This window comes from Streptomyces sp. SCA2-17 (assembly GCF_044336695.1).
This window is the reverse complement of sequence record NZ_CP117521.1, coordinates 3,138,063-3,590,589: the sequence shown is the minus strand read 5'-3', so window position 1 is coordinate 3,590,589 and position 452,527 is coordinate 3,138,063. Positions and strand designations below refer to the sequence as shown.

General features: G+C 72.0%; 418 protein-coding genes, 8 tRNA genes, 3 rRNA genes, 1 other RNA gene and 4 pseudogenes (2 of these 434 only partly in view). 198 read left to right on the top strand and 236 right to left on the bottom strand.

The features are described from left to right. The 6 genes from PS271_RS16220 to PS271_RS16195 all read right to left on the bottom strand — a co-directional run. Window positions 1-820, bottom strand: the 5' portion of a protein-coding gene (locus PS271_RS16220) for a S1C family serine protease (RefSeq protein WP_398382558.1). The gene continues 320 nt to the left of window position 1, outside the view; only the first 820 of its 1,140 coding nucleotides appear in the window; the start codon lies at window positions 818-820; its stop codon lies off the left edge, out of view. Window positions 821-889: 69 nt separating this feature from the next. After that, window positions 890-1,822, bottom strand: coding sequence for a JmjC domain-containing protein (locus PS271_RS16215; protein ID WP_398382557.1), 933 nt, complete (start codon window positions 1,820-1,822; stop codon window positions 890-892). A gap of 35 nt (window positions 1,823-1,857) precedes the next feature. Then, window positions 1,858-2,727 (bottom strand): JmjC domain-containing protein, encoded by an 870-nt coding sequence (locus PS271_RS16210; protein ID WP_398382556.1) that lies wholly within the window; start codon window positions 2,725-2,727, stop codon window positions 1,858-1,860. A 52-nt stretch (window positions 2,728-2,779) separates the two neighbouring features. Continuing rightward, window positions 2,780-2,974, bottom strand: a complete 195-nt coding sequence (locus tag PS271_RS16205; protein WP_398382555.1) for a hypothetical protein — start codon at window positions 2,972-2,974, stop codon at window positions 2,780-2,782. A 205-nt stretch (window positions 2,975-3,179) separates the two neighbouring features. After that, window positions 3,180-3,647 carry a hypothetical protein gene (locus PS271_RS16200; RefSeq protein WP_398382554.1) on the bottom strand — a complete coding sequence of 156 codons (468 nt, stop codon included), beginning with the start codon at window positions 3,645-3,647 and terminating at the stop codon, window positions 3,180-3,182. Between the two features lie 134 nt (window positions 3,648-3,781). Then, window positions 3,782-4,762: a helix-turn-helix transcriptional regulator gene (locus PS271_RS16195; RefSeq protein WP_398382553.1), complete on the bottom strand. Its 981-nt coding sequence runs from the start codon at window positions 4,760-4,762 to the stop codon at window positions 3,782-3,784. A 165-nt stretch (window positions 4,763-4,927) separates the two neighbouring features. Here PS271_RS16195 and PS271_RS16190 point away from each other — a divergent pair, with 165 nt between their 5' ends. Then, window positions 4,928-5,185 carry a hypothetical protein gene (locus PS271_RS16190; protein ID WP_398382552.1) on the top strand — a complete coding sequence of 86 codons (258 nt, stop codon included), beginning with the start codon at window positions 4,928-4,930 and terminating at the stop codon, window positions 5,183-5,185. An 86-nt stretch (window positions 5,186-5,271) separates the two neighbouring features. Beyond that, window positions 5,272-5,499, top strand: a complete 228-nt coding sequence (locus tag PS271_RS16185) for a response regulator transcription factor (RefSeq protein ID WP_398382551.1) — start codon at window positions 5,272-5,274, stop codon at window positions 5,497-5,499. Window positions 5,500-5,503: 4 nt separating this feature from the next. On the opposite strand, the gene PS271_RS16180 is transcribed toward PS271_RS16185, so the two are convergent. Beyond that, the gene (locus tag PS271_RS16180; RefSeq protein ID WP_398382550.1) at window positions 5,504-6,529 is read right to left on the bottom strand and encodes a LacI family DNA-binding transcriptional regulator; all 1,026 of its coding nucleotides are present in this window, start codon (window positions 6,527-6,529) and stop codon (window positions 5,504-5,506) included. 24 nt (window positions 6,530-6,553) lie between these two features. Next, window positions 6,554-7,330, bottom strand: coding sequence for a response regulator transcription factor (locus PS271_RS16175; RefSeq protein ID WP_398382549.1), 777 nt, complete (start codon window positions 7,328-7,330; stop codon window positions 6,554-6,556). 264 nt (window positions 7,331-7,594) lie between these two features. Here PS271_RS16175 and PS271_RS16170 point away from each other — a divergent pair, with 264 nt between their 5' ends. Beyond that, the gene (locus PS271_RS16170; RefSeq protein WP_398382548.1) at window positions 7,595-8,458 is read left to right on the top strand and encodes an alpha/beta fold hydrolase; all 864 of its coding nucleotides are present in this window, start codon (window positions 7,595-7,597) and stop codon (window positions 8,456-8,458) included. Window positions 8,459-8,689: 231 nt separating this feature from the next. Here PS271_RS16170 and PS271_RS16165 read toward each other — a convergent pair whose 3' ends face one another. Both PS271_RS16165 and PS271_RS16160 read right to left on the bottom strand, forming a co-directional pair. Continuing rightward, window positions 8,690-10,588 carry an ABC transporter ATP-binding protein gene (locus PS271_RS16165; RefSeq protein ID WP_398386882.1) on the bottom strand — a complete coding sequence of 633 codons (1,899 nt, stop codon included), beginning with the start codon at window positions 10,586-10,588 and terminating at the stop codon, window positions 8,690-8,692. A gap of 110 nt (window positions 10,589-10,698) precedes the next feature. Next, a complete protein-coding gene (locus PS271_RS16160) occupies window positions 10,699-12,432 on the bottom strand; it encodes an ABC transporter ATP-binding protein (protein ID WP_398382547.1) in 1,734 nt (577 codons plus the stop codon). Window positions 12,433-12,547: 115 nt separating this feature from the next. Here PS271_RS16160 and PS271_RS16155 point away from each other — a divergent pair, with 115 nt between their 5' ends. The 6 genes from PS271_RS16155 to PS271_RS16130 all read left to right on the top strand — a co-directional run bounded on the left by PS271_RS16155 (window position 12,548) and on the right by PS271_RS16130 (window position 17,078). Next, window positions 12,548-12,862, top strand: a complete 315-nt coding sequence (locus tag PS271_RS16155; RefSeq protein ID WP_356284443.1) for a MoaD/ThiS family protein — start codon at window positions 12,548-12,550, stop codon at window positions 12,860-12,862. Window positions 12,863-12,872: 10 nt separating this feature from the next. Continuing rightward, window positions 12,873-14,240: a hypothetical protein gene (locus PS271_RS16150; RefSeq protein ID WP_398382546.1), complete on the top strand. Its 1,368-nt coding sequence runs from the start codon at window positions 12,873-12,875 to the stop codon at window positions 14,238-14,240. 110 nt (window positions 14,241-14,350) lie between these two features. Further along, window positions 14,351-15,064 (top strand): LmeA family phospholipid-binding protein, encoded by a 714-nt coding sequence (locus tag PS271_RS16145; protein ID WP_398382545.1) that lies wholly within the window; start codon window positions 14,351-14,353, stop codon window positions 15,062-15,064. Window positions 15,065-15,505: 441 nt separating this feature from the next. Beyond that, window positions 15,506-16,348: a sulfurtransferase gene (locus PS271_RS16140; RefSeq protein WP_398382544.1), complete on the top strand. Its 843-nt coding sequence runs from the start codon at window positions 15,506-15,508 to the stop codon at window positions 16,346-16,348. Window positions 16,349-16,379: 31 nt separating this feature from the next. Further along, window positions 16,380-16,667 carry a DUF1416 domain-containing protein gene (locus tag PS271_RS16135; RefSeq protein WP_398382543.1) on the top strand — a complete coding sequence of 96 codons (288 nt, stop codon included), beginning with the start codon at window positions 16,380-16,382 and terminating at the stop codon, window positions 16,665-16,667. Between the two features lie 123 nt (window positions 16,668-16,790). Then, window positions 16,791-17,078, top strand: coding sequence for a DUF3099 domain-containing protein (locus PS271_RS16130; RefSeq protein WP_398382542.1), 288 nt, complete (start codon window positions 16,791-16,793; stop codon window positions 17,076-17,078). Window positions 17,079-17,102: 24 nt separating this feature from the next. Here PS271_RS16130 and PS271_RS16125 read toward each other — a convergent pair whose 3' ends face one another. Next, entirely contained in the window at window positions 17,103-17,468 is a 366-nt protein-coding gene (locus PS271_RS16125; RefSeq protein ID WP_398382541.1) for a DsrE family protein, read from the bottom strand. A 289-nt stretch (window positions 17,469-17,757) separates the two neighbouring features. Here PS271_RS16125 and PS271_RS16120 point away from each other — a divergent pair, with 289 nt between their 5' ends. From PS271_RS16120 to ygfZ, 6 genes are all read left to right on the top strand, one after another. Continuing rightward, the gene (locus tag PS271_RS16120) at window positions 17,758-18,354 is read left to right on the top strand and encodes a heme-binding beta-barrel domain-containing protein (RefSeq protein ID WP_120757111.1); all 597 of its coding nucleotides are present in this window, start codon (window positions 17,758-17,760) and stop codon (window positions 18,352-18,354) included. 326 nt (window positions 18,355-18,680) lie between these two features. Next, window positions 18,681-19,709 (top strand): FecCD family ABC transporter permease, encoded by a 1,029-nt coding sequence (locus PS271_RS16115; protein ID WP_398386880.1) that lies wholly within the window; start codon window positions 18,681-18,683, stop codon window positions 19,707-19,709. Continuing rightward, window positions 19,709-20,482: an ABC transporter ATP-binding protein gene (locus PS271_RS16110; RefSeq protein WP_398382540.1), complete on the top strand. Its 774-nt coding sequence runs from the start codon at window positions 19,709-19,711 to the stop codon at window positions 20,480-20,482. The genes PS271_RS16115 and PS271_RS16110 overlap by 1 nt, the downstream gene beginning before the upstream one ends. 10 nt (window positions 20,483-20,492) lie before the next feature. Then, window positions 20,493-21,533, top strand: a complete 1,041-nt coding sequence (locus tag PS271_RS16105) for an ABC transporter substrate-binding protein (protein ID WP_398382539.1) — start codon at window positions 20,493-20,495, stop codon at window positions 21,531-21,533. A gap of 19 nt (window positions 21,534-21,552) precedes the next feature. Then, entirely contained in the window at window positions 21,553-22,002 is a 450-nt protein-coding gene (locus PS271_RS16100) for a Fur family transcriptional regulator (RefSeq protein ID WP_356284473.1), read from the top strand. 10 nt (window positions 22,003-22,012) lie between these two features. Beyond that, on the top strand, window positions 22,013-22,996 hold the full coding sequence (ygfZ, locus tag PS271_RS16095; RefSeq protein WP_398382538.1) for a CAF17-like 4Fe-4S cluster assembly/insertion protein YgfZ: 984 nt from the start codon (window positions 22,013-22,015) through the stop codon (window positions 22,994-22,996). A gap of 34 nt (window positions 22,997-23,030) precedes the next feature. On the opposite strand, the gene dtd is transcribed toward ygfZ, so the two are convergent. Next, window positions 23,031-23,456, bottom strand: coding sequence for a D-aminoacyl-tRNA deacylase (gene dtd / locus PS271_RS16090; protein ID WP_398382537.1), 426 nt, complete (start codon window positions 23,454-23,456; stop codon window positions 23,031-23,033). A gap of 153 nt (window positions 23,457-23,609) precedes the next feature. Here dtd and PS271_RS16085 point away from each other — a divergent pair, with 153 nt between their 5' ends. The 9 genes from PS271_RS16085 (at window position 23,610) to PS271_RS16045 (ending at window position 31,071) form a co-directional block, all read left to right on the top strand. After that, window positions 23,610-24,200 carry an RsiG family protein gene (locus PS271_RS16085; protein WP_398382536.1) on the top strand — a complete coding sequence of 197 codons (591 nt, stop codon included), beginning with the start codon at window positions 23,610-23,612 and terminating at the stop codon, window positions 24,198-24,200. A gap of 81 nt (window positions 24,201-24,281) precedes the next feature. Continuing rightward, complete coding sequence (locus tag PS271_RS16080; protein WP_398382535.1) at window positions 24,282-25,565, top strand: GNAT family N-acetyltransferase; 1,284 nt, start codon at window positions 24,282-24,284, stop codon at window positions 25,563-25,565. A 242-nt stretch (window positions 25,566-25,807) separates the two neighbouring features. Continuing rightward, window positions 25,808-26,401: an NADPH-dependent FMN reductase gene (locus PS271_RS16075; protein ID WP_398382534.1), complete on the top strand. Its 594-nt coding sequence runs from the start codon at window positions 25,808-25,810 to the stop codon at window positions 26,399-26,401. A 227-nt stretch (window positions 26,402-26,628) separates the two neighbouring features. Continuing rightward, a complete protein-coding gene (locus PS271_RS16070; protein WP_398382533.1) occupies window positions 26,629-26,958 on the top strand; it encodes a winged helix-turn-helix transcriptional regulator in 330 nt (109 codons plus the stop codon). 148 nt (window positions 26,959-27,106) lie between these two features. Beyond that, a complete protein-coding gene (locus PS271_RS16065; protein WP_398382532.1) occupies window positions 27,107-28,240 on the top strand; it encodes an FAD-dependent monooxygenase in 1,134 nt (377 codons plus the stop codon). A gap of 114 nt (window positions 28,241-28,354) precedes the next feature. Continuing rightward, entirely contained in the window at window positions 28,355-29,476 is a 1,122-nt protein-coding gene (locus PS271_RS16060) for an FAD-dependent oxidoreductase (protein ID WP_398382531.1), read from the top strand. 97 nt (window positions 29,477-29,573) lie between these two features. Continuing rightward, complete coding sequence (locus PS271_RS16055; RefSeq protein WP_120757122.1) at window positions 29,574-29,951, top strand: helix-turn-helix domain-containing protein; 378 nt, start codon at window positions 29,574-29,576, stop codon at window positions 29,949-29,951. Between the two features lie 18 nt (window positions 29,952-29,969). After that, on the top strand, window positions 29,970-30,602 hold the full coding sequence (locus tag PS271_RS16050; protein WP_398382530.1) for a hypothetical protein: 633 nt from the start codon (window positions 29,970-29,972) through the stop codon (window positions 30,600-30,602). A gap of 121 nt (window positions 30,603-30,723) precedes the next feature. Continuing rightward, complete coding sequence (locus PS271_RS16045) at window positions 30,724-31,071, top strand: DUF2516 family protein (protein ID WP_398382529.1); 348 nt, start codon at window positions 30,724-30,726, stop codon at window positions 31,069-31,071. A 108-nt stretch (window positions 31,072-31,179) separates the two neighbouring features. On the opposite strand, the gene PS271_RS16040 is transcribed toward PS271_RS16045, so the two are convergent. Further along, window positions 31,180-32,490: a PP2C family protein-serine/threonine phosphatase gene (locus PS271_RS16040; protein WP_398382528.1), complete on the bottom strand. Its 1,311-nt coding sequence runs from the start codon at window positions 32,488-32,490 to the stop codon at window positions 31,180-31,182. A gap of 292 nt (window positions 32,491-32,782) precedes the next feature. After that, complete coding sequence (locus PS271_RS16035; protein ID WP_495656774.1) at window positions 32,783-33,808, bottom strand: C40 family peptidase; 1,026 nt, start codon at window positions 33,806-33,808, stop codon at window positions 32,783-32,785. Between the two features lie 458 nt (window positions 33,809-34,266). Between PS271_RS16035 and pstS the strand changes: the two genes are divergently transcribed. From pstS to pstB, 4 genes are all read left to right on the top strand, one after another. After that, the gene (gene pstS, locus PS271_RS16030) at window positions 34,267-35,397 is read left to right on the top strand and encodes a phosphate ABC transporter substrate-binding protein PstS (RefSeq protein ID WP_398382526.1); all 1,131 of its coding nucleotides are present in this window, start codon (window positions 34,267-34,269) and stop codon (window positions 35,395-35,397) included. A 113-nt stretch (window positions 35,398-35,510) separates the two neighbouring features. Next, window positions 35,511-36,497 carry a phosphate ABC transporter permease subunit PstC gene (gene pstC, locus PS271_RS16025; protein WP_398382525.1) on the top strand — a complete coding sequence of 329 codons (987 nt, stop codon included), beginning with the start codon at window positions 35,511-35,513 and terminating at the stop codon, window positions 36,495-36,497. Continuing rightward, complete coding sequence (gene pstA, locus PS271_RS16020) at window positions 36,494-37,579, top strand: phosphate ABC transporter permease PstA (RefSeq protein ID WP_398382524.1); 1,086 nt, start codon at window positions 36,494-36,496, stop codon at window positions 37,577-37,579. Before pstC ends, pstA begins: the two co-directional genes overlap by 4 nt. A 30-nt stretch (window positions 37,580-37,609) precedes the next feature. Further along, window positions 37,610-38,389 carry a phosphate ABC transporter ATP-binding protein PstB gene (gene pstB, locus PS271_RS16015; RefSeq protein WP_398382523.1) on the top strand — a complete coding sequence of 260 codons (780 nt, stop codon included), beginning with the start codon at window positions 37,610-37,612 and terminating at the stop codon, window positions 38,387-38,389. Between the two features lie 235 nt (window positions 38,390-38,624). Here pstB and PS271_RS16010 read toward each other — a convergent pair whose 3' ends face one another. Continuing rightward, window positions 38,625-39,623, bottom strand: coding sequence for an inorganic phosphate transporter (locus PS271_RS16010; RefSeq protein ID WP_030367110.1), 999 nt, complete (start codon window positions 39,621-39,623; stop codon window positions 38,625-38,627). A 6-nt stretch (window positions 39,624-39,629) separates the two neighbouring features. After that, window positions 39,630-40,250 carry a DUF47 domain-containing protein gene (locus PS271_RS16005; RefSeq protein WP_120757131.1) on the bottom strand — a complete coding sequence of 207 codons (621 nt, stop codon included), beginning with the start codon at window positions 40,248-40,250 and terminating at the stop codon, window positions 39,630-39,632. A 241-nt stretch (window positions 40,251-40,491) separates the two neighbouring features. Between PS271_RS16005 and PS271_RS16000 the strand changes: the two genes are divergently transcribed. Then, window positions 40,492-40,875: a metal-sensitive transcriptional regulator gene (locus tag PS271_RS16000; RefSeq protein ID WP_398382522.1), complete on the top strand. Its 384-nt coding sequence runs from the start codon at window positions 40,492-40,494 to the stop codon at window positions 40,873-40,875. 66 nt (window positions 40,876-40,941) lie between these two features. On the opposite strand, the gene PS271_RS15995 is transcribed toward PS271_RS16000, so the two are convergent. Then, the gene (locus PS271_RS15995; protein ID WP_168092826.1) at window positions 40,942-41,115 is read right to left on the bottom strand and encodes a hypothetical protein; all 174 of its coding nucleotides are present in this window, start codon (window positions 41,113-41,115) and stop codon (window positions 40,942-40,944) included. A gap of 216 nt (window positions 41,116-41,331) precedes the next feature. Next, entirely contained in the window at window positions 41,332-42,291 is a 960-nt protein-coding gene (locus PS271_RS15990; protein ID WP_495656754.1) for an SCO4651 family lipoprotein, read from the bottom strand. Window positions 42,292-42,384: 93 nt separating this feature from the next. On the opposite strand from PS271_RS15990, the gene PS271_RS15985 reads away from it, so the two are divergent. Both PS271_RS15985 and PS271_RS15980 read left to right on the top strand, forming a co-directional pair. Further along, window positions 42,385-42,561 carry a hypothetical protein gene (locus PS271_RS15985; protein WP_398382520.1) on the top strand — a complete coding sequence of 59 codons (177 nt, stop codon included), beginning with the start codon at window positions 42,385-42,387 and terminating at the stop codon, window positions 42,559-42,561. Between the two features lie 108 nt (window positions 42,562-42,669). Beyond that, window positions 42,670-44,334: an FAD-binding oxidoreductase gene (locus tag PS271_RS15980; RefSeq protein WP_398382519.1), complete on the top strand. Its 1,665-nt coding sequence runs from the start codon at window positions 42,670-42,672 to the stop codon at window positions 44,332-44,334. Window positions 44,335-44,575: 241 nt separating this feature from the next. Here PS271_RS15980 and PS271_RS15975 read toward each other — a convergent pair whose 3' ends face one another. Together PS271_RS15975 and PS271_RS15970 are read right to left on the bottom strand one after the other, a co-directional pair. Continuing rightward, entirely contained in the window at window positions 44,576-45,322 is a 747-nt protein-coding gene (locus PS271_RS15975; RefSeq protein ID WP_398382518.1) for a phosphatase PAP2 family protein, read from the bottom strand. A gap of 205 nt (window positions 45,323-45,527) precedes the next feature. After that, window positions 45,528-46,514 (bottom strand): C40 family peptidase, encoded by a 987-nt coding sequence (locus tag PS271_RS15970; RefSeq protein ID WP_398386879.1) that lies wholly within the window; start codon window positions 46,512-46,514, stop codon window positions 45,528-45,530. A 176-nt stretch (window positions 46,515-46,690) separates the two neighbouring features. Between PS271_RS15970 and PS271_RS15965 the strand changes: the two genes are divergently transcribed. Continuing rightward, entirely contained in the window at window positions 46,691-46,900 is a 210-nt protein-coding gene (locus tag PS271_RS15965) for a DUF397 domain-containing protein (RefSeq protein WP_398382517.1), read from the top strand. Between the two features lie 46 nt (window positions 46,901-46,946). On the opposite strand, the gene PS271_RS15960 is transcribed toward PS271_RS15965, so the two are convergent. Next, window positions 46,947-48,335 carry a protein kinase domain-containing protein gene (locus PS271_RS15960; RefSeq protein ID WP_398382516.1) on the bottom strand — a complete coding sequence of 463 codons (1,389 nt, stop codon included), beginning with the start codon at window positions 48,333-48,335 and terminating at the stop codon, window positions 46,947-46,949. Window positions 48,336-48,710: 375 nt separating this feature from the next. On the opposite strand from PS271_RS15960, the gene PS271_RS15955 reads away from it, so the two are divergent. The 7 genes from PS271_RS15955 (at window position 48,711) to PS271_RS15925 (ending at window position 57,503) form a co-directional block, all read left to right on the top strand. Beyond that, window positions 48,711-49,019 carry a DUF8827 family protein gene (locus PS271_RS15955; protein WP_030367101.1) on the top strand — a complete coding sequence of 103 codons (309 nt, stop codon included), beginning with the start codon at window positions 48,711-48,713 and terminating at the stop codon, window positions 49,017-49,019. Window positions 49,020-49,155: 136 nt separating this feature from the next. Then, window positions 49,156-49,992: a DUF8175 domain-containg protein gene (locus PS271_RS15950; protein WP_398386878.1), complete on the top strand. Its 837-nt coding sequence runs from the start codon at window positions 49,156-49,158 to the stop codon at window positions 49,990-49,992. Then, a complete protein-coding gene (locus tag PS271_RS15945; protein WP_398382515.1) occupies window positions 49,982-51,313 on the top strand; it encodes a hypothetical protein in 1,332 nt (443 codons plus the stop codon). Before PS271_RS15950 ends, PS271_RS15945 begins: the two co-directional genes overlap by 11 nt. A gap of 2 nt (window positions 51,314-51,315) precedes the next feature. Next, the gene (locus PS271_RS15940) at window positions 51,316-52,869 is read left to right on the top strand and encodes an SCO6880 family protein (RefSeq protein ID WP_398386877.1); all 1,554 of its coding nucleotides are present in this window, start codon (window positions 51,316-51,318) and stop codon (window positions 52,867-52,869) included. Between the two features lie 9 nt (window positions 52,870-52,878). Continuing rightward, a complete protein-coding gene (locus tag PS271_RS15935) occupies window positions 52,879-54,288 on the top strand; it encodes an ATP-binding protein (RefSeq protein WP_398382514.1) in 1,410 nt (469 codons plus the stop codon). 28 nt (window positions 54,289-54,316) lie between these two features. After that, window positions 54,317-56,014 carry a type IV secretory system conjugative DNA transfer family protein gene (locus PS271_RS15930; RefSeq protein ID WP_398382513.1) on the top strand — a complete coding sequence of 566 codons (1,698 nt, stop codon included), beginning with the start codon at window positions 54,317-54,319 and terminating at the stop codon, window positions 56,012-56,014. A 151-nt stretch (window positions 56,015-56,165) separates the two neighbouring features. After that, complete coding sequence (locus PS271_RS15925) at window positions 56,166-57,503, top strand: amidohydrolase family protein (protein ID WP_398382512.1); 1,338 nt, start codon at window positions 56,166-56,168, stop codon at window positions 57,501-57,503. On the opposite strand, the gene PS271_RS15920 is transcribed toward PS271_RS15925, so the two are convergent. The 4 genes from PS271_RS15920 to PS271_RS15905 all read right to left on the bottom strand — a co-directional run bounded on the left by PS271_RS15920 (window position 57,404) and on the right by PS271_RS15905 (window position 61,292). Further along, window positions 57,404-58,600 carry a serine hydrolase domain-containing protein gene (locus tag PS271_RS15920; protein ID WP_398382511.1) on the bottom strand — a complete coding sequence of 399 codons (1,197 nt, stop codon included), beginning with the start codon at window positions 58,598-58,600 and terminating at the stop codon, window positions 57,404-57,406. The genes PS271_RS15925 and PS271_RS15920 overlap by 100 nt on opposite strands. Before the next feature lie 146 nt (window positions 58,601-58,746). Further along, the gene (locus PS271_RS15915) at window positions 58,747-59,403 is read right to left on the bottom strand and encodes a response regulator (protein WP_398382510.1); all 657 of its coding nucleotides are present in this window, start codon (window positions 59,401-59,403) and stop codon (window positions 58,747-58,749) included. Then, window positions 59,400-60,656 (bottom strand): sensor histidine kinase, encoded by a 1,257-nt coding sequence (locus tag PS271_RS15910; protein ID WP_398382509.1) that lies wholly within the window; start codon window positions 60,654-60,656, stop codon window positions 59,400-59,402. Before PS271_RS15910 ends, PS271_RS15915 begins: the two co-directional genes overlap by 4 nt. A gap of 72 nt (window positions 60,657-60,728) precedes the next feature. Further along, window positions 60,729-61,292: a GNAT family N-acetyltransferase gene (locus PS271_RS15905; RefSeq protein WP_398382508.1), complete on the bottom strand. Its 564-nt coding sequence runs from the start codon at window positions 61,290-61,292 to the stop codon at window positions 60,729-60,731. 75 nt (window positions 61,293-61,367) lie between these two features. Here PS271_RS15905 and PS271_RS15900 point away from each other — a divergent pair, with 75 nt between their 5' ends. Continuing rightward, window positions 61,368-62,393 (top strand): hydroxyacid dehydrogenase, encoded by a 1,026-nt coding sequence (locus PS271_RS15900; RefSeq protein ID WP_398382507.1) that lies wholly within the window; start codon window positions 61,368-61,370, stop codon window positions 62,391-62,393. Between the two features lie 88 nt (window positions 62,394-62,481). Here the strand turns inward: PS271_RS15900 and rrf are convergent. The 5 genes from rrf to PS271_RS15875 form a co-directional block, all read right to left on the bottom strand. Beyond that, window positions 62,482-62,598 (bottom strand): 5S ribosomal RNA (rrf, locus tag PS271_RS15895). 76 nt (window positions 62,599-62,674) lie between these two features. Beyond that, window positions 62,675-65,795: ribosomal RNA gene (locus PS271_RS15890) — 23S ribosomal RNA — on the bottom strand. A 277-nt stretch (window positions 65,796-66,072) separates the two neighbouring features. Continuing rightward, window positions 66,073-67,596 (bottom strand): 16S ribosomal RNA (locus PS271_RS15885). The 16S, 23S and 5S rRNA genes sit together here, the layout of an rRNA operon. Before the next feature lie 600 nt (window positions 67,597-68,196). After that, window positions 68,197-68,670, bottom strand: a complete 474-nt coding sequence (locus PS271_RS15880) for a hypothetical protein (RefSeq protein WP_398382506.1) — start codon at window positions 68,668-68,670, stop codon at window positions 68,197-68,199. Between the two features lie 37 nt (window positions 68,671-68,707). Beyond that, on the bottom strand, window positions 68,708-69,061 hold the full coding sequence (locus PS271_RS15875; RefSeq protein WP_398382505.1) for an SH3 domain-containing protein: 354 nt from the start codon (window positions 69,059-69,061) through the stop codon (window positions 68,708-68,710). 189 nt (window positions 69,062-69,250) lie between these two features. Here PS271_RS15875 and PS271_RS15870 point away from each other — a divergent pair, with 189 nt between their 5' ends. After that, on the top strand, window positions 69,251-71,437 hold the full coding sequence (locus tag PS271_RS15870; protein ID WP_398382504.1) for a serine/threonine-protein kinase: 2,187 nt from the start codon (window positions 69,251-69,253) through the stop codon (window positions 71,435-71,437). Between the two features lie 98 nt (window positions 71,438-71,535). Here the strand turns inward: PS271_RS15870 and ilvD are convergent, their stop codons facing one another. From ilvD to PS271_RS15850, 4 genes are all read right to left on the bottom strand, one after another. Further along, window positions 71,536-73,389 carry a dihydroxy-acid dehydratase gene (gene ilvD, locus PS271_RS15865; RefSeq protein WP_398382503.1) on the bottom strand — a complete coding sequence of 618 codons (1,854 nt, stop codon included), beginning with the start codon at window positions 73,387-73,389 and terminating at the stop codon, window positions 71,536-71,538. A gap of 163 nt (window positions 73,390-73,552) precedes the next feature. Further along, window positions 73,553-74,191 carry a TetR/AcrR family transcriptional regulator gene (locus PS271_RS15860; protein ID WP_398382502.1) on the bottom strand — a complete coding sequence of 213 codons (639 nt, stop codon included), beginning with the start codon at window positions 74,189-74,191 and terminating at the stop codon, window positions 73,553-73,555. Then, window positions 74,188-75,012 (bottom strand): sugar phosphate isomerase/epimerase family protein, encoded by an 825-nt coding sequence (locus PS271_RS15855; RefSeq protein ID WP_398382501.1) that lies wholly within the window; start codon window positions 75,010-75,012, stop codon window positions 74,188-74,190. Before PS271_RS15855 ends, PS271_RS15860 begins: the two co-directional genes overlap by 4 nt. Before the next feature lie 97 nt (window positions 75,013-75,109). Next, a complete protein-coding gene (locus PS271_RS15850; RefSeq protein WP_398382500.1) occupies window positions 75,110-76,051 on the bottom strand; it encodes a Ppx/GppA family phosphatase in 942 nt (313 codons plus the stop codon). 45 nt (window positions 76,052-76,096) lie between these two features. On the opposite strand from PS271_RS15850, the gene PS271_RS15845 reads away from it, so the two are divergent. Next, window positions 76,097-76,906: a DUF3109 family protein gene (locus PS271_RS15845; RefSeq protein WP_398382499.1), complete on the top strand. Its 810-nt coding sequence runs from the start codon at window positions 76,097-76,099 to the stop codon at window positions 76,904-76,906. A 294-nt stretch (window positions 76,907-77,200) separates the two neighbouring features. On the opposite strand, the gene PS271_RS15840 is transcribed toward PS271_RS15845, so the two are convergent. After that, complete coding sequence (locus PS271_RS15840; protein WP_398382498.1) at window positions 77,201-78,817, bottom strand: BACON domain-containing protein; 1,617 nt, start codon at window positions 78,815-78,817, stop codon at window positions 77,201-77,203. Window positions 78,818-79,171: 354 nt separating this feature from the next. On the opposite strand from PS271_RS15840, the gene radA reads away from it, so the two are divergent. Beyond that, the gene (gene radA, locus PS271_RS15835) at window positions 79,172-80,623 is read left to right on the top strand and encodes a DNA repair protein RadA (RefSeq protein ID WP_398382497.1); all 1,452 of its coding nucleotides are present in this window, start codon (window positions 79,172-79,174) and stop codon (window positions 80,621-80,623) included. 122 nt (window positions 80,624-80,745) lie between these two features. Further along, complete coding sequence (gene disA, locus PS271_RS15830; protein ID WP_356289684.1) at window positions 80,746-81,870, top strand: DNA integrity scanning diadenylate cyclase DisA; 1,125 nt, start codon at window positions 80,746-80,748, stop codon at window positions 81,868-81,870. A 176-nt stretch (window positions 81,871-82,046) separates the two neighbouring features. On the opposite strand, the gene PS271_RS15825 is transcribed toward disA, so the two are convergent. Continuing rightward, window positions 82,047-82,868 carry a hypothetical protein gene (locus tag PS271_RS15825; RefSeq protein ID WP_398382496.1) on the bottom strand — a complete coding sequence of 274 codons (822 nt, stop codon included), beginning with the start codon at window positions 82,866-82,868 and terminating at the stop codon, window positions 82,047-82,049. A gap of 184 nt (window positions 82,869-83,052) precedes the next feature. On the opposite strand from PS271_RS15825, the gene PS271_RS15820 reads away from it, so the two are divergent. After that, window positions 83,053-83,643 (top strand): phosphatase PAP2 family protein, encoded by a 591-nt coding sequence (locus PS271_RS15820; protein WP_398382495.1) that lies wholly within the window; start codon window positions 83,053-83,055, stop codon window positions 83,641-83,643. Between the two features lie 31 nt (window positions 83,644-83,674). Here PS271_RS15820 and PS271_RS15815 read toward each other — a convergent pair whose 3' ends face one another. The 3 genes from PS271_RS15815 to PS271_RS15805 all read right to left on the bottom strand — a co-directional run bounded on the left by PS271_RS15815 (window position 83,675) and on the right by PS271_RS15805 (window position 86,923). Beyond that, a complete protein-coding gene (locus PS271_RS15815; protein WP_398382494.1) occupies window positions 83,675-84,163 on the bottom strand; it encodes a pyridoxamine 5'-phosphate oxidase in 489 nt (162 codons plus the stop codon). 340 nt (window positions 84,164-84,503) lie between these two features. Further along, window positions 84,504-85,187, bottom strand: a complete 684-nt coding sequence (locus tag PS271_RS15810; protein ID WP_398382493.1) for a response regulator — start codon at window positions 85,185-85,187, stop codon at window positions 84,504-84,506. Next, entirely contained in the window at window positions 85,175-86,923 is a 1,749-nt protein-coding gene (locus tag PS271_RS15805) for a sensor histidine kinase (RefSeq protein WP_398382492.1), read from the bottom strand. Before PS271_RS15805 ends, PS271_RS15810 begins: the two co-directional genes overlap by 13 nt. Window positions 86,924-87,044: 121 nt before the next feature. Here PS271_RS15805 and PS271_RS15800 point away from each other — a divergent pair, with 121 nt between their 5' ends. The 5 genes from PS271_RS15800 to cseC all read left to right on the top strand — a co-directional run bounded on the left by PS271_RS15800 (window position 87,045) and on the right by cseC (window position 91,461). Next, window positions 87,045-87,998, top strand: coding sequence for an HhH-GPD family protein (locus tag PS271_RS15800; protein ID WP_398382491.1), 954 nt, complete (start codon window positions 87,045-87,047; stop codon window positions 87,996-87,998). Window positions 87,999-88,194: 196 nt separating this feature from the next. Beyond that, window positions 88,195-88,743 (top strand): SigE family RNA polymerase sigma factor, encoded by a 549-nt coding sequence (locus PS271_RS15795; protein ID WP_120755533.1) that lies wholly within the window; start codon window positions 88,195-88,197, stop codon window positions 88,741-88,743. Beyond that, on the top strand, window positions 88,731-89,399 hold the full coding sequence (locus tag PS271_RS15790) for a hypothetical protein (protein ID WP_398382490.1): 669 nt from the start codon (window positions 88,731-88,733) through the stop codon (window positions 89,397-89,399). Before PS271_RS15795 ends, PS271_RS15790 begins: the two co-directional genes overlap by 13 nt. Window positions 89,400-89,406: 7 nt before the next feature. Further along, entirely contained in the window at window positions 89,407-90,114 is a 708-nt protein-coding gene (gene cseB / locus PS271_RS15785; RefSeq protein ID WP_398382489.1) for a two-component system response regulator CseB, read from the top strand. Between the two features lie 45 nt (window positions 90,115-90,159). Further along, entirely contained in the window at window positions 90,160-91,461 is a 1,302-nt protein-coding gene (gene cseC / locus PS271_RS15780; RefSeq protein ID WP_398382488.1) for a two-component system sensor histidine kinase CseC, read from the top strand. A gap of 71 nt (window positions 91,462-91,532) precedes the next feature. On the opposite strand, the gene PS271_RS15775 is transcribed toward cseC, so the two are convergent. Further along, window positions 91,533-92,021 carry a VOC family protein gene (locus PS271_RS15775; protein ID WP_398382487.1) on the bottom strand — a complete coding sequence of 163 codons (489 nt, stop codon included), beginning with the start codon at window positions 92,019-92,021 and terminating at the stop codon, window positions 91,533-91,535. 114 nt (window positions 92,022-92,135) lie between these two features. Beyond that, complete coding sequence (locus PS271_RS15770) at window positions 92,136-92,870, bottom strand: M23 family metallopeptidase (RefSeq protein ID WP_398382486.1); 735 nt, start codon at window positions 92,868-92,870, stop codon at window positions 92,136-92,138. Between the two features lie 350 nt (window positions 92,871-93,220). Here PS271_RS15770 and PS271_RS15765 point away from each other — a divergent pair, with 350 nt between their 5' ends. Both PS271_RS15765 and PS271_RS15760 read left to right on the top strand, forming a co-directional pair. Next, entirely contained in the window at window positions 93,221-93,559 is a 339-nt protein-coding gene (locus PS271_RS15765; RefSeq protein WP_356289707.1) for a trypco2 family protein, read from the top strand. 2 nt (window positions 93,560-93,561) lie between these two features. Then, window positions 93,562-95,784 (top strand): NACHT domain-containing protein, encoded by a 2,223-nt coding sequence (locus tag PS271_RS15760; RefSeq protein ID WP_398382485.1) that lies wholly within the window; start codon window positions 93,562-93,564, stop codon window positions 95,782-95,784. Between the two features lie 78 nt (window positions 95,785-95,862). Here PS271_RS15760 and PS271_RS15755 read toward each other — a convergent pair whose 3' ends face one another. Continuing rightward, window positions 95,863-98,388, bottom strand: coding sequence for an ATP-dependent Clp protease ATP-binding subunit (locus tag PS271_RS15755; protein ID WP_235481647.1), 2,526 nt, complete (start codon window positions 98,386-98,388; stop codon window positions 95,863-95,865). 499 nt (window positions 98,389-98,887) lie between these two features. Here PS271_RS15755 and PS271_RS15750 point away from each other — a divergent pair, with 499 nt between their 5' ends. Continuing rightward, window positions 98,888-99,517, top strand: a complete 630-nt coding sequence (locus PS271_RS15750; RefSeq protein ID WP_398382484.1) for an SCO3374 family protein — start codon at window positions 98,888-98,890, stop codon at window positions 99,515-99,517. Here the strand turns inward: PS271_RS15750 and PS271_RS15745 are convergent. From PS271_RS15745 to PS271_RS15690, 12 genes are all read right to left on the bottom strand, one after another. Beyond that, a complete protein-coding gene (locus PS271_RS15745; RefSeq protein ID WP_120755524.1) occupies window positions 99,448-99,789 on the bottom strand; it encodes a histone-like nucleoid-structuring protein Lsr2 in 342 nt (113 codons plus the stop codon). The two genes, PS271_RS15750 and PS271_RS15745, sit on opposite strands and share 70 nt — an antisense overlap. Before the next feature lie 160 nt (window positions 99,790-99,949). Next, window positions 99,950-100,468 carry an amino-acid N-acetyltransferase gene (locus PS271_RS15740; RefSeq protein ID WP_120755523.1) on the bottom strand — a complete coding sequence of 173 codons (519 nt, stop codon included), beginning with the start codon at window positions 100,466-100,468 and terminating at the stop codon, window positions 99,950-99,952. A 9-nt stretch (window positions 100,469-100,477) separates the two neighbouring features. After that, window positions 100,478-100,873 carry a BlaI/MecI/CopY family transcriptional regulator gene (locus tag PS271_RS15735; RefSeq protein WP_398382483.1) on the bottom strand — a complete coding sequence of 132 codons (396 nt, stop codon included), beginning with the start codon at window positions 100,871-100,873 and terminating at the stop codon, window positions 100,478-100,480. A 139-nt stretch (window positions 100,874-101,012) separates the two neighbouring features. Then, a complete protein-coding gene (locus tag PS271_RS15730) occupies window positions 101,013-101,192 on the bottom strand; it encodes a hypothetical protein (protein ID WP_398382482.1) in 180 nt (59 codons plus the stop codon). 78 nt (window positions 101,193-101,270) lie between these two features. Continuing rightward, window positions 101,271-101,999, bottom strand: a complete 729-nt coding sequence (locus PS271_RS15725) for a hypothetical protein (RefSeq protein ID WP_398382481.1) — start codon at window positions 101,997-101,999, stop codon at window positions 101,271-101,273. Between the two features lie 154 nt (window positions 102,000-102,153). Beyond that, a complete protein-coding gene (locus PS271_RS15720) occupies window positions 102,154-102,804 on the bottom strand; it encodes a hypothetical protein (RefSeq protein ID WP_398382480.1) in 651 nt (216 codons plus the stop codon). Between the two features lie 109 nt (window positions 102,805-102,913). Further along, on the bottom strand, window positions 102,914-103,711 hold the full coding sequence (locus PS271_RS15715; RefSeq protein ID WP_356287499.1) for a type III pantothenate kinase: 798 nt from the start codon (window positions 103,709-103,711) through the stop codon (window positions 102,914-102,916). Further along, window positions 103,711-104,754, bottom strand: coding sequence for a carboxylating nicotinate-nucleotide diphosphorylase (nadC, locus tag PS271_RS15710; protein WP_398382479.1), 1,044 nt, complete (start codon window positions 104,752-104,754; stop codon window positions 103,711-103,713). Before nadC ends, PS271_RS15715 begins: the two co-directional genes overlap by 1 nt. Then, entirely contained in the window at window positions 104,751-106,472 is a 1,722-nt protein-coding gene (locus PS271_RS15705) for an L-aspartate oxidase (protein WP_398382478.1), read from the bottom strand. Before PS271_RS15705 ends, nadC begins: the two co-directional genes overlap by 4 nt. Beyond that, a complete protein-coding gene (panC, locus tag PS271_RS15700) occupies window positions 106,469-107,347 on the bottom strand; it encodes a pantoate--beta-alanine ligase (protein WP_398382477.1) in 879 nt (292 codons plus the stop codon). Before panC ends, PS271_RS15705 begins: the two co-directional genes overlap by 4 nt. Continuing rightward, window positions 107,344-108,264: a Rossmann-like and DUF2520 domain-containing protein gene (locus PS271_RS15695; protein ID WP_398382476.1), complete on the bottom strand. Its 921-nt coding sequence runs from the start codon at window positions 108,262-108,264 to the stop codon at window positions 107,344-107,346. The genes panC and PS271_RS15695 overlap by 4 nt, the downstream gene beginning before the upstream one ends. A gap of 230 nt (window positions 108,265-108,494) precedes the next feature. Continuing rightward, on the bottom strand, window positions 108,495-108,794 hold the full coding sequence (locus tag PS271_RS15690; protein WP_398382475.1) for a hypothetical protein: 300 nt from the start codon (window positions 108,792-108,794) through the stop codon (window positions 108,495-108,497). A 99-nt stretch (window positions 108,795-108,893) separates the two neighbouring features. On the opposite strand from PS271_RS15690, the gene PS271_RS15685 reads away from it, so the two are divergent. Then, a complete protein-coding gene (locus PS271_RS15685) occupies window positions 108,894-109,967 on the top strand; it encodes a DUF5937 family protein (RefSeq protein ID WP_398382474.1) in 1,074 nt (357 codons plus the stop codon). 268 nt (window positions 109,968-110,235) lie between these two features. Here the strand turns inward: PS271_RS15685 and PS271_RS15680 are convergent, their stop codons facing one another. Further along, window positions 110,236-110,844: a short chain dehydrogenase gene (locus PS271_RS15680; protein WP_398382473.1), complete on the bottom strand. Its 609-nt coding sequence runs from the start codon at window positions 110,842-110,844 to the stop codon at window positions 110,236-110,238. A gap of 115 nt (window positions 110,845-110,959) precedes the next feature. Here PS271_RS15680 and PS271_RS15675 point away from each other — a divergent pair, with 115 nt between their 5' ends. Further along, window positions 110,960-111,823 (top strand): LysR family transcriptional regulator, encoded by an 864-nt coding sequence (locus PS271_RS15675; protein WP_398382472.1) that lies wholly within the window; start codon window positions 110,960-110,962, stop codon window positions 111,821-111,823. Window positions 111,824-111,838: 15 nt separating this feature from the next. Here the strand turns inward: PS271_RS15675 and PS271_RS15670 are convergent, their stop codons facing one another. Both PS271_RS15670 and PS271_RS15665 read right to left on the bottom strand, forming a co-directional pair. After that, a complete protein-coding gene (locus PS271_RS15670) occupies window positions 111,839-112,519 on the bottom strand; it encodes a response regulator transcription factor (protein ID WP_398382471.1) in 681 nt (226 codons plus the stop codon). Between the two features lie 55 nt (window positions 112,520-112,574). Next, window positions 112,575-113,780 (bottom strand): sensor histidine kinase, encoded by a 1,206-nt coding sequence (locus PS271_RS15665; RefSeq protein ID WP_398386875.1) that lies wholly within the window; start codon window positions 113,778-113,780, stop codon window positions 112,575-112,577. Window positions 113,781-113,901: 121 nt separating this feature from the next. On the opposite strand from PS271_RS15665, the gene PS271_RS15660 reads away from it, so the two are divergent. After that, complete coding sequence (locus PS271_RS15660; RefSeq protein WP_398382470.1) at window positions 113,902-114,906, top strand: SAM-dependent methyltransferase; 1,005 nt, start codon at window positions 113,902-113,904, stop codon at window positions 114,904-114,906. Window positions 114,907-115,010: 104 nt separating this feature from the next. Then, window positions 115,011-116,153, top strand: a complete 1,143-nt coding sequence (locus tag PS271_RS15655) for an NADH-quinone oxidoreductase subunit D (protein ID WP_398386873.1) — start codon at window positions 115,011-115,013, stop codon at window positions 116,151-116,153. Between the two features lie 82 nt (window positions 116,154-116,235). On the opposite strand, the gene PS271_RS15650 is transcribed toward PS271_RS15655, so the two are convergent. The 4 genes from PS271_RS15650 to PS271_RS15635 form a co-directional block, all read right to left on the bottom strand. After that, the gene (locus PS271_RS15650) at window positions 116,236-117,168 is read right to left on the bottom strand and encodes a hypothetical protein (protein WP_398382469.1); all 933 of its coding nucleotides are present in this window, start codon (window positions 117,166-117,168) and stop codon (window positions 116,236-116,238) included. 183 nt (window positions 117,169-117,351) lie between these two features. Continuing rightward, window positions 117,352-118,338 (bottom strand): ABC transporter substrate-binding protein, encoded by a 987-nt coding sequence (locus tag PS271_RS15645; RefSeq protein ID WP_398382468.1) that lies wholly within the window; start codon window positions 118,336-118,338, stop codon window positions 117,352-117,354. 79 nt (window positions 118,339-118,417) lie between these two features. Next, the gene (locus PS271_RS15640) at window positions 118,418-119,101 is read right to left on the bottom strand and encodes an ABC transporter permease (RefSeq protein ID WP_398382467.1); all 684 of its coding nucleotides are present in this window, start codon (window positions 119,099-119,101) and stop codon (window positions 118,418-118,420) included. Next, entirely contained in the window at window positions 119,101-119,781 is a 681-nt protein-coding gene (locus PS271_RS15635) for an ABC transporter permease (RefSeq protein ID WP_356287540.1), read from the bottom strand. The genes PS271_RS15640 and PS271_RS15635 overlap by 1 nt, the downstream gene beginning before the upstream one ends. Window positions 119,782-119,917: 136 nt before the next feature. Here PS271_RS15635 and PS271_RS15630 point away from each other — a divergent pair, with 136 nt between their 5' ends. Next, window positions 119,918-121,081, top strand: coding sequence for an ABC transporter ATP-binding protein (locus PS271_RS15630; RefSeq protein ID WP_398382466.1), 1,164 nt, complete (start codon window positions 119,918-119,920; stop codon window positions 121,079-121,081). 357 nt (window positions 121,082-121,438) lie between these two features. Here PS271_RS15630 and PS271_RS15625 read toward each other — a convergent pair whose 3' ends face one another. The 6 genes from PS271_RS15625 to PS271_RS15600 all read right to left on the bottom strand — a co-directional run bounded on the left by PS271_RS15625 (window position 121,439) and on the right by PS271_RS15600 (window position 126,665). Then, window positions 121,439-121,933 (bottom strand): DUF3180 domain-containing protein, encoded by a 495-nt coding sequence (locus tag PS271_RS15625; protein ID WP_398386872.1) that lies wholly within the window; start codon window positions 121,931-121,933, stop codon window positions 121,439-121,441. Between the two features lie 65 nt (window positions 121,934-121,998). After that, entirely contained in the window at window positions 121,999-122,592 is a 594-nt protein-coding gene (gene folK / locus PS271_RS15620) for a 2-amino-4-hydroxy-6-hydroxymethyldihydropteridine diphosphokinase (RefSeq protein WP_106681264.1), read from the bottom strand. Beyond that, window positions 122,589-122,948, bottom strand: a complete 360-nt coding sequence (gene folB / locus PS271_RS15615; RefSeq protein WP_359595213.1) for a dihydroneopterin aldolase — start codon at window positions 122,946-122,948, stop codon at window positions 122,589-122,591. Before folB ends, folK begins: the two co-directional genes overlap by 4 nt. A gap of 311 nt (window positions 122,949-123,259) precedes the next feature. After that, window positions 123,260-123,760 (bottom strand): nuclear transport factor 2 family protein, encoded by a 501-nt coding sequence (locus PS271_RS15610; RefSeq protein ID WP_398382465.1) that lies wholly within the window; start codon window positions 123,758-123,760, stop codon window positions 123,260-123,262. Next, on the bottom strand, window positions 123,757-124,701 hold the full coding sequence (folP, locus tag PS271_RS15605) for a dihydropteroate synthase (protein ID WP_398382464.1): 945 nt from the start codon (window positions 124,699-124,701) through the stop codon (window positions 123,757-123,759). Before folP ends, PS271_RS15610 begins: the two co-directional genes overlap by 4 nt. Window positions 124,702-124,811: 110 nt before the next feature. After that, on the bottom strand, window positions 124,812-126,665 hold the full coding sequence (locus tag PS271_RS15600; protein ID WP_398382463.1) for a phosphatidylglycerol lysyltransferase domain-containing protein: 1,854 nt from the start codon (window positions 126,663-126,665) through the stop codon (window positions 124,812-124,814). Window positions 126,666-126,835: 170 nt separating this feature from the next. On the opposite strand from PS271_RS15600, the gene PS271_RS15595 reads away from it, so the two are divergent. Next, window positions 126,836-127,945, top strand: coding sequence for an alpha/beta hydrolase (locus PS271_RS15595; protein ID WP_398382462.1), 1,110 nt, complete (start codon window positions 126,836-126,838; stop codon window positions 127,943-127,945). A 61-nt stretch (window positions 127,946-128,006) separates the two neighbouring features. Here the strand turns inward: PS271_RS15595 and folE are convergent, their stop codons facing one another. The 6 genes from folE to dacB all read right to left on the bottom strand — a co-directional run bounded on the left by folE (window position 128,007) and on the right by dacB (window position 135,786). Continuing rightward, window positions 128,007-128,612, bottom strand: coding sequence for a GTP cyclohydrolase I FolE (gene folE / locus PS271_RS15590; RefSeq protein ID WP_364966520.1), 606 nt, complete (start codon window positions 128,610-128,612; stop codon window positions 128,007-128,009). Window positions 128,613-128,773: 161 nt separating this feature from the next. Further along, window positions 128,774-130,768 (bottom strand): ATP-dependent zinc metalloprotease FtsH, encoded by a 1,995-nt coding sequence (gene ftsH, locus PS271_RS15585; protein ID WP_398386870.1) that lies wholly within the window; start codon window positions 130,766-130,768, stop codon window positions 128,774-128,776. Between the two features lie 269 nt (window positions 130,769-131,037). Continuing rightward, a complete protein-coding gene (gene hpt, locus PS271_RS15580; protein WP_058047052.1) occupies window positions 131,038-131,577 on the bottom strand; it encodes a hypoxanthine phosphoribosyltransferase in 540 nt (179 codons plus the stop codon). Between the two features lie 99 nt (window positions 131,578-131,676). Continuing rightward, the gene (tilS, locus tag PS271_RS15575) at window positions 131,677-132,699 is read right to left on the bottom strand and encodes a tRNA lysidine(34) synthetase TilS (protein ID WP_398382461.1); all 1,023 of its coding nucleotides are present in this window, start codon (window positions 132,697-132,699) and stop codon (window positions 131,677-131,679) included. Window positions 132,700-132,888: 189 nt separating this feature from the next. Further along, window positions 132,889-134,040, bottom strand: a complete 1,152-nt coding sequence (locus tag PS271_RS15570) for a zinc-dependent metalloprotease (RefSeq protein WP_398382460.1) — start codon at window positions 134,038-134,040, stop codon at window positions 132,889-132,891. 297 nt (window positions 134,041-134,337) lie between these two features. Continuing rightward, window positions 134,338-135,786, bottom strand: coding sequence for a D-alanyl-D-alanine carboxypeptidase/D-alanyl-D-alanine endopeptidase (gene dacB, locus PS271_RS15565; RefSeq protein WP_398386867.1), 1,449 nt, complete (start codon window positions 135,784-135,786; stop codon window positions 134,338-134,340). 133 nt (window positions 135,787-135,919) lie between these two features. Here dacB and PS271_RS15560 point away from each other — a divergent pair, with 133 nt between their 5' ends. Beyond that, window positions 135,920-136,417 carry an inorganic diphosphatase gene (locus PS271_RS15560; RefSeq protein WP_030367366.1) on the top strand — a complete coding sequence of 166 codons (498 nt, stop codon included), beginning with the start codon at window positions 135,920-135,922 and terminating at the stop codon, window positions 136,415-136,417. Between the two features lie 523 nt (window positions 136,418-136,940). On the opposite strand, the gene PS271_RS15555 is transcribed toward PS271_RS15560, so the two are convergent. Continuing rightward, the gene (locus PS271_RS15555) at window positions 136,941-138,635 is read right to left on the bottom strand and encodes a threonine/serine exporter family protein (protein ID WP_398382459.1); all 1,695 of its coding nucleotides are present in this window, start codon (window positions 138,633-138,635) and stop codon (window positions 136,941-136,943) included. Window positions 138,636-138,842: 207 nt separating this feature from the next. After that, window positions 138,843-139,826 carry a DedA family protein gene (locus PS271_RS15550; RefSeq protein ID WP_398386865.1) on the bottom strand — a complete coding sequence of 328 codons (984 nt, stop codon included), beginning with the start codon at window positions 139,824-139,826 and terminating at the stop codon, window positions 138,843-138,845. A gap of 254 nt (window positions 139,827-140,080) precedes the next feature. Between PS271_RS15550 and PS271_RS15545 the strand changes: the two genes are divergently transcribed. Next, a complete protein-coding gene (locus PS271_RS15545) occupies window positions 140,081-140,446 on the top strand; it encodes a YbjQ family protein (protein ID WP_106674457.1) in 366 nt (121 codons plus the stop codon). A gap of 137 nt (window positions 140,447-140,583) precedes the next feature. Here PS271_RS15545 and PS271_RS15540 read toward each other — a convergent pair whose 3' ends face one another. Continuing rightward, window positions 140,584-141,342: a MerR family transcriptional regulator gene (locus PS271_RS15540; protein ID WP_398382458.1), complete on the bottom strand. Its 759-nt coding sequence runs from the start codon at window positions 141,340-141,342 to the stop codon at window positions 140,584-140,586. A gap of 79 nt (window positions 141,343-141,421) precedes the next feature. Here PS271_RS15540 and gad point away from each other — a divergent pair, with 79 nt between their 5' ends. Then, window positions 141,422-142,852, top strand: coding sequence for a glutamate decarboxylase (gad, locus tag PS271_RS15535; protein WP_398382457.1), 1,431 nt, complete (start codon window positions 141,422-141,424; stop codon window positions 142,850-142,852). A 91-nt stretch (window positions 142,853-142,943) separates the two neighbouring features. After that, window positions 142,944-143,276 (top strand): hypothetical protein, encoded by a 333-nt coding sequence (locus PS271_RS15530; RefSeq protein WP_398382456.1) that lies wholly within the window; start codon window positions 142,944-142,946, stop codon window positions 143,274-143,276. A gap of 90 nt (window positions 143,277-143,366) precedes the next feature. Here the strand turns inward: PS271_RS15530 and PS271_RS15525 are convergent, their stop codons facing one another. Next, entirely contained in the window at window positions 143,367-143,669 is a 303-nt protein-coding gene (locus PS271_RS15525; protein ID WP_398382455.1) for a hypothetical protein, read from the bottom strand. A gap of 169 nt (window positions 143,670-143,838) precedes the next feature. Between PS271_RS15525 and PS271_RS15520 the strand changes: the two genes are divergently transcribed. From PS271_RS15520 to PS271_RS15510, 3 genes are all read left to right on the top strand, one after another. Then, window positions 143,839-144,075, top strand: coding sequence for a GntR family transcriptional regulator (locus PS271_RS15520; protein WP_398386863.1), 237 nt, complete (start codon window positions 143,839-143,841; stop codon window positions 144,073-144,075). Window positions 144,076-144,144: 69 nt separating this feature from the next. Then, window positions 144,145-144,432 carry a winged helix-turn-helix domain-containing protein gene (locus tag PS271_RS15515; RefSeq protein ID WP_398382454.1) on the top strand — a complete coding sequence of 96 codons (288 nt, stop codon included), beginning with the start codon at window positions 144,145-144,147 and terminating at the stop codon, window positions 144,430-144,432. Window positions 144,433-144,575: 143 nt separating this feature from the next. Continuing rightward, window positions 144,576-144,701 (top strand): SapB/AmfS family lanthipeptide, encoded by a 126-nt coding sequence (locus tag PS271_RS15510; protein ID WP_398382453.1) that lies wholly within the window; start codon window positions 144,576-144,578, stop codon window positions 144,699-144,701. Window positions 144,702-144,750: 49 nt separating this feature from the next. Here PS271_RS15510 and PS271_RS15505 read toward each other — a convergent pair whose 3' ends face one another. The 5 genes from PS271_RS15505 to PS271_RS15485 form a co-directional block, all read right to left on the bottom strand. After that, window positions 144,751-145,410 (bottom strand): TetR/AcrR family transcriptional regulator, encoded by a 660-nt coding sequence (locus PS271_RS15505; RefSeq protein WP_398386862.1) that lies wholly within the window; start codon window positions 145,408-145,410, stop codon window positions 144,751-144,753. Between the two features lie 118 nt (window positions 145,411-145,528). After that, window positions 145,529-145,945, bottom strand: a complete 417-nt coding sequence (locus tag PS271_RS15500; protein WP_398382452.1) for a hypothetical protein — start codon at window positions 145,943-145,945, stop codon at window positions 145,529-145,531. Beyond that, window positions 145,929-146,441, bottom strand: coding sequence for a thiol-disulfide oxidoreductase DCC family protein (locus PS271_RS15495; protein WP_398382451.1), 513 nt, complete (start codon window positions 146,439-146,441; stop codon window positions 145,929-145,931). The genes PS271_RS15500 and PS271_RS15495 overlap by 17 nt, the downstream gene beginning before the upstream one ends. A 5-nt stretch (window positions 146,442-146,446) precedes the next feature. Beyond that, on the bottom strand, window positions 146,447-146,893 hold the full coding sequence (locus tag PS271_RS15490; protein ID WP_398382450.1) for a hypothetical protein: 447 nt from the start codon (window positions 146,891-146,893) through the stop codon (window positions 146,447-146,449). Between the two features lie 104 nt (window positions 146,894-146,997). Continuing rightward, a complete protein-coding gene (locus PS271_RS15485; protein WP_398382449.1) occupies window positions 146,998-147,879 on the bottom strand; it encodes a universal stress protein in 882 nt (293 codons plus the stop codon). Between the two features lie 99 nt (window positions 147,880-147,978). Here PS271_RS15485 and PS271_RS15480 point away from each other — a divergent pair, with 99 nt between their 5' ends. Continuing rightward, window positions 147,979-148,476, top strand: coding sequence for a peptidylprolyl isomerase (locus PS271_RS15480; RefSeq protein WP_398382448.1), 498 nt, complete (start codon window positions 147,979-147,981; stop codon window positions 148,474-148,476). A gap of 217 nt (window positions 148,477-148,693) precedes the next feature. Beyond that, a complete protein-coding gene (locus tag PS271_RS15475; protein WP_398382447.1) occupies window positions 148,694-149,224 on the top strand; it encodes an RICIN domain-containing protein in 531 nt (176 codons plus the stop codon). Window positions 149,225-149,378: 154 nt separating this feature from the next. Here PS271_RS15475 and rpsN read toward each other — a convergent pair whose 3' ends face one another. Continuing rightward, window positions 149,379-149,684, bottom strand: a complete 306-nt coding sequence (gene rpsN / locus PS271_RS15470) for a 30S ribosomal protein S14 (protein ID WP_398382446.1) — start codon at window positions 149,682-149,684, stop codon at window positions 149,379-149,381. 16 nt (window positions 149,685-149,700) lie between these two features. Next, a complete protein-coding gene (gene rpmB, locus PS271_RS15465) occupies window positions 149,701-149,937 on the bottom strand; it encodes a 50S ribosomal protein L28 (RefSeq protein WP_356281015.1) in 237 nt (78 codons plus the stop codon). 50 nt (window positions 149,938-149,987) lie between these two features. Between rpmB and rpmG the strand changes: the two genes are divergently transcribed. The 5 genes from rpmG (at window position 149,988) to PS271_RS15440 (ending at window position 152,415) form a co-directional block, all read left to right on the top strand. Beyond that, a complete protein-coding gene (gene rpmG / locus PS271_RS15460) occupies window positions 149,988-150,152 on the top strand; it encodes a 50S ribosomal protein L33 (RefSeq protein WP_120755455.1) in 165 nt (54 codons plus the stop codon). A gap of 6 nt (window positions 150,153-150,158) precedes the next feature. Beyond that, window positions 150,159-150,437, top strand: a complete 279-nt coding sequence (locus PS271_RS15455) for a type B 50S ribosomal protein L31 (RefSeq protein ID WP_398382445.1) — start codon at window positions 150,159-150,161, stop codon at window positions 150,435-150,437. Continuing rightward, a complete protein-coding gene (locus PS271_RS15450) occupies window positions 150,434-151,651 on the top strand; it encodes a CobW family GTP-binding protein (RefSeq protein WP_398382444.1) in 1,218 nt (405 codons plus the stop codon). The genes PS271_RS15455 and PS271_RS15450 overlap by 4 nt, the downstream gene beginning before the upstream one ends. A 76-nt stretch (window positions 151,652-151,727) precedes the next feature. After that, a complete protein-coding gene (gene rpsR / locus PS271_RS15445) occupies window positions 151,728-151,970 on the top strand; it encodes a 30S ribosomal protein S18 (RefSeq protein WP_398382443.1) in 243 nt (80 codons plus the stop codon). Window positions 151,971-152,196: 226 nt separating this feature from the next. Next, window positions 152,197-152,415, top strand: coding sequence for a DUF397 domain-containing protein (locus PS271_RS15440; RefSeq protein ID WP_364966602.1), 219 nt, complete (start codon window positions 152,197-152,199; stop codon window positions 152,413-152,415). Between the two features lie 58 nt (window positions 152,416-152,473). On the opposite strand, the gene PS271_RS15435 is transcribed toward PS271_RS15440, so the two are convergent. Next, on the bottom strand, window positions 152,474-152,977 hold the full coding sequence (locus PS271_RS15435; protein ID WP_398382442.1) for an ATP-binding protein: 504 nt from the start codon (window positions 152,975-152,977) through the stop codon (window positions 152,474-152,476). 332 nt (window positions 152,978-153,309) lie between these two features. Between PS271_RS15435 and PS271_RS15430 the strand changes: the two genes are divergently transcribed. From PS271_RS15430 to PS271_RS15405, 6 genes are all read left to right on the top strand, one after another. After that, complete coding sequence (locus PS271_RS15430) at window positions 153,310-154,173, top strand: Sco1979 family transcriptional regulator (RefSeq protein WP_106674434.1); 864 nt, start codon at window positions 153,310-153,312, stop codon at window positions 154,171-154,173. A gap of 86 nt (window positions 154,174-154,259) precedes the next feature. Next, a complete protein-coding gene (locus PS271_RS15425) occupies window positions 154,260-155,717 on the top strand; it encodes an aldehyde dehydrogenase family protein (RefSeq protein ID WP_398382441.1) in 1,458 nt (485 codons plus the stop codon). Between the two features lie 103 nt (window positions 155,718-155,820). Then, a complete protein-coding gene (locus tag PS271_RS15420; protein ID WP_356280995.1) occupies window positions 155,821-156,369 on the top strand; it encodes a DinB family protein in 549 nt (182 codons plus the stop codon). A gap of 110 nt (window positions 156,370-156,479) precedes the next feature. Next, window positions 156,480-157,088: a PadR family transcriptional regulator gene (locus tag PS271_RS15415; protein WP_398382440.1), complete on the top strand. Its 609-nt coding sequence runs from the start codon at window positions 156,480-156,482 to the stop codon at window positions 157,086-157,088. 50 nt (window positions 157,089-157,138) lie between these two features. Next, window positions 157,139-157,735, top strand: a complete 597-nt coding sequence (locus tag PS271_RS15410) for a TetR-like C-terminal domain-containing protein (RefSeq protein WP_398382439.1) — start codon at window positions 157,139-157,141, stop codon at window positions 157,733-157,735. Continuing rightward, complete coding sequence (locus tag PS271_RS15405; protein ID WP_398382438.1) at window positions 157,735-158,640, top strand: alpha/beta fold hydrolase; 906 nt, start codon at window positions 157,735-157,737, stop codon at window positions 158,638-158,640. The genes PS271_RS15410 and PS271_RS15405 overlap by 1 nt, the downstream gene beginning before the upstream one ends. Here PS271_RS15405 and PS271_RS15400 read toward each other — a convergent pair. Beyond that, the gene (locus PS271_RS15400; protein WP_398382437.1) at window positions 158,604-158,933 is read right to left on the bottom strand and encodes a UBP-type zinc finger domain-containing protein; all 330 of its coding nucleotides are present in this window, start codon (window positions 158,931-158,933) and stop codon (window positions 158,604-158,606) included. The two genes, PS271_RS15405 and PS271_RS15400, sit on opposite strands and share 37 nt — an antisense overlap. A gap of 75 nt (window positions 158,934-159,008) precedes the next feature. On the opposite strand from PS271_RS15400, the gene PS271_RS15395 reads away from it, so the two are divergent. The 3 genes from PS271_RS15395 to PS271_RS15385 all read left to right on the top strand — a co-directional run bounded on the left by PS271_RS15395 (window position 159,009) and on the right by PS271_RS15385 (window position 162,463). Then, window positions 159,009-160,697 carry a bifunctional 3'-5' exonuclease/DNA polymerase gene (locus tag PS271_RS15395; RefSeq protein WP_398382436.1) on the top strand — a complete coding sequence of 563 codons (1,689 nt, stop codon included), beginning with the start codon at window positions 159,009-159,011 and terminating at the stop codon, window positions 160,695-160,697. Between the two features lie 144 nt (window positions 160,698-160,841). Next, on the top strand, window positions 160,842-161,870 hold the full coding sequence (locus PS271_RS15390) for a rod shape-determining protein (protein ID WP_398382435.1): 1,029 nt from the start codon (window positions 160,842-160,844) through the stop codon (window positions 161,868-161,870). Window positions 161,871-162,007: 137 nt separating this feature from the next. Continuing rightward, on the top strand, window positions 162,008-162,463 hold the full coding sequence (locus PS271_RS15385) for a tellurite resistance TerB family protein (RefSeq protein WP_398382434.1): 456 nt from the start codon (window positions 162,008-162,010) through the stop codon (window positions 162,461-162,463). A 33-nt stretch (window positions 162,464-162,496) separates the two neighbouring features. Here PS271_RS15385 and PS271_RS15380 read toward each other — a convergent pair whose 3' ends face one another. After that, window positions 162,497-163,606 carry a type III polyketide synthase gene (locus tag PS271_RS15380; RefSeq protein ID WP_398382433.1) on the bottom strand — a complete coding sequence of 370 codons (1,110 nt, stop codon included), beginning with the start codon at window positions 163,604-163,606 and terminating at the stop codon, window positions 162,497-162,499. Between the two features lie 128 nt (window positions 163,607-163,734). Next, a complete protein-coding gene (locus PS271_RS15375; protein WP_398382432.1) occupies window positions 163,735-165,060 on the bottom strand; it encodes a cytochrome P450 in 1,326 nt (441 codons plus the stop codon). 329 nt (window positions 165,061-165,389) lie between these two features. On the opposite strand from PS271_RS15375, the gene PS271_RS15370 reads away from it, so the two are divergent. Genes PS271_RS15370 through PS271_RS15355 form a run of 4 tightly spaced genes read left to right on the top strand, consistent with a single transcriptional unit; the run spans window position 165,390 to window position 168,464 of the window. Beyond that, entirely contained in the window at window positions 165,390-165,575 is a 186-nt protein-coding gene (locus PS271_RS15370) for a hypothetical protein (protein ID WP_398382431.1), read from the top strand. After that, window positions 165,572-166,378: a hypothetical protein gene (locus PS271_RS15365; RefSeq protein ID WP_398382430.1), complete on the top strand. Its 807-nt coding sequence runs from the start codon at window positions 165,572-165,574 to the stop codon at window positions 166,376-166,378. The genes PS271_RS15370 and PS271_RS15365 overlap by 4 nt, the downstream gene beginning before the upstream one ends. Further along, the gene (locus PS271_RS15360; protein ID WP_398382429.1) at window positions 166,375-167,322 is read left to right on the top strand and encodes a DUF6895 family protein; all 948 of its coding nucleotides are present in this window, start codon (window positions 166,375-166,377) and stop codon (window positions 167,320-167,322) included. Before PS271_RS15365 ends, PS271_RS15360 begins: the two co-directional genes overlap by 4 nt. Further along, window positions 167,319-168,464: a serine hydrolase domain-containing protein gene (locus PS271_RS15355; RefSeq protein ID WP_398382428.1), complete on the top strand. Its 1,146-nt coding sequence runs from the start codon at window positions 167,319-167,321 to the stop codon at window positions 168,462-168,464. Before PS271_RS15360 ends, PS271_RS15355 begins: the two co-directional genes overlap by 4 nt. 14 nt (window positions 168,465-168,478) lie before the next feature. On the opposite strand, the gene PS271_RS15350 is transcribed toward PS271_RS15355, so the two are convergent. From PS271_RS15350 to PS271_RS15330, 5 genes are all read right to left on the bottom strand, one after another. Further along, entirely contained in the window at window positions 168,479-169,366 is an 888-nt protein-coding gene (locus PS271_RS15350) for a LysR family transcriptional regulator (RefSeq protein WP_398382427.1), read from the bottom strand. Window positions 169,367-169,645: 279 nt separating this feature from the next. Then, entirely contained in the window at window positions 169,646-171,301 is a 1,656-nt protein-coding gene (locus tag PS271_RS15345) for a dipeptide ABC transporter ATP-binding protein (RefSeq protein ID WP_398382426.1), read from the bottom strand. Beyond that, window positions 171,298-172,140 (bottom strand): ABC transporter permease, encoded by an 843-nt coding sequence (locus PS271_RS15340; RefSeq protein ID WP_398382425.1) that lies wholly within the window; start codon window positions 172,138-172,140, stop codon window positions 171,298-171,300. The genes PS271_RS15345 and PS271_RS15340 overlap by 4 nt, the downstream gene beginning before the upstream one ends. After that, the gene (locus tag PS271_RS15335) at window positions 172,140-173,081 is read right to left on the bottom strand and encodes an ABC transporter permease (protein ID WP_398382424.1); all 942 of its coding nucleotides are present in this window, start codon (window positions 173,079-173,081) and stop codon (window positions 172,140-172,142) included. The genes PS271_RS15340 and PS271_RS15335 overlap by 1 nt, the downstream gene beginning before the upstream one ends. A gap of 12 nt (window positions 173,082-173,093) precedes the next feature. Then, complete coding sequence (locus PS271_RS15330; protein ID WP_398382423.1) at window positions 173,094-174,635, bottom strand: ABC transporter substrate-binding protein; 1,542 nt, start codon at window positions 174,633-174,635, stop codon at window positions 173,094-173,096. Window positions 174,636-174,969: 334 nt separating this feature from the next. Here PS271_RS15330 and PS271_RS15325 point away from each other — a divergent pair, with 334 nt between their 5' ends. Continuing rightward, window positions 174,970-175,980, top strand: a complete 1,011-nt coding sequence (locus PS271_RS15325) for a TauD/TfdA family dioxygenase (RefSeq protein ID WP_398382422.1) — start codon at window positions 174,970-174,972, stop codon at window positions 175,978-175,980. On the opposite strand, the gene PS271_RS15320 is transcribed toward PS271_RS15325, so the two are convergent. Together PS271_RS15320 and PS271_RS15315 are read right to left on the bottom strand one after the other, a co-directional pair. Continuing rightward, window positions 175,952-176,725 (bottom strand): 4'-phosphopantetheinyl transferase superfamily protein, encoded by a 774-nt coding sequence (locus PS271_RS15320; protein WP_398382421.1) that lies wholly within the window; start codon window positions 176,723-176,725, stop codon window positions 175,952-175,954. The two genes, PS271_RS15325 and PS271_RS15320, sit on opposite strands and share 29 nt — an antisense overlap. After that, entirely contained in the window at window positions 176,722-177,606 is an 885-nt protein-coding gene (locus PS271_RS15315) for a metallophosphoesterase family protein (protein WP_398382420.1), read from the bottom strand. Before PS271_RS15315 ends, PS271_RS15320 begins: the two co-directional genes overlap by 4 nt. Before the next feature lie 226 nt (window positions 177,607-177,832). On the opposite strand from PS271_RS15315, the gene PS271_RS15310 reads away from it, so the two are divergent. Together PS271_RS15310 and PS271_RS15305 are read left to right on the top strand one after the other, a co-directional pair. After that, complete coding sequence (locus tag PS271_RS15310) at window positions 177,833-178,594, top strand: thioesterase II family protein (protein ID WP_398382419.1); 762 nt, start codon at window positions 177,833-177,835, stop codon at window positions 178,592-178,594. 43 nt (window positions 178,595-178,637) lie between these two features. Continuing rightward, a tRNA-Thr gene (locus PS271_RS15305) sits at window positions 178,638-178,711 on the top strand. Between the two features lie 62 nt (window positions 178,712-178,773). On the opposite strand, the gene PS271_RS15300 is transcribed toward PS271_RS15305, so the two are convergent. From PS271_RS15300 to topA, 4 genes are all read right to left on the bottom strand, one after another. Continuing rightward, window positions 178,774-180,507, bottom strand: coding sequence for an alpha/beta fold hydrolase (locus PS271_RS15300; RefSeq protein WP_398382418.1), 1,734 nt, complete (start codon window positions 180,505-180,507; stop codon window positions 178,774-178,776). A 250-nt stretch (window positions 180,508-180,757) separates the two neighbouring features. Further along, entirely contained in the window at window positions 180,758-181,972 is a 1,215-nt protein-coding gene (locus PS271_RS15295) for a DNA polymerase III subunit delta' (protein WP_398382417.1), read from the bottom strand. Between the two features lie 469 nt (window positions 181,973-182,441). Beyond that, window positions 182,442-185,804, bottom strand: a complete 3,363-nt coding sequence (gene tmk, locus PS271_RS15290; protein WP_398382416.1) for a dTMP kinase — start codon at window positions 185,802-185,804, stop codon at window positions 182,442-182,444. A gap of 170 nt (window positions 185,805-185,974) precedes the next feature. Further along, on the bottom strand, window positions 185,975-188,857 hold the full coding sequence (gene topA / locus PS271_RS15285; protein WP_398382415.1) for a type I DNA topoisomerase: 2,883 nt from the start codon (window positions 188,855-188,857) through the stop codon (window positions 185,975-185,977). 526 nt (window positions 188,858-189,383) lie between these two features. Between topA and PS271_RS15280 the strand changes: the two genes are divergently transcribed. Continuing rightward, a complete protein-coding gene (locus PS271_RS15280; RefSeq protein ID WP_398382414.1) occupies window positions 189,384-190,097 on the top strand; it encodes a hypothetical protein in 714 nt (237 codons plus the stop codon). Between the two features lie 53 nt (window positions 190,098-190,150). Here the strand turns inward: PS271_RS15280 and PS271_RS15275 are convergent, their stop codons facing one another. The 5 genes from PS271_RS15275 to bldG form a co-directional block, all read right to left on the bottom strand. Beyond that, window positions 190,151-191,677: a DUF7059 domain-containing protein gene (locus PS271_RS15275; RefSeq protein WP_398382413.1), complete on the bottom strand. Its 1,527-nt coding sequence runs from the start codon at window positions 191,675-191,677 to the stop codon at window positions 190,151-190,153. A gap of 172 nt (window positions 191,678-191,849) precedes the next feature. Next, window positions 191,850-192,422 (bottom strand): small secreted protein, encoded by a 573-nt coding sequence (locus PS271_RS15270; protein ID WP_398382412.1) that lies wholly within the window; start codon window positions 192,420-192,422, stop codon window positions 191,850-191,852. Between the two features lie 236 nt (window positions 192,423-192,658). Continuing rightward, complete coding sequence (locus PS271_RS15265; RefSeq protein ID WP_398382411.1) at window positions 192,659-195,049, bottom strand: sodium-translocating pyrophosphatase; 2,391 nt, start codon at window positions 195,047-195,049, stop codon at window positions 192,659-192,661. Window positions 195,050-195,548: 499 nt separating this feature from the next. After that, window positions 195,549-196,001, bottom strand: coding sequence for an ATP-binding protein (locus PS271_RS15260; RefSeq protein ID WP_398382410.1), 453 nt, complete (start codon window positions 195,999-196,001; stop codon window positions 195,549-195,551). Between the two features lie 116 nt (window positions 196,002-196,117). Further along, complete coding sequence (gene bldG, locus PS271_RS15255; RefSeq protein WP_030367299.1) at window positions 196,118-196,459, bottom strand: anti-sigma factor antagonist BldG; 342 nt, start codon at window positions 196,457-196,459, stop codon at window positions 196,118-196,120. Window positions 196,460-196,513: 54 nt separating this feature from the next. On the opposite strand from bldG, the gene PS271_RS15250 reads away from it, so the two are divergent. Then, entirely contained in the window at window positions 196,514-199,006 is a 2,493-nt protein-coding gene (locus PS271_RS15250; RefSeq protein ID WP_398382409.1) for a DEAD/DEAH box helicase, read from the top strand. Here the strand turns inward: PS271_RS15250 and PS271_RS15245 are convergent. From PS271_RS15245 to ssd, 7 genes are all read right to left on the bottom strand, one after another. Beyond that, window positions 198,921-199,457, bottom strand: a complete 537-nt coding sequence (locus tag PS271_RS15245; RefSeq protein WP_398382408.1) for an Rv3654c family TadE-like protein — start codon at window positions 199,455-199,457, stop codon at window positions 198,921-198,923. The genes PS271_RS15250 and PS271_RS15245 overlap by 86 nt on opposite strands. A gap of 7 nt (window positions 199,458-199,464) precedes the next feature. Next, on the bottom strand, window positions 199,465-199,761 hold the full coding sequence (locus PS271_RS15240) for a TadE family type IV pilus minor pilin (RefSeq protein WP_398386860.1): 297 nt from the start codon (window positions 199,759-199,761) through the stop codon (window positions 199,465-199,467). A gap of 226 nt (window positions 199,762-199,987) precedes the next feature. Then, window positions 199,988-200,179, bottom strand: coding sequence for a DUF4244 domain-containing protein (locus PS271_RS15235; RefSeq protein WP_398386858.1), 192 nt, complete (start codon window positions 200,177-200,179; stop codon window positions 199,988-199,990). A 206-nt stretch (window positions 200,180-200,385) separates the two neighbouring features. Continuing rightward, window positions 200,386-201,195: a type II secretion system F family protein gene (locus PS271_RS15230; RefSeq protein ID WP_398382407.1), complete on the bottom strand. Its 810-nt coding sequence runs from the start codon at window positions 201,193-201,195 to the stop codon at window positions 200,386-200,388. Further along, window positions 201,192-202,136 (bottom strand): type II secretion system F family protein, encoded by a 945-nt coding sequence (locus PS271_RS15225; RefSeq protein ID WP_398382406.1) that lies wholly within the window; start codon window positions 202,134-202,136, stop codon window positions 201,192-201,194. Before PS271_RS15225 ends, PS271_RS15230 begins: the two co-directional genes overlap by 4 nt. After that, the gene (locus tag PS271_RS15220) at window positions 202,133-203,290 is read right to left on the bottom strand and encodes a TadA family conjugal transfer-associated ATPase (protein ID WP_398382405.1); all 1,158 of its coding nucleotides are present in this window, start codon (window positions 203,288-203,290) and stop codon (window positions 202,133-202,135) included. The genes PS271_RS15225 and PS271_RS15220 overlap by 4 nt, the downstream gene beginning before the upstream one ends. After that, a complete protein-coding gene (gene ssd / locus PS271_RS15215; protein WP_398382404.1) occupies window positions 203,287-204,399 on the bottom strand; it encodes a septum site-determining protein Ssd in 1,113 nt (370 codons plus the stop codon). The genes PS271_RS15220 and ssd overlap by 4 nt, the downstream gene beginning before the upstream one ends. A gap of 456 nt (window positions 204,400-204,855) precedes the next feature. On the opposite strand from ssd, the gene PS271_RS15210 reads away from it, so the two are divergent. After that, window positions 204,856-205,701 carry an HAD family hydrolase gene (locus tag PS271_RS15210; RefSeq protein ID WP_398382403.1) on the top strand — a complete coding sequence of 282 codons (846 nt, stop codon included), beginning with the start codon at window positions 204,856-204,858 and terminating at the stop codon, window positions 205,699-205,701. 371 nt (window positions 205,702-206,072) lie between these two features. On the opposite strand, the gene PS271_RS15205 is transcribed toward PS271_RS15210, so the two are convergent. After that, complete coding sequence (locus tag PS271_RS15205) at window positions 206,073-206,894, bottom strand: Fic family protein (protein ID WP_356280901.1); 822 nt, start codon at window positions 206,892-206,894, stop codon at window positions 206,073-206,075. Between the two features lie 101 nt (window positions 206,895-206,995). Between PS271_RS15205 and PS271_RS15200 the strand changes: the two genes are divergently transcribed. Beyond that, complete coding sequence (locus tag PS271_RS15200; protein WP_398382402.1) at window positions 206,996-207,985, top strand: ATP-binding protein; 990 nt, start codon at window positions 206,996-206,998, stop codon at window positions 207,983-207,985. Here the strand turns inward: PS271_RS15200 and PS271_RS15195 are convergent. Then, window positions 207,966-209,195, bottom strand: a complete 1,230-nt coding sequence (locus PS271_RS15195; protein WP_398382401.1) for a polysaccharide deacetylase family protein — start codon at window positions 209,193-209,195, stop codon at window positions 207,966-207,968. The two genes, PS271_RS15200 and PS271_RS15195, sit on opposite strands and share 20 nt — an antisense overlap. A gap of 289 nt (window positions 209,196-209,484) precedes the next feature. Between PS271_RS15195 and PS271_RS15190 the strand changes: the two genes are divergently transcribed. The 6 genes from PS271_RS15190 to PS271_RS15165 all read left to right on the top strand — a co-directional run bounded on the left by PS271_RS15190 (window position 209,485) and on the right by PS271_RS15165 (window position 217,408). Beyond that, the gene (locus PS271_RS15190) at window positions 209,485-211,773 is read left to right on the top strand and encodes a SulP family inorganic anion transporter (RefSeq protein WP_398382400.1); all 2,289 of its coding nucleotides are present in this window, start codon (window positions 209,485-209,487) and stop codon (window positions 211,771-211,773) included. A gap of 144 nt (window positions 211,774-211,917) precedes the next feature. Then, window positions 211,918-213,885: an acetate--CoA ligase gene (gene acs / locus PS271_RS15185; RefSeq protein WP_398382399.1), complete on the top strand. Its 1,968-nt coding sequence runs from the start codon at window positions 211,918-211,920 to the stop codon at window positions 213,883-213,885. Window positions 213,886-214,077: 192 nt separating this feature from the next. Further along, complete coding sequence (gene nhaA / locus PS271_RS15180; RefSeq protein ID WP_398382398.1) at window positions 214,078-215,475, top strand: Na+/H+ antiporter NhaA; 1,398 nt, start codon at window positions 214,078-214,080, stop codon at window positions 215,473-215,475. A gap of 66 nt (window positions 215,476-215,541) precedes the next feature. Beyond that, the gene (locus PS271_RS15175; protein WP_398382397.1) at window positions 215,542-216,009 is read left to right on the top strand and encodes a phage holin family protein; all 468 of its coding nucleotides are present in this window, start codon (window positions 215,542-215,544) and stop codon (window positions 216,007-216,009) included. Further along, window positions 216,006-217,013, top strand: a complete 1,008-nt coding sequence (locus PS271_RS15170; protein ID WP_398382396.1) for an alpha/beta fold hydrolase — start codon at window positions 216,006-216,008, stop codon at window positions 217,011-217,013. Before PS271_RS15175 ends, PS271_RS15170 begins: the two co-directional genes overlap by 4 nt. Window positions 217,014-217,195: 182 nt before the next feature. Further along, a complete protein-coding gene (locus tag PS271_RS15165; protein WP_120755370.1) occupies window positions 217,196-217,408 on the top strand; it encodes a hypothetical protein in 213 nt (70 codons plus the stop codon). 49 nt (window positions 217,409-217,457) lie between these two features. Here PS271_RS15165 and PS271_RS15160 read toward each other — a convergent pair whose 3' ends face one another. From PS271_RS15160 to nth, 3 genes are all read right to left on the bottom strand, one after another. Continuing rightward, window positions 217,458-218,657 carry a MarP family serine protease gene (locus PS271_RS15160; RefSeq protein ID WP_398382395.1) on the bottom strand — a complete coding sequence of 400 codons (1,200 nt, stop codon included), beginning with the start codon at window positions 218,655-218,657 and terminating at the stop codon, window positions 217,458-217,460. 81 nt (window positions 218,658-218,738) lie between these two features. Further along, entirely contained in the window at window positions 218,739-219,425 is a 687-nt protein-coding gene (locus PS271_RS15155; protein ID WP_398382394.1) for an NUDIX hydrolase, read from the bottom strand. Continuing rightward, window positions 219,422-220,267, bottom strand: coding sequence for an endonuclease III (gene nth / locus PS271_RS15150; protein ID WP_398386856.1), 846 nt, complete (start codon window positions 220,265-220,267; stop codon window positions 219,422-219,424). The genes PS271_RS15155 and nth overlap by 4 nt, the downstream gene beginning before the upstream one ends. Window positions 220,268-220,529: 262 nt before the next feature. Here nth and PS271_RS15145 point away from each other — a divergent pair, with 262 nt between their 5' ends. Next, a complete protein-coding gene (locus PS271_RS15145) occupies window positions 220,530-221,204 on the top strand; it encodes a Crp/Fnr family transcriptional regulator (RefSeq protein WP_030367278.1) in 675 nt (224 codons plus the stop codon). 179 nt (window positions 221,205-221,383) lie between these two features. Here PS271_RS15145 and PS271_RS15140 read toward each other — a convergent pair whose 3' ends face one another. The 4 genes from PS271_RS15140 to sp36 all read right to left on the bottom strand — a co-directional run bounded on the left by PS271_RS15140 (window position 221,384) and on the right by sp36 (window position 223,935). Next, the gene (locus PS271_RS15140; protein WP_398382393.1) at window positions 221,384-222,217 is read right to left on the bottom strand and encodes an MBL fold metallo-hydrolase; all 834 of its coding nucleotides are present in this window, start codon (window positions 222,215-222,217) and stop codon (window positions 221,384-221,386) included. Beyond that, window positions 222,214-223,101 carry an NUDIX hydrolase gene (locus PS271_RS15135; protein ID WP_398382392.1) on the bottom strand — a complete coding sequence of 296 codons (888 nt, stop codon included), beginning with the start codon at window positions 223,099-223,101 and terminating at the stop codon, window positions 222,214-222,216. The genes PS271_RS15140 and PS271_RS15135 overlap by 4 nt, the downstream gene beginning before the upstream one ends. A 214-nt stretch (window positions 223,102-223,315) precedes the next feature. Then, window positions 223,316-223,780: a RidA family protein gene (locus tag PS271_RS15130; protein WP_356280862.1), complete on the bottom strand. Its 465-nt coding sequence runs from the start codon at window positions 223,778-223,780 to the stop codon at window positions 223,316-223,318. Next, the gene (gene sp36, locus PS271_RS15125; protein ID WP_086785308.1) at window positions 223,777-223,935 is read right to left on the bottom strand and encodes a Sp36 family protein; all 159 of its coding nucleotides are present in this window, start codon (window positions 223,933-223,935) and stop codon (window positions 223,777-223,779) included. The genes PS271_RS15130 and sp36 overlap by 4 nt, the downstream gene beginning before the upstream one ends. Window positions 223,936-224,028: 93 nt before the next feature. Between sp36 and bagA the strand changes: the two genes are divergently transcribed. Further along, window positions 224,029-225,021 (top strand): ATPase BagA, encoded by a 993-nt coding sequence (bagA, locus tag PS271_RS15120; RefSeq protein WP_398382391.1) that lies wholly within the window; start codon window positions 224,029-224,031, stop codon window positions 225,019-225,021. Continuing rightward, window positions 225,018-226,595, top strand: a complete 1,578-nt coding sequence (gene bagB, locus PS271_RS15115) for an ATPase BagB (protein WP_398382390.1) — start codon at window positions 225,018-225,020, stop codon at window positions 226,593-226,595. The genes bagA and bagB overlap by 4 nt, the downstream gene beginning before the upstream one ends. Before the next feature lie 97 nt (window positions 226,596-226,692). Here bagB and PS271_RS15110 read toward each other — a convergent pair whose 3' ends face one another. After that, entirely contained in the window at window positions 226,693-227,028 is a 336-nt protein-coding gene (locus PS271_RS15110) for a WhiB family transcriptional regulator (RefSeq protein WP_189382430.1), read from the bottom strand. A gap of 395 nt (window positions 227,029-227,423) precedes the next feature. Here PS271_RS15110 and PS271_RS15105 point away from each other — a divergent pair, with 395 nt between their 5' ends. After that, window positions 227,424-229,661: a transglycosylase domain-containing protein gene (locus PS271_RS15105; protein ID WP_398382389.1), complete on the top strand. Its 2,238-nt coding sequence runs from the start codon at window positions 227,424-227,426 to the stop codon at window positions 229,659-229,661. A gap of 70 nt (window positions 229,662-229,731) precedes the next feature. On the opposite strand, the gene PS271_RS15100 is transcribed toward PS271_RS15105, so the two are convergent. Then, window positions 229,732-230,196 carry a GatB/YqeY domain-containing protein gene (locus tag PS271_RS15100; protein WP_356290473.1) on the bottom strand — a complete coding sequence of 155 codons (465 nt, stop codon included), beginning with the start codon at window positions 230,194-230,196 and terminating at the stop codon, window positions 229,732-229,734. A gap of 118 nt (window positions 230,197-230,314) precedes the next feature. Here PS271_RS15100 and PS271_RS15095 point away from each other — a divergent pair, with 118 nt between their 5' ends. From PS271_RS15095 to PS271_RS15080, 4 genes are all read left to right on the top strand, one after another. After that, a complete protein-coding gene (locus PS271_RS15095) occupies window positions 230,315-231,241 on the top strand; it encodes a metallophosphoesterase (RefSeq protein WP_120755348.1) in 927 nt (308 codons plus the stop codon). Between the two features lie 49 nt (window positions 231,242-231,290). After that, entirely contained in the window at window positions 231,291-232,052 is a 762-nt protein-coding gene (locus PS271_RS15090; RefSeq protein WP_398382388.1) for a Pr6Pr family membrane protein, read from the top strand. Window positions 232,053-232,098: 46 nt separating this feature from the next. Then, window positions 232,099-232,172: transfer RNA gene (locus tag PS271_RS15085), tRNA-Pro, on the top strand. A gap of 152 nt (window positions 232,173-232,324) precedes the next feature. Beyond that, window positions 232,325-233,107, top strand: coding sequence for a GntR family transcriptional regulator (locus PS271_RS15080; protein ID WP_398382387.1), 783 nt, complete (start codon window positions 232,325-232,327; stop codon window positions 233,105-233,107). A 171-nt stretch (window positions 233,108-233,278) separates the two neighbouring features. Here the strand turns inward: PS271_RS15080 and PS271_RS15075 are convergent. From PS271_RS15075 to PS271_RS15045, 7 genes and pseudogenes are all read right to left on the bottom strand, one after another. Further along, window positions 233,279-234,217: pseudogene (locus tag PS271_RS15075) on the bottom strand (hydroxyacid dehydrogenase); the annotation flags it as partial. A gap of 35 nt (window positions 234,218-234,252) precedes the next feature. Then, the gene (locus PS271_RS15070) at window positions 234,253-235,842 is read right to left on the bottom strand and encodes an L-lactate permease (protein WP_398382386.1); all 1,590 of its coding nucleotides are present in this window, start codon (window positions 235,840-235,842) and stop codon (window positions 234,253-234,255) included. Beyond that, complete coding sequence (locus tag PS271_RS15065) at window positions 235,839-237,848, bottom strand: FAD/NAD(P)-binding protein (RefSeq protein WP_398382385.1); 2,010 nt, start codon at window positions 237,846-237,848, stop codon at window positions 235,839-235,841. Before PS271_RS15065 ends, PS271_RS15070 begins: the two co-directional genes overlap by 4 nt. A 53-nt stretch (window positions 237,849-237,901) precedes the next feature. Next, entirely contained in the window at window positions 237,902-238,909 is a 1,008-nt protein-coding gene (gene sbnB, locus PS271_RS15060) for a 2,3-diaminopropionate biosynthesis protein SbnB (protein ID WP_398382384.1), read from the bottom strand. A 188-nt stretch (window positions 238,910-239,097) separates the two neighbouring features. Then, window positions 239,098-240,114 carry a 2,3-diaminopropionate biosynthesis protein SbnA gene (gene sbnA, locus PS271_RS15055; protein WP_398382383.1) on the bottom strand — a complete coding sequence of 339 codons (1,017 nt, stop codon included), beginning with the start codon at window positions 240,112-240,114 and terminating at the stop codon, window positions 239,098-239,100. A gap of 314 nt (window positions 240,115-240,428) precedes the next feature. Next, entirely contained in the window at window positions 240,429-241,853 is a 1,425-nt protein-coding gene (locus tag PS271_RS15050; protein WP_398382382.1) for a beta-propeller fold lactonase family protein, read from the bottom strand. 96 nt (window positions 241,854-241,949) lie between these two features. After that, window positions 241,950-242,228 (bottom strand): dsRBD fold-containing protein, encoded by a 279-nt coding sequence (locus PS271_RS15045; RefSeq protein WP_398382381.1) that lies wholly within the window; start codon window positions 242,226-242,228, stop codon window positions 241,950-241,952. Window positions 242,229-242,438: 210 nt separating this feature from the next. On the opposite strand from PS271_RS15045, the gene PS271_RS15040 reads away from it, so the two are divergent. Next, entirely contained in the window at window positions 242,439-243,362 is a 924-nt protein-coding gene (locus tag PS271_RS15040) for a phenylalanine 4-monooxygenase (protein ID WP_398382380.1), read from the top strand. 112 nt (window positions 243,363-243,474) lie between these two features. Beyond that, window positions 243,475-245,340 carry a S9 family peptidase gene (locus PS271_RS15035; protein ID WP_398382379.1) on the top strand — a complete coding sequence of 622 codons (1,866 nt, stop codon included), beginning with the start codon at window positions 243,475-243,477 and terminating at the stop codon, window positions 245,338-245,340. Here the strand turns inward: PS271_RS15035 and PS271_RS15030 are convergent. From PS271_RS15030 to ffs, 11 genes are all read right to left on the bottom strand, one after another. Continuing rightward, on the bottom strand, window positions 245,255-246,106 hold the full coding sequence (locus PS271_RS15030) for an SURF1 family protein (protein ID WP_398382378.1): 852 nt from the start codon (window positions 246,104-246,106) through the stop codon (window positions 245,255-245,257). The two genes, PS271_RS15035 and PS271_RS15030, sit on opposite strands and share 86 nt — an antisense overlap. 67 nt (window positions 246,107-246,173) lie before the next feature. Then, the gene (locus PS271_RS15025; RefSeq protein WP_398382377.1) at window positions 246,174-247,358 is read right to left on the bottom strand and encodes an anti-sigma factor; all 1,185 of its coding nucleotides are present in this window, start codon (window positions 247,356-247,358) and stop codon (window positions 246,174-246,176) included. Beyond that, window positions 247,355-247,933, bottom strand: a complete 579-nt coding sequence (locus tag PS271_RS15020; protein ID WP_194960694.1) for a SigE family RNA polymerase sigma factor — start codon at window positions 247,931-247,933, stop codon at window positions 247,355-247,357. Before PS271_RS15020 ends, PS271_RS15025 begins: the two co-directional genes overlap by 4 nt. A gap of 362 nt (window positions 247,934-248,295) precedes the next feature. Beyond that, window positions 248,296-249,402 carry an aspartate-semialdehyde dehydrogenase gene (locus PS271_RS15015; RefSeq protein WP_398382376.1) on the bottom strand — a complete coding sequence of 369 codons (1,107 nt, stop codon included), beginning with the start codon at window positions 249,400-249,402 and terminating at the stop codon, window positions 248,296-248,298. Continuing rightward, window positions 249,399-250,670, bottom strand: coding sequence for an aspartate kinase (locus PS271_RS15010; protein WP_356289233.1), 1,272 nt, complete (start codon window positions 250,668-250,670; stop codon window positions 249,399-249,401). The genes PS271_RS15015 and PS271_RS15010 overlap by 4 nt, the downstream gene beginning before the upstream one ends. A 253-nt stretch (window positions 250,671-250,923) precedes the next feature. Then, window positions 250,924-251,967: a methyltransferase gene (locus PS271_RS15005; RefSeq protein WP_398382375.1), complete on the bottom strand. Its 1,044-nt coding sequence runs from the start codon at window positions 251,965-251,967 to the stop codon at window positions 250,924-250,926. Window positions 251,968-252,233: 266 nt separating this feature from the next. Further along, complete coding sequence (locus tag PS271_RS15000) at window positions 252,234-252,890, bottom strand: DUF5063 domain-containing protein (protein WP_359107874.1); 657 nt, start codon at window positions 252,888-252,890, stop codon at window positions 252,234-252,236. Beyond that, a complete protein-coding gene (recR, locus tag PS271_RS14995; RefSeq protein WP_030367243.1) occupies window positions 252,883-253,482 on the bottom strand; it encodes a recombination mediator RecR in 600 nt (199 codons plus the stop codon). Before recR ends, PS271_RS15000 begins: the two co-directional genes overlap by 8 nt. A 100-nt stretch (window positions 253,483-253,582) precedes the next feature. Beyond that, window positions 253,583-253,927 (bottom strand): YbaB/EbfC family nucleoid-associated protein, encoded by a 345-nt coding sequence (locus PS271_RS14990; protein WP_120755273.1) that lies wholly within the window; start codon window positions 253,925-253,927, stop codon window positions 253,583-253,585. A 202-nt stretch (window positions 253,928-254,129) separates the two neighbouring features. After that, window positions 254,130-256,445 carry a DNA polymerase III subunit gamma and tau gene (locus tag PS271_RS14985; protein ID WP_398382374.1) on the bottom strand — a complete coding sequence of 772 codons (2,316 nt, stop codon included), beginning with the start codon at window positions 256,443-256,445 and terminating at the stop codon, window positions 254,130-254,132. Window positions 256,446-256,531: 86 nt separating this feature from the next. Then, window positions 256,532-256,626, bottom strand: an RNA gene (ffs, locus tag PS271_RS14980) — signal recognition particle sRNA small type. 111 nt (window positions 256,627-256,737) lie between these two features. On the opposite strand from ffs, the gene PS271_RS14975 reads away from it, so the two are divergent. Beyond that, window positions 256,738-256,822 (top strand) — tRNA-Ser (locus PS271_RS14975). Between the two features lie 104 nt (window positions 256,823-256,926). On the opposite strand, the gene PS271_RS14970 is transcribed toward PS271_RS14975, so the two are convergent. Then, window positions 256,927-257,463: a MarR family winged helix-turn-helix transcriptional regulator gene (locus PS271_RS14970; RefSeq protein ID WP_398382373.1), complete on the bottom strand. Its 537-nt coding sequence runs from the start codon at window positions 257,461-257,463 to the stop codon at window positions 256,927-256,929. Between the two features lie 113 nt (window positions 257,464-257,576). Here PS271_RS14970 and PS271_RS14965 point away from each other — a divergent pair, with 113 nt between their 5' ends. Beyond that, window positions 257,577-258,419 (top strand): NAD(P)H-binding protein, encoded by an 843-nt coding sequence (locus PS271_RS14965; RefSeq protein ID WP_398382372.1) that lies wholly within the window; start codon window positions 257,577-257,579, stop codon window positions 258,417-258,419. A gap of 41 nt (window positions 258,420-258,460) precedes the next feature. After that, on the top strand, window positions 258,461-258,943 hold the full coding sequence (locus PS271_RS14960; protein ID WP_398382371.1) for a winged helix DNA-binding protein: 483 nt from the start codon (window positions 258,461-258,463) through the stop codon (window positions 258,941-258,943). Between the two features lie 60 nt (window positions 258,944-259,003). On the opposite strand, the gene PS271_RS14955 is transcribed toward PS271_RS14960, so the two are convergent. Beyond that, window positions 259,004-260,254: an FAD-dependent oxidoreductase gene (locus PS271_RS14955; RefSeq protein ID WP_398382370.1), complete on the bottom strand. Its 1,251-nt coding sequence runs from the start codon at window positions 260,252-260,254 to the stop codon at window positions 259,004-259,006. Window positions 260,255-260,300: 46 nt separating this feature from the next. Further along, window positions 260,301-261,176 (bottom strand): MmyB family transcriptional regulator, encoded by an 876-nt coding sequence (locus PS271_RS14950; protein ID WP_398382369.1) that lies wholly within the window; start codon window positions 261,174-261,176, stop codon window positions 260,301-260,303. 133 nt (window positions 261,177-261,309) lie between these two features. Here PS271_RS14950 and PS271_RS14945 point away from each other — a divergent pair, with 133 nt between their 5' ends. Together PS271_RS14945 and PS271_RS14940 are read left to right on the top strand one after the other, a co-directional pair. After that, on the top strand, window positions 261,310-262,188 hold the full coding sequence (locus tag PS271_RS14945; RefSeq protein ID WP_398382368.1) for an alpha/beta fold hydrolase: 879 nt from the start codon (window positions 261,310-261,312) through the stop codon (window positions 262,186-262,188). Between the two features lie 204 nt (window positions 262,189-262,392). Further along, window positions 262,393-263,847 carry a sensor histidine kinase gene (locus tag PS271_RS14940; RefSeq protein WP_398382367.1) on the top strand — a complete coding sequence of 485 codons (1,455 nt, stop codon included), beginning with the start codon at window positions 262,393-262,395 and terminating at the stop codon, window positions 263,845-263,847. A gap of 65 nt (window positions 263,848-263,912) precedes the next feature. Here PS271_RS14940 and PS271_RS14935 read toward each other — a convergent pair whose 3' ends face one another. Continuing rightward, window positions 263,913-264,635 (bottom strand): response regulator, encoded by a 723-nt coding sequence (locus tag PS271_RS14935; RefSeq protein WP_398382366.1) that lies wholly within the window; start codon window positions 264,633-264,635, stop codon window positions 263,913-263,915. 225 nt (window positions 264,636-264,860) lie between these two features. Between PS271_RS14935 and PS271_RS14930 the strand changes: the two genes are divergently transcribed. The 3 genes from PS271_RS14930 (at window position 264,861) to PS271_RS14920 (ending at window position 267,460) form a co-directional block, all read left to right on the top strand. Further along, a complete protein-coding gene (locus tag PS271_RS14930; RefSeq protein ID WP_398382365.1) occupies window positions 264,861-266,144 on the top strand; it encodes a globin domain-containing protein in 1,284 nt (427 codons plus the stop codon). 147 nt (window positions 266,145-266,291) lie between these two features. Continuing rightward, entirely contained in the window at window positions 266,292-266,918 is a 627-nt protein-coding gene (locus PS271_RS14925) for a GNAT family N-acetyltransferase (RefSeq protein WP_398382364.1), read from the top strand. 59 nt (window positions 266,919-266,977) lie between these two features. After that, the gene (locus PS271_RS14920; protein WP_398382363.1) at window positions 266,978-267,460 is read left to right on the top strand and encodes a pyridoxamine 5'-phosphate oxidase family protein; all 483 of its coding nucleotides are present in this window, start codon (window positions 266,978-266,980) and stop codon (window positions 267,458-267,460) included. Here PS271_RS14920 and PS271_RS14915 read toward each other — a convergent pair. From PS271_RS14915 to PS271_RS14890, 6 genes and pseudogenes are all read right to left on the bottom strand, one after another. Further along, a complete protein-coding gene (locus tag PS271_RS14915; RefSeq protein WP_398382362.1) occupies window positions 267,376-268,128 on the bottom strand; it encodes a sirohydrochlorin chelatase in 753 nt (250 codons plus the stop codon). The two genes, PS271_RS14920 and PS271_RS14915, sit on opposite strands and share 85 nt — an antisense overlap. A 3-nt stretch (window positions 268,129-268,131) precedes the next feature. Continuing rightward, window positions 268,132-269,508 (bottom strand): MFS transporter, encoded by a 1,377-nt coding sequence (locus tag PS271_RS14910; RefSeq protein WP_398386854.1) that lies wholly within the window; start codon window positions 269,506-269,508, stop codon window positions 268,132-268,134. Between the two features lie 120 nt (window positions 269,509-269,628). Then, window positions 269,629-270,048: pseudogene (gene nirD / locus PS271_RS14905) on the bottom strand (nitrite reductase small subunit NirD); the annotation flags it as partial. Further along, window positions 270,045-272,708, bottom strand: coding sequence for a nitrite reductase large subunit NirB (gene nirB / locus PS271_RS14900; protein WP_398382361.1), 2,664 nt, complete (start codon window positions 272,706-272,708; stop codon window positions 270,045-270,047). The gene nirB and the pseudogene nirD, both read right to left, overlap by 4 nt. Beyond that, window positions 272,708-273,880, bottom strand: a complete 1,173-nt coding sequence (locus tag PS271_RS14895; protein ID WP_398382360.1) for an NAD(P)/FAD-dependent oxidoreductase — start codon at window positions 273,878-273,880, stop codon at window positions 272,708-272,710. The genes nirB and PS271_RS14895 overlap by 1 nt, the downstream gene beginning before the upstream one ends. Then, the gene (locus PS271_RS14890) at window positions 273,877-276,120 is read right to left on the bottom strand and encodes a molybdopterin oxidoreductase family protein (RefSeq protein WP_398382359.1); all 2,244 of its coding nucleotides are present in this window, start codon (window positions 276,118-276,120) and stop codon (window positions 273,877-273,879) included. Before PS271_RS14890 ends, PS271_RS14895 begins: the two co-directional genes overlap by 4 nt. Window positions 276,121-276,311: 191 nt before the next feature. Here PS271_RS14890 and PS271_RS14885 point away from each other — a divergent pair, with 191 nt between their 5' ends. Beyond that, a complete protein-coding gene (locus tag PS271_RS14885) occupies window positions 276,312-277,511 on the top strand; it encodes a uroporphyrinogen-III synthase (protein WP_398382358.1) in 1,200 nt (399 codons plus the stop codon). A 97-nt stretch (window positions 277,512-277,608) separates the two neighbouring features. Here the strand turns inward: PS271_RS14885 and PS271_RS14880 are convergent, their stop codons facing one another. After that, complete coding sequence (locus PS271_RS14880) at window positions 277,609-277,962, bottom strand: ArsR/SmtB family transcription factor (RefSeq protein ID WP_398382357.1); 354 nt, start codon at window positions 277,960-277,962, stop codon at window positions 277,609-277,611. Window positions 277,963-278,078: 116 nt separating this feature from the next. Here PS271_RS14880 and PS271_RS14875 point away from each other — a divergent pair, with 116 nt between their 5' ends. Further along, window positions 278,079-279,539 carry an MFS transporter gene (locus PS271_RS14875; RefSeq protein ID WP_398382356.1) on the top strand — a complete coding sequence of 487 codons (1,461 nt, stop codon included), beginning with the start codon at window positions 278,079-278,081 and terminating at the stop codon, window positions 279,537-279,539. Window positions 279,540-279,736: 197 nt separating this feature from the next. On the opposite strand, the gene PS271_RS14870 is transcribed toward PS271_RS14875, so the two are convergent. The 8 genes from PS271_RS14870 to PS271_RS14835 form a co-directional block, all read right to left on the bottom strand. After that, the gene (locus PS271_RS14870) at window positions 279,737-280,552 is read right to left on the bottom strand and encodes a VOC family protein (RefSeq protein WP_398382355.1); all 816 of its coding nucleotides are present in this window, start codon (window positions 280,550-280,552) and stop codon (window positions 279,737-279,739) included. A gap of 50 nt (window positions 280,553-280,602) precedes the next feature. Further along, a complete protein-coding gene (locus tag PS271_RS14865) occupies window positions 280,603-281,892 on the bottom strand; it encodes an MFS transporter (protein WP_398382354.1) in 1,290 nt (429 codons plus the stop codon). 98 nt (window positions 281,893-281,990) lie between these two features. After that, window positions 281,991-282,665: a class I SAM-dependent methyltransferase gene (locus PS271_RS14860; protein ID WP_398382353.1), complete on the bottom strand. Its 675-nt coding sequence runs from the start codon at window positions 282,663-282,665 to the stop codon at window positions 281,991-281,993. Beyond that, complete coding sequence (gene epsC, locus PS271_RS14855) at window positions 282,662-283,288, bottom strand: serine O-acetyltransferase EpsC (RefSeq protein WP_398382352.1); 627 nt, start codon at window positions 283,286-283,288, stop codon at window positions 282,662-282,664. Before epsC ends, PS271_RS14860 begins: the two co-directional genes overlap by 4 nt. Continuing rightward, window positions 283,285-283,932, bottom strand: a complete 648-nt coding sequence (locus tag PS271_RS14850) for an NADPH-dependent FMN reductase (protein ID WP_398382351.1) — start codon at window positions 283,930-283,932, stop codon at window positions 283,285-283,287. The genes epsC and PS271_RS14850 overlap by 4 nt, the downstream gene beginning before the upstream one ends. Further along, window positions 283,929-285,206 carry an ATP-grasp domain-containing protein gene (locus tag PS271_RS14845; protein WP_398382350.1) on the bottom strand — a complete coding sequence of 426 codons (1,278 nt, stop codon included), beginning with the start codon at window positions 285,204-285,206 and terminating at the stop codon, window positions 283,929-283,931. The genes PS271_RS14850 and PS271_RS14845 overlap by 4 nt, the downstream gene beginning before the upstream one ends. After that, window positions 285,203-286,150, bottom strand: coding sequence for a PLP-dependent cysteine synthase family protein (locus PS271_RS14840; RefSeq protein WP_398382349.1), 948 nt, complete (start codon window positions 286,148-286,150; stop codon window positions 285,203-285,205). Before PS271_RS14840 ends, PS271_RS14845 begins: the two co-directional genes overlap by 4 nt. A gap of 452 nt (window positions 286,151-286,602) precedes the next feature. Next, a complete protein-coding gene (locus PS271_RS14835) occupies window positions 286,603-287,526 on the bottom strand; it encodes an AraC family transcriptional regulator (RefSeq protein ID WP_398382348.1) in 924 nt (307 codons plus the stop codon). 102 nt (window positions 287,527-287,628) lie between these two features. Between PS271_RS14835 and PS271_RS14830 the strand changes: the two genes are divergently transcribed. Further along, window positions 287,629-288,504: an SDR family oxidoreductase gene (locus tag PS271_RS14830; RefSeq protein WP_398382347.1), complete on the top strand. Its 876-nt coding sequence runs from the start codon at window positions 287,629-287,631 to the stop codon at window positions 288,502-288,504. A 280-nt stretch (window positions 288,505-288,784) separates the two neighbouring features. On the opposite strand, the gene PS271_RS14825 is transcribed toward PS271_RS14830, so the two are convergent. The 5 genes from PS271_RS14825 to PS271_RS14805 all read right to left on the bottom strand — a co-directional run bounded on the left by PS271_RS14825 (window position 288,785) and on the right by PS271_RS14805 (window position 291,879). After that, window positions 288,785-289,951 carry a transaldolase family protein gene (locus PS271_RS14825; RefSeq protein WP_398382346.1) on the bottom strand — a complete coding sequence of 389 codons (1,167 nt, stop codon included), beginning with the start codon at window positions 289,949-289,951 and terminating at the stop codon, window positions 288,785-288,787. 168 nt (window positions 289,952-290,119) lie between these two features. Further along, a tRNA-Ser gene (locus tag PS271_RS14820) sits at window positions 290,120-290,209 on the bottom strand. A gap of 190 nt (window positions 290,210-290,399) precedes the next feature. Then, complete coding sequence (tadA, locus tag PS271_RS14815) at window positions 290,400-290,891, bottom strand: tRNA adenosine(34) deaminase TadA (protein WP_398382345.1); 492 nt, start codon at window positions 290,889-290,891, stop codon at window positions 290,400-290,402. Between the two features lie 34 nt (window positions 290,892-290,925). Further along, entirely contained in the window at window positions 290,926-291,456 is a 531-nt protein-coding gene (locus PS271_RS14810; RefSeq protein ID WP_398382344.1) for a tRNA adenosine deaminase-associated protein, read from the bottom strand. 165 nt (window positions 291,457-291,621) lie between these two features. Beyond that, entirely contained in the window at window positions 291,622-291,879 is a 258-nt protein-coding gene (locus PS271_RS14805) for a hypothetical protein (protein ID WP_398382343.1), read from the bottom strand. 189 nt (window positions 291,880-292,068) lie between these two features. On the opposite strand from PS271_RS14805, the gene upp reads away from it, so the two are divergent. Beyond that, window positions 292,069-292,704 (top strand): uracil phosphoribosyltransferase, encoded by a 636-nt coding sequence (gene upp, locus PS271_RS14800; protein ID WP_356280242.1) that lies wholly within the window; start codon window positions 292,069-292,071, stop codon window positions 292,702-292,704. Window positions 292,705-292,882: 178 nt separating this feature from the next. Here the strand turns inward: upp and PS271_RS14795 are convergent, their stop codons facing one another. From PS271_RS14795 to PS271_RS14785, 3 genes are all read right to left on the bottom strand, one after another. Then, window positions 292,883-293,596, bottom strand: a complete 714-nt coding sequence (locus PS271_RS14795) for a LytR C-terminal domain-containing protein (RefSeq protein WP_398382342.1) — start codon at window positions 293,594-293,596, stop codon at window positions 292,883-292,885. Between the two features lie 128 nt (window positions 293,597-293,724). Next, complete coding sequence (locus tag PS271_RS14790) at window positions 293,725-294,021, bottom strand: type II toxin-antitoxin system VapB family antitoxin (protein ID WP_030368795.1); 297 nt, start codon at window positions 294,019-294,021, stop codon at window positions 293,725-293,727. A 190-nt stretch (window positions 294,022-294,211) separates the two neighbouring features. Then, window positions 294,212-294,850, bottom strand: coding sequence for an HhH-GPD-type base excision DNA repair protein (locus tag PS271_RS14785; RefSeq protein ID WP_398382341.1), 639 nt, complete (start codon window positions 294,848-294,850; stop codon window positions 294,212-294,214). Between the two features lie 169 nt (window positions 294,851-295,019). On the opposite strand from PS271_RS14785, the gene PS271_RS14780 reads away from it, so the two are divergent. From PS271_RS14780 to PS271_RS14750, 7 genes are all read left to right on the top strand, one after another. Beyond that, on the top strand, window positions 295,020-295,832 hold the full coding sequence (locus tag PS271_RS14780) for an alpha/beta fold hydrolase (protein ID WP_398382340.1): 813 nt from the start codon (window positions 295,020-295,022) through the stop codon (window positions 295,830-295,832). 217 nt (window positions 295,833-296,049) lie between these two features. Further along, window positions 296,050-296,250, top strand: coding sequence for a hypothetical protein (locus PS271_RS14775; RefSeq protein ID WP_398382339.1), 201 nt, complete (start codon window positions 296,050-296,052; stop codon window positions 296,248-296,250). Between the two features lie 91 nt (window positions 296,251-296,341). Then, window positions 296,342-298,099 carry an asparagine synthase-related protein gene (locus PS271_RS14770; RefSeq protein ID WP_398382338.1) on the top strand — a complete coding sequence of 586 codons (1,758 nt, stop codon included), beginning with the start codon at window positions 296,342-296,344 and terminating at the stop codon, window positions 298,097-298,099. Further along, entirely contained in the window at window positions 298,090-298,404 is a 315-nt protein-coding gene (locus tag PS271_RS14765) for a PqqD family protein (protein WP_398382337.1), read from the top strand. Before PS271_RS14770 ends, PS271_RS14765 begins: the two co-directional genes overlap by 10 nt. Beyond that, window positions 298,401-298,886: a lasso peptide biosynthesis protein gene (locus PS271_RS14760; protein WP_398382336.1), complete on the top strand. Its 486-nt coding sequence runs from the start codon at window positions 298,401-298,403 to the stop codon at window positions 298,884-298,886. Before PS271_RS14765 ends, PS271_RS14760 begins: the two co-directional genes overlap by 4 nt. A gap of 73 nt (window positions 298,887-298,959) precedes the next feature. Beyond that, window positions 298,960-299,415 carry a PH domain-containing protein gene (locus PS271_RS14755; protein ID WP_398382335.1) on the top strand — a complete coding sequence of 152 codons (456 nt, stop codon included), beginning with the start codon at window positions 298,960-298,962 and terminating at the stop codon, window positions 299,413-299,415. Beyond that, window positions 299,412-300,125, top strand: coding sequence for a prolyl oligopeptidase family serine peptidase (locus PS271_RS14750; protein ID WP_398382334.1), 714 nt, complete (start codon window positions 299,412-299,414; stop codon window positions 300,123-300,125). The genes PS271_RS14755 and PS271_RS14750 overlap by 4 nt, the downstream gene beginning before the upstream one ends. A 63-nt stretch (window positions 300,126-300,188) precedes the next feature. Here PS271_RS14750 and PS271_RS14745 read toward each other — a convergent pair whose 3' ends face one another. Further along, a complete protein-coding gene (locus PS271_RS14745; RefSeq protein ID WP_398382333.1) occupies window positions 300,189-300,611 on the bottom strand; it encodes an STAS domain-containing protein in 423 nt (140 codons plus the stop codon). 540 nt (window positions 300,612-301,151) lie between these two features. On the opposite strand from PS271_RS14745, the gene PS271_RS14740 reads away from it, so the two are divergent. The 5 genes from PS271_RS14740 (at window position 301,152) to PS271_RS14720 (ending at window position 304,761) form a co-directional block, all read left to right on the top strand. Then, complete coding sequence (locus PS271_RS14740) at window positions 301,152-301,316, top strand: hypothetical protein (RefSeq protein WP_194960660.1); 165 nt, start codon at window positions 301,152-301,154, stop codon at window positions 301,314-301,316. A 22-nt stretch (window positions 301,317-301,338) separates the two neighbouring features. Then, window positions 301,339-301,632: a Dabb family protein gene (locus tag PS271_RS14735; RefSeq protein ID WP_398382332.1), complete on the top strand. Its 294-nt coding sequence runs from the start codon at window positions 301,339-301,341 to the stop codon at window positions 301,630-301,632. A 150-nt stretch (window positions 301,633-301,782) separates the two neighbouring features. Continuing rightward, window positions 301,783-302,730: an RNA polymerase sigma factor SigF gene (locus PS271_RS14730; RefSeq protein ID WP_398382331.1), complete on the top strand. Its 948-nt coding sequence runs from the start codon at window positions 301,783-301,785 to the stop codon at window positions 302,728-302,730. Window positions 302,731-302,917: 187 nt separating this feature from the next. Further along, entirely contained in the window at window positions 302,918-303,751 is an 834-nt protein-coding gene (locus PS271_RS14725) for an RNA polymerase sigma factor SigF (protein ID WP_120755190.1), read from the top strand. 773 nt (window positions 303,752-304,524) lie between these two features. Beyond that, window positions 304,525-304,761: a hypothetical protein gene (locus tag PS271_RS14720; RefSeq protein WP_398382330.1), complete on the top strand. Its 237-nt coding sequence runs from the start codon at window positions 304,525-304,527 to the stop codon at window positions 304,759-304,761. Window positions 304,762-304,773: 12 nt separating this feature from the next. Here the strand turns inward: PS271_RS14720 and PS271_RS14715 are convergent, their stop codons facing one another. Further along, a complete protein-coding gene (locus tag PS271_RS14715) occupies window positions 304,774-305,001 on the bottom strand; it encodes a hypothetical protein (RefSeq protein WP_398382329.1) in 228 nt (75 codons plus the stop codon). A 221-nt stretch (window positions 305,002-305,222) separates the two neighbouring features. Between PS271_RS14715 and PS271_RS14710 the strand changes: the two genes are divergently transcribed. Both PS271_RS14710 and PS271_RS14705 read left to right on the top strand, forming a co-directional pair. Continuing rightward, a complete protein-coding gene (locus PS271_RS14710) occupies window positions 305,223-305,663 on the top strand; it encodes a MarR family winged helix-turn-helix transcriptional regulator (RefSeq protein ID WP_398382328.1) in 441 nt (146 codons plus the stop codon). 180 nt (window positions 305,664-305,843) lie between these two features. Then, window positions 305,844-307,391: pseudogene (locus PS271_RS14705) on the top strand (MDR family MFS transporter); the annotation flags it as partial. A gap of 195 nt (window positions 307,392-307,586) precedes the next feature. Here PS271_RS14705 and PS271_RS14700 read toward each other — a convergent pair. The 9 genes from PS271_RS14700 to PS271_RS14660 all read right to left on the bottom strand — a co-directional run bounded on the left by PS271_RS14700 (window position 307,587) and on the right by PS271_RS14660 (window position 316,858). Then, complete coding sequence (locus tag PS271_RS14700; protein ID WP_398382327.1) at window positions 307,587-308,360, bottom strand: TetR/AcrR family transcriptional regulator; 774 nt, start codon at window positions 308,358-308,360, stop codon at window positions 307,587-307,589. Window positions 308,361-308,864: 504 nt separating this feature from the next. Then, window positions 308,865-310,367: an MFS transporter gene (locus tag PS271_RS14695; RefSeq protein ID WP_398382326.1), complete on the bottom strand. Its 1,503-nt coding sequence runs from the start codon at window positions 310,365-310,367 to the stop codon at window positions 308,865-308,867. Between the two features lie 83 nt (window positions 310,368-310,450). Beyond that, window positions 310,451-312,475 (bottom strand): ArnT family glycosyltransferase, encoded by a 2,025-nt coding sequence (locus PS271_RS14690; protein ID WP_398382325.1) that lies wholly within the window; start codon window positions 312,473-312,475, stop codon window positions 310,451-310,453. Continuing rightward, the gene (locus PS271_RS14685; protein ID WP_398382324.1) at window positions 312,472-313,734 is read right to left on the bottom strand and encodes a bifunctional glycosyltransferase family 2/GtrA family protein; all 1,263 of its coding nucleotides are present in this window, start codon (window positions 313,732-313,734) and stop codon (window positions 312,472-312,474) included. Before PS271_RS14685 ends, PS271_RS14690 begins: the two co-directional genes overlap by 4 nt. Window positions 313,735-313,842: 108 nt before the next feature. Continuing rightward, entirely contained in the window at window positions 313,843-315,336 is a 1,494-nt protein-coding gene (locus tag PS271_RS14680) for a sensor histidine kinase (RefSeq protein WP_398382323.1), read from the bottom strand. Between the two features lie 71 nt (window positions 315,337-315,407). Then, on the bottom strand, window positions 315,408-316,172 hold the full coding sequence (locus PS271_RS14675; RefSeq protein ID WP_398382322.1) for a response regulator transcription factor: 765 nt from the start codon (window positions 316,170-316,172) through the stop codon (window positions 315,408-315,410). Window positions 316,173-316,352: 180 nt separating this feature from the next. Beyond that, window positions 316,353-316,426 (bottom strand) — tRNA-Met (locus PS271_RS14670). 29 nt (window positions 316,427-316,455) lie between these two features. After that, window positions 316,456-316,528: transfer RNA gene (locus tag PS271_RS14665), tRNA-Arg, on the bottom strand. Between the two features lie 239 nt (window positions 316,529-316,767). Further along, window positions 316,768-316,858: transfer RNA gene (locus tag PS271_RS14660), tRNA-Ser, on the bottom strand. 216 nt (window positions 316,859-317,074) lie between these two features. Here PS271_RS14660 and PS271_RS14655 point away from each other — a divergent pair. Both PS271_RS14655 and PS271_RS14650 read left to right on the top strand, forming a co-directional pair. After that, window positions 317,075-317,548: an SSI family serine proteinase inhibitor gene (locus tag PS271_RS14655; RefSeq protein WP_398382321.1), complete on the top strand. Its 474-nt coding sequence runs from the start codon at window positions 317,075-317,077 to the stop codon at window positions 317,546-317,548. 254 nt (window positions 317,549-317,802) lie between these two features. Beyond that, window positions 317,803-322,122, top strand: a complete 4,320-nt coding sequence (locus tag PS271_RS14650) for a response regulator (protein ID WP_398382320.1) — start codon at window positions 317,803-317,805, stop codon at window positions 322,120-322,122. A gap of 51 nt (window positions 322,123-322,173) precedes the next feature. Here PS271_RS14650 and PS271_RS14645 read toward each other — a convergent pair whose 3' ends face one another. Next, window positions 322,174-322,791, bottom strand: coding sequence for a TetR/AcrR family transcriptional regulator (locus PS271_RS14645; RefSeq protein ID WP_398382319.1), 618 nt, complete (start codon window positions 322,789-322,791; stop codon window positions 322,174-322,176). A gap of 158 nt (window positions 322,792-322,949) precedes the next feature. Here PS271_RS14645 and PS271_RS14640 point away from each other — a divergent pair, with 158 nt between their 5' ends. After that, window positions 322,950-324,206 (top strand): MFS transporter, encoded by a 1,257-nt coding sequence (locus PS271_RS14640; protein WP_398382318.1) that lies wholly within the window; start codon window positions 322,950-322,952, stop codon window positions 324,204-324,206. A 60-nt stretch (window positions 324,207-324,266) separates the two neighbouring features. Here the strand turns inward: PS271_RS14640 and PS271_RS14635 are convergent, their stop codons facing one another. Beyond that, on the bottom strand, window positions 324,267-325,922 hold the full coding sequence (locus PS271_RS14635; protein ID WP_398382317.1) for a long-chain fatty acid--CoA ligase: 1,656 nt from the start codon (window positions 325,920-325,922) through the stop codon (window positions 324,267-324,269). 437 nt (window positions 325,923-326,359) lie between these two features. Here PS271_RS14635 and PS271_RS14630 point away from each other — a divergent pair, with 437 nt between their 5' ends. Then, window positions 326,360-326,650, top strand: coding sequence for a hypothetical protein (locus PS271_RS14630; RefSeq protein ID WP_398382316.1), 291 nt, complete (start codon window positions 326,360-326,362; stop codon window positions 326,648-326,650). Between the two features lie 279 nt (window positions 326,651-326,929). Here PS271_RS14630 and PS271_RS14625 read toward each other — a convergent pair whose 3' ends face one another. The 7 genes from PS271_RS14625 to PS271_RS14595 all read right to left on the bottom strand — a co-directional run bounded on the left by PS271_RS14625 (window position 326,930) and on the right by PS271_RS14595 (window position 332,785). Further along, entirely contained in the window at window positions 326,930-327,469 is a 540-nt protein-coding gene (locus PS271_RS14625; protein ID WP_120755156.1) for a SigE family RNA polymerase sigma factor, read from the bottom strand. Between the two features lie 160 nt (window positions 327,470-327,629). Next, a complete protein-coding gene (locus tag PS271_RS14620; protein WP_398382315.1) occupies window positions 327,630-328,463 on the bottom strand; it encodes a DUF1906 domain-containing protein in 834 nt (277 codons plus the stop codon). Window positions 328,464-328,516: 53 nt separating this feature from the next. Beyond that, window positions 328,517-329,662: a lipid-transfer protein gene (locus PS271_RS14615; RefSeq protein ID WP_398382314.1), complete on the bottom strand. Its 1,146-nt coding sequence runs from the start codon at window positions 329,660-329,662 to the stop codon at window positions 328,517-328,519. Continuing rightward, window positions 329,659-330,090: a hotdog family protein gene (locus PS271_RS14610; protein ID WP_398382313.1), complete on the bottom strand. Its 432-nt coding sequence runs from the start codon at window positions 330,088-330,090 to the stop codon at window positions 329,659-329,661. Before PS271_RS14610 ends, PS271_RS14615 begins: the two co-directional genes overlap by 4 nt. Further along, window positions 330,087-331,037, bottom strand: coding sequence for a bifunctional MaoC family dehydratase N-terminal/OB-fold nucleic acid binding domain-containing protein (locus PS271_RS14605; protein WP_398382312.1), 951 nt, complete (start codon window positions 331,035-331,037; stop codon window positions 330,087-330,089). The genes PS271_RS14610 and PS271_RS14605 overlap by 4 nt, the downstream gene beginning before the upstream one ends. Before the next feature lie 234 nt (window positions 331,038-331,271). Further along, complete coding sequence (locus PS271_RS14600) at window positions 331,272-331,592, bottom strand: hypothetical protein (protein WP_398382311.1); 321 nt, start codon at window positions 331,590-331,592, stop codon at window positions 331,272-331,274. Window positions 331,593-331,921: 329 nt separating this feature from the next. Next, window positions 331,922-332,785: a putative protein N(5)-glutamine methyltransferase gene (locus tag PS271_RS14595; RefSeq protein WP_398382310.1), complete on the bottom strand. Its 864-nt coding sequence runs from the start codon at window positions 332,783-332,785 to the stop codon at window positions 331,922-331,924. A 281-nt stretch (window positions 332,786-333,066) separates the two neighbouring features. Between PS271_RS14595 and PS271_RS14590 the strand changes: the two genes are divergently transcribed. After that, complete coding sequence (locus PS271_RS14590) at window positions 333,067-334,299, top strand: LmeA family phospholipid-binding protein (RefSeq protein WP_398382309.1); 1,233 nt, start codon at window positions 333,067-333,069, stop codon at window positions 334,297-334,299. Window positions 334,300-334,383: 84 nt separating this feature from the next. Here the strand turns inward: PS271_RS14590 and PS271_RS14585 are convergent. From PS271_RS14585 to PS271_RS14560, 6 genes are all read right to left on the bottom strand, one after another. After that, a tRNA-Ser gene (locus tag PS271_RS14585) sits at window positions 334,384-334,470 on the bottom strand. A gap of 98 nt (window positions 334,471-334,568) precedes the next feature. Next, complete coding sequence (hemC, locus tag PS271_RS14580) at window positions 334,569-335,537, bottom strand: hydroxymethylbilane synthase (protein ID WP_398382308.1); 969 nt, start codon at window positions 335,535-335,537, stop codon at window positions 334,569-334,571. Continuing rightward, window positions 335,534-336,283 carry an NUDIX domain-containing protein gene (locus PS271_RS14575; RefSeq protein ID WP_398382307.1) on the bottom strand — a complete coding sequence of 250 codons (750 nt, stop codon included), beginning with the start codon at window positions 336,281-336,283 and terminating at the stop codon, window positions 335,534-335,536. Before PS271_RS14575 ends, hemC begins: the two co-directional genes overlap by 4 nt. Window positions 336,284-336,567: 284 nt before the next feature. Next, a complete protein-coding gene (locus tag PS271_RS14570) occupies window positions 336,568-337,419 on the bottom strand; it encodes a helix-turn-helix domain-containing protein (RefSeq protein WP_398382306.1) in 852 nt (283 codons plus the stop codon). Between the two features lie 24 nt (window positions 337,420-337,443). Further along, window positions 337,444-337,968 carry a DUF6879 family protein gene (locus PS271_RS14565; RefSeq protein WP_398382305.1) on the bottom strand — a complete coding sequence of 175 codons (525 nt, stop codon included), beginning with the start codon at window positions 337,966-337,968 and terminating at the stop codon, window positions 337,444-337,446. Then, window positions 337,937-338,182 (bottom strand): hypothetical protein, encoded by a 246-nt coding sequence (locus PS271_RS14560; protein ID WP_398382304.1) that lies wholly within the window; start codon window positions 338,180-338,182, stop codon window positions 337,937-337,939. Before PS271_RS14560 ends, PS271_RS14565 begins: the two co-directional genes overlap by 32 nt. Window positions 338,183-339,035: 853 nt before the next feature. Here PS271_RS14560 and PS271_RS14555 point away from each other — a divergent pair. From PS271_RS14555 to PS271_RS14540, 4 genes are all read left to right on the top strand, one after another. Further along, a complete protein-coding gene (locus tag PS271_RS14555; protein ID WP_398382303.1) occupies window positions 339,036-339,257 on the top strand; it encodes a hypothetical protein in 222 nt (73 codons plus the stop codon). Window positions 339,258-339,535: 278 nt separating this feature from the next. Next, a complete protein-coding gene (locus PS271_RS14550) occupies window positions 339,536-339,724 on the top strand; it encodes a hypothetical protein (protein WP_398382302.1) in 189 nt (62 codons plus the stop codon). 167 nt (window positions 339,725-339,891) lie between these two features. Beyond that, entirely contained in the window at window positions 339,892-340,467 is a 576-nt protein-coding gene (locus PS271_RS14545; RefSeq protein ID WP_398382301.1) for a hypothetical protein, read from the top strand. A 418-nt stretch (window positions 340,468-340,885) separates the two neighbouring features. Then, window positions 340,886-341,332: a hypothetical protein gene (locus PS271_RS14540; protein WP_398382300.1), complete on the top strand. Its 447-nt coding sequence runs from the start codon at window positions 340,886-340,888 to the stop codon at window positions 341,330-341,332. Window positions 341,333-341,417: 85 nt separating this feature from the next. Here the strand turns inward: PS271_RS14540 and PS271_RS14535 are convergent, their stop codons facing one another. After that, window positions 341,418-342,176 (bottom strand): TetR/AcrR family transcriptional regulator C-terminal domain-containing protein, encoded by a 759-nt coding sequence (locus PS271_RS14535; protein WP_398382299.1) that lies wholly within the window; start codon window positions 342,174-342,176, stop codon window positions 341,418-341,420. Between the two features lie 151 nt (window positions 342,177-342,327). On the opposite strand from PS271_RS14535, the gene PS271_RS14530 reads away from it, so the two are divergent. Further along, the gene (locus tag PS271_RS14530; RefSeq protein WP_398382298.1) at window positions 342,328-343,875 is read left to right on the top strand and encodes an MFS transporter; all 1,548 of its coding nucleotides are present in this window, start codon (window positions 342,328-342,330) and stop codon (window positions 343,873-343,875) included. Window positions 343,876-344,031: 156 nt separating this feature from the next. On the opposite strand, the gene PS271_RS14525 is transcribed toward PS271_RS14530, so the two are convergent. Next, the gene (locus PS271_RS14525; RefSeq protein WP_398382297.1) at window positions 344,032-345,756 is read right to left on the bottom strand and encodes a S1C family serine protease; all 1,725 of its coding nucleotides are present in this window, start codon (window positions 345,754-345,756) and stop codon (window positions 344,032-344,034) included. Between the two features lie 193 nt (window positions 345,757-345,949). Here PS271_RS14525 and PS271_RS14520 point away from each other — a divergent pair, with 193 nt between their 5' ends. From PS271_RS14520 to PS271_RS14510, 3 genes and pseudogenes are all read left to right on the top strand, one after another. Further along, a complete protein-coding gene (locus tag PS271_RS14520) occupies window positions 345,950-346,774 on the top strand; it encodes a glycerophosphodiester phosphodiesterase (protein WP_398382296.1) in 825 nt (274 codons plus the stop codon). 80 nt (window positions 346,775-346,854) lie between these two features. Beyond that, a pseudogene (locus tag PS271_RS14515) lies at window positions 346,855-347,506 on the top strand (ATP-binding protein). Window positions 347,507-347,825: 319 nt separating this feature from the next. Then, window positions 347,826-348,794, top strand: coding sequence for a DUF5926 family protein (locus PS271_RS14510; protein ID WP_398386852.1), 969 nt, complete (start codon window positions 347,826-347,828; stop codon window positions 348,792-348,794). 320 nt (window positions 348,795-349,114) lie between these two features. On the opposite strand, the gene PS271_RS14505 is transcribed toward PS271_RS14510, so the two are convergent. Both PS271_RS14505 and PS271_RS14500 read right to left on the bottom strand, forming a co-directional pair. Next, window positions 349,115-349,960: a hypothetical protein gene (locus PS271_RS14505; protein ID WP_398382295.1), complete on the bottom strand. Its 846-nt coding sequence runs from the start codon at window positions 349,958-349,960 to the stop codon at window positions 349,115-349,117. A 402-nt stretch (window positions 349,961-350,362) separates the two neighbouring features. Further along, window positions 350,363-351,163 (bottom strand): bifunctional DNA primase/polymerase, encoded by an 801-nt coding sequence (locus PS271_RS14500; RefSeq protein WP_398382294.1) that lies wholly within the window; start codon window positions 351,161-351,163, stop codon window positions 350,363-350,365. A gap of 887 nt (window positions 351,164-352,050) precedes the next feature. On the opposite strand from PS271_RS14500, the gene PS271_RS14495 reads away from it, so the two are divergent. The 3 genes from PS271_RS14495 (at window position 352,051) to PS271_RS14485 (ending at window position 355,745) form a co-directional block, all read left to right on the top strand. Further along, window positions 352,051-353,742, top strand: a complete 1,692-nt coding sequence (locus PS271_RS14495; RefSeq protein WP_398382293.1) for a PP2C family protein-serine/threonine phosphatase — start codon at window positions 352,051-352,053, stop codon at window positions 353,740-353,742. Window positions 353,743-353,857: 115 nt separating this feature from the next. After that, window positions 353,858-355,318, top strand: a complete 1,461-nt coding sequence (locus PS271_RS14490) for an aminopeptidase P family protein (protein WP_398382292.1) — start codon at window positions 353,858-353,860, stop codon at window positions 355,316-355,318. Window positions 355,319-355,493: 175 nt separating this feature from the next. Beyond that, a complete protein-coding gene (locus PS271_RS14485; RefSeq protein WP_398382291.1) occupies window positions 355,494-355,745 on the top strand; it encodes an SCO4226 family nickel-binding protein in 252 nt (83 codons plus the stop codon). Window positions 355,746-355,757: 12 nt separating this feature from the next. On the opposite strand, the gene PS271_RS14480 is transcribed toward PS271_RS14485, so the two are convergent. Next, window positions 355,758-356,228: an ATP-binding protein gene (locus tag PS271_RS14480; RefSeq protein WP_398382290.1), complete on the bottom strand. Its 471-nt coding sequence runs from the start codon at window positions 356,226-356,228 to the stop codon at window positions 355,758-355,760. A 222-nt stretch (window positions 356,229-356,450) separates the two neighbouring features. Here PS271_RS14480 and PS271_RS14475 point away from each other — a divergent pair, with 222 nt between their 5' ends. From PS271_RS14475 to PS271_RS14435, 9 genes are all read left to right on the top strand, one after another. Next, the gene (locus PS271_RS14475) at window positions 356,451-357,272 is read left to right on the top strand and encodes a hypothetical protein (RefSeq protein WP_398382289.1); all 822 of its coding nucleotides are present in this window, start codon (window positions 356,451-356,453) and stop codon (window positions 357,270-357,272) included. A gap of 226 nt (window positions 357,273-357,498) precedes the next feature. Beyond that, a complete protein-coding gene (locus tag PS271_RS14470; protein WP_398382288.1) occupies window positions 357,499-358,248 on the top strand; it encodes a YcnI family copper-binding membrane protein in 750 nt (249 codons plus the stop codon). A gap of 104 nt (window positions 358,249-358,352) precedes the next feature. Next, window positions 358,353-359,006: an SCO family protein gene (locus tag PS271_RS14465; protein ID WP_398382287.1), complete on the top strand. Its 654-nt coding sequence runs from the start codon at window positions 358,353-358,355 to the stop codon at window positions 359,004-359,006. Then, window positions 359,006-359,482: a copper chaperone PCu(A)C gene (locus tag PS271_RS14460; RefSeq protein ID WP_398382286.1), complete on the top strand. Its 477-nt coding sequence runs from the start codon at window positions 359,006-359,008 to the stop codon at window positions 359,480-359,482. Before PS271_RS14465 ends, PS271_RS14460 begins: the two co-directional genes overlap by 1 nt. 17 nt (window positions 359,483-359,499) lie before the next feature. Continuing rightward, on the top strand, window positions 359,500-361,416 hold the full coding sequence (locus PS271_RS14455; RefSeq protein WP_398382285.1) for a copper resistance protein CopC: 1,917 nt from the start codon (window positions 359,500-359,502) through the stop codon (window positions 361,414-361,416). Then, a complete protein-coding gene (gene efeB, locus PS271_RS14450; RefSeq protein ID WP_398382284.1) occupies window positions 361,416-362,705 on the top strand; it encodes an iron uptake transporter deferrochelatase/peroxidase subunit in 1,290 nt (429 codons plus the stop codon). Before PS271_RS14455 ends, efeB begins: the two co-directional genes overlap by 1 nt. Before the next feature lie 61 nt (window positions 362,706-362,766). Next, window positions 362,767-363,702 (top strand): prephenate dehydratase, encoded by a 936-nt coding sequence (pheA, locus tag PS271_RS14445; protein WP_398382283.1) that lies wholly within the window; start codon window positions 362,767-362,769, stop codon window positions 363,700-363,702. Window positions 363,703-364,344: 642 nt separating this feature from the next. Further along, window positions 364,345-365,622: a serine--tRNA ligase gene (gene serS / locus PS271_RS14440; protein ID WP_398382282.1), complete on the top strand. Its 1,278-nt coding sequence runs from the start codon at window positions 364,345-364,347 to the stop codon at window positions 365,620-365,622. After that, window positions 365,619-366,434 carry an HAD family hydrolase gene (locus tag PS271_RS14435; RefSeq protein WP_398382281.1) on the top strand — a complete coding sequence of 272 codons (816 nt, stop codon included), beginning with the start codon at window positions 365,619-365,621 and terminating at the stop codon, window positions 366,432-366,434. Before serS ends, PS271_RS14435 begins: the two co-directional genes overlap by 4 nt. Here the strand turns inward: PS271_RS14435 and PS271_RS14430 are convergent. Next, window positions 366,406-367,125: a rhomboid-like protein gene (locus PS271_RS14430; protein WP_398386850.1), complete on the bottom strand. Its 720-nt coding sequence runs from the start codon at window positions 367,123-367,125 to the stop codon at window positions 366,406-366,408. The genes PS271_RS14435 and PS271_RS14430 overlap by 29 nt on opposite strands. 202 nt (window positions 367,126-367,327) lie before the next feature. Between PS271_RS14430 and PS271_RS14425 the strand changes: the two genes are divergently transcribed. The 3 genes from PS271_RS14425 to PS271_RS14415 all read left to right on the top strand — a co-directional run bounded on the left by PS271_RS14425 (window position 367,328) and on the right by PS271_RS14415 (window position 370,391). Next, the gene (locus PS271_RS14425) at window positions 367,328-368,038 is read left to right on the top strand and encodes a FadR/GntR family transcriptional regulator (protein WP_398382280.1); all 711 of its coding nucleotides are present in this window, start codon (window positions 367,328-367,330) and stop codon (window positions 368,036-368,038) included. Between the two features lie 68 nt (window positions 368,039-368,106). Beyond that, the gene (locus PS271_RS14420; protein ID WP_398382279.1) at window positions 368,107-369,381 is read left to right on the top strand and encodes a CynX/NimT family MFS transporter; all 1,275 of its coding nucleotides are present in this window, start codon (window positions 368,107-368,109) and stop codon (window positions 369,379-369,381) included. Between the two features lie 62 nt (window positions 369,382-369,443). Beyond that, window positions 369,444-370,391, top strand: coding sequence for an aminoglycoside phosphotransferase family protein (locus tag PS271_RS14415; protein WP_398382278.1), 948 nt, complete (start codon window positions 369,444-369,446; stop codon window positions 370,389-370,391). Between the two features lie 44 nt (window positions 370,392-370,435). On the opposite strand, the gene PS271_RS14410 is transcribed toward PS271_RS14415, so the two are convergent. The 4 genes from PS271_RS14410 to PS271_RS14395 are packed head-to-tail and all read right to left on the bottom strand — an operon-like array spanning window position 370,436 to window position 373,969. Continuing rightward, the gene (locus PS271_RS14410; protein WP_398382277.1) at window positions 370,436-371,155 is read right to left on the bottom strand and encodes an ABC transporter permease subunit; all 720 of its coding nucleotides are present in this window, start codon (window positions 371,153-371,155) and stop codon (window positions 370,436-370,438) included. Window positions 371,156-371,170: 15 nt separating this feature from the next. Next, window positions 371,171-372,082, bottom strand: a complete 912-nt coding sequence (locus tag PS271_RS14405) for an ABC transporter ATP-binding protein (RefSeq protein WP_398382276.1) — start codon at window positions 372,080-372,082, stop codon at window positions 371,171-371,173. After that, window positions 372,079-372,978: an ABC transporter permease subunit gene (locus tag PS271_RS14400; RefSeq protein ID WP_398382275.1), complete on the bottom strand. Its 900-nt coding sequence runs from the start codon at window positions 372,976-372,978 to the stop codon at window positions 372,079-372,081. Before PS271_RS14400 ends, PS271_RS14405 begins: the two co-directional genes overlap by 4 nt. Beyond that, a complete protein-coding gene (locus PS271_RS14395; RefSeq protein ID WP_398382274.1) occupies window positions 372,968-373,969 on the bottom strand; it encodes an ABC transporter ATP-binding protein in 1,002 nt (333 codons plus the stop codon). The genes PS271_RS14400 and PS271_RS14395 overlap by 11 nt, the downstream gene beginning before the upstream one ends. 234 nt (window positions 373,970-374,203) lie before the next feature. On the opposite strand from PS271_RS14395, the gene PS271_RS14390 reads away from it, so the two are divergent. The 4 genes from PS271_RS14390 (at window position 374,204) to PS271_RS14375 (ending at window position 378,836) form a co-directional block, all read left to right on the top strand. Continuing rightward, window positions 374,204-375,067 carry a M24 family metallopeptidase gene (locus PS271_RS14390; protein ID WP_398382273.1) on the top strand — a complete coding sequence of 288 codons (864 nt, stop codon included), beginning with the start codon at window positions 374,204-374,206 and terminating at the stop codon, window positions 375,065-375,067. Further along, window positions 375,064-376,848 carry an SDR family oxidoreductase gene (locus tag PS271_RS14385; RefSeq protein ID WP_398382272.1) on the top strand — a complete coding sequence of 595 codons (1,785 nt, stop codon included), beginning with the start codon at window positions 375,064-375,066 and terminating at the stop codon, window positions 376,846-376,848. The genes PS271_RS14390 and PS271_RS14385 overlap by 4 nt, the downstream gene beginning before the upstream one ends. A gap of 23 nt (window positions 376,849-376,871) precedes the next feature. After that, a complete protein-coding gene (locus PS271_RS14380; protein WP_398382271.1) occupies window positions 376,872-377,786 on the top strand; it encodes a metal-dependent hydrolase in 915 nt (304 codons plus the stop codon). 93 nt (window positions 377,787-377,879) lie between these two features. After that, window positions 377,880-378,836, top strand: a complete 957-nt coding sequence (locus PS271_RS14375) for a MerR family transcriptional regulator (RefSeq protein WP_398386849.1) — start codon at window positions 377,880-377,882, stop codon at window positions 378,834-378,836. 26 nt (window positions 378,837-378,862) lie between these two features. Here the strand turns inward: PS271_RS14375 and PS271_RS14370 are convergent, their stop codons facing one another. Continuing rightward, window positions 378,863-380,215, bottom strand: a complete 1,353-nt coding sequence (locus tag PS271_RS14370) for a carotenoid oxygenase family protein (protein ID WP_398382270.1) — start codon at window positions 380,213-380,215, stop codon at window positions 378,863-378,865. A 105-nt stretch (window positions 380,216-380,320) separates the two neighbouring features. Next, a complete protein-coding gene (locus PS271_RS14365) occupies window positions 380,321-380,878 on the bottom strand; it encodes a hypothetical protein (protein WP_398382269.1) in 558 nt (185 codons plus the stop codon). A gap of 113 nt (window positions 380,879-380,991) precedes the next feature. On the opposite strand from PS271_RS14365, the gene PS271_RS14360 reads away from it, so the two are divergent. Continuing rightward, window positions 380,992-381,516, top strand: a complete 525-nt coding sequence (locus PS271_RS14360) for a PadR family transcriptional regulator (protein ID WP_398382268.1) — start codon at window positions 380,992-380,994, stop codon at window positions 381,514-381,516. After that, on the top strand, window positions 381,516-382,058 hold the full coding sequence (locus PS271_RS14355; protein ID WP_398382267.1) for an RNA 2'-phosphotransferase: 543 nt from the start codon (window positions 381,516-381,518) through the stop codon (window positions 382,056-382,058). Before PS271_RS14360 ends, PS271_RS14355 begins: the two co-directional genes overlap by 1 nt. A gap of 74 nt (window positions 382,059-382,132) precedes the next feature. On the opposite strand, the gene pspAB is transcribed toward PS271_RS14355, so the two are convergent. From pspAB to PS271_RS14340, 3 genes are all read right to left on the bottom strand, one after another. Then, on the bottom strand, window positions 382,133-382,717 hold the full coding sequence (pspAB, locus tag PS271_RS14350) for a PspA-associated protein PspAB (protein ID WP_398382266.1): 585 nt from the start codon (window positions 382,715-382,717) through the stop codon (window positions 382,133-382,135). Between the two features lie 54 nt (window positions 382,718-382,771). Then, entirely contained in the window at window positions 382,772-383,683 is a 912-nt protein-coding gene (gene htpX / locus PS271_RS14345) for a zinc metalloprotease HtpX (protein ID WP_398382265.1), read from the bottom strand. A gap of 146 nt (window positions 383,684-383,829) precedes the next feature. Further along, entirely contained in the window at window positions 383,830-384,732 is a 903-nt protein-coding gene (locus tag PS271_RS14340) for an LLM class flavin-dependent oxidoreductase (protein ID WP_398382264.1), read from the bottom strand. Window positions 384,733-384,849: 117 nt separating this feature from the next. On the opposite strand from PS271_RS14340, the gene PS271_RS14335 reads away from it, so the two are divergent. Further along, window positions 384,850-385,740 (top strand): Cof-type HAD-IIB family hydrolase, encoded by an 891-nt coding sequence (locus PS271_RS14335; RefSeq protein WP_398382263.1) that lies wholly within the window; start codon window positions 384,850-384,852, stop codon window positions 385,738-385,740. A gap of 33 nt (window positions 385,741-385,773) precedes the next feature. Here PS271_RS14335 and PS271_RS14330 read toward each other — a convergent pair whose 3' ends face one another. The 6 genes from PS271_RS14330 to hisC all read right to left on the bottom strand — a co-directional run bounded on the left by PS271_RS14330 (window position 385,774) and on the right by hisC (window position 396,560). Beyond that, window positions 385,774-386,904 (bottom strand): M23 family metallopeptidase, encoded by a 1,131-nt coding sequence (locus PS271_RS14330; protein WP_398382262.1) that lies wholly within the window; start codon window positions 386,902-386,904, stop codon window positions 385,774-385,776. A 124-nt stretch (window positions 386,905-387,028) separates the two neighbouring features. Continuing rightward, complete coding sequence (locus PS271_RS14325) at window positions 387,029-388,717, bottom strand: sensor histidine kinase (protein ID WP_398386847.1); 1,689 nt, start codon at window positions 388,715-388,717, stop codon at window positions 387,029-387,031. Between the two features lie 94 nt (window positions 388,718-388,811). Then, complete coding sequence (cydD, locus tag PS271_RS14320) at window positions 388,812-392,441, bottom strand: thiol reductant ABC exporter subunit CydD (RefSeq protein WP_398382261.1); 3,630 nt, start codon at window positions 392,439-392,441, stop codon at window positions 388,812-388,814. Window positions 392,442-392,484: 43 nt separating this feature from the next. Further along, window positions 392,485-393,492 (bottom strand): cytochrome d ubiquinol oxidase subunit II, encoded by a 1,008-nt coding sequence (cydB, locus tag PS271_RS14315; RefSeq protein ID WP_398382260.1) that lies wholly within the window; start codon window positions 393,490-393,492, stop codon window positions 392,485-392,487. 110 nt (window positions 393,493-393,602) lie between these two features. Beyond that, complete coding sequence (locus PS271_RS14310; protein WP_398382259.1) at window positions 393,603-395,180, bottom strand: cytochrome ubiquinol oxidase subunit I; 1,578 nt, start codon at window positions 395,178-395,180, stop codon at window positions 393,603-393,605. 300 nt (window positions 395,181-395,480) lie between these two features. Next, the gene (hisC, locus tag PS271_RS14305) at window positions 395,481-396,560 is read right to left on the bottom strand and encodes a histidinol-phosphate transaminase (protein ID WP_398382258.1); all 1,080 of its coding nucleotides are present in this window, start codon (window positions 396,558-396,560) and stop codon (window positions 395,481-395,483) included. Between the two features lie 357 nt (window positions 396,561-396,917). Here hisC and PS271_RS14300 point away from each other — a divergent pair, with 357 nt between their 5' ends. From PS271_RS14300 to PS271_RS14290, 3 genes are all read left to right on the top strand, one after another. Then, window positions 396,918-398,027, top strand: a complete 1,110-nt coding sequence (locus PS271_RS14300; RefSeq protein WP_120755061.1) for a LacI family DNA-binding transcriptional regulator — start codon at window positions 396,918-396,920, stop codon at window positions 398,025-398,027. Window positions 398,028-398,457: 430 nt separating this feature from the next. Next, on the top strand, window positions 398,458-399,570 hold the full coding sequence (locus tag PS271_RS14295; RefSeq protein WP_398382257.1) for a metallophosphoesterase: 1,113 nt from the start codon (window positions 398,458-398,460) through the stop codon (window positions 399,568-399,570). Window positions 399,571-399,752: 182 nt separating this feature from the next. Beyond that, window positions 399,753-400,688, top strand: a complete 936-nt coding sequence (locus tag PS271_RS14290) for a hypothetical protein (protein ID WP_398382256.1) — start codon at window positions 399,753-399,755, stop codon at window positions 400,686-400,688. 57 nt (window positions 400,689-400,745) lie between these two features. Here PS271_RS14290 and thiC read toward each other — a convergent pair whose 3' ends face one another. Beyond that, entirely contained in the window at window positions 400,746-402,506 is a 1,761-nt protein-coding gene (gene thiC, locus PS271_RS14285) for a phosphomethylpyrimidine synthase ThiC (protein WP_120755055.1), read from the bottom strand. A gap of 194 nt (window positions 402,507-402,700) precedes the next feature. Here thiC and PS271_RS14280 point away from each other — a divergent pair, with 194 nt between their 5' ends. From PS271_RS14280 to PS271_RS14270, 3 genes are all read left to right on the top strand, one after another. Further along, on the top strand, window positions 402,701-404,146 hold the full coding sequence (locus tag PS271_RS14280; protein ID WP_398382255.1) for a YibE/F family protein: 1,446 nt from the start codon (window positions 402,701-402,703) through the stop codon (window positions 404,144-404,146). Between the two features lie 44 nt (window positions 404,147-404,190). Next, a complete protein-coding gene (locus tag PS271_RS14275; RefSeq protein WP_120755051.1) occupies window positions 404,191-404,391 on the top strand; it encodes an NfeD C-terminal domain-containing protein in 201 nt (66 codons plus the stop codon). Between the two features lie 253 nt (window positions 404,392-404,644). Continuing rightward, window positions 404,645-406,255: an SPFH domain-containing protein gene (locus PS271_RS14270; RefSeq protein ID WP_398382254.1), complete on the top strand. Its 1,611-nt coding sequence runs from the start codon at window positions 404,645-404,647 to the stop codon at window positions 406,253-406,255. On the opposite strand, the gene PS271_RS14265 is transcribed toward PS271_RS14270, so the two are convergent. The 3 genes from PS271_RS14265 to PS271_RS14255 all read right to left on the bottom strand — a co-directional run bounded on the left by PS271_RS14265 (window position 406,252) and on the right by PS271_RS14255 (window position 407,660). Next, on the bottom strand, window positions 406,252-406,698 hold the full coding sequence (locus PS271_RS14265) for an SsgA family sporulation/cell division regulator (RefSeq protein WP_030366799.1): 447 nt from the start codon (window positions 406,696-406,698) through the stop codon (window positions 406,252-406,254). The two genes, PS271_RS14270 and PS271_RS14265, sit on opposite strands and share 4 nt — an antisense overlap. A 277-nt stretch (window positions 406,699-406,975) precedes the next feature. Then, window positions 406,976-407,194, bottom strand: a complete 219-nt coding sequence (locus PS271_RS14260; RefSeq protein WP_398382253.1) for a DUF5326 family protein — start codon at window positions 407,192-407,194, stop codon at window positions 406,976-406,978. 148 nt (window positions 407,195-407,342) lie between these two features. Next, window positions 407,343-407,660: a cupin domain-containing protein gene (locus PS271_RS14255; RefSeq protein WP_398382252.1), complete on the bottom strand. Its 318-nt coding sequence runs from the start codon at window positions 407,658-407,660 to the stop codon at window positions 407,343-407,345. A gap of 102 nt (window positions 407,661-407,762) precedes the next feature. On the opposite strand from PS271_RS14255, the gene PS271_RS14250 reads away from it, so the two are divergent. From PS271_RS14250 to PS271_RS14235, 4 genes are all read left to right on the top strand, one after another. Continuing rightward, on the top strand, window positions 407,763-408,143 hold the full coding sequence (locus PS271_RS14250; RefSeq protein WP_120755044.1) for a phage holin family protein: 381 nt from the start codon (window positions 407,763-407,765) through the stop codon (window positions 408,141-408,143). Window positions 408,144-408,235: 92 nt separating this feature from the next. Continuing rightward, window positions 408,236-409,372 carry a cystathionine gamma-lyase gene (locus PS271_RS14245; protein WP_398382251.1) on the top strand — a complete coding sequence of 379 codons (1,137 nt, stop codon included), beginning with the start codon at window positions 408,236-408,238 and terminating at the stop codon, window positions 409,370-409,372. A gap of 187 nt (window positions 409,373-409,559) precedes the next feature. Continuing rightward, a complete protein-coding gene (locus PS271_RS14240) occupies window positions 409,560-410,462 on the top strand; it encodes a LysR family transcriptional regulator (protein WP_398382250.1) in 903 nt (300 codons plus the stop codon). Between the two features lie 54 nt (window positions 410,463-410,516). Then, window positions 410,517-411,023, top strand: coding sequence for an NUDIX hydrolase (locus PS271_RS14235; protein ID WP_106674897.1), 507 nt, complete (start codon window positions 410,517-410,519; stop codon window positions 411,021-411,023). A gap of 87 nt (window positions 411,024-411,110) precedes the next feature. On the opposite strand, the gene PS271_RS14230 is transcribed toward PS271_RS14235, so the two are convergent. The 4 genes from PS271_RS14230 to PS271_RS14215 all read right to left on the bottom strand — a co-directional run bounded on the left by PS271_RS14230 (window position 411,111) and on the right by PS271_RS14215 (window position 415,260). Continuing rightward, window positions 411,111-412,490: a globin domain-containing protein gene (locus tag PS271_RS14230; protein ID WP_398386845.1), complete on the bottom strand. Its 1,380-nt coding sequence runs from the start codon at window positions 412,488-412,490 to the stop codon at window positions 411,111-411,113. 239 nt (window positions 412,491-412,729) lie between these two features. After that, window positions 412,730-413,362: an HAD family hydrolase gene (locus PS271_RS14225; protein WP_398382249.1), complete on the bottom strand. Its 633-nt coding sequence runs from the start codon at window positions 413,360-413,362 to the stop codon at window positions 412,730-412,732. Window positions 413,363-413,507: 145 nt separating this feature from the next. Beyond that, a complete protein-coding gene (locus PS271_RS14220; RefSeq protein ID WP_398382248.1) occupies window positions 413,508-413,945 on the bottom strand; it encodes a GlcG/HbpS family heme-binding protein in 438 nt (145 codons plus the stop codon). A 94-nt stretch (window positions 413,946-414,039) separates the two neighbouring features. After that, window positions 414,040-415,260 carry an MFS transporter gene (locus PS271_RS14215; protein WP_398382247.1) on the bottom strand — a complete coding sequence of 407 codons (1,221 nt, stop codon included), beginning with the start codon at window positions 415,258-415,260 and terminating at the stop codon, window positions 414,040-414,042. Between the two features lie 207 nt (window positions 415,261-415,467). Between PS271_RS14215 and PS271_RS14210 the strand changes: the two genes are divergently transcribed. After that, window positions 415,468-415,929, top strand: coding sequence for a MarR family winged helix-turn-helix transcriptional regulator (locus PS271_RS14210; RefSeq protein WP_359104348.1), 462 nt, complete (start codon window positions 415,468-415,470; stop codon window positions 415,927-415,929). Between the two features lie 106 nt (window positions 415,930-416,035). On the opposite strand, the gene PS271_RS14205 is transcribed toward PS271_RS14210, so the two are convergent. The 3 genes from PS271_RS14205 to PS271_RS14195 form a co-directional block, all read right to left on the bottom strand. Beyond that, window positions 416,036-416,782, bottom strand: a complete 747-nt coding sequence (locus PS271_RS14205) for a TetR/AcrR family transcriptional regulator (protein ID WP_398382246.1) — start codon at window positions 416,780-416,782, stop codon at window positions 416,036-416,038. Window positions 416,783-417,022: 240 nt separating this feature from the next. Beyond that, entirely contained in the window at window positions 417,023-418,159 is a 1,137-nt protein-coding gene (locus tag PS271_RS14200; RefSeq protein WP_398382245.1) for a pyridoxal-phosphate-dependent aminotransferase family protein, read from the bottom strand. Between the two features lie 191 nt (window positions 418,160-418,350). After that, on the bottom strand, window positions 418,351-419,796 hold the full coding sequence (locus PS271_RS14195; protein ID WP_398382244.1) for a serine hydrolase domain-containing protein: 1,446 nt from the start codon (window positions 419,794-419,796) through the stop codon (window positions 418,351-418,353). Between the two features lie 87 nt (window positions 419,797-419,883). On the opposite strand from PS271_RS14195, the gene PS271_RS14190 reads away from it, so the two are divergent. From PS271_RS14190 to PS271_RS14180, 3 genes are all read left to right on the top strand, one after another. Next, complete coding sequence (locus tag PS271_RS14190) at window positions 419,884-420,321, top strand: MerR family transcriptional regulator (RefSeq protein ID WP_398382243.1); 438 nt, start codon at window positions 419,884-419,886, stop codon at window positions 420,319-420,321. Continuing rightward, window positions 420,318-420,668: a thioredoxin gene (gene trxA / locus PS271_RS14185; protein ID WP_398382242.1), complete on the top strand. Its 351-nt coding sequence runs from the start codon at window positions 420,318-420,320 to the stop codon at window positions 420,666-420,668. Before PS271_RS14190 ends, trxA (PS271_RS14185) begins: the two co-directional genes overlap by 4 nt. 221 nt (window positions 420,669-420,889) lie before the next feature. Then, entirely contained in the window at window positions 420,890-422,194 is a 1,305-nt protein-coding gene (locus PS271_RS14180; RefSeq protein WP_398386844.1) for a DUF5933 domain-containing protein, read from the top strand. 64 nt (window positions 422,195-422,258) lie between these two features. On the opposite strand, the gene dnaB is transcribed toward PS271_RS14180, so the two are convergent. Continuing rightward, window positions 422,259-423,761: a replicative DNA helicase gene (gene dnaB, locus PS271_RS14175; protein ID WP_398382241.1), complete on the bottom strand. Its 1,503-nt coding sequence runs from the start codon at window positions 423,759-423,761 to the stop codon at window positions 422,259-422,261. Window positions 423,762-424,242: 481 nt separating this feature from the next. On the opposite strand from dnaB, the gene PS271_RS14170 reads away from it, so the two are divergent. After that, window positions 424,243-425,580, top strand: coding sequence for an MATE family efflux transporter (locus PS271_RS14170; RefSeq protein WP_398382240.1), 1,338 nt, complete (start codon window positions 424,243-424,245; stop codon window positions 425,578-425,580). A gap of 133 nt (window positions 425,581-425,713) precedes the next feature. On the opposite strand, the gene rplI is transcribed toward PS271_RS14170, so the two are convergent. The 4 genes from rplI to rpsF all read right to left on the bottom strand — a co-directional run bounded on the left by rplI (window position 425,714) and on the right by rpsF (window position 427,407). Continuing rightward, window positions 425,714-426,160, bottom strand: a complete 447-nt coding sequence (rplI, locus tag PS271_RS14165) for a 50S ribosomal protein L9 (protein ID WP_366086656.1) — start codon at window positions 426,158-426,160, stop codon at window positions 425,714-425,716. Between the two features lie 18 nt (window positions 426,161-426,178). Then, the gene (gene rpsR, locus PS271_RS14160; RefSeq protein ID WP_004950692.1) at window positions 426,179-426,415 is read right to left on the bottom strand and encodes a 30S ribosomal protein S18; all 237 of its coding nucleotides are present in this window, start codon (window positions 426,413-426,415) and stop codon (window positions 426,179-426,181) included. 44 nt (window positions 426,416-426,459) lie between these two features. Further along, window positions 426,460-427,035, bottom strand: a complete 576-nt coding sequence (locus PS271_RS14155; RefSeq protein WP_356278297.1) for a single-stranded DNA-binding protein — start codon at window positions 427,033-427,035, stop codon at window positions 426,460-426,462. Between the two features lie 81 nt (window positions 427,036-427,116). Further along, window positions 427,117-427,407 carry a 30S ribosomal protein S6 gene (rpsF, locus tag PS271_RS14150; protein WP_030366820.1) on the bottom strand — a complete coding sequence of 97 codons (291 nt, stop codon included), beginning with the start codon at window positions 427,405-427,407 and terminating at the stop codon, window positions 427,117-427,119. Window positions 427,408-427,687: 280 nt separating this feature from the next. Between rpsF and PS271_RS14145 the strand changes: the two genes are divergently transcribed. From PS271_RS14145 to PS271_RS14135, 3 genes are all read left to right on the top strand, one after another. After that, window positions 427,688-428,008, top strand: coding sequence for a hypothetical protein (locus tag PS271_RS14145; protein ID WP_398382239.1), 321 nt, complete (start codon window positions 427,688-427,690; stop codon window positions 428,006-428,008). Window positions 428,009-428,133: 125 nt separating this feature from the next. After that, the gene (locus PS271_RS14140) at window positions 428,134-429,252 is read left to right on the top strand and encodes a lipid II:glycine glycyltransferase FemX (RefSeq protein WP_120755012.1); all 1,119 of its coding nucleotides are present in this window, start codon (window positions 428,134-428,136) and stop codon (window positions 429,250-429,252) included. A gap of 81 nt (window positions 429,253-429,333) precedes the next feature. Further along, window positions 429,334-430,365: an alanine racemase gene (locus PS271_RS14135; RefSeq protein WP_398382238.1), complete on the top strand. Its 1,032-nt coding sequence runs from the start codon at window positions 429,334-429,336 to the stop codon at window positions 430,363-430,365. Window positions 430,366-430,415: 50 nt separating this feature from the next. Here PS271_RS14135 and PS271_RS14130 read toward each other — a convergent pair whose 3' ends face one another. Both PS271_RS14130 and PS271_RS14125 read right to left on the bottom strand, forming a co-directional pair. After that, on the bottom strand, window positions 430,416-431,909 hold the full coding sequence (locus tag PS271_RS14130) for a glycosyltransferase family 87 protein (RefSeq protein WP_398382237.1): 1,494 nt from the start codon (window positions 431,907-431,909) through the stop codon (window positions 430,416-430,418). A 132-nt stretch (window positions 431,910-432,041) separates the two neighbouring features. Then, window positions 432,042-434,657, bottom strand: a complete 2,616-nt coding sequence (locus PS271_RS14125; protein WP_398382236.1) for a transglycosylase domain-containing protein — start codon at window positions 434,655-434,657, stop codon at window positions 432,042-432,044. A gap of 411 nt (window positions 434,658-435,068) precedes the next feature. Here PS271_RS14125 and PS271_RS14120 point away from each other — a divergent pair, with 411 nt between their 5' ends. From PS271_RS14120 to PS271_RS14110, 3 genes are all read left to right on the top strand, one after another. Next, entirely contained in the window at window positions 435,069-435,656 is a 588-nt protein-coding gene (locus tag PS271_RS14120) for a PadR family transcriptional regulator (RefSeq protein WP_120755004.1), read from the top strand. A gap of 49 nt (window positions 435,657-435,705) precedes the next feature. Further along, on the top strand, window positions 435,706-436,788 hold the full coding sequence (locus PS271_RS14115; protein ID WP_356278317.1) for an inositol-3-phosphate synthase: 1,083 nt from the start codon (window positions 435,706-435,708) through the stop codon (window positions 436,786-436,788). Window positions 436,789-436,869: 81 nt separating this feature from the next. Beyond that, window positions 436,870-438,144, top strand: coding sequence for an MFS transporter (locus tag PS271_RS14110; protein WP_398382235.1), 1,275 nt, complete (start codon window positions 436,870-436,872; stop codon window positions 438,142-438,144). Window positions 438,145-438,216: 72 nt separating this feature from the next. Here the strand turns inward: PS271_RS14110 and PS271_RS14105 are convergent, their stop codons facing one another. Continuing rightward, complete coding sequence (locus tag PS271_RS14105) at window positions 438,217-439,692, bottom strand: CCA tRNA nucleotidyltransferase (protein ID WP_398382234.1); 1,476 nt, start codon at window positions 439,690-439,692, stop codon at window positions 438,217-438,219. A gap of 207 nt (window positions 439,693-439,899) precedes the next feature. Here PS271_RS14105 and PS271_RS14100 point away from each other — a divergent pair, with 207 nt between their 5' ends. From PS271_RS14100 to trxA (PS271_RS14070), 7 genes are all read left to right on the top strand, one after another. After that, complete coding sequence (locus tag PS271_RS14100; RefSeq protein ID WP_398382233.1) at window positions 439,900-442,209, top strand: DUF6049 family protein; 2,310 nt, start codon at window positions 439,900-439,902, stop codon at window positions 442,207-442,209. A 45-nt stretch (window positions 442,210-442,254) separates the two neighbouring features. Next, complete coding sequence (gene murJ / locus PS271_RS14095) at window positions 442,255-444,486, top strand: murein biosynthesis integral membrane protein MurJ (protein ID WP_398382232.1); 2,232 nt, start codon at window positions 442,255-442,257, stop codon at window positions 444,484-444,486. A 109-nt stretch (window positions 444,487-444,595) separates the two neighbouring features. Further along, entirely contained in the window at window positions 444,596-446,320 is a 1,725-nt protein-coding gene (locus PS271_RS14090) for a protein kinase family protein (protein ID WP_398382231.1), read from the top strand. Between the two features lie 46 nt (window positions 446,321-446,366). Continuing rightward, window positions 446,367-447,044 (top strand): RNA polymerase sigma factor SigM, encoded by a 678-nt coding sequence (gene sigM, locus PS271_RS14085; RefSeq protein WP_398386843.1) that lies wholly within the window; start codon window positions 446,367-446,369, stop codon window positions 447,042-447,044. Next, the gene (locus tag PS271_RS14080) at window positions 447,041-448,075 is read left to right on the top strand and encodes a zf-HC2 domain-containing protein (protein ID WP_495656753.1); all 1,035 of its coding nucleotides are present in this window, start codon (window positions 447,041-447,043) and stop codon (window positions 448,073-448,075) included. Before sigM ends, PS271_RS14080 begins: the two co-directional genes overlap by 4 nt. Window positions 448,076-448,188: 113 nt before the next feature. Continuing rightward, entirely contained in the window at window positions 448,189-449,157 is a 969-nt protein-coding gene (trxB, locus tag PS271_RS14075) for a thioredoxin-disulfide reductase (RefSeq protein ID WP_398382230.1), read from the top strand. Window positions 449,158-449,203: 46 nt separating this feature from the next. Beyond that, window positions 449,204-449,530: a thioredoxin gene (gene trxA / locus PS271_RS14070; protein ID WP_120754986.1), complete on the top strand. Its 327-nt coding sequence runs from the start codon at window positions 449,204-449,206 to the stop codon at window positions 449,528-449,530. 97 nt (window positions 449,531-449,627) lie between these two features. Here trxA (PS271_RS14070) and PS271_RS14065 read toward each other — a convergent pair whose 3' ends face one another. From PS271_RS14065 to PS271_RS14055, 3 genes are all read right to left on the bottom strand, one after another. Then, window positions 449,628-450,245 (bottom strand): GNAT family N-acetyltransferase, encoded by a 618-nt coding sequence (locus PS271_RS14065; RefSeq protein ID WP_398382229.1) that lies wholly within the window; start codon window positions 450,243-450,245, stop codon window positions 449,628-449,630. Window positions 450,246-450,549: 304 nt separating this feature from the next. After that, on the bottom strand, window positions 450,550-451,623 hold the full coding sequence (locus PS271_RS14060) for a ParB/RepB/Spo0J family partition protein (RefSeq protein ID WP_398382228.1): 1,074 nt from the start codon (window positions 451,621-451,623) through the stop codon (window positions 450,550-450,552). After that, a protein-coding gene (locus PS271_RS14055; protein WP_398382227.1) for a ParA family protein crosses the window boundary here: on the bottom strand, window positions 451,620-452,527 show its 3' portion. The gene runs 172 nt beyond the window's last position; 908 of the gene's 1,080 nt are visible here — the last part of the coding sequence; its start codon lies off the right edge, out of view; it ends in the stop codon at window positions 451,620-451,622. The genes PS271_RS14060 and PS271_RS14055 overlap by 4 nt, the downstream gene beginning before the upstream one ends.

Below are 452,527 nucleotides of genomic sequence, written 5' to 3'. Positions count from 1 at the left end.
GCCCGCCGCGCCCCTCCTCCTTGGAGACGGTCACGTCGCGGTTGAGGGCGGAGACGATGCCGCTGGTGACGGTGCCGGTGAGGCCTTCCGGGGAGCCGATGGCGACGACCTCGTCGCCGACCTTGACGCTGCCGGAGCTGCCCAGGGAGGCCGCCTTGAGCCCGCTCGCGCCCTGCACCTTGATCAGGGCGAGGTCCTTGTCCGGGTCGGTGCCGACGACCTTGGCGGTCTTCGTGCTGCCGTCGCTGAAGGCGACCTGGACGGTGTCGGCGCCCGCGATGACGTGGTTGTTGGTGACGATCTCGCCGTCGCCGGTGATGACGACGCCGGAGCCGGTGGACCGGCCGCTGGTGGTCGTCGCCTTGATCTCCACGATGCTCGGGCTGACGGCCTTGGCGACGGCGGCGACGCCGCCCGCGCTCTTGGAGGACGCGTTCTGGACGGGCGTGGAGTGGCTGGTGCTGTCCGCCCTGCTGGTCAGCTCGCTCACCAGGGCCGCGGACCCGCCGCCGACGACGGCGGCGATGATCGCCACGGCGGCGAGCAGCGCGACGGGCTTACGGGCGCGGCGCCCGCCCCGGTGCTCGGGGCCCGGGCCCTGCGGTACCGGCGGCGGCTGCGGCGCGGCGAACCCGGCGTACCCCGCACCACCGCCTCCGTCGCCACCGCTGGCGCCTCCCGCCCCGTCCCCGGGCCAGACGGTCACACCACTGGCCGTGGTGACCGGCTGCTGCGGCGGGTACGCGGGAGGCCGGGGGTACGCGTAGGGCTGCTGCGGCTGGGGTTCCTGGGCGCCGGAGGGGCGAGTGTCGTCCGTCATGCAGATGACTCTGCGGCCCGTACATGAGAACTGTCTGAGCGACCACTGAAAACGGGCCGAGAAGTCTGTTCAGTCGGTATAAGGGCCGGGCTCCGCCGGAGCGCCCCGCATCGCCGCGCGGGCCTGCGCGACGAGGCCTTCAGGCGTGATCGTGGCCAGGACGTCGCGGTAGTGGGCCAGGAGGGTGCCGGCCGCGTCGGTGAGGGCCGGCTCGCCGAGGGGGCGGTCCGCCAGGTCGGGGCCCTCGGCGAGGAGGGCCTGGAGGAGGGCGTAGAGGTGGGCCGTGCCGGCCTCGCGGACGGTCAGGGACAGGTGGGCGGAGGGGGCGTCGCCGACGGCGCTCGCGCGGTGGGCGAAGCCCCTGGGCACGTAGAGGACCTCGCCGGGCCGCAGCACGGTGTCGAGGAGGAGGGGGCCGGGGTCGCCGTCCTCGCGGCGCGGCTCCCAGTTGCCGTCGGCGGGGCCGCCGTGCACCCGCCAGCGCTTGGCGCCGCTGATCTGGACGGCCAGGACGTCGGCGTCGTCGCGGTGGACGGGGCGGCCCTGCGTGCCGCCGGGGGTGAGGAAGTAGAACGCCTCGACCTGGCGGCCCAGCAGGTCGCCGACGCCGGTGGCGAGGGCGCGCACGCCCTCGTGCCACTGGTCGACGTACCGCAGGAGGAGCGTGGCCCGCTCGTCGCGGATGAGGGCGCGCACCGCCCCGGCGTCGGCGTAGTCCTCGACGATCTCGCCGAGGACGACCCGGGGGACGCAGAACCGGTGGGCGGGCAGCTGGCCGTGCTCCTGGACGAGGTTGATGTAGGGCGTCTTGAGCAGCCCGTGGTCGAGGAGGCGGTCCAGCTCGGCGAGGGGGAAGACGTCGACGGGCGGATCGTGCGGGCGCAGGACCGCGGGTGCGGTGCGCCAGTGGGCGGCGAGGAAGTGCGGGGTGTCCGCCACGCACCGTTCGAGCCAGTTCACGGCCGTGGGCGCCGTCTTGGACAGGGTCATGGTCGCGGTCACGGCAGGGGCTCGCTCTCCGTCGGATCGGGGGTGGTTCAGGCCGTGGGCCGGCTGCTGTGGGCGCCGCGGCGGGCGGCGCCGACGAGGGACTCCGGGGTGGTGCGGGCCAGTTGCGCCCGGAAGTGGTCGAGGAGGGCGGCCGCGGCCGTGGTGAGCCGGTCGTCGTCGAGGGGCCGGGCGGGCAGGGCGAGGTCCGCGGCGAGCCGGGCGCCGAGTTCGTCGCGCAGGTGGCGGACGCGGGCCTCGCGGAGGGCGATGGTGAGGTGCAGCGACGGCTCGGGGCCGGTCGCGCAGGCCGCGTGGGCGAAGCCGTCGGGCACGTAGAGGACCTCGCCGGGCCGGACGGTGGTGTCGAGCAGGACCGGGCCGGGGTCGGCGTCGGGCACCGGCTGCCAGTGGGGGTCGGCGGGGCCGCCGTACACCTGCCACTGCTTGGTGCCGCTCAGCTGGATGACGAGGACGTCCCCGTCGTCGCGGTGGACCGCGCTGGGCCGGCCGGCGTGGGACTGGAAGACGAACGCCTCGGCCAGCCGGCCGAGCCGTTCGCCGATGCCGGTGGTGAGGGCGCGCACCGGGGCGTGCCAGTGGTGGACGTACCGCAGCTGGAGGGTGGCGTTCTCTTCGCGGATGAGGGAGCGGACCCGTACGGGGTCCAGGCAGCCGTCGAGGGTCCGGCCCGCGACGAGCCGGGGCGGGCAGTACCGCTCCTCCGGTATCGGGCCCGCGGCGGAGTACAGCGCCGCGTACGGGACGCGCAGCAGGCCCCCGCCGACGAGGCCGTCGACGTCGGCGGCGCTCAGGACCTCCGTCGGCGGATCGGCCGGGCGCAGCAGCGCGGGACCCTGCTGCCAGTGGGTGTGCAGGAAGGACCGCACGTCCGCGACACAGCGCTCCAGCCAATCCATGCTTCCGCTCCCTCTCGCCTTCTCCTGCGCTCCGGTTGTGCCTCGGCGTTCGTCAGATGACGTCGAGCGGGCAGCCGCCGCAGGAGGCCTCGACCTTGGTCTCGGGGGCGGAGGAGGACGAGGCGACGGCGCTGGGGGCGAAGATCGCGCCGCCGACGGCCGCGGCGACGGCGACGGACAGGACCGCCTTACGGGTCAGGGTGGTGCGCGGGCGGGCGGCGGGGGCGGCTGCGGTGTTCTGCTCCATGACGGATCTCCAACTGTCGGTAAGTGCGTACGGGATGGGTTTGCGCGAGGTCTCCGGCTCGGGGGCCGTCCGCCTTCGCTGCGCTTCATCCTGGTCCGGGCGGCGGGGGCCGCGACAGTCACGGGTTCACGGTGCCGGGAAGGCGGTGCCGGGGGTGCGGTCACGGACGCCCGGGACCGGGAAAGCGCGGCCTCCTGATGCTGTTTCAGGCGTCGGAGGCGTACGGCCCCAGGGCCAGCCGTACGTCCCGCGCCCTCCGCCCCGGCCGCGCGCACGCCGCGTACCCGCCGGGCACGTAGAGCACCTCCCCGGCGCGCAGCCGCAGCTCCGGCCCGGCGGCTACCGCGGCCGGCCGGTCCGGCGGGCGGAGCTGCCATCCGGTGCTCCCGGCCCGCTGGAGGACCAGGAGGTCGTACGGCGCGGCGGACATCCCCGCGGACGGTGGGTCTCCAGGCGGGGGGCCCGGCAGCTCGCCGACCGGGCACCCGAGGTGCAGCGCCAGCAGCGCGGCGAGGTCGCCGGGCGGGCGGTCCCAGTCGTCCGGGCCGGCGTGTTCCGGCCAGAGCAGGCCGGGGCCCCTCCCCCGGTGCGTCCGTACGAAGAGGGCCAGTTCGGACAGCGGGTGGCAGGTGCGGGCTTTTGCCCCGGAGACGCAGGTCAGCAGGCCTGTCATGGCATTCCTCCCTCGGCGGCGCGCGCGGCGGGCGCCGCGGCGGCGCCGAGAACACTGCCGAGGCACCGGAGGAAGGGGAAAGTCACGGCTTCGCGCCACAGCGCGGCCCGCACACATGGCCCTCGGGCCGCCCTTCAGTCCTCCAGCAGCCCCTGCCGGGCCGCGGCGACCCCGGCCTGGAAGCGGCTCTCGGCGGAGAGCTGGTCCATGATGTCGGCGATGTGGCGGCGCGTGGTGCGCAGCGCCATGCCCAGCCGGCGGGCGATCGCCTCGTCCTTCAGGCCCGCGGCCAGCAGGCGCAGGATGGTGCGGTCGAGCTCGCCGGAGACCTTGGCGAGCCCGTCGTCGGCGGCGTTGGAGAACGGGGTGGCGGCCTCCCACGCCTGCTCGAACAACTGGCAGAGGTAGGCGACGGTGTTGGCCTCGCGCACGACGACCGCGCCCCAGGATCCGTCGGCGGTCGGCAGGAACGCGGTCTCCCGGTCGAAGACGATGACGCGGCCGAAGAGCTCGTGGCTGGTGCGGTAGCGGCCGCCCAGGGCGGAGGCGGCGGCCACGTACGCCTGGCTGGGGCCGTGGAAGCGCGCCGTGTGGTGGTAGAGCGTGCGCAGCGAGACGCCCCGCTCCAGCAGCGCCCGGTCCCGCAGCAGGGCCTCCTCCATCGCCTCGGGCACGCGGGAACCGCCGCCCGGCTGGCTGGTCAGCACCTCTTCGCGGCACTCGCCGGACATCCGCGTGAGCAGGGTGCGGACCTCGGGCAGGGTCGGTATGAGCTCCAGGCCGCCGGCGCCGCCGGTGCGGTGCCGGTACGCCGACGCGAAGCTCTCCGCCTCCTCCCGGATCCGGGCGATCCGCAGCTGCTGCTCGCGGATGTCCGCCTCCAGCGCGGCGATGCGGGGGCCTGTGGCCGCCTCGGGCGCCACGGCGCGCTCCTGGTCCGGGTCGCCGGGGACGGGCTGGACGAGCCCGGCCTCGCGCAGCCGGTCCAGGGCCGCCCCGGCCTGCTCCGGGCTCAGCCCCAGGGCTACGGCGGCGGCCGCCGCGTCGGCGCGCTGGTGCTCCAGCACCCACCCGTACAGCGCCACTTCCGCCTCGCCCGCAGCCCCCTGCCCCATTTCCCCCGTTCCCCCCATTTAGTCCCCCTGCTTCATGCTGCCATGCAACTTAGTGAGGTATGTGATCCGTTGCGGCAAGGATACGGACCAGAGAGTCTTTTTCCTGTCACCGAAACCGCACTGACCTGCAAGGGGCAACCGCCCCTGCATATCTGGGAGATCGCCGTGAAGCGCATCCTGCTCGCCGCTGCCGCCGTCACCTCGCTGCTCGCCTTCGCGGCCCCCGGCTCAGGCTCCGGCTCCGACTCGGGCCCCGGCTCCGCCCCGGCGGGCGGGCGCGTGACGACAGCGTCGGCGGCGGAGGGCGAGCACCCGCCGGTCCTCACGCTGCCGACGACCCAGCGCTGCTCCTCCTCGCGGTGCAGCGGCCCGACCGACACGTCCTGGGGCGGCGGCTCCGCGGCGCGGCCCGCCGCCTCCTGATCCGCAGGCGCCCCGCCTCCTGATCCGCAGCCACCCGCGTCACCGACCAGCCCGCGCGTCACCGACCAGCCCGAAGGAGCAGCCAGATGAACGCCGGCGCCCCCGCCCTGACCGGCCGCGAGCAGCAGGTGCTCCACCTGCTGAGCAGCGGCGACACCATCTCCTCCATCGCCCGCCAGCTCCGCCTCAGCCCGCACACGGTCGACACGTACCTGCGCCGCCTGCGCACCAAGACGGGCGCCGCGAACCGCACCCAGCTCGCCGTCTACGCCGTCCGCAACGGCCTCGCCGGAACGGCCGCCCACTCCTCTTGAGGGGTCAGCCGCCGCAGCCGCAGGAGCGCCGCACCACCAGGGCCGACGGGAACTGCTTGAGCCGCTCGCGGCGCGTGCCCGTCACCCGGAGCGAGTCGTCCAGGACGAGGTCCACGGCGGAGCGGGCCATGGCCTGCCGGTCGGAGGCGACCGTGGTCAGCGGCGGGTCGGTGAGGGCCGCTTCCTTGACGTCGTCGAAGCCGGCGACCGCCAGCTCGCCCGGCACGTCGATGCGCAGCTCGCGGGCCGCGCGCAGCACGCCGATGGCCTGGTCGTCCGTGGCGCAGAGCAGGGCCGGGGGGCGGTCGGGGCCGGCGAGCAGCTCCAAGGCGACCTTGTAGGCCTCGTAGCGGTTGTAGGGGGCCGGGAAGAGGCGGCCCTCGATGGACTTACCCGCCTCGCGCATGGCCCGGCGCCAGCCCTCGACGTGGTCGGTGACGGGGTCGCCGACGGTCGGGGTGCGCTCGGTGCCGCCGAGGCAGGCGACGTACGGGTGGCCGTGCTCCAGCAGGTGGCGGGTGGCGAGCTGGGCGCCGCCGATGTCGTCCGTGACGACGGCGACGTCGTCGATCGCGTCGGGCCGGCGGTGCATGAGGACCACCCGGGCGTCCCAGGCGTCGATCTCCGCGGCCGCGTGCTCGCTCGGGCCCTGGCTGATGAGGATCAGGCCGGAGACCCGCATGCCCAGGAACGCGCGCAGGTAGTGCACCTCGCGCTCGTCCAGGTAGTCGGAGTTGCCGACGAGGACCATCTTGCCGCGCTCGGCCGCGGCCTGTTCGACGGCGTGGGCCATCTCGGCGAAGAAGGGCTGGCGGGCGTCCGGAATGATCAGGCCTATGAGGTCCGTCCGGCGGGACGCCATCGCCTGGGCCACCCGGTCCGGCCGGTACCCCAGTTCCTTGATCGCGGCCAGCACGCGCTCGCGCGTGGCCGGGGCCACCGGCCTCGGCCCGTTGTTGATGACGTAGCTGACCACCGCGGTCGACGTCCCCGCCAGTCTCGCCACATCGTCCCGCGTCACCTTGGCCACGCGCGGCAGTCTACGCGGGTCCACTCACCGCTCGGCCGGGCGAGCGGCCCCGCTCTCCGCGGCTTCCGGCTCCTTCGCCCGCCGCGCCTCGGCGGAATTCTTGGCCTTGCCGTCCCCGGGATTGTCGATCTTCTCCGGTACAACGAACCGATAACCAACATTCCGGACGGTTCCGATGAGCGACTCGTGCTCGGGGCCCAGCTTCGCCCGCAGCCGCCGCACGTGCACGTCGACCGTGCGCGTACCGCCGAAGTAGTCGTAGCCCCAGACCTCCTGGAGCAGCTGGGCCCGGGTGAAGACCCGCCCCGGGTGCTGGGCGAGGTACTTCAGCAGCTCGAACTCCTTGAACGTGAGGTCCAGCACCCGGCCCTTGAGCTTCGCGCTGTACGTGGCCTCGTCCACGGAGAGGTCGCCCGTGCGGATCTCCATGGGGCTGTCGTCCGTGGAGATCTGCTGGCGGCCCATCGCCAGCCGCAGCCGCGCCTCGACCTCGGCGGGGCCCGCGGTGTCGAGGAGGACGTCGTCCACGCCCCAGTCGGCGGTGACGGCCGCGAGGCCGCCCTCGGTGACGACGAGGATCAGCGGGCAGCCCGGGCCGGTGGAGCGCAGCAGCTGGCACAGGCTGCGCACGTGGGGAAGGTCACGGCGGCCGTCGATCAGTATGACGTCGGCCCCGGGGGTGTCCACGAGGGCCGGGCCCTCGGCGGGGGCCACCCGCACGCTGTGCAGGAGCAGGCCGAGCGCCGGCAGGACCTCCGTGGAGGGCTGGAGGGCATTGGTCAGGAGCAGCAGGGAACTCATCGGCTGCCACCCGCCTCACTGGTCGTACGGTCCTTCCGGACCCGCGCGCTTCGCTCGCCCATGACGTCGGTTCCTCCTCGGTCCCTGCGAAGGGCTACCACCCAGGCCTTGCTCTGGGGGAGAGTGCGGCACTGCTTCGTACGGTTGCGTGCGTCCCGGCACCTTTCGAGGGGCACAAGTTCAGCACGTGTTCAGCTCATGAATGCACAAAAGGACCCGGGGGCTACTCTGCCCGGATCCTCTCTGCCCAGCAGAATAGCCCACATGACTTTCCGAGGTCCGGACGATTTTGCACGACCTTGTGTTCCGTCGGTCACTTCGAGTGGTCATCGCATCGCGCTCTTGACAGCCGACGGAGTCCGCGTGGAAGCGGCCTACGAGCCCCGCCTGGGCTCGCGGGTCCCTCCTTCCGACACCCCCGCGGTGGTGCTCGCGCACGGCTTCACGGGCGCCCTCGACCGGCCCGGCCTGCGCCGGGCCGCGCGGGTGTTCGCCCAGCGTGCGGCCGTGATCACGTTCTCCTTCCGGGGGCACGGCGGCTCGGGCGGCCGCTCCTCGGTCGGCGACCGCGAGGTGCTCGACCTGGCCGCGGCCGTGCGGTGGGCGCGCTCGCTCGGGCACGAGCGGGTGGCGACCGTCGGCTTCTCCATGGGCGGCTCGGTGGCCCTGCGGCACGCCGCGCTCTACGGGCGCGAGCGGGGCGCCGGGGGCGGGGAGCACGGAGGGCGCACGGACGCACATTCCGACACGGTCGTGGCCGTCAGTGCGCCCGCACGGTGGTATTACCGCGGTACCGCACCCATGCGGCGTCTGCACTGGGCGATCTCACGGCCCGCGGGGCGGCTGATCGCGCGCTACGGGCTGGGGACGCGGGTCCAGGCGGAGAACTGGGACCCGGTCCCGCTCTCCCCCGTCGAGGCGGTCCCGCTGATCGCGCCGCGGCCCCTGCTGATCGTGCACGGCGACCGGGACGCGTACTTCCCGCTGGACCATCCGTACGCCCTGGCGGGCGCGGCGGATCCGGGGTCCACGGAACTGTGGATCGAACGGGGGTTCGGCCACGCGGAGAACGCTGCGCGTGGCGAGCTGCTGGAACGCATCGCGGGGTGGGCGACAGCCCGGCTGTGACGGGCCTGGGCCGGGCCCTGTCCGGCACCGCCGGACGCCGCCGCGGTGGTTGCTCACCGCGGCGGCGGATTTGAGAGGCCTGGCCTCTCAACAGCAGTGACCGGCGGCACCAGGAGCTTGAGGGGCCGGGCCCCTCAAGACCGCCGCCGCGGCGCTCAGCCACCACGGCGAGGGTCCGGCGGAACGCGGCGCTGCCGAAACCAGCACGCCCCGCGATCCGCCGGACCGGCACTACGCCTCCACGGCCGGCTCCGCGAACTGCGCCTCGTAGAGGCGCGCGTACGCGCCGCCCGCCGACAGCAGACTGTCGTGCGTGCCCTGCTCCACGATGCGGCCCGACTCCATCACGAGGATGACGTCCGCGTCGCGGATCGTGGACAGCCGGTGCGCGATCACGAAGCTCGTGCGCCCCGTGCGCAGCCGGCCCATCGCCTGCTGGATGAGGACCTCCGTACGGGTGTCGACGGAGCTCGTCGCCTCGTCCAGGACGAGGATCTCCGGCTCGGCCAGGAACGCCCGGGCGATGGTGATGAGCTGCTTCTCGCCGACGCTGACGTTGGAGCCCTCGTCGTCGATGACGGTGTCGTAGCCGTCGGGCAGCGTCCGCACGAAGCGGTCGACGTGCGTGGCCTTCGCCGCCTCCACGATCTTGTCCTGCGAGGTGCCGGCGGGCGCCCCGTAGGCGATGTTGTCCGCGATCGTGCCGCCGAAGAGCCACGTGTCCTGGAGCACCATGCCGATGTGGGAGCGGAGCTCCTCCCGCGACATGGCGGCGATGTCGGTCCCGTCGAGGGTGATGCGGCCGCCGCCCACCTCGTAGAACCGCATGAGCAGGTTGACCAGCGTGGTCTTGCCGGCGCCGGTCGGGCCGACGATGGCCACGGTCTGGCCGGGCCGCACGGTCAGCGAGAGGTCCTCGATGAGCGGCTTGTCCGGCTCGTAGCGGAAGGAGACCTTCTCGAAGGACACCTCGCCGTGCACGCGGCCCGGCTTCGGGGCGTCCGCCGGGTCCGCCGACTGCTCGTCGGCGTCGAGCAGCTCGAAGACGCGCTCGGCGGAGGCGACGCCGGACTGCACGAGGTTGGCCATGGAGGCCACCTGCGTGAGCGGCTGGCTGAACTGGCGCGAGTACTGCACGAAGGCCTGCACGTCACCGATGGACAGCGCGCCGGAGGCGACCCGCAGGCCGCCGACGACGGCGACGAGCACGTAGTTGAGGTTGCCTATGAACATCATCGCGGGCTGGATGACGCCCGAGATGAACTGGGCCTTGAAGCCGGCCTGGAAGAGGTCCTCGTTCTCCTTGCGGAAGATCTCCGCGGACTCCTTCTCGCGGCCGAAGACCTTCACCAGCGCGTGCCCGGTGTACATCTCCTCGATGTGGGCGTTGAGCTTGCCGGTCGTCTTCCACTGGGCGACGAACTGCGGCTGCGCCCGCTTGCCTATCTTCGTGGCGACGACGACGGACACCGGGACGGTGACCAGCGCGACCAGGGCGAGCAGCCAGGAGATCCAGAACATCACGGCCAGCACACCCGTGATCGTCAGCAGTGACGTGACGATCTGGCTCATGGTCTGCTGGAGCGTCTGGGCGATGTTGTCGATGTCGTTCGTGGCGCGGGAGAGCACCTCGCCGCGCGGCTGCCGGTCGAAGTAGCTGAGCGGCAGCCGGCCGAGCTTCTCCTCGACGTCCCGGCGCAGCCGGAAGACGGCGCGCTGGACGACGGTGGTGGCGATCCGCGCCTGGACGAGCCCGAACAGGGACGCCGCGACGTAGATCAGCAGGACCCACAGCAGCACCTCGCCCACGGCGTCGAAGTCGATGCCGCGGCCGGGGGTGAAGCCGACCGAGCCGAGCAGGTCGGCGACGGTGCCGTTGCCCTGCTGCCGCATCCGCTCGACGGCCTCGGCCTTGGTGATGCCGTCGGGGAACTTCTTCCCGACGACGCCCGCGAAGATCAGGTCGGTGGCCCGGCCGAGGATCTTCGGGCCGATGACGGACAGGGCGACGCTCGCGACGCACATGACGAGCGCCACGGTGATCAGGGCCCGCTCGGGTCTGAGGGTGCCCAGCAGCCGCTTGGCGGACCCGGCGAAGTCCATGGACCGCTCGGTGGGCTGGCCGCCCATGAAGCGGGCGACGCCGGTGGCGGGGGCGGGCCCGCGGCGGGCGGTGCCGCCGGGGGCCGGTGCGCCGGGCTTGCCGCCCCCGTCCGGGGAAGCCGGTTTCTCCGGGGTCGTCACGCCGCCTCCTCCTCGGTGAGCTGGGAGAGCACGATCTCCCGGTAGGTCTCGTTGCCGGCCATCAGCTCGCCGTGGGTGCCGGTGCCGACGACGCGGCCCTCGTCCAGGACGACGATCCGGTCGGCCTCACGGATCGTGGAGACGCGCTGGGCGACGATGACGACCGTGGCGTTCCCCGTCTCGCGGGCCAGCGCGGCCCGCAGCCGGGCGTCGGTGGCGTAGTCGAGGGCGGAGAAGGAGTCGTCGAAGAGATAGATGTCCGGCTTGCGGACCAGGGCGCGGGCGATGGCGAGCCGCTGCCGCTGCCCGCCGGAGACGTTGGTGCCGCCCTGCGCGATCGGCGCCTCCAGGCCGCCCTCCATGCTCGCGACGAAGTCGCGGGCCTGCGCCGTCTCCAGCGCCTCCCACAGCTCCTCGTCGGTCGCGTCGGGGCGCCCGTAGCGGAGGTTCGAGGCGACGGTCCCGGAGAACAGGTAGGGCTTCTGCGGGACGAGGCCGATGGCCTCGGCGGAGCGGGCCGGGTCGAGCTCGCGCACGTCGACGCCGCCCACGGTGACCGTTCCGGCGGTCGCGTCGAACAGCCGCGGGACCAGCCCCAGCAGCGTGGACTTGCCGCTGCCGGTGGAGCCGATGACGGCCGTGATCTCACCGGGCCGGGCGACGAGCGAGACGTCCTTGAGGACCGGCTCCTCCGCGCCCGGGTAGCGGAACTCGACGCCGCTGAGCTCCAGGTGCCCGCCGCCGCGCAGTTCGGTGACCGGGCTGACCGGCGGCACCACGCTGGAGTCGGTGGCCAGGACCTCCTGGACGCGCTCGGCGCAGACCTCGGCGCGCGGCACCATCATGAACATGAAGGTGGCCATCATGACGGCCATCAGGATCTGCATCAGATAGCTGAGGAAGGCCGTCAGCGCGCCGATCTCCATGTCGCCGCTCTCGATGCGGTGACCGCCGAACCACAGCACGGCGACGGAGGAGAGGTTCACGACCAGCATCACGGACGGGAACATCAGCGACATCAGCCGGCCGGCCCTGAGCGAGACGTCCATCAGCTCGGCGTTCGCGCCGTCGAAACGTTCCCGCTCGTGGGTGTCGCGGACGAAGGCGCGGATGACGCGGATGCCGGTGATCTGCTCGCGCAGCACCCGGTTGACGGTGTCGATCCGGTCCTGCACGCCGCGGAAGACCGGTCGCATCCGCCAGATGATCAGCGAGACGATCACGCCGAGGACCGGCACGATGACCAGCAGCAGGGCGGACAGCGGCACGTCCTGGTCGAGCGCCATCAGGATGCCGCCCACGCACATGATCGGCGCGGACACCATCAGCGTGAACGCCATCAGGACGAGCAGCTGGATCTGCTGCACGTCGTTGGTGGTGCGGGTGATCAGGGAGGGGGCGCCGAAGTGCCCCATTTCGCGCGCGGAGAAGGACTGCACGCGGTCGAAGACGGCGGCCCGCAGGTCGCGGCCGACCGCCATCGCGGTCCGGGCACCGAAGTACGTCGCACCGATCGCGCAGACGATCTGGGCGAGGGTGACCGCCAGCATCCCGCCGCCGAGGGACAGGATGTAGCCGGTGTCACCCTTCACGACACCGTTGTCGATGATGTCGGCGTTGAGTGAGGGTAGGTAGAGCGTGGCAAGCGTCTGGACGAGCTGCAGGAGCACGATCAGCGCGATCGATGAGGAGTAGGGCTTCAGATACGCCCGTGATAGTCGGACCAGCACACCGGGCAGCCTAAGCGAGCGCCTCGCCGTGCGGCCTCCGTATTTGCACGGGCGGCGCTCCGCTCGCGCGGCACCCGTCATCATGGGAGGCGGCAGAAGAAGGAAAGGGGTCGCGGTGGCGACGACACAACCGGCACACCCGGTCAAACCGGCCCTGCCGGGGCAGCCGGGGCCGGTGGGCACCATCCGGTACTGGGCCGCGGCGAAGGCCGCTGCCGGCACGGCCGAGGAGCCGTACGCTGCGCGGACGCTCGCGGAGGCGCTGGACGCGGCCCGCCGGCGGCACGCGGAGCGCCCCGACTTCGCCCGGGTGCTGGCGCGCTGCTCGTTCCTCGTGAACGACGCCCCGGTAGGCACCCGCGACCACGCAACGGTCCAACTGGCCGAGGGCGGCACCGTAGAGGTGCTCCCGCCCTTCGCAGGAGGGTGACCCCGGCAGCATGAGCAATCAGCCGCACCATACGTACGACCCGCAGGACCCGTACGACTCGTATGACGCGTACGACGCCCGGACGCAGCGCTATGACGCACAGTCGTACGGGCAGCAGGACGGGGCGTACGGCTCGTACCAGCAGCAGCACCAGCAGGCGCAGCAGCACCCGCACCAGCAGCCTCAGCAGGGACAGGCCCAGGCGCACGGCTCGTACGGCGACTCGTACAACACGTACGACCCGTACGCCCAGCAGCAGCCGCAGGCCCAGCAGCACCAGCACCAGCAGGCCCACCAGCAACCGCACCAGCAGTCTCAGCCGCAGCAGTACCAGTGGCCGACGACCAACGGCGGCCAGGGCTTCTCCGCGCACGACGAGCCGGTCACGCAGACCTGGCAGACGCCGACGTGGGACACGGGCACGTGGCAGCAGCCCCCGGCCCCGCCGGCGGAGGACCGCTCCTACGGCGCGTCCTGGTCCGCGGGCGCCCCGCTGCCCGAGGAGCGCCAGGCCGCGTCCGGCGTCGTGCCGCGCGCCGCGGGCGCGGTCGTGCCCGCTGCGGTGCACGAGCCCGCGCTCCTCGCCGAGCCGGGCGGCGGCGACGCCGGCAGCGCGCGGCCGATGACGGCCGCCGAGAAGGCGAAGGCCGAGGGCCGCGCGCAGATCGTCTCGCCGGGCCTCAAGCCCGCCCTGGTGACGACGGCGCTCGCCGCGCTGCTCGCGCTCACGGCGCCGCTCGGCCAGTTCGCGCTGGCGGTGCCGCTGGTGCTGCTGCAAGCGGTGACGGCCGCGGGCTGGTTCCGGCTCAACGGCATGTGGCCCGCCCGGCAGGGCATCGCGCTCGCGTTCCTCGGCGGCGTGGCCGCCGACATCGGCATGCTGGCCACCGACCGCTCGCAGGCGCCGACCGTCGTCATCGGCACCCTCGGCGTGTGGCTCCTGCTGGTCCTCGTCCTCCAGCTGCGCAGCCACGCCTCGCCGGACGAGCGGCTGTACGGCCTGACGGCGGCCGCCGCCTCCTCCGCCCTCGCGGTCCTCGCGGCCGGGCACCTGGCCGCGTCCTCCGACGCCGTCGTGGTCGGCGCGAGCGCCGTGGCCGTGACCGCCCTGGCGCGCGCCCTGCCGCTGCCGTCCCTGGCCGCGCCCGTGGTGGCGCTGCTCGCGGCCGCGGGTTCGGGCGTCGCCACCGGCGGCCTGACGGACCTGGGCACCTCCGCCGCCCTGCTGGGCCTCGCCGCGGGCGCCTGCGCCCTGATCGGCCTGCGCGTCGCCAGCTACGACTACCCGTCGCGGTTCGTGCACATGACGGCGGGCGTGGCCCTGCCGCTCACCGTCGCGGCCCCCGCGGTCTACGTCCTGGGCCGCGTCCTGGGCTGATCGCCCGCCGCTCGTTCTTCCCTCTCCTCCGGGCCGTCCGGTTAGGCTCCATGGCATTGCAAGGTCAGTGCAGGGGCCTGACCGGGACCCGGGGGAGCTGGAGAAACCGCATGCGCGCGATACGCATCACCCTGATCATCGCGGTGATATTGGGGGCCCTCTTCGTGGGCGCCGACCGCCTGGCCGTGTACTTCGCCGAGGACCAGGCGGCCGAGAAGATCCGCAGCAGTCAGGGACTGACGGGCACGCCCGAGGTCTCCATCAAGGGCTTCCCCTTCCTCACGCAGATCGCCGGCTCCACGCTGGAGGAGGTCGACGTCAAGCTGGACGGCGCGACCGCGAGCTCCGGCGGGCAGTCGATCCGGGTGTCGGGCTTCGACGCCAAGCTCCAGGACGTGAAGATCGACAGCAGCTTCAGCTCGGCCGTCGCGAGCCGGGCGACGGGCACGGCGCACCTCTCGTACGAGGACCTGAGCAAGGCCACCAACGACCCGACGGTGAAGGTCGGCTTCGGCGGCCGGGGCGCCGCCGGCAAGAGCCAGGTCAAGGTCACCGGCAAAGTGCAGCTCGCGGGGATGCCCATCGAGCGCAGCGTCATCTCCACGGTCACGCTCGTGAACGGCGACACCGTCCGGGTGCGGGCGGACCAGATTCCCGACGAGGCCAAGGCCTTCCCCGGCCTGGAGACCGCCATCCGCCAGAAGACGGACTTCGACCGGCGCATCAGCGGCCTGCCGAAGGGCCTCAAGCTGGACAAGGTCGTGGCGACGCAGGACGGTGTCGACATCACGCTGACCGGCTCGGACGTCAACCTGGCCGGCTGACCGGCCCGCTCCCCGCCCCCTCCTCACCCGGCGCCGTCCACGCTGCGAGACACCGCTGTCCGGAGGGCAGACCTCCGGGCGGCACGGGCGCCCGGGAGCGGCGCACGGCCGCCCTTCGACGGCCGCTCCACCCGCTGCACGTCCCAGCATGCGGAAGATCCCGTCTCACCATCCAACACACCGGTGACACGCCCGCCCTGTCGTCCCTACGATCCCCCCATGAAGCGACAGGCGGACCTCACGAAGCGGCGGGCAGTCGACCTGTGCCGCGTCGCCGCCATGCTCTGTCGTCATGTCTGACGGGAAGCTTCCCCTCCCCTTTTCGGAAGTCCTCCCCCGTCTCGTCTCCCATCCCACCCGCTGCGCAGCGCCGCGCGCTCCCCTCGCCGCGCGCCCAGCAAGCGCTTGCGCACATCCGCAACTGCCCCGGAGGAGAACAACATGAGCCGCAGTGACGTCCTGGTGGACGCCGACTGGGTACAGGCCCGCATCGACGCCGCCGACCCCAAGACCGTCATCGTCGAGGTCGACGAGGACACCTCCGCGTACGACAAGAACCACATCAAGACCGCCGTCCGCATCGACTGGAAGACGGACCTCCAGGACCCCGTCCGCCGCGACTTCGTGGACCAGGCCGGCTTCGAGGAGCTGCTCTCCGCGAAGGGCATCGCCAACGACGACACGGTCGTCCTCTACGGCGGCAACAACAACTGGTTCGCCGCGTACGCCTACTGGTACTTCAAGCTCTACGGCCACCAGGACGTGAAGCTCCTCGACGGCGGCCGCAAGAAGTGGGAGCTCGACTCCCGCGACCTGGTCGCCGAGGTCCCGCAGCGTCCCCGCACCGAGTACCGCGCCCAGCCGCAGGACACCTCCATCCGCGCCTTCCGCGACGACGTCGTGAAGGCGATCGGCGAGCTCAACCTCGTCGACGTCCGCTCCCCCGACGAGTTCAGCGGCAAGCTGCTCGCCCCGGCGCACCTCCCCCAGGAGCAGTCGCAGCGCCCCGGCCACGTGCCGACCGCGCGCAACATCCCCTGGTCGAAGTCGGCCAACGACGACGGCACCTTCAAGTCCGACGAGGAGCTGACGGCGCTCTACGAGGGCGAGGGCGTGGACCTGTCGAAGGACACCATCGCCTACTGCCGGATCGGCGAGCGCTCCGCGCACACCTGGTTCGTGCTGCACGAGCTGCTCGGCCAGCAGAACGTCCGGAACTACGACGGCTCCTGGACCGAGTACGGCTCGCTCGTCGGCGTGCCGATCGCGCTCGGCGCCAACTGACGTCACGACCGCTACCAGTTAAGGATCACCCATGTGTGGAGCAAAGGCCGGCGGCCCCGACGCCTCGACGATCAAGCCCGGTGAGACCACGATCCAGGGCTCGGTGACCCGCGACGGCGAGCCCGTCACCGGTTACGTGCGCCTGCTGGACGCGACCGGCGAGTTCACCGCCGAGGTGCCCACGTCCGCGACGGGGCAGTTCCGCTTCTACGCGGCGGAGGGCACGTGGACGGTGCGCGCGCTGGTGCCCGGCGCGACCGCCGACCGCAAGGTCGTGGCGCAGCAGGGCGGCCTGACCGAGGTCGCGATCGCCGTCTGACCTCTTGTGTATCTGACCTCTTTCAAAGAGGTCTCCTCATCCGGCCGGGGGCCGCATCCAGGGGTTGGACGCCACGAGGATGCGGCCCTTCGCCCGGTGGGCTCCCCGCCGTACGGTGGAGGTGTGTACACGCGGCGCCGCCATCTCTACTTCGCCATGATGGGCACCTGCATCGGGCTGTTCGTCCTGGCGTGGGCGGTCGTGCGCCTGTGGTCCGTGCCCGCCGCGGTGGGCATGTGCCTCCTGGCCATGGTCATCCCGCCCGTCGCCGCCATCGTCGCCAACCGGCGGGGGCCGGAGGACCGCTGGTGGGACGATCCCTCGGGCGACGCGAAGTCGGACGAGTGGTGGGACGAGCTCGACGGCAAGCGCCGCCCCGGGCAGCGCGACCCGTGGGGCCGCGATCAGTAGCCGGGCGCCCGGATCAGTACGGGGTCAGTAGACGAGCGCCTGCACGCCCTCCGCCATCGCCTCCGCGACGAAGACCTGCGCGCCGGCGATGCGCGCGCCCTCGATCAGGTCCTTCTCCTCGATGTCGCGGCGCGCGGCGCACTGCGTGCACACCGTGATCATCCCGCCGCCGGCCTTGATGCCGTCGATGAGGTCGGGCAGGGGCGCCGCGTGCGGCAGCTCGAACTCCGCCGCCCGCCCGGGCAGCGCGAACCACGACGACTCGCCGGTCAGCCACAGCGAGACCTCGACCCCGCTCGCGACGGCGACGGCCGCCACCGTGAACGCCTGCGAGCACCGCTCGGGCGCGTCCGCGCCCGCCGTCACCTTGATCACGAGTTTCTTGGCCATGCCAGGCACTCTAGCCCTGTGACCGCAAGGCCGGGCGGGCACGATCCACCTCACAGAGCCACCGGAACCGGGGACGACTAGACTCGGGACCGGTCCGTACCTCCGTGACCGGTCCGTACACCCTCACTCCCGACGAGGAGCGCGCTCGTGCTTGAGGCAGTCTTCACCACCCTGCTCGTCCTGGTCGCCGTCGGCGTTCTCGCTTTCGCCGGGCTGACCTGGAAGAAGCTGTACCAGGGCCAGCGCTGACCCGCCCAGTTACCCGTCCTCGCACAGATCGTCTGAGCCCATGATCGAGATTCCGTCCGACCTCCACCCGGACCTCGTGCCCCTCGCCTTCCTCCTCGGTAAGTGGGAGGGCGCCGGCGTCGCCGACTTCCCGGGCGCCGAGAAGTGCAACTTCGGGCAGGAGGTCGTCTTCAGCCACGACGGCCGTGACTTCCTGGAGTACACGTCGCACAGCTGGGTGCTCGACGGCGAGGGCAAGATGGTGCGCCCGCTGGAGACCGAGACCGGCTACTGGCGGATCGGCAAGGACCGCAAGGTCGAGATCGTCATGGTCCGCGACGCGGGCGTCGCGGAGGTCTGGTACGGCGAGCTGGCCGACCAGAAGCCGCAGATCGACCTGGCCACGGACGCCGTCGCGCGCACCGAGGCCTCCGGCCCGTACAGCGGCGGCAAGCGCCTGTACGGCTACGTCAAGGGCGACCTGATGTGGGTCGGCGAGAAGGCCACCCCCGAGGTGCCCCTGCGCCCCTACATGTCGGCGCACCTGAAGAAGATCGCCGACCAGAAGAGCCTCCAGGAGTGGGCCGCGAGCCTGCCCGAGGACGCTCCTGACGGCGTCGCCTTCTACAACCCGGACGGCACGCCCTACACCGGCTGAACCGCCCGCCCAGCAGTACCGCGCCCCGTGGGGAAAGTCCGGTTCGAAGTCCGGCGCTGACCCGCAACGGTAGGCGGAAAAGGCCCCCGGGGCCTTTTCCGTAAGCCCGATCGCCCACGGCGCGCACGATCCCCGTACAACTCGCCGTGGACTGCGAGGGGACCACCCGGGCACGACCGCACCGCACCCCGCCCCGGGCCGCTCCTCCGTACGTACGGACGCGGCCCGAGGCGAAGGCGCACCCCGTGTCGACAGATCTCCCGGCCCTCCGCCCTAAGGCGGCCGGCGCCGCCCCGCCGGGGCCCGGCCCGGCGGCGCCACGGCGGCTGCCGCTGCCGCCCCTGCTGGCCGCTTTGACGGCCGCGCTCCTGGTCTCGGTCCTCTGCGGCACGGGCCTGGGCGCCGCGGGCGTCACGTGGGCCGAGACCCTTCGCTATCTGCGGGCGGGGTTCACCGGCGGGACGATCGCGCCGGGCGAGGTCTCCGCGTACACCATCGTCTGGGAGCTGCGCTTCCCGCGCGCCCTGCTGGCCGCCGTCGTCGGCGCGGGGCTCTCCGCCGTCGGCGTGGCCGTGCAGGCCATGGTCCGCAACGCCCTCGCCGACCCGTTCGTGCTGGGCATCTCCTCGGGCGCCGCGATCGGCGCGAACGCCGTCCTGCTGTTCGGCGCGCTGGCCTCGCTCGGGGTCTGGGCGCTGTCCGGGGCGGCGTTCGTCTCGGCGCTCGCCGCGATGGTGCTCGTCTATCTCGCGGCCCGCACCCCGCAGGGCCTGACGCCGCTGCGGCTGGTCCTGACCGGTTCGGCGATGTACTACGGGTTCTCCGCCGTCACCACCCTGATGATCTTCATGGCGGAGCGCGGGGAGGCCGCCCGGTCGGCCATGATGTGGCTGCTCGGCAGCCTGGGCGGCGCCACCTGGGCGTCCCTGCCGGTGGCCGCCGCGGTCGTGCTGGCCGGCATCGGCGCCCTGCTGTGGTGGGCGCGCAGCCTCAACGCGCTGGCCATGGGCGACGAGACGGCGGCCGCACTGGGCGTGGACCCCGACCGGATGCGCCGCGGGCTGTTCGTCCTGGCGGCGGCCGTGACCGGTGCCGTCGTCGCCGTCAGCGGCGCGATCGGCTTCGTCGGCCTGATGGTCCCGCACGTCACCCGCATGCTCGTCGGCGCCGACCACCGCCGCGTGCTGGCGGTCGCCCCGCTGCTGGGCGCCGTGCTGCTGGTGTGGGTCGACATCGCCTCCCGGCTGCTGCTCGCGCCCGTGGAGCTGCCCGTCGGCGTCCTGACCGCCCTCATCGGCGTGCCCTGCTTCGTGCTGCTGATGCGGCGCCGCCGCTACTCCTTCGGAGGCGCCTGATGCAGGTGGACATCGAGGACCTGTCGGTCGAGATCGCGGGCGCCCGCCTGGTCTCGGACATCACCCTGCGCGCCGGCAGCGGCCGGTTCGTGGGCCTCATCGGCCCCAACGGCAGCGGCAAGTCCACGCTGCTGCGCTGCGCCTACCGGGCACTGCGGCCCGCCGCCGGCACCGTCCGCCTCGACGGCGACGACCTCCACGCCCTGGGCGCCCGGGAGGGCGCGCGCAGGCTGGCGGCGCTGCCGCAGGAGTCGGCGAGCGAGTTCGACTTCACGGCGGGCGAGGTCGTCGCCATGGGCCGGCTGCCGCACCAGCGCTCCGGCGGCCGGGGCACGGCCCGCGACGCCGAGGTGTGCGCGGCGGCGCTGGAGCGCGTCGGCGCGGGGCACCTGGCCGGGCGCAGCTTCCCCACGCTCTCCGGCGGCGAGAAGCAGCGCGTGCTGATCGCCCGCGCGCTGGCCCAGGAGCCGCGGGTGCTGGTCCTGGACGAGCCCACCAACCACCTGGACATCGCCCAGCAGCTGGAGGTGCTGGCGCTGGTGCGGGACGCGGGCCTGACGGTCCTGGCCGCCCTGCACGACATCGACCTGGCCGCGGCGCACTGCGACGAGCTGTACGTCATCCGCGGCGGGCGCATCGTCGCCTCCGGGCCGCCGGACGAGGTGCTGACCGCCGAGCTGCTCGCCGGCGTGTTCGGCGTGCGGGCGCACCGCGTGCCGCACCCGGAGACCGGCGCGACGCGCCTGCTGTTCGACCGCCTGCCCTCTTCGTAAGGACACCCGCATGGCCCTGCGCACCGCCCGCCCCGCCCGTACCGCCCTCGCCCTCCTCACCGTCCTCGCCCTGGCCACCGGCTGCGGGGCGAAGGTCGCCGAGGACGGCGACGCGGCGAAGACGGACAAGAAGGCGTCCGGCCACTACCCCGTGACCGTCGAGAACTGCGGGGTGCGGACGACGTACGACAAGGCGCCGCAGCGCGTCGTCACCAACGACGTCAACATCGCCGAGATCATGTTCGCGCTCGGCCTGGAGGACCACATGGCCGGGTACGTGGCCCCCGGCTACCGCTCCGACCGCGAGTCGGTGCCGTGGAAGGACGGCTACAAGAAGGTGCCCTGGCTGTCCAAGAAGGAGATCACCAAGGAGCTCGCGCTGGACGCGAAGGCCGACCTGGTCTTCGCCGGCTGGAACTACGGCTTCTCCGAGGGCAGCGGCTTCACGCCCGAGGCCCTGAAGAAGCTCGGCATCGGCTCGTACGTCCTCACCGAGTCCTGCCGCAACGGCGGCGCGGGCAAGGCGCGCGGCGTGATGCCGCCCCTGGAGGCCCTCTACACGGACCTCACCACGCTCGGGAAGGTCTTCGACGTCGAGGACCGGGCGGCGAAGCTCGTCGCGGGCTTCAAGAAGCAGGTCGCCGAGGCACAGGCGAGCGTGCCGGCGGACGGCAAGCGGCCCACGGTCTTCCTCTACGACGACGGCCGCGACAAGGCGACCACGTCCGGCGCCTTCGCCGGCCCGCACGACATCATCACCAAGGCCGGCGGCGACCACGTGATGAAGGACCTCAAGGACACCTGGCCCTCGGTCGGCTGGGAGACCGTCGTCGAGCGCAACCCCGACGTCATCGTCATCAACAACTACGGCGACGTGACGGCCGAGCAGAAGAAGGAGTTCCTGACGTCGTACCCGCCGCTCGCGGGCGTCTCGGCCGTCAAGAACGACCGGATCTTCGTCCTCGACTACGTCGACCTCGTCGAGAGCCCCCGCAACCCGGCGGCCATCGCCGCGCTCGCCCGCTATCTCAACGGGGTACGGGAGCGGTGACGCTGCCTAGACTGGTGGGGTGGTGGACACCGACTGGCAGAGCAACCTCCGTAGGCGCGGGTACCGGCTGACGCCGCAGCGCCAGCTCGTCCTGGAGGCGGTCGACCGGCTGGAGCACGCGACCCCGGACGACATCCTCACCGAGGTCCGGCGCACCGCCGGCGGGGTCAACATCTCCACGGTCTACCGGACCCTGGAGCTGCTGGAGGAGCTGGGCCTGGTCAGCCACGCCCACCTCGGGCACGGCGCCCCCACCTACCACCTGGCCGACCGGCACCACCACATACACCTCGTGTGCCGGGACTGCACGGGCGTCGTCGAGGCCGATCTGTCCGTGGCCGCGGAGTTCACGGACCGGCTCCGCGCGGAGTTCGGCTTCGAGACCGACATGAAGCACTTCGCGATCTTCGGCCAGTGCCGGGAGTGCGCCGCCGGGCGCGCCTCGAAGGAGCCGCCGGCCGCGCCGTAGGCTTGGCCGCATGCCGCGTGAATCGAAAGCCAGCCCGCTGCTGTCGCTGCCCGGTGCCGTCGCCGCCGAGGCCCCGGACGAAGGGGTCGCCGCCCACTACGGCGATCTCTTCCGCGAACAGCGCGCGCTCGCCGGAGGGTCCGGTTTCGTCGACCTCTCGCACCGCGGGGTCGTCACCGTCACCGGGCCCGACCGGCTGAGCTGGCTGCACCTCCTGCTCACCCAGCACGTCAGCGACCTGCCGCCGGGGCAGGCCACGGAAGCGCTGATCCTCTCCGCCAACGGGCACATCGAGCATGCGCTCTCGCTCGTGGACGACGGGGAGACCGTCTGGGCCCACGTCGAGCCCGGCACCCAGGACGCGCTCATCGCCTACCTGGAGAGCATGAAGTTCTTCTACCAGGTCGAGGTCGCCGATCGTACGGACGACTACGCCGTGGTGTACCTGCCCGCGGGTTCGATCGCGGAAGCACCCGAAGGCGCCCTGGCGCGCGAGACGGCGCACGGCCGGGACCTGTTCCTGCCGCGCGCGCTGCTGGAGCCGTTCGCCGCGGCGCACGGCCCCGCCGCGGGCGTCCTCGCCCACGAGGCGCTCCGGGTGGAGGCGCACCGCCCCCGGCTCGGCCTGGAGACCGACCACCGGACGATCCCGCACGAGCTCGGCCTCATCGGCCCGGTCGTCCACCTCCAGAAGGGCTGCTACCGCGGCCAGGAGACCGTGGCCCGCGTCCACAACCTGGGGAAGCCGCCGCGGCGGCTGGTCTTCCTGCACCTCGACGGCAGCGAGGTGGCCCTGCCCCCGCACGGGGCCCCCGTGCGGCTGGCCTCCGACGGCACCGAGGGCCGCCAGCTGGGCTTCGTCACCACCTCGGCCCGCCACTACGAACTGGGCCCGATCGCCCTGGCCCTGGTCAAGCGGAACGTCGCGGTCGACGCACCGCTCCTGGTGGGCGAGAAGACGGCGGCGACGCAGGAGGTCGTGGTCGAGCCGTAAGCGAGGAGCTCCGGGGGCTTGCCCCCGGACCCCGTCACACCTCCACGAGCACCGTGAACGGGCCGTTGTTCGTCAGCGACACCTTCATGTCCGCGCCGAAGCGGCCCGTCTCCACCTGCGCCCCCAGCGCCCGGAGATGAGCGACGACGGCGTCGACCAACGGCTCCGCGACCGCCCCCGGCGCCGCCGCGTTCCACGTCGGCCGCCGCCCCTTCCGGGCGTCACCGTAGAGAGTGAACTGCGAGATCACCAGCAGCGGCGCCCCTACGTCCGAACACGACTTCTCGTCCTCGAGGATCCGTACGGACCACAGCTTCCGCGCGAGCTGCTCCGCCTTCGCCGGGGTGTCGTCGTGCGTCACCCCGACGAGGACGCACAGCCCCTGTCCGATGATCTCTCCGACGGTCTCGCCGTCGACGACGACCCGCGCCCCGTCCACCCTCTGCACCACTGCACGCATACGGACCATGATGCCTTGCGTCCATCCAGGGCCGTTCGGGTGCGGAGACCCTGCGCCCGGGCCTCACCCAGTGGCACGATGCGTGCAGGCGGTGCCTTGTGCGGGCACATGTGATGCGGCCGCACACCGCCCGAGGGGAAACGGAAGACGCGCATGACCACACCCATTGAGGACGGCCCCATGCTCAAGGCAGCCGACAGCCTGCAGCCCCGGCCGCCGAGCCAGCGCTCCGGCCGGCAGGCGGACGTCCCCGGCCGCGGCCTCGGCGAGCTGGGCCTGGTGGAGCTGCGCGCCCTGCGCCGGGACGCCCGGCGCGACGAGGCGGACCTCAGCTACGTGCGGCGGCTGCTCCAGGGCCGGATCGACATCCTCCGGGCCGAGCTGGCGCGCCGCTCCTCGCCGGGCTCCCCGGTCATGGCCCGCCTCGTCGTGGACCGGCTGTCGGAGATCCTCGCGGACGCCCCCTCGGACCACCGCTCGTCCGCCCGCCACGTGACCGTGGGCACGCCGCACAGCGAGGAGTACCGGCGGCTGGCCGAGGACATGCTGTCGGAGGTGGAGCTGTCGGACCTGGGCGCCCGGACGGACGGCGAGCTGCACGCCGCCATGGACCGCCTGGCCTCGTACGAGCGGCAGGTCTCCGTGCGGCGCCAGCAGCTCCAGCGGACGGCGGACGACTGCAGCGGCGAGATCACCCGCCGGTACCGCGAGGGGGAAGCGCAGGTGGACGACCTCCTCGCCTGACGCGCGCAAGGCGGCGGCCGGCCCGGCGGCCCGCGGAAATCCGGGTGCGGACGCGGCGGCGGCGCGCTTAGCGTCGCGGCCATGAGCCTCGACGTCCGCACGATCACCGAAGACGACCTCCCCGGCTGGGTCCGGGCCCGCCGCACCGGCTACGTCCAGTCGCCCGCCGTGAGCAAGGCGGAGCTCGCGTTCCGCCGCGAGCTGATGGATTTCCCGCGCGCCCAGGGCGCGTTCGACGACGGCCGCTGCGTGGCCACGTACCGCAGCTTCACCCAGCGGCTCAGCGTCCCCGGCGGGGCGTCGGTGACCGCGAACGCCGTCAGCAACGTGAGCGTCTCGGCCACGCACCGCCGCCGCGGCCTGCTCAGCCGCATGATCGACCGCGATCTGCGGGAGGCCGCGGAGCGCGGCGACGCCGCGGCGACGCTGATCGCCGCCGAGTACCCGATCTACGGCCGCTTCGGCTTCGGCCCGGCCACCCGCGTCACGGAGTGGGAGGTGGACGTGCCCCGCGCGGGGCTGGACCCGCGCTACGCCGGTCCGGGCGACGGCGGGCGCGTCGACTACGTGGACGTCGCCGACCTGCGGGAGCACGGGCCCGCGCTGTACGAGCGGGTACGGGCCGTGCGGCACGGCCTGGTCGACCGTACGGACGTGTGGTGGCGGCGGAACACCGGCGCGCTCCCGGTCGACGACGCCCCCTGGACCGAGCCGACCGCCGTGGTCTACCGGCCGGCGGACGGCGGCGGCCGCATCGACGGGCTGCTCGTCTTCACCGCCGACGACAGGTGGGAGGCCAAGCTGCCGCACCAGACGGCGACCGTGCTCGACCTCGTCGCGGTCTCCCCCGCCGCCGAGCGCGCCCTGTGGCTGTTCCTGCTGTCCGTGGACTGGATCACGCGCGTGCGCACCGGCTACCGCGCGCCGGACGACCTCCTGCCCGACCTGCTCCCGGACCCGCGGGCCGCGCGCGTGGTCACGGACGCCGACCTGCTGTGGCTGCGGCCGCTGGACGTACCGGTGCTGCTGCGGTCCCGTACGTACGCCGTGGCCGGCTCGCTCGTCCTCGACGTCACCGACGCCACCGGACCGGCCGGCCCCGGCGGCGCTTCCGGCCCGTCCGGTCCCGCCGCCGGCCGCTTCCTGCTGGAGGCCGGCCCCGACGGCGCCTCCTGCACCCGTACGGCGCGGCCGGCCGACCTGTCGCTGTCCGCCGCCGCGCTGGGCAGCCTCTTCCTGGGCGGCGAGTCCGCCATGCGGCTCGCGGCGCTCGGGCGCGCGGCGGAGGAGCGGCCCGGCGCGGCGGGCCGGGCGGACGCGCTGCTGCGCACGGGGCGGCGGCCCTGGTGCGCCGACATCTTCTGAGGTCAGCGGGGGTTCGGGGCAGGGCGGTCGCAGGCGCCCGGCACCGCGGAAGGTGACATTCAAAAAGGGACTTCACGGATAATCCAGGCGATCCTCTCAACCGCCCTTGACCTCAAGCTGCGTTGAGGTTCCAGACTTCCCTCAACGGAACGGCACACGGGCCACCCACCACGCCGCCCGGTCCGCCCGGTCCGCCGCCCGCTCCACCACCCACCGCCCCACGACTTCCAGAGGTCCCCATCGTGTCCGAGAGCACCTACCGCCTCGCCGTCATCGTCGGTTCCACCCGCGACGGGCGCTTCGGCCCCACCGTCGCCAAGTGGTTCACCGAGCAGGCCGCCCGCCACGGCGGCATGGAGATCGACCTCATCGACCTGGCCCTCCACCCGCTGCCGGTGCGGATCACCAAGGAGCCGAGCGCCGAGGAAGCCGCGGTGCTCGCCGAGGTGACGCCCCGTCTGGAGCAGGCCGACGCGTTCGTCATCCTGACGCCCGAGTACAACCACAGCTACCCGGCGTCCCTGAAGAACCTCATCGACTGGCACTACACGCAGTGGCGCGCCAAGCCCGTCGCCTTCGTCTCGTACGGCGGCCTGGCCGGCGGCCTGCGCGCGGTCGAGCACCTGCGCCCGGTCTTCACCGAGCTGCACGCCGTGTCCATCCGCGAGCAGGTCAGCTTCCACAGCCCCTGGGGCAAGTTCGACGCCGACGGCCGGCACCTGGACGCGGAGGCGGGCGAGCAGTCCGCCGGCGCGGCGAAGGTCATGCTGGACCAGCTGACCTGGTGGGCCTTGTCCCTGCGGGAGGCGCGCGCCGCCCGCCCGTACGGCGCCTGACCGGCGCCGCACACACGAACTCCTGCCTCCGGCCCTACCCCCGTTGGGGCCGGTGGCAGGCATGTCGTGCCGAGCGGGCGCGCTCCATCACCCTCCTCCCGGTGCGCGCCCGTGAGATACCCCCGGATGGGGCTGATTCGGGAATCACGGCCCCTTCGCGCCGCTTAGCCTGAAGCGCGGCCGGCCGGCCGGAAGGGCCGGTACGGCAGGGACAACAGGGGGGTTGGATGAAGCAGCGTCCGTACCACTGCGGGATCGACGCCGCTCTCGACGTCATCGACGGCAAGTGGAAAGTGCTCGTCCTGTGGGCGCTGGACTCCGGCGCGCGCCGCTTCGGCGAGACGAAGCGGCTGCTGCCGGGCATCAGCGAGAAGGTGCTGGTGCAGCAGCTTCGCGAGCTGGAGGCCGACGGCATCGTCCACCGCGAGGTCTACGACCAGGTACCGCCGAAGGTGGAGTACTCGCTGACCGAGCGGGGCCGCGCTCTGAACCGGGCCCTGACGCCGCTGAACATCTGGGGGAAGGAGCGGCTCGCCCTCCTGGACGCGGAGCGCTGATCACCCACCGGCCCTTTTGCTCGGACCGGAACTATTACGTGCCGATCTTTGCATTGCCGCCGCGGCATCCCGTGACAAGCCTTGAGGTGAACGCACCACAGGGGCACCGCAGTTACCGGATGCACATCGGCAGTGCTGGGAGAAGGCCGTGCGAAACAAGAGTGTTCTGATCTCCGGGGCGAGCGTGACGGGGCTGGCGCTGGCGTACTGGTTGCAGCGCGCCGGATTCCGGCCGACGGTCGTGGAACGGGCGCCCGGCCTGCGCAAGGGCGGGCAGGCCCTCGACATCCGCGGCGCCGCGCTCGAGGTCACGAAACGCATGGAACTGCTCGACGAGATCCGGGCGGCGACGACGAACATGCGCGGAATGTCGTTCGTGGACGGCCGGGGCGAGGAGTTGAGCAGGTCCACCGAGGCCACTCTGACCGGCGGATTGATCGACAACGACGACGTGGAAATCATGCGCGACGACTTGACGGCCCTGCTGTTCGACGCGGGCCGCACGGGGACCGAATACCTCTTCGGCGACGTCATCACGTCCCTCACGCAGGGCGACGACACCGTCGGCGTCACTTTCCGGGACGGCCCCCCGCGCCGCTTCGACCTGGTGATCGGCGCGGACGGGCTGCACTCCGGCGTGCGGCGGCTGGCCTTCGGCCCGGAGCGGGAGTTCATCCATTTCCTCGGCAGCTATCTCGCGGTCTTCAGCGTGGAGAACTTCCTCGGCCTCGACCACTGGCAGATGTACCACTCCGCCGGCGACGCGCTGGTCGGCGTCTACAGCGCGCGGCAGAACACCGAGGCGCGGGCGATGCTCGTGTTCCGGTCCGCAGAGCTCGACTTCAACCACCGGGATCACGAGCAGCAGAAGAACATCCTCGCCGAGCGCTTCGCCGGGGTCGGCTGGGAGACGCCCCGGCTGCTGGCGCTCATGCGGGACACCCCGGACTTCTACTTCGACTCGATGAGCCAGGCCCGCCTCGACCACTGGTCGGACGGGCGGGTCGCCCTCGTCGGCGACGCGGGTTACTGCGCGTCGCCACAGTCCGGCCAGGGCACCAGCCTCGCCCTCGTCGGCGCCTACGTACTCGCCGGCGAACTCGCGAACAGCCGCGGCGACCACCGCACGGCCTTCGACCGCTACGAACGGGGGATGCGCGGCTACGTCCACGAGAACCAGCAACTGGCCCGGAACAGGGCCGGCAACAGGACGGTCACCCCGGCCGCCCTCGCCGAAGCGGCCGGCGCCATCTCCCTCCCGGACTACCCCGACCACGGCTGACGCCTGTCACGCCGGCGGCCGGGCGGGTTCGCCGGCCACGGCGTTGAAGTCCCGGTCCGCCCGTGGCACGTTCGGCCCGCACGTTCGCGATCGCGCGCCTCATACGGTGTACCGATGAGACATCGCATCGCAGTGGTCGGAGCCGGCCCCGCCGGCCTCACCTTCGCCCGCGTCCTGCACCGCCACGGCCACCCCGTCACCGTCCTCGAACACGATCCCGCCCCCGACGCCCGCCCCCCGGGCGGCACGCTGGACCTGCACCAAGGGCTGGGCCAACTCGCGCTGGACAAGGCGGGTCTCCTGACGGAGTTCCAGGCGCTGTCCCGCCCCGAGGGGCAGGCCATGCGCATCCTGGACACGGACGGGACCGTCCTGCGCGACTGGCGGCCCCGTCCGGATGAACAGGCCAACCCCGAGATCGACCGCGGGCAGCTCCGCGACCTGCTGCTCGGCCCTCTCGACGTCCGGTGGGGCCGGGGCGTGACGCAGGTGGTGCCGGGAACCCGGGACGGCGCACTCGTCCATTTCGCGGACGGGCAACAGGAGGCGTTCGACCTCGTGGTCGGCGCGGACGGCGCCTGGTCCCGGGTGCGCCCGGCAGTCTCGCCGGTGGCGCCGCACTACACCGGCGTCACCTCGGTCGAGACGTCCCTCGACGACGTCGACACCCGCCACCCCGGCCTCGCCCGGCTGATCGGCGACGGTTCCATGGCCGTGTACGGCGTGAACCGAAGCCTCACCGCCCAGCGCAACAGCGGCGGCCACGTGAAGGTGTACGCCAAATTCCGCGCGCCGCTGGACCGGCACACGGACCTGGACCCGGCCGATGCCGAGGCCGTGCGATCGAGCCTGCTGGCCCTGTTCGACGGCTGGGCCGCCCCCGTCCTCGACCTCCTCCGCAACGGCACCGCTTTCGTCCACCGCCCCCTCCACACCCTGCCCGTGTCCCACACCTGGACCCACGTCCCCGGGGTGACGCTCCTGGGCGACGCCGCCCACCTGATGCCCCCGTTGGGAGCGGGCGCGAACCTCGCGATGCTGGAAGGCGCCGAACTCGCCGAGTCCCTCGCCACCGCCGGCCCCGGAGACCTGGACGACACCGTCCGCGCCTTCGAGGAACGGATGTGGGCACGGGCCGCCAAGTGGGCGGAGATCACCACGGCCGGCCTGGAACGCCTGGTGAGCCCGGACCCCGCCGAAGCCCTCGCCCTCTTCGACCACGTCCAGCCGTCCTGACCGCCGAGCGCGCGAGCAGCGGCACCCCCAGCGCGGCGCAAACACTTTTGCAAGCAGGGCGCTTGCAAAAGTTAGCAGCGTGCGGCAGCATCGGGGTATGGCATCACTCAACGTCGGCAATCTCGGCGAGTACCTGCGCGAGCAGCGGCGCAATGCGCAGCTCACCTTGCGGCAGCTCGCCGATGCCGCGGGAGTGTCCAACCCGTATCTCAGCCAGATCGAGCGCGGCCTGCGCAAGCCGAGCGCCGAGATCCTCCAGCAGCTCGCGAAGGCGCTGCGGATCTCCGCCGAGACCTTGTACGTGCAGGCCGGGATCCTCGACGAGCGGGACCGGGACGAGGCGGAGGTCCGCAGTGTGATCCTCGCCGACCCCTCGATCAATGAGCAGCAGAAGCAGGTGCTGCTCCAGATCTACGAGTCCTTCCGCAAGGAGAACGGGCTCTCGACGGACGACGCCAGCAAACACTCCAGCTGACCCGGGAGAAGCATCGCCATGGCCATCACCACGCAGGACATCCGCAACGCGGCGACCGACACGGCCTACGCCGCCGCGGGTGCCGCGGACCTCACCGCGGAGAAGATCGGGCAGTTCATCACCGAGGCCCCCGAGCGCTTCGAGAAGCTGAAGAAGACCGACCCCAAGGTCGTGGGCGAGCGCGCGAAGCAGCAGGCCAAGGAGGCCCAGGCCACCCTGACCACGAAGTTCAGCGAGGTCGTCGGCTCGCTCGACAACGACGTGAAGAACCTGGGCCAGACCGTGCAGGACCTCGCCCTCAAGGGCGTCGGCCAGGCCGTCGGGTACGCGGCGGTGGCCGGCGAGCAGTTCGAGAAGCTGACCGAGCGCGGCCGGGTGGCCGTGAAGCAGTGGCGCGGCGAGGCCGCCGAAGAGTTCCAGGACATCGCCGTGGCCATCGAGCCGGAGCCGGCGGGCGGCAAGCCGGCGGAGGGCAAGGCCACCGCGGACAAGACCACCGAGGACAAGGCGGCCGAGGACAAGACCGGCACCGACGCCTCCGAGGGCTCCGCGGCCGCCGCCTCCGGCGACGACAAGCCCGCCGCCGCCCGCAAGCCCGCCGCCCGCAAGCCGGCCCCGGCGAAGAAGCCCGAGGCCAAGACCGGCGAGTAAGCGCAGGTCACGACCGTGAGCGGACGGCCCGGGCACATTCCGCGTGCCCGGGCCGTTCTGCGGGTACGGTGGCGGTCAGGGCCCGGGCGGGACAGGCGACGAGAAGGGTGAGGTGGGCGACGTGCTGGTGCAAGCCTTCGGCCAGGTCATGTACTGGATCTCCATCGGCCTGCTCGTCTTCAGCCTGGTCGCGTTCGTCAACGCCGCCGTGCACCGCGAGGACGCCTACCGCGCCGCGGACAAGCAGTCCAAGCCGTTCTGGCTGATCATCCTCGGCGTCGCCGTCGCCGTGAACCTGTTCATGGGGATCATGAGCTTCCTGCCGGTCCTCGGCCTGGTCGCCACGATCGTCTACATCGTGGACGTCCGCCCGGCGCTCAAGCAGGTCTCGGGCGGCCGCGGCCCGCGCCGCCGGGGCCGCGGCTCCAGCTCCGACGGCCCCTACGGCCCGTACAACGGCGGCCGCTGAGGCCGGGAAGAAGTCCCGCCGCACCGGCGAAGTGCCCCAACGGCGAGAGCCCGGCGGAGCGCCCGACCGCCTCGGCCCGGCGCCCGCACCCGCCGGGCCGCGCAGCCTTTACGTCCGTACCGACCGAACGGCTGCCCGTCCGGCCGGCCGTGGGGGCCTGCCGCCCTCCGCAGGAGCCCGGCTGCCGCGGTCGAGCAGCAGCACCGCCAAGTCGTCCGTCAGCTCCCCGCCGTTGAGGGCCTGCACCTCGGCGACCGTCGCGTCCAGGAGCTCCTCGCCGTGCAGCCCTTCCGCGAGCCCGCGGCTGATCAGCTCGACCATGCCGTCCTGGCCCAGGCGTCGCGCGCCGGCCCCGACCCGGCCCTCGATCAGCCCGTCCGTGTACATCAGCAGGCTCCACAGGCCGCCGAGTTCGACCTGGCTGCGCGGCCAGCGGGCGCGCCGGAGCAGGCCGAGCGCGGGGCCGCCGTCCTCCTGGGGCAGCAGCCGCGGCGCCCGCCCGGGGCGCACGAGCAGCGGGGCGGGGTGGCCGGCGAGGCTGAGGCCCGCGCGGCGCCCGTCCGCCGATATGTCGACGGCGCACAGCGTCGCGAAGGTCTCGTCGTCGGCGCGCTCGTGCTCCAGGACCTGCTGGAGGGTGGCGAGCAGCTCGTCGCCGCAGAGCCCGGCGAAGGTCAGCGCCCGCCAGGCGATGCGGAGTTCGACGCCGAGGGCGGCCTCGTCGGGGCCGTGGCCGCTGACGTCGCCGATCATGGCGTGCACGGTGCCGTCGGGCGTGCGGACCATGTCGTAGAAGTCGCCGCCGAGCAGGGCGCGGCTGCGGCCGGGCCGGTAGCGGGCGGCGAAGCGCAGGCCGGAGCCGGCGAGCAGCGGGGTGGGCAGCAGGCCGCGCTCCAGGCGGGCGTTCTCCTGGGCGCGCAGCCGGGACTCGGTGAGCTGCCGCTGGGTGAGGTCGGCGCGCTTGCGCTCGACGGCGTAGCGGATGGCCCGGCTGAGGACGCGCCCGTCGAGCTCGTCGCGCGAGAGGTAGTCCTGGGCGCCGACGCGTACGGCTTCGGCGGCGCGCTCGGTGTCCGCCTCGGCGGTCAGGGCGAGGACGGCGTGGTGCGGGGCGAGGCGCAGCACCTGGCGCAGGGTGTCCAGCTCGTCGGGGCGGCCGGCGGCCGTGCCCGTGCCGGCGGCTCCGGCGTCGGCCAGGTCGAGGAGGATGCAGTGGACGTCGTCGGTGAGGAGCCGCTCGGCCTCGGTGAGGTTGCGGGCGGTGCGGATGCGGACCGGGCTGCCCACGGCACCCGACATCTCGGTGATGTCCGGCATCGAGAGGGGCCCGGCGGGGTCGCCCTCGATCACCAGGAGGGTCAGTCCGGTGTCGGGCGACGTGGTCACCGGCTCCGCGGACCTCGGCGCGGGTACGGACATGTCTTCGGTTTCCTTCCTCCCCCAGCTACCGCTGGGGGTGCCTCCGCCCCCTGAGGCACGGCCCCCGCGACCGGCGGGGTGCCGAACGCGACCCTAGCGTCAGGGCATGGTCGAACGGAATGGAGCGGAGCCACTCGCCGCTGTCATATGCCCTAGCCGGAGCGGCATTTGGCGCGTGAAGGGAGAAACACGCGATGACAAACATCACCCCGACGGGGGTCCCTGTGTGCGACCCCCGTCACACCTCCAGAGCGTACGGACCGGACCGGTCCGCATATCTGCCGGCCCCGGTCTAGACCGGCCGTACGACGCCCAGGACCGGCATCGAGCCCGCCCCCGCGATCGTCACCTGTCGCCCCGGCCGCGGTGCGTGCACGATCGCGCCGTCGCCCACGTACATCCCGACGTGGCTCGCGTCGCCGAAGTAGATGATCAGGTCGCCCGGGCGCATGTCCTTCAGGTCCACCTTGGGCAGCAGCCGCCACTGGTCCTGCGAGGTCCGCGGTATCGCCCGGCCTGCGGCCGCCCAGGCCTTGAGGGTCAGCCCGGAGCAGTCGTACGTGTCCGGCCCCTCCGCGCCCCACACGTAGTTCTTGCCGATCTGGGCGGTCGCGAAGTCGACGGCCCGCCTGCCCTCGGCGGTGGCCGCGCCCGAGCCCTTGAGGCCGGCGCCCTTCACCGCGTCCGAGGCGAGCCACTTCTGCTGGGCCTGGCGGGCCCGCTCCTCCTCCAGCAGGCGCAGCCGCTCGCGCTCCTTCTCCTCCAGCTTCGACTCCAGCTCCTTGGCGGCCGCGAGCTTGGCCTCGATCTCCTTCTTCGCGCCCTCCTTCTTGCGGCGCTCGCCGTCGAGGGTCTTCCAGCGCTCGCCGGCGGCCTTGGCGTAGCCGTCGAGGGCCTTCTGCGCGGCGGCGACCTGGGTGATCAGCCCGCGCGTGGCGGCCTGCCCCTTGTGCGTGAGGGCGGCGCCGTCGAAGAAGCTCTCGGGGGAGCCGGAGAGGAGCAGCCGGACCTGCGGCGGCAGGCTGCCGTCGCGGTACTGGGCGCGGGCCAGGGAGCCGGCCTGGTTCTTGAGGCGGTTCATCCGCTCCTGCTCCTCGGCCGCGGACTTCGCGATCTCGGCGATCGACTTCTCCTGGCGGCGCTGGGCCTCGCTCGCGGCGTTGTAGGCGTCCGTGGCGGCCTCGGCCTGCCGGTAGAGGCTCTCCACCTCGCGGTGGACGTCCTCCAGCGTGCGCGGCGGCTTGGGTTCCGCATACGCGGTGCCGGGCATGGTGGCCACCACCCCGGCCACGGCCAGGACGCATATCAATGCGGTCACCGAGATCACGCGTCTGCCTCCGCAGCCCTCACCCCTGCCGCCCGCCATGCTGCCAGGGTTCTCAGCGTCCGCACTCCAGCCGTAGCTCCGGCCGTTCCGCCCCACAGACCACCTCCGCGGTCACTACCCCCACGTCTGACATGCCGTCACGCGAGCAAGGGATGCTGCCACGGCACCCGGCAATCCGACAGAGATCTGCGTCACACTGCGGGGAGTTCGGCCCGTATGCGCAGGCCGGACCGTACGAGACCGGCCACACCGCCCCTTCCCCCCGATTTCAAGATCCCTTCGAGAGACACCACCCTGATGGGTGAGGTTCACCCTCCGTTCACTCCACCCCATCGACCGCTTCACCTGATCTGCCTAATTTCGCCGATAGAGGGTGCGGGCAGAAGCGTCCGCACCGGTCACCTCTCGCACGCCGCCCCAGCGGCGGCTCCCGGAAGGAACACCCGAAAGTGAAGCTTCAGCGCAAGAACCGGCTCCGCGCCGTCGCTCTCGGCGCCATCGCCGTCTCCGGCGCCCTGGTCCTCACGGCGTGCGGCTCGGACGACAACAGCGGCGGCGGTTCCACCGGCGGCGGCTCCACCAAGGCCGCGGGCAACATCAAGTGCGAGGGCAAGGGCCAGCTGCTGGCCTCGGGCTCGTCCGCGCAGAAGAACGCCATGGACCTGTGGGTCAAGAACTTCATGGCGGCCTGCAAGGACATCCAGATCAACTACAAGCCCACCGGCTCGGGCGCGGGCATCCAGGAGTTCCTCCAGGGCAAGACCGCCTTCGCGGGCTCCGACTCGGCCCTCAAGCCGGAGGAGGTGGCCAAGTCCAAGGAGGTCGTCAAGGGCGGCCAGGGCATCAACCTCCCGATGGTCGGCGGCCCGATCGCGATCGGCTACAACGTCCCGGGCGTGGACAACCTCGTCCTCGACGCCGACACGCTCGCCAAGATCTTCGACGGCAAGATCGAGAAGTGGAACGACGAGGCGATCGCCAAGCTCAACAAGGACGCCAAGCTCCCGGACCTCAAGATCCAGGCGTTCCACCGCTCCGACGAGTCGGGCACCACGGACAACTTCACCAAGTACCTCAAGGCCGCGGCCGACAAGTCCTGGCCGTACGAGCCCGCGAAGGCCTGGAAGGCCAAGGGCGGCCAGTCCGCCGACGGCTCCGCCGGTGTCTCCTCGCAGGTCAAGCAGACCCAGGGCGCCATCTCGTACTTCGAGCTCTCCTACGCCACGGCCAGCTCGATCAAGACGGTGAAGCTCAACACCGGCGCCTCCGCCCCGGTCGAGGCCACCTCCGAGAACGCCTCCAAGGCCATCGCGGAGGCGAAGATCGCCGGCACCGGCAAGGACCTGGCCCTCAAGCTGAACTACACCACCAAGGCCGAGGGCGCCTACCCGATCACCCTGGTGACGTACGAGATCGCCGGTGACAAGGGCAACAAGGCCGAGACCCTCCCCGCGGTCAAGTCCTTCCTCACCTACATCGCGAGCGAGGACGGCCAGGCGGTCCTGAAGGACCTCGGCTACGCCCCGCTGCCCTCCGAGATCGCCACGAAGGTCCGCGAGACCGTCGCGAGCCTCTCCTGACCCGTGTGTGACCGGGCTCCGCCACCGGAGCCCGGTCACACCGTCCGGTGCACCGCCGCGCCGGGAGCCGCCCCGCACACCGGGCAGCGGCCCCGCAGACCGGAGAAATCCCCATGGACATAGCCAGCTCCACCGCCGACAGCAGCCCACCGGCGCCCGCCGCCGGAAAGACGGCCGCGAAGAGCGCCACCCGCCCGGGTGACCGGATCTTCCTCGCCCTCTCCCGCGGCTCCGGCATCCTGCTTCTGGTGATCATGGCCGCCATCGCGGCCTTCCTCGCCGTCCGGGCCACCAACGCCCTCTCCCACAACGAAGGCAACTTCTTCACCACCTTCGAGTGGAGCGCCAACGCCACCCCGCCGGTCTTCGGCATCGCCGTCCTGGCCTTCGGCACGATCGTCAGCTCGCTGATCGCGATGATCATCGCCGTGCCCGTGGCCATCGGCGTCGCCCTCTTCATCTCGCACTACGCCCCGCGCCGGCTCGCCGCCCCGCTCGCGTACGTGATCGACCTGCTCGCCGCCGTCCCGTCCATCGTCTACGGCCTGTGGGGCGCCCTCTTCCTGGTGCCGCACCTGGGCGGCCTGTACAGCTGGATGAACGACTACCTCGGCTGGACCGGCATCTTCGAATACAACGACGGCGCCGCCCGCTCGCTCTTCACCATCGGCATCCTGCTGGCGATCATGATCCTGCCGATCGTCACCAGCGTCAGCCGCGAGGTCTTCCTCCAGGCCCCGAAGATGCACGAGGAGGCCGCGCTCGCGCTCGGCGCCACCCGCTGGGAAGTCATCCGGATGGCCGTCCTCCCCTTCGGCCGCTCCGGTGTCATCAGCGCCTCGATGCTCGGCCTCGGCCGCGCCCTCGGCGAGACGATGGCCGTCGCCACCGTCCTCTCCCCCAGCTTCGTCATCGGCAAGAGCCTGCTGGACCCGGGCGGCGGCACGTTCGCGCAGAACATCGCCAGCAGCTTCAAGGAGTCCGGTGAGATCGGCAAGGACGCCCTGATCGCCTCCGGCCTCGTCCTCTTCGTCCTGACCCTGCTGGTCAACGGCGCGGCACGGCTGATCATCGCGCGCCGCAAGGAGTACTCGGAATGAGCGACGTGACCATAGACCAGCCGCTGGTGGCCGGCAGCGCCCCGCAGCCGCGGCCCGTCACCCTGCGCCAGCCGCGCCTGCCGCGCTGGGCCCCGGCCGCCGTCGCCGCCGGTGCGATCGCCGCGGCCTGCGGGATCGGCCTCGGCGCCGCCCTCGACAGCCGCATCCAGTGGGGCCTGATCGCCGCCGGCCTCTTCGTGACCGTGATGTACGCCCTCGCGGCCCGCGTCGAAGGCCGCCGCCAGGCCACGGACCGGCTGGCCACCAGCCTCGTCTGGGTCTGCTTCCTGATCGCCGTCGTCCCGCTGGTCTCCCTGATCTGGGAGACCGTCGCCCGCGGCATGAAGGTCCTCGACGGCGGCTTCCTCTCCCACTCCATGGCCGGCGTCCTCACCATCCAGCCCGGCGGCGGCGTCTACCACGCGATCATCGGCACCCTGGAGCAGGTCGGCATCGCCACCGCCATCGCGGCCCCGGTGGGCCTGCTCACGGCCGTCTACCTGGTCGAGTACGGCCGGGGCCGGCTGGCGAAGGCGGTCACGTTCTTCGTGGACGTCATGACGGGCATCCCGTCGATCGTCGCGGGCCTGTTCATCCTGAGCTTCTGGATCCTGATGCTCGACTTCGGCTACTCCGGCTTCGCGGGCTCCATGGCCCTGGCGATCCTGATGATGCCGGTCGTCGTCCGCTCCACCGAGGAGATGCTCAAGCTCGTCCCCAACGAGCTGCGCGAGGCCTCCCTCGCCCTGGGCGTGCCGAAGTGGCGCACGATCCTCAAGGTCGTCCTCCCCACGGCCATCGGCGGCATCGCCACCGGCGTCACGCTGGCCATCGCCCGCATCGCCGGTGAGTCCGCCCCGATCGTCCTGCTGGTCTTCGGCTCCCAGGTGATCAACAACAACCCCTTCGAAGGCGCCCAGTCCTCCCTGCCGTACTACATCTACGAGCAGTGGGCGGCCGGAAACGACGCCAGCTACGCCCGCGCCTGGGCGGCGGCGCTCGTCCTGATCGCCTTCGTCATGATCCTGAATCTGGTGGCCCGCGGCATAGCCCGCTGGAAGGCCCCGAAGACCGGTCGCTGACCGTCGCGTACGAAAGAAGTAGTGATCCCCATGGCCAAGCGAATCGACGTCAGCGGCCTCTCCGCCTTCTACGGCACCCACAAGGCCATCGACGACATCTCGATGACCGTCGAGCCCCGCTCCGTGACCGCCTTCATCGGCCCCTCCGGCTGCGGCAAGTCCACCTTCCTGCGCACCCTGAACCGCATGCACGAGGTCACCCCCGGCGGCCGCGTCGAGGGCAAGGTGATGCTGGACGACGAGAACCTCTACGGGCCCGGCGTCGACCCGGTCTCCGTGCGCCGCGTGGTCGGCATGGTCTTCCAGCGGCCGAACCCCTTCCCGACCATGTCCATCTACGAGAACGTGGCCGCGGGCATCCGCCTCAACGGGGGCCGCGTCCGCAAGTCCGAGCTGGACGACGTGGTGGAGAAGTCCCTCCAGGGCGCGAACCTCTGGAAGGAGGTCAAGGACCGGCTGAACAAGCCGGGAGCGGGCCTCTCCGGCGGCCAGCAGCAGCGGCTGTGCATCGCCCGGGCGATCGCGGTCGAGCCGCAGGTCCTGCTGATGGACGAGCCCTGCTCGGCGCTCGACCCGATCTCGACGCTCGCGATCGAGGACCTGATCGGGGAGCTCAAGGAGCGCTTCACGATCGTGATCGTGACGCACAACATGCAGCAGGCGGCGCGCGTCTCGGACCGCACGGCGTTCTTCAACCTGGCGGGCGTCGGCCAGCCGGGCAAGCTGGTCGAGATCGATGAGACGGCGAGGATCTTCTCGAACCCGTCGGTCCAGGCCACGGAGGACTACATCTCGGGCCGGTTCGGCTAAGGACTACGGGAGGCCGTGGGACGCGCAGGGCCCGGTCCGGGACGTAAAGCGAAGCAGTCCCGGACCGGGCCCGGAGCGGCCCGCGGCCGCAGGTGACAACGGCGCGGCGCCCCCGTAAAGGGCGGCAGCCCGCCGCAGGCGTCTTGCGGCGCTGCATGGCGGTGCCGCCGCAAGGCAAAGGGCCCGCCCCCTGTTCGTACCAGGGGGCGGGCCCTACTCCGTAGGCGGTCCGGGATCAGCCGAACGCGAGGCTGACCACCCAGTAAGCCAGCGCAGCGACCAGCGCAGCGGCCGGCATGGTGATGAACCAGCCGAGGATGATGTTCTTCGCGACGCCCCAGCGGACCGCGTTCACCCGCTTGGTCGCGCCGACGCCCATGATCGCCGAGGTGATCACGTGCGTCGTGGAGATCGGCGCGTGGAACATGAACGCCGTGGTGAACATGACCGACGCACCCGTGGTCTCCGCGGCGAAGCCCTGCGGCGGGTCCAGCTCGATGATCTTCCGGCCGAGCGTGCGCATGATGCGCCAGCCGCCCGCGTACGTACCGAGCGAGAGCATGATCGCGCAGGCGAGCTTGACCCAGACGGGGATGGCGTCGCCCTTGGCCTGCACATCGCCGATGACCAGGGCCATCATCACGATGCCCATGGTCTTCTGGGCGTCCTGGAGGCCGTGGCCGAGCGCCATGCCCGCGGCCGAGACCGTCTGGGCGATCCGGAAGCCGCGCTTGGCCTTGTGCGGGTTGGCCCGGCGGAACATCCACATGATCGCGACCATCACCAGATAGCCGAGGATCAGGCCGACGAACGGCGAGAGGAACATCGGGATGACGATCTTCTCGACGACGCCCGACCAGATGACGCCGGTGCCGCCCGCGAGCGCCGCGCCCACCATGCCGCCGAAGAGGGCGTGCGAGGAGGACGAGGGCAGGCCGAAGTACCAGGTGACCAGGTTCCAGGCGATCGCGCCGATCAGGGCCGCGAAGAGGATGCCCATCCCCTTGTCGCCCACGGGCGACTCGATCAGGCCTTCACTGACCGTCTTGGCCACGCCGCTGCCCAGGAAGGCACCGGCGAGGTTCATCACGGCCGCCATCGCGAGGGCCGCGCGGGGGGTCAGCGCCCGCGTGGACACCGAGGTCGCGATGGCGTTCGCGGAGTCGTGAAAGCCGTTGGTATAGGTGAAGCCGAGCGCGACCCCGATGGTCACGACGAGAGCAAAGGTGTCCACCGGGGGTCAGGACTCCTTGACCGCGATGGTCTCGACGGTGTTGGCGACGTGCTCGAACGCGTCGGCCGCCTCTTCCAGCACGTCCACGATCTGCTTCAGCTTCAGCACCTCGATGGCGTCGTACTTGCCGTTGAAGAGCTGGGCCAGGAGCTTGCGGTGGATCTGGTCCGCCTGGTTCTCCAGACGGTTCACCTCGATCCAGTACTCCGTGAGATTGGTCATGGTGCGGAGGTTCGGCATGGCCTCGGCGGTCAGCTCGGCGGCCCGCGCGAGGACCTCGATCTGCTGCTCGACGCCCTTCGGGAGCTCCTCGACCTGGTACAGGACGACCAGGTCGACGGCCTCCTCCATGAAGTCCATGATGTCGTCGAGCGAGCCGGCGAGGGAGTAGATGTCCTCGCGGTCGAACGGCGTGATGAAGGACGAGTTCAGCTGGTGGAAGATCGCGTGCGTGGCGTCGTCACCCGCGTGCTCCGCTGCCCGCATCCGGTCGGCGATCTCGGCCCGGGCGGACGCGTCCGCTCCGAGCAGTTCCATCAGGAGCTTGGAGCCCGTGACGATGTTGTCCGCGGAGGCGGCGAACATGTCGTAGAAGCTCGTCTCCCTGGGGGTCAGACGAAAGCGCACGTGGGATCCTCGGGGTGCAACGGATTCGGTCTCGTTGATGCTAGGCGCATCATCCAGCCACAGCTAACTGGCATTCCCTCAGTGTCGCCCATCGGGCAGAGTGCTCATGAAGCCAGGTACCGCCGCCGCGGGCAAAATTCTGTACCATATACCCCCTGAGGGTATGTGAGCGGGTATGCGGCGCACAGGCGCCCCACAGGGGCCCGCAGGGCAGCAGCCGGACAGCAGGAGGACGGACGCCATGACGACCACGGAAGCCCCGCTGACCAGCGGCGACGATGCGGCGGCGGTCGGCGGCGGCGCGGCCGCGGCCTGCCACGGCGAGCCCGCGGCCCCGGCCGGTCCGCACGGCTACAGCAAGCAGAAGGACCAGCACCTCAAGCGCCTGCGCCGGATCGAGGGCCAGATCCGCGGCCTCCAGCGCATGGTCGAGGAGGACGTCTACTGCATCGACATACTCACGCAGGTGTCGGCGAGCACGAAGGCGCTGCAGTCCTTCGCCCTGCAACTGCTCCAGGAGCACCTGCGGCACTGCGTCGCCCAGGCGGCGGTCAAGGGCGGGGACGAGATCGACGCCAAGGTGGCGGAGGCGAGCGCGGCGATCGCGCGCCTGCTGCGGACCTGAGCGGCCTCAGGGCCCGGGCCGGCCCGGCGCCGCCCGAACGCGGCGGTGCCGGACGCACCCGAACGGTCAGTCCTCGCGCTTCCCGCCCGCGGGGACGACACGCAAAACCTCGTCGATTCGATCGGCGCTCAGCCGATCCTCATCCGCACTGGACGCGGCGATCATCAAATCACCGTAGAGATCGATCTCGATGAGGGCCACGGGATCCGGCCCGCCCGACGAACCGCGTCGCGAAACCACGTGATTCACCTCCTCGGGTCTTTCGCCTCGGGTCTGGGTCTCGGTCTCGGTTCCGGCCCGGACTGCGTCTCGGCCGTCCTGGCCTCGTCCGGGTCTTCCTCGTCTTTCCTGCTCTTTCCCGGTCTTTCGTTCCTCGGCTAACCAGCCTAGTGATCGGTACACATGGCGCGCATGGCACAGAAGGACCATTTCCATGGCCAACTACGCCCTGCCGCGTCAATTCCGCGGCGAAGCGACCGTCCCCGCATAGATATCGGCGGCGTCGGGTAGGTCCACGTCCACATCGGCGCCGAAGTCGTACAGCTCGACCGTGGAGGTCACCGTCATCGGGGCCCGCGGGGCCGAGGGCCCCGTGCTCGCCACGCTGAAGCGGTGCCGCAGCCGGCGCGGCCTGCCCTCGTCGTCCAGATAGGCGTCGAAGGCCACCGTCCCGCTGGAGAAACCTTTGGCCGCCGTGGCGAGCGGCCCCCGGTCCCGCACGGGCGCGGCGCGCACCGCCCGGCCGAGGTCGATCGTGCCCCAGTAGTGCCTCACGCGCACCCCGCCGACCCGCTCGTCCCGCATGTACGTCACCTCGCGGGCCCCGCCGAGCAGTTCGGCCGCGGCGAGCGGATCGGTGGCGCCGTTGGTGAGGAGGTTCCCGTCGGCGAGCCCGGCCGTCGCCAGCTGCACCCACTTGTCGGAGGGCACGCCCGCGCCCCGGTTCTTCATGAAGAGCGCGCCCGGGGAGAAGACCTCCGTGATCGGCCGGTGCTTGGTGTCACCGGCCGCGTCCTCCGGCACGAGCACCGTCAGGTGCCCGGCGGGCCGCTCGAAGTCATACCCGCCCGCGCCGTGGATCGTCAGCCGCGTGCCGCCGCTGACGGTCTCCATGGACGTCCGCACCCGCGCCCGGCCCGCCCTGGTCAGCGTCCGCGCGGCCTCGCGCACCGCGGCCCGCGCCCGCCCGGGGTCGGCCTCGCCGCCCGCCTGCCGGGCCTGGCCGCTCAGGCTCTTCATGCTGTCGCGGAGCTCGGGGGCCTCGCCGCCGGCCGGGCCGCGGAGCGCACAGCCGGACAGCAGGAGGCCGAGGACGATGCCGCCGGCCGTCACACCGGCGAGCGCCGCGGCCCTGCCACGGCCCTGTCCTCCGCCTTCTCCGCGTCCTTCTCCGCGGCCTTCTCTCCGCGTCACCATGCCCTGCCAGCCCCCTGCCACCGACCCGCTGTGGAACCCGTTACTGCCAACGACGGCGTGGGCGCGCCCGTCACGGCCCGGTAGCGTGGTCACGTGTCCGAGCCAGCATCCGCACAGCCGTCCGCGGCCCACTCCACCAGCACCAGCGAGCAGGGCTCCTTCTGCTCGGCCCGCTGCACCTGCGGCTGGCGCGGCCCCGCCCGCCGCGCCCGTTCCCTGGCCCGCGACGACGCCGCGGGCCACGAGGCCGCCGCCGACCCGACAGGCTGACCGGCCGCCATCCTCGGCCGCAGGCCCCGCACGGAACCGCCGCCGCCCCCGTGTCATCTGTCTCCACAGCGGGGGGATTCCGGCAGCACATCGGGTGACGGGGCGGGCATGGCCGTTGACACAGGCACAAGCGGAACAAACGGGACGAAGGACACCGGCGGGCGGGGCGGTACGCGTACGGGCGACGCGCCCCGCGGCCTCCCGGGGAGGCGCCGGCTGCTCGCCGCGGGCGCCGGGCTGGCCACCGCCGGCGCCTGGGCGGCCTCGTGCGGCGACAGCAGCGGCCTGGAACGGCCCACCCGGATGATCACCTCGGCCCGCGCCGTCCCCGCCACCCGGCGCCCGGACGCGGCCAAGGCCGACTGGAACGCCCTCGCCAAGGGCCTCGCGGGCGGCCTCATCCGCCCCGGCGACGCCGACTACACGGCCGCCCGGCAGCTCTACAACACCCGCTTCGACGGCCTGCGCCCCGCCGGCATCGCCTACGTGACCGGCGCCCAGGACATCCGCGAGTGCCTCGCCTTCGCCCGCCGCTACAGCACGCGGATATCCATACGCAACGGCGGCCACAGCTATGCCGGTTGGTCCAGCGGCACCGACCGGCTCGTGATCGACGTCTCCCGGCTGCGGACCGTCCGCACCCCGGACTCCGGCAGCGCGGTGATCGGCGCGGGCGCCAAGCTCATCGACGTCCAGACGGGGCTGGCCGGACACGGCGTCACCCTCCCCTCCGGCTCCTGCCCCACGGTCGGCATCTCCGGCCTCGCCCTCGGCGGCGGGCACGGCGTGACCTCCCGCGCCTACGGCCTGACCTGCGACAACCTCACCGGCGCCACGCTCGTCACGGCCGACGGCAAGCTCCTCGAATGCGACTCGGGCCGCAACGCCGACCTCTTCTGGGCCCTGCGCGGCGCGGGCAACGGCAACTTCGGCGTCGTCACCGAGCTCCGCTTCCGCACCCGCAAGGCCGCGGAGGGCGTCACCGGCTACGTCTCCTGGCCGTGGTCACGGGCCGCCGACGTGATCCGCGCCTGGCAGGAGTGGGGGCCCACCCGGCCCGACGAGATCTGGTCCTCCTGCGACCTGTCGGCCGCGGCGGGCGGCACGCCGCGCATCTCCGTCTCCGCGTACTCCCTCGGCACGTACGGCGACCTGGAGAACGCCCTGGACGAGCTCGTGGGCAAGGCCGGCGGCGCCTCCAACGGCGTACGGCTGCGCCGCCGCGCCCACCTCGACATGGTCCGCGCCTACGCGGGCTGCTCCGACAAGTCGCAGACCCAGTGCCACCTGCCGGGCAGCACGCCCGGCCGCGAGGCGTCCGGCACGCTGGAGCGGGAGACGTACGGCGCCCGCTCGGACTTCTACGACCGGTCGCTGAACGCGGCGGGGGTGCGGGCCCTGACCGATCAGGTGGAACGTTTCGCCCGTGGAGGCGGCAGCGGCGGCGTCTCGATCCAGCTGACGGCCCTGGGCGGCGCGGTCAACCGCGTCCAGCCGCTGGCCACGGCCTTCGTCCACCGCCGCTCGCGGTTCCTGGCCCAGTACCTGGCCCACTGGGCGGCGGGCGGCTCCGGCAGCGCGCAGACGTCCTGGCTGGACGACATCCACGCGGCGATGCGCCGGCACGCCTCGGGCGCCGCGTACCAGAACTACGCGGACGCGAGCCTGAAGGACTGGCGCAAGGCGTACTACGGCGACGCGGAGAGCCGCCTGACCAAGCTCAAGCGGCAGTACGACCCGGACCGGGTCTTCGACTTCCCCCAGGCGCTGTAGCGCGCGGCGCGGCGCGGCGCGGCATGGGCGGCGGTACGTACGGGTGCGGGGCTCCCGTATTCCGCCGGGCCCTCGCCGTCGTGGCGCATCGCCGTGGCGGCGGAGAGAAGAGGCAGCGCCGCTTCAGGTGATTGCCCCGCAATCAGAGCCCGCCGCAGCGGCGTGCGACCACCGCGGCGAGGGTCCGGCGGAATGCGTAGGGCCCCGCACCGGGTGCGCGCCCCTGGCCGCCGGCCAGGCGTTACGCCGCGAGGTCGTTGTCCCGGTGGCGCGGTACGCCCCGTTCGGTCTCGGCCGTGCCGGAGGCGGCCGCGGACGCTTCCGCCGGTACGAGCGGCGGTGCCGCAACCGCCCGCTCGGCCCGGACGAGCCGGGCGAACCTCGTACGGGCCACCGCCCGCGTGAGCGGGGTCAGCACCATCATGGCGAGCGGCGCCAGCAGCAGCGCGACCGCCGTACCCAGGGCGAGGCCGCCGATCACGTCCGTCGGATAGTGCACGCCCATGTAGACGCGGCAGAAGCCTTCCAGGAAGGCGAGGCCGATTCCGATCAGTCCGTACTTGCGGTTGGCGACGAAGAGGGCCACGCCGACGGCCATCGTCAACGTCGCGTGGTCGCTGACGAAGGAGTAGTCGGTCTTGCCCTTGACCAGCACTTCCAGACCGGTGTGGTCCATGAAGGGCCGGGGCCGCTTGACGAAGCCGCGGATCGGGATGTTGACGAGCAGGGCGAGGCCGGCGGCGAGCGGCGCCCAGAGCAGCGCGGCGACCGCGGCCGGGGCGTCCTGCCGCCGGCGCAGGCTCCACCAGGCGAGGACCATGAGGACGGCGAGGCCGAGAACGATCCCGTACTCGCCGATGAACGCCATGGTGTGATCGAGCCAGCCGGGGGCGTCCTTGGCAAGGCCGTTGATGTCGTACAGCGTGCTGGTGTCGGGGTTCCCGCCCCTGGCCTGCGGCATGGGATACCCCGTCGCGAGTCCAGCCATGTGCCGTGGCCCCTTATCTGTCGCCTGTCGCTACGTCCAGCTGCCGACCCCCGTGGTCCGTGCGTCGCTGTAGCCCCCGCTCAGTGGCGCTGCTTTCCCACTCTCAATGGAACGCGCCACTCCGGCGGGGCGTTCCACTCTTCTCCCAATGATCACCAGGACGTTATGGAAGGGTGACCCATCGTCGCAGTTCGTCCCGGAGCGTTCATGCGGCGCCGCCTGCGGGCAGCACTTTCGCGCCATCCTGGGTGACGCGGGTGGCCCCGATGTAGTCCGGCATGTCGATCTTGTCAAAGCGGATCACGGCCCCGGTGTAGGGGGCGTTGATCATCTGCCCGCCGCCCACGTAGATGCCCACGTGGTGGATGGAGCGCGGGTCCTTCAGGTCGTTGGCGAAGAACACGAGGTCGCCCGGGAGCAGCTCGTCCCGCTTGGGGTGCGGGCCGGCGTTCCACTGGTCGTTGGCCACGCGGGGCAGGGTGATGCCCACCGATTCGTACGCGGCCTTGGCGAGGCCCGAGCAGTCGAAGCGGCCGTTGTCCTCGGCGGTGCCGTCACCGCCCCACAGGTAGGGCGTGCCGAGCTTCTCCTGGGCGTAGTAGATCGCCCCGGCGGCCTGCTGGGAGGGCGCGACCCTGCCGATGGGCCGGGCGAAGCTCTTCTCCAGCGTGCGGATCGAGTGGACGTACCCCTGCGTCTCGCGGTACGGCGGGATGCCGCGGTGCTGGATGACCGCGTACGAACCCGCGTTGTACGACGCGAGCATGTTGTCCGACAGGTCGCCGGGGACGTCCTTGACGTACTTGGAGAGCTCGCAGTCGTAGACGGCCGCGGAGGGGATCGCGTCCTGCGGATCCCATATGTCCTTCCTGCCGTCGCCGTTGGCGTCGATCGCGTGGGCGTCCCACGTGCCGGGGATGAACTGGGCTATCCCGCGCGCGTCGGCCGGGCTCACGGCCTTGGGGTTCCAGCCGCTCTCCGAATAGATCTGCGCGGCGAGGATCGCCGGATTGAGGGCGGGGCACAGATTGCCCCACTTCTGCACCAGCGTCTGGTACTGATCCGGCACGGCGCCCTTGGCCAGCCCTACGGAGCCTCCTCCGACGCCCCCGATCAGGTTGGACGCGGCGGTGTACACGCCGATCACGAGCAGCCCGATGAAGCACAGGCCCATCGCGATGCCCGCCGTCATGCCGACCCAGAGCTTCCGCACCCCGCAATCCTCCCCCAACGACCCGCTGCGTATCCGCACTTTGTATCGATCCGTCACCAGGCGTGCAGTGCCGCCCCGTCGCCGCCACGCGTTACGGTGAGCGCGAGCGGCGGGCGGACCGGCGGGCGGACCGGCGAGTACGAGGAGGAGGGGCCGTGGCGGAGCTCGACTGGATACCCATGACCGAGGGCGACGAAACGGAATACCTGGAGGTCGCCTTCGCCGAGAACGGCGACGTGCACATCCGGACGAACACCGAGCCCGAGACCGTCGTGGTGACCACGGCGGCCAAGTGGGACGCCTTCGTCCTGGGGGTCAGGGCCGGGGAGTTCGACCACTTCGTGGAGGACGTCCCCGGGCCGTGAGCCCGGCCGGCGCCCGGCGGGCAGGGCACCAGCGGGATCAGCGGGATCAGTCGTCGTCCTCGTCCTTGTCCTTGGACTTCTTCTTGCTCTTGGGCTTCTTGTGGGAGCCGGACGAGGACGGCGCGGACGACGGGCCCGCCTCGGCGGGCACGGCCTTCGGCGGCGCGGGGCTCCCGCCCGGTGCACGGTCCGCGGACTCCGTCGGCGGCGCCTCGGGCCGCTGCGAGCCCGTCTCGCTGCCGGAGCCGCCGAAGACGGACGCCCCGATCACCGCCGCCACCAGGAAGGCCACGGCGCTGAGCAGCACCTTGGGGCTGCGTATGCCCTTGCCTCCGCCGCCGGAGCCCGGGCCCTGGGGGCCGCGGGAACCCCTGCTGCCGCCGGAGGACCGGCGGTGCCCCTGCGACGACGCGGCCGGGACCGGTGCCTGGATGCCCGGCGGGACAACAGGCGCCCCAGAGACACCGGGTGCCCCAGGAATGCCAGGAGTCCCAAGGGCGCCGGGAGCGGCCGCGGCGGGCGGCACGGACGGCGGCCCCGGCGGCCGGCCCGGCATGCCCGCCGGCGCGGCGGGCGCAGGTGCGCGCACCGGCTCCGGCAGCGGCGTCCGTACGGGCCGGAGCGGCTCCTCCCACGACGGCCCCGCGAACCAGTCGGCCGCCTCCTGAGCGGTCGGCCGGTCCTCCGGCTTCTTCGCGAGCATCCGCAGCAGGAACGCCTCGAAGGCGGGCGGCACATCCGCCCGGTGCTGCCGGGGCGGCACCGGGGGCGTGTCCACGTGGAGGTAGAGCAGGGCGGTCGGGCTGTCCGCCCAGAAGGGCGGCTGCCCGGCCAGGAGCTGATAGAGCACGCAGCCGAGTGCGTAGACGTCCGAGGCGGGGCCGGCGACCTTGCCCAGGGCCCGCTCCGGGGCGAGGTACGTGCTCGTGCCCACGATCTGGCCGACGCGGGTCAGCGCGGCGGAGGTCTCGTCCACGAAGCGGGCGATGCCGAAGTCGCCGATCTTCAGGGTGTCGTCGGCGTCGAGCATCAGATTGCCGGGCTTGATGTCCCGGTGGACGACGCCCTGGCGGTGCGCCGCGGCCAGGCCGGCCGCCGACTGCGCCGCGATCCTGGCCACCCGGCGCGGGGCGAGCGGGCCGCGCGCGGACAGCTCCTGGGCCAGGCTCGGGCCCCTGACCAGCTCCATCACCAGATAGAAGCGCCCGTCCCAGGACCCGAAGTCGTAGACGGCGACCACCTGAGGGTGATTCAGCCGCGCGGCGGTCTGCGCCTCCAGCCGGAAGCGGGAGGCGGCGGATTCGTCGCCGTCGTCGCCCAGCAGCAGCTTCACGGCCACCTGACGGCCCAGCACCTCGTCCTGCGCCTGCCAGACTTCGCCCATGCCACCGCGGCCGAGCAGCTCCTCCAGCCGGTAGCGATCGGCAACCAGCACCCGTACCACCCTTGATCTCGATGCCCCCGTGGCGCGCGGGCCGGCCCGACGGCCCAGGGGCGCGATCGGCGCCCGGACTGCGCTCGGGACAGCGTACCGACCGAACAGACTCTCGCCCGTACATCCCCGTGACCCCCCGATCCGCCGGACATTGCCCGCCGTCTACACCCGTGATACACAGAGTCACCTTAGAACCACCCACTGACATCACCCTGCGCCGCAGGTCAGGACCCTCCGGGGAGCAGGCGTACGAGTTCCGCCAAGAAATGCCGTCAAGTCGACATGCTGAGGCGCGATCTTCGGCGAAGATAGGTCCTGACCTTTACCCAGCGGTGAGGGTGTTGACAACAACCCATAAGGGGCGGTGAGTTGCACATGTTTTTGGCGGCCGGCAAGGGCGACATCAACACCATTATTGGCGGAATCGCCCCCAACTGGGGGCCGTTCGGTAGCCTGGGCAACGAGGCTCGCGTGATGATCGAGGTCATCATGGCCGTGGCGATCCTCCTGTGCCTCGCCATCGCGATCTGGGGCGCGGCGAAGCAGCGGATCGGCGCCACGGCCCTGCGCGACACCTTCAGCGCCGAGCAGGGCAAGGGCCTGATCGTCGCGGGGCTGACGGGCGTCTTCATCATCGGTTCGCTCGGCACCCTGTTCACCATCGTCTACGGCATGGCCGTCTGAGCGACCCCCGCACCCGAGGCTGCCACCTGATGCCCCCTCACACCCCCTCGTCCTCCTCCCCCGGGAATCCCCTCACGCCGCTACCGTCATATGCGGGTGCCACTTCGGCGACGACGTATGAGGGGACGTGCGCGCTATGAGTCTCGGCGAGGACGGCTACGACGAGGACCACGGCCTGACCCGCACCCGGCTGCCGGAGGGCGAGGGCGATGCGTACGGCCCCCGCCGCGGCCGTCCCGGCCGGGGGCGGGCAGGCATGTCCAGCCGGAATCTGATCACGGTCGTGGGCGTCGTCGTACTGCTCATCGCGGCCATCGCCTTCGCCAACAGAGGCGGCGGCGGGTCGGACTCGAGCGATGCGGAGAGCGGGGAGAAGGTCACCGCGGGGGCGACGGCCCCTTCGGGGGTGAAGCCGGTGGGGGGCAAGGACGGGGGGATCGCCTCCGGTTTCGCCCACTCGCAGCAGGGCGCGGAGTCCGCGGCGGCGAATTTCGCGGTGGCGCTCGGGGGGGACGGGATGTTCCGGACGGAGTCGCGGCATGCGATCGTGAATGCGGTCCACACGCCCGACGCGGCGCGTGACCTCCAGGCCAAGCTCGACAAGGCGTACACCGCAGGCTTCTTCAGGAACCTCGGCCTCGGCGACGACGGCTCCGCCCCCAAGGGACAGACGTTCGTCTCGCGCACCATCCCCGTCGGCACGAAGGCCACGTCCTTCAGCGAGTCCGAGGCCACCGTCGAGGTCTGGTGCACCGGCCTGATGGGCCTCGCGGGCGAGGGCTCGACCAAGCCGGTCGCCCAGACCTGGTTCACCATGACCCAGAAGCTCCGCTGGACGAACGACGACTGGAAGCTCGCCTCGTCCGAGCAGAAGCAGGGGCCCGCGCCGGTCGGCGGCGACCTCCGCGCTTCGAGCGCCGACGAGATCACCAATGCGGTCAAGGGGTACGGAGGGTTCACTTATGCCAGGTAGCCGCCGCCGTGCCCTCTCCCTGACCGCGGCGCTGGTGTCCGCTCAGGTGGCCGTGACCGGACTGGCCTCGCGGGCTCTCGCGGCCCCGACGCCGCCGACGCCCTCCACCCCGCCGTCCGGCTCGCCGGCGCCCTCGTCGAGCCCCGGCCAGGGCGGCGACAAGAGCGCCTGCGATCTCATCGTGGGCCAGGCCAAGGACATCTGCACGGGCAAGAAGGACACGAACTCACCCCCCGACCCCCAAACCGCCCTCGACCCCCTCGCCTCCCTGGCGAAGGGCTGTGGCGAAGCCGCGTCCTGGATCGTGCACAAGCTGTCCGGCGCCGTCGAGGCCACCGGCACCGTGGACTTCACCAACGCCGCCTTCCTGCGCCAGTACGCCGTGGTGTTCGCCGCCTCCACCGTGCTCACGCTCGTCCTCTGGCTGCTGGCCGTCGCCAAGCGCGCCGTCCGCGGCGTGCCGTTCACCGAGGCGTTCACCGAAGCCGTCGGCTTCCTCTGGCTGACCGTGCTGGCCTCCGCCTTCACCCCGCTCGTGCTCTACACCCTCGTCTCGGCCACCGACGCCGTCACGCAAGCGATCGCCACCGGCACCAACGCCAACAACGACGCCTTCTTCGGCGGGTTCGCCGACGCCCTCAAGAAGGGCACCGGCATCGGCGGCGGTCCGATCATGCTGATCGTCGTGTCCCTCGTCTCCGTGCTGGCCGCGGGCGTCCTCTGGCTGGAGCTCGTGATCCGCGCCGCTCTCCTGTACGCCGGAGCGCTCCTCGGCACGGCCGTCTACGCGGGCCTGGTCGACAAGAACATGTGGAAGCACGTCCGCCGCTGGGCGGGCATCATGATCGCCGTCATCCTGGTCAAGCCGATCATCGTGGTCGTGCTGGGCCTCGCCGGAGCGCTGTCCTCCGGCAAGGGGCCGGACTCCTTCTCGGCCGTCGTCTCCGGGCTGGCGATCATCATCCTGGCCATCTTCGCCAGCGCGATGATCTACCGCTTCGTGCCCGGCTTCGGCGACGAGATCGTCAGCACCCGCAGCGCCAGCAGCGACGCGGCCTCGCGCCGGGCCGCCGCCGTGATCACCTCCCCCGCCGCCCTGGTCAAGCAGGGCATCACCGCCCACAGCGCCCGCGGCTCCGGCGGCTCGGGGGGCGGCGGGCAGCACCGGCCCGCCGACGCCGTGGCGGGCGGAGTCGCCGCCCACAGCACCCGGCCCCCCGCCCGCACCGGCGACAACAGGGGCAACGGAAGCGGCAATTCCGCCGCCCGTCCCGCGCCGCGCGCCCAGAACCGCAGCAACACAGGAGGTGAGCGGAGTTGACGATCCAGGCCCAGTCCCAGCCGGTCGCGGCCCGCCGTACGTATCTGATCGGCCGCGCGCGGCCCAACGCGGTCGTCGGCAAGAACCGGGAGACCGGGGAGATCGCGCTGGTCATCGCCGGGGCGTTCCTCGGCATGATGTGCGGCCTGCTCGTGCCCGTCCTGCCGCTGCGGATCGTCACGCTCACCGGATTCCCGATGCTGGCGCTGGCCGCCGTGTACGTCCCGTACAAGGGCCGCACCTTCTACAAGTGGTTCGAGATCACCCGCTCGTACAAGCGCACCCTGCGCCGCGGCACCACCTACCGCTCCACGGCCGCCGAAGCCGGCACCCGCCTGGACGGGCGGGAAGTCGAGGTGGGCCCGCCCCCGGGCATCGGGCGGATCAACTGGCTCGCGGCGCCCTTCGGCCCCGACGAGATCGCCGTCCTGCTGCACGCCGACCGCCGTACGGTCACCGCCGCCATCGAGATCGAGGGCCCCGGCGTGGGCCTGCGCGACTCGGAGGACCAGGAGGCGCTGGTCGACCGGTTCGGCACCCTCCTCAAGCACGTCGCCAACGGCGACGGCTATGTGACGCGCATCCAGATGCTCGCCCGCACGCTCCCCGCCGACCCCGACGCCCACGCCAAGGACGTCGAGCGGCGCGGCGACGCCGGCTCCCCGAAGTGGCTCAAGGACTCCTACGAGCAGCTGCAGTCGATGGTGTCGACCTCCTCCGAGCAGCACCGCGCCTACCTCGTCGCCTGCATGCACTACACGCGCGAGCTGGCCGCCGAGGCCAACGCCATCGCGCGCGCCTCCCGGCACGACGGCGCCAAGCGCAGGCTGGACCGCGACGGCGGCCTCGCGGTCGTCATGGCGCGCGAGCTGACCGACATCTGCGCGCGGCTCGCCGAGGCCGACATCCGGGTCCGCCAGCCGCTCGGCCAGGGCCGGCTGTCCTCCCTGATCCACTCCATGTACGACCCGGACCACCCCATCGACCACATCCAGGCCATGACCCGGCGCAACGCCTGGCCGGCCGAGCTGGACGCCATGGAGCCCACCTACCTCCAGGCGAAGACCCGCGAGTCGTCAACCCGCGCACCCTGGTGTCACTCCACCGCCTGGGTGAAGGAATGGCCCATGACCCCGGTGGGCGTCAACTTCCTCGCCCCGCTCCTCGTCCACACCCCGGACGTGATCCGCACGGTCGCGGTCTGCATGGACCTGGAGCCGACGGAGGTGGCCATCGAGCGCATGCTGACGGAGAAGACCAACGACGACGCGGACGCCTCCCGCGCCGCCAAGATGAACCGCGTCGTCGACCCGCGCGACGTCGCCCACCACTCCCGGGTCGACCAGCGCGGCGAGGACCTCGCCAGCGGTGCGGCCGGGGTCAACCTCGTCGGGTACATCACGGTGTCGTCGCGCTCGCCGGAAGCGCTCGCGCGCGACAAGCGGACCATAAGAGCCTCGGCCGGCAAGAGCTACCTCAAGCTGGAGTGGTGCGACCGCGAGCACCACCGGGCCTTCGTCAACACCCTGCCGTTCGCAACCGGCATCCGACGATAGGGGCATGCCGTGCTCGACCCGCTCGCCTCACTGACCGACGCGTTCACCAGCTTCCTCTTCGGGAAGGTGGAGACCACGCGCCTGCCCGTACGGACCTCCACCGGCCAGGCCCAGGCCGTCTACCTGCCGACCGCCGCCCCCGGCCTCGGCGACTCCGGTGTGGTCATCGGGCGTGAGGTGTACTCCGGCAAGGGCTACATCTACGACCCCTTCCAGCTCTACGGACAGCAGCTGCCCGCCCCGCACTGGCTCGTCCTGGGCGAGTCCGGCAACGGCAAGTCGGCGCTGGAGAAGACGTACGTGCTGCGCCAGCTGCGGTTCCGCGACCGGCAGGTCGTCGTCCTGGACGCCCAGGGCGAGGACGGCGTCGGCGAGTGGAACCTGATCGCCCAGCAGCTGGGGATAACCCCCATCCGGCTCGATCCCGCCGCCGCCCTGCACGGCGGCATCCGGCTCAACCCGCTCGACCCGGCGATCACCACGACCGGCCAGCTCGCCCTCCTCCGCACCATCATCGAGGTCGCCACCGGCCGCGGCCTCGACGAACGGGCCGGCTTCGCCCTCAAGGTCGCCCACGCCAACGTCAACGAGACGATCCTCGACCGGCAGCCGGTGCTCACCGACATCGTGGAGCAGCTGCGGCACCCGGAGGCCGAGTCCGCGGAGACCATGAACGTCGACATAGACGACGTCCGGGCCTGGGGCCTCGACGTCGCGCTGGTCCTGGACCGGCTCGTGGACGGCGACCTGCGCGGCATGTTCGACGGGCCGACGACGGCCGGCATCGACCTCGACGCCCCCCTGATCGTCTTCGACCTCTCCCACATCGACCGCAACTCCATCGCCATGCCCATCCTGATGGCGATCGTGGGCGTCTGGCTGGAGCACACGTGGATCCGGCCCGACCGGAAGAAACGGATCTTCCTGGTCGAGGAGGCCTGGCACATCATCAACTCGCCGTTCGTGGCGCAGCTCTTCCAGCGGCTGCTGAAGTTCGGCCGGCGGCTCGGCCTGTCGTTCGTGGCGGTCGTGCACCACCTGTCCGATGTCGTCGACGGCGCCGCGGCGCGCGAGGCCGCTGCGATCCTCAAGATGGCCTCCACGCGCACCATCTACGCCCAGAAGGCCGACGAGGCCCGCTCCACGGGCCGGGTGCTCGGCCTGCCCCGCTGGGCGGTCGAGATCATCCCGACGCTGACGCCGGGCATCGCCGTCTGGGACGTCAACGGCAACGTCCAGGTCGTCAAGCACCTCATCACCGACATCGAACGGCCGCTGGTCTACACCGACCGGGCCATGACCGAGGACGGCGACTTCGCGCGCGAGCTCGCGGCGGAGGCCGCGGCGGCGGAACGGGCAGCAGCGGCCTTAGAGGCGGACGGGTCTCCGGAGTCGGAATCGGAATCGACGGTGGCCTGAGGCAGGGCAGGGGACGGGGGGACGGCGGATGAGCGACCGGCGGCCGGAGCGCGGCATCCCGGACGGGCTGCTGATGGCGGTCATCGGGCTGCTGCTCGGCATGACGCTGCTGGTGTGGGGGACGACGGGCCTGGCCGCCCTGTTCGCCCACGGCGCCTGGCCCGAGGGGGTCACCCTCACCCGTACGCCCAAGGCCCTGCGGCACCTGGTGATGCAGCCGCGCAACCTGCCGGCCGCCTGGCCGGACACCCCCGCGGAGAGCCTCTCGGGCTACGGCCTGTTCTGGGGCCTCCTCATCGGCGAGCTGCTGGCGCTGATCGTCCTGGGTGTGTTCGTGGTCGGCACGGTGGTGCGCTGGAAGGCGGTACGGGCACGGAGGCGGACCGCCGCGGCGGACGCCTCTCCCGGAGCGGCGGCTGCGAGGGGGACTCGCCCCGCTGCCGGGGGCTCCGGTACGGAGGCCGCCCCGGAGCCGGGTGAAGCTCCCGGCCGGTCCGCGGGCGGGAGCGCTGCCACCGGCACCGCTGACCGGAGCCCGGAGGGGCTTCCTGCTCCCGGGGCGGACCATGCGGCGGGCGCCCTGCCCGCGCCCCGTACCTCCGCCCCGCCGTCCACGACCGGCCGGCCCGCCGACGCCGCTACCGGCCGGCACCCGGAGGCGCTTCCCGTACCCGGCCCTGGAGCTCCGGCACGCCCGGGCGAACCGGTGGGCACGTTGCCCGTCCCCGGGCCGCGTACGCCCGCACCGCCGTTCCTGGCGGACCCCCCTGCCGCAAGCCGCCCCTCAGGGGCTACCGATGGACCCGTCGCCCCCGGCGTCCGCTACGGCGCCGACCGCGGCGACACCGCTGTCCGCGCCGTCCTGGAGGCGGCAGGCCCCGTGCTCGTCACGACGAGCGACGCCGCGCTGTGGGCGGCCACGAAGGACGCCCGCGCCAAGCTCGGCCCCGTGCACGTCTTCGACCCGAGCCACCTCCTCGACACCCCCGACCGGCTCCGCTGGTCGCCTCTGCGGGGCTGCACGGCCCGGGAGGCCGCCACCGCCCGCGCGGCGGCCCTGCTCGCGCCCGTACGCCCGCACAGCGCCCTCGACTCGGCCACCGCGGACGTCGCGGAGACGCTGCTGCGCTGCTGGCTGCACGCCGCCGCCGTGGACGGCCGGCCGTTCCGCCAGGTGCTCCGCTGGGCGCAGGGCGCGGCGGCGCACGAGCCGGTGCGGATCCTGCGGACGCACCTCAAGGCGGCGGGCGGCGCGGCCGGGGAGCTGGAGTCGGCGCTCACGGGGCATCCCGAACGCCGCGAGGCGGCGCAGGAGCTGACCGCGCGTGCGCTGGGCGCACTGTCGTCCGTTCACGTCCGCGACGCCTGCAATCCGCACCGATCCGATGCGCTGGCATGGGAATCATTTGTCGCCGAGGGGGGAACCCTGTACGTGGTGGGTGAGGCGATTGAGGATCCCCGCACCCGCCCGGGTGCGATGCCCCTGCTGACCGCACTCGTCGCAAGCGTGGTCGAGCGCGGCCGGGGCATGGCCGGAAGGTCATCTGCCGGTCGGCTCGACCCACCACTGACCCTGGTGCTGGACGATGTCGCGGCCGTCGCCCCCGTGCCCGCCCTCCCGGACCTCCTTGCGGACGGCGTGGCGCTCGGCCTGCCGACGTTCGCGCTCATGCGCTCGGAAGAACAGGCCCGCGCGCGGTGGCCGCACCGCACGCTCGTCGGGTAGGCCGCCGGGCAGGCGTCGCTTCGGGTGGACACGAGGTCCGGGGAGGCATCAGGCCGGGTAGGCATCAGACCGGGTAGGCATCAGGCCGGGTAGGCATCAGGCCGGGTAGGCATTGCGGCAAGACCCGTAGCGGCCCGGAGAGGTGGACGGGATGGCGGAGCCCGGCAGGCGTCACGTCATGGGCGGCGCGGCTGCGCTCGGCAGCGCGTTCGCCCTCGGCGGTGCCGCGGCGGCCGGGCGGGCCGTGGCGGCCGGGCGGGCCGTGGCGGCCGGGGGCGACGCCGGCACATCCGCCCGGCCCCTCGTCCTGACGCACGCGACGCTGATCGCCGCCCCCGGCGTGGAGCCGCCGCGGCCCGCCATGACGATCGTGGTCCGCGCCGGGCGCATCGCGGTGGTGTGCCGCTCGGCCGAGATCCCCGCACCGCCGGACGCCCACGTGATGGACCTCCGGGGCAGGTACGTCCTTCCGGGCCTCATCGACTCCCGTACGGACGGCGATAGCGGCGACGTTCCGCCCGTACGGAGGGGAGTGACGACTTTCGCCGGGCCCGGCAGTGCGCCCCTCGACGGCGTGCCCTCCCTGCGACCGGAGTCCGTGTCCGTACGGGACGCGGCGGCGGCCCGCCAAGCAGTGCGCAGGGCCGGGGAGGCGGGCGCGGCATTCGTCCGTGTGCACCCGCGGCTGTCGCGCGAGGCGTATTTCGCCGTGGCCGACGAAGCAGGCAGGCGGCAGCTTCCGTACGCGGGTCACTGCCCCGACGCCGTACCACTCGCGGAGGCGTCCGACGCCGGCCAGCGGACCGTCGAGCACCTCCACGCGCTCCTGCTGGCCGCCTCCACGCGGGAGGAGGAGATCCGGCAGGGCCTCGCGCGCGTCCGTGTAGCCGCCGGGGCCGACCCGTACGGTGACTGGCTCCGGCAGATCCACCGCCTGGAGTGGACGGCCGTCCACTCCTACTACCCCGACCGCGCGGACCGCCTCCTTGACCACCTGGCCGCCAACGGCACCCGGATCACCCCTGCCCTGGCGGCCCGCGGCGATCCTCAGGGGCCGGATGCCGCGTGCGTCCGCGGGGTCCGCGCCCACCGCCTGCACCTGGTCGCGGAGCTGCACCGCCGCGGAGTGCCGCTCCTCGCGGGCAGCGCGCGGGGCGGGGACCTCCACGAGGAGCTGGAGCAGCTGGCCGACGGCGCGGGCCTCGGCGCCGCGGCGGCGCTCCGCGCGGCCACGGTCGAGCCCGCGCGGGCGCTGGGCCTCGCGCACCGCGTCGGCACGGTCGCGCCGGGCAGGACGGCCGACCTCGTCGTCCTGGCCCCGGGCGCGGACCCGCTGCGTGATGTGCGGGCGGTACGCCGGATCGACGCGGTGGTCTTTCGAGGCCGGCTCTACGCGGAAGGCGTCCCGACGCCCGCAGCGATGATCCGGCCGACGCGCGAGTCCGGCGAGGCGTCCTCGCCCTTCGCGTCGGTGGAGTTGACGGAGTAGATCAGCGACTGCTTCCCGTCCTGGGTGGCGGCGAAGCCGTTCAGGTAGCCGTAGCGGCTGCCGGTCTTGCCCCAGTAGACGGGGCCGTCCGCGGTGAGCTGGAAGCGCGCCAGACCGCTGCCGTAGACGGCGGGCTTCCCACTCTCGTACTGCGGGACCCGCGGCACGGTGAACATCAGCTTCAGCTCCTGCTGCGGCACGATGCGGCCGGCGAAGAGGGCGGAGACGAAGCGGTCCAGGTCGGCCGCCGTGGTGATGAGGTCGCCGGAGGCCCACGTCTCGGACTGGTCCCACTCGGTCGTGTCGACGAGGCGGGTGGTGCCGTCGGCGTCCTTGAGCGCCTCGTAGCCGTGCGTGTGGCGGCCCTTGATGCCGAAGCTCGTGCCGGGGCTGTAGGTGTCCTTCAGGCCGGCCCGGTTGATGACCCGGTCCCGCAGCTCCTGCTCGTACGTCCGTCCGATGACCTTCTCGATCAGCAGCCCCAGCACGTTGTAGCCGATGTTGGAGTAGTGCTGCTGCGTACCGGGGGTGAACTCCATGGGCTTGCCGAAGCCGGCCCGGACGAGGGCGCGGTGGTCCCAGGTGGTGTAGCGGCCCTTGTCCCAGTCGGGGGTCTTCGGAGTGCCGCGGGTGTCGCCGCCCGGAAGGCCGCTGGTGTAGTTGAGCAGCTGCCCGACCTTGACGTCGGGGTAGTGGGCGGGCAGCAGGCCCGGAAGGTAATGCTGCACCGTACCGTCGAGGTCGAGCTTCTTCTCGTGGACGAGTTGCAGCGCGACGGCCGCCGTGAACGTCTTGGTGATGCTGCCCGCGCGGAACCGCTCGTCGCCCTTGACCGGCGTGTGCGTCCGCACGTCGGCCTCACCCGAAGCGCCGCTCCAGCGCAGGCCCTTGTCCTTGTCCTTGTAGCGGACCTGGGCGGCGGTGGCGGCACTGTCCGGCAGGCCGTCGATGGCCTGCCGGAGGGCGGCGGCCTTGCCGGCGTGCTGCATGGAAGCATGCGAGGAGGGTGCGGCTATGGCGGGTACGGCGGTCGCGCCCAGAGCGATGGCGGTGACGGTGGCCGTGGCGACGAGGACGGCGATTCTGTTGCGGCGCACGGTGGTTCCCCCTGGTGGTGACGGATGCCGGATGGTCCCGGCGGAATCCATCGTCGCGATCCGCGCGCTCCGGCGAATCGCCGACGCGAGGGGTATCCGCGGCCTCCGGCCTCCCTCGTGCGAGGGAGGTCCTACGGGGCGGAAGATCAGCCGCCGGGGGCGATGAGCCCCGTCTCGTAGGCGCAGATGACGGCCTGGATGCGGTCGCGCAGCCCCAGCTTCGAGAGCACGTTGCTGACGTGGGACTTCACGGTGTGCTCACTGACCACCAGCTCCGCCGCGATCTCCGCGTTCGACAGGCCGCGCCCGAGCAGGACGAGCGTCTCGCGCTCGCGCGCGGTGAGCGCCCCCAGGGCCGGCGCGGCGGTGGTCGCCGCCTGGCCGCGGCTGGTGAAGTCGGCGACCAGCCGGCGGGCCACGGACGGGGCGAGCAGGGAATCCCCGGCGACGACGACGCGTACGGCATACACGAGATCGTCCCGGCGCACGTCCTTCAGCAGGAACCCGCTCGCGCCCGCGTGCAGCGCCTCGTAGACGTAGTCGTCCTGGTCGAAGGTGGTGAGCATGACGGCCTTGCAGCCGCTCTCCGCACGGATCGTCCGGGCCGCTTCGATGCCGTCCATGCGGGGCATGCGGATGTCGAGCAGGACGACGTCGGGAGCGTGCCGCCGGACGGCCGCCACGGCCTCGGCGCCGTCGCCGGCCTCCGCCACGACCTCGATGTCCGGCTGGGCGGACAGGATCATCGCGAAGCCGCTCCGCACCAGCTCCTGATCGTCGGCCACCACCACACGGATCGTCATCTCTCCCCCGTCTCCGCCGACTCCACTACCGCTGCCGCCTCCGCCATCGCCCCTGTCCCGGACAGGGAGGAGACCACGAGGGGCAGCTCCAGGCAAACGCGGTAGCCGCGGCCGTCCGGCCCGGGCCCGGCGGTCGCCGTCCCGCCGTGCGCGGCGGCCCGCTCCCGGATGCCGATCAGTCCTCTGCCGCTGCCTTCGCCGCCGGGCTTGCGGACGCCGGAGCCGTCGTCGGCAACGGTGACGGCGAGCCGGTCTCCACCGGCCCGCCCCCAGGCGAGCCGCACGGTCACGGTGCGCGCGTCGGAGTGCTTGAGGACGTTCGTCAGCGCCTCCTGGACGACGCGGTAGACGGTGACCTGAACATCGGCGGAGAGCGGCCGCGGCTCGCCCTCCGTCAGCAGAGCCACGGGAATCCCGGCCCGCCGCACCTGGTCGACGAGGTCGTGGAGCCCGGCGAGGGTGGGCTGCGGCGTGCGCCGCGGGCCCGTGTTCCGGGGAGCCTCCGGGCTCTCGTGCGGTTCCTCTTTGAGCACGCCGAGCAACCGCCGCAGCTGCACCATCGCGTCGCGCCCGGCCCCGGCGATCGCATCGAAGGCCGCCTCCGCACGGTCGGGATCCGACCGTACGACGAGAGGCCCGGCCTCCGCCTGAACGATCATCAGGCTGACGGCATGTGAGAGAACGTCGTGCATCTCCCGCGCGATCCGGGCGCGTTCCCGCTCGGCGGCCCGCTCGGCCTCCTGCTCCGCCGCCCGCTCAAGGGCGGCGGCGCGCGCCTCGACAGCCTGCGTGTACGCCTGCCGGGTCCGCGCCAGCACACCCAGCACGTACACCATCGTGAAGAGGAAGAACGCGAAGAGGTACTCGCGGGCGGTGTTGGTCCGGAGGGCGACCGCGACGGCGACGAGCGGCAGCCCGGCGACGATGGTCACCTGCCGCTGCCGGGCTCCGCCCTGGGCGGCCACCGTGAAGATCGCCACCAGCGGGCTGTACGGCATCGGCTGACCGGGCCCGTCCATCGGCAGATAGGCGAACCCGGCCAGGGTGATCGCCAGGAGGCAGGTCAGCGGCGCCCGGCTGCGCCACAGGAGCGGCAGCACGGACAGCGTGGTCATCGCGTAGAACGCCCAGGTCGCCGGCGGCACGTCGGCCGCGCGGGGCACGACGAAGGGGATGGTCACGGCGGCCTGGACCGCGGCGGCGATCAACGCGTCGACGGCCCAGGGGCTACGGATCCGGATCCGGCGGAACATGAGTGGAGTATGAGCGGAGAACCAGAAAAACCGGAAACCCGGGATCAGAAGGATCAGCGGAATCCGGGGAGTTCAGCCGGCGGGGCGGACGAGCTCGAGCTCGTACTCCTTCGCCTGCGGATCGTCGGGCATCGCCACGGTGAGGCCGGACGGCACGAAGCCGGCCTTGCGGTAGACGGAAAGAGCACGGCCGTTGTCCTCGTGGACGAAGAGGCGTATGCGCTCGACCGCGGGCTCGGACAACTCCCAGGACCATGCGACGGCCGCGGAGAAGAGCGCCTGGATGATGCCCTTCCCACGGGCTTCGGGGCGAACGAAGACTCCGACGATGTGTGTCTGGGGAACGGACGGGGCGCCGCCGAAGACGGTCTCCTCGTCGGCGTCCGGAAGCTCGACCAGAACGGTGAGGGAGCCGTCCCACGTCCCGTCAGGCGCCTCAGCAACAAAGGTGATGACACTGCGCGCCTCGGAGCTCCCCCGGGCCCTCTCCTGCCAATAGCTGTCGGGCTGCGCGGAGGCCTTCTCGTAGGTGTCGAGGAAAGCGATGGGCGCCACCGGATCCGAAAGCGCCACCAGCCGCAGTTCCTTGGACTTCTCCCAATCGTCCGCGCGTACGGGCCTGATGATGTGCTCCATCTCTTGATCGTCGCCCCGGATGGTTGGCATAGGCAATGTGTTTTCGCTCTCGGCCGGGAGGGCAGAGGGCTGCCCATGACGGAAGCGCGCGCGGATGGTGTTGCGGTGGTCATGGGCGCCGAGGAACTGGGGGTGGTGATGCCCGCCGATCTGCGGAAGCGGCTGCAGGAGTTGACGGGCCGTGCGGTGAGCGTGGGCGTCCCCTCAGGAGGCTGGGAAAAGCTGGGGCTGGAGGATGTGGAGGTCCTCGTCACGGGGTGGGGGTGCCCGCCCCTGACGAAGGCCGTGCTCGACCGCGCGCCACGGCTGAGGGCAGTGGTCCACGCGGCCGGATCAGTTAAGTGGCTGGTGACGGAGGAGGTATGGGCACGCGGGATCGTGGTCTCGTCGGCGGCAGAGGCCAATGCGGGCCCGGTCGCCGACTTCACCCTCGCGGTGATCGCGCTCGCGGCGAAGGACACCCTGTCGATGGCCGCGGCGTACGCGAACGGCCGCTGGCCGGCTTTCGCGCAGAGGCGGGGAGCGGACGGCCGCACGGTGGGTGTCATCGGCGCTTCGCGGATCGGCCGCAGGGTGATGGCCGGGCTACGGGCCTCGGCGGCCGGGTACCGGGTGCTGCTCTACGACCCGTACGTGGGGGAAGAGGAAGCCGAGCGGATGGGGGTGAATGACGGGGAACGGGTGGAGCGGGTGGAGCGCCTGGCGGACTTGTGCCGGGCAGCGGACATCGTGACGGTCCACGCACCGGAAACCCCGGAAACGCGCCGGCTGCTGGACGGAGAGCACCTGGCCCTCATTCCGGACGGTGGGACGGTCATCAACACGGCGCGGGGGTCCATCGTCGACACGGAGGCGCTGGAGCGGGAGTGCGCGTCGGGGCGGTTGAGCGCATGGCTCGATGTGACGGCCCCGGAACCGCTGGAACGGGGCCGGCTGCTGTTCCGGCTACCGAATGTGGTGGTGACGCCGCACATTGCCGGAGCCCAGGGAAGTGAGGGACGGCGGCTGGGGATTTGGGCAATAGAGGAAGTGGTGCGGTGGAGGAGAGGAGAAAGGCTGGTGGGAGAAGTACGGAGGGAGGAGCTGGGGAGACTGGCTTGAGGGTTATGGGAGTGGGGAGGGTGCTGGAAAACGCGAAAAAGCCCTGGCAGGAACTCTAAGGTTCCCACCAGGGCTTTCTCTAAAAATTGTTCGGCGGCGTCCTACTCTCCCACACGGTCCCCCATGCAGTACCATCGGCGCTGAAAGGCTTAGCTTCCGGGTTCGGAATGTAACCGGGCGTTTCCCTAACGCTATGACCACCGAAACACTATGAAATTGAACTCCAGCCGGATATTGGCGAGTTCGTTACTTCAGAACTAACACAGTGGACGCGAGCAACTGAGGACAAGCCCTCGGCCTATTAGTACCAGTCAGCTCCAACCGTTACCGGTCTTCCACACCTGGCCTATCAACCCAGTCGTCTACTGGGAGCCTTACCCCATCAAGTGGGTGGGAGTCCTCATCTCGAAGCAGGCTTCCCGCTTAGATGCTTTCAGCGGTTATCCCTCCCGAACGTAGCCAACCAGCCATGCCCTTGGCAGGACAACTGGCACACCAGAGGTTCGTCCGTCCCGGTCCTCTCGTACTAGGGACAGCCCTTCTCAAGACTCCTACGCGCACAGCGGATAGGGACCGAACTGTCTCACGACGTTCTAAACCCAGCTCGCGTACCGCTTTAATGGGCGAACAGCCCAACCCTTGGGACCGACTCCAGCCCCAGGATGCGACGAGCCGACATCGAGGTGCCAAACCATCCCGTCGATATGGACTCTTGGGGAAGATCAGCCTGTTATCCCCGGGGTACCTTTTATCCGTTGAGCGACGGCGCTTCCACAAGCCACCGCCGGATCACTAGTCCCGACTTTCGTCCCTGCTCGACCCGTCGGTCTCACAGTCAAGCTCCCTTGTGCACTTACACTCAACACCTGATTGCCAACCAGGCTGAGGGAACCTTTGGGCGCCTCCGTTACTCTTTAGGAGGCAACCGCCCCAGTTAAACTACCCACCAGACACTGTCCCTGATCCGGATCACGGACCCAGGTTAGACATCCAGCACGACCAGAGTGGTATTTCAACGACGACTCCACCATGGCTGGCGCCATGACTTCACAGTCTCCCACCTATCCTACACAAGCCGAACCGAACACCAATATCAAGCTATAGTAAAGGTCCCGGGGTCTTTCCGTCCTGCTGCGCGAAACGAGCATCTTTACTCGTAGTGCAATTTCACCGGGCCTATGGTTGAGACAGTCGAGAAGTCGTTACGCCATTCGTGCAGGTCGGAACTTACCCGACAAGGAATTTCGCTACCTTAGGATGGTTATAGTTACCACCGCCGTTTACTGGCGCTTAAGTTCTCAGCTTCGCCTGAACGAATCCAAGCTAACCGGTCCCCTTAACGTTCCAGCACCGGGCAGGCGTCAGTCCGTATACATCGCCTTACGGCTTCGCACGGACCTGTGTTTTTAGTAAACAGTCGCTTCTCGCTGGTCTCTGCGGCCACCCCCAGCTCAGAGTGCAAGACTCATCACCGGTTGTGGCCCCCCTTCTCCCGAAGTTACGGGGGCATTTTGCCGAGTTCCTTAACCATAGTTCACCCGAACGCCTCGGTATTCTCTACCTGACCACCTGAGTCGGTTTAGGGTACGGGCCGCCATGAAACTCGCTAGAGGCTTTTCTCGACAGCATAGGATCATCCACTTCACCACAATCGGCTCGGCATCAGGTCTCAGGCTTCATGCTGTCCGGATTTGCCTGGACAGCGCCCTACACCCTTACCCCGGGACTACCACCGCCCGGGCTGGACTACCTTCCTGCGTCACCCCATCGCTTACCTACTACCACCTTGGGTCAGCGGCTCCACCACTCCCCTTTCCCCGAAGGGTCCAGGGCGGCTTCACGGCCTTAGCATTAATGGATTCGATATTGGGCGTTTCAAAGCGGGTACCGGAATATCAACCGGTTGTCCATCGACTACGCCTGTCGGCCTCGCCTTAGGTCCCGACTTACCCTGGGCAGATCAGCTTGACCCAGGAACCCTTAGTCAATCGGCGCACACGTTTCCCACGTGTGTATCGCTACTCATGCCTGCATTCTCACTCGTGAACCGTCCACAACTCGCTTCCGCGGCTGCTTCACCCGGCACACGACGCTCCCCTACCCATCACAGCCTCCGTTGGGAGTATTGCTGCAATGACACGACTTCGGCGGTACGCTTGAGCCCCGCTACATTGTCGGCGCGGAATCACTTGACCAGTGAGCTATTACGCACTCTTTCAAGGGTGGCTGCTTCTAAGCCAACCTCCTGGTTGTCTCTGCGACTCCACATCCTTTCCCACTTAGCGTACGCTTAGGGGCCTTAGTCGATGCTCTGGGCTGTTTCCCTCTCGACCATGGAGCTTATCCCCCACAGTCTCACTGCCGCGCTCTCACTTACCGGCATTCGGAGTTTGGCTAAGGTCAGTAACCCGGTAGGGCCCATCGCCTATCCAGTGCTCTACCTCCGGCAAGAAACACACGACGCTGCACCTAAATGCATTTCGGGGAGAACCAGCTATCACGGAGTTTGATTGGCCTTTCACCCCTAACCACAGGTCATCCCCCAGGTTTTCAACCCTGGTGGGTTCGGTCCTCCACGAAGTCTTACCTCCGCTTCAACCTGCCCATGGCTAGATCACTCCGCTTCGGGTCTTGGGCGCGCTACTCAATCGCCCTATTCGGACTCGCTTTCGCTACGGCTTCCCCACACGGGTTAACCTCGCAACACACCGCAAACTCGCAGGCTCATTCTTCAAAAGGCACGCAGTCACGACTTGCAAGCAAGCTTGCAAGCGACGCTCCCACGGCTTGTAGGCACACGGTTTCAGGTACTATTTCACTCCGCTCCCGCGGTACTTTTCACCATTCCCTCACGGTACTATCCGCTATCGGTCACCAGGGAATATTTAGGCTTAACGGGTGGTCCCGCCAGATTCACACGGGATTTCTCGGGCCCCGTGCTACTTGGGTGTCTCTTAAACGAGCCGCATAGATTTCAGCTACGGGGGTCTTACCCTCTACGCCGGACCTTTCGCATGTCCTTCGCCTATCCATACGGTTTCTGACTCGTCTCACAGCCGGCAGACTATGAAAAAGAGATCCCACAACCCCGCATGCGCAACCCCTGCCGGGTATCACACACATACGGTTTGGCCTCATCCGGTTTCGCTCGCCACTACTCCCGGAATCACGGTTGTTTTCTCTTCCTGCGGGTACTGAGATGTTTCACTTCCCCGCGTTCCCTCCACACTGCCTATGTGTTCAGCAGCGGGTGACAGCCCATGACGACTGCCGGGTTTCCCCATTCGGACACCCCCGGATCAAAGCTCGGTTGACAGCTCCCCGGGGCCTATCGCGGCCTCCCACGTCCTTCATCGGTTCCTGGTGCCAAGGCATCCACCGTGCGCCCTTAAAAACTTGGCCACAGATGCTCGCGTCCACTGTGCAGTTCTCAAGCAACGACCAGCCACCCATCACCCCCGGACCAAAACCCGGAGTTCACTGGGGCCGGCGTCAAGAAGGACGAGCAACGCTCGTACCCTCAGACACCCAACAGCGTGCCCGGCCCAGCCACTCACTCTCTGTGTTCCACGCCGAAGCAGTACTAACAGGGAGATCCTGAACTGTGCCGAATAGTCAACGTTCCACCCATGAGCAACCGTGCAAGTCATTCGCTTGCAGTCGGCTATATGCTCCTTAGAAAGGAGGTGATCCAGCCGCACCTTCCGGTACGGCTACCTTGTTACGACTTCGTCCCAATCGCCAGTCCCACCTTCGACGGCTCCCTCCACAAGGGTTGGGCCACCGGCTTCGGGTGTTACCGACTTTCGTGACGTGACGGGCGGTGTGTACAAGGCCCGGGAACGTATTCACCGCAGCAATGCTGATCTGCGATTACTAGCAACTCCAACTTCATGGGGTCGAGTTGCAGACCCCAATCCGAACTGAGACCGGCTTTTTGAGATTCGCTCCACCTCACGGTATCGCAGCTCATTGTACCGGCCATTGTAGCACGTGTGCAGCCCAAGACATAAGGGGCATGATGACTTGACGTCGTCCCCACCTTCCTCCGAGTTGACCCCGGCAGTCTCCTGTGAGTCCCCATCACCCCGAAGGGCATGCTGGCAACACAGGACAAGGGTTGCGCTCGTTGCGGGACTTAACCCAACATCTCACGACACGAGCTGACGACAGCCATGCACCACCTGTACACCGACCACAAGGGGGCGACCATCTCTGGCCGTTTCCGGTGTATGTCAAGCCTTGGTAAGGTTCTTCGCGTTGCGTCGAATTAAGCCACATGCTCCGCTGCTTGTGCGGGCCCCCGTCAATTCCTTTGAGTTTTAGCCTTGCGGCCGTACTCCCCAGGCGGGGAACTTAATGCGTTAGCTGCGGCACGGACGACGTGGAATGTCGCCCACACCTAGTTCCCAACGTTTACGGCGTGGACTACCAGGGTATCTAATCCTGTTCGCTCCCCACGCTTTCGCTCCTCAGCGTCAGTATCGGCCCAGAGATCCGCCTTCGCCACCGGTGTTCCTCCTGATATCTGCGCATTTCACCGCTACACCAGGAATTCCGATCTCCCCTACCGAACTCTAGCCTGCCCGTATCGAATGCAGACCCGGGGTTAAGCCCCGGGCTTTCACATCCGACGTGACAAGCCGCCTACGAGCTCTTTACGCCCAATAATTCCGGACAACGCTTGCGCCCTACGTATTACCGCGGCTGCTGGCACGTAGTTAGCCGGCGCTTCTTCTGCAGGTACCGTCACTTTCGCTTCTTCCCTGCTGAAAGAGGTTTACAACCCGAAGGCCGTCATCCCTCACGCGGCGTCGCTGCATCAGGCTTTCGCCCATTGTGCAATATTCCCCACTGCTGCCTCCCGTAGGAGTCTGGGCCGTGTCTCAGTCCCAGTGTGGCCGGTCGCCCTCTCAGGCCGGCTACCCGTCGTCGCCTTGGTAGGCCATCACCCCACCAACAAGCTGATAGGCCGCGGGCTCATCCTGCACCGCCGGAGCTTTCCACCTTTGAAGATGCCTTCAAAGGTCATATCCGGTATTAGACCCCGTTTCCAGGGCTTGTCCCAGAGTGCAGGGCAGATTGCCCACGTGTTACTCACCCGTTCGCCACTAATCCACCCCGAAGGGCTTCATCGTTCGACTTGCATGTGTTAAGCACGCCGCCAGCGTTCGTCCTGAGCCAGGATCAAACTCTCCGTGAATGTTTACCGGTAATCCGGTCATACACCACGAGAGCGGAACAACCAGGAGGAATAATCCCGGTCGTTCACAGCGTCCTCGCTGTGTGCCTTCCCCTAGAGGAAGGACTTTCAAAGGAACCGCGTCCCGATCAAACATGACCGGAGACGGGGTATTTTATAGTCTGGCGTTGACTTTTGGCACGCTGTTGAGTTCTCAAGGAACGGACGCTTCCTTTGTACTCACCCTCTCGGGCTTTCCTCCGGGCGCTTCCCTTCGTTGTTTCCAACCTTACCAGATCCGTTTTCCGTTCCGTTTCCGGTTCAGATTCCGTTTCCGGCCCCCTGTTGGAGCGGGGTTTGTTTCGCGCCTTCCGGCGTGATCACTACTTTAGCGGATTTCCCCGGCGACTCCTAATCGGAGTCCGAGGCCTTCCCGATCCGAATTCCGGCACGCCGAAATTCATCCCGTTCAGGGGCCGTGCAGTAGTGAGTGCCGCCGGTGCGGCTCGAGTGTCGTCCCGTTGTCCTTGCGGACCCCGTGGCAACTCGGAGAACACTACACGAGGTTCCGGGGCCCTGTTGCCACCCCCCTCGCCCCGCCTTCGCACCCCGTGCCGGCGCCTACCGCTTGCGCCGTCCCTTGCCCTTCCGCTCCGTCCGCCGCTCGTACCGGGCGACGGCCTCCTCGTACTCCCGGCGGTGGAGCTCCTCGCCCGGCGCTTCCTTGAAGGTGCGGAGGGCGTAGGCCAGGAGGGCGCCGATGAAGCCGATCATCATCAGGCTCTGCATCGACCGTTCGGCGTGCGGGTCGGCCGCGGGGTCGGGCCGGCGGCCGAAGCGTTCCCAGGTGCGCCGGAAGGCCAGGGCGCTGCACACCGCGAAGGCGACGACCACCATCGTGTTGACCAGGCCGCCGACCTTGGCGATGGCCAGGCCCTCGTAGCCGAAGCGCAGGACCAGGGCTCCCGCGGCCGCCGCGGCCAGCGCGCCGACGCATGTGCCGGCTCGCCGCAGCGCGTATCCACCGTCGTGATTCAGCCACGTGGTGCCGTAGAACCTGATCGGTTCCGGCCGGGGTCCCGTCTGGTCGCTCATGTCTCGATTATGAGCGGAGGGCTATGCAGCGGAGGGGCTAGGAGCAGCGGATCGTCACGAAGCCGTCGGCGCCGGTCTTCACGTAGGCGTCCGACACGTACTGGCCGGGGGCGATGCTGTCCCAGATGTCGGTGGTGCCGTACGGGCCCGTGATCGTTTCGCCGCGGGTCTGGCAGCGGATGGCGACGCGGGAGTCCTCGGGGAGGACCCGGACGATCTGGCTGCCGGTGTTCGGGCCGCGGCGCACGTTGACCTGCTGGCCGGGGGCCACCGGGTAGTAGACGGTGGCGGCGGCCGACCGGGCGGACAGGTTCGAGGCCCCGGCCTTCGTCTCGCTCTCATCCGCGTTCACGTTCTCGCCCGCGTTCTCGTTGATCTCGCTGGTGGCCATGCGGCCCTCCCCCGTTATGCGCGTTCACCGTCGATCAATGATGCGTTGATCGCTGCTGTGTAGATCAATGACATGCGATGTCATGTGCAGGCTAGCAAGGCGCGGCACGCCTCCCGGGATTGCCGGATGCCATCTATTAGGCTCCGGACGCCGCGCTTTTGGCGGCCGACAGACAACGGGGGTGGGGGAATGCCGCCGCTGCGCAGTGCCGGAACGGGGCCGGAAGCGGAGGATCCGGGTTACGCCGGTGAGTACCGGCTGGAAGGGCGCCTCGGGTCCGGCGGCATGGGCGTGGTGCATCTGGCGCGCTCCGCTTCGGGGCTGCGGCTCGCGGTCAAGGTGGTGCACGCCGAATATGCGGTGGACCCCGAGTTCAGGGCGCGGTTTCGCCAGGAGGTGGCGGCTGCCCGGCGGGTGAGCGGGGCATTCACCGCGCCCGTCGTGGATGCGGATCCCGACGGCGAGCGCCCGTGGATGGCGACGCTCTACATTCCCGGTCCCACGCTTTCCGAGCGAGTGAAACGGAACGGTCCTCTTGCTCCGGAGGACGTACGGCGCCTGGCGGCCGGACTGGCGGAGGCGCTGCGGGACATCCACCGGGCCGGGGTCGTGCACCGCGATCTCAAGCCGAGCAATGTGCTGCTGGCCGAGGACGGCCCGAAGGTCATCGACTTCGGGATCTCGCGCCCGTACGACAGCGAGCTGCGGACCGAGACGGGGAAGCTGATCGGGACGCCGCCGTTCATGGCGCCCGAGCAGTTCCAGCGGCCGCGGGAGGTGGGGCCGGCGGCGGATGTGTTCGCGCTGGCGTCGCTGCTCGTGCACGCGGCGACCGGGCGGGGGCCGTTCGAGTCCGAGAGCCCGTACATCGTGGCGTACCAGGTCGTGCACACCGATCCCGATCTGACGGGGGTGCCGGCCGATCTCGTACCGCTGATCCAGGACTGTCTGGCGAAGGATCCGGAGCGGCGGCCGACGCCGGACGCGATCATGGCTCGGCTGCCGCGCGAGTTGCGGCAGGGCGGGGCTCGCCGGATCGAGACCGCCGTCCCGGACGCTTCGGTTCCCACGCATGTGCGCGTCCCCTGGCCCCGGGATGACGCCGAGGAGTCCCCGAGCCCGCTCGCTCCCGGCTCCGTGCCGTCGCGCAGGCGGCGCCGTATGCCGTGGCTCGTTTCCGCCGGTGTGGCGACCGCGGCACTGGTGGCGGGCGGGATGTGGGCGCTGAACCGTGGCGGGGACACGGAGCAGCCGTTGCAGACGCGGCCGACGGTCGCCTCCGCGGACTGGCGGCCGTGGGAGGTGCCGGTGCCGGAGGGTGCGACGGGGGCGTGCGCGTACGGAGGGGAGGCGCTGTTCTGCTCCGCGCGGGGTGTGCAGGCGGCGCGCATCGAGGCCTCGGGCGGGAAGGTCGCCTGGCAGAAGACCGCTCCGGGTGCCGGCGGGAGCGGTGAGACCGGTCCCGTGCCCGCTCCCGTCGTCTCCGGAGGTCTCGTGCACGTCCTGTCGCCGGACGGCCGGAAGCTGTCGGCGCTGGAGCCGTCGACGGGGGAGCCGCGCTGGACGCGGGACGTCTCCGCGTACCCCGGGCGGGTCTACCACGCGGGCGACACCGTACTGCTGGTCGCCGGGGACGGGACGGTGACGGCGGTCGACGGCGGTACGAACAAGGAGCGCTGGCGGCACGGGCTCGGGCTGCCGGGGCACTCCACGCCGGTGTTCTCCTTCTACGGCAAGGGGCGCGCCGCACCGGCCGGCGGATCGAGGCAGCCGGTGTACGCCGTGGCCCCCGCCGGCCAGGGGCAGCACCGGACGCGGATCCTCGCGCTCGATCCGGAGCGCGGGACGACGCTGTGGGAGCGGACGGCCGACGGCGATCTGACGGCTGTCGGCGCGGGGACGGGCGGCGCGCTGTTCCTGACGGCACCCGACCGGGACAACCGGGTGTCGGCCGTCGTCCGCTACGACCCGGAGACGCGGCGGGAGACGCGTGTGCCGCTCGCTGCGCCGCTCAACGTGGCGAGTGCGGTGGCGCGGGGCGATGCGGTGTACGTGCTGTCCATGGACGGTGGGCTCACTGCCGTGGGTGAGAAGCGACAGCTGTGGCGCCTGGACACGTCCGTGGCGAACGCGTCCGCGCTGGTCGCCGCCGATGACGACCGCTTGTACTTCTCCGCGGCGGACGGGCGGCTGCTGGCCGTCGACACCGCGAAGGGGGCGCTCCTCGGCCAGACGTCCCCGCGGCCGGCCCACGGCGGGCGCGGCTACCTCGACCTGCCGCCCGCGCCCGTCGCGGCGGACGGAAAGGTCTTCGGCACGGCCCCCGACGGGACGGTCTTCGCGGTGAGCGCGGGGGATCCGGGGCGCTGGCGCTGAGGCCGACCGTGGCCGGCGGTACCGGGCCTCAGCCCCGCGCCCCACCGACCCACCGCCCCGCCGATCCTCCGGCCCGCCGCCCCTCCGTCAGGCCCCCGTTACCCCTCCAGCAGGCTGACGTCCCGCACCGCGCCCCGGTCCGCGCTCGTGGCCATGGCCGCGTACGCGCGCAGCGCCGCCGAGACCTTGCGTTCGCGGTTCTTCGGGGCGTACGTGCCGCCCAGTGCCGCGCGCCGCGCGTCGAGCTCGGGCTCCTCCACGAGGAGTTCGATGGAGCGGTTCGGGATGTCGATGCGGATGCGGTCGCCGTCCTGCACGAGCGCGATCGTGCCGCCCGAAGCGGCCTCCGGCGAGGCGTGGCCGATCGACAGGCCCGACGTGCCGCCGGAGAAGCGGCCGTCCGTCACGAGGGCGCAGGCCTTGCCGAGGCCGCGGCCCTTGAGGAAGGACGTGGGGTAGAGCATCTCCTGCATGCCGGGGCCGCCGCGCGGGCCCTCGTAGCGGATGACGACGACGTCGCCCTCCTTGATCGACTTGGTGAGGATCTTGTCGACGGCCTCTTCCTGCGACTCGCAGACGACGGCCGGGCCCTCGAACGTCCAGATCGACTCGTCGACGCCCGCCGTCTTCACGACGCACCCGTCGACGGCGAGGTTGCCCTTCAGGACGGCCAGTCCGCCGTCCTTGGAGTAGGCGTGGGCGGCGTCGCGGATGCAGCCGCCGGCCGCGTCGACGTCCAGCGACTCCCAGCGCTCGGACTGCGAGAACGCGGTGGCGGAGCGGACGCAGCCGGGGGCGGCGTGCCAGAGCTCGACGGCCTCGGGGGTCGGCGAGCCGCCGCGGACGTCCCAGGCCTCCAGCCACTCCTTGATGCCGGGCGAGTGGACGGTGTGCACGTCCTCGTTGAGGAGGCCCGCGCGGTAGAGCTCGCCGAGGATGGCGGGGATGCCGCCGGCGCGGTGGACGTCCTCCATGTAGTAGGTGCCGCCGGGGGCGACGTTGGGGGCGACCTTGGCCAGGCAGGGGACGCGGCGCGAGACGGCGTCGATGTCGCTCAGGTCGTAGTCGAGCCCGGCCTCCTGCGCGGCGGCGAGGAGGTGGAGGATCGTGTTGGTCGAGCCGCCCATGGCGATGTCGAGGGCCATGGCGTTGTCGAAGGCGGCGCGGGTGGCGATGTTGCGCGGCAGGACGGACTCGTCGCCGTCCTCGTAGTAGCGCTTGGTGATCTCGACGACCGTGCGGGCGGCGTTCTCGTAGAGGGCCTTGCGGGCGGTGTGCGTGGCGAGGACGGAGCCGTTGCCCGGCAGGGAGAGGCCGATGGCCTCGGTGAGGCAGTTCATGGAGTTGGCGGTGAACATGCCGGAACAGGAGCCGCAGGTCGGGCAGGCGTTCTCCTCGATGCGCAGCACGTCCTCGTCGGAGACGTTCTCGTTGACCGCGTCGACGATGGCGTTGATGAGGTCGAGCTTGCGGACCGTGCCGTCGACGAGGGTGGCCTGGCCGGCCTCCATGGGGCCGCCGGAGACGAAGACGACGGGGATGTTGAGGCGCATGGCGGCCATCAGCATGCCCGGGGTGATCTTGTCGCAGTTGGAGATGCAGATCAGGGCGTCGGCGCAGTGGGCCTCGACCATGTACTCGACGGAGTCGGCGATCAGGTCGCGCGAGGGCAGCGAGTAGAGCATGCCGGCGTGGCCCATGGCGATGCCGTCGTCCACGGCGATGGTGTTGAACTCGCGGGGCACGGCGCCGGCCGCCTTGATCGCCTCGGAGACGATCCGGCCGACCGGGGCGAGGTGGGTGTGGCCCGGGACGAACTCGGTGAAGGAGTTGGCCACCGCGATGATCGGCTTGCCGATGTCCTCGCTCGCTACGCCCGAGGCCCGCATGAGGGCGCGGGCGCCCGCCATGTTGCGGCCGTGGGTGACGGTGCGGGACCTCAGCTCGGGCATCCTGCTCCACTCCTCGCAGTTGCGTGGGCGCCGCCGCGCGGGGCGGGCGCCTCTCCTCCGCCGTACCGGCGTCTTTCGAGCCTACGCCCGTACTCCAGGGGGCGGACAGGTTCTCCGCCATGTGAGACGCGCGTCCGCGGGGCGGTGAGCTCCGGAGGAGTTCCTACGCGTCGTCCCCCGCCAGGTGCCGCTGCACCGCCGGGGCCACCATCGCCACCACCTGCTCGACGTCCGCCGACGCCAGCGGCTCGACCTTGATCACGTAGCGCAGCATGGCGACGCCGACGAGGTTGGCGGCCGCCAGCTCCGAGCGCAGCCGGGCGTCGGGGACGCCGAGCTCGCCCGCGATGCGGGACATGAGCCTGCGGGTGACGAGGTCGCGGAAGACCGCGGCGGCGGTCTCGTTGGCGACGGCCGAGCGGACGATCGCGAGGAGCTGTTCACGGGTGGCCGGGTCCTCCCAGACGCCGAGGATGAAGCGGGTGAGCCGCTCCCCCAGCGTGTCCGGGCCGCCGGACTGGATGACGTCCGGCGCTTCGAGTGCAGGTGCGAAGTCCGTCTCGATCGCGGCGGCGAAGATCTGTTCCTTGGGACCGTAGTAGTGGTGGACGAGCGCCGGGTCGACGTCCGCGCCCCTGGCGATGGCGCGGATGGAGGCGCGGTCGTAGCCGCGGGCGGCGAATTCGGCGCGGGCGGCGGCGAGGATGCGCTCGCGGGCGCCGGGGCCGCTGCCCGCGTCCGTACGGGCGGGGCGGCCGCGCCTGCGGGGGGCTCCGGCGCCGCCGGGGGCTGCCGCGGTCATGGCCGGGGCACGCGGGTGGGCGAGGCCAGGTGGAGCCGGGTGAAGGCGAGGGCCTCGGCGAGGTCGGCCTCGCGCTCGGCCGCGGACATGGCGCGGCGGGTGTTGACCTCGATGACCACGTGCCCGTCGAAGCCGCGGGTCGCCAGCCGCTCCAGCACCTCGGCGCAGGGCTGCTTGCCGCGGCCGGGCACGAGGTGCTCGTCCTTGGCGGAGCCGTTGCCGTCGGCGAGGTGGATGTGGGCGAGCCGGTCGCCCATGCGGTCGAGCATCGCGAGGGCGTCCGTACGGGCGGTGGAGGTGTGCGAGAGGTCGACCGTGAAGTGGCGGTAGTCGTCCTTGGTGACGTCCCAGTCGGGCGCGTAGGCGAGCATCTCGCGGTCGCGGTAGCGCCACGGATACATGTTCTCGACCGCAAAGCGGACGTCGGTTTCCTCGGCCATCCGCCAGATGCCGCGGACGAAGTCGCGGGCGTAGCCGCGCTGCCAGCGGAACGGCGGGTGGACGACGACGGTGCTCGCGCCGAGCTTCTCGGCGGCCGCCCGGGCGCGCTGGAGCTTGACCCAGGGGTCGGTCGACCAGACGCGCTGGGTGATCAGCAGGCAAGGGGCGTGCACGGCGAGGATGGGCACCTGGTGGTAGTCGGACAGGCGGCGGAGCGCCTCGATGTCCTGGCTGACCGGGTCGGTCCACACCATGACCTCGACGCCGTCGTAGCCCAGGCGGGCGGCGATCTCGAAGGCCGTCGCCGTCGACTCGGGATAGACCGAGGCCGTGGACAGCGCGACCTTCGCATCCGGGATGCGCACCACTGGCTCTGTCACGAGGGACAGCGTACGACCGCCTCTCGTACGGCGGGCGGGTACCTCCCATGTGGCGGGTCCGCCTCCCCTGGTGGTGCGGCGGGCCCGTTCTACGGGGTCAGCTTCCGGCCGCCGCCGGCAGGTGGTCCAGCCTGCGCAGGATGACGCCCTCGCGCAGTGCCCACGGGCAGATCTCCAGCTCGTCCACGCCGAACAGGTCCATCGCGCCCTCCGCGACCAGCGCGCCCGCGAGCAGCTGGTGCGCCCGGCCCTCCGACACGCCGGGCAGCTGGGCGCGCCGGTCGGCGGTCATCGCGGCGAGCCGCGGCACCCAGTCCTCCAGGGCGCGGCGGGTCAGGGCGCGCTGCACGTACAGGCCGTCGGTGGAGCGGGCGGCGCCCGCGATGCGGGCGAGCTGCTTGAAGGTCTTGGAGGTGGCCACGACGTGGTCCGGCGCGCCGAGCCGCGCGAAGTCGCCGACGATGCGGGCGATCTGGGCGCGGACGTGGCGGCGCAGGGCACGGACGTCCGTGGGGTCGGGCGGGTCCCCGGGCAGCCACGCGGAGGTGAGGCGGCCGGCGCCGAGGGGGAGGGAGGCGGCGGCGTCCGGATCCTCGTCCAGGCCGAAAGCGATCTCCAGAGAACCGCCGCCGATGTCGAGCACCAGCAGTTTTCCGGCCGACCAGCCGAACCAGCGGCGGGCGGCCAGGAACGTCAGGCGGGCCTCCTCCTCGCCGGTCAGGACCGGCAGTGTGAGGCCCGTCTCCTTCTGCACCCGGGCCAGGACGGCGTCCGCGTTGGCGGCCTCGCGGACGGCGGACGTCGCGAACGGCAGGACGTCCTCGCAGCCCTTGTCCTCGGCGGCTTGCAGGGCGTCCTGGAGGACGGCGACCAGCCGGTCTATCCCGGCATCGCTGATCGCGCCGTCGTCGTCGAGGAGCTGGGCGAGGCGCAGCTCGGTCTTGTGGGAGTGGGCGGGCAGGGGGCGCGCGCCCGGGTGCGCGTCCACCACGAGCAGATGCACCGTATTCGAACCCACGTCGAGGACACCGAGTCTCATGGCCTGAACGCTACTGCGGCCGCCGGGGGCGCATAGGCTGGAGGGGTGGCAAAGACGAAGAAGGCCAAGCCGGGCAAAAAGCGCGAACAGCAGACCTCCGACGAGGTCGGGCTGGACTTCGCGCGCGCCTGGGTCGAGTTCCCCGACCCCGCGGACGACGAGCAGGTCTTCCGCTGCGACCTGACCTGGCTGACCTCGCGCTGGACGTGCATCTTCGGCAGCGGCTGCCAGGGCATCCAGGCGGGGCGCGCCGACGACGGCTGCTGCACCCTGGGCGCGCACTTCTCCGACGAGGACGACGAGAAGCGGGTCGCCGGGCACGTGGCGCGGCTCACGCCGGAGATGTGGCAGTTCCACGACGTGGGCACGGACTCCGGCTGGACGCAGCTCGACGAGGACGGCGAGCGGCAGACGCGCCGCTGGAAGGGCTCCTGCATCTTCCAGAACCGGCCCGGCTTCGCGGGCGGCGCGGGGTGCTCCCTGCACATCCTGGCCCTCAAGGAGGGCCGCGAGCCGCTGGAGACCAAGCCGGACGTCTGCTGGCAGCTGCCGGTGCGGCGCACGTACGACTGGATCGACCGGCCGGACGACACGCGCGTGCTGCAGATCTCCATCGGGGAGTACGACCGCCGGGGCTGGGGCCCGGGCGGCCACGACCTGCACTGGTGGTGCACGTCGGCCACGTCCGCGCACGGCGCCGGCGAGCCGGTCTATGTCACGTACCGGCCCGAACTCACGGAGATGATGGGCAAGGAGGCCTACGACCGCCTCGCCGAACTCTGCGAGGACCGCCTGGCCGCGCTGCTCCCGATGGCCCCGCACCCGGCGGACCCGAAGCCGGGGGCGCGCCGCTAGGCGTTCGACGCGGAGCCGCCGCCCGGCCCGGTGCCCGGCCCGCACCCCTGAAGCCGCCGCCGCGGTGATCAGCCACCACGATGTGACCGGCGGTGCCGTGCCCCCCCCCCACGGCCCGGCTCGGCACCGCCGAACTGCGGCGTTGTGGTTGCGCACCGTCGCGGCGGAGGAGAGTGTGCGGCCGGCACCCCTGAAGCCGCCGCAGCGGTGATCAGCCACCACGATGTGACCGGCGGTGCCGTGCCCCCCCCCCCCCACGCCGGATTCGTGCTCGCCGCGGCGCGCCAGGTGGGGTCAGCCCGTCGACGGTGACGGGGGTGCCGGCGTCGGTGAGGGCGGCGGTGGTGGGGACTGGGTGGCGGCCGGGGTGGAGACGACCGGGCGGCCTCGGCCCTCGATCGTTACCGTCGTGCCGCCCGGGGCGATGACGACCCGGGCCCGCCACGGCCCCACCGGCTCGCGTTCCGCGTCGATCCCGACCACGACGGTCGTGGTCTGCCCGGGCTGGAGGACGCCGCCCGGCTTGCTCAGCCGTAGCCAGGGCGCATCGGCCGTCATGGACCACACCACCGCCTGACCGCCGCTCGCCGTGAGCGTGACGATCGTGGCGGTACCGCTGGGCTGGGCACTGACCGCCAGCCGGCCGGGGGCGGGCGCGGGGTCGCCCGGGGCGGGCGGCCCGGCGTTGCCGTCCGCCGGGGACGGCGGGGCGGCGCTGCCGGCCTGCGGGGGCGGTACGGGCCGGCCGTCGGGGCCGATGACGGCGACCGACACCTCGGTGACCAGGCGCCCGGGCGTACCGCCCGTGCTGCCGACGGGCCGCGGGGCGGGGCCGGGCCCTCGGTAGGGGCGTTCGCGGGCGGCGGCGCCGGTCTCCTTCGCGGAGACGGCCGCGGCGTCCGGGCGCGACTCCCCCGTCTCCGGCGCGCCGTGCCACGCGGCCCACAGGGCGAGCACGGGCGCGGCGACGACGGTGGCGACGACGGCCGTGGTGACGGCCCGGCTGCGCAGCCGCCCGCGCCGCGCCGTGCGGTCCTTGGGGTCGACGGGATAGCCGCGCCGGTCGAAGCGCGGCACGGCGGACGCGTGGGCGCCGCGCTGCCGCCCGCCCGCGCCCGCCGCGGACAGCATCGCGGCGTACGCGTCGGCTCTGGGCGCTTCGAGGACGGGCAGCGGTGCGGAGGACGCCGCCGTACCGGGCCAGGGCTCCCCCGCGGTGGCCCGCTCGGCGGTGCGGCGGCAGTCGGCGCAGTCATCGACGTGCCGGACCAGCTCGCGCCGCAGGGCCGCGCCGAGCAGCACCTGGGTGTCGCCCGCGAAGCGGGCGACGACGGGGCAGCGGCCCGCCTCCACGACGGCCAGGGCCGTGCGCGTGCGCTCGACCTCGCAGGCCGCGGAGGACAGCAGGGCCCGCGCGGCGTCGCCCTCCACGCCGAGGACGGCGGCGACCTCGGAGGCGGTCAGACCGTGCCGGACGGCCAGTTCGAGCGCTTCGCGCTGCTCGGCGGTGGTTCCGGCGGCCTCGGGCCAGGCGAGCAGGGCCAGCTCCGCCCGCCGGCGCGGGTCGGGCGGGGCGGGGGCCTCCCCGGCGGCGGGGCCGGGGGCGTCCGGCGCGGCGAGGCGCCGCAGGCAGGCCCAGCGGGCGAGGGCGTAGAGCCAGGGGCGGCGCAGTTCCTCGTCGGCGGGGGCGCGGTCGGCGCGCTTCTCGGCGAGGGCGAGGACCTCCCCGAGGGCGGCGGTCGCGGCGTCGTGCTCGCACAGGACCGACAGGCAGTAGGTGAAGAGCCCGTCGAGGTGGGGGTCGTACTTCATGGGCGGCCGCTGCGCGAGGGTCGCGTGGGGACCGGGCGCGTCGAGGGCCACGGTGCCCGCCGCGGTTACGGGGCCGTGGGCGGCGTCCGCCTCAGGCACTGGCTGAACGGTCTGATTGCCCCGAGGCGCGCGGGCCTCGCGCGGCGCACCGCGGTGTGCGCGATGCGCGCCGGTGGCGGGCGGGCGGTGCTCTGGCCTCCTGGTCATCATCCCGGCGACGGTAGGCGGGTGACGGGCCGTTGCTGCCGCTGCCGACCCAGGTTTAACCCATTCGGGTGATGTTCTCCCATAAAATGGGGACACTGCCGCGCCGTCCCTCCCGTGTTTCCGGGAGAGGTGCTCCGTACAGCAGGAACTTGCAAAAACGGATGGCGTCCCGGTTCTGGTAAAGGGCCGTAGCGCAAAGAGCCGTCGCGAGCGGCGTTGTCAGTGGCTCCCGCTACGGTGGCTCGCATGGCTGCCCGTACCGCACGCCCGTCCGCCAAGGACCGGCCCTCCTACCGCTGCACCGAGTGCGGCTGGACCACGGTCAAGTGGCTCGGCCGCTGCCCCGAGTGCCAGGCGTGGGGCACGGTCGAGGAGTTCGGCGCGCCCGCGGTGCGGACGACCGCGCCCGGCCGCGTGTCCACCGCCGCGCTGCCCATCGGCCAGGTTGACGGCCGGCAGGCCACCGCGCGCAGCACGGGAGTGGACGAGCTGGACCGCGTCCTGGGCGGCGGGCTCGTGCCGGGGGCGGTGGTGCTGATCGCGGGCGAGCCGGGCGTCGGCAAGTCGACGCTCCTGCTGGACGTGGCGGCGAAGGCCGCCTCCGAGGAGCACCGCACGCTGTATGTGACGGGTGAGGAGTCAGCGAGCCAGGTGCGCCTGCGGGCGGACCGCATCGGGGCGATCGACGACCACTTGTATCTGGCGGCCGAGACGGATCTGGCGGCCGTGCTCGGGCACCTCGACTCCGTCAAGCCGTCCCTGCTGGTCCTGGACTCGGTGCAGACGGTGGCCTCGCCGGAGATCGACGGCGCGCCGGGCGGCATGGCGCAGGTGCGCGAGGTGGCGGGCGCCCTGATCCGGGCCTCCAAGGAGCGGGGCATGGCCACGCTCCTGGTCGGTCACGTCACCAAGGACGGGGCGATCGCGGGCCCGCGCCTGCTGGAGCACCTGGTGGACGTGGTGCTGAGCTTCGAGGGCGACCGGCACGCGCGCCTGCGGCTGGTGCGCGGCGTGAAGAACCGCTACGGGGCGACGGACGAGGTCGGCTGCTTCGAGCTGCACGACGAGGGCATCACCGGTCTGGCCGATCCGAGCGGCCTGTTCCTCACCCGCCGCGCCGAGCCCGTCCCGGGCACGTGTCTGACGGTGACGCTGGAGGGCCGCCGGCCGCTGGTGGCCGAGGTGCAGGCGCTGACGGTCGATTCGCAGATCCCCTCGCCGCGCCGCACGACGTCCGGCCTGGAGACGTCGCGGGTGTCGATGATGCTGGCGGTGCTGGAGCAGCGGGGCAGGATCAGCGCGCTCGGCAAGCGGGACATCTACAGCGCCACGGTGGGCGGCGTGAAGCTGTCGGAGCCCGCGGCGGACCTGGCGGTCGCCCTGGCCCTGGCCAGTGCCGCCAGCGACACCCCCCTGCCGAAGAACCTGGTGGCGATCGGCGAGGTGGGCCTGGCCGGCGAGGTCCGGCGGGTCACCGGAGTGCAGCGGCGGCTGGCGGAGGCGGCCCGGCTGGGCTTCACGCACGCGCTGGTGCCGGGCGATCCGGGGAAGGTGCCGAGCGGCATGCGCGTCCTCGAAGTCGCGGACATAGGCGAGGCGCTTCGAGTGCTCCCCAAGCGGGTACCCCGGGAGAACCGGCGCCGAGCCGGGTCGGACGCCCCGGCCGGGGAGAGCCCTGTCGGCCCTGTTCAAGCGTGAGGGGGCCCTCTTTAATAGGCTGGAGGCCCGAACACGCCAGTAGACTTTGCCCTGGTCTCGCCCGTACGTACGGAAAACCGGGCGGGCTGCGGCACCGTTGACCTTGCGACCGGAGGAGTGCAGTGGCAGCCAACGACCGGGCATCGGGCCCCGGCAAGGCCGGGGGTTCCTCCGGTGCCGACGGTCTGATGCGCGCCTCGCTGAGCGCCGTCGCGCCCGGCACGGCCTTGCGCGACGGCCTGGAGCGCGTCCTCCGCGGCAATACGGGCGGCCTGATCGTCCTGGGCATGGACAAGACGGTGGAGTCCATGTGCACGGGCGGTTTCGTCCTGGACGTGGAGTTCAGTGCCACGCGCCTGCGCGAGCTGTGCAAGCTGGACGGCGCCCTGATCCTCGACAAGGACATCACCAAGATCGTGCGGGCGGGCGTGCAGCTCCTGCCGGACGCGTCGATCCCCACCGAGGAGACCGGCACCCGGCACCGCACGGCGCAGCGCGTCTCCATCCAGTGCGGCTTCCCCGTGGTGTCGGTCAGCCAGTCGATGCGCCTGATCGCCCTGTACGTGGGCGGTGAGCGGCGCGTCCTGGAGGAGTCCGGGGCGATCCTCTCCCGGGCCAACCAGGCCCTGGCCACCCTGGAGCGCTACAAGCTCCGGCTGGACGAGGTCGCGGGCACCCTCTCCGCCCTGGAGATCGAGGATCTGGTGACGGTCCGCGACGTGACCGCGGTCTGCCAGCGCCTGGAGCTGGTCCGCCGCATCGCCACGGAGATCGCGGAGTACGTGGTGGAGCTGGGCACCGACGGCCGCCTGCTCTCCCTCCAGCTGGACGAGCTGATCGCCGGCGTCGAGCCCGAGCGCGACCTCGTCGTGCGGGACTACGTCCCGGAGCCGACCGCCAAGCGCACCCGCACGGTCCCCGAGGCCCTGTCCGAGCTGGACTCCCTCACCCACCCCGAGCTGCTCGAACTGCCCATCGTGGCGCGCGCCCTGGGCTACAGCGGCTCCCCGGAGACGCTGGACTCCGCGGTGTCGCCGCGCGGCTACCGCCTGCTGGCGAAGGTGCCGCGGCTGCCGGGCGCGATCATAGAGCGGCTGGTCGACCACTTCGGCGGCTTGCAGAAGCTGCTGGCCGCCAGCGTGGACGACCTCCAGACGGTCGACGGGGTCGGCGAGGCCCGTGCCCGCTCGGTCCGCGAGGGGCTGTCGCGGCTTGCGGAGTCCTCGATCCTGGAGCGGTACGTCTAAGCGGTATGCCCGGCTGTGCGGCATACCCGGCTAAGGGGCACGTCCGGCTGAGCGATATGCCCGGCTGAGCGGTACGTCGTCCAGCGGGATCTCGGACGGCATGTCCAAGAACCCGAGAACAGCACATCCAGCCGGAGCGTTACCCCCGGCCGGGTGTCCTGTCGTACGCCCGGCCGTCAGTCCTTCTCCAGGGTGAATTCCACCTTTTCGGTGACGCCCGCAATTCTGACCTCGGCCCGGTACTTGCCGGTGCCCGCCGCCCCGTCACCGGAAGGCGTCGCGCAGTGCGGCGCGCTGCGCTTGCGGTCCCATTCCACGGTGCGCTTGGTCTCACCCGAACCGGGGAGCTCGACGAGCGCCGGGCCCGTGGCGCGGGGACAGTCGTCGGAAGCCCACACGCGGTCGTCACCGTCGATTTGCGTGATCTTCATAATCGCGGCGGTGGCACCGAAGTTGAGCTTGCAGGCACTGCCGCCGGAGTTCTTCACCACGATCTCGAACTTCGGCTTCTCGTCGGGCCGGTAGGCGTCCTTGACGCTGCGGATCGCGATCCGCACCGCGCCCGGCGAGCAGTCGGGCAGGGACGAGCCGATCGGCACGGCCTTGCCGTCGCCGGTGCCGAGGGCGCCACCGCCGCCGGTGCCCGTCGTGCCGCCGCCGCCCGTACCGGAGCCGCCGGCCCCGGACGCGCCCGTGCCGCTGCCGCCGCTGCCGGCGGAGCCGCTGGAGCCGCCGCTGGCCGACTCGCCGCGGCCGCCCGGGCGTTGGCTGTAGTGCGGGCCGGAGGGCACCGGGCCGGGGGTGATGGTGGTGCTGTCGCCCGGGTTCTTCCCGTCCGTGCCCTTGCCCTGGTCGTCGCCGGAGCCGCCGTCACCCCCGAGGGTGACGAACCAGAGCCCCAGCAGAACGAGAAGGCCGAGCAGGCCAAGCGCAACTGCCCTCCGCCGCCAATAGATGGAGGAGGGAAGCGGCCCGATCGGATTGCGCAGTGATCCCACGCGAAGACTCTACGAGACAACGGCTGGGGCACCAGCCCCTACCCGCCGGGTGGGTGCCGGATTTTCTCATCATCGGTCCGCCGCGGGCCGATTTTCCCTTGCTGCCATCTGACGAAAGTCGGACGGTGTACATGCCGATAGCCCGGTGTGGCGCGCAAGTGACGGTCCGTAGGCTCCCGGGACCATGGACACCGTGGACAACGACCTCTATCGCGACGTCACCGAATTCGCCCGCTCCACACCGGAGTGGGTGCACACCCTTGCGGAAATCGGCACCGAGGCCGGGCTGTTGCTGCTGATGGCCGTGGCCGTCGCCGTGTGGTGGCACAACCGGCGCACGGGGGCGCGCGGGGTCGCGCTCGCGCTGCTCGTGCCGGTCACCACGGCGATCGCGTACGGCATCAGCGAGGTCGTCAAGAGCCTGGTGGACGAGGAGCGGCCGTGCCGGGCGGTGCACGGCGCGGTGACCTCGCTGGCGGCGTGCCCGCCGCACGGCGACTGGTCGTTCCCGAGCAACCACGCCACCCTCGCCGCGGCCCTCGCGACGGGGATCGTCCTCGCCCGGCGGGCGCTCGTGTGGGCCGTGCTGCCCATGGCTCTGCTCGTCGCGTTCTCGCGGGTCTTCCTCGGCGTGCACTACCCGCACGACGTGGCCGCGGGGCTGGTGCTCGGCGTGCTCGTGGCGCTGCTCGGCGGGCTGCTGCTCGTACGGCCGGCCGCGGGGCTGGTGGAACGGGCCGAGCGGGGGCGGCTGCGGGTGCTCGTCAAGGCGTAGCGGTCAGGGGTGGAGGTTCAGGCGTAGGGGTTCAGGCCGCGGGGCGGGTCCACTCCGACTTGTGGCCGAAGCCCTGCCCGTTGTCGATCAGGCGCAGCCAGCCGGGGCGCAGCTCCCACAGGTCGGTGCGCTCCATTGCCTGGCGGAGGCGGTCGTTGTGGTCGACGTACGGGAAGCGCTCGCTGTAGGCGCGCCAGGCGGTCTCGCGTTCGGTGCCCTCCAGGCGGCGGCAGATGCCGCGGCCTTGAATGCCCGTCAGGGCCGTCCACACCTGGCCGTCGCGCTGAGCGGTGAAGGCGACGGTGCCGGTGCCGGTGCCCTTGGTGAGGGCGCGGCCGTGGCGGGTGGTGGCCGAGGTGACGAACAGCAGCGCCGTGTCGTCGCCGGCGGCGAGGGCGTAGAGCACGGCGCACGCCTGCGGGCCGTCCTCGTCGGCGTAGGCCAGGGTCAGGGTCGAGTGCGCGTCGAGCGCCGCCCGGATGTCCAACGGCGGCCGCGCCTGCGCTTCGCTCTCGCTCATGGCCCCATTCCACCCTGCCGCGCGGTGCGGGGCCAGCTGGAACGCGTCGGTACCGGCGACATCACCTTCCGCCGGACCCACGGCGTGGGGGTACTTCGCCGTTGCGGCGGGCTTTCGGTCCGGCCCTGCGGGCCGACCAGGACGGTACGACTGCCGTAGCTGGTCCTTCCGCCGGACCCTCACCGCTGTGGCACTTCGCCGTCGCGGCGGGCATTTTTCTCCGGCCCCCCAGCCGGGCCCACCCCCGCTTCGCCGGTGCGGCGGGCAGGATTCTTCCGCCGCGACGGCGAAGTACCCCCACGCCGCCCACCGGCGGTGCCGAACCGGCCGTGCGCACGGCCTACTCGGCCGACGGGGAACCCGTCACCAGACCCGCCTCGTACGCGATGATCGCGGCCTGGACGCGGTTGTCGACCTCCAGGCGGTCCAGGACCGCGCTCACGTAGCCCTTTACCGTGCCTTCGACCAGATGCAGCCGGCGGCCGATGGCCGCGTTGGAGAGGCCCTCGCCCAGGAGGGCGAGTACCTCGCGTTCGCGGGTGGTCAGGTCGGCGATGCGGGCGCGGGCGGAGGCGCCGCGGGTGAGCCGTTCGCCGCCCAGTTCGGCGATGACGTGCCGGGCGACCTTCGGGGAGAGGTACGCGCCGCCGTCCGCGACCGCGCGGACGCCGGTCATCAGTTCGTAGGGGTCGCCGGACTTGAGGAGGAAGCCGGTGGCCCCGCCGCCCAGCGCACGGGAGATGTAGGCGTCTTCGGAGAACGTCGTGAGGATCGCGACCGCCGTGCCGGGCGCGGTCCGGCGGATCTCCTCGCACGCGGCGAGGCCGTCCATGCGCGGCATGCGGATGTCGAGCAGCGCGACGTCCGGCCGGTGGGCACGGGCCGCCTCCACGGCCTCGCGGCCGTCCGCCGCCTCCGCGACCACCTCGATGCCCGGATCGGCGGACAGGATCGCGCGGACGCCGGCGCGGATCATCGCCTCGTCGTCGGCGACGAGGACTCTGACGGTGCTCACCGCAGCCATTCTTTCTCCTCCTGTTCCACGATGCCGGCGGCGCCGACCCGTGGGATGCGGCTCTTCGCGACGAGGCGCCCGTCGCGGAAGCAGAGCCGGAAATGTTCGACGCTGACGAAGAGTTCGCCGCTCGCCCGGTAGTAGCGGCACTCCGCCCCGGCGGGCGGGGCGGACGGGTCGCGGTCGGACGGCGGGTCGGTGACCTGCCGGTCCGGGAGGAGCGGCGCGACGTCGGCGTACGGCGCGCCGACGCGCAGGGCCGCGTAGTCGGCGGGCTTCAGCACCGAGTGGGTCTTGACGTAGGCGTACGAGCCGAACGCCACGGCGACGAAGACGGCCCCGCCGGCGGCCGCGACGGCGAAGGGGACGGCGAACCGCCGCCGGGCGGTGCGCTGAGCGCGCGCGAGGGCTTCGAAGTCGGTGGGCCGGTGCGCGGGCACCGCGCGGGGCCCCGGCTCGTGCGGCAGCCGCGCCCGCACCCGGAAGCTTCCGCCGTCCCCGTCCGCCCCCGCCGTGAACTCGCCTCCCGCGAGCGCCACACGCTCCCGCAGCGCCAGCAGCCCCGTACCGCCGCCGGACCCGGAAGCGGCCCCGGACGCGGACACGGACGGCGAGCCGCCCGCCGAAGCCGACGGCTCGCTCACGACCGTCACCACCGTCTCCCGCGCCCCCGTCTCCACCGTGACGCTCACCTCCGCCCCCGGCGCGTGCTTCGCCGCGTTCGTCAGCGCCTCCTGCACGACGCGGTACGCGGCCCGCTCCACGAGCGGCGGCAGCACCGCCTCGCGCGGCAGCAGAGCGCGTACGGGCAGGCCGGAGGCCGCCGCGCGGTCCACGAGGGCGGGCAGCGAGTCGTCCGGCGGGGCCAGCGGCGCGGGCCCGGGCGGCGGGGCGGCGTCGCGCAGGACGCCGATGATGTCGCGGAGCCGGTCCGTCGCCGCCGCGGCGGCCCCGCGCAGGTCGGCGGCGGCCGCCCGGTGCGCCGCGTCGAGGCCCGGCGCGACCTGCAAGGCCCCGGCGCGCAGCGCGATCAGGCTCAGCTCGTGGCCGAGGGAGTCGTGCATGTCCTGGGCGATGCGGGCGCGTTCCCGCAGCCGGGCCCGGTCCGCGACGATCTCCTGCTCGCGCTCCAGCTGCGCCGCCCGGCTCCAGCCCGCGGCGACGAGCTCGCGCGCCTGGCGCCGGTACCGGCCGGCCAGCCAGGGGAAGACCGCGCCGAACAGCAGCGTGCCGATCAGAACCAGCCATTCGATGACGGGGTCGGTGTGGCGGGCGAGGACGAGCACCGTGCCAGCGGCCGCGACGGCCGGGAAGGCGTACAGGGCGGGGCGCGTCCGGGCCGAGCGGCGGCCCAGCAGGTAGGCGAAGACGGAGAGGGCGGGCCCGTAGGAGAGCGTGAAGAGCGAGGGCGACGCGGCCAGGCCCAGCCCGGCGGCGAGGCCGAGCGCGAGCACGGGCCGGGCGCGGGAGACGGCGACGGCGGCGGCGAGGACGGCCGCTCCGGCCGCGGCCTGCCACCAGGGCCGGGGCGCGTTCAGGCCGAGCAGGTCCGCGGCGACGCCGGGCGCGGTGAGCGCCGCCCACAGCAGGGCGTCGCGCAGGGCCCGGCCCGGAAACCCGGCTCCGGCCCTGATCGGAAACCCGGTCCGGGCCCAGGCGGGAAATCCGGTCCGGGCCCAAGTCGGAAGCCTGGTCCCGGCCCTGCTCAGGGCCCTTCCCAGGGTGGTGGTCGTGCGGCGGCTCACCCGCACGACGGTACAAGCCGCCCGCGCCCGCGCGCCCCTGACGAAAGTCAGACGAAAGTCAGGTGAACGGGGCCCGGCGCGTTTCTCCGCCGTCCGCGGCCGTGCCAGGATCGGAAGCGCCATGACTGTGACAGACCGCACCACCGCCGCCCTACCCGAGCCCTCCTCCGAGACCTCCCCCGGGATCCTCTCCGGGCCCTCCGCCGGCGCACTCCACGGACCGGTCATCGACTGGTTCGACGCGCACGCCCGCGACCTGCCCTGGCGGCGCCCGGAGGCCGGCGCGTGGGGCGTGATGGTCAGCGAGTTCATGCTCCAGCAGACGCCGGTCAGCCGCGTCCTGCCGGTGTACGAGCAGTGGCTCGCGCGCTGGCCGCGCCCGGCGGACCTGGCGGCCGAGCCGCCCGGCGAGGCGGTGCGCGCCTGGGGCCGGCTCGGCTACCCGCGGCGGGCGCTGCGGCTGCACGCCGCCGCGACGGCGATCACGGAGCTGCACGGCGGCGAGGTGCCGAGCGACCACGCCCGGCTGCTGGCGCTGCCGGGCGTCGGCGAGTACACGGCGGCGGCGGTGGCCTCGTTCGCGTACGGGCAGCGGCACGCGGTCCTCGACACCAACGTGCGCAGGGTGTTCGCGCGCGCCGTGAGCGGCGCGCAGTACCCGCCGAACGCGACGACGGCGGCCGAGCGCAAGCTGGCCCGCGCCCTGCTGCCGGAGAGCGAGCCGGTCGCGGCCCGCTGGGCGGCCGCGACGATGGAGCTGGGCGCGCTGGTGTGCACGGCGCGCACGCCGGTCTGCGGGCGCTGCCCGATCGCCGACCGGTGCGCGTGGCGTGCCGCGGGCTCCCCGGCGCACGACGGCCCGCCGCGCCGCGGCCAGACCTATGCGGGGACGGACCGGCAGGTGCGCGGAAAGCTGCTGGCGGTGCTGCGGGAGGCGCTGGAGCCCGTGCCGCAGGTGGCGCTGGACGCCGTCTGGGACGAGCCGGTGCAGCGGGCCAGGGCGCTGGACGGGCTGGTGGCGGACGGTCTGGTGGAGCCGCTGGAGGACGGGACGTACCGGCTGCCGCTGGCGTAGCCCCGAACAGGACAGAGCCCCCTTTTCACGCCCTACCGCCCCTGCTCCCGCAGCGCTGTTACACAACCTATGGATAGCTGTGCACCAGCCGCAGTGCTGCCGCACATCACGTCGCAACAGCGCCTCCGTAGCGTCCATCTCGTGCTGGGAGACCACCAGCGTGACGCGGGGATGCAAGCGGAATGGAGGCTGCGAGATGGCCAGCAGCGGCAAGGTTCTGGACTTCGAGGAGTACGTGCGCAACCGTCAGGACGCGCTCCTGCGCAGCGCCCGCCGTCTCGTGCCGGACCCCATCGACGCGCAGGACCTCCTCCAGACCGCTCTCGTGCGCACCTACGGCCGCTGGGAGGGCATAGCGGACAAGTCGCTGGCCGACGCCTACCTCCGCCGTGTCATGATCAACACTCGTACGGAGTGGTGGCGCGCCCGCAAGCTCGACGAGGTGCCCACCGAGCAGCTCCCCGACGCCAGCGTCGAGGACGGCACCGAGCAGCACGCCGACCGCGCCCTGCTGATGGACGTCCTGGGCGTCCTGGCGCCCAAGCAGCGCAGCGTCGTCGTGCTGCGACACTGGGAGCAGATGAGCACCGAGGAGACCGCGGAGGCGCTCGGCATGTCGACCGGAACGGTCAAGAGCACGCTGCACCGGGCCCTGGCCCGGCTGCGCCAGGAACTGGAGAGCCGCGACCTGGACTTCCACGCCCTCGAGCGCAACGAGCGGGGGCAGGAACGGTGCGCAGCCTGAAAAAGGCGGCTCCCCCCAGGCCGGTTCTGATCACCGGCGGCACGGTCACCGCACTGGCCGCTGCCGCCGGTCTTCTGCTTGCCGGATGCAATGCGGGCAGCGAGGGCGTGCGCAAGGAAGGCACCGCGCAGACGCAGTCCGCGGCGAAGCCCACCCGGCTGCCCTCGGCCTCGGCGTCGGCGGGGCAACCGCAGGAGAAGGTCGACGCGGTCAAGCTGATCAAGGGCGATCCGAAGATCGGCGCCCAGGTCAAGAAGGACCTCAAGCCCTGCGTGAAGAACCAGTACCCGCTGGACGTGATCTACGGGAAGCTGACCGAGGGCTCCCGCGACGACATCGTGGTCAACATCCTGACCTGCGGCGATTCCGTGGGCGTGGGCTCGTATGTGTACCGTGCGAAGGGCGACGGCTCCTACGAGAACGTGTTCATGATCGAGCAGGCGCCGGTGTACGCCGAGATCGACCGCCGCGACCTCCGGGTCACCAAGCAGGTCTACGGGCCCGGTGACGCGGTCTGCTGCGCGTCGGGCGAGGATGTCATGACGTACCACTGGTCGGGTTCGGAGTTCCGGGAGACGGGGCGCACGCACACCGACTACAGCAAGGCCGGCAACAACGACAAGGACGACTTCCCGAGCGTGGGAACGGAGGGCTGAGAGCAGCGTGGCCGATACGCATGTGCTCTTCGTAGAGGACGACGACGTCATCCGTGAGGCGACCCAGCTGGCGCTGGAGCGCGACGGCTTCGAGGTGACGGCGGTGCCGGACGGGCTGCTGGGGCTGGAGAGGTTCCGCGCCCGCAAGCCCGACATCGCGCTGCTCGACGTCATGGTCCCGGGTCTGGACGGCGTCAGCCTCTGCCGCCGGATCCGCGACGAGTCGACCGTTCCCGTGATCATGCTGTCGGCGCGCGCGGACTCCATCGACGTCGTCCTGGGCCTGGAGGCCGGGGCCGACGACTACGTCACCAAGCCCTTCGACGGCGCCGTGCTCGTCGCCCGCATACGGGCCGTGCTGCGCCGCTTCGGACACGCCAGCGGGCCGGGCGGCACGGCCGGTGCCGACGCCCCCGAGGAGCTGGAGTGCGGCGTGCTGCGCTTCGGCGACCTGGAGGTCGACACGGACGGCATGGAGGTCCGCAAGGGCGGCGTGCCCGTCGCGCTGACCCCGACCGAGATGCGGCTGCTGCTGGAGTTCTCCGCGGCGCCCGGCACGGTGCTCTCCCGCGACCGGCTGCTGGAGCGCGTGTGGGACTACGGCTGGGGCGGCGACACCCGGGTCGTCGACGTCCACGTGCAGCGGCTGCGCGGCAAGATCGGCCAGGACCGGATCGAGACGGTCCGCGGCTTCGGCTACAAGCTCAGAGGGTGACACGGGTGACCACCCCATGGTGATCCGTTCCACGGTGGCCGGCTCGTGGTGAAGCTCGCCCTCCGCTCCGGTCTGCGCTGGAAGGTCAGCCTCGCCATCGCGGGCGTCGGCGCGCTCGTCGCGGTGGCGCTCAGCCTCGTCGTGCACAACGCCGCCCGCCTGTCGATGCTCGACAACAGCCGCGACGTCATGGACGAGCGCGTGCAGATCGCCCAGCGGTACTACGAGAACACCGGCCGGCTGATGCTGCACGCCAAGATCGACGACCCGGCGCTGCCCAAGCCCCTGCGCGACGCCGCCGCCATCGGCCAGCGCGCCACCTTCCTCCAGGACTCCGGCGACGGGGCCTCCCCCGAGGTCTGGGCCTCGGTGCCGGTCCGCAACGGCAAGATCCTCTCGATCCACACCCGGTTCAAGGACCGGTTCTCCATCATCGACGCCCTCGACAAGGCGCTGATCATCGGCTCGGTCTCCGTCGTCCTCGGCGGCTGCGCCCTCGGCATCCTCATCGGCGACCAGCTCTCCCGCCGGCTGCGCAAGGCCTCGGCGGCCGCCCGCAAGCTCGCCGACGGCGACTCGGAGGTACGCGTCCGCGAGGCCATCGGCGGCCGCGTGCGCGACGAGACCGACGACCTGGCCCGCGCCGTCGACGGCATGGCCGAGGCCCTCCAGCGCCGGCTGGAGGCCGAGCGGCGCGTCACCGCGGACATCGCCCACGAGCTGCGCACGCCCGTCACCGGCCTGCTCACCGCCGCCGAGCTGCTGCCGCCGGGCCGGCCCACCGAGCTGGTGCGCGACCGGGCGCAGGCCATGCGCACCCTCGTCGAGGACGTCCTGGAGGTGGCCCGGCTGGACGGCTTCGCCGAGCGCGCCGAGATGCAGGAGCTCCTGCTGGGCGAGTTCGTCGAGCGCCGCGTGCGCGCCTTCGATCCGGAGGCCCGCGTACGGGTCGCCCGGGACGCCTACGTCTCCACCGACCCGCGCCGCCTGGAGCGCATCATCGGCAACCTCCTGGCCAACGCCGCCAAGCACGGCAAGCCGCCGTTCGACGTGACCGTCGAGGGGCGCGTGCTGCGGGTGCGCGACCACGGCCCCGGCTTCCCCGAGGAGCTGCTGCAAGAGGGCCCGAGCCGGTTCCGTACGGGCAGCACGGACCGCGCGGGCAAGGGCCACGGCCTGGGCCTGACCATCGCCGTGGGCCAGGCCCGCGTCCTGGGCGCGCGCCTGACCTTCCGCAACGCCGACCCGGAGGTCGAGGGCGGCACGGGGGCGATCGCGGTGCTGTGGCTGCCGGAGTCGGCGCCGACGAGCACGGGCACGTTCCCGGTCATCCAGGTGCCGGACTAGGCCGGGGCCCGGGCGGACCGAGCGCGCGGGCTGCCGGCGTCACGTTGTCACGGCCTCACGGCCGCACGGCCTCACATCGGGTCGATGCACTCGCCCCAGGCCTTGTCGAGGTCCAGCTGCTCGTTGCGCTGCGTCAGCGAGAACCGGTTGCCGGAGTCGTCGCGCAGGATCGCCTCCGTGCCGTACGGCCGCTCCTGGGGCTCCTGCAAGAACTCCACGCCCTTGGCCTTGAACGCCTCGTAGTCGCGGTGGATGTCGTCGGTGCTGAGCACCCCCGCACCCAGGGCGCCCTCGGCGACCAGTTTCTTCATGGCCTCCGCGGATTCCGGGCCGAGCCCGGGCGGGCCGGGGACCATCAGCGTGAGTTCGACGTCCGGCTGGTCCTTGGCGCCGACCGTGAGCCAGCGCATTCCCTTGCCGCCGCTGTCACCGCCGTGGCCGCTGCCTTCGCCCATGGTCATATCGGTGCGGACATCGAAACCGAGCTTGTTCGTGTAGAAGTCCTTCGCCCGGTCCTGGTCGAGAACCCAGACGGTGGCGATGGCAATTCCCTTGATCATTACGCACCACTCCGATCACCGGCTTTTCCCCTGCATTACCACCGTAAAAGCAGAAGCCGGCGCACCGCGTATCGCGGTGCGCCGGCTCCCGGAGGTTCTGCCGGATCCGGTGGATCAGAGGTTCTCGCCGTGGGCCTTCATGAAGCCGACCGGCTCGACGGCGGTGCCGTAGTTCGGGGTGGTGCGGATCTCGAAGTGCAGGTGGGGGCCGGACGAGTTGCCGGTGGAGCCCGACAGGCCGATGACCTGGCCGGTCGTGACGGTCTGGCCGACCGAGACCTTCACCTGCGAGAGGTGGGCGTACTGCGAGTACGTGTTGTCGGCGTGCTTGATCACGATGGCGTTGCCGTACGCGGGGCCGTCGCCGCCGCCGTTCGGGCCGGCCTTGACGACGGTGCCGCCGTGCACGGACATGACGGGCGTGCCGGTGCCCACGACCAGGTCCTGGCCGCTGTGCTTGGCGGCCCACATCTTGCCGGCCTTACCGAAGGGCTGGCCGATCTGGTAGCCGGCGACGGGGGCGACCCAGGCGTCGGCACGCTTGCGCGAGGCCTCGGCCTGCTTGCGGGCGTCGTCGGCACGCTTGTCGGCGTCCCGCTTGGCCTGCTCGGCGGCCTGCTTCTCCTTCTCCGCCACCTTCAGCTGCGTCTCGGCCTGCTTGTTCAGCGCGGACTCCAGGCCCGCGACCGACGCGAACGCCGGGAACCCGCTCACCGTGGCAGTGGTGTCGGCTGCGAGCGCGACCCCGGAACCCAGCGCGACCGATGCTCCCAGGCCGGCCACCACGAAGGCGGCGCGGGTACGGAGAACGGTCTTGCTCGAGTTACGGAAAGCGGTGCGCTTCGACATACGGATAAACCTCCAGGCATAAACAGGTCCCGGCTGCGGACCGGGATCGCCCTACCTTGGTAACCCGCATTCGCCCCGCTGCCAAGGACGGCCCCTACTAACGAATGCCGTAGCGGCGGAGTGGATATTCACCCCTTTCCCGGCAGGGGTTCCGTACGGTTTTTGGGGGAAATCCGGCACCCCGCGTCTGCTATTTCCCTTAGTACGTGACGCACGCCCTATGGCGGGTGTCACCGCCGAAGGACATTCGGCCTCCCCTGTTCCGGGACCAAAGGCCCGGTCTCGGCGGTACGCTCCCCGTCAGCGGGTACGCACGGAGCGTGCGGCCCCACAGGGGCTGGGGGTGGAGGATGAGCAGCGAGTTCGAGGACATCGAGCTGGCGGATGCCGTACAGGCGGTCCGGGAGGGCCTGACCTCGGCGGCGGCCCGGGGCGCGGGGCAGGACCTGGCCTTCGAGGTGGGCGAGATCGCCATGGAGTTCACCGTCGAGATCCGCAAGGACCTCAAGGGCTCGGGCGGGGTGAAGGCCTGGGTGATCAGCGCGGACGCGGAGGCGTCCCGCGGCTCGACCCGTACGCACAAGGTCGCGTTCACCCTGACCCCTAAGGACGCGCGCACGGGCGGCAGCTGGCGCGTGGGCAACGAGCGGCCGGGCGGGGTGTCGCGGTTCGGGCCCTCCGGGCAGTAGCCGTGGGCGCGGCGAGAGCGTCGGTGCCGTCCGTCGAGGACCGGCTGGTGGCGGTGCTGGGGGCGCGGCAGGGCAGCGGGGTGCTGCTGACGCCGGAGCTGGTGCTGACCAGTGCGCATCTGTTCGGGAGCGACGACGCGGTCGAGGTCGCCGCGCCGGACGGCGGCGGGCGCGTGCCCTGTGACGTCGTGTGGTCGGGCGACCCCGGGACGTACGACGTGGCGCTCCTCGTGGCCCGCGAACCCGTGCTGCCGCTGGGGCAGGCGCCCCCGCTGCGCTGGGGCAAGTGCGCCGGCTGGCAGCCGATGCCGCGCTGCCAGGTGCTGGGCTTCCCCAGGGTCCAGCGGTACGCGGGCGAGGAGCTGGAGGCCGCCCAGATCCCGGGCACGCTGATGCCCCTGGCGGGGCGGATGCGCGGCCGGTACGTGCTGCACGCGGACCACCACCCGCCGGCGCCCGTCCCGGACGGCTCGCCCTGGGCGGGCCTGTCAGGTGGGCCGGTGTTCGCGGGCCCGCTGCTGATCGGCATCGCAAGCGGGGACCCGATGGGCTGGCAGCACGCCTCCATCGAGTCGGTGCCGCTGTCCGCGGTGATCGACGAGCCCGGTTTCCGGGATGCCCTCCTGAAGCACTGGCCCGACCCGCCGCGGTTCGAGGAGGTCTCCTCCGCCTACCCCGAGGACCTGGCCTACGAGCCCGCGTACGCGAAAGCCGTCAAGGCCGCCTACAGCCGGCTGGAGATCTTCGGCCTGGACGAGCTGAGCTCGGGCGACTGGGACCTGGACACGGCGTATCTGAGCCTGGAGGCCCAGTCACCGCACGCCCGCTCCGGGCCCCGGCGCATCGAAGACCTCCTCGGCTCCCGGCCGCGGACGGTCCTGCGGGGCGAGGCCGGAGCGGGCAAGACGACGCTCGTGTGGTGGCTGGCCTCCCACACCGTGTGCCGCACCTTGCCCGAGCAGCTGTCCGAGCTCGACGGAATGATCCCTTTCGTGATCCCCATGCGCAGCCTGGCCGCGAGGGGCATCACGTCGCCCACCCCGTCCCAGCTCCCCAAGATCGCGCGGCTGCCGGTCGACAAGCCCCCTGACGGCTGGGCCGGGCGCGTGCTGGAGGCCGGCCGCGGCCTGCTCCTGGTCGACGGAATGGACGAGATCCCGCAGCCGGACCGGGAGCTGGCCCGGAAGTGGCTCGCCGGACTCCTGCGCATGTACCCGCGGACGCGCTGCCTGGTCACCGTGCGCCCGCTGGCCGTCGGCAGCGATTGGCTGGAACAGGAGGGGTTCGAGGAACTCCGGCTGCTTCCTCTGGGCGATGAAGACATCCGGTCGTTCGTCGGTGCGTGGCACATGGCTGCCCGGCTGGAATGCGACAGGTACGCGGACGAGCACTGGGCGAAAAGGCAGCGCAAGCGACTCGACGCACTCGAACAAGAGCTCGGTCGCGAATTCCAGAGCAATAGCGTGCTGCGCGACCTGGCACGCACCCCCCTGCTCTGCGCGGTCATCTGCGCCCTCCACAGGGCGCGCAACGGCTTTCTTCCCGAGACCCGCTGGGAGCTCTACAGCGCTGCGCTGAACCTGATGCTGGCAACGCGCGACATCCACCGTCGCATTCATCAGCCCGAGGGAATCGAACTCACGGTGGACGAGGGTCGTCAGCTACTCCAGCGCATCGCTGTGTGGCTGGCCCGGAACGGCCGCGCCGAACTCACCCGCGAGCAGGCGGTACGCCAGCTCACATTGGCGTTGCGGGGCCTGCGTCGCGTACGGGCACAAGGCACTCCCCAGGCCGTGCTGATGCACCTGCTCAACCGCAGCGGGCTGCTCCAGGAGCGGTCGCCGGACGCAATCCAGTTCATTCACCGCACCTTCCAGGACTATCTGGCGGCGAAGGAGTTCCAGGAGAGCGACTGCCTGGACGAATTGCTGCTCCACGCGACGGAGGAGCAGTGGCAGGACGTCCTGCGGCTGGCCGTCGGGCACTGCGGGCGCAGTGAGGAGAAGCGCCTCATCGCCGGTCTGACGGCGGCGGCGGACGCGGCCCCGGACCGGGAGACGGAGTGGCCCTTGCGGGCGCTGGCGGCCCACTGCGCGCTCCATGCGAAGTACATCGAGGACGACCAGTACCAGCAGGTGTGGGCGGGGCTCAAAAGGCTGCTGCCTGCCCGCGACGAGAGGGAATTGCACGCCCTCGGTCAGGACGTCCTGGCGGCCGCCTCCTGACGGAAAACGGGCCGGCCCCGGAACCTCACGGTTCCGGGGCCGGCCCGCGTCGTGGAATGAGCGGAGCGCCGACGCGCCTTACGCGTCCTTGGACAGGTTGGGACCCGCCCCGCCCGCGGCCTGCTCGATCGGCGGAGTGTCCGGCAGGGCCGACTTCTCCTCACCGCGGAAGGTGAACTTCTTCTCCTCACCCTCGCCCTCGATGCCGACGACCACGATGTGGCCGGGGCGCAGCTCGCCGAAGAGGATCTTCTCGGAGAGGATGTCCTCGATCTCGCGCTGGATGGTCCGGCGCAGCGGGCGGGCGCCCAGGATCGGGTCGTAGCCCTTCTTGGCCAGGAGCAGCTTGGCGTCCGCGCTGAGCTCGATGCCCATGTCGCGGTCCTTCAGCCGCTCGTCCACCTTGGCGATCATCAGGTCGACGATCTGGATGATGTCTTCCTCGGACAGCTGGTGGAAGACCACCGTGTCGTCGACACGGTTGAGGAACTCGGGCCGGAAGTGCTGCTTGAGCTCCTCGTTGACCTTGGCCTTCATCCGCTCGTAGCCGGTCTTGACGTCGCCCTGGGCGGCGAAGCCCAGGTTGAAGCCCTTGGAGATGTCCCGGGTGCCGAGGTTGGTCGTCATGATGATGACGGTGTTCTTGAAGTCGACCACACGGCCCTGGGAGTCGGTCAGGCGACCGTCCTCCAGGATCTGGAGCAGCGAGTTGAAGATGTCCGGGTGGGCCTTCTCGACCTCGTCGAACAGGACCACCGAGAACGGCTTGCGGCGGACCTTCTCCGTCAGCTGGCCGCCCTCTTCGTAGCCGACGTAGCCGGGGGGCGAGCCGAAGAGGCGCGAGACGGTGTGCTTCTCGCTGAACTCCGACATGTCGAGGGAGATCAGGGCGTCCTCGTCGCCGAAGAGGAACTCGGCGAGCGTCTTGGACAGCTCCGTCTTACCGACGCCGGAGGGGCCGGCGAAGATGAACGATCCGCCCGGGCGCTTGGGGTCCTTGAGGCCCGCACGGGTGCGCCGGATGGCCTGGGAGAGCGCCTTGATGGCGTCCTTCTGGCCGATGACGCGCTTGTGCAGCTCGTCCTCCATGCGCAGCAGGCGGGAGGACTCCTCCTCCGTCAGCTTGAAGACCGGGATGCCGGTGGCCGTGGCGAGGACCTCGGCGATCAGCTCGCCGTCGACCTCGGCGACGACGTCCATGTCGCCGGCCTTCCACTCCTTCTCGCGCTTGGCCTTGGCGGCGAGGAGCTGCTTCTCCTTGTCGCGCAGGGAGGCGGCCTTCTCGAAGTCCTGCGAGTCGATCGCGGACTCCTTCTCCCGGCGCACGTCGGCGATCTTCTCGTCGAACTCGCGGAGGTCCGGCGGCGCGGTCATCCGGCGGATGCGCATCCGGGAGCCGGCCTCGTCGATCAGGTCGATCGCCTTGTCCGGCAGGAAGCGGTCGGAGATGTAGCGGTCGGCGAGCGTGGCGGCCTGGACCAGCGCCTCGTCCGTGATGGAGACGCGGTGGTGGGCCTCGTAGCGGTCGCGCAGACCCTTGAGGATCTCGATGGTGTGCGGCAGCGACGGCTCGGCCACCTGGATGGGCTGGAAGCGGCGCTCGAGGGCGGCGTCCTTCTCCAGGTGCTTGCGGTACTCGTCGAGCGTGGTGGCACCGATGGTCTGGAGCTCACCGCGGGCCAGCATCGGCTTGAGGATGCTGGCGGCGTCGATCGCGCCCTCGGCGGCGCCCGCACCCACCAGGGTGTGGAGCTCGTCGATGAACAGGATGATGTCGCCGCGGGTGCGGATCTCCTTGAGGACCTTCTTCAGGCGCTCCTCGAAGTCACCGCGGTAGCGGGAGCCGGCGACCAGGGCGCCGAGGTCGAGGGTGTAGAGGTGCTTGTCCTTGAGGGTCTCGGGCACCTCGCCCTTGACGATGGCCTGGGCCAGGCCCTCGACGACGGCGGTCTTGCCGACGCCGGGCTCGCCGATGAGGACCGGGTTGTTCTTGGTGCGGCGGGACAGCACCTGCATGACCCGCTCGATCTCCTTCTCGCGCCCGATGACCGGGTCGAGCTTGGACTCGCGGGCGGCCTGCGTCAGATTGCGGCCGAACTGGTCCAGGACGAGCGAGGTCGAGGGGGTGCCCTCGGCCGGGCCGCCGGCGGTGGCGGCCTCCTTGCCCTGGTAGCCCGAGAGCAGCTGGATGACCTGCTGACGGACCCGGTTGAGATCGGCGCCCAGCTTCACGAGGACCTGGGCGGCGACGCCCTCGCCCTCGCGGATCAGGCCGAGCAGGATGTGCTCCGTGCCGATGTAGTTGTGGCCGAGCTGAAGGGCCTCGCGGAGCGAGAGCTCCAGGACCTTCTTCGCACGGGGGGTGAAGGGGATGTGCCCGGACGGGGCCTGCTGGCCCTGGCCGATGATCTCCTCCACCTGCTGGCGGACCGCCTCGAGCGAAATCCCGAGGCTCTCCAGGGCCTTAGCGGCGACACCCTCACCCTCGTGGATCAGGCCCAGGAGGATGTGCTCGGTGCCGATGTAGTTGTGGTTGAGCATCCGGGCTTCTTCCTGAGCCAGGACGACAACCCGCCGCGCACGGTCGGTGAACCTCTCGAACATCGTTAATCGCTCCTCAGAGCGGTCAGGCAAGTAGGGGTCGGTCCCCTCCCTGTCCTTCCGCATGCTAGTCCCGCGGGACGGGACAGCTCATTCCAACTGCCGACATCCGTCCGGATCACCCCGCGTCGGCGGGGAAACCTGCTGCCGAACAGCCGACATCTCCTCCAACCCGATGGTGGGAGACGATGTTCCCGCAGGCCAGGCATATACGCTCGCCGTCACTACGCCGACGGCGAACGCGGGCCCGGCCCGACACGCCCGCCCATCGCCCGCCGCCACCCTCGGTGACGTGCTCCGCGCGGTGTCGCACCGCCTCTTCCCATGGGGAACCTCTTACCCGCAAGGATTGACAATCCATGCGGCGCGGGCACCGCCCATCCGCTACGGGCGAACACCCGCACGCCGCCCGAAGCGCCTGTGCGCCCCCCACTCCTTATACGGAGTGTGCCCAACTACCCACCCAGAGTAACCTCTTGGGTGTTTCGCAGTTGCACCGCACATGACCGTCATCCACCTGCGCCCCGGGGGTCCCGCAGCTCCATGGTGCCAGGCGAGGCGGTGGTACGAGCGCGCCCTCGGCTGGCCGACGTCCGGAAAAGCGCCCCTGGAGCTGCTGACCGGCGTCCGCTTCGACGCCCTGGGCCTGCCCCTGGACGCGGGCGCGGCGCTGCTCGGCCGCCCGGTGCGCACCGGGCCGGTCGTGCTCGACGCCCGGGCCCGGAGGCTGTGGTTCCTGCTGGCCCCGGGCAGCGCCGACGAGCTGCCGGTGCTGCTCGACTGGCTGGAGTGGGGCGAGGTGGCCCTGGACCTGTCCGTCCTGGGGCCGGACGGGCGGATCGCCGCGCCCGTGCCCGCCGGGCCGGAGCGGGCCGTGTGGGTGCGGCCTCCCCGGCCGGGGAAGTGCGGGGGCGGGGTCGAGCCGCCGCTGCCGGTGACCGGCCTCGGGGGCGAAGGAAACGCCCCCGATCTCGCACGGCTGGTGGGCGCGGCCGCCACGGAGGCGCACCGGGCCCGGCTGCTGCGCGCCCGGAGAGCACGCCGCCGCCTGCCGGGGAAAGGTCAGGCGTTGGCCTTCTCGTACGCCTCGCGGATGTCGGCGGGCACGCGGCCGCGGTCGTTGACGTTGTAGCCGTTCTTCTTGGCCCAAGCGCGGATCTTCGCGGTGTCCGGGCTGCCGCCCGAGACCGCGGCCGTGCGCGCCTTGCCGCGGGCGCCGGCGGCGCGGCCACCGGTGCGGCGGGCGGACTTCACGTAGTCCGCGAGCGCCTGGCGGAGCTTGTCCGCGTTGGCCGTGGTGAGGTCGATCTCGTACGTCTTCCCGTCCAGGGCGAACGTCACGGTCTCGTCGGCCTCGCCACCGTCGAGGTCATCGACAAGAAGGACCTGAACCTTCTGCGCCACGGGGAATCCTTTCAGTGGAAAATGGGATTACGGAGGAATAGCAAACCGCCTTTCCCGGAAAAACACAAACCCCCCGGGAAGGTTCAGCCCGCCTTCCGCGTGGGAAGCCTCCCTTCCGGAGCCATGTGATAGGGGCGCGATTCGGACATAGGGACCGCGATCACAGATGCAGAAGCATCCGGCTGTTGCCAAGGGTGTTCGGCTTCACCCGTTCGAGACCCAGGAACTCGGCGACGCCCTCGTCATAGGAACGCAGCAGCTCGCTGTAGACATCACCGTCCACGGGTGTCTCACCGATCTCCACGAAGCCGTGCTTCGCGAAGAAGTCGACTTCGAAGGTGAGGCAGAAAATGCGCCGCACGCCGAGCCAGCGCGCCGTCTGCAGCAGCTTGTCCAGTACGGCGTGGCCGACCCCGCCGCCCTTGACGTCCGGGTCCACCGCGAGAGTGCGTACCTCCGCGAGGTCTTCCCACATCACGTGCAGGGCCCCGCAGCCGACGACGGCGCCGTCCTCGTCCCGCTCGGCCACCCAGAACTCCTGGATGTCCTCGTAAAGAGTGACGGTGGCTTTGTCGAGCAGGATGCGGTCACGAACGTACGTGTTGATGAGGCGGCGCAGCGCCGCCACATCGCTGGTCCGGGCACGGCGGACGGTGACGACTTTTGATAGCGCGGGCATGCCCGGACGCTATCGTCCCGGGGCGCCCGGGCCGTCCGCGGGCCCGTCGAGTTGCACGACCCGGATCGCGTCCCGGAGGGCTTCGCGTTGTTCGGCCGACATCATGCCGAAGAAGGCGACGAGAGCGGCCGCGGGGTTGTCGCTCACGGACCACGCTTCGTTCATCAGTGCGGCTGAGTAGGCGGCCCGGTTGGAGACCGCCTCATATCGATAGGCCCGGCCTTCCGCTTCCCGTCGCAGCCAGCCCTTCTGATACAGGTTGTCCATTACGGTCATGACCGTCGTGTAGGCGATGGACCGTTCCTGTTGAAGGTCTTCCAGCACTTCTCGAACAGTGACCGGCCGGTTCCAGTCCCACACGCGCGTCATGACGGCGTCTTCCAGATCACCCAGGCGTCTGACCACACGCGAATAATAGTGGGAGATGTCTGGAATGACGCTTTATCGGAGCTGCAAAGGGGCAGCAAAAAGGGCGCACGGCGGGAATTGCGGCCCCTTGCCGTACGCCCCGTGAGCGACCGCGCCCGCGACGGGCGCGCCCGCCTCAGGCCGCGCTGCCCTTCGCGGGCTGCTGCGCGGCCTCGGCACGGGCCAGCGCGGCGTCGACCGCGGCGTCCTCCTTGCCCTTGTTCGCACCACCCTGGCTCTTGATGATCGTCACGACCAGGGCGGTGAAGGCGATCGCCATCACGACGGGCGGCACCAGTGCGGCGACATAGTCCATGGCCGTCGGCTCCTTCTGGATCGGGAAAGCACGGTTTGTCAGCGGCCCGTCCAGATTACGCGCGCGCCCGGCCGCCTTTCAGGCGGGTCGGGCGTGCGGCGCCTCGGCGCCCGGGGGCGGGGCGGGCTTGCGGCGGGGCGGGAAGACCTCGCCGGGCGTGGGGATGGGCCGGCCCGGGTGCGGCGCGGAGGGCTTGCCCGGCTCGCCGCCGGGCTTCTCCGCCGGCTTCTCCGCCGGTTTCCGGACCGGCTTCTGCCCGGGCCGCGGCGCGGAGGCCCCTGCGGTCGGCGGGCGGCCGCCGGGCAGGGCGAGCAGCGGGGTGCGGCGCAGCCGGATCCGCGCGGCGGGCACCGCGCAGGCCGTGCGGTCGGCGGCCGCGCCCCGGCCGGCGGGGCCCGCCGCGAGCTCGCAGCGGCGCAGCAGGGCGCGGTAGGCGGCGGTGGCGGGTCCGGCGGTGGGGGTGGCGCTCAGGGCGCGGAGCGCGTCGAGGTCCTCCGCGCGGGGCCGGTAGCCCGCCGCGAGGGCGTCCTGGAGGCGCTCGGCGTAGCCGGAGGCGGCTCCAGGGAGGGCGGCGCGGTAGCGGGCGAGGTCGGCGCGGAGGAAGGCGCGCAGCCGTCCGCTCTCCAGGACCGCCTCGTCCACGGCCTCGGCGAGCCGGAAGCAGTCGCGCGCCTCCGCGGCGCGCTCGGGGCCGGGGCGCCCGGGGACGGCATGGGGATGGAGGGCGATGGCGAGGGCTCGGCGCAGCACGCGCAGTTCGTCCGCGCTGAACGCCATGCCGCCGCGGGATCCGTATGGCGTGGGCATGCGCCGACTTTAAGTGCTAAACGGACAATTTTCGCATAGGTCGAACTTTTACGGCGTGGCCCGCCGAAGAATGTGCCCGCCGCAACGGCGAGGCGCCACGACGGCGAGGGTCCGGCGGAATGCGCGCCCACCGAAGCCTGCGCGGCCCGCGGGGTTACCGCCTGCGCCGCTTGACCCCGAACGCGATCGCTCCCGCCGAGACCGCCGTCCCCGACGTCGTCGCGAGCAGGAGCGTCCCGTTGGCCGCCGGCGAGGCGGCCGGCTCGGGCATGCGGTCCATGACCTCGACGCGGATCGGCGCCGTGTCGTTGCCGGGGTCCGGGTCGGACGCCGGCTCGCCGTCGCGGTCGAGGATCCGGACCAGCCCCTCCGCTCCGTCGACCTTCTCGTCGATGCGGACCCGGAAGCTGAGCGTGTCCCGCTCGCCCGCGGAGAAGTCCTCCTCGATGGAGCAGACGTACGAGCCCGGCGCCGCGCCCGGGCTCACCGCCGCCACGCACGGCTGCCGGGCGCCGCTGTGCGGGGCCGCGACGATCGCCGTGCCCGGCGGCGGCGTCACCTCGTACAGGCCGGGGCCGTGCCCGGGCCGCCCGCCGCCCGGGCCGGGGCCGCCGTTCCTGACGCCCAGCTCGACCTCGACGGTCTCGCCGACCCGGCCCACGACCGGATGGGCGACGGCCTGGTAGTCGGCGCGGGAGGCCGGCCCGGCCTGCGCCGGAGCGGCCTGCGCCGCGGCGGCGCACAGCCCCAGCCCGGCCGCCAGCGCCGCGGCGGGGACCGCCGCCCACCGCATTGTCCGCTTCATTCCCATACGCTCCACGCCCGTCGGATGCAGGATCAGGTTCCGCAGCTGACAGGACAGTTGAAACGGACGGTTGGTTGCGCGCGGGCCGGGACGACCCGCGCCCCGCGCCCTACGTGCGGGAGACGTTCCGCTCGTACACCAGCCGCAGGCCGATCAGCGTGAGCCACGGCTCGTGTTCGTCGATGACCGACGCCTCGCCGAGCACCAGGGGCGACAGTCCGCCGGTGGCGATGACGGTGACGTCGTCCGGATCGTCGGCGAGCTCGCGGGCCATCCGCTCGACGACGCCGTCGACCTGCCCGGCGAAGCCGTAGAGGATGCCGGACTGCATGGCCTCGACCGTGTTCTTCCCGATGACGCCGCGCGGGCGGGCCAGCTCGATCTTGCGGAGCTGTGCGCCCTTGACGCCCAGCGCCTCCACCGAGATCTCGATGCCCGGGGCGATCACCCCGCCCGCGTACTCGCCGCGGGCGCTGACCGCGTCGAAGGTGGTGGCCGTGCCGAAGTCGACGACGATGCACGGGCCGCCGTAGAGCTCGACGGCCGCGACGGCGTTGACGATCCGGTCGGCGCCGACCTCCTTGGGGTTGTCCATCAGGATCGGCACCCCGGTCTTCACGCCCGGCTCGACCAGGACCGCGGGCACGTCGCCGTAGTAGCGCCGGGTGACCTCGCGCAGCTCGTGCAGGACCGCGGGGACCGTGGAGCAGATGGCGATGCCGTCGATGCCGTCGCCGAGCTCCTCGCCGAGCAGCGGGTGCATGCCCATCAGACCCTGGAGGAGGACGGCCAGTTCGTCGGCGGTCCGGCGGGGGTCGGTCGACACCCGCCAGTGCTCGACGATCTCCTCGCCGTCGAACAGGCCGAGGACCGTGTGGGTGTTGCCGACATCGATGGTGAGAAGCATCAGGCGGTTTCCCCCTGCGGCTCGTCCTCGTCGCCCTCGCGCAGGTCGAGGCCGATGTCGAGGATCGGGGAGGAGTGGGTCAGCGCGCCGACCGCCAGGTAGTCCACGCCGGTCTCGGCGTAGGCGTGGGCGTTGACCAGGGTGAGCCGGCCGGAGGACTCCAGCAGGGCGCGGCCCGCGACCAGTTCGACGGCCTCACTGGTCTGCTCGGGGGTGAAGTTGTCCAGCATGATGAGGTCGGCGCCCTCGGCGAGGACCGGCTCGATCTGGTCGATCCGGTCGACCTCGACCTCGATGGCCAGGCCGGGGCAGGCCTCCCGGACGGCCTTGAAGGCCTCGGCGACGCCGCCGGCCGCGACCACGTGGTTGTCCTTGATGAGGGCCGCGTCCGACAGGGACATGCGGTGGTTGACGCCGCCACCGCAGCGGACCGCGTACTTCTCCAGGGCGCGCAGGCCGACAGTGGTCTTGCGGGTGTCGCGGACGGCGGCCTTGGTGCCGTCCAGCAGGTCGGCCCACTCGCGGGTCGCGGTGGCGATGCCCGACAGGCGGCACAGGATGTTCAGCGCGCTGCGCTCGGCGGTGAGCAGGTCGCGGGTGCGGGTGCGGACGGTGAGCAGCTTCTGGCCGGCGGTCACGCGGTCGCCGTCCTCGACGTGCCGCTCGACCTCGAACTCCTCGGTGCAGACGACCGAGAGGATCGCCTCGGCGATGTGCAGGCCGGCGACGGTGCCGTCGCTGCGGGCGGTGAAGTCGCCGGTGGCGACGGCGTCCGCGGGGATGGTGGCCAGGGTGGTGACGTCCTCGCCGCCGTCGAGGTCCTCCTCGATGGCGAGGTGGGCGATGTCCTCGACCTGGAGGGGGTCGAGGCCGGCGTCGGCGAGCAGGCGGGCGAGGTCGGGGTCGAGCCCGCACTCCAGGGCGTCCTCCGCGAACGTCTCGCCGCAGCCGCAGCCGTCACCGCAGCCGCCGGTGGCCGTTTCGAGGTTCACCTGGATGTCCTGGCCGATCTGGTGGAGGGGGAGGTCGTTCGGGGTGGTCACGGGGTGCTCCTCGGGTGGGCGCCGTTCGTGGGCGGGTGGGGCGTCGGGGCGGCTGCGGGCGGGAAGGCGGCCGTCTCGGTGGTGGAGACCGCGAGCGTACGGTCCGGGCGCAGGGTCACCAAGAGGTGGCGGCGCCAGGCATCGTCCCGGTCGGGGGCGTCCTCGCGCCAGTGGCAGCCGCGGGTCTCCTCGCGGCGGAGGGCGGCGGCGACGAGGACGCGGGCGACGAGCAGGAGGTTGGTGGCCTCCCAGCTCTCGGTGCCGGGCGCTTCCAGCGCGGCCGCGGCGTCGTCGTCGATGCGCGCGAGCGCCGCGGCCGCCCGTTCGAGGCTCTCCTCGGAGCGCAGGACCCCGGCGCCCTCGGTCATGATGCGCTGGATCTCCAGCCGGGCCTTCGGACCGGCGAGCACCGTGCCGGCGGCGCTGTCCGTGCCGGTGGCCGCCGGCTGCGGGGGCGCGGCGGCCTCCCGGAGGGTCTCCGTGACGTCCGCGGCGATGCGCTCCGCGAAGACGAGCCCTTCCAGCAGCGAGTTCGACGCGAGGCGGTTCGCTCCGTGCACGCCCGTGCAGGCGACCTCGCCGCACGCGTAGAGGCCCGGCACGGACGAGCGGCCCGCCAGGTCCGTACGGACGCCGCCGGAGGCGTAGTGCGCGGCGGGCGCGACCGGGATCGGCTCGGTGACCGGGTCGATGCCGTGCGCGCGGCAGGCGGCGAGGATCGTGGGGAAGCGGTGCTCCCACATCCGTGCGCCGAAGTGGCGGGCGTCGAGGTACATGTGCGGGGCGCCGAGCTCCTGCATGCGCCGCGTGATGCCCTTGGCGACGATGTCGCGCGGGGCCAGCTCGGCGAGCTCGTGGGCGCCGACCATGAAGCGGTGGCCGTTCGCGTCGACGAGGTGGGCGCCCTCACCGCGCACGGCCTCCGACACGAGCGGCTGCTGCCCCTCGGCGTCCGGGCCGAGCCACAGCACGGTGGGGTGGAACTGGACGAACTCCAGGTCGGAGACCTCGGCCCCGGCCCGCAGGGCGAGCGCGACGCCGTCGCCGGTGGAGACCGCCGGGTTCGTGGTCGCGGAGAAGACCTGGCCCATGCCGCCGGTCGCGAGGACGACGGCCCGGGCCCGTACGGCGCCGACGCCGTCGCGCTCGCCCTCGCCCATGACGTGCAGGGTGACGCCGGCGGCCCGGCCGTCCCCGTCCTTGAGGAGGTCGAGGACGAGGGCGTGCTCGATGGTCTCGATGCCGGCCGCGCGGACGGCCTCCACGAGGGCGCGGGAGATCTCGGCGCCGGTCGCGTCACCGCCCGCATGGGCGATGCGGCGGCGGTGGTGGCCGCCCTCACGGGTGAGCAGGATGGCGCCGGTGTCGGCGTCGGTGTCGAACTGCGCGCCCGTGGCGATCAGCCGGCGCACGGCGTCGGGGCCCTCGGTCACCAGGGCCCGCACGGCCTCCTCGTCGCAGAGGCCCGCCCCGGCGACGAGCGTGTCGTCCAGGTGCTGCTCGGGGGTGTCGCCCTCGCCGAGCGCTGCCGCTATCCCGCCCTGGGCCCAGCGGGTGGAGCCGTCGTCCAGGAGCGCCTTGGTGACGACGGTGACCTTCGCGCCGGCGGCGGCGCAGCGCAGGGCGACGGTGAGCCCGGCCACGCCGGAGCCCACGACGACGACATCGGCGTCGACGGACCAGCCGGGGCGGGGCGCGTGGAGCCGTATGCCGGTCATCGCTGCGCTCCGGTGGCCGGACCGATGGTCAGGGGGAGATTGTCGATCAGGCGGGTGGTGCCGACCTTGGCGGCGACGGCGAGGACGGCCTCGCCCTCGTAGTCGTCGGGGACGTCGGTGAAGTCGGCGGGGTCGACGAGGGCGACGTAGTCGAGCCGCAGCGGGGGCTCCATCTGCGCCGCGGCGTCGAGGACGACCCGGGCGGAGCGCCGGACGGGCTCCGCCCCGCGTTCGGCGGCGGCTCCCGCGGTCAGCAGGGCGCGCGAGATCTCCAGCGCCGTGGCCCGGTCGGCCACGGACAGATAGCGGTTGCGGCTCGACAGCGCGAGGTTGTCGCCTTCGCGGACCGTCTCCACGCCCACGACCTCCACAGGGAAGTTGAGGTCACGCACCATGCGGCGGATCAGGGCGAGCTGCTGGGCGTCCTTCTCGCCGAAGAGCGCGAGGTCCGGGGCGGTGAGGTGCAGGAGCTTGGCGACGACGGTGAGCATGCCGTCGAAGTGCCCGGGGCGGGAGGCGCCTTCGAGGCGCTCGCCCATGGGGCCCGCGGTGATGCGGACCTGGGGCTCGCCCCCGGGGTAGACCTCGTCCACGGAAGGGGCGAAGACGACGTCGGCGCCGGCCTGCTCGGCTATGCCGATGTCGGCGTCGAGGGTGCGCGGGTAGCGGTCGAGATCCTCACCCGCACCGAACTGCAGCGGGTTGACGAAGACCGTGACGACGACCTGGCCGTCCGGCCCGGCCAGCCGGCGCGCCTCGCGGACGAGGGTGGCGTGGCCCTCGTGCAGGGCGCCCATCGTCATCACGACGGCGCGGCGGCCTTCGCGCGGGAGGGCGTGCAGCTCCTCGGCGTCACGGGTGAGCTGAATGGTCATGCGGTGCCTCCGTCCGCGAGGACACCGAGCAGGTCCTCCGCCAGTTCCGGCTTGAGCAGGCCGGCCGCGAGCGCGCGGTCGGCGGTGGTGCGGGCCATGGCCAGATAGCCGGCGACGGCCTGGGGTGCGTGGACGCGCAGCTCGGCGACGTGCGCGGCGACCGTGCCGGCGTCGCCGCGGGCCACGGGGCCCGTCAGGGCCGCGTCGCCGCTGCGCAGGACGTTGTCGAGCGCGGCGCCGAGGAGGGGGCCGAGCATGCGGTCGGGAGCGGCGACGCCGGCGGCCCGCAGCAGGTCCATGGCCTGGGCGACCAGGGTGACCAGGTGGTTCGAGCCCATGGCGAGGGCCGCGTGGTAGAGCGGGCGGGCCTCTTCCGCTATCCACTCGGGCTCGCCGCCCATCTCGATCACCAGGGCCTCCGCGGCGAGCCGCAGCTCCTCGGGCGCGGTGACGCCGAAGGAGCAGCCGGCCAGGCGGTCGACGTCGACCGGGGTGCCGGTGAAGGTCATGGCCGGGTGCAGGGCGAGCGGAAGGGCCCCGGCGCGGCGGGCGGGGTCGAGGACGGCGGTGCCGTGCCGGCCCGAGGTGTGCACGAGGAGCTGGCCCGGGCGCACCGCGCCCGTCTCGGCGAGGCCGCCGACCAGGCCCGGCAGGGCGTCGTCGGGCACGGTGAGCAGGACCAGCTCGGCGCGCGCCAGGACTTCGGCGGGCGGCACGACCGGGACCTCCGGCAGCAGGGCCGCGGCCCTGCGCACCGAGGCGTCGGAGACTCCGGAGACGGCGACCGGGCGGTGCCCGGCGAGCCGGAGCGCGGCGGCGAGCGCCGGGCCGACGCGGCCGGCGCCGACGACGCCGACGGTGAGCCGGGCGGGCCGGTCCTGGGGGCTCGGGTGCTCCGGAAAAGTGTGTGCGTTCACGCGGCGATGGCCTTCCGTTCCAGTCCGCGGGGGGTACCGGACGATTCCTTCGTCATGCTACGTGAGGTGAGAGGGGCGGTCCCCGGACGTCCCCAGCCCTGTGGATATCGCCGGGGATGCGGATAACTCGACCGCACGTTCGAGTGATCGGTTAAGGGAAGACCGACGAGCGCCGAGGGCCGGGGCCGGCCGGCCTCCGCATCTTGTTCACCGAGGCCGGCATCGGCAGATCAGCACTCGGCCGCACGGCCGCAGACGTCCGGGACGCGGCGTGCGGTGGGCTGCGCCGCGTACGGGCGGACGGCGGCGGTCGCGGGCCGCCGGAAGAAGACGGCGCGGAGGGGGCGGAGCAGCTCCGCACGGCGGGCACGGCGGGCCGCGACCCGCTCGTCGACGACGCCCTGGAAGGCGCGCCAGGTGCGGAAGGAGCGATAGGCCTCCACGTCCCCGGTGCCAGGGGCGGGCGGAGCCGGAGTGCCGAGCCGGGCGGAGCGGTAGAGGTCGAGCATGTGCTGCTGAGCTGCGTTCATGCATTCCACGGTGCGCCGGTCCGCGCCGACCTGCCGCGTCAATTGACGAGAGCCGTCAAATGACAGCCGGACCCTCGCGGAGGCAGGCACGATGAGCACATGAGCGTGGAGATCAACATCGCCGGGCTGCCGCACGAGCGCATCCTTTTCAACCCGTCGCCGCTGGCCGAGCTCGGTGCGATGCTGCACGTCCTGGCGGAGCCCGGCCATCACCCCGGGCTGCACGGCTGGGCCACGGCGACCGCCTCCGGGCTCCGGCCCGATCTCGCCGACCGGCTGACCGAGGCCGACTTCCTGTGGCGCTCGTCCCGCTCCGACCTGCTGCTGCCCGCCATGCCCCGGGCCACGCTCGCCGAGGAGCTCGACGACCTCGACCGCATGGACGACGAGAAGTTCGTCGCCGCGGCCTTCGAGGTCACCTGCAGCTCCGTCCCCGTCCCCTCCCCGCTGGTGGACGCCGGACAGCGGGATCGGGTGCGCGAGCTGGCCGCCGCCCGGGGGCCGCGGCAGGCGCAGTTCACCGACCGCATGCTGGAGAACCCGGCCGCGCTGCGAGCCTGGCTGCGCCGGCTCCTGGAGGACTGCGAGGAGGCGTTCTTCGCCGACAACTGGCAGCGCGTGCGAGTGCAGCTCGCCACGGATGCCCGCCACAAGGCGGACCTGCTGCGGCGCAAGGGGCTCGCCGAGGCCATGGCCGCGGTCTCCACGGCCGTCTCCGTCGGCGCGGACGGCACGCGGATCGTCTTCGACAAGCTCCAGGACGGCTGGGCGACGGCCTACGCGGACGGCCTGACGTTCATACCGACCGCCTTCGGATGGCCGCACCTCATCGTGCTGAACCGGCCCGGCTGGCAGCCGATGGTGCAGTACCCCGTGGCCGCGCCCGAGCTCCCCAAGGGCCCGGCCCTTCAGCTGATGCAGCAGCGGATGGAAGCGCTCGCGCACCCCGTCCGGATGCGGCTGTGCCGCACGCTGGCCCGCGGCCCGCACACCACCAGCGAGCTGGCCACCGTCTTCGGCCTGACGGCGCCCGAGGTGTCCCGGCACGTGGCCGTGATGAAGAAGGCGGGCCTGCTGTCCACGCGCCGCCGCGGCCGCTACGTCCTCCACCAGCTGGATCTGCCGCTGGTGGCCCGCCTGGGCAGCGACTTCCTGGAAACGGTGCTGAGGTAAGGGGGCGGGGGATGCCCCACGCCCCCCCATGGAACCACTGCGGCGGAAAGGGGCCGTCGGCCGGGAACGTGGGTGCCGCACCCACACATCCGCCGCGACGGCGCCCTGCCCCCATAGACGTGACCGGCGGTGCCGTACGCACATCAGGCCGGCTCGGCACCGCCGGACGCCTGGTCAGTGGTTGCTCCCCCAGCTACCGCTGGGAGGTGCCCCCAGCCGCTGCGGCGGAGGTGAGGTGCCGGCCCGGCAGAGCGGACCGGCCCCGCGGTCAGCGAGCCCCGCGCACCGCGTAAACGCGGCCCGTCTGGGCGCCCTCGACGGCCCGGACGTACGCCGTCGCCACCCGGGACGCCGGGACCGGTTCCATGCCCGGGAAGAACGGGGCGTAGCCCGGGAGGGACTCCTCGACCACCGTCGGGCTCACCGCATTGATCCGCTGCGGCGCGAGCTCGATCGCCGCGGCCCGTACGAACGCCTCCACCGCCCCGTTCGCCGCGGAAGCCGCCGCCCCGGCCACGATCGGCTCGTCCGTGAGCACCCCGCTGATCAGCGTGAACGACCCGGTGGGGGCCACGTGTCGCGTCCCCTGCCGCACCAGCTCCACCTGGCTGAGCGCCTTGCCGCGGAACGTCGCCGCGAAGTCGTCCGCCGTCAGCTCGCCGAACGGCTTGAAGACCGCGTCACCGGCCGCGACCGCCACCGCGTCCAGCCCCTCCACCTGCCCGTACAGCCGCCCGACCGCCTCCGGGTCGGTGACGTCGCAGATGACGTCCCCGCCGCTGCGCCCCACGCCGATCACCTCGTGGCCCCGCTCCGCCAGCGCCTTCCGCACCGCGCCGCCGAGCGTTCCGCCCGCACCCACCAGAAGGATCTTCATAACCGGCCCGTCCCATCCCGTACATCAGCTCTCGGAATCCCTTGCGGAACCGACGCTACGGACCCCTCCCCACCCCCCGGAAATGCCTTCTGCGCAGCAGCTATGCTTCCCGCGCATGGATGTGGAGCTGCGTCACCTCAAGGCCCTGGCCGCCATCGCCGATGCCGGCACCGTCACCGCCGCCGCGGCCCGGCTGCACGTCACGCAGCCCGCCCTCTCCCGGACGCTCGCCCAGCTGGAGGCCCGCGTCGGCGTGCGGCTGGTCGACCGGTCGTCGCGGCACCTGGACCTCACCCCGGCCGGGGCCACCCTGCTCGGGCACGGCCGGGCCATCCTGGCCCACCTCGACGCCGCGCTCGCGGACACCAGGGCCGACTCCCGGCCCCTCCGCCTGGGATACACCTGCGCGGTCCTGGGGCAGCAGACCGTCCCGCTGCTGCGCTCCTGGCGCCGCTCGCACCCGCACGTGCCCCTCGAAGTCGTCCGCCGGGACAACCACACCGCGGGCCTGGCCACCGGCGACGCCGACGTGGCCGTGCTCCGCACCCGCCCCCGTGACCCGCGCATCCGCACCGAGGCCCTCTACACCGAGGACCGCATCGCCGCCCTGCCCGACGACCACCCGCTCGCCGGCCGCCCCCGCGTGCGCCTCGCCGAGCTCACCGAGGACCCGCGCCTGCCCCTCGCAGTGTGGCCGGAAACGGGCACCGGCTCGCCGGACCTGTGGGACCCGGCGCAGCGCCCGTCCCGCACCATCGAGGTGCACAACGTCGACGAATGGCTGAACGCCATCGCCACGGGCGACGCGTTCGGCGTCGCGGCGGCCGGCACCGGGGAGAGCCACGGCCACCCCGGCGTCCGCTTCGTCCCGGTCGAGGACGCCCCCGCCGCGACGGTCTACCTCGCCAGCCCCGCCCACCCCACGCACCCCCGCACGGAGGAGTTCCTGGCGGCGGTGCGCGAGGCCGTCAGCCTGTGAGAAGCGCGCGCGGCGCTACTGCTGCGCCGCCCCGCCCCCGGCCCGTACGAGCCCGCTCTCGTAGGCGAGCACCACGACCTGCACCCGGTCCCGCAGCCCCAGCTTGGTGAGGATGCGCCCCACGTGCGTCTTGACCGTGGCCTCGGACAGCACCAGCCGCGCCGCGATCTCCCCGTTGGACAGGCCCTGCGCCACGAGCAGCATGACCTCGCGCTCGCGCTCGGTGAGCCGCCCCAGCTCCGTGCTGACCGGTTCCTTGCTCGTGCTCGGCAGCATGGGGGTGAAACGATCCAGCAGCCGCCGCGTCGTGCTCGGCGCGACCACCGCGTCGCCGCTGTGCACGGCCCGGATCGCCCCCAGCAGCTCCGCCGGCGGCACGTCCTTGAGCATGAACCCGCTCGCGCCGACCTTCAGCGCCGAGAACGCGTACTCGTCGAGGTCGAACGTGGTCAGGATCAGCACCTTCGGCGGATCGTCCTGCGCGCAGATGCGGCGCGTCGCCTCCACGCCGTCCAGCCGGGGCATGCGGACGTCCATCAGGACGACGTCCACCTCGGTGCCGGCCAGCACCTCCAGGGCCTCCGCGCCGTCCCCGGCCTCGGCGACGACCTCCATGTCGGGCTGGGCGGCCAGCACCATGCGGAACCCGGTACGAAGCAGTACCTGGTCGTCGACGAGCATCACCCGGATGGACATGCAGATGCCCCTTTCCTCGATCGGACAGTGGTAACAGAACCCGCAGAAATCATCGTCAGCGGCCGCCCGGCTTCACCGGCAGCAGCACGCTGATCCGGAAGCCGCCGCCCGGCCGCGGCCCCGCGTCCAGCGTGCCCCCGACCATGCCGACGCGCTCGCGCATGCCGATCAAGCCGTGGCCCATGCCGTCCGCGCCGCCCGCCTCGTACAGCTCGTGCTGCGCTCCCCGGCCGTCGTCCTCGACGAGCAGGCCGAGGCCGTCGTCGAAGTACGTGAGGCGCACGCTCGCCCCGGCCTCCGGGCCGCCGTGCTTGCGCGTGTTGGTCAGGGCTTCCTGCACGATGCGGTACGCGGTCAGCTCCACACCGCTCGGCAGCGGCCGCGGCGCGCCCTCGACCTCGTACTCCACGGGCAGGCCCGCGCCCCGCACCTGCTCGACCAGATCCCCGATCTGCTCGACGTCGGGCTGCGGCACGTAGTCCCCGCCTTCGGTGGTGCCCTCCTCGGTGCGCAGGACGCCCAGCAGGCGGCGCATCTCGGCGAGCGCCTGGCGGCCCGTCCCGGAGATCGTCTCCAGAGCCTGCTTGGCCTGCTCGGGCGAGGCGTCGAGGACGTACGCGGCGCCGTCGGCCTGGACGACCATCACCGACACATTGTGCGCGACGACGTCGTGCAGCTCGCGGGCGATGCGCGCCCGCTCGGCCGTCACGGCCATCCGCGCCTGCTGCTCGCGGTCCTTCTCCAGGCGGGCCGCGCGCTCCTCCAACTGGGCCCAGTACGCGCGGCGGGTGCGCATGGAGTCGCCGAGCACCCAGGCGAGGACGAAGGGGGCGGTGAGGAAGGCCAGCGAGATGAGCGTCCCGCCGATCCCGCGGTTGACGACCGGCCACCGGATCAGGAAGAGCACCGGCGCGGCCAGCCCGCCGGCCAGGGCCACTCTCGACGCCCAGCGGACGTGCCCGGAGGCGACGGTGTAGACGATGGCGAGCATCGCGATGTCGGCGATGCTGCCCTGCACGTCGGCCGCGACCTGGGCCAGGCCGCTCGCGATCGCGAGGAACAGCATCGGCACGGGGGCGCGGCGGCGCAGGGCGACCACCAGGCTGAGGGTCAGCACCGTGACGACGTGCACGGCCGACTGGGTCGCCGTCGTGCCGTGCTCTTCGGCGGCGGCCAGCAGGCTGATCCCGAGCAGGAGGACGGCCCAGAAACTGTCCACACCGGTCGGGTGCCTGCGGAGAAAGTCGTAGAGGCGGTGCACGTCACCCAGCGTAGGCATGCCGCGTACGTGCCGGGGTCAGCCCGGCGATCGATCCGGTGACACTCCTTCTACTCCGCAAGGTGGAGGCGGCGTGCCCGCGAAGGGCGCATAGCGTGTGCGTATGGCAAGCGGAACGAGAACATGGAGCGCCGCGACCGAGGCCGCGCTCTACGGCCCGAGCGGCTTCTACCGGCGCCCCGAGGGCCCCGCCGGGCACTTCCGCACCTCCGTGCACGCCTCGCCGCTGTACGCCGGTGCCGTCGCCGAACTGCTGTGCCGGGTCGACAAGGCGCTCGGGCAGCCGGCGGAGCTCGCCTTCACGGACGTCGGCGCCGGGCGCGGCGAGCTCCTCACCGGCGTCCTCGGGCAGCTGCCGGAGGACGTGGCCGCGCGGCTGCGCCCGTACGCCGTCGAGCGCGCCGCCCGCCCGGCCGGCCTGGACGGGCGCATCACCTGGGTGGGCGACATCCCGGAAGGCGTCGAGGGCCTGCTGTTCGCCAACGAGTGGCTCGACAACGTGCCCGTGGACGTCGCCGAGACGGACGCGGAGGGCGTCGCGCGCCAGGTGCTCGTTCAAGAAGACGGCGAGGAGCTGCTCGGGGAGCCGGTCGCGGGCGAGGACGCCGCGTGGCTCGCCCGCTGGTGGCCCGTCGAGGGCGCGCCGCCCGGCACCCGCGCCGAGATCGGCCGGCCGCGCGACACCGCCTGGGCGCGGGCCGTGGGCAGCCTGCGCGCGGGTCTCGCCGTGGCCGTCGACTACGCCCACGAGCGGGCCGGCCGCCCGCCGTTCGGCACGCTGGCCGGCTTCCGCGAGGGCCGCGAGGTGCGGCCGGTGCCGGACGGCTCGTGCGACATCACCGCGCACGTCGCCATGGACGCGTGCGCCCGGCCGGGCAGCACCGTGCTGACCCAGCGCGAGGCACTGCGGGCGCTCGGCGTGGACGGCGGCCGCCCGCCGCTGTCGCTCGCCTCGACCGACCCGGCCGCCTACGTCCGGGCGCTGGGGCGGGCGGGCGAGGCCGCCGAGCTCACCTCGCCGGCCGGGCTGGGGGCCTTCGGCTGGCTGGTGCACCCGGTGGGCGACGCCTGCCGGGGGCTGCTCCCGGACGCCCCGGAGCGGGCCTGAGGGCAGCGCCGGGACCGGCCTGAGGGCACCGCCTGGACCGGTCCGGGAGCGGCGCCGGGACCGGCCTTGCGGAGAAGGCTGACAGACTTATCCCCATGACCCCCATGACGGAGACGACAGTCGGCATCGGCGGTGCGGCGGAGAGCACCGACATGGTGCTCAACATCGGACCCCAGCACCCGTCCACGCACGGCGTGCTGCGCCTGCGGCTCGTCCTCGACGGCGAGCGGGTCCGGGAGGCCGAGCCGATCATCGGCTATATGCACCGCGGCGCGGAGAAGCTGTTCGAGGCCCGCGACTACCGGCAGATCATCGTGCTCGCCAACCGCCACGACTGGCTGTCGGCGTTCTCCAACGAGCTGGGCGTCGTCCTGGCCGTCGAGCGGATGCTCGGCATGGAGGTCCCCGAGCGCGCCGTGTGGACCCGTACGCTCCTCGCCGAGCTGAACCGGGTCCTCAACCACCTGATGTTCCTCGGCTCCTACCCCCTGGAGCTCGGCGGCATCACCCCCGTCTTCCACGCCTTCCATGAGCGCGAGGAGCTCCAGACGGTGATGGAGGAGGTCTCCGGCGGCCGGATGCACTACATGTTCAACCGCGTCGGCGGCCTGAAGGAGGACCTGCCGGCCGGCTGGCTCGGCCGGGCGCGGCACGCCGTGGCCCAGGTCCGCTCCCGGATGGACGTCTACGACCGGCTCGTCCTCGGCAACGAGATCTTCCGGGGCCGCACGCGCGGCGTCGGCGTCCTCGCGCCGGAGACGGTGCACGCGTACGGGGTGAGCGGCCCGATCGCCCGCGCGTCCGGCGTCGACTTCGACCTGCGGCGCGACGAGCCGTACCTCGCCTACGGGGAACTCCAGGACGTGCTTAAGGTCGTCACCCGCGAGGACGGCGACTGCCTGGCCCGCTTCGAGTGCCTGCTGGAGCAGACGCACAACGCGCTGGAGCTCGCGGAGGCCTGCCTCGACCGGATCTCCGAACTGCCGCCGGGGCCGATCAACCAGCGGCTGCCGAAGGTGCTGAAGGCCCCCGAGGGCGCGACGTACGCGTGGACCGAGAACCCGCTCGGCCTCAACGGCTACTACCTCGTCTCGAAGGGCGAGAAGACCCCGTACCGGCTGAAGCTGCGCTCCGCGTCCTTCAACAACATCCAGGCCCTGACGGAGCTGCTGCCGGGGACTCTGGTCGCCGACATGGTGGCGATCCTGGGGTCGCTGTTCTTCGTCGTGGGCGACATCGACAAGTAAGCCCACCCAGCCCATGCAGAACCCCCGGCGGGAGTCCCGCCGGGGGTTTCGTTTCTGCATGCGGGCCGGGCTTCGTGACCGCCTACGAGACGGCCGTCCGCAGCTCGGCCACGTCTATCTGCTCGGTCTCGTCGTGCGCGGTCAGGTCGATGACGTCGTCTTTGGCCGACTCACCGTCCGCTTCGGCCTCGGCCTTGGCCTCGGCGAGCGCCTCCTCGCCGACGACGTCCGCGAGGTCCGTCTCCTCGACGGGGCGCGGGGCCGGGCCCTGGGTGCCGAAGAAGTCGAAGCCGCCCGTGGTGCGGGAGGCGGGGCGCTGGGCCGGGGACCGGGGCACGGCGGGCTTCGCGGCGGCGGGCCCCGGCGCGGCGGTCTCGGCGCCGTCGGCGGCCTGAGCCGCGTCCGCGCCGGCCGCCTTGCTCCCCTCAGCCGGCCGCCCGGCGCCGCGCGGGCCGCCCTTGCGGGCCTCCGTACGCGGCTGGGGCACGGCCTTGGGCGCCGCCTGAGGCGGCGTCACGGGCTTCAGGCCGGGCCGGGACTCCGCCCCGGCGGCCGGCTCGCCGCCGGCGAGGCCGCGCAGCACCTCCGCGGCCTTGCGGAAGGCGGCCGGGTCGACGGCGGGGCCGGGCACCTTGAGCGGGGCGCCGGACTCCAGCGCTGGCGCGCCGCCGCGGGCGACGCGGCGGCTCTCCAGCGCGCTGGCCCGCCCGGTCTCGGCGGCGGCATAGCGGCGCAGCAGGTCGGCGTGCTCCGTGCGGAGACGGGCCAGCTCGGCGCGCTTGCCGCGCAGCTTGGACTCCAGGCGGGTCTTGGCGGCCCTGGTGTCCTCCAGGTCCGTCTCCAGCTCGGCTATGCGCTCCTCGGTCTTCCACTCGTCGCGGGTGCGGGCGGCGGTGAGCTGGGCGACCCGCCTCCCGGCGGAGCGGTCCCAACGGCGCATCAGCACGGCGCCGACCACCGCGGCGGCGGCAGCCGCCGCGGCGAGACCCCGGATGACGACCGTTTCACCTACCACCCATGCACCGGCGGCGCAGGCGACTGATGTCGCGGCGACGGCCGATGGGGGAAGGAGCCTGTGCAGGGATGGCGAATGGCGGTGGCGTCCTCGTGGCATGGCCTGAAACTTACCGTGCGTCGCCTCGGGAGTGTGACTCCCCCACGAAACTGTTCCCCTAATCTTACTTGTCGCCTACACCTCTCACTTCGTCAGGAGCCGCTTCTCCTTGAGGTACTGCGCGGCGACATCGGCGGGCTTGAGCCGCTGCGCATCCACCTTCTTGTTGAGTTCGGTGAGATCTTCCGTGGTCAGCACCCTGGTGAGCTTCGCGAGGGCGTCCGCGACCTTCTGCGAACCCGCCTTCTGCGCATTCACCACGGGCAGGACGTTGTCGGAGTTCTGAAGCTTCTTGTCGTCCTTGAGCAGGACCAGTCCGAACTGTTCGAGCGTGGCGTCCGTGGTCGTGGTCAGGAGCATCTGGGCCTTGCCGTCCTTGACCGCCTGCTTGGCCTGGACGCTGCCCACCTCCAGCGGGGCGATGCCCGTGACGCGGATGCCGTACGTCTTCTCCAGGCCGGGCTGGCAGAAGGGCCGCTGCGGGCATTCGTCACCGGCCGCCAGCTTGACCTCCTGGCCCGACTTCCCGAGGTCGGAAAGCGTCTTGAGCTGGTGTTTCTCCGCGAACTCCCGGGTTACGGCGAAGGCGTTCTGATCGACCGCGCGGCCGGGGTCGAGCACCTTCAGTCCGCGCGGCTCCGCGAGTTTCCGCAGGGCCGTCACCGTGGCATCGGCGTCGGCCGACGCGACCGTGGGCGCATCCTTGCCGTTCTGCTTCTTGTTGAGGAATTCGGTGAGCGTCGCCGCATACTCCGGGACGACGTCGATCCGGCCCTTCTCCAGCTCCGGTTCATAGAGCTCGCGGGCCTCGGTGGTCTTGATCATCGGGGAATATCCGGCGTCCTTCAGCAGGCCCGCGTATATCTCGGCCAGGACTCTGGACTCGGTGAACCCGGCCGAGCCGATGACCAGCGCGTTCTCACCCGGTTTCGCCGATCCGCCACCGCCCCCGGTGCCGGACTTCTCCAGGCTGTCGCCGCCGCACGCGGCGAGGCCGGCCGCGAGGGCGCCGACGGCGGCCGTCGCCAGCAGGGCGCGGGAGACCCGCGCCCGGCGCGGGGTGCTGCTCATGGGAAACATGGGAAACTCTGCCCTTCGGTTCCGGCGGCGGGCTCTCCGGCCGCCGTCGCTTCGCTGACCGGCGCCGCGCCTACCCCGGCACCGGCCCCGTACGCCGGCGGACCGGATCGAACAGCCGCTCCGCCACCATCAGCACGCCTTCGACGAGCAGGGCGAGCGCCGCCACCAGCACGGCGCCGGCCACCACCTGGGCGGTGTCGGTGAGCCGGAAGCCCGCCGTGATGATGCGGCCGAGGCCGCCGCCACCGGGCAGGGCGGCGAGCGTGGTCGTGGCGACGACCTGCACGGCGGCGGTCCGTACGCCCGTCACGATCAGCGGGAACGCCAGCGGGAGCTCCACGCGCGCTATGAGCTGACGGCCCGTCATTCCCATGCCGCGGGCCGCCTCGACCACATCGCGATCCACCTCGCGCATGCCCACGTAGGCGTTGGTCAGCAGCGGCGGTATCGCGAAAAGCACCAGCGCGATGACGGTGGGCCAGGAGCCGTGCGTGCCCAGCGGACTGAGCAGCAGCAGGACCAGCACCGCGAAAGTGGGCACGGCCCGGCCCGCGTTGGAGATGTTGACCGCGAGGGCGCCGCCCTTGCCCAGATGGCCCAGCAGCACGGCCACCGGCAGCGCTATCGCGCAGGAGATCGCCAGGCACATCGCCGTCAGGAAGAGGTGCTCGCCGAGCCGGTGCCAGACCCCGTCCGTGCCCGACCAGTGCGCTCCGGTGGCCAGCCAGGACCACGTGCGCTCCAAGACGCCCATCAGACCGCCCCCTTGCCCGCGCGCGTCCACGGCGTCAGCAGCCGCTGGACGAGCAGCAGGAGCAGGTCCGCCGCGACGGCCAGCGCCACGCACAGCACCGACGCGGTGAGCACCTGCGCCTTGAAATAGCTGTGCATGCCGTCGTAGACGAGGTTGCCCAGGCCGCCGTAGTGCAGGATCGCACCGACCGTGGTGAGCGAGATCGTGGACACCGTGGTGATCCGCAGACCCGCCATCAGGGCGGGCAGTGCCAGCGGCAGTTCGACCCCGAAGAGCAGGCGCACCGGGCCGTAACCCATGCCGCGCGCCGCCTCCCGCGCCTCCTCCGGCACCGCCGCGAGCCCCGCGAGGATGTTCCGCACGAGGATCGTCAGCGAATACAGCACGAGGCCCGTGACCACCACCGACACCGACAGCCCGAAGAACGGCACCAGCAGCGAGAACATCGCCAGCGACGGCACCGTGTAGAGCACGGTGGTCAGGCCGAGGACCGGGCCCGCCGCGGCGCGCCACCGGCGGGCCAGCAGCGCGAGCGGGAAGGCCACGAGCAGCCCTATGGCCACCGACGCGAGCGTGATGCCGACGTGCTGGAGCGTGGCGTCCGTCAGCTCCTGGCCCCGGGTCCGCAGATACTCGCCGCAGATCCAGTCATTGCTGATCAGGCAGGACTGCCCCGCCATGCGCTCCCACCTCCCCCTGGCCGTAGACCCACGGTTTTCCGGTCACCTGCGACCCTAACCCGGGGCACTGACATTCGAGCCGGCCGCCACACAACGGCAACAATGTCCCCAGCGAGTACGGCCAGAATGGGGAACCATGATCCGCTTCGAGCACGTCACCAAGAGCTACGCCGACGGCACGACCGCCGTGGACGACCTGTCCTTCGAAGTGGCGGAGGGCGAGCTCGTCACGCTCGTGGGGCCCTCGGGGTGCGGCAAGACCACCACGATGAAGATGGTCAACCGGCTCATCGAACCCACGTCGGGCCGGATCCTCCTCGACGGCGAGGACATCTCCGGCGTCGACCCCGTCGAACTGCGGCGCCGCATCGGCTACGTCATCCAGCAGGTCGGGCTCTTCCCCCACAAGACCGTGCTGGAGAACACCGCGACCGTTCCCCACCTGCTGGGCTGGCAGCGCAAGAAGGCCCGCGACCGGGCGGCCGAGCTCCTCGACCTCGTCGGACTCGACCCCGCCGTCCACGGCGCCCGCTATCCGCACCAGCTCTCCGGCGGGCAGCGGCAGCGGGTCGGGGTCGCCCGGGCCCTCGCCGCCGACCCGCCCGTCCTGCTCATGGACGAGCCGTTCGGGGCGGTCGACCCCGTGGTGCGGGAGCGGCTCCAGAACGAGTTCCTGCGGCTGCAGTCGCAGGTGCGCAAGACCGTGCTGTTCGTCACGCACGACATCGAGGAGGCGGTCCGGCTCGGCGACCGCATCGCCGTCTACGGGCAGGGCCGCATCGAACAGTTCGACGCCCCGGCCACGGTGCTGGGCGCGCCCGCCACGCCCTACGTCGCCGACTTCGTCGGGGCCGACCGGGGGCTCAAGCGGCTCTCGGTCACCCCGATCGAGGAGGGCGACCTCGAACAGCCGCCGGTCGTGCGGCTGGACGACACGGCCGCCGCTGCGGCGGCCGCCCTCGCCTCGGAGGGCGCCCAGTGGGCCGTGGTCCTCGGCGAGGGCGGGCGGCTGCACGGCTGGGTCTCGGCGGAGGCCCTCGCGGGCGGCGGCACCGTACGGGACCGGGCCCGCCGCATGGACGCGTGGCTCCCCGTCGGCGCCTCCCTCAAGCAGGCCTTCAGCACGATGCTCCAGCACGACGCGGGCTGGATCGCCGTCCTCGACGGCGACGCGACGGACCGCTTCGTCGGGGTCCTGACCCCGGCGCGGCTGCATGAGGCACTGCGGCGCTCGATCGACGCGGACGCGCGGGGCGCGGCGCGCAGCGAGGTGAATCTGGAGAGCATCCCCGGGGCGTAGCCCGGGGATGCTCTCCCGCAGTGCGGGACGTGCGGGCTACGCCCGTTCCCTCCGCCGCGGCCGCGCGAGCCACGCGGGCGCCGTGGCGGATGGGCCTCGGTCCTTCTGTCCGCCGCGACGGCGATAGACCACCGCGGCGGTATCCGGCGGTGCCGAGCCCGCCTGAGGCGCGTACGGCACCGCCGGGATCCAGCGTCGTGGTGTCGCGCCGTTGCGGCGGACTCAGGGGTGCGCGGCACCCATGACCCGCGGCGGGAGGCCGCACGGCACCGCCGGGATCCGCCATTGTGGTCTCGCGCCGTCGCGGCGGATTCAAGGGTGCGCGGCACCCATGACCCGTGGCCGGAGGCCGTCTCGCTAGCCCGGTACCGAGCCCGGGCCGCCCGGGCCCTCCTCGTCGTCTTCCGGGAGTTTGCAGACGCGTTCCAAGAAGAACGCCGCGGCGATGACGGCGATGCCGGCGACGACGGACGCGCCCGCGTAGATCACCTGGTCGCGGCGGGGCTGGACGTCCAGGCCGTCGAGGCCGAGGAAGACGCCGACGCCGCCGTACATGCCGGCCACGAGCGCCGCGACGAGCGCGCTGGCCTGGCCGAAGACGACCGCGCGGGCGGCCACCAGCGGATCGACGCCCTTCGCGCCGGGCCGCCGCTCGCGCTGCGCCCGCAGCCGGGCGCGCAGGGAGAGCGCCGTGGCCGCGAGGACGACGGCGATGACCGCCAGCACGATGGGCGCGGCCACCGGCACCCGCGGCAGCGTGCCGACCGAGTCCCACAGCCGGGCGCCCGCCCAGGAGAGGACGCCGGCCACGGCGAACAGCCCGGCCAGCACCCCGATCCGCAGTTGCCTCACCGAGCCGTCGCTCCTCATCTCGATCGCCTTCTCAGCAGTCCAACGACTGTCCAACGACTAAACGACTACTCGGGCAGCCGGAGTTCCAGGTCGACCCGCGGCTGCACGCCTTCCGTGCCGACCGCCGCGAGCAGCTCGACGACCGCGCCGCGGCCCGGGACGACGGCCTCCGGGTCCACATCGTGCCAGGGGGCGAGGACAAAGGCGCGCTCATGGGCGCGCGGGTGCGGCAGCGTCAGGACGGGGTCGGCGGAGACGACGTCCTGGTAGGCGACGATGTCGACATCGAGGGTGCGCGGGCCCCAGCGCTCGTCCCGTACCCGCTCGAAGGCCTCCTCGATGGCGTGACCGCGCTCAAGGAGGGAGTCCGGCGGAAGGGTGGTCTTCACGAGGACGACGGCGTTGAAATACGAGGGCTGGGTGCCGGGCTCGACGCCCCACGGCTCCGTCTCGTACACCGGGGAGACGGCCTTGACCCGGAGGCCGGGGGTGTCCTCCAGGGCGTCGATCGCACCCTGAAGGGTCTCCAGGCGGTTGCCGAGATTGCTGCCCAGGGAGATCACGGCTCGTTTGGGATTGCTCAGGGTCACGTCCGCCGCGTCCACCTGCTCCACCACGGAGGCGGGCACCGGCTGCACGGTCGGGTCGCTGCTGCTCATACTCGGCTCCGCGTAATAGTGATCGTCACATCGTCAAAGGGCACGGTGATGGGGGCGTCCGGCTTGTGGACGGTCACCTCCACCTCGCGCACCGCATCGTGCTTGAGGCAGTTCTGGGCGATTCGCTCGGCCAGGGTCTCGATGAGATCGACGGGCTCACCCTGGACGATATCGACCACTTCTTCCGCGACGACGCCGTAGTGCACGGTCTTCGTGAGGTCGTCGGAGGCGGCGGCGGGCCGGGTGTCCAGGCTCAGGACGAGGTCCACGATGAAGGTCTGGCCCTCCTCGCGCTCCCGGGGGAACACGCCGTGGTGCCCACGGGCCTTCAGGCCGCGCAGCGCGACACGATCCACACGAATCACTCCTGCTGGTCGTCGGACGAGGGCACCTCCGATGCCCGGTACCCACGTCGAATCTACCTGCGAGCACCGACAGCGCTCGCACATGAACGCTAGGGATTCCTGCACATATTTACGGATACTTCTGCATGTTTCCGGCCCATTCGGGCACCCGCCGTGCCCGGCCGGCCACGACTCCGGCCGCGCTTACCCGCACACCGGTCCCTCACCCCTACCCGCCCGCCCAGCAGCCCGAACGAGTGGTGCGGGCCCGCCGCGCTGACGCCCGGCAGCCCCGCCCGTGCCACGGCGCAACGCGAGATACGTCACGCCCCCGGAATGCCGTCCGCCCCGCCGTTCCCGCCGGTCACACCGTCCTCGTCGTCGTCCTCCTCGTCGCGCCCGGCGAGCACCGGCGAGCCGTGGTGCGACCACACCTTCCACTCCTCGCCGACGCGCCGGAACGCGTTCGTCGCCACGACCAGCTGGCCGACCAGGGGCCCCAGCTCACCCTCCTCCTCGGCCGGGCCGCCGCTGAGGATGTTCTCCGTGCAGGTCACGAGGGCCGTGTCCCCGGCGACCGACACCTCGACGTCGGTCAGGAAGAACTGGATGTAGTCCGTACTCGCCATGATCAGCGCGTACGAGCGGAGCACCTCGCTGCGCCCGCGCAGCACCGGCCACCCCGGGTGGACGCACGACACCTCGGCGTCCGGGTCGTCCAGCCACAGCCGGCCCATCGCGGCCGTGTCGCCGCGCTCCACCGCCTCGTACAGCGCGGTGTTCGCCAGCTCGACCTGCTCGCTGTCCGTACGGGCAGTGCTCACATGCCCCCCTCGGCGCCCGACGCGCCCGCCGCACCCGCCACCCGCGCCGCCTCCGCGACCTCGGCCATCTCCTCGGACTCCGCGGCCTCCTGCACCGCCCGCACCACGCGCACCGCATCCGCGCTGGCCCGCACCTCGTGCACCCGCACCGCCCACGCGCCCTCGCGCGCCGCGAGCGCCGAGACCGCGGCCGTCGCGGCGTCCCGCTCGCGGGCCGGCGGCGGCTCGCCCTCCGGGCCGGCCAGCACCCGGCCGAGGAAGCGCTTGCGGGAGGCCGCCACCAGCACCGGCAGCTCCAGCTCCCGGCGCAGCCGGTCCAGCCCCGCGACCAGCGCGAGGTCGTGCGCGGCGTTCTTCGCGAAGCCGAGGCCCGGGTCCACGACGAGCCGGTCCGGGTCGACGCCGCCCTCGACCACGGCGTCCAGCCGCTGCCGCAGCTCGGCGAGGACCTCGCCGACGACGTCGCCGTAGACGGCCCGGTTGTTCATGTCGGCGCTGAAGCCGCGCCAGTGCATCACCACGAAGGGCACCCGGGCCGTGGCCACGACGGGCACCATCGCCGGGTCCGCGAGGCCGCCGCTCACGTCGTTGACCAGCGTCGCCCCGGCCTCCACGGCCGCCTCCGCGACCGAGGCCCGCATGGTGTCCACCGACACCACGGCCCCCTCGGCCACCAGCTCGCGCACGACGGGCACGACCCGGCGCAGCTCCTCGCCCTCGTCGACCCGCGAGGCGCCGGGCCGGGTGGACTCGCCGCCCACGTCGACGAGGTCCGCGCCGCCCGCGATGAGGTCCAGGCCGCGCTTGACCGCGAGTTCGGTGTCGAACCAGCGCCCGCCGTCGGAGAACGAGTCCGGCGTGACGTTGACGACGCCCATCACCGCACAGCGATTCCACTCCGGCAGACCGACGGGCCCGGGACGACCGCGCAAGGTACTCATGGGTCCAGCCTAGGGCGTGCCGCAAAGAGGAGTGCCCCCGACCGGAAGCCGGTCGGGGGCACTGCCGCACGTGCGTTCAGCGGGATCACCACGGCGCGCTCGCGGGGCGCTCACGCCGCGCGCGTGACCTCCGTGGCCGAAACCTGCTCGTCCGCGTCGTCCAGGACGTCCTTCGGCGGGGCGGGGCGGCGGCGCAGCAGGCGCGGCAGCTCCAGGAAGCCCTCCGCCTGCATCATGGCGAAGCCGATGCGGGGCAGGTCGCGGCTGTTCGGGAAGACGATGAAGCGGGGCTCCCAGCGCGGCCGGAACTTCTCGTTGAACTTGTACAGCGACTCGATCTGGAACCAGCGCGAGAGGAAGACCAGCACCGAGCGCTGGATGCGCACGACCGGGCCTGCGCCCAGCTTGCCGCCGCGCTCCAGGGCGGAGCGGAAGAACGCGAAGTTCAGCGACAGGCGCTTGATCTTGAGCTCGGGCGCGGCCTGGAGGAAGGCGACGATCAGGAGCTCGTTCATGCCCGGGTCCGCGCTGCGGTCGCGGCGCATGAGCTCCAGCGAGCTGCCGTCCGGGCCCCACGGCACGTAGTGCTGCATGGCGCGGAGGTCGCCGAACGGGCAGTCCTCGCCCTCCTCGGGGTCCTTGTGGGCGGTCGCGATGATCGCGTCCAGGTCCTTCGGGTCGCCGATGCGGCCCAGGGCCATCGAGAAGCCGCGCTCGTCCTCGGTGTCGCGCCAGGCGCCCGCCGCCTTCTGGACGGCCTCCAGCTCCTCCGGGGAGAGGTCGCCGACGCGGCGCACCTTGGTGCTGTAGCCGTTGCGCTCGATGCGCTTGACCATCTGGCGGACGTTGCGCATGGACCGGCCGGTCAGGGAGAAGTCGGCCACCTCCACGATGGCCTCGTCACCCATCTCCAGGGCGTCGAGCCCGGTCTCGCGGGTCCACACCTCGCCGCCGGTCTCGCTGCACCCGGCGACGGCGGGGGTCCAGGAGTGGCGCTTGGCCAGCGACATGAACTGCTCGATGGCGCCCGGCCAGGCCTCGACGTCACCGATCGGGTCACCGCTCGCGAGCATGACGCCGGAGACGACGCGGTAGGAGACGGCCGCCTTGCCCGACGGCGAGAAGACGGCGCTCTTGTCGCGGCGCAGCGCGAAGTGGCCCAGCGAGTCGCGGGCGCCGTGCTTGGCGAGCAGCTCGCGCAGCTTGTCCTCGTCCTCCTCGGTGAGGACGGCGGCCGGGTAGGCCGGCATGAAGGCCAGGTAGGCGGTGGTGGCGACGGTCAGCAGACCGAGGGCGCCCAGGGAGTAGCCGACGGTGTAGTCGACGTGATCGGTGTAGCGGATCGAGCCCTCGAAGCCGAAGAGGCCCCAGATCACGTGCTCGATCTGCTCGATCACCGGCGGGTCGCCGACCATCTGGTCCGGGTGCGAGCCGACGATCACCCAGCCGAGGCCGAAGCTGAACGCGCCCATCAGCACGAAGTTGGCCGCGACCTTCCAGCGGCTGCGCGGGTCCGGGAGCGCGTAGAAGGAGCTCTTGTGCCACACGAGGTAGATGAAGAGCAGCAGCGACAGGACCGCGCCGATGTAGGAGTGGCGGTAGACGAGCTGCGCGGCCGCACCGATGGGCAGCAGCACCACGGCGGCGAGCCAGGCGCGCTGCTTGGCCCGCTTGAGGGCGTGGGCCAGCAGCAGCAGGAGGACGCCGACGATGATCGAGCCGGCGGCGGCCAGCTGGGTCACCGAGCCGGGCAGCACCTCGGCGAGGCTGTGGACCTTGCTCCAGCGGAACCGCGGAACCACTCCGGCAAGGACGTCCACCAGGCCGATGAGGGCAGCGACCGTTCCTACGACGGCAGGCACGTTCTCGGGCTTCGGCCCTCTGACGATACGCGCAAGCCCCGACAGTCGCTTGGTTCCCTCGGGAACCCCATCGGACTTTTTGCCATCTACCCTGACAGACATCTCTTCCCGTCGTCCTGTCGAGTGGACGCACGCCATGCGGCGGCAGCGCCCGGACAATGTGCGCCCTGTAGGACGACGGTTTCGGGGTTGAGGTTCCGCGGGGGGCCGAGCCCGGAAAGACGTAACCATTCCGCGACTCGGCGCCGGGTCGCCTCGGCAGAAAGCACCTCATGGGTCTCACCAGCATGGCAGTCCTGCTGCTTGCCATCGCGGCTGCGGTAGTGCTCTTCGCGTTGACCATCTGGCTCTGGCCACGCCTGGGCAAACGGAGCGTGGGCTCCATACTCGGCAGGGTGGGCATGATGCTGGCCACACAGCTCACCCTGTTCGCAGCGATCGGTCTCTGGGCCAACCAGTCCTTCGGCTTCTACGGCTCCTGGGCCGACCTCTTCGGTCAGGTCAAGGAGGAGGGCGTGGTCGTCGACCACGCCGCCAGCGGCAAGCGGGTGCAGGTCGTGAACACCCAGGCCGTCAAGGTGCCCCGCGGCAACGTCCCGCGCGTCGGCGGCAAGATCGAGAAGATCCAGGTCGCGGGCGTCGAGTCCAAGATCAACGGCCCGGCGTACGTCTACCTGCCGCCGGAGTACTTCCAGCCGGAGTACGCGAACCGCAAGTTTCCCGCCTCCGTCGTGCTGACCGGCTACCCGGGCACCGCCGAGGCGCTCATCAAAGGGCTCGACTACCCCGTCCGTGCGCACAAGCTGAGCAAGGACAAGAAGATGCAGCCCACCGTCCTGGTGATGATGCGTCCGTCCATCGTCGGCCAGCGCGACACCGAGTGCATGGACATACCGAACGGTCCGCAGGCCGAGACCTTCTTCACCAAGGACCTGCGCCAGGCCGTCGCCCAGCACTACCGCGTCGGCGACAAGGCCGCGAACTGGGGCATGATCGGCGACTCCACCGGCGGCTACTGCGCGCTGAAGATCGCCATGCGTCACCCGGACGCGTACAGCGCCGCGGCCGCGCTCTCCGGCTACTACAAGGCCCCGCAGGACCCGACGACGGGCTCGCTCTTCGGCGGCAGCAAGAAGCTGGAGAACGAGAACGACCTGCTGTGGCGGCTGAAGAACAAGGACATGCCGCCCGTCTCGCTGCTGGTGACCACCAGCAAGCAGGGCGAGCACAACTACAAGGACACGATGAAGTTCATCGACAGCGTCAAGGCTCCGGCCCGCGTCTCGTCGATCGTCCTCGACACGGGTGGTCACAACTTCAACACGTGGCGTCGTGAGCTGAACCCGACGCTGAAGTGGATGGGCAGCCGGCTGAGCGCGTAGCGGTTCGCCGTAAAAAGCCCGCCACCGTGGTGATCGCCACGGTGGCGGGCTTTTTCACGCCCTATCGCGCCATGATCAGGCTCATCGCCTCGGCCCGCGTCGCGGGATCCCGCAGCTGGCCCCGAACCGCGGAGGTCAGCGTCTTCGCGCCCGGCTTGCGGATGCCCCGCATGGACATGCACATGTGCTCGCACTCGATGACCACGACCACGCCCCGCGGCTCCAGGATCTCCATCAGCGAGTCCGCGATCTGCGTGGTGAGCCGCTCCTGGACCTGCGGCCGGCGGGCGTAGACGTCCACGAGGCGGGCCAGCTTCGACAGGCCGGTGATCTTCCCGCTGGTCGACGGGATGTACCCGACGTGCGCCACGCCGTGGAACGGCACCAGATGGTGCTCACACGTGCTGTAGACCTCGATGTCGCGCACGAGCACCATCTCGTCGTGACCGAGGTCGAAGGTCGTGGTCAGCACGTCCTCCGGCTCCTGCCAGAGACCCGCGAATATCTCCTTGTACGCGCGCGCCACTCGCGCCGGCGTCTCCCGCAGGCCCTCCCGGTCCGGGTCCTCGCCCACGGCGAGCAACAGCTCCCGCACCGCGTTCTCGGCGCGCTTCTCGTCGAATGCGCCGATGCTCCGCTCGGCGTCCAGAGTCACCGGGTCGGTCATGGAGTGCCTCGTTCTCTCGTACGTACGTACCAACCGGCACCGCCCGGATAAACGGGATGCCGCGTTCCCCAGGCTAAAACCTGGGGAACGCGGCATCCATTCCGGGCCCTGTGGTGCGGGGCCCGTGAGCCTTAAGGCCTGTCCGCCCGAACCGGCCGGAATCAGCTCTCCGGCCGGGTGTCGTCCGGGAGACCGGCCTGCTCGATCGCCTGGCCACCATTGCTCGGGGCGAGCTCCTTGGGGGAGAGCACCGGCGGGCGGGTGGAAGGCGTACGGCGCGAGGAACCGGTCCACGCCGGGCGGGCCGGGCGCTTCACGATGTGCTTGAAGACCTCGGCGATCTCCTCCTTGTTCAGCGTCTCCTTCTCCAGGAGGGCCAGAACCAGGTTGTCGAGGACGTCGCGGTTCTCGACGAGGATCTCCCACGCCTCGTTGTGCGCGGTCTCGATGAGCTTCTTGACCTCTTCGTCGACCAGGGCGGCGACCTCTTCGGAGTAGTCGCGCTGGTGCGACATCTCGCGGCCCAGGAACGGCTCGGAATTGTCGGAGCCGAACTTGATCGCGCCGAGGCGCTCGGTCATGCCGTACTGCGTGACCATCGCGCGGGCCGTGGCCGTGGCCTTCTCGATGTCGTTGGCGGCACCGGTGGTCGGGTCGTGGAAGACGAGCTCCTCCGCGGCGCGGCCGCCCAGCATGTACGCCAGCTGGTCGAGCATCTCATTGCGCGTGGTGGAGTACTTGTCCTCGTCCGGCAGGACCATGGTGTAGCCGAGGGCACGGCCGCGGGACAAGATCGTGATCTTGTGCACCGGGTCGGAGTTCGGGGAAGCCGCCGCGACCAGGGCGTGTCCGCCCTCGTGGTACGCGGTGATCTTCTTCTCCTTGTCGCTCATGATCCGGGTCCGCTTCTGCGGGCCGGCCACGACGCGGTCGATCGCCTCGTCCAGCATGTGGTTGTCGATCAGCTTCCGGTCGCTGCGGGCCGTCAGCAGGGCGGCCTCGTTCAGCACGTTGGAGAGATCGGCACCGGTGAAGCCGGGGGTGCGGCGGGCGACGGCCGACAGGTCGACGTCCGGGGCGACCGGCTTGCCCTTCTGGTGGACCTTGAGGATCTCCAGACGGCCCTGCATGTCCGGGCGGTCGACGGCGATCTGCCGGTCGAAGCGGCCGGGGCGCAGCAGCGCCGGGTCGAGGATGTCGGGCCGGTTCGTGGCGGCGATCAGGATGACGCCGCCCTTCACGTCGAAGCCGTCCATCTCGACGAGCAGCTGGTTCAGGGTCTGCTCGCGCTCGTCGTGCCCGCCGCCGAGGCCGGCGCCGCGGTGGCGGCCGACCGCGTCGATCTCGTCGACGAAGACGATGGCCGGGGCGTTGGCCTTGGCCTGCTCGAAGAGGTCACGGACGCGCGAGGCGCCGACACCCACGAACATCTCGACGAAGTCGGAGCCGGAGATCGAGTAGAAGGGCACGCCCGCCTCGCCGGCGACGGCGCGCGCGAGCAGGGTCTTGCCCGTACCGGGCGGCCCGTAGAGCAGCACGCCCTTGGGGATCTTGGCGCCGACGGCCTGGAACTTCGCCGGCTCCTGGAGGAACTCCTTGATCTCGTGGAGCTCCTCGACGGCCTCGTCCGCGCCCGCGACGTCGGAGAAGGTCGTCTTGGGGGTGTCCTTGGTGATGAGCTTGGCCTTGGACTTCCCGAAGTTCATGACCCGGGAGCCGCCACCCTGCATCTGGTTCATCAGGAACAGGAAGACCACGACGATGAGGACGAACGGCAGCAACGACAGCAGAACGCCGATGAACGGGTTCTGCTTGGACGTCGAGACGTTGTACCCCTCCGGGATCATGTTCTTCTCGGCGTTGGCCTGCAGGGACTTGGCGATGTCAACGCCCTGCTCGCCGATGTAGTTCGCCTGGATCTTGCTGGAGCCCTTGACCTTCTGGCCGTCCTTGAGCTCGACCTTGATCTTGTTCTCGTCACCGGTCGTCAGCTCGGCCGATTTCACCAGGTCCTTGTTGATCGCGTTAACGACCTGGCTGGTGTCCACCGACTTGTAGCCGCCGCCGGAGCCGACGACCTGCATCAACACGACCACGGCGAGGACGGCCAGCACGATCCACATGACCGGCCCACGGAAGTAGCGCTTCACGTCCATCCATACGGGGCGCAAGCGCCCCGTCCCTCCTGCCACAGTGAGGCACGGCCAGCCCCTGGTCGGGGTGCCTGTGCGTACGGTGTCCTGCTCGACCTTGAAAGCTTGACTTGAAAGTCTGAAAAAGACTGACCTTCGGACGGTACCCCAGCATTGTCTCCCGACGCCGCTGCAGACGGTCAACCAACCCGCCTTACCCTGCTCCAACGGCGGGAACCGTCATTCGGTTCCCGCACTGCGGGAGGGGTGGCCCGCTCCGAGGGCCCGCCGGCTCAGCCGCCGTAGACGTGCGGCGCGAGCGTGCCCACGAAGGGCAGGTTGCGGTACTTCTCGGCGAAGTCGAGACCATAGCCGACGACGAACTCGTTGGGGATGTCGAAGCCGACCCACTTGACGTCGATCGCGACCTTGGCCGCCTCCGGCTTGCGCAGGAGGGTGACGACGTTGAGCGAGGCGGGCTCGCGCGAGCCGAGGTTCGACAGCAGCCACGAAAGGGTCAGGCCGGAGTCGATGATGTCCTCGACGATCAGGACGTCCTTGCCCTTGATGTCGGTGTCGAGGTCCTTGAGGATGCGGACCACGCCGGAGGACTGGGTGCCCGCGCCGTACGAGGACACGGCCATCCAGTCCATCGTGACGGGGTTGGAGAGGGCGCGCGCCAGGTCGGCCATCACCATCACGGCGCCCTTGAGGACACCGACGATCAGCAGGTCCTTGCCCGCGTACTCCGCGTCGATCTTCGCCGCCAGCTCCGCCAGCTTCGCGTCGATCTCTTCCTTGGTGATGAGCACCGACTTGAGGTCGGTGCCCATGTCCTTGTCGTCCACCCGCGCCACTCTCGCTTGTCTACGGATCGTCCGGCATTTCCGCGGCGAGCTGAGGCCCGTTCGAGACGTTCGTGCCCGTTCGAATCAGCCCTGCCGGAGGACCAGTCTGCCACCCTGCCTGCGGACCGCGACCCGCCCGGGCAGATTGATGGCTCCCTGACCGCGCCATCCGGTGATCAGCCGGTCGACTTCCTCGATGTGCCGGGCGAAGAGCGAACCGGCCGGTGAGCCCGCCGAGATGACCGCCCGGCGCAGCACGCGGCGGCGCACCGCGGGCGGCAGGGCGTAGAGCTTGGCGGTCTCCAGGGCGCCGCTGTCGTCCCGGACGGAGGGCTCCACGGCGGCGGCCCAGTCGTCCAGCGCGTCGGCGTCGTCGCGGGAGAGCTGGGCCGTGCGGGCGAGGGCCTCGATCACGCCCTTGCCGAGGGCCTTCTCCAGGACGGGGAGGGCTTCGTGGCGGACCCGGGAGCGGGTGTAGGCCGGGTCGGCGTTGTGCGGGTCGTCCCAGACGGGGAGGGACTGGACCATGCAGGCCTTGCGGGCGGTCTGCCGGTCGAGGCCGAGGAAGGGCCTGCGGTAGCGGCCGCCGATGCCGGAGGTCACGGCCATGCCGGCGAGGGAGCGGGTGCCCGAGCCGCGGGCGAGCCCGAGGAGGACCGTCTCGGCCTGGTCGTCCCGGGTGTGGCCGAGGAGGACGGCCGCGGCGCCGTGCCGCTCGGCGGCGGCGTCGAGGGCGGCGTAGCGCGCGTCGCGGGCGGCGGCTTCGGGCCCGCCGTCCCGGCCGACGGTGACGGTCAGCGCCTCGACGGGGTCGAGGTCGAAGGCGGCGAGGCGGCTCGCCACCTCTGCGGCGCGCAGATCGGAGCCGTGCTGGAGGCCGTGGTCGACGGTGACTCCGCCGGCCCGGATGCCGAGCCGGGGCGCCTCGAAGGCCAGCGCGGAGGCGAGCGCCATCGAATCCGCGCCGCCGGAGCAGGCTACGAGGACGAGCGGCTTCTCACCCGCGGGGGCGGGGGGGACGGATTCGGGTGTGGTGGGGGTGAGGACGTCGTGAAGTACGCGGCGGACCGCCAGGCGTATCGCGGCGACCGCGGGATGTGGACCCATGTCCGTGTGTCCAATCGTTCCATATGGAGATCGTTCGGAGCTGCGCGAGCTTCGAAGCCTCAGTCACGCTGTGTGCGTTGATGGTGACAGAAGCGAGCCATTACCCGAGCATCGCACGCCCACCCCTGGCTCACGGTCCCTCGGACGGGTGATTACGGAGGCGTTCTACCCGGAGGTGGAGCTTCCGGTTCACGGCTCTGTACGGCGGTGCACCCTCGCGACCCAGTCCGCCGGTTTGGCGATCTCCGCCTTGGTGGGCAGGGTGTTCGGGGACGTCCACACCTTGTTGAAACCGTCCATCCCGACCTCGCCGACCACGGCCCGCACGAAGCGCTCACCATCACGGTACTGGCGCAGCTTCGCATCCAGCCCCAGCAGCTTCCGCAGCGCCGCGTCCAGCCGGCCCGCGCCCTTCGCCCGGCGCTGCTGGAACTTCTCCCGGATCTCCGCCACCGACGGCACGACCTGCGGGCCCACACCGTCCATCACATAGTCCGCATGGCCCTCCAGCAGCGACATCACCGCCGTCAACCGGCCGAGGATCTCCCGCTGCGCGGGCGTCTGCACCAGATCCACGATGCTGCGCCCGCCCTCGTCCGCCCCGTCCTCCTCCGGCGGGCGCCCGCCCGCCAGCGACTGGGCCGCCTCCCGGATCCGCTCCAGCAGGGTGGCGGGGTCCACGTCCGTCTCCGCCAGGAACGCCTGGATCTCGCCCTCGACGTGGTCGCGCAGCCAGGGGACGGCCGTGAACTGCGTCCGGTGCGTCTCCTCGTGCAGGCACACCCACAGGCGGAAGTCGTGCGGGTCCACTTCGAGCTCGCGCTCGACGTGGACGATGTTCGGCGCGACCAGCAGCAGGCGGCCACCGCCCGTCGCCGAACCCGGCAGGTCCCTGCTCGCCGGGGCGAACGTCTCGTACTGGCCGAGGACGCGGGAGGCCAGGAACGACAGCAGCATCCCCAGCTCCACGCCGGTGACCTTGCCGCCGACCGCGCCCAGCACCGCCCCGCCGGGGACGTTCGCCCGGCGGTCCTGCATCTTCTCCAGCAGCGGGCCGAGGATTGCGCGGAACCCGGCCACGTTCGCCTTGATCCACCCCGCCCTGTCCACGACGAGGACCGGGGTGTCGCTCCCGGCGCCCTCGCCCTTGCCGGCGCCGCCGGGCCACATCCGGGTGAACTCCCTGACGTGCTCCTCGGACGTCGCCGCATGCCGCCGCAACTCCGCGACGACCGCCCGCGCCTCCTCCCGGCTGATCTCCGGTCCGGGCCGCACGAACCGGGTCGCGGTCGCCACCGCGAGCTTCCAGTCGACCATCTCCGCACCACCGATGCTCGTCATGGCTTCACCGTACGTGGACGGCCCTGATCGGGGTAGCGAAGCGGTGGGGCTGTGGATAACGGGGCGCCGGCGGCTGACGGTGCGGGAAATCCGCCGAGGCTCGCGGGCACCGCCGGGCACGTATGACGTGGCTGGTCGCCGCTGCGGCGGAAGAGATCGCCTAGGGCGCGGAGCGCCGAGGCCCGAGAGGCCGCGCCTCTCAAAAACCGCCGCCGCGGCGAGCAACCACCACGGCGCGAACCGGCGGTGCCGAACGCCGCTCAAACCCGTACGGCACCGTCGAAAGGCCGGGCCGCGCTAGCGGCACCCGCAGCCCGCCAGCGCCGTCGCCATGCGGTCCAGCGCCTCCTGGGCGTTCGGGCCCGACGACGCGTCCATCGTCATGAAGGCGAAGGACAGCAGCCGCCCGTCCGCGTCCACGACCGTGCCGGAGAGCGTGTTGACGCCCGTGAGCGTGCCGGTCTTGGCGCGGACGAGGCCGCGGCCCGCCGCGTCCGCCCCGTAGCGCCCGCTGAGCGTCCCGCTGAAGCCCGCGACGGGCAGCCCCGTCAGGACGGGCCGCAACTCCGGCCGGGCCGGATCCGCCGCCCGGGCGAGGAGCCCGGCCAGGAACGCCGCCGAGACGTGGTCCGCGCGGTCGAGCCCGCTGCCGTCGGCGATCCGGGCCCCGGACAGCGGCAGGCCGAGCTTCTCCAGGCGCGCCGTCACCGCCCTGGCCGAGCCCTCGAAGTCCGCCGGCTCGCCGGACGCCAGCGCGGTCTGCCGGGCCAGCGCCTCGGCGATGTCGTTGTCGCTGTTGGTGAGCGTGCGCTCGACGAGCGCGGACAGCGGCGGCGAGGAGACGGAGGCGAGACGTTCCGCCTTGGCGCCCGCGGCAGCCGCCCCCGCGGCCGGGTCGCCGTCCACGTCCACGCCCGCGTCCCGCAGCATCCCCGCGAACTTCCGCGCCGCGTCCCCGGCCGGGTCCGTCGTGCGGTCGGCGGGCCCGTGGTCGGAGTCGTCGACCCGGCCCTCGTCCACCATCAGGGCGCTGACCGGCGCGATGTTCTCGTTGGGCCCGATGGGGTGGAGGGCGGGCCCGGAGTAGCGGGAGGCGTCGTAGGCGACCTTCACCCGGCCCTTGCCGCGCGCCTTGAGGCCGCGGGCGGTGGCGTCGGCCAGATCCTTCAGGCTCGCGGCGGCCGGCGCGCCCTCCTTCGCGGGGCGGGCGGTCAGCGTCGGGTCTCCCCCGCCGACGAGCACGACGGTGTCGCCGTCGGCGACGGCGGTGGTCTCGATCCGGTGATCCGGGCCCAGCGCGGCGAGCGCCGCCGCGGCCGTGGCCGTCTTGATCGTGGAGGCGGGGGTGTACGGCGTGTCCTGACCGGCCCCGTACAGCTGCTGCCCGGTGGCGACGTCGACGACGGCCGCCGACGTCTGCGCGCCCAGCGCGCCGTCCTTCAGCAGGCCCTCCAGCGCGCCCGCGAGGCCCTCCCGGGCCGGCAGCGGCGCCGTGGCCCGCCCGCCGAGGCCGCCGAGACCCGCGAGCACGGGCGGCGCGGCCGGGCGTACGGGGCCGCCGCCGCGCTCGTCGCGGTCCGCCGCCGCGCCCGCGGCGGACCGGGCGCGCTCGGCCTTGCGCTGGCCGCCCTCCCAGGGGCCGGCCGCGCCGACGGCGCCCGCCGCCACGACGCATCCGGCGAGCGCGGACACCGCGACGAAGCGCACCGTCCGCGCCCGCGGCGTGCCGCCGCGCAACGGCGGCAGGGAAGGCCGGAGCTCCGGCCGGAGCCGCCACGACCTGGTCTCCGACACTACGACCAGCCCCTTTCGCCAGCACACACCCACGTGAGAGACACTTAATCACCAGACGTATGTGTTGATCATGGAGGAGCCACCCGTGGAGTTCGACGTCACCATCGAGATCCCGAAGGGTTCGCGGAACAAGTACGAGGTGGACCACGAGACCGGTCGCATCCGCCTGGACCGCCGACTCTTCACCTCGACCAGCTACCCGGCGGACTACGGCTTCGTCGAGAACACCCTCGGTGAGGACGGCGACCCGCTGGACGCCCTCGTCATCCTGGACGAGCCCACCTTCCCGGGCTGCCTCATCAAGTGCCGCGCCATCGGCATGTTCCGCATGACCGACGAGGCCGGCGGCGACGACAAGCTGCTGTGCGTCCCGGCGAACGACCCGCGCATGGAGCACCTGCGCGACATCCACCACGTGTCGGAGTTCGACCGCCTGGAGATCCAGCACTTCTTCGAGGTCTACAAGGACCTGGAGCCGGGCAAGTCGGTCGAGGGTGCGGACTGGGTCGGCCGCGCCGAGGCCGAGGCCGAGATCGAGGCCTCGTACAAGCGCCTTGAGGCGGCGGGCGGCGCCCACCACTGAGCCTGCGGCTCGCTTTGAGCGGGGCCGGGTCCCGTACGCCCACGTACGGAACCCGGCCCCGCTCTGCGTCTGCCGGCGGCCCGGCACCCTTCCTCCGCCGCGGCGGCGCGCAACCACGACGGTGGACCCCGTCGGTGCCGTACGAGCCGAGGCACGCTCGGCACCGCCGACGGCGTCCGCTGTGGCGGATCGCCGCCGCGGCGGGAGGAAAGGGGCGGCGCCGAACGTCCAGGGACCGCGAAGCGGAGCCCACTCAGCACCGCCGAAGGCGCCGCGGATAAGGGCCGGCCCGGCCACCCCTTATCCGCCGCAGCGGCGCGCAACCACCACGGTGGAATCCGGCGGTGCCGTACCAGCCCGAGGCGCGCTCGGCACCGCCGACGGCGTCCGCTGTGGCGGATCGCCGCCGCGGCGGAGGGACAGGGCCGGTCCCGAACTTCCAGGGACCGCGGGTCGCCGTCGCGGCAGCAAAAGCTTCCGGGGCGCCCCGGATCCACGGCCGCGACCCGCGTAAGGCTTACCCCTAGAAGCCTCGCGTCCGCTTCGCGGCGCGGCGGCCCGCCGCCTCGCCCGGGACCTTGAGGAACATGCGGGCCATCTCGGAGCCGAGGTTCACCCCGATGGCGATGGCCAACGCCAGCGCAGCGGCCTTCGTGAGGCTGGCGATGCCGGTGTTCAGCTCGTTCTTCGCGAAGTTCAGCAGCGCGAAGTAGACCGCGCTACCCGGCAGCAGCGGCCCGATCGCCGCCGTCACGTACGGCAGCGCGGACGCGTACCGGTAGCGCGAGAGCAGCTGCCCGAAGAGGCCGACGAGCCCGGCGGCGATGGCCGTGGCGGGCACGGGGTCCAGGCCGGCGGTGTCGGCGAGCGCGCCGTAGACCACCCAGGCGACCCCGCCGTTGAGCGTGGCCACCCACACAGAGTGACGTTCCTGCTGGAGCAGCACCGCGAAGGCGAAGGACAGCAGCATCGCGGCGATGATCTGGATCACCGGCCGCTCCACCCGCTCCAGCGCCGCCTCCGGATTGAGCGTCGCCCCGCCGATGTGCACGCCCCCGTAGAGGACGATCAGCACGCCGCAGACGATGCCGGCGACCAGATAGCCGACTTCCAGCAGCCGGGCCGCGGCGGTGATGTAGTAGCCCGTCAGGCCGTCCTGGACGCCCGCCACGAGCGCCCGCCCCGGGATCAGGGCGAACAGCCCACCGGTGATCACCGCGGACGCCTGGACGTCCACGTAGCCGTGGAGCGCGCTGAGCGCGACGCCCACCGCCGCGGGCGGCAGCCCCGCCGCCACGAACTGGTAGAACTCCGGCAGCCCGCGCCCCGACGCGAGCCACGCCAGCCGGTCGCCCAGCATCGCGCCGACGGCGGCCGCGAGGAACACCACGAGCCCGCCGCCCACGAGCATGCTCGCCGCGCCGGCGAGCAGCCCGGAGGCGGCGGTCAGGCCCCAGCCCGGGTACGGGTGGCGGTTGCGGCGTATCTCCGCCAGGCGGCGGTACGCCTCCTCCAGCGTCAGCCCCTGCGACGTGATGTCGTGGACGAGCCGGAAGACGGCGTCGAGCCGGGTGTAATCCGTGCCGCGCCGCCGCACCGTGCGGTTGGCGGTGACGGGGTCGTCGACGAGGGACGGCTGGTAGCTGACGGTCAGCAGCGTGAACGTGACCGTCGGCTCGCAGCGGTCGAGCCCGTAGGCGTGCGCGACGCCGAACATCGCCGCTTCCACGTCCTCGGCGCCCTCGCCGCCCGCGAGGAGCAGCTCGCCGATGCGCAGCGTCAGGTCGAGGACGCGGGGGACGGGCGGGCCCGGCTCGTCCTGCTTCGCGGCCCGCTCGGGCGCGGGCCGCTCCCCCACCGGCATGCGCAGCATCGTGCGCATGCGGTCCTGCCAGGGCGTGTCCTTGGTCAGGCTGACCTTGGGCATGCCGTAGGGCGGCGTGTAGCCGGGCAGCAGCGTGCTCTGCGTGGTGCTGGAGTCCGGGGCGACCGCGCCCGCGGGGAGGGTGAAGGCCGAGCCCTCGGGTTCGCCGGGCGGCTCGGGGGCGATGCCCTCGGGGACCGCGAACTCGGAGGTCGGGTGCTCGTCCTCGGGCGGGGGCGGGAGGGGGACGCCGAGCGGCGGGGTGAAGGCGCTGCGCGCCTCGTCGGACTGGGGTTTGCGATCCTCCGGAGCCTCACCGGCCGTCCCGCCGCCGCCCCGCTGCCGCTCAGCCACCTCGCGCTCCTCATACGCCCTGCCCGCCGGTCGTCCGGACGTTCCGCAGAGGCCGGCCGTCTCGCCGGAACGTCCCGCAGAGCCGTAGCTCTAGGGTCACCATGCCTGATCAGAGGGGCGTGTGCCCAGTGGGGCCGGCACTATGCGGAATGCGGGCTGCGGTGTCGTGGGGCAGGAGGGCTGGGAGGAGGGGCTGGGAGTACGGCCTCAGCGTCGCGCGTGACGGCCGCGCTGGGCCGGGGGGCGCGGGCCGCCGGCCGGGCCCTGCCCCGGGGCGGGGTACGAGCCCTGGCCGGGACCCGCGTACGGGCTCTGGCCCGGGTACTGCTCCTGACCCGGGTACTGCTCCTGACCGGCGCCCGGATACTGGCCCTGACCCTGGCTCGGATACTGGCCCTGACCCTGGCCCGGGTACGGGCTCTGCCCCTGCCCCTGACCGGGGTACGGGCCCTGCCCCTGGCCCTGGCCCTGGTAACCGCCGTCGTACGGCGCCTGCGGCGCCTGCGGCGCGTACGGGAACTGCGGCGCCTGCGCCACCGGCGGCGCCTCCGCCGCCCGCGCCGCCGCCTTCTTGCTCTTCGAGCGCGCCCGCAGGAACTCGATGGCGATCGGCACGACCGAGATCAGCACGATCGCGACCAGCATCAGCTCGATGTTCTTGTGAACGAACTCGATCTTGCCGAGCGCCGCGCCCAGCAGCGTCACGCCGACGCCCCAGAGGACACCGCCGATGATGTTGAAGATGAGGAACGAGCGGTAGTTCATGCGGCTCACGCCGGCGATGATCGGCGTGAACGTACGGATCACGGGCACGAAGCGGGCCAGCACCAGCGACTTCGGCCCGTACTTCTCGAAGAACTCGTGCGCCTTCTCCACGTTCTCCTGCTTGAAGAGCTTGGAGTCCGGGCGCCGGAACAGCGCGGGGCCGACCTTGCGGCCGAAGAGGTACCCCGCCTGGTCGCCGAGGATCGCCGCGACCGCCACCAGCGTGCACACGATCCACAGCGGCTTGCTGATCTGGCCCGTGGTGACCAGCAGGCCCGTGGTGAAGAGCAGCGAGTCGCCGGGGAGGAAGAAGCCGATCAGAAGGCCGGACTCCGCGAAGACGATGGCCAGGACGCCGATCAGACCGAATTGCTCGATCAGATAGTTCGCATCCAGCCACTGGGGGCCGAGCGCGAGAGTGGTCATGGGGGTCACGGGTGACAGGCTCCTGGGTCGAGGGCGCAGGCTCGTGCGAGGCCCGGGCACAGGCGGGGTGGGCCGGTGTGCGGCCCCAAGTTACCAACGCGACGGGGCCCCGCCGCGTTCCAGTGTGATTACCAGTGTGCGGGAGGAGCGCCCGCTCCGCCGTACGCCCGGTCGGCGCAACCCCACCGCCCCCGCATGCGTCCTGGTCAGGCACCCGCAAAACTGCACACACTGCACAGACGGAGGTGGATGCGATGGGCATCGAGGAGTACGGCGGCGGGCAGTCCCAGTCCGACGTCCTGGTCGTGACGACGAACGACGTGCCGGGCTACAAGGTCGACCGCGTCATCGGCGAGGTCTTCGGCCTCACCGTGCGCTCCCGCCACATCGGCAGCCAGATCGGGGCGGGGCTGAAGTCCCTGGTCGGCGGCGAGCTCAAGGGCCTGACGAAGACGCTGGTGGAGACCCGTAACCAGGCCATGGAGCGGCTGATCGAGCAGGCCCGGGCCCGCGGCGCGAACGCGGTGCTGATGTTCCGCTTCGACGTGACGGAGGCGGCGGACGTGGGCACGGAGGTGTGTGCGTACGGCACGGCGGTGGTGATCTCGCCGCGTCCGTGAGGGCGGGCAGAGAGCAGGGCGGCCCCGGCATCAGCCGGGGCCGCCCTGTTGTTGCCGCTGTCCTTGCCACTGTCCACTGTTAGCGCGTCGCAGCCGTTTACACCTTCATTTACGCGTTTTCATTTACGCGTTTTCATTTACGCGTTCCGCGCCGCATTGGCCAGAATCGCACCCCGCAGGAAGGCCGCCATGCCGGGCTGGATGGCCTCATAGGTGGCGGTGAACCGCTCGTCCGTGACGTACATCTCGCCGATGCAGGTGTGCATCTCGTACCCGCAGTCGTAGTAGAAGCGCACGATCTGCTGCCGGTGCTCCTCGGCGAGGTCCATGGCCTCCGGGGAGTCCTCGGCCGCGCCCGAGGCCAGGAGGGCGGCGATGCGCTCGTTGAGCCCGTTCGCCTCGGCCTGGATCCGCAGCCAGTCCTCCTTCGTGTACGCGGCGGTCCGGCGCTGCGACTCGCGGTAGGCCTCCGTGTCGCCCCACCGCTGCTCGACCTCCTCCTTGTGCGCGTCGGGGTCGTAGTCCCCGAACACCTCGAACTTCTCCTCCGGCGTGAGCTGGATTCCCATCTTCTTCGCCTCCATGGCGTGCTCCACGGCGGTGGCCATGCGCTGGAGCTGCTCGATCCGCTCGGTGAGCAGGCCGTGCTGGCGGCGCAGGTGCTCGGCCGGGTCCACGCCCGGGTCGTCCAGCAGCACCGCAACCTCGTCCAGCGGAAAGCCGAGCTCCCGGTAGAACAGGATCTGCTGCAGCCGGTCGAGGTCGGTGTCGTCGTAGCGCCGGTGGCCCGCGTGGCTGCGGTCTCCGGGCGACAGCAGCCCGATCTCGTCGTAGTGGTGCAGCGTCCGTACGGTCACCCCGGCGAAGGCGGCGACCTGCCCCACGGAATAGCTCATGTCCGCTTCCTTCTTTCGCTTACGGCCACCACGGTGCGCCCTCCCGCTACGTGAGGTGCAAGTCCGTATCGTCACGATCATGGCCCTGCACCGAGGCGAGGACGTACGCGGCGGCCGCTCCGCCCGCCGCCGCGGCGTGGCAGTGAACCCGTTCCTGTACGGCGAGGCCGACCCGGTCGGCGGGATGGCGGCCGAGCCGCCGCGCCACCGGCTGCCGGACGGGCCGATGGCCCCGCACGCCGCGTACCAGGTCGTCCACGACGAGCTCATGCTCGACGGCAACTCCCGGCTCAACCTGGCGACCTTCGTCACCACCTGGATGGAGCCCCAGGCGGCCGTCCTCATGTCCGAGTGCCGCGACAAGAACATGATCGACAAGGACGAGTACCCGCGCACGGCCGAGCTGGAGCGGCGCTGCGTGGCCATCCTCGCCGACCTGTGGCACGCCCCGGATCCGGCCGCGGCCGTCGGCTGCTCCACCACCGGGTCGAGCGAGGCGTGCATGCTGGCCGGCCTGGCCTTCAAGCGGCGCTGGGCGACCCGCAACGCCCACCGCTACCCCGGGGGCGGCGCCCGGCCGAACCTGGTGATGGGCGCCAACGTCCAGGTCTGCTGGGACAAGTTCTGCAACTTCTGGGAGGTCGAGGCCCGCCAGGTGCCCCTCTCCGGCGGCCGCTTCCACCTCGACCCCGGCGCCGCGGCGGCCCTCTGCGACGAGAACACGATCGGGGTCGTCGCCGTCATGGGCTCGACGTTCGACGGCTCCTACGAGCCGGTGGCGGACCTCTGCGCGGCCCTGGACGACCTGGAGCAGCGCACCGGGCTGAACGTGCCGGTCCACGTGGACGGCGCGTCCGGCGGCATGGTCGCCCCCTTCCTCGACCCGGAGCTGCTCTGGGACTTCCGGCTGCCGCGCGTCGCCTCCATCAACACCTCCGGCCACAAGTACGGGCTCGTCTACCCGGGCGTCGGCTGGGCCCTGTGGCGCGACCGGTCCGTCCTGCCGGAGGACCTGGTCTTCCGCGTCAACTACCTCGGCGGCGACATGCCGACGTTCGCCCTCAACTTCTCCCGCCCCGGCGCGCAGGTGGCCGCCCAGTACTACACGTTCCTGCGGCTGGGCCGCGAGGGCTACCGCGCGGTGCAGCAGAACGCGCGCGACGTGGCCTGCCGGTTGTCCGGCCTGATCGAGGAGACGGGCGGCTTCCGCCTCCTCACCCACGGCGACGAACTCCCCGTCTTCGCCTTCACGGTCGCCGACGGCATCGACGCGTACGACGTCTTCGACGTCTCCCGCCGCCTCCGCGAGCGCGGCTGGCTCGTCCCCGCGTACACGTTCCCGCCCGACCGCGAGGACCTCTCGGTCCTCCGCGTCGTCTGCCGCAACGGCTTCTCCCACGACCTGGCCGACCTCTTCCTGGACGACCTCCACGCTCTGCTACCGGAACTCCGCCGCCAGCCGCGGCCGCTGGGGCGGCCGGAAACGGTGGCGACGGCGTTCCACCACTGAGGGTGCCTCACCCTTTCAGGGAATGGGCGCCGGGTGTGCCCCGTGATGTCCTGAGAAGGGTTCTTGTCCGGCTCTGTTCTGGAGGCACCCCATGAGACTCGCCCCGGTTACCCGCGTCCTGACCACAGCCGCCCTGGCCGTCCCGGCCGCCCTGCTGGCCACGGCCGGCAGCGCGTCGGCCGTAACGCCGCACGTCGTCCAGCTGACCTTCAACGATCCGGCCGATCTCGCCGCCACCCACGTAGTCCCCTGCCCCGCGGGGGAGCACGCGACCGGCGGCGGAGCGTCCATCAGCGACAACCGGCGCAACTACATCTCCGAGTCGTTCCCCACCGCGGACGCCCAGGGCTGGACGGTGACGACAGCCCCGATCAACGCCAACCGGGACCCGCGCAAGGTCGTGATCTACGCGGTGTGCACGTAGGCTCCGCAGCGTCCGGGCCCACTTATCCGCCGGCACGACGGCCGGGACGGTTGATTTCCGTCCCGGGCCGCGTGGCGTCATGACGTCAGGTCACTTCCCCCAGGTGCTACGGGCATTGACCTCGCGGACTTTGGCGCGGAGGTCGTCATTGTCGGCGGGGTGTTCATGCGCCTTCGTGGCGCAGGTGCAGGTGCGGAGCTTGCTGCTGGACTGGATGTCGATCCCGTGCGCGGTGGCCCAGACGTAGACACCGCAGTGGGGGCGGAAGGGTTCGGGGGTGGGCGCGGGCGCGGGTACCTCCGGCGGGGGCGGCGCGACGGGGGTTACGGGCGCCGCGCGGTGACCGAAGAGAGCCCTCGTCCAGGCGAGGAAGCGGGGGATAAAGTCCTTCACGTCATCAGCTCCTGAGGCTGGTGGCCATGCCCCCGGACCGTTCGCGCGGTCGCGGGGGTCTGGTTCGGAAGCGCCACAATAGAGCGGGTCAGATGCAGATGTCTATAGGCGTTTGCTGGCGTCAGCTACTATGTTCGAGTAGCCACCCCTACCTACAGTCGCCTGCGTGATGGAATTCGACCCGACCCTTCCCAAGTGGACACAGATCGCTGATGTCATCCGGAAGCGCATCGCCTCCGGCGAGTACCCGGTGAATCACCTGGTCTCGGAGACGCAGCTGGAGCAGGAGTTCGGTGTCGCGCGAGTGACGGTTCGCAAGGTCACCCGCGCACTGCGCGAAGAGGGCCTGATCGTCACTACCCACGGCATGGGCTCGTTCGTCACCGGACAGCCGCCCAAGCCGTAGCCGTAACGCCAAGGTACGAACACGACCTTGAAGGCACGTGTCGTGGGGCGCTGCGCTACGTTAACGCCCATGGCAGAGGAGCAGGGCGCCCCACCCGTCGACCCGACGAGGGTTGCCTACGTCTACATGCAGGTCGCAGACCACGTCGCCGCCCAGATCGAGGCCGGAATCCTGCGCCCGGGCGCCCGCCTGGCGGGTGAGAGGGACCTGGCCGAGCAGTACGGCGTAGCCATCGGAACGGTCCGCCGAGCCATCCAGGAGCTACGGGACCGCGGCCTCCTGGTTACGCTCCCCGCCAAGGGAACGTTCGTGCCGGAGCAGCTCTCCGCGGACGACGCGGACCTGAGCGACGCCTGATCCCCGGACTTGGCGCGCCGCCCAAGCGGTACGCACCCGGTAACCGTCGGGCCCGATTGTCCCGGCGCCCTGTGGGCAGAGCTTTTACGGGCCTGTTTCCGCGGGCCTCAAGGAGCGCGGGACGGAAGCGGAAGGGGAGAGCGATGGTGCTTCTCGACTTGCAGGTCATGGAGTCCGCCACGGCCGTGGAGCAGGGCCCGGGGTTCGGGGCCAGCACCGACCCCAGTGACGTCAGCATTCTCATCTGCCAGGGAGGCGACGGAGAGTGAGAGCAGTGCGGCGCCCCCGCGGGTGTCGCACTGCCGCCCGGTTCCGCGACTACGTGCGGCGCGCGACCGCCGTCTGTGCCATGCCCGGCAGGAAGTCCGTGAACAGTTCGTGGATTTCGAGGACGAGCGGGCGGAGGACCCGGAAGCGGGCCAGCGAGATGCCGCGGGTGGTCAGGCGGGCGCCGCGGTCGGCCAGGCGGCGGGTGCGTTCGCGGTCGGGCGAGCGGTCGAAGACCCAGTAGAGGACGAGGCCCATCTGGGAGAGCCACATCAGCTCGGGGAGGACGTCGCGCAGCTCGGCCGGGACCTTGGCCTTGGCGCCGGCGAGCACCTCGCGGTGGACGTCGATGGCCGCTTCCCGCGCGTGCTCGGACTCGGCGGAGAACGGGCTGAGCGGGGAGTCCGGGTCGGCGGCGTTCTTGAAGAACTGGGCCGCGAACTCGTGGTACGGCGTGGCCACGTCGAGCCAGGCTTGCAGCACGCCGGAGAGCCGCGCCTCCAGGTCGGTCTCCCGGTCCAGCACCTCGCGGGCCGCCGCCTGGTGCTCGGCGGCGATCCGGTCGTAGAAGCCCTGGATCAGGTGTTCCTTGCCGGCGAAGTAGTAGTACGCGTTGCCGACGGAGACCCCGGCCTCCTGGGCGATGGCCCGCATGGTGGTCTTGTCGTAGCCGCGCTCCTGGAAGAGCCGCATCGCGGTCTCCAGGATCAGGGTGCGCGTCTGCTCGCTCTTCGCGAGCTTCTCGCTCGCCGCGGACTTCCCACTCTCCGCGGACTTCTCACTCGTCGCAGGCCGGGGCTCGTTCTCTGCTGCTGGCACGGTTCAGAGCCTAAAGGGTCTTCTTGAAGCGGAATTGGGTGGCCGTTTCCCCGGACGGCTTGATGAACAGGCCGTCGCGGGCGCGCTCCCCGGCGATCGACAGTTCGTACGTCCCCCCGGCCTCGTTCTCGATCCGGATCCGCTGGTGGCCGAGCTTGGGCTTCCTCTTCAGGGACCAGGTTCCGCGGCCGGTGAACCAGGCGGTGGGCCTCTCGTCGTCGGCGGCGAAGGCGGTGGGGACGCGCACCGCGGTGAGCGTCCCGTCCTCGCGCAGGGTGAGGGCCCCGGCCTGGTGGCTGCGCCACGAGCCGATCACGTCCGCTCGCTCCGCCGAGCCGGCGGGCGGGCTGAGGAGGACGACCAGGGCGGCCAGCGCGGCCACGGCGCCGAAGGCGGCGAGGCCGACGGCGCTACGCATCCTGAGCATCGCAGCCACCTCCGTCGCCGCCGCACACCGGAGGAGAGACGTACGTCCAGCCGCCGGCCGGCTGGTAGACCCAGCCCGCCGCCCCGGCCGCGGGCGCCTGCCACCGCGTACCCCGGTACTTGGCCGCGGCCAGCACCGCCCCGCGGGCGAAGCGGAGGCCGGACGGGGTGCTCATCCGGTGGGCGAGCGGGCGGTACGCGGAGAGCGCCCACAGGCAGACGACCCAGGCGGAGGCGCCCCGGTAGACCTGCCCGCCGTCGCCGACGACGGTGATCTCCTCGTACGCGGCGGCGTGGTCGAGCTCCGGGAAGCGGCGCCGTGCCTCGGCCGACCCGACCGGTACGAGGTCGAGCGGTACGAGCTGCCGCTGCTTCGCCAGCCAGGTGCGGACGAAGGTGCAGAGGGAACACTGCGCGTCGTAGAGGACGGTGAGCCGGCGGACCGGGGCGCTCCGGAAAGCGGCGGCGCCCCGGTCGCCGGCTACAGCGGTGACCATCGGGCTCAGTGCCCGCCGGCCGGCGCGACCGGCGCGGCCGGCCCGCTCCACGGGCCCTGCTGCCCCGCGTAGCCCTGCGGTGCGACCGGCGGGACCTGCTCCCGGTCCATCAGGCCGCGTCGGCGGAACCGGTTCAGGACGTAGACGTTGCCGAGGTGCATCGCACCGAGCACGAGGAGGACGACGCCGAGGTTGCGCGACAGCACCTCGAAGACGCCGCGGGCGTCGGCGACCGTGGTGTCGTCCTGGAGGTACAGGGCGATGAAGCCGAGGTTCACCAGGTAGAAGCCGACCACCAGCAGGTGGTTCACCGCGTCCGCGAGCTTCTCGTTGCCGTGCAGGACGTCGGCGAGGAAGACGCGGCCGTTGCGGCTGAGCGTGCGTGCGACCCAGACCGTGAGGCCGAGGCTGACCAGCAGGTAGATGGCATACGAGACGACCGTGAGATCCACGTTCCCCACCCCTTCTTGAACGTGTTCAAAAGCTTTGGTGTCCGTGACTGTAGACCTGTTTTTGAACACGTTCAAGCGAGAACGCCGTGGATGCCGAGCACGGCCTACTCCTGCGGCGCCACCGCCACCGGGCACGCCGCGTGGTGCAGCGCCGTGTGGCTGACGCGGCCGAGCTGGAGGCCGAAGCCGCGGCGGCGGCGTACGGAGCCGACGACCAGCAGGTCCGCCGTCTCCGACGCGTCGATGAGCGCCTTGCGGGCGTGCCCCTCGTAGACGGTGCTGTGCACGGTGACGTCCGGGTACTCGCGCTGCGGCTCGCGCAGCGCCTCGGTCAGCTCGCGCCCGGCGAGCTCCTCGTGCTCGATGGCGTCGTCGCTGGGCAGCGGGTAGTGGTCCGCCGACTGGTGGGCGGGATGCCGCCAAGCCCGTACGGCCTCGACGCCGCAGCCGCGCGCGGCGGCTTCGCGGAGGGCGAAGCGGAGGGCCGCCGGGGCCTCCTCGGGGTCGCCGACGCCGACGACGATCCGGCCGTACTCGCCGCGGACGTTCCGCTCGCCGCCCCGCACGACGACCACCGGGCAGTGGGCGCGGGCCGCGACCGAGAGGCTGACCGAGCCGAGGAGCAGGCCGGTCAGCGTGCCGCGGCCGGACGGGCCGGTGACGAGCGCCACGGCCCGGCGGGACTCGTCCAGCAGCGCGTTCAGCGGCTCCTCCGGGAGCACGTCCGCCTCGACGACGAGGCCCGGGGCACGCTGCCGGGCGCGCATCTCGGCCACGGCGCTGACGCGCTCCTCTGCGACCGCCTCGGGGGAGGGCTCGCCGTCGGCCGGCAGGCGGGTCTCGTAGCGCTCCCAGCGGGAGGCGTAGACGATGCGGAGCCGGACGCCGTGACGGGTGGCGGCGTCCACGGCCCAGTCCAGGGCCTGCATGCTGCCCGGGGAACCGTCGACGCCCACGACCAGGGGCGGCTGCATCGTCGTCGTCACCACATCACCATGGCACCGGCTGTGGCGCGGCTCACCTCGATAGGGCCGTTCGGGGTGCCTGAGCAGTGGCTATGCGGGCCGAAGTGTCAGGATGAGGGCATGACGACCAAGGTTTACTTCGACATCACCATCAACGACGAGCCCGCCGGGCGCATCACCTTCAACCTCTTCGAGGACGTCGTCCCGAAGACCGCGGAGAACTTCCGCGCCCTCTGCACCGGCGAGAAGGGCTTCGGCTACGCCGGCTCCTCCTTCCACCGCGTCATCCCGGACTTCATGCTCCAGGGCGGCGACTTCACCGCCGGCAACGGCACGGGCGGCAAGAGCATCTACGGCGAGAAGTTCGCCGACGAGAACTTCAAGCTCAAGCACGACCGCCCGGGTCTGCTGTCGATGGCCAACGCGGGGCCGAACACCAACGGCTCCCAGTTCTTCATCACGACCATCGTGACGGGCTGGCTGGACGGCAAGCACGTCGTCTTCGGCGAGGTCGCCGACGAGGCCTCCATGCAGCTCGTCAAGAAGATCGAGTCGCTCGGCTCCCAGAGCGGCAAGACCGCCGCTAAGATCACCATCGCCGAGTCCGGCCAGCTGTAAGCCCGCGCGCTCCGATCCGGCCGCTGCCCACCGCCGAGCGGTGGGCAGCGGCCGGAGGAGCCGGGTTCGCACGGCCCGCCCTGCCGCGGGCCTTCCCCCTTCACCCCTTCCCGGGCATCCTCATGCGCGCCCCACGTCCTCGCGCGCACCGCGTCCTCGCGCGCCCCATCGGAGCCGGCTCCGTCCGAGAAGCCGGCCGCATCCGAGAGGAACAGCCATGGGAACGGGAACCATCCATCGTGCGCTCCGCCCGCTGGGCGCCCTCGTGCTCGTGACCGGCGCGTTCTTCGCCACCTCGTCGGCCGCTGCCGACAACGCCCGGGAAGCGCGGCCCCGGGCCAGACCGGCCGCCGCGGCCGCCGGGTTCGAGATCATGTCGAACCTCAACAACAGATGCCTCAACGTCGCCCACTTCAACACGGGGAACGGCGCCTCCGTACAGACATACGACTGCAACGGCAATGCCAGTGAGCGCTGGACCGAGAACGGCAGCGAGATCCGCAGCGATCTCAGCAGCAAGTGCCTCGACCTGGCCATCGGCAACGGCGACAACGGCGCCACGGTCCAGATGTACGACTGCGTCGGGCTCAAGCAGCAGGGCTGGCACTGGAGCGGCAGCGAGATCCACACCGACCTCAACCACCGCTGCCTGACCATCACGGACGCGAACTGGTGGCAGGGCGCCTCGGTCACGGTCCGCGACTGCGTCGCCGGCGGAGCCGCCCACCAGCAGTGGCACAAGGCCTGACCTCCGCCTGACCCCGGCCTGACCTCCGGTCGACGGCAGCGGGAGCCGGGGCCGGCGGCCCCCTCAAAGCCCCCCCTCAAGCCCGCCGGCCCTGCCTCCGCGCACCGCCTTCGCTTCCGCCTCCGCCCCGCTTCCGTCCCGCTGCCGTCCCCGCCTACCAGCTCGACTTGCGTACGCCCGGGAGGTGACCCGCGTGAGCCTCCTTACGGAGGTTGACGCGACTCAGGCCGAACGTACGGAAGTAGCCGCGCGGGCGGCCGTCCGCCGCGTCGCGGTTGCGGACGCGCGTGGCACTCGCGTCGCGCGGCTGGCGGTGCAGTTCGCGGGCGGCGGCCTGCCGTTCCTCCTCCGGGGTCTGCGGATTGCGGATGAGCGCCTTGAGGAGGGCGCGCCGGGCCGCGTAGCGGGCCACCGTCAGGCGGCGCTGCTCGTTCTTTGCGATCTTGCTCTTCTTCGCCATCAGGCTTCCGTCTCCCTCAGACCTTCTCGCCGCGCGCCCGGATGCGGGCGACCGCGGCCTCGATGCCGATCGCGTCGACCGTCCGGATGCCCTTCGCGCTGAGCCGCAGCCGTACGTGGCGGCCCTCGCCGGGGAGCCAGTAGCGCTTGGTCTGGATGTTGGGGTCGAAGCGCCGGGACGTACGGCGGTGGGAGTGGGAGACGGCGTTCCCGAAGCCGGGCTTGCGGCCGGTCAGTTGGCAGTGGGCGGACATACGCGGGACCTCCTAATGAAAATGGAAACCATTTCTGTATAGTAGCCCCCATGGCCCGCAACGAGCTACGCCCCGTCATCAAGCTCCGGTCCACCGCCGGCACCGGATTCACCTACGTCACCCGCAAGAACCGCCGTAACGACCCCGACCGCATGCAGCTGCGGAAGTACGACCCCGTCGCCCGCCGCCACGTCACCTTCCGAGAGGAGCGCTGACCCGCCATGAAGCCCGGCATCCACCCGCCCTACGGCCCCGTCGTCTTCCGTGACCGCGCCGCCGGATTCGCCTTCCTCACCCGCTCGACCGCCACCAGCGACAAGACCGTCGAGTGGGAGGACGGCAGGACGTACCCCGTCGTCGACGTCGAGATCTCCTCGGCGAGCCACCCCTTCTACACCGGCACGGCCCGCGTCCTGGACACGGCCGGACGCGTCGAGCGCTTCGAGCGCCGTTACGGCAGCGGTGGCAGCAGCAACGGCCGCCGCGGAGGCCCGCGGTGACCGCGCCGCGCCCCCTGCCCGTGGCCCTGGTGGGCGGTCTGCACGCGGACGCCCGCCGGGCCGCGGTCGAACACCTCCTCCGCACCGTCCCCGGCAGCGTCGCCCTCCACCACGACCTGGCCACCGCCGCCGCCGGAACGGTTCGCCGGACCGTACGGGACCGCACCGGCGTCCTCGACGCGGGCGAGACCCCGCTCGTCAACGACTGCGCCTGCTGCGCCCTGCGCGAGGACCTCATGCCCGAGCTGGAGCGGCTCGCCGCGGCCGGCACCTGCCGACTCGCCGTCGTCGAGCTGTGGGACTCCGTCGAGCCCAAGGCCATGGCCGAGGTCGTGGCCGCCCACGCGGGCGAGGACCTGCGCCTCACCGGCGTGATCACCGCCGTGGACCCGGCCCTCGTCCTGCCCGCGCTCGGCTGCGGCGACGACCTCGCCGAGGCCGGCCTGGCCGCCGCGGCCGGCGATCAGCGCACCGTGGCCGACACCTTCGCCCGGCAGCTGGAGTACCCGACGGTGCTCGCGCTGGCGGAAGCCACGGCGGAAGCCAGGGCGGAAGCCAGGGCGGAAGCCACGGCGGAACTGGACGACGAGCCCGTCGCCCCCGCCGACGCCACCGACCACGCCCTCCTCGCCCAACTCGCCCCCACCGCCCGCCGCATCCCTGCCGACTCCGTCGAGCTCGCGGCCGCCGCGGTCGCCGGCTTCGACGTGGAGGCCGCCGCGGCCCGTCAGCACCCCGCCTGCGCGCTGCTGCCGCAGGAGGCCGACACGGACGGCGTCACCACGCTCGTGTGGCGTGCCCGCCGGCCCTTCCACCCGGGCCGTCTGTACGCCGCGCTGGAGGACCTGTGCTGCGCCGCCGCACGCAGCCGCGGCCGGTTCTGGCTCGCCGACCGGCCGGACACGCTGCTCGCGTGGGACGCCGCGGGCGGTGCGCTGTGCGTGGAGAGCGCCGGGCCGTGGCTCGCGGCGCTGCCGGACGCCGCCTGGGACATGGTGCCGCCGGACCGGCGCGTGGCCGCCGCCCTCGACTGGGACCCCGAGCACGGCGACCGCCTCCAGCACCTCACCTTCACGTCCCCCGGGCTCGACGGCGACGGGCTGCGCGAGCTGCTGGCGTCCTGCCTGCTGACCGACGCCGAATACGCGGGCGGGCCCGGCGCCTGGCGGCGGCTCCCGGCCGCGTTCGACGCGCTGCTCGATCCCGTTTCCTGACGCCCCGCAAGAACCGGCACACACAAGAACCGGCACACAAGAACCGGCAACCCCGCAAGCACTTCGAGGACTTTCCATGACCCGCCGCCCCGACCACCGCAAGAACCTCAAGCCCCGCCCCAACCCCCTGGAAACGGCGGGCATCACGTATATCGACTACAAGGACACCGATCTCCTCCGGAAGTTCATTTCGGACCGGGGGAAGATCCGCAGCCACCGGGTGACCCGCGTCACCGTCCAGCAGCAGCGCGCCCTGGCCCGGGCGATCAAGAATGCCCGTGAGATGGCACTCCTGCCGTATGCCAGTAAGGGCAAGTAACCGACGCATTCACTAAAGCGCCTGGTCACGATGGTGTAGTCACGCTGAAGAAGTACGGGAACACCGTAAGTGCACGTGCATTCGCTCATGCAGAAGCATGTGAACGCAGCTATGATCCGGGAGTAGTTGTCAACCCCACCATTCGCCGCCGGGCGGGCCGGGGTGCCCTGCAATTCTCCGGGAGAGTCCTGTGCCTCACGCGTACAACGGCCGCGCGTACAACGGCATGGCCGCCGCGGACCTCGACGGCGTCGTCTGGCGGAAGAGCCGGCACTCCAACTCCCAGGGTTCGTGCGTGGAGTTCGCCAAGCTGCCGGACGGTGGAGTCGCCGTGCGCAATTCCCGTCACCCGGACGGACCGGCGCTCGTCTACACCCCGGCGGAGATCGATGCGATGCTGCGCGGGATCAAGGACGGCGAATTCGACTATCTGGTGACCGACTGATCCGGTAGGAGGGCGACAGGCCTTCACTACGCAGTGGGCAGTTACGCGTGGTGGGCAGTTACGCGTGCTGCTCGCGCGGAAGCCGGAACAGCGCCCATACGACCTTGCCGTGCAGCGCCCCCGCCAGCGGATGCCAGCCCCACGTATCGCTGAAGGACTCCACGAGGAAGAGCCCCCGCCCGCACTCCGCCGAGGCGTCCGCCTCGCCCGCCGTCGGGCTCTGCTCGCTCGGGTCGCGCACGGCGCACACGAGCCGCGACGTCCACCGCATGAGATGCAGCCGCACCGGGGGCTCGTAAGCGACGCCGCCGGATATCGGCTCGGGGGGAAGGGCGTAGCGCAGGGAGTTGGTCACCAGCTCCGAGACGACCAGCGCCACATCGTCGAAAAGGCCGCCCAGGTCCCACCCCTGAAGGGTCGTTCTGGTGAACGTGCGGGCCGTCCGGACCGCTTCGAAGCGGGGCGGGAGCGCGCAGGACGCCGAGGTGGAGACGGCCGATGGGGCGATCGGTGGCAGCCCTCGCCACAGGGGAGAGAGCACAGTCGATCCTTCGGTACCCATCCGAGGCACTCCTGGCAATCGTGGACGTGACACGCACGTGTGCGTTCCCCATCGTTCCCAATGCGCGTGGCGGATGCAAGGGCAGATGCACGTGCACGTGGGGGGTTTGGGGGCGCACGTCGGCGTCCGTCCGCAATTCTTCCTACGCCCTCTTCCGTACGGCCTCCGACCTACTCCCCTCCGGGTAGCCGGATGCACACTCAATGCACACTCAACGAGGCCCGGAGATGGCAGACTTCACCGCCGGGGGTTGCGGGGGTCGCCCCCGGAGAGGGCGAGAGCGGCGAAAGCGACAAGCCGGGAACGGAACCGGAAGAGGAGGAGTCGCAAAGATGGCCACGAGCGAGTCGAGCGGTTCTGTGGTGCGCCGCATACTCCTGGGCTCCCAGCTCAGGCGGCTGCGTGAGTCGCGGGGCATCACCCGCGAGGCGGCCGGTTACTCGATCCGCGCCTCCGAGTCGAAGATCAGCCGTATGGAGCTGGGCCGGGTGAGCTTCAAAGCGCGCGACGTGGAAGACCTCCTGACGCTCTACGGAGTCACCGACGAGCTGGAGCGCGAGGCGCTGCTCGGGCTCGCCCGCGAGGCCAATGTCGCCGGCTGGTGGCACAGCTACGGCGACGTGCTGCCGGGCTGGTTCCAGACGTACGTCGGGCTGGAGGGCGCCGCCTCGCACATCGGGATCTACGAGGTGCAGTTCGTGCACGGGCTGCTCCAGACGGAGGGGTACGCCCAGGCCGTCGTCGTGCGCGGCCAGCCCGCGGCCGACGAGGCCGAGGTCGAGCGCCGCGTCTCGCTGCGCATGGAGCGCCAGAAGCTGCTGTTCTCGGAGCGCGCCCCGCACTTCCACGCCGTCCTCGACGAGGCCGCGCTGCACCGCCCCTACGGCGGCGAGGCCGTCATGCGCGGCCAGCTCCAGCACCTCATGGACATCTCCGAGCAGGCCAACGTGACCCTGCAAGTGATGCCTTTCGCCCACGGCGGGCACGCGGGTGAGAGCGGCGCCTTCACCATGCTCCGCTTCCCCGAGTCGGACCTGTCGGACGTGGTCTACCTGGAGCAGCTCACGAGCGCGCTCTACCTCGACAAGCCCGATGAAGTGGCGCAGTACGGAAGGGTGATGGAGCGGCTGCACGAGGACAGCCTCTCGCCGCTGGCCACTCGCGACCTGCTGAGGCGGCTGCTCCAACTCATGTAACACATCAGTACGATGACGTCCCATCAGGAGCGCGTTCCGGTTCGGGCGCACGCGTGCGCCCCCGTATCTCCAGGCAGGGATGGCACATGTCCTACTTCGAAGAATTGGCCTTCCAGTACATCGGCGGCGAGTGGCGGTCGGGCACCGGCTCCTGGGACATCGTCGACTTCAACCCGTACAACGGGGAGAAGCTCGCCTCCATCACCGTCGCCGGCGTCGCCGAGATCGACCAGGCCTACCGGGCCGCCGAGCGCGCCCAGCCCGCGTGGGGCGGCACCAATCCGTACAGCCGCCGCCTGGTCTTCGAGCGCGCGCTGCGCATCATCGACGACCGGGAGGCGGAGCTGGCGGCCGCGATCACCGCGGAGTGCGGCGGGACGGCGCTGAAGGCGGCCTTCGAGCTGCACCTGGTGCGCGAGTTCCTGCGCGAGGCGATCCACCTCGCGCTGCGGGCGGAGGGCCGGATCCTGCCGTCGCCGGACGACACCAAGGAGAACCGGCTCTACCGGGTGCCGGTCGGGGTCGTCGGGGTGATCAGCCCGTTCAACTTCCCCTTCCTGCTGTCGGTCAAGTCCGTCGCGCCGGCGCTCGCGCTCGGCAACACGGTCGTCCTCAAGCCGCACCAGAACACGCCGATATGCGGCGGCGGGCTGGTCGCCAAGGTCTTCGAGGAGGCGGGGCTGCCGGCCGGCGTCCTCAACGTCGTCGTCACCGACATCGCGGAGATCGGCGACGCGCTCATCGAGCACCCGGTCCCGAAGGTCATCTCCTTCACGGGCTCCGACAAGGTCGGGCGCCACGTGGCCACGGTCGCCGCCGGCCACTTCAAGCGCACGATCCTGGAGCTCGGCGGCAACAGCGCGCTGATCGTCCTCGACGACGCCGACCTCGACTACGCGGTCGACGCGGCGGTCTTCAGCCGTTTCATCCACCAGGGGCAGGTCTGCATGGCCGCCAACCGGGTGCTCGTGGACCGCTCGGTGGAGCAGGAGTTCACCGAGAAGTTCGTCGCCAAGGTCAGGAGCCTCAAGGTCGGCGACCCCGGCGACCCCGCCACCCACATCGGCCCCCTCATCCACGCCGGGCAGGCGGAGGCCATCGGCGCGCTCGTCGAGCAGGCCGTCGCGGACGGCGCGACCGCGCTCGTACGGGGCGGGGCCGAGGGCACGCTCGTCTCGCCGTCCGTGCTGACCGGCCTGAAGGCCGACGCGGCCATCCTCGGCCAGGAGATCTTCGGCCCGGTCGCGCTGATCCTGCCCTTCGACGGGGAGGAGGAGGCGATCCGGCTGGCGAACGCCACCCCGTACGGGCTGAGCGGCGCCGTCCACACGGGGAACGTCGAGCGCGGCGTACGGGTGGCCAAGCGCATCGACTCCGGGATGATCCACGTGAACGACGGGACCGTCCACGACGAGCCGATCGTGCCCTTCGGCGGGGAGAAGGCGTCGGGGGTGGGGCGGCTGAACGGGGACGCGATGGTGGACGCGTTCACGACGACGAAGTGGATCTCGATCCAGCACGGGCGGACGAGGTTCCCGTTCTGAGGCTCACTTCTCGTCAGATGCGGGATGTAGGACGGATTCTGACCTCATGGGGCCGTAGATTCGGGCCATCAGCCGGACAGAGCGACGGAAGAAGGCGGACCCCATGGTCATGCACGTCATCGAGAAGGACCCCTCCGACGAGCGCGGCACGCTGCTGGCCTTCGTGGAGGCCCAGCGGGGCGGCCTGCGCAGAGCACTGCTCGGGCTGACCGACGAGCAGGCCGGGCAGCGGCCGAGCGCCAGCGAGCTGAGCCTCGGCGGGCTCGTCAAGCACGCGGCCGAGGTCGAGCAGATCTGGGTGCGGATGGCCCAGGGCCGGGAGCCCGACACCAAGCGGGAGCAGTCGACGTGGGGCGACAGCTTCCGGCTGACCGACGGGGAGACCGTCGCCGGGGTGCTCGCCTTCTGGGAGCGGGTGACCGCGGAGACGGAGGAGTTCATCCGCTCCGTGCCCAGCCTGGAGGACACGTTCCCGCTGCCCGCCGCGCCGTGGTTCCCGGCGGACAGCCGGGTGTCGATGCGGTGGCTGCTCCTGCACCTGGTCGAGGAGTTCGGGCGGCACGCCGGGCACGCGGACATCGTCCGCGAGTCGCTCGACGGGAAGACGGCGTTCGAGCTGGTGGCGCTCGCGTCCGGGGACGAAGAGGTCTGAGGTAGGACCAGGTAGGACAAAGGGGTTCGAGCGGCCCGCCCGGCCACGTTCCGCCTACTCTGTCAATCGGAGGCGGCTGAGCAGGTGGAACGAGGGGAACTGAGGGCGCGATGTCGGCGATCCGGCTGCTGGTCCTGGGCTCCGTGCGGCAGCACGGGCGGGCGCACGGCTACCAGGTCCGCAGCGACCTGGAGCTGTGGGGCGCGCACGAGTGGTCCAACGCCAAGCCCGGCTCGATCTACCACGCGCTCAAGGCGATGGCGAAGCAAGGCCTGCTCATCGCCCACGACACGGCCCCGAGCGAGGCCGGCGGCCCGCCCCGTACGGAGTACGAACTGACGCCGGACGGCGAGGCGGAGTACTTCCGCCTGCTGCGGCACGCCCTCTCCGCCCACGACGAGAAGACCGACGTCCTCACGGCCGGCGTGGGCTTCCTCACCGACCTCCCGCGCGCCGAGGCCGTCGCCCTGCTGCGGCAGCGGATCGCGGCCCTGGAGGAGTGGCGCGAGGAGATCCGCCGCCACTGGACCCCGGCGGAGGGCGAGGACTGGGGCCACATCGCCGAAATCATGGGCCTCTGGATCCACACGGCGGAGACGGGCGACGCGTGGACCCGCGGCCTGATCGAACGGCTGGAGGCGGGGGCGTACGAGATGGCGGACGAGCGGGCCGGCGGGGCGCCGGACCGGACGGCCGGCGAAAACAACTCCAGCAAATGATCAAGGGGTGCTAGCCTCCTTCCTAGAGGTCCTAGGAAAGGGGTTGTGCCATGGTGCGCGCTGGGCTCACCGCCGCCAAAGTGACGGCCGCCGCCGCCGAGATGGCCGACGAGGCCGGGCTCGACAAGGTCACCGTCTCCGCGCTCGCGCGCCGGCTCGGCGTCAAGGACGCGAGCCTGTACTCGCACGTGAAGAACCTGCGCGACCTGCGCGTCCGCATCGGGCTGCTGGGCTCCGAGGAGATGACCGAGCGCATCGGCGCGGCGGTCGCGGGGCGCGCCGGCAAGGACGCGCTCGTCGCCTTCGCCGACGCCTACCGGGGCTACGCCCTCGACCACCCCGGCCGCTACGCCGCGACACAGATGCGGTTCGAGCCGGAGGAGGTCGCCGGCTCCGCCGGCTTCCGCCGCAGCATCGAGCTGACCTACGGCATGCTGCGCGCCTACGACCTCGCCGAACCGGACCTGACCGACGCGGGCCGCCTGCTGCGGAGCACGTTCCACGGCTACATCCACCTCGAACTCGGCGGCGGCTTCGGCCACTCGCGCGACGTCGGGGCGTCCTGGGCGCGTTCGCTCGACGCGCTCCACCGGACGCTGGAGAACTGGCTGGCCCGAGAGACGTCCCGAGAGACGGGGAACACGTGATGAACGACCTCACCCACCTCACCACCGGCACCCTCGACGTGCCCGGCGCCACCCTCTACTACGAGCAGCGCGGCAGCGGGCCGGTCCTGCTGCTGATACCCGGCGCGGGTGCCGACGCCGGCCTGTACAAGGCGGTCACCAGGAGCCTGACGGACCGGTACACCGTGGTCTCCTTCGACCCGCGCAGCATGTCCCGCAGCCCGCTTCACGGCCCCGTCGCCGACCAGCAGGTGGCCGTATGGAGCGACGACGCGTACCGGCTGCTCGAACTCCTCTCACCGGACGAGCCCGCCGACGTGCTCGGCTGCAGCGCGGGCGCGATCGTCGCCCTCGACCTGCTGGCCCGGCACCCCGGCCGGGTGCGGCGGGCCGTCGTCCACGAGCCGCCGCTCGTGGAGCTCCTGGAGGACCCCGCGCCGCACCGGGCCCTGTTCGCCGAGGTGCGCGAGACGTTCCGCAAGGAGGGGGCCGGCCCCGCCATGGCCCGCTTCAGCGAAGGGCTCGGGGGCGACCGGCCGTCCGAGCAGCACGCGGCCGAACTGCCCCCGGAGATCCAGGAGATGGCGCCCCGCATGTACGCCAACCTCCCGGTCTTCCTGGAGCACGTCCTCTGCCCGTTCACCGGGTGGTCCCCGGATGTCACCGCTCTCCGCGACACCGCGCACAAGCTGGTCCCGGCGGCGGGCCGGGAGTCGCGCGAACAGGTGGCGCTGTACGGCCCCGCCGCCCGCCTGGCGGAGCTGACCGGCAGCCCGCTGGCGGAGTTCCCGGGCGGCCACCTGGGCGTCACCGAGCGCCCGGCGGAGTTCGCCGCGCACCTGCTGGCCGCGCTGGCGAGGGAAACCCGCCCGGCCGCACCCGCGGCCGGCTACGCGCCCGGCACCAGCAGCAGCTCGTCCGCGTAGCACCACGCCCATTCCTCGCCCGGTTCGAACGACCGGGCGAGGTCGTGTCCGGGCACAGTGTGCGCGTGGGCGCTGGCGTGCCGGTTCGGGGAGCTGTCGCAGCAGGAGACGTGGCCGCAGACCAGGCACTCGCGCAGGTGCACCCACGTGCCGCCCGTGCGCAGGCAGTCCTCGCAGCCCTTCGTCGTGCTCGGGGTGACGTCGGCGGCCGCCTCGCCGAGGTGGGCGCAGTCCCGCCGGGTCGGGCGGCCCTCGACGTCCGCCGCCACCTGCCAGGTTCCGGTTCCGGTCATACCCCCAACGTAGCCCGGAACTCGCAACCCCGCAGGTCAGGGCGATTGTCAGTGCCTGCTGGCAGGATCTTTTCCGTGAGGCTGGCAGTGGCGGAGACGGGCGACGGGGGTGTCCGTCTCCGCGCCGTCGACCTCGCGGGGGAGCCCGCCGGGCCGGTCGAGTCGGCGGGCAGCCTGGCCGAGGCGGTACGGGCGCGGCCGGGGGTCGAGCGGTGGGTGTGGCGGTCCACCGCTCAGCATTACCCGCAGTTGCTCGCGGCGGGCCTCCGCGTCGAGCGGTGTTACGACGTGGAGGCCGCCGAGAGCCTGCTGATCGGGCACGAGGAGGGTCAGTCCGGGCAGCCGCGGTCGCTCGCCGCGGCGTGGGCGCGGCTGCGCGGGCTGCCCGTGCCAGCCGATCCGCCGCCGCGCGCGGCCGGCGGGCAGCCGTCGCTGTTCGAGCCGGGGCCGGTGCCGCTGCCGCCGGGCACGGATCCGCTCGACGCCCTGATCGAGGTCCACGCCGCGCAGCTCGCGCGGGCGCGGGCGGCCGAGCACCCCGGCCGGCTCCTGCTGCTCCTCGCCCTGGAGTCCGCGGGCACCCTGGTCGCCGCCGAGCTGAACCGCGCCGGCCTGCCGTGGCGCGCCGACGTCCACCGCGCGCTCCTGGACGAGCTGCTCGGCGAGCACTTCCCGGGCGGTCTGGAGCCCCGGCGGCTGGCCGAGCTGGCGGAGGCCGTCTCGCACGCCTTCAGCAAGGACGGCGAGGAAGTCCGCGTACGGCCCGATCTGCCCGCCGACATCGTCCGGGCCTTCGCGCGCCAGGGCATCGCCCTGTCCTCCACGCGCGCGTGGGAGCTCAAGGAGCTCGACCACCCGGCCGTGGAGCCCCTGCTGGAGTACAAGAAGCTGTACCGGCTGCACACCGCGCACGGCCGCTCCTGGCTGCAGACGTGGGTGCGCGACGGCCGCTTCCGCGCCGAGTACGTGCCGAGCGGCTCCGTCTCCGGCCGCTGGACCACCAACGGCGGGGGCGCCTTGCAGATCCCGCGCGTCGTGCGGCGCGCCGTCGTCGCCGACCCCGGATGGCGGCTGGTGGTCGCCGACGCCGATCAGCTGGAGCCGCGCGTCCTGGCCGCCGTCTCCCGCGACCCGGGCCTGATGGAGGCCGCGAGCGGCGAGCGCGACCTGTACGCGGCGCTGTCCGACCGGGCCTTCGCCGGCGACCGCGAGCGGGCCAAGCTCGCGCTGCTCGGCGCGGTCTACGGCCAGACCTCCGGCGACGGCCTGAAGCACCTCGCCGACCTGCGCCGCCGCTTCCCCGCGGCCGTCGCCCTCGTGGACGACGCGGCGCGCGCGGGCGAGGAGGGCCGCCTCGTCCGCACCTGGCTCGGGCGCACGTGCCCACCGGCGTCCACCGCCCCGCCCGACGAGGCCGGCATCCCGCAAGGCGCCGAGGAGGAGGCCCCGCCCGGCTACGGCAGCACCCCGGCCGGCCGGGCCCGCGGCCGTTTCACGCGGAACTTCGTCGTGCAGGGCAGCGCCGCCGACTGGGCCCTGGCCCTGCTCGCGGCCCTGCGCCAGGAGCTCGCGGGGCTCCGCGGCGAGCTCGTCTTCTTCCAGCACGACGAGGTCATCGTGCACTGCCCCGAAGCCGAGGCGGCCACCGTCAGCGAGGCGATCCGCACGGCCTCGGCCCGCGCCGCGCACGTCGTCTTCGGGGACACCCCGGTGCTGTTCCCGTTCACGACGGCCGTGGTGGAGTGCTACGGCGACGCGAAGTGACCCCGGCCCCCGGCCGGACACGACCCCCCGTGCGGACCAGCCCAGCGCGCAGCGCGGCCTCCCGCCGCGCACGATGAGCCCAGGGGCGCCCGGCGGCGGCGGCCCGACCGTGACCCCCGACCGCCGCTCAGGTGAGGCCCTGTCATGACGTCCTTCAGCCTTGAGCAGGTGCGCCGGTGCACCGTCGCCGTGGACCTCGGCGCCGCCCGCACCCGGGTCTACCTGCGCGACAACGGCCTGATCGTGGACGAGCCGAGCATCGCCGCGATCAACACCCGTACGGGCTCGCTGATCGCGGTCGGACAGCTCGCCGAGGGCATGGCGGGGCGCACTCCCGCCCACATCAGCGTCGTCCGGCCGATCTCCGGCGGCACCGTCGTCGACATCGAGATGGCCCAGCGGATGCTCCGCAGCCTCGTCAGCGACAAGGTGCGCCGCGCCTGGCGGCGCAAGCCGATGCTGCGCGCCGCGGTGTGCATCCCGCACGACGCGGACCCGCTCGCCCGCCGCGCCGCCGTCGAGACCCTGATGGGCCTGGGCACGCGGCGCGTGGAGCTGGTCGACACCCTCATCGCCGCCGCCGTGGGCTGCGGGCTGCCCGTCGAGCAGCCCGAGGCGACGATGATCGTGGTGTGCGGGGCGGCGTCCACGCAGGTCGCCGTCCTGTCGCTGGGGGCGATCGTGGCGGCGGAGAAGGTGCTGGTCGGCGGCGACGCCATGGACTACGCGGTCGTGGAGTACCTGCGCAGCCGCCACGAGCTGATGCTGCCGACGCAGGGCCTGCGCCCGCTGCGCCTCGCACTGGCCGCGGAGCCCATGCAGGAGAGCGCCGAGGTCCGCGGCCGGGACGTGGCGACGGGCCTGTCCCGTACGGTCCTGGTGAACACCAGCGACGTCCGCGAGGTCATGCACACGCCGCTGACCGCCGTCCTGGACGCGATCGGCCGCGTGCTGCGCGCCTGCCCGCCGGACCTCGTGGCGGACCTGGTCGACCGCGGTGTGATGCTCGCGGGCGGCAGCGCGGTGCTGCCCGGCCTGGACCGGATGATCGAGGACGCCACGGGGATGATCGTGCGGATCGCGGCCCACGCCGACGTGTGTTCCGTGCTCGGGCTCGGCGCGATGATGGAGGGCAAGGTGCAGCCGCTGCACCTGGATCCGCTGGCGTCGTAGCAACTCGACGTCGCAGCAACTCGACGTCGTAGCAACTCGCCGCACGGCGCGCCGCTTTGTCGCTTTGGGAACTTCCGTACCCCTCTCCCCCGTTCTCCCCGTACACCCCCGTTGTGATGTATGAGGAGAAACAGCAAATGGCGCTCTGGGACCGGCTCAAGGACTCCGCGACGACGATGCAGGGTCAGCTGGTGGCGAAGAAGAACGAGCTGAAGAGCGGCGCGTTCCGGGACGCGAGCATGGCCATGTGTGCCCTGGTGGCGGCCGCCGACGGTTCGATCGACGCCTCGGAGCGGCAGCGCGTCGCCTCGCTGATCGCCACCAACGAGGTGCTGCAGAACTTCCCGGCCGACGACCTCCAGGCCCGCTTCAACGACTACTGCCAGAAGCTCACGGCCGACTTCGACTTCGGCAAGGTCAGCGTGATGCAGACCATCGGCAAGGTGCAGAAGAAGCCGACCGAGGCCCGTGCGGTCATCCAGATCGGCGTCGTCATCGGCGGCGCCGACGGCGACTTCGACAAGACCGAGCAGGCCGTCGTACGCGAGGCGTGCTTCGCGCTGGGCATCAACCCGGCCGAGTTCGACCTCTGACGGTCAGGCCTCCGGCCGTCCCCTGAAGCGCGCTCAGGCGGGCTGCGGCATCGGCGATACGGGCGGTGTCCGCCGCCCCTCGTCCTCGCCCCGGCCCGCCGTGGTCCACGTCCCCAGCGCGATCTCCGCGGTGATGCCGGGGCCGAAGCCCGCGATGATGCCGCGGGCGTTGTGCGGCGCGCCGCCGTCGGCCCAGAGGCGCTCCAGGGCGTCGAAGATGACGGCGCTGGCGATATTGCCCCGCTCGGTGAGCGTGGCGCGGCTGTAGCGGAACCATTCGGGCGCGAGGTCGAGGTATTTGCACAGGTCGTCGAGGATCCTCGGCCCGCCCGCGTGGACGATGTAGAAGCCCAGGCCGGAGACGTCCCAGTCGTGGGGCTCGGCCATGTCGCGCATGGCGGGGGCGAGCATGGCCATCGTGCCCGGCACCCGCTTGTCCAGCAGGAAGTGGAATCCGGTGTCGCGGACCGCGTAGGAGATCCAGCTCTCGGTGTCGGGCACGAGGTGGGAGCCGTTGCGCTCCAGGTGCACGCCCTCGCCGCCCTCGCCGCGCACCACGGCCGCGGCCAGGGCGTCGCCGAAGAGGCCGTTGGACAGGAGATTGCCGACGCCGAGGTCGGTGGGCTGGTAGAGCAGCGAGCAGAACTCGCAGCAGACGATGAGGGCGTTGGCCCCGGGGTAGGCGGTGCAGAAGTCGTGCGCGCGGTTGATGGCCGCGCCGCCGGCCGCGCAGCCGAGCTGGGCGATCGGCAGCTGTCTCGTCGTGACCGGGAAATCCATGTTGTTGATCAGCCAGGCCGTCATGGACGGCATCATGAATCCGGTGCACGAGGCGTAGACGATCAGATCGATGTCGCGTGACGTCAGCTGGGCGTTCTCCAGGGCCCGCCGGACGACGCCGGGGACACGGGCCTTGGCCTCGGTCTCGTAGAGGTTGTTGCGCCAGGTGAATCCGGGGTGCTTGAGGGTGTCCTCAATGGGCTGGAGGATGTGCCGGGTCTGGACTCCGGTGTTGCCGATCAGACGCAGCGCCAGCGGCAGCTGCGGATGGTCGGCGTGCAGCGTCCGGGCCAGGTGCAGGGTCTCCTCCATCGTGATGACGTGCTCGGGTACGGCGATGGCCGGTCGGCAGAGCGTTGCCATGACTGCCTCCTTACCAGGGACTTACCGGTCCAGGGGACTGACCGGGTGACTTACCGGGCGACGGGGCGTCGCCTTTGTGCGGGCGGCGGGCCCCGGCGCCCCCGTCGGGGTGCCGGAGGCCCGTCGCACTACCAGGCCACGGGGAGGGCGAGCGGGAAACGCCAGATGGAGCCGGTGTTCCACCGCACTTCCTCCGCCGGGACGGCCAGGCGGAGTGCGGGAAAGCGGGTGAGCAGCGTGCCGATGGCGACCTGGAGCTCCATGCGGGCCAGCCGGGCCCCCAGGCAGTGGTGCGTGCCGTGGCCGAAGGTGAGGTGGGCGGGGGCGTCCCGCCGCGCCAGGTCCAGCTCGTCGGGGCGGTCGTAGACGCGCTCGTCGCGGTTGGCGGCGAGGTAGGAGACGTGGACGGTCTCGCCCGCGCGGATGGTGACGCCGTCCAGCTCCACGTCCTCCGTGGCCTGGCGGGGGATGCCCACGCCCTGCCGGTACGGGATGAAGCGCAGGAGCTCCTCGATCGCGGAGGGCAGCAGCTCGGGCCGGGCCCGCAGCAGCTCCAGCTGCGCGGGGTGGGTGAGCAGGGTGTAGACGATGTTGCTGATCTGGTGGGCGATGGTGTTGTGGCCGGTGACGAGCAGGAGCATGCCCATCACCGCGACCTCGCGGGCGTCCAGCAGCTCGCCGTCCTCGCGGACCGCGGCCAGGGCGCTGAGCAGGTCGCTCCCGGGGTGCCGGCGGCGGGCCGCGGTCAACTCGGCGAAATACGCGCGGAGTCCGGCCTTCCCCTCGGCGGCCGCGGCGCCGTCGGGGGTGCCGGGCGCCATCATCGCCGTCGCCCAGCGGCGCAGCGGGGCGCGGTCCGGGCCGGGGACGTCCAGCAGCTCGAAGACGGTGTCGAGCGGGAGGGGGGCGGCCAGCCAGTCGGAGACGTCGGCCGGGGAGCCGTGGTCGGCCATGGCGTCGAGCAGGCCGTCGACCGTGCGCCGGGTGCGCGGGCGCAGCTCCTCGACCCGGCGGTCGCCGAACGCCGCGGCCACCAGGCCGCGCAGGCGGCTGTGGGCCGGCGGATCCATGAGGTTGATCGAATCGACGTGGTCGACGAGGTCGGGCGTGACGCGCGGGAGGTCGCGGCCGATCAGGGCGGCGCGGCTGAAGCGGGGGTCGGAGGTGACCGCGCGGACGTGCTCGTGCCGGGTGACGAGCCAGGCGGCACGGGCGGCGGGGCCGTCTGAGGGGGATTCGCGGCCGGGACCGGGGCCGGGGGCCGGACCGGAAGCGGGACCGGAGCCTCCGGAAGCCGCCGGGCCGTCGTCCGTGGCGTCGCCCGCGCCGTCCCCGCGGGGCATGGGGATGCGGGTGATCGGCGGCTCGCTCCGCAGCCGGGCCAGGAAGGGATCGAACTCCAGGGCCTCATCGTGGCGGAACGGACAGGTCCACACCGACTCGGAGGTGGTCATCGAAGACTCCCATCCCAAGGGCCCCGCCCCGGAGAGCGTGCCAGCTTATTTTCAGACCATGCCGCACCAATGACTCCGCCACACCCCAGCCTTCGCAGTTCACCCGAATGGTGGAAATTTCGGAGAATCACCCGTCGCATCCCCCACTTTTCCCTTCTTCCTCACCACTCCCCCAGGCTCCGCTCCGGCGCCCTTCCGCGCGCCCCTGATTCCCCCGGCCGACCGGCGTGTCCTGGGCCGGACTTCACACAGAGCATGCTTAGCCTCATTTGTCCGACATCACTGATTAAGTGATGAATTTACCTGCATCGCCTCAGGAGGCGCCGCACATGCTCACCCAAGAATCCCTTCGACCCCTCGCGTCCCCCGCCGGGTCGGCCGCGATCGGCTCCCTGATGGTGGAGCCGGAAGCAGCCGTCAGCGGCGCTCCCCTGCCCGCGCCGGAGGCCGCGGGCTTCCTGCTCGCCCTCCTCCTGCTGTCGCCCAAGGAGCCGAAGGAGCCGAAGGGCAAGTGAGTTCCCGTTCGGCCTACGCCGCGGCGGCCGACGAACTGGCCTCCCGCGTCCTCCGCGCCCTCCGGGGCACGGAGGACGCGGGGGGTACGGCCCTCGTCACCCCGCACCTCGACAGCGCCCCCGGCGCCTCCGGCTCCCCGGACTTCCCCGACTCCCTCGACTCCCCCGGATCGCTGGCGGCCCTTGCCGCCGTCCGGGTGATCGGGGCCGACACCTTCACGCCGCACGTCCTCACCGGCGCCCCCTTCCACGCCTCCGACGCGGCCGCCGTGGCGCGCGCCTTCGAGGCGTTCCCCGTGCCCGGCCACGGCCCCTCCGCCCCGGCCGACGAGCGCACCGCCGCCTGGCGCGACTGGGCGACCGCGCAGCTCCTGGCCCGTACGCGCGGCTACGCGGGCAACCCGGTGCCCGCCACCCTGCCCGAAACGCGCGACGACCTGACGGACACCACCGACTGGCAGCGCTGGTCCGTCCGGATGGCCCAGCTTGCGCCGCTCGCCACGCCCGCCCTGGAAGGCCCCGTCCGGGACGCCGCCCGCGACGCCGCCCTCCCCCTGAGCCGCGGCCTGACCCGCTCCGTGCTGCGCCGCGACTTCCCCACGGCCGTGCGCCTGCTGCGCTGGCTCGCCCTGCTCCGCCATGACGGCATCGCCCTGCCCCTGGAGCCGGAACCCGTCCTCGACCACATCCGGCTGCTCGGCGGCGCGGGCCCGCGGACGGCGCTCGACCTGGCGGTCGCCGCCCACCTGCTGAACGGCCGGACCGAAGACGTACGCAACGAGCCCACGGAGACGCCGGCATGACCCCTTCCGCTCCCGCCTCCGCCCCCGCCGCGATCCCCGCGCCCGTGACGGCGGCCGCGCGCGCCATGGCCGACCGCGCGCTGTCCTGGCTGCACGCCCACCGCGCGCTCGGCGCGCTCCCGCCCGGCACCACCGAGGAGCTCGCCGACCCCGACGGCGTCTACAAGCCCCTGGGCGAGACCACGCTCGCCGCCTCCATCATCCTGCGCGACGGCATGGCCGGACCCGGCCAACTGGCCGCGGCCCAGAGCCTCATGGACTTCACCTGGCTCCAGCTACGCAAGGGCGACATGCTCTACGAACGCCAGCTGCGCCACACCCTGATGACGGACCCGCTGGAGATGTACGCGCACTTCGTGCGCTGCGGCTACCGGCACGCGGACATGGACCGGCTGCTGGCCCACCGCGTCCGGCTGCGCTCGGTGCACAGCACCGAGCTGCTGCCCAACCGCCGCCTCGCCGTGGCCAACGCCGCCCGCATCACCGGCCTCGACCACGGCGAGGACTTCGAGGCGCTCGCCCGCGCCACGTGGCTGGGCGCCACCCCCGAGCCCTGGGCGATCAACTGGATCACCGCCTACGCGATGACCCACACCGTCTTCCACCTGACCGACTGGGGCGGCCGCCCCGAGGGACTCCCCGCCGACCTCACCGCGTACGTCCGCACCTGGCTGCCCGTGTGGATCGACATCTGGCGCGAGGTCCGGCAGTGGGACCTCGTGGCCGAACTCCTCATCGTGGGCGCCTCTTTGTCCGAGCCCTACTGCCGGCCGGAGGACTGGGAGGCCATGGCCGCCCTGCAACACGAGGACGGCCTGATGCCCGCCGACGGCGACCCCGTCGACGAGGACCCCGTCCGCCGGTACAAGGAGCACCAGCACACCACCGTCGTGACCGCCGTGGCGGGCTCCATCGCCCTGGCCCGGGCGGCACGAGCCCGGTGACGGAGCCCCTGGAGACGCCGGCAGCCCGGACGCCCGCGCTGTCCGCCGCGGCGGCGGAAGCGGCGGCCGCCGCGGAAGCGGCCGCGGAGGGCGTCACCGCGCCGCCGCTGAACGCCCTGCTGCTGCCCCTGCCCGACGCCGCCCGGGGCGCGCGCGCCGTCGCGGTCGCCGCGGTGCGCGGCGACGAGCAGATCATCGTCTGCCGAGGGCCCGCCGAGGAGGACACCCGCTTCGAGACCGGGTCGCTCACCAAGACGTTCACCGCGCTGCTGCTCGCCGAGCTGGCCGCCCGCGGCGAGGTCCGCTACGACGACCCCCTCGACCGCTACCTGCCGCCCGGTGCCCGCCGCGTCCCCGGCCCTCCGCTCACCCTCCTCCACCTCGCCACGCACACCGCGGGCCTGCCCCGGCTGCCCCCCGGGATGCTCGCCCGCTCCGTCCGCACGGGATGGTTCCGCAACCCGTACGCCGCCTTCACCACGGACGACCTGCTGGCGGCGCTGCCCCGGACGCGGCTGCACCACCGCCCCGGCACCCACGTGCGCTACTCCAACTACGGCGTGGGCCTGCTCGGCCTCGCCCTGGCGCGCGCGGCCGGCGGCGGGCCCGGCGACTACCCGGCGCTGCTCGGCGAGCGCGTCCTGGACCCGCTCGGCCTGGCCGACACCGACTGCGACCCCGCCCGCCCGCAGGTCGTGGGCCACTGGCACGGCCGGCCCCGGCCGCCCTGGCTCGTCCCCGGGCTGCCCGGCGCGGGCGCGCTGCGCTCCAGCGCGCGGGACCTGCTGCGCTGCCTGACGGCCCTGCTCGCGCCCGAAGCGGCCGCCCCGCCCAGCCTGCGCGTCGCCCTTACGGAGGTGCAGCGGCCCCGGCTGGCGCTGCGGCGCTCGGGGCGCCGCCTGTGCCTCGTCTGGAACCTGCGCATGCGGCCCGGCGGGCCGCTCCTGCACCACTCCGGGGGCACCCGCGGCTGCACGGCCTTCGCCGGCTTCGCACCCGGCTCGCGCACCGGCCTCGTAGCCCTGGCGGACACGTCCCCGGCCCCGGCGGGCGCCTTCATCCAGGCGGCGTACGGGACGCTGTGCGGGCTGGGCGAGGACGGCCCCGGGCACGACGTCCTGAAGCAGGGCCTGCGGCGGTAGGGCGCCCGGGAACGTCAGCCGCCCGCCACGTGCCGGGTGACCGACGCCGCGAACTCCCGGGCCGCGGGGGACAGGGCCGACCACTGGCGGGCGGCCCAGCCGACCTCCAGGGGCGGGATGCCCGCGACCGGGATCAGCCGGACGGCGCCCGACGGGCTCACCAGGCCCGGCATGGCCGGTATCAGGGCGTGCCCCAGGCCCAGTTCGGCCAGCAGCAGGGCCGTGTCCCAGTCCGTGGCCCGGGTGGTCGCGCGCGAGGAGAGGGCGACCGCGCCCAGCACGTCCTCGACCTGCCGCCCGGAGCTCGTCCCGGCGGGCGGGCGGATGAGGCACGTACGGGCGAGGTCGGCCGCACCGAGCGTGCCCTTGGCGGCGAGCGGATCGCCGGGGTGGACGGCCAGCACCCACTCCAGGCTTTTGACCGGGCGCAGTTCGACGCCCTGGGCGTCGGAGGTGACGGTCACCCAGGCGAGGTCGACGGCCCCCGAGCGCAGGGCGTCGATGCAGCGGTGGCTGGAGCGCTCGGTGTGGAACTCCAGGCCGACGTCCGGGTACTGCCTGCTGTACTCCTCGATGGCCGTGCCCATCAGGTGCCGGATGGTGGTCGCGCCGGTGGCGATGACGACGCCGCCGCCCCGGCCGGTGCGCAGCTCCTCCAGGGTGCGCAGGCCCTCGCCGAGGGCGGTGAGCCCGTCGGACGCGGCCCGCTGGAGGATCCGCCCCGCCTCCGTGGGCACCACGCCGCGCGGCTGCCGCTCCATCAGCGGCAGCCCGACCTCCTTCTCCAGGCGCCGGACGTGCTGGCTGACGGCGGACTGACTGCAATTCATCTCGCGGGCCACGGCACTGAGGTTGCGGGCCTCGCACACCATGACGAACACCTTCAGGTCATCTAGCGTCACCCGGCCAAGATACAAGCTCAGCCTTTGATCGATCGAGTCAAGTCATAGGATTGACTTGGGATATGAAGTGCCGCCATGATCTACGTGAAAAGCGGCGGCAACCTGTCCGTGGCTTCACACAGCAGCACAGAGCGTTCCGTTGCTGCGCATGCACAGCAGCGGGCCGAGCGTGGCTGCGGACAGGTGTCGACCAAGCCCCGCGGGGCCTGGCCCCTGCGCTCACCCCGGAGCTCACTTGGCGCCCTCTCGGCGCCCCTCGGGTGCTCGCCCGGTGCCCTCTCAGCGCTCATCCGATGCTCGCCGCAGGACCGGCACGGCTTCCAGCAGCTGCCGCGTGTACGGGTGCCCGGGCTCTTCCCACACGCGCTCGACCGGCCCCCGCTCCACGACTCTTCCCTCCCGCATCACCACCACCTCGTCGCACAGGTAGCGCACGACGCCCAGGTCGTGGGTGACGACGCACAGTGCCATGTCCCGCTCGGCGGTGACCCTGCTCAGGACGTCGAGGACCTGGGCCCGTACGGACACGTCCAGGGCGCTGACCGGCTCGTCGGCGAGGAGCACGGAGGGGCGGGGGGCCAGGGCCCGCGCGATGGCGATGCGCTGCCGCTGCCCGCCGGAGAACTGGTGCGGGTAGCGCCCGGCCGCCTCCGCCGGCAGGCCCACGTCGGCGAGGAGCTCCGCCACGCGGTCCGCGGCCGCGGGCGAGCGGCGGTCGGGGAGCGGCTCGGCGATGACGTCCCGCACGCGCATCCGGGGGTCGAGGGAGCCCATGGGGTCCTGGAAGACCACCTGGAGGCCGCCGCCCGGAACGCCCCGCGGATCATCGCCCGCCGCGTTCTCGACCGTCCCCGCCGTCGGCCGGTCCAGCCCGGACAGCAGCCGCAGGAGCGTGGTCTTCCCCGACCCCGACTCGCCGACCACCCCGACGCGGGCGCCCGCGCGCAGCTCCAGGTCCAGGCCCTCCAGCGCCGTGAAGTGCGTCCGCGGGCCGAGGAGGCCGCGGCGCGGGCGGGCGTAGCGGCGGGTCAGGCCGCGGGCCCGCAGCAGCGTCCGCGGCTCGGCGGGCGCGGGGGGCCGCGGGGCGGGGACCGACAGGTCGGAGGCGCTCAGCAGGCCCTGCGTGTACGGGTGCTCCGGCTGCCGCAGCACCCGCTCCACCGGCCCGCTCTCGACGATCTCCCCGTCGTGCATGACCAGGACGCGGTGGCAGACGGACGCGACGAGCGCGAGGTCGTGGCTGATGTAGAGCACCGCCGTGCCGCGCTCGTCCGACAGGCCGGTGATCAGGTCGACGATCTCCTTCTGGACGGTGACGTCCAGGGCGGTGGTCGGCTCGTCGCAGATCAGCAGGGCGGGGTCGTTGGCGAGGGCCCCGGCGAGGACGGCGCGCTGGCGCTGGCCGCCGGAGAGCTGGTGGGGGTAGGCGCGGGCGGCGCGGGCCGGGTCGGGCAGCCGCAGCCGGCCCAGGAGCTCCACGGCCGTCTCGCGGGCGGCGGCCCGGCCGGGGCGCTCACCCCGGGGGCCGTGCAGCCGCAGCGCCTCGGCGACCTGCGGGCCCGTCCTCATCACGGGGTTGAGGGCCGTCATCGGCTCCTGGAAGACCATGCCCGCGAGCCGCCCCCGTACGGTCGACAGCTCGCGGTCGTCCGCGCCCAGCAGGTCGAACGGGACACCGGCCAGGCGGGCGCTGCCGGCGGCCCGCAGGCCCTCGCCGAGGAGGCCCAGCAGGGCGAGCGCGGTGAGGGTCTTGCCGGAGCCGGACTCGCCGATGATGCCGACGCGCTCGCCCCGGCCGACGGTGAAGCCGACACCCCGCACGAGCGGCTTGCCGCCCGCGTCGACGGTGAGGCCCTCGACCTCCAGCAGCGCGCCGCTCCCCGGGCTCACCGGATCCGCGGTATCCGTACGGCCCTCCGGATCCACCGGGCTCACCGGACACCTTCCAGCGTGGGGTCGAAGCGGTCCCGCAGGCCGTCGCCCAGGAGGTTGAGGCCCATGACGGCGGCGGCGACGGCGAGGCCCGGCCACAGGCACAGCTCGGGCTTGGAGAACAGCAGCTCCTGGGAGTCGAGCAGCATGCGGCCCCAGGACGGGGTGGGCGGCGGCGTGCCGAGGCCCAGGTACGACAGGGCGGCCTCGGCGAGCACGGCCGTCGCGAAGGCCACCGACACCTGCACGATGACCACGTCGCGGATGTTCGGCAGGACATGCCGCACGGCGATGGCCGCTCGGGTGCGCCGGGCGAGCCGCGCGGCGTCGACGTACTCGGCGGCCATGACGCGCAGCGTCGCGGCGCGGGCCACGCGCGCGAAGCCGGGGGCGGAGGCGATGCCGATGGCCACCATGGCGGTGAGCGTGCTCGTGCCGTACACCGCCGCCAGCATGATGGCGAGCAGCAGGGCGGGGAAGGCCAGCAGGAAATCGCTCACTCTCATCAGCAGCGCACTGAGCGGTCCTCCGGACATGCCCGCGGCGACCCCCATGGGGACGCCGATGACGACGGCGAAGCCGACGGCCACGACGCCGACGAAGACGGTCGTCCGGGCGCCGGTCATCAACCGGCTGGCGACGTCCCGGCCGAACTGGTCGGTGCCCAGGACGTGTCCACCGCCGGGCGGCAGCAGGCGCTGTGCCGCGTCCACGTGCGTGGGGTCGTAGGGCGTCCAGAGGAGGGACAGCAGGGCGAGCGCAAGGACGAGAGTGACGAGAATTCCGCCGGCGGTGAGGGCGGGGTGGCGGGCGAGCGCACGGGCTGACGGTTTCAACGGCATCAACGGCTCCGCAGGCGCGGGTCGAGCAGGTGGTAGAGCAGGTCGGTGACCACGTTGACGACGAGCACGGCCACCACCAGAACGATCACCACGCCCTGGACGACCAGCAGGTCGCGGTCGGCCACTGACTGCAGGAGCAGGTCGCCGAGGCCGGGGATGACGAAGACCCGCTCGACGACGACCGCGCCGACGAGCACGGTGGACAGCTGCAACCCCAGGACGGTCAGCACGGGCACCGCGGCGTTGGGCAGCCCGTGCCGCCACAGGGCCGGCCACTGCCTGCGCCCCTTGGCGCGGGCGGTGCGCAGGAAGTCCTGGTGCAGGACGGTGAGGACGGCGGAGCGCACGTAGCGCGTGAGGACCGCCCCCTGGACGAGGCCGAGCGACAGGCACGGCAGCACGAGCTGCCGTGCCCAGGCGGCAGGATCTTCGGCGAGCGGGGTGTAGCCGCCCGCGGGCAGCGCCCCCGCCCGGACCGCGAAGACGTAGACGAGCAGGATGCCCGCGAGGAAGGCCGGGACGGCGATCCCGGCCTGGCTGACGGCCGACAGCAGGGCGCCCGCGGGCCTGCGGTGCCAGGCGGCCGCGAGCACCCCGGCCGGCAGCGCGAAGAGGACGGCCACGGCCATGCCGCCGAGCGCCAGCCAGCAGGTGACGCCGAGCCGGTCGCTGATCCGCGGGCCGATGGGGTCGTGGCTGATGTACGAGATGCCGAAGTCGCCGTGCAGCAGGCCCTGCGCCCAGTCGGCGTACTGCACGACGAGCGGCCGGTCGGTGCCGAAGGAGTGGCGCAGCGCGGCCAGCTCCTGCGTGCCGGCGTTCGTCCCGAGGACGACCTCGGCCGGGTCGCCCGGCAGGACGGACAGGAACGCGAACACGACGAAGCTGGCGATCACGGCGCTGACCAGAAGCGACGCCGACCTGCGCAGGAACACCCGCATGCCGGACCGCGCCTACTTCTTCTTCGCCCAGCGGACGTTCGTCAGGTCGAAGCCCTCGCCGACCTGGTTGACCGGCAGGCCGGTGACGTCCTTGCCGGCCACCATCAGGTTGGGCATGAGGTAGAGCCAGTCGGCCGCGGCGTCGTCGGAGAGCAGGCGGGCGGCGTCGCGGTAGCGGGCGGTCTCGTCCTCGGCCTTGCCGGAGTCGGCCTCCTTGAGGAGCTTCGCGTACGCGGGGTTGTCGTAGCGGAAGTAGTAGCCGGGGTCGGCGAACGTCCACAGGTCGCGCGGTTCGGTGTGGGCGATGACGGAGAGGTCGTAGTCGGCCTTGTTGTAGACCTCGGACAGCCAGCGCGCGGGGAATTCCAGGGGCTCGATCTCCGCCTTCAGCCCGACCTGTTCGAGCTGGGACTTCACGACCTGGGCGGCGGACATCGCGTACGGCATGTTGGGCACCCGGAACTTCACGGTCCGGCCCTCGGCGCCCGCGTCCTTCAGCAGCTGCTTCGCCTTCGCCGGATCGTACGGATAGCGGCCGGTGAGGTCCTCGTACCAGGGGTCGGTGGGGCTGGCCATGGTGCCGATGAGCTTGCCGTGGCCGGCGCGGGAGGTCTCGACGAGTGCCTTGTGGTCGATGGCGTACCGCACGGCCTGACGGACGCGCTTGTCCTTGAACGGCTCGCGGGAGTTGTTCATCGACAGGACGACCTCGCCCGTGGACGAACCCTCGATGACCTGGAAGCGGTTCTTGTCGGAGAAGCGCGACAGCGACTCCGGGGCCTGGACCGTGCCGACGACGTCGATGCCGCCGGTGAGCATGGCGTTGTTCATCGCCCCGGCGTCCTTGAAGTACTTCAGAGTGACCTTGGACAGGGCGGGCTCGGTGCCCCAGTAGGAGGCGTTGCGGTCGAGGACGATGCGGTCGCCGCGCCGGCGCTCGCCCAGCTTGAAGGGCCCGGTGCCGACGGGGTGGTTGGCGAGGTCGCTCACGCCCGTACGGCTGAACATGGCGCCGATGCGGGTGGTCATGGCGTAGAGCCAGCCGTTGCTCGGACGGTTCAGGGTGACCTTGACCGTGCGGTCGTCGGTCTTCTCGGCCTTGTCGACCACGTCCATCTGCCGGGCCGTCTTCAGCTTCCAGTCCTTCTTCACCCGCTCGATGGAGAACACCGCGTCGTCGGCGGTGAACTCAGCGCCGCTGGTGAACTTCACGCCCTTACGGAGGTGGAAGGTGTACGTCTTGCCGTCGTCGGAGCGCTCGTAGCGCTCGGCGAGCAGGGGCTGGATCCTGCCCTGCTGGTCGACGCGGACCAGGCCCTCGTAGATGCTGCCCAGGGTGGCCTGGGGGACGGCCGCGCCGTCGGTGGTGGTGAAGTCGAGGCTCGCGGGCTCGGCGATGAGGCCCACGGAGAGGGAGTCGGCGGAGCCGGAAGAGGAACCGCCACCTCCGCCGGAGCCGCACGCGGCCGCGAGGGTTCCCGCTAAGACGGCGCAGCCGGCCGCACGGGCGGAACGTCGCAGCGCCGACCCTGACCTGGCGGTTGACTTGGCCACTGTGTCTCCGTGTCTCTGCGTGCCGGTGTCACCGTGTCTTCCCGGAAACTAACCACCGGCGCGCGCCCCACACCATGGAAGGGGTAACGAAGGTGATCGAGTTCACGCACAATCACGACACTCCGCCTCTTCCGTCGCACCGCCACCAACTCCATTGACCGTGCGCGCACTTCGAATCATGATCGATGCATCGATGTGTCGTGTCACTTGTGCCGCTGCGCACTGAGCCGTTGAACCGCCGTGCCGCTCATTGCCGGCGCCACTCGTGCCGCGCGACCGCCGCCCGTCCGCCACACGTCCGCCGCACGCTCAGCGAATCCCGAGTGGAGTCCGTATGCCCGCAGCGCCCGCCGACACCGTCCTCACCGAGCCCGTCACCGGACCGTCCGCCTGGACGGCCGCCGATTTCACCGGCGAAAGCGACTGGGTGGTCGCCCTCACCCCCGAGGAGACCGACGACCTGGAATCGGCGCTCGCGGCGGCGAAAGCGCGCGGAATCCCGCTCGAAGAACTCACCGTCGAGGACTTTCCGCTGCCCGTCCTCGGCAAGGCCCTCGAAGCCGCCGTCCAGGAACTGGAGTTCGGGCGCGGATTCACGCTCCTGCGCGGCCTCCCCGTGGAGCGGTGGAGCCTGGAGGAGGCCCGCCTGGCGTACTGGGGCATCGCGCTGCACCTGGGCACCCCCGTCTCCCAGAACGCCGCCGGGGAGCTGATCGCCCACGTCAAGGACTACGGCGAGGGCGAGGTCACCGAATCCGCCACCCGCGCCTACCGGACCCGCTCCGAGCTGCCCTTCCACACCGACAGCTCCGACATCGTGGGCCTGCTCTGCCTGCGCCAGGCGGGCGAGGGCGGCGTCAGCACCCTCGCCAGCTCCATGACCGTCCACAACCACCTGCTCGCCCACCACCGCGAGCTGCTCGGCCTCTACTACCGGGGATTCGTCTACGACCGGCGCCTGGAAGAGGGCTCGGACGAGCTCCCGTACTACCGGAACGCGGTGTACGGGTATTTCCACGACCAGTTGAGCTGCCGCTTCTACATGACCCACTACATCGATTCGGCCGTGCCGAAGTCCGGAATCCCGCTGAGCGGAATCGAGCGGCACGCGCTGCGGCTCTTCCAGGACATCGCGGGAATGGACGAGCACCGCATCGAGATGACCCTGCGCGCGGGCGACCTCCAGCTGCTGAACAACAACGTCGTCATCCACGGCCGCTCCGCCTTCCGCGACGAACCGGGCCGGCGCCGCGACCTGCTGCGCCTGTGGCTCAACACCCGGTACGCGCGGGAGCTGCCGGAGGACTTCGCCGCGTTCAGGCGGGGGATGCCGCGGACCTGGTGACGGGGGCTGCCGGCGGCCCGCTCTCAAGGCCGGGGGCCGGTTGTTCGCTCTCAAGGCCGTGGGCCGGGGCGGGGACGGAGGCGACGGCGGGGAGGGCGATGGCCGTGAGGACGAAGCCGCTGCCCACCGTCCACCGGCCCGTGAACCCGTCCAGGCGGACGCCGCCCACGACCGGGCCGGGCACCAGCAGCCGGGCGGAGAACGTCCCGGCGTCCGGGTCGAACTCCAGCTCCGCCTCCTCGAAGTCCAGCTCCTGCCCGGTCAGCGGATACCAGGTCTTGAAGACGCTCTCCTTGGCGCTGAACAGGAGGCGGTCCCAGTGCACATCGGGGCGGCGCGCGGTCAGCGGGCGGAGCCGGGCGCGCTCCCCGGGCAGCGACACGGCGTCGAGGACGCCGTCCGGGAGCGGCCCGTTCGGCTCGGCGTCGATGCCGACCGAGGCGAGGACGCCGGAGCGGGCCACGACGGCCGCGCGGTAGCCGTCGCAGTGCGTCATGCTGCCGACGACCCCCGCGGGCCACTGCGGAGCCCCGCGGCGGTTGGGCACGAGGGGGACGGGCGGCAGCCCCAGCCGGCCCAGCGCCGTGCGCGCACAGGCCCGTACGGCAGCGAACTCTTCCTTCCGCTTGGGCACGGCGCGGGCGACGACCGCGGCCTCCTCGGGGTGGAGGAAGGCGCCCGCCGACGCCGCGCTGCCGAAGCCCTCCTCCGCGACTGCCTCCGCGGGCAGGATCCGCTCGATCACGACGCCCTGCCCCCCGGGCCCTCGGCGGCCGGCTGCGGCAGGATCTGCCGCAGCGGCTCGCGCGGCGGCCTGGGCTGCCACTCGCGCGGATAGCCCACGGAGACCTCCTCGAACCGCACCCCGTCGTGCCAGGTGACGCGGGGGATGTGCAGGTGGCCGTAGACGGCGGCGGCCGCGCGGAAGCGGGTGTGCCAGTCGGCGGTCAGCTCCGTGCCGCACCACTGCGCGAAGTCGGGGTACCGCAGGATCCGGGTGGGCTCGCGGACCAGCGGGAAGTGGTTGACCAGCACGGTGCGGTGCGCGGGGTCGACGGCGGCGAGGCGGCGCTCGGTGTACTCCACGCGGGCGTGGCACCACGCGTCGCGGCCCGGGTACGGGTCGGGGTGCAGGAAGTGCTCGTCGGCGCAGACGATGCCCGCGTCGTAGGCGCGGCGCAGCGACTCCTCCTTGGTGTGCGCGCCGGGAACACGGAAGGTGTAGTCGTAGAGCACGAAGAGCGGGGCCACGGCGACCGGGCCGCCCTCGCCGTGCCACACGGGATACGGGTCCTCGGGGGTGGCGACGCCGAGGCTGCGGCACAGCTCCACGAGGTGCAGGTAGCGCTTCTCGCCGCGCAGGTCGACCGGGTCGCTGGGGTGGGTCCACAGCTCGTGGTTCCCGGGCGCCCAGATCACCTTGGCGAAGCGCTCGGCGAGCATCCGCAGCGTCCATTCGATGTCCGCGTACTGCTCGCCGACATCGCCGGCCACGATGAGCCAGTCGGCGTCGCTCCGCGGCCGCAGCGTTTCCGCGAGCGCGCGGTTCTCTTTGTACGCGACGTGCAGGTCGCTGACGGCCAGCAGCTTTCCGCCGGCGGCCGTGCCGGGCACTGTGTTGGGCACTGTGTGTCCTTCTCGCCGATTCCCCTGGAATTCCCGGGCTCCCCTGGAACCCCCCGCTCAAACCGGAACAGCCGTGTGTTCCAGCGCACTTCGAGCCGGCACCACGCATGTCTGCACCCTGCAAAGAAACCTAATACGCGCGGGGCACCGGAAGGAACCCCCGGCTGCGGCGGCCCCCTCCCACGTATGCTGCCCGGAACCCGAAGCCCGAAGGGAAACCGGCACGATGGCTGTGGAAGACAAGAAGTGGATCCGCCGATTCCATCCGGCGGACGAGGCTCCGGTACGGCTGGCCTGCCTGCCGCACGCCGGAGGGGCGGCGAGCTACTTCTTCCCGGTGTCGAAGGCGCTCTCCCCCTCGGTCGAGGTCCTCGCGGTCCAGTACCCCGGCCGCCAGGACCGCCGCGCGGACCCCTGCATCGACAACCTCGATGAACTCGCCGACCGCACCGCCGAGGCCCTGGCCCCCGCGACCGACCGCCCCCTGGCCCTCTTCGGCCACAGCATGGGCGCGACGCTCGCCTACGAGGTCGCCCTGCGCCTGGAGGAGCGGGGCACGGCCCCCGTCGCCCTCTTCGTCTCCGGCCGCCGCGCGCCCTCCCGGCACCGCGAGGAGACCGTGCACGAGCGCAGCGACGAGGAGCTCATCGAGGAGCTCCGCAGGCTGAGCGGCACGGACACCCGGATGCTGGAGGACCCGGACATCCTCGAGCTGGTCCTGCCGGCCCTCCGCGCCGACTACCGCGCCATCGAGACCCACCGCGCCCGCCCGGGCCTGCGCGTCAGCTGCCCCGTCCACGCCCTGACCGGCGACGCCGACCCCAGAGCCACCCCCGACGAGGTCCAGGACTGGCAGCACCACACCACCGGCGCCTTCACGATCAACGTCTTCCCCGGCGGCCACTTCTACCTCAACGACCACCAGCCGGAGATCGCCAAGATCATCTCGTCGGCGCTCGTGTACGGAGCACCCCTCGGAAGTGTGTAGACTTGGCCGCGCTGCTGAAGCCGGTCAGGCAACAGGCAGCACTGCCGCCTTAGCTCAGTTGGCCAGAGCAACGCACTCGTAATGCGTAGGTCTCGGGTTCGAATCCCGAAGGCGGCTCCGATGAGGCCCAGGTCACTTTTTGTGACCTGGGCCTTTTGGTTTCTCCGCGCCGTTCGGTTTCAGCTTGAGCAGCGCTGCCCGGCCGGGGGCGGGGTCGAGGTCAGCAGGTAGGTGTTGATGGCCTTGTCGATGCAGGCGCTGCCGCGGGTGTAGGCGGTGTGGCCGTCGCCCTCGTAGGTCAGGAGGCGGCCCGAGGAGAGCTGCGAGGCCAGGGAGCGGGCCCAGCCGTAGGGGGTGGCGGGGTCGCGGGTGGTGCCGACGACGAGGATGGGCGCGGCGCCCGCGGCGGGGATGCGGTGCGGGGCTCCGGAGGCGGGGACGGACCAGTATCCGCAGGTCAGGGCCGCCCAGGCGAGGGCGGTGCCGAAGACCGGCGAGGCCTTGCGGAAGGCGGGGACCGCATCCCGGACCTCGCTCGGGGAGCGGAAGGCCGGGGGCAGGTCCAGGCAGTTCACGGCCGCGTTGGCGTACATCAGGTTCTGGTAGGAGCCGTGGCGGTCGCGCTCGTAGTAGGCGTCGGACAGCTTCAGCAGGAGGGCGCCGTCGCCCGCGAACGCCGCCTTCAGCGCGTTGCGCAGCAGGCCCCACGCCGCCTCGTCGTACATGGCGGAGATCACACCCGTGGTCGCGAGACTCTCGGTGAGCTTGCGGGACTTGCCGGTGGCCAGCGGCGCCCCGTCCGTCTTCGCGAAGAACTCGGAGAGGCGGTCGCCCGCCCGGTCGGCGGACGGGCCGAGCGGGCAGTCCTTGCGCTTGGTGCAGTCTTCGGCGAAGGACGCGAAGGCCGTCTGGAAGCCGGCCGTCTGGTCGCGGTTGATCTGCTCCGAGCCGAGGGCCGGGTCGAGGGCCCCGTCGAGGACGAGGCGGCCGACGCGGGAGGGGAAGAGGCCGGCGTAGGTGGCGCCGAGGAAGGTGCCGTACGAGGCGCCCACGTACGTCAGCTTGTCGTCGTCCAGGGCCGCGCGCAGGACGTCCATGTCGCGGGCGGCCTCGATGGTGGAGACGTGGCCCAGGAGCTTGCCCGCGCGGGCGGCACAGCCGTCGGCGAATTTCGTGTACGCGTCGACGAGTTCCGCGGTCTCGGTGGCGTCGTCGGGGGTCTGGTCGACCTCGGTGTAGCGGTCCATCTCGGTGTCGGAGAGGCAGGTGACCGGTTCGCTGCCGGCGACACCGCGGGGATCCATGGCGACCATGTCGTAGTGGGCGCGGACGGCGGCGGGATAGCCGATGCCCGCGTAGTGCTGGAGGTAACCGACCGCCGAGCCGCCCGGCCCGCCCGGGTTGACCATGAGGGAGCCGAGGCGCTTGGCGTTGCCGGAGCCGGTGGCCTTCTTGCGGGAGACGGCGAGCTTGAGGTCGTCCGCCTCGCGGGGGTGGTCGTAGTCCAGCGGGGCCTTGAGGGTGGCGCACTCGAAGCCGCTGGTGCCGCAGGAGTGCCAGGTGAGCTTCTGGGCGTAGTAGCGGCGCAGGGCCGGGGGGAGGGCGGCCGGGAGGGGCGCGAGCGTGCCGGCGCTGTCGTGGCGGGCGGCGGCCGGGCTTGTACCTGTGGCTGCGGCTGCGGCTGCGCCTCCGCGGTGGTCCAGGTCGCGCATGCGGCCCGGAGAGCCGAAGGAGCCGCCCGCGCCGAAGCTCTCGAAGCCGGGGAAGCCGCCGCTCCGGCCGTCGCCCGCGTCGTACGCTCTCGCCGCCGCCGTCGCCCGCGGCGACGCGCTCCCGAGCGCGCAGCCCGAGATCAGCATCGCCGCGGTCGCGATGGCGGTGCCGGACGTACGGAACAGGCGGCTGGAATCCATCGGCGGTCCCTCTGCGTGAAGGCGTGGAGCTGCGCGGATGCAGGAGGTGCAGGGCAGCAAAGAGGTGGGCATTACGCAGCGTTACGAGAACCGCTGTGCCCCGACGGAGCGTATCGACACCCCTGCGGACTGCCGCCAGTCGCCGGGCCCAGGAAGCCTCATATGAGTGAGAGTGCGTAACCGGACGTGCGCTCGCCCTTCGCGCCTGCGCCCGGCCCTCCTTCACCGGGCGGCCCTTGGCCGGGGCCGCTCAGCCGGCGCGCAGCGCCATCGTCATCGCCTCGACTGCCAGCAGCGGGGCCACGTTCCGGTCGAGAGCACGGCGGCAAGCGATGATCGCCTCGATGCGGCGCAGCGTGCCCTCCGGGCCCGAGGCCCCGGCCACGCGCTCCAGGGCGTCCTGCATGTCCGCGTTGGCGACCTCGACGCGCGAGCCGAGCTGCATCGCCAGGACGTCGCGGTAGAAGCCCGTCAGGTCGACCAGGGCCAGGTCCAGGCTGTCGCGCTGGGTACGCGTGCCACGGCGCTTCTGGCGGTCCTGGAGCTCCTTCATGGCACCCGCCGTGCCGCGCGGCAGTCGGCTGCCCGTACCGGCCGCGGCGCCGAGCGCCGCCCGCAGCTCCTCGGTCTCCTTCGTGTCGACCTCTTCGGCGACCTGCTTGGCGTCCTCCGCGGCGGCGTCGATGAGCTCCTGGGCCGCCTTCAGGCAGCCGCCGACGTCATCCACGCGCAACGGCATCTTGAGCACGGCCGCGCGGCGGGCGCGGGCCCGCTCGTCGGTGGCCAGGCGGCGGGCCCGGCCGATGTGGCCCTGCGTGGCGCGGGCCACCCGCGCGGCCAGCTCGGGGTCGATGCCGTCGCGGCGGGCGAGGAGGTCGGCCACGGCGGCCACCGGCGGCGTGCCCAGGGTGAGCAGGCGGCAGCGGGAGCGGATGGTCGGCAGCACGTCCTCCAGGGACGGCGCGCACAGCAGCCAGACCGTACGGGGCGCGGGCTCCTCCACGGCCTTCAGGAGGACGTTGCCCGCGCCCTCGGTCAGCCGGTCCGCGTCCTCCAGGACGATCACCTGCCAGCGGCCTCCGGCCGGGGAGAGCTGGGCGCGGCGGACCAGGTCGCGGGTCTCCTTGACGCCGATCGACAGCTGGTCGGTGCGGACGATCTCCACGTCCGCGTGCGTGCCCACGAGGGTGGTGTGACAGCCCTCGCAGAAACCGCAGCCGGGCGTCCCGCCGACGGAACGGTCCGGGCTCACGCACTGCAAGGCGGCGGCGAACGCACGGGCGGCGGTGGCCCGGCCGGAGCCGGGGGGCCCGGTGAAGAGCCAGGCGTGCGTCATCGACCCGCCGGGGGGTACGTCCTCGGACGCCGACGCCGCGGCGGTGACCAGCGCGTCCGCGTCCCGCGCGGCCGCGGAGAGCTGCTCCGTCACCCGGTCCTGCCCGACCAGGTCGTCCCACACCGCCATACGTGCCCTCCGAGCCGCTCGTCCTGCGGCTACCCATTGTGGGCCACGCCGCTGACAGTGCTGCGCCGGCGAAGGCGGCGGGGGTGCCCTTGCCCGGCACCGCCGGACTGCGACGCTGTGGCTGAGCACCGCTGCGGCGGAGACTTTTCGCCTGACGGCGGAGAGAGAACCACTGGGTGGCCCTGGCATCTTCCAGCCAGGCAGCAAGTCCGTGAAGCGGAGAGGCCACGCCTCTCCACCCCGCCGCCACGGCGCTCAGCCACAGCGACGCGGCCCGGCGGTGCCGGGACTACGTGCAGTCCCGGAGCGACCGCGGCTGACGGCGCCCCGCCACCCCATGGCCGGCATCGCGACGGGACCTTCCTACCGAGCAGAGAAGTCGCGCCTCTCCACCCGCCGCCACGGCGCTCAGCCACAGCGACGCAATCCGGCGGTGCCGGAACCACCCGCAGCCCCGGAAGGCCTCGCCTCAGCGGCCGCGGCCTCGGCCTCGGCGGTTGTCCTCGTCCTCGTCGCGGCCGGGCTTGCGGGACAGGCGGGGGCCCAGGAGTTCGTCCGCCAGGGTGGGGCGGTCCTCGTCGGCGGCGGCCGGGGCGGCCTCTTCCGCCCAGCCCGGGCGGCGGCGGCCCCTCGCCGCCGCGCCCTCGTCGACCACCCGCGGCATCTCCCGCGTCTTCTCGGCGTCCGCAGCCGCGGCCGCCCGCTCCTCCGGCCGGAACAGCCAGTCGGGCACCCGGTCCGCGGGGTCTTCGGAGCGCTCCTCCGGCCGTACCGGAGGCAGAATCTCCGTCACCGCGGTGTCGGCATCCGCAACCGGCGGCTGCGGCAGGACGGCCGTCTCCTCGGACTCCCGCGAAGGCTCCCGCGACTCCTGCGGCTCCTGCGGCTCCTCCGACGACGGCTCCACGCCCCACGTCACCCGCTGCGGCGCAGCAGGCGGCGCGACGGGCCACACCGGCGGCAGGACCTCCGTCTCGTCCGACGCCCGCGGGTCGACGCGAGGCCGCTCCACCGTAGGCGTCGTGTCCGGACTATCCGCACCGTCCGCGCTATCCGGGCCATCCGGGCTGGCCCCGGTGGTGTGGTGATCCACCGTCCGCGGGTCCGGCCGGTGGACGGACGGCGTCTGCACCGTCTGCGTCTCCTCCGAGCTCCCCGCCGGGACCTCCGGCTCAGGCTCAGGCTCCTTACGGAGCGAAGGCCGCTCAACCGTCGACGCCTCGGAAGCCGCCTCGGAAGCCGCAGCCGCGGCCGCCGCCGCAGCCTCCTTCGCCACCCGCGCCTGCTCCGCCTTCAGCAGCGCCTCCTCCGCCTTGCGCTGCTTCTCCAGCCGCCGCTCCTCGGCCTCGGCCCGCAGCCGGGCCTCCTCCTCGGCCTGCTTGCGGAGCCGCTCCTGCTCGGCGGCGCGGGTCCGCTCCTCCGCCTCGCGGCGCTTACGCTCCTCCTCCGCCTGCCGGCGGGCCTCCTCGGCGCGCTGCCGGGCCTCTTCGGCGAGGCGCGCCTCCTCGCGGATGCGGGCCTCCTCGGCCTCGCGCCGCTTGCGCTCCTCCTCCTCGGCCCGGAGCTTGGCGAGCTGCTCCTGCCGCTCGCGCTCCAGCCGCGCCTCCTCCGCCTTGCGCGCGGCCTCTTCCTCGGCCTTGCGGCGGGCCTCCTCCTCGGCGGCCTTGCGGGCCTGCTCGCGGGCCTCGATCTCGGCGGCGGAGAGCGGCAGGACCTGGTCGAGGCGGTGCCGTACGACGGTGGTGATCTCCTCGGGCGCCTGCCCGGCGTCCACGACGAGGTAGCGCGAGGGGTCGGCGGCGGCCAGGGTGAGGAACCCGGTCCGGACGCGGTTGTGGAACTCCATGGGCTCGGATTCGAGCCGGTCGGGCGCCTCGGTGAAACGTTCGCGCGCGGTCTCCGGCGAGACGTCGAGCAGCACGGTCAGGTGGGGCACGAGCCCGCCCGTGGCCCACCGGTTGATGCGGGCGATCTCGGTCGGCGACAGGTCGCGCCCGGCGCCCTGGTAGGCGACGGACGAGTCGATGTACCGGTCGGTGATGACGACGGCGCCGCGCGCGAGGGCGGGCTGGACGACGGAGTCGACGTGCTCGGCGCGGTCGGCGGCGTAGAGCAGCGCCTCGGCGCGGTCCGACAGGCCGGCGGAGGAGACGTCCAGCAGGATCGCGCGCAGCCGCTGCCCGATCGGCGTGGCGCCGGGCTCGCGGGTGACCACGACCTCGTGGCCCTTGGAGCGGATCCACTCCGCGACGGCCCGCACCTGGGTGGACTTGCCGGCGCCGTCGCCGCCCTCGAAGGCGATGAAGAAGCCCGTCGCGGCGGGCGTCTGCTCGGGGTCGCCGCCGCGCAGCACGTCCATCAGGTCGCGCCGGAACGGCACGCCGTGGCGGTCGTCGGTCTTGCCGAGCACGATGGCGCCCACGGGCAGCAGCAGCGCGCCGACGAGCATCAGCGTGAAGGCCGCGCCGCCGTGCGCGAACACGAAGCCGCCGCCCTCCAGCCGGTGCGGCCCGATGCCTGCGGCGAGCAGCGGTGCGGCGACCGCGCCCAGGGCCGCGGTGACGCGCACGACGGCGTGCAGGTGGTCGGTCGTACGGGGCCGGCGGGCCTCCTCCGTCTCCTGGTCCAGGAGGGAGTGGCCGGTGTTGGCGGCGATGCCCGCGCAGACGCCGGCGAGCAGCACGAGCAGGAGCACCGTCGTGGGGTCGGGCACGAGGCCGGCCGCGAGCAGCGCCAGACCGGTCAGCGCGATGGACAGCGCGAGCAGCCGGCGCCGGGAGAAGCCGGGGAGCACCTTGACGGCGGTGCGGATGCCGATGACGGGGCCGCCGCTGAGCGCGAGCACGAGCAGCCCGAAGGCCACGGGCCCGCCGCCGAGGTCGACGGCCTGGAGGGCGGCGACGCCGACGGCCGCGGCGACCGCCCCGGCGACGGCGGCGCAGGCCAGGACGAGCACCGGGATGGCGCCCGTACGGCCGGTGTCCGGGCCGCCCTCGGCGCCGCGGGGGCGGCGCAGGCCCTCCAGCGGGGAGCGCACGCGGGGCGACTTCGCGCCGGGCAGCTCCAGGAACCACAGGATGGTGGCCGAGCCGGCGAACAGCGCGGCCGCGAGGAACGAGCCGAGGGCCGCCTGGTGCTGGTGGAACCAGTCGATGCCGGCCCCGAGCAGATTGCCGATCAGCGTGATGGCGAGGAGCGCGGCCGCCGCGAACGGCAGCGACACGAAACTGGTCCGCAGCGAGAGGCGCCGCAGCGCGTCGTAGTGATCGGGCAGCGGCCGTACGGCGGAGCCCTCCAGGGCGGGCGCGGGCAGGAGCGCGGGGGCCGCGCTGTCCTTGACGACGGTCCACACGCGCTCGGCGACGCCGATCAGGAAGGCCGAGATCAGCAGGAAGGCGAGCGCGCGGTCCTCCGTCCAGCCGAGCCACAGGGGCGCGACGACCAGCAGGCCGGCCCGGACCCCGTCCGCGCCGATCATGGTCCATCGGCGGTCGAGGGGACCGGCCGGGGCGATGAGCGAGGTGAGCGGCCCGAGCAGGACCGCGCCGAAGAGCAGGGTCGCCAGCAGCCGGGCCGCGACGACCGCGGCGACGGCGAGGGCCGCGCCCCTGTAGCCACCACCGAAGGAGCCCGCCGCGACGGCGGCCTGCAGCGACAGCAGCAGGAGCACGAGGAGGGCGAGGGAGTCTCCGACACCGCCGGCGAACTGGGCGTTCCACAGCCGCCGCAGCGGGGGGAAACGCAGCAGGGACCGGATGGCACGCTCGCGGGAGTCCGCGGCTAGGGCGCCGGAAGTGGAGGTCACCACGGTTGGCTGCTCGGCTCGCGTCATCCTGCCAGCCTATCCGGCCGGGCACGGCTTCCGCGTTTTTGCCCGAACATACGCCCGAACGAATGGATGTCGCACGGGAGCTGACGAAACCGTCAGCCCCGGCCCGGAACCGGCCCCGCCTCCCGCCCCTCCAGCACGAGCCGGGCTGAAGGGGAGGGAGGCGGAGAGGGTCACTCGGCGGCGGCCTCGGCGGCCGCGGCCACCTTCTTCGCCGTCGTCTTCTTGGCCGCGGCCGTCGTCTTCGCCGCGGTTGTCTTCTTGGCGGCCGTGGTCTTCTTCGCGGTCGTCGTCTTCTTCGCCGCGGTCTTCTTGGCCGCCGTCTTCTTGGCGGCGGTCTTCTTCGCCGGCGCCTTCTTGGCCGCGGCCTTCTTCGCGGTCTTCTTCGCCGGGCCCTTGGCGCGCTTCTCCGCCAGGAGCTCGTAGCCGCGCTCCGGCGTGATCGTCTCGACGTCGTCGTCACGGCGCAGCGTCGCGTTGGTCTCGCCGTCCGTCACGTACGGGCCGAAGCGGCCGTCCTTGACCACGACGGGACGCTCGCTGACGGGGTCGGTGCCCAGCTCCTTCAGCGGCGGCTTGGCCGCGGCGCGCCCGCGCTGCTTGGGCTGGGCGTAGATCGCGAGGGCCTCGTCCAGCGTGATCGTGAAGAGCTGCTCCTCGGTCTCCAGGGAGCGCGAGTCGGTGCCCTTCTTCAGATACGGGCCGTAGCGGCCGTTCTGCGCGGTGATCTCGACGCCCTCGGCGTCGGTGCCGACGGTGCGCGGCAGCTCCATGAGCTTGAGCGCGTCCTCCAGCGTGACCGTGTCGAGGGACATGGACTTGAAGAGCGAGGCCGTGCGCGGCTTGACCGCGTTCTTGCCGGTCTTCGGGGTGCCCTCGGGGAGGACCTCGGTGACGTACGGGCCGTAGCGGCCGTCCTTGGCGACGATCTGGTGACCGGTACCGGGGTCGGTGCCCAGCTCGAAGTCGCCGCTCGGCTTGGCGAGCAGCTCCTCGGCGTACGCGACGGTCAGCTCGTCGGGCGCGAGGTCCTCGGGGACATCCGCCCGCTGGTGGCCCTCGGAGTCCTTCTCGCCGCGCTCGACGTACGGGCCGTAGCGGCCCACGCGCAGCACGATGCCCTCGCCGACGGGGAAGGAGGACACCTCGCGGGCGTCGATCGCGCCCAGGTCGGTGACGAGCTCCTTGAGGCCGCCGAGGTGGTCGCCGTCGCCGTTGCCGGCCTCGGCGGCGCCGCCCGCGGCGCCTTCGGTGCCCTCGCCGAAGTAGAAGCGCCGCAGCCACGGCACGGCCTGGGCCTCGCCGCGGGCGATGCGGTCGAGGTCCTCCTCCATGGAGGCGGTGAAGTCGTAGTCGACGAGCCGGCCGAAGTGCTTCTCCAGCAGGTTGACGACGGCGAAGCTCAGGAAGGACGGGACGAGCGCCGTGCCCTTCTTGAAGACGTAGCCGCGGTCGAGGATGGTGCCGATGATCGACGCGTACGTCGACGGGCGGCCGATCTCCCGCTCCTCCAGCTCCTTGACCAGCGAGGCCTCGGTGTAGCGGGCGGGGGGCTTGGTGGCGTGGCCGTCGGCCGTGATCTCCCGGGCGGCCAGCGGGTCGCCCTCGGTGACCTGCGGCAGGCGGCGCTCGCGGTCGTCGAGCTCGGCGTTCGGGTCGTCCGCGCCCTCCACGTAGGCCTTCATGAAGCCGTGGAAGGTGATGGTCTTGCCGGAGGCGGTGAACTCGGCGTCCCGGCCGTCGCTCGCCCGACCGGCGATCCGGACGGTGACGGAGTTGCCGGTCGCGTCCTTCATCTGGGAGGCGACGGTCCGCTTCCAGATCAGCTCGTAGAGCCGGAACTGGTCGCCGCTCAGGCCGGTCTCGGCGGGCGTGCGGAAACGATCACCCGAAGGCCGGATCGCCTCGTGCGCCTCCTGGGCGTTCTTGACCTTGCCGGCGTACGTGCGCGGCTTCTCCGGCAGGTAATTGGCGCCGTAGAGCTGCGTGACCTGGGCACGGGCCGCGTTCACCGCCGTGTCCGACAGCGTCGTGGAGTCCGTACGCATATAGGTGATGAAGCCGTTCTCGTACAGCTTCTGGGCCACCTGCATGGTGGCCTTCGCGCCGAAGCCGAGCTTGCGCGAGGCCTCCTGCTGGAGCGTGGTCGTACGGAAGGGGGCGTACGGCGAGCGGCGGTACGGCTTGGACTCCACCGAGCGCACGGCGAACGACGTGTCCGCCAGGGCGGCGGCCAGCGCGCGGGCATTGGCCTCGTCCAGGTGGAGGACCTGGGCGGCGTCCTTCAGCCGGCCGTTCGACCCGAAGTCGCGGCCCTGGGCCACGCGCTTGCCGTCGACCGAGGCCAGCCGGGCGGTCAGCGTCGACGGGTCGCTGTTGTCGCCGGGGCGGCCGGTGTCGAAGATGCCCGTGAGGTCCCAGTACTCGGCGGAGCGGAAGGCGATGCGCTCGCGCTCCCGCTCGACGACGAGGCGGGTGGCCACGGACTGCACACGGCCGGCCGACAGCCGCGGCATGACCTTCTTCCACAGGACCGGCGAGACCTCGTAGCCGTAGAGGCGGTCGAGGATGCGGCGGGTCTCCTGGGCGTCGACGAGCTTCTTGTTCAGCTCGCGGGGGCTGGCGACGGCGGCCTGGATGGCGTCCTTGGTGATCTCGTGGAAGACCATCCGGCGGACGGGGACCTTGGGCTTGAGGACCTCTTGCAGGTGCCAGGCGATGGCCTCGCCCTCGCGGTCCTCATCGGTGGCGAGGAAGAGCTCGTCGGACTCGGCCAGCAGCTCCTTGAGCTTCTTGACCTGGTCCTTCTTGTCGTGGTTCACGACGTAGATCGGCTGGAAGTCCTTCTCGACGTTGACGCCGAGCCGGGCCCAGGGCTCGCCCTTGTACTTCGCCGGGACCTCGGCGGCCCCGTTCGGCAGGTCACGGATGTGCCCGACGCTCGCCTCGACGACGTATCCGGGGCCGAGGTAGCCCTTGATCGTCTTCGCCTTGGCAGGCGACTCGACGATGACGAGTCGGCGGCCGCCCTTTGCGGTCTCGCTGGTCGGGGACAACTTCGCTCTTCTTCCGGTCGGCACTCGGTGTGGGCGCTGCGGTGACGCTGCGGAGTGTGACGGTACATCCCGCCCCCGTGTCAAACGGAAAAAGTCCGCAACGCCACTCGAACGGTAACCCGATGTACGTTCTAACCAGCACGGTATCCAACATCACACTCTTAGGGTCGTAATGAAGGCTACGTCCACTCCGCCCCCGGCGCCGCGCTTCACCGGGCCCTGACGGCCCTGGCCAAGGGTCTGCCAACGGAGGGGCGGACAGCCGCCCGCGCGCCGCAGGAGCGCGCCCTTGGACCCGAAAGAGTCACCGGAGCCCCGGGACAACTCTTGGCATGGCCCTGCCCGACCCGTCCGGCACATAAGCGCCCGGCCGGGCCGCGGTCAGCAGGTTGTCCTGAAAACGATGTCCGGAATTGCGGTCCGCAAACACGGCGGGGGCGTGGGGACCGTCACGTGAGCCGGGCGGCGTTGTCAGTGGTGGGCGCTTCAACGAGCTGTTGTCAGTGGTGGGCACTTCAATGAGCTCATGACCGCCGACGATCACGCGAGCGCCGACATCGAGACCGTCCACGACCTCATACCGAGGCTGCCGGAGCCGGCGGCGCTGCTGGCGCACTGCAGGGCCCTGGCCGTCCTGGACATCATCCTCCAGCGGGACTACCCGCAGTTCCGTGACCACGCCTTCGCCCCCTGCTGGGGTGACGGCGTGGCGCTGGCCTCGATGGACAACGCCGGAGGCGACCTCTACGCGATCGCCTTCGGTCCGGAGGGCACCTTCCTGTACGGCTTCGACCACGAGTGCGCCGCCACACCGTGGCGTGAGGAGCCGCGCGCCCACTGGCCCGGGCTGCTCGACGGGCTGCCCGCCGCGCTCGCCGCGTACCCGGCCGAGGAGGCATTCCTCTTCGAGGGGTTCTTCGACGCCACGCTGTGCGCCTGGCACGTCGGAGGGCCGGAGGGGTGGCAGTGCGGCCCCGTGGAGTTCGACGAGGACGAGACGGACGGGGCCTGGCTCTTCGGGCTGCTGGCGGACGGCAGCGCCGAGGCCCGCGCAGAGGCCTACGCGGCGGACGCCGAGGACTACTTGGAGCGGCCCGTGGACCGCGCCGCGGTGGCGTCGGTCCTCGCGGGCGAACCGCTCACCGCCCCGGTCGTCGCCGCGCTCAGCCCCTCGGCCGGGTTCGCCGACGTGGCGGCGGAGGTCGCCGCGCTGGGCTTCCCGGTGCTGGAAGCCCGGTGAGCGGGGGCCGGGAAGCCCGGTGAGCGGAGACGCCCCCGCCCGCCCCCGTGGGCCTACTCCCCCGCCGGCGTCAGGAAGCCCTGCTCGACGAGGGTCCTGATCGCTTCCGGCGTGCGGTCCCGCAGCAGGACGGGGTCCTCGCCGACCAGCTGGGCGATCGCGTCGAGGATCCGGCCGGCGGTGAGGGAGCCGTCGCACACGCCCGCGAAGCCCGCGCCGACGGTGTCCACCTTGGTGGCGCGCCGCATGCCGCGGTTGTGGCGCAGCACCACGTGCTCGGGGTCCTCCGCGCCCGGCAGGCCGACCTGCTCCTGCACGACCTCGTCGGCCAGGACGAAGCGCGAGGAGAGCAGCGCGGCGTCGTCGTGCGTGCGCAGGAAGTCCTGCCGCTCGAAGTGGGAGCGGATGGTGGGCCCGAGCGGCTGCTCGACGGGGTGCGGCCACTCCTCGGCGACCACGGACGGCCGGTCGGCGCCCGACTTGCGCAGCGTGATCCAGCCAAATCCGATGCCCTTGGTCCTGCGGGCCTCGAACTCCTCCAGCCACGCGTCATAGCGGGCCGCGTACTCTGCCGGGTCGGTGCGGTGGTCGCCCGCGTCGCGCAGCCACAGCTCGGCGTACTGGGCGACGTCCTGCACCTCGCGCTGGACGATCCAGGCGTCGCAGCCGCGCGGCACCCAGGAGGACAGCCGCTCGCGCCAGTCCTCGCCCTCGACGTGCTGCCAGTTGGCGAGGAGCTGGCAGTAGCCGCCGTCGTTCAGCCGGTCGGCCGACTGCTGGACGAGGGTGCGGCACAGGTCGTCGCCGCCCATGCCGCCGTCGCGGTAGGTCAGGCGGGCGCCGGGCGAGATGACGAACGGCGGGTTGGAGACGATCAGGTCGAACGTGTCGCCGGCGACCGGCTCGAAGAGCGAGCCCTCGCGCAGGTCCGCCTCGGCGACGCCGGACAGCTCCAGCGTGAGCCGCGCGATGTGCAGGGCGCGCGGGTTGAGGTCGGTGGCGGTGACGCGCGTGGCGTGCTGGGTGGCGTGCAGGGCCTGGATGCCGGAGCCCGTGCCCAGGTCGAGGGCGCTCGCGACGGGCGTGCGGACGGTGATCCCCGCCAGCGTGGTCGAGGCGCCGCCGACACCGAGGACGAGCTGCGCGCGGTCGACCCCGGAGGGGCCGGTTCCGCCCCCGGCGATGCCACCGGCACCACCGACCGCACAGCCCAGGTCGGAGACGATCCACCAGTCCTGACCATCGGGACCGCCGTACGGGCGCACGTCCACGGTGGCGCGGACGGCGTCCCCGTCACGGACGAGCCAGCCGCCGGCGAGGCAGTCCTCGACGGGCAGCGCGGCGGCGGCCCGCGCGTACGGGGCGGACATCTGCAACAGGAAGAGGCGGACCAGCGTCTCCAGCGGGCCGTCGCCGCGGGTGGCGCGCAGGGCCGGGACGGTCTCGCTGCGGGCGAGGGCGGCGTAGGCGGGGGCGCCCAGCAGGTCGAGGAGGCCGTCGGCGGTGAAGGCGGCGGCGAGCAGGGCGTCGCGCAGCCGGGAGCTGCGCGCGTGGTCGGCGGCGGGAAGGAGCGTACTCACGGGACCATTGTCGGGGGCGGCACCGGCAAACGCCGAAAGCGGCGGGGTGCGGCGCCGCGCCCGCCGCACGCGGCCGCTCCGTACCCCGCCGCCGAACCCGGGCCCGGCCGGCGCCCGGCGCCGGGCTCAGCCCTTCGACGGTGACAGCGTCAGCTCTTCGACGGTGACAGGCTCAGCTCTTCGACGGCGTCGGCGAGAGGGAGTTCTTCTGGCAGCCCGGCTGCTTGGCCATGGCCTTGCCGACGTCGCCCGCCTGGAGCTTCTTGAGCGCCTCGGAGCTCTGGCCGCTGAGCTTGGCGACGTCCCCGCCGATGCTCCTGAGGCCCTCGCCGAACTTGTTCTTGTCGCCGGTGTCGAGGCCGTCGCTGCGCTTCTTCAGGTTCGCGTACGCCGTGGAGAGGTCGTTGAGCGCCTTGACGGCGTTCTTCTGGCTGTCCTCGCCGCCCTTGACGGGCGGGGCGCCCGCGTCCTGCACCGCGTTGGCGAGCGACTTGTACGCGTCGACGCTGACCTGGAAGGCGGCGGAGTCGGTCTGCTGGACCTTCTTGGAGTCCTCCTCGGTCTGGACGCTCGCGATCGACTGGTTGGCTTCCAGGATCTTCTTCACCTGGGGCTGCATCTGGTCGCAGACCTTCTTGGCCCAGTCGTCCAGCTTCTTGTTGCCTTCGTCGTCACTGCTGCAGCCGGTCAGCGCCAGCAGAAGCGCCGTACCGCCGGACAGTACGGCCGCAAGCTTCTTGTTCACCGGATCGGTCCCTTCGATGGCTCTCGGCCCGGAACTTACACGTCCGAGCGGGACCGCCCAGGAGGCGAGCGCCCCGTACGCCCCCATTTAGAGCCATTTGCACCAAGCGCAGCGTGTCATTCACCGCACCTGCGCCCGGGCCGGCGGCGGAGCGGCGGACTGCATGCCCGCCGGTACCGCCGCCGGCCCGGGGTCCGAAGTGCCGGAGCGTCAGTTCCTTACGACACCACTGCTTCTTACGACACCACCGCCGGATCGGCCGACTTCGCGGCCCGTTCGGCGTTCCCGTCGTCGCCCACCGCGACACCGCGCCGCTTCGAGACGTACACCGCGACGACGATGACGACGATCGCCAGCACCGCGACCCCGATCCGCAGGCCCTTGCTGGCGTCGGCGCCGTAGGAGAACTTGACCACCGCGGGCGCGATCAGCAGCGCCACCAGGTTCATCACCTTCAGCAGCGGGTTGATGGCCGGCCCGGCGGTGTCCTTGAAGGGGTCGCCGACCGTGTCGCCGATGACCGTCGCCGCGTGCGCCTCGCTGCCCTTGCCGCCGTGCTTGCCGTCCTCCACCAGCTTCTTGGCGTTGTCCCAGGCCCCACCGGAGTTGGCGAGGAAGACGGCCATCAGGGTGCCGGTGCCGATGGCGCCCGCGAGGTACGAGCCGAGCGCGCCGACGCCGAGCGAGAAGCCGACGGCGATCGGCGCCATGACGGCCAGCAGGCCGGGCGTGGCGAGTTCGCGCAGCGCGTCCTTGGTGCAGATGTCCACCACACGCCCGTACTCCGGCTGCTCGCTGTAGTCCATGATCCCGGGGTGCTCGCGGAACTGCCGCCGCACCTCGTAGACCACCGCGCCCGCCGACCGGGACACGGCGTTGATCGCCAGCCCGGAGAAGAGGAAGACGACCGCGGCCCCGAGGACCAGTCCCACGAGGTTGTTGGGCTGCGAGATGTCCAGACTCAGGCCCAGCTCCCCGGACTTCGCGTGCACGTCCCGCACGGCGGTGGCGATCGCGTCGCGGTACGAGCCGAAGAGCGCCGACGCCGCGAGGACGGCCGTGGCGATGGCGATGCCCTTGGTGATGGCCTTGGTGGTGTTGCCGACGGCGTCGAGGTCGGTGAGCACCTGCGCGCCGGCGCCCTCGACGTCGCCGGACATCTCGGCGATGCCCTGGGCGTTGTCGGAGACCGGGCCGAAGGTGTCCATGGCGACGATGACGCCGACGGTGGTCAGCAGGCCGGTGCCGGCGAGCGCGACGGCGAACAGGGCCAGCATGATGGACGTGCCGCCGAGCAGGAACGCCCCGTAGACGCCCAGCGCGATGAGCACGGCCGAGTAGACGGCGGACTCCAGGCCGATGGAGATGCCGGCGAGGACCACCGTCGCCGGGCCGGTCAGGGACGTCTTGCCGATGTCGCGCACGGGCCGCCGGCTGGTCTCCGTGAAGTACCCGGTCAGCTGCTGGATGAGCGCGGCGAGGACGATGCCGATGGCCACGGCCACGAGGGCCAGGACCCTGGGGTCACCGGAGTGGGTGCGGATGGCGTCGTCCCCGATGCCCTTCAAATCGGCGTAGCTGGAGGGCAGGTACGCGAACACCGCGACGGCCACCAGGACCAGCGAGATGACGGCCGAGATGAAGAACCCGCGGTTGATCGCGGTCATCCCGCTGCGGTCGGCGCGGCGCGGCGCGACCGCGAAGATGCCGATCATCGCCGTGAGCACGCCGATCGCCGGGACGAGCAGGGGGAAGGCGAGACCCGCGTCGCCGAACGCGGCCTTGCCGAGGATCAGCGCGGCCACCAGCGTCACGGCGTACGACTCGAAGAGGTCGGCCGCCATGCCCGCGCAGTCGCCCACGTTGTCGCCCACGTTGTCCGCGATGGTGGCGGCGTTGCGCGGGTCGTCTTCGGGGATGCCCTGCTCGACCTTGCCGACGAGGTCGGCGCCGACGTCGGCCGCCTTGGTGAAGATGCCGCCGCCGACCCTCATGAACATGGCCAGCAGCGCCGCTCCGAACCCGAATCCCTCCAGCACCTTGGGCGCGTCGGCCGCGTAGACGAGGACGACGCAGGAGGCGCCCAGCAGGCCGAGGCCCACGGTGAACATCCCGACGACGCCACCCGTGCGAAACGCGATCTTCATGGCCTTGTGGGACACGGCCGTCAGATCCTTCTCCGGCTCGCCCGGGGCCGGAGTGGCCTCGCGCGCCGCCGCGGCGACCCGCACATTGCTGCGCACGGCGAGCCACATGCCGATATAGCCGGTGGCCGCCGAGAACAGCGCTCCGATCAGGAAGAAGACGGAACGCCCGATGCGCTGCGACCAGTTGTCGGCCGGCAGCAGCATCAGGAGGAAGAACACCGCCACGGCGAATACGCCGAGCGTGCGCAACTGCCGGGCGAGATAGGCGTTCGCGCCTTCCTGCACCGCCGCCGCGATCTTTCTCATGCTGTCGGTGCCCTCGCCCGCCGCGAGGACCTGCCGCACGAGGGCGACGGCGACCACGAGCGCCGCGAGCGCGACGGCTGCGATCACGTACACCATGGTGCGGTTGCCCTGGGTGAGTTCGGCTGCGAGATGCTGAGTGAAGTCCACCTGTCGAGGGGTGAAGGGCCCCGCCATTCGTCCTCCCTAGACGTTTGGCACATGGGCGCGCAGCTCCTCCGCGCCATTGATCCACGCGCGCACGGAACAGCAGCCACGCTCAGGCGTCCTGAGCTCAAGATGGACGGATTGTAGGGAGCCCGGCGAGATCAAAACAGAGCGCGGCAAAGGGAATTGGCCTGTGCAAGTGAAGATCGGGTGAATGATCCGCCGGATAAACGATCTCGGACGGAGATCGGCAAGGGAGATCGGAAAGGAGATCCATTCCGGGGCGGGGAAGGGCGTGGATAAACGATCAGCAAAAAGATCGCGTAATTACTGCTGATCAATTCCCGGAAAGCCGGAGCAGGCCGGCGAGGGCGGGAAGAGGCCGACGAAGATCGACGGGGGCTCGGCGGGGGTTCAGCCCAGGCCCGGCAAAAGAGCGTCGACAAGGCGTCGGCGCGATGCGATCCCGGTGCAGCCAGGAGTTACGCCCGTCCGATGAGGGCGGACTACGTCAATACGCCCGGACGGGCTACGGCAGCACGGCCGCGGGGGCGATCGGCCAGCTCATACGGATCAGGCCGCCGCGCTCGTCCGCGGTCACCTCGACGTCGTCGACCAGGCCGCTGATGACGGCGAGGCCCATGTCGTCCTCGCTGTCGGCGCCGGCCTCCTCATGCCCGGCGGCGGGCCGCTCCGAGCCGTTCGCAGAGGTGAGCTCGAGGGGCGCGGGGCGGGGGGCGTCGTCCCCCACCTCGATGGAGAATTTCTTCTCCTCCTCGATCAGCGTCACCCGCACCGGGGTGGGCACCTCATGGGTGATGTGCAGGCCCACCGCACGCGAACAGGCCTCGCCCACGGCGAGCCGGACCTCGTCCAGCACGGCCTCGTCCACGCCGGCACGGCGCGCCACCGCGGCCGCCACCAGCCGGGCGGTCCGGACATGCTCGGGAAGGGCACTGAAGAGCAGTTCGACGGTGGCCATGCCATCCCCCTCGGTCGTACGTGCCCTCTCCCCCTCATCCGGAAAAGGGCGGACTCACGAGGGGGCCGGGCCCACGGGCCCGGGTTCCCCCCGCGTGACAGTCTTCCCCGGCGACCTCAGTCGGTCGCCTGCACCGCATCCTCCACCGAGGTGTGGATGGGGAACACCTTGGTGAGACCGGTGATACGGAAAATCTTGAGAATGCGCTCCTGGTTGCAGACCAGGCGCAGCGAGCCCTCATGGGCACGCACTCGCTTCAGCCCGCCGACCAGGACGCCGAGCCCGGTGGAGTCGAGGAAGTCGACGCCCTCCATGTCCACGACGAGGTGATAGCTGCCGTCGTTGACAAGCTCGACCAGCTGCTCACGCAGCTTGGGCGCGGTGTACACATCAATCTCGCCACCGACCCGGACAACCGTACGGTCGCCTACGGTCTCGGTCGACAGGGACAGGTCCACGGATCCTCCAGCACCTTGCATCGAGCGGTCGCCCCCCATGGATCGGCAGCCGCGATGGCATTCAATCACTTACCGGCAGGCGCGCACGACGCCTTGACGCCATTGTCCGTCACGCCAGTGACACACTCGGTGCCGATGGCCAACGATCAACTCCCGCCGGAGGCGGGCGTACATCCCCTTCCCCGGACAGTCCTCGACCGACTGACCGCCGGGGCCGACCGGGCTGCACGCATCACTCATACGGAGCACTTGCCCCCGCGTCCGGGACGTCATGCCCCCTGGCCTGAGCAGATCCGGCCGGAAGTGGTCGAGGCCGTCCGGGCCGCCGGCATCGAGCGGCCCTGGGCCCACCAGGCGCTCACCGCCGCGCACGCGCTGCGCGGCGAGTCGGTGGTCGTGGCCACCGGCACGGCGTCCGGGAAGTCCCTCGCCTACCTGGCGCCGGTCCTCAGCGCCCTGCTGGACGGCTCGGAGGCCCCGAACGGCCGCGGCGCCACCGCGCTGTACCTCGCCCCCACCAAGGCCCTGGCCGCCGACCAGCGGCGCGCGGTACGGGCCCTCGCCGAGCCCCTGGGCAAGGGCATCCGGCCCGCCGTGTACGACGGGGACACGCCGGTCGAGGAGCGGGAGTGGGTGCGCCAGTACGCCAATTACGCGCTCACCAACCCCGACATGCTCCACCGCTCGATCCTGCCCGCCCACCCCAGGTGGTCCTCCTTCCTGCGCGCCTTGCGCTACGTCGTCATCGACGAGTGCCACACCTACCGGGGCGTCTTCGGCTCGCACGTCGCCCAGGTGCTGCGCCGCCTCCGGCGCGTCTGCGCCCGCTACGGGGCCGACCCGGTCTTCCTCCTCGCCTCCGCCACGGCCTCCGACCCGGCCACCGCGGCGACCCGGCTCACGGGCGTCCGGGTGGCGGAGATCACGGAGGACGCCTCCCCGCGCGGCGAACTCGTCTTCGCCCTGTGGGAGCCCCCGCTCACCGAGCTCCACGGCGAGCGGGGCGCCCCCGTGCGCCGCACCGCCACCGCCGAGAGCGCCGACCTCCTCACCGACCTCGTCGTCCAGGGCGTCCGCACGATCGCCTTCGTGCGCTCACGGCGCGGCGCCGAGCTCATCGCCCTGATCGCCCAGGAACGCCTCGCCGCCGTGGACCGGTCGCTCCCCGGGCGTGTCGCCGCCTACCGCGGCGGCTACCTCCCCGAGGAGCGCCGCGCCATCGAGCACGCCCTGCACAGCGGCGACCTGCTCGGCCTGTCCGCCACGACCGCCCTGGAGCTCGGCGTCGACGTCGCGGGCCTCGACGCCGTCCTCCTGACCGGCTATCCGGGCACCCGGGCCTCCCTGTGGCAGCAGGCCGGCCGCGCGGGCCGTACGGGCCGGGGCGCCCTGGCCGTCCTGGTCGCCCGCGACGACCCCCTGGACACCTACCTCGTCCACCACCCGGAGGCGCTCTTCCGCCGCCCCGTGGAATCCACCGTCCTCGATCCCGACAACCCCTACGTCCTCGCCCCCCATCTGTGCGCCGCGGCCGCCGAGCTGCCGCTCACCGAGGCCGACCTGTCCTTGTTCGGGCCCGCGGCCCCGGGCGTGCTCGCCCAGCTCGAGGGCCGCAAGCTGCTCCGCCGCCGCGGCGCCGCCTGGCACTGGACCCGCCGCGAGCGCGCCGCCGACCTGACCGACATCCGGGGCGGCGGCGGCCGGCCCGTCCAGGTCGTGGAGGAGGGCACCGGGCGCCTGCTGGGCACCGTGGACGCGGCCGCGGCCCACGCCTCCGTCCACGAAGGCGCGGTCCACCTCCACCAGGGCCGCACCTACCTCGTCCGCCGCCTCGACCTGGAGGACTCCGTGGCCCTCGTCGAGCAGGCCGACCCTCCGTACTCGACCACCGCCCGCGACACGACCTCCATCGCCGTCCTGGAGACCGCCGCCGAGATCCCCTGGGGGGAGGCCCGGCTGTGCTTCGGCTCGGTCGAGGTCACCAACCAGGTCGTCTCCTTCCTGCGCCGCCGGCTGATCACCGGCGAGATCCTGGGCGAGTCCAAGCTGGACCTGCCGCCCCGCACGCTGCGGACCCGCGCCGTGTGGTGGACCGTCACCGAGGACCAGCTCGACGAGGCCCGCATCGACCCCGAGGCCCTCGGCGGCGCCCTGCACGCCGCGGAACACGCCTCCATCGGCCTGCTCCCCCTCTTCGCCACCTGCGACCGCTGGGACATCGGCGGCGTCTCCGTCCCCCTGCACCCCGACACGCTCCTGCCGACCGTGTTCGTCTACGACGGCCACCCCGGGGGCGCCGGCTTCGCCGAGCGGGCCTTCCACACCGCCGCCCGCTGGCTCACCGCCACCCGCGAGGCGATCGCCGCCTGCGAGTGCGACACCGGCTGCCCTTCCTGCGTGCAGTCCCCCAAGTGCGGCAACGGCAACGACCCCCTCGACAAGCGGGCCGCGATCCGCCTCCTCACCCGGCTCCTGAGGGACGCCCCGAAAGACGAAACCCCGCAGGAGGAGCCCCCGCAGGCCCCGCCCGGTCCGCCTGACGGCTGAGGCCCGGGGGAGCACGCCCCGGAAGACCGGAGCCTGGGAGATCGGGGCTTCGGAGATCGGGGCCTGGGAGATCGGGGCCTGAGAGATCGGGGCCCGGGAAGAAAGCGGCAGCCGATACGGCCACAGGGGTGAACCCCACCGCCTCCGCGGGCCCCGCCCGCGACCGCACCCGGACGGCATACGGCCCCGCCCGGGCCTCGGCCGCGACCTCGGCGATCTCATCGCTCACGGCACAGCGCACCACTCTCGTCCTCTGGGCGGCGGCCACCCGCCGGGCGAGGCCGCACGCGGCCTCCTGCCCTTCGAGGGCGTGGTCCGCCGCGGCCAGCGCCGCCAGATCCGCCGCGCCGCCGGCCCGGTGACGGGCCACCACGGCCTGCCCCATGGCCAGCAGTGCCGCGAACACCGCACAGAGCGCCGTGGCCGCGACGGCCACCCACACCGTGGCCATCCCCCGGTCACCGCACCGTCTCCTCAGCAAGGGCCACCGCCTCTCCGCCCAGCCGCACGGCGAGCGGCCCCGCCGCACGAGCCTCGACCCGTACCCGTACGAGGTCGCCCTCCCGCGCCACGGCGATGCGGGCCCCCTGCGGCGCGGCGGAGCGGGCCGCCGCGACCGCCACCGATGCCGGGTCCGACCGCGCCGCCGCCCGAGCGCCTGCCCTGGCGGCATCCACGCACTGGATCTGCGCGGCGGCGGCCATCAGCCCCCAGATCAGGGACATGCCGACCAGAATCAGCGCCGGGAGCACCATCGCCGCCTCGGCGGTCACATAGCCGCCGTCCGCACAGCCACCGTCGCAGCGCCGGTGGAACCCCTGGGGGCCGCCTGCCGCCGGGGCGGCCGGATGACACCGGCCGGGTCGGCGTCCGCGGGCGGGACCGGCGAGGACGACCTCGCCGGACCCTCCGTCAGAACTCCGGCCCGGGCAGGCGCACAGCCCCGGCCACGCAACCCCTGGCGGCTCACCGGACGCCCCATCAGAACGGCGCATTGAGCGCCCTCCCGATGAGCCCTTGCAGAGCCGCAGTGACGGCACCGCTCGTGACCACCTTGTAGAGCACGGCGGCGAGCGCACAGGCGGCCAGGGTGCCGACGGCGTACTCGGCCGTCGACATGCCCGCGTCGCCGGCCGCGAAGGCCCACGGCCTGCCTGCCCGCTCCCACGGCACCGGCCACCGCCGCCACTGCCTACCCCAGCCACCGGGCCACCACCGGCCCCGCGCCCCGCTCTGCGACCGGCTCCTCGCCCGGACCGGCAGTCCCGCATGCGCCCCGCACCAGCCCCGGCGCACCGGCGCCCTCCGCACCGTCATCGTCTTCCCCGCCGTCGCCTTCGCCACCGTCATCGCTGCCACGACCTGCACCTCACTCACCGTCAATGTCCTTTCGTCAGACCACTCGCCAGACCGATCACCACGGGCACCACCCCGACCGTCAGGAACGCGGGCAGGAAGCACAGCCCGAGCGGGGCCGTCGCCAGGACGCCCGCACGCCGGGCCCGTATGCCCGCCGCCCTGCCGCGCTCGGCCCGCAGACGCGCGGCGAGCCGCGACATGGGCTCCACGGCAGGCACTCCTGTCGCCTGCGCCCGCTCCAGGCAGCGGGCGAGCCCGCGGGCGCCCGGAAGGCCGCCCAGGCGGCTCCAAGCCGTGGCAGGGTCACCGCCGAGCCGGACTTCGGCCGCGGCCCGGGCGAGCCGCTCTCCCACCGGGCCGCCCAGCGACAGCCCGACCGCTTCGGCCGCCTCCCTGGGCCCGGCGCCCGCCGCCAGGCACGCCGCCATGAGGTCGGCGGCCAGCGGAAGTTGCCTCTCGACCTCCCCCACCGGGGCCTGTGCAGAGGGTTCCGCCGCGGCGTCGGCCCTCTTCCGGCGCCGTCCCCACCGCCACATGCCGTACGCGGCGGCGAGTCCCACCATGCAGCCGGCCGCTCCGCCGACGAGGATGATCCCGGCGGCCCCGGCCCCCGCCGGGGGAAGCCAGTCCCGGACTCCCGGCAGCCGGCCGGCACGGGCCCGCAGCCCCTGCATCCTCGTGATCGTGGTGGGTTCGTGCCCGAGCAGAGCAGCCGCCCGGCGGCGTGCCGCCCGCCCCCTGCGGCTCCGGACCGCCATGCGCACTGCGCAGGCCGGCACGATCCCCGCAAGAATCATCATCCACAGGCTGTGGATAACATTTGCGCTCACGAGACTTTCCCTTCCGCCGAGAGCCCGGGCCTGCCGCGCTCGCCGCCGCGCCCTTCGGGCTCCCCTGCCGCCGCCCGCACGATCCGCCCGGTCCAGGCGATGCCGGCTCCCTCCAGGAGCCCGCCGAGAAGCAGGCAGCCGAGCCCGGCCGGGGTGTGCAGAAGCACCCTCAGCGGCGCCGCTCCCATCGCACTGCCCATCAGCAGGGCGAGGACGGGCAACAGGGCCAGCATCACGGCGGTGGAACGCGCGCCCGCCAATTGCGACCGCAGCTCCTCCCGTTGATCCCGCTCGGCGCTCAGCGCGGCCGCCACCCGTTCGAGCCCCGAGGCGAGCCCCGCGCCCCCGTCCACGGCCACGCGCCAGCAAGCGGCGACACCGTGCAGCCCCTCGGCCCCGGGGCGCCCGGCCACGGCTCGCAGGGCCTCCGGCACGTCGCCGCCGAACCTCGCCGCGGCCGCGACGGCCGCCCACTGCGGGCCCAAGTCCCCCGCAGGCACACCGGCCAGCGCCTGGCCGGGCTGCCTGCCCGCCCGCAGTTCGCCCGCCACCGATCCGCACAGCTCGATCACGGCCGCCTCCCGCCGCTCCCGTTCGCGCTGCTCACGCCGGGCGGCCAGCCACTTCCGTACGAGCGGGATCGCTAAGAGTGCTGCCGGCAGTGGCAGCAGTGACGCCCCCAACAAGGCCACCGCACCGCCGACCGGAAGGCACATCAGCTCCCGCCGGGCCCGCGCCCACCGGCGCAGCCGGGCACCCCACTCCCCCGCCCAGGCGGGCGGCCACGATCCGGCGGGCGCGGCGGACCCGCCACCCGCGAACAGCAGCCGGGCGCGGCGCAATTCCCGGCCGGGGCCGGTCAGCGACCAGGCCATGAACAGCACGCTCAGTGCAGCGACGCCCGTGAGCGTGCCCGGCGCCATCGCCCCGGCGGCGGTCATGGCATCGCTCCGCCCCGCTCGCACAGCCCGGCCAGCCGGCCCCACCCGCGCGCCCGCTGAAAGCCCTCGGCTCCCCAGACGACGGCCGGCACCGTGGTGACGAAGCCGGCAGGATCCCGGTCGAGCACGTGCACCTCGGCGACCCGCCGCCGCCCGCCCCGCTCCCGTACGAGATGGATGACGACGGACAGGCCGGCCGCCAATTGGCTGTGCAGCGCGGCCCGGTCGAGGCCGGCGGCCGAGCCCAGCGCTTCGAGCCGGGCGGGCACGTCCGCCGCGGCGTTCGCATGGACCGTGCCGCAGCCTCCCTCATGCCCCGTATTGAGGGCGGCCAGCAGGTCCGTGACCTCCGCACCGCGGACCTCGCCCACCACCAGCCGGTCCGGCCTCATGCGCAGGGCCTGCCGGACCAGGTCCCGCAAGGTGACCAGGCCCATGCCCTCCTGGTTCGCCGGGCGGGTCTCCAGCCGGACCACGTGCGGGTGATCGGGGCGCAGTTCGGCGGAGTCCTCGGCGAGGACGATCCGCTCGTCCGGCGCCACCAGCCCGAGCAAGGTGGTCAGCAATGTGGTCTTGCCGCTGCCCGTTCCGCCACTGATGACGAACGAGAGCCTCGCTTCCAGCACCGCCCGCAGCAACCGGTCGCCGCCGGGCGGCACGGTCCCGGCGGCCATCAGGTCGTCCAGGGTGAAGGCGCGGGGGCGCACGACGCGCAGCGAAAGGCAGGTGGAACCGACGGCGATCGGGGGCAGCACCGCATGCAGCCGCGTGCCGTCGGGAAGCCGGGCGTCGACCCAGGGGCGGGCGTCGTCCAGCCGCCGGCCGGCAATGGCGGCGAGCCGCTGGGCGAGCCTGCGCACGGCCGTGGCATCCGGGAAGACGACGTCCGTGCGCTGCAGGCCGGCGCCCCGGTCGACCCAGACCTGATCGGGCGCCGTGACGAGGACGTCGGTGACGTCGGGCTCGGCCAGCAGCCGTTCCAGCGGGCCGGCGCCGATCAGCTCGGAGCGCAGCCGGGCCGCGACCCCGAGGATCTCGGCGTCCCCCAGCAGCCGCCCTTCCTGGCGCAGCGCCTCCGCGACCCTGGCGGGCGTGGGTTCGGCGCCGCTCTCGGCCAGCCTCAGCCGCACGGCCTCCAGCAGTCCGGCGCTCATGACGACGCTCCCCGGAGGGCCTCGAAGCAGGCCCAGAAGTCGGTGCAGTACCGGGCGAGCGGGCCGCGGTCGCCGCCCGGCGGCCTGCCCGCCGCAAGCGCGGCCGCCAGCCCCGTCTCCGGAGGGAGCTCACCGGCGAGGGGCAGGCCGAGGAGACGGGAGACCTGCTCGCCGTCGAGGCCGGCGGCGCGCGGAGTGCGGACGACGACCCGCAGATCGCCGAGGACCGCTCCGACGGTGGCGGCGACGCGGTGCGCCGCGGCCACGGCCCGCAGCTCCGACGGCACCACGAGCAGGCCCGCGTCGAGCTGTCCGAGCGCTTCGAGGGCGGCTTCGTCGAGCCGGCGCGGCAGATCGACGACCACCGCGCCGCCGCGGCGGCGCGCCGCGGCCAATACGGCCTTCACCGCTTCGGGCGGCACGGCCGTGCACGGGCTCCGGTCCCAGCTGAGCAGGCGCATCGAGTGGAGCTCGGGCAGGGCCTCCTCCAGCGCCCGGCAGGCCACGCGGCCCCGGGAGTCGGCGAAGGCCGGCCAGCGCAGCCCTTCCGCTCTCTCGCCGCCGAGCAGGACGTCGAGGCCGCCGCCCAGTGGATCGCCGTCGATGAGCATGGTGCGCCGCCCGGCGGCGGCAGCGCTGACGGCGAGGGCGCACGCCAGCGTGCTCGCGCCCGCGCCGCCGCATCCGCCGATCACCCCGACGGTGAGGGCGGGCCGCCCGGCGCCTTCGACGGCGTCGGCGATCCGCTCGACGAGGCGGCCTTCGCAGCCGGGCAGCAGCACCACATCCCGCGCGCCGACCTCCATGGCCAGCCGCCACACCCCGTCGTCGCCGCGGTCCCGGCCGACGAGCAGGACCGCGTCCCCGTGGGCTGCGAGGCGCGAGCCGCGCAGGCGGCGCGCGCAGTCCTCCCCGACCAGGATCAGCGGTGGATCCAGACCCGCGCCCCGGCGCGCCGGGGCGCCATGTGCCACTTCGGGCACGGCTCCGGCCGCTGCGCACAGGCGCAGCAGGTCGTCGAGCAGCTCCTCGTCCTCGGCGATGATCAGTGGTCCGCGCTGACTCCCGCCGGCGGCGGGCGGCCATTCGGATGCGCTGGATCCGGCCACGGCGTCCTCCCCGTCTCAACTGCGCGCTCTCGCATCCGCGGACATCGCGGAAGAGCGCGGGGAATCACCGTGCAGCGAACTGGAAAACAATGTGGATCTTGGTCAAAAACTGTGGACAACTCAGCCGCTGTGAATATCCCGGTCACCTATACCGGTGACTTCCACAGAGCAGCCCGCCGATTACGCTGCGTAGCATGTATGAAGGGAGGGAGGCGGCCGCCGAGAGGGCGGCGCGGGAGGGAGGAATGCCGGGTGGGGGTCCAGGAAATGCATCCGGACATGCGACGACCCCCGCCGGGGGGGAGAGCGGGGGTCGTCCCCACGGCCGACTCGGGGGGGGGGAGGAGTCGGACCGGGTTAGACACGGTCGCGAACGATCCGTGACTTCCATGGTGTACCCGAGAGCCTTCTCAGGCAAACCCACACGCCTCAGCTTACGCCGAATGGAGGGCGCCTATGCTCGGCATCGTGGAAAACCACTCGTTGCCCCGGACAGCCGCGTTCTTTGATCTGGACAAGACGGTCATTGCGAAGTCGAGCACGCTCACCTTCAGCAAGTCGTTCTACCAAGGTGGCTTGATCAACCGGCGGGCCGTGCTGCGCACCGCGTACGCACAGTTCGTCTTCCTCGCCGGCGGAGCCGATCACGATCAGATGGAGCGGATGCGCGAGTATCTCTCGGCGCTCTGCAGGGGCTGGAATGTCCAGCAGGTCCGCGAGATCGTCGCCGAGACCCTGCACGAACTCATCGACCCGATCATTTACGACGAAGCCGCCTCCCTCATCGAAGCACACCACACCGCCGGGCGCGACGTGGTGATTGTCAGCACCTCGGGCGCCGAGGTCGTCGAGCCCATCGGCGAACTGCTGGGCGCGGACCGCGTGGTGGCCACCCGTATGGTCGTAGAAGACGGTGCCTTCACCGGCGAAGTCGAGTACTACGCCTACGGGCCCACCAAGGCCGAAGCCATCAAGGAGCTCGCCGAGTCGGAGGGGTACGACCTCTCCCGGTGCTACGCCTACAGCGACTCCGTCACCGACATCCCCATGCTCGAAACCGTCGGCCACCCGCACGCGGTCAACCCCGACCGGGCCCTGCGCCGGGAGGCGACGGCACGAGACTGGCCGGTTCTCTCCTTCAACCGCCCCGTCCGGCTCAAGCAGCGGGTGCCCGCCCTGTCGATGCCTTCGCGCCCCGCCCTCGTGGCGGCGGCCGCCGTCGGCGCCGCCGCCGCGACCGCGGGTCTGGTCTGGCTGGCCGGGCGACGCCGAGAGCCGGGTGCCCGCATTGCCCCGGTTTAATACTCAACACAAAGAACTGCGGCCCAGCCTTCCGCTTCGGCGGCGACAGGAGTAGAAAGGACTTAACGGCCCGCGAGACCAGGGACATCCGGGAGGACGCCCTTCACGCACCAAGGCCCCACGGACCGAAGCATGAACGTCGGGCACCCACGCGACGCCGACCCGTCGATTACGGGCCAGCCGCACCAGGTGACGGGCAAAGTTCCCCGGCCTGATGGGCAGATTTCGTGCACGCATGGTAACCCGGCGAACATGCCAGTGGCGGTACCGGAGTTGACCGGTACCGCCACAACCCTGTCCGGCGGTCATCGCCGCCCTGGGCAGCCCGCGAAACCACGGCACCCCGCCGCAGGAAGTCCCGCGGACGCGGCTCAGGCGGCTCCGCGCTGGAGCGCCTCGCACACCGCGGTGCTCTCCCGCACACCCAGCTCGACCGCGCGGCCGCAGTGCGCGATCCAGGCGCCCACACCCTCCGGCGTGCCCGACGCGTAGCCGTCGAGCGCCGCCAGATAGGCCTCCGCACCCAGCTCGGCGTGGCCGGCCTCGGCCGGGCAGACCGACTTGGGGTCGAGACCGCTGCCCACCAGCACGATCCGCTCCGCCGCCCGCGCGACCAGGCCGTTGTGCGAGCCGAAGGGGCGCAGGGCGAGCAGTTCGCCGTGCACCACGGCCGCCGTCACCAGCGCGGGCGCCTCCGTCCCCGCGAGGAGCAGCCCCGCCAGGCCCTCGAGCCGTCCGGCCACCTCCGACGCGCTGGGCACCGCCAGCCGGACCAGCGGTTCGTCGACGGGCTCGCCCTCCAGCCGGGGCCTGCCGACCGTCTCATCGGGCCGGGTCCCGCCCGCGGCCACCAGGTGCAGCCTGGCCAGCACCCGCAGCGGCGACTGCCGCCACACGCTCAGCAGCTGCCCCGCCTCGGCGGTCAGCCGCAGGGCGGCACCCACCGTCCCCGCCTCCGCCTCGGCACCGAAGTCGGTGCGGCGGCGCACCTCTTCGAGCGCCCAGTCGGCACCGGACAGCGCGGCCGAGCCGCGTGCGCCGCGCAGCGCGGCCTCGGAAGTGATCTCGTTGCTGCGGCGGCGCATCACCCGGTGCCCGTAGACGCGGTCCACCGCCTTGCGCACGGAGTCCACGGAGTCGGCCACGCCGGGGAGGGAGGCCAGGGCGGCGAGCGGGTCGGCAGTCGTACTCATGCGTAAGACAGTACGCACTTCGGGTCTACACCCCTCGAACGAGTGGTCTTCTTCACGCACTGCTCTCACTCCGTGCACCCTCACACCTACGCTTGGTGAACATGAAGATCGCTTTCGTAGGGAAGGGCGGCAGCGGGAAGACCACGCTGTCCTCGCTGTTCATCCGCCACCTCGCCGCACACCGCGCGCCCGTCGTCGCGGTGGACGCCGACATCAACCAGCACCTCGGCGCGGCGCTCGGGCTGGACGAGGAGGAGACGTCCGCACTGCCGGCGATGGGCGCTCAGCTCCCCCTGATCAAGAACTACCTGCGCGGCAGCAACCCCCGGATCACCTCCGCCGAGACGATGATCAAGACGACGCCGCCGGGCGAGGGCTCGCGCCTGCTGCGGATCGCCGAGGACAATCCTGTCTACGACGCCTGCGCCCGCCCCGTCGAGCTCGACGGCGGGCCGGTACGGCTGATGGTCACGGGCCCGTTCACCGAGTCCGATCTCGGGGTCGCCTGCTACCACTCCAAGGTCGGCGCCGTCGAGCTGTGCCTCAACCACCTGGTGGACGGCCCCGGGGAGTACGTCGTCGTCGACATGACGGCCGGCAGCGACTCCTTCGCCTCGGGCATGTTCACCCGTTTCGACGTGACGTTCCTGGTGGCCGAGCCCACCCGCAAGGGCGTGTCCGTCTACCGCCAGTACAAGGAGTACGCCCGCGACTTCGGCGTCTGCCTCAAGGTCGTGGGCAACAAGGTCCAGGGCCAGGACGACATCGACTTCCTGCGCGACGAGGTCGGCGAGGACCTGCTGGTGACCTTCGGCCACTCCGACTGGGTGCGGGCGATGGAGAAGGGCCGGCCGCCCCGCTTCGGCCTGCTGGAGGAGCACAACCACCAGGCGCTGCGCGCCCTGCGCGAGACGGCGGACGGCTCGTACGAGCTGCGGGACTGGCAGCGCTACACCCGCCAGATGGTGCACTTCCACCTGAAGAACGCGGAGAGCTGGGGCAACGCCAAGACGGGCGCCGATCTGGCGGCCCAGGTCGACCCCGCCTTCGTGCTGGACGAGAGCTGGGCGTCTACTCCGCAGCCCGCTTGACGCGCCGGGCGGCGGGGAAGCGCTCCCAGCCGCCCTTGGGGGCCTGCCCGACGTCGAGCTCGCGCAGTGCGGCGAGAAGCCTGTTGTCCTGTGCGTCGAGCCAGTCGGCCAGCTGCTTGAAGGACACGCAGCGCACCTCTTCCTTGGTGCAGATGGTCTTGATGACGTGCTCGACCGCCCGCATGTAGGTGCCGCCGTTCCAGGACTCGAAGTGGTCGCCGATGAAGAAGGGCGCCCTGTTGCCGCGGTAGGCGCGGCGGAATCCCGCGAGGAGGCCGTCGCGCATCTGCTTGCCCCAGGCGCGGTGCAGGGCGCGGCTGCCCCGGGTCGTGCCGGACTGGTTGGCGAGGAAGTTGTAGTCCATCGACAGGGTTTCGAAGTCGCGGCCGGGCACCGGGATGTCCTGCAACGGGAAGTCCCAGAGGCCGCCCAGCTTGCGGGGCCACACCTGGCGGCCGCCGACGGAGCTCGCGTCGTAGCGGAAGCCCATGGCCTTGGCGGCCCGCACGAGGTTGCGCTGTCCTTCGAGGCAGGGGGCGCGGCCGCCGACGAGCTCCTTGCCGTAGTCGAACGGAAGCGGATCCTCTTCCTTCAGGCCGGCGTTGGTCTTCCAGTTCCGCACCAGGGACCGCGCCTGCCGGATCTCGCTCTTCCAGTCCTTGGGCGACCAGGTGCCGACCCCCCGGTCAGGGCCGCAGAAGTGCCCGTTGAAGTGCGTGCCGATCTCGTTCCCGTCCAGCCAGGCGCCGCGGAGCTGCTCCACGGTGTCCCTGACGCCCTTGACGGTGTTGAAGCCGATGTCCGAGGCGCCGGGCCGGTGCCGGGGCGGTTTGTAGAGGCGCCGCTTCCCCGCGGGGAGCATGTACACGCCGCTGAGGAAGTAGGTCATCGTCGCGTGGTGCTTCCTGCCGACGGCACGGAAGCGGGAGAACAGGTGCTGCCCGTCCTCGCCCGAGCCGTCCCAGGAGAAGACGACGAACTGCGGCGGCCTGTGCCCGGGCTGCAGCCGGTCGGGGGTGGGCTGCCCGGGCTGGGGGCCCGTATCGGCGGTGGAACCGTCGCCGATGAGACGGACCGGACGGCGCCCGGCCTCGGGATCGGCCGCGGTGCGCGGCGCGCCGGGGTCCGCTCCGCCCGAGCAGCCCGCCGAACCCGTCGCCAGCGCAAGGGCCGTGAGGCCGCCCAGTGCCACTTTCCATCCAGCGGCCATCAGCCACCTCTGCCTTCGCTGCCTGCCCGATCCGGCGCTTCACCGTCGCATGCTCGACCCCCTAAATCGGTATTACAGACAGATAAAATGACAAATTCACTCATTAGGTGGAACCGCGCCTTTATTCGACCTTCCACTCTTCCCCGGGATCTTTACTCTCCATTACGATCCGTTTACCCAGAGTTGAGTTAACCCCCGCCACCGCAGCCGCTCCCGCAGCTGCGCGCCGCCGTGACCACGGCCGCGTTTTCAGCGCGTCCGCGCCGCCCCGACGAAGACGGGAACGCCCATGCAGCCTCAGTCGCCATCGACGCACCGCCCGCAGGCAGCCACCGGTGGGCCGCGCCCCGCCGGCCGGTCCACCTGGCGAGGAGATCTCGCCGCGTCCTTCGTCATCTTCCTCATCGCCGTGCCGCTCTCCCTGGGCATCGCGCTGGCCACCGGAGCGCCGCTCCAGGCCGGGCTGGTGGCGGCGGCGGTCGGCGGGATCGTCGCGGGGCTGCTGGGCGGCGCGCCGCTCCAGGTCAGCGGCGCCGCCACGGGCCTGGTCGTGGTGACGGCCGAGCTGGTCCAGCAGTACGGTTGGCGGGCCACCTGCGCGATCACCGCGCTCGCCGGGCTGACCCAACTCGCTCTCGGCACCGCCCGGGTGGCCCGCGGCGCGCTGGCCGTCAGCCCGGCGATCGTGCACGGCGTGCTCGCCGGCATCGGCGTCACGATCGCCCTCGGCCAACTCCACGTCGTCCTGGGCGACACTCCGAACAGCTCCGCCCTGGAGAATCTGGCCGCCCTCCCCTCGGAGCTGAGCCACCCGCACCCTTCGGCCCTGCTGGTCGGGGCCGTCACCGCTGCCGTTCTGGTGGGCTGGCCTCGGCTGCCCGGACGGGCGGGTCAGTGGCTGCGTACGGTCCCCGCCCCGCTGGCCGCCGTGGCTCTGGCCACCGGTGCCAGCACCGGCATGCCCGTGCCCCGCGTCTCCCTCCCCCAATGGCAGCTCCAGGCGTTGCCCGCCCTGCCGGACGGGCCGGTGCTGGGCGTCTTCGCGGCGGTGCTCACGGTCACGCTCGTGGCGAGCATGGAGTCGCTGCTGTCCGCAGTGGCGGTGGACCGGCTGCGTGCCGAGCGCGCGGGCCCGCCGCAGGAGCCGGCCGAGCTCGACCGCGAGCTGGCCGGCCAGGGGGCCGCCAATCTGGTGTCCGGGCTCCTCGGCGGTCTGCCGGTCGCCGGCGGCGCGATCCGCGGGTCGGCGAACGTGGCGGCGGGGGCCGCCTCCCGCAAGTCCACTGTGCTGCACGGGCTGTGGGTGCTGCTCTGCGCCGGCCTGCTCACGACGGTCCTGGAGCTGATCCCGCTGGCGGCCCTGGCCGCGCTGGTGATGGTGGTCGGAGTGAAGATGGTGAGCTTCGCGCACATCAAGCACGTGCAGCGGCACCGCGAGTTCCCCATGTACGCGTCCACGCTCGGCGCGGTAGTGCTCTTCGGCGTCCTCCAGGGCGTCGTCGTCGGCATCGTGGTCACGGCGTTCCTCTCCCTGCGACGCCTCGCCCACACGCGCATCACCGTGGACGAGGAGGGCGGCAGCCACCTGGTCCGCGTCAGCGGCCAGTTGACGTTCCTGGCGGTCCCCAAGCTGAGCCGGGCGCTCGCCCAGGTGCCGCCGGAGGCGCCCGCGGTCGTGGAGCTGGGCGGCTCGTTCATGGACCACACCGCGTACGACACCCTCCAGTCGTGGACGAACGCCCATCGCGCGCGGGGCGGCTGGGTCACGCTGCGGGGCCGTGGCGGGCGGCCGATCGCCGAGCCGGCCAGCACGCACGCCTGCCGCCCCTGGACGCCCTGGCGCAACCACCACTGCACCCGGCCCGCCGCCCCGGCCGACGCCCTCACGCCGCGCGGCGGGCAGCAACTGATCGGTGGGGTCAGCGCCTTCCAGCGCAATACGGCCCCGCTCGTCCGGGCCGAGCTGGCGCGGCTCGCCCGCGAGGGCCAGTGCCCGACGCAGCTCTTCCTCACCTGCGCCGACTCCCGGCTCGTCACCAGCATGATCACTTCCAGCGGCCCGGGCGACCTCTTCACCGTGCGGAACGTCGGCAATCTCATCCCGCCGCCCGCCACGGACGGCTCGTGCGACTCCGTCGGTGCCGCCGTGGAGTACGCCGTGGAGGTGCTGAAGGTCGGCAGCATCACCGTCTGCGGGCACTCGGGGTGCGGCGCGATGCAGGCGCTGCTCGACTCCGGGGGCGGGGATTCCGGCGCGCCGCAGACCACGCTCACGCGCTGGCTGCGGCACGGCCGGCCGAGCCTGGCCCGGATGCAGCGGATCGGGCGGCTCGGCCGCGGCGAGGTGGCGGTGGCCGACCGGCCCGTGGCGGACGCCCTCGAGCGGCTCGCGCTCGTCAACGTGATGCAGCAGCTCGACCATCTGATGGCCCACGCCTGCGTCGCCCGCCGCGTGGCCGAGGGATCGCTCCAACTGCACGGCATGTACTTCCATGTGGGCGAGGCGCAGGCCTACGTCCTGGACCCGCCCTCGCGCACCTTCACGGCCGTGCGCCCCGAGGTCCTCGACGCCGTCTGACCCTCTTCTACAGGTCTAAACCATTTTTTATCAACAGCCCTTGTCAGGGTGCGCCCCGGGCTGGTGAGCTATGCCCCGGGACACTACGGGCACCCACGGGCACAGCACGGTCACCCGACGGGCACCCTGAGAAAGGGAGATGTCGTGAGTAACGAGAGCCTGGCCAACCTCCTGAAGGAGGAGCGCCGCTTCGCACCGCCTGCCGCCCTGGCCGCGAGCGCCAATGTCACCGCGGAGGCGTACGAGCAGGCGAAGGCTGACCGGCTGGGCTTCTGGGCCGCGCAGGCCCGCCGCCTGACCTGGGAGACCGAGCCCACCGAAGTCCTCGACTGGTCGAATCCGCCGTTCGCGAAGTGGTTCGCCGACGGCCGGCTCAACGTCGCGTACAACTGCGTCGACCGCCATGTGGAGAACGGCCTGGGCGACCGGGTGGCCATCCACTTCGAGGGCGAGCCGGGCGACACCCGCACCATCACGTACGCCGAGCTCCAGCGCGAGGTCTCCAAGGCGGCCCACGCCCTGACCGAGCTGGGCGTGCGGGCGGGCGACCGCGTCGCCATCTACCTGCCGATGATCCCCGAGGCCGTCGTGGCGATGCTCGCCTGCGCACGGCTCGGCGCACCGCACTCGCTGGTCTTCGGCGGCTTCTCCGCCGACGCCCTCGCCACGCGCATCAACGACGCCGACGCCCGCGTCGTCATCACCGCCGACGGCGGCTACCGCCGCGGCAAGCCCTCCGCCCTGAAGCCCGCCGTGGATGAGGCCCTCACCCGCCCCGGCACGGAGAACGTGCGCAGCGTCCTCGTCGTCCGGCGCACGGGCCAGGAGGGCATCGGCTGGACCGAGGGCCGTGACGTGTGGTGGCACGAGCTCGTCGAGCGCCAGCCCGAGGAGCACACGCCGCAGGCGTTCGACGCCGAGCACCCGCTCTTCATCCTCTACACCTCGGGCACCACGGGGAAGCCGAAGGGCATCCTGCACACCACGGGCGGCTATCTGACCCAGGTGTCGTACACCCACCACGCCGTCTTCGACCTCAAGCCCGAGTCGGACGTGTTCTGGTGCACCGCCGACGTCGGCTGGGTGACCGGCCACTCGTACATCGTCTACGGACCCTTGAGCAACGGCGCCACCGAAGTGCTCTACGAGGGCACGCCCGACAGCCCCCACCAGGGCCGCTGGTGGGAGATCGTGCAGAAGTACGGCGTCACCATCCTCTACACCGCGCCGACCGCGATCCGCGCCGCCATGAAGTGGGGCGACGACATCCCGGCCAAGTTCGACCTGAGCAGCCTGCGCATCCTCGGCTCGGTCGGCGAGCCCATCAACCCCGAGGCCTGGGTCTGGTACCGCAAGCACATCGGCGGCGACCGCACCCCGGTGGTCGACACCTGGTGGCAGACCGAGACGGGCGGCATGATGATCAGCCCGCTGCCCGGGGTCACCGAGACCAAGCCCGGCTCGGCCCAGGTCCCGCTCCCCGGCATCGCGGCCACGGTCGTGGACGACGAGGCCCGCGAGGTGCCCGACGGCGCCGGCGGCTATCTCGTCCTGACCGAGCCGTGGCCCTCGATGCTCCGCACCATCTGGGGCGACGACCAGCGCTACCTCGACACGTACTGGTCCCGCTTCGAGGGCAAGTACTTCGCGGGCGACGGCGCCAAGAAGGACGACGACGGCGACATCTGGCTGCTCGGCCGGGTGGACGACGTCATGCTCGTCTCCGGCCACAACATCTCCACCACCGAGGTCGAGTCCGCGCTGGTCTCGCACCCGAAGGTCGCCGAGGCGGCGGTCGTCGGCGCGACGGACCCGCAGACCACCCAGGCGATCTGCGCGTTCGTCATCCTGCGCGGCGGTGCCGACGCCGCGGAGGAGGGCCTGGTCGAGGAGCTGCGGGCGCACGTCGCCAAGCAGCTCGGCCCGATCGCCAAGCCCAAGCGGATCCTCCCCGTGGCCGAGCTGCCCAAGACCCGCTCGGGCAAGATCATGCGCCGCCTCCTGCGCGATGTGGCCGAGAACCGCACCCTCGGCGACGTCACCACCCTGACCGACTCCTCGGTCATGGAGCTCATCCAGTCCCAGCTCCCCGCGGCCTCCAGCGAGGACTGACCGCGGCAGCAGTAACCCCGAGCGGAAGGGCGTCCGGCAGCGGCCGGGCGCCCTTCCGCTCGTTGCGCCTCACTCGTTCCGGTTAAGGTGAGTGGTGGTCGCGTAAAAAATGCGACAAGAATCAAGGGCGCGCCGGGAAGTCTGGTCGGCACACAGCACACGTGTATCCGACGACCCTGGAGGTCCCCCGCCGTGGCCGCGCCCAAGAACCGCCGCTCCGTCTTCCTCGGCCGGTTGCCGCTGCCCGAGCGGAACTTCCTCGCCGACGCCCTGCGTACCGAGACCGTGGGCGGTGTGCTGCTGCTCGCCGCCGCCGTCGCCGCGCTGATCTGGGCGAACACGCCGCTGCGCGACAGCTACGAGACCGTCCGCGACTTCCACTTCGGACCCGGCTCGCTGGGGCTGAACCTCTCCGTCCAGCACTGGGCGGCAGACGGCCTCCTCGCCGTCTTCTTCTTCGTCGCGGGCATCGAGCTCAAGCGCGAGCTGGTCGCCGGCGAGCTGCGCGACCCCAAGGCGGCGCTGCTCCCCGTCATCGCCGCGATCTGCGGCATGGCCGTGCCCGCGCTCGTCTACTTCGCCGTCGTGACGGGCGGCAACGGCTCGACGGCCGGCTGGGCGGTGCCCACCGCCACCGATATCGCCTTCGCCCTGGCCGTCCTCGCTGTCATCGGCACGGCGCTGCCGTCGGCGCTGCGCGCGTTCCTCCTCACCCTGGCCGTCGTCGACGACCTGTTCGCGATCCTGATCATCGCGGTCTTCTTCACCCAGAACCTGAACTTCGCGGCCCTGGGCTTCGCCGTGCTGGGCCTGGTCGTCTTCTGGCTGCTGCTCCGCAAGGGCGTCCGCGGCTGGTACGTGTACGTGCCGCTGGCCGTCGTCAACTGGGCGCTGATGTACAACAGCGGCGTCCACGCGACCATCGCGGGCGTGGCCATGGGCCTGATGCTGCGCTGCCACCGCCGCGAGGGCGAGCGGCACTCCCCCGGGGAGCACATCGAGCACCTCGTGCGCCCCCTCTCGGCGGGGCTGGCAGTGCCGCTGTTCGCCCTGTTCTCGGCGGGCGTGGTGGTCTCCGGCGGCGCCCTGTCGGACGTCTTCACCAAGCCCGAGACCCTGGGCGTCGTCCTCGGTCTGGTGGCCGGCAAGACGATCGGCGTGTTCGGCGGGACGTGGCTCGCCGCCCGGTTCACCCGGGCCGAGCTCAACCCCGACCTGAAGTGGCCCGACGTGCTCGCCGTCGCCTCGCTCGCGGGCATCGGCTTCACGGTGTCGCTGCTCATCGGCGAGCTGGCCTTCGGCACCGACCTGCTGCTGGCGGACGAGGTCAAGGCGGCCGTGCTCGTCGGCTCGCTGATCGCCGCGGTCTGCGCGAGCGTGCTGCTCAAGCTGCGCGACAACAAGTACAAGAAGCTGTGCGCGGACGAGGACCGCGACGAGGACGACGACGGCATCCCCGACATCTACGAGCAGGGCAACCCGGACTACCACCTGCGGATGGCGGCGATCCTGGAGGCGAAGGCCGCCGAGCACCGCAGGCTGGCCGAAGTCGTCTCCAGGGGCACCACCGGCGACGATGGTCCGGCATGATCTGAGAGTCTTTACATCCGCCGAAAGCCCGCGGATGACGTGGCGACGAAGATGAGGGAGCAGCCGATGAGCGCAGCCGACGACGGTGCGAACGGTGCCAACCGCACTCTCGGCCAGCTGGTGGCTACGGCCACCACCGAGCTGTCCGCGCTGGTGCACGACGAGATCGCACTGGCCAAGGCCGAGCTGCGGCAGGACGCCAAGCGCGTCGGCATCGGTGGCGGCGCGATCGCCGCGGCCGGCACGCTCGCGCTTTTCTCGCTGCCCGTGCTGAGCTTCGCGGCCGCGTACGGCATCCATAACCTCGGCCTCGGGCTCGCCTGGTCGTTCCTGATCGTCGGCGGCGCGTTCCTGCTGATCGCGGCGCTGCTCGGGCTGCTGGCGGTGGCCAAGTTCAAGAAGGTCAGCAAGCCGGAGAAGAGCATCGCCTCGGCGAAGCAGACGGCGGCCGTGCTGGGCACCGTCAAGCCGCACCCGCGCCCGCTGACCGACACGAGCCCCGCGGACGCATCTGTGACACGCTCGACCGTATGACGGTGCCCGATACCTCCGCAGCGACCTCGTCGCCCGATCCCGCCGTTCCGGCCACCGTGCCGGAGCCGGCCCCGACGGGCACCCCGGGCGGTTCCGCCACGTCGGTCGTCCGGCCCGAAGGGCCCTGGGCCCACCGGGACGTCGCGGCGAACGGCGCGCGGTTCCACATCGCCGAGATGGGTGACGGGCCGCTGGTGCTGCTGCTGCACGGCTTCCCGCAGTTCTGGTGGACGTGGCGGCACCAGCTGCCGGCGCTCGCCGAGGCGGGGTTCCGGGCCGTGGCCATGGACCTGCGCGGGGTGGGCGGCAGCGACCGCACGCCGCGGGGCTACGACCCGGCCAACCTGGCCCTCGACATCACCGGCGTGATCCGTTCCCTGGGCGAGCCGGACGCGGCGCTGGTCGGCCACGACCTCGGCGGCTACCTGGCGTGGACGGCGGCGGTGATGCGGCCCAAGCTGGTGCGCAGGCTCGCGGTGTCCTCCATGCCGCACCCGCGCCGCTGGCGTTCGGCGATGCTCGCCGACCCCCGCCAGAGCTCGGCGAGCAGCCACATCTGGGGCTTCCAGCGGCCGTGGATCCCGGAGCGCCGGCTGGTTGCCGACGACGCGGCGCTGGCCGGGCGGCTGGTCCGCGAGTGGTCGGGGCCGCGGCAGCCGGACGACGAGGCCGTGGAGACGTACCGCCGGGCGATGTCCATCCCGTCGACGGCGCACTGTTCCATCGAGCCGTACCGCTGGATGGTGCGGTCGATGGCGCGGCCGGACGGCATTCAGTTCAACCGGCGCATGAAGCGGCCCGTACGGGTGCCCACGCTGCACCTGCACGGTTCCCTCGATCCGGTGATGCGCACGCGCAGCGCGGCGGGCTCCGGAGAGTACGTGGAGGCGCCGTACCGCTGGCGGCTGTTCGACGGCCTGGGCCACTTCCCCCACGAGGAAGACCCGGTGGCGTTCTCGACCGAGCTGATCAATTGGCTCAAGGATCCGGAACCGGACCGCTAGGGTCCGAAACAGGCCGCCGAGCCCCGGCCGAAAGCCTACGGACCGGGCGGGCGGCGGACGGGCCACGCTCCGTAAACCGAAGGGGAACGTCCGTTCTTCGAACGGCCAATTGCCCGGCGCATAGGCCGATTGAGCGACCCCCGGGCGATTACCGACCTTTCGGCCCGGGCACAGAGCACGGTATGGGCTGGACGCACGACTACCGTGACGTGACTCAGGAGCGGGGCGCCGAGGGCGACGCCGCGCTGATCGTGAGCGAGATGCCGGAGAGGGCCGGGAGGGGCGAGCACCGGCCATCCGCCGGGCACGATCCGCGCATCGGCATTCCGCGCATCATCCGGCGCCGCGCCCGGTGGGTGTCGGCGCGGCTGCGCCACCACCCGCGCAGCCGCTGACCCGGCCGCAAGGATCCCCGCAGGCCCCTGCAAGGGCCTGCGGGAAGGCTCAGAGGGCGCAGCCCTGGGTGTTGACCCGCTCGGTCGCCCGGCGGCCGCTGGTGGCGTCGCCGCGCACCTCGTCCGCGGTCAGGGCGTAGCCGGTCTCGGCGTCGTCGAGGGACTTGGCGAAGACCACTCCGTAGACCCGGCCGTCCGGCGTGAGCAGGGGCCCGCCGGAGTTGCCCTGGCGGACGATCGTGTAGAGCGAGTAGACGTCGCGGCGGACGTTGCCGCGGCGGTAGATGTCCGGGCCGTTCGCCTGGACGCGGCTGCGGACTCGCGCGGCGCGCACGTCGTAGGAGCCGTTCTCCGGGAAGCCGGCCACGATGGCTCCCTTGCCGCTCTCGGCGTCGGCCTCGGCGAACCGCAGTTCCGGCGCCTCCAGGTCCGGCACCTCCAGCACGGCGATGTCGCGCTTCCAGTCGTAGAGGACGACCTTCGCCTCGTACTGCCTGCCCTGGCCGCCGACCTGCACGGTCGGCTCGTCGACGCCGCCGACGACATGGGCGTTGGTCATGACGCGCTGCGGGGCGAAGACGAAGCCGGTGCCCTCCAGGACCTTGCCGCAGCTGGGAGCGGTGCCGACGACCTTGACGATGCTGCGCTGGGCGTCGGTGGCGACGGGGCTGCCCGCGAGCGCGGGGTCGGGGGCGGGCACGTTGGTGATCGGCTCGGTGGAGAAGGGTGCGAAGACCTGCGGGAAGCCGTTCTGCGCGAGGACGGTGCTGAAGTCGGCGAACCAGGTGTTGGCCTGCGGGGGCACGACCCGGGCGACGCCGAGCAGCACCTTCGAGTTGCGGACCTCCTTGCCGAGCGTCGGCAGGGACGTGCCGGCGAGGGCGGAGCCGATCAGCCAGGCCACCAGCAGCATCGCCAGGACGTTGACGAGCGCGCCGCCCGTGGCGTCCAGGGCGCGGGCCGGTGACCAGGTGATGTGCCGGCGGAGCTTGTTGCCCAGGTGGGTGGTGGCGGCCTGGCCCACGGAGGCGCACACGATGACGATGACGACGGCCGCTATGGCGGCGGCCATGCCGGGGGTGGCGTCTCCGGTGGCGCTGTCCCAGATGACGGGCAGGAGATACACCGCTACGAGGCCGCCGCCGATGAATCCGATCACCGACAGCACGCCGACCACGAAGCCCTGGCGGTAGCCGACGACGGCGAACCACACGGCGGCGATCAGCAGCACGATGTCCAGCACGTTCACCGGGAATGCCTCGCAATGATGTCGTCTGCGGTGTCGCCGGCCCGGGGGACGGCGGGAGCCGGGATCACCGTCTCATGCCCGTCAGGCCCGCTGATCCAGCGGTACCTGCCGATCGCGGTCCCAGGGGCGCTCCCAGCCCGCGTAGTGCAGGATCCGGTCGATCACACCGGCGGTGAACCCCCACACGAGGGCGTTCTCGACCTTGAAGGCGGGGCCGGTGTGGCCGCTCGGATGTATCGCGGTCGCCCGGTTCTCCGGGTCGGTCAGGTCGGCTACGGGCACGGTGAAGACGCGTGCGGTCTCGGCCTTGTCGACCGGCTTCACGGGGGTGGGCTCGCGCCACCAGCCGAGCACGGGCGTGACGACGAATTTGCTCACGGGAATGTACAGCTGCGGCAGGACGCCGAAGATCTGGACGCCCGCGGGGTCGAGGCCGGTCTCCTCCTCCGCCTCGCGCAGCGCGGCGCGCACGAGCCCACCCGAGGCGGGGTCGCCGTCCTCCGGATCGAGGGCGCCGCCCGGGAAGGACGGCTGCCCGGCGTGCGAGCGCAGCGTCCCGGCCCGCTCCAGGAGGAGCAGCTCCGGGCCCTTGGGCCCGTCGCCGAAGAGGACGAGCACGGCGGACTGCCTGCCGCCGGTCTCCGGCGGCAGGAAGCGGCTGAGCTGGTGGGGCTCGATCGTCTCCGAGGCGCGCGCCACCGGCTCCAGCCACCCGGGCAGGCCCTCGGCGGTGACCGCGGCGGCTCCTCGGCCGTACGTGCTCGTCATGCGTCGCCTCCCAGCGGCGGGGCCGGCAGGCCCGGGTAGTCGGGCGGGGGCTTGAGCCGCTGGCCGGGCTTGCCGCCCTTCTCGTACTTCAGGAGCTTCTTGGCCTTCTCGGGGTCGGTCTCCCCCTCCCCGTACGAGGGGCAGAGCGGGGCGATCGGGCAGGCGCCGCAGGCGGGCCTGCGGGAGTGGCAGATGCGGCGGCCGTGGAAGATGACGCGGTGCGAGAGCATGGTCCACTCGCTCTTGGGGAAGAGCGCGCAGATCTCCGCCTCGACCTTCTCCGGGTCGGTGGCCTCGGTCCACTTCCAGCGCCGCACGAGCCGCCCGAAGTGGGTGTCCACAGTTATCCCCGGCCTGCCGAAGGCGTTGCCGAGGACGACGTGGGCGGTCTTGCGGCCGACGCCGGGCAGGGAGACGAGGTCCTCTATGCGGCCGGGCACCTCGCCGCCGAAGCGGTCGCGGATCGCGGTGGACAGGCCGATAAGCGACTTGGCCTTGGCGCGGAAGAAGCCCGTGGGCCGGATGAGCTGCTCCAGCGCCTCGGGGTCGGCCGCCGCCATGTCCTCGGGCGTGGGATAGGCGGCGAAGAGGGCGGGAGTGGTCTGGTTGACGCGCAGGTCCGTCGTCTGGGCGGAGAGGACCGTGGCGACCAGGAGCTCGAAGGGATTCTCGAAGTCGAGCTCGGGGTGGGCGTACGGGTAGACCTCGGCGAGCTCGCGGTTGATGCGACGGGCGCGGCGGACGAGGGCGGTGCGGGACTCCGGCTTTGCCCCCTTTACGGAAGATGGACTTCCGCTTTCCTTTTTGGCCTTATTTGCGGCTTTCGCCGCCCCCGCGGGCACGCGTTCGCCCACAGCGGAATTACGAGGCGGAGTCACCCTTCCGGCCCCCTTGCCCTGTGCTCTCACCGGCGTATTGGACACCCGGCCAGACTAAGGCCCACCGCTGACATCCGGCCCTCGCGCAGAAAAACCACAGCCCAATCGGACCCCTGCCGTAGGGCTTCGGGCGACGATGCGCGACACTTGTGTTTGATCACACAGTTTTACCGACGGGCATCATGGGGACCACGGTCCTCTGTGCATGTCGACAAGGAGAGAACTCGTGGACGACGTTCTGCGGCGCGCCCCGCTTTTCGCGGCGCTCGATGACGAGCAGGCCGCTGAGCTGCGCGCCTCCATGGGCGAGGCTACCCTCGCGAGGGGCGACGCCCTGTTCCACGAAGGGGACCCCGGCGACCGCCTCTACGTGGTGACCGAGGGCAAGGTGAAGCTCCACCGCACCTCCCCCGACGGCCGCGAGAACATGCTGGCCGTCCTGGGTCCGGGCGAGCTCATCGGAGAGCTGTCGCTCTTCGACCCCGGGCCGCGCACCGCCACCGCCACCGCCCTCACCGAGGTCAAGCTGCTCGGCCTCGGCCACGGTGACCTGCAGCCCTGGCTCAACGCCCGCCCGGAGGTGGCCACCGCCCTGCTGCGCGCCGTCGCCCGCCGGCTGCGCCGCACCAACGACTCGATGTCGGATCTCGTCTTCTCGGACGTCCCCGGCCGCGTCGCCAAGGCCCTGCTGGACCTGTCGCGCCGCTTCGGCGTGCAGTCCGAGGAAGGCATCCACGTGGTGCACGACCTCACCCAGGAGGAGCTGGCCCAGCTCGTCGGCGCCTCCCGCGAGACGGTCAACAAGGCCCTCGCCGACTTCGCCGGCCGTGGCTGGCTGCGCCTGGAGGCCCGTGCGGTGATCCTCCTCGACGTGGAGCGGCTCGCGAAGCGCTCCCGCTGACGTCTGCCGTGCCGGGCGTGCACGCCGCACGCCCGGGGCGCACGGCACGACGGGAGCGCCCTCAGGCGCGCCCACAAGCTCGGAAGGCCCCTGCCGGGAACGGCAGGGGCCTTCGGCATGCCCGCCTCATGCGCTCGTAGGGCGAGGAGGGTACGAAGGGCGGTACAGGGCGCCTCCGCTCATTGGATCAGCCCGTGCTCCCCCAGGTACTCCAGCTGCGCCCGTACGGACAGCTCCGCGGCCGGCCACAGCGATGGGTCGACGTCCGCGTAGACATGGGCGACCACCTCCGTCGGCGTGCGGTAGCCGTTCTCCACGGCGGTCTCCACCTGCGCGAGCCGCTTCGCCCGGTGCACGAGGTAGAAGTCGACGGCGCCGCACGCGTCGTCGAGCACCGGGCCGTGGCCCGGCAGCACCGTCCCCACGCCCTCGTCCACGGTCAGCGCGCGCAGGCGGCGCAGCGAGTCGAGGTAGTCGCCGAGGCGGCCTTCGGGATGGGCGACGACCGTCGTGCCGCGGCCCAGCACCGTGTCGCCGGTGAACAGCGCCCCGTCGGCGGGCAGGTGGAAGCAGAGCGAGTCGGCGGTGTGGCCGGGTGTGGAGAGCACGTGCAGCTCCAGCCCGCCGGTGGTGACCACGTCACCGATGCCGAGGCCCTCGCCGCCCAGGCGCAGCGCCGGGTCGAGGGCCCGTACGCGCGTGCCGGTCAGCTCGGCGAAGCGGGCCGCACCGCCGGAGTGGTCGGGGTGGCCGTGCGTGAGCAGAGTGAGGGCGATGCGCTTTCCGGCCGCCTCGGCGGTCGAGATGACGGCCTGCAGGTGGGTCTCGTCGAGCGGTCCGGGGTCGATGACGACGGCGAGGTCGGAGTCCGGTTCGGCGACGATCCAGGTGTTGGTGCCGTCGAGCGTCATCGGGGACGGGTTGGGCGCGAGGACACAGGTCGCGCGGGCGGTCGCGGGGCCGCCGAGGGCCCCTGCGCGGGGCCGGCCGGGGAGTTCGGTCGCGGATGTCATGAGTCGGCCTCCGAAGGTCCCGAGGGTTTCATGGCGACGTGCCGGGTGAATTCGTCGTGTCCGGGCCAGCTCAGCACGATCTCCCCGTCTTCGAGCCGCGCTCGGGCCAGGACGGGGGTGAGATCCCTGTCACGCGCGGCGGCCAGGGCGGCGGCGGCGCTGCCGTACGGGCGCAGCTGGCGCAGCGTGGAGATGGTGGGCGGCATCATCAGCAGCTCGCCGCGGTCGAAGCCGTCGGCCGCCTCGTCGGGGCGGATCCACACGGTGCGGTCCGCTTCCGTGGAGGCGTTGCGCGTGCGCTGTCCCTCGGGGAGGGCGGCGACGAAGAACCAGGTGTCGTAGCGACGCGGTTCGAACTCGGGCGTGATCCAGCGCGCCCAGCCGCCCAGGAGGTCGCTGCGCAGGAGCAGGCCGCGCCGTACGAGGAAGTCGGCGAAGGCCAGCTCGCGGCTGACGAGGGCGGCCCGCTCGGCCTCCCACTCGGGCCCGGTGGTGTCCGCGACGACCGTGCCGGGGGTGGGGCCCGCGAGCAGCACCCCCGCCTCCTCGAAGGTCTCCCGGACGGCGGCGCACACGATGGCCTGTGCGGAGGCCGCGTCGACGCCCAGGCGCCGCGCCCAGTCGTCGGGAGCGGGGCCGGCCCAGGGCACGTCCCGCTCGTCGCGCGGGTCGACGGAGCCGCCCGGATACGCGTACGCGCCTCCGGCGAAGGCCATGGAGGCGCGTCTGCGCAGCATGTGGACGGCGGGGCCGCCGGCTCCGTCGCGCAGCAGCAGGACGGTCGCGGCGCGGCGGGGGCGTACGGGGTCGAGCTCGCCTCGCGTGAGCGCTCTGATCCGGTCCGGCCACTCCGGCGGATACCACTGGCCGTTCGAAGTCGACATGGCCGGATGCTATGCGCTCACGGGCGGATGTTCGAGGGGACGGCGGGGGCGGGAGCTCAGCCCCTGCCCCGCTCTCCTTCGGCCCCGGCGCCGGTCTCGGCGCCGGTCCCGCCCGGCAGCCGGCTCAGGCCTGGACCCGGACTCAGGCCCGGGCTCGGGCTCAAGCCTGGGCTCAGGCTCAGGCTCAGGCTCAGGCCCAGACCCGGGCCCGGGTTCAGGCCTGGACCTCGACGATGATCTCGACCTCGACCGGCGCGTCCAGCGGCAGCACCGCGACGCCCACGGCCGAGCGCGCGTGCACGCCCTTCTCGCCGAGCACCTCGCCGAGCAGCTCGCTGGCGCCGTTGAGGACGCCCGGCTGGCCGGTGAAGTCGGGGGCGGAGGCGACGAAGCCGACGACCTTCACCACGCGGACGATCTTGTCCAGGTCACCGACGACCGACTTGACCGCCGCCAGGGCGTTCAGCGCGCACGTGGCCGCGAGCTCCTTGGCCTGCTCGGCGCTGACCTCGGCGCCGACCTTGCCCGTCACGGGGATGGAGCCCTTGACCATGGGCAGCTGACCGGCGGTGTAGACATACGCGCCGGAGCGCACGGCCGGCTGGTACGCGGCCAGCGGCGGCACGACGTCGGGAAGGGTCAGCCCGAGCTCGGCGAGCCGGCTCTCGACGGCGCTCACGGCTTCGGCCGCTTGAGGTAGGCCACCAGCTGCTCGGGGTTGTTCGGCCCCGGGACGACCTGGACGAGCTCCCAGCCGTCCTCGCCCCAGGTGTCCAGGATCTGCTTGGTCGCGTGCACGAGCAGCGGCACGGTGGCGTATTCCCATTTGGTCATAGGGCCGACTGTAATGCCTCCCACCGACAGCGAATGACCTCATGTCGCCACCTGGCGCCGCAAGGGCGTTGCGGACGAATTAGGCTCCGATTCATGAGCAGGCTCCATGTCGTCAGCGGCAAGGGCGGAACCGGCAAGACCACGGTCGCCGCGGCACTCGCGCTTGCCCTCGCCGCCGAGGGCAAGCGCACTCTCCTGGTGGAGGTGGAAGGCCGTCAGGGCATAGCCCAGCTGTTCGAGACGGAGGCGCTGCCGTATGAGGAGCGCAAGATCGCGGTGGCGCCGGGCGGGGGCGAGGTCTTCGCTCTGGCCATCGATGCCGAGCGGGCACTCCTCGATTACCTGCACATGTTCTACAAGCTCGGCAGTGCGGGGCGGGCGCTGCGGAAGATCGGCGCCATCGATTTTGCGACAACCATCGCGCCCGGGCTGCGCGACGTCCTGCTGACCGGCAAGGCCTGCGAGGCAGTCCGCCGCAAGGACCGCACGGGCCGCTTCGTCTACGACTACGTGGTCATGGACGCCCCGCCCACCGGCCGCATCACCCGCTTCCTCAATGTGAACGACGAGGTGGCCGGGCTCGCCCGGATCGGTCCGATCCACAACCAGGCGCAGGCCGTCATGCGGGTGCTCAAGTCCCCGGAGACGGCGGTGCACTTCGTGACGCTGCTGGAGGAGATGCCCGTCCAGGAGACGAGTGACGGCGTTGCGGAGCTTCGCGCTGCGGGCCTGCCCGTGGGCGGTGTCGTCATCAATATGGTGCGGCCGGAGATATTGGGCGCGGCGGACGTGGAGGCTGCCGCGAACGGCCGGCGGACCGCCGTCGCACAGGCCATGTCGCACGCCCTGGAGCGCACCGGGTTCGGCGGCGCGCGCGGCCCCGGCCTCGCCGAGCAGCTCGTCGACCCCCTGCTGACCGAGGCCCGCGAGCACATCGAACGGCTCGCCCTGGAGGCGCGCGGGCGCGCCGACATGGCGGCGCTCGGCCTGCCCACGTATGAACTGGAACTGCTCGGCGACGGCGTTGACCTGGCGGGGCTCTACCGCATGGCGCGCGAACTGCGGAAGCAAGGAGTGGCGCGTTGACAGCAGAAGTGCCGGCCCAGGTACCCGCCCAGCGGAAGGGCCTCGACACCGCCTCCGTCCTCGCCATCGACCCCGTTCTGGACAACCCCCGCACCCGCATCGTGGTGTGCTGCGGCTCCGGCGGCGTCGGCAAGACGACGACCGCGGCGGCCCTCGGCGTACGGGCCGCGGAACGCGGCCGGAGGGTCGTCGTCCTGACGATCGACCCGGCGCGCAGGCTGGCGCAGTCGATGGGCATCGAGGAGCTCGACAACGTGCCCCGCCGGGTGCCCGGCATCGACTCGTCCGCCGGTGGCGAGCTGCACGCCATGATGCTCGACATGAAGCGGACCTTCGACGAGATCGTGGAGGCCCACTCCGACAAGGAGCGCGCCCGGGCGATCCTGGAGAACCCCTTCTACCAGTCCCTGTCGGCCGGCTTCGCGGGCACGCAGGAGTACATGGCCATGGAGAAGCTCGGCCAGCTCCGTTCCCGCGACGAGTGGGACCTGATCGTCGTGGACACCCCGCCGAGCCGCTCCGCGCTCGACTTCCTGGATGCTCCCGGGCGGCTGGGCTCGTTCCTGGACGGCAAGCTGATCAAGCTGCTGGTCGCCCCGGCGAAGCTCGGCGGGCGGGCCGGGATGAAGTTCCTGGGCGTCGGCATGTCCGTGATGAGCGGGCCGCTGAACAAGCTGATGGGCGCCCAGCTCCTGCGGGACGTCCAGACGTTCGTGGCCGCCATGGACACCATGTTCGGCGGATTCCGCACCCGCGCGGATGCCACGTACCGGCTGCTGCAAGCCCCTGGGACGGCCTTCCTGGTCGTCGCGGCGCCCGAGCGGGACGCGCTGCGGGAGGCGGCGTACTTCGTGGAGCGGCTGGCTGCGGAGCGCATGCCGCTGGCGGGGCTCGTCCTCAACCGGGTGCACGGAAGCGCGGCCGGTCAGCTGACGGCGGAGCGGGCCCTGGCCGCGGCGGAGGCCCTCTCGGAGGGGCTCGCGAACGGGTCGGCGAACACGTCGGTGAACGCGGCGGTGAACGGAGCCGCGGACGGGTCGCAGGGTGCCCCGGAGGCAGCTTCGGAGGCGGCTCCAGGGGCGGCTCCGGCAGGAACATCGGAAAATCTTGCCGCCGACGGCATTGTGGATCGTGACAGCGGGCAAGCTGGGTCACGTACCGCCCGCGTCGCAGGCACCGACGCTCCCACAGCCCCGTCCTCTCCGTCCTCCCCGTCTTCTCCCGAGAGCGGCCTCCCCCAGCCGGCGTCTTCGGGAGAATCGAGCGACGCTGTGGACAACGATGCGTCCAGGTCGGAGAGCGACGCGTCCAGGACAGCAGCAGGACTGCTGCGGCTGCACGCCGAGCGCATGCAGGTGCTCGACCGCGAGCGCCGTACGCGCGACCGCTTCACCTCGCTGCACCCGGAGGTGGCGGTGGCGGAAGTGGCCGCCCTGCCCGGCGATGTGCACGACTTGGCGGGGCTGCGGGAGATCGGCGAGCGCCTCGCCGCCCAGCCCGCTGCCCCGGCTCCCAAGGCCGCCTCGACCGCTTCACCCGCTCCGCCGGCGGACCAGCCTCACGCCGCCGAGTGAACTGAGTGACCCTGTAGACCGTGGACCTGTAGGCCCGTCAGGGCATCGGAATCGATGTCTGGCGATGTTTGTCGATGTCTGCATCGACATGGACCGGCTACCCGACAGCCGCGTACTCGCCGTACTCCTCGTCGCCCAGCGGCAGGATCCCCGCCCCGCGCTCGTATTCCGTACGGGCGGTCTCCAGGAGCCTGCGCCACGAAGTGACCGTCGGCCTGCGCCGCAGCAGCGCCCTGCGCTCGCGCTCGGTCATCCCGCCCCACACGCCGAACTCGACGCGATTGTCCAGCGCATCGGCCAGACACTCGGTGCGCACCGGGCACCCCGTGCATACCGCCTTGGCCCTGTTCTGTGCAGCGCCCTGAACGAATAGTTCATCCGGATCGGTAGTGCGACAGGCTGCCTGCGCACTCCAGTCGGTTACCCAGCCCATGCTGGCGCCGTCCTCTCCCGAATCGGGGCTCCCCCACGGCGGCAGCGGCATATTCACCGTTGCCAGTTGAGGACGTTACGGAAGGCGGGCAGGGGGCAACACCCCCTTCGGGCCCAATCTTGGATGGCCCGAACGGACTATGCGTACGCGGCAGATCACCCAACGGAGTGAGCGAACGACATTACCGGCTAATCCGCCATATCGGAGCAGATCACCCGCGAGTCACCCGGGTCGCAAACCCCAGAGAGTGACACGGGCGGCAATACGGACACATCTCATCACCCACAAGAGTGAAGGCAGAGATGATGCTGAATCACACCGCAGTGACTGGCGTGAAACAGCGTAGGCGAACACACGGGCGTCTGTCCGCCGAATGAGAACGTAGGCTTCCCTCCATGGGTAAGAAGCGCTCGGGCGAGGGGTCCAACAGGACCCGGATGGCCGCCAAGTTCCTAGGTGTCAGCGTGCTCTCCGGGGCGGTTCTGGCGGGCCTGGCCCTGCCTGCCGTCGGGGCCTTCGGCCTGGTGGCCAAGGAGTCCGTCGAGGGGTTCGATGAGATCCCGGCCAGTATGAAGACCCCACCGCTCAGCCAGCGCACCACAATCCTGGATGCCGAGGGCGGCGAAATAGCCAAGGTCTACTCGCGGGACCGTACGGTCGTACCGCTGAACGAGATCTCCCCGTACATGCGGAAGGCGATCGTCGCCATCGAGGACGCGCGCTTCTACGAGCACGGCGCGATCGACCTCAAGGGCGTGCTCCGTGCGGCCAACAAGAACGCTCAGTCCGGCGGCGTCTCCGAGGGCGCTTCCACCCTCACCCAGCAGTACATCAAGAACATCTTCGTCGAGGAGGCCGGCGACGACCCGGACAAGGTCGCCGTCGCCACCCAGCAGACCATCGGCCGCAAGGTCAAGGAGCTGAAGTACGCCATTCAGGTGGAGAAGGAGCTCGGCAAGGACCGGATCCTCAACAACTACCTGAACATCACCTTCTTCGGGCAGCAGTCCTACGGCGTCGAGGCCGCCTCCCAGCGCTACTTCAGCAAGCGTGCCAAGGACCTCACCCTGGCCGAGTCGGCGATGCTGGCCGGCATCGTCCAGTCGCCGAGCCGCTACGACCCCGTCAACGCCCCGAACGAGGCCCTCAAGCGCCGCAACACCGTGCTGCAGCGCATGGCCGAGCTCAAGGCCGTCACGCCGGAGGAGGCCGCGGCCGCCAAGGCCGAGCCCGTCAAGCTGAAGGTCACCCGCCCCAAGAGCGGCTGCATCACCGCCGTCAGCGGCGCGGGCTTCTTCTGTGACTACGTCCGCGAGGTCTTCCTCAAGGACCCGGTCTTCGGCAAGACCAAGGAGGCGCGGGCCAAGCGCTGGAACGAGGGCGGCATGACGATCCGCACCACCCTCGACCCGCAGACGCAGAAGTCCGTCCAGAAGTCGATCACCGATCACGTCTACCAGTCCGACCCGGTGGCCACCGCGATCTCGATCGTGCAGCCCGGCACCGGCAAGGTGCTCGGCATGGGCCAGTCGCGCCCGTACGGCTTCGGCGACCACCAGACGCAGATCAACCTCTCGGCCGACAAGAACCGGGGCGGGTCGAACTACGGCTTCCAGACCGGCTCCACCTTCAAGCCGATCCTCGCGGCCGCCGCCCTGGAGGAGGGCATCTCGCCCAACAAGACGTACTCGGCGCCCTACCAGATGCCCTACCCGGACGCCGTGGACACCTGCACCGGCACGTGGAAGAACTCCGGCGGCGAGATGGTCAGCAACGAGAACCGGAGCGAGGTCGGCCCGTACGGGATGCGGGAGGCGACCGCCAAGTCGGTCAACACCTACTTCATCCAGATGATCGGCGACATCGGCACCTGCCCGGTGACGAAGATGGCGTCGAAGCTCGGTCTGCAGCCGGCCTCCGGTGCCGACATGGACCAGGTCCCGTCGATCGCGCTCGGCACGCAGGGCATGTCCCCGCTGACCATGGCCGCCGCGTACGCCACCTTCGCCAACGGTGGTACGTACTGCACGCCGGTCCTGATCACCTCGGCCACCGACCCGAACGGCAAGAGCCTGCCCGTGCCGAAGACCAAGTGCTCGCGAGCCATGTCCGAGCAGACCGCCGACACCGTGAACACGCTCCTCAAGGGCGTCGTCGAGGACGGTACGGGCAAGGAGGCCGGTCTGTCCGGGCGCGACAGCGCGGGCAAGACCGGTACGACGGACGGCCGCAAGGCCGCCTGGTTCGTCGGCTACACCCCGAACATGGCCGGCGCGGTCTGGGTCGGCGGCCCGGGCAAGGACGTCGAGATGGAGGGCATCACCATCGGCGGCCAGTACCACGACAAGGTCTACGGCGGCGACACCCCCGGCCCGATCTGGCGCGACGCGATGGCCGGCGCCCTGGAGGGCAAGGACGCCCCGAGCTTCGACACCGTGGCGGTCGGCGGCGGGGGCGAGCGCGGTGACGCCGGCAAGGGCGACACCGACAAGGGCGGCACGGCCGGCAACGGGCGCGGCAGGAACAAGCCGGGCGGCGGTGGCAACAAGCCGGGAAACGGCGGTAGCAAGCCGGGCGGCGGTAACGGCGGACGTCACAACCAGCCGGGTCCGGGCCAGGACGGCGGCCGCTGAGGCGTCTGATGTGCGTAAGCGAGGGGCCCGGACCGAAACGGTCCGGGCCCCTCGCTTCTGTGTATGTGGATCAGCCGGCGAGGAGCCGCTTGACCTCCGCGGCGACGCGGCTGCCCTCGGCGCGGCCGGCGACCTTGGGGTTCACGATCTTCATGACGGCGCCCATGGCCTTCGGCCCCTCGGCACCGCCTGCCTTGGCCTCGGCCACCGCCTCGCCGACGATCGCGGCGATCTCCTCGTCCGACAGCTGCTTCGGCAGGTAGGCGGCGAGGATCTCGCCCTCCGCGCGCTCCCGCTCGGCCTGCTCGGCACGGCCGCCCTTGTCGAACGCGTCCGCGGCCTCACGGCGCTTCTTCGCCTCGCGGGTGATCACCTTCTGCACCTCGTCGTCGGAGAGCTCACGGGCGGACTTGCCCGCGGTCTCCTCGTAGGCGATGGCGGAGAGGGTGAGCCGGAGGGTGGAGGAGCGCAGCTCGTCACGCGCCTTGATGGCGGTGGTGAGGTCGTCGTGCAGCTTGGCCTTGAGCGTGGTCATGCCGCAATCTTCGCATTGGGCGACGGATGACGCGCCGCATTAAGTCAGCCGGGGGGCGGCACCGGCTCATCCACAGCCCCTGAAGGGCAAGTCCCCACGGTCTGCGACCATGTACTCCATGCGCGCTCGATACGGAGTACCCCTGGGAATCGCGGCAGTCGGCGCGGCCGGCATCGCCTACGCCGCCGGCTTCGAGGTCCGGTCCTTCCGGCTGCGGCGGGTGACCGTGCCCGTGCTGCCGCCCGGAATGCGACCGCTGCGGGTGCTCCAGGTCTCCGACATCCACATGGTCTCCGGACAGCGCAAGAAGCAGCGCTGGCTGCAGTCGCTCGCGGGGCTGCGCCCGGACTTCGTGATCAACACGGGGGACAACCTCTCCGACCCGGAGGGCGTGCCCGAGACGCTCGACGCGCTGGGTCCGCTGATGGAGTTCCCCGGCGCCTACGTCTTCGGCTCGAACGACTACTACGGGCCCAAGCTGCGCAACCCCGCCCGTTATCTGCTGGAGCGGGCCAGCGGCCGGCACGGCCTCAACGGCAACGCCCCGGTGGTCGGCGCGATCCACAACCCCTGGGAGGAGCTGCGCGACGGCTTCGACACGGCGGGCTGGGTCAACCTCACCAACACACGCGGCGCCCTCAAGGTCGCGGGCTACGACATCGCCCTCACCGGCCTCGACGACCCGCACATCAAGCGCGACCGGTACGCGGAGGTCACCGGCGGCCCCCGCGAGGACGCGGACTTCTCCATGGCCGTCGTCCACGCCCCGTACCTCCGGGTCCTCGACGCCTTCGCCGCCGACCGCTACCCGCTGATCCTCGCCGGTCACACGCACGGCGGCCAGCTGTGCATCCCCTTCTACGGGGCGCTGGTCACCAACTGCGACATCGACCCCGAGCGGGTCAAGGGCCTCTCCACCCACAAGGCGGGTGGCCACCGCTCCTACCTGCATGTTTCGGCAGGCTGCGGCACCAACCGCTACACCCCCGTCCGCTTCGCCTGCCCCCCGGAGGCCACCCTCCTCACCCTCGTCCCCCGAGACTGAGCCGTAAGAGGGCCGGGGAGGTTCCCGGCCCTCGCCGTACCGTGTAGGGATGATCGACCCCATACCCTCCACCACCACGCGGCGAGGCACGACCGATGCGGCCGGCGTGCCCGCCTCCGCGGTCGTCCCGACCGGCCGCCGCCCCTTCGCGGCGGCCTTCCGCGCGCTCGTGGCCCTGGCCGCGTTCACCGGCATCGTCCTGGACACGATCGACTCCGACGACCTGGGCAGGCTCTTCAGCTACTTCACGGTCCAGTCCAACCTGCTGGTGGCGATCACCTTCGCCTGGTCCGCCCAGCGCGCCTGGACCGGACGCCCCGCCCTCTCCCCGCGGATCACGGGCGCCGCGCTGCTCTACATCTCCATCACGGGCCTGGTCTTCCACTTCGTGCTCTCGAACGACTCCAGCGGATTCGCCATGACCAGCGAGCGCACGCCCCTGGAATCGGTGGCCAACCAGCTCCTCCACACCGTGACCCCGCTCACGGCCGCCCTCGACTGGCTCCTGCTCACCGCGCCCGGCGGCTTCCTGCTGCGCCACGCCTGGCAGTGGCTGGCCTACCCCCTCTTCTACCTCCCGTTCGCCCTGGTCCGCGGAGCCCTCCTCGACCCCGGCACCGAGGGCCGCTACCCGTACCCCTTCCTTGACGTCGACCTTCACGGCTACGACGGCATCGCCGTCAACGCTGTCACCTTCGGTCTGGCCTTCTACGCCCTGGCCCTCACCCTGGCCCTCCTCGACCGCATCCGCCCCCACCTGCGCGCCCCCCGAAACCGGATTTCGTCTACGGGCTCCGGTCCGCTAAAGTAGAGATCGTTGCGCCGGAGACCTGCGAAATCAGGGATTCGGAGAACATCGGGGTGTAGCGCAGCTTGGCAGCGCGCTTCGTTCGGGACGAAGAGGTCGTGGGTTCAAATCCCGCCACCCCGACAGCTGAAAAAGCACTTCAGCCCTGGTTCTCTCAGTGAGAGAACCAGGGCTGAAGTGCTTTTTCGTGCACGCGAAGCGTCTCCTGAAGTCCTCTTTAGGAGTCGTATGCTGGATGCCATCAGCGCACAGGACAGTGAGCACGGTGAGCACCGATGGCTAAGGCGTACGAGCGGATCGCGGACGGCATCCGGGAGTCCATCCGGGCAGGTCAGATGGTGCCCGGTGAGCGTCTGGCTGCGGAGACCGCACTTGCGGCGGAGTACGGGCGGAGCGTTCCCACCATCCGTGAAGCGCTCCGGCTCCTGCGTGATGAGGGCTTGATCGAGAAGCAGCACGGGCGCGGCAACTTCGTCCGCCGTCCGCGGACGACGGTGCGGCGAACGAACCAGAGGCACCAGTGGGAGAAGGGCCGCGCCCGTGAACCCGAGGCGCTGCGGGCGGAGACCGGGGCCACCGAGCACGACACCGGCCTGCACGATCTCGTCTTCCACGCCTCCTACCGCGAGGCCAAGGCCGGCAAGGAGCTGGCGGAAGCGTTCGGCATCGCAGAGGGCGAGGTCCTCGTCGAGCGCTCGTACCGCACGCGGTGTGCCGCTGAGCGCGCGCCGTTCGCGCTGGTGACCTCCTACCTGGTCCGCGACATGGTCGCGAAGAACCCGGATCTCCTGGACGCGTCCAAGGAGCCGTGGCCGGGGGGTACGCAGAACCAGCTGTTCACCGTCGGGATCGAGCTGGACCGCATCGAGGAGCGCGTCACCGCCCGCCCGCCGACCCCGGAGGAGGCGGAGGAGCTGGAGCTCCCGGCGGGAACCGCTGTGCTCCTGCTGCGGGAGTCCTCGTACGACACCAACAACCGCGTTGTAGAGCTCTCCGACATCACGCTGTCCGGCGATCGCACAGAACTACTCTTCACCACTCCCCTGGAAAGGTGGTGAGTGCCGCCCGCCGGCGCGTCATCATCGTCACTGCTGTGCACGCACCCTCCGGTCACCACCTGGACGACGCCTATAAGTCGCTCTCTGGCACGCCGAGGGCGCGGGCCCGGCTCGGGGCCGGGCCCGGCGGGGGTGGGGTCAGGCGATGGCCTCGGCGAGGGGCTGAGGAGCGTTTACTGCGTCGGGGACCGGAGCGCCCTTCAGGGCCAGGGATACCGACCTCGCCACCTCCGTGCCCGCCTTCTCCTGGGCCTCTCGGGTCGACGCGCCCAGGTGCGGGGTGACCACCACGTTGTCCAGGCTGAGGAGAGGGGAGCCGGAGGGCGGCTCGGTCTCGAAGACGTCCAGGGCCGCGCCCGCTATGCCGCCGGTGCGCAGGGCGTCGGCCAGGGCGGCCTCGTCGATGATGCCGCCGCGGGCGACGTTGACGAAGTACGCGGTCGGCTTGGCCTTCCGGAGGGCGTCGGCGCCTATGAGGCCGATCGTTTCGGGGGTCCGCGGGAGGTGGACCGTCACGAAGTCGGCGCGGGTGAGGAGATCGTCGAGGCCGGTCATCTCGATGCCGAGTTCCGTGGCGCGATCACCCACCACGTACGGGTCGTAGGCGATGACCTTCATGCCGAAGGCGGTCAGCCGCTCGGCCACCAGCACGCCGATGCGGCCGAGGCCCACGATGCCGAGCACCTTGCCGGCGAGTTCCACGCCCGTGAAGCGGCTGCGTTCCCAGGAGCCCTGTTTGAGGGCGTGGCCGGCTTGCGGGACGTTGCGGGCCGCTGCCAGCAGCAGGGCGCAGGTCATCTCCGCGGCACTGACGATGTTGGCCGTGGGGGTGTTGGCGACGAGGACGCCGGCGCGGGTGGCCGCGGCGACGTCGACGTTGTCGAGGCCGACGCCCGCCCGGCCGATGACCTTGAGGCGGGGCGCGGCGTCGATGACCTCGGCGTCGGCGCGGGTGCCGCTGCGGACGAGCAGGGCATCGGCGTCCCGGACGGCTGCCAGCAGCGCGGCCCGGTCCGTACCGTCGACGTGGCGGATCTCGACGTCCTCGCCCAGGGCGCCGACCGCAGCGGGTGAGAGTGGGTCGGCTATCAGCACTACGGGGTGCTTCATTACCGTTCTACCGTTCTTCCTGTCGGTTGACTGTGTCACTGCCATAGGACCGCTATCGCTCCCGTCGTGAGGAACACGAGCGCGTGCACCGAGAGCACGGTGCGCAGCACCCACCGGGTGTCGACCGGGCTGACCGTCGCCGTAGCCGTCGCCGTCGCCGCTTCCGTTTCCGCCGGGGCTTGCAGCACCGGCGTCACCGTCCTGCCGCCCGATGCGGGCGTAGATGCGGACGTAGATGCGGACGTGGACGCCGATACGGACTCCCGCGCCGGCACGACCGCCGCGGCTTCCGGTCCCGGTGCGTTCTCCGCCAGCTGTGCCGCCAGGACGACACGGGCGCTGGAGGCGCCGGAGGCGAGCGCCGCGCTCACGTTCTGCACGGCCACGAGGTGGCCGGTGGAGTAGCCGAGCGCTTCGGCGGTGTTCGCCTGGCTGGCGGCGAACATCGCGTTGGCCCCGGTGTTGGAGCCGGCGAGGAAGCCGCCGATGGCACCGATCCACGGCGCGAGCACGAGGTAGGAGGAGCCGATCGAGGCGCAGGCTTCAGCGAGTTCGCGGCTCATGCCGGTGACGGTGAGCAGGGTGCCCAGCGTCAGGAACACGACCGTCGTCAGGGTCACCTGCCACCAGCGGCCGAGCGCGGCGCGAGCGGCCGTGCCCAGCACGGGCTCACCGGCCCCCAGCAGCTTCGGCGTGAGGGCGGCGGTCAGCAGCAGCCAGCCACCCGGGCCGGCGACGACCGTCCACCACCCCTCCTTGACGCCCGCCGACTCCAGGATCACCCGGCTCACCAGGAGGCCGGCGACGAGGAAGCCGTACGGGGAGAGGGTGCGGGCTATGGGCTCCCGCTGCGCGCCCGCGCCGTCCTTCTCCAGCAGCCGCGAGACCAGCAGCAGGACGACCATGGTGACGAGGCCGCCGAGGACGCCGGCCAGCGGCACGCCGATGAAGGTGTTGACGGCCCAGACGGTGCCCCAGAGGGCTGCCACGGCGAGCACCAGGTCGCCGGCCGACGCCACCGCGCGGCGCACGCCGAGCGCGACGATCAGCGTGGCCGATCCGGTGATGAGGAAGACCGGCGCGGAGAGCAGGGCGGAGTCGATGCCCAGTTGCTGGAAATCGACCCCTCCGAGCTCCGCCGCGACCAGGCTGCCCGGCGCCAGGGACCCCCACGGCACTGTGACCAGACCCAGCAGGCCGACCACGGCGGCCCTCGCGGGCGGCAGGCCCAGCTGACGCAGCAGGGGGATGGCCACGATGACGCCGATGCCGAAGCCGGTGAGCGATTCGGCGAAAGGCGTCACTCCAAGCATGACGAGTAGAACCGCACGACTGGGCGAACTGCAGGCACTGCCTATCCAGTTGCCCAGACGCGACTGAGCGCCCGTACGGGTCATCAGCTCGCTGAGCAGGATGCCACCGAAGAGGATGGCGGCCAGTTCGACGATCGTCGGCAGCATGTGCTGTTCGGCGTGGCCCAGTTCACCGAGCGGGGTGCGGAAGGACGTGGCCGTGATGACGATCGCGGTGGCCAGTGCCGAGAGGGCCGCGTAGAGCGCGCGTACGCCGAGGGCGAGGAGCCCCAGCGTGACGAGGATGGGGAGGGTTGCGAGAGCAGCGTTCACAGAGCCACCTTTGCGGATGATGTCTCTGTGGGTGACTCCTTTTCGGCCACCTCTGCCGCAGCCTCTGCTGCCCCGACCGCAGTCCCTGCCTCTGTCCCGGCCGCCCCGGCCGCCGCGAGCATCTCCACCACGCTCCTGTGCGCATCGCTCAGCGCCCGCGAGAACCCGCCCGGCGACGGCACGTAGTGGTTGTAGAACGTGGTGCCCTCGGACAGCGGCCCGAGCACCCACATGCGCTCGTCCGCCGAACCGTCGCTGCCGACCGGGTGCAGGCCGCGCGTGAGGTCGACGCCCCGGCTGTTCGTCACGGCGGACCGGTGGCGGCGGATGGTGCCCGTACGGACCAGGCCGGCGAGCAGCCGGCTGCCCGTACGGTCGACGTCCGGCTGGCCGGACGTGGCGTGGCAGAGCCAGTCAGCGGTGGCGGAGTACGGCTCGGCCAGCCGGGTGGAGGACAGCCGCCAGCAGGCGCCCTCCTCGTCCCAGGCCACTTCCGGTGCGGGGCCGAACGGGACGGCGACGACCCCGGCCCGCAGCAGGGCCAGCAGCTCTTGGTGCCGGTCCAGCTGGGGGCCGGTCACGGACCGGTTCAGTACGGCGGTGAAGGATCCGTAGAACTCGTCGTGGGACTTCTCGTCGAGACCGGCGAAGTCGACGGCCCTGCGTATCAGCTCACGACGGTCGCGGAGGACCTCCAGCGCGGCCTTGATCGGGCTGCCGGCCAGGCCCAGCTCCGCGTGCTCCAGGTCTTCCGCGAGGCGGCCGCCGTACCAGTCCTGGTAGGCGCGGCTGCCGGAGAGGCCGCCCGTCTCGGGGAAGAGCAGTTCATCCGGGTCCAGGGTCCCGAAGGCCGTGCGGTGCTTGTCGTCCAGCCCGGCCAGTACGGAGTCCAGGCGCCCGGCCGCGGCGGCCTCACGTAGAGCGTCCGCCGTACGTTCCTCCGCCGCCGGGCCATCGCCGAGGAGTGCGGCGCAGCGGAGGTGGAAGGCGATGCGCATCTCGGTACGGAGGAGCGGCAGCAGGTCGCCGTGGAGGCTCAGGCCGTCCTCGGGGGCGTCGGCCCGCAGGCGGTCGACGGCCTCCGCTGTGAACGCCACCGGCTCGTACAGCCCACCCTGGCGGTTGGCCCGGGGGCGGGCCCTGAACGGCAGCCCCGTACGGGAGTACAGGAGGATGCGGGGCTCGTCTCCGCTCGGGACGTACCGCAGCGTCCCGTCAGCAGCAGTGGTGTACTTGCCGCCGCGGCCGAGGGTGAGCGCTGCGAGGGCGTCCATGCCGGACAGCCCGGTACCCGCGAGGGCGACCGTCTGGCCGGGCAGGATGCCGGCGAACCGGCTCCCCGGCGGGTAGATCTCCCGGACCCTGCGGTCCTCCCCCGGCGGCCGGCCCTGCTCGGGCAGGGCGGCCGGCGGGGTGTGCCCGGTGGTGAGGAAGACGAACGGGGCGGTCAGGACGCCGCCGTCGTCGAGGACGATACGGCGGTTGCCGTCGGGCAGGACCGTGAGTTCCGCCGCCTCGGTCCGGTGGAACCTGATCGTAAGGTGGCCGGGCGCGCGGTCCAGGACCCGCTGGAGGAACCACGAGAGGTACTCGCCGAGGATGCGGCGCGGAAGGTAGTCGTCCTCCCGAATCTCGCGGCTTGCGGGGCCTACGGAGCCGGCCGGGCCGAGCGTGTAGCCGTCCTCGGCCAGCCGGAGGCCGCGCTCACGGACCCATTCGTAGAGGTTGGGCCCGCGGTCGCCGACGGTATCGCCGACCGTGGCCTCCTCGGGGAAAGGCGAGACCTGGCTGCATGTGGTGTTGAGCAACAGGTAATCCGGCTGGGCCGGGTCGTGAATGCCGATGGCGTCGCACCGCGGATCGACGATGTCGACGGTGAAGGGCCTGCCGCCCCATTCGGAGGCCGAGGTCAGGGTGACGATCCGCTCCAGGACACCGAGGCCCCGGGATCCGAAACCGATGATGCAGACGCCGGGTTCCGTAGACAGAGGCGACCGAGGAGACAAAGAGTTAGTGGGAAGAGATGGAGAAAAAGGTGTGGTGCTCGGAGAAGTCATCGTCACCACCGCCGGGTCTCGCCGAAGAAGTCCGGCACGTCGACCGACTCGCCGCTCTCGCGCGCCGTGCGGTAGACGTGCATGCCGACGGCGAGGTCGAGGACGCCGAGCCCGAACGGGGAGAAGATCACCGGCCGGTCCTTGACGGGCTGGACGTCGCCGCGGATGACGTCCGCGAGCGTGCCGTCGATGAAGTCGCGGTGCCCGTACTTCTGCTCGGCCAGGTGGGGCGAGGTGTTGGCGGTCATGCAGTGGTCGATGTCGTCGAGGATGTTCTGCGCGCCCAGGATGATCTCCGGCCCGATGTCGCGCAGCGAGACGTTCAGCACGACCTGGCCGGCGGCGAAGGAAGCGGGGTCCGTGATGTACGGCTCGCCGGCCGTGGTGGCCAGGACCACGAGGTCGGAGCCGGTCAGGGCGGCCGTCAGGTCATCCTCGGTGGTGGCTCGGTGGCCCAGCGAAGAGGTGGCGTACTCGGCGAAGGCCTTGCTGTACTCGGGCAGCCGGTCGTGGATGACCAGCTCGTCCACGGACCACTCCTGGGCGGTGAAGAACTCCAGGATGTTGCGGGCGATGATGCCCGCGCCGACGATGGTCAGCCGCCGGGCGGTGCGTCCGCCGGTCAGCTGCTCCGCGGCCAGGACGGCAGAGGCGGCGGTGCGGGCCGCGCTGATCTGGGAGGCCTCCAGGCAGGCGAAGGGATAGCCCGTCTCGTAGTCGTTGAGGAGGAGGGCCGCGGAGGCGCGCGGGAACCCCTTGGTGATGTTGGCCGGGAAGCTGCTGATCCACTTGATGCCTGCGACATCGGCGTTGCCGCCCAGGTAGGCGGGCAGGGCGATGATGCGGCTGTCGGGCTTGTCGGGGAAGCGCAGGAAATAGCTGTTGGGGTTGACCGACTCGCCCGCGTGGTGGGTCAGATAGGTGTCGCGCACCTCCGACACGATCTGCTGTCGTGTGCGGCCGATGATGTCTCGTGCGGTCTTTCCGCCGATGACGCTGAACTCGAACATTGTTTTCCCTTCGGGGACTTCGGATCGCGGACTGGAGGTCGGAGGCGTACGGGCTTCAGACGCTGACGCTTGCGGCCTGCATGGCATTCGCGGCCAGCACCATTCATGACCAGCACCAAGTCATGACCGGCACGCGTTCATGACCGGCACGCATTCAAGGCCCGCACGCATTCATGGCCTGCACGCATTCATGACCGGCATGACTGCGCCGGGACCCTTGGCTCTGCGCGTGACGGAGAACTGTCGGACGAGGGCATTGCCGCCTCCGCACCGAACCGTTCCCGTACCCACGCGTCGTCGTAGATGGTGCCGAGATAGCGGTCGCCGAGGTCGGGTGCGATCGCCACGACCCGGGCGCCGGAAGGGATTTCCGCGCGCCGGCGCTCGACGGCGGCCAGCACGGACCCGGTCGATCCGCCGGCCGCGATGCCGCGCTGAGCGGCGAGCAGGCGGCACATGTGCACGGCTTCGATCTCGGGGACCATGACTACGTTCCCGATCTGTTCCGGATCGAGGATCTCGGGCCGCCTGCTGGTGCCCAGCCCCGGTATGTGGCGCCTTCCGGGCGGGTTTCCGAAGGTGACGGAACCTACGGTGTCGACGGCGATCACCTTTGTCCGCGGGGAGTTCTCCCGGAAGTACGTGACGCAGCCCATCAGCGTCCCGGTGGTTCCGGCGCCGACGAAGAGGTAGTCGACGTCGAGCCCCTCCTTGACGATGGCGGCCGCGGTGCGCTCGTAATGCGCCCTGGGATTGGCCGGGTTGGCGTACTGGTTGGGCCAGACGAGTTCGGGATCGCCGGCGACGCGCCGGTGGATGTAGTCGATACGGGACTGCAGGTATCCCCCGTTGCTGTCCCGCCGGTCGACGGAGACGACCTCCGCCCCGTAGGCCTGCATCAGCGCGATGCTGTGGGCGGACGTATTGGGGTCGACCACGCAGGTGAAACGGTAGCCGCGGGCGGCGCACACCGAGCTCAGCGCGATGCCGAGATTGCCGGAGGAGGATTCGATGACGTGCCCGCCGGGCCTCAGGAGCCCCCGGTCCTCCGCATCCTCCAGCAGGCCGACAGCGGCTTTCATCTTGATGGAACCGGCCGGGTTGAATCCTTCGACCTTGAGCAGGAGATTGACTCCTGATATGAAGCCGGACAGGTCGAGAAACACGTCGTCCAGAATCATTTCGTGAGTGCTCTGATAGATCATTGATCGCCTCGCATTTTCCGCGTACCCCGGGTTTCCCCGTGTCCCGGGCGGGCCGGCGTGACGGCGGGCTGCGGCAGGTGGGAAGGTCACCGACCTGCTCTGTTCCACCGGCCTGCTGCTACGAGCGCGTCAGCGAAAGAGGCTGTAGGAAACGCGTACTCCACATTGGATCCCCCCGTTGCGCGGCGGCAGGCCGGGCCGCCACTCCCTGTTGATCAACTCTGGCCCGGACGCGTCTCGCCGGTCCATGGGAACCCATGACGACAAGTCGTCAGTCGAGTTCTCGTCACCCGCCGAGAAGGGGATAAACAATGTCAAATGCGAACCATTGCACAGGCGACACCGGGGGCGGCGTAGGCGGCGCCGGAAGGTGACAGCCGACCGGTACCCGGGTCGGCCCGGAATACCGTGACGGAACCCGACCCCTGGTTCGCCGCGAAGAGCAGGCGTTCGTCGGAGGAGAAAGCGATGTGGCGCGGGAAGTCGCCGCGTACCGGCACGGTGTCCAGCAGGCGCAACCGCGCGCCGGACGCCTCGACGGCATAGCGGGCGATGCTGTTGTGCCCGCGGTTGGCGAGATACGCGAAACGGCCCGACTTTCCGACCAGGATCTGCGCCGGATAGTTCCTGGCGCTGCCGGTCCCGGAGCCGGGGCTGGAACCGATGCCGGAACCGGTGCGCAGCGCCGGACCCGGGCTGAGGTCACCCGTTGCCGGGTCGTAGGCGCAGAGGGTGACCGTGTTGTCGAGTTCGTTCGCCACATAGGCGAACCTGCCGCGGGGGTGGAACGTCAAATGGCGCGGGCCCGCCCCCGGCGCGAGGCTCACATAAGCAATTCGCGTCAGGCGTCCAGCAGTTGTGTCGAGGCGATACGTGTACACCGTATCGTTGCCGAGATCCACGGCGAGGACGAAGCGCCCGTCGGGGCTGGTGATGATCTGGTGGGCGTGCGCGCTCTCCTGGCCCGGGCCGGGCGGGGGGACGAGGTGAGCGACCACGTCGGACGGCTCGGCCAAGGCGCCCGTTCCGTCGATCGGGTGAACGGCCACGCTGCCGGAGAGGTAGTTGGCGGTCAGCAGCCAGCGGCCGCTCGGGTGGACCGAGACGTGGCACGGCAGGGCGCCGCCGGTGCTCCACGTCCCCAAGATCCGGCGGTCGGCCAGCCGGACGGCCGTCACGCTTCCGTTCTGCTGCTCGTTGACGGCGTAGAGGGTGTGCCCGCGCGGGTGCAGCGCCAGGTAGGACGGGTCGGTCACCCCCTCGATCGCCCCCGCCGCGGTCATCCGCCCTGTCTTCCGGTCGTACGAGGCGAGGCTGATACCGGTGCCGCCACCCGGGACGGACGTGTACGCGCCGAGGAGGACGAGGCCTGGAGCCGCGGATGCGGGCGGGTGGGCGGGCGTGGGCGCGGGGTGGGGCTGAGGCTTCGGGTGCGGCTTCGGGTGCGGCTTCGCCTGCGGCTGAAGCTGAGGCCGGGGCGGTGACGGATCCGCCGCTGAAGGCCGGGCGGCGGCCCCGAGCACGGCACCCGCGGCGAGCCCGGCGAGCCCCGTCAGCAGCCGGCGCCGCCCGGAGCCGCCCCGCTCTGGCCCCGGTTCGACGGCGTGCGGCGGAAAGAGCTCTTCGGATCCCAGTGCTTCTCGCCTCCTGCGGCCGGGCGGAGTTCCCCATGTAGTAAAGCCTGGGAAAGGCGGGATCCGGGCCGGTCGCCACGCCGGGACGGTGCCGGGGTTATTCATAGACCGGGCATATTCATAGCCCTGGGTTATTCATAAAAAGCCCTCCCCGCCGACCGGCTGTCCGGCCGGCGGGGAGGAACAGGCCCCATTTCCGCCTCAGGAGGAGAGGGACCCCTTGACCGGTTGATGCGTGTGCGACTCGATGTCGTGCGCGGCGTTGTCGAGCAGCTTGTTGGTGAGGTCCGCGAGAGCACGGGCCGCCGCTAGTTCGTCGCCGATGGCGGGGTCGTTCTGGTCGGCCGGATTGCACCGGGCGACGCCATGACCCACCATCTGCCGTTCTCCGCCTTTGCCGATCAGCGTGGCGTCGGCGGTGACCTTGCGGCCCTCTTCAGTGATGTCGATCTGGGCGTTCCACGCCGTCTTGGTCGTCATGGCAAACCTCCTGTACCTACCGGGGCACCCGGGGCACCAGGACGTCAACCACGCCGAGCACAGAGCTCACACCTGGGCCCACTGTCCACGCTGGCACCGGTCTTGGCCGAGCGCATCTCAAGACGCGGTTCTACGGGACTTGGGGCGGATCGCAGGACGGATCGACGGCCGAGGGTTACTCTCTGCTGCCGCCTGGGCACCTTGTGTGTCATGAGTCATGTCTGGTCACGGACCCCGGTGACCCGCGAGGGCCGGCTCGGCACGGCGGCGCAGCACCCGGGCCGGAGCGACAGCCTGTACTTGCAGCGGCGGAACGCCATAGCGCGGCTCGCCCGCGGGCACCGCGTGGGCGAGCCTTCCCCGGCCGTGGAGTACACCGAGGCCGAACACGCGACGTGGCGCACGGTCCACGGCGCGCTGGCCGGGGCGCACCGGGCGTACGCCTGCCGGGAGGTCCTGGATGCCGCGGAGGCGGCCCCGATCCCGGCCGATCACGTGCCGCAGCACGCCGAGGTCAGCGAGCGCCTGAAGCCGCTGACCGGCTTCGCATTCACGCTCGCGGGTGGTTTCGTGGAGAACCGGCGCTTTCTGGGAGCGATGCAGGACGGCTACTTCCACGCCGTGCAATTCGTCCGCCATCCGTCCGTGCCGCTGTACACGCCCGAACCGGACGTGATCCACGACGTGTTCGGCCACGGCATCCACCTTGCGTCGCCCCGGTTCGCGGAGCTGTACCGCCTGTTCGGCCGTACCGCGATGCGCCTCGGTACGCCCGAGGCGCTCGATCTCCTCAGCCGCGTGTACTGGTTCACGCTCGAGTTCGGCGTGATGGAGGAGGCCGGGTCGAGGGCTGGATCGAGGACCGGACCGGGGGCGGGCCCGCCCAAGGCATACGGGGCGGCGCTGTTGTCCTCGTACGGCGAGCTCGCGCGGCTGGACCGCTGCGAGGTCCGCGAGCTGGACGTGCACGCGGTCGTGGCGACTCCTTACCGGGTTTCGGGCTACCAGCCGGTGCTGTTCAGCGCGCGGTGCCTGAATCACCTCACGGACTCGCTGGCCGGTTTCCTGGCGGGCTTCGACGACGACACGGGCGACAGGCTCGGTCTGCGCCCGGTGCCGGGCGACCGGTCCTGACCCCGACCCCAGCAGACCCGACAGCCCCGGCAACCGCTAAGCGGAATGATGGTTATCCACAGGCTGGGGCTCGCCTGGACGCCCCGCCCGTGCTCCGGCGCAGAATGGGTCCATGACTGAGAGCAACGGGGCCGAGCTGAACGACGAGAGGCCCGGTACGGCGGTGCCGGACTGGGAGAAGCGCTTCCGGGCGCCGCGGGTAGGGCTGCCGAGATGGGCGCAGGACGCCCCCGACCGCGCACTGTTCGTGTCGAACGTGACGGGCACCTTCGAGGTGTACGCGTGGGACCGTGCGACGGGCGAGCAGCGGCAGGCGACCGACCGGCCGAACGGCACGACGGGCGGGGCGCTGTCGCCCGACGGCGAATGGATCTGGTGGTTCTCCGACACGGACGGGGACGAGTTCGGCGTGTGGATGCGCCAGCCCTTCCACGGCGGGCCCGACGAGCCCGCCGCGCCCGGCCTCGAGCCCTCCTACCCGGCCGGCCTGGCCCTGGGCCGGGACGGCACGGCCGTGGTCGGCCGCTCCACGGACAAGGGCGGGTCCACGGTCCACGTGGCGCGGCCCGGTGCGGCGCCCGTGGAGATCTACCGTCACACGGAGTCGGCGGGGGTCGGCGGCATGTCGCACGACGGCGCCCTGATCGCGATCGAGCACACCGAGCACGGCGACGCGATGCACTCAGCCGTCCGGATCGTGCGGCCGGACGGCAGCACCGTCGCCGAGCTGGACGACACGCGGGGCGGCACGGAGGAGCTGGGCCTGGCCGTCATGGGATTCGCCCCGGTGGCCGGGGACTCCCGGCTGCTCGTGGGGCACCAGCGGCGGGGCCGCTGGGAGCCGATGCTGTGGGACGCCGCGACGGGCGAGGAGACGGCGCTGGCTCTCGACCTGCCGGGTGACCTGGACGCGGGCTGGTATCCGGACGGTTCGGCGCTGCTGATCGAGCACAGCTTCCAGGCCCGCAGCGAGCTGTTCCGCTATGAGCTGGCCAGTGGCTCGCTGACCCGGCTGGACACTCCGGCGGGCACGGTGTCGGGCGCCCTGCCGCGGCCGGACGGCAGCGTGGAGTTCCTGTGGTCCTCGGCCGCCGAGCCCTCGGCGGTGCGGTCTACGACCGGGCAGGTGGTGCTGGATCCGCCGGCGCTGCCGGGCGGGGTCGGCCGGGCGCCGGGCTCCGTGCCGGTCGAGGACGTGTGGGTGGAGGGCCCCGGCGGCAAGGTGCACGCCCTGATCCAGAAGCCGGAGGGCGACGGCCCCTTCCCTGCGGTCTTCGACATCCACGGCGGCCCGACCTGGCACGACAGCGACGCCTTCGCCGCGGGCCCCGCGGCCTGGGTCGACCACGGCTACGCGGTCGTCCGCGTCAACTACCGGGGCTCGACGGGCTACGGCCGGGCGTGGACGGACGCGCTCAAGCACCGGGTGGGCCTCATCGAGCTGGAGGACATCGCGGCGGTCCGGGACTGGACGGTCTCCGCGGGGATCGCCGATCCCGGGCGGCTGGTGCTGGCGGGCGGATCGTGGGGCGGCTATCTGACGCTGCTCGGCCTGGGCACCCAGCCGGAGGCGTGGGCGCTGGGTCTGGCCGGCGTGCCCGTCGCGGACTACGTGACGGCCTATCACGACGAGATGGAGGCCCTGAAGGCCCTGGACCGCACGCTGCTGGGCGGCACCCCGGAGGAGGTGCCGGAGCGCTACGAGGCGTCGTCCCCGCTGACGTACGTCGACCAGGTGCGCGCGCCGGTCTACATCTCCGCGGGCATGAACGACCCGCGGTGCCCGATCCGCCAGATCGAGAACTACGTGGAGCGGCTGGAGCGGCGCGGCCACCCCCTGGAGGTGTACCGCTACGACGCGGGGCACGGCTCCCTGGTGGTGGAGGAGCGGATCAAGCAGCTCCGGCTGGAGATCGCTTTTGCGGAGCGTCATCTGGGCCGTCCGGGCCCTGAGCGTCCGGAGCCGTCTCCGGAGTGATGCCGAGGGCCAGGTCCCGCGCGGCCTCCGCCTCCCGGCGGAAGAGCCTGGCCCACATGAACAGCACGAAGCCGGCGAAGACGAACCACTCCCCGGTGTAGCCGAGGTTCTGGAAGGCCTTGAGGTCCAGGCCGCTGTTCGGGGCGGCGGCCGGGGGCACCGGGGTCATGGCCCCGTCCGCCTCGGTGGCGGTGATCCACGCGTCCTGGACCCCGTACGGCACGAGGTTGACCAGTGAGGCGGCGCTGATCACGCCGAGCTGGCCGGCGGGCAGGCCGCCGCCGGACCGTACGCCCTTGGAGCCGGGGCTCTCCGAGGACTGGAGGGCGCCGGTGACGGTCACATGGCCGGCCGGCGGGGCCGGGACCTTGGCGGTGTCCGCCTTGGAGTCCGCGTCGCCGGGCAGCCAGCCGCGGACGACGGGAAGGGCCTTGCCCTCGTCCGTGCGCAGGAGGGTCAGTACGTAGAAGCCCTGGCGGTCGTCCAGCGTCCGCTCCGGCACGAGCAGCTGGTGCTCGGTGTCGTAGCGGCCGGAGGCGGTCGCCCGGCGGCCGGAGGTCTCGGTCGTCACGGGGAGGAGGTCGCGCAGCGGCTCGGCCGCGGCCTCGCGGGCGTCGTCGGCCTGCGTCTGCTGCTCGCGGTGCGAGTCGACGCGCGTTTCGAAGCGGCCGAGCTGCCAGCTGCCCATGAAGAGACAGAAGGGGATGGCCACCACGGTGAAGACGTTGATCGCCCACCAGCGGGGAGTCAGCAGGAACCGATACACACCACCACGGTACGGGCACGGCCGCGGGGCCGGTCACCGCCCCCTGCCGGGGGCCCGCGCGGCGGGGTCAGCTCGTCGTGACGATCGGCCCGGTGCGGTAGACGGTGCCGGCGCACGCGTCGTCGATCTTGGCGTCCGCTATCGCGGGCTCGCCCACATCCGGGGTGTGGCTGAGGACGACGCCCGGCTGGGGCGTGGGAGGCGGCGAATCCGGGACGCTCGGCTGCTGCCCGCTCGCCGCGGCGGAGCCGGCCGGGGAGGCGCTGGCGCCCCCGCCGGCGGAAGGCGCCGGAGAGGAGCCGCCGCCGGTCTTGCCGCAGCTGTTGCGCCCGCCGTCGGAGGCCGGGATCCAGGCGAACTTCACCTCGTAGGCCTGGCCGGGCTGCAGGATGACCTCGCTGGGCTCGGTCGCCGGGTCGGGCAGGCCGGTCGCGGCGTCGCCCGGCGTGTGGTCCACGACGGAGACGCGCCCGCTCTCGGCGCCGCCCCGCGGGCTCGCCGCGACGGTCCCCGGCCCGCCCACCGTGCAGACGGCGCGGGAGACGTTGACCACGCGGAAGGCGCCGTAGACCCGCCCGTCGCGGTCGGCAGGGCCGACCGTCCCGCTGCCCTTGCCGAGCTGGTCGCGGTCGCAGGTCGGGGAGACGGCGGCGAAGGTGTTCGTGGGGGCGGGGGGAATGCCTGCGGGGGAGGAACCAGCGGGCTTGGGTTCATTGCCCTTCTTCCCCTCGTCCTTGCGCTCTTCCCGCTTTTCGTCGTGGTTCCGGGCCTCGCCCTCTTCGGGCCGCCCGGCGCCGTCGCCCACCCCGTCGGGTTCGGCGACCGGGTCCTCGGGAGTGTGCTGGCTGCTGGCCGTGTTGGCGTGGCGTTCCTCGACCGCGTCACCGGTGGTGGCGACGTGGACGACCGCGGGCAGGGCCGTACCGCCGAGGATCAGCGCGGCCGCGGCGCCCACGAGGGCCTGCCTGCGGCGGGTACGCCGGGCCGGCACGGCGCGCCGGATCTGGTCCAGAGAGTCGGGCGCGGGCTCGATGTCCCCGACGGCACCCTGAAGCAGCTGCCGGAGCGTCTGCTCGTCCATGCCGGTGCCGTCCATGCCCGCGCCGCCCGTGCCGGTGCCGTGCATGCCGATGTCACGCACACCGTCGTGCATGCCGTTGCCGTGCACACCGCCGTCGTGCATACCGCCGTCGTGCGTGCCCCCGTCGCGCTCGCCGGCGGGACCGGGCCCGTCGTAAGGGGGGCGGGTCATGCCGGAGCCTCCATGGCGATGCGGAGCGCCGCGATGCCGCGCGACCCGTACGCCTTGACCGAGCCGAGGGAGAGGCCCAGGGTCTCGGCGACCTGGGCCTCGGTCATATCGGCGAAGTAGCGGAGGACGAGGACTTCCCGCTGGCGGCGTTGCAGTCCACGCATCGCTTTGATCAATTGGTCGCGCTCCAGCTGTTCGTACGCACCCTCTTCGGCGCTCGCCATGTCGGGCATCGGCTTGGAGAGCAGCTTCAGCCCGAGGATCCGGCGGCGGAGCGCGGAACGGGACAGATTGACGACAGTCTGCCTCAGATAGGCGAGGGTCTTCTCCGGCTCCCGGACCCGGCCGCGCGCGGAGTGCACTCGTATGAAGGCCTCCTGGACCACGTCCTCACACGAGGCGGTGTCGTCGAGGAGCAGCGCGGCAAGGCCGAGCAGGGACCGGTAGTGGGCCCTGTAGGTCTCGGTGAGGTGGTCGACTGTGGTGCCCGCTGCCATTGCTTCGTCAGCGTCCCCCCGCTGGGGCGGGATCTGGGCGGCGGGCCGGGCGGTCGGCCAGGGAGCGATCACCGGCATGCCGCCCGACGGGTAGGAACGCGGACGCAGTGCACTGCCGCCGCGCCTCGGGGCGGTTGCGATGCTGATGACCTCTGCCACGCCTGTTGGACACGCTTCCCCCCGTCAGGGTTGTACACGCGAGGCGCCGCGTCTGACGATGCGCCGCGTGACGATGCGTCATATGCCCTCATGCGTACCAGCTCTTCCTCAATGCCCCGGTTTTGCTACCGCCCTGAGAGACGGCAGCAAAGACGCTCCCGGCCCGCTGACGGTTGCAGTGGGCGGGGAGCGCATCGTCGAACACTTCATCTGCCCAGTTCAAGAGGTCTGGACCAACGACTTGATCACAGGACCTGCAAGACCTTCACCACTTCTCCAGATTAGGGAGTGGTCAGCTCCGCCGCCACGCATTCGGCGACCTGAGCTGTGTTCAGTGCCGCTCCCTTGCGCAGATTGTCGCCGCAGACGAAGAGGTCGAGCGCTCGCGGGTCGTCCAGGGAGCGGCGCACCCGGCCCACCCACGTCGGATCGGTGCCCACCGCGTCCGCGGGCGTGGGGAACTCCCCCTCGGCGGGATCGTCCACGAGCACGACCCCCGGTGCGCTCGCCAGGATCTCGTGGGCCTGCTCCACCGTGACCTCGTTCTCGAACCGCGCGTGCACGGCCAGCGAGTGCGTGGTGATCACGGGGACCCGTACGCACGTCGCCGCGACCCGCAGCGACGGCAGCCCCAGGATCTTGCGGGACTCGTCCCGGATCTTGAGCTCCTCGGAGGACCAGCCGTCCTCCTGGAGCGAGCCCGCCCACGGCACCACGTTCAGCGCGAGGGGCGCGGGGAAGGGGCCGAGCCCGTCGCCGACCGCGCGGCGCACGTCGCCGGGCTGCGTCCCCAGCGAGGAGCCGGCCACCTCGGCGAGCTGCGCGCGCAGCGTGTCGACGCCGGCCTTGCCCGCCCCCGAAGCCGCCTGGTACGAGGAGACGACCAGCTCGCTGAGCCCGAATTCGGCGTGCAGCGCACCCACCGCGACGATCATCGACAGCGTCGTGCAGTTGGGGTTGGCGATGATGCCGCGCGGCCGTACGCGCGCGGCGTGCGCGTTCACCTCGGGCACCACCAGCGGCACGTCCGGGTCCATCCGGAAGGCCGCGGAGTTGTCGACGACGACCGTGCCCTTGGCGGCGGCGATCGGCGCCCATTGCGCGGAGACCTCGTCCGGCACGTCGAACATGGCGACGTCGACGCCGTCGAACGCCTCCTCGCTCAGCGCGACGACCTCGGTCTCCTCGCCGCGCACGGTGAGCCGGCGCCCCGCCGAGCGCGGGGAGGCGACGAGCCGGATCTCGCCCCACACGTCCTGGCGCTGCGAAAGGATCTCCAGCATGACCGTGCCGACGGCACCGGTGGCGCCGACGACGGCGAGCACCGGCTTACGGCCCGTACCGGCACCCGCGAAGGTGCCGGTACGGGCCGCGGGGCCGGAGGTCATCGCCCGGTGCCTCCGTAGACGACGGCCTCGTCGCTCTCGCTGTCCAGGCCGAAGGCGGAGTGCACCGCGCGGACGGCCTCGTTCACGTCGTCGGCACGGGTGACGACCGAGATGCGGATCTCGGAGGTCGAGATCAGCTCGATGTTCACCCCGGCGTTCGACAGCGCCTCGAAGAACGTCGCCGTGACGCCCGGGTTGGTCTTCATCCCCGCGCCGACCAGCGAGATCTTCGCGATCTGGTCGTCGTAGCGCAGCGAGTCGAAGCCCACGCGCTCCTTCGTCTTCTCCAGCGCCTCGATCGCCTTGCGGCCCTCGGTCTTGGGGAGGGTGAAGGAGATGTCGGTCAGGCCGGTGGACGCCGCGGAGACGTTCTGCACGACCATGTCGATGTTGATCTCGGCGTCCGCGATCGCCCGGAAGATCGTCGCGGCCTCACCCGGCTTGTCCGGCACCCCGACGACCGTGACCTTGGCCTCGGAGGTGTCGTGTGCGACGCCCGAGATGATCGCCTGCTCCATCGGCTGGTCCCCTTGCGGTTCGTTGCTGACCCAGGTGCCCTGGAGCCCCGAGAAGGACGAGCGCACGTGGATCGGGATGTTGTAACGGCGTGCGTACTCGACGCAGCGGTGCAGCAGCACCTTGGAACCGGAGCTCGCGAGCTCCAGCATGTCCTCGAACGAGATCCAATCGATCTTGCGGGCCTTCTTCACCACCCGCGGGTCGGCCGTGAAGACGCCGTCGACGTCGGTGTAGATCTCGCAGACCTCGGCGTTCAGCGCGGCGGCCAGGGCGACGGCGGTGGTGTCGGAACCGCCGCGGCCCAGGGTCGTGATGTCCTTGCTGTCCTGGGACACGCCCTGGAAGCCGGCCACGATCGCGATGTTGCCGGAGTCCACCGACTGCTGGATGCGGCCCGGCGTGACGTCGATGATGCGCGCCTTGCCGTGGACCGCGTCCGTGATGACACCGGCCTGGCTGCCGGTGAACGACTGTGCCGCGTGGCCGAGGTTTTTGATGGCCATCGCCAGCAGGGCCATGGAGATACGCTCTCCGGCGGTCAGCAGCATGTCGAACTCACGTCCGGCAGGCATCGGCGAAACCTGCTCGGCGAGATCGATCAACTCGTCCGTCGTGTCACCCATCGCGGAAACCACGACGACCACCTGGTGGCCGTTCTTCTTGGCTTCCACGATTCGCTTGGCAACCCGCTTGATGCCTTCGGCATCGGCAACGGAGGAGCCTCCGTACTTCTGCACGACAAGGCCCACGTGCGCTCCTCGCAGCTCTGTGTAATGCGGTCGGCTCAGTCTAACGAGCGGCCGGATTCAGCCATGCCGATACCGCATGCTGAGACGTGTCGCCCGCGTCATGATCGTGAACGGTACGCCGTCGGACCGCCCGCGATCACTCCTGCCCTACCGGAGCGACGCCACTCACTTTGTGAGCTGCAACACCCCTGGGGGGTCGCGCGGCCGGCCGACGCGGAAGCTCAGCCCGCCGCCGCGTCAAAGGCAGGGCGCGCTAGACCGGCAGCGCCTCGAGGATCGAGCTGATGGGTGTGGGGATGATCCGGTTCAGCCTGAAGCCCGCCTCGGCCAGCAGGTCGCGGAACTCCTGCTCCGTACGCTCCCGGCCCGTCACGAGCGCCAGCATGGTGATGTCCAGGACCTTGGCCATGTGCGGTTCGTTGCCCTTCGGGAGGACCGCGTCCACGGCCAGCAGCTTGCCGCCCGGCGGGATCGCGGCGCGGATCGCGCGGAGGATGCGCAGGCACTCCTCGTCGTTCCAGTCGTGAAGGATGTGCTTGAGGAGGTAGATGTCGCCGCCGGGCGTCACGGCCTCGAAGAAGTTGCCGCCGTCCGTGCGCCAGCGGCCGGCGATCGCCTTGGCTTCCGTGCCCTCCTCCAGGAGGTGCGCGGCCACCGTCTGCTCCTGGTCGAACAGAACGCCGGACAGGCCGGGGTTGCGGCTGAGCACGGCCCGGACCAGCCCGCCGCGGCCGCCGCCGACGTCCACGACCGTACCGTCGGCCGGGAACTCGTACGTGTCGGCAATGAGTTCGTCCTCCGGGCCGGACATGTTCGCCATCCCCGCGTCGAACTGGCGCTGGGCGTCGGCGTCCGTCGTCAGGTAGTCGAAGAAGGGCATGCCGTACGCCGTCTGGAAGGGGATGGCGCCCGTGCGGAGCGCGTCCTCCAGGCCCGCCGCCGAGCGCCGGAAGATCTCGTCGGTGAACCAGACCATGCCGGTGTGCGCCGAGCGGGGCACGTCCGTACGGAGCAGCTCGGCGGCCGGGGTGAGGCCGAAGGCGCCCTGCTCGTCCTCCTGGAAGATGCCGCGCATGGCGAGCAGCCGCAGCACGCGGCGCAGCGTAGGGCCGTGCAGACCCGCGCGGCGGGCGAGCTCGTCGGGTTGCAGGGGGCCGTCGGCGAGGTGGTCGGCGACGCGGTGAACGGCGACGGCGCGCAGTGCGGAGGCGTAGAAGTGACCGAAGGCGGCATCGCCCAACTCGGTCGAGATGGCGGGGTTTTCGTCGGGCCGACCGGTGCCGGAAGTGGCGTCCATGTCTCTCCCCTCGTGGTCCCCTCGTCAGAGGCGACGTGGTCCCCTCGTCAGGGGCGCTCGTCTCGCAGGCTACGAGGGGGAGGGAGGCCGAGGACGTCGAATCTCAACGATGGCCGAAGTTGGGGGGTGAGTGGCGAGCCGGTGGCGGAGGCGGGGGCGGCCCGGGCGTCGACGGCGTCGGGGCGGGGCGGGTCCGGGACGCGTCAGGCCCGCGTCGTGCCCGCTCAGACCCCGCGCCGTGCCCGTCGGGCCCCGCGCCGCGTCCGTCAGGCCCCGTGCAGCCCCAGCGGACCCGCGATCTCCGCCTCCATCACGCGCCCCGCCTCCTCGGCGAGCCGCTCCTCCGTCGCCACGGAGTCGGTGTCCAGGCCTCCGAGCTCGTCCAGGGGCTGGTCGAGGCGTACGTGGGCGACCAGGGACTGGAGGGCGCGGAGGGCGGCCGAGGCCGTCGGGCCCCAGTTGGACAGGTACGAGAACTGCCACCACCACAGGGCCTCGCTGACCCGGCCGTCCCGGTAGTGGGCCATGCCGTGCCGCAGGTCGGTGATGATGTCGGCGAGGTCGTCGGAGACCCGGCAGGCGACAGGGGCCGTACGCGGCACGTACGGGTCGAAGACCTCCGAGTAGACGTCCACGGGGTCGAGGAGCCGGGCGAAGCGCTCCCGCAGCTCGTCGACGTCCGGCTCGGGGCCGACGTCGGGCTCGTAGCGCTCGTCGGGGAGGAAGTCCTCGTGCGCGCCGAGCCTGCCGCCGGTGAGGAGCAGCTGGGAGATCTCCAGCAGCAGGAAGGGCACGGCGCTGTCGGGCTCATCGCCGCGCGACACCTCGGTGACGGCGACGATGAAGCTCTCGATGGAGTCCGCGACCGAGACCGCGAAGTCGTCGGGGTCGCGCTTGGCGTCGTGCAGCGTTGCGTCAGACATCGAGAAGTCGTCTCCCTTCGAAGGCACGCCCGAGCGTGACCTCGTCGGCGTATTCAAGGTCTCCCCCTACGGGAAGGCCGCTGGCCAGCCGCGTGACCTTGAGCCCCATGGGCTTCACCATACGGGCGAGGTACGTGGCGGTGGCCTCACCTTCCAGATTGGGGTCGGTGGCGAGAATCAGCTCGGTGACGGTGCCGTCCGCGAGCCGGGCGAGCAGCTCGCGGATGCGCAGATCGTCGGGGCCGACGCCCTCGATGGGGCTGATGGCCCCGCCGAGGACGTGGTAGCGGCCGCGGAATTCCCTCGTCCGCTCGATGGCGACGACGTCCTTGGACTCCTCCACGACGCAGATCACGGCGGGGTCGCGGCGCGGGTCCTGGCAGACCCGGCACCGCTCCTCCTGGGCGACATTGCCGCAGACCGCGCAGAAGCGGACCTTGGCCTTGACCTCGGTCAGGGCGTGGGCGAGCCGGCGGACGTCGGCCGGCTCGGCCTGAAGGATGTGGAAGGCGATCCGCTGCGCGCTCTTGGGACCGACGCCGGGCAGCCTGCCCAGCTCGTCGATGAGGTCCTGGACCACGCCTTCATACACGGATCGAATGCTCCTTCTTCGCTTGTGCGCTTTTGGTTACGTACTGTGCCGTCGGCTCAGCCGCTCAGATCCGAGGCTCAGATCCGAGGCTCAGATCGGCTTAGAACGGCAGGCCGGGGATGCCGCTGCCGCCGCCCAGGCCCTGGGCGAGCGGGCCGAGCTTCTGCTGCTGCAGCTGCTGGGCGGCGTTGTTGGCGTCGCGGACGGCGGCGAGGATGAGATCCGCGAGGGTCTCGGTGTCCTCGGGGTCGACGGCCTTGGGGTCGATCGCCAGGGCCTGGAGCTCGCCGGCGCCGGTGACCGTCGCCTTCACCAGGCCGCCGCCCGACGAGCCCTCGACGGGCGTACGGGCGAGCTCCTCCTGCGCTGCGGCGAGATCCTGCTGCATCTTCTGCGCCTGCTGGAGGAGCTGCTGCATGTTGGGCTGGCCACCACCGGGAATCACGGGTTCGCTCCTGGCTTTCGACGACGTTTGTCTCGGTAGCCCGAGCCTACGTGGTCGCCGCTTCCGGCGCCCCATGCCGGACGAAGAAGAACAGGGGGCGCCTGGGGGCGCATGCGGCGCACCCAGGGGGTCCGGCGGTGTCGCTGCGGGGCTCGTGTGCCCGGACCGCTCGCTCTACTCGTTTCGTTCTACTCGTTTCCTTCTACTCGTTCGCGATCTCTTCGATGACGGTCGCGCCCAGCTCGCGGACGATGAGGTCGTGGCCGGTCAGGGCGGTCTCGTCGAGGTCGGGATCGTCCTCGGCGGGAATGTCGTCCTCGGGGGCGACGGGCGGCGGCTCGGGCTCGCGGTACGCCTGGGCCGGCGGGGGCGGCGGAGGCGTGGGGGACGCGGGCGCCTGGTACGAGGACTGGTGCTGCTGCCGGCTTGCCTGTCCCGTTTGGTTCGCCTGGTTCGCCTGTCCCGTCTGGTTCGGCTGAGGCTGCGGGGCCGCCGGGGCGGGGCGGGGAGCGGCGGGTGCGGGGGCCTGCGGGGCGTAGCCGCCGCCACCGCCGCCGAAGCCGCCCGCGAAGCCGCCCGCGGGGGCGCCTGCCCCCGGCGCCGGGCCCGTACCGACGACGAGCTCGATCTTCCACTGGACCTGGCCCTGGTAGGCGTCGCCGATCGCCTGGCGGAGGACCTCCTCGCTGCCGCTGTTGGCGAAGCTGTCGCGCGCGCCGGCGTTGGCGAAGCCGATCTGGAGGGTCGTGCCGTCGAAGCCGACGACCTCGGCGTTCTGGCTGAGGACGATCCAGGTGAAGCGGCGGCGGTTCTTGACCGCGTCCAGGATGGCGGGCCACATCTGGCGGACCTGGTTGGGGTCGCCGACGGGGCGGGACTGGGATCCGGCGCCTGCGCCTACGCCTGCGCTCGTGCCGGCAGCTGCGGGGGCGGGCGCCGGGGCAGGGGCCGAGGCCGGGGCGGGCTGGCCCTGGCCGGGAGCCACGGCGGAGGGCCAGGCGCCGGGGCGGGAGGCTCCGCCGCCGCCCTGGCCGGGCGCGGCGGCGGTCGGCCAGGCGCCTGCGGGGCGCGCCGCGGGGGCTTCGGGGGCCGGGGCCTGAGGTGTGGGGGTTACGGAAGGTGCCGGAGCTGCGGGGGGTGTCTGCGGTGCCACGGGGGCGGCCGGGGCCGGAGCCGCCGGGGCCGGGGCGGGAGCGGCGGCAGCCGGCGCAGGAGCCCCGGAGACCGCCGCGCGGGCCGCGGCGGGACCGGACAGCCCGGGGGCCTGCGCGGGCTGCCCGTAGGCCTGGTCAGGTGCGTGCGCGCCGGGCCCGGGAACGTAGCCGGTGGCGGGGACCATGGGCGCGGACACGAGCGCGGCCGCCCCGCGCTCCAGCTTTTCGAGCCGGGCCCGTACGGACCGCTCGTCGTCGTAGGCGGCGGGGAGCAGGACGCGCGCGCAGATCAGCTCCAGCTGGAGCCGCGGCGACGTCGCGCCCCGCATCTCCGTCAGGCCTTCGTTGACGAGGTCGGCGGCGCGGCTGAGCTCGCCCGGGCCGAAGACGCCGGCCTGGGCCTGCATGCGCTCCACGACATCGGCGGGGGCGTCCAGCAGGCCCTTCTCGACCGCGTCGGGCACGGCGGCGAGGATCACGAGGTCGCGCAGGCGCTCCAGGAGGTCGGCGACGAAGCGGCGGGGGTCGTTGCCGCCCTCGATGACGCGGTCGACGACCTCGAAGGCCGCGGCGCCGTCGTTCGCCGCGAACGCGTCCACCACGGCGTCGAGCAGCGACCCGTCCGTGTACCCGAGGAGGGACGTCGCCATGGCGTATGTCACACCGTCCTCGGCCGCGCCGGCGAGGAGCTGGTCCATGACGGACATCGAGTCACGTACGGACCCGGCGCCCGCCCGTACGACCAGCGGCAGCACCCCGTCCTCCACGGGGATGGCCTCGCGATCGCACACCTCGCCCAGATACTCACGCAGCGTGCCCGGGGGGACCAGCCGGAAGGGGTAGTGGTGCGTACGCGACCGGATCGTCCCGATGACCTTCTCGGGCTCTGTGGTCGCGAAGATGAACTTGAGGTGCTCCGGCGGCTCCTCGACCACCTTCAACAGGGCGTTGAAGCCCGCCGAGGTGACCATGTGGGCCTCATCGATGATGTAGATCTTGTAGCGGCTGGAGGCGGGCCCGAAGAAGGCCTTCTCCCGCAGCTCACGGGCATCGTCCACGCCACCGTGCGAGGCGGCGTCGATCTCGATGACGTCGATCGAACCGCGCCCGTTGCGCGCGAGGTCCTGGCACGACTGGCACTCCCCGCACGGGGTGGGCGTCGGGCCCTTCTCGCAGTTCAGACAGCGGGCGAGGATGCGCGCGCTCGTCGTCTTTCCGCAGCCGCGCGGTCCGCTGAACAGATACGCGTGATTGACCCTGTTGTTGCGCAGCGCCTGCTGCAACGGGGTGGTGACATGCTCCTGCCCGATGACCTCGGCGAAGGACTCGGGGCGGTAGCGGCGGTAGAGCGCGAGGGACGACACACCTACGACGATATCGGGCCCCACTGACAAGTGGCCTCGCTCACATCCACAGGCCCCCGCGACCCCGGGGCGCGGGCCCAGGAAACACAAGGGCCCCCCACGCACCCGCCAGAGCCGACCTACCCTTGCTGCCTTCCGGCCCTGGGGGAGTTCAGTCAGATAGCGCCACGTGAGGGGCTTGCCCCCCAGCCTAGCGGATCCCGCACGGTGCCCGTGCCCGCTCCCCCGCCCCACCCCCACCCCGCGACCACGTGTTCGCGAGCACCCCTCCGCGTCTTGTATTGTTTGCGGCGGAGGATTCGCCTAGAGGCCTAGGGCGCACGCTTGGAAAGCGTGTTGGGGGCAACCCCTCACGAGTTCGAATCTCGTATCCTCCGCACAGTGCCTCACCGGGCACTATCGAAGGCCCCGACCGGGAAACCGGCCGGGGCCTTCGTGATTCCTCAGCGCTCGTTGTCCTGGTTTTTGTCCACAGGGTGTTTCAGCGGGGAGTGTCCTGGGCCACGGGGCGGTGGCGGAGGGCGTCCTGGGAGTCGACGTACTTGAGCATGAGGCGGGCGAACTCCAGGCGCTCGTGCTCGGTCCAGTCGGCGGTGATGCATTCGAAGGCCGAGCGCTGGTGGCGGGTGAAGCGGGCCATCAGCTCGCGGCCTTCGGGGCTGAGGTGGAGGACGGTGCGGCGTCCGTCCTGCTGGGAGGCCGCCCGGATCAGGTAGCCGGCCGAGATGCAGTCGGAGACCATGCGGCTGGCCACCGACGGGTCCACGCCCAGGTGGCGGGCCACCGCCCCGACCGTGACCTCCGGCGGGCCCTCCGGTGCCTCCTGTTCGGCCTCCAGGACGATCCTGAGCACCAGCGTGCGGCTCAGATCCTTCTGGGAGATGGGGTTTTCGACCTCCAGGAGCGAGGAACGCCGCAGCTTTCCGAAAGCCGGGCCCACGGCGTCCAGCAGCTCGTCCGCCGTCTTCCCATTCACCTCGTCCGTCCCCTCCACTGTCTTCGGCTCGCGCTTGGTCATGCCCTTCAGCGTACAGACATGGATGATGCGGCGAAGGCATGTGTTGACCAACAAATGTGTGCGTGCAAGCATGCATATGTCGATCCCCATGTGTATGCGAACGGAGCACCTTCATGTCCATCCTCGTCACCGGCGCCCGCGGCAAAGTCGGTCAAGCCGTCATCGGCCGCCTGTACTCCGCCGGTCTCAGCGTCCGCGCCGCCAGCGCCGACCCCGCCGCGCTGACCGTCCCTGAGGGCGTCGAGGTCGCCGAGCTCGACCTCGGTCGGCCCGCGGACTTCGACTCCGCGCTCCGCGGCGTCCGCCAGGTCTTCCTCTACCCCGAGCCCGCCGGCATCCACGAGCTCGTCAAGGCCGCCGAGGCCGCAGGCGTCGAGCACGTCGTCCTGCTCTCGTCCTCCTCGGTCCTCGGCCCGGACGCCGAGAGCGACCCGCTCGCCGGCCACAGCCTCCGGGTCGAGCGCGCCCTCGCCGGCTCCGGCCTCACCCGTACGTTCCTGCGCCCGGACGCCTTCGCCAGCAACTCCCTCGGCTGGGCCCACCCCATCAGCCGGTCGATGCCGGTCCAGCTCGCCTACCCGGACGCGCACATCGCGCCCATCCACCCCGAGGACATCGCCGACATCGCCTTCGAGGCCCTGACCGGCACGTCCCTCACCGGCCGCTCGGTCACCCTGACCGGGCCCGAGTCACTCAGCTTCCGGGAGCAGCTCGGCGTCCTCGCCGAGACCCTCGGCCGCGAGATCCCGGTCGAGAAGATCAGCCGCGCCGAAGCCGAGCGGCAGATGGCGAACTACATGCCCGCCCCGGTGATTTACTCCCTGCTCAACCTGTGGGAAGCCGCTGACCGTGGTCCGGCCGCCATCGCCGATACCACCCACAGCCTCCTCGGCCGGCCCGCCCGCACCTTCCGGCAGTGGGCCCGCGAGAACGCCACCGCGTTCATCCAGCCCTGATCCCCCAGGGATTCCATCGCTTCGGCCTCGACCCGGGCCCCGTGGACCGCCATCACCACCTCTGCAGGGAGCACGCCTTGCCCGCCTTGAAGCCCATCGGCTACTGGCTCAACCGCACCGACAAAGCCCTCACCCGCTCCATGGACTCCATGCTGGCCGAATTCGGCCTCACCCGGATCGCGTGGCAGGTCCTCAACGTCATCGAGGACGGCCCACCGGGCACGGGAACAGACATGCCGACCGTGCTGACCGCCCTTGCCGCCAATGCCGACGCCGCCACCCTGACCGCCGCCGTCGAGGCGGTCATCGCCGGCGGCTGGGCGGCACGCCCGGCACCCGGCCGCCTCGTTCTGACCGGCGACGGCCGTGCGCGCCTCTCCGCGGTCGCCGGGCGCGTTCACGCCTTCCGTGATCTGTCGACGGCCGGCATCTCCGGCGAGGAGTACCGGATCACCGTCACTGTCCTCGAGCGGATGACTCGCAACCTGGAAAGCGTTTGGCCGGGGAGCATGCAGCACGCGTGAAACCGTCCCGGCCGCCCGGACTGCTCGGATCAACCGGCCCGCGCGGCACTGTCAATGCGCCTACGGAGCATGCATCTTGCCGAAGAAGCCCCGTGAACTTCCCGTCAGGGCTGAGGCCAGGTATCGGCCCGCACCCGGTAGCCGGGCGGCGCGCAGGGCGAGGCGGCGGGCACGTAGTTCGTTCTGGGAGTGGGGGAGGAACCAGCGGACGCCCTTGCGCGCTGCTTGCTGCTTTTCCGTGACCACGGGCCGCCACTGTTCCTCGTACCGCCGCAGTGCCGTCGCGGTCGACGGCGCCTCGGACAGTTGCTCGGCGAGGAGGCGGGCGCCGGCGAGGCCCAGGGAAGCGCCCTGGCCGGCGAGGAGTGAGACCGCGTAGCAGGCGTCGCCGACGAGGGTCACCCGTCCCCGGCTCCAGCACGGCACCTCGGTCTGGGCGACCTGGTCGTAGTACACCTCGTCGCCGGGCGGGCACGCGCGCAGCGCCTGCGGGACGACCCAGCCGAGCCCTCCGTACTCCTCGCGCAGTGCCTTCCGCGGGTCGCCGGGCAGGCCGGGGTCGGCCGTCCGGTGGACGGCGAACGCCGCCACGCGGCCGTCGCGCAGGCTGTAGAAGCCCATCTGCCGGTCGACCGTGTCGGTGAGGACGAAGCTGTCCCGGCAGGCGGCGTGGATCTCAGGGTCTTCGAAGACGAACGCTGCGGTGTGGAAGCCGAGATGGCGCACGTAGCGTTTGTCGTTCTCGCGGTTCGCGTGGTTCGCGTGGTTCGCGTGGTTAGCGTCGCTCTCGTGGTTCGCGTCGTTAAAGGCCAGGCGCCGTACCGCCGAGTGGACGCCGTCCGCGCCGACGACGACGTCGGCATCGAGGTGCGTGCCGTCGTTCAGCGTGACGGTCGCGCCGCCGGTGTCACTGCTCGCGTGGCCGCCGACCGCCGTGACGGTGGTCCCGAACCGTACGTCGACGCCCGCGGGCAGGCTCTCGTACAGGGCGCGTTCGAGGTCCGGCCGCATGATGCTGATCAGCCGGCCGCCGATGGCGCGGCCCAGCGTCGCGTACGTCATGCCCGCCCGCCGGCGGCCGTCCTCGTCCACGTAGCGGAGTTCGTTCACCGCGTAGCCGAGCTCTTGCAGCCGGGGGAGAAGGCCCAGCTCCTCGGCGGCCGTGTAGCCCGGACCGAAGAAGTCGATCATGTAGCCCTGGGTGCGGAGGGCGGGGGCCTTCTCCAGGACCACCACGTCCCAGCCGGCGTCGCCGAGGCACCGGGCGAGGGCCAGCCCGGCGATTCCACCACCGCAGATCACGGCCTTCATCAGCGTCGGCCTCCTCTCGCGCCCCGTTTCGGTCCCCGTTGACCTCCTACCCTGCCGCCGCTTCCTCGAACTGCGGTGTGCCCACCGCCCCCAGGAGGGCCAGGCGGTCCTGGGTGTCGGTGCCGGGGGGCGGGGTGAGGAGGATCAGGCGCTGGTCGCAGTCAGGGGAGAGAAGGACCTGGCAGTCCAGGTCGACCGGGCCCACCAGGGAGTGCAGGACGCGCATGCGGGTGCGGCGGCGAACGGCCACCTCGTGGCGTTCCCAGAGGGTGCGGAACTCGTCGCTGGCCTCGCGGAGGCGGTCGACCAGGCGGGTCGCCGCCTGATCGCCGGCGCGGCGGGCCACGGCGGCACGCAGGTCGGCCGTGTGCAGGCGGCCGTAGTGCTCGTGTTCCGCGGGCGGGTAGGCGGCGCGGACGGCCGGGTCGGTGAACCAGCGCCAGACGACGTTACGGCCGTGCTCGGAGACGGTGCAGACGCCGCCGAGGAGGGCGCGGGCCATGGCGTTCTGGGCCAGGACGTCGCCCAGGTCGCTGAGGACCTGTGCCGGTGTCGCGGGCAGCTGGTCGAGGAGGTGGAGCAGGCCGGGGGCCACGTGGTCGCCCGCCGTGCGGCCCGCGGGCGGGCGGTGGCCCGCGAGCAGGTACAGGTGGTCGCGTTCGTCGGTGTCCAGGCGCAGGGCGCGGGCGAGAGCGGCGAGCATCTGCGGGGAGGGCTGCGGGCCGCGGGCCTGTTCCAGGCGGATGTAGTAGTCGGCCGACATGCCCGCGAGCTGGGCGACCTCCTCGCGGCGCAGTCCGGGCGTGCGGCGCCGGGGGCCCGCGGGCAGGCCCGCGTCCTGCGGGCGGATCCGGTCGCGGGAGCGGCGGAGGAAGTCGGCGAGCTCCGGGCGGTCCGGGCGGGCGGTCGTCATGCGGATCATCCTCGCCGACGCGTCCGCCGCGAACCAGGGACCGGCAGTCCCAGGGTGGGCAGGGCTCTCCCGCGGGACTGCGGACGACGGGAGTGTGGAGGACGTCCCCACCGGCACGCATTCCACAACAGGAGTTCTCCCCATGACCATGACCATGACCACGACCACCGCCACCGCCATCCCCACGGCCCCCGTCACCACCGCCACCGTCGCCGTCGCCGACGCCCTCGTCCGCTACGACCGCTACGACCGCCTCGGCTCCTCCGACGGCATCCGCACGCCCCTCGTCCTCGTCCACGGCACCGGGTCCACCGGCGCCGCCCTGACCTGGGGGCGGATCGCCCCGCGGTTCGCCGAGGACCGTACGGTCATCACCCCCGACCTCTCCGGCACCGACCGCACCACCGATGGCGGCGGCCCACTCACCGTCGAGGGCCTCGCCGCCCAGGTCGTCGCCGTCATAGAGGACGCCGGCGCCGGGCCCGTCGATCTGCTGGGCTTCTCCATGGGCTCCCCCGTCGCCGCAGCCGTCGCCGCGCTGCGGCCCGACCTCGTACGGCGGCTGATCCTGGTGGCGGGCTGGGCGCACACGGAGGGCGACGAGTTCCTCCGCAGCACCTTCGCCCTGTGGAACCGGCTCGGCACGTCCGACCCTGTGGCCTTCGGCCGGTTCGTCCTGATGACGGGCTTCAGCCGCGGCTTCCTCAACGCCATCGGGCGGGAGCAGGTCGACGCCATGTCCGCCAACATGCCGTCCACCCGGGGCACCCTCCGCCACGCCGACCTCGACGCGCGCGTCGACATCCGCACCCTGCTGCCCCGTGTCCAGGCCGAGACGCTCGTGATCGGTTGCCTGCAGGACGCCACCGTGCCGGTCGAGCACAGCCGCGACCTGCACACAGCGATCCCCGGCAGCACGTACGCCGAACTGGACACCGGGCACGTCGCCTTCTTCGAGCAGCCGGAGGAGTTCCGGAGGCTGGTGGACGAGTTCACCCTCGGCACCACCCGCGGTGCGTGAGGCCCGGGGCGGGAAGCCCGGGGCGGGGACCGGCAGTTATCCACAGCCCCTCGGGCCCTGGCGGGCAGGTGTCGTACGCTGCTGAGCAGGGATTCGGGCCGGGGAGTAGTCATGACGGAAGTCGCAGATCAAGCCGCTGATCGGGATGCCGGCAGGCAGCAGTCCGCCGGTCAGCAGTCCGCGCATTTACCGTCCGCCGATCGCATGCGCGGACTCCTCGACGCCGTCATGAGCGTCGGCCACGGGCTCGAACTTCCCCAGGTGCTCCACGGCATCGTCGAGGCGGCCGTCACCCTCACCGATGCGGAGTACGGTGCGCTCGGCATCGTCGGGGACGGGCAGACGCTGTCGGAGTTCCTGCCGGTCGGCATGTCCGAGGAGCTCGCGGCGCGCATCGGCCGTACGCCCTGCGGGCGCGGGATCCTCGGTGAGCTCATCCACAACCCCGCCCCGCTGCGGCTCACCGACCTCACCCGCCATCCGCGCAGCTACGGATTCCCCGAGCACCATCCGCCCATGCGCACGTTCCTGGGCGTGCCCGTCCGCGTGCGCGACGAGGTCTTCGGCAACCTCTACCTCACCGAGAAGCGGGGCGGCGCCGCGTTCGACGCGGACGACGAGTCCGTCCTGGCCACCCTGTCCATCGCCGCGGGCGTCGCCATCGACAACGCCCGTATGTACCACGAGAGCCGCCGCCGCGAGCGCTGGCTGCAAGCGCTCGGCGAGATCACCCGCAGCCTGCTGTCGGGCACGGACGCGGACGCGGCGCTGAAGCTCATCGCCGAGCGGGCCATGGAGGTCGCGGACGCCGACAACGCCGTCGTTGTGGGCGACGACGACCAGGGCGGCACGGAAGCGGCCGGCGATCGTTCCGGCCCCACCCTCTCCGTTCCCCTCCAGGCCGGCGACGGTGCCCGCGGTGCGCTGCTGCTGCGCCGCCACGCCGGGCGGGCGCCGTTCGACGAGACGGAGGTGAAGCTGATATCCGGCTTCGCCGACCAGGCGGCCATCGCCCTCGAACTCGCCCAGCGCCGCGCCGAGTCCGAAGAGCTCGCGGTCCTCCACGACCGCGACCGCATCGCCCGCGACCTGCACGACCTGGCCATCCAGCGGCTCTTCGCCACCGGCATGACGTTGCAGAGCGCCACGCGCCTGATCGACCGGCCGGAGGCCGCCGAGCGGGTCGGCCGGGCGGTCGACGACCTGGACACGACCATTCAGATCATCCGGTCGACCATCTTCGGCCTGCGGACGGCCGGGGACGGCCGCGGCGGCGGGCCGAGCCTGCGGCGCGGCATGGCCGAGGCGGTGCAGGCCGCCACGCGGACGCTGGGCTTCGCGCCCGCACTGCGGATCGAGGGGCCGGCCGACACCGACGTCCCCGCCGAGCTGGCCGAGCAGATCCTGGCCGTGGCGGCGGAGGCGCTCAGCAACGCGGCCCGGCATGCCGCGGCCCGCCGCGTGGAGGTCATGCTGACGGTGGCCGAGCGGGCCACGCTGACGGTGACGGACGACGGCGTGGGCGTCGGATCCGCCCCGCGGCGCGGCGGCCTGGCCAACATGCGGTCCCGGGCGGAGCTCCACGGCGGCCGACTGGCCGTGGAGATACCCGACGGCGGGGGCACGCGGATCGTGTGGAGCGTGCCGCTGCCCGACTGAGTCACGGAGTTCCCCTGCGGGCGGACCCTACCCCTCCTACGACCCCTGCTCCCCTCCTACGACCCCTACGACCCCGACGGCTTCTTCGTCCTGCCCGCTATGACCGCCGCCTGGACCCGTCGCCCCACCCCCAGCTTTGCCAGGATCGATGAGATGCGGTTCTTCACCGTCTTTTCCGCCAGGAAGAGGCGGTCAGCGATCTGGCGGTTCGTCAGGCCCTCGCCGATGAGGTCGAGGATCTCCCGTTCGCGGGGCGAGAGGCTGTCCAGCTCCGACGCCTCGGGCACCTCCGGTTCCCGCGGCGTGCGCAGCCGGGCCATGACGCGGGACGCCGTGCGCGGGTCGAGCGTTGACTTGCCGGTGGCCACCGTCCGTACCGCCGACACCAGCTCCGAGCCGTTGATCTGCTTGAGGACGTAGCCCGCGGCACCCGCCATGATGGCGTCGAAGAGGGCCTCGTCGTCGTCGAACGAGGTCAGCATCAGGCAGGCCAGCTCCGGCATGCGGGCACGGAGTTCGCGGCACACCTCGATGCCGCCGTGGTCGCCGCCCTCCGTGCCGCTCTCCCCGAGCCGTACGTCGAGGACGGCCACGTGCGGGCGGGTCGCCGGGACGCGTGCGAGGGCCTCCCGGCTCGTGGCCGCCTCCCCCACGACCTCGATGTCCGGCTCCGCTTCGAGGAGGTCACGAACTCCGCGGCGCACCACCTCGTGGTCGTCGAGGATGAACACGCGCAACGGCGCGGCTGTTTCCCTTGCTACGGCTTTTTCCGGATCGGTTCGGTCCATACGCGCAGTATGTCCGGGCCCGGCAAGGGTGCCACGCACCAGGGTGCGGGCACCGCTGCCGGGGCCGGGCGCAACGAACCGCAGGCCCAGCTCACACCCCGCCCGCACCCCGCCGATAGGGCCGAACGGCCCTGCTGACCAGGGCCGGGCGGGCCCCTGGGCCGGTTGCCATACTGGCGCGCGCCCCAGCCCGTGTGCGAGGAGCCTTCGAGGAGCTGCCCACCCGTGAACACCGTCGACGACACGTACCACTCCCTGCTCGCCCGGCACGACGCGATGCGGCTCCGCAGGCGGCTGTTCTCCCCCGCGGGTACCGGGTGGCAGGGGGCGGAGGGCGCCGGCGGAACGGCGAGCACGGCGGGCAAGGCGGCGGCACCGCAGCAGCCGTACGACGGCGCCGCCGACCAGCGCGTCATCACCGACCACCTCGAACTCGTCACCCCCTTCGAGGACTTGATCGCCCATCTCTACGACGCGATGTTCGCTCACTGGCCCTACCTGCGGCAGCTCTTCCCGGAGTCGATGGAGTTCCAGCGCAAGCACCTCGAAGCGATCTTCTGGTACCTGATCGAGAACCTCCACGACCCCGATGCCGTCGCGGCCACCTTCACGCGCCTCGGGCGCGACCACCGCAAGCTGGGTGTACGGCCCGCGCACTACCGGGCGTTCGAGTCCGCGCTGTGCGAGGCGCTGCGCCGCACGGCGGGCCCGCGCTGGAGCGAGGGCATGGAGCGGGCGTGGGTGCGCATGCTGCGGTTCGCGGTCGCGGCCATGGTCGAGGGCGCGGAGGCCGCCCTGGGCGAGCCCGCGGCCTGGCAGGCCACGGTCACGGACCACGACTTACGGCGCGCGGACCTCGCCGTCCTGCGCGTACGGCCGCACGAGCCGTACCCGTACCGGGCCGGGCAGTTCGCCTCCGTGGCCTCGCCGGCCCTGCCGCAGGCGTGGCGGCAGTACTCCGTCGCCTGCGCGCCCCGCCCGGACGGCGAGCTGGAGTTCCACGTGAAACTGACCGGCCGCGGAGGCGTCAGCGAGGCCCTCCTGACGCGCACCCGCGTCGGCGACGTCCTGCGGCTCGGCCCCCCGGGCGGCACGATGACGCTGGACGGCGAGGACGCCGCGCACGACCTGCTGTTCGTCGCGGCCGACACCGGCTGGGCCGCGGCCAAGGCGCTGCTCCAGGAGCTCGCCGGGCACAGGGTCGCGCAGCGCGGCGTGCACCTCTTCCTGGGGGTGCGGCACCCTTCCGCGCTGTACGACACGGAGTCGCCGGCGGAGCTGCGCCGCCACTACCCGTGGCTGCGGGTCACGCAGGTGACCGGCGAGGGCCCCGGGCCGGGCGAGTACGGCGCGCTGGCCGACGTCGTCGCGGGGCACGGCGACTGGTCCCGGCACCTGGCCTTCGTGAGCGGCCCGCCGGCCATGGCCGGACCGCTCGTGGCACGGCTGACCGCGGAGGGCGTGCCGGCTGAGCGCGTCCGGCACGATCCGCTGCCGGACCGGGTCTGAGGGCGGGCGGATCGCCGGCCCGGCAACGCAGATCCCGAAGACAGCGCAGATGCGGATATCCGGGCATGCGAGCATGCGGATATCCGCATATCCGCTCCTCCGTATATCCGGAGGACAGCCGGCCCCCCGCCGTCGCACACTGCACCCATGGATGATCACGACAGAGGCGTTCCGGCCGGCCCCGGCCCCGGCTTCGCCTTCAAGCCCACGCTCACCGGCGAGCTGACCCTGCTGCGGCCGGTCACCGTGGACGACGTGCCCGCGCTGCTCCCCATCTTCCGGGACGAGGAGACGGCGCGGCTGACCGGTGACCACGCCGCGCACGACGAGGCCGGGCTCCGGGCCTGGTACGCCTCGCGCGGCGACCAGGAGGACCGTCTGGACCTCGCGATCGTGGAGCGGGCGACCGGGAACGTCGTCGGGGAGGCCGTCCTCAGCGAGTGGGACCCGGGCAACGAGAGCTGTAGCTTCCGCATCTGCTCGGTGCCCGGCGCACCCGGACGCGGGCTGGGGACCGAGGCCACCCGGCTGATCGTCGGCTACGGGTTCGAGACGCTGGGCCTGCACCGCGTCTCGCTGGAGGTGTACGCCTTCAACCCGCGCGCCCGGCACGTCTACGAGAAGGCCGGCTTCGTACCGGAGGGCGTGCTGCGGGGCGCGCTGCTGTGGGAGGGCGAGCGGGTCGACGCCGTGGTGATGTCGATCCTCGCGCCGGAGTGGTTCCGGCACCGCGGGCGGCCGGTGCCGGTGCCGGTGCCGGTGCCGGAACTGTAGTCGCTACCGGGGCCGTTCGGCCCCTGGCAGGGCGGGCCCCGGCCGCCTCTACTGAAGGGGTGAGCGACACCACCGCATCGCCCTGCCACCGCGTCGAGCTGACCCGCGCCGAGTCCCTCCGGCTCCTGCGTACCGTCACGCTGGGCCGGGTCGTCTTCACCCGGTGCGCGCTGCCGGCCATCCGCCCGGTCAACCACGTCGTGGACGGCGGCAACATCATCATCCGCACCCACGAGGGCGCCGCCCTGACCGGACTCGCAGCGCCGGCGGTACCCGCGCTCCAGCCCGGGGCGGCCGCCCGCCGCGTCGTCGTCGCGTACGAGGCCGACGCCATCGACCCCGTCACCCACCTCGGCTGGAGCGTCGTCGTCACCGGCTACTGCACGCTGGTCACCCACCCGGACGAACTCGCCCGCTACACGGAGCTCCTGACGCCCTGGTGGGACGAGCGGATGGACTACGCGGTACGGATCTGGCCGTCGCTCGTGACGGGCGTCCGACTGGCTCCGGGGAGCCCGCAACCGCCCGTCGCGGCCCGCTGATACCGGCGGACGACCAGCCGGGCCACGGCGTCATGCGGGCCCAGCGGGCCGGACACGGGAATATCTCTCACTCCGCTCCGTACGGCCTCGCTGAAGTGCCCCGGCCCGGTCAGATACGTAGCGACGGACACCTCGGCGTGCCCCTCCTCCCGTAGCGCCGCCACGGCCTCCCCGGGGCGCGGCCCGTCGCCCGACACGTACGACGGCTCCACGCGGACCCCCAGCCGCAGCGCGAGCAGCCGCGCCATGCGGGTGGTGTCCGCCCGGGCCGCGGGGTCGGAGGATCCGGCGGCGGCGAGGACGACGGGCGCCGGCGAGCCGGGCTCCCGCCCCGCCTCCGCCAGCCGGTCCGCGAGGGCCTCCGCGAGCAGCGGGTGCGGCCCCAGCGCGGGGGCCGTACGGCACAGCAGCCGGGGCCCCGCGGACGCCGCCGCGGCCGGAATGTCGGCCCGTACGTGGTGGCCGGTGCCGAGCAGCAGCGGCACGAGCACCGCCTCGCCCCGCAGCCCGGCCAGGACCTCGTCCAGGGAGGGCGCCACCAGCCCGAGGTAGCCGGCCCGGACGTCGAGGTCCGGCCGCAGCGCCCGTACGCGCCCGGCCAGCGCCTCGGTGACGGCGGCCCCGGCCGGGTTCCGGGTGCCGTGGGCGGCCAGGACGAGAGCGGGCACGGCCTACACCCCCACCGGGCCGCGGCCGGGCCGCAGGTAGACCGCCCACGTCAGGACGGCGCACAGGGCGTACGTGGCCAGGAAGGCGAGATAGGCCGCGTCGCCGTTGTGCGAGCCGAGGAAGGACTGCCGGAAGGCGAGGTTGACCAGGACGCCGCCGAAGGCCCCCACCGCGCCGGCGACGCCGATCAGGGCCGAGGCGCGGCGCCGCGAGGTCTCCTCGGCCGCGGCCGGGTCCGCGCCGTGCGCCTCCACCGCGGTCCGGGCCTGGGCCCGGAAGATCGCCGGGATCATCTTGTACGTCGAGCCGTTGCCGATGCCGCTGAAGACGAACAACGCCACGAACCCGGTGACGAACAGCGGCAGCGAACCCTCCCGGGAGGCTGCCAGGACGGTCACCGCGCCCGCCGCCATCGCCCCGTAGTTCACCAGGGTCACCCGGGCCCCGCCCCAGCGGTCGGCGAGCAGCCCGCCGACGGGGCGCACGAGCGAGCCGAGGAGCGGGCCGAGGAAGGTGAGGCCCGCGGCCTTGACCGGGGTGTCGAAGTCTCCGTGGAACTGCACCTGGAGCACCTGCCCGAAGGCGAAGCCGAAGCCGATGAAGGAACCGAAGGTGCCGATGTAGAGCACCGACATCACCCAGGTGTGCGGCTCGCGGCAGATCTCGCGCAGGGCGCGCTTGTGGTTGCGCAGGCCGGTCAGGTTGTCCATGCGCAGCGCGGCGCCGAGGGCCGCGAGCGCGATCAGGGGGATGTAGAGCAGCGGCAGCAGACGCGGGTTGCCGCTGCCGGCGGTGGCGAGGACCAGCAGGCCGAGGAGCTGGACGGCGGGGACGCCGAGGTTGCCGCCGCCCGCGTTGACGCCGAGGGCCCAGCCCTTGAGCCGCTGCGGGTAGAAGGCGTTGATGTTGGCCATGGAGGAGGCGAAGTTGCCGCCGCCGACTCCGGCGGCGCACGCGACGGCGAGCAGGGTCCCGTACGAGACACCGGGTTCGAGGAGGACCCCGGCCAGGACGGTCGGGACGAGCAGCAGGAGGGCGCTGATCACCGTCCAGTTGCGGCCGCCGAAGGCCGCGACGGCGACGGTGTACGGCAGCCGCAGCACCGCGCCGAGGGCCGTCGGCAGGGCGGTGAGCAGGAACTTCCCGGCCGGGTCGATGCCGTACTCGGGGCCGAGGAAGAGGACCAGGACGGACCACAGGCTCCAGACGGAGAAGCCGATGTGCTCGGAGAGGACGGAGAAGAGGAGGTTGCGGCGGGCGATCCGGGCACCGGTCTCCTTCCAGAAGACCGGGTCCTCGGGGCGCCAGTCGGCGATGTCGTGGCCGGCAGCCCGAGGCGCGGTGCCCGCGGCGGGCTCCGGGGGCACCACGGACGCCACGGGCTCCGGAGACACCACGGGCTCCGGGGCCACCGAAGGCTCCTGCGACACCACGGGTCCCGGAGGCTCCGAGGACACCACAGCCTCCGGCGGCACCAAGGAAGCCCCCCGCCGCACCGGCCACACCCGTACCGCCGCCTCACTGCCGTCCGGTGCCAGCGGCTCGTCCAGGCAGGCGCCCGTCCGCAGGCAGAACGCCTGCTTGTACATGGGTGAGGCCACCACCGGCACGCCGTCCCGGCTGCCGAGGATGCCGCGCGAGAGGACGTACGCGCCGCTGAACGGGTCGCGGTTGCCGACCGCGTACAGCTCCCCGGCCCGGTCCCGGAAGACCGCCACCTGCTCGTCGCCGACCAGCACCGCGACCCCGCGCCCGGGGACGAGCCCGTCCCACGCGCACACGGGCCGCCAGCCCGTCCCGTCGTGGATCTCCACGGCCGACGCGCCCGACGCGCCCGACGCGGCCGCCCCGGTCGGCACGACCGCCCCCGTCGGCACCACCGTCCCTGTAGTCACATTCGTCACAGTCGTCTCGGTCATCCTGCACGCACCTCCAACTGGGCGCCGGCGATCAGCGGCGCGGTGAGGACCTGCCCGTCCTCATGCGGCAGGGCAGGGCGGATCTGGCCCCGTTCGGGGACGAAGCGGACGGTCGGGTCGGGGGTGCCGGGGGCGTTGGCGAAGGAGGCGAAGCGGCGCAGCCGGACGGGGTCGGCGAGGGTGGCCGCCCACTCGTCCTCGTACGTGGCGACGTGGCGGGCCATGAGCGCGTCCAGGTCGGCGCAGATGCCGAGGGAGTCGTCCATGATGACGGCCCGCAGGTGGTCGAGGCCGCCGTCGAGGCGTTCGAGCCAGGGGGCGGTGCGCTCCAGGCGGTCGGCGGTGCGGATGTAGAACATCAGGAACCGGTCGATGGTGCGCAGGAGCGCGGGGCGGTCGAGGTCGGAGGCGAGCAGGTCGGCGTGGCGCGGGGTCATGCCGCCGTTGCCGCCGACGTAGAGGTTCCAGCCGGTGGAGGTGGCGATGACGCCGAAGTCCTTGCTCTGCGCCTCGGCGCACTCGCGGGCGCAGCCGGAGACGGCCGACTTGAGCTTGTGCGGGGCGCGCAGCCCGCGGTAGCGCAGCTCCAGTTCGATGGCGAGGCCGACGGAGTCCTGCACGCCGTAGCGGCACCAGGTCTCCCCCACACACGACTTCACGGTGCGCAGGGCCTTGCCGTAGGCGTGGCCGGACTCGAAGCCGGCGTCTACGAGCCGCCGCCAGATGTGCGGGAGCTGGTCGACGGTGGCGCCGAAGAGGTCGATGCGCTGCCCTCCGGTGATCTTCGTGTAGAGGCCGTAGTCGCGGGCGATCTCGCCGATGACGATGAGGCCGGCGGGGGTGATCTCGCCGCCGGGGACGCGCGGGACGACGGAGTACGAGCCGTTGCGCTGGAGGTTGGCGAGGAAGTGGTCGTTGGTGTCCTGGAGGGCGGCCTGCTCGCCGTCGAGGATGTGGCCGTTGCCGAGGCTCGCGAGGATGGAGCCGACGACGGGCTTGCAGACGTCGCAGCCCTCCACGCCCCTGCCGGCCGCCACGCCCTCGCCGTCCGCCGCACCCTTGCCCGCTGCCGTCCCGTGCTCGTCGGCGAGGCGGGCGAAGCTGTCGATGCCCTTGACGCGGATGATCTCGTAGAGCTCGGCGCGGGTGTGTTCGAAGTGCTCGCACAGGCCGCGTGCGGTCTCGACGCCCGCGGCGGCGAGCTCGTCGGTCACGAGCGTGCCGAGGAGCTTCACGCAGCTGCCGCAGCCCGTGCCGGCCCTGGTGCACTGCTTGATCTCGGGGACGCTCGTGCAGCCCTTGTCGTTCACCGCCGCCCTGACGGCGCCCTTGGTGACGTGGTGGCACGAGCAGACGACCGCCTCGTCGGGCAGGGTCACGGGCCCGGCCGGCGTCCCGGCGGAGGCGGGCAGCACCAGCTGTTCGGGCGGGGCGGGCAGCGGCGTGCCGCTGAGCGCGAGGGGGCGCAGGATGCCGTACGCCTCGGTGTCGCCGACGAGGACGCCGCCGAGGAGGGCGCCGTCCGCGCCGATGACCAGCTTCTTGTAGACGCCGTCGCGGCTGTTGGAGTACGTGACGTCGAGGGCGCCGTCGGCGGCGCCGTGCGCGTCGCCGAAGCTCGCGACGTCGACGCCGAGGAGCTTGAGCTTGGTGGAGGTGTCGGCGCCGGTGAAGGTGCAGCCGTCGGTGAGCGAGCCGGTGCCGGAGTCGCCGGCGGCCGCGGTGACGGCCCGCGCCGCGGTCTCGGCCATGGCGTAGCCGGGGGCGACGAGGCCGTAGACGCGGCCGTCGGCGGCGAGGGCGCACTCGCCGATGGCGAGGACGGCGGGGTCGGCCGTACGGCAGTGCTCGTCGACGACGATGCCGCCGCGCTCGCCCACGGGGAGGCCGCAGGCGCGGGCCAGTTCGTCGCGCGGGCGCACGCCGGCCGCGAAGATCACCAGGTCGGTGGGGAGTTGCCTGCCGTCGGAGAGGGTGAGGGCCTGCGCCGTGCCGTCCGCGCCCGTTTCGATGCGCTGGGCTCCGGCGCCCGTGTGGACGGTGACGCCCAGCTCCTCGATCCTGCGGCGCAGGACGGCGCCGCCGCCGTCGTCCACCTGGATCGCCATGAGGCGGGGCGCGAACTCCACGACGTGGGTCGCGACTCCCATGGCCTTGAGCGCGCCCGCTGCCTCCAGGCCGAGCAGCCCGCCGCCGATGACCGCCCCCGCGCCGGCCGTGGCGGCGGCGTCGCGGATGGCCTCCAGGTCCTCGATGGTGCGGTAGACGTGGCAGCCGGGGGCGTCGTGGCCGGGGACGGGCGGCACGAACGGGTACGAGCCGGTGGCCAGGACGAGCGCGTCGTACGGGAGTTGCCGCCCGGAGGCGGTGGTGACGGTACGCGCTTCGCGGTCGACGGCGGTGACGCGGTCGCCGAGATGCAGCTCGATGCCGTACTTCTCCATGAAGCCGTCCGGGCAGAGGGAGAGCTCCTCGGCGGACGTGCCGGAGAACCAGGAGGTGAGGTGGACTCGGTCGTAGGCGGGGCGCGGTTCCTCGGCGAGGACGGTGACCTGCCACTCGGTGGCCGGCCCGGCCGGGGCCTGCTCGAACAGGGCTTCCAGGAAGCGTTGTCCGACCATGCCGTGGCCGACGAGAACCAGGCGTCGTGCAGCCGTCATCAGGAGGCTCCTTGCGAGGTCAGCAGGTGGAAGGGGTCACTGGGTACGGATTCGTCCCGTTCGTAGGCCCGGGCGAGGGCGCCGACCGTCGCCAGGTCGCCGAGGAGGATGGCCCCGGCGATCCGGTCGCCGCGCAGGACGAGCTTCTTGTACGAACCGCGGGTGGCGTCGGCGATGCGGAGCACGTCGACGCCGTCCTCGTCGGCACCGGCCGCCGCGCCGAACGCCGCGTACTCCAGGGGCCCGGCCGACAGCCGGGCGTACGGGCGCGAGCCCTCGTACGCGGCGTCGGGCGAGGCGCCGGAGAGCCGCGCGGCGAGCACGTCGGCCTGCTCCCATGCGGCGCCGGCCGTGCCGTGCGTACGGCCGGCGTGCTCGGCGCAGTCGCCGATCGCGTACACGCCGGGGGCGCAGGAGAGGCGGTCGTCGACCACGACGCCGGTACGGACGGGGAGGCCGGCGGCGCGGGCGAGGGCGGTGCGGGGCGTGACGCCGCAGGCGGCGACGACGAGGTCGGCGTCGAGGGTGTGACCGTCGGAGAGGGCAACGCCGGCTTCCCCGTGCACCTCCCGCACTGTGACCCCCGTGCGCACCTCCACCCCCAGGCCCGCCAGGCCGCGCCGCAGGAGCTCGCCCGCCGGTCCGTCCAGGTCGCGCTCGACGAGGTGCGGGGCCCGGTGGACGATCGTCACCGGCAGCCCGCGGGAGGCCAGCGCGCGGGCCACGCTCACCCCGAGGACGCCACCGCCGATCACCACCGCCCGGCGGGCGCGGGCGGCCGCGCCGGCCAGGGCCTCGCCGTCGCCGGCGGTCCGCACCACGTGCACCCGGCCCCGCCCGGACGCGCCGCAGGCGACCGGCTCCGCGCCCGTGGCCAGGACCAGCTCGTCGTACGGGACGTGCGCCCCGTCGGCCAGCTCCAGCGTGTGGGCGACGGTGTCGAGCCCCGTCACCTCGCAGTCCGTCCGCAGCCGCGCCTCGCCGGCCGGCAGCGTGAGGTCGTCCGCGGCGTAGCGGCCCGTGAGGAGGTCGGCGAGCAGCACCCGGTTGTACGGGGCGCGCGGCTCGGCGCCGTACAGCGTGACCTCCGCGTCCCCGCCGAGGGCCTGGAAGCGCTCGGCGAAGCGGGCGGCGGCCATGCCTGCGCCGACGACGGCGATGCGGCGGGTCATGACGCCGCCTCCGTCACGTCAACAACCTCCGTGACATCGAGAACGTCGTCCTCGGCCTTCTCCACCCGCACCGCGCACACCTTGAACTCGGGCATCCGCGAGACCGGGTCGAGGGCGGGGTTCGTGAGGGAGTTGGCGCGCCCCTTCCCGCCCCAGTGGAAGGGCATGAAGACGGTGTCCGGCCGGATGGTGTCGGTGACGCGGGCGGGGGCGACCGCCCGGCCGCGCCTGCTGCTGACCGCCAGCAACTCGCCCTCCGCGACGCCGAGGCGCCGGGCGAGCACCGGGTGGAGCTCCACGAACGGGCCGGGTGCGGAGCGGTTGAGCTCGTCGACGCGCCGCGTCTGGGCGCCGCTCTGGTACTGGCCGACGACGCGACCCGTCGTCAGGAACAGCGGGTAGTCGCCGTCGGGGCCGTCGGGCTCCTCCGCGGCGGGCCGGTGCGTCACGGCGACGAACCGCGCCCGCCCGTCGGGGGTGGCGAAGCGGTCCAGGAAGAGGCGGGGCGTGCCGGGGTGGTCCGGGTCCGGGCAGGGCCAGAAGACGCCGTCCTCGGCACGGATGCGGTCGTAGCTGATGCCCGCGTAGTCGGCCTGTCCGCCGGCCGAGGCGCGCCGCAGCTCCTCGAAGACCTCTTCGGGGTCCTCGGGGAACCCCTCGGTCACGCCCAGCCGGGCGGCGAGCCCGTGCAGGACGGCGAGGTCGCTGCGTACGCCCTCGGGGGCGTCGACGGCCTTGCGGCGCAGGATGACGCGGCCTTCGAGGTTCGTGGTCGTACCGGTCTCCTCTGCCCACTGGGTGACCGGCAGGACCACGTCGGCGAGCCGGGCCGTCTCGGAGAGGACGACGTCGCCGACGGCGAGGAGGTCCAGCGCGCGCAGCCGCTCGGTGACGTGGGCGGCGCGGGGGGCGGAGACGGCCGGGTTGGAGCCCATGAGCAAGAGCGCGCGGACGCGGTCGTCGCCGCCGTGGCTTCCGTTACCGCCGTGGCTTCCGCCCTCGCCGCCGCCGTCCCCACCGTTACCCCCGTCCCCACCAAGGGAGTCCAGGAGTTCGTACGCGCTGCGGCCGGGTCCGGGCAGGTCGTCCGGGTCGACGCCCCAGACGGCGGCGACGTGGCGACGGGCCGCGGGGTCGGTGATCGAGCGGTAGCCGGGGAGCTGGTCGGCCTTCTGGCCGTGCTCGCGGCCGCCCTGGCCGTTTCCCTGGCCGGTCAGGCAGCCGTAGCCGGAGCCGGGACGGCCCGCCTTGCCGGCCGCCAGGCACAGGTTGATCCACGCGCTGACGGTGTCCGTGCCCTTGCTCTGCTGCTCGGGGCCGCGCGCGGTCAGCACCATGCCGCGCGGCGCCTCCCCGAACATGGCGGCCGCCTCGGCGAGTTGTGCCACCGGTACGCCCGTGATCCGCTCCACGCGCCCCGGCCAGTGCGCCATCGCGGCGGCCCGCGCCTGCGCGAAACCGGTCGTGCGGCGGGCGATGAAGTCCTTGTCGGCGCGGCCGTCGGCGATCAGCAGGTGCAGCAGCCCGAGCGCGAGGGCGAGATCGGTGCCGGGGAGGGGCTGCAGATGAAGGTCGGCCTGGTCGGCGGTGCGCGTGCGGCGCGGGTCGACGACGATGAGCCGGCCGCCGTTCTCGCGCAGTTCGCGGAAGTAGCGCAGCGCGGGGGGCATCGTCTCGGCCGGGTTGGCGCCGACCAGGATCACGCAGTCCGTGCCGGCGATGTCCGCGAGCGGGAAGGGCAGGCCGCGGTCGATGCCGAACGCGCGGCGGTGCGCGGCCGCCGCGGACGACATGCAGAAGCGGCCGTTGTAGTCGATGTTCGGGGTGCGGAGCGCGACGCGCGCGAACTTCCCCAGCAGGTAAGCCTTTTCGTTCGTGAGCCCGCCGCCGCCGAAGACGCCGACGGCGTCGTTGCCGTGGCGCCGCCGCACCGCCGTGAGGCCGGCGGCCACGCGGTCGAGGGCCTCGCCCCAGGAGGCGGGGCGCAGCGGGGCGTCGCGGGAGTCGCGGACGAGGGGCTCGGTGAGCCGCACGCCGGGGCGCAGCACGGCGGCGGCGGTCCGCCCCTTTCCGCACAGGGCGCCCTGGTTGACGGGGAAGCCGGGGCGCTCCAGGACCTCCGCGGGCTCCTCCCCGGCGCCCGGCCGCAGCCGCATGCCGCACTGCAAGGCGCAGTACGGGCAGTGGGTGTCGGTGGCGGTGCCGGGGGTGGCGGCGGTGCCGGAGCCGGAGGTGGTCATGCCTTTGAGGTTCACGCTGCGTCGTTACGCGCCGACGTCGGTGATGTTGCCTGCCCGGAACAAGCCGTTCACACGGCCGGGCGGGCGGTGCAAGCCGTACGACATCTGCCGTAACAGGCCGAAAGCTTTCCCTAACGCTTGTGTGACTGGGGCGCAACAGCGCCGAAACCCCGCCGACGGACCATGCGCGCATGGGAACCACCAGCGCTGACACCGGACCGGGCTCAGGCCCTGAACCCGGGCCTGAGCCCGGACCAGGCACCGGGCCGGGCAACGGACCCGGCACGGGGCCGCTCACCGGCTTCGTCGTCGGGGTGACCGCGGACCGGCGGCGTGACGAGCTGACGGCCCTGCTGCGGCGCAGGGGCGCCCGGGTGATCGAGGCGCCCACGATGCGGATCCTCCCGCTCGACGACGACGTGGCGCTGCGCCGCGCCACCGAGCGCTGCCTCGCCGCCCCGCTCGACTACGTCGTCGCCACGACGGGCGTCGGCTGGCGCGGCTGGATGAGCGCCGCGGAGGGCTGGGGGCACGGAGCGGGGCTCGCCGGGGCGTGCCGGGGCGCCGAGGTGCTCAGCCGCGGGCCCAAGGCGACGGGCGCGGTGCGGGCCAGCGGCCTGGAGGAGGCGTACTCGCCCGGCTCCGAGGCCACCGACGAGCTCCTGACCTGGCTCCTCGCCCGTGACCTGACCGGCCGCCGCATCGCCGTCCAGGAGCACGGCGTGCCCCTCGACGGCTTCTCCGACGCGCTGCGGGAGCGCGGCGCCGAGGTCATCGACGTGCCGGTCTACCGCTGGACGCCGCCGGAGGACACCGACGCGGTACGGCGCCTGGTGGAGCAGACCGTACGGCGCGAGGTCCACGCCCTCACCTTCACCAGCGCGCCGGCCATCGTCTTCTTCCTGGAGTCCGCGCAGGCGGCCGGCCTGTACGCGGAGGTCCTCGCCGCGCTGCGGGACGACGTCCTGCCGGTCTGCGTCGGCCCGCTGTGCGCCCGCCCGCTCCAGGACGTCGGCGTCCCGGCGACCTGGCCGGAGCGCGGCCGCCTCGGCGCCCTCGTCCGCACCCTCACGGACACCCTCCCGGCCCGCGACCGCCGCGTCCTGCGCACCGGCGAGCGCCCCCTCGTCCTCCAGGGCAACGCCCTCCTCGCGGGCGCGGAAGCCATCTGGCTGCCCCCGGTCCCGGCGGCGGTCCTGCACGCCCTGGCCGCCCGCCCGGGCTGGGTCCTCAGCCGCAACGACCTGCTCCAGCGGGTGTGGGCGGGCGCCCGGGCGGACGAACACGCGGTGGAGGCGGCGGTGGGCCGGCTGCGCAGCGCGCTGGGGACGCACGCGGGTCTGATCCGTACGGTGCCGAAACGCGGCTACAGGCTGGCGGTGGACGACTGAGGTCGTCCCCCTCCTTCGGAACGAGCCGCTCCGGGCGCCCCGCAGCCCTACGGAGGCCGGCGCCGCGTGGCGGCCGCCCCGGGCCTCCGCCCGCTTCCTACCGCTGCCGCAGGACGAGGTCCAGCAGCCCCGGGAAGTGCTCCTCGAATTCGGCACGGCGCAGCCGGTTGATGCGCTTGGCGCCGGCGTCGCGCTGCTCGATGAGCCCCGCGGAGCGCAGCACCGCGAAGTGATGGCTCAGCGCGGCCTTGCGGACCGGCACGTCGAAGCTGCCGCAGGTGCGCTCCCAGTCCTCACTGGCGGCCAACTCCCGTACGAGCGCGAGCCGTACGGGGTCGCTGAGCGCGGCCATTGCAGTCTCCAGGGGCACGTCCCTGGGATGGACGTGCTCCGGTGGCGTGCGGTGCGACGCCGGCACCGACGCCGGAGCCGCGACGTTTCCCTTGGTCATAACGGCCTTCCTGACGAACGATTGCAAAGTGTTCGATGATCTGCGTACAGTCTACGTGTTCGCGTTACATCGAACAGTCTATTCGCGCCCCCTCCGGCCGACCTTGAGGAATAGGCATGTCCCAGAGTGAACCCAGTACGGCGAAAAGGAAGCTGTCGCTGCTCGCGGCCTGCCTCGGGTTCGTCGTCGTCATCCTCGACGTCAGCGTCGTCAACGTCGCCACCGACGCGCTGAGCAAGGACTTCGGCGGCAGCCTCTCCGGCCTGGAGTGGGTGATCAACGGCTACACCCTCACCTTCGCCGCGTTCCTGCTGTCCACCGGCTCGCTGGGCGACCGCTTCGACCCGAAGCGGATCTACCAGGTGGGCTTCGCGCTCTTCGCCGTGGCGTCCTTCGCCTGCGGCGCCTCCACCACGCTCGTCGCGCTGATCGTCTCCCGGGTGATCCAGGGCCTGGGCGCGGCGATGCTCGTCCCGTCCTCGCTGTCGATCGTGAACAAGTCGTTCCCCGACGCCGGCGAGCGCGCCAGGGCCGTGAGCCTGTGGGCCGCGGCGGGCGGCCTCGCCCTCGCCCTCGGCCCGGTGGTCGGCGGCGTCCTCATCGACCAGCTCGGCTGGCGGTCGATCTTCTTCGTGAACGTCCCGATCGCCGTCGCCGGCATCTGGCTGACCCAGGCCAACGCCCCGGCCACCGTCCGCGCCGCCGACGCCCCGCGCCGCTCCTTCGACCTGCTCGGCCAGGTGCTGGCCGTGGTCGCGCTGGGCACCTTCACCGCCGCCATCATCGAGGCCAACGGCCGGGGCTGGGGCTCGGCGTTCGTCATCAGCTGCCTCGTGGTCTTCGCCGTCGCGACGCTCGCCTTCATCGCCGCCGAGAAGCGCAGCAGCGATCCGATGCTGCCGCTGCACCTCTTCGGCCGCAGGGCGTTCACCTCGACCTCGCTGATCGGCGTCCTCGTCAACTTCGCCTTCTACGGCCTGATCTTCGTCTTCAGCCTGTTCTTCCAGTCCGTCCGGGCCTACTCGCCGATCGTCGCCGGCCTGGCGTTCCTCCCGATGACCGCCGCGATCATGGCCGCCAACCTGTCCTGCGGCCCGCTCGCCAGGCGGTACGGCGCCCGCGCCGTCCTCATCACCGGCAGCTCGCTGGCCGCCCTGGGCTACCTCGGCACCCTCCCGGCCGTGCACTCCGGCTCGTACTTCGCCATCGTCGCCCAGTTCCTGGTGGCGGGCTTCGGCATCGGCCTGGTCGTCCCGGCCATGACGAACGCCATGCTCTCCGCGGTCGACTCCGGCAACATCGGCATCGCCTCCGGCGTCCTGAACGCGTCGCGCCAGCTGGGCGGCCTGACCGGAGTGGCGATCATGGGCCTGATCGTGGGCGACGCGCAGTCGGACACGTTCACGTCGGGCTTGCAGACGGCCCTGGGGTGGGCGGTGGCGGCGCTGGTCGGGTGCGCGCTGCTCAGCGCCTTCGGCATCCACCGCGCCACCAAGGCCAAGGCCGCGGCCGCCGCCCCTGCTGCCGCCACCGCGCCGACGGCCGCCAAGGCCGCCGCCGCCCTGCCTGCGAAGTAATCCCCAGGCGCTCACAAGCGCCCCACAGACCCTGAACCGCCGGTCCCGCGCCGGCGGTTCCGTCATGCCGGCGTATCCGCCGCCCGTCCACGTGGGCGAGCCCGGCGCCACGCCGACGCGATCCTTCCTCTACGTGGCGGGCAATCCGTACAGCACGGTCACCGGCACCACACCGACGCCCGCCATCACCTCTCGGCTCACTTCTCGACCGTCAGCTCCGGCATCTTCCCCGTCGTCGCGCTCAGGTCGATGACGGCGAACGACGCGCCCTGGGGGTCGGTCAGTGCGGCGAAGCGGCCGAAGGGGCTGTCCATCGGGCCGAATTTGAGGTCACCGCCGCGCTCCGTCGCCTTGGCGACCGTGGCGTCGCAGTCGCCGACCGCGAAGAAGACCTGAATGTGCGGCGGGACCTCCGGCGGGAATTCCTCGCCCATCACCATGCGGCCGAGCACCGCGTCGCCGCCGAGCGTGAACAGCTTGAAGTCGACCTCTTCGTCGTCGGTGTCCGCGTCGCCCTTGATGCGCTGCACCCCGTACGGGAAGACGGCCGGGAAGAAGGCGTCGGTCTTGCCCGGGTCGCGGGTGAAGACCTCGGCCCAGCAGTACGCGCCGGCCTGCCCGCGCTTCGCGAAGCCCTCGTGGGTGCCGGCCTGCCAGACGCCGAACGTGACGCCCGAGGGGTCGCGGGCGAGGACCATCGTGCCGAAGTCGCCGACGGTCATCGGGTCCATCAGCAGCTCGCCGCCGCCCTCACGGATCTTCGCGGCGGTGGCGGCCGCGTCGGGCGAGGCGAAGTAGAGGCACCAGGCGGAGTGGCCCTCCTGGCCCGGCATGGGCGGCACCACGGCGGCCACCGCCTTGCCGTCCGCGTACGCCTCCGTGTAGTCGCCGAACTCCGACGCGCTCTCGCCGAAGGTCCATCCCAGGACGTCACCGTAGAAATCCTTGGCCGCCTCGACGTCCGTGAACATCGCGTCGGCCCAGCACGGCATGCCCTCTGCTTGCGCGGCCATGGTTCCGGCTCCTTCCGGGCTGCTGCGTCCCTGGCACCCCCGTAGCCACGCTAATCACCCGGGACCGCGCCCGCACGGGGAGCGCGCAGGGCCACGAGCCCCACGACCGCCGCCGCGGCCACCGCCACCAGCCCGCACGCCAGGATCCCGGCCCGCGCCCCGTAGTGCTGGACCGCCCAGCCCACCACCGGGCCGCCGATCGGCGTCCCACCCGTGTAGACGAGCATGTACAGGCCCATGACGCGGCCCCGCATCGACGGGTCCGTGTTCAGCTGCACCAGCGCATTGGCCGTGGTCGCGAACGTCACGCTCAGCAGCCCCACCAGCACCATCAGTGCGCCGAACCACCAGATGCCCGGCGCCGCCGACGTCAGCGCCTCCAGCACGCCGAAGGCCGCCGCCGTGATCACCATGACCACCGCGCTGCCGCTCCGCCGGCGCGCCGACAGCAGCGCCCCCACCAGGGCCCCCAGCCCGACCGCCGTCGTCAGGAAGCCGAATTCCCTCGCGCCGCCGTCGAAGACGTTGTACGCGAAGCCCGACAGCAGCGTCGGGAAGTTGAAGCCGAAGGTGCAGACGAACCCGACCAGCACGATCGGCAGCATGAGCTGCGGATGCTCGCGCACGTGCCGCAGGCCGGCCCGGACTTGGCCCCTCTCGCGCGGCGCGGGCTTCGCCGGGCGCAGCTCGGCGGCCCGCACGGCCAGGAGGGAGGCGATCACCGCGAGGTAGGAGACGGCGTTGAGGGCGAACGCCCAGCCGCTGCCGATCACGACGATCAGCGGTCCCGCGACGGCCGGGCCGAGCAGGCGGGCGCTCTGGAAGTTGACGGCGCCCAGGCTGACCGCGTTGGCGATGCGCTCGGGGCCGACCATCTCGGGGACGAACGTCTGGATCGCCGGGTTGGCGAACACGTTCATGAGGCCGAGCAGGAACGCGAAGACGTAGACGTGCGCGACCTCGACGGTGCCGGACAGCGTGAGCACGGCCAGGGCCGCCGCGAACAGGCCCATCGCGCCCTGCGTGGTGAGCAGGATCCGCCGCTTCGGGTAGCGGTCGGCGACGACCCCGCCGAACAGGCCGAACAGCAGCACCGGCAGGAATTGCAGCGCCGTGGTGACGCCCACCGCGAACGTACTGCCGGTGAGGTGGAAGACCAGCCAGTCCTGGGCGACGAACTGCATCCACGTGCCGGAGTTCGAGATGAACTGCCCGAAGAAGAAGTAGCGGTAGTTGCGCACGGCGAGCGACGCGAACATGCGGCTGCCCGGCTTGGCGGCGGGCGCGGGGGCGGCGGCGGAGCCTGCCGCGGCGGGCCCCCTCGGGGACGGAGCGGTCATCAGTCGGTACCAAACCCTTGACGTCTGTACGGCTTGCGCGTTCTCCAGGGCCTGCGCGGCGGTACGGGACTGCCTGCGCGGCCGCGTGCCCGTACGGCTTACGCGTCGCGGCGCGCGAGGACCAGCAGGTAGGCGAGGCCCGGCAGCTCCCTGCGGACGGTGCGGACGGCGGTCACGGTGAACCCGGCGGCGGCCAGCAGCTCCGTCGCCTCGCGCTCGTTGAACCAGCGCGACAGGCGGCCGTCCTCGGCGCGGTTGAGGACGCCCTCGGCGAGCTCCTCGGCGGTGGTGAAGAGGCTGACGGCCAGCAGCCCGCCGGGGCGCAGCCGCCGCCGGACGTTCGCGAGGTACTGCGCGTAGGCGGCGGGGGCCTGGTGGTGGAGGACGCCGTTGTCGACGGCCGCGTCGTAGGTCCGGTCACCGCCGGCCATGTCCGCGAAGTCGCCGACCTCGAAGGTCGCGGCAGCGCCGTAGCGGCGGGCTATGTCGTCCCACTCGGGGAGCCGGACGAGGTCGACCGCGGTGACGCGGTGGCCGGCGGCCAGCAGGAGCTCCATGTCGCGGCCGCGGCCCGCGCCGATGTCGATGACGCTGCTGCCCGCCGCCAGCTCCGTGCAGAGCAGGGGCACCAGCTCGCGCATGGCCGGCTCCTCGCTCCAGGAGTCCGCGCCGTCCTCGTAGCGCCGGACGAAGGCCTCGCGGAGGACCCGGCGGTAGGGGTCGGCACCACTGGCGCCGCCGTCCGTGCCGATGCCCGGGTTCGTCGTGGTCACAGGCCGCTCCTCTTCCTCTTCGCTTCCGTGCCGCCGGCCCGTGTCAGGGCCGGCCTGCCCTTCGGGTGGATCTCGCTCTTGGGGGCGCACACCCGGCTCCCGGCCGGGACGTCCGTCGTCACCAGCGCGTGCGCGCCGATGAGGCTGTCGTCGCCGATGCGCACCGGGCCGAGGACGGAGGCGCCCGCGCCCACGACGACGCGGTCGCCGAGGGTGGGGTGCCGCCGCTCGCCGGGCAGCCGGTGGCGGTCGCGCCACCAGCCGACGGCGCCGATGGTGACCTGGTGGTAGAGGGTGACGTCGTCGCCGATCACGGCGTCCTCGCCGATGACGACGGCCGCGGCGTGGTCGATGAACAGCCGCCGCCCCACCCGTGCGCCGGGGTGGATGTCGACGCCGCCGGACAGGAAGCGGCCGGCGAGCGACAGCACGCGGGCCGCGACCCGGTGGCCCCGCGCGTGCAGCCTGCTCGCGGGCCGGTGCAGCCACAGGGCCGGCAGGAAGGGGGACAGGAGCGCTTCGGCCCGGCTGCGGACGGCGGGGTCGCGCTCGGCCACGGCCTTCAGGTCCTCGCGCAGGCGGCTCAGGGGGCTGAGACGGGAGAGGCGTCCGGCGATCCTCAAGCCGCCACCCCCGCCCGCGTACCGTCCGCCGGGTCGTCCGCACGACCATCCGTACGGCCGTCCGCTCCCCGCATCGCGCGCGTGAACACCGCGAGCTGGTCGGCCAGTTCCGCGCACCGCGCGTGCACCGGCCCCGCCTCGTCCAGCGTCCGCCGCCCGCCGTGCGTGATGTCCGCGAAGTCGGTGAAGTCCGCGGACACCGTGCTGACCTGCATCGGCACCGCCCACCCGCCGAGCGCCTTCACCACCTGCCGCAGCTGCTCGCAGGCGGCGGCCGATCCGCGCGGCCCGCTCGCGTGCGAGACCAGGGCCACGGCCTTGCCCTCGAAGGCGTCGCGCGGCAGCAGGTCGACGGCGCTCTTGAGCAGCCCCGAGTAGCCCGAGTGGTAGACGGGCGTCCCCAGGACCAGCGCGTCGCTCGCGCGCACCGCGTCGATGAACTCGCGTGCCCGCGCGACGGGGTGGGGCTCGGGGCTCCAGTAGTGGTCGGGGTGGCTGGGCGGCAGGCCGAGCTCGGCGAGGTCCGCCAGGACGGTCTCGGAGCCGCGCAGTTCCAGCAGGCCGCCGATGTGGGCGACCAGCGCCCGGGTGTGGGACCCGCGGCTCGGGCTCCCGGCCACGCACAGCGTGCGAAAACGGTTCACGCGGCACCCTCCGCAGCGTCCGTGGCCTCCGCAATCGTCACCCGTACAAGACCGTGCGCGTCCTCCGCCGCCTTCCTCGCCTCGGCCGCCGTGCCGGCCGTCGTGATGAGGAAGCCGAGCCGGTCGAAGTTGTTGCGGGCCGGGCGCACCGGCTGCCCGGGGCGCGCGTGCAGCATCACTTCGGCCGTCCCGGGGGCGCTCCGTGCCGCCTCCGCGTCGATGCCGGCGAGCACGCCGGGCGCCGGGGCGGTGATCGCCCGGATGCAGCCGACGCCCTGTGCCGGGGAGGGCGACGGGCTGCCGCCCAGGGCGAGTTCGATGACGTCGTGGTAGATGTTCCGGCCCAGCACGTAATTGATCATCGTGGGGACGTAGCCGCCGATGAGCCGGCCGTTGATCTCGATGATCTGCGGGCCGTCCGGCCCGAGGACGACCTCGGTGTGGGTGTGCGCGCGCCGGATGCCGGCGGCGTCGAGCGCGCCGGTGACGACGCGCACGACCGCCTCGCGGACGTCGTCGTCCAGCTCGGCGGGGAAGCAGCCGCCCAGTTCGACCGGGTGCGGTGCGGGGGCCAGCATGCGGTCCACGCAGCCGTACGGGGTGCTGGTGCCGTCCACCGTCACCATCTCGCAGCTGACGACCGGGCCCGGCACGTACGCCTCCAGCAGGGCCACGCCGCTGCCGGCGACCCCGCGCCCGTACGAGCGCGCGCCGGCGACGGCCTCGGCCAGCGCGGCCACCTCGGTCGCGTCGTTCGCGACGCCGACGTGGAGGGAGCCGAAGCCGTCGGCCGGCTTGACCACGACGGGGTAGCCGAGCTCCGCGGCCGCGGCCACGGCCTCCTCGGGCGTCCTGGCCTGCCGGAACGCGGGCTGCGGCACCCCGGCGGCGGCCAGGCGTTCGCGTACGGCGTGCTTGTCGCGCAGCCGCCGCATCACCGCCGCGCTCTCGAAGGGCAGGCCGAGCGCCTCGGCGACCTCGGCCGTGGCCGGCAGGTGGCCCTCGCTGAGGGCGAGCAGACCGTGCACGGGGTGCTTGCGGTGCAGCGTGCCGATGACGTCGAGGAGGCTGCCCGGGTCCGTGGTGGGGACCCCGGTCAGCAGCCGGGTCGGCGTCCGCAGCGCTTCCTCGCCGCCCTCCGCGGCGAGGTACGGATCGAGGGAGTGGGCCACGAAGGTCACCTCGTGGCCGAGCGCGAGGGCCTCGTCCACGATCTTGAATCCGGCGGTCGGGGTCGTCTCGACGAGTACGAGATGGGAAGGAGTCGTCGTCATCGTCCGAGCTGCTCCCACTCCTCGGGCGTCCCGGCGTCGGGGAAGACGGTGACGACCGTCGCCGACGGCGGCAGGCCGGCGGCTGTCTCCTTGGCGGCCAGCCAGTTCGCGGCGGCGGAGCTGCCGATCCGGATGCCGGTGAGGTCGTGGAACTCCCCCATGGCGGCGAAGGCGCGCGGGTACGAGACGGTGCGGTGCTCGGTCTCGTCGTCGTACAGCGTCACGAACGGCTGCCTGATGCCGTGGCCCATGCCGCCCGACCCGGCGTACTTCCGCTGCCCGTTGGGCGGCTCCTCGCTGCCGTAGGGCAGCTCGGCGGGCGTGACGCCGACGGCCCGCACGGCGGGGAAGCGGGCGCGCAGGGCGCGCAGCACGCCGATCAGCGTGCCGCCGGTGCCGATCGAGGCCACCCAGGCGTCGGGGACGCGGCCGCCGAGCTGCGCGACGAGCTCGGCGCCGGTGGTGCGCTCCTGGAGCAGCACGTTGGCGGGGTTGCGGTGCTGGTAGAGCAGGGTCCACTCGGGTTCGGCGGCGGCGATGCGCAGCGCTTCGCGGACGACTTCGAGGAAGCCGCGCTCCTTGTCGACCAGGTCGACGCGGGCGCCGCGCTCGGCGAGGGTGCCGAGGAGGCTGCCGGGGCTCGCCGAGGAGAGCACGAAGCGGGAGCGGATGCCCAGGTCGGCGCAGAGGCGGGAGAGGGCGTTGGCGAGGTTGCCGCCGGAGTACTCCAGGATGCGGAGTTCGTCGAGCGGGCGGTCGCCGTGCTGCTGGAGAGCGCTGCCGAGCAGGGCGTGGGCGACGCGGTCCTTGACGGAGCCGGCCGGGTTCTCCCACTCGCACTTGGCGAGCACGGCGGCGCCGCCGCGGGGGCCCGGCACCTCGATGAGCGACGTGTTGCCCAGCTCCTGGCCGAACTTCTCGTAGGCGGGGTGCCGTTCCGCCACGGCGGCGGTGTCCACCGCGGCGCGGGCCGGGTCCAGGCTGCCGGGTGGGTAGGGGGCTTCGAGTGGTTCGGGGAGGGGGGGCGGGGTGAGAGGAATGCGCGTCGTTTCCGGCCTGATACACCGTCAGCCTCCCTGAGCCATTTACGCGTTCACATGCACGTTCAAAGGCAGCGCGATCACCCTAGGTGAAGAGAAGTTCACGACAACGGGGAATGTGATTGCCGTCACGCCTCCCTGTCGAAGATGACTCATTACTCCCCCCCGGAGAAGCGGCGTCCGGGCAGGTAGGAATATGAATCGGACGCACAACTTCCGCTATACCGCGGGTAGTTATGGAGCATGACGGAAGACATGGGTACACCCCACCGACAATGAATTCCGGCCAGTTCCGCCGTACGCCGATGTTTACACCACGGGTACGCGGGCGGGTTTACGCCGTTCCGTCGCGCCGTTCAATCGGCCCGGCCGGCGAAAACCGGCTGACCGGTCACCTGGCGCCCGGCCCGGTCCCGGAAAGCGCTCGGGCTCGCCCCCCGCACCCGCTTGAACGCCGCGCTGAAGCCGAACGGATCGGCGTAGCCCACCCGGCGCGCCACGGACGCCAGCGTCGTGCCCGGCTCCCCCAGCAGGTCCGCGGCGAGCGTCATCCGCCACTCCGTGAGGTACGCGAGCGGCGGCTCCCCCAGCAGCCCGTGGAAGCGTTTCGCGAACGTGGAACGCGACACGCCCGCGACCGCTGCCAGGGACGCGAGCGTCCACGGCCGCTCCGGGGCCTCGTGCATGGCACGCAGCACCGGGCCCACGACCTCGTCGCCCAGAGCGCGGTACCAGGCCGGCGACGCGGCCTCCGGACGGTCGAACCAGTCCCGCAGTGTGCACACCAGCAGCCAGTCCAGCAGCCGGTCCACGACGATCTGCCGTCCCGGCAGGCCCGCGGTCAGCTGCGCCTCCAAATACGTGCGCATCGACGAGCAGTCGTGCTCGTCCGGCACGACCAGCAGCGGCGGCAGGACCCGCAGCAGGCGGCGCGGCACCTCGCCCGGAACGCGGTACGCGCCCGCCATCAGCACGGTGCTCCCGTCCACGCCTCCCGTCCCGCTGCAGGAGACCTCCCGCACGAGCTCCTCCGGCGCGCCCGGATCGTCCGTGAACACGAACGGCTCCGGCCCGCGGACGATCGCCACCTCGCCCTCCTTCACGCACCGCGGCTCCGTGCCGTCCGCCGGAACGATCCAGCCCTCGCCGCGCAGCGGGGCGCACAAGGTCAGGAAGGCGTCGTCGGTGAAGCGCAGCGCCCACGGCGGCGACAGCACCGACCCGCCGAAGACCGCGCCGTTGGCGCGCACGCCTCGCAACAGATCGTCGAAAGGATCCATGACCGCACGATATGCGGGAGCGGGAGCGGCTCGTACGGTCGGACATGGAGCACGGACGATCACCCATGGGCGGGCTGGCGGACAGGAGATTGGCTGGGCCCCATGAAGAACACGAACACGAACACGAACCCCGCCCGAACAGTCCTCGTCCTCGGCGCCACGGGCAAGACGGGCCGGCGCGTAGTCCGCATCCTCCGCGGCGCGGGCGTCACCGTCCGCGCGGCCTCCCGCTCCGGCGAGGTCCGCTTCGACTGGACCGAGCCCGCCACCTGGGCCGGCGCCCTCGACGGCGCCTCCGCCGTCTACCTCGTCGCCCCCGACGAGGTGTACGACGCCGTGCCCCGGTTCGTCGCCCAGGCCGTGGCGGCGGGCGTGGGCCGCTTCGTCGCCCTGTCCGGGCGTGGCATCGAGCACGTGGGCGAGGACTTCGGGCAGGGCATGGCCGCCGCCGAGGAGGCCGTCCGCGCGTCCGGCGCCGAATGGGCGGTCGTCCGGCCGAACAACTTCTTCCAGAACTTCGACGAGGACCTGTGGCGGCAGCCCCTCCGCGACGGCCGCCTCGCCCTGCCCATCGGGGACGTCCCCGAGGCGTTCATCGACGCGGACGACGTCGCCGAGGTCGCGGCGAAACTCCTCACCCGGCCCCGCGCGGAGCACGCGGACGGTGTGTACGAGATCTCCGGGCCGCGCGCTCTGACCTTCCGGGAGGCGGTCGCGGCGATGGCCCGGGCGGCGGGCCGCGCGATCGACTTCGTCGAGCTGACCCCGGAGGAGTACCACGCGGAACTCCTCGCCGCGGGCCACCCGGAAGTGACGGCCAGGGCCTTCGGCGCCCTCTTCGCCCTCCACCGCGAGGGCCACACCGCGGCCCCGGTCCCCGGCGTCCGCGACCTCCTCGACCGCGCCCCGTCCGACTTCGAAACGTACGCGAAGAAGGTGGCAGCCACGGGCGCATGGACGCCGAAGGCGACATCCTGACCCCGTCCGCCACACGGACCGAGCCCGCCTCACCACCGAAACGGACAGCCCCGGCAGAAGAGGCGTGGGAAATCCGGCCCGCAGGCGGGAACGCGCAGGAGGGCCGGGGGCGCAGGGGCAGGGTCCCTGGACGCTGACGTGTATTTGTGGCGCCAAGTGCGGGGCACGAACACGCAGAGGGGAAGGGCGCCGTAAATATACGGTCCAGGGACCCTGCCCCGGAGCCCCCGGCCCGGCCCCGCACACGCGGCGAACCGCACCGGCCCGGCCCCGGCACGGTTCAGCCCCGCGGCGTGCCGCTCACCGCGGTCAGGAGGGCGTTCCAGCGCGCGGCGCGCAGCGCCGCCGCCCGGGAGGCCAGGGCGCGGACCGTGGGGGCGTACGGGGCGCCCAGGATCTCCAGGGAGTCCAGGACGCGCGCGGCGGCGCGGCCCCGGCCGGTGACGGCGTCGCCCCGAGGGTTGCCGCGCTCGGCGACGGCCTCCAGGGTCGCGGGCCCCAGCGTCGTGATCGCACCGCGGACGACGAGCTCGTCCACGTAGCGCGTGCCGGGCCCGCCCGGCGCGCGCACGGCGGTGTCCGTCCAGCGCACCCGGTGCGGCCGCGCCCCGAGCGCGGCGAGCTCGCGCCAGTCCGGCCCGGCCAGCAGCCGCTCGTGGCGGTGAAAAACAAGACGCGCGGAGGCGAGGGCGGCCTCGCCGCGCATCATCCGGGCCGCCTCGGACGGGGAGCAGCGCAGCCGCTCGTCGAAGGCGGCGTCCACGGGCGCCAGCGGCACGGAGACGACGGCCCGGATGGCGGAGAGGTCGCGCCCCGCCCGGTGCGCGCGGCGCAGGCCGTCCAGCCAGGCGGCGGCCGCCTTGGCGTAGTGGGCGGGCGACAGCACGGGCCCGAGGTCCACGCCGATGCCCTGGGCGACGCAGTCCGCGGCCGCGGCGAGCCCGTCGGGCCCGGCGGGCAGGGCGACCAGCACATTGGGGCGGTCGACGGCCCGCGCCAGCCGCAGCGCCGTGGCCGTGTCCGCGACGGGGCCGGCCTCCAGGGCGACGTGCCCGTCCCGGCCGCCGGTCCGCTCGTGCACGGGCAGCAGCACGTCGCACGCGCGCCGCCCCTCGGCCGCGAGCAGCCCCTCCGCGGCGAGCAGCGCCCCGGCCGCCGCCGGCCCGCCGGTCTCGCGCACGGCCCGCTCAGGAGGCCGAGGCGGCGACCACGGGCCGCGGGCGCGCCGGAGCAGGGATCGTGTGAGGGGCTCGGGCCCGAGGGCCAGCCCGGTGATCAGCCCGTCGTCGACGAGCCGGGCCAGCCGCCGCGGGTTGGGCTCCTGCCATTCGGCGCCGTCCAGCCAGCGCGACACGCCCTGGTCCGCCAGCAGGCTGATGATGCCCGCGCCGCACACCTCGTCACTCCCCTTGCCCTGTCCCCGCGAGCGCCCGGCCGCTCGACGCACGCCGCGGCATCCTCGGCGGAAAGGCCGTACGAGTCAAGGAAGCTGACGGTGCGTCGCATGATTTTCGCAGAGCGAGGCACAGAGCGAGGCTGAGAGCCGGAGAGCAAGGGCGCCCCGGACATGCAGAACACCCCTCCGCCCACGTTTCCACGGGCGAAGGGGTGTCGCTGGCGGTAGCGGTGGGATTTGAACCCACGGTGGAGTTGCCCCCACACACGCTTTCGAGGCGTGCTCCTTAGGCCGCTCGGACACGCTACCGAGAGAGAGCTTAGCGGACGGTGGGCCGTGCTCTGAAATCGATACCGGTCCGGACCGGTGTGACGCTCCTCATGAGGCGCTCACCAGGCACTCGTGAGGCGCTCACCAGGCACTCGTGAGGCGCTCACCAGGCACTCGTGAGGCGCTCACCAGGCACTCGTGAGGCGCTCACCGGGCGCTCGTGAGGCGCTCACCGGGAGCGGAAGAACGCGGTGAGGAGCTCCGCGCACTCCCCCGCGAGGACGCCCTGGATCACCTCGGGCCGGTGGTTGAGCCGGCGGTCGCGCAGGACGTCCCAGAGGGAGCCGGCCGCCCCCGCCTTCTCGTCCACGGCGCCGTAGACGACGCGGTCGACCCGGGAGAGGACGATCGCACCCGCACACATCGTGCACGGCTCCAGCGTCACGACGAGCGTGCAGCCCGCGAGGCGCCACTCGCCGACGGCCCGCGCCGCCTCGCGCAGGGCGAGGACCTCGGCGTGGCCGGTCGGGTCGCCGGTGGCCTCGCGTTCGTTGCGGCCGCGGCCGATGACGGAGCCGTCCGGGCCCAGCACCACGGCGCCGACCGGCACGTCGCCGGTGGCGGGGGCCCGTACGGCCTCGTCCAGGGCGGCCCGCATGGGGGCGAGCCACGGGGCGCGCACGGGGTCGTGGTCTGTCGGCTCGCGGACGGCTTCGTTCATGGCACCAGTGTGAGCGAACCGGGCCCGGCGGCCGTCAGCGGACGGCCTCCAGGACGTCGGTGCAGCCGAGGGCGTCGGCGATCTCGCCGAGCGCCTCCCTTTCGAGGGCGAGCAGCTCCTTCGCGCCCACCCCGAGGTCGGAGAGGATCTCGGCGTCGCCGAGCGGGCCGGCCGGCCGCGGCTCGGCGGCGTCGCCCGCCTCCTCGGCCTCGTCCTCCACGGCGTCGGGCTCGCCGTCCTCCGTCCCGTCCAGGTCGAGGTCGTCGAGGTCGTCGGCGTCGGTGTCGTCGCGGCCGATCAGCTCGTCCACGAGCATGGCGCCGTACGAGCTGCGGCCCGCGACGACGGCGTTCGAGACGAAGACGCGCGGGTCGTCCTCGCCGTCCACGCGGACGATCCCGAACCAGGAGTCCTCCTGCTCGATGAACGCCAGGACCGTGTCGTCGTCCACCGCGGACTCACGGGCCAGGTCGGCGAGGTCGGCCAGGGTTTCCACGTTGTCGAGTTCTGTATCGCTCGCTTGCCATCCGTCTTCGGTGTGCGCGAGCAGTGCGGCGAAGTACACCGTGACTCTCCCACTGGTCATAGGCGGTGCCGGGCCGGACGGGGACCACCCCGCCCATTCGGAATCGTGGCAGAAACCTCGCCGTTGCGAGAGGTCTTCCGCGCTGCGTCGTGCAGCAGTCCGAAGAGATGTGCCTCACGTGGCGCCACCGGGCCGCCGTACGGATCACCAGCGGAAGGTCCGCATCCGCATCTGCTGGCGCATCCGGGCCGCCCGGGCCCGGCGCGGCTGCACGCGGTCGCGGAGCTCCTTCGCCTCGTTCAGCTCGCGCAGGAACTGCGCGCGTCTGCGGCGGCGGTCCGCCTCGCCCTCGGTTTCGGGGGCGGTGACGGGTTCGGACACCGGGTCGGGCTTCGTGTCGGACAACGTGTCGGACTTGGTGTGGGATGTGGTGTGGGGCTTCTCGGGGGCGTCTTCAGCCATGGCAGGACCACCTCGTGCCGAGTGCTTCGCCGGCCACGCCCGGAGCGACAGACCGGGCGTACGTGCCCACTTTCCCCCTAAGTGGTGGTTTGATGCCAGTGCGGCGACAGACCGTCGCAGACCGGCGGTGGGGCGTCGAACGCCGCACGGCGGCCGCCGGGGGCCGAAAGCTCGGTTAATGTCGATGTCATGCGGATCCACGTCGTCGACCACCCCCTGGTGGCACACAAGCTCACCACCCTGCGCGACAAGCGCACCGACTCCCCCACCTTCCGGCGTCTCGCCGACGAGCTGGTCACCCTGCTCGCCTACGAGGCCACGCGCGATGTGCGCACGGAGCAGGTGGACATCGAGTCCCCGGTCACGGCGACCACCGGCGTCAAGCTCTCGCACCCGCGCCCGCTGGTCGTGCCGATCCTGCGCGCCGGCCTCGGCATGCTCGACGGCATGGTCCGGCTGCTGCCGACCGCCGAGGTGGGCTTCCTGGGCATGATCCGCAATGAGGAGACCCTCAAGGCGGAGACGTACGCCACGCGCATGCCCGACGACCTCTCGGGCCGCCAGGTCTACGTCCTGGACCCGATGCTGGCGACCGGCGGCACGCTGGTCGCGGCGATCAATGAGCTGATCGAGCGCGGCGCGGACGACGTCACCGCGATCTGCCTGCTGGCCGCGCCGGAGGGCGTCGAGGTCATGGAGCGCGAGCTGTCCGGCGCGCCGGTGACCGTCGTCACCGCCTCCGTCGACGAGCGCCTCAACGAGAACGGCTACATCGTCCCGGGCCTGGGCGACGCGGGCGACCGCATGTACGGCACCGCGGGCTAGCCGCGGGCTTACGACGAGCGCGTCGGCCCGGCGGCCCTGCATTCCGCCGGGCCCTCGCCATCGTGGCACTTCGCCGTTGCGGCGGGCATTTTCCCCGCCGCAACGGCGATCGAGCACGACGCGGCCGACCGGCGGTGCCGAGCCGGGCCGCGGCTCCTTCAGCCCGTCGAGAGCCCCCTCAGCACTTCTTCGGTGCCGGAGACGCCGCCTTCGACGGCGGTGCCGAGGACGGGGACGCCGAGGGCGCCGGGCCCTCGCCCGGTTCGACGCCCATGTCGGTCAGCGCCCGGTCGGCGTCCTTCCGCGCCGTGAGCTCCTTGAACTCATTGCCGATGACCAGATCGACGTCCTCGTCGGTGTCACGCTGGTCGTTCTTGATCTCGGCCCCGGCCATCTGCGTGCCGATGACCCGCAGGGCCCCCTCAGCCGCCTCCGGCGCACCGATCAGCAGGCCGATCTGCTCGACCTTCTTGTCGTAGAGGGCGGGGGCGTTGCCCACCTTGCCGATCCTGAAGCCGCGGCTCTTGAGCTCGTCCGCGGTGATCTTGGCGAGTCCGCCGTGCGGAGTCGCGTTGTAGACGTTGACGGTGATGTCGGACGGGCGGGGCAGCGGTTTCGGCTCCGCTTCCTCGTCCGCGGCCGCCTTGCAGTCGCCGTCCCTCGCCCCTTTCCCGCCCTTCGCTCCCGCACCGTGGGCCTGTGTCTCGCTCGGGCCCCCGGTGAAGACGTCGACGAGCTGGAAGGTCCCCCATCCGGCCAGGGCGAGCGCGGCGGACGAGGTGACTGCGGCGAGCACGATCCTGCGGCGGTTTCTGGGGCGGCGCATGTGCGGGAATCGCTTGCCCGTAATGCGGTATCTGCCGCCCATGCCGGGAGGGGTGAGCATGCTCATGGGCGCAGCGTAGTGCGGGGCGGGGCCGCTGCCTACTAAATGATCAATGGGTTCGCGCGGCCCTACCCGAAAGGCCGAACAACGGCTGAGAACAACGGCCGAGAACAACAGCCGGAAAGAGCCTCCGGTCAGCCCAGTTCGAGCACGCGTGCGTGCAGCACCTGGCGCTGCTGGAGCGCTGCGCGCACGGCGCGGTGCAGGCCGTCCTCCAGGTAGAGGTCGCCGTGCCACTTCACGACGTGGGCGAAGAGGTCGCCGTAGAAGGTCGAGTCCTCGGCCAGCAGGGTTTCCAGGTCGAGCTGCTGCTTGGTGGTCACCAACTGGTCGAGCCGCACCGGGCGCGGGGCGACGTCCGCCCACTGCCGGGTGCTCTCCCGGCCGTGGTCGGGGTACGGCCGCCCGTTTCCGATGCGCTTGAAGATCACACGGAAAGCCTACCGGGCGACAGGCTCCCGGCGCAGCCACGGCACGGCTGCGCGAAGGCGACAATCGGCCGCATACCAGGAGCAGCGGGGGCGGTCTCCGGCACGGAAATCGATAGGTGAGCCGTACAGGAAATCCGCCGTCCACAGGCTGGGGACGCCGGCGAAGGCGACGGCGGGCGGCAGGCCGGGGTCAGGGCTTCTTCTTCGCCGGTTTCGCCGGTTTCGCCGGCCGGATCGTGGCCTTGGCGGCCGCCGCCTGCTTGGCCGCGCGCTTCGCCTCCTGCTTGTGTTCCCGCACCTTCGCCAGCGACTCGGGCCCGGTGATGTCCGCGACCGAGCGGTAGGAGCCCTCCTCCCCGTACGCGCTGGCCGCCTCGCGCCAGCCCTCCGGCGCGACCTGGAGCTGCTTGCCCAGCAGCGCGAGGAAGATGCGGGCCTTCTGCTCACCGAAACCGGGCAGCTCCTTGAGCCGGGCGAGCAGCTCGGCCCCGGTCCCGACGCCGTCCCACACCGCGCTCGCCTCGCCGCCGTAGTGCTCCACGAGGTACTGGCAGAGCTGCTGGACGCGCTTGGCCATCGAGCCGGGGTAGCGGTGCACGGCCGGCTTCTCGGACAGCAGCCCGGCGAACGCGTCGGGGTCGTAGGCGGCGATCTCGTACGCGTCGAGGTCGTCGCGGCCCATCCGCTGCGCGATGGCGTACGGGCCGGAGAACGCCCACTCCATGGGGATCTGCTGGTCCAGCAGCATCCCGACCAGCGCGGCGAGCGGGCTGCGGCCGAGGAGGGCGTCGGCCTCGGGCTGCTGTGCGAGGTGCAGGGTGATGTCCATGGCTCGATGATCGCCCCGCGGGGCGCGTGCAGGAGGGAGCCGGAGCCCGGGTGTCACCCGCGGGCGGCTCCGCGCGGGCCCGTGTGCGAACGGGTGAACCCGTGGGCGGTGGTCTTGCGGGCGCGGCGGCGCGCGGCTGTCATGGACGTCCTAGCGAGGGAGGCCCGGCATGGCACGAGTCCGGGTGCGCGGCGCGGAGCTCTTCCACGAGGTCGTGGGCGAGGGCGAGCCGCTGGTGCTGGTCCACGGCGGGCTGACCGACCACTACACGTGGCAGGCGGTCCTCCCGGCCCTCGCCGCGTCCTTCCGGGTCCTCGTCTACGACCGGCGCGGCCACAGCGGCAGCACGCGCACCCCCGGAAACGGCGTGCGCAGGGACCACGAGGACGATCTGGCCGCCCTGATGGAGACGCTGGGCTTCGCGCCGGCGCACGTCGCGGGCAACTCCTTCGGCGCGTCGACGGCGCTGGGCCTGGCCGTCCGCCGCCCCGGCCTGTTCCGCAGCCTCATCGCGCACGAGCCCCCGCTGCTGGGCGTGATCCGCGGCGACGACCCGGCGCACGCACTGGTGCGGGCCGCACAGGAGGGCATCGACACGGCAGCGGCCCTCATCCTCGCCGGGGAGGAGAGTGAGGGAGTTCGCCGCTTCATGGAGGAAGTGGCTCTCGGGCCGGGCTCCTGGGCGGCTCTGCCCGCGCGGGTGCGCGCGGCCCTCATCGCCAACAGCCGCGCCTTCGTGCACGAGCAGTCCGACCCCGGCTGGGCGAGCCTCGACCTCACCCGGCTCTCCGGCTTCTCCGCACCGGCGCTGCTGACGTACGGGACGGAGAGCCCTCCGTGGCTCCCGCCCGTGACCATCGAGCTCTCCCGGAGCGTGCGGCAGGCGGAGCTCAGGGGTCTGGAGGGCGCGGGGCACGTGCCGCAGGTGTCCCATCCGGAAAGGTACGCGGAGATGGTGCGGGAGTTCATCGCCGCCGTGTGACGGGGCCGCCGCCGCGTGACACCGCGTGAGGCCCGTCCGGGCGTGCGCACCGGTACGTGAGCGCCCGCGTGCCGCGTGCCCCGCCACCTGCTCCGGGGCGCCGCTCCAGCGCGTCGTCCCCCTCTGGGCGGGAGCGGCGGAAGTGCACGACCGTGGAGTGGGCGGGACTCAGTGCCCTGCAGTGCCCAGCCGTGCCCAGCGGAACAGGGGGACCGCAATGGAGAGCACGCACGACCCGATCACGCCGGCGACCGACACCTCAGCGACCGTCCAGCGCTCCCGCACCGTCCAGCACTCCCGCACCCTCAAGCGCCCGTACGTGGAACCGCGGATCGACGAGCTCGGCACCGTCGAACGACTCACTGCCCACAACGGCCCCCTCCCGCCCGACTCGCCGAACACGCGCGCGCTCGTCTGACGCGCGCGCCCACCGCCCCGGCCCGCGCCGGGGCGGCACCGGACCGCGACCGGCGCCCGGTGCCCGCGCGAGCGATGCCGGAAGGGAAGTCATGGAGACCGTGCCCGTGCCCGACGGCGGCCGCCCCGGCGGCCGCCCTCCCGTCGGCGACTACCTGGGCTGCTACGGACGGGTCCCGTTCGGCGGCCAGGCGCCCCGCATCTCGTACGTCAGCGCGCCCTTCGGCCGCCGCCCCGCCTGGTCGGACCCCGGCCGCCACCTCGTCCAGTGGGCGGTCCCGGGGACCCCGCGGGTCCCGTACCCCTCCGAGCGGGAGAGGCTGCTGCTGACCGGCGTCGTCCGGGGCCCTGTGACGCCCGCTTGGGTGAACCGCCTCGCCAAGGCCCTCAAGGAGGGCCGCCACGCCGAACTGGCCCGCATGCCCGGCGCGCTGTCCGGCGCGCTGGTCTCCGACCACAGGGTGTTCCTCTTCCGCAGCGCCACCAGCGAAGAGGCCCTGCACTACCGCCGCTCCCGGGACCTGCTGCGCTTCTCCACCGACCCCACCGACCTCCTCGACGGGCCCGGCGAATACGGCCGCGAGGAGCTGTGGCGCGCCTGCCGCGGCGACATGGTCTTCGTCTACCCCGGCATCGCGCGCGTGCCGCCCGGCACGGTCGTCACCCTCGAACACGGCTCCGCGGCCACCGCCGCGTACGACCCCGTGACGCCACTGGACCTGCCCCCGCGCACGACGATGGCGGAGTTCGCGGAGGCCGCCTGGGAGCTCGTGGTGGAGGCCGCCCGCCCGTACGCGGGCCGCGGCCGGACCGGCATCCTGCTCAGCGGCGGCCTGGACTCCGCGGCCGTGCTCGCGGCGCTCGTGGAGTGCGGCGCGGACGCGGTCGCCTACCACTACGCCACGCGCGACCCGCTGGCCGACGAATCGGCGTACGCCCGGGCCGTCTGCGACCACCTGGGGGTGCCGTTCGTCCCCGTCCCCACGGACCACGGCGCCGGATACCTGGACGAGCGCTGGCAGTTCCCCCACCCGTACAACCACCTGGCCTACCGGTGGCTGGAGCAGATGGCCGAGCGCGTCGCCGCGGACGGCATCACGTTCCTGGCCTGGGGCCGCGAGGGCGACCGGATCTTCGGCCCCGCGCGCTACGGCCTGCACGACGTCCTCACCGGCGACCTGCCCGCGCGGGAGAAGGCGACGCTCTGCCGCGGCCTGCTCACCTCGCGCTGGGAGCTCCCCCGCATCCTGCGCAGCGCCTCGCCCCGCACCTCCCTGCTCGACGACCTCGTGCCCGCCGGCGGCGCCGTGCGCCCCGCGGACTTCCTCACTCCTCTCCCCGGCGCACCGGCGGACGTCTTCGACACCGGCCACGCGCCGCAGGAGCACTGCGCGAACCTCACCGTCTGGCGCCCCCGCGGCATCCAGCTGTGCAACCCCCTCGGCAGCAAGGGGCTGCGGAGCCTGGCCGCACGCCTGCCGCACGCGTACCGCCTCCTGCCGCACCAGGGCCGGCTGATCACCAAACCGGTGCTCCGCCTGATGCTCTCCGGGCGGTTCCCCGACACCGTGTGGCGCCGCCACGGCCGGCTGTGGCTCGGCTCCCCGCACAAGGACTACGTCCTGCGCCACCCGCACGTGTTCGCCGGTCTGCTCGGCGGCCCGGACGCCCACCTCGTCCGCCTGGGCGTCGTCGACCCCCGGCGGCTCGCGCACGTGCTGGCCGAACCGGCAAGGCTGCGCCTCAACGCGGAGAGCCTGATCGGCACCGCCATGACCGAGCTGTTCCTGCGGAGCGACGCACGGCGGACCCCGCCGGGCGGACTGAGAGGGCGGACCGCATGCCCCTGATCGGACTGGCCGGACACGCCGTCTTCGACGACACGGACGGCGCGGGCGTCATCCTCGACACCCGGCGCGGCGTCTACCTGTCCCTCAACGCCACCGCCACCCGCATGCTGCGCACCGCCCTGGCGTGCGACTCCGTGGAAGCGGCGGTCGCCCGCCTGCGCGAGGACTTCGACGCGGACGACGAGACGCTGGCCGCCGGGCTGGCCGGTCTCGCCGCCCGGCTGGGCGAGCACGCTCTGCTGGAGGAGGACGTTCGCGCCGCGCCCGCCCCGCGCCGGTGGGGCCGCCGGAGGGAGGTCCGGTGAGCGCGAGCACGGACTGGGCGTTCTTCCTGGACGACCCCGGCGAGGGCGCGCCGGTCCCCGCCGTCCCGCACCGGCTGCGGGCCGCCGCCCTGCTGCGCACGGCCCGGGCGCTGTGGCTCTACCGGCGGCGCGGCTGGCGCGGGGCGCACCCGTACGTGTGCCGGGTCCGGCCCGTGCGGGGCTCGGCGGCGCTGTCCGGGCTGCCGCCCGCGACCGCGGTCCGGCTGGCCCGCCGGGAGATCCTCGCCGCCCAGCTGGTGCTGCGCGCGATGGTGCCCAACGGGCTGTGCCTGCCGAGGTCGTTGGCTCTGACCGTGTACCTGTGCGCGCTCGGGCTGCCCGCCCGGATGACGGTGGCCCGGGGCCGCGCCCTGTCCACGCCGGCGAACGCGTTCCACTCGTGGACCGAGCTGCACGGGGCGGTCCTGACCGACAACCCGGACGTACGGCTGGGGTACACGGTGCTGCAACGGGTCCCGTGATCCGCACGCCCTTGTCTGTGCCGATCGATTGTTCTAGCGTGATGCAAACAAGGTGATCCGGGGGTGGGTCGGCATGGCGGTCTGGAGCCGTACGGTCGTGGCGCGTTGGATGGTCGCCCTGGGGGCGGTGTCCGCCGTGGCGTTCGTCGTGGCGGGCGTGCTGGTGGGCGCTCAGGCGGCGCTGTTCCTCTGGCTGCTGGTGGCTTCGGCGGCCCTGGTGATCAGCGGGGCGGTGCGGGTCACCGTGACGGACCGGGGCGTGACCGTGCACTCGGCCGTGCTCCCCCTCGTCCGCCGCCGGATACCGCACTCCCGCATACGGGAGGCGTCGGCCAGGCAGTCCCGCCCGCAGGAGCTCGGCGGCTGGGGGTACCGCTGGCTGCCCGGGCGGACCGCGGTCTCGCTGCGCGCCGGCGACGCCCTGTGGCTGGAGCTCGCCTCCGGGAAGTTCTTCGTCGTCACGGTCGACGACGCGGCGGAAGCGGCGGCGCTCGTGAACGACTACGTGATGCGGACGGCGGACAAGTGAACAAAACCCTCACCCTCACCCCGGCGGGCAAGGCCATGGACGTCTACGGGCCGGCCGGCGGCGGCGCCGCGCCCACCGTCCTGCTCTGGCACGGCATAGGCCCGGACGAGCGGGACATCATGCGGCCCGTCGCGGAAGCGGCCGCGGCGCAAGGGGTCGTGGTCGTCGTCCCGGACTGGCGCTCCGACGCGCCCGACCGCGGGAAGGCGCACCTTCTGGACTCCCTGGCGTTCGTACGGGAGCGAGTGACGGATTTCGGCGGGGACCCCGGCAGGATCGTGGTGGCGGGCTGGTCGGCGGGCGCGGGAGCGGCCGTCGCGACGGCGCTGCGGCCCGGCCTCTTCGGCGGCCTGCCGCCGGCGGCAGTGGTGGGCATAGCGGGCCGGTACGACGTCCCCGCCCGGACCACGGGTTCAGCCCCGGTGGAGGACCTCGCGCACGCGGCGCCCGTGCCGGTGCTGCTGGTGCACGGCACCGAGGACGAACAGGTGGACGTCCGCAGCAGCAGGGAGTTCGCCGCCGCCCTCCGCGCGCACGGCCTGCCCGTACGGCTGGAGGAACCGGCGACGGACCACGCCGGGGTCATCATGAGCGCCTACGACCCGGAGCTCGGCCGCCTCCGCGCGAGCGGCGCAGGGCACGCCCTGGAGGGCGGCCGGACCACGGCCCGGGTGCTGGCCGAGGCGGCGAAGGGGATCACGGCGCCCTGACCTCGCCGGGTCCTGACCTCACGAGTCCTGACTTCGCCGGGTCCTGACCTCACGGAGCCCCGTTCAGGCGACGCTCCCGTCCCGCGGCCCGGGCTCCTCCGCCGCGAACTCCGTCTGTACGAGCTGGACGGACGGGACCGCCGGAGCGGACGGCGGGAAGGCGTCCACGATGTCGAAGGCCGCGTCCACCCCCGACACCCGCATCACTCGGGCCACGCGGGGCACTCCCCGCACCACCCTCAGCCGCCCGCCCCGGCAGAGCATGCGGTGCCGGGCTCTGAGCAGCAGGCGGAGCCCGCTCGCGTCCAGGAAGGTCACCCGGCGCAGGTCGATCACGATATCGGCGCGCCCCCGCTCGGTCAGCGCGTCCACGCGCGGCCCGAGCTCCTGCTCCGCCAAGATGTCCAGCTCACCGTGCAGTTCAATGATGATCGCGCCGCACGCCACACGCTCCCGCATGGCGAAGGCGGGCTCTTGCGCGCCCATGTCGCCCCTCACCGACCTCCCTCTGCCCCTCACTTCCGGCACCGCGCGTCCGCCGGTTGCCGGATACCTTTCTGGTGCCCCCGCAGTAGGCCGATCTCACCTTCGACGCAAAGCTGTCATCTCGCGTACAGGCGCGCCGCACGGGGCGCACGCGGGCGCGGGCGCTCGAAGGAGAAGGCGCGGGGGAGAGCAGAGGGAGAAGTGCAGGTCGGGGGAAGCGGCATCGGGGGGACAGCCGCTTCCCCCGGCGGGGCCACGGCCTCCAAGTACGGGCCGCAGTCGGGGGGAATCGCGCGGCCCGGACCCCGCAGTGAGGCCATGTCCCTGCCCGGCGGATTCCTGCCAGATCCGGTACGGGCACCCCCCATCCTCCGCCCCGCCCCGTCCGGCCCCGTACGGCGAAGGGCCCTGCTTGAGGGGCCTTTGGTCCTTAAAAGCCGTGTGAGGAAGCGGGCACGTTCCCGGCATTCGGGCAAACGTACGGTTAGACTCCGCCACCGGAGAAGGGGATCACGGGGATCACCGGGGAGGGAGTGCGCCATGGAGAAGGCGAAGAAGATCACGCTCTGGGCGCTCGGGATTTTCGTGGCCTACACCATCATCCACTCCCCCAAGCGGTCCGCCGAGATCGTCCAGATAGGGTTCGAGGGCATCTCGGACGCCGCCAAGAGCGTCGGCGAGTTCATGACCCAGCTGATCAGCTGACAGACCCGGCGTGGAGGCTGCCGTGATTCGTCATCTCGTCCTGTTCAAGCTCAACGAGGGCGTCCGGCGTGACGACCCGCGCGTCGTCGCCGGGGTACAGGCGTTCGAGGAGCTGGAGAAGGCGATCCCGGAACTCCGCTTCTGGGAGTGCGCCTGGAACATCTCCGAGCGGCCGATCGCCTACGACTTCGCCATCAACTCGGCCGTCGACGACGCCGAGGCGCTCCAGCGCTATCTGGACCACCCGGCGCATCAGGCGGGCGTCGCGCAGTGGCGCGAATTCGCCACTTGGGTGATCGCCGACTACCCCTTCTGAGCGCCCGCAGCGCACGGCCCCTCGCCACCTTGGCGAGGGGCCGTTTTTATGGTCAACACGATGTTATGGGGTTCTTGCACACAGTGCACATGTCTTGTGATGCTATGACCGCTTTTGCCGGATGAGTTGACCATGAAGGGTGGCAGAACCGTGTCGGCCCGAACCGTCCCCGAAGCCCCCCTCCAGGAAACCCCTGCTCAGCACCCGGACTCCGGACCCGGCACCGTGCCCGGCTCCCACGAGCCCCCCTCCCGCGCCCCTGATGCGCCCGGTGCTCCCGATGCCCCCGACACCTCCGGCTCCCCCGAGGCCGCCGATCCCGATCACCCCAGGAGCCGCGGCGCGGACGCCAGGGCGCTCACCCAGGTGCTCTTCAAGGAGTTCGTCGGCCTGGAGCCCGGCACGGCCGAGCACGCCCGGGTGCGGGCCGCGCTCATCGAGGCCAACCTGCCCCTGGTCCGCTACGCGGCCGCCCGGTTCCGCAGCCGCAACGAACCCATGGAGGACGTGATCCAGGTCGGCACGATCGGCCTGATCAACGCCATCGACCGGTTCGACCCGGACCGCGGCGTGCAGTTTCCGACCTTCGCGATGCCGACCGTGGTCGGCGAGATCAAGCGCTACTTCCGCGACAACGTCCGCACCGTGCACGTGCCGCGCCGGCTGCACGAGCTGTGGGTGCAGGTCAACGGGGCCAGCGAGGACCTGACCGTGCTGCACGGCCGCACGCCCACCACCGCCGAGATCGCCGAGCGGCTGCGGATCCCCGAGGACGAGGTGCTGGCCTGCATCGAGGCCGGCCGCTCGTACCACGCCACCTCGCTGGAGGCCGCGCAGGAGGGCGACGGGCTGCCCGGCCTGCTGGACCGGCTCGGCTACGAGGACCCCGCCCTCGCCGGGGTCGAACACCGGGACCTCGTGCGCCACCTGCTCGTACAGCTGCCGGAGCGCGAGCAGCGCATTCTGCTGCTCCGCTATTACAGCAATCTGACGCAGTCCCAGATCAGCGCCGAGCTGGGCGTCTCGCAGATGCACGTATCCCGGCTGCTCTCGCGGAGCTTCGCCCGGCTGCGGTCCGCAAATCGAATCGAAGCCTAACCCTCATGGGTGACCCCCTCCCCATACGAGGCGGCAGATATGTCGACTTGACGCTACAGCGCGTTGCCGACATGTGACATTCTGCTGGAACTGCGTTTGCCACAGCTCGGCCTCCGGTATTCAGGTGGGGGCCAACCCCTCGTGCGAGGGGCCCGCTGTGACCCGTCCGCGACCTCAAGGGGGTGGCATGTCCGTAGACCTGGGCAGCGCGAAGGTGCTCGCCACCGACGCACCGCACGCCGTGCTCGACGACTGCGAATCCATCGACACCCGCACCCTCTCCCGTTCCCTCTTCTTGCGCCTGGCCACGCTCGACCGGGACAGCGCGGAGCGCGCCTACGTCCGCGACACCCTGATCGAGCTCAACCTCCCCCTCGTGCGCTACGCGGCCGCCCGCTTCCGCAGCCGCAACGAGCCCATGGAGGACATCGTCCAGGTCGGCACGATCGGCCTGATCAAGGCGATCGACCGGTTCGACTGCGAACGGGGGGTGGAGTTCCCCACCTTCGCCATGCCGACGGTCGTGGGCGAGATCAAGCGGTTCTTCCGGGACACGAGTTGGTCGGTGCGCGTGCCGCGCCGGCTCCAGGAGCTGCGTCTCGCCCTCACCAAGGCCAGCGACGAGCTCGCACAGAAGCTCGACCGCTCGCCGACCGTCCCCGAACTGGCCCTGTGCCTGGGCGTCTCCGAGGACGACGTCGTCGACGGCCTGGCCGTGGGCAACGCCTACACCGCCAGCTCGCTCGACTCGCCCTCCCCCGAGGACGACGGCGGCGAGGGCTCCCTGGCGGACCGCCTCGGCTATGAGGACAGCGCGCTGGAGGGCGTCGAGTACCGCGAGTCACTCAAACCCCTGCTGGCCAAACTGCCACCACGGGAACGGCAGATCATCATGCTGCGCTTCTTCGCCAATATGACGCAGTCACAGATCGGCGAGGAGGTCGGCATCTCCCAGATGCACGTGTCCCGGCTCCTGACCAGGACGCTGTCGCAGCTCCGCGAGGGCCTCATCGCGGACTAGGCCCACTGCCACGGGAGATCTTCACGGGGGAATCTTCACGGGGGATCGCTCACCACCGACCACCCACGACCGCTACCACCCCACGGCGAGCCGCACGGGGGATCGCCGGCCCGCACCACCCGACTCTGTACTCCTGATTGACCGTCAGCCACACTGGGCCGATGCGCCGGAAGACGATCGTCTCCGCATCCGCCTCAGCCGCGGCGGCCGCACTCGCCCTGGGAGCCGTTCTCGCAGGTTGCGGCGGCACCGACCGCGACGCCTACGTCGCCTCCGAGGCGGCAGGCCCCGGCTCGTCCTCCCACCCGGTGGGCGGAGCCGTTCCGCCCGATCAGGGCGTCGAGCTCTACTCCTTGCCCGCGGCACCACCCGGCCGCACATCGGGCTCTCCCGGCCCGGGCCGCTCCAGGCTCCCGGCCTCCGCACCGTCCGCGCCCTCGGCACCGTCCGCGCCTTCTTCGCCGGACGCGCCGTCCTCGCCGCCTTCGTCAGCAGGGCCGCACGGCAACGGTGCACCGTCCTCCGGCCGCGGCACGGATGCCCGTAACGGCGCCCGGACCCCGTCGGCCCCCTCACGCCCGGGCCCCGCACGGCCCTCGGCGCCCGCGACCACTCCGTCGCCCCCCGGAAAGCCCTCACAGCCCTCGCGGCCCTCACAGCCCCCACGACCGCCCGGTGACGGCGGCCGGCCGCCCGCGCCGGCCCGGCTCGACGCCGGCACACCGCGCCGATCGGCGGACGACGAGGCCCGGCGCTGGTGCGAGAAGGTCACGGTGCCGCTCACCAACTCCGGCGGCAGTCCCGTCACCACGGGTACCGTCACCTTCGGCACGCACGTGATCGACCTGCTCGGCATCGACTGGGCCACCCTCACCTCGTCCCAGCCGCTCCCGGTGCCGATCGAGGCGGGCGCGGCGGTCGAGGGGACGTGGACCGTGTGCGTCGACGCGTGGCGCGTGCCGTGGGGCATGCACGTCGAGACGCGCGACGTGAAGGTGGAGTGGAGCTGACCGGCGCGGGCCCTAGCCCAGCGCGAGCCAGACCACTGCCGCGACGACCACGACGGCCGCAATCACTCCGGCGATCACTCCGGCACCGGGGCCGGACGACCGGGTGGGCGCCGGCGCCGCGCGCCTGCCGCCCGCGGGGCTCGCGGGGCCGCCCTGGCCCTCGTCGACGAAGGCGCGGAACATCTGCGTGCTGCCCGCGGGGTCGTAGCTCTCGGGGTTCTGCTGATGGGGGTTGGCCATAGGCCAGGACCCTAGCGAAGGAGGGACGGGCGGTGCGCGGCGCCCCGCCCGGCACCCTGCTCACCGAGGCACTCCGTCCACTTCGCTCCCGACCTGCGGCTTTACGGCCCGTTGGAATCCTTGGCCCTACCTTTACCCACGGAAACCGCTTTTCGCTTGCCTATAGCAACCAAATTCTGGTTACATCGTTGCCCTAAGCAACTGAAGTGGGTGGGGGGCGCATGGCCGAGCAGGAGCAGTACGAGGAGCTCGCCCGGCAGCTCAGCGCCGTCGCCGCCGTCCGGCGCGACCTCGCCCGTGTACTCCCGGCGGACTGCTCGCCGGCCGCGGCCTTCGTGCTGACGGTGCTGCGGCAGTACGGCGAGATGCGCATGAGCAAGCTGGCCGAGCTCCTGCTCACCGACATGTCGGTGACCAGCCGGCACGTCGCGTACGCGGAGGGCCGGGGCTGGATCGAACGGCACCCCGACCCCGCGGACCGGCGGTCCCGGCTGCTGTGCATCAGCCCCGGCGGCGAAGCCCTGCTCCGGCAGGTCTCCGGGCGCTACACCCAGGCGCTCGCGACCTGCCTGCGGGACTGGCCGGCGGAGGACGTCGGCCGGCTGATCGAGCTGCTCGGCCGGTTCCGCGCCAGCTTCGACGGCTGCCGGCCCCGTACGTAGGCGCGTACGGACCCCCGCGGACGCACCACACCACCCGCACGCACCGCGCGCGTCGCACGCAGACGCACGCCACGACCCGCACTCGCACTCTCACCGCAAAGGAACTCAATGGCTACGACCACACCGGCCGGTGTGGGGGGCGGCCACGCCAAGCACGGCGGCCAGGACGCCGGCGCCCCCATGACTCACCGGCAGATCATGGAGGCGCTGTCCGGGCTGCTGCTCGGCATGTTCGTCGCCATCCTGTCCTCGACGATCGTCTCCAACGCGCTGCCGGAGATCATCTCCGATCTGCACGGGAGCCAGTCCTCCTACACCTGGGTCGTCACGGCCTCGCTCCTGGCGATGACCGCGTCCACCCCGCTCTGGGGCAAGCTCTCCGACCTCTTCAGCAAGAAGCTGCTGGTCCAGATAGCCCTGATCGTCTACGTCGCGGGCTCGGTCGTGGCCGGCCTCTCGCAGAACACCGCCACGCTCATCGCCTGCCGCGCCGTGCAGGGCATAGGCGTGGGCGGCCTGTCCGCCCTGGCGCAGATCATCATGGCGGCGATGATCTCCCCGCGCGAGCGCGGCCGTTACAGCGGCTACCTCGGCGCGACCTTCGCCGTCGCGACCGTCGGCGGCCCGCTGCTCGGCGGCGTCATCACCGACACCGACTGGCTCGGCTGGCGCTGGTGCTTCTACGTCGGCGTGCCCTTCGCCGTGATCGCGCTGATCGTGCTCCAGAAGACGCTGAAGCTCCCCGTCGTGAAGCGGGACGTGAAGGTCGACTGGCTGGGCGCGTTCTTCATCAGCGCCTCGGTCACGCTGCTGCTGGTGTGGGTCACCCTCGCGGGCAAGAACTACGACTGGATCTCCTGGCAGACGTACGCCATGGTCGGCGGTTCGATCGCGCTCGGCGCGATCTTCGTCTTCGTCGAGTCCAAGGCCGCCGAACCGATCATTCCGCTGCGGCTGTTCCGCAACAAGACGATCACCCTGTCGTCGGCGGCGAGCCTCTTCGTCGGCGTCGCGATGTTCAGCGGCACGGTCTTCTTCTCGCAGTACTTCCAGCTGGCGCGCGGCAAGTCGCCGACGATGTCCGGCGTGATGACCATCCCGATGATCGGCGGCCTGTTCCTGTCGTCGACGATCTCCGGCCAGATCATCACCAAGACCGGCCGCTGGAAGATCTGGCTGGTCAGCGGTGGCGTGCTGCTCACGGCGGGCCTCGGCATGCTCGGCACGATGCGCTACGACACCCCGTACTGGCACCTCGCGATCTACATGGCGCTCCTGGGCCTCGGCATGGGCATGATGATGCAGAACCTGGTGCTCTGCACGCAGAACCAGGTCGCGCCCAAGGACCTCGGCTCCGCCAGCTCCGTCGTCACCTTCTTCCGCTCCCTCGGCGGCGCGGTGGGCGTCTCGGCGCTCGGCGCGGTGCTCGGGAACCGGGTCACGGACTACGTCAAGGACGGCCTCGCCGCGCTCGGCCCGCAGGGCGCGGCCGCCGCGGCCAAGGGCGGCGGCTCCGGCGGCGGCATCCCCAAGCTGGACGCGATGCCCGCGCCGCTGCGCACGGTCGTCGAGAGCGCCTACGGGCACGGGGTGGGCGACGTCTTCCTCTACGCGGCGCCGTGCGCGCTGCTGGCCTTCGTCCTGACGCTGTTCATCAAGGAGGTCGCGCTGCAGGGGCGGCCGGGAGCGGCCGCGGCGGCCGGCTCCTCCTCCGAGGAGAAGGAGACCGCCCGGCAGGGCGGCTGACAGACCCCGTCGGCCGGGGCGCGGAATCGAGCGGAGACGCGCCCCCGGTCAGGCGGACACCGGGATCCGAACGGCATGACGATCCCGGGGACGGGCCCCGGTGGTGGCGCGCGCAAAGGCAGGGGACGGCCTGCGCGCCACCGCCGGGGCTTCGTTGTGTCCCCGTTTCGGGGGTGCTCAGTTCGGGCGGTCGCGCATGACCTCGATGCCGGCGATCACCGTGTCGAGTGCGTACTCGAAGTCGCGGTGCCGCATTTCCGCGATGCTTCCCCCGCTGCCCCAGTCCGCGGTGATCTCGGCGGCCTCCGGGTAGGTCTCCGTCCACTCCGGGCTGTCGTGGACGATGCCGATGACCTCCCGGAAGTAGTCGTCCTCGCTGACGCCCGCGGCCCGGCAGCGCTCCTTGTACAGGTTCTCGATCGTGCAGAAGCCGTAGACGAACTGGAAGACGGCGCCGAGCGCGCCGGTGAGCCGGTCCTGGGGGACGCCGCTGCGGCGCATCACCGCGAGCGTGGCGTTCGAGAACGCCATCGAGCGGGGGCCGAGGTTGAGGAAACGGCCGAGGAGGCTCGGGGCCCACGGGTGGGCGGCGAGGGTCCGGCGGTACGCCTCGGCCAGGCCGCGGAGCTGGTCGCGCCAGTCGGCGCTGTCGTCGGACGGGTCCGGGAGCGTCATCTCGCCGCAGATCTCGTCGAGGGCGTACTCGAGGAGGTCGTCCTTGTTGTCGACGTACCAGTAGACCGACATGGCGGTCACGCCGAGCTCGGTGGCGAGGCGCCGCATGGAGAACTTCTCCAGGCCCTCGGCATCGAGGAGGCGGATGGTCGCCGCGACGATCCTGTCGCGGTCGAGGTTGCCCTGGTCGTCCCCGCGGCGCGGGGCGGAAGCCGGCTTCCCGGCCAGCCACACACTGGTCCGCGGACCGCTCGTCTGCCTACCGCCGCCCGCCATCGCCCTGCGCCTCCCTGTCCACAACCTACGCCCGAAATGCTATGCCCTGCGACGAAGCCGCCTGGTCGACGGCGGCCCCACCCTCGCGGGCGGACCGCCCAAACATCCCCGCCGCAACGGCGAGCAACCACGCCCCGACCTGACCGGCGGTGCCGGACTCACAGCCGCCGGACCGGCACCGCCGACCACCACCACGAGGGCTGATCACCGCTGCGGCGGATTCAACAGGGCCGGGCCCCAATGGCCCCGCCGCGAGGCCGATCGTCGCCGGCCGGTCCACCCTCGCGGGCGGGCCGCCCGAACAACCACCGCCGCAACGGCGAGCAACCACGCCCCGACCTGACCGGCGGTGCCGACCTCACTTCCGCTCCGGCCCCGCCGGGCCGGCCCCCTTCGGGCGGGCCGCCCGAACAACCCCGGCGCCGCCGAACCCCGCGCCGCCGGGCCCACCCCCGTGAGGGCCCGGCGGCGCCGGAACCGCGCCCCGGACGGCGAGCCGCACGGCTAAGACGCGCGTTCCGCCCTCCGCAGGAGGAGCGCCGCGGTGAGGCCGCCCGCCAGGACCGCCGCCGCGCCGACCAGCTGGCTGGTGTGGACGCCCGTGGCGAACGCGTCCGCGATCGCGTCCCGCTGCGCGTCCGTCCGCGCACCGGCGAGCGCCGCCGGCAGCGACCCCGCCCCCGCGGCCACCGCGGGGACCAGCGCCGCGAAGCGCGAGTTGAGGACGGCGCCCAGCACCGCGACGCCCAGCCCGTTGCCGCACTCCTGGAGCGTGCCGTTGACGCCCGCGCCGACGCCCGCCTTCTCCGGCGGGATCGCGGACATGATCGCCGTGGCCATGGCGGGCATGGACAGCGCGATGCCGACACCCATCAGCACGAGCCCGAAGAGCATCCCGCCGTACCCGTCGGCACCCAGCACCGCGATCGCCGCGAGCCCCGCCGCCAGCAGCCCCATGCCGCCGGCGATGGAGACGGGCGTGCCGACCTTCGGCAGGAGCCGCGCCCCGACCCCGGTGAGGTTGAGGACGACGATGACGAGCGCCAGCGGCGACATCCGCAGACCGGTCTCCAGCGGGTCGTACCCGAGCACGAGCTGCAAGTGCTGCGTGAGCAGGAAGAAGGACCCGCCCATGCCGAAGGCGACGAGAATGGAGCCGGAGACCGCACCCACGAAGCGCCGGTTGCGGAAGAACGACATGTCGAGCATCGGGTAGGGCGCCCGCCGCTCCCACACCGCGAACGCGGCCAGCACGACCACGCCCACGCCCGCGGAGACCAGCACCCGCCCGGACGTCCAGCCGTGCCCCGGCCCCGAGATGATCGCGAAGGTGACCCCGGTCATGCCGATCGTGGACAGCAGCGCACCGAGCAGGTCGGGCCGCTCACCGGCCGGGTTCTTGGACTCCGGCACCCACTTGAGGACGGCCAGCAGCCCGAGCAGCGCCACCGGCAGGTTGATCAGGAAGATCGAGCCCCACCAGAAGTGGTTGAGGAGCGCCCCGCCGATCAGCGGCCCGGCGGCGAAGCCGAGCGAGCTCACCGCGCCCCACAGCCCGATCGCCTTCGTCCGCTCGGCCTCGTCGAAGACCTGGACGATGACGGCGAGGGTCGTGGTCATCAGCAGCGCACCGCCGATGCCCATGCCCGCCCGCGCGGCGATCAGCTGCCCGGTCGTCTCGGACAGGGCTCCGCCGAGCGAGCCGATCCCGAAGAGCGCGAGCCCGACGGCGAGCAGCTTCTTGCGCCCGTAGCGGTCGGCGGCGCTGCCCGCGGTGAGCAGCAGTCCGGCCTGGACCAGCGAGTACGCGTTGATCATCCACTGGACGTCGGACGTCGCGGCACCCATCTCCTCGGTGAGGGACGGGATGGCGACGGTGAGCACGGTGTTGTCGAGCAGCACGGTGAGCTGGGCGAGGCAGATCACGCCGAGCACCAGCCAGCGCGTGGGATTGCGCTGCGGCAACTCCTCCGCAGCGCTTGGTGATTCCTTGGTCGGCGCGGTCATGTGAGATCCCCCTTGTACGGTGTACGACTACCGGTCGGCGTACACCGTACAAGAGCTCCTCTACGCCGTACAAGCGAATTTTCCTACGAGCCTTGCGCCCGCTTCTCCACCGGCCGCGTCAGGTCGTAGAGGACCGCTCCGCCGACCGTGACCTTCGTGAAGTGCGCCGCCACCCACGCCGCGATCCCGGCCGAGGCGGACTCCTCCCCTCCGCGCCCGCCGCCGCGCGTCTCCCCGCCCCCCGAGGCGATGAAGTAGTGCACCTTGCCCGCCTTCACGTACGCCTCGAACTGCCGCGGCGTCGGCGACGGATCGCTCCCGTTGAAGCCGCCGACGGCCATCACCGGCACCTGGGTGGCGAGCTGGTAGCTCGCCGCGTTCTGCGAGCCGACCGCGGCCGCCGCCCACCGGTACGCCGATGCGTCCTTCCTCACCGCGGCCGCGGCGGCGGCACTCACCCGCGCACCGCCGAGGAGCCCGCCCATGCCGCCACCGGGACCGCCGGGACCGCCCGGAGCGCCGGGAGCACCCTCACCGCGCGACGGCTTCCCCATGGCCCCGGCAGACCCGGCACGGCCGCCGGGCCCACCGGGCCCACGCACTCCGGGCGCACCCCACGCCCCACCGAACCGCTCGCCGCGCCCCGCCATCCGCATGCCGCCACCGCCGCCACCGAAGCGCCCCGCGCCCTTCACCGCCGGCCCCGCCGTCACGATGGATCCGCCGTGCGGCGTCCGCACCGTGTTCAGCGTGTACGCCAGCGGCGCCGCGAGCGCACTCGTCACGGACAGCGCCACGGCAACCCGCGCAACATGCACCCGCCGCGCACCCAGCAACGCGCACCCCGCCACGACCCCGCCCAGCAGCACCGCCCACTTCAGCCACGGCAGCCACTGCGGCGTACGGTCCAGGAGCACGTACGCCCATCCGCCCGTGCCCGTCACCACCGCCGCCAGCAGGGCGAACGCCCGCCGCTCCCACAGCAGTACGGCCCCCATGCCGATCAGCGCGGCCACGTACGGCGCGAGCGCGATGTTGTAGTACTGGTGGAAGATCCCGGACATGAAGCTGAAGACCCCGAAGGTCATCAGCATCGCCCCGCCCCACGCCAGGAACGCCGCCCGGCGGCTGTCGGTCCGGCCCGCGCGCCGGGTCAGGACCAGCCCGGCCACCAGCAGCACGAACGCCGCCGGCAGCAGCCAGGCGATCTGACCACCCATGTCGGAGCCGAACAGCCGCAGGATGCCGGTGTCGCCCCAGCGACCGCCGCCGCCCCCGCCGGGCCCGTGCCCGCCGCCGCCCACGCTCCCGGTCTCGTTGCCGTTGATGCGGCCGATTCCGTTGTAGCCGAAGGTGAGTTCGAGGAAGCTGTTGTGCTGCGAGCCGCCGATGTACGGGCGCGAGCCCGCCGGCCACAGCTCGACCACGGCGACCCACCAGCCGCCGGAGACGACGGTCACCAGCCCGGCGAGCAGCAGCTGCCCCGCCCGCCGCAGGGGCCGGCCCGGGGCGCACACCGCGTACAGCACGGCGAGCGGCGGCAGGATCAGCCACGCCTGCAGCGTCTTGGTGAGGAACGCCAGGCCGAAGCAGAGCCCCGCCAGGAGCAGCCACGCCGTCCGGCCCGCCTCCAGCGCGCGCAGGACGCACGCCACGGCGCACACCATCAGCAGGCACAGCAGCGCGTCGGGGTTGTCGAAGCGGAACATCAGCGCGGCGACGGGCGTCAGCGCGAACGCCGCCCCCGCGAGCAGCCCGCCCGCCTCTCCGAAGTGCCGCCGCACCGCCGCGTACAGCACCCCCACCGCCGCCACGCCCATCAGCGCCTCGGGCACGAGGATCGCCCACGAGCCGAGCCCGAAGAGCCGTACGGACAGACCCATCGGCCAGAGCGCGGCGGGCGGCTTGTCGACGGTGATCGCCCCGGCGGCGTCGGACGCGCCGAAGAAGAACGCCTTCCAGCTCGCGCCGCCCGCCTGCGCGGCGGCGGCGTAGAACTGGTTCGCGTAGCCGGACGCGCCCAGGTCCCACAGATAGAGCGCGCCGGTGACGGCGAGCAGCGCCGCGAGCCGCAGCCGGGCGGCCTTCGTCGTGGTGGTGGTGATCATCGATCGTTCCTTGTCGCAGGAGCGGAGGACGCCGGGAAGACCCACGCCCGCAGCAGCAGGAACCGCAGCACCGTCGCCGCCAGATTGGCCGTGATGAGCACGGAGAGTTCCGCGCCGTGGGAGGGGGAGCCGCCCGCCGCGTGCAGCGCGGCGAGCGAACCACTGGTGAGGGCCAGGCCGATGGCGAAGACCACCAGACCCTGCGCCTGCTGCCGGACCGCCCGGTCCCGGCCCCGTACCCCGAAGGTCAGGCGCCGGTTGGCCGCGGTGTTGGCGAGGGCGGACAGCAGGAGCGCCGCAGCGTTCGCCTCCTGCGGGCCCGTGACCGCCCGCAGCAGCGAGTACAGCGCGAGGTAGAAGCCCGTGCTGAGCACGCCCACGGCGCAGAAGCCCAGGACCTGCCGGGCCAGCCCCCGCGGCACCCCCGCCACGGCCCGGTCGCGCGGGTCGTCGCCGAAGGGACGGCGCAGCCGGTCCAGCGGCAGCGCCCCCGTGGCGAGCGCCCGCCCCACGCGCCACACGCCGCGCAGGTCCTCGGTCGCGGTGCGGACGATGTGCACGGAGCTGTCCGGGTCGTCGACCCAGTCCACCGGCACCTCGTGGATCCGCAGCCCCGCCCGCTCGGCCAGCACCAGCAGCTCCGTGTCGAAGAACCACCCCGAGTCCTCGACCAGCGGCAGCAGCCGCTCGGCCACGTCCTTGCGCACCGCCTTGAACCCGCACTGCGCGTCCGAGAACCGCGCCGCGAGCCCCGTCCGCAGCAGCACGTTGTACGCGCGCGAGACGAACTCCCGCTTCGGCCCGCGCACGACGCGCGAACCGCCCGCGAGCCGCGTCCCTATGGCCAGGTCGGAGTGGCCGGAGATGAGCGGGGCGACCAGCGGCAGCAGGGCGTTGAGATCGGTGGACAGGTCGACGTCCATGTAGGCGAGCACGGGCGCCTCGGACATCGACCAGACGGTGCGCAGCGCCCGCCCACGGCCCTTCTCCTCCAGCCGGACCGCGGTCACCTCCTCCAGGGAGTCGTCCAGGAGGGCGGAGACCTCGGGGGTGCGGTCGGTGCTCGCGTTGTCCGCGACGGTGATCCGGAACCCGTACGGGAAGGTCGCCGTGAGGTGCGCGTGCAGCCGGCGCACGCACGCCTCCAGGTCGTCCTCCTCGTTGTGAACGGGGATCACGACGTCGAGCACGGTGCCGTGACCGTGCAGCGGCAGGGGCGCGCGAACGGGAAGCGGCGGCAGCAGGCTGTCAGGAGGCATGGCCCCGACCCTGCCGGGGCGGCCTGTCCCCACGGTGTGGAACGCCTGTGCCGAAGCTGTGAGTCCGTGAGCCCGTGAACCCTTGAGCCCGAGGCTCGCCCGCGCGGACTAACCCTCCGCCGCGACGGCGCTCAGCCCCCGCGGCGGAGTCCGGCGGTGCCGAACCGGCAACTCGACCGTGAACACGGTCCGCCCGGGCGCACTCCGCACGCCCACCCGGCCCCCATGCGCCCCCACCACCGCCCGCACAATCGCCAGCCCCAGCCCGGATCCCCCCGCGGCCCGCGACCTGGACGCGTCCCCCCGGGCGAACCGCTCGAAGACATGCGGCAGCAACTCCGCCGGAATCCCCGGCCCGTCGTCCTCGACCGACACCCTCGCCCACCCCTCGCGGGAGGCGACCCGCGCCGTCACCGTCGTCCCCGCCGGCGTGTGCGTCCGCGCGTTGGCCAGCAGGTTGACGAGCACCTGGTGCAGCCGGGCGGCGTCACCCCGTACGGCCACCGGTTCGGCCGGCAGGTCCATGCGCCACACGTGCCCCGGCCCGGCCGCCCGCGCGTCGCTCACGGCGTCGACCACGAGCGGAGAGAGGTCGAGGTCCGCGAACACCTGCGGGCGGTGGCCGGTGTCCAGGCGGGCGAGCAGCAGCAGGTCCTCCACCAGGCCGGTCATGCGGCGCGCCTCGGACTCGATGCGGCCGAGCGCGTGCCGCGTACGGGGCCCGATCACCTCACCGTCACCCGCGCCCCCGCCCGCACCCGTCCGCCGCGTGAGCTCCGCGTACCCCAGGATGGACGCCAGCGGCGTCCGCAGCTCGTGACTGGCATCCGCGACGAACTGCCGCACCCGTGTCTCACTCTCCTGACGTACCGTCAGCGCCGAACCCACGTGCCCCAGCATGCGGTTGAGCGCCGCACCGACCTGCCCCACCTCGGTGCGCGGGTCGGCCTCCGCCTCCGGTACCCGCTCGTGCAGCGCCACCTCCCCCTGGTGCAGGGGAAGTTCGGAGACCCGGGTCGCGGTCGCCGCCACCCGCCGCAGCGGCCCCAGCGCGAGCCGTACGGTCGCGGCGGCGGCGATCCCTGCCGCCACGAGGCCGGCGGCGGTGACGCACACCTCCACCACGATCAGCGTGTCGAGGGTCTCCTGGACGCTCGCGGTCGGGATGCCGACCAGGTACGTCGTGCCGTCCGGCGCGGTGACGGACCGGGCGCGGTAGTCCCCCCGCCCGGGCAGGCCGACGTCGTGCGGCCGCCCGTCACGGGGCAGCCGCGCGAGGGCGTCGCTCTGGGCGGCGGTCAGCGGCTCGCGCAGGGGGTCGCCGTCGCCGTGCCAGGTGCGCGGGGACGTGCTGACGGCCGAGTCGGTGACCCGCCCGTCGTCCCCGGTCAGCGCGCCGACGGTGCCGATGGGCTGGCCCCCGCCCTGCACGAAGCTCAGCGGGCCGCCGCGCCGCAGGTCCGGCGGCCGGGGCGCCGCGGCACGCCGCACCACTTCGGCCAGTTGGCCGTCGAGCTGCCCGTACAGGTAGCTGCGCAGCACGATGGCCGTGACCGTACCGATCACCGCGCACACGACGGCGACCAGCACGACGGTCGACACCACGAGCCGCGTGCGCAGCGTGCGGGGCCGGGGGCGCGGACGCGTGCGGGGACGGGCGGGCGGCGCCGGGCTCACGCCGGAGCGGCCGGCTTGATGAGGTAGCCGACGCCCCGCCGCGTGTGGATCATCGGCTCGCGCCCGGCGTCGATCTTCCGCCGCAGGTACGAGATGTAGAGCTCGACGACGTTGGCCTGCCCGCCGAAGTCGTACGACCAGACCCGGTCGAGGATCTGCGGCTTGCTGAGCACCCGCCGCGGGTTGCGCATGAGGAAGCGCAGCAGCTCGAACTCGGTCGCGGTGAGGTGGATGTCGGTGCCGCCGCGCGAGACCTCGTGGCTGTCCTCGTCCAGGACCAGGTCGCCCACGGTGAGGACGGAGCCGGGGCGGGGCGCGACGGCGCGGGCGCGGCGCAGCAGCCCGCGCAGCCGGGCGACGACCTCCTCCAGGCTGAACGGCTTGGTCACGTAGTCGTCGCCGCCGGCGGTGAGCCCGGCGATGCGGTCCTCGACGGAGTCCTTGGCGGTGAGGAAGAGCACGGGGACGTCGGGGCGTTCGCGGCGCAGCCGGCCCAGCACGGTCAGCCCGTCCAGGTCGGGCAGCATCACGTCCAGCACGACGGCGTCCGGCCCGAAGTCCCGCGCGGCCCGTACGGCCTCGGCGCCGTCCGCCGCGGACCGCACGTCCCAGCCCTCGTAGCGCAGGGCGAGGCGGAGCAGCTCGGCCAGCGACGCCTCGTCGTCCACGACCAGGACGCGTACGGGCGTGCCGTCCTCCCGCAGGAGGGGTGCGGGAGCGGGGGCGGGAGGGGCTGGAGGGAGGAAGGGGTCGGCCGTCATGGGGATGAGGGTGCGAGCGGCGCGTGAGAGGGAGCTTTCGGCTCTCTGTGATTCTCCTGAGAATCACGCACTCAACCGGGACGGAGGACTCCGCATTCGTCGGTGCACCGCTACGCCGGCACACCGGTACGCGGATACGCCGCAGGCCCGGTACCTGAGGTACCGGGCCTGCGGTCTTAGTAGCGGGGACAGGATTTGAACCTGCGACCTCTGGGTTATGAGCCCAGCGAGCTACCGAGCTGCTCCACCCCGCGACGGTCGGAAGTCCGAGGACTTCCGGCTGTGCGCTCGGCAGGATTCGAACCTGCAACCTCTTGATCCGTAGTCAAGTGCTCTATCCGTTAAGCTACGAGCGCTCGGCTTCCCGGCGTTTTCTTGCCGGTCGGCGTTGCGTGGACAACATTACATGAACTCCGCCGCGACGCGAAATCCATTCCCCGCACCCACTCCGACCTGCGAAAACGCCGCTCGGAGGGCCTCCGGAGGGAAGTCCGCGGAGCCCCTGGGGGAAGCCCGCGGAGCCTCCGGAGGGAAGGACCCCCGACAACGCGGAAGCCCCGGCCGTCTCAAGGACGACCGGGGCTTGCCGGTGGTGCGGAGGCGGAGGGATTTGAACCCTCGATGGGCTTTAAAACCCAAACCGCATTAGCAGTGCGGCGCCATAGACCGGACTAGGCGACGCCTCCAGCCCACCCGCGCATGCACGGGTGGTGCGATGCAGATGATGGCACAACCTCGCGGCCGCTCACCAATCGCACCCCTACGGTACCGGGCTTTCACCGGCCGGGGCAAAGACGTTTTCCGGAGCGCAACGCGTTGCCGCCCGGCGCGTTAGAAGGGTGAAGGGATCGGCCGGGCCCTGCACGCCCCCGGTCCGCCTCGCCTGCCCCCGGGAGTCCCGCATGCTGCTCCGCCGTATCGCCCTCGCCGCCGCCGCTCTCGCCCCGGTGGCCCTGCTCGCCGTCCCCTCCGCGTCCGCCGCCCCGGCCGCCGGGCTCCCCATGCCCCCGGCGAACCCCGAGGGCTTCGACCACCTCACCGTGATCATCAGCAACAGCGGCAGATTCGACGGCAGCCAGACCTCCACCTACCTCTACTGCCATCCGGACGGCGGCACCCACCCGCGCGCCCGGGAAGCCTGCCGCCAGATCGACGGCCAGACCACCTGGGGCAAGGACCCGTTCGCCCCCGTGCCCGACGGCACCGTCTGCACGATGATCTACGGCGGCCCGCAGCGGGCCCGGGTCGTCGGCCAGTGGGCCGGCCGCCCCGTGCGGGCGGACTTCAAGCGGACGAACGGCTGCGAGATCGAGCGCTGGGAGAAGTTCTCCCGCCTGCTCGGCACCCCCGAGAGGGGCTGGCCGGGAATCCGCTGACCGCCGCCCGGCACACCCGGCCGGCACGGTGCCGGCCGACCGCAATGTCCACCACAAGGTCTGACACATAAGACATGTCGGGCCTGCGGCAGACGCCCCACAGCGCCCGTACGGCGCGCCTCGCCGCACGTCTCGTCCGCCGCCGCGCCCGCCCCGGCAGCCCGTAGACTGCGCTCCAGTGACACGCCACGGCGCGGCGGCCAGCCCGCCCGGCGCGGTCTGCAAGGTGCGGTAACCAGGGAGGAAGCGTCGTCGTGAGCAGCAGGCCATCCCGAGGCGCTGCTCGCCTCGCAGCCATACTCGACGCCCTCCCCGACGCCCTGTTGCTCGTCAACTGCAACGGCACGGTCGTCAACGCCAACCACATAGCGCTGGAGACCTTCGAGGTCCCCGGCACCGGGCTGGTCGGCCGCGGACTGCTCTCCCTGCTGCCCGACTTCGACTCGCGCCGCATCCCCGGCTCGATGCGGCTGCCCGACAGCGACGACGGCCGCACGAAGCCGACGCGCATGGTCGCCCGGCGCACGGACGGTTCCCAGTTCCCCGTCGAGGTGACGAGCGCGAACCTGGAGGACGGCCGCACCCCGTACGCCGACCACCAGCCCTACACCGGCGACGAGCTCCTGATGCTCGTCGTCCGCGACCTGACCGGCACGCTCGACACCGAGGCGGAACTCGCCCGGCAGCAGCGGCAGACCGAGATGATCCTGCGCGCCGCCGCGGAGGGCGTCGTCGGCGTCGACACCGCCGGCAAGATCGTGCTGCTCAACCCCTCCGCCGCGCAGATCCTCGGCTACCGCGCCAGCGATCTCGGCGGCAAGGAGCTGCACCCGCTGCTCCACCACTCGCGGCCGGACGGCACCCCGTTCCCGTACGAGGAGTCCCCCGTCGCCGACACGCTGCGCTCGGGGCGCAAGCACCGGGTGCGCGGGCAGGTGCTGTGGGCCAAGGACGGCCGGGCCGTCCCGGTCGACCTCACGACGGCGCCCGTGCGCGACGGCGACCAGCTCGTCGGCGCGGTCATGACCTTCACGGACCGCCGCCCGTACGACGCGCTCGCCGCGCGCCACGCGCAGCTGCAAGCCGTCCTGAACGAGTCGCTGCGCGGCCCCCTGGAGCAACTGCGCGCCGAGCTCGGCACCCTGGCCGCCGACCCGGCCGGCCAGCTGTGGCCCGAGGCCAACCAGATCCTGCACCACCTCTCCGCCGGCTACGCCCGGATGACCACCCTCGTCGACAACGTCCTCGCCTACCAGCAGCTGGACGCCGGCGAGGCCAAGCTGGAGCGGGAGACGACCGCGCTCGACGAGGTCGTCGCGGCGGGCGTCGAGGGCGCGGTCGAGCTGATCGGGCCCGGGCGGGCGCAGTTCGCGGTGCACGCGCCGGCGATCGAGGCCGAGGTCGACGCGGAGCGGTTCGCGCAGGCCCTGGCGCACCTGATCGCGGACGTCGCGGGCGTCGACGCCACGGGCAACGCCCCCGCGGGCGGCGCGCCGTCCGGCGACTCCACGATCGTCGTGGCGGCGGCGCAGCGCGGCGAGGTCGTACGGATCGAGGTCCGGGGGCCCTACGCGGGCGGCGACCCCGTCCACGGGCCGATCGTGCGCGGCATCGTGCGGGCGCACGGCGGGGTGCTCCAGACCCACGACGTGCCGGGCGCGGCGGGCGGCAGCGCGTACGTCCTGGAGGTGCCCGTCTCCGCGAAGGCCGGGCCGGTGAGCCCGGCCGCCACGGAGCGGCGGTCCGCCACGGACACGATGAACGCCACGACCGTCATGCCGGTGCCGTCCCAGCGGGCGCGCGGCACGGCGGAGACGCCGCAGGTCCCCGCGGCTCCGGCCGCTGCCGAGGCCGGGACGCAGGGCGGCGGGCGGCGGGCGCGCCGCGGTACGGACGGCGACGCGCCGGGCGACGGCGCGGCGGCCGCCCAGCAGCCCGCGCGGGACGACGACACTCCCCCTACGGGGCGGCGGCGCGCCAAGCCGCGCACGGACGAGGAGCCCGCGCCGTCGGGCGACGCGAGCGGGCTCGTGCCGCCGCAGGGGCCCACGGGGCGGCGGGCGCGCCGCGAGCAGCCGCAACAGCAGCAGGCGGAGGACGCGCCGCGGACGGCGTTCGCCCTGCCGCCCGCCGAGGCGGACCGCACTCCGGAGTCCGCCGCGGCCGCGGCCCCGACGGGCCGCCGCGCGCGGCGGGCCCTCACGGACTCCCCGGAGCGCCCGATCCCGGGCCAGTCCACGGGTGAGCCCGCGGCGCCGCGGACGGCGTTCGCGCTGCCGCCGGCCGAAGCGGACCGCCCGCAGGGCGCGGGCGGCGGCCTGCCCGGCGCGCCCCGCAAGCCCGCGGACGACGACCGCGGCCCCGGAGCCTCCCACCCCGAGCGGGGCGAGGCGGGCCGCTTCACGGGCCCGCCCCAGAACGGCCGCAGTGGCACGGCGTCCTTCCTGGGTGCCGAGGAGGCGGGAACGGGCCCGGCCCGGAGCGGTCCTGCGCCGGCGGGTGCAGACCTCCCCCACGGCCCGGCCCCGTTCCCGGGCCGGAGCGGGCCTACGCCCGCAGGCGCGGGAGACGGCCACCCGGGCCCGAACGACGCCCCGGCTCTCCCGAACCAGGGCAACGGCCCCACGCGCACCGGCGCCGGAAGCCCCGGAAACCCCCAGCCCGGCCAGGGCGGCGGCACGTCCGCCTTCCTCGCGCAGGACGCTCCGGCGGCCACCGACGCGGGCCACGGCAGGGGAGGCCCGGGCCAGGGCACCGGCCCCGCGCCCGTAGGCGCGCGCGAAGGTCACCCGGGTCGGCAGGGCGCTCCGGCCTTCCCCGGCCAGGACGCCGGCCCCGCGCCCGCCGGAGCCGGAAACCCCGGCCAGGGTGGCGGCACTTCTGCCTTCCTCGGACAGGACACCCCGGCAGCCGCAGGCGCAGGAGTCGCCCACGGCCCCGCACCCTTCCCGGGCGGCCAGGCCGGACCCGCGACCGCAGGCGCAGAAAGCGGCCACCCGGCCCGCAGCAGCGCTCCGGCCTTCCCCGGCCAGGCCAACGGCCCCGCACCCGCGAGCGCAAACCCCCACCCCGGTCCCGGCGGTGGCACGTCCGCCTTCCTCGGGCAGAACGCCCCGGCACCCGCCGCCGCGGGCAACGGCCCCGCACGCGCCGGAGTCCCCCACGGCCCTGCTCCCTTCCCGGGCCCGAGCGGTCCCGCACCCGCTGATGCAGGCAACAGCCACCCCGGAGAGAGCGGCGGCTCCGCGCCCGTAGGCGCAGGAGTTCCCCACGGACCCGCGCCTGTAGGCGCAGAGAACCCCGGTCCCGGCGGTGGCACCTCCGCCTTCCTCGGGCAGAACGCCCCGGCAGCCGCCGGCACCCCCGCGGCTCCCGCGCCCGGCGGCCCGAACAGCCCCGCACCCGTACCCGCGCCGGACGGCGCCCCCGCTCCGACCGGCCGTCGCCGGGCCCGGCGGCCCCTCGCCGAGGAGCCGGGCGCGGCAGCGGCGGCTCAGGGCGGTCCGGACACCTCCGGGCGGCCGATCAGCGTGCGCGCGCTGGGCCAGTCCGCGCCGTTCGCCCAGGCTCCCGGCCAGGAGCCGGTGCCCGGCGGCGGTTCGGGCCGCCGCCGGCGGCTCGGCAACCCGGCTGAGGGCGAGCGCGAGCGCGCACCGGAGCAGGAGCCGAAGCCGGGGCAGACGCCCCGCGCCGCAGCGCCGCAGCGCCCGCCGCTGCTCGACGCCCAGGAGGGGCGGGCGTTCGCCATAGGGGCACCGGACGAGGGTTCGGAGGGGCCGGAGCCCCTCGACGGCCCCAACGGCGCGGTCGAGGTGATGAACGCGCCGCGGCCCCCCATGGACGACGAGCTGCCGCCCGAGCCGCTCGACAACCCGCGCCGGCTCCTCGTATGGCCGGCCCCGGACCAGTCCACAGAGGCGGCGCTGACCGAGCGCGGCTACCGCCCGGTGCTCGTGCACTCGCGCGAGGAGGTCGACGCGCAAACGGCGGCCTACCCGGCGGCCCTGTTCGTGGACCCGCTGACCGGCCCGATCACCCGCACCGCGCTGCAGTCGCTGCGCGAGGCGGCCGTCGCGGCCGAGGTCCCGGTGCTGGTGACGGCCGGCCTGGGGCAGGCGACGCGGGACGCGGCCTACGGGGCGGACCCGGCGGTGCTGCTCAAGGCGCTGGCGCCGCGCGACAGCGAGATGCACCCGCCGCGCGTGCTGCTGATCGAGGAGCACGAGCAGATCGCGAACGCGCTGACGGCGACGCTGGAGATCCGCGGCATGCAGGTGGCCCGGGCGGCGACGGACGCGGAAGCGGTGACGCTCGCCGAGCAGATGCGCCCGAACCTGGTGGTGATGGACCTGATGCAGGTGCGCCGCCGCCGCGCGGGCATCGTCGACTGGCTCCGCGGCAACGGCCTGCTCAAGCGCACGCCGCTGGTCGTCTACACCTCGCCCGCGATCGACCCGGCGCAGCTGCCGCGGCTGGCGGCGGGCGAGACGGTGCTGTTCCTGGCGGAGCGGTCGACCAGCGCGGAGGTGCAGGGCCGGATCGTGGACCTGCTGTCGAAGGTCGGCACGGACTGAGCCGGCCGGCGGACCGGCCCGCCGAGCAGGCCGCCCAGCAGGCCGGCCCGGTCAGCCAGCCGCGCCCGGTTCGGGCTCCCGCTCCCCCGCCGGCCGGGTGATCCGCGCCGCGGCCGTCCGTACGGACTCGCGCAGCCCGGCCAGGTCGTCCTCCGCCCCGCCCACGAGCAGCCGGCGGAACTGGGGCACAGCCGTGGCCCACCCGGCCAGCGCGCTGATCATGAAGAGCAGGTGCCGCGGCGGCAGCGCCGCGTCGACCCGCCCCTTCTCCTGCGCGGCGGCGAAGGCCTCGGCCTTGGCGTCGTAGCGGGCGCGCCGGGCCGCCTCGTGCGGGATCTCCCCGTTCCCGTACTCCAGGCCCTCCCACAGGAGCAGCCGCACCAGCTCGGGGTGGGCCCGGTGGTAGGCCATGAGGCGGTCGACGTAGCAGTCGGGGTCGTCGGCGTCGACGGGCACGGCGGAGGCGAGCTCCAGCAGCGCGTGCTCAAGCACCTGGGAGAACAGCTCGGCCTTGTCACCGAAGTACGCGTAGATGAGCTGCTTGTTCGCCTTCGCCTCGCGGGCGATGCGGTCGACGCGCGCACCGGCGATGCCGTGGGCGGCGAACTCGGCGGTCGCCGCGGCGAAGATGCGCGCCTTGGTGGCCTCGGGATCCCTCACTGCTGCCATGCACCCAGCGTAACCAACTATTCGGTTGACAGCACGTTCTGTTTCACGTGAAACTTATAACCAACCAGTTGGTTATACCCGCACCGCGTTGCGCCACGCTGCACCGCGTCGCACCACACCACGCCACACCCAGCACGGCCCAGGGGGACCCACCGCTCATGCCCACGCCCGTAGACGCACCCGCCGGCACAGCCGCAGATCCCGCCGCCCCCGTATCGGCACCCGCATCCGCACCCGCGCCCGGGCCCGCCCGCGCCGGCAACACCGTCCTCCTCGCCGTCATCTCCCTCTGCACGGCCGTCACCGCCGCGAACATCTACCTCGCGGCCCCGCTCCTCGGCCTCATCGCCCGCGACTTCGGCGTCGCTCCCTCCGCGGCGGGCTGGATCGCCTCCGTCGCGCAGCTCGGTTACGCCATCGGCCTGCTGGTCTTCGCCCCGCTCGGCGACACCGCCGACCGGCGCCGGCTCGTGGCCGTGCTGTCCGCCGTGGCCGGCGCGGCCCTCGTCGCGGCGACGGTCGCGCCCGGCCTCCCCGCACTGGCCGCGGCCGTCCTGGTGGCCTGCGCCGCGACGGTCGTCCCGCAGCTGCTCGTGCCGCTCGTCGCCGAGCGGGCGCCCGCCGAGCGGCGCGGCCGGCACGTGGCCGCGGTCGTGGCCGGGCTGTTCACGGGCATCGTCGCGGCCCGCGTCCTCGGCTCGCTCGCCGGTCAGGCGTACGGCTGGCGCGCCGTCTTCCTCGGCTCGGCCGCGCTGACCGTCGCCATCGGCCTGCTGACCGCCCTGATCCTGCCGGCCGAGACCCGCCCGCGCCGCGCCTCCCGGCCGCTGAAGGCCGTCGCCGCACTGCCGGGCCTGCTGCGGGCCTCGTCCGAACTGCGGGCCGCGTGCCTGCGCCAGGGCGGCCTGTTCGGCGCCTGGAGCTCCCTCTGGACGACGCTCGTCCTGCTGCTCACCGCGGACGAGCCGTTCCACCTGTCCACCGCGTCCGCGGGCCTCTTCGGCCTGTTCGGGCTCGTCTCGACGGCGGTCGCCCCCGTGTCGGGCTCGCTCATCGACCGCTTCGGCGCGTCCCGGGTCGTCACCACGGCGTACGTCCTCGCGGCCGTCTCGCTGCCGCTGTTCTGGCTGGGCGGGCACCAGCTGTGGGCGCTGTGCGCGGGAGCGGTGTTCCTCCACACGGGCCTGATGGCCGGTCAGGTCGCCAACCAGACCCGGGCACTGGCCGCGACCGGCACGCCCGCGGCGGCCAACACGGCCTACGTCGTCGCGGCGTTCATCGGCGGCGCGAGCGCGTCGGCTCTCGCCGGCCCCGCGTACGCCCACTGGGGCTGGAACGGCGTGTGCGCCATCGCGACCGCCGCGATCGCCATCGGCTGGGCGGGCAGCGCTGCGGTGACGCGCAAGAACCGCTGACGCACCGCTGAAGAGCCGACGCACCGGGCGGTCTCCCGTATCGGGAGACCGCCCGCTCCGCTACGCCAGGACGGTGACCTCCAGCTCCCCGTCCGCGTACTGCTTGCGCAGCACCTTCTTGTCGAACTTGCCCACCGACGTCTTCGGCACGGTCACGACCACCGCCCACCGCTCGGGCAGCTGCCAGCGGGCCACCCGCTCGCCGAGGAACGCACGCAGGGCGGCGTAGTCCGCGTCCTTGCCGTCCTTGAGGACGACCGTGGCGAGGGGGCGCTCGCCCCACTTCTCGTCGGGGACGGCCACGACGGCCGCCTCGGCGACGTCCGGGTGGGCCATCAGGTGGTTCTCCAGCTCGACGGAGGAGATCCACTCACCACCGGACTTGATCACGTCCTTGGCGCGGTCGGTGAGGGTGAGGAAGCCGTCGGCGGTGATCGTGCCGACGTCGCCCGTGCGCAGCCAGCCGTCCGGGCTGAACTTGTCCTCGGGCCGCACCGGTTCGCCGACCGCGCCGCCGTAGTACGCGCCCGCGATCCACGGCCCGCGCACCTCCAGCTCGCCGGCCGACGTGCCGTCCCAGGGCAGCGTCTCCCCGCCGGGTCCGGCGAGCCGGGCCTCCACGGAGGAGGGCAGCCGGCCCTGGGTGACGCGGTAGGGCCACTCCTCCTCCTCGCTCAGACCGGCCGGCGGGTAGGCGACCGAGCCCAGCGGCGAGGTCTCCGTCATCCCCCAGGCCTGCACGATCCGCACGCCGTGGCGCTCGTGGAAGCCCCGCATCATCGCGGGCGGCGCGGCCGAGCCGCCGCTGATGACCGTGCGCAGCGAGGACAGGTCCCGCGGCCGGGCGTCGAGCTCGGCGAGCAGGCCGGCCCAGATGGTGGGGACGCCTGCGGACACCGTGGGCCGCTCGGTGGCGATCATGTCGGCGAGCGGGGCGGGCTGGAGGAAGCGGTCGGGCATCAGCAGGGACGTGCCGGCCATGAAGGCGGCGTGCGGCAAGCCCCAGGCGTTCACGTGGAACATCGGCACGACGGGGAGGCAGGTGTCGGCGGGCGTCAGGCCGAACGCCGAGGCCGCGTTGACCTCCATCGCGTGGAGGTAGACCGAACGGTGGCTGTAGAGCACGCCCTTGGGCTCGCCGGTGGTGCCGGAGGTGTAGCAGAGGGCGGCGGCCTGCCGCTCGTCCAGCTGCGGCCAGTCGAAGCCGGAGACGGGGCGGCCCGCGATCAGCTCCTCGTACTCGTGCACGCGGGGCCGGCAGCCCTCCAGCACGGAGCGGTCGCCCGGACCCGAGACGATCACGTGCTCGACGGTGGGGAGGTGCGGCAGGAGCGGCGCGAGCAGCGGCAGCAGCGAGCCGTTGACGAGGACCACGCGGTCCGCGGCGTGGTTGACGATGAAGACGAGCTGCTCGACGGGCAGCCGCAGGTTCAGCGTGTGCAGGACGGCGCCCATGGAGGGGATCGCGAGATACGCCTCCAGGTGGTCGCTGTTGTTCCACATGAGGGTCGCGATCCGCTGGTCGCCGGTCACCCCCAGCTCGTCGCGCAGCGCGTGGGCCAGCTGGACGGACCGCTCCGCGACCTCCCGGAAACTGCGCCGCAGTGGCTCGCCGTCCCCGGTCCACGTGGTCACCGTGGCGCCGCCGTGCACCAGCGCGCCATGGGCGAGGATGCGCGTGACTGTGAGCGGTACGTCCTGCATCGTGCTCTGCACCGGGGTCCTCCCGTAAGACCTGGTACGGCGGGTGTCGTCCGCTGATTGTGCTGGGGTATCTCGCGGTAAGTCACTACCCCGGGGCCGCTCGGACAGCGTGATCGGGACACCCTGGAGCGGGCCGTGACGCCTCTCCGCCCGCTCCGGAGACTGCGGAATTCACCGCGGGGCAATGCGTCATATTTTCTCCGGCGTCAACAAAGGGCATGTTCGGGCGTCAACACGAACGGGTGAATTCCTTGATGACCCGAAGAACGGAAAACCCCTCCGCACGGGCCCGGGAAACGGCCCGTGAGCCCCTGCGGAAACCCCGTCAACGGCGCCTGGAGCGCTCTCGGTACGACGGGGGACCACCGTTGCTTCGGCCATAGCCTGAACGCCCCGCGGCCTCTTCAAAAACTCGCGGGGAATCCGCATCCCCAACCCAGGAGATTGACATGACCACGAACGATGGCCCCCCTGCTCAGGGGCCGGGCGCCGACGCTGCGCGCACCCGGGAGCCGAGGGTCTTCCCCGGCGCCGGCCAGGGCCTCGACCGGGCGATGACGAAGCTCGCCGCCACCGCCATCTTTGTCTCGCTGATCCACGGGGCCCGCATGGAGCCCCACGCGGCGGGCCTGCTGACCATGGAGATCGTCGCCGGCACTTGCCTGATCCACTCCACCGGCCCCGCCATGCGGAGCGGTGGAACGAAGGTCAAGCAATTGCTGAACGCAATCACCGGCTAGCCGCCCCCCTATTGATCATATCGTCGTCGCTTCTGTTCGAGCCGGGCATCCGGTCCGGTTCGAACGGAGGCGCGTCCGTGCGCAAAATATGGAGTATCCCGACCGGGTGAACGACATGGTGGCAGCAAATGCAGCGGTGCGCGAGCGCGGAACCACCCATTCGAGGGAAGCGCGCTACCCTTCGCCACCCTGCGCCATGTTTCGCTATGCCCCTCGGTCGTACTCACGGTGCGGCGATACCGCGCCGCCAGCCGCGGTCCGACACCGCTACCGCCACCGCTACGCCGCGCAGGCCAGCTCCGGATCCTCGCGCAGCTTCCCGAGCGCCCGGGAGACCGCGCTCTTGACCGTGCCGACGGAGACGCCGAGCAGCTCGGCCGTCTGCACCTCGGTGAGGTCCTCGTAATACCTGAGGACGACCATGGCCCGCTGCCGCGCCGGCAGCCGCAGCACGGCACGCCACATCGCGTCGCGCAGCGCCTGCTGCTCGGCCGGGTCCACCGAGGGGGCCGCGTCGGGCTCGGGCAGCTCGTCGCAGGGGAACTCCTCGACCTTGCGCTTGCGCCACTGCGAGGTGCGGGTGTTCACCAGGGCGCGGCGTACGTAGCCGTCCAGGGCCCGGTGGTCCTCGATCCGCTCCCAGGCCAGGTAGGTCTTGGTGAGCGCGGTCTGCAGCAGGTCCTCCGCGTCGCACGGGTTCGAGGTCAGGGAGCGCGCGGTGCGCTGCAGCACCGGACCGCGTGCCCGTACGTAGGAGGAGAACGACGGGTACACGGCGGTGGATGCGCTGGTGCACACAGGCGTCGTGGTTGCTGTCATGCCTCAACGCTAGGAGCGCACCTGTACCCGGCGGATCGCCCGCAGGTGCCGAAGCGCGATCCCCCTCAGGTCGTACTGCTGGGGCTACCCCCACCTCCCGGAGGGGGAGAGGAATCGGGGACGGGCCGGGGGACGGCCCGGCCCCCTCCCCCCGCTCCCCTCAGTCGATGATCGCGACCGGCGCGTCCACCAGGTTGCGGTCGACGGTCAGCTTCCGTCCGCCGTGGGACTCGGTGATGTTCCCCTTGTACTGGTGGATGCGGCGGTGCGGCTGCCACGCGCCGCGCCCGATCGACGGCTCGCCGTCCGTCGTGGGCTCCACCCGCCAGCGGGCGAACCACAGCACGTCGGGCAGCGACGTCGCACCCGAGCGGCGGGCCCGGTCCATGTGCCGCACCCCGGACTCGGCGCTGCTGTAGAAGCCCGGCAGGTAGCCGGCGCTGCGCACGGCCGTCGCCCAGCCGCGGATGAAGGCCAGCGTCGTACGGGCGCAGTCGCCGTCCTTGTCGTCGTACGCCTCCATGTCGAGGTAGAGGGGGCTGTGGATGTCGATGCCGAGGCCGGAGGCGCGGGAGACGGCCTCCTCGCCCTCCGTCTGGCCCTGGTCGAAGGGGTAGGAGCCGATGGGGTAGCCCTTCTTGTTCGCCGCCCGCACGCAGGGCGACTGGGAGCCCACGTAGATCGGCAGGATGCGCCAGCCGAGGTCGTCGGCGCCCTCCAGCCAGCGCTCGCTCAGATACGTCTGGCGCGGGCAGGCGCGGGCGCGGCCGGCGAAGTAGACCCCGACGGCGCGGTAGTCCGACGACTTCCACGCGCTCAGCGTGGTCAGCGCGGGGGCCTGGCAGGTGTCGATGCCCCAGCCCTTGAAGACGGACGCCCCCTCGCTCCGCGGGTCCCCCCGGTCGCCGGCGCCCGCGGGCTCGGCGAAGATCAACTGGGTGACCACCGCCATAAGGGCGAGGAGATATCCGATGATCTTCCTTCGTCGGTCCATAACCGGAGTCAAAGGCGCTGGAGCCCGGCGCCGTTCCGTGACACGCCCTCCGTTCATCCGTCTGCCCCGAGAAGCAGCCCGGACGTGGGAACTCCGGTCCCGGCGGTGACCAGCACCCGGGCGGCGCCCGGCACCTGGTTCACGGCGGTGCCGCGCACCTGCCGCACCGCCTCCGCAATGCCGTTCATGCCGTGGAGGTACGCCTCCCCCAGCTGGCCCCCGTGCGTGTTCAGCGGCAGGACGTCCGACTCCACGAACGCGCCTCCTTCGCCGGGCGCGCAGAAGCCGAACTCCTCCAGCTGCATCAGCACGTACGGCGTGAAGTGGTCGTAGAGGACGGCCGCATCGACGTCCGCGGGGCCCAGGCCGCTGCTGCCCCACAACTGCCGTGCGACGACGCCCATCTCGGGCAGTCCCTCGATGCCGTCCCGGTAGTAACTGGTCATCTGCTCCTGCGCGCGGCCGGCGCCCTGCGCCGCCGCGAGGATCACCGCGGGCGGGCGGGCGAGGGTGCGGGCCCGCTCGACGGAGGTGACGACCAGGGCCTGCCCGCCGTCCGTCTCCTGGCAGCAGTCGAGCAGCCGCAGCGGCTCGGCGATCCACCGGGAGGCGGCGTGGTCGGCGAGGGTGATCGGGCGGCCGTGGAAGTACGCGGCCGGGTTCGTCGCGGCGTGACGGCGGTCGGTGACGGCGACGTGCCCGAAGACCCCGGGCTCCAGGCCGTACGTGTGCAGGTAGCGGCGGGCGGCCATGGCGACCCAGGACGCCGGCGTGAGGAGCCCGTACGGGAGTCCCCAGCCGAGCGCCGCGCCCTCCGCCGAGGGTTCGCGCGACCGCACCCCGGCGCCGAAGCGGCGGCCGGAGCGCTCGTTGAAGGCCCGGTAGCAGACCACCACCTCGGCGAGGCCGGCCGCGACGGCGAGGGCGGCCTGCTGGACGGTGGCGCAGGCCGCGCCGCCGCCGTAGTGGACGCGGGAGAAGAAGGTCAGCTCGCCGATGCCGGCCGCCTGGGCGACGGTGATCTCGGGGCTGGTGTCCATGGTGAAGGTGACCATGCCGTCGACGTCGCGGGGGCCGAGCCCGGCGTCGTCGAGGGCCGCGCGGACGGCCTCGGCGGCCAGGGCGAGCTCGCTGCGGCCGGAGTCCTTGGTGAAGGCGGTGGCGCCGATGCCGGCGACGGCCGCGGTGCCGGCGATCACGGGCGGGGCCGGGTGGGGAGGGGGTGGGCGGCGACGACGCGGCCGGTGACGTGGCGGCCGAGGCGGTTCGTACCGGCGACGGAGATCTCGATGAGGCCCTCGGACGCGGCGGTGTGCTCATCCACGGAAAGGATCCTTCCGGTCAGCACCAGAACGTCGCCTGGATAGCTGGGCACTCCGAGCCGGATGGAAACCTTGCGGAGAACGACATTCAGGCCGAGCTGACCGGTCACATAGTCGGTGACATAACGGCCGACCAAGCCATTGGTGGTGAGGATGTTCATGAAGATGTCAGGAGTGCCCTTTGCGCGGGCGGCCTCGGCGTCGTGGTGCACGTCCTGGTAATCACGGGAGGCGAAGGCACCCGCGACGATGAGCGTACGGGTGATGGGGACGGTGAGGGACGGGAGTTCTTCGCCGGGCCTCATGCGCCCGCCCCTTCCGGACCGGCCGACTGAGCGCGGAACACCGGGAGTTCCCATGCGTCGTCCACTCGTATGAATTCCAGCTCGACCGACATTCCTATGCGCACGCCGTCGTACGGGACGCCGGTGATGCTGCTGATCATCCGTACGCCTTCGGCGAGTTCGACGAGAGCGACGGCGTACGGCGGGTCGAAGGCCGGGAAGGGCGGGTGGTGCATGACGACGTACGAGTGGACGGTGCCGGAGCCGCCGGCCTCGACGGTCTCCCACGCGGGCGAGCCGCAGCGGCCGCAGCCCGGCAGCCAGGGGAAGCGGAGGGTGCCGCAGGCCGTGCAGCGCTGGATGAGCAGCTTGTGCGCGGCGACGCCTTCCCAGAAGGGGGCGTTGTCGCGGTTGATCACGGGGCGGGGGCGGGTGGGGTGGGTGGGCTCTGGGTGTTCTTCGGGAGCCGGGGGCCGTACGGGGGCCGGTGCGTATTTGAGGATGCGGAAGCGGTGGGTGCCGACGAGCTCGCCGGCGGCCCGCACGCGCATCATCGTGGTGATGAAGTAGCCGGCGCCGAGCCTGGTGGTCTTGCGGGGCGAGACGGTCTCGATGACCGTGTCGAAGGTGAGCCGGTCGCCGGGGCGGAGCGGGCGTACGTACTCCTGCTCGCAGTCGGTCGCGACGACCGCGGTGTACCCGGCGCCGTCGAGCAGGGCGAAGAGCTCGTCGTAGGCGGGGGTGCGGGCGGCGGAGGCACCGGAGAGACCGGGCATCGTCCAGGCCTGGAGCATGGTGGGCGGGGCGATCGCTTCATCACCGGTGTAGGCGGGGTTGGTGTCGCCCATCGCCTCGCACCAGTGCCTGATCATGGGGAGGTTGACGGGGTCGGGAGCGGGCGCGGAGACGGCGGCGGGCCGGCCCTCGAAGGCCTTGAGCAGGTGGTGGACGTCGCTGGGCGGACGCACGGGGACCCCCTCTCTCTTCTACCAATCTGACTATCCGTCAGATTCGGGAGGGCGGTCAAGGACCGCGCGCTGCCGGACATGGCTGCGCGGCGGCACCGGAGTGCCGCCGCGCACCATCACCAGACCCTCTGTCCCGGTCACCCGGTCGTCCCAGTCGCCTGGTCGCCCCGGCACCTGGTCACCTATGCCGCCCCCGGCCGTGCCACCCCCGGATCCGGCCCCGGCCGCCCCGGCCTACCAGCGGTCGTCGGTGAAGATGATGGTGACGTTGTCCTGACGGATGGCCGTGTTGCCCGGGCCGTTGGCACTCGCGGTGTTGGCCGCGTTGTGCGCGCCGGTGCCGGTCGCCTGCTGCTGCGTCGTACTGGAGTTCCCGTGGTTGCTTCCCCCGACGCCGCTTCCGACGACGGCCGCCGCGGCGGCGTTCGACCCGCGGTTGGCCACCTGGTTGCCATTGCCGTCGTCGGAGGCGTGGGCGACGCCTGAGAGGAGGACGGCGGCCACGGGGACGGCGGCGGCGGTGGTGAGGACGCGAGCAGTGCGGGTGCTTGCCATTTCAATTCCTCCGGAACGCTGAGCGGAACTACTGCCCAATAGAGATAACTACTCGGCAGAGCCGGGGAGTTGGCCGACCACCCGGCGAGGTTTCGACGTCGCACCTCAAGATTGCCCCCCGAATCCCCGGCGAACCACCCGTCCCTCGCCATTCCCTCGCAAGCATGACCACTCCGCCTTAAACCCCGTCACTTCGCCGGACCGCCGACCCCTGGCCCCCAGGGGACCCTTGAAGACCAAGAGCCACAAGGGCAGAACCGTTCCGGCGAAATTTCGGCCAATTTCGTAAACGTAGCCGGGAAGGGGGCGGCAGGAGAGGGCATATACGTTCAGGCGGGGCGGGGGGAGGCGGCCGGGGCCGTTCCCACCACCACGGTCGCGTCCAGCTCCTCGCACTCGACGACCTGCGCGCTCAGCCCGGCCGCCAGGAACGTCGCGACCGTGCCCGCCGCCTGGCGCTCGCTCGTCTCGACCAGCAGGTGACCGCCGGGCGCGAGCCAGTCCACAGCGGCCGCGGCGACCCTGCGCTGCACGCCGAGCCCGTCCGACCCGCCGTCCAGGGCCACGCGCGCCTCGTGGTCGCGGGCCTCGCCGGGCAGGAGGGCGATCGCCTCGGTGGGCACGTAGGGCGCATTGGCCACGAGTACGTCTATGCGCCCCTGGAGTTCCCGGGGCAGCGGCTCGTAGAGGTCGCCTTCGTACACGGCGCCGCCCGCGCCGACGTTCCGCCGGGCACAGCGCACCGCGGCGGGGTCGATGTCGGCCGCGTGCAGCTCGGCGTCGCCGAGCACCGCGGCGAGCACGGCGCCCACCGCTCCGGAGCCGCAGCACAGGTCGACGATGACGGCGCGCGGGGAGGGGAGGGCGAGGGCGAGCGCCGCCGCCTGTCCGACCAGGAACTCCGTACGCCGCCGCGGTACGAAGACGCCCGCGTCGACGGCTATGCGCAGGCCGCAGAACTCGGCCCAGCCGACCACGTGTTCGAGCGGGAGTCCGGCGGCGCGCCGCGCGACCATGTCCTCTGCCTCGCCGGCCGTACGCGCCGCGCCGAGGATGAGCCGGGCCTCGTCCTCGGCGAAGACGCAGCCGGCGGCCCGGAGCGCGGAAACGACGCGAGGAAAGAGGAAGGAGGAAGAGAAAGAAGAAGAGGAAAGCGAGGGGAGAGAAGAGGGGAGAGAAAGCGAAGCAACCATGAGGGGGCCTTCCGGATCACCGAAGGGCGCTCTCGCGGGTCGGCTACAAGGAAGAGGCGACCGTACGACCGTAGGAAGAGAGCACCCTGACTGCCACTGCGGTAATGGGTCTCACCTCCTGGGACGGTTTTCTGCCACTGGCCGGGAGCAACAGTACCTGATCACTGGCGGCTCGGGCAGGTCCACGACAAAGCGGAACGGACGTCAATAGCGGTGCCGTTTTAGGACGTACCACCGGTAGCCCTTGCGTCCGAGGGGCGCGCGCGTGGTGGGATATGGCGATGCGACCCCCCATACGCATACCCTCCCGCCCCCACAACCCGTACGAAGAACTGGCAGAACTGGCCGACCCGGAGCCCCACACCGAGCCGCCCCCACTCATCCCCCTCCGCCTCAGCTACCCGGAAGCGGAATCGGATGCGGAACCGGACGACGATCCCTGGTCGCCGCCGAACCACCGCCGCGGCAAGCGCGGCCGCCGCCGTCGCCGCAGCCCGTTCGCGGCCGTGCCCCGCGCGCTGAAGCTGCTGATCGCGCTCGCCCTCTGCGGCGGGATCCTGGTCCTGGCGGACCGCTGCGCACAGATGTACGCGGAGAAGAAGGCACAGCAGAAGCTCCAGCAGGAGCTCCACCTGGCGGCCGCTCCCCAGGTGGACATCCACGGCTTCCCGTTCCTCACCCAGGTCCTGGAGAAGCGGCTGCAGCGCGTGGACGTCACCGTGCCGCACGTGGCCGCCGACCGCGTGTCCCTCGCGGAGGTCCGGGCGAGCGCCCACGACATCCGGCTCACCGGAAGCCTCCCCAACGCCATTCGCGGCGCCGTCGTGGAAAACCTCGACGGCGAGGTCCGGCTCTCCTTCGACGACATGAACCGGGAACTCGCCGCCTCACAGGTCCGCTTCAGCCGCCACGACGACCACGCGGTCGACGCCAACGGCAAGCTGACGATCGCGGGCCAGGACGTACGCCTGCGGGCCCAGGCCCGGCTCCAGCTCTCGGGGGGCCGGAGCCTGTCGACGAACATCGACGACATGAGCCTGGACCTGCCCGGCATCGCCACCTACCGCCCCGGCAAGGGCAAGGGCCTCACCCTCCACCACGAGACCGCCGAACGCATCAGCCGCGACACGGCACGCGCCAAGGCCCTGCTCTCGGTGCCGGCCCTGGCGGAACGGCTGGGAGTCTCCCCCACCGATGTCGCCCTTGCCCTGCGGAGCGAGGAAAAACTGCACCAGCTGACGGGCGCGCCCCGCTTCGTGGAGAAGCTCACCCGCCTCAACCTGATCGACGCCGTCGTCGACCACCCCTGGCTCCTGGAAAAGCTCGGCATCGACCCCCACCTGATCGCCGCCCTGACCCACGTCCGCCCCCCGGAACTCACGGACCGCCTGTCCTTCTCGTTCGCCCTCCCCAAGCAGGCCCGCGACCTGCAACTGCGCGACGTGAGGGTGGAGAAGGACGGAATCCGGGCGATGCTCTCGGCCGGGGAACTACCGGTGGGCGAGACGGGGTGACGGCGCCCATGAAGCAGGCACGCACGAAGAAGGGGCACCCCTACCGAGGGGCACCCCTTGTGACCTGCGCGGACGCAGGACGGGCGGAGAGTGTGGGATTTGAACCCACGGTGACATCGCTGCCACGACGGTTTTCAAGACCGTTCCCTTAGGCCGCTCGGGCAACTCTCCTCGCACCCGCCTACCTGCGACGGAGCGGGTACAGCCTACCGGCCGCGGGGCGTAGTCGCGTAGGCCCGTCCACTGGTCGTCCACGGACGGCCGCTGCGTCAGTGCGGGATGCCCTCGATGATGTCGCGGGCACCCTGCCGCAGCAGCTCGGCACAGACCCGGGTGCCGAGGGTGGCGGGGTCGTTGTCGCGTTCGCCCCAGATGTGGGCGTGGACGAATTTCGACCCGTCGCGGGAGAAGACCATGCCGCGCAGGGACAGCTGCCCGTCGGGGTCGGTGATGCAGTGGCCTGCGATGGGACTGTTGCAGTGCCCGCGCAGGCCGTGCAGCATGACCCGCTCGGCAGTGATCTCGGTCATGGTCCGCTCGTCGTTGAGCCGGGCCAGCAGTCCAGTCACGGCCGCGTCGTCCCGGCGGCACTCCAGGCCCAGGGTGCCGGCGCCGACTGCGGGCAGCACCTCGTCCACGCTGAAGACCTGCCGCCCGCGGTGGGCGATCCCGAGCCGCTCCAGCCCGGAGGTGGCGAGCACCATCGCGTCGAGCTTGGCGTCCACCTTCCTCGTGCCGTCGAGCTTCTCGACCCGCGAGCCGACCGCACCCCGGACCCGTACGACGCTGAGATCGGGCCGCACCCGGTTGATCTGCGCCTTCCGCCGCACCGCGGAGGTAGCGACGACGGCGCCCGGCGGGAGATCGTCCAGAGTCTGCCGATCGGAGCCCTCCGGAAAGAGCAGGACGTCCCGCACGTCGTCCCGGAGCAGGTACGCGGCGAAGATCAGCCCTTGTGGGAGAGGCCGGTCGCCGGGGACGTCCTTGACGCAGTGGACGGCCATGTCGACGTCACCGCGCTGGAGCATCTGATCGATTTCCTTGACGTAGAGCCCCTTGCCACCGAGCTGGGCTAGGTCCCCCTGCCACTTGTCCGCCTCGGTGGTCACGGGCACCACGTCGATCTTCAGCTCCGGCTCCTCCTTCCGCAGAAGGGCAGAGACCTGCTCGACCTGGGCGAGCGCCATCGGGGAACTGCGGGTGCCGATCCGAAGGGTGCGGGCGGGGAAGTCGGTCATGGTGTGGCCTCCTCGTTCCTGGCTTCCAGGTAACTGACGGGGCGGGCGCGATGCGTACGCAACGCCCGTGAGACACGTGCGGACAGTCGGGGGTGGAGCAGTTCGAGCGCGGAGCCGGTGTACTCCCAGCGCCACGCGTCGAGCTCCTCGGGCTGGAGGGCGATGCGGTTCTCGTCGCCGGAGTACAAGCGAGGTCCGGTGAAGAGGAAGGACAGCCGGTCGCGCCGCCCCGGGCGGGTGGCCTGCAACCATTCGACGGCGAGGAACTGCCAGGAGTGGGTATCGAAGGTGAGGCCGAGTTCTTCACGGACTTCCCGCCGGACGGCGTCGAGGGGCGATTCCCCCGGTTCAACGATCCCGCCGGGCAGATGCCACGGGCCGCCGGCCTTCGCCGGGTGCACCAGCAACATGCGTCCCAGACGATCCATGATCAGTACGTAGGCCGTGACGGGGAAGCCGTGGGCGACCGTGACCCCCTTGGCCCGCTCGCCGCGCTCCTGGCCGTGCTCGCCGGCTTGGTCCTGGTCGACGTCGGCGTAATCGGTGAACGTCCGCCGGAACGGCCGGTGACCTGAGTCCCGAGCGTGCTCGAACATCCACCCTTCGACAGTCCCACGGTCGACAAAGCGGCCGGAGTGCGCGCCGCACTCGTCCTCGTCACCGGCCACGCACTCCGCGGTGTACTCGGGACACACCGCCTCGTCCTGCGTGATCGTGTACGGCTCGAACCGAAAGACCCGGCTCACTGGTGCCCCTCCGCGTGCCTGCGCATCCGGATGTCGCAGTCCGTGACGGTCGTGTAGTCACCTGCCGTCCGGGCGTCCAACCGGGTAGACGCCAATCTCGTGCACTCACCGCAACCGGGGACCGGTTCCGGCGGCTCAAAGGTCGGCAATCCCAGGTGGGGGGCCGATGACATGGTCGTCCTACGAGTGCTCATCCCCGCTCCTCGTGTCGTCCGAATGGCGACACGCTAGGAGCACGAAAGTCCGACCATCCAGTGAGTTCTACGTTGTTGCACGCGAGTTCTTCACCGGAGGGAGTCGAGTGCTGCGGTCACCACAGCTCGGGCTGGCGCCCCGTACACAGCCAGGTCCCGCAACTCGGAGAACGCTTTGACGTACATCGCGACCTCACCCGGCGCCGTGACGGTCACCTGGGCCGTCAGCAGCTCCACGTGGACCCGCTCGTCATCAAAGATGTTGAAGCCTTCCAGGGTCCACATGCCGCGGCCCTGGGCCGTGAACGGAATGATCCCGACGGATACAGCGGGAAACGACATCACCGACAGCAGGTGTCCCAACTGGCCGGCCATCGTCCCGGCATCGCCGATCTGGTACCTCAACACCGACTCCTCAATCAACAGAGTGAATCGGTGCCCCGCTTCCTGGAGGACGCGCGCCCTGGCCATACGGGCGTCGACAGCTTCGGCAGTGTCGTCCGGCGTGCCGTGGAATCGGCGAATGACCGAGAGCAGCGCGGATGCGTACGCGGGAGTCTGGAACAAGCCGGGTACGACGTGTGACGCGTAGCCTCGGTGCAGCTTCGTACGCTCATAGAGCGGGAGGCGTGATTCCTGCAATCGCCGCAAGCCGGTGCGCTGCAGTCGCTTCCACTCCAGATACATGGAGTCGGCAGTCCGCGACGCCGCGATGATGTCAGCCGCCTGATCGTCTGCATCACATGCCGCGCACCATGCCCGGATATCCGCGTCGGACGGAGGCGTCCGCGCGTTTTCGACGCGTGAGGACTTGGACTTGTTCCACCCGCAGCGTACGGCCAGCTCATGCCCTGTCAGCCCCGCGTCGAGACGGACCTCACGCAGCTTCGCCGCCACTGCCTTGCGCGCTGCTTCGACGCTCGACGACTGGTATTTGGGCATGAGCCGGCTCGTCTACTAACGCCGTTAGACGGCAAACTCCTGGTGAGGTGTGGCGCGCTGCCAGACCGCTTCAAACGCCTCAGCGCACAGTTTGACCACTGCCGGGTCGTCGCACAGTTCGTGCCCTGCAGAGGCGCCGTCACCGCTGAAGTGCCCAAAGCGGATCAGCCGGTCATCGAACAGCCAGAAGTCCGCGCCGGGCAGAGCGAGCGTGGTTGCGTCCTTTCTGGGCAACCAGCGGACCCTTTCGCCGGCCGCGACGTTCAGGTAGGTTCCCGCGTGCTCGTAGCGGATGTACTCGCTAGCGGGCAGAGAGACCACCCGGGCTCGACGCATCTCCACGCCGCGCGCGACCGTGCTTCGCACCAGATCGAGCCAGGAGCGACGGCGCTCCACCGACTCGTGCGTGATCCGCCCACAGGCTTGCCACTCCGCGAAATCGTCGGCCTCTGAGGCGACGCTGTACGTATCCCGCAGCTCCAGGTGAACGGCCGACCGGTGGCACTCCTTGATCAGGTCACTGAACGGCGGAACGCTGTTCGGCCTCATCGCACGCCTTCCTGATCAGCGGCACCATACGCGCCGGAATCCGGATCACTGCTTCCGTGTCGGGGATGTGGCCCACCGTACGGCACTCGTCTTCGGTCTCGCCGTCGGCCTTCCAGCCCTGGAACACCAGGTCGGCTGACTTGCCGTCCACCCACACCGTGGGGCAGTCATCGCCGTTGGTGTTCGGGTCCTTGCCGAAGAACAGTAGAGCCATGACCTTGACCCCTGCCTACTCGGTTGCGTCTGGTTGCACAGACGATGACCCGGCCGACCGGCCCCGTCAAGGGGCCGTGGTGCCCCGCCTCGGACTCCGCAGTCGGCAACGCACAGCAGGGGAGTCAAGACTGGCCACGGAATGGCTCCTATGCCACAGACAGTCAGCCACGACGGCGGGGCAGCCGAGCGGTCGTCCGCCATGTGTGCACCTGTGCCACTTCCCGGCATCAACCACTATGCCAATGCTTTTCCCTCGTCACGGCCTGAGCCCCCCACGGGTCAGCGGCGCTGGTGCTGATACACCTCCCGCAGGCGAACTCGACGCCGCACGCGAAGCGTTCTGCACCACAGAGCATCGGCCCACCACGGGCCTTTGCGGGCGCCGCGAGCCTCGGGCAGTGCCCGGTCGGGCCGGGGTGCGTGGTCCTGGTGGTGCTGCTGCTCGAAGCCCGTCACACCGGGTGGCCGTGGAGTGCCGGCCGCCAGTCGGGGTGCTGAACGTGTTCCGGGCGGTGTGCGAAGCAGTGGTGCGCGCTGAGCGGCCGGGGGCCGCCGTATAGCGGGGCGGAGACAGGAGCGGGCGGCGGCCGCGGGCCGCCAGCGCGCGCGGACCGCGTCAGCGGTCCGCCTTGAACAAGTACAGAAACTCTGAACAGCCTGCCCGCCCTCCACCGGCCGTCCGGCGTGACGGGCTTCGAGCTGCCCCACCACCAGGACCACCGCCACCGGCCCGGCCCGGCACTGCCCGCGGCTCCCCGGCACCCACGAACCGCCCGCGGGCGGCCCGACCAGGCAAGCTCGCGGCTCGGAAACGGACGGTAACCAGGACGGCCTATGCGCGTTCATCATGTATGACCAACACCAAGCGTGTATTTGCCGCCCTCGCCCTTGTGGGGGCCGCACTGACCATGTCGGGCACTGCCCATGCCGAGGCCCCCGCCGGGACGGCAAACAGCCGCATCATGGCCGCTCCAGATGACGGCCTGTTGGGAGGGTTGGGCCTCGGCGGCCTCGCCGACTCCGCCTGCAACCTACTCCACAGCCTGCTCGGCGAGGGCAGCACTGCCTCTTAACGGGATGGTCGTCCCCTAGTCGGCGGCCTTGGGTCTGCACTACACGCAGGCCCCGGGCCACGCAACGCGACTCGCGCCGTGCCCATCCCACCCGTCCTCGTCCGCCTGCTCCGCGACCACATCTCAGCATTCGGCGTCGCCGAAGACGGCCGGCTTTTTCGCGCCGCCCGCGGTGGACACCTGCTCTCCAAGGAGTACGGCGAGATCTGGAAGTGCGCCCGCCAGCCGCCCTGTCCGAGGCCGAAGCCACGTCGCCCCGTGCAGCTAAGGCCTACTCATTGCGGCATGCGGGCGTCTCGCTCTGGCTGACCTCCGGCGTCGTCCCCGCCGAGGTCGCCCGCCGCGCGGGCCACAGCATCGCCGTCCTCTTCCGCTTCTACGCCAAGGTCCTTCACGGCCTCCAGCAGGAGGCCAACGAAAAGATCGAGCGAGCCCTGACGAAGGCCGCCGAGGCATCAGCTGGGTAGCCCCTGCATCCCGGAGCGGAGTGCGGGCCGTAGCTCACGAAGAGCCACGGCCCGCACTCGTTTTGCGTTCAGAGGGCCTCTTTGGCAGCCAACGGCGTTGCTGTTCCGGGCGGTTACCTTCGTATCCCTCTCAGCACGTACCGTACTGCTCGGGAGGGGTGCTAACGGTGGAGACGGATGGAACGCCCAACCGGGACTCGTCGGTCGCGTGGTGGGCTAACAAGTTGATGGCATTACATGTGCAAGGTGCAAGCATTGCCCGCTCTTCAGTCAGCAATCAGTTCCATGGCGGTCGCTCGGACATCGTTGTTCAAGCTGGTGTGATCAACGGCGGCGTCTGGCTCGGCGCCTTCGACGAGCGGCCCAGCCTGCTCTCGTTCTTGCAGCGAGCCCAACTCTCCCAACGTCAGAGTATGATCGGATGGCTATCTCAACCTCCCCCGAGCTTGGCAGCGCGAGTTCCCCCCACCCAGGCAGATCTGGACTTCGGGATAGTGATCTTGCGGGAGAATCTTCAACAAGTCGCGCTGGCCTGTTCGAATCAAGTCGGTGAGACGGCTGAAGCTGTGTGGGACGCTCTGTGTCATAGCGCCAACACCCAGTTCGGCCTCCACTGGAAGCACTGTGGCAGCGACCAACGCTTGTGTTCCATCGACGCCGATGCACACGAAGATCACACTCGGCGCATAGTCCAGGCAATCGACGCATATGTCCGTACCGTCCGTAGCAGCCGCACGGACTGAGATGCGGCCTGCAACTATCCACTGGGGCTCTCGGGCCCGGGCCTCAGATCGGCCACACGCGCTGATCAAAGCCGGGATATCGGCGATCCAAGGTGAGATGGACACCATGCGAAAGGGGCGTCCCCGAATCAGGAATACCCCTTCTGACAGCGCCTACGCTGGCCTCGGCGGAGGCTGAGGGATGTGAACCCTCGGTGACATCGCTGCCACGACGGTTTTCAAGACGTTCCCTTAGGCCGCTCTCCGCGAGCTCCACGATCACTCGGATTTCGCACCTGCGATCGAGCGATCCGCGCCGTCATGGACTGTGGCGGTTTCCGACCGTGCGGCGCGACGGGCAGCGCTGCCAAGGTGACGTGTGTCACTTCCGACGGTTCGTCGGCGGTGCAGTGGACCGCGAGAGAGGAAGTCCTGTCACATGGCTCCCGTTCCGGTACAGCCCGGTATCTACAAGATCCACGCCCACATCATCGGTCCCACCTCCCTGGTGACGGCGACGGAGTACGCCATCAAGTACGGCGCGCCCGTCATCACCGACCGGCTGAACCCCCTGCCGATCGAGCAGGAGTGGCTCATCGAGCCGTTCACGCCCGAGCCGAACGCGCCGTACGTGATCCGCCTCGCCCAGCACGACAGCGCGGGCCTGATCGTTCCCGAGGACAGGCTCTTCGTGAACAGCGTCAAGCGCGAGGAGCTGGCGAAGTTTCACTTCGAGCGGGTCATCGGCGGGTTGAAGATCCTGACGGAGAATGAACTCGCCCTGCGCGCCGGGCACCGTGGTGCGCAGATCACGGTGGTCAAGCCCGCGCCGGAGTTCCAGGAGACCTGGACCCTGGAGTTCATCAGCCCGCCGAACGAGGACTGACACGCTTGAGCGCGGGGCGGCCGGGCGCACCCGGCCGCCCTTTCGCGCGACCTGGCCGGGAAAGCCGCGGGTTCCCGGAAGGTGGTCACCCCGCCTGCGGCGGGCCGGGCGGGAGGCGTAGGGCCAGGCCGTCGAGCATGGCCTCCAGGCCGTAGGCGAACTTGGCGTCACGCGTCGCGACCGGGTCGAGCGCGTCGGTCGCGGCGGCGGCGTAAGCCTCGGTCAGGTTCTCGTGGCCCGCGGCGGCTTGCTGGGCGGCGGGCATGAGACGGGCGATGAAGCCGGCCTCCGTCTCGCCGGTCCGGGCCACCGTGTTCAGCCAGGCCGCCTCGGCGCTGCTCATGCCCATCACGTACGCGATGAGGGAGTCGATCGCGCGGGTGGGATCGGGGAAGCCCGCCTTGATGAACAGGGCCCCCAGCCGGTCGGAGAAGGACATCAGGTTGGGGCCGAGGTAGGCCAGGCCGGCCTGGCCCAGCACCGAGGTCAGCCAGGGGTGTCGCAGGGCCGTCGCACGGAAGGAGGCGGCGGCCCGGGTGGCTGCCGTCCGCCAGTCCGCGGAGTCGGCGGGCGGTACGTCTATCTCCCCGAAGACCTGGTCCACGGCGAGCTCCATCAGCTCGTCCTTGGTGGCGACGTGGCGGTACAGGGAGGTCGCTCCGGCATTCAGCCGGGCGCCCAGCTTTCGCATGCTCAGGGCCTCGATGCCCTCGGCGTCCAGCATCACGATCGCTTCCCGGACGATCGCGTCCTGGGACAGCCCGCGCTGTTCCGCCTCGTGGGACCGGCGGGTCCAGACGGAGGGGATGGGCTTCGGCTTCTGCGGCGCCTTGTCGGCGGCCATCGGCTCGCTCCTTTGCGTACGTCGTGCGCAGTCAGCGTACAGGCTTAAGGGGTTGCGAACACCGTACGCCCACGCGTACGGTGTTCGCATCGCTCGGAACAGTGTGCGCATTGCCGGAACGTCGTGCGCACGACCCCGGAAGGAAAGCCCGATGGCAGCCGCAGCCGAAGTCGCAGGATCCCGGAACGAGACCCGCAGTCCGCACCGCTGGTGGATCCTGATCGTGCTGTGCCTCAGCACGCTGGTCCTGGTGGTCGACAGCATGGCGCTGACCGTCGCCGTGCCGGCCATGACCGAGGACACCGGGGCGAGCCCCCAGCAGATCCAGTGGATCCTCGACTCCTACGTGCTGGTCTTCGCCGGCCTGCTGCTGACCTCGGGAAGCCTCGGGGACCGGTTCGGCCGCCGGAAGGTGATGATCATCGGCCTGCTGCTCTTCGGAGCGGCGTCGCTGGCCGCGGTGTTCTGCACCACCCCGGGTGAAGTCATAGCCGTCCGCACGGTCATGGGCGTCGGCGGCGCGCTCATCATGCCGTCCACGCTGTCGATCCTGATCACGGTCTTCGACGAGGAGGAGCGCCCGAAGGCGATGGCGGCCTGGGGCTCGGTGTCGATGCTCGGCCTGGTCGGCAGCCCGGTCCTCGGCGGCGTCCTGATCGACCGCTTCTCCTGGCACTCGATCTTCTTCATCAACGTCCCGGTCGTCGTCCTGGCCGTGGTGGCCGGTCTGCTGCTGATGCCCGAGTCCAAGGGCCCCTGGCAGAAGCCCGACCCGCTGGGCGCCGTCCTCTCCGCCGTCGGCATGACCGCCCTGGTCTGGTGGATCGTCGAGATCCCGCAGCACGGCGCCTTCGAAGGCCGCGGGCTGATCACCCTCGCCGTGGCCGCCGCCTCCCTGACCGGCTTCGTGATCTGGGAGAACACCACCGCCTCCCCGATGGTCCCGCTGGTCCTCTTCAAGCACCGCGACTTCACCGGCGGTTCGATCTCGCTGGCCCTGGTCCAGATCGGCAACGGCGGTCTGCTCCTGGTCCTCACCCAGTACCTCCAGTCGGTCCTCGGCTACTCCCCGGTCAAGGCCGGCCTGGCGTTCACCCCGCTGGCCGTCGCCGCGCTGATCGGCAACGGAGTCGGCGCCAAGCTCGCCGCCAAGGCCGGCCACCGCCGGCTGATCCTGGCCGGCATGCTCCTGATGGCAGCCTCCTTCGGCCTGCTGACGACCGTCAGCGCCGGCAGCGGCTTCACCGTCCCCGCGATCGCCCTCGTCCTGCTCGGCCTCGGCGCCGGTACGGCCATGCCGGCCGCGGTGGGCGCCCTGATGGGAACCATCCCCGCCGACAAGGCGGGCGTCGGCTCCGCTCTGAACGACACCATCCAGCAGGCCGGCACCGCCCTCGGCATCGCCATCCTCGGCTCGCTGCTCACCAGCAGCTTCTCCGCGGAGATGCCGGCCGGCGCCCCCGAGCAGGCCAAGCAGTCGATCAGCGGTGCGCTGGCCGTCGCCCAGGGCGACGCGGGCCTGGTCCGGGCCGCCAAGGACGCCTTCACCGCCTCGATGACCACCACCCTCACCGTCAGCGCGATCGGTGTCCTGGCCGCCGCACTGCTCGCCGTGGTGGTCATGCGCGGCGGCAAGGGCGGGGCCCCGCCTGCCGAGGGTGCCGCCGCCGCGGAGAAGGAGGTCCTGCCGGCCGCCTGACCGGGCCGCCGCGCCCCCGCTGTTTCGAGCCGGGGAAGCCGGCATGCGGAAGGGGCGCCCCCGAGCCGGGGGCGCCCCTTCCGTCATTGCATTGACGTTTACTGCAATGACGTTTACTGCAATGACGTTTACTGCATTGTCGTTTCGGCTGACGCCTCAGCTGTCGCCCTTGCGTTCGCCCAACGTGATCTCCGCCGTGGACTGCTTGCCGTCGCGCGTGTAGGTCACGGTGACCTTGTCGCCCGGCTTGTGGGTCCAGATCTCACTGATGAGGGTGGGACCGCTGTCGACGGTGGTGTCGTCGAGCTTGGTGATGACGTCGCCGGGCTTGAGACCCGCCTTGTCGGCCGGGCCGCCCGGGGTCACGGCCGGGCTGTTGTTGTCGCCGTTGGGGGCGATCCGGGCGCCGCTGCCGGCGTCCTTCATGTTCACCGAGGCGGAGATGACCGGGTAGACCGGCTGACCGGTCCTGATGAGCTGGTCGGCGACGTTCTTGGCCTGGTTGATCGGGATGGCGAAGCCGAGGCCGATGCTGCCGGCCTGCTGCTGGGCGCCGCCGAAGCCGCCGCCGTTGTTCGCGGACTGGATGGCCGAGTTGATGCCGATGACCGCGCCCTGGGCGTTGAGGAGCGGCCCGCCGGAGTTGCCCGGGTTGATGGACGCGTCCGTCTGAAGGGCGCTCATGTACGAGGCCTTGCCCATGCCGCCGCCGTCGCTGGAGGCCACCGGCCGCTTCTTGGCACTGACGATGCCCGTGGTGACCGTGCCCGACAGGCCGAACGGCGCACCGATGGCGATCGTGGCGTCGCCCACCGCCGTCTTGTCCGAGTTCCCCAGGGGGATCGGGTTGAGCTTCGCGCCCGAGGGGTTCTTCAGCTTTATGACCGCGACGTCGTAACCCTGCGCCCTGCCCACGACCTCGGCGTCGTACTGCTTGCCGTCCGAGAACGTGGCCATGAGCTTGCCGCCGCCCTGTGCGGCCGACGCGACGACGTGGTTGTTGGTGAGGATGTGGCCCTGCTTGTCGTAGACGAAGCCGGTGCCCGTGCCGCCCTCCCCGCCCCCGCTCTGGGCCTCGATGGTGACGACGCTCGGCAGCGCCTTGCCGGCGATGTCGGCCACGGAACCGGGGGTGCGGCTCTCCGTCTTCGGGTCGCCGGAGGAGGAGACCGTCGTGGAATTGCCGCTGTCGTCCCGGCTGGCCGCCCAGTAACCGATCCCGCCGCCGATGCCGCCCGCGACGAGCGTCGCCGCCAGCGCCATCGCCACGAGGCCGCCGGCACGCTTACGAACCGGCGGGTACGCGTCCGGACCGCCCGCCCACACGCCGGTCGGGCCGACCGGGCCCGCCGGGCCGCCACCCGCCGGTGCACCGTACGGGTACGGGTGCGCCTGAGGCTGCCCCTGCGGGGGCGCGGGCGGCGCCGGGTGCTGCTGGGCCTGCCCGTCGTACCAGCCGCCGCCGGGGTGACCCTGGACGCCCGGCTGACCCTGCACTCCGGCCCGGCCCTGCACGCCTGCCTGCGGCGCGCCCGCCTGGGCGTACTCCGGCTGAGCCGGCTGAGGCTGAGGCTGAGGCGCCTGAGGCGGAGCCGCCGGCTGCTCCGGAGCGGGCGCCGGAGCAGGGGGTACCGCAGGGGGCACGACAGGAGGGGCCGGGGCCGCAGGGGCATCCGCGGCGGACGGCGCAGCCTGCGCGTCCGTGCCTGCGGGCCGCTGCTCACCGGCTGCCGGCTGCTCACCGGCCCCCGGCGCCGCCTGACCGCCCTTCGCCATAGAGATGCCGGACGAACCGTCCGACGGACCTCCCGACGAGCCGCCCGGAACATCCGGAACGCCCTCCGCAGGCGCGCCCGCTGCGCCCTCGTTCTCGGTGCTCACAGCTCTCTCCTCATCAGGTGCACATCAGTTCGGTGTGGTGGAGTCCGCGTCGCCCCACGACCAGCTTTTCCCAACACGCGTCAGACCACCGTAAGCGGACCCTGTGCCCCACGGCAGCACACGTTTACTCCGGGCACTCCCCGGCAAAAGGGACCGCATGCGTGAGGGTGCCGGGCGATGGCACGATAACGCGGTGACCTATGCGCACCCGGCCCGGGACCTCGGCCCCGAGCGCCACCCGCTCTCCGTCGTCGCCCACCGCGGGGCCTCCGACGACGCTCCGGAACACACCCTGGCCGCCTACCGGAAGGCGATCGAGGACGGCGCCGACGCGCTGGAGTGCGACGTACGGCTCACCGCCGACGGTCACCTCGTCTGCGTGCACGACCGCCGCGTCAACCGCACCTCCAACGGCCGCGGCGCCGTCTCCGCCCTGGAGCTCGCCGATCTCGCCACCCTCGACTTCGGCTCGTGGAAGGCCGACGTCTCGGCCACGGAGGCCCCGGACCTCGACGCGACGTCCGTGCTCACCCTGGAGCGCCTGCTGGAGCTCGTCGCCGACGCGGGCCGCCGCGTCGAGCTCGCCATCGAGACCAAGCACCCGACCCGCTGGGCCGGTCAGGTGGAGCAGAAGCTGCTGGAGCTGCTGGGCCGCTTCGGCCTCGCCGATCCCCCGGCCGGCGCCCCTTCGCCCGTACGGGTCATGAGCTTCTCCGCCCGCTCCCTGCACCGCGTCCAGCTCGCCGCCCCCGCCCTGCCGACCGTGTATCTGATGCAGTTCGTGTCGCCGCGCCACCGGGACGGGCGCCTGCCCGCGGGCGTCCGCATCGCCGGTCCGAGCATCCGCATCATCCGCAAGGACCCCGGGTACGTCGCCCGGCTGCACGAGGCGGGCAACGAGGTGCACGTCTGGACGGTGAACGAGCCCGAGGACGTCGAACTCTGCGCCCGCCTCGGCGTCGACGCGCTGATCACGAACCGGCCCAAGCGCGTACTCACCCAGCTCGGCCGCCCGTAGCCGGATGCCGTAGCCGAATCCCCTTCCGCCCCATTACATGGAGTGCACCGGCGCGTTCGGTGCGTGTTCGACTCGCCCGAGTGCCCCCGGCGGGTGCGGGATGGCCGGTTTCCGGTCCAGTCCATTGGGGCATCCATCCCCTGACGTGGGGCAAAGGAGGTCTCGGGGGTGGCGTTGGTGGTGGCACAGGAGGTGCCCACGTCGTCGATCATGGCCGTACCCCATGGTCCAACCGGTGTGGGCCAGGCAAGACACCGGATGCGCAAGGATCTGCGCATCATCGGGGTACCGGATTCGGTCATCGACGACGCTGTTCTGATCCTCTCGGAGCTGCTCAGCAATGCGTACCGGCACGGACGCCCGCTGAGCGCCGCGGGAGGCATCCGCAGAGACGAGGGCGAGGGGGAGAACGACGGGGGAATACGTGCCGCGTGGAGGGTGGACACCCACGGCCGGCTCACGGTCGAGGTGACGGACGGCGGGGGCCCGACCCGCCCGGTTCCGGCCACGCCTTCGGTGACCGCCCGTGGAGGCCGCGGGCTCAACATCATCAGCGCCCTCTCCCAGGACTGGGGCGTCCGCGACGCGTCCGGCGAAGTGACGGTGTGGGCCGCGCTCTCGGCTCACGACAGCTTCGCTTCGCGCGTTGAGACGGAACCGGGCGCAAACCTGGACGCACGAGCGGGTGCGGGCCCCAGGCTGGCATTCGCCGATATCGACGAGCTGACATAACGGCGGCGTGACGCGCGTAGATCCCCCGCAAGAGGGGACCGCGCCCGCGCACCGCCCCGACCTCGGCCGGTGGGCCCCCTGCCGCGGAGCCTCGTCTCCGCGGGTGAGCGGCACCCCACCACCGGCCGGCCGCGCAACCGTCCTCCCGACGCCCCGCGCGCGTGCCCGTTCCGGCCGCCGCGGCGAGCGCTAGGCTCGCGCCCGTACGAGCTTGTACGAGCCACTGCCCGGACGAGCCGTACGCATCGAGCCGTACGGCGCCGAGCCGTACGCCACGAGCCGTACGCACCTGCTGCACCGATCGGGAGACACGCACGCCATGGCCAAGAAGCGCCGCCCCCAGACCAAGGCCGCAACGCCGCAGGCCGTCGACGGTCCGATCCCCGTCGTCGGCGCCCGTGAGTCCTGCCCGTGCGGTTCGGGCCGGCGCTACAAGGCCTGCCACGGCCGTGCGGCCGCGCACGCCGCCACCGAGCTCGTCCACCGGCCCTTCGAGGGGCTGCCCGGCGAGGCCGACTGGGTCGCGCTGCGCGAGCTCGTTCCCGCCGCGACGGTCGAGCTCACCCTCAAGGGCGGGCTGCCGGAGGGCGTTCCGTCGGTGACGCTGGCCACTGTGCTGCCGATGGCCTGGCCCGCCCTGCGCCGCGACAACGGCGCTGTCCTCCTGGGCCTGCAGAACGACACCGCCTCCGGCGACCTCAGCCGCGACCTCGCGGACACCCTCCAGCGCGCCCTGACCGCCGCCCCGGGCAGCCCGGTGACCGCCGGCCGCGCCGCCGGCGACGGCCCGCGCCTCCAGGACCTGGTGGACCCCGAGGGCCCCTTCGAGCCGAACGTGCACACGGGCTTCGAGTTCTGGGTCGAGAACGCCGAGAACGCCACCGGCGAGGTCGCCGCCTCCCTGGACCGGGCCAACGCCGCCGCGATCCCGACGGTGCGCCTCTCGGGCGTCGACGCCGCGTACTGGTGCGAGACCCCGGAGAAGAATCACCTCCGCTGGGTGATGACCCACCCCGAGGAGCAGCTTCTGGACGCTCTGGCCCGGCTGCACGCGGCGGGCACGTCCTCGCTCGGGGAAGACACCCGTCTGGTCGGCTCGTTCCGGGCGCACGGGCTGACCGTGCCCGTGTGGGACCTGCCGAGCACGATGAGCGCGGAGGACACCGAGAAGCCGGCCGCCGCGTTCGCGGAGCGGCTGGCCACGGCACTCGCCGATACCTCTCCGCTCTCGGGCGACGAGCGCCGGGCGCGCAGCGGGCTCACCAGCCGTCAGATCACCCTGAACTGACGCCGGTCCGCCGGAGCGGGCTCCGGCGGACGCCGTGACCGGGCGCGGAGCGCCGCCTTCCAGACGGCGGAGTAGTTGATTCCGGGGCCTAAACAGGCGCCATTCACGTGACTCCTGTCACAACTCCCGCTGTCAGACCGGAAATACGCGTCCGGAAATCCACGATCGAATTTGCGAACGGCCAATCTCTTGTTACCGTTCTAGGAGCCCGGTCGCTGGTGCATCCCCCGTCGCCAGCGACCGGGCGTTTCCATGCCCGGAGACGGCCGGCCCGGGACGGCCGCCGGTCCGGAAGACTCATGCGGCGACCGGCTCCGCCATCAGCCCGGTTCCTCCGCCGAGTTGCTCCCCGAGCGCAGCAGCAGCTTCCCGCCCTCCGAAGCCCTGTCTGAAGCGCCTTCCGAGGCGTCGTCCGAGGCGATCTCCGCAACAGCCGTGTACGGGTCCTCCCCGCGCGCGCCCGTCCGCGCCGCCTCCGCGCCCCGGGCCGTCCGCGCGCGGGGCGTCTCGCACCCGTCGGGGTCGTCGGAGGCGGTCGTGCGGCAGAGCACCTGTACGGTCCGGCCGTCGGGGCCCATGAGGGTCAGAACGGCCCGCAGAGGGGCGCCTGTCGCGTTGCGGAAGTACGTACGGGCCCAGGTCTCGTTCCCCTGCTCCAGGACGCACGTCTGGGCCTCCACGCCCTCCGGCGACGTGAGTTCGGGACCGCACCGCGCGGACGCCCGGCCCGCCGCGGGCCCCGCCAGCGGCGGCGATGCCGCCGGCCACCCGTCGGCCGAGCCGTCCGCCCCACCTCCCGGGACCTTGCCCAGGCCCTTCCCGAGGTCCTTGCCGGGGTCCCCGCCGAGCTCCGTACCGGCGTCCCTGCCTGCGTCCTTGCCCAAGCCCGCATCGGCGTTCTTGCCCGAGTCTTTACCCGGACCCAGGCGTAGTCCGCTGTCGGCGCCCGACCGTTTCCCGGAGCTCTCCCCCCGGGCGGCCTCAGGGCCGGACAGGCCCACGGGCCCGGCCGTGGCGGCCGCCAGCGGCAGCACGACGGCCAGCGCCACCGCACTCGCGAGCGCGACCATACGGAGGTTGGCCCCCCGCGCCGCATCGCCGGACTCCGCGGGCACCCTCGACCCGCCGGGTGTTCCGGGCACACCGGATGCAGACGCACGCTCCATGGGGACCACCTGAGACTCGCCGCGCGGACGCTGCATGCATCGCGGGGACGGCTGGGACGGCTCGGACCACCCCGCCCTGCGGAACGCCCCGGCCTGATCGACGGGACCCGGCCGGCACCAACCCGGTCCGGATCCTCACCCGAACATAGCGGTCAGAACAGGGCTGTCCTTGGGGCCGCGCGGTGGAATCCCGCAGAACTCGGACGGGCTTACACCCGTACGAGTGAGAGCGCGTGCGTCTCCCGTCCGTACGCGCTCTCCATGTGCTCGTTCGTACTTGTCGTGCTGGTCGTGCTCGTCATGCCCGGCGCCGCGCCCGCCGTCGCGCCCGCGCTCGCCGTCGTGCCCGTCTCCCGCGCCGGTGCGCGGGGTTCCCCGTGAGGGCAGTCGCCGAGGCCGGGGTCAGAACGCGAGCCGGCTGCCGCCGCCCGGCGTCCCCGTGCCGGCGCTCTCCTCGACGAGGACGTCGACCAGAGAAGACACGTCCGGCAGCCAGGGCTGCGCCGCACCGGACGTACGTTCCTTACGCTCCCCGCGCCCCGCGCGATCAGCGCGGAACGTACGGATTCCGCCACCGAAGGCGCCCTTGACAGAATCGGCAGCACCGCCAGGGCTTCCGGTGGTCCCGGCCGACTGCGGCGCGCGCTCCCAGCGCACCCGGCCCGCCCCCGTGGGCGACGGGGGAAGCGCCACGAAGCCGCCCTCCCCGTGGAAGAGCAGCGAACCGGGCACCCAGTCCTGGCGGTGGAGCAGTTCGCCGAGGACCTCCAGGGAGTAGGGAGCCACGAGCAGGGCCCACCGGGAGGGAGTGGCGACCACGGGCCCGAGGCGGACGCCCGCGCGGTCGAACGCGGCGAGGGCGCGGGCGCCGGCCACCGCGGGCAGGCTCACGGCGCACGGCGCACGGCCGCCCGTGGCGAGCACCACCGGCGCGTCGGGCCGGTTGGTCCACCACCAGCGGACCATCTTGGCGTCCGTGGTGGCCGCCAGCAGCCCCGGGTCGAAGGGGTGGGCGCCGGGGGCCGCGCAGTCGGGCTGCGGGCAGTTGCACCGGCGCACGCGCCCGCCGTCGGCCCGCAGGCCCACGCCGGGCAGTACGGGCCACTGCCATTCGGTGGCATAGGCCAGGGCCGCGGAGAGGACCGCGGACCGGTCGCCTCGCCTGAGCGAGAGCTTGCGTCGCCTTCCGAGGATCTCGCGCATGAGCGCTCGTTCCTTTCCGTGAACGCCGAAGTGTCGGGGACCCCTGCCGGTGGCAAGGGCCGTATCGCGCTGATGGTGATCCGAGCTGCGTACGGAGTGAGCCGTACGGGTAGTGCGGATGGAGCGGACCGTGCTGTGCGATCTGTGCAATGGAGCGGAGGCCGTACCGACCGAACTGCTGGAGCCGTGCGCAAGGCTGTGCGGCGGTCCCGGGACTGCCTGCTGGAACTGCACCTGAACTGCTTCCGGGCCGCGTCCGGACTCCATGGCACTACGGCCCGACATGGCGCGCCGCTCAACACGCCGTGGCTCTCACCAAGCCGGCACACCACGTGGTCGATCACAAGTCACTGCTTGTACAACGCAGCGCATCACGCCACGGGCCGAGCGTGAAACATGGCGGGGGGTGGCGCGCGTATGGCGCTTCGTGCTGAGCCTGTCGCCCCTCGCCGGCGGCACGGGTCTCCCCATCGCCCTCGGGTGCGGGCGCGGCCGTCGCCGGTTAAGACGCTCGGGCCCGCCGCCGGGTTCCGGGGCGGCCCCAACTGCCCCTGCCCTTCTCCGTGTACGTACCCACCGGGGTGGATATGACGCGCTGTCGAGCAACGTCAGTCGACCGCAAATCCATGGCCTCGGGACCATTTTCCGGCCAAGTTTGAATCCCCATAGACACCACCAATCCCACCGGTTCAATGCTGGACATCTCCTTGCCCGGGCGTGTACATGTGGAGCACCGATAGCGCGCAACGCGACAGGGGGTTTGCGATGCTATTCATGAGAAATCACAGGTCAAGACGGTGGTCAAGAGGGAGCGGCGAAGTGCCGCGGGCCCTGGTGCGCACGGGCGCCCCGAGCACCGCACCGCCGGCCGGTCCGGGCAGCCGGCCATGACCACGCCCCACCTGCCGAAAGTGGCCGGAATCAACCCTCCGGTCCCCTCTCCCGCCCAGACTCCGGCTCCCACATCCGCAGCCTCCTCCGCAGATCCCCTCTCCCCTGCCGCTCCCGGTGCGCCCGGAGCAGACGGGTCAGCGGGCGCAGAGGGACCAGAAGGCGCAGGAGGCCCGAGAGGACCAGGAGGGCTGGGGGATCCCTGCGGATCAGGCGCACCAGCCGGCACCGGTGACCCTGCCCACCCGTCCGGCGCAGCCGCCTCCTCCGGCTCTTCCGGCGCCGGAGCCCTGCCCGGGCCGTCCCTCCCCGCCCCCAACGCCGTCGTCCAGGACCGCCTCGCGGGCTGGATCTCCGACCTCACCACCCTCCAGGACCTCACCGAGCGGCTGACCCGTACCGCCGGCCTCGACGCCGCCCTGCACGAGGCGCTGCGGGCGGGCGCGTCGCTCGTCGGCGCCCGCCGCGGCCTGATCACCCTGCACCCGGCCACGGGCCCCGGCCACGAGCACCCCGTCACCGTCGGGTTCGGCCTGGACCACGCGGACCTCGGCCACATCGAGACCATCCCTGCGGCTATCCCCTCGGCCGCCTCCGAAACCCTCCCGGCCTCCGCCGTCCCGGAGGACGCCGTCCTGGAAGGCGCCCGCCCGCAGACCGCCTACGGCCGGTTGTTCGACGACCTCCCCCCGGCCGGCTCCCGCAGCGGCACCGCCCACCCCGACATCGCCGCCGACGAGGAGCTCGACCCCCGCCACCGCGAGGTCGCCGCCCGCCTCGGCTACGGCGCGAGCTACGCCGTACCGCTGGAGACCGAGCACGCGGGCCGGATCGGGGCGGCCGTCTGGCTCTACGACGAGCCGGCCGAGCCCACCGAGCGGCAGCGCCACCTCGCCGGCCTCTACCGCGACCACGCCACCGAGCACCTCGCCCGCCAGCTCGAACTGGCCGAGGCCCGGCGGACCGTGGCGACCCTCCGCGAGGAGCTGCTGCCGAGCCGCCTGCCGCGGACGCCGGGCGTCCGGCTGGCCGTCCGGCACCGCACCGGTCCGCTCGGCGGCGGCGACTGGTACGACGCCCTGCCGCTGCCCGAGGGCGCACTCGGCCTGGCCGTGGGCGGAGTGAGCGGTTCCGGCCCGGGTGCCGTGGCCGCCATGGGGCGGCTGCGGGCCTCCCTCCGCGCGTACGCCGTCATGGAAGGGGAAGATCCGGTCGCGGTCCTCTCCGACCTCGAGCTCCTGCTGCGGCTCACCGAGCCGTCCCGCGCCGCGACGGCGATCTTCGCGTACTGCGAGCCGGCCGAACGCAAGGTCGTCCTGGCGGGCGCGGGCCACTGCCCGCCGCTGATCATCGGTGACCACCGCGCCGAGTTCGTCGAGACCTCGCTGTCCGCGCCGCTCGGGATGCTGGCCTGCTGGGAAGCGCCCAGCGTGGAGATCGAACCGGCGCCCGGAGAAACGCTCCTCTTCTACAGCGACGGACTGCTGCACCGGACGGGCAAGCCGATGGACCGCGCCTTCGCCCGGCTGCGCACGGCCGCCGCCGGCGTCCCGAAGGCGGCGCGCAGGGATCCGGACGCCGTCGTGGAACATGTGCTGCGCACCGTACTGCCGCAGCTGTCGCAGGAGAGCCACGGCGCGTGGGACGGAAGCGAGGACGTCGTCCTGCTCGCGGCCCACTTCGAATGATCTACTCCCTCCGGGGCTCGCCCCGGGTTTCTCCCCTTCCTCTGATTTTCCCCACAGTTTCCTCGTATTTCGGTCGCACCTACGATGGAAAGCGCACCGTCCGAGGAGGAAAGCAGTGACCGAGCAGCAGCCCGCGCCCGAAAACCCCGAAGGCGACGAGCCGATCAAGCAGCGGAAGAACGGCCTCTACCCGGCCGTCTCCGACGAGCTGGCGGCCAACATGAAGAGCGGCTGGGCCGACACCGAGCTGCACGACCTGCAGCCCATCGAGCAGGCCCCGCACACGGCGCGCCGCCGTGCCGAGCTCTCCGCGCGCTTCCCCGGGGAGCGCCTGGTGATCCCCGCCGGAAACCTGAAGACCCGCTCGAACGACACCGAGTACGGCTTCCGCGCCTCCACGGAGTACGTGTACCTCACCGGTGACCAGAGCCAGGACGGCGTCCTCGTCCTGGAGCCCACCGGCGCCGAGGGCCACCGGGCGACGATCCACCTCCTGCCGCGCTCCAACCGCGAGAACGGCGAGTTCTGGCTCGACGGCCAGGGCGAGCTGTGGGTCGGCCGGCGCCACAGCCTCTCCGAGGCCGAGCAGCTGCTGGGCCTGCCCGCCGCGGACGTCCGCGAGCTCGCGGGCACGCTGGGCGGGGCGAGCGGCCCGGTGCGCGTGGTCCGCGGCCACGACGCCGGCATCGAGGCGGCCCTGACCGACAAGGTCACCGCCGAGCGCGACGAGGAGCTGCGCGTCTTCATCAGCGAGCAGCGGCTCGTGAAGGACGCCTTCGAGGTCGGCGAGCTGCAGAAGGCCGTCGACTCCACGGTGCGCGGCTTCGAGGACGTCGTGAAGGTCCTCGACAAGGCCGAGGCGACCTCCGAGCGCTACATCGAGGGCACGTTCTTCCTGCGCGCCCGCGTCGAGGGCAACGACGTCGGCTACGGCTCGATCTGCGCCGCCGGCCCGCACGCCACGACCCTGCACTGGGTGCGCAACGACGGCGCGGTCCGCTCCGGCGACCTGCTCCTGCTGGACGCGGGCGTGGAGACGAACAGCCTCTACACGGCCGACGTCACCCGCACGCTGCCGATCAACGGCACGTACACCGAGCTCCAGCGCAAGATCTACGACGCGGTGCACGAGGCCCAGGAGGCCGGCATCGCGGCGGTGAAGCCGGGCGCCAAGTACCGCGACTTCCACGACGCCGCCCAGCGGGTCCTCGCCGCGAAGCTCGTCGAGTGGGGCCTGGTCGAGGGCCCGGCGGAGCGCGTCCTGGAGCTGGGCCTGCAGCGCCGCTGGACCCTGCACGGCACCGGCCACATGCTCGGCCTGGACGTCCACGACTGCGCGGTCGCCCGCACCGAGACGTACGTGGACGGCGTCCTGGAGCCGGGCATGGTGCTCACCGTGGAGCCCGGGCTGTACTTCCAGGCGGACGACACGACCGTGCCCGCCGAGTACCGCGGCATCGGCGTCCGCATCGAGGACGACATCCTGGTCACCGAGGACGGCAACCGGAACCTGTCCGCCGCGCTGCCGCGGGCGGCGTCGGACGTCGAGGCGTGGATGGCGTCCCTGAAGGGCTGACGCCTGATGCCGTTACGGTGCGTGTGTGAGCCGTAGCCCCTGCCACCCGGGGGCTGCGGCTCACTGTGCTTCTGCGGTGGTGGGCCGTTTCTGCGGTGGTGGGCCAAGGGCCCGTGAGCGCATCATGGCCACAGGAAGGCGCACCCGGGGGGACCCCAGGGAGGTGTGAGGAGCCATGGGCAAGTTCATGGACGTCCATCACGGCATGCAGGGCATCACGGCCGATCAGCTCAAGGAAGCGCACAGCAGGGACCTGGCCATCGAGGCGGAGGAGGGCGTGCACTTCGAGCAGGCGTGGGCGGACCCGAAGTCCGGCACGGTCTACTGCCTGTCCGACGCGCCCTCGGCGGACGCGGTCAAGCGGGTCCACTCCCAGGCCGGCCATCCGGTCACGGAGGTTCACGAAGTGTCGCTGACGATTACCTGACCCGGCCGGAGCTCACGACGCCCGGAGCAGTGCCGCGTCCTCTCTCCACTTGAGGATCTTGTCGAACGTGACGACGGCTCCCTGCCGGCCCGGGCGGTTCCGGACGCGGACGTGGTCCGTGAGCGACTCGATGAGGAAGAGGCCTCTGCCGTGCTCGTCCTCGGCGGGGGCGAGGGGCCGGGGCGGCTGCGGGAGCCGGCTGCGGCGCTCGTGCGGGCGGGGCTGCTCCGGGAAGCCGGGGCCCGAATCGGTGACCTCGATCCGGCACGTGTCACCGTCGATGAAGGCCGTGACGAGATAGCCGGTCGAGGAATCACCGCCGTGTTCGACGGCGTTCGCACACGCCTCGCTCAGGGCGAGCGAAAGATCATACGAAATATCCGGGTCGACCCCGGCCGTCTCCATGGCTCCTACCAGCAACCGCCGCGCGAGCGGAACGCTCGCGGCTTCGCGCCGCAGATGGAGTGACCACCAAATGCTCATGCTCAGCCTCCTGGCCGCGGCTCGACATACCGATACGTATAGCCAGCACTGACGCCCCGTAAGCCTCCCGTGTGTGTGAGACCGCTCATTCGGACGACGCGCCCGGTGGATGCATCGGTGTAAGGCGGAGTACGGGAGTGCGCCGGTGCGCCCCCTCCGGGTGGAGATCGAGCGCCCCCTGCCGTAGGGGAGGAGTAAGCCCGGTGGGATGATGGCGCAGCCATGTCTCACCCCGTCGGGCGTGTCGGCGCCGATCTGCGACTGATCCGGGCCGCGGTGTTCACCGCGGCCTGCGTTCTGCTGTCCGCGGGCGGGCATGTGCTGGCGTCCTGTGCGCGGGTGCCCCTGTGGACCCTCGCGGCCGGTTTCCTTGCCGTTCTCGCCGCGGCCGTGCCGCTGGCGGGGCGGGAGCGTTCGCTGCCGTCGATCGCGGCCGGCCTGGCGGCAGGCCAGCTCGCGCTGCACACGCTCTTCGCCGTCGGCCAGCAGAACGGCGGCATGGCGCCGCGGCAGACGGCCACCGAAGGCCGGTTGATCGACTTCGCCGCGAAGCTGGTCTGCAACCAGCCGCAGATGATGTCCGCCTCCGCCGCCCGCCAGGTCATCACCGACGCGGGCCTCGACCCGGCCGTCCACCCCCTTCAGCCGGGCGCCGCGGCCACGGCCGCCGGCCCGGCCACGGGGATGCACGGCGGCATGTCCTCCGGCTCGCTGCTCGACGCGCTCCCCCTCTCGCTGCCGATGCTCCTCGGCCACCTCCTCGCGGCGCTGGCCGCGGGCTGGCTGCTGCGCCGCGGCGAAGTGGCGCTGTGGCGGGTGGTCGCGCTCTCGGAGCAGTCGGCGCGCGAGGCCGCGGAGACCACGCTCGTGCAGGCCCTGCGCACGGCCTTCGCGCTCGTAGGCGCCTTCCAGGAGCTGTCCGCCGGGAAGCCGGCGGCCGCCCTTCCGCGTACGGAAGCGGCCGAGGAGCGCCCCGCGGCGGAACCGGTGCTCCAGCACTTTGTGATCAGGCGGGGCCCGCCGGTCCTCGCCCTCGCGGCCTGACGACGTACCACCGCCGTATCTCCGGCGTCCCCGGCATTCCCTTCCCCGAGCCTTCGAGCGCCCCGCTTGCCTGAGCGCGCTCGCGTACGGCCGTGCCTGCCCGCATTCCGGCAGGCCGGGGCAGGGGAGGCAGCCCGGGCAGGAGGGCGGGCGCACCGTCGTCGTCACCGTCGCACGCGTGCCACCCCCACCCCTCGTAGTCCCCTCCTGCCCCTGGAGTGTCCCCATGAACGCCAAGTCCGCTCGCCTGCGCCGCCTCCCCGTCATCGGCGCCGTCGCCGCCGGTGCCGTCCTGCTGCTCGCCGGCCCCGCCTCCGCGCACGTCAGCGTGCAGCCCGGCACCGCCGAGAAGGGCGGCTACAGCACCATCGCCTTCAAGGTGCCGAACGAGAAGGACAACGCCTCGACGGTGAAGCTGGAAGTCACCCTCGACCCCAAGCACCCGCTCGCCTCGGTGATGCCCCAGCCGGTCCCCGGCTGGGAGGTGAAGGTCGAGAAGGCCAAGCTGGACAAGCCGCTGCAGATGCACGGCAAGACCATCGACGAGGCCGTCAGCAAGATCACCTGGTCCGGCGGCAAGATCGATCCGGGTCAGTTCCAGCAGTTCCCGCTGTCCGTCGGCCAGCTGCCGTCGGACGCCGACGAGCTGGTCTTCAAGGCGCTCCAGACGTACTCCGACGACGACGTCGTCCGCTGGATCGACCCGTCCAAGCCGGGCGGTGCCGAGGCCGAGCACCCGGCTCCCACGCTGAAGCTCGTCGCCAAGGGCGCTGCCGCCGGCAAGGGTGACAGCCACGACGACAAGACGAGCGGCAAGGGCGCGGACGGCAAGACCGAGAGCGCGTCCGGTACGTCGGACGGCAAGGACGGCGGCAGCGACACCACCGCCCGCGTGCTCGGCGTCGTCGGCATCGTCGTCGGCGCTGCGGGCGTCGCCTTCGGCCTGATCGCCGGTCGCCGCCGCTCGGCCGCCTGACCCGGAGCCGGCCCACGTACGTACCGGGCCGGGGTGCGGGCCCGCCACCCGGCGGGGCCCGCACCCCGCCCCGCACCACCGACCCATCCCTGGAGAAGAGCTCCATGCGCACCAAGATCCTGGGCGCGGCGCTGGCCACGGCCGCCGCGCTCACGCTGACCGCTTGCGGCGGCGGCTCGGACGACGGCGGTGACAAGCCCGTCGCCGACGTCTCCGCCACGCCCAAGAAGTCCGCGATCACCCTGGACAGCCCGAAGGCCAAGCCGGACCTGGTCCTCACGGACACGAACGAGAAGAAGTACGAGCTGGTCAAGGAGACCAAGGGCCGCCCGCTCCTGCTCTACTTCGGCTACACCTACTGCCCCGACGTCTGCTCGACGGTCGTCTCCGACGTCGCCGCGGCCGAGAAGACCCTGCCGAAGGAGGACCAGGAGAAGCTCCAGGTCGTCTTCGTCACCACCGACCCGGAGCGCGACACGCCCAAGCGGATGCGCGAGTGGCTGGACGCCCAGGGCGGCCAGGACATAGTCGGGCTCACCGGTGACTTCGCCACCATCCAGGCGGCGGCGAAGGGCATCGGCATCTTCGTGGAGAAGCCGAAGAAGGAGAAGGACGGCTCCATCACCGTCAGCCACGGGGCCGAGGTCGTCGGCTTCTCGCCGAAGGACGACGGCGGCCACTGGATCTACACGACTGAAACCACCAAGGACCAGTACTCCAAGGATCTCCCGAAGATCATCAAGGGGGAGAACCCGTAATGCGCAAGACCACCGCCGCCACCGCCGCCGCCCTGCCGCTCGTCCTCGCCGGAGGGCTCCTGCTGCTCACCGGCTGCCAGTCCGAGAAGGACGCCCTGTCCTCCGGCAAGCCGGAGCTGTCGGTCAGCGGCGCCTACCTGCCGCAGCCCGCGATGACCGACATGGCCGCCGCCTACCTCACCGTCACCAATGACGGCGGCAAGGCCGACCGGCTCACCAAGGTCACCAGCCCGCTCTCCGGCGACATCACCATGCACACCACCGAGGACTCGCAGATGAAGCACGCGACCTCGCTCGACGTGCCGGCCAAGAGCGAGCTGAAGCTCACCCGCGGCGGCACGCACCTGATGCTCGGCAAGCTCGACCACAAGCCGGCCGTCGGCGAGAAGATCGAGTTCACGCTGCACTTCGCCACTGCCGGGCCGGTCAAGGTCCAGGTGCCCGTGGAGTCCACGACGTTCCGTCCCAAGGACTGACGAAGGACTGACGTGCGATGAAGACCCTGACCGCCGGGCGGCTGCTGCCGCTCCTCGGCACGCTGCTCGCCGCGCTGCTGTGCGCGCTCGGGCCCGGCGCGGGCAGCGCCTCGGCACATGCCGCGCTGACCTCGACCGACCCGGCCTCCGGCTCCGTGGTGCCGACCGCGCCCCGGCAGGTGAAGCTCACCTTCTCCGAAGGCGTCCTGCTGAGCGCGGACTCGGTGCGGATCCTCGACCCGCAGGGCAAGCGCGTCGACGAGGGCAAGCCCGCCCACGTCGGCGGCAAGTCCGACACGGCCGCCGTCGGGCTCGCCGGAGGGCTCGCCGACGGCACCTACACGGTCGCCTGGCAGGCCGTCTCCGCGGACAGCCACCCGGTGGCCGGGGCCTTCACCTTCTCGATAGGCGCGCCGTCGAAGACGGCGGCCAAAGTGACGGCGGCCGGGACCGACCCGGTCGTCGACGCGCTCTACACGACCGGCCGGTACGCGGCCTACGCCGGCTACCTCCTGCTCGTCGGCGGCTGCGTGTTCGCCGGCGTGTGCCGCTCCTCGCGGCCCGTGCAGCGGATCGCCGTCGGCGGCTGGATCACCCTCTTCGCCGCGACGTCGGTGCTCCTGCTGCTGCGCGGCCCCTACGCCGGTGGCAAGGGCTTCGGTTCGGCCTTCGATCTCACCCTCCTCGGTGACGTGCTGGCCACCAAACCGGGCGCGGCCCTGCTGTCGCGCCTGCTGCTGCTGAGCGCCGCGGCGGTGTTCCTGGCCGTGTTGTTCGGCTCGTACGCCCGCGAGGACGGCGACCGCACCCGCATGGAGCGCCGCGACGTCGCCTACGGGCTCGCGATCGGCGGCACCGTCGTCGCCGTCGGGCTCGCGGCGACCTGGGCGATGGCAGAGCACGCCTCGGCGGGCCTCCAGCCGTGGCTCGCCATGCCGGTCGACGTCCTGCACCTGCTGGGCGTCGCGGTGTGGCTCGGCGGCCTGGCCGCCCTGCTCGCCGCGCTGGGGTCGGGAGAGCCTGTACGCCGCGCGGAGGTGCAGCGCTTCTCCCGGCTCGCCTTCACCTCGGTGTGCGTCCTGGTGGCGACCGGCCTCTACCAGTCCTGGCGGCAGGTCGGCTCGTGGGGCGCGCTCACCGGTACGGAGTACGGCCGCTGGCTCCTCCTCAAGGTCGCGCTCGTGGCGGGCATGGTCGCCCTGGCTTCCTTCTCGCGGCGCTGGACGGGCCGTCTCACCGACGGCCGCCCGGCGGCGAAGAAGGCGGCCTCGGCAGTCAGGACCGTCCGGGCGGTCACAGGGGCGGCCAAGGCGGCGGGCCCCTCCCGGAAGGAGAAGGACGCCTCCCCCGAGCGGGCGGCCCAGCTCGCGCGCCAGCGCGAGGCCCTGGAGAAGGCCGCCGGACGGCGGCAGCGCGACTCCGACGAAGCCCGCAGCGGACTGCGGCGCGCCGTCCTGGCCGAGGCCGGGGTCGCCGTCGTCCTGCTCGCCGTCACCACCCTGCTCACCGGCACCCAGCCGGGCCGGGCCGACACCGAACAGCGCCAATCGGCGGCATCCGGCGGAGCCCGCACCCCGGCCCCGGCCGCTTCGGGCCCGGCCGAGACCCGTATCCCGTACGACACGGGTGGCACGAACGGGCGAGGCACGGCCCTCGTACGTATCGACCCGGCCCGCACGGGCAACAACTCCCTCGACGTCTCCGTGACCGACCCGACCGGCAAGGCCGTGGACGTACCGGAGCTGGAGGTGTCCTTCACCGAGAAGCAGAAGAACATCGGCCCGCTGCGCACGGCCCTCAAGCGCACGTCCGCCGGCCGCTGGCAGGCCACCGGCTTCCAGCTGCCCATGGCCGGCACGTGGCAGCTCACCCTGACCGTACGGACCTCCGACATCGACCAGATCACGGAGATCAGGAACGTGAAGATCAACTGATGGCTGAACGATCCCAGGATTCCCAGGACACACAGCAGGACGCGGAGCGGCCCCGGAAGGCGGGCGGCGTCAGCCGCCGCCGGCTGCTCGGCACGGCCGGCGCCGCGGGCGCGGCCGGGCTCGTCGCGGGCGGCGCGGCCGGGGCCTTCTCCGCCGAGACCGTCCGCAAGGACCCGGCGCCGCTGACCGGCGTCGGCACCGCGAGCAGGCCCTTCTACGGCGCGCACCAGGCCGGGATCGCCGATCCCGCGCAGACCTGCGGTCACTTCCTCGCGTTCGACCTCGCGCCCGACGCCGGCCGCAAGGCCGCCGCCGCGCTGATGCGCAGGTGGTCGAACACCGCGGCCGACCTCATGGCCGGGAAGACGCCCAAGGGGGACAACTCGGGGGTGGCGCTCGACGCCGGCCCCTCCTCGCTGACCGTCACCTTCGGCTTCGGCCGGACGTTCTTCGACCGGACGGACCTCACGTCCAAGCGGCCCGACGCGCTGGAGCCGCTGCCCGACTTCAGCGCCGACGCCCTCGACTCCAAGCGCAGCAACGGCGACCTGTGGGTGCAGATCGGCGCCGACGACGCGCTCGTCGCCTTCCACGCGCTGCGGCTGCTCCAGCAGCAGGCCGGGAGCACCGCGCGGCTGCGCTGGCAGATGAGCGGCTTCAACCGGACCCCGGGCGCCACCGCCCAGCCGATGACCGGCCGGAACCTGATGGGCCAGATCGACGGCACGAACAACCCCAAGACCTCGGACCCGAGCTTCCCGGCCAAGATCTACGTGCCGGAGGACCGCAGCGGCACGGACGAGTGGATGGCGGGCGGCTCGTACGCCGTGGTCCGGCGCATCCGCATGCTGCTCGACACCTGGGACCACCTCTCCGTGGAGCGCCAGGAGAAGGTGATCGGGCGCCGCAAGTCGGACGGGGCGCCGCTGTCCGGCGGCACGGAGACGACCCGGCCGGACCTCAACAAGGTCAACGCGGACGGAGCGCTGGCGATCCCCGGTGACGCGCACATCCGCGTGGCGTCGCCTGCGTCGAACCGTGGTGCGTCGATGCTGCGGCGGGCGTTCTCCTACCATGACGGCTTCCTCGACGACGGGGCTCCGGACGCGGGTCTGCTGTTCGTCGCCTGGCAGGCGGACCCGCTGAAGGGGTTCGTGCCGGTGCAGCGGAAGCTGGACCGGGGGGACGGCCTCTCCCGTTTCCTGCGGCACGAGGCGAGCGGCCTCTTCGCGGTGCCGGGCGGCTGCAAGCCGGGCGAGTACGTGGGGCAGCGGCTGCTGGAGGGCTGACGGCCCGCCCTCGGGCGCTCGGTATCGTGGCGAGACACCGGACGATCGAGGAGCCAGCGTGATGTCGGCCAGCCGCTACACCTATCTCGGCCCCGAGGGCACGTTCACCGAGGCCGCCCTGCGGACGCTGCCGGAGGCGGCGACGCGGGAGCTGGTGCCGATGGTGTCCGTGCCCGCGGCGCTGGACGCCGTGCGCAGCGGCGAGGCGGCGGCCGCCCTCGTGCCGATCGAGAATTCGGTGGAGGGCGGTGTGACCGCCACCCTCGACCAGCTCACGTCGGGCTCCCCGCTGATGATCTACCGCGAGGTGCTGCTCCAGATCACGTTCGCGCTGCTCGTGCGGCCGGGGACGCGGTTGTCGGACATCAAGACCGTGACCGGGCACCCCGTGGCCCAGCCGCAGGTGCGCAAGTGGCTCGCGGCGCACCTGCCGGAGGCGCTGTGGGAGTCGGCGGCCTCCAACGCGGACGGCGCGCGCCTGGTGCAGGAGGGGCGCTTCGACGCCGCCTTCGCGGGGGAGTTCGCCGCGGCGACGTACGGTCTGGAGCCGCTGGTCACCGACATCCACGACGCGCAGAACGCGCAGACCCGCTTCGTGCTGGTGGGCCGCCCGGCCCGGCCCGCGGCGCGGACGGGCGCGGACAAGACGTCGGTCGTGGTGTGGCTGCGCGAGGACCACCCGGGCGCCCTGCTGGAGCTGCTTCAGGAGTTCGCGACGCGGGGGGTGAACCTGATGCTCATCCAGTCGCGGCCGACGGGCGAGGGCATCGGCAACTACTGCTTCGCGATCGACGCGGAGGGGCACATCGCCGACCGGCGCGTCGGCGAGGCGCTGATGGGCCTGAACCGGATCTGCCCACAGGTGCGGTTCCTCGGCTCCTATCCCCGGACGGACGTGACTGCGGCAGAGGTGGGTCCCACGCGCTACGGCACGTCGGACGAGGAGTTCGTGACGGCGGCGGACTGGCTGACGCGCTGCCAGGACGGCCGCGCCTGAGACGGTCGGGGCTTCGTTGTCCACGCCTCGACGGTAGCGGCCGGCGCCCACATCCCCAGAGTTATCCACAGGGGGATCCCGGGCTGGGGATAAGTCGACAGAGCGAGGCGGGGCACCGGCTCCCCGAATCGGTCAAGGTCGACAAATCGCTCTAGCCACAGGGCCGTCATCCACAGCACCTAGGTCCACCCGATCGGGCTGCGCCCTCGCCATTCGTCAGCGGAATGTCTGCGAATAACCCTTTGGAGCGAGGCAATACCACCCGAATGAGTGGCTGAGCGAGGTTTGACCAAGGAATGCGGGGCGCAGGACAGAAGCGGACGGAACGTTCGATTCCGGCGTCCACAGATTTCGCGCACAGCCTGTGGACAAAGAAAGCGGAGGGATCCCCTCCTGTGGACAAGAAGTCCGCCAACTCCGGCCGCCCACAAGCGGATCAGCGGCCGCCGGAGCCGCTATGCCCGTTTTTCAGCAAAAGCGCACTCATTTCCGCCACCACTCCACCGGAACGCTTTCCGGCGCTTCGCGATCGCCCGGGCTGCCGATTATGCACAGCCTTTTCTGATCACCCAAAATAGGGCAAACCATCACCAAGAGGAATATGCCGTCGAGTGATCGCGTGGGCAACGGTAGCCTGGAGGGGTGATTGACCTTCGCCTGCTTCGTGAGGACCCCGACCGTGTGCGCGCCTCCCAGCGCGCCCGTGGAGAGGATGTCGACATCGTCGACGCACTTCTCTCCGCCGACGAACGGCGCAGGTCGTCCAGCGTCCGCTTCGACGAACTCCGCTCCGAGCAGAAGGCGCTCGGCAAGCTCATCCCCAAGGCCGCCGGCGACGAGAAGGCCGCGCTGCTGAAGAAGGCCGGCGAGCTGTCCGCCGCCGTGAAGGCCGCCGACGCCGAGCAGGACGAGGCCGCCGCCGAGGCGCAGCGCCTGCTGCTCCGGATCGGCAATCTGGTCCACCCCGACGTGCCGCTCGGCGGCGAGGACGACTTCGTCGTCCTGGAGACCGCCGGCACCCCGCGCGACTTCGCCGCCGAGGGCTTCGAGCCCAAGGACCACCTGGAGCTCGGCCAGCTGCTCGGCGCGATCGACGTCGAGCGCGGCGCCAAGGTCTCCGGCTCGCGCTTCTACTACCTGACGGGCGTCGGCGCGCTGCTGGAGCTCGCCCTGGTCAACGCCGCCATCGCCCAGGCCACGGCCGCCGGCTTCACCCCGATGCTGACGCCCGCGCTGGTCAAGCCGCGCGCCATGGAGGGCACGGGCTTCCTCGGCCAGGCCGCCCAGGACGTCTACCACCTGGAGAAGGACGACTTCTACCTGGTGGGCACGTCCGAGGTGCCGCTCGCGGCGTACCACATGGACGAGATCATCGACGCCGACCAGCTGCCGCTGCGCTACGCCGGCTTCTCGCCGTGCTTCCGCCGCGAGGCCGGCACGTACGGCAAGGACACCCGCGGCATCTTCCGCGTCCACCAGTTCGACAAGGTCGAGATGTTCTCCTACATCGCGCCGGAGGACGCCGAGGCCGAGCACGCGCGCCTGCTGGAGTGGGAGAAGCAGTGGCTGACGAGCCTGGAGCTGCCCTTCCAGGTCATCGACACCGCCACGGGCGACCTCGGTTCCTCGGCCTCGCGCAAGTTCGACTGCGAGGCGTGGATCCCCACCCAGGGCAAGTACCGCGAGCTGACGTCCACCTCCAACTGCGACGAGTTCCAGGCCCGCCGCCTGTCCGTCCGCATGCGCGACGGCAAGAACGTCCGCCCGCTGGCGACGCTCAACGGCACGCTGTGCGCGGTGCCGCGCACGATCGTGGCGCTGCTGGAGAACCACCAGCAGGCCGACGGCTCGGTGCGCGTGCCCGAGGTGCTCCGTCCGTACCTGGGCGGGCGCGAGGTGCTGGAGCCGGTCGCCAAGTGAGCCCCGCCGCGGCCGCACCGCCGTACCGCCTTGTCGCGACCGACCTCGACGGCACCCTGCTGCGCTCCGACGAGAGCGTCTCGGAGCGCACCCGGGCCGCCCTCAAGCTGGCCACGGAGGCGGGTGCCGCGCACATCGTCGTGACCGGGCGGGCCGTCCCGTGGACCCGGCACATCCTCCAGGAGCTGGACTACCAGGGCCTGGCGGTGTGCGGCCAGGGCGCGCAGGTCTATCACGCCGGTGAGCACCGGCTGCTGACGTCGGTGACGCTGGACCGGCGGCTCGCCGGGCAGGCCGTCGCCAAGATCGAGGCCGAGACCGGCCCGCTGCACCTCGCCGCGGGCCGCGACGGCCTCGATGGCGAGGTGCTGGTCACCCCGGGTTACCGCGTCCAGGAGGGCCCGCTCCCGGCCGTCGTGGCGCATGACCGGGACGAGCTCCTGGCCGAGCCGCTCAACAAGCTCTACCTCCAGCACCCCGAGCTCGACGACGACGCCCTGGCCCACGTCGCCCGCACGGTCGCGGGCGACCTGGTCGGGGTGACGATGGCGGGCGAGGGCATAGTGGAGCTCCTCCCGCTGGGCCTGAGCAAGGCCACCGGGCTGTCCCTGGCCGCGCGCCGGCTGGGGATGAAGGCCGCCGGGACGATCGCCTTCGGCGACATGCCCAACGACATACCGATGTTCGGCTGGGCGGCCCACGGCGTGGCCATGGCCAACGCCCACATGGAGCTGCGGGCCGTCGCCGACGAGGTCACCGGCTCGAACGAGGACGACGGGATCGCTACGGTCCTGGAGCGTCTGTACGGCTGAGGCCGCTCCGGCCGTCCCGGCCGGAAGCGCCCTGCCGGACGACGCCGACCGCCCGCCGCAGAGCTCCGGGAACGCGCCCGAAGTCCCACGGCGGGCGGCCGTGCGCGAACTGCCGGCAGCCCAGCCCGATCGCCGCGGCCACCGCATGCCCCACATCGGTGAAGGTGCCTCCCGTGGCCAGCGGGATCGCGAAGAACAGCACCAGGCCGGCGAGGTAGACCCACCGCCAGGGCCGGGGCATCCGGTACGTGAGGATCCCGGCGGCCGCTGCGAGCCCGTAGGAGACGCCTATGTCGACCACTCTCTTCATCGACCGCGGCAGTGAGTGGTCCTCTATGGAGAGCAGCACGACTTCCTGGCTGATGAGAGTGGCGGCGATGTGCGCGAAGCCCACCGTGAACAGCCAGCGGGCGGTGCCGATCCAGCGCTCGACGTTCGCGTGCAGGACCTCGAAGAGGGCCGCGTAGAGCAGGAACGACGAGGGGTTCTCGATCCAGAACCCGCTGATCAGGAGCGACTGCAGCGGGTGCTTGGTGAGCTGGTGGATGTTGCTGCTGTTGCGGTGCAGCAGGAACATCTCCAAGTCCTGACTGGCCGCGGCGATCACGAGGCTGGTGACGCCGATGACGAGCAGCCAGACGTGCGTTCCGGGCGCGGAGGCGATCCAGGAGCGCACTCCGGACCTCCCCAGGGAAGCGGCCCGGGCGGCGACGGCCGGCCACCGGCCGGGCGTACCGGGGCCGCGCTCGTCCCGTCCACGCACCCTTCGACGGTAGCCGCTCGTTCCCGGGGGCGCCCTCGAAAGGAGTTGTAGGATGACTGGGCAACCGGGTGAATCACACTCGGCGGCAGCAGCGGACAGAGCGGCTCAGGCACTCGGAACCGGAGGACGTATGGCACTGCGGGCGGCGGGACGGCAGTCCCTCGTGGACACCGTCGTGGATCAGTTGCGCACACAGGTCGCCGCCGGGGAGTGGCCGGTCGGCGCCCGCATCCCCACCGAGCACGCGCTCGCCGAGCAGATGGAGGTCGGCCGCAACACGGTGCGCGAGGCCATCCGCGTCCTGGTCCACGCCGGGATGCTGCGCTCGCGGCAGGGCGAGGGCACCTTCGTCGTCTCCACCGCCGACCCGGGCGAGATCATGCGCGGCCTCCAGCGCGCGGGCGTGCGCGACGTACTGGAGCTCCGCATCGCGCTGGAGGCCGAGGCCGCCCGGCTCGCGGCGCTCCGGCACGAGCCCGCCGACCTGGAGCGGATGCGGGCCGCGCTGGACGCCCAGACGGCCTTCGAGGACCCCGAGGGCCAGCCGGACTCCGGCAGCCTGGAGCTCTACGCCGACCACGACGTGGAGTTCCACCGCGCCGTCGTGGAAGCCGCGCACAACAGCGCCCTGACGGCCACGTACGCCTGGTTCAGCAGCTCGGTCCGCGAGGCGCTGGTCACCGCGCTCGGCGACCGCGACATGCCGCGCATCATCCACGGCGACCACCACGCCCTCATGGACGCCATCGCCTCCGGCGACCCCGAGGCCGCCGCGCAGGCCGCCAGGGCCCTCCTCGACCGCCCCAAGCAGGCCGTCGAGACCCTGCTCGGCGAGAGCTGACGCGCACACCGCCCGGGCCCCCGCTCCCCCACCCCCCTCACCTGCACCACCCCTTGGAAAGGCACCCCATGTCGGAAACGAGGCCGGACACACGCGACCCCCTGATAGACGCGGAAGCGGACCTCGCCCCCGCGCCCGCCGTGGCGGCCGCGCGCCGCACCCTGCGCGCCCATCCGGCGCTCGTCATGGCGGGCATCGTCCTCGCCTCGCTCAACATGCGGGCCGCCCTCGCCGGGGTCTCGCCCCTGATGGGCGAGATCAGCGACCACTTCCACCTGGCCGCGGCGGCGAGCAGCCTGGTGACCACCATTCCGCTGCTCTTCATGGGCCTGGGCTCGATCGCCGCGCCGAAGCTCGCCCGCCGCTGGGGCACGGAAGCCGTCCTGTGCGGCGCCCTCCTGCTGCTGTGCGGCGGCATCCTGCTGCGCGTCGCGCCCCCGGTCGTGGCCCTGTTCGCCGGCTGCGCTCTCGTCGGCACGGCCATCGCCCTGCTCAACGTCCTGATGCCCGGCCTCGTGAAGCGGGACTTCCCGGACCGTGCGGCGAGCATGACCGCGCTGTACTCGACCACGCTGATCCTCGGCGCCACCGGCTCGGCCGCCCTGTCCGTGCCGCTGGAGAACGCCCTGGGCGGCTGGCGGGGCTCCCTGGCCTCCTGGGCGCTGCTCGCCGCCGTGGCGGCCGTCGCCTGGGTCCCGCAGGCCGTCATCGCGCGCCGCGGCACGCGGCACGGCCAGGCGGCCGCCGCCCCCGTGCGGCCGGTGCAGGACGGGCCGAAGCTGACCCGGTCGCCCATCGCCTGGCAGGTCACGCTGATGATGGGCACCCAGTCGCTGGTCGCGTACGTGTGCATCGCCTGGATGCCGACCGTGTTCACCGACCACGGCATGAGCAAGAGCGAGGCCGGCATGGTCTACGCCTTCTACACGCTGGTGCAGATGGCCGGTTCGTTCGTGGTGCCGATGGTGGCCGGGCGGATGCGCGACCAGCGGGCGATCGGCGCCGGCGTCGTCGTCCTCATGGCGGCCGGTGTGACCGGCCTGCTCACCGCGCCCGCGGAGGGCGCATGGGTCTGGGCGACGCTGATGGGCGTGGCGCAGGGCGGTCTGCTGGGGCTCGCCCTGACACTGATGGTGCTGCGCACGCGGGACGCCCACACGGCGTCCCGGCTGTCGGGCATGGCGCAGACGTGGGGCTATCTGCTCGCCTCCGTCGGCCCGTTCGCGATCGGTGCGGTCCACCAGGCGACGGACAGCTGGACGCTTCCGATCGCCCTGCTGCTCGTCGCCTGTGCGGCGCTGCTGCTGCTCGCGATGGGCGCCGGGCGCGATCGGAAGATCTGAGACGTTGGGTGGGCAGGGGGCCCTCCGGGGCCTCCCCACCCGTCGTGAGGAGACCGCTGCCCATGCACGCCGCTCACCGCATCACCGTCCCGGCCGAACTCATCCGCTTCCACGAGGATTTCGACGGGGAGGAGGGCCGCTCCTGGATCGCCGCGCTGCCGGAGCTGGCCGCCCGGTTCCTCGACCGCTGGGGCCTGCGGCTCGACGGGCCGGCCTCGCACGGCATGGTCGCCCTCGTCCTGCCCGTGCTGCGCGAGGACGGCACCCCGGCGGCGCTCAAGCTCCAGCCCGTCACCGACGAGAGCGTCGGTGAGCCGGCGGCGCTGCGGGCCTGGGACAGCGACGGTGCGGTGGCACTCCTCGACCACGACGAGGAGACCGGCACGATGCTGCTGGAGCGGTTGGACGCAAACCGTTCACTCTTGTCCATACGCGATGCCGAAGCGTCCCTGCGGACGCTCTCCGAGCTGCTGGCCCGGCTGCTGACGGCCCCCGTGCCTGCGGGGCTGCGGCCCCTTGGGGACGTCGCGGGGGCCATGCTCAAGGACGTGCCCGCGGCTCTGCCGGAGCTGCGGGACGCCTCGGAGCGCAGGCTGGTGGAGACGTGCGCCGCGGCCGTACGGGAGGTCATCGGCGAGCCCGGTCACCAGCTGCTGCACTGGGACCTTCACTACGACAACGTCCTCGCTCCCGTGCCGGGCTCCGCACGCGAGCCGTGGCTCGCCATCGACCCCAAGCCGCTGGTGGGCGACCCCGGATTCGAGCTGCTGCCTGCTCTGCACGACCGGTGGGACGACATCACCGCGACCGGGGACGTGGAACGGGCCGTGCTGCGGCGCTTCGACCTGATGACCGAGGTGCTGGGGCTGGACCGGCAGCGGGCGGCCCGCTGGACGCTGGGCAGGGTGCTGCAGAACGCCCTGTGGGACGTCGAGGACGGCGAGGACGCGCTCGCGCCCGAGCAGGTGGAGATCGCCCGGGCGCTGCGGCGGCATGTCATTCGGGGATGAGGCTCCAAGAGTGAGCCTCACGAATGCGTCTTACGGAATGAGGTTCACTCTTCCCCTGCGAGTGTGAGGGAGCGCAGCTTCCGGCCCGCGAACCACGTCGCCGCCGCGGTCACACCGGCGAGCAGGACGAGGGCCAGCGGCAGACCCACGTCCGAGGAGACGGCGCCGTCCGCGCCGATGCGCTGGGCGAGGGCGAGTGCCCACTGCTGGACGCTCAGGGTGCGCGCGCCGGGGACGAGGCTGCCGAAGAGCGACTCCCACACCAGGGCGTAGACCAGGCCGGCGACGACGGCGTGCCGGGTGACCGTGCCCAGCAGCAGGAACACCGCGCTGTAGGCGACGGAGGCGGCGGCCGCCGCCGCGGCGTAGGCCACCGCGATCTGCTGGCTGTTGCCGTTGAGAATGAAGCCCGCGATGAGCGTGGGGACGGCCGAGAAGACGACGGTGACGCCGATCGCGACGATCAGCTTGGTGAAGATGATCGTGGGCCGTTTGACGGGCTTGGAGAGCAGGTAGACGACCGAGCCGTCGTCGATCTCCGGGCCGATCGCGCCCGTGCCGGCGACGACGCCGATGAGCGGGACCATGGTGGCCAGCGCGAGGCCCCCCAGGACGCTGCTCGCGGTGCCGTCGTCCGCGCCGACGAGCACGCGGACGACGCCCGAGACAGTGAGCAGCAGGGCGGGCAGCCCGAAGAGGATGAAGGCACGGCGGCGGCCCAGGAGGCCCCGGTAGGTGAGCCGTGCGACGGTGGCGTTGTACATGGCGCTGGGCTCCTTTCAGGCCGCGACGAGGTAGGAGAAGACCGATTCCAGGGACTCGTCCGAGGGCGAGACCGTGAAGAGCCGGATGCCGTGCTCCCGGGCGACCCGGGGCAGCAGGGCGGTGAAGCGGCCGAAGTCGACGGCCTGGACGCGCAGGGCGCCTTCCTGGACGTCCATTTCGATGCCCGCCGTCGACGGGTCGGCGATCAGGGCGGCGGCCAGGGCGCGGTCGTCGCTGGAGCGGACCAGGTAGCGGTGCGGGCGGTCCGTCATCAGCCGGCGGATCTTGCGGAAGTCGCCGGAGGCGGCGTGCCGGCCGGCGACGACGACCTCGATGTGGGTGGCGAGCTGCTCGACCTCCTCCAGGATGTGCGAGGAGAAGAGCACGGTGCGGCCCTCGGCGCCCATCCTGCGGAGCAGGTCCATCAACTGCATGCGCTGGCGCGGGTCCATGCCGTTGAAGGGCTCGTCGAGGAGGAGCACGGAGGGGTCGTGGACGAGCGCGGAGGCCATCTTCACGCGCTGCCGCATGCCCTTGCTGTACGTGCTGATCTCGCGGTCCTGGGCGTACTCCATCTCGACGGTGGCGAGTGCCCGCTGCGCCTCGGCCGCGCCCAGACCGTGGAGCTCGGCGTTGGCGCGGACGAACTCCAGTCCGGTGAGGAAGTCGTACATCGCCTCCCGCTCGGGGACGATGCCGATGTGGCGGTAGATCTGCTCGTTGCGCCAGATGGCGGCGCCGTCGAGGGTGACGGTGCCGGTCGAGGGGGCGAGGAAGCCGCCCATCATGTTGATGAGGGTGGACTTGCCCGCGCCGTTGGGGCCGAGGAGGCCGGTGACGCCCGGTCCGACGGTCATGGAGACGTCGTTCACGGCGACGACGTTGCCGAACCAGCGGGAGACGTTGTCAATGCGGATCGAGGTCACAGCCCGACCTTTCGGTAGCGGCGCATCAGCAGCCCGTAGGAGCCGGCGATCAGGGCGAGGAGCACGAGCAGGTAGACGTATCCCGCCGCGGTGCTGGGGCCGTGGCCTTCGGGGAAAGCGGAGCTCGCGGAGAGGAATGCCGTCTGTACGCCGTCGATGAGGGTGATGGGCGAGAAGAGACCCATCCAGCCGATCGCGTCGAAGCTGTCGCGCTGGAAGGCGATGGCCTGGATGGTGGTCACGACGCCGTAGGAGAGGGTCAGCACGGCGATGACGGCGGCGACGCCGAAGCCGCGGCGCGGGGTGAGCGCGGCGACCACCAGGCCGATGCCGGCGAAGAGCAGGGACAGCAGCGCCACGGAGACGAGTCCTTGTGCGAATCCCTTCGTCTGGTCCGCGAAGTCGAGCTTCGCGAGCAGGGCGCCGACATACAGGATCAGCAGGGGCGTTGCGGTGAGGAGGAACAGCGCGGAGGCCATGGCGGCGAACTTCGCCGTCACGTAGTCGATCCGCTCGATCGGGCGCGAGAAGTACAGGGGCACCGTCCTGAAGCGCAGGTCGCGCGAGACGGACTGCGGGGCCTGCGCCGCGAGGAAGAGGCCGATGACGACCTGCATGATGATCGCGTAACGCGTGTACTCCACCGGCAGCTTGCTGAGCTTGGTGGCGACCGCGACGGCCACCATGATGGCGGCGGGCAGGCACATCACGCCGAAAAGAATCATCGGCAGCACCTTGGACTTCGCCGACCGGCCGAGGCCGTACGCGCCGCGCAGGCTCTGCGAGAAGAGCGAGCGGCGGGCGTAAGAGCGGCCGAGACGGGCGCCGGAGTAGTTGCGGTAGCCGATGTTGTGGATGACGTCCTGCGCGGGCGCGGAGGTGGTCTCAGGCGGCATGGGCGCTGCCCCTTTCGTGTGCGCTCTGGAAGACCTCCGCGATGCGGTGGCGGCGCTGCTCCATGCGGACGAGGCCGAGGCCGAGGCCGGCGACCGCATCGCGCACGGTGTCGTAGGTGTCGTCGCCGGTGACGTCGACGAGGAGGACGTGGCCCGTGCCCGCCGCCGCGAACTCGGCGGCCCGGCCGGCGGGCTGGACGGTGAGGCCGGCTGCGGTGAGGGCTGCGGCGAGGGCCGCCGTGCCGTCCGGGTGGTCGTCGGAGTCGGTGACCTCGACCGCGAGGGAGGCCGTGGCCTGGGTGAAGTCGCTGGTCGAGGAGGAGCGCAGCAGCGTGCCGCCGTCGATGACGACGACGTGGTCGCAGGTGCGCTCCAGCTCGCCGAGCAGGTGTGACGTGACCAGCACCGAGATGCCGAAGTCGGTGTGGATGCGGCGGATCAGGCCGAGCATCTCGTCGCGGCCGACGGGGTCGAGGCCGTTGGTGGGCTCGTCCAGCAGGACCAGCCGGGGGTCGTGGACGAGGGCCTGGGCCAGCTTGACCCGCTGCTTCATGCCCGTGGAGTAGCCGCCCATGGGGCGGTAGCGCTCTTCGTAGAGGCCGACGTGCCGCAGCGTGTCGGCGGTCCGCTCGCGGGCGGCGGTGACGGGCAGGCCGGACATCCGCGCCATGTGGACGACGAACTCGGTGGCCGACACGTCGGGCGGCAGGCAGTCGTGCTCGGGCATGTAGCCGACGCGCTCGCGGATGGCGGCGCCCTCGGTCGCCACGTCGAGGCCGAGCACGGTGGCGCGGCCCTCGGTGGCGGGGGACAGCCCGAGAAGAATCTTGATCAGCGTGGACTTGCCGGCTCCATTGGCGCCCACCAGGCCGGTCACGCCCGGCGCGATGTCGACGGACAGCCGGTCAAGAGCGGTCACCCGGGGGAACCGCTTGCTGAGGCTTTCGGTAGCGATCACAGTCACACCCTCGACGGTAGTGGCGCGGGCCACAGCGGGCGTCAGACCGGATGACTGATTCCGTGTACTCCTCAGGTCTGACGTTCCCGTAGGGGACCGGCCCGCGAGGAGGGGGCGGGCGGGTCGGCCGGGGAAGGGTGGGCAAGGAGAAGAAGGTTTTCCACAGGCGGTGCACGACCCTTGACGCAGCCGCCGGGCATTGTCACATTCATCAGTGTCAAGTTACGGACGCGTACCGGAGCCGGCTCACGGGACGGACGAATGGCCATGACCTCAGCAGTGCCGCGGGGCTCGACGCCCCGGGGAGCGGACAGCGAGTTGCGGGGCTTCAGGGAGGTCCAGCGCCTGGCGTACGACTGCGCGGAGGCCGTCGCCGCCCAGCTCAGACCCGGCGTCACCGAACGCGAGGCGGCCCGGATGCAGCGCGAGTGGCTGCGCGGGCGCGGCGTGCGGGACTGGTTCCACCTGCCGTTCGCCTGGTTCGGGGACCGCACGGCCTTCGCGGGCTTCCGGGTGCCCTTGCAGTTCTTCCCCACCGGACGGCGGCTGGAGCCGGGGATGCCCTTCATCCTCGACATGGCACCGGTCCATCGCGGCTTCACAGCCGACATCGGCTACTCCGGCTGCCTCGGCCCGAATCCGCTGCACGACCGCCTGCTCGCCGACCTGGGCGAGCACCGGGAGCTGGTGCTGCGCGAGGTCCGCGAGCGCCGCTCCTTGCGCGAGATCTACGAGGACGTGGACCGGCTCATGGTCCGCCAGGGTTACGCGAACCGGCACCGCGCCTATCCGTTCGGCGTGATCGCGCACAAGGTGGGCCGGGTCCGCGAGCGCCGCTGGTCACCGCAGGTCTTCGGGTTCGGCACCCAGGCGCTCAAGGGGCTCGCGTCCGACGCCGTCCGCGGGCACCGCGAGGGCTGGTCGCCCCTCTGGAGCCCGTACCGGTTCTCCGATCACCCGCCCCGGCCGGGCCTGTGGGCGGTCGAGCCCCACCTCGGCTTCCGGGGCACGGGCGCGAAGTTCGAGGAGCTCCTCGTGGTCACCGACTCCCGGGACCCCGAGGAGAGCGCGTTCTGGCTGGACGACGATCTGCCGCACGTGCGGCGCAGGCAGGAGGAGAGGGCCGCATGAGCGAGCACGCCGGGAACGGCGCCGGGCCGGAGGGCGCGCGCGAGCGCCGGATCCGTACGGGCGGGATCGAGCTGTGCGTGGCCGAGCTGGGCGACGCCGCCCTGCCCACCGTGGTGCTGGTGCACGGCTACCCGGACAGCAAGGAGGTCTGGTCGGAGGTCGCGGAGCGGCTGAGCGACCGCTTCCACGTGGTGCTGTACGACGTGCGCGGCTGCGGCCGGTCCACGGCGCCCCGGCCGCTGCGGGGCGGCTTCACCCTGGAGAAGCTCACCGATGACTTCCTGGCCGTCGCCGATGCGGTGAGCCCGGACGCCCCGGTGCACCTGGTCGGGCACGACTGGGGGTCGGTGCAGGCGTGGGAGTTCGCCACCGTCGCGCGCACCGAGGGGCGCATCGCCTCCTTCACGTCGATCTCCGGCCCGTCCCTCGACCATCTCGCGCTGTGGTTCCGCAAGCGGGCCGCCCGCCCCACGCCGCGGCGGATGGCCCAGCTGCTGGGCCAGAGCGCCCGGTCCTGGTACGTGTACCTGCTGCACACCCCCGGGCTCCCGGAGGCCGCCTGGCGCGGCCCGCTGGGCAAGCAATGGCCCAAGCTGCTCGCGCGGGCGGAGAAGCTTCCGGTCTCCGGCTATCCGACGGCGTCGCTGCCGGCCGACGCCGCGCACGGCGCCTGGCTCTACCGCGACAACATCCTCGCCCGGCTGCGCCGGCCGCGCACCGACGCGTACGCCCACGTGCCCGTCCAGCTCATCACGCCGACCGGCGACGCCTATCTCTCCGAGCGGCTGTACGACGACCTGGAGCAGTGGGCCCCCGGCCTCGTGCGGCGCAATCTCGCCGCCAAGCACTGGGTGCCGCGCACCCGGCCCGATCAAGTCGCGGCGTGGATCGCCGAGTTCGCGGCGGCCCATCAGGAGGGGGCGAGGCCGCGCGAGACGGCGCCCGCCAACCCGTACGCGCGCTGGTTCGCCGGCCGGCTGGTGCTCGTGACGGGCGCGGCCAGCGGCATCGGCCGGGCCACGGCCTTCGCCTTCGCGGAGGCGGGCGCCCGGGTTATCGCCGTGGACCGCGACCCGGAGGGCGCGGCCCGTACGGCCGACATGGCCCGGCTGATCGGCGCCCCCGAGGCCTGGGGCGAGTGCACGGACGTCGCGGACGAGCAGGCGATGGAGAAGCTGGCCGCCAAGGTCGCCACCGAGTACGGCGTGGTGGACGTGCTGGTCAACAACGCCGGCATCGGCGTCGCCGGGTCCTTCATGGACACCACCACGGAGGACTGGCGCAAGACCCTCGACGTCAATCTGTGGGGCGTGATCCACGGCTGCCGCCTCTTCGGCAAGCAGATGGCGGAGCGCGGCCAGGGCGGCCACATCGTCAACACCGCTTCCGCCGCCGCCTTCCAGCCCTCCAGGGGCCTCCCCGCCTACAGCACGTCCAAGGCGGCGGTGCTGATGCTCAGCGAGTGCCTGCGCGCGGAGCTGGCCGGTCAGGGGATCGGCGTCTCCGCGATCTGCCCCGGCATCGTCAACACCCCCATCACCGGGGCCGCGCGTTTCGCCGGGGTCTCCGAGGAGGAGCAGCTGCGGCGCCGCGCCAAGGCCGGCCGGGCCTACGGCCGGCGGAACTACCCGCCGGAGAAGGTCGCCGAGGCGGTCCTGCGGGCCGTGGTGCGCAACCAGGCGGTCGTCCCCGTCACCCCCGAGGCCCATGGCCTCCGCTTCATGTCCCGCTTCACACCGTGGGCGCAGCGCGCTCTCGCCAGGATCGAGCCGCCGCTCTAGCGGACGGCGGAGGAGAAGCAGAAATGACCGACGGACACCGGGGCGCATACGCGATAGCCCCCCGCCGCGTCTCCTTCGACTGGGACGCGACACCCCTGCACTGGATACCGGAAGAGCCCACCGCCACCCACGTCATCAACGTCCTGCACCTGCTGCTGCCGGCCGGGGAGCGGTGGTTCGTCAAGGTGTTCAAGGAGGCCCTGCCTCTGGTGCAGGACCCCGTGCTGCTCAAGGACGTCAAGGGGTTCATGGGTCAGGAGGCCACGCACAGCGTGCAGCACGCGTACGTGCTCGGCCACCTCGCCGCGCAGAACCTGGACACCACCCCGTACACCCGCCACGTCGACTACCTCTTCGACGTCCTGCTGGGCGAGAAGCCGCCGTTCGGCATCCCGGTGACGGCGCGGGAGTGGCTGCGCTTTCGCCTCTCGGTGATCGCCGCCGTCGAGCAGTTCACGGCCGTCCTGGGCAACTGGGTGCTGGAGGCGGAGGGCCTGGACCGGGCCGCCCCGGACCCGGTGATGCTGGACCTGCTGCGCTGGCACGGCGCCGAGGAGGTCGAGCACCGCTCCGTCGCCTTCGACATGTACGAGCACTGCGGCGGCGAGGACCCCGGCCGCTACGCCCGCCGCGTCCTCGGCATGGCCGTGACGGCGCCCGTGCTGTTCCACCTCTGGAACCGGGGGACGCGCTTCCTGATCCGCAACGACCCGCGGCTCGCGAAGCGGATGCGCTACTCGCTGCGCGAGCACAACCGGGCCGTGGCCCTGGGCCTGCTGCCGAGCTGGCGCGAGCTGGGCTCGGCCGTCCCGCGCTACCTCCGGCGGTCGTACCATCCCTCGAAGGAGGGGTCGCTGCGGAGGGCTGTTGACTATCTGGCGATCTCACCCGCGGCACGGACCGCGGCGGGCGCGATAGGCCGCGCGGCCCTTTCGTAAGGAGCGACACCCTTGTCCGAGCAGCCCGGTCGTCCCGGTCTCCCCGGCCGGCACGGCGAGGCCGGCCGGCCCGGCCGTGACCGCGAATACCGCATCGAGGCCCTCGCCCACCACAGCGGCGCCACGGTCCGCACGATCCGCGCCTACCAGGACCGGGGGCTGCTCCCCAAGCCGGAGCGGCGCGGGCGCGCCAACGTCTACCGGGACACGCATCTGGAGCGCCTGCACCAGATCGCCGGGCTCCTCGACCGCGGCTACACCCTGGCGAGCATCAAGGAGCTCCTGGACGCCTGGGACACCGGCCGCGGCCTGGGCGGCGTCCTCGGGCTGGTCGCCGAGGTGGCCGGGCCGTGGTCGGACGAGGAGGCGGGCCGGATCACCCGCGCGGAGCTCGCCGAGCGCTTCGGCGGCGCCCAGGACGACGACGCCGTCGAGGAGGCGGTGAAACTCGGTGTCCTCGTGCGCGTGCCGGACGCGCCCGAGGAGTTCCTCGTGCCGAGCCCGCAGGAACTGACGGTCGCCGTGGAGCTCCACGCCGCCGGGGTGCCGCTGCTCGCCATCACCGGCCACCTGCGCGAACTGCGCACGAGGGTCGAGCACATAGCGGGCCGGTTCCTGGACTTCACCACCGAATACGTCTTCCGGCAGTACCTCGACCACCCGCCCACCGAGGAGGAGGCCGCCGAGGCCGCTTCGCTGGTGCGCCGGCTGCGGCCGCTGGCCCAGCAGACCATCGACGTCGAACTCGCCCGCGCCATGCGTGCGATGGCCACGCGCCACCTCCGCCGGCACCTGGAGCCTGAAACCTCCGAGGCTGCTGAGGACGCCGAGGCCTCCGGCGCCCCGGCCGCGGGGGAGGCCGGCCCGCCGGCACCCCTCTCCGGCTCCCTCTCCCGCCCCGGAACCGTCCGCCTCCCCGACCGGACCTTCCGGGCCGTGGAGGCGCTGGTCGGTCCGGAGAACGTCGCCGCCTTCGTCGCCGCCGCGGCGGAGCGCGAGGTGCAGGCCCGCACGATGGACGCGCTGGTCATCGAGCCCGAGGCCCGGTAGCCCCGAGGCCCGGTGGCTCCGCCGGCTCAGCGGTCCGCGAGCCAGTTGCCGTGGAAGCCGTAGGGCACGCGCTGCGGCAGGTGGATGGTGGCGACCGGCTCCGCGGCGAGGTCGCCGGCGTCGAGTATGACGAGGTCACTGCGGTCGGTGGCGGCGTCGTGGACGTAGGTCAGCAGCCATCCGGGGCCGCCGGGCCGGTCGTCGGCGGGGGCGAACGCCGCCTCGGCCGGGGTCCTCCCGGGCCCGAAGTCGTGGCGGGCGACGGATCCCGTCCACAGGTCGTAGCGGAGCAGGGAGCCGTGGTCGAGGGGTCTGCCGGGCAGTGAGGTGGAGGTGACGTGGCCGTACCGGGCCGCGAGCCCGGCGAGCCGGTCGTCCACCCGGGGGAACTCACAAGGTTGGTCGTCCAGTTGTACTTCGGCCACCGTCCCCGCCGTCAGGTCGAGGGTCCAGCGCCAGAGGGTGGCGTGGGCGCGGCTCCGGCCGTCCTCACTGCCGTAGTGCGGATAGCGCGCCACGTACAGGACGATGCGCTCACCGTCGGCGCGCTGCTCGTCGTGGGCGTTGAGGGAGTGGAAGACGTAGCAGGGGTCGATGGTGAACCAGCGCACGTCGCCATGGGGGTCGTCGCGCCGCAGCACGCCCAGACGGGCGCCGTAGCCGGGGTCCCACGCGTACGGCATGCCGCCGCCGGCCGCCCGGGCGCGATCGAGGTCGAAGACGACGGGAAGGTCCATGAAGACGACGTGGGAGCGGGTGAGGTGGAAGTCGTGCATCATCGTGTGCGCGGGCACCTCGACGGGCCGGCTGATCGTCAACTCGCCGCTCGCATCGGCCCGGTGGTAGGTCAGGTAGGGCGCGGAGAACCCTCCGTAGCCGAAGAAGTGCAGCTCTCCGGTCTCCGGGCAGGTCTTGGGGTGGGCGGTCATCGGCGTGGTGAGCCGGCCGCCGAAGTCATACGGGCCGACGGTCTCCAGCTCGCGCCCTGACCGGGCGTCCAGCTCGTACGGGTAGGAGGACTCGACCAGGGCGAGGGTGCGGCCCGCGTGCCGCACGACGTGGGTGTTCGCGGATCCGGCGGTCAGGTCGCGCCTGCCGCGCTCGTCGTAGACGCGGGCGCCGTCGGTGAAGGTGGAGGTGCGCACCCAGCGGTTGCGGTAGGAGGTGGCCCGGCCGCCTTCGAGGCGCACTCCGTGGATCATGCCGTCCCCGAAGAACCAGTGGCTGGAGGCGGCGTCCTGCGGGTTGGGGCCATTGCGCAGATACCAGCCGGTGAGCTCCGGCGGGATCGCTCCGGTGACCGGGAGGTCGTACGCGGTGAGCTCCTCCGTCACGGGTGCGTAGTTCCCGGCGAGGTGGGCGGGCGGGGTCGTCGTCATGGCTCGGCATCTCCTCTGCGGTGGCGGTGGGGGGCTGCGATGACTGCGCTTGCTCCGTGGCCGGCAATGGATGCCGTGAAGGCCCGCGGAGGCGGCAGTTGGGGCTTACCGCGCTGTCTGCATGAAGCGGGCGCGGACGCGCTCGGGGTAGCGGGCGGTGAAGAGGGCGGGCAGGACGAAGCCCGCGACCTGGACCGGAACGGACACCTCGCTGCCGAGGCCTTCGGCGCTCACCAGGGCCAGCGCGGCGGCGGTCGCGGTGAAGGCGGCGGCCCAGACGGAAGTGATCACGACGTTGATGCGGCGGAAGACCGGGGTGTCCCACACCTCGGGGGGCGCCTGCCGCTTGGCGATGCCGGTCGTGAACGGGCGGCCGACGGCCAGCGTGGCCCAGGCGGTGAGCGCGAGCCACCCGAAGGACATGGCCCCGCCGTAGTGCCGCAGCTCGCTGTGCGGAAGGGCGAAGGCCACGGCCGCGAGCGCAACGAAGTAGCAAGCCGTGCTGCTCTCCAGGACCAGCGACTCCCCCGCGACCCCGGCCTTGCGGTCCTTGACCAGCAGGCCGACGCCCGTGACGAGCCCTGTCAGCGCACCCCACTGCCAGCCGGCGGAGGAGACGATCGCGAAGGCGATCCAGGGAATGAAGCCGCGCACGTAGTTCATCAAAAGTCTCCTTGGGCGGGGTGCCGGCCTTCCCGCCGACATTCCAACTCTGACATGTCAAAAGTAGAAGGTCGACCCTCGACCTGTCAACAGTGGAAGGTAGGGTGGACGGCATGAGCCTGAGACACGCGATGCTGGGCCTGCTGGCCGACCGGCCGGCCAGTGGGTACGACCTGATGAAGCGGTTCGAGACCTCGCTCAGCAATGTCTGGCCGGCGACGCAGAGCCAGGTCTACGGCGAGCTGGGCAAGCTCACGAAGGCCGGACTGCTGGAGGTCGCGGCGGAGGGCCCGCGCGGCCGCAAGGAGTACGCGATCACCGACGAGGGCCGCGCCGAGCTGCGCCGCTGGCTCACCGAGACCGGGCCCGACCCGGTGCGCCGCAGCGACGTCCTGCTGCGGGTCTTCTTCCTCAACCACCTCACGCCCGTGGAGGCCACCGCCTACCTCATGGGCGAGGCGGAGCGCGCCGCGGGCCAGCACCGGGCGCTGGAGGAAGTGGAGCGGAACGTGGACTGGGGCGACGACCCGCTGTCCGTGAACGGCCGGCTGGCCCTGGAGTACGGCCTGCGCTTCATGGCCATGCGCGAGGAATGGGCCCGCTGGGCCGTCGAGGAGCTCGGAAGGACCCGTCGGTGATGGACGACCAGCGCGCGACCCGCATCTCGAAGCACCTGGCCAGGCACTTGCGGCACGACCCCGGCCGGATCGGCATCGCCCTGGACGCCCAGGGCTGGACGCCGGTCGCCGCCCTGCTGGAGGCGAGCGCCGCGCACGGCCTCCCCTTCAGCCGCGCCGAGCTGGAGGAGGTCGTCGCCTCGAACGACAAGCAGCGCTACACGCTCGACGGCGAGCGCATCCGGGCCAACCAGGGCCATTCCGTGCCGGTCGACCTCGCCCTGCCGGCCGCCGAGCCGCCCGCGGTGCTCTTCCACGGCACGGTGACGCGCTCCGTCGCGGCCATCCGGGCCGAGGGCCTGCGCCCCATGACCCGGCACGCCGTCCACCTGTCGGCCGACCGCGAGACGGCGACGCGCGTGGGCGGCCGCCGCGGCAAGCCGGTGGTGCTGACCGTGGACGCGTACGGGATGCACCAGGCGGGCCACATCTTCCGCGTGAGCGAGAACGGAGTGTGGCTGGTGGAGCGCGTTCCGGCCGAGTTCCTGCGGCTCCCCGGCTGAGCCGGCTCCCGGGCGCCGGGCCCGTCGCGGCGGCCGGCCCGGCACCGCCGCGGTGCGGGCGTGTCCCGCAGCGTTCACAGGCCGGGCGCGCCCCACACCGGGAACCAGCGGGCCAGGTCCTCCTCGATCCGCAGGTCGTCCGCCAGCAGCGCCCGCACCTGGAGTTCCAGGCCGTTGTCCCGCTTCTCCCCCGCGCCCGCCACGGGCGCGAAGGGGTAGAAGGTGCCGCGCTTGTAGAGGTAGACCAGCGCCAGGGAGCGCCCGTCCGCGCCGCGGAAGCCCATCAGGGAGCAGAGCAGCTGCGGCCCGAAACCGCCGTCCTGGAGCAGGGTGTTGACGGCGTGCAGGTCGTTGACCAGCGCGGCCGTGTCCTCGGACGGCTGCCGTGCGAGCAGCCAGGTGTAGCCGTACGCGTCCTGGCTGAAGGCGACGGGATCCCCGCCGCGCTCCGTGTCCGCGTCCAGCAGGGCCCGTACGTCCTGCTGGAGCTGTGCGAAGGCGCCGCCTTCCACGCTGGCGAAGCAGACCGAGCCCAGCCCGGTCGGGGTGAGGCCGGCACCCGCCTGGAGGGTGATTGCGGCGGACGGCAGGGCGAAGAGCTGGTCGAGGTCCGGGCGGACCGGCTTGCTGCGGCCGAGGATGACGTCCAGGAAGCCCACGGGCACGCGCTCCTTCCGGGCGGTGAGGGCGGTCGGGGTGCCGGCGGAGGGCCGTCAGGGACGGCCGAGCTGGGCCGAGATGCGGCCGAGCTGCTCCAGCCGCTGTTCCAGCGTCGGGTGGGAGGACAGCAGGCGGCCGAAGCTCTCCTTGGAGAACGCGGGTGCGAAGTAGAAGGCGTTGAACGGCTCGGCCTGCCGGAGGTCGCGGGTGGGGATCCGGGCCATCTCCCCGGTGACCTTGGTCAGGGCGGCCGCCAGCGCGGACGGCCGGCCCGTGAGCAGGGCTCCCGCGCGGTCGGCGGACAGCTCCCGGTAGCGCGAGAGCAGGCGGGTGAGCAGGAAGCTGATGGCGTAGACGACGGCGCTGATCAGCGGGATCAGGACGACCAGGACGGCGGTGTTGCTGTCGCGTCCGCCCACGCGACGGAAGCCGCCCCACAGGCCGACGCGCGTGATGATCCCGGCCAGCACGCCCAGGAAGGAGGCGATGGTCATGACGGCGACGTCGCGGTGGGCCACATGCGAGAGCTCGTGGGCGAGCACGCCCTCCAGTTCTTCGGGCTCCAGCCTGCGCAGCAGTCCCGTGGTGGCGCACACGAGGGCGTTCTTCCGGTTGCGGCCGGTGGCGAAGGCGTTCGGCACGTCGCTGTCGGCGATCGCCACGCGCGGCTTGGGCATGTCCGCGAGGGCGCACAAGCGGTCGACGGCGCCGTGCAGCTCGGGCGCCTGCTCGGGGGTGACTTCGCGCGCCCCCATGCTGAAGGCGGCGATCTTGTCGCTGAACCAGAACTGCGCGATGAACATGCCTCCCGCGAAGAGCAGGATGAGGGGCCAGGCGCCGCGCAGCAGCGCCAGGAGCACCCCCACGAAGACCACGTAGAGCAGGCCGATGAAGAACATCGTGCTCACCATGCGGGTCGTCAGCCCGCGGTCCGGGGCGAATCGGGTGCTCTTCGAGGAGTGCATGGGAAACCTCCCGGGCGGCTCTCCTAGGAACGCGCCCTTGGTGGATGCCTATGCCCCGATTCTCCCTCTTCACCGATCGCGCGGGGAATCCTCGGCAGCGAGGAAGTCCCCGTGAGCCGGGGACCCCTGCGTGATCACCGCACCGCTCAGCCGGAGAGCTGGGCGAGCCCGTCCGTGGCGATCTTCTCGAAGACCGAGACGTCCGCGGCGAAGACCGAGTCGGCGATGGGCCAGTGCACCACGATCTCGTCGATGCCGAGCTCCGCGTGCGAACCGGCGAAGTCGACGAAGGCGGCCACGGAGTCCAGCGGGCGGTCCGGGCTGAAGCCCGTCAGCATCGTCTTCCCCAGCTCCGAGACGTCCCTGCCCAGTGCTTCGCAGGCGGCGCCCAGCCGCTCGATCTGGCCCGCCACGGCCGCCCGGGACTGCTCCGGGGTGCCGGTCTCGAACAGCTTCGGGTCACCCGTGGTCACCCACGCCTGCCCGTACCGGGCGGCGATCTTCATGCCGCGCGGTCCCGTGGCCGCCACGGCGAAGGGCAGCCGGGGGCGCTGCACGCAGCCGGGGATGTTGCGCACCTCGAAGGCGGAGTAGTGCTCGCCCTCCTGCGTGACGACGTCCTCGGTGAGCAGGCGGTCCAGCAGCGGCACGAACTCGCCGAACCGGTCGGCACGCTCCCGAGGCGTCCACGGCTCCTGGCCGTCCTTCAGCAGCGCGGTGGCGTCGAAACCCGAGCCGCCGGCCCCTATGCCGAGCGTGACGCGGCCGCCCGAGATGTCGTCCAGGGAGATGAGCTCCTTGGCCAGAGTGACGGGATGCCGGAAGTTGGGCGAGGTGACCAGCGTGCCCAGGCGCATCCGGGAGGTGGCCGCCGCGGCCGCCGTCAGCGTGGGGATCGCGCCGAACCACGGCCCGTCCCGGAAGGTCCGCCAGGACAGGTGGTCGTAGGTGTAGGCGGTGTGGAAGCCCAGCTCCTCCGCTCGCTGCCAGGCGGCCCGGCCGCCCTCGGACCAGCGGCGGTCGGGAAGGATCACGGTGCTCAGTCGCATGACACCGAGCCTAGGCCGTGGGACCTGCGGGCCCCCCGTGACAACGGACACACCCCCGGCTTGAACGCATGTGTGGCCTCGTGCACACCTGTGCACCGCATATGCCGGTGGCCCACAATGGAATCCGTGACTTCAGCTATCGAGCAGCCCGAGACCTCCGCCGCGCGGCGGCCCGCCGCCGTGCCCCGCCTGATCGCCACCGACCTGGACGGCACCCTGCTGCGGGACGACAAGACGGTCTCCGAGCGCACGGTGGCGGCCCTCGCCGCCGCCGAGGCGGCCGGCATAGAGGTCTTCTTCGTCACCGGCCGCCCGGCGCGCTGGATGGACGTGGTCAGCGACCACGTCCACGGTCACGGTCTGGCGATATGCGCCAACGGCGCCGCGGTCGTCGACCTGCGCGACGGTGCCCGCTTCGTCGACGTCCGCCCTCTGGAGCGCACCGACGCCCTCGCCGTGGTGCACGCCGTACGGGCCGCCGCCCCGGGCTCCTCGTTCGCGGTGGAGCGCACCGCGGGCTTCCACTACGAGCCCGCGTACCCGCCGTTCTTCCTCGACCCGGACGCCGTCATCGCGCCCGCGGAGAAGCTCCTGGCCGAGGACAGCGGCTACACCGAGCCGATCCTCAAGCTGCTGGCCCACCACCCCGACCTCGCCCCGGACGAGTTCCTCAAGATCGCCCGCACCGCGGCGGGGGACCACGGCTCGTTCACCCGGTCCAGCCCGACCGCCCTGCTGGAGATCAGCGGGCCGGGCGTCAGCAAGGCCAGCACCCTGGCGCGGTGCTGCGCGGAGCGCGGCATCTCCCCGGAGGAGGTCGTGGCGTTCGGGGACATGCCCAACGACCTGGAGATGCTCGACTGGGCCGGCACCGCGTACGCCATGGCGAACGCACACCCCGACGTGCTGGCGCTCACCGCGCACCACACCGCGGCCAACACCGAGGACGGCGTCGCCGCCGTCATCGAGCAGATCCTGGAGGCCTGCTCCGCGGGACAGCTCCCCTAGCGCGGGCGCTCCGGGCCGGTATCCGGCGACGGCCTACAACCGCACCCCGCGCGCGTTCAGCCACGGCACCGGATCGACCGCCGAGCCGAACTCGGGCGAGGTGCGGATCTCGAAGTGCAGGTGCGGCCCAGTGGAGTTGCCGGTCGTCCCCGACAGCCCGATCCACTGACCGGCACGCACCTGCTGCCCGGGAGTCACGAACATCGCCGCCAGGTGCGCGTACTGCGAGTACCAGCCGTCGTCGTGCTGCACGACCAGGCTGATGCCGAACGCCCCTCCGCAGCCGGTCGCGACCACCGTCCCCGCGCCGATCGCCCGGACAGGGGTGCCGGACGGCACGGCGAAGTCCTGACCGCTGTGCGTGCTCGCCCAGTTGGCGCCCACGCCGCCGAAGCCCGCGGTCAGCTGGTACGAGGTCACCGGGCGGGTCCAGCGCCCGTTCGCCTGCGCCACGGCCTGGTCCTTGGCCGTCCCTCCGCCGGCAGCCGCACGGTCGAGCCGGAGCGGAGTGCAGCGGCCGCTTTCGAGCGCCCCCTGCGCCATGGCGTCGAGGTCCTCCCGGGCCGCCGTGAGACGGGCCTCGGAGACCCGTACGCGCGCCTGCAGCTCCTCCCTGTCCCTGTCGGCACCGGCCTGTTCGGCGGCCAGCTCCTGCTCCTCCGCGACCAGGCTGCGGCTCTTGCGGTCGTCCTCGTCGAGCATCCGCGCCAGCCGGGCGCGGCGGCGCGCGTCGGGAAGTTGCAGAGCCATGAGATCGAAGGGGTCGTCGGCCTCCGACTCGTCGGCAGGGACGGTGGTGAAGCCTCCCGTGCGGTACTGCGCCCGGGCTGCCGACCCGAGGTCCTCGCGCAGCGTGTCCGAGACGGCCCTCCGGCCCTGCAGCCGGCGCCCTATCTCCTGAGCCCGTGCCTTGTGCGCCTTGGCCGCGTGCTGCGCCTGCTCGTACTGGTGGCGCGCCTCCTCGACCTCGTCGGTCAGCCGGAGCACCTCGGAGGTGATCCGGCTCGCGCGGTCCGGCGTGCGCACGACTTCCGGCGGTCCGGAGCGGAGTGACGGAAATCCGAGCGCGCACACGCTGCACAGCACGCACAGCACGCAGAAGACCACGGCGCCGGCCTTCGGCAGCAGGCGCGGCCCGCGTATCGGTAGGCGCAGACGTCGCATGGACGCGATCTTGTCGTGTGTCCCGGGCGGGCGCGCCCGCTGAGGTCCGTTCGGTGGACCCGCTGCGGCCGGACGGGCGACCAGGGCGCCCCCGCAGAGCCACTACAAGGGCGCTACAAAGGCTCTACAGGGGTGCTTCCCACACCACCCGGGTGCCGCCCCCGTCCTCCCCGAGCCCCGGTCCGTACGAGCTGGAGCCGCCCAGCGATTCGGCGCGCTTGGCGAGGTTCCTCAGCCCGCTGCGCCGCCCGCCCTCGGGGATGCCGACCCCGTCGTCCGCAACGGTCAGCCGTACCGCAGGCCTGCCGTCCGGAAGGGAGACCGTGGCGTCGACGACCACCTCCATCCGGGACGCGCGGGCGTGCCGAAACGCGTTGGAGAGGGCCTCGCGCAGCGCCGCGATGAGGTTCTTGCCGGTGAGCTCCCCGACCTTCGCGTCGACAGGGCCGACGAAGCTCGCGGAGGGCTGGAAGCCCAGCGGCACCGCTGCCGTCCCCAGCTCGCGCAGGACGCGCGTACGGAGCCCCGCGGGCGCCTCGGCGGGCCCTTGCTGGAGGGCGAAGATGGCCGTACGGATCTCCTGGATGGTCACGTCCAGCTCGTCGACGGCCTGTCCGACCTTCACCTTCACGTCGGGCACGACGGCGTTGCGCTGGGCGCTCTCCAGCATCAGCCCGGTGGCGAACAGCCGCTGGATGACCAGGTCGTGCAAGTCGCGGGCGATCCGGTCGCGGTCCTCGTAGACGGCCAGCCGCTCGCGGTCGCGCTGCGCCTCGGCCATGACGAGCGCGAGGGCGGCCTGGGCGGCGAACTGGGCGGCGAGCCTGCGCTCGGCGGGCGTGAACCTGCGGGCGCCGCGCGCCCGCGGCGTCGCGAGTGTCCCCAGCACCCGGTCACCGCTCTTGAGCGGCAGCAGCATGCTCGGGCCGAAGCGGGGCGCCACCTCCGTGATCATGCGGGGGTCGGTGGCGGAGTCGTCGATGAAGACCGGTTCGCCGGCGAGCAGGTGCGAGACGACCGGGCTGTGGGGCGGTATCACCGTTCCCAGCAGGCCGGACGAGTCGTCGGCGGAGACGGCCACCATCTCCAGGCCGCCGTCGCCGTCCGGCAGCAGCACGATGCCCGCGGCCGAATCCGCGAGGCGGCGCGCCTGCTCGGCGACGACCGACAGGGCGTCCTCGGCGTCACCGCGCGACAGCAGGGCGGTCGTGACGGCCACCGAACCGTCGATCCAGCGCCTGTGCTGGCGCTCCTCGTCGTGCACGCGCGCGTTGCCGATCGCGATGCCGGCTTCCGTCGCCAGGATCTTCACCATGTTCAGGTCGGCGAGGCTGAACTCGCGTCCGTCCCGCTTCTCGGTGAGGTAGAGGTTGCCGAAGATCTCGGCCCCGACGCGGATGGGCACGCCCAGGAAGGTGCGCATCGGCGGGTGACCCGGCGGGAAGCCGGCCGAGCGCGGGTCCGAGGAGAGGTCGGTGAGCATCACGGGCGCGGGCTGGTGGATGAGCGCCCCGAGCAGCCCGTGGTGGCCGTCGGGGAGGGCGCCGATGCGCTCGTGCTGCTCCTTGGTCACGCCGTACGTGATGAAGTCGGCCAGACCCTCGCCGGTGGAGTCGATGACGCCGATGGCGGCGTAGCGGGCGTCGGCGAGCTCGGCTGCGGTCCGCGCGATGCGGTCGAGGGTGGTGTGCAGCCCCAGACCCGTGCCGACCGAGCGCATGGCCTCCAGCAGCTGCGGGATGCGCGCGGTGAGCTCCGTGGACATGCCCTGGAGGCTGCGGGTGGCCTCCGTAGCGATGGCCAGGGGGTCCATCGGGCCCGGCCCGCCCCGGGGAGCGCCGGCCCGTCCGGGGCCGGCGGCGTCCCGCGGGCGGGGGTCGTCTGCCGTGGCTGCCATACCCAAGAGCCTAGTAAGCCCCATTTGTCAGGGAAAGCGATTCCGGGCGGGTGTCTGTCCCCGCGCCCACCCCGGCGTCCGCGGCGGCCTCGCGCTCCAGCATCCGGCGGAACGGCCCGTCCACGTCCGCCAGCGCCTCGTACGGGCCCCGCTGGACCGTCCGTCCCCGGTCCAGCACGATCACCTCGTCGACCGCCTCCAGGCCCGTCAGCCGGTGCGTGATGAGCACGGTCGTGCGGCCCTCGGTGGCCGCCAGCAGATCGGTGGTCAGCGCGTCCGCGGTCGGCAGGTCGAGGTGCTCCGCCGGCTCGTCGAGCACCAGCACGGGGAAGTCCGCGAGCAGCGCGCGGGCGAGCGCGAGCCGCTGCCGCTGCCCGCCGGACAGGCGGGCCCCGTGCTCCCCGACCAGCGTGTCCAGCCCCTGCGGAAGGCCGTCGACCCAGTCCAGGAGACGCGCCGACCGCAGGGCTTCGCGCAGATCTGCCTCACTCGCGTCCGGCCGGGCAAGGCGCAGGTTCTCGCGCAGGGAGCTGTCGAAGAGGTGCGCGTCCTGCGCGCACAGCCCCACCAGCCGGCGCACCGCGTCGCCCGCCATGGGCGCCGTGTCGCCGCCCGCCAGGGTGTACGCACCGGATTCCGCGTCCAGGAAGCGCAGCAGCACCTGCGCGAGCGTCGTCTTGCCGGCTCCGGACCGGCCCACCACGGCCACCCTGCGGCCCGCTCCGAGCTCCAGGGAGAAGTCCGCCAGGGCGGGGGCGGGCTGCCCCGGGTAGCGCACCGTCAGGCCGGTCAGCCGCAGCGGGAAGGGCGTTCCGGGCGCGTCGGCCGTCCCTTCCCGTACGGGAGCAGGCGCGTCCAGCACCTCGTACACGCGCTCCGCGGAGCGCCGTACGCGCTGCCGGTACTGCACGGCGAGCGGCAGGCCGGCCACCGCCTCGAACGCGGCCAGCGGGGTCAGCACCACCACGGCCAGCCACAGGCCGTCCAGGCGGCCTGTGTGTACGGCCGTCACTCCTGTCCAGGCGGCAGCAGCCACGGTCAGGCCGCACGCAAGGGCGGAGAGGCCCGAACCGAGCGCCGTGGCCGCCGCAGCGCGCCGGGCGATACGGGTGAGCCGGCCGTCGGCCGCACGCAGTCCGGCGAGCCGCTCCGGCAGGGCACCGGCGACGGTCAACTCGTCCGTACCGGCGAGGACATCGACCACCTGGACGGACAGCTCACCCCGTGCGGGCGCCGACTGCCGCTCCGCGCGCCGGGCGACCGCCCCGGACAGCATCGGCACGGCCACGCCCGCGACCAGCAGCCCGAGGGCGAGCACGAGACCGGCTTCCGGGAGCAGCCAAGCGGTGAAGCCGACGGTCGCGCCGCCCACGAGGAGGGCCGAGCCGAGCGGCAGCAGCCAGCGCAGGAAGTAGTCCTGGAGGGCGTCCACGTCCGCCACGAGGCGGGACAGCAGGTCGCCGCGGTGGGTGTCGCGCAGCCCTGCGGGCGCCAGGCGCTCCAGCCGCCGGTACACCTCGACGCGCAGACCGGCCAGGGCCCGCAGGACGGCGTCGTGGGAGACCAGGCGCTCGGCGTAGCGGAAGACGGCGCGCCCGATGCCGAACGCGCGTGTCGCGGTGACGGCGACCATCAGGTAGAGCACGGGCGGCTGCTGCGAGGCGCGCGAGATGAGCCAGCCGGAGACGGCCATCAGCCCCACGGCGCTGCCGAGGGCGAGGGCGCCCAGCAGCAGTGCGAGGGCGAACCGCGCCCGCAGGGGGCGCCCGGCGGCGCGCACGCGCCTGAGGACGCGGGGAGTGCGCGGGGCAGGCGGGGCATCGGCCGACTCGCCGGCCGCCCCGGCCGGTGCGGAGCTCCCGGCCCCCGAGCCCAGCGTTTCCAGGCCCAGCGCCTCCGAGCCCAGCGTTTCCGGACACGGCGCCTCGGTGCCTCGCGGCTCCGAGCCGTACCGTTCCTGCACAGCCGCGCGCTGCGCCGGCACCGCGTCCGGCCCGGCGGCCGGGCCGCCCAGCCGTACCGTCCGGTCCGCCACGGCGAGCAGCGCCGGCCGGTGCACGACCATGATCACGGTGCGTCCGGCGGCCAGCCGCCCGATCGCCTCGACGACCGAGGCCTCGGTCTCCCCGTCGAGGTTCGCCGTCGGCTCGTCCAGCAGCAGGACCGGCCGGTCGGCGAGGAACGCCCGGGCCAGCGCGAGGCGTTGGCGCTGTCCGGCGGAGAGCCCGGCTCCGTTCTCGCCGAGGCGAGTGTCAGTGCCGTGGTGCAGCATGGAGACGAAGTCGAGCGCACCGGCCGCACGCAGTGCTTCCCGCACCTGTGCGTCCGTGGCGCCGGGCCGTGCCAGCCGTACGTTCTCGGCGACCGTCCCGGCGAAGAGACGGGGTCGTTGCGGGACCCAGGCCACCTGGCCCCGCCAGCTTTCGGGGGAGAGCGATGCCAGATCCGTACCGCCCACGAGCATCCGTCCGGCATCCGGCCGGGCGAAGCCGAGCAGCACGTTCAGCAGGGTGGTCTTCCCGGAGCCGCTGGGGCCGACGAGCGCGACCGTCTCCCCGGCCCGGACCTCGAACGACGTCTCGGGCAGGGAGGGTTCGGCCCGCCCCGCGTGGCGCACCACCAGCCGGTCGACGGTCAGGTCCGCCCGCCGGGCGTCGGGGGCCGGGGCCGTGCCCGCCTCGGCCGGCTCGGTCTCCAGGACGGCGAAGACCTCGTCGGCGGCCGCCAGTCCCTCGGCCGCCGCGTGGTACTGCGCGCCTACCTGCCGCAGCGGCAGGTAGGCCTCGGGCGCGAGCACCAGCACCATCAGCCCGGTGTACAGGTCGAGTTCACCGTGCACCAGCCGCATGCCGATGCCGACGGCGACGAGCGCCACCGACACCGTCGCGAGGAGTTCGAGGGCGAAGGAGGAGAGGAAGGCGATGCGCAGGGTCCGCAGGGTGGCCCGCCGGTAGTCGGCGGTGATCGCGCGGATCGACTCGGCCTGCGCCTTGGCCCGGCCGAAGACCTTGAGGGTGGGCAGTCCGGAGACGACGTCGAGGAAGTGCCCGGACAGCCGTGACAGCAGCCGCCATTGGCGGTCCATCCGCGACTGGGTGGCCCAGCCGATGAGGGCCATGAAGAGGGGGATGAGCGGCAGCGTGAGGACGATGATCAGCGCGGAGACCCAGTCCGCGGAGACGATACGGGCGAGGACGGCGACGGGGACGACGACCGCGAGGCCCAGCTGGGGCAGGTAGCGGGCGAAGTAGTCGTCGAGCGCGTCGACGCCGCGGGTGGCGAGCGTGGTGAGCTCTCCGGTCCGGCGCGCGTCCAGCCAGCCGGGGCCGAGCCGGGTCGCGCGGGTCAGCAGACGGTCGCGCAGCTCGGACTTGACCGTCGCGCTCGCGCGGTGCGCGGCGAGTTCGGTGAGCCAGGACACGGCGGCACGGCCGGCGGCCACGGCGGCCAGCAGCGCCAGCGCGGTACCGAGGTCGCCCGCGCTCCGTCCGTGCTGGAAGGCGCCGGTGACGATCTCTGCGACGAGCATCGCCTGGGCGATGACGAGGCCGGCGCCCGCCAGCCCCAGCGCGACGGAGGCGGCCAGGAAGAAGCGCGTCGCGGTGGCGTACCTGAGCAGTCGGGGGTCGACGGGCTTCATGGCGACCTGTCCTCCGTCCGTCGTCGCTGGTGGTCCGTGCGCCCTAGTGGGCGGCGGGTGCCGGGATGTGCTGCGTGCCGATCCGCTTGCGGAAGACCCAGTACGTCCACGCCTGGTAGCCGATGATCAGGGGCGTCATGGGCACCGCCACCCAGGTCATGATCTTCAGCGTGTACGGGCTGGAGGCGGCGCCGGCGGCGGTCAGGTTCCAGGCCGGGTTCGCCGAGGAGGGCATGACGTCCGGGAAGAGCGCGAGGAAGACCAGCGCGAAGGCCGCGGCGACCGCCACGCCGGAGCACGCGAAGGCCCAGCCCTCGCGCCCGTAGTGGTTCATGACCAGCGCGGCGGCCAGCGCCGCCACGGAGACGATCAGGGCGGGCAGGCTGCGTCCGTTGCCGGACACGACCTGCGTCCAGCCGAGGAAGGCCACGGCGAGCACGCCCGAGGTCATCCCCAGCACGGTGGCCCGGGAGCGCGCCCGGTCGCGGATGTCGCCCACCGTCTTCAGCGCCGCGAAGACCGCGCCGTGGAAGGTGAACAGCACGAGCGTCAGGAGGCCGCCCAGGAGCGCGTACGGGCCGAAGAGGTCGGCGAGGGTGCCGGTGAAGTTCTTGTCCGGACCGATCGGCACCCCGCGCACGATGTCCGCGAAGACGACGCCCCAGAGGAAGGCGGGCACCAGCGAGCACCAGAAGATCGCGTGTTCCCAGTTGCGCTGCCAGCGCTCGCCGCTGCGCTTGTGGCGGTACTCGAAGGCGACGCCACGGACGATCAGGCAGACCAGGATGGCCAGGAAGGGCAGGTAGAAGCCGCTGAACAGGGTGGCGTACCAGTCGGGGAACGCCGCGAAGGTCGCGCCGGCCGCCGTGATCAACCAGACCTCGTTGCCGTCCCAGACGGGGCCGATCGTGTTGATCAGCACCCGGCGCTCGGTGCGGTCCCGGGCCAGCAGCTTGGTCAGGACGCCTATGCCGAAGTCGAACCCTTCGAGGAAGAAGTAGCCGGTCCACAGGACGGCGATCAGCAGGAACCAGAAGTCGTGGAGGTGCATGGTCGGTTCTCCGTTCCGTTCCGCCGCGTCGTCCGACGAGGGCGTCGGACGAAATCGTCGGTCGGCGCGTCAGTAATCCGGGGCGGCGCGTCAGTAGGCCGGTCGGCGCGTCAGTAGGCGAAGGTCATCGGCTTGTCGGCGTCCTCGGGGTGCTCGGCCGCGCCGCCGGAGGGCAGCCGCAGCCGGGGGTCCTTCGCGGGCGGCTTCTCGTCGGTGTCCGGTCCGGCCTTGCCGTACTTCACGAGCAGCTTGACCTCGACCACGGCCAGCACCCCGTACAGCAGGGTGAAGACGCCCATGGAGGTGAGCACCTCGCCCTGGCTGACGCCGGGCGACACCGCGTCGGCGGTCTTCATCAGGCCGTAGACGCCCCAGGGCTGGCGGCCCATCTCGGTGAAGATCCAGCCGAAGGAGTTGGCGATCAGCGGGAAACCCATGGTCAGGATGCCGATCCGCCACGACCAGGTGGTGAAGAACGGGCTCATCTCGCGGGTCTTCGTCAGCATCAGCCGCGGGACCTCGTTCTCGCCCGTGCGGTACTCGGGAGCGAGCCAGAACTTCTTGCGGGTCGTCCACAGGCCGATCAGCGCGGCGACGAAGGAGGTCATCCCGAAGCCGATCATGAGCCGGAAGCCCCAGAAGGTCATGAAGATGCTGGGGATGTAGTCCTCCGGCTTGCCGCCGAACTGGGCGGCCTCGCGGGCGGCGATGTCGTTGATGCCGGGGACGGCCTCGGTGAAGTTGTTGTGGGCGAGGAAGGAGAGCAGGCCCGGGATCTCTATCTCGACGCTGTTGTGGCCCTTGGAGACGTCGCCCACCGCGAAGACCGAGAACGGCGCCGGCGCCTTGGTCTCCCACAGCGCCTCGGCCGCGGCCATCTTCATCGGCTGCTGCTCGAACATCACCTTGCCGAGCTCGTCGCCGCTGACCGCGGTGCCCAGACCGGCGATCACCGCGACGACGAGGCCGGTGCGCAGCGAGGCCCGCATCGCGCCGACCTGGTTGCGCTGCTTCTCGCCGAGCTCTTCGCCGCGCAGTTGCTTGCGCTTGGCGCGCCACAGGTGGAAGGAGGCGATGCCGACGATGAAGGCGCCGCCGGTGAGGAAGGCGGCGGTCAGGGTGTGGAAGACGACGACGAGCGTGGTGTTCTGGGTGAGCACGGCCCAGATGTCGGTCAGCTGCGCCTTGCCGGTCACCTTGTCGACGGCGTAGCCGATGGGGTGCTGCATCCAGGAGTTCGCGGCCAGGATGAAGTACGAGGACAGCAGCGTGCCGACGGCGACGATCCAGATGCACGCACAGTGGATCTTCTTCGGCAGCTTGTCCCAGCCGAAGATCCATAGGCCGATGAAGGTCGACTCGAAGAAGAAGGCGAGCAGGGCCTCCATCGCGAGCGGGGCTCCGAAGACGTCACCGACGAAGCGTGAGTAGTCCGACCAGTTCATACCGAACTGGAACTCCTGCACGATGCCGGTGACCACGCCCATCGCGATGTTGATCAGGAAGAGCTTTCCCCAGAACTTCGTCGCATGGAAGTACTTGTCCTTGCCTGTGCGGACCCAGGCGGTCTCCAGCCCGGCAGTGATCGCGGCAAGGCTGATCGTGAGCGGGACGAAGAGGAAGTGGTAGACGGTCGTGATGCCGAACTGCCAGCGGGCCAGCGTCTCAGGAGCCAAAGCCAGATTCACTCGGTCTCTCCTTGCCTGTCGCATCGCCGGCAACACGGGTCCCCGGCGTTATGCACCTGTATGCCCCAGGTGAAGCAGGACAATAGGGCGCGCTTGTGAACGCGTTCACATTCACAAGCATTATGGCGCACCAGCTTTTCGGACAACTCAGGGGGGTACCCCCTTCGGCCCTAGTGCGGCCCTGGCCCCTCGACCCCGGTTCCTCGGCCCCGAGCCCACACCCCCGACGCCCGCCTGACGCACGAACGCCGCGCACCCCTGGCCGGGTGCGCGGCGTTCGTCGCCGGTACGGGCGGAAGGTCAGAGCTCCTTGCGGAACTCCTCCGCCACGCGCAGGAAGATGTCGTTCGCCTCGGTCTCGCCGATCGTCACCCGCACACCCTCGCCCGGGAACGGCCGCACGATCACCCCGGCCCGCTCGCACGCCCCCGCGAAGTCGAGCGTCCGGTCGCCCAGCCGCAGCCACACGAAGTTCGCCTGGGTCACCGCCGGCGTCCAGCCCTGGCCCGTCAGCTCCGCCACGACCCGCGCCCGCTCCACCACCAGCGCGTCGACCCGCTCGCGCAGGGCGTCCTCGCTGCGCAGCGACGCGATCGCCGCCTCCTGCGCGATGTGGCTCACACCGAACGGCACGGCCGTCTTGCGCAGCGCAGCGGCCACCGGCTCGTGCGCCACGGCGAAGCCCACCCGGAGCCCCGCCAGGCCGTACGCCTTGGAGAACGTCCGCAGCACGCAGACGTTGGGCCGGTCGCGGTAGAGCTCGAGCCCGTTGGGGAACTCGGGGTCGCGGACGAACTCGATGTACGCCTCGTCGAGCACCACCAGGATGTCGGAGGGCACCCGGTCCAGGAAGGACTCCAGCTCCGCCCGGTGCACCACGGTGCCCGTGGGGTTGTTGGGGTTGCAGACGAAGATCAGCCGGGTCCGGTCGGTGATCGCCGCCAGCATCGCCTCCAGGTCGTGGACCTCGTCACCGGTCAGCGGGATCTGCACCGGGGTGGCGCCGGAGACCTGGGTGATGATCGGGTAGGCCTCGAAGGACCGCCAGGCGTAGATCACCTCGTCGCCGGGGCCGGCCGTGGCCTGCACCAGCTGCTGGGCCACGCCCACCGAGCCGGTGCCGGTGGCCAGGTGCGTCAGGGGCACGGAGAAGCGCTCGGCCAGCTCGGCCATCAGTCCGGCGCACGCCATGTCGGGGTAGCGGTTGAGCACGCCCGCCGCGGTGACGGCCCGCTCCAGCACGCCCGGCAGCGGCGGATACGGGTTCTCGTTGGAGGACAGCTTGTACGCGACCGGGCCGTCGGCGGCGGCGGGCTTGCCCGGCTTGTAGGTGGGCACGTCGTCCAGCGCGGCGCGCAGCTTCGGGGTGTTCTCGGTCACCGCAGGTCCTCCACGAATAGCGGACATGAATACTGCACACCTTAAGAGGATTAACCCGGGCCGCGTCCAGAGCCGAGAGTGAGCCCGCCCACCCGGCGGGGGCGCTTGCATAAATGCTGCGCGCCGGTGGCGGGCGCCGTGGCGCGCATCCCTCGTGAAGGTGAGTTGAGACCTCTTCGAGACCTGGACCATTCACCAGGTGGGGATATGCCACAGGCCAACGGCCTACCGTCAGCACCCACAACTGGCTGCGTTTCCATGGTCATTGAAGGAAATTCCACTTGCAGAAACGTCTCTGTCAACAGTCAAATGTGCCGCCCTGCCAACGGACCACCCGAGCCCTACTATCGGCTCGCCATGACAGCAGCAGGGAAGCATCAGGTGAGCCGGGCGGAACCATCCCGCAGGGGCAGCCGGCATGGACGCGCGGGCATCCGCGACGTGGCCGCCGCCGCCGGGGTTTCGATCACGACCGTCTCCGACGCGCTCAACGGCAAGGGCCGGCTACCGGACGCGACCCGCCGCCATGTCCGCGAGGTCGCCGACCGGCTGGGCTATCGCCCGTCCGCCGCGGCCCGCACCCTCCGTACGGGCAAGTCAGGGCTCATCGGCCTGACCGTGACCACGTACGGGGATGAACCTTTCACCTTCACCGAGTTCGCCTACTTCGCCGAAATGGCGCGGGCCGCCACCTCCGCCGCACTGGCCCGCGGCTACGCCCTGGTCATCCTCCCCGCCACCTCCCGCCACGACGTGTGGTCCAACGTGGCGCTCGACGGCACCGTCGTCATCGACCCCTCCGACCACGACCCCGTGGTCTCCGACCTCGTCCGCCAGGGCATCCCCGTGGTCTCCGACGGGCGCCCCGCCGGCACGCTGCCCGTCACCGCCTGGGTGGACAACGACCACGAGGCCGCCGTCCTCGGCATCCTCGACCACCTGGCCGCCGCCGGCGCCCGCCGGATCGGCCTGCTGACCGGGACCAGCACCGACACGTACACCCGCCTGTCCACCCACGCCTACCTGCACTGGTGCGAGCGGGTCGGCCAGGACCCGGTCTACGAGAAGTACCCCGCCCACGACCCCTGCGCCGGCGCCGTGGCGGCCGACCGGCTGCTCGCCCGCCCCGACCGCCCCGACGCCGTCTACGGCCTCTTCGACCCCAACGGCACCGACCTGCTGGCCGCCGCCCGGCGCTACGGGCTGCGCGTCCCGGACGACCTGCTGCTCGTGTGCTGCAGCGAGTCCACGGTCTACGCCACGACCGAGCCGCCCATCACCACGCTCTCCCTCAAGCCGCGGCGCATCGGCACCGCGGTCGTCCAGCTGCTCATCGACGCCATCGAGGGGCTGGACAGCGGCCGGCCGGTCGAGCAGGTGATACCGACCGAGCTGATCGTCCGGACCTCCTCGCAGCGCCGACCGCCGCGCACCACGGTCAGCCCGCCGCGCGGCCCGGCCGTCTGAGCCCCATCCGTCTGAGCCTTATCCGTCCGAACCCCGCCCTCCGAACCCCGTCGTCCGATCCCGTCGGCGGCCCGCCGTCCGAACCCCGGCACGCCCGGGACCGGAGATCCCGGTGCCGCGGCGGCGGGGCACGACACGGCGGTGCCGCCGGCGGGCGGGCGTGCCCGCTCCCGGGCGGTCAACGCGCCGTTCGCCGCCTCCACCGCCTTCACCCGGCCTCCAGGAGGGCGCTCGGGGGGCGCACAGCCCCCGGGCGAATAGCTCAATTGGGGAGAAAAACCTGCCGTGCGCACTCTCCTGCCCCGATTCGCGGCCCCTGGTGCGTCACAAGCCGCGACGGTCATTCCTATGATGGGCGCACGACACCACGGACCGCCGTCGACCAGGCAAGGTCCACAAGGTGCACGGCGGCGCGATGGTGGAGGGGTCGATGACTCAGGGGGCCGGTCAAGGACCCGCGGCACGGCACACGGCGGGCATCCCGCCCTTCCCCGGCTACGCCGCGCCTCCCGCGGCCCCTGGCCCCGCGGCGCCGTACGCCCAGTCCGCGCCCCCCGTGCAGCCGCCTATGGACGCTCCCGACGGCTACACCCCGACCGCGCGCGACCTGCCGGTGATCGGCCGTGACACCCGCCAGGCGGTCCCCCACGACGTCCCGACGGTCGAGCTGACCCCGCTCACCGAGCCGCACCCGCCGGCCCCGCAGCAGCCCGCCCTGGGCCCGCTCTACGTCGTGGGCGACGTCCACGGCTATCTGGACGAGCTCTACGAGGCCCTCCAGGCCGAGGGGCTGATCGACGAGACGGGCCACTGGGCGGCCGGCAACGCCCGCCTGTGGTTCCTCGGCGACTTCACCGACCGCGGCCCGGACGGCGTCGGCGTGATCGACCTCGTCATGCGGCTGTCGGCCGAGGCCGCGGCCGCCGGCGGCTACTGCAAGGCCCTCATGGGCAATCACGAGCTGCTGATCATCGGCGCGAAGCGGTTCGCCGACACGCCGGTCAACTCCGGCGCCGGCACGGCCTCCTTCCAGGCGGCCTGGCTGCTCAACGGCGGCCAGCGCTCCGACATGGAGCGCCTGGAGGACCACCACCTGCAGTGGATGTCCCGGCTCGACGCCATGGCGAAGGAGGACGGACACCTGCTGGTGCACTCCGACACCACCGCCTACCTGGACTTCGGCGACTCCATCGAGGACGTCAACGACGCGATCACCGAGGCCCTGCAGCGCAACGACCCGGACGAGGTCTGGGACCTCTTCCGGAAGTTCACCAAGCGCTTCGCCTTCCGCGACGAGGACGCCGGCCCCCTGGCCGTACGGGAGCTGCTGGGCACCTACGGCGGTGGCCGGATCGTGCACGGTCACAGCCCCATCCCGTACCTCCTGGGTGAGGTCGGCACGGAGGAAGCGGACGCCGAGGACGACGGAGCGCCGCTGGTGGACGGCCCGCACCTGTACGCGGACGGGCTCGCGCTCGCCATGGACGGCGGCGTCACGATGGCCGGAAAACTGCTGGTCGTGCAACTTCCGCTGGCTGACTGAGGGTTCAGCGGGCAGGCGGACGGGCAGGTAGGGAGTTCCACCGCAGCGGGGGTAATTCGCGAAACACGCTGTCACCCCGCGCCGGTACGGCTCTACCATCGGCTTATCCGTAGCAGGCTCTCCTCCGTTTCCGCCCACTGCCCGGTGTAAGCCGGCTACACGGCCCTACGGAGCATCGGGGGATGCACATGAACAGCGCTCCGCATCTGCTGGCCGAGGACCACCCGGAATTCGAGCGGGTTCTCGACCAGGCGCTGCGTACCGCGAACCATGACCCGGAACTTGCCGCAGCGATAGGACAGCGGCTCAATACAGAACAGCTGCGCGAGATGGCACTCGGCTCCATGTCCGCCATCACGGCTTGCGCGGCGGTCGAATACCAGAACTACGTAAGGGCGCGCGATGAACTGCGCGCGCTCTCTGCCACGGCACACCCCCAAACCGTAGGCGCCGGGGGCGCGCCGGATGAGGAAAGCGCTCCCTCCGGTGCGGCCGCCCCCGCCGCACCGGACGACGAGCCGGAGGAATCCTCGGGCGCGGGTGCCGGAGCGGTGCTCGCCGTGCTGGCGCCGGTCCTCGCCGGGATCGCCGCACTGATCTTCCTGGCCATCGGCTACGTCCTGCGGTCCGTCGGGTCGGAGACCACCATCGCGGATCCGATGATCAGCGTGGGCTGGTGGTTCGCCGGGCTCACGGCCGCCGGAGTGTTCATCGCCATGGTCGGCATCGTCCTCACGGCGGTGCGCAACGGCTCCTCCGAGGGGAGTGATGCGCGAGGGGTGCACGTCCAGGAGGACGCCGATCGCGCCAGAGAGGCATGGCGGCAGGCTCTGATCCACCGCGGCCTGCTGCCTTTTATGCGCGATGCCCTGGCCAATGCTCCCGTGATCCCGGGCCCGCGCCCGGGGTCGGGGCCAGGGCCGGGCGGCGGCCCGGATCCGTCCGCCTCCTACGTCCCCAGGCGCCGGGAGGGCAAGGGCCGTACGCCGCAGCTGGGGTACTCCCGGCCCGGCTTCACCAGCCCCGACGGTGAATCGTCCCCGGGCAGCCGAGCCGGCTTCACGAGCCCTGATTTCACCGGCCCCGACTACGGCGGCCCGGACCACCACCCGGAGTGAGGGTCCGGGCGGTGGTCCGGGGGCTTCGGGGATCCCGCGGTCAGTCGGCGACCGCGGTCAGTCGGCGATCGGCAGATAAACGCGGTTGCCCGCTGCCGCGAACTCCTTCGACTTCTCCGCCATGCCCGCCTCGGGGTCGAGGGCCAGGTCTCCGCCGTGCTCGCGCCGGATGTCCTGCGAGATCTTCATCGAGCAGAACTTCGGCCCGCACATCGAACAGAAATGCGCGGTCTTCGCCGGCTCGGCGGGCAGCGTCTCGTCGTGGAAGGCCCGCGCCGTCTCCGGGTCGAGGGCCAGGTTGAACTGGTCCTCCCAGCGGAATTCGAAGCGGGCGTCCGACAGCGCGTCGTCCCACTCCTGCGCGCCCGGGTGCCCCTTGGCGAGGTCCGCGGCGTGCGCGGCGATCTTGTAGGTGATCACACCGGTCTTGACGTCGTCCCGGTCCGGCAGGCCCAGGTGTTCCTTGGGCGTGACGTAGCAGAGCATCGCCGTGCCCCACCAGGCGATCATCGCGGCGCCGATGCCCGAGGTGATGTGGTCGTACGCGGGTGCGACGTCCGTCGTCAGCGGGCCGAGCGTGTAGAACGGCGCCTCCTCGCAGATCTCCTGCTGGAGGTCGATGTTCTCCTTGATCTTGTGCATCGGGACGTGGCCCGGGCCCTCGATCATCGTCTGGACGTTGTGCCGCTTGGCGATGGTGTTGAGCTCGCCGAGCGTCTTCAGCTCGGCGAACTGCGCCTCGTCGTTGGCGTCCGCGATGGAGCCGGGGCGCAGGCCGTCGCCGAGCGAGTACGTGACGTCGTAGGCCGCGAGGATCTCGCAGAGCTCCTCGAAGTTCTCGTAGAGGAACGATTCCTTGTGGTGGGCCAGGCACCACGCGGCCATGATCGAGCCGCCGCGCGAGACGATGCCGGTCTTGCGGCGGGCGGTCAGCGGCACGTACCGCAGCAGCACGCCGGCGTGCACGGTCATGTAGTCGACGCCCTGTTCGGCCTGCTCGATGACCGTGTCCTTGTAGATCTCCCAGGTGAGCTCCTCGGCCTTGCCGTCGACCTTCTCCAGGGCCTGGTAGAGCGGCACGGTGCCGATCGGCACGGGGGAGTTGCGCAGCACCCACTCGCGCGTGGTGTGGATGTTGCGGCCGGTGGAGAGGTCCATGACAGTGTCGGCGCCCCAGCGGGTGGCCCACGTCATCTTCTCCACCTCCTCCTCGATGGAGGAGGTGACCGCGGAGTTGCCGATGTTGGCGTTGACCTTCACCAGGAACTTCTTGCCGATGATCATCGGCTCGATCTCCGGGTGGTTCACATTGGCCGGGAGGACCGCCCGGCCGGCCGCGATCTCCTCGCGGACGGTCTCGGGAGAAACGTTCTCCCGGAGGGCCACGTACTCCATCTCCTCGGTGATCTCACCGCGGCGGGCGTACGCGAGCTGGGTGACGGCCTGTCCGCCGCGGCCCCGGCGGGGCTGGCGCGGGCGGCCCGGGAAGACCGCGTCGAGGTTCTTCAGGCCCCCGCGCGGCGACGTGTGCTTGATGCCGTCGTCCTCCGGGCGCATCGGGCGCCCGGCGTACTCCTCGGTGTCACCACGGCCGATGATCCAGTTCTCCCGGAGCGGCTGGAGGCCGCGCCGGACGTCCGTCTCGATCGCCGGGTCGGTGTACGGGCCGGAGGTGTCGTACAGCTGCACGTCCTGCCCATTGGTGAGGTGGACCCGCCGAACCGGAACCCGAAGGTCCGGACGCGAGCCGGTCACGTAGTCCTTGTGCCAGCCGATCTCCCGGCCGGATTCGGACGTGCGTGCATCCTGCGAGGTCATGAGACCAGAACTCCCTACGCCGGCATTACCCGGTAACAGGTTCGGCGGTCGACGCAGCGGTCTTCCGTACGGCTCTCCGTACGAAGGTCAGCGCCCTCTCAGCCCGGTGCTCCGAGCTCCCGCGATTGCAAAGGTGCCACCACGCTAGCGCCTCTCCCGACCGGAGGGCCAGGGGGGCTTGCGATGATGCGGGCGTGACCCCCACGGACCAGCATCCCCCCGCACATCCCCACGAGCCCGGTTCCCCTGCCGCGCACGAGCAGCCGCCCTCTCCGGCGCGCGGTCATGGCCACGCGCACGCCCACAGCCATGGCCATGGCCACAGTCACGGCCCGGCTTCCCCCGTCTCCGCCCACCTGCGCAAGGTGATCGGCGCGATCCTCATCCCCTTCGCCGCCGCGGTGCTCACCGGCCTGTTCGTGCTGTGGCCCGGCGGCGCGCCTCCGCACGAGCACTCCGGGCTCGGCCTCGACCAGAAGACGGAGTCGGGCCGCGTCGTGAAGATCGAGGAGCTCGACTGTGCGAAGGCGGGCGCACAGCCGCAGCAGCCGCCGCCCGGAGCTCAGGGCGGGCCGGGGGGACCGGGCGGGCCGCCGCAGGCGAAGGGCCCGTGCGAGAAGTCGGAGATCGAGGTCACCTCGGGCCCCGACAAGGGCCGGACGTTCACCGAGCTCGTCCAGCCCAGCGCCTCCCGGCACTACACGGTCGGCCAGGAGGTCGTCCTCGCGTACGCCCCCAAGGCGCCGAAGAACCTCCAGTACTCGGTCACCGACGTGAACCGCACGCTGCCCATGGCGATACTCGCCGCGGTGTTCGCCCTGGCCGTCGTGGTCGTGGGCCGGCTGCGCGGGGTCTTCGCGCTGATCGCGCTGGTGATCAGCTTCGGGGTGCTCACGCTGTTCATCCTCCCGGCGATCCTCCAGGGGTCGGATCCGCTGGTGGTCGCCGTCATCGGCGGCAGCGCGATCATGCTGATCGCGCTCTACATGTGCCACGGGCTGACCGCCCGGACGTCCGTGGCCGTGCTCGGGACGCTCACCTCGCTGATGCTCATCGGCCTGCTGGGCTCGCTCTTCACCAGCTGGGCCCACCTGACGGGCAACACCGACGACCAGACGGGGCTCGTGCACGGCCTCTACCCGGAGATCGAGATCCGCGGCCTGCTGCTCGCGGGCATCATCATCGGTTCGCTCGGCGTGCTCGACGACGTGACGGTGACGCAGACCTCCGCGGTGTGGGAGCTGAAGGACGCCGACCCGAGTGCGAGTTGGCGCAAGCTCTACGGGGCGGCCATGCGCATCGGCCGGGACCACATCGCGTCGGTCGTGAACACGCTCGTGCTGGCGTACGCGGGTGCCTCGCTGCCGCTCCTGCTGCTGTTCTCGATCGCCGACAGCGGGGTCGGAACGGTCGCGACCAGCGAGATCGTGTCCGAGGAGATCGTGCGGACGCTCGTCGGCAGCATCGGGTTGGTCGCCTCGGTGCCGGTGACGACCTTGCTGGCAGCCCTCGTTGTCAGTGCCGACCGGCACAATGCGAGTACGGGAACAGGTGCCCGCACGGGCACCGGCCCGGGTGCCGGCGCGCGGGCGGGCGGGCGCGGCAGGTCGAAGGGGGGCAGGCGCCGCCGCGCCAAGTGACCGCGCGGCGGCCGGACCGGGCGCATCGCACGAGGGGGGCGCAGGTGATCGGAGAACAGGGCAGGGTGACCGGCACGGTCGGGCCGGGGCTGGTCGGCGAGGTGATGGTGCGGGTCCGCGGCGGGGCCGAGGCCTTCCTGGCCTACGCCGCGGAGCCGGGGGAGCGCATCGAGCGCGGCACGGTGGTGGTGATCATGGAGTATCAGCCGCCGCGCACGGTCTATGTGGCGTCCGTCTACGGGTGATGCCGGGCGTGGAGGCCTGCTGACGGGCACGGAGTCGGGTTACGGGCAGGGCGCTCGCTTACGGGTGGGGCAGCAGGGGCAGAAGGGACATGCGAGGCGTGCACCGGTCTCATAACCGCGCCGTGTCACGCCCGTGCACACCTCTCGTATCAGGACCGTGCCAAGCCGCGTCCGGGTCTTCACCACCGGGTCGAGCGGGAGCACACTTTCGAGCTCGGGCCCCGTCGCGGGGCCCATAAGGGGGGCTGGACGCATGCTCATCGGCGTCGTGGCGGGGGTCGTCCTCGTCGCTGTGGCCATCGTGGTCGGGCTGTTCAAACTGATGTGGCGGGTTGCCGAGCCCAATGAGGCGCTCGTTATCTCCGGTTCCAAGCACCGCACCGAGGGGCTGGAGGAGGGGATGGGGTTCCGGATCGTCACGGGGCGGGGGACCCTCGTGCTGCCCGGGGTCCAGGTGGTGCGGAAGCTGTCGCTCGACCTCAACGAGGCCGATCTCCACGTGGATTGCGTGACCAAGCAGGGCATCCCCCTCAAGGTCCACGGTGTGGTCATATTCAAGGTGGGCGACGACTTCGTGTCGATCGCCAACGCCGCCCGGCGCTTCCTCGACCAGCAGAAGTTCATGGGCGAGCGGGTGCACAACGTCTTCGCGGGCCATCTGCGCTCGATCGTCGGCGGCCTCACCGTGGAGGACATGATCCGCGACCGGGAGCGGCTGACGGGCGAGACCCGCGCCGCCTCGGGCACCGAGATGGAGAAGCTCGGGCTGATCATCGACTCGTTGCAGATCCACGAGATCCAGGACCCCACGGGCTACATCAAGAACCTGTCCGCGCCGCACGCCGCCGCCGTGCAGCGGGACGCCCGGATCGCCCAGGCCGAGGCCGACCGGCTGGCCACGGAGGCGGAGCAGCAGGCCGCGGCCCGGATGGCGCAGGCCCAGCGCGACTCGGAGATCCTCCAGGCCGGCTATCAGGCCGAGCGGGACAGCGCGGCGGCGAAGGCGCGGCAGGCCGGGCCGCTGGCGGACGCGGCGGCCCAGCAGGAGGTCGTGGTCCAGGAGACGCGGGTGGCCGAGCTGGCGGCGCACCGGCGGGAGCAGCAGCTCCAGGCGGACGTGCGCAAGCCCGCGGACGCGGCGGCCTACGAGAAGCGCACCCTCGCGGAAGCGGAGCGCGATGCCCGTATCTCCGCGGCCCAGGCGAAGGCCCGGGAGACGGAGCTGGCCGCGGCCGCCGAGGCGACGCGCGTGAAGGCGGCCGCCGGCGCCGAGGCCGAGGCCACCAAGGCGCGCGGTGCCGCGGCGGCGGATGCGACCCGGGCGACGGGTGAGGCCGAGGCGGCGGCCGCGCGGGCGAAGGGTCTGGCGACGGCCGAGGCCGCCAAGGCGCGGGGCCTGGCGGAGGCGGATGCGATCAAGGCACGGGCGGCGGCCCTGGCGGAGAACCAGGAGGCGGTGGTCGCGCAACAACTGGCCGAAAAGTGGCCCGAGATCGTACGTGCGGGGGCTGAAGCCTTCGGAAACGTTGACCACATGGTGCTGCTCAACGGGGCCGACGGGATGTCGGAGATGTTTGCGAAGGCGCTGACGATGGGCGGTACGGGGCTGGGCCTGGCGCGGCAGCTGCTCGGCTCCATGGGCACGGCAGGAGCGGCGGGCGCGGCGGACGGATCGGGCGTGCCCGGCGTGGACGGCCCCGGTGTCCCCGGTGCCGGACAGGCCGGCGGGAAGGACGGCCCGGGGGAAAACGGCAGCTCAGGGGCGCTGGGGGCCGGGACGACGCCGAAGGGCGCACCCCCGCGCGCTGAGCGGGTGCCGGTCCGGGACGAGGGCGGTGCCGGCGGAGGCATGCCGGGCCGCTAACCGGCGTTCTGCCCCTCGGTGTTGCCGGCGAGGATGTTGTCGAGCGCCGCGGCGAGGTCGTAGTCGAAGTCGGCGACCGACCGCTCCTCGCCGAGCGGGGCGATGCGGTCGGTCCGGTCGAGGAAGGCCACGAGGGGCGCCGCGCCGGCCCGGAACAGGGCCCCTTCGGAGCCCACTTGCAGCCGGATGAAGACGTCCGAGAGGTGCTCGGCGGAGGCGGGGGCGATGTGCACATCGCCTTCGCCGGAGGGCTGACTGAGCCCGTCGAGCAACAGCTCCCGTGCGAACGCCCAGGTCACAGGCGCGTCGCCGGGAAGGTGGAAGGTGAACTTCACCGCGTATGGATCACTGCTGTCGTAGTCCAGTCCCACCGGGATCCGGAAGGACAGCTCCTCGGAGACGAGGAAGGTCATGATCACTTCTGCCTGCACCGTTTCACGCATCGCCCAATGCCCCGTATTCGTCGTTTTGGCCGGGATTGGCTCCTCGCATCCCTGAACGCCACCGCTCGACGGCATCCACAGATCACGAGGAGTGAGTCTTCAGCTACCGATAGAGATCGAGACTGAGCTTACGAGCTCTATGACTCTGGAGCGTAGCGACTCGACTACGGGGCGGAGTCGTTCCGGGCGATTCGGGGCGGAGAAATTGCCAGAGCCGTCAACACCGGTCCGGGCGGCGACCGGAAGGACGGCTCTCGGAGGGCCGGCCGCTGACCGGCTACCAGTCGCTCTTCGACGAGGACGACGACGTGAACTTCTTGACGACGAAGATCAGCCCGCCGACGAGCGCGACCAGCAGCAGCGCCTTGAAGACCAGCGCTATGACGAAGCCCAGCACGCTCAGGATCAGGCTGCCGAACACCACGAGGACGAGCGCCGGCACGGCGATCCACTTCACCCACCAGGGCAGTCCTGCGAAAATCCCCTTCTCGGCCATGTCGTTCGTCCCCTGCTTTCCGCTTCGTGGTCCCGGAGCCCGACTGCTCCGGCTTGATTCGATGCTAGGACGGACAGGGGCCCGGACGGGGCCTCCGCAGCCCCTGCCGACCCCTGAGCGTCCCCCTACGGGTTCCCGGGGCGGATCCTCAGCTCTCAGGCGGAGAGAAGACCACCAGAACCCTCAGAGGCTCGCTGACGTGGTGGAAGCGGTGGGTCTCCCCGGCCGGTACGTACACCACGCTCCCCCGCCCCACCTGCGTCGTCTCCTCCCCCACGGTGACCGACGCCCGGCCGCTCATCACCACGTACACCTCGTCCTGGGCGTGCGGGGTCTGCGGGTCCATCTGCCCCGCGTCGAGCGCGTACAGCCCGACGGACATGTTCCGCTCGCGCAGGAACTGGAGGTACGCGCCGTCGTTCGCGAGGCGCTCACCCTCCAGTTCATCCAGCCGGAAGGCCTTCATCTACCGTCCACCTCTTGCCGCTCCTCGTCCGTGACCGGCCCGTGCGCCGGCCGCCGACTGTGCTGATCCGCACCGGACCGGCACGTCTGCAACGATCTCACCATGAAGAATTTCGTAGTCAAGACGATCGCCAACGCGGCGGCCCTGGCGGTCGCCATCTGGCTGCTCAAGGGCATCACGCTCTCCGGTGAGAACACCGCGCGCAAGGTGCTCACGCTGATCCTCGTCGCGCTCGTCTTCGGCGTGGTCAACTTCATCGTCAAGCCGGTAGTGAAGCTGCTGTCCTTCCCGCTGTTCATCCTCACCCTCGGCCTCATCACGCTCGTGATCAACGCGCTGATGCTGCTGCTGACCTCGTGGATCGCCAAGGAGCTGGGGCTCGCCTTCCATGTCGACGGGTTCTGGAACGCGCTGATCGGCGGCGTGATCATCTCGATCGTGGCGTGGGCGATGCACGTGATCCTGCCGGACGAGAAGGACTGACCCGGCGGCGGACTGCACGGCGGACGACGCGACGGACGACGGCACAACCGGACCACCGGAACGACCGGACGAGGACGAAGAAGGAGCAGCCGATGACAGGCGACGGCACCCGGGCCGTACGAGCGGGCCTGCCGGAACCGCGGGCGAACGAGCCCGCGCTCCCCGGCCCGGCCTTCGCCGCCCACTACCACCTCCCGGGCGAGGTCGCCGGCCCGTACACGTACGGGCGCGAGGCCAACCCCACCTGGGCCGCCCTGGAGAGCGCCATCGCCGCGCTGGAGACCCCGGACGGTCCCGGCCCGGCGGCGGAGGCGGTCAGCTTCCCCTCGGGGATGGCCGCGATCTCCGCCGTGCTCTTCTCCCATCTGCGGCCCGGCGACACGGCGGTCCTGCCCTCGGACGGCTATCAGCTGCTGCCCGCGCTGCGCGACCGCCTGGAGGCGTTCGGCGTCACCGTGCGCACCGCCCCGACCGCCGGGGACGCACAGCTCGCCGCGCTGGACGGGGCGCGGCTGCTGTGGCTCGAATCGCCCTCCAACCCCGGCCTCGACGTGTGCGACATCCGCCGCCTCGCCGACGCCGCCCACCGCCACGGCGCGCTCGTCGCCGTCGACAACACCCTCCCCACCCCGCTCGGCCAGCGGCCCCTCGAACTGGGCGCCGACTTCTCCGTGGCCAGCGGCACCAAGGCCCTCACCGGCCACGGAGATCTCCTCCTGGGCTACGGGGCCGCACGCGACCCACGGCTCACCGCGGCCGTACGGGACTGGCGCAAGGTCGCCGGCGCGATCCCCGGTCCGATGGAGGCATGGCTGGCGCACCGCTCCCTGGCGACGCTGCACCTGCGCGTGGACCGGCAGGCGGCGACCGCGCTCGCCCTCGCCGAAGCCCTGCGCAGCCGGCCCGAAGTGACCGGCCTGCGCCATCCCGGGCTTCCCACCGACCCCGCCCACGCGCTCGCCCTGCGGCAGATGCGCGGCGGGCGCTTCGGCTGCGTGGTCTCGTTCGTCCTGCCCGGCCGGGCGCACGCGGAGCGCTTCCTGACCGCCCTGCGGCTCGTCGACGAAGCGACAAGCTTCGGCGGCGTGCGGTCGACGGCGGAGCGGCGGGGGCGGTGGGGCGGCGACGCCGTGCCGGAGGGGTTCATCCGCTTCTCGGTGGGTGTCGAGGACACCGCGGACCTCGTCGCGGACGTGCTCACGGCGCTGGACGAAGCGGCTCGTCCGTAAGGACGGCTCGAGTCTCCCCCCTCTTGACTCGAGCCGTCGTGGCCGGACGTGCGACCCTCCGCACGAATGACCACCCGGTCAAGGCTAGTTGACTCTGCGTCAGTGTCCAATCACACCGGCGACACAGCCCTATCGACTTATTTATAGTTCCCCTACGACCGGCAAGCACCGAGTCAGGGGAGGCGGCATGGATCTGGCCCTGCTGCGCACGTTCGTCACGGTGCACCGGGCCGGGTCCTTCACCCGCGCCGCGGCCCTCCTCGGCCTCTCTCAGCCCGCCGTCACCGGCCAGATCCGCACGCTGGAGACGCAGTTGGGCCGCCCCCTCTTCCTTCGCCTGGCCCGCGGCGTGCGCCCCACCACCACCGGCGAGGAACTGGCCCACAAGATCGCGCCGCACGTCGACGCACTCCTGGAGATCACCGAGGCGGGCATCGAGGAGGTGGAGGGAACGCCGAACCGGACCCTCCACCTCGCCGGGCCTCCCGAGTTCACCGGCCTGCGCGCCCTCCCCGCGCTCACCCCCCTCATCGCACAGGGCCTGACCGTGCGCGCCGCCCACGGCACCTCCGACGAGCTCTTCGAGAGCCTCTCCGCCGGGCACCACGACCTCGCGATCACCACCGCCCGCCCGCGCGGCCGGCTGCTGACCGCCACCCCGCTCTGCGACGAGGAGCACGTCCTCGTCGCGGCGCCGCGCTGGGCGGCGCGGCTGGGCGGGCCGGCCGTCGTGCGCGACAAGGGCGTACGGGCCCTGGAGCACCTGCCCGTGGTCGAGGTCCACGAGACCCTGCCGCTCGTCACCCGCTACTGGGCCGCCGTCTTCGACACCGAACCCATCGCCTCGGGCAGCGTCGTCGTCCCCGACCTGCGAGCCGTCCTCTCCTGCGTCGCCGCGGGCGCCGGGATCGGTGTCCTGCCCCGCTACCTGTGCGCGGACGCCCTCGACACCGGCGAGCTCGTCGCCCTCCTCGATCCGCCCGTTCCCCCGCTGCGCACGTATTTCCTCGTCGTACGGACCGGCACACTGGCCCACCCGCACCTCGCCCGGGCACACGAGTGGCTGCTGCGCGCTGCGGTTTCCTGGTGAGAAAGGGTTGCCGCCAGGGGTTTCGCCCACCGCCGGACGCGGCAGATGTCCTCTATGACCGAACGTCCAGTGGTCAAGCGCACCGCCCGCGCCATCCTCCTCGACAGCGGCGGCGATCCCGGGCCCCACGCCGCCCTGGAGATGATCCTGATCAAGCGCACCAAGCCCGGGCAGGCGCCGTATTGGATCACGCCCGGCGGCGGTATGGAGCCGGAGGACACCACGGTCGTCGCCGCGCTCCACCGCGAGGTCGACGAGGAGCTCGGCGCCAAGGTCGTCGATGTCGTCCCCGCCTTCGTCGACACCGTCACGCACTCGCTCCACCACGCCGCCCACGGCGTCAAGGTGCAGCACTTCTTCGTCTGCCGGCTGGCCTCCATGGACCTTTCGCAGCGCCACGGCCCCGAAGTGGACGAGCCGCGCGGGACGTACGAGGTGGTGCGGATCCCCTTCACGCGGGCCGGGATCGCGTCGGTGGAGCTGGTGCCTCCGTCACTGCGCGCCTACCTCGACGCGAACATCGAGGGCGTACGGGCGCTGCTGGCGGACGACCTGGGGTAGTGCCTCTCCTGAGGCAGCACCTCTCCCTTCAGCTCTCTCTGTTCTCTCCGCTCTCTCCGCCTTCAGCTTTCTCAGGTTTCAGCTCTCTCAGCGTGGTGCCGCCGCCATGAGGCCGCCGATCTCGTCGTGGCGGATGCGGTGGGAGGGGATGCCGATGCCCATGAGCGTGTCCACACTGCTGCGGATCATCCCGGGTGGGCCGGAGAGGTAGGCGTCGTAGGCGGGCCAGGGCCCGTACTGGCGCACGATGGCGGGGAGTTCGCCGCACAGGCCGCGGGTGGGTCCGTCGGAGACGACCGGCCGCACGGAGAGCCAGTTGTGCGCCCGCTGCAACTGCAGCATGGTGTCGATGTCGTAGAGGTCGCCGGCGTGGCGCGCCCCGTAGAAGACCTCGACGGGGCGGCAGCGGCCGTGCTCGGCGACGTCCTCCACCAGCGCCTTGATCGGGGCGATGCCGGTGCCGCCGCCCAGGCACAGCAGGCCGTTGTCAGTGCTGTGGTCCACAATCATGGAACCGGCGGGGGGACCGAGCCGCAGGACATCGCCCGGGCGGGCGCGATGGACGAGGGCGCCGGACACCCAGCCGGCGGGCACGGCTTTGACGTGGAAGGAGAGCAGCCCGTCCGGACGGGGCGCGGCGGAGAAGGAGTAGTGCCGCCACACGCGCGGCCACCAGGGGGTTTCGAGGGTCGTGTACTGGCCCGCGAGGAAGGGGTACGGCTGATCGGGCCGTACGGTCACGACGGCGATGTCCGGCGTGCGTAACTCGTGGCGGACGATCTCGGCCTGCCACCAGGCGGGGGACTGCTCCTCGTCCTCGGCGGCCGCGTCGATCATGATCTGGGAGATCGCCGTGTAGGTGCGCACCCAGGCGGCTTCGGTGGCCTCGTTCCAGGTGGCCGGGGCGTAGCGGCCGAGGGCGGCGAGCAGGCACTCGCCGACGGCGGGGTAGTGCTCGGGCCGGGTGCCGTATTTCCTGTGCCCGCGGCCGAGCCGGGAGAGGTAGGCGGTGAGGGTGGCGGGGTCGTCCGCGTGCCGGGCGGCGGTCAGTAGCGCCTTGAAGAGGCGGTCGCGCTGGGCATCCATGGCCACGGGGAAGAGGGCGCGGAGATCGGGGTGCTGGATGAACAGCAGCGCGTAGAAGTACGACGTGGCCTTGTCGGCTACGGGTTCCAGCTCCGCCAGGGTGCGGCGGAGGGCGTACGTGTCGGGGGACGGCGCTGCTCCGGTCGCGGGGACGGGGTCCGGAGCGGGGCGGAACGTCTGGTCGGGCGGCGGCTCGGCCGGGCGCTGGTGTTCGTGCGCCCATTGCCGTGCGTACGGGGGAGGAAGGGGAGGGGCGGGGGTGGGGGGAGGGGCCGGGGCGGGGGCCCCGGCTCCGTCCGGTGGCTGCGTGGGGGTGAACCAGCCCCGGTCGCTTCCTCTGCCGTGCGGGCCGCCGTCGGCCGACCTGGTCGGAGCGTCCATCATCGTCTCGCCTCGAACATCTCTCGGTCCGTCCTCGCACTTCCGTCCTAGCGGAAAGCGCGCGCAATTCCCCGCTCTGCTCAATGGGTCGCTGTTCAGGCTGCGCAGCTTGCCATCTTCTGTGGGGGCTTCGCGCGAATCACGGGAAGTACGAGTGGGGCAGGCCCGGTTGAGGCTAGGATCGGCCGCTCTCCTGCCCGTGGAAACCGGCCTCACGGGTATGCCGGGGCAGCTGCGGGCTACGAAGCGGCGCCGACGAGTTGGTACGCCTCTCTGAGGTCCCGGCCCGTATAGGCGTGAACGGCGATGTCCCGTACGTGGTGGTCCGCATTCACCGCCACGGAGACCGGAACAGCGGAGAACAGCTGGGAATCCGACATCGAGTCCCCGTAGGCCACGCAGTCGGCGCGGGTCAGGCCGAATTCCGCGCAGAGTCCGTCCGCGATCCGCACCTTCGCCCCCGCGTCGAGGATCCCCGCCGGGTCCACCGGGTCCCGGAACGGCACCGCCGGCCAGAGCGAGCCGTGGGCGGCGTCGGCGCCCCAGGTCAGCAGGCGTTCCACGAAGAAGCCGGGGGACAGCGAAATCACGGCGCACCGCTCGCCGCGGGCCCGGATCTCCGCCCATACGTCGCGGATTCCGGCCATCCAGGGTGCCCCGTCGAAAGCCGCCGTGACGTGTTCCTCGGTGAGTTCCCGCCACAGTTCGCAGGCGAGTTCGGCGAAGCGCGGCGGGTCGAGCTCGCGGGCCGCGAAGGCCCGTTCCAGTTCGGCGATCTCCGGCTCGACGCCGAGCTGCCGGGATATCTCGATCGCCGCGGCGGACCCGTGCATCAGGGTCCCGTCCATATCGAACAAATGCAGTCTGCTCACGGTCCCCGAGCGTAGGCGGCCCGGCACCGGAGGACACGCGAATAGTGCGTGGCCGGGTGCCGGGCCGGGCCGGGGCCGGGCTCGCGCGCCGGCCTGTGCTTACGGTGCACGGCCGGGGCGGAGCAATGCAGGGCGGTGCGGGGCGTCAGCCGCCCAGCACGGCCTCGATCGCGGTCAGGGCGATGCCGTGGTCCTGGTCCGGCGCCCCGCCGCCCACGCCGATCGCGCCGACGAGCCGGCCGTCACGGTGCAGCGGCACTCCCCCGGCGATGAACAGCAGCGGGCGGTCCAGGGCCGTGGGCAGGGTGTGGAAGAGCCCGTCGGGCCGGACGGCGTCGACGAGGTCCCGCGTGGGCGCGTCCAGCTGGAGCGCGGTGAACGCCTTGCGCGTGCTGGTCTCCCCCGCGATCAGCACGGCGCGGTCGTCCCGGCGGAAGGCCAGCAGGTGACCGCCGGCGTCGAGGACGGTCACGGCGATCCGTACGCCCTGCTCGTCCGCGGCACGGCGGGCGGCGGCGACGAGCGCATCGGCGTCGTCCGTGGTGAGGGGGAGGACGGGGGTGGCAGTGGCGGAGGGGGTCATCAGGTTCTCCTAGTGGTGCGTGGTGCTGTCGTGCTTGGTGCTGCGGTGAAGAGGTACGGGGTGAGAGCCGCCGGTGCGGCGCCTGCGGGAGGAGTTACGAGTACTGCCGTTCCGGTGCGGGCTCCTGCCGCGCCACGACGCGGCCGGCCGCTCCCGTCCCGACCCGGGTTCCCGTACGGCGCTCGAGCGCCATGGAGACGAGGGCCAGGAGGAGTGCGGAGGCGGCCATGGCCGCGCCGACCCAGTTGGGCGCCGTGTAGCCGAAGCCGGCGGAGATCACGAGGCCGCCGAGCCAGGCGGCGATCGCGTTGCCCAGGTTGAAGGCGCCGACGTTGGCGGCGGAGGCGAGGGTGGGGGCCTCCGCCGCCTGGTCCAGGACGCGCTTCTGCAGCGGCGGGACCGTCGCGAAGCCCATCGCCCCGATCAGCGGGACGACGATCACCGTGGCGATCTTGCTGTGGGTGGCGAGCGGCAGCAGCGCGAGGACGATCGCGAGCCCGGCGAGGGCAGTCAGCAGCATGGGCATCAGCGCGCGGTCGGCGTACCGGCCGCCGATGAGGTTGCCGGCCACCATGCCCAGGCCGAAGAGGACGAGGAGCCAGGTGACGGAGGAGGCGGCGAAGCCCGCGGTTTCGGTCATCATCGGCGTGAAGTAGGTGGTCATGGTGAACACGCCGCCGAAGCCGAGGACGGTCATCGCCATCGCGAGCAGGACCTGGGGGTTGCGGAAGGCGGCCAGTTCGCCGCCGATCCGGCCCTGTTCGGGGCGGGGCTGACGCGGGACGAGCGCGGCGATGCCGAGGACGGCGAGCACGCCCAGTCCGGCGATGAGGAAGAACGTGATCCGCCAGCCGGCGCTCTGGCCGACCATCGTGCCCAACGGCACACCCACCACGTTGGCCACCGTCAGCCCCGAGAACAGCATCGAGAGTGCGACCGCCTTCTTCTGCGGCGCGACGAGCCCGGCGGCGACGATCGCGCCGATGCCGAAGAACGCGCCGTGCGCGAAGGAGGCGACCACGCGCCCGGCCAGCATCACCGAGAAGACGGGAGCGGCGGCGGAGAGCGCGTTACCGGCGACGAACAGGCCCATCAGGCCCATGAGCATCGCCTTGCGCGGCACCCGGCTGCCGAGGATCGCGAGGATCGGGGCCCCGATCAGGACACCGAGCGCGTAGCCGGTCGTCAGGTAGCCGGCGGTCGGGATGGAGACGCCGAAGTCGTCCGCGATGTCCGGGAGCAGGCCCGCGGTGACGAATTCGGTGGTGCCGATACCGAAGGCGCCGATGGCGAGCGCCAGCAGTGCGAGGGGCATGACAGGGGTCCTTCAGGGAGGGGGCGAGGGGATCCGGTCCGGCGGAGGGCTGGCGGGACGGGGGATCCCGTGGGCGATCTCGTTGCGATCAACCCTTACCAGCGTAGACAATAATTGCCTACGCCGATACTTGCAAGCGCGGGCTATTGCGGATGGGAGATATCCTGGTCGGTGACGACACGCGTGTGCGGTCAGAAGGAGGGCCCCATGTCCCGCACCCCGGACCCCGCTCTGCTCGGCCTGGCGCAGGGCTGGTGCGCGCTGAGCGCCCTGCACGGCCGGATCGAAGCGCACATCGAGCGGGCGCTTCAGGCCGGGCACGGCCTGAGCGTGCGCGAGTTCTCCGTGCTCGACGTGCTCAGCAGGCAGCACAGCGGCGAGGGTGGCCACCTGCGTATGAACGAGGTCGCGGAGGCGGTCGTGCTCAGCCAGAGCGCGACGACGCGCCTGGTCAACCGCCTGGAGGACCGCGGTCTGCTGACCCGCTACCTCTGCCTCACCGACCGCCGGGGCATCTACACCGACGTCACGGAGGCGGGCCTCGCCCTCCTCGGCCAGGCCCGGCCGACGAACGACACGGCGCTGCGCGAGGCCCTCGACGAGGCCTCCAAGCGCGAGGAGCTGGCCCCGCTGGTCACGGCCGTAGAGTCCCTCGCACCCGCCTCGTAGCTGCGGAGCACCTCACGCCCGCTCCGCAGCTGCGGAGTACCTCGCACCCGCTCCGCAGCTGTGGAAGTTCCGCGGGCCCGCTCCGTAACAGCGCCCGGCCTCGGGACTACGCGCGGGCTCTGGCCCGCTCCCGGTGCGCCTTCTGCCGGCAGGCCGCGCCGCAGTAGCGAGCCGGCCGGCCGGTACGCGCCGGAGCCACCACGCCTCCGCACACCTCGCACTGCGTTTCGTTACGCCGGGCGGCCGGAATAGCGGGCAGTTTCGTTACGCGACGGCCCGGACGGAGGCTGTCGCACGCCAGCGCCGTCATCCGGCCCTGCGGCACGCCCGGGCCGCGCCGCTGCTCCATCGACAGACAGCCCATGAGCAGGGCCATCAGGTCGTCGATGGTCACGTCCTTCCGTACGGCATCGGCCTGTTGAGCCCGTCGCAGCAGGACGGCGAGGGCTTCCCGGAACGCCTCCTCGACGCCGGGGGAGGCCTCGAAACGACCCTCCAGGGCGTCGCACAGCGCCTTGTTCCGCACGGTCAGCCGTATGACTGCCGAAAGGTAGCGGTAGAAGACCGCGCCGGGATCATCGGCGTGCGCCAACTCCCTTGATGTATCCGTGAAAAGCGCGATCCGGTCGCTGACCGCCGCCCTGAACAGGGCTTCCTTGGACGGGAAATGGCGGTAGACCGTGCCCGTACCGACGCCTGCACGGCGCGCGATCTCCCCGAGCGACACCCCCAACCCGCGGTCCTCAAAGGCCGATCGGGCCGCCTGGAGGACCAGCGCACGGTTGCGCCGGGCGTCCGCACGCAGGGGTGCGGAGGCCTGAGAAGGCAGCAATGAGCGGCTGCGCTCTGCCATGCGGATACGCCTCCGGAGGCCGGGAAACAAAACGGGTTGCTGGTTCCGATTTTATCCGGGCGCGTGAGCGAGGGCCTCGACACGCCATACCGGGGCAAATCAAAAGAAGTAGGAGAAGAAGAGCAAGAGGAGAGGAGCAAGAGAACGTGCCAGAAGAAAGGAGAACGGGCCGAAGAAAAGGGCCGCCGCCGGTGCGCGCAGCACCGACGGCGGCCCTTGGGCACGCCGGAGAACCGGGGGTCAGCCCGGGATCACCGCATCCCACGCCTCCCCCGCCGCGGCCGACGCCGCCGCAGCGTCCGCGACCGGCACGCCCAGCGCGCGCAGCCCCTCCCCGAGCGCCGCCAGCGAGGCCAGGACGACCTCGCGGTCCGCGTCGAGGCCGTAGTGGTTGACGCGGATCATCTCCTTGGCCAGCGGCCCGGCCGCCGCCTGGACGGGCACCGAGGCGTCGGCCGCCAAGGCGGCGGCCACCACATCGCGGGCGTCCTTGCCGTCGGGGGCGCGCAGGGTCGTGGCGACCGGGGCGGCGTCCTCGTCCCGGACGACGTACGGGGACAGGCCGCCCAGGGCCCGGACGCCGGCGCGCATGGCGGCGGCAGCGGCGCGGTGACGGGCCATGACGGACTCCAGGCCGTCCTCCTCGATGCGGTCGACGGCCTGCTCCAGGGCGAGCATCTCCAGCTGCGCGGGTGCGTGCGGCAGGGCCGCGCGGCCGCCGTCGATCCAGCGCTCCTTCCAGTCCAGCAGGGAGAGGTAGGAGCGGCGCGGCGCCTGCTCGTTGGCGGCGATGCGCTCCCAGGCACGGGCGCTGACCGAGACGACGGACACGCCGGCCGGGCCCGCCATGGCCTTCTGGCCGCCGATAACGCACAGGTCGACGCCCCACTCGTCGGTGAGGAGCGGCTCGGCGCCGACGGACGCGACCGCGTCCAGCATCAGCAGCGCGCCGTGCGCGCGCACGACCTCGCCGATCGCGGCCACGGGGTTGGTGTTGCCCGTCGCCGCCTCGGCGTGCACCAGGCTGACGAAGTCGATCTCGGGGTGGGCGCGCAGCGCCTCCGCGACCTGCTCGGCGCCGACCGCGCCGCTGAACGGTGCCGAGATGGTGATCACCTCGGCACCGCAGGAGCGCAGCCAGCCGCCGAACGTCTCGCCGTACGGCCCGGTGATGATGTTGAGCGCGGTGCTGCCGGGCCGGACGGCCGAGCGGATCGCGGCCTCCAGCGGCAGCAGCGCCTCTCCCTGCATCGTGACGACCGTCTCGCGCGTGCGCATCAGCGACGCGATCTTGTCCTCGATGCGCGCGAAGTGACCGGCGCCCAGGGGCGCGAGGTCGAGCAGGTCCGGTGCGTCCGGTGCGGTGTTCGCAGTCACGGTGCCAGTGCCTTCCGGGTGTCGCGCCGGGTGTCCGGCGCCCGCCAATCTCCCCCTGACCCTACGTCCGCACCCGGTTCCGCGCCGACCGTCATCCACAAGGCCGAACAGACAATCCGATTACTCCTGACGGCCTCCGACGGCCTCCGACCGCCTCCAATCGCTTCCGAATTGCCTCCGATCTCCTCTGATCACTGCTGCCGGGCACCGCCTGCCGGCCCCCTCCCGCGGACGCCTTCCGCCGCCCGCCAGCCGCCCGCGTCCACGCCGCCCGGCACCGCGTCCCCCGCCTCGTACGGCTCGCGGGTGAAGACGAACGTGCCGAGGTCGAGGTGGCTCACCGCGCCCTCCGCCGTCCGCACCGCGGTCAGCGTCTCCCCCGCGTAGTACTCGTCGAGCCCCGTCCAGGTGCCGTCCTCCTCCGGGCGGAAGCGCGAGCCGCGTCCGCCCGAGCCCGTCGGCGCCAGCTCCAGGGCCCCGCCGGCGCACAGCCGCAGCGTGAACGGGGCCGCACCCCAGTACCAGGAGCCGGTCAGCTCCAGGTGCTCGTCCTTCACCTCGGAGAGGGGGCGCCAGGGCGCGGGGATCCGCGGTTCGAGGTCGGCGGCCGTCGCCAGCAGGTCCGCCGCGACGCCCACGGCCTCGAAGCAGGAGGTGCGGTTGGCCAGGGCGACGCCCGCGATCCCGTCCCGCGGACTCACCAGCAGCGCCGCCACGAAGCCCGGCATGGTGCCGATGTGGCCCACGAGCGTCCGGCCGTCCCTCTGCATCACCTGGAGGCCCAGCCCGTAGCCGGACTGCCCCGGGGCGCGCGAGCCGCCCTCCGGCATCCGCATCTCGGCGAGCGTCGCCGCGGACAGCACCCGCTCGCCCTTGCCCGTCCCGTACGGACCACCCGTCAGGAACGCCGCGAAGCGGCACAGGTCGGCGGTCGTGGACCAGAGCTGCCCGGCGGGCGCCATCCGCCCGGTGTCCACAGCGGGCTCGGGAAGGAGGACGTCGGCCCAGGGGTGCACGGCCCAGCCGTCCGCATGGGGCGCGAGGGGCGCGAGGGTCGTCCGGTCCATGCCGAGCGGTTCGAGGACCTCGCGGCGCAGCACGTCGTACCAGTTCTCTCCGCGGATCCGCTCGACCAGGGCGCCGAGCAGCGCGTAACCGGGGTTGGAGTAGTGGTGCAGCCGCCCGGGGGCGTGGAGCCGGGGGCGGTCGCCGAAGAGGTCGGCGAGCCCGGGGCGCAGCGCGCCGTCCGTGCGCTCCCACCACGGTCCGCGCGCCTCCGCCGCGAGCCCCGAGGTGTGCGACAGGAGCTGGGCGACGGTCGCGTCACCGCCCGCCGGGGCGTCGAGGTACGTGCCGAGCCGGTCCTCCAGCTTCAGCAGCCCCTCGTCACGCAGACGCATCACCAGCACCGCGACGAAGGTCTTGGTGATCGAACCGATGCGGTACTGGACGTCTTCGGCCCGTGCCCCTCCGGGGAGTTCACCGCGGCCCGAGCTCCACACGAGGTGCCCGTCCCGCATCACCGCCCCCGCCATCGACGGCGCGCGCCCCTCGGACTGGCCGGTGGCGAGGCGGTGGAGGAGCGCGCGGCGGGTGGCCGGCAGCAGCTCGGCGTCTTCGTACGGAGCGTCGGTCATGTCCGCACCCTAACCAGCCGTGTCCGCACCGTAACCAGAGTCCCGCCGCTGGCTTTGACGTCAGCGTGAAGGTCTACGGTCATGGCCATGCGCATCGGGGAACTGGCCCGGCAGGCGGGCACCACCACCCGCACGCTGCGGCACTACGAGGAACTCGGGCTCCTGCCCGCCCGCCGCACGGGCAACGGCTACCGCACCTACGACGACGGCGACCTGCGGCTGCTCCAGCAGATCCGCACGCTGCAAGACTTCGGCTTCGGCCTGGAGGAGACCCGCCCGTTCGTGGACTGCCTGCGCGCCGGGCACCCGGCCGGGGACGCCTGCCCCGCCTCCCTCGACGTCTACCGGCGCAAGCTCGCGGAGCTGGACGACTGCATCGCGGACTTGCGGCGGATCCGGGCCGAAGTGGGCGCCCAGCTCGCCCGCGCCGAGCTGGAAGCGGCGGCCGACGTCCCCGGCGGCCCGCCGCCGCTGTGCGCTTTCGCCCCACCGCCCGACCACGAAAGGGAACCCGGAACGCCATGACCACCGCCATGAACGCCCCGGCCACGTCCGTCGTGACCGTCACCGACGCCACCTTCGCCGCCGAGGTCCTCGAGGAGCGGCTGCCCGTCCTCGTCGACTTCACCGCCTCCTGGTGCCCGCCCTGCCGCATGATCGAGCCCGTACTCGCCGAACTGGCGGCGGAGGAGGAGGGACGCCTCAAGATCGTCCGGCTGGACGTGGACGCCACCCCGCAGACGCAGGCCGCCTACGGGGTCCTGTCCATGCCGACGCTCATCCTCTTCCGCGCGGGCGAGCGCGTGACGACCCTCGTCGGGGCCCGCTCCAAGGTCCGGCTGCTCCGTGATCTCGGCGACGCCCTGAACTGAACCCGACGTGATCCTGAACCGGACCTGAACTAAAAAGGGCCCGCTGACCAGGCAGAACCCTCACGCCCCCCACGACCGGCGAAACCCACCCGCACCGCTCCGATAGCATGTTCGACCATGCTATCCAGCACGATGAGTGACCAATTTAGCCAAAACCTAACAAATCGGCCGAACAATTGATATCCACAGCGCTGCGGGTGTTTTCGCGAATAAACAGCAGAATAAAGTTCTCCGCGTGGCGTCAGCCACGGGCGGTCCTTTGGGCCACGGTGGGTGTCGTGGCTCTCGGATTCCTCATCGCGCTGGAGATCGCTGCACGCCGCTACGGCCTGCCGGGGCCGATGACCAATCAGGCCCGGGAGGTGATTTTCGCTCCCAAGTCGGGGCCGCTGCTCTACGCCAGCATGGCGTTGATGATGGTGGTGCTCACCTGGCGGGAGCGGTTCATCGCGGCCGGCGTCGCGGTCGGCATCGACGTCGTCTTCTTTCTGGTGCGCTGGGCCGTCGACGCCAAGATGATGTTCGGCAACGGCGCGCTGTGGGTGATCCTCGGCTATACGGTCATCGCCGTCACGCGCCGCACCGGCAAGGAACGCGCCCTGCTGCTGAAGGGCATCGGGCTGGGCCTGCTGCTGGTGGCCGGCCGTAAAACCGGCGATACCTGGTTGCTCATCACATCGAAGACCCGCCCGACGGTGCTCGACCAATACGTGGCAACGGCCGATCACGCGCTGGGCAACCCGTCCTGGCTCGTGGGCCGGTTCGTCAAGGCCACCGGTCCGGTCGGCGACCACATTCTCGATTACGTCTACATTCAGCTCGCCGTGGCCGCGGTCATCGTCGCGCTCTACCAGCTGCGCAACGTGGCGGCCGAGCGCCGCTTCCCGCGCCATCACCTGGTGCGCACGTTCCTGGTGATCGGCCTCCTCGGGCCGGGCATCTACATGATCTTCCCGGTGGTCGGGCCGATCTTCGCCTACGGCGCCGACGGCACGCACTGGGCCGTGGCCGACCTGTGGCCGAACACGCCGCCACCGCTCAATGCGCCGCACCACATGCCGTTCAACGACATCACCCCGCGCAACTGCATGCCCAGCCTGCACACGGCATGGGCCACGGCGATCTTCATTCACTCCCGCAAGGGGCCCCGCATTCTGCAATTCGCGGGGGCGTTCTGGCTGATCGCCACTCTCGGCGCGACGCTGGGCTTCGGCTACCACTACGGCGCGGACATCATCGCCGGCGTGGTGTTCACCCTCACGATCGAGGCGGCTCTGCGCTCGCAGGTACGCGGCTGGGACCGGTCGGGAATCCAGCTGGTCGCTTACGGCGCGGCGGTCTTCACCGCGCTCCTGCTCTCCTACCGCTTCCTGTCGGTGGAAATGGCCGAAACCCCGTGGGTGTTCGGACCGCTTCTCCTGCTGGCGATGGCCTCGGTGATCCTCGGCTACGTACGGACCACCAGGCTGTGGGAACCGAAGCCCGCGCCGGCACTCCAACCGGAACCGCAGCCCGAAATGGTCTGAACCCCCGCCGCGTGCCGATCGGGCCGACCCATCAGGTCGGCCGATCGGGCTTCCGGTCTGCCGGTCAGGTCTGGGCCATGTCCACGAAGCGTGAGTAGTGGCCCTGGAAGGCCACCGTGATCGTGGCCGTCGGGCCGTTACGGTGCTTCCCGACGATGATGTCCGCCTCGCCCGCGCGGGGCGACTCCTTCTCGTAGGCGTCCTCGCGGTGGAGCAGGATGACCATGTCCGCGTCCTGCTCGATGGAGCCGGATTCACGCAGGTCGGAGACCATCGGCTTCTTGTCCGTGCGCTGCTCGGGGCCACGGTTCAGCTGCGACAGCGCGATGACCGGCAGCTCCAGCTCCTTGGCCAGCAGCTTGAGGTTTCGCGACATGTCCGAGACCTCCTGCTGGCGGCTCTCGGCACGCTTGGAGCCGCCGGCCTGCATCAGCTGGAGGTAGTCGATGATGACCAGCTTGATGTCGCTGCGCTGCTTCAGGCGGCGGCACTTGGCGCGGATCTCCATCATCGACAGGTTCGGCGAGTCGTCGATGAACAGCGGGGCCTGCGAGACGTCCGGCATGCGGCGCGCGAGGCGCGTCCAGTCCTCGTCCGTCATGGAGCCCGAGCGCATGTGGTGCAGGGCCACGCGGGCCTCGGCCGACAGCAGGCGCATCGCGATCTCGTTGCGCCCCATTTCGAGCGAGAAGATCACGCTGGGCATGTTGTGCTTGATCGAGCAGGCCCGCGCGAAGTCCAGGGCCAGGGTGGACTTACCCATGGCGGGGCGGGCCGCGATGACGATCATCTGGCCGGGGTGCAGGCCGTTCGTCAGGGCGTCGAGGTCGGTGAAGCCGGTCGGGACGCCGGTCATCTCGCCGCTGCGCGAGCCGATCGCCTCGATCTCGTCGAGCGCGCCCTCCATGATGTCGCCCAGGGGGAGGTAGTCCTCGCTGGTGCGCTGCTCGGTGACGGCGTAGACCTCGGCCTGGGCCTTGTTGACGATGTCGTCCACGTCGCCGTCGGCCGCGTATCCCATCTGGGTGATGCGGGTGCCGGCCTCGACCAGGCGGCGCAGGACGGCGCGCTCGTGGACGATCTCGGCGTAGTACTCGGCGTTGGCCGCGGTGGGGACCGTCTGCACCAGGGAGTGCAGGTACGGCGCGCCGCCGACGCGGGTGATCTCGCCGCGCTTGGTGAGCTCGGCGGCGACGGTGATCGGGTCGGCCGGCTCGCCCTTGGCGTAGAGGTCGAGGATGGCCTGGTAGATCGTCTCGTGCGCCGGGCGGTAGAAGTCGTGGCCCTTGAGGACCTCGACGACGTCGGCGATGGCGTCCTTGGACAGCAGCATGCCGCCGAGGACGGACTGTTCGGCGTCCAGGTCCTGGGGCGGGACGCGCTCGAAGCCCGCGGACTCCGGCCGGCCCTGGCCGCCGTCGCCCCGGGACCAGGAGCCGTCCTCCGGGCCGCGGTCGTGGCGCTCACCGCGCCCGGGGCCGTCGCCACGGCGGGGGCGGGAGACGGGGAGGCGGTCGCTGGGACCCGCATCCGCCCAGGGGTCGTCCATGGGCTCGGGGATGCTCATCCCGCCACCTCCTCCCGTCCGCGAAGCGGACCTTGCCGTGCTGTTCTTTCTTACGGCACGGCTCTGACAAACAGGCCGCCCGACTCCGGTTCCGGCGCGTCGAGTTCAGGGCGGTCCCGTTCAGGTCCACCGGGCCCTTCGGGCTCCGGAACAGGCGGCGGCCGCCGGTCCACGGTAGGCCCGCGGGCACCGTCAGCCAATCTGGTTATCCACAGGCCGTGTGGATGACGGGCCCCATCCTGTGGAGAACTCCGTGGATCCTGTGTACGGGGCGGGGGAAACCGCTGTGGACAAACCCACACCCGACTCCGCCACACGCCTCTGACCTGCGGTTTCGCCATCCACCGGCTGTTGAGGAGAAAAACTTTCACCCTCAGCCGGAGATCACGACAAACGGCGCAGAGAAGATCGGACAGAGCAACGGAATGTAAGGGGTCCAATGCAGTTGCACCGATTACCTGTGGAAGATTAGGTTGGAGGCATGACCCTGGCTCCCGCGCGCGCACCGCGCACCGCCCGCCGGCACGACCGCGAGATCCTCTCACTGGCCGTGCCCGCCTTCGGCGCCCTCGTCGCGGAGCCCCTCTTCGTCCTGGCCGACAGCGCCATCGTCGGCCACCTCGGCACCCCCGAGCTCGCCGGGCTCGGCATAGCCGCCGCCCTGCTCACCACCGCCGCCGGCGTCTTCGTCTTCCTCGCCTACGCCACCACCGCCGCCGTGTCCCGGCGCGTGGGCGCGGGCGACCTCAAGGGCGCGATACGCCAGGGCATGGACGGCATATGGCTCGCCGCGCTCCTCGGCGCGGCCCTCGTGGCAGCCGTCCTGCCCGCAGCCCCCGCGGTCGTCGAACTCCTCGGCGCCTCCCCGACCGCCGCCCCGCACGCCACGACGTACCTGCGGATCAGCGCGCTCGGCATGCCGGCCATGCTGATCGTCCTCGCCGCCACCGGCGTCCTGCGCGGCCTTCAGGACACCCGTACGCCGCTCTACGTGGCCGTGGGCGGCTTCGCCCTCAACGGCGCCCTCAACGCCGGCCTCGTCTACGGCACGGGCCTCGGCATCGCCGGCTCCGCCTGGGGCACGGTCATCGCCCAGTGGGCCATGACCGCCGTCTACCTCGCCGTGGTCCTCCGGGGCGCCCGCCGCCACGACGCCTCCCTGCGGCCCGACGCCGCCGGCATCCGGGCCTGCGCCCGGGCCGGCGTCCCGCTGCTCGTCCGCACCCTCTCGCTGCGCGCCGTCCTCGTGATCGCCACGGCCGTCGCGGCCCGGCTCGGCGACACCCAGGTCGCCGCGCACCAGATCGTGCTCAGCCTGTGGAGCCTGCTGGCCTTCGCCCTGGACGCCATAGCCATCGCCGGCCAGGCGATCATCGGGCGCTACCTGGGCGCCGGCGACGCGGACGGGGCGCGGGCGGCCTGCCGGCGCATGGTGCAGTGGGGCATCGTCTCCGGCGCGGCGCTGGGCGTGCTGGTGGTGGCCGCGCGGCCGTTGTTCATCCCGCTCTTCACCTCCGACGGCACGGTCCGGGACGCCCTGCTGCCGGCCCTGCTGGTGGTCGCCCTGTCCCAGCCGGTCGCCGGGGTGGTCTTCGTTCTGGACGGGGTCCTGATGGGCGCCGGTGACGGCACCTACCTGGCGTGGGCGATGGTCCTGGTGCTCGCCGCCTTCGCCCCCGCCGCCCTGCTCGTCCCCGCGCTCGGCGGCGGCGTGACGGCCCTGTGGTGGGCGATGACGCTGATGATGACCGTCCGGATGGTGACGGTGTGGCTCCGGGCGCGGTCGGGGCGCTGGATAGTCACCGGGGCGACGCGCTGAAGAAACGTATCGGCGCCTGAGCAAGCTGAGGAAACGTACCGGCGAACGCCGGTTACGGCACGAACAGCAGGAGGGCCGCACCCCCCACAGGGGTGCGGCCCTCCTTCAGGCTCTACCGATCACCGGTGGGTGATCAGGCAGCGACGACCTCGATGCCGAGCTTGGCAACGACGTCGGCGTGCAGACGCACGGAGACCTGGTGGGCGCCCAGGGTCTTGATGGGCGAGCCCACCTCGACGCGGCGCTTGTCGACGTCCGGGCCACCGGCAGCCTTGATCGCGGCAGCGACGTCGGCCTGGGTGACGGAGCCGAACAGGCGGCCGGCCTCGCCGGAGCGGGTGGCCAGGCGGACCTTGAGGCCCTCCAGCTGACCCTTGATCTCGTTGGCCTGCTCGATCGTGGCGATCTCGCGGATCTTGCGAGCGCGGCGGATCTGAGCGACGTCCTGCTCGCCACCCTTGGTCCAGCGGATCGCGAAACCGCGCGGGACCAGGTAGTTGCGGGCGTAGCCGTCCTTGACGTCGACGACGTCACCGGCGGTGCCGAGGCCGGAGACCTCGTGGGTGAGGATGATCTTCATTAGTTGGTCACCCTTCCCTTATCGCGCGGACGAGGTGTAGGGCAGCAGCGCCATCTCACGGCTGTTCTTCACGGCCGTGGCGACGTCACGCTGGTGCTGGGTGCAGTTGCCGGTCACGCGACGGGCACGGATCTTGCCGCGGTCGGAAATGAACTTCCGCAGCATGTTCGTGTCCTTGTAGTCCACGTAAGCGGTCTTGTCCTTGCAGAAAGCGCAGACCTTCTTCTTAGGCTTGCGCGGCGGGGGCTTCGCCATTGTCTCTCTCCTGTGTGATCAAGAAGTTTGTGTGCTGCTCGCCCTTAGAAGGGCGGCTCGTCCGAGTAGCCGCCGGAGTTGCCGGGGCCGCCGCCCCAGCCGCCTCCGCCGCCGCCCTGCTGGCCGCCGGACGGTGCGCTGGTGGCCCAGGGGTCGTCGGCGGGAGCGCCGCCGCCCTGCTGCTGCTGACCGCCGGAGCCACCGCCCCAGCCGCCCTGCTGCTGGCCACCGCCGTAGCCACCCTGGCCACCGCGACCCGCGGTCTTGGTGACCTTCGCCGTGGCGTTCTTCAGGCTGGCGCCGACCTCTTCGACGTCGAGCTCGTAGACCGTGCGCTTGACGCCCTCGCGGTCCTCGTAGGACCGCTGCTTCAGACGGCCCTGCACGATGACGCGCATGCCGCGCTGGAGCGACTCGGCGACGTTCTCCGCCGCCTGCCGCCACACCGAGCACGTGAGGAAGAGGCTCTCGCCGTCCTTCCACTCGTTGGTCTGGCGGTCGAAGGTGCGGGGAGTGGACGCGACGCGGAACTTCGCGACCGCCGCACCGGACGGGGTGAAGCGCAGCTCGGGGTCGTCGACGAGATTGCCGACGACCGTGATGACGGTCTCGCCTGCCATGGGTGAACCTCTCGGCGGGTGTGCTGCTGGCTGCTTGCTGCTCGTTGAGCTACAGCCCGATTACCTCTGAACCGCTGGGGTTCAGTGGGTCTCGGGACGGAGGACCTTGGTCCGGAGGACCGACTCGTTCAGGTTCATCTGGCGGTCGAGCTCCTTGACGACCGCAGGCGTGGCCTGCAGGTCGATGACCGAGTAGATGCCCTCGGGCTTCTTCTTGATCTCGTACGCGAGACGACGACGGCCCCAGGTGTCGACCTTCTCGACCTTTCCGTTGCCCTCACGGACGACGGAGAGGAAGTTCTCGATCAGCGGGGAGACAGCGCGCTCCTCGAGATCGGGGTCGAGGATGACCATCACCTCGTAGTGACGCATGTGGAACCCACCTCCTTTGGACTCAGCGGCCACGGTCGTTCCGTGGCAGGAGGGTCGTGATGCGTTAACAACGGTATCGGCCGACACTGACATCAGCGGAAAGTCCCTGGGTTGCCCCTGAGGACCGAAGCTGGTTCAGGGCAGACACCGGTGCAGACCGTACAGAGTACCCGCACTCCGGCTTCCGGTTGAAATCCAGCCGTCCGGGCCCGCAATCTGGACGGACCGGGTGTGACCGGCGCAACAATGCGCCGGTCGCCTTCAGGAGGAGGTAGCCCCCATGACACAGGCAGTACGCCGTCCCCGCACGCTGATCGGTGCGGTACTCAACAGCGACGGAAAGCCCCATCCCCTCGAGAACACCTTCGTCGCCGTGACGGTGGTGCTCGGACTGCTGGCCTTCGTTTCCTCGGCCTTCAACAACCTTCATCTGCTGAGCTCGTGGAGCGGGCTGGCCGGCATCTTCACGGGTGCGTACGGCCAGTACATCTCGGTCACGACGGGCGAGCGCTTCCTGCTGATCATCGGGCTGGGCGCGGCCGCCTTCGGCTTCTTCCTCGGCATGGCCCACGGGGGCCTCTTCGGGGGTGTCATCGGCTAGCGCGGGGCCTGCCCGGCCGTACACCCGAACGGGCGCCCCAACGGTGTGCGTCCCTGTCGCAGTAGGCTTCGCCGCGAGAGCCGGAGCCCCGACCCTGGGGACACACCTGCCGAGGAGCGCCCCGCATGAGCCTGACCCTGAGGACAATCAGCCGAGAGCAGCATCTGGCTTACATCCAGAGCCTGCCCGCGGCCAGTCACATGCAGGTGCCGGCGTGGGCCGATGTCAAGGCGGAGTGGCGCTCGGAGAGCCTGGGCTGGTTCGACAAGACCGGCCAGATCGTGGGCGCCGGCCTGGTGCTCTACCGCCAGCTGCCCAAGATCAAGCGCTACCTCGCCTACCTGCCCGAGGGCCCGGTCATCAACTGGTTCGCGCCGAACCTCAAGGACTGGCTCGACCCGATGCTCGCCCACCTCAAGCAGCAGGGCGCCTTCTCGGTGAAGATGGGCCCGCCGGTGGTCATCCGCCGCTGGGACGCGAACGCGATCAAGGGCGGCATCTCCGACCCGGACGTCAAGCGGCTGCGCGACGTCGAGGCCACCTTCATCGAGCCGCGCGCCTTCGAGGTCGCCGACCAGCTGCGCCGGATGGGCTGGCAGCAGGGCGAGGACGGCGGCGCCGGCTTCGGTGACGTCCAGCCGCGGTACGTCTTCCAGGTGCCCCTGGCGAACCGCTCGCTGGAGGACGTCCACAAGAACTTCAACCAGCTGTGGCGCCGCAACATCAAGAAGGCCGAGAAGGCCGGCGTCGAGGTGGTCCAGGGCGGCTACGAGGACCTGCCCACCTGGCAGCACCTGTACGAGATCACCGCCGAGCGGGACAAGTTCCGCCCGCGCCCGCTGAGCTACTTCCAGCGCATGTGGACGGCCCTCAACACCGAGGACCCCAACCGCATGCGGCTGTACTTCGCGGTGCACGAGGGCGAGGCCGTCGCCGCGGCCACGATGCTGATCGTGGGCGGCCACGTCTGGTACTCGTACGGCGCGTCGGCCAACCACAAGCGCGAGGTCCGGCCCTCCAACGCCATGCAGTGGCGGATGCTGCGCGACGCCTACGCCCTGGGCGCCAGCGTCTACGACCTGCGCGGCATCGGCGACTCCCTGGACGAGAGCGACCACCTCTTCGGCCTCATCCAGTTCAAGGTCGGCACGGGCGGCCAGGCCGCGGAGTACCTGGGCGAGTGGGACTTCCCGCTCAACAAGCTGCTCCACAAGGCCCTCGACATGTACATGTCGCGTCGCTGATGTTCCTCCGGGGCCGCACCGCCCCGGACATCCGGCACGCAACAGCATCCAGCAGGCACAGGGAAAGGTTCCGGACCGGCCATGGCGCTCACGCTCCACGTCGAAACCGCGCGCTGGCGGGCGCACCAGCAGACCGTCGTCCAGCAGTTCCCGGGCATCGTCCCGGTGTGCAAGGGCAATGGCTACGGCTTCGGCCACGAGCGGCTGGCCGACGAGGCCGCCCGCTTCGGCTCGGACATCCTGGCCGTCGGCACCACCTACGAAGCGGCCCGGATCAAGGACTTCTTCAGCGGCGACCTGCTGGTGCTCACGCCCTTCCGGCTGGGTGAAGAGCCCGTGCCGCTGCCGGACCGGGCGATCCGGTCCGTCTCCTCGGTGGAGGGCGTGCGCGGCCTGGTCGGCGCCCGCGTCGTCATCGAGGTCATGAGCTCGATGAAGCGGCACGGCATCAGCGAGGAAGACCTGCCCAAGCTGTCCGCGGCCATCGAGGACGTGCGCCTGGAGGGCTTCGCGATCCACCTGCCGCTGGACCGCACGGACGGCTCCGACGCCGTCCAGGAGGTGGCCGACTGGATGAACCGGCTGCGCAACGCGGGCCTGCCGCTGCACACCATGTTCGTCAGCCATCTGAAGTCCGAGGAGCTCGCGCGGCTGCAGCAGCAGTTCCCGCACACCCGCTTCCGGGCCCGCATCGGCACCCGGCTGTGGCTCGGCGACCACGGCGCGACCCACTACACGGGCGCGGTCCTGGACGTGACGCCCGTGTCCAAGGGCGACCGCTTCGGCTACCGCCAGCAGAAGGTCGCCGGTGACGGCCACCTCGTCGTCGTCGCGGGCGGCACCTCGCACGGCGTGGGCCTGGAGGCGCCGAAGGCGCTGCACGGCATGATGCCGCGCGCCAAGGGCGTGGCCCGGGCGGGCCTCGCGACCATGAACCGCAACCAGTCGCCGTTCTACCTGGACAACAAGCAGCTCTGGTTCGCGGAGCCCCCGCACATGCAGGTGTCGATCCTCTTCGTGCCGAACGACGCCAGGACCCCTCGGGTCGGCGACGAGCTGAAGGCCCAGCTGCGGCACACCACCACCACGTTCGACCGGATCGTCGACAAGTAAGCCGGCGAGTAACCGGCCGGGGCAGTCACCTTCGCGGCTCACGGACGGCGTCACGAGCGGCTCCCGGTGCCCCACTGGACGCTCGTGACGCCGGAGCGCTCCGCGTACCGCGGCCGGTGCGCGGAGCCGAGGGCGACCACGTCCGGCGCGCCGTCGAGGACGCCGCCCGAGGGGTCGTCGGAGCCGTCGCGGCGGACGACGTCCCGCTCGGGCATCAGGATGTCGCGCACGACGACCGCGCAGAGGTAGAGCGTGCCCAGCAGGTGCAGGGCGATGGCCAGCTGATAGCCCTCCGTGGGCAGGCCCTGGTGCTTGTCGCCGCTGCCGGTGTAGGCGAGGTAGGACCAGATGCCCAGGAAGTAGAGCACCTCGCAGGCCTGCCAGATGAGGAAGTCGCGCCACTTGGGCCGCGCCAGCACCGCGAGCGGGATGAGCCACAGGACGTACTGCGGTGAGTAGACCTTGTTGGTGAGGATGAAGAGCGCCACCACCAGGAAGGCCAGCTGGGCGAAGCGCGGGCGCCGCGGTGCGTAGAGGCCGAGGGCCACGAGGGCCAGGCAGCCCAGGATCATCAGCAGGCTGACGTACGTGTTGGCGTCCTCCAGGGGGTTGCCCGTGCGCTGGGAGATCAGCAGCCAGATCGAGCCGAAGTCGATCGGGCGCTCCTGGCTGAACGTGTAGAACTTCGCCCAGCCCTCCCGGATGTGGAAGCCCGCGGCGTCGTGCGTGAGCATCACCGGCAGGTTCACCACCAGCCAGGCGGCGACGGCGGAGGCGGTGCTCACGGCGAAGGCCCGCATGCGCCCGGCTCGCAGGCACAGCACGAACAGCGGCCCGAGGAGCAGCAGCGGATAGAGCTTCGCGGCGGCGGCCAGGCCGATGAGGACACCCGCGAGGGCCGGCCTGCCGCGCGACCACATCAGCATCGCGGCGGCGGTGAGGGCGACGGCGAACAGATCCCAGTTGACGGTGGCCGTGAGGGCGAAGGCGGGGGCCAGCGCGATCAGCAGGGCGTCCCAGGGCCGGCGCCGGTGCGTACGGGCCGAGCAGAGGGCGATGGCGGCCGTGCAGGCCATCAGCATCCCGGCGTTGACCAGCCAGTTGATCTGCTCGCGGTGCTGGATGGTGCCGCCGCCGGGGGTGAGCCAGGCGGCGATCTGCATGAACAGGCCGGTGAGGACCGGATACTCCAGGTAGTCCATGCCGCCGGAGAGGGCCTGCGGGATGCGGTCGAAGTACGGGACGAGGCCCGCGTCGAAGCCGCGGCCGCTGTAGAGGTGCGGGATGTCGGAGTAGCAGGCGTGGGTGTACTGCGTGGTGGCGCCGAAGAACCACCCGTACTCGTAGCAGGGCAGCTTCTGGACCATGCCCAGGGCGAACATCCCGATCGCCAGCAGCACGATCACGCGGACCGGCGTCCACCACCCCGCACCGGGCAGGGCCCGCTTGCCCGCCGGCCCCCCGATGAGCTCGCTGCCTGCGGCGGCCACCTCATCCTCGTCGGTGGGCCGTACCTGTCGGTCGTCGTCCCGCGCGCTCCTCATGGGGGCCATCCTGCCGTACGAGCCTGTCAGCCGCCGGAGCCTGTGGATAACGCCGAGGGCCGTCCACGCGAACGCGGGACGGCCCTCGGAACGTTTGCCGGGAGCGGTCGGCTCCGGGCGGATCGGCGCTGGTCAGCCGTTCATGCCGCCGAAGAGGCCACCGCCACCGGGGCGCCGACTGGGATCGGGCGACGGAGACGTGCCGGGGTCGCCGCCCGGTCCGCCGTTGCCTCCGCCCGGGCCGCCTCCGGGGCCGCCGTTGCCATTGCCGCTGCCGCCGCCGTGCTTGCACTTGAAGTCGAAGATCGAGCACGAGCGGCTCGCCGACGGGCTCGGCGAGGCGGACTTCGACGGGGTGCCGGACGGGGAGGCGGACGGCGCCGCCGACGGGGGTGCGGAGGGCACCGCGCTGGGGGAGGGGCTCGCGCCGTCCCCGTAGATCTTCTCGCCGAGCGGCTGCGCCGGCTCGAACTGCTCGATCGGCTGGCCCTTGAGCGCGGCGTTCATGTAGTCGGCCCAGATCTCCGCCGGGAACGACGCGCCGTGGATGCTCTCCTTGCCGCCGACGCCGCGCATGGAGAGGAACTCCTGCTTCTTGGCGTTGGGGTCGACCCGGTACATGCCGATCGCCGTGGACAGCTGCGGGGTGTAGCCGGCGAACCAGGCGGAGCGGTTCTCGTCCGTCGTACCGGTCTTGCCCGCGGCCGGACGGCCGCCCGCCAGCTTCGCGGACGTGCCCGTGCCCGCCTCGACGACGGTCTTGAGCACGTCGGTGACGTTGTTCGCCACGTTCGGGGAGAAGGCCTGGTCGGACTTGTTCTCGTGCAGGAAGGCGGGCTTGCCGTCCCGCTCCACCTTCTCGACGGAGTACGGGTCGATCTGCTTGCCGCTGGCGGCGAAGGTCGCGTAGGCGCCCGCCAGCCGGATCGCGCTGGGCGCCGATGTGCCGAGCGAGAAGGTGGGCGTGGCGGCGGCGAGCTGGTCCTTGTCGAGGCCGGCCCGCAGGGCGGCCTCCTTGACCAGGTCCGTGCCCACGTCCATGCCGAGCTGGATGAAGGGGGTGTTCACCGAGAACTGCATGGCGGTGCGCAGGGTGACGGGGCCCTTGTCCTCTTCACCGTCGTTCTTCTGGTGCCACTCGCTGCCGTCGTTGTCGTGCCAGACCTGGCCGTTGTACTTCCGGAGCGTCACCTTGTTGTCGCCGTTGTAGATGCTCTCGGGGGAGACCAGCGTGCGCTGGCTGTCGCTCTGCGTCTCGCCGAGGGCGGGGTTGCGCTTGCCGTGCGACATGGCGGCCGCGAGCACGAAGGGCTTGAACGTCGAGCCCACCTGCACACCGGTGTAGTCGGCGTTGTTGGTGTAGTGCTCCAGGGCGTTCTCACCGCCGTAGATGGCGACGATCTTGCCGGTCTTGGGGTCGACCGACGCCCCGCCGAACTGCACGTACTTGTCGCGGTCGCGCACGTCCGGCTTGATGTTCGCCTTGCGGACCTCCTCGACCGACTTGGAGAGGGCCTCGACCCGCTCCCGGTCGAAGGTCGTGTAGATCTGGTAGCCGCCGCGGTCCAGCTGGGTCTTGCTGATGCCGGAGTGGGCGACGACGTAGTTGTCGGCGAGGTCGGTGAGGTAGCCGATCTGGCCGGCGCGGTTCGTCGCGGGCTTGGGCTTCTGGGGGGTGGGGAAGCCCTTGCCGACCCACTTGTCGCGCTCGGCCGCTTCCATGTTGCCCGTCTCGACCTCGCGGTCCAGGGTCCACTTCCAGCGGTCGGTGGCGCGCTTGGTGTTCTTCTCCGGGGTCGCCGCCGGGCCCTGGCCGCCGTACGGGTCGTAGAGGTTCGGGCCGTTGAGCGTGGCCGCGAGGAAGGCGCCCTCGCTCGGTGTGAGGTCCTTGGCGTCCTTGTCGAAGTAGGCCCGCGCCGCGGCCTGGATCCCGTAGGCCCCCCGCCCGTAGTAGGCGGTGTTGAGGTAGCCGGCGAGGATGTCGTCCTTGTCCTTGGTGGCGCCCACCTTTATGGAGATCAGCAGCTCGGTGGCCTTGCGCTTGAGCGTCTGCTCCTGGCTCAGGTAGGTGTTCTTCACGAACTGCTGCGTGATGGTCGAACCACTCTGGGTCTCACCGCCCTGCGCCATCTTGACGACGGCGCGCAGGATGCCCATGGGGTCGACGCCCCAGTCCTTGTAGAAGCTCGCGTTCTCGGCCGAGATCACGGCCCGCTGCATCGACAGCGGGATCTTGGAGATCGGCACGATCTGGCGGTTGAGCGCACCGCCGCCCGCGACCACCATCTGCTTGCCGTCGGCCCAGTAGTAGACGTTCTTCTGCACCTGGGCGGTCTTCTGCGCCGACGGCACCTGCACCACGGCCAGGGCGATGCCGACGGTGCCGAGGATCAGCACGAGGAAGGTGAAGGCCGCGCCCAGGACCAGCCGCCAGGAGGGCAGCCAGCGCTTGGCGCCCTGTTTCCCCGCTCGCGGATAGTCGATGAAGCGCTTCTTTCCCGGGCGGCCCCGGCCGCCTGCTCCCGGATCGGCGCCGCGTCTGCGGCCGCCGGCCGCCGGGCCGCGCTGGGTCGCGCGGCGGGAGTCGGCCCGGCCGGCGTGCCGGTCGGACTCGCCGCGGCCGGACCGCGCGGTGGAACTGCTGGTCGGCGCGGAACGGCGGCCGGGACCCGGCTGCTGTGCCGCGCGCCTGGCCGCGGCTCGTCCGCCGCCCTGAGGCTGCGGCGGCTTGCGGCGGTGCTCGCTCATCGAACGACTACTCCTCGGGCAGGCGCTAACGCCTGGAAGCGGCAGGTGGCTTGCGTTCCCCCCGATGCGCCGGACGGCTGCCTGAGGCAACCGGGCGCATTGCATACGGGACGAGGACGCCTGTCGTCGTCACTCGGTTCCCGCTGGTCTGCATGGCGCACAGACTACGCACGGCCAAAACGCGTCTACTGCGGATGTTCACTCCAATTCAGGCAGGTTGTGTCCCACGAATCGGTGATGTGACCTCGTTCACCGTGCCCCCTCTTGTCGCATGGAGGGGGTCGTTCTATCGTCTGGATGTATCGAGTCGATACATCAGCTCGGCATAAACGTCGGCTCGGACCGGCATATGGGACCAAAAAGGGACTAGGGATCACAAGGACTAGGCTGTGTGCGACAAGGAGGCGAAACATGAGCAGACGCTCCGGCATCCTCGAGTTCGCCGTCCTCGGCCTGCTCCGCGAGTCCCCGATGCACGGCTACGAGCTGCGGAAACGCTTGAACACCTCGCTCGGGGTGTTCCGTGCGTTCAGCTACGGCACCCTCTACCCCTGCCTGAAGGCCCTCGTGGCGAACGGCTGGCTGGTCGAGGAGCCCGGGAGCGCTCCGGAGGACGCCCGTGCGGCGTCCCTGGCCGGACGACGAGCGAAGATCGTCTACCGCCTGACGGCAGAGGGCAAGGAGCACTTCGAGGAGCTCCTCGCCCACACCGGTCCGGACACGTGGGAGGACGAGCACTTCGCCGCCCGCTTCGCGTTCTTCGGACAGACCTCACGGGACGTACGGATGCGCGTGCTGGAAGGCCGCCGCAGCCGTCTGGAGGAGCGCCTGGAGAAGATGCGAGCCTCCCTGGCCCGCACCCGGGAGCGGCTGGACGACTACACCCTCGAGCTTCAGCGGCACGGCATGGAGTCCGTGGAGCGCGAGGTCCGCTGGCTGAACGAGCTGATCGAGAGCGAGCGGGCCGGGCGTGACAAGCGCCCCGGTCCGGACCAGTGAGCCCTGCACTCCGCAGGGCTTCGTCGAGTACTAACAGGGAGCAACCGGAATGGGTTCGGTTCGCGTAGCCATCGTCGGCGTGGGCAACTGCGCCGCCTCGCTGGTGCAGGGCGTCGAGTACTACAAGGACGCCGACCCGAACGGTCGCGTGCCGGGTCTGATGCACGTGCAGTTCGGCGACTACCACGTGCGCGATGTGGAGTTCGTGGCCGCGTTCGACGTCGACGCGAAGAAGGTCGGCCTCGACCTCGCCGACGCCATCGGCGCCAGCGAGAACAACACCATCAAGATCTGCGACGTGCCGTCGACCGGCGTCACCGTGCAGCGCGGCCACACCCACGACGGCCTGGGCAAGTACTACCGCCAGACCATCGAGGAGTCCTCCGAGGCCCCCGTCGACGTCGTCCAGGTCCTCAAGGACAAGCAGGTCGACGTGCTCGTCTGCTACCTCCCCGTGGGCTCCGAGGACGCCGCGAAGTTCTACGCGCAGTGCGCCATCGACGCCAAGGTCGCGTTCGTCAACGCCCTCCCGGTCTTCATCGCCGGCACCAAGGAGTGGGCCGACAAGTTCACCGAGGCCGGTGTGCCGATCGTCGGTGACGACATCAAGTCGCAGGTCGGCGCCACCATCACGCACCGCGTGATGGCCAAGCTGTTCGAGGACCGGGGTGTCATCCTGGACCGCACGATGCAGCTGAACGTCGGCGGCAACATGGACTTCAAGAACATGCTCGAGCGCGAGCGCCTGGAGTCCAAGAAGATCTCCAAGACGCAGGCCGTCACCTCCCAGATCCGCGACCGCGAGCTGGGCGAGGACAACGTCCACATCGGCCCGTCGGACTACGTGGCGTGGCTCGACGACCGCAAGTGGGCGTACGTCCGCCTCGAGGGCCGCGCGTTCGGCGACGTCCCGCTGAACCTGGAGTACAAGCTCGAGGTCTGGGACTCCCCGAACTCCGCCGGTGTCATCATCGACGCCGTACGCGCCGCGAAGATCGCCAAGGACCGCGGCATCGGCGGCCCGATCCTCTCCGCCTCCTCCTACTTCATGAAGTCGCCGCCGGTGCAGTACTTCGACGACGAGGCGCGGGAGAACGTCGAGAAGTTCATCAAGGGCGAGGTCGAGCGCTAAGCGTTCCGCTCCCTGCCGTTCCCTCGCACAGGTCCCCGGGTTGTCCGCCCGGGGACCTGTGCGTTGTGTGAGGCTGTGACCATGCCCGTTGTGCGTGATCTTCGCGTCCTGCTCCGCCTACGCGATTTCCGCCGTCTGCTGGCAGTCCGGCTCCTCTCCCAGACGGCCGACGGGGTCTATCAGGTTGCGCTCGCCGCCTACGTGGTCTTCTCCCCGGAGAAGGAGACGTCCCCCACGGCCATCGCCTCGGCCATGGCCGTGCTCCTCCTGCCGTACTCGCTGCTGGGCCCCTTCGCCGGGGTGCTCCTGGACCGCCGGCGGCGCCGCCAGGTGCTGCTCCACGGCAACCTGCTGCGCACGGCCCTGGCCACCGTCACCGCCGTGTTCATCGTCGCGCGCGTCCCCGACTGGCTCTTCTACGTCTCCGCCCTGTCGGTCACCGCGGTCAACCGCTTCGTGCTCGCCGGGCTCTCCGCTTCCCTGCCGCGCGTGGTGGACTCGCGCGAACGCCTGGTCATGGCCAATGCGCTCTCCCCCACCGCCGGGACGCTGGCGGCCACGGCGGGCGGCGGCCTCGCCTTCGCCGTGCGCATGGCTGTGCCCGGGGGCACAGGAGCCGATGCCCTGGTCGTCCTCCTCGGCGCGACCCTCTACCTGTGCGCCGCCATGTCCTCGCTGCTGATGCCGATCGGCCTGCTCGGCCCGGACACGCCGGTCGCCCGCAGGCTGGGCACGGCCCTGGCCGGGACCGCCCGCGGCCTGACCGCGGGCCTGCGCCACCTCGCCGAGCGCCGCACGGCCGCCTACGCGCTCGGCGCCATGACGCTCATGCGCTTCTGCTACGGCGCCCTCACCGTCACCGTGCTGATGCTCTGCCGCTACGCGTGGACCAGCAGCGAGTCCACCGGCCTGGCCCTGCTGGGGCTCGCCGTCGCGGTCTCGGGAGCGGGATTCTTCGTGGCGGCCCTCGTCACCCCCTGGGCGGTGTCCCGGCTGGGCCCCCTCGGCTGGATGACCGCCTGCGCGTCCGCCGCGGCGGTGCTGGAGCCCGCACTGGGCCTGCCCTTCGAGCGCGTGCCCATGCTGATCGCCGCCTTCGTCCTCGGCCTCATCACCCAGGGCGCGAAGATCGCCACGGACACGGTCGTCCAGGCCGCGGTGGCCGACCCCTTCCGCGGCCGGGTCTTCTCCCTCTACGACGTCCTCTTCAACGTCGCCTTCGTGGGGGCGGCGGGGGTGGCGGCCCTGATGCTGCCGCCCGACGGCCGCTCGGGCCTGCTGGTGTCCGCCGTCGCCGTGCTCTACGCGGTGGTCGCCGTCGCCCTGGCGGCCTTCCGGCGGCGCGAGCACGCATAGCCGCTGTTTCACGTGAAACAGCGGCGCCCTCGTTGTTTCACGTGAAACAACGAGGGCGCCGGCCGGGTCGGGTCAGCTCTGCGCCGCCCACCACTCCTTGAGCGCGGCGACGGCCTCGTCGTGGGACATCGGACCGTGCTCCAGCCGGAGCTCCAGCATCTGCTTGTACGCCTTGCCGACCTGCGGGCCGGGGCCCACGCCCAGGATCTCCATGATCTGGTTGCCGTCGAGATCCGGCCGGATCGCGTCCAGCTCCTCCTGCTCCTGGAGGCGGGCGATGCGCTCCTCCAGGCCGTCGTACGCCCGCGAGAGCGCATTGGCCTTGCGCTTGTTGCGCGTCGTGCAGTCGGAACGGGTCAGCTTGTGGAGCCGCTCCAGCATGGGGCCCGCGTCCCGCACGTACCGGCGCACGGCGGAGTCGGTCCACTCGCCGGTGCCGTAGCCGTGGAAGCGCAGGTGCAGCTCCACCAGCTTGGAGACGTCCTTCACCAGCTCGTTGGAGTACTTGAGCTTGGTCATGCGCGCCTTGGTCATCTTGGCGCCCACCACCTCGTGGTGGTGGAAGGAGACGCGGCCGTCCTTCTCGAAGCGGCGCGTCCGCGGCTTGCCGATGTCGTGCAGCAGGGCCGCGAGGCGCAGCACGAGGTCGGGGCCGCCGCCGGGCTGATCGCGCGGGGCCTCCAGGGCGATGGCCTGCTCCAGGACGGTGAGCGTGTGCTCGTAGACGTCCTTGTGCCGGTGGTGCTCGTCGCGCTCCAGGCGCAGGGCGGGGAGCTCGGGCAGGACCAGGGCGGCGAGCCCGGTGTCGACGAGCAGCTTCAGGCCCTTGCGCGGGTGGTCGGAGAGGATCAGCTTGTTGAGCTCGTCGCGGGTCCGCTCGGCGGAGACGATCTCCAGCCGGCCGTGCATCTCGGTCATCGCGGTGACGACCTCGGGGGCGACCTCGAAGTCGAGCTGTGCGGCGAAGCGGGCGGCCCGCATCATGCGCAGCGGGTCGTCGGAGAAGGACTCCTCCGGGGTGCCGGGGGTGCGCAGGACGCGTGCGGCGAGGTCCTCCAGGCCGTGGTGCGGGTCGATGAACTCCTTCTCCGGCAGCGCGACGGCCATGGCGTTGACCGTGAAGTCGCGGCGGACGAGGTCTTCCTCGATGGAGTCGCCGTAGGAGACCTCCGGCTTGCGGGAGGTCCGGTCGTAGGCCTCGGACCGATATGTCGTGACCTCGATGTCGAAGTCGGCTTTGCGGCAGCCCACGGTGCCGAAGGCGATGCCGACCTCCCAGACGGCGTCCGCCCAGGGCCGGACGATCTTCAGGACGTCTTCCGGGCGGGCGTCCGTCGTGAAGTCCAGGTCGTTGCCGAGCCGGCCGAGCAGCGCGTCCCGTACCGATCCGCCGACCAGGGCAAGCGTGAACCCGGCCTCCCGGAATCGGCGGGCGAGGTCGTCGGCCACGGGGGAGACCCTCAGGAGCTCGCTCACGGCACGGCGCTGCACCTGGCTGAGCTCGTTGGTCGGCGACTGGGTCAGGCTGTCATTGTTGGCATTCGGCACAACAGAAGAGGGTACGTGGCTGCGCGCCCCGGGGCCTCCCGGTTACGGACGCATGGCACAGGCCGCACAAAGCGGGCGCAGCCGGGACATCGGGCCGGCCGCGCGATCTTGCGGAGCGGTCCGCAGCACTTCGTCACAGCGGGCCTCGTTACCATTCGTGGACGCACAACCGACGACCACTGACGACGACGAGGGACGGGCGAGCGCGTGGCCGAGGCGGCAGAGATCCAGGAGACCACCTCCGCTTCTGCCTGCCGGTGGTCCCGGCTCCTCACGACGCTGCTGACGGGCGCGGCGCTGCTGCTCGGCCTGGTGCAGTTGCCGGGCGCGCAGCCGGCCCGTGCCGAGTCCCCCGGCTCCCGCGGGGTCGACGTCTCCATCAACACGCTGACCCCCGTCGCGCCGAAGCAGGACGACACGCTCACCGTCTCGGGCACCGTCACCAACAACGGCGGCTCGACCGTCTCCGACGCGCACGTCGGCCTGCGGGTGGGCGGCCAGCTCAACAGCCGGGTCGACGCCGACGAGACCGGCAGCCGCTCCGCCTTCTCGCCCGGCAGCGACGGCTCCGAGATCGGCAAGCACACCCAGAAGCTCGACAAGCTCCCTCCGGGGAGCAGCCGCGAGTTCAGCATCTCGCTGCCGGCGAAGGACCTGGACCTCGGCAAGGACGGGGTGTACCAGCTGGGCGTCTCCCTGTCCGGGCACACCGCGGACCAGGGGTCCGAGCGGGTGCTGGGCATCGGCCGGACCCTGCTCCCCTGGCAGCCCTCCTCGATCGAGGGCAAGAAGACACAGCTCACCTTCCTGTGGCCGCTGATCTCCGCGACCCACCTGACGGCCCGCACCGAGTCCGACCAGCAGCAGACGCCGATCTTCCCCAATGACGACCTGGCCGCGGAGCTGGCGCCGGGCGGGCGGCTTCAGCAGCTGGTCGCCCTGGGCAAGGGCCTGCACATCACCTGGGTGATCGACCCCGATCTGCTGGCCACGGTCGAGGCCATGACGAAGGCGTACCGGGTGGACGCGCCGGACGGGAAGACCACCGCGGGCCGGGGCCAGGCGGTCGCCAAGCAGTGGCTCAGCCAGTTGCAGAACGCCGTCGCGGGCGATCAGGTGGTGGCGCTGCCGTTCGGCGATCCCGACATCGCGTCGCTGGCCCACCACGGCAAGGACGTCTCGGGCTCCCTGAGCCACCTCCAGTCGGCCACGGAGCTCGCCTCGACGACCGTGGACACGATCCTCGGCGTGAAGCCGCGCACGGACTTCGCGTGGCCCGTCGACGGCGCCGTCGACTCGTCGGTCATCGACGTCGCCACCTCGGCCGGTGCCCACAACGTCATCGCCCGCAGCGACAGCTTCCGCGACCACACGTCCTTCACGCCCACCGCTGCCCGCCAGATCGGCAGCGGCAACACGGCCGTCGTGGCGGACGCCCGGATGTCCACCGGTTTCGAGGGCGATCTGGTCCGCGCCGGCGAGTACTCGCTGGCCGTGCAGCGGTTCGCCGCCCAGAGCCTGCTGGTGAACCGGCAGGCTCCGGACAACGAGCGCAGCATCGTCGTGGCGCCGCAGCGCATGCCGACGGCGAGCCAGGCCCAGGCGATGGCCGCGGCGATCGCGGGCCTTTCGGACGGCCGCTGGACGCAGCCGCGGAACCTGGGCGACGCGGCCGCCGCCAAGCCGGACCCGGACGCGAACCAGCAGGTGCCCGGATCCGGCTCGTACCCCGAGCGGCTGCGCGAGCAGGAGCTCTCCACCAAGGCCTTCCAGGAGATCCAGAAGACCCAGGCGACCCTGGACGGCTTCAAGGTCATCCTGACCTCGCAGGACCGCGTGGTGACCCCCTTCGGCAGCGCGATCATGCGGGAGATGTCGACGTCCTGGCGCGGCAACCCCGAGGGGGCCGCCGAGTTCCGCGACGCCGTGCAGTCGTACCTGTACGGGCTCACCCGCCGGGTGGAGCTGATCAAGAAGTCGGACGTGACCCTGTCCGGGCGCAGCGCGACGGTCCCGATCACGGTCCACAACGGGCTGTTGCAGGGGATCGAGGGGCTCCACCTGGTGCTGGAGTCCAGCCAGACGAACCGCCTCCAGATCGACCGGTCCCAGCCGGTGAAGATCAACGGCGGCCAGAACCAGTCGGTGAAGTTCGAGACGCGGGCCAACGCCAACGGCCCGGTGCGGGTGACGGCCCGGCTGTACACGGACGAGGGCCAGCCCTATGGCGACCCGGTCACCTTTACTGTGCATGTCACGTCCATCACCCCTATGGTTCTCCTCGTCATCGCCGGAGGGGTGCTCCTCCTGGTCCTCGCGGGGCTCCGCATCTACATCAAGCGGAAGCGGTCCGCCGCCCGTGCGGCCGACGGTGGCGGGCCCGGCGCGGACGGCGACGGGCCGGGCAACGGTGGCCCGGACGACGACCGGCCGGGGCGGCGGCCGGGTGACCCGGCCCCGGACACCGGATCGCATGACACGGAGCCGTCCGGCTCGGGTGAGAAAGTGGAACGTTGACGCGTAGTGGGGCCGGCCGGCCGCGGACGATGAGGTGGGGTAGCGATGAACGCGCCGTACGACGGTGACCGCGGGCAGGGCGCGGGTGGTGACCAGCGGGGCCAGTACCCGCCGCCCCCGCCTGCCCCCGGCACGCCCCGCCAGGGCCCGTACGCCCGGGACCCCTACCTGCGGGACGCCTACGCCTCCGAGCCGTACCCCGGGCATGACCCGGCCGCTCAGGACCCGGTGAGCGACGCGCTGTACGACCGCGCCGCGCCGCCGGCCCCGCCCGGCACGTACCGCAACACCTACCCGTTGCAGCAGGGCCCCGGCGCCGGCTCGCAGCCGTGGCCCCCGGCCTCCGGGCGGCCCGAGGGTGCGCCGGGCTTTCCGTCCTCCGGTGACGCCGACGCCACGCAGCCGTTCGCGGCCGTGGACGGCTTCGCCGACCCGCCGGGGGAGGACGGCCCCCAGCGGGACGCGTTCGCCCATCTCTACCGCGACCAGCAGCAGCCCTACGAGCCGCCGCGGACGCCGGGGCAGCAGATCCCGGCGCCGGGGCAGTACGGCTCCCCCGTGCCCCCTCCGAAGGTCCCCGCTGCCGAGCCGGCGGAGGAGCCGGAGCCCGCTCCGCCGGCCCCGCAGGCCAAGGGCGGCAAGGCGGCGAGCCTGCTGAAGTCGAGCGCCCTGATGGCGGCGGGGACGATGGTCTCCCGGCTCCTGGGCTTCGGCCGCAACCTCGTCATGGCGGCGGCGATCGGCGTCGGCACGCTCAACGACGACTACCAGGTCGCCAACGTCCTGCCGACGATGATCTACATCCTGGTGGGCGGCGGCGCGCTGAACGCCGTCTTCATTCCCCAGCTCGTGCGGGCGATGAAGAACGACGAGGACGGCGGCGAGGCCTACGCCAACCGCCTGCTCACCCTCGTGGTCGTGCTGCTCGCGGGTGTCACCACCGTCTGTGTGCTGGGGGCACCGCTCTTCATCCAGGCGATGTCGCCCACCATCGCCGCCGATCCGCACCGGATGGACGTGGCCGTCGCGTTCGCCCGCTACTGCCTGCCCACCATGTTCTTCATGGGCGTGCACGTGGTGCTCGGCCAGATCCTCAACGCGCGCGGAAAGTTCGGCGCGATGATGTGGACCCCGGTCCTCAACAACATCATCATCATCGCCACCTTCGGCTCCTTCATCTGGGCCTTCGGCCCCTTCACCGACAGCAACGTCAACGCGGCCACCATCCCGGCCGAGGGCGTGCGGCTGATCGGCATCGGCACGCTGCTGGGCCTCGTCGTCCAGGCGCTGGCCATGCTCCCCTACCTGCGCGAGGCGGGATTCCGCCTCCGGCCCCGCTTCGACTGGCGCGGCCAGGGCCTGGGCAAGGCCGCGGGCCTCGCCAAGTGGACGTTCTTCTTCGTCCTCGCGAACCAGCTCAGCATGGTCGTGGTCACGCAGCTCGCCACCAAGGCCGGCGCGCTGGCGGAGAAGGGCGGACACACCGGTACGGGCATCACCGCCTACAACTTCGCCCTCCAGCTCTGGCAGATGCCGCAGGCCATCATCACCGTCTCGGTGATGACCGCGGTGCTCCCCCGGATCTCCCGCGCCGCCCACGACGGCGACGCCTCCGCCGTCCGCGACGACCTCTCCCACGGTCTGCGCACCTCGGCCGTCGCCATCGTGCCGTGCGCCTTCGCCTTCCTGGCGCTGGGCATCCCCATGGCCACGCTGATGTTCTCGGGCGGCTCGGGCACCGAGGGCGCCACCAACATCGGCTTCATCCTCATGGCCTTCGGCCTCGGTCTGATTCCGTACTCCGCGCAGTACGTCATCCTCCGTGGCTTCTACGCCTACGAGGACACCCGTACGCCCTTCTACAACACGCTGATCGTCTCCGCGGCCTTCGCGGCCTCCGCCTTCCTGAGCTACGTCCTCCTCCCCGCCCGCTGGGCCGTCGCCGGCATGGCCTTCTCCTACGGCCTCGGCTACGCCGTCGGCGTCGGTGTGGCGTGGCGCAGGCTGCGTACGCGGCTCGGTGGCGATCTGGACGGCTCGCGCGTCATCCGGACGTACGCGCGCCTGGCCGGCGCGTGCGTGCCCGCGGCGCTCATCGGCGGGGCCGTTTCTTACGGGATCAGCGAGGTTCTCGGCAAGGGCGTGCTCGGTTCGCTCGCCTCTCTGACCGGTGGTGGTCTCATCCTGATCGCCGTCTTCTACGTCGCCGCGAAGCGGATGCGGATCGAGGAGCTGACGGCCATGGTCGGTATGGTCCGCGGGCGTCTCGGACGCTGACGGGAGCACAACCTTCGCCCGCCGCCGTGTGTCGTGCATAGCGCCGGACTGTGGGCACAATTGTCTTGGCTGTGGACAGCGTGCAACGGATGGGGAGGCAGGAACGACGGTGGCAGAACGGAGCACAGCTGCCGTCGACGTGGCAGGCAACAGCGGCGGTGAGCCGCTGACCGCCAAGGCGGGCAAGGCCACGGCCGACGGGGCGGAGGCCGCGATCAAGGCCGGCACCCAGAAGGACACCGGGCGCACGGAGGGCAACAAGACGGGCGCCGGGAAGCCCGCGCGCGAGGACCGGGCCCCCGAGCTGCACAGCGGCCACAAGCTCGCCAGAAGGTACCGCCTGGAGGAGTGCGTCACCCGTCTGGAGGGATTCAGCAGCTGGCGTGCCGTGGACGAGAAGCTCCGCCGCGCCGTGGGCGTCCACCTGCTGCCCGCCGACCACCCGCGCGCCCGACCCGTCCTCGCCGCCGCCCGCTCCGCCGCCCTCCTCGGCGACCCCCGCTTCGTCCAGGTCCTCGACGCCGTCGAGGAGAACGACCTGGTCTACGTCGTCCACGAGTGGCTGCCCGACGCCACCGAGCTCACCAACGTCCTCGCCTCCGGCCCCATGGAGCCGCACGACGCCTACCAGCTCGTGAGCCAGGTGTCCCAGGCCATGGCCGCCGCCCACCGAGAGGGCCTCGCGCACCTGCGCCTCCACCCCGGTTCCGTGCTGCGCACGGGCACCGGGCAGTACCGCATCCGCGGCCTCGCCGTCATGGCCGCCCTCCGGGGCATCACGTCCGACCACCCCCAGCAGACCGACACCGAGGCCATCGGCGCGCTCCTCTACGCCGCGCTCACCCAGCGCTGGCCGTACGAGGACAGCGCCCACGGCCTGCCGGGCCTGCCCAAGGGGGTCGGCCTGATCGCCCCCGACCAGGTCCGCGCCGGCGTCCACCGCGGCCTGTCCGAGCTCGCCATGCGCGCGCTCGTCAACGAGGGCTCCACCGCGTCACGGCAGGAGAAGCCGTGCACGACGCCGGAGGAACTGTCCAAGGCCGTCGCCGCCATGCCGCGCATCCGGCCCCCGGAGCCGTCCTTCACCACGCCGCCGGGCGGCTATCCGCGCCCGCACGCCTACGGCCAGCAACCGCCGCACGGCGGCAGCGCCACGGGCCCCATGCCGGTGCCCCCGCCGCCTCCGCTGCAAGGCCGCACGGGCCGGGCGCTCAAGTGGAGCGTCGCCGCCCTGCTGATCGCCGCCCTGGGCCTGGCCAGCTGGCAGCTCGCCGACACCCTCCTCAAGGACGGGCAGGAGGACCGCCCGCAGATCTCCGAGTCGACGGGCGACGGCGACCAGAAGCCGACCGGCGACCCGATAAAGATCGTCGACGCCCAGGAGTACGCCCCGGACGGGTCTCCGCAGGGCGCGGACCGGGTGAAGAACACCTACACGAAGAACGACGACCCCAAAGAAGTCTGGCGCTCGCGCACCTATAACGACGGCCCCTCCCTGAAGGGATACAAGGGCGGCGTCGGCATCATCTACGACCTCGGCGGCAAGCAGCAGCTCAGCTCCGCGGAGATCAAGCTGCTCTACGGCGGCGACCACACCGAAGTGTCGCTCTACGCGGCGAAGTCCCTTTCCGGCGCCGAGTCGCTGGACTCGATGAAGAAGCTGACGACCAAGAAGACGAAGACCGACTCGCTCAGCCTCTCCCTCAAGAAGCCCGTCGAGACCCAGTACCTCCTCGTCTGGATCACCGCGGCGCCTTACTCTGGCGCTGACGGACAGACCTTCGCCGGCGCCGGCTACAAGCAGGGCATCACCAACGTGAAGTTCACCGGCTGACGCGCAGGACGGACCTCAGGGGGAGGGCTCGACGGTGGACGACGTCATGCGTGACGGCCTGAGCGACGCCGATCTCCTCGCCCGGCACGTCGCCGGCGACCCCGACGCCTTCGGCGAGCTCGTGCACCGGCACCGTGACCGGCTCTGGGCCGTCGCCCTGCGGACGCTCGGCGACCGGGAAGAGGCCGCGGACGCCGTGCAGGACGCCCTCGTCTCCGCCTACCGCGCCGCGCACACCTTCCGCGGGCAGTCCGCCGTCACCACGTGGCTGCACCGCATCACCGTCAACGCCTGCCTGGACCGTGCCCGCAAGGCCGCGTCCCGGCGTACGGCTCCCCTCGCCGAGACCGAACGGCTTGAGCAGCTCATCGAACCCCACGAGTCGGCCGCCGCCCCCGCGGAGCGCGGTGATCTGCACCGGGAACTGCTCCAGGCGCTGTCCACGCTGCCCCCCGATCAGCGCGCCGCCCTCGTTCTGGTCGACATGCAGGGGTATCCCGTGGCCGAAGCAGCAGAGGTGCTCGACGTTCCCGTGGGCACGGTGAAGAGCCGTTGCGCACGGGGAAGGGCCCGGCTGCTGCCGATCCTCACCCATCTGCGCCCCGGTGGCGGGGGTAGCCCACCGTCCGGCGGGGGAAGGAACCGGACGCAAGGGGCGTCCGTCCCACCACCGGCAGGACAGAGCGACGCAGATCCAGTGAAGGGCGGAGGTGGGCGAGCGTGACTTCGATGACCGGCACGGATGGGCACCCGGAGGTCGGGGAGATCTCCGCGCTCACCGAGGGGGTGCTCTCGCCGTCGCGTACCGCGGACGTCCGGGAGCACCTGGCGGGCTGCGAGCTCTGCGAGGACGTCCGCAGCTCCCTGGACGAGATCCGCGGCGCGCTCGGCACGCTCCCCGGTCCGCCGCGGATGCCGGCGGACATCGCCGGCCGGATCGACGCCGCCCTCGCCGCCGAGGCATTGCTGGACTCGACCACGCCGCCGTCAGGCGTGCGTGTGCCTTTTCCTGTTTCACGTGAAACAGGAACGCGTGCAACAACAAGGACGCGTGGAACAGGGACGCATGAAACAGAGCCCCTGCCCCACGATGCCGTTTCACGTGAAACAGAGCCCTCCGCCCACGGCGCCGTTTCACGTGAAACAGGGGCCGCCTCCCGGAAGACCCCAGGACGCGACAGCGCCCGTCCTCGCCCCGCCACCGGCCCCGGCCGGCAGGTGCCGCCGCCCGGCAAGCCCGGGGGCAGGCGCGCCCGACGGCGCTGGCCCGCGGTGCTGCTCGGGAGCGCCTGCGTCGCCGCCGCGATCGGCGTGGGCGGGTTCTTCTGGCAGTCCGGTGGGGCGGATGCCCCCGCCCGGACGCCCGCCAAGGGCTCCGAGAGCCATGCGGCAGCGCATGACCTCGCCTCCGGCGATCTCACGGCACGGGTGCAGGAGCTCCTGAGGCCGTCGCCGTTCAGCGCCACCGAATCCCGCGGGAAGACCGCCGAGAGCCCGGAAACCCCGCCCAGCAAGACGCTCAACGCCCCGAGCGGCGCGGCCCCCCTCTGTGTGCGGCAGGGCACCGGGCGCTCGGAGCAAGTGCTGATCTCCGAGCCGGAGACCTATCAGGGTGAGGACGCCTATCTCGTCGTCCTGCCGCACCCCGGGGACGGCACGCTCGTCGACGCCTATGTGGTCTCCGCCACCTGCGTCGACGCCGGCGGCACCACGCCGGGCAAGGTACTGCTGAACGAGACGCTGCCACGCGCCTGAGCCGTAGCGGCCGCAGCAGGCGCCCACGGGAATGCCCGACCCGTAGGATCCGTTGGGTGGGGTGAACCCCCTCAAGGACCCGAGACAGCAGTCGGCAGACAAGGAAGACTCCCGTGAGCGACGTCCGCAACGTGATCATCATCGGCTCCGGGCCCGCGGGCTACACGGCCGCGCTCTACACCGCCCGCGCCTCGCTGAAGCCGCTGGTCTTCGAGGGCGCCGTGACCGCCGGTGGTGCCCTGATGAACACCACCGATGTCGAGAACTTCCCCGGCTTCCGTGACGGGATCATGGGGCCGGACCTCATGGACAACATGCGGGCGCAGGCCGAGCGCTTCGGCGCCGAGCTGATTCCGGACGACGTCGTCGCGGTCGACCTCAGCGAGGAGATCAAGACCGTCACGGACTCCGCCGGCACCGTCCACCGCGCCAAGGCCGTGATCGTCACGACCGGCTCGCAGCACCGCAAGCTCGGTCTGCCCCGCGAGGACGAGCTGTCGGGCCGCGGTGTCTCGTGGTGCGCCACCTGTGACGGCTTCTTCTTCAAGGACCAGGACATCGCCGTCATCGGCGGTGGTGACACCGCGATGGAGGAGGCCACCTTCCTCTCGCGCTTCGCCAAGTCCGTCACCGTCGTCCACCGCCGTGACACCCTGCGCGCCAGCAAGGCCATGCAGGAGCGCGCCTTCGCCGACCCGAAGATCTCCTTCGTGTGGGACAGCGAGATCGCGGAGATCCACGGGGGGGGCAAGCTGTCGGGCCTGACCCTGCGCAACGTCAAGACCGGCGAGACCTCCGAGCTGCCGGTGACCGGTCTGTTCATCGCGATCGGCCACGACCCGCGCACGGAGCTCTTCAAGGGCCAGCTGGAGCTGGACGACGAGGGCTACCTCAAGGTGGACGCCCCCTCGACCCGCACCAACCTGACCGGTGTGTTCGCCGCCGGTGACGTCGTGGACCACACCTACCGCCAGGCGATCACCGCCGCCGGTACGGGCTGCTCCGCGGCGCTGGACGCCGAGCGCTTCCTCGCCTCCCTCTCGGACAGCGAGCACGTCCGCGAGCCCGAGAAGACCGCCTGACCCCACCCCCCAACCCTCCCCACGCAAAGAATGTAAGGAGACCTCCGTGGCTCTCAAGGCTGTGACCGACAAGACCTTCGACGAGGACGTCCTCAAGAGCGACAAGCCCGTTCTGGTGGACTTCTGGGCCGACTGGTGCGGCCCGTGCCGTCAGATCGCCCCCTCCCTGGAGGCGATCGCGGCCGAGTACGGCGACAAGATCGAGATCGTCAAGCTCAACATCGACCAGAACCCCGGCACCGCCGCGAAGTACGGCGTGATGTCGATTCCGACCCTGAACGTCTACAAGGGCGGCGAGGTCGTCCAGACGATCGTCGGTGCCAAGCCGAAGGCCGCTCTGGAGCGCGAGCTGAGCACCTTCATCCACGCGTAAGCACCACACGCCCGGGCGGCCGGGTGCGGTTTCACGTGAAACCGCACCCGGCCGCCCGGCGTTTACGAAGACAACGGCTCGTTTCCACCGACAGCAGCTACAGCGGCCGCAACGCCGGCTCCTTCTGCACCGCCCCCAGCAGACGATCCAGCGCGAGCTCGACGTCCTCCTTCCAGGAGAGCGCCGTCCTGAGCTCAAGCCTCAGCCGCGGATACCGAGGATGCGGCCGCACCGTCTTGAAGCCGACGGCCAGGAGGTGGTCGGCCGGCAGCACACAGGCCGGCTCCTTCCAGCGCGCGTCGGCGAAGGCCTCGATGGCTTTGAACCCCCGGCGCAGGACGTCCTTGGCAGCGGTCTGCACCATCACCCGGCCGAGGCCTTGTCCCTGGAAGCCGGGGGACAGCCACGCCGTCATCAGCTGGACCGCGTCCGCCGCGACGGGGCTCGTGGAGAAGGCGGCCGAACGGGGGACATAGGCGGGCGGTGCGTAGAGCACGAAGCCCACCGGCACCTCGTCGACGTACACCACCCGGCCGCAGGATCCCCACTCCAGCAGGACGCCGGAGATCCAGGCCTCCTTCTCCAGCTCGGGCGTGCCCGCCTTCAGCGCGGCTTCACCGCTGACAGGGTCGAGTTCCCAGAAGACGCAGGAGCGACAGCGCTGGGGGAGGTCCGGGAGATTGTCCAGCGTGAGCGGTACGAGCCGACGCCCCATGGAGCCAATTCCTCACTTCCGTCGCGTGCCATACCCCGGGCGGCGCTCAGCACGCCCCGCTCCCGGAGGAGGCTGCCGACGAATCCGCCGACTGCTCCCAGGCCGAAGCCTGTTGCCACCAGCCCGGTCCGGCCCACTCCTCGCATGGCCCCGCCCCTCCGCGAACTGTGTCAACGTGGTTGCGCCATACCCCAACGCATCGTATCCGGGGAGGGGTTGAGCGAACAGCGCGACAAGGCAAAGGGCGGGTGGTGTTTCACGTGAAACACCACCCGCCCTTTGCCTTCGGGCGTCAGCCCACGGCCTAGTCCTCGTCGTCGGCGGAGAGCTTCTGCTCCATGACCCGGCCCTCGCCCGGGGCGAGCGTGCCCAGGATGCGCTCCAGGTCCTCCATCGAGGCGAACTCGACGACGATCTTGCCCTTCTTCTGGCCCAGGTCGACCTTCACCCGGGTCTCGAAGCGGTCCGACAGCCGGGTGGCCAGATCGGTGAGCGCCGGGGAGACCCGGGTGCCCGCGCGCGGACCCTTGGGCTTGACCGAGCCCTTCGTCTCCCGCTTCAGCAGCGTCACGATCTCTTCCACGGAACGCACCGACAGCCCCTCGGCCACGATGCGCCCGGCGAGCCGGACCTGCTCCTCAGTGTCGTCGACCGAGAGCAGGGCACGGGCGTGCCCGGCCAGGAGCACGCCGGCCGCGACCTTCTTCTGCACCTCCGGGGAGAGCTTCAGCAGCCGCAGCGTGTTGGAGACCTGGGGACGCGACCGTCCGATCCGGTCCGCCAGCTCGTCATGCGTGCAGTTGAAGTCCTTGAGGAGCTGGTCGTAGGCGGCAGCCTCCTCCAGCGGGTTCAGCTGCGCCCGGTGCAGGTTCTCCAGGAGGGCGTCGAGGAGGAGCTTGTCGTCCTCCGTCGCGCGGATGATGGCCGGGATGCTGTCCAGGCCGGCTTCCCGGCAGGCCCGCCAGCGGCGCTCACCCATGATCAGTTCATAGCGCTCCGGCGCGGTCCGGCGTACGACCACCGGCTGGAGCAGCCCGACCTCACGGATGGAGTGGACCAGCTCTGCAAGGGCGTCCTCGTCGAAGACCTCCCTCGGCTGCCGCGGGTTGGGCGTAATGGCGTCCAGCGGCAGCTCCGCGAACTGCGCACCCGTTCCCTGGATCTCCTGCGCATCCGTTTCACGTGAAACGGCGACGTCCATCACCGGCAGCGGGGTCACCTTGGCCGCCGCCATCCCCCGCTCCGGCGTGAGAACCGGCACCGCGGCGGGAGACGTCGCGCCCGGCCCCACGGCCGAACCGGCGCTCTCCGATGCCTTCGGCGCCGCTGGAATCAGGGCACCGAGCCCACGGCCCAGTCCTCTACGTCGATCGCTCACTGCAGCCCCTCCGACATGCTGTGCTGGTCTTGCTGTTGTTGACGGCCCACCAGGTGAGCCCTACTGCCGTCGTAACGTACGCCGACGCCCCGCAGCGCGATCTCCCGGGCTGCCTCCAGGTAGGAGAGCGCTCCGCTGGAACCCGGGTCGTACGTCAGGACCGTCTGTCCGTAGCTGGGCGCCTCGGAGATGCGGACGGACCGGGGAATGCTGGTCCGCAGCACCTCATGGCCGAAGTGGGTGCGCACTTCATCGGCCACCTGGGAGGCCAGCCGGGTCCGGCCGTCGTACATCGTCAGGAGGATCGTCGAGACATGGAGCTTGGGGTTGAGGTGCCCCCGCACCAGCTCGACATTGCGCAGCAGCTGGCCGAGGCCCTCCAGGGCGTAGTACTCGCACTGGATGGGGATCAGCACCTCGGCGCCGGCCACCAGGGCGTTGACCGTCAGCAGGCCGAGCGAGGGCGGGCAGTCGATGAGGATGTAGTCCAGCGGCTGCTCATAGGCCTGGATCGCACGGTCGAGCCGGCTCTCACGGGCCACGAGGGAGACCAGCTCGATCTCGGCGCCCGCCAGGTCGATCGTGGCGGGCGCGCAGAAGAGGCCCTCCACATCGACGACCGGCTGGACCACGTCGGCGAGCTTCTTGCTGTCCACCAGGACGTCGTAGATCGACGGGACGTCGGCGTGGTGGTCGATGCCCAGGGCGGTGGAGGCATTGCCCTGGGGGTCGAGGTCGATGACCAGGACACGATTGCCGTGCAGGGCCAGTGAGGCCGCCAGGTTCACGGTCGTGGTGGTCTTGCCCACGCCGCCCTTCTGGTTGGCGACCACCATGACCCGGGTCTGCTCCGGCCGGGGCATCGGCGGCGGTGTTTCACGTGAAACCGAGCCGACGAGCTCAT

What these genes read in the sequence shown, in the direction of transcription:
- PS271_RS14115 (WP_356278317.1), top strand. Translation starts at nt 435,706, where the DNA reads ATGGGTTCGGTTCGCGTAGCCATCGTCGGCGTGGGCAACTGCGCCGCC.
- PS271_RS14845 (WP_398382350.1), bottom strand. Translation starts at nt 285,206, where the DNA reads ATGACGACGACTCCTTCCCATCTCGTACTCGTCGAGACGACCCCGACC.
- ilvD (WP_398382503.1), bottom strand. Translation starts at nt 73,389, where the DNA reads ATGCCCGAGCTGAGGTCCCGCACCGTCACCCACGGCCGCAACATGGCG.
- PS271_RS15520 (WP_398386863.1), top strand. Translation starts at nt 143,839, where the DNA reads ATGGAATTCGACCCGACCCTTCCCAAGTGGACACAGATCGCTGATGTC.
- folE (WP_364966520.1), bottom strand. Translation starts at nt 128,612, where the DNA reads ATGACCGACCCGGTGACTCTGGACGCCGAGCGGAGCATCGGCGCATTC.
- panC (WP_398382477.1), bottom strand. Translation starts at nt 107,347, where the DNA reads ATGACCATTCAGCTCACCCGTGACGCCGAGGAGCTGCACGCCCTCCCG.
- dtd (WP_398382537.1), bottom strand. Translation starts at nt 23,456, where the DNA reads ATGCGTGCAGTGGTGCAGAGGGTGGACGGGGCGCGGGTCGTCGTCGAC.
- PS271_RS14925 (WP_398382364.1), top strand. Translation starts at nt 266,292, where the DNA reads ATGGATGATCACGACAGAGGCGTTCCGGCCGGCCCCGGCCCCGGCTTC.
- PS271_RS15795 (WP_120755533.1), top strand. Translation starts at nt 88,195, where the DNA reads ATGGCCAGCAGCGGCAAGGTTCTGGACTTCGAGGAGTACGTGCGCAAC.
- PS271_RS14330 (WP_398382262.1), bottom strand. Translation starts at nt 386,904, where the DNA reads ATGCGACGTCTGCGCCTACCGATACGCGGGCCGCGCCTGCTGCCGAAG.
- PS271_RS14380 (WP_398382271.1), top strand. Translation starts at nt 376,872, where the DNA reads ATGACCGACGGACACCGGGGCGCATACGCGATAGCCCCCCGCCGCGTC.
- PS271_RS16040 (WP_398382528.1), bottom strand. Translation starts at nt 32,490, where the DNA reads ATGTCCGTACCCGCGCCGAGGTCCGCGGAGCCGGTGACCACGTCGCCC.
- PS271_RS15100 (WP_356290473.1), bottom strand. Translation starts at nt 230,196, where the DNA reads ATGACCACGCTCAAGGCCAAGCTGCACGACGACCTCACCACCGCCATC.
- PS271_RS14145 (WP_398382239.1), top strand. Translation starts at nt 427,688, where the DNA reads ATGACACAGGCAGTACGCCGTCCCCGCACGCTGATCGGTGCGGTACTC.
- PS271_RS14725 (WP_120755190.1), top strand. Translation starts at nt 302,918, where the DNA reads ATGTCCGTAGACCTGGGCAGCGCGAAGGTGCTCGCCACCGACGCACCG.
- PS271_RS16125 (WP_398382541.1), bottom strand. Translation starts at nt 17,468, where the DNA reads ATGGCCAAGAAACTCGTGATCAAGGTGACGGCGGGCGCGGACGCGCCC.
- PS271_RS14560 (WP_398382304.1), bottom strand. Translation starts at nt 338,182, where the DNA reads ATGGCTCTACTGTTCTTCGGCAAGGACCCGAACACCAACGGCGATGAC.
- rplI (WP_366086656.1), bottom strand. Translation starts at nt 426,160, where the DNA reads ATGAAGATCATCCTCACCCACGAGGTCTCCGGCCTCGGCACCGCCGGT.
- PS271_RS14765 (WP_398382337.1), top strand. Translation starts at nt 298,090, where the DNA reads ATGCCCCTGATCGGACTGGCCGGACACGCCGTCTTCGACGACACGGAC.
- PS271_RS14340 (WP_398382264.1), bottom strand. Translation starts at nt 384,732, where the DNA reads ATGCGACTGAGCACCGTGATCCTTCCCGACCGCCGCTGGTCCGAGGGC.
- trxA (WP_398382242.1), top strand. Translation starts at nt 420,318, where the DNA reads ATGACCACCGCCATGAACGCCCCGGCCACGTCCGTCGTGACCGTCACC.
- PS271_RS14775 (WP_398382339.1), top strand. Translation starts at nt 296,050, where the DNA reads ATGGAGAGCACGCACGACCCGATCACGCCGGCGACCGACACCTCAGCG.
- PS271_RS14715 (WP_398382329.1), bottom strand. Translation starts at nt 305,001, where the DNA reads ATGGCCAACCCCCATCAGCAGAACCCCGAGAGCTACGACCCCGCGGGC.
- folP (WP_398382464.1), bottom strand. Translation starts at nt 124,701, where the DNA reads ATGAGTACCTTGCGCGGTCGTCCCGGGCCCGTCGGTCTGCCGGAGTGG.
- thiC (WP_120755055.1), bottom strand. Translation starts at nt 402,506, where the DNA reads ATGACCTCGCAGGATGCACGCACGTCCGAATCCGGCCGGGAGATCGGC.
- PS271_RS14690 (WP_398382325.1), bottom strand. Translation starts at nt 312,475, where the DNA reads ATGATCACCACCACCACGACGAAGGCCGCCCGGCTGCGGCTCGCGGCG.
- PS271_RS16055 (WP_120757122.1), top strand. Translation starts at nt 29,574, where the DNA reads ATGGCATCACTCAACGTCGGCAATCTCGGCGAGTACCTGCGCGAGCAG.
- PS271_RS15370 (WP_398382431.1), top strand. Translation starts at nt 165,390, where the DNA reads ATGCTCACCCAAGAATCCCTTCGACCCCTCGCGTCCCCCGCCGGGTCG.
- PS271_RS14215 (WP_398382247.1), bottom strand. Translation starts at nt 415,260, where the DNA reads ATGCCCCTCGCACTGCTGGCGCTCGCCATCGGCGCCTTCGGTATCGGC.
- PS271_RS14595 (WP_398382310.1), bottom strand. Translation starts at nt 332,785, where the DNA reads ATGGTTGCTTCGCTTTCTCTCCCCTCTTCTCTCCCCTCGCTTTCCTCT.
- PS271_RS15195 (WP_398382401.1), bottom strand. Translation starts at nt 209,195, where the DNA reads ATGGCCGCTGGATGGAAAGTGGCACTGGGCGGCCTCACGGCCCTTGCG.
- PS271_RS15655 (WP_398386873.1), top strand. Translation starts at nt 115,011, where the DNA reads ATGACGGAGACGACAGTCGGCATCGGCGGTGCGGCGGAGAGCACCGAC.
- PS271_RS14400 (WP_398382275.1), bottom strand. Translation starts at nt 372,978, where the DNA reads ATGCCGCCTGAGACCACCTCCGCGCCCGCGCAGGACGTCATCCACAAC.
- htpX (WP_398382265.1), bottom strand. Translation starts at nt 383,683, where the DNA reads ATGCACTCCTCGAAGAGCACCCGATTCGCCCCGGACCGCGGGCTGACG.
- PS271_RS14630 (WP_398382316.1), top strand. Translation starts at nt 326,360, where the DNA reads ATGACCACGAACGATGGCCCCCCTGCTCAGGGGCCGGGCGCCGACGCT.
- PS271_RS16200 (WP_398382554.1), bottom strand. Translation starts at nt 3,647, where the DNA reads ATGACAGGCCTGCTGACCTGCGTCTCCGGGGCAAAAGCCCGCACCTGC.
- PS271_RS15335 (WP_398382424.1), bottom strand. Translation starts at nt 173,081, where the DNA reads ATGCGGGTGTTCCTGCGCAGGTCGGCGTCGCTTCTGGTCAGCGCCGTG.
- PS271_RS15680 (WP_398382473.1), bottom strand. Translation starts at nt 110,844, where the DNA reads ATGAAGATCCTTCTGGTGGGTGCGGGCGGAACGCTCGGCGGCGCGGTG.
- PS271_RS14455 (WP_398382285.1), top strand. Translation starts at nt 359,500, where the DNA reads ATGAAGACCCTGACCGCCGGGCGGCTGCTGCCGCTCCTCGGCACGCTG.
- PS271_RS15410 (WP_398382439.1), top strand. Translation starts at nt 157,139, where the DNA reads ATGGTGCGCGCTGGGCTCACCGCCGCCAAAGTGACGGCCGCCGCCGCC.
- PS271_RS14620 (WP_398382315.1), bottom strand. Translation starts at nt 328,463, where the DNA reads ATGGACCGACGAAGGAAGATCATCGGATATCTCCTCGCCCTTATGGCG.
- PS271_RS15915 (WP_398382510.1), bottom strand. Translation starts at nt 59,403, where the DNA reads ATGACGATCCGTGTGGTGGTGGCCGACGATCAGGAGCTGGTGCGGAGC.
- PS271_RS14940 (WP_398382367.1), top strand. Translation starts at nt 262,393, where the DNA reads ATGCGCGGACTCCTCGACGCCGTCATGAGCGTCGGCCACGGGCTCGAA.
- PS271_RS14295 (WP_398382257.1), top strand. Translation starts at nt 398,458, where the DNA reads ATGACTCAGGGGGCCGGTCAAGGACCCGCGGCACGGCACACGGCGGGC.
- hpt (WP_058047052.1), bottom strand. Translation starts at nt 131,577, where the DNA reads ATGGGCACCGACCTCAAGTCGGTGCTCATCACCAAGGAAGAGATCGAC.
- PS271_RS14640 (WP_398382318.1), top strand. Translation starts at nt 322,950, where the DNA reads ATGCCCACGCCCGTAGACGCACCCGCCGGCACAGCCGCAGATCCCGCC.
- PS271_RS15810 (WP_398382493.1), bottom strand. Translation starts at nt 85,187, where the DNA reads ATGGCTGCGGTGAGCACCGTCAGAGTCCTCGTCGCCGACGACGAGGCG.
- PS271_RS14645 (WP_398382319.1), bottom strand. Translation starts at nt 322,791, where the DNA reads ATGGCAGCAGTGAGGGATCCCGAGGCCACCAAGGCGCGCATCTTCGCC.
- PS271_RS15440 (WP_364966602.1), top strand. Translation starts at nt 152,197, where the DNA reads ATGGCCGCCGCGGACCTCGACGGCGTCGTCTGGCGGAAGAGCCGGCAC.
- PS271_RS15165 (WP_120755370.1), top strand. Translation starts at nt 217,196, where the DNA reads ATGGGCTGGACGCACGACTACCGTGACGTGACTCAGGAGCGGGGCGCC.
- ftsH (WP_398386870.1), bottom strand. Translation starts at nt 130,768, where the DNA reads ATGGACGTGAAGCGCTACTTCCGTGGGCCGGTCATGTGGATCGTGCTG.
- PS271_RS14255 (WP_398382252.1), bottom strand. Translation starts at nt 407,660, where the DNA reads ATGAAGGCCTTCCGGCTGGATGAACTGGAGGGTGAGCGCCTCGCGAAC.
- PS271_RS15015 (WP_398382376.1), bottom strand. Translation starts at nt 249,402, where the DNA reads ATGACCTCCGGCCCCGCGGCCCGTACCGGCACCTTCGCGGGTGCCGGT.
- PS271_RS14465 (WP_398382287.1), top strand. Translation starts at nt 358,353, where the DNA reads ATGCGCACCAAGATCCTGGGCGCGGCGCTGGCCACGGCCGCCGCGCTC.
- pstC (WP_398382525.1), top strand. Translation starts at nt 35,511, where the DNA reads ATGGACATAGCCAGCTCCACCGCCGACAGCAGCCCACCGGCGCCCGCC.
- PS271_RS14360 (WP_398382268.1), top strand. Translation starts at nt 380,992, where the DNA reads ATGAGCCTGAGACACGCGATGCTGGGCCTGCTGGCCGACCGGCCGGCC.
- PS271_RS15205 (WP_356280901.1), bottom strand. Translation starts at nt 206,894, where the DNA reads ATGAGTACGACTGCCGACCCGCTCGCCGCCCTGGCCTCCCTCCCCGGC.
- PS271_RS16140 (WP_398382544.1), top strand. Translation starts at nt 15,506, where the DNA reads ATGAGCCGCAGTGACGTCCTGGTGGACGCCGACTGGGTACAGGCCCGC.
- PS271_RS16210 (WP_398382556.1), bottom strand. Translation starts at nt 2,727, where the DNA reads ATGGATTGGCTGGAGCGCTGTGTCGCGGACGTGCGGTCCTTCCTGCAC.
- PS271_RS14170 (WP_398382240.1), top strand. Translation starts at nt 424,243, where the DNA reads ATGACCCTGGCTCCCGCGCGCGCACCGCGCACCGCCCGCCGGCACGAC.
- PS271_RS15630 (WP_398382466.1), top strand. Translation starts at nt 119,918, where the DNA reads ATGATCCGCTTCGAGCACGTCACCAAGAGCTACGCCGACGGCACGACC.
- PS271_RS15870 (WP_398382504.1), top strand. Translation starts at nt 69,251, where the DNA reads ATGCCGCCGCTGCGCAGTGCCGGAACGGGGCCGGAAGCGGAGGATCCG.
- PS271_RS15220 (WP_398382405.1), bottom strand. Translation starts at nt 203,290, where the DNA reads ATGAGCGCCGGACTGCTGGAGGCCGTGCGGCTGAGGCTGGCCGAGAGC.
- PS271_RS16170 (WP_398382548.1), top strand. Translation starts at nt 7,595, where the DNA reads ATGACTTTCCGAGGTCCGGACGATTTTGCACGACCTTGTGTTCCGTCG.
- hemC (WP_398382308.1), bottom strand. Translation starts at nt 335,537, where the DNA reads ATGACCGACTTCCCCGCCCGCACCCTTCGGATCGGCACCCGCAGTTCC.
- PS271_RS15515 (WP_398382454.1), top strand. Translation starts at nt 144,145, where the DNA reads ATGGCAGAGGAGCAGGGCGCCCCACCCGTCGACCCGACGAGGGTTGCC.
- PS271_RS15415 (WP_398382440.1), top strand. Translation starts at nt 156,480, where the DNA reads ATGTCGGCGATCCGGCTGCTGGTCCTGGGCTCCGTGCGGCAGCACGGG.
- PS271_RS15020 (WP_194960694.1), bottom strand. Translation starts at nt 247,933, where the DNA reads ATGCCGGTGATCGCTCCCTGGCCGACCGCCCGGCCCGCCGCCCAGATC.
- PS271_RS15175 (WP_398382397.1), top strand. Translation starts at nt 215,542, where the DNA reads ATGAGCGCAGCCGACGACGGTGCGAACGGTGCCAACCGCACTCTCGGC.
- rpsN (WP_398382446.1), bottom strand. Translation starts at nt 149,684, where the DNA reads ATGGCGAAGAAGAGCAAGATCGCAAAGAACGAGCAGCGCCGCCTGACG.
- PS271_RS14570 (WP_398382306.1), bottom strand. Translation starts at nt 337,419, where the DNA reads ATGCCCAAATACCAGTCGTCGAGCGTCGAAGCAGCGCGCAAGGCAGTG.
- PS271_RS14955 (WP_398382370.1), bottom strand. Translation starts at nt 260,254, where the DNA reads ATGAAGGCCGTGATCTGCGGTGGTGGAATCGCCGGGCTGGCCCTCGCC.
- rpsR (WP_004950692.1), bottom strand. Translation starts at nt 426,415, where the DNA reads ATGGCGAAGCCCCCGCCGCGCAAGCCTAAGAAGAAGGTCTGCGCTTTC.
- PS271_RS14140 (WP_120755012.1), top strand. Translation starts at nt 428,134, where the DNA reads ATGAGCCTGACCCTGAGGACAATCAGCCGAGAGCAGCATCTGGCTTAC.
- PS271_RS14745 (WP_398382333.1), bottom strand. Translation starts at nt 300,611, where the DNA reads ATGGGCGCGCAAGAGCCCGCCTTCGCCATGCGGGAGCGTGTGGCGTGC.
- tadA (WP_398382345.1), bottom strand. Translation starts at nt 290,891, where the DNA reads ATGAACGAAGCCGTCCGCGAGCCGACAGACCACGACCCCGTGCGCGCC.
- PS271_RS15800 (WP_398382491.1), top strand. Translation starts at nt 87,045, where the DNA reads ATGACTGTGACAGACCGCACCACCGCCGCCCTACCCGAGCCCTCCTCC.
- PS271_RS14365 (WP_398382269.1), bottom strand. Translation starts at nt 380,878, where the DNA reads ATGAACTACGTGCGCGGCTTCATTCCCTGGATCGCCTTCGCGATCGTC.
- PS271_RS15045 (WP_398382381.1), bottom strand. Translation starts at nt 242,228, where the DNA reads ATGACGACCAAGACGGCGTGGAACGCCCAGATCGACATCACTGAAGAG.
- PS271_RS15540 (WP_398382458.1), bottom strand. Translation starts at nt 141,342, where the DNA reads ATGAGCTATTCCGTGGGGCAGGTCGCCGCCTTCGCCGGGGTGACCGTA.
- PS271_RS15595 (WP_398382462.1), top strand. Translation starts at nt 126,836, where the DNA reads ATGGGTCTCACCAGCATGGCAGTCCTGCTGCTTGCCATCGCGGCTGCG.
- PS271_RS15390 (WP_398382435.1), top strand. Translation starts at nt 160,842, where the DNA reads ATGACGTCCTTCAGCCTTGAGCAGGTGCGCCGGTGCACCGTCGCCGTG.
- PS271_RS15715 (WP_356287499.1), bottom strand. Translation starts at nt 103,711, where the DNA reads ATGCTTCTCACCATCGATGTCGGCAACACCCACACGGTCCTCGGCCTG.
- PS271_RS14805 (WP_398382343.1), bottom strand. Translation starts at nt 291,879, where the DNA reads ATGGCTGAAGACGCCCCCGAGAAGCCCCACACCACATCCCACACCAAG.
- rpmB (WP_356281015.1), bottom strand. Translation starts at nt 149,937, where the DNA reads ATGTCCGCCCACTGCCAACTGACCGGCCGCAAGCCCGGCTTCGGGAAC.
- PS271_RS16175 (WP_398382549.1), bottom strand. Translation starts at nt 7,330, where the DNA reads ATGAGTTCCCTGCTGCTCCTGACCAATGCCCTCCAGCCCTCCACGGAG.
- PS271_RS15295 (WP_398382417.1), bottom strand. Translation starts at nt 181,972, where the DNA reads ATGGCGGTGTGGGACGACCTGGTCGGGCAGGACCGGGTGACGGAGCAG.
- PS271_RS15240 (WP_398386860.1), bottom strand. Translation starts at nt 199,761, where the DNA reads ATGGTGCTCCCGGCGCTGATTCTGGTCGGCATGTCCCTGATCTGGGGG.
- PS271_RS15765 (WP_356289707.1), top strand. Translation starts at nt 93,221, where the DNA reads ATGAGCAGCGAGTTCGAGGACATCGAGCTGGCGGATGCCGTACAGGCG.
- upp (WP_356280242.1), top strand. Translation starts at nt 292,069, where the DNA reads ATGCGGATCCACGTCGTCGACCACCCCCTGGTGGCACACAAGCTCACC.
- pheA (WP_398382283.1), top strand. Translation starts at nt 362,767, where the DNA reads ATGTCGGCCAGCCGCTACACCTATCTCGGCCCCGAGGGCACGTTCACC.
- PS271_RS14195 (WP_398382244.1), bottom strand. Translation starts at nt 419,796, where the DNA reads ATGACCGACGCTCCGTACGAAGACGCCGAGCTGCTGCCGGCCACCCGC.
- PS271_RS15955 (WP_030367101.1), top strand. Translation starts at nt 48,711, where the DNA reads ATGTTTTTGGCGGCCGGCAAGGGCGACATCAACACCATTATTGGCGGA.
- PS271_RS14480 (WP_398382290.1), bottom strand. Translation starts at nt 356,228, where the DNA reads ATGAGCATTTGGTGGTCACTCCATCTGCGGCGCGAAGCCGCGAGCGTT.
- PS271_RS15340 (WP_398382425.1), bottom strand. Translation starts at nt 172,140, where the DNA reads ATGCCGTTGAAACCGTCAGCCCGTGCGCTCGCCCGCCACCCCGCCCTC.
- sigM (WP_398386843.1), top strand. Translation starts at nt 446,367, where the DNA reads ATGCGTGACGGCCTGAGCGACGCCGATCTCCTCGCCCGGCACGTCGCC.
- PS271_RS14865 (WP_398382354.1), bottom strand. Translation starts at nt 281,892, where the DNA reads ATGACCGCTCCGTCCCCGAGGGGGCCCGCCGCGGCAGGCTCCGCCGCC.
- PS271_RS15875 (WP_398382505.1), bottom strand. Translation starts at nt 69,061, where the DNA reads ATGGCCACCAGCGAGATCAACGAGAACGCGGGCGAGAACGTGAACGCG.
- PS271_RS15775 (WP_398382487.1), bottom strand. Translation starts at nt 92,021, where the DNA reads ATGATCAAGGGAATTGCCATCGCCACCGTCTGGGTTCTCGACCAGGAC.
- PS271_RS16120 (WP_120757111.1), top strand. Translation starts at nt 17,758, where the DNA reads ATGATCGAGATTCCGTCCGACCTCCACCCGGACCTCGTGCCCCTCGCC.
- sbnB (WP_398382384.1), bottom strand. Translation starts at nt 238,909, where the DNA reads ATGTTCGAGTTCAGCGTCATCGGCGGAAAGACCGCACGAGACATCATC.
- PS271_RS15725 (WP_398382481.1), bottom strand. Translation starts at nt 101,999, where the DNA reads ATGCCCACGCCATACGGATCCCGCGGCGGCATGGCGTTCAGCGCGGAC.
- PS271_RS15970 (WP_398386879.1), bottom strand. Translation starts at nt 46,514, where the DNA reads ATGACGGCGGGCATCGCGATGGGCCTGTGCTTCATCGGGCTGCTCGTG.
- PS271_RS16110 (WP_398382540.1), top strand. Translation starts at nt 19,709, where the DNA reads ATGCAGGTGGACATCGAGGACCTGTCGGTCGAGATCGCGGGCGCCCGC.
- bagA (WP_398382391.1), top strand. Translation starts at nt 224,029, where the DNA reads ATGAGCAGGCTCCATGTCGTCAGCGGCAAGGGCGGAACCGGCAAGACC.
- PS271_RS14610 (WP_398382313.1), bottom strand. Translation starts at nt 330,090, where the DNA reads ATGAGGCCCGGCGAAGAACTCCCGTCCCTCACCGTCCCCATCACCCGT.
- PS271_RS15425 (WP_398382441.1), top strand. Translation starts at nt 154,260, where the DNA reads ATGTCCTACTTCGAAGAATTGGCCTTCCAGTACATCGGCGGCGAGTGG.
- PS271_RS16135 (WP_398382543.1), top strand. Translation starts at nt 16,380, where the DNA reads ATGTGTGGAGCAAAGGCCGGCGGCCCCGACGCCTCGACGATCAAGCCC.
- PS271_RS14890 (WP_398382359.1), bottom strand. Translation starts at nt 276,120, where the DNA reads ATGACCACCTCCGGCTCCGGCACCGCCGCCACCCCCGGCACCGCCACC.
- PS271_RS14415 (WP_398382278.1), top strand. Translation starts at nt 369,444, where the DNA reads ATGCACGCCGCTCACCGCATCACCGTCCCGGCCGAACTCATCCGCTTC.
- PS271_RS15975 (WP_398382518.1), bottom strand. Translation starts at nt 45,322, where the DNA reads ATGGCTGGACTCGCGACGGGGTATCCCATGCCGCAGGCCAGGGGCGGG.
- PS271_RS15035 (WP_398382379.1), top strand. Translation starts at nt 243,475, where the DNA reads ATGACTGAGAGCAACGGGGCCGAGCTGAACGACGAGAGGCCCGGTACG.
- PS271_RS15200 (WP_398382402.1), top strand. Translation starts at nt 206,996, where the DNA reads ATGAAGATCGCTTTCGTAGGGAAGGGCGGCAGCGGGAAGACCACGCTG.
- folK (WP_106681264.1), bottom strand. Translation starts at nt 122,592, where the DNA reads ATGAGCAGCAGCGACCCGACCGTGCAGCCGGTGCCCGCCTCCGTGGTG.
- dnaB (WP_398382241.1), bottom strand. Translation starts at nt 423,761, where the DNA reads ATGAGCATCCCCGAGCCCATGGACGACCCCTGGGCGGATGCGGGTCCC.
- PS271_RS15750 (WP_398382484.1), top strand. Translation starts at nt 98,888, where the DNA reads ATGACCGTCATCCACCTGCGCCCCGGGGGTCCCGCAGCTCCATGGTGC.
- PS271_RS14965 (WP_398382372.1), top strand. Translation starts at nt 257,577, where the DNA reads ATGTCCATCCTCGTCACCGGCGCCCGCGGCAAAGTCGGTCAAGCCGTC.
- PS271_RS15110 (WP_189382430.1), bottom strand. Translation starts at nt 227,028, where the DNA reads ATGGGCTGGGTAACCGACTGGAGTGCGCAGGCAGCCTGTCGCACTACC.
- PS271_RS15005 (WP_398382375.1), bottom strand. Translation starts at nt 251,967, where the DNA reads ATGGACGCCACTTCCGGCACCGGTCGGCCCGACGAAAACCCCGCCATC.
- PS271_RS14110 (WP_398382235.1), top strand. Translation starts at nt 436,870, where the DNA reads ATGCCCGTTGTGCGTGATCTTCGCGTCCTGCTCCGCCTACGCGATTTC.
- PS271_RS14240 (WP_398382250.1), top strand. Translation starts at nt 409,560, where the DNA reads ATGGATCTGGCCCTGCTGCGCACGTTCGTCACGGTGCACCGGGCCGGG.
- PS271_RS15980 (WP_398382519.1), top strand. Translation starts at nt 42,670, where the DNA reads ATGGCCGTTGACACAGGCACAAGCGGAACAAACGGGACGAAGGACACC.
- PS271_RS14300 (WP_120755061.1), top strand. Translation starts at nt 396,918, where the DNA reads ATGACAGCAGCAGGGAAGCATCAGGTGAGCCGGGCGGAACCATCCCGC.
- PS271_RS15375 (WP_398382432.1), bottom strand. Translation starts at nt 165,060, where the DNA reads ATGACCACCTCCGAGTCGGTGTGGACCTGTCCGTTCCGCCACGATGAG.
- PS271_RS16080 (WP_398382535.1), top strand. Translation starts at nt 24,282, where the DNA reads ATGAGCCTCGACGTCCGCACGATCACCGAAGACGACCTCCCCGGCTGG.
- PS271_RS15905 (WP_398382508.1), bottom strand. Translation starts at nt 61,292, where the DNA reads ATGGAGCACATCATCAGGCCCGTACGCGCGGACGATTGGGAGAAGTCC.
- PS271_RS15730 (WP_398382482.1), bottom strand. Translation starts at nt 101,192, where the DNA reads ATGGACTATGTCGCCGCACTGGTGCCGCCCGTCGTGATGGCGATCGCC.
- PS271_RS14265 (WP_030366799.1), bottom strand. Translation starts at nt 406,698, where the DNA reads ATGCGTGAAACGGTGCAGGCAGAAGTGATCATGACCTTCCTCGTCTCC.
- PS271_RS15310 (WP_398382419.1), top strand. Translation starts at nt 177,833, where the DNA reads ATGGCTGTGGAAGACAAGAAGTGGATCCGCCGATTCCATCCGGCGGAC.
- PS271_RS15475 (WP_398382447.1), top strand. Translation starts at nt 148,694, where the DNA reads ATGGGAACGGGAACCATCCATCGTGCGCTCCGCCCGCTGGGCGCCCTC.
- PS271_RS14870 (WP_398382355.1), bottom strand. Translation starts at nt 280,552, where the DNA reads ATGGCCGCGCAAGCAGAGGGCATGCCGTGCTGGGCCGACGCGATGTTC.
- PS271_RS16060 (WP_398382531.1), top strand. Translation starts at nt 28,355, where the DNA reads ATGAGACATCGCATCGCAGTGGTCGGAGCCGGCCCCGCCGGCCTCACC.
- PS271_RS14370 (WP_398382270.1), bottom strand. Translation starts at nt 380,215, where the DNA reads ATGACGACGACCCCGCCCGCCCACCTCGCCGGGAACTACGCACCCGTG.
- PS271_RS14970 (WP_398382373.1), bottom strand. Translation starts at nt 257,463, where the DNA reads ATGACCAAGCGCGAGCCGAAGACAGTGGAGGGGACGGACGAGGTGAAT.
- PS271_RS15530 (WP_398382456.1), top strand. Translation starts at nt 142,944, where the DNA reads ATGAGACTCGCCCCGGTTACCCGCGTCCTGACCACAGCCGCCCTGGCC.
- PS271_RS14780 (WP_398382340.1), top strand. Translation starts at nt 295,020, where the DNA reads ATGGCACGAGTCCGGGTGCGCGGCGCGGAGCTCTTCCACGAGGTCGTG.
- PS271_RS14755 (WP_398382335.1), top strand. Translation starts at nt 298,960, where the DNA reads ATGGCGGTCTGGAGCCGTACGGTCGTGGCGCGTTGGATGGTCGCCCTG.
- PS271_RS15405 (WP_398382438.1), top strand. Translation starts at nt 157,735, where the DNA reads ATGAACGACCTCACCCACCTCACCACCGGCACCCTCGACGTGCCCGGC.
- PS271_RS14785 (WP_398382341.1), bottom strand. Translation starts at nt 294,850, where the DNA reads ATGGACATCACCCTGCACCTCGCACAGCAGCCCGAGGCCGACGCCCTC.
- PS271_RS16195 (WP_398382553.1), bottom strand. Translation starts at nt 4,762, where the DNA reads ATGGGGCAGGGGGCTGCGGGCGAGGCGGAAGTGGCGCTGTACGGGTGG.
- PS271_RS15260 (WP_398382410.1), bottom strand. Translation starts at nt 196,001, where the DNA reads ATGGCCACCGTCGAACTGCTCTTCAGTGCCCTTCCCGAGCATGTCCGG.
- PS271_RS15850 (WP_398382500.1), bottom strand. Translation starts at nt 76,051, where the DNA reads ATGAGACTCGGTGTCCTCGACGTGGGTTCGAATACGGTGCATCTGCTC.
- PS271_RS15155 (WP_398382394.1), bottom strand. Translation starts at nt 219,425, where the DNA reads ATGACGAGCACGTACGGCCGAGGAGCCGCCGCGGTCACCGCCGAGGGC.
- PS271_RS15140 (WP_398382393.1), bottom strand. Translation starts at nt 222,217, where the DNA reads ATGACATCCGCGACCGAACTCCCCGGCCGGCCCCGCGCAGGGGCCCTC.
- PS271_RS14695 (WP_398382326.1), bottom strand. Translation starts at nt 310,367, where the DNA reads ATGACCGCGCCGACCAAGGAATCACCAAGCGCTGCGGAGGAGTTGCCG.
- gad (WP_398382457.1), top strand. Translation starts at nt 141,422, where the DNA reads ATGGCCCTGCACCGAGGCGAGGACGTACGCGGCGGCCGCTCCGCCCGC.
- PS271_RS15455 (WP_398382445.1), top strand. Translation starts at nt 150,159, where the DNA reads ATGAAGCCCGGCATCCACCCGCCCTACGGCCCCGTCGTCTTCCGTGAC.
- PS271_RS15770 (WP_398382486.1), bottom strand. Translation starts at nt 92,870, where the DNA reads ATGTCGAAGCGCACCGCTTTCCGTAACTCGAGCAAGACCGTTCTCCGT.
- PS271_RS15325 (WP_398382422.1), top strand. Translation starts at nt 174,970, where the DNA reads ATGCCCGCAGCGCCCGCCGACACCGTCCTCACCGAGCCCGTCACCGGA.
- PS271_RS14425 (WP_398382280.1), top strand. Translation starts at nt 367,328, where the DNA reads ATGGCACTGCGGGCGGCGGGACGGCAGTCCCTCGTGGACACCGTCGTG.
- sbnA (WP_398382383.1), bottom strand. Translation starts at nt 240,114, where the DNA reads ATGATCTATCAGAGCACTCACGAAATGATTCTGGACGACGTGTTTCTC.
- PS271_RS14530 (WP_398382298.1), top strand. Translation starts at nt 342,328, where the DNA reads ATGGCAGCCGCAGCCGAAGTCGCAGGATCCCGGAACGAGACCCGCAGT.
- PS271_RS16150 (WP_398382546.1), top strand. Translation starts at nt 12,873, where the DNA reads ATGAGCAATCAGCCGCACCATACGTACGACCCGCAGGACCCGTACGAC.
- PS271_RS15225 (WP_398382406.1), bottom strand. Translation starts at nt 202,136, where the DNA reads ATGACCGCCGCCGGGGCGATGGCGCCGGGCACGCTCACGGGCGTCGCT.
- PS271_RS14245 (WP_398382251.1), top strand. Translation starts at nt 408,236, where the DNA reads ATGACAGGCGACGGCACCCGGGCCGTACGAGCGGGCCTGCCGGAACCG.
- PS271_RS15380 (WP_398382433.1), bottom strand. Translation starts at nt 163,606, where the DNA reads ATGGCAACGCTCTGCCGACCGGCCATCGCCGTACCCGAGCACGTCATC.
- PS271_RS15050 (WP_398382382.1), bottom strand. Translation starts at nt 241,853, where the DNA reads ATGAATAACCCCGGCACCGTCCCGGCGTGGCGACCGGCCCGGATCCCG.
- nirB (WP_398382361.1), bottom strand. Translation starts at nt 272,708, where the DNA reads ATGACGGCTGCACGACGCCTGGTTCTCGTCGGCCACGGCATGGTCGGA.
- PS271_RS15500 (WP_398382452.1), bottom strand. Translation starts at nt 145,945, where the DNA reads ATGCTCAGGATGCGTAGCGCCGTCGGCCTCGCCGCCTTCGGCGCCGTG.
- PS271_RS14885 (WP_398382358.1), top strand. Translation starts at nt 276,312, where the DNA reads ATGGGAACCACCAGCGCTGACACCGGACCGGGCTCAGGCCCTGAACCC.
- PS271_RS15900 (WP_398382507.1), top strand. Translation starts at nt 61,368, where the DNA reads ATGACGGAAGCGCGCGCGGATGGTGTTGCGGTGGTCATGGGCGCCGAG.
- PS271_RS14230 (WP_398386845.1), bottom strand. Translation starts at nt 412,490, where the DNA reads ATGGACGCTCCGACCAGGTCGGCCGACGGCGGCCCGCACGGCAGAGGA.
- PS271_RS15815 (WP_398382494.1), bottom strand. Translation starts at nt 84,163, where the DNA reads ATGAGCGAGAGCGAAGCGCAGGCGCGGCCGCCGTTGGACATCCGGGCG.
- PS271_RS14895 (WP_398382360.1), bottom strand. Translation starts at nt 273,880, where the DNA reads ATGACCCGCCGCATCGCCGTCGTCGGCGCAGGCATGGCCGCCGCCCGC.
- PS271_RS16000 (WP_398382522.1), top strand. Translation starts at nt 40,492, where the DNA reads ATGACGACCACGGAAGCCCCGCTGACCAGCGGCGACGATGCGGCGGCG.
- PS271_RS15635 (WP_356287540.1), bottom strand. Translation starts at nt 119,781, where the DNA reads ATGGCGGGGCAGTCCTGCCTGATCAGCAATGACTGGATCTGCGGCGAG.
- PS271_RS15570 (WP_398382460.1), bottom strand. Translation starts at nt 134,040, where the DNA reads ATGACGAGCATCGGTGGTGCGGAGATGGTCGACTGGAAGCTCGCGGTG.
- PS271_RS14470 (WP_398382288.1), top strand. Translation starts at nt 357,499, where the DNA reads ATGAACGCCAAGTCCGCTCGCCTGCGCCGCCTCCCCGTCATCGGCGCC.
- tmk (WP_398382416.1), bottom strand. Translation starts at nt 185,804, where the DNA reads ATGACGCGAGCCGAGCAGCCAACCGTGGTGACCTCCACTTCCGGCGCC.
- PS271_RS15705 (WP_398382478.1), bottom strand. Translation starts at nt 106,472, where the DNA reads ATGACCGGCATACGGCTCCACGCGCCCCGCCCCGGCTGGTCCGTCGAC.
- PS271_RS15025 (WP_398382377.1), bottom strand. Translation starts at nt 247,358, where the DNA reads ATGACCCGCCCCCCTTACGACGGGCCCGGTCCCGCCGGCGAGCGCGAC.
- PS271_RS15000 (WP_359107874.1), bottom strand. Translation starts at nt 252,890, where the DNA reads ATGTCTGACGCAACGCTGCACGACGCCAAGCGCGACCCCGACGACTTC.
- PS271_RS15685 (WP_398382474.1), top strand. Translation starts at nt 108,894, where the DNA reads ATGAGCGTGGAGATCAACATCGCCGGGCTGCCGCACGAGCGCATCCTT.
- PS271_RS15480 (WP_398382448.1), top strand. Translation starts at nt 147,979, where the DNA reads ATGACGACCAAGGTTTACTTCGACATCACCATCAACGACGAGCCCGCC.
- radA (WP_398382497.1), top strand. Translation starts at nt 79,172, where the DNA reads ATGGCTGCCCGTACCGCACGCCCGTCCGCCAAGGACCGGCCCTCCTAC.
- PS271_RS15925 (WP_398382512.1), top strand. Translation starts at nt 56,166, where the DNA reads ATGGCGGAGCCCGGCAGGCGTCACGTCATGGGCGGCGCGGCTGCGCTC.
- PS271_RS14270 (WP_398382254.1), top strand. Translation starts at nt 404,645, where the DNA reads ATGCTCATCGGCGTCGTGGCGGGGGTCGTCCTCGTCGCTGTGGCCATC.
- PS271_RS15400 (WP_398382437.1), bottom strand. Translation starts at nt 158,933, where the DNA reads ATGACCGGAACCGGAACCTGGCAGGTGGCGGCGGACGTCGAGGGCCGC.
- PS271_RS14500 (WP_398382294.1), bottom strand. Translation starts at nt 351,163, where the DNA reads ATGCGCGAGATCCTCGGAAGGCGACGCAAGCTCTCGCTCAGGCGAGGC.
- PS271_RS15360 (WP_398382429.1), top strand. Translation starts at nt 166,375, where the DNA reads ATGACCCCTTCCGCTCCCGCCTCCGCCCCCGCCGCGATCCCCGCGCCC.
- PS271_RS14260 (WP_398382253.1), bottom strand. Translation starts at nt 407,194, where the DNA reads ATGGCCGAGAAGGGGATTTTCGCAGGACTGCCCTGGTGGGTGAAGTGG.
- PS271_RS15640 (WP_398382467.1), bottom strand. Translation starts at nt 119,101, where the DNA reads ATGGGCGTCTTGGAGCGCACGTGGTCCTGGCTGGCCACCGGAGCGCAC.
- PS271_RS15280 (WP_398382414.1), top strand. Translation starts at nt 189,384, where the DNA reads ATGACCGCCGACGATCACGCGAGCGCCGACATCGAGACCGTCCACGAC.
- PS271_RS14945 (WP_398382368.1), top strand. Translation starts at nt 261,310, where the DNA reads ATGACCATGACCATGACCACGACCACCGCCACCGCCATCCCCACGGCC.
- PS271_RS14220 (WP_398382248.1), bottom strand. Translation starts at nt 413,945, where the DNA reads ATGACCCCCTCCGCCACTGCCACCCCCGTCCTCCCCCTCACCACGGAC.
- PS271_RS16145 (WP_398382545.1), top strand. Translation starts at nt 14,351, where the DNA reads ATGCGCGCGATACGCATCACCCTGATCATCGCGGTGATATTGGGGGCC.
- PS271_RS14535 (WP_398382299.1), bottom strand. Translation starts at nt 342,176, where the DNA reads ATGGCCGCCGACAAGGCGCCGCAGAAGCCGAAGCCCATCCCCTCCGTC.
- PS271_RS14935 (WP_398382366.1), bottom strand. Translation starts at nt 264,635, where the DNA reads ATGGACCGAACCGATCCGGAAAAAGCCGTAGCAAGGGAAACAGCCGCG.
- pstA (WP_398382524.1), top strand. Translation starts at nt 36,494, where the DNA reads ATGAGCGACGTGACCATAGACCAGCCGCTGGTGGCCGGCAGCGCCCCG.
- PS271_RS14335 (WP_398382263.1), top strand. Translation starts at nt 384,850, where the DNA reads ATGGAATCCGTGACTTCAGCTATCGAGCAGCCCGAGACCTCCGCCGCG.
- PS271_RS14205 (WP_398382246.1), bottom strand. Translation starts at nt 416,782, where the DNA reads ATGGCAGAGCGCAGCCGCTCATTGCTGCCTTCTCAGGCCTCCGCACCC.
- PS271_RS15420 (WP_356280995.1), top strand. Translation starts at nt 155,821, where the DNA reads ATGGTCATGCACGTCATCGAGAAGGACCCCTCCGACGAGCGCGGCACG.
- PS271_RS14655 (WP_398382321.1), top strand. Translation starts at nt 317,075, where the DNA reads ATGCTGCTCCGCCGTATCGCCCTCGCCGCCGCCGCTCTCGCCCCGGTG.
- PS271_RS16070 (WP_398382533.1), top strand. Translation starts at nt 26,629, where the DNA reads ATGAAGCAGCGTCCGTACCACTGCGGGATCGACGCCGCTCTCGACGTC.
- rpsR (WP_398382443.1), top strand. Translation starts at nt 151,728, where the DNA reads ATGACCCGCCGCCCCGACCACCGCAAGAACCTCAAGCCCCGCCCCAAC.
- PS271_RS15645 (WP_398382468.1), bottom strand. Translation starts at nt 118,338, where the DNA reads ATGAGCAGCACCCCGCGCCGGGCGCGGGTCTCCCGCGCCCTGCTGGCG.
- rpsF (WP_030366820.1), bottom strand. Translation starts at nt 427,407, where the DNA reads ATGCGTCACTACGAGGTGATGGTCATCCTCGACCCCGATCTCGAGGAG.
- PS271_RS15495 (WP_398382451.1), bottom strand. Translation starts at nt 146,441, where the DNA reads ATGGTCACCGCTGTAGCCGGCGACCGGGGCGCCGCCGCTTTCCGGAGC.
- PS271_RS15210 (WP_398382403.1), top strand. Translation starts at nt 204,856, where the DNA reads ATGCTCGGCATCGTGGAAAACCACTCGTTGCCCCGGACAGCCGCGTTC.
- PS271_RS14065 (WP_398382229.1), bottom strand. Translation starts at nt 450,245, where the DNA reads ATGGGGCGTCGGCTCGTACCGCTCACGCTGGACAATCTCCCGGACCTC.
- PS271_RS15265 (WP_398382411.1), bottom strand. Translation starts at nt 195,049, where the DNA reads ATGGCGGGGCCCTTCACCCCTCGACAGGTGGACTTCACTCAGCATCTC.
- PS271_RS14130 (WP_398382237.1), bottom strand. Translation starts at nt 431,909, where the DNA reads ATGAGGAGCGCGCGGGACGACGACCGACAGGTACGGCCCACCGACGAG.
- PS271_RS14835 (WP_398382348.1), bottom strand. Translation starts at nt 287,526, where the DNA reads ATGGATCCTTTCGACGATCTGTTGCGAGGCGTGCGCGCCAACGGCGCG.
- PS271_RS15670 (WP_398382471.1), bottom strand. Translation starts at nt 112,519, where the DNA reads ATGTCCATCCGGGTGATGCTCGTCGACGACCAGGTACTGCTTCGTACC.
- PS271_RS15990 (WP_495656754.1), bottom strand. Translation starts at nt 42,291, where the DNA reads ATGGTGACGCGGAGAGAAGGCCGCGGAGAAGGACGCGGAGAAGGCGGA.
- PS271_RS15690 (WP_398382475.1), bottom strand. Translation starts at nt 108,794, where the DNA reads ATGAACGCAGCTCAGCAGCACATGCTCGACCTCTACCGCTCCGCCCGG.
- cydB (WP_398382260.1), bottom strand. Translation starts at nt 393,492, where the DNA reads ATGCACCTCCACGACTTCTGGTTCCTGCTGATCGCCGTCCTGTGGACC.
- PS271_RS16205 (WP_398382555.1), bottom strand. Translation starts at nt 2,974, where the DNA reads ATGGAGCAGAACACCGCAGCCGCCCCCGCCGCCCGCCCGCGCACCACC.
- PS271_RS14600 (WP_398382311.1), bottom strand. Translation starts at nt 331,592, where the DNA reads ATGGCAAGCACCCGCACTGCTCGCGTCCTCACCACCGCCGCCGCCGTC.
- PS271_RS15510 (WP_398382453.1), top strand. Translation starts at nt 144,576, where the DNA reads ATGGTGCTTCTCGACTTGCAGGTCATGGAGTCCGCCACGGCCGTGGAG.
- PS271_RS14505 (WP_398382295.1), bottom strand. Translation starts at nt 349,960, where the DNA reads ATGGAGCGTGCGTCTGCATCCGGTGTGCCCGGAACACCCGGCGGGTCG.
- tilS (WP_398382461.1), bottom strand. Translation starts at nt 132,699, where the DNA reads ATGGGTCCACATCCCGCGGTCGCCGCGATACGCCTGGCGGTCCGCCGC.
- efeB (WP_398382284.1), top strand. Translation starts at nt 361,416, where the DNA reads ATGGCTGAACGATCCCAGGATTCCCAGGACACACAGCAGGACGCGGAG.
- cydD (WP_398382261.1), bottom strand. Translation starts at nt 392,441, where the DNA reads ATGAAGCCCGTCGACCCCCGACTGCTCAGGTACGCCACCGCGACGCGC.
- PS271_RS14385 (WP_398382272.1), top strand. Translation starts at nt 375,064, where the DNA reads ATGAGCGAGCACGCCGGGAACGGCGCCGGGCCGGAGGGCGCGCGCGAG.
- PS271_RS14155 (WP_356278297.1), bottom strand. Translation starts at nt 427,035, where the DNA reads ATGGCAGGCGAGACCGTCATCACGGTCGTCGGCAATCTCGTCGACGAC.
- PS271_RS14565 (WP_398382305.1), bottom strand. Translation starts at nt 337,968, where the DNA reads ATGAGGCCGAACAGCGTTCCGCCGTTCAGTGACCTGATCAAGGAGTGC.
- PS271_RS15090 (WP_398382388.1), top strand. Translation starts at nt 231,291, where the DNA reads ATGATCGACCCCATACCCTCCACCACCACGCGGCGAGGCACGACCGAT.
- PS271_RS14590 (WP_398382309.1), top strand. Translation starts at nt 333,067, where the DNA reads ATGCGACCCCCCATACGCATACCCTCCCGCCCCCACAACCCGTACGAA.
- PS271_RS14700 (WP_398382327.1), bottom strand. Translation starts at nt 308,360, where the DNA reads ATGGCGGGCGGCGGTAGGCAGACGAGCGGTCCGCGGACCAGTGTGTGG.
- PS271_RS14540 (WP_398382300.1), top strand. Translation starts at nt 340,886, where the DNA reads ATGGCTCCCGTTCCGGTACAGCCCGGTATCTACAAGATCCACGCCCAC.
- sp36 (WP_086785308.1), bottom strand. Translation starts at nt 223,935, where the DNA reads ATGACCAAATGGGAATACGCCACCGTGCCGCTGCTCGTGCACGCGACC.
- PS271_RS14420 (WP_398382279.1), top strand. Translation starts at nt 368,107, where the DNA reads ATGTCGGAAACGAGGCCGGACACACGCGACCCCCTGATAGACGCGGAA.
- murJ (WP_398382232.1), top strand. Translation starts at nt 442,255, where the DNA reads ATGAACGCGCCGTACGACGGTGACCGCGGGCAGGGCGCGGGTGGTGAC.
- PS271_RS14135 (WP_398382238.1), top strand. Translation starts at nt 429,334, where the DNA reads ATGGCGCTCACGCTCCACGTCGAAACCGCGCGCTGGCGGGCGCACCAG.
- PS271_RS14830 (WP_398382347.1), top strand. Translation starts at nt 287,629, where the DNA reads ATGAAGAACACGAACACGAACACGAACCCCGCCCGAACAGTCCTCGTC.
- PS271_RS15105 (WP_398382389.1), top strand. Translation starts at nt 227,424, where the DNA reads ATGGGTAAGAAGCGCTCGGGCGAGGGGTCCAACAGGACCCGGATGGCC.
- PS271_RS15435 (WP_398382442.1), bottom strand. Translation starts at nt 152,977, where the DNA reads ATGGGTACCGAAGGATCGACTGTGCTCTCTCCCCTGTGGCGAGGGCTG.
- PS271_RS16050 (WP_398382530.1), top strand. Translation starts at nt 29,970, where the DNA reads ATGGCCATCACCACGCAGGACATCCGCAACGCGGCGACCGACACGGCC.
- PS271_RS14190 (WP_398382243.1), top strand. Translation starts at nt 419,884, where the DNA reads ATGCGCATCGGGGAACTGGCCCGGCAGGCGGGCACCACCACCCGCACG.
- PS271_RS15080 (WP_398382387.1), top strand. Translation starts at nt 232,325, where the DNA reads ATGGCTAAGGCGTACGAGCGGATCGCGGACGGCATCCGGGAGTCCATC.
- PS271_RS15860 (WP_398382502.1), bottom strand. Translation starts at nt 74,191, where the DNA reads ATGACCGCGGCAGCCCCCGGCGGCGCCGGAGCCCCCCGCAGGCGCGGC.
- PS271_RS15135 (WP_398382392.1), bottom strand. Translation starts at nt 223,101, where the DNA reads ATGTCGACTTCGAACGGCCAGTGGTATCCGCCGGAGTGGCCGGACCGG.
- pstB (WP_398382523.1), top strand. Translation starts at nt 37,610, where the DNA reads ATGGCCAAGCGAATCGACGTCAGCGGCCTCTCCGCCTTCTACGGCACC.
- PS271_RS14555 (WP_398382303.1), top strand. Translation starts at nt 339,036, where the DNA reads ATGACCAACACCAAGCGTGTATTTGCCGCCCTCGCCCTTGTGGGGGCC.
- PS271_RS15170 (WP_398382396.1), top strand. Translation starts at nt 216,006, where the DNA reads ATGACGGTGCCCGATACCTCCGCAGCGACCTCGTCGCCCGATCCCGCC.
- PS271_RS15190 (WP_398382400.1), top strand. Translation starts at nt 209,485, where the DNA reads ATGCAGCCTCAGTCGCCATCGACGCACCGCCCGCAGGCAGCCACCGGT.
- PS271_RS15385 (WP_398382434.1), top strand. Translation starts at nt 162,008, where the DNA reads ATGGCGCTCTGGGACCGGCTCAAGGACTCCGCGACGACGATGCAGGGT.
- PS271_RS14710 (WP_398382328.1), top strand. Translation starts at nt 305,223, where the DNA reads ATGGCCGAGCAGGAGCAGTACGAGGAGCTCGCCCGGCAGCTCAGCGCC.
- PS271_RS14770 (WP_398382338.1), top strand. Translation starts at nt 296,342, where the DNA reads ATGGAGACCGTGCCCGTGCCCGACGGCGGCCGCCCCGGCGGCCGCCCT.
- PS271_RS14290 (WP_398382256.1), top strand. Translation starts at nt 399,753, where the DNA reads ATGCACATGAACAGCGCTCCGCATCTGCTGGCCGAGGACCACCCGGAA.
- PS271_RS15550 (WP_398386865.1), bottom strand. Translation starts at nt 139,826, where the DNA reads ATGACCACTCTCGCGCTCGGCCCCCAGTGGCTGGATGCGAACTATCTG.
- PS271_RS16165 (WP_398386882.1), bottom strand. Translation starts at nt 10,588, where the DNA reads ATGGGCGGCCAGCCCACCGAGCGGTCCATGGACTTCGCCGGGTCCGCC.
- PS271_RS14675 (WP_398382322.1), bottom strand. Translation starts at nt 316,172, where the DNA reads ATGACGGCCGACCCCTTCCTCCCTCCAGCCCCTCCCGCCCCCGCTCCC.
- PS271_RS14325 (WP_398386847.1), bottom strand. Translation starts at nt 388,717, where the DNA reads ATGGACCCCCTGGCCATCGCTACGGAGGCCACCCGCAGCCTCCAGGGC.
- PS271_RS15945 (WP_398382515.1), top strand. Translation starts at nt 49,982, where the DNA reads ATGCCAGGTAGCCGCCGCCGTGCCCTCTCCCTGACCGCGGCGCTGGTG.
- ygfZ (WP_398382538.1), top strand. Translation starts at nt 22,013, where the DNA reads ATGCCGCGTGAATCGAAAGCCAGCCCGCTGCTGTCGCTGCCCGGTGCC.
- PS271_RS15930 (WP_398382513.1), top strand. Translation starts at nt 54,317, where the DNA reads ATGAGCGACCGGCGGCCGGAGCGCGGCATCCCGGACGGGCTGCTGATG.
- PS271_RS15950 (WP_398386878.1), top strand. Translation starts at nt 49,156, where the DNA reads ATGAGTCTCGGCGAGGACGGCTACGACGAGGACCACGGCCTGACCCGC.
- PS271_RS15880 (WP_398382506.1), bottom strand. Translation starts at nt 68,670, where the DNA reads ATGAGCGACCAGACGGGACCCCGGCCGGAACCGATCAGGTTCTACGGC.
- PS271_RS14125 (WP_398382236.1), bottom strand. Translation starts at nt 434,657, where the DNA reads ATGAGCGAGCACCGCCGCAAGCCGCCGCAGCCTCAGGGCGGCGGACGA.
- PS271_RS15755 (WP_235481647.1), bottom strand. Translation starts at nt 98,388, where the DNA reads ATGTTCGAGAGGTTCACCGACCGTGCGCGGCGGGTTGTCGTCCTGGCT.
- PS271_RS14795 (WP_398382342.1), bottom strand. Translation starts at nt 293,596, where the DNA reads ATGAGCATGCTCACCCCTCCCGGCATGGGCGGCAGATACCGCATTACG.
- PS271_RS15300 (WP_398382418.1), bottom strand. Translation starts at nt 180,507, where the DNA reads ATGGATTCCAGCCGCCTGTTCCGTACGTCCGGCACCGCCATCGCGACC.
- PS271_RS14410 (WP_398382277.1), bottom strand. Translation starts at nt 371,155, where the DNA reads ATGTACAACGCCACCGTCGCACGGCTCACCTACCGGGGCCTCCTGGGC.
- PS271_RS14495 (WP_398382293.1), top strand. Translation starts at nt 352,051, where the DNA reads ATGACCACGCCCCACCTGCCGAAAGTGGCCGGAATCAACCCTCCGGTC.
- PS271_RS14120 (WP_120755004.1), top strand. Translation starts at nt 435,069, where the DNA reads ATGAGCAGACGCTCCGGCATCCTCGAGTTCGCCGTCCTCGGCCTGCTC.
- PS271_RS14950 (WP_398382369.1), bottom strand. Translation starts at nt 261,176, where the DNA reads ATGATCCGCATGACGACCGCCCGCCCGGACCGCCCGGAGCTCGCCGAC.
- PS271_RS15910 (WP_398382509.1), bottom strand. Translation starts at nt 60,656, where the DNA reads ATGTTCCGCCGGATCCGGATCCGTAGCCCCTGGGCCGTCGACGCGTTG.
- PS271_RS14875 (WP_398382356.1), top strand. Translation starts at nt 278,079, where the DNA reads ATGTCCCAGAGTGAACCCAGTACGGCGAAAAGGAAGCTGTCGCTGCTC.
- PS271_RS15040 (WP_398382380.1), top strand. Translation starts at nt 242,439, where the DNA reads ATGAGTCATGTCTGGTCACGGACCCCGGTGACCCGCGAGGGCCGGCTC.
- PS271_RS15720 (WP_398382480.1), bottom strand. Translation starts at nt 102,804, where the DNA reads ATGAAGCGGACAATGCGGTGGGCGGCGGTCCCCGCCGCGGCGCTGGCG.
- rpmG (WP_120755455.1), top strand. Translation starts at nt 149,988, where the DNA reads ATGGCCCGCAACGAGCTACGCCCCGTCATCAAGCTCCGGTCCACCGCC.
- PS271_RS14355 (WP_398382267.1), top strand. Translation starts at nt 381,516, where the DNA reads ATGGACGACCAGCGCGCGACCCGCATCTCGAAGCACCTGGCCAGGCAC.
- PS271_RS15675 (WP_398382472.1), top strand. Translation starts at nt 110,960, where the DNA reads ATGGATGTGGAGCTGCGTCACCTCAAGGCCCTGGCCGCCATCGCCGAT.
- PS271_RS15430 (WP_106674434.1), top strand. Translation starts at nt 153,310, where the DNA reads ATGGCCACGAGCGAGTCGAGCGGTTCTGTGGTGCGCCGCATACTCCTG.
- PS271_RS15545 (WP_106674457.1), top strand. Translation starts at nt 140,081, where the DNA reads ATGGGCATCGAGGAGTACGGCGGCGGGCAGTCCCAGTCCGACGTCCTG.
- PS271_RS14625 (WP_120755156.1), bottom strand. Translation starts at nt 327,469, where the DNA reads ATGACAGCAACCACGACGCCTGTGTGCACCAGCGCATCCACCGCCGTG.
- PS271_RS14740 (WP_194960660.1), top strand. Translation starts at nt 301,152, where the DNA reads ATGGAGAAGGCGAAGAAGATCACGCTCTGGGCGCTCGGGATTTTCGTG.
- PS271_RS15820 (WP_398382495.1), top strand. Translation starts at nt 83,053, where the DNA reads ATGGACACCGTGGACAACGACCTCTATCGCGACGTCACCGAATTCGCC.
- PS271_RS14685 (WP_398382324.1), bottom strand. Translation starts at nt 313,734, where the DNA reads ATGCCTCCTGACAGCCTGCTGCCGCCGCTTCCCGTTCGCGCGCCCCTG.
- PS271_RS14210 (WP_359104348.1), top strand. Translation starts at nt 415,468, where the DNA reads ATGTCCCGCACCCCGGACCCCGCTCTGCTCGGCCTGGCGCAGGGCTGG.
- PS271_RS14475 (WP_398382289.1), top strand. Translation starts at nt 356,451, where the DNA reads ATGTCTCACCCCGTCGGGCGTGTCGGCGCCGATCTGCGACTGATCCGG.
- PS271_RS15740 (WP_120755523.1), bottom strand. Translation starts at nt 100,468, where the DNA reads ATGCCCGCGCTATCAAAAGTCGTCACCGTCCGCCGTGCCCGGACCAGC.
- PS271_RS14460 (WP_398382286.1), top strand. Translation starts at nt 359,006, where the DNA reads ATGCGCAAGACCACCGCCGCCACCGCCGCCGCCCTGCCGCTCGTCCTC.
- PS271_RS14235 (WP_106674897.1), top strand. Translation starts at nt 410,517, where the DNA reads ATGACCGAACGTCCAGTGGTCAAGCGCACCGCCCGCGCCATCCTCCTC.
- PS271_RS14880 (WP_398382357.1), bottom strand. Translation starts at nt 277,962, where the DNA reads ATGACCAAGGGAAACGTCGCGGCTCCGGCGTCGGTGCCGGCGTCGCAC.
- PS271_RS15250 (WP_398382409.1), top strand. Translation starts at nt 196,514, where the DNA reads ATGGCATTCAATCACTTACCGGCAGGCGCGCACGACGCCTTGACGCCA.
- PS271_RS15095 (WP_120755348.1), top strand. Translation starts at nt 230,315, where the DNA reads ATGCGCGCTCGATACGGAGTACCCCTGGGAATCGCGGCAGTCGGCGCG.
- PS271_RS16105 (WP_398382539.1), top strand. Translation starts at nt 20,493, where the DNA reads ATGGCCCTGCGCACCGCCCGCCCCGCCCGTACCGCCCTCGCCCTCCTC.
- PS271_RS15600 (WP_398382463.1), bottom strand. Translation starts at nt 126,665, where the DNA reads ATGTCTGTCAGGGTAGATGGCAAAAAGTCCGATGGGGTTCCCGAGGGA.
- PS271_RS14510 (WP_398386852.1), top strand. Translation starts at nt 347,826, where the DNA reads ATGGCCAAGAAGCGCCGCCCCCAGACCAAGGCCGCAACGCCGCAGGCC.
- PS271_RS14250 (WP_120755044.1), top strand. Translation starts at nt 407,763, where the DNA reads ATGAAGAATTTCGTAGTCAAGACGATCGCCAACGCGGCGGCCCTGGCG.
- PS271_RS15245 (WP_398382408.1), bottom strand. Translation starts at nt 199,457, where the DNA reads ATGGCCACGGTGTGGGTGGCCGTCGCGGCCACGGCGCTCTGTGCGGTG.
- PS271_RS14485 (WP_398382291.1), top strand. Translation starts at nt 355,494, where the DNA reads ATGGGCAAGTTCATGGACGTCCATCACGGCATGCAGGGCATCACGGCC.
- PS271_RS15660 (WP_398382470.1), top strand. Translation starts at nt 113,902, where the DNA reads ATGGCAAGCGGAACGAGAACATGGAGCGCCGCGACCGAGGCCGCGCTC.
- PS271_RS16185 (WP_398382551.1), top strand. Translation starts at nt 5,272, where the DNA reads ATGAACGCCGGCGCCCCCGCCCTGACCGGCCGCGAGCAGCAGGTGCTC.
- PS271_RS16085 (WP_398382536.1), top strand. Translation starts at nt 23,610, where the DNA reads ATGACCACACCCATTGAGGACGGCCCCATGCTCAAGGCAGCCGACAGC.
- PS271_RS14390 (WP_398382273.1), top strand. Translation starts at nt 374,204, where the DNA reads ATGACCTCAGCAGTGCCGCGGGGCTCGACGCCCCGGGGAGCGGACAGC.